Annotated in this window: 472 protein-coding genes, 1 tRNA gene, 4 pseudogenes, 10 riboswitches and 3 other annotated features (2 of these 490 running past the window's edge); of the genes and pseudogenes, 394 read left to right on the top strand and 83 right to left on the bottom strand. The window is 39.9% G+C overall.

The window, feature by feature from the left end:
- The 10 genes from ACIQCE_RS03835 to ACIQCE_RS03790 all read left to right on the top strand — a co-directional run.
- A protein-coding gene (locus tag ACIQCE_RS03835) for an alpha/beta fold hydrolase (RefSeq protein WP_400493660.1) crosses the window boundary here: on the top strand, positions 1-23 show its final stretch. The gene continues 763 nt to the left of window position 1, outside the view; 23 of the gene's 786 nt are visible here — the last part of the coding sequence; its start codon lies beyond the left edge, outside the window; it ends in the stop codon at positions 21-23.
- Between the two features lie 45 nt (positions 24-68).
- The gene (locus ACIQCE_RS03830; RefSeq protein WP_353856149.1) at positions 69-377 is read left to right on the top strand and encodes a metal-sulfur cluster assembly factor; all 309 of its coding nucleotides are present in this window, start codon (positions 69-71) and stop codon (positions 375-377) included.
- 272 nt (positions 378-649) lie between these two features.
- Positions 650-1687: an N-acetyl-gamma-glutamyl-phosphate reductase gene (gene argC / locus ACIQCE_RS03825; protein WP_400493659.1), complete on the top strand. Its 1038-nt coding sequence runs from the start codon at positions 650-652 to the stop codon at positions 1685-1687.
- Between the two features lie 20 nt (positions 1688-1707).
- Complete coding sequence (argJ, locus tag ACIQCE_RS03820; protein WP_400493658.1) at positions 1708-2928, top strand: bifunctional ornithine acetyltransferase/N-acetylglutamate synthase; 1221 nt, start codon at positions 1708-1710, stop codon at positions 2926-2928.
- Positions 2929-2942: 14 nt separating this feature from the next.
- A complete protein-coding gene (gene argB / locus ACIQCE_RS03815; RefSeq protein ID WP_400493657.1) occupies positions 2943-3719 on the top strand; it encodes an acetylglutamate kinase in 777 nt (258 codons plus the stop codon).
- Positions 3716-4867 carry an acetylornithine transaminase gene (locus tag ACIQCE_RS03810; protein WP_400493656.1) on the top strand — a complete coding sequence of 384 codons (1152 nt, stop codon included), beginning with the start codon at positions 3716-3718 and terminating at the stop codon, positions 4865-4867. The genes argB and ACIQCE_RS03810 overlap by 4 nt, the downstream gene beginning before the upstream one ends.
- A gap of 69 nt (positions 4868-4936) precedes the next feature.
- Positions 4937-5998 (top strand): carbamoyl phosphate synthase small subunit, encoded by a 1062-nt coding sequence (locus tag ACIQCE_RS03805; RefSeq protein ID WP_400493655.1) that lies wholly within the window; start codon positions 4937-4939, stop codon positions 5996-5998.
- On the top strand, positions 5991-9071 hold the full coding sequence (locus ACIQCE_RS03800; protein ID WP_400493654.1) for a carbamoyl-phosphate synthase (glutamine-hydrolyzing) large subunit: 3081 nt from the start codon (positions 5991-5993) through the stop codon (positions 9069-9071). The genes ACIQCE_RS03805 and ACIQCE_RS03800 overlap by 8 nt, the downstream gene beginning before the upstream one ends.
- Complete coding sequence (gene argF, locus ACIQCE_RS03795) at positions 9068-10018, top strand: ornithine carbamoyltransferase (protein ID WP_400493653.1); 951 nt, start codon at positions 9068-9070, stop codon at positions 10016-10018. Before ACIQCE_RS03800 ends, argF begins: the two co-directional genes overlap by 4 nt.
- A 285-nt stretch (positions 10019-10303) precedes the next feature.
- Positions 10304-10513 (top strand): hypothetical protein, encoded by a 210-nt coding sequence (locus ACIQCE_RS03790; RefSeq protein WP_400493652.1) that lies wholly within the window; start codon positions 10304-10306, stop codon positions 10511-10513.
- A gap of 409 nt (positions 10514-10922) precedes the next feature.
- Here ACIQCE_RS03790 and xynC read toward each other — a convergent pair whose 3' ends face one another.
- Positions 10923-12194: a glucuronoarabinoxylan endo-1,4-beta-xylanase XynC gene (xynC, locus tag ACIQCE_RS03785; RefSeq protein ID WP_400493651.1), complete on the bottom strand. Its 1272-nt coding sequence runs from the start codon at positions 12192-12194 to the stop codon at positions 10923-10925.
- A gap of 137 nt (positions 12195-12331) precedes the next feature.
- The gene (locus ACIQCE_RS03780; RefSeq protein WP_400493650.1) at positions 12332-13870 is read right to left on the bottom strand and encodes a glycoside hydrolase family 43 protein; all 1539 of its coding nucleotides are present in this window, start codon (positions 13868-13870) and stop codon (positions 12332-12334) included.
- A gap of 591 nt (positions 13871-14461) precedes the next feature.
- On the opposite strand from ACIQCE_RS03780, the gene ACIQCE_RS03775 reads away from it, so the two are divergent.
- Complete coding sequence (locus ACIQCE_RS03775; protein ID WP_353856139.1) at positions 14462-14641, top strand: YjzC family protein; 180 nt, start codon at positions 14462-14464, stop codon at positions 14639-14641.
- A gap of 174 nt (positions 14642-14815) precedes the next feature.
- Entirely contained in the window at positions 14816-16081 is a 1266-nt protein-coding gene (locus ACIQCE_RS03770; RefSeq protein WP_400493649.1) for an MFS transporter, read from the top strand.
- 42 nt (positions 16082-16123) lie between these two features.
- Here the strand turns inward: ACIQCE_RS03770 and ACIQCE_RS03765 are convergent, their stop codons facing one another.
- A complete protein-coding gene (locus ACIQCE_RS03765; RefSeq protein WP_353856137.1) occupies positions 16124-16318 on the bottom strand; it encodes a YjzD family protein in 195 nt (64 codons plus the stop codon).
- A 187-nt stretch (positions 16319-16505) separates the two neighbouring features.
- Between ACIQCE_RS03765 and ACIQCE_RS03760 the strand changes: the two genes are divergently transcribed.
- The 4 genes from ACIQCE_RS03760 to ACIQCE_RS03745 all read left to right on the top strand — a co-directional run bounded on the left by ACIQCE_RS03760 (position 16506) and on the right by ACIQCE_RS03745 (position 19155).
- The gene (locus tag ACIQCE_RS03760) at positions 16506-17246 is read left to right on the top strand and encodes a hypothetical protein (protein ID WP_400493648.1); all 741 of its coding nucleotides are present in this window, start codon (positions 16506-16508) and stop codon (positions 17244-17246) included.
- 75 nt (positions 17247-17321) lie between these two features.
- On the top strand, positions 17322-17894 hold the full coding sequence (locus ACIQCE_RS03755; RefSeq protein ID WP_400493647.1) for a nad binding enzyme: 573 nt from the start codon (positions 17322-17324) through the stop codon (positions 17892-17894).
- An 89-nt stretch (positions 17895-17983) separates the two neighbouring features.
- Positions 17984-18946 (top strand): BMP family ABC transporter substrate-binding protein, encoded by a 963-nt coding sequence (locus tag ACIQCE_RS03750; protein WP_400493646.1) that lies wholly within the window; start codon positions 17984-17986, stop codon positions 18944-18946.
- 11 nt (positions 18947-18957) lie between these two features.
- Positions 18958-19155: a ComZ family protein gene (locus tag ACIQCE_RS03745; protein WP_400493645.1), complete on the top strand. Its 198-nt coding sequence runs from the start codon at positions 18958-18960 to the stop codon at positions 19153-19155.
- 9 nt (positions 19156-19164) lie between these two features.
- Here the strand turns inward: ACIQCE_RS03745 and ACIQCE_RS03740 are convergent, their stop codons facing one another.
- A complete protein-coding gene (locus ACIQCE_RS03740; RefSeq protein ID WP_400493644.1) occupies positions 19165-19398 on the bottom strand; it encodes a hypothetical protein in 234 nt (77 codons plus the stop codon).
- A gap of 172 nt (positions 19399-19570) precedes the next feature.
- Here ACIQCE_RS03740 and ACIQCE_RS03735 point away from each other — a divergent pair, with 172 nt between their 5' ends.
- The 12 genes from ACIQCE_RS03735 to ACIQCE_RS03680 all read left to right on the top strand — a co-directional run bounded on the left by ACIQCE_RS03735 (position 19571) and on the right by ACIQCE_RS03680 (position 31605).
- Complete coding sequence (locus ACIQCE_RS03735) at positions 19571-20509, top strand: beta-ketoacyl-ACP synthase III (RefSeq protein ID WP_400493643.1); 939 nt, start codon at positions 19571-19573, stop codon at positions 20507-20509.
- A 21-nt stretch (positions 20510-20530) separates the two neighbouring features.
- Positions 20531-21772 (top strand): beta-ketoacyl-ACP synthase II, encoded by a 1242-nt coding sequence (gene fabF, locus ACIQCE_RS03730; RefSeq protein ID WP_400493642.1) that lies wholly within the window; start codon positions 20531-20533, stop codon positions 21770-21772.
- Positions 21738-22652 carry a DUF2268 domain-containing putative Zn-dependent protease gene (locus ACIQCE_RS03725; RefSeq protein WP_400493641.1) on the top strand — a complete coding sequence of 305 codons (915 nt, stop codon included), beginning with the start codon at positions 21738-21740 and terminating at the stop codon, positions 22650-22652. Before fabF ends, ACIQCE_RS03725 begins: the two co-directional genes overlap by 35 nt.
- A 157-nt stretch (positions 22653-22809) precedes the next feature.
- Complete coding sequence (locus ACIQCE_RS03720; RefSeq protein ID WP_400493640.1) at positions 22810-23802, top strand: ABC transporter ATP-binding protein; 993 nt, start codon at positions 22810-22812, stop codon at positions 23800-23802.
- Positions 23789-24811 carry an ABC transporter ATP-binding protein gene (locus tag ACIQCE_RS03715; protein ID WP_400493639.1) on the top strand — a complete coding sequence of 341 codons (1023 nt, stop codon included), beginning with the start codon at positions 23789-23791 and terminating at the stop codon, positions 24809-24811. The genes ACIQCE_RS03720 and ACIQCE_RS03715 overlap by 14 nt, the downstream gene beginning before the upstream one ends.
- A 72-nt stretch (positions 24812-24883) precedes the next feature.
- A complete protein-coding gene (locus tag ACIQCE_RS03710) occupies positions 24884-26518 on the top strand; it encodes a peptide-binding protein (protein WP_400493638.1) in 1635 nt (544 codons plus the stop codon).
- A 78-nt stretch (positions 26519-26596) separates the two neighbouring features.
- Positions 26597-27547 (top strand): ABC transporter permease, encoded by a 951-nt coding sequence (locus ACIQCE_RS03705; protein ID WP_400493637.1) that lies wholly within the window; start codon positions 26597-26599, stop codon positions 27545-27547.
- 92 nt (positions 27548-27639) lie between these two features.
- Positions 27640-28479 (top strand): oligopeptide ABC transporter permease, encoded by an 840-nt coding sequence (opp4C, locus tag ACIQCE_RS03700; protein ID WP_400493837.1) that lies wholly within the window; start codon positions 27640-27642, stop codon positions 28477-28479.
- A 116-nt stretch (positions 28480-28595) separates the two neighbouring features.
- Positions 28596-28985, top strand: a complete 390-nt coding sequence (locus ACIQCE_RS03695) for a methyltransferase domain-containing protein (protein ID WP_400493636.1) — start codon at positions 28596-28598, stop codon at positions 28983-28985.
- Positions 28982-29356 carry a hypothetical protein gene (locus ACIQCE_RS03690; RefSeq protein WP_400493635.1) on the top strand — a complete coding sequence of 125 codons (375 nt, stop codon included), beginning with the start codon at positions 28982-28984 and terminating at the stop codon, positions 29354-29356. The genes ACIQCE_RS03695 and ACIQCE_RS03690 overlap by 4 nt, the downstream gene beginning before the upstream one ends.
- Positions 29357-29502: 146 nt before the next feature.
- On the top strand, positions 29503-30780 hold the full coding sequence (locus tag ACIQCE_RS03685) for an MFS transporter (protein WP_400493634.1): 1278 nt from the start codon (positions 29503-29505) through the stop codon (positions 30778-30780).
- Positions 30781-30852: 72 nt separating this feature from the next.
- Positions 30853-31605, top strand: coding sequence for a YjbA family protein (locus tag ACIQCE_RS03680; RefSeq protein WP_400493633.1), 753 nt, complete (start codon positions 30853-30855; stop codon positions 31603-31605).
- A gap of 38 nt (positions 31606-31643) precedes the next feature.
- On the opposite strand, the gene trpS is transcribed toward ACIQCE_RS03680, so the two are convergent.
- Complete coding sequence (gene trpS / locus ACIQCE_RS03675; RefSeq protein WP_400493632.1) at positions 31644-32639, bottom strand: tryptophan--tRNA ligase; 996 nt, start codon at positions 32637-32639, stop codon at positions 31644-31646.
- Positions 32640-32692: 53 nt separating this feature from the next.
- Positions 32693-32915, bottom strand: a binding site (T-box leader).
- 477 nt (positions 32916-33392) lie between these two features.
- Here trpS and ACIQCE_RS03670 point away from each other — a divergent pair.
- From ACIQCE_RS03670 to spxA, 7 genes are all read left to right on the top strand, one after another.
- Positions 33393-35030: a peptide ABC transporter substrate-binding protein gene (locus ACIQCE_RS03670; protein WP_400493631.1), complete on the top strand. Its 1638-nt coding sequence runs from the start codon at positions 33393-33395 to the stop codon at positions 35028-35030.
- A gap of 115 nt (positions 35031-35145) precedes the next feature.
- Positions 35146-36090 (top strand): ABC transporter permease, encoded by a 945-nt coding sequence (locus tag ACIQCE_RS03665; protein WP_353856120.1) that lies wholly within the window; start codon positions 35146-35148, stop codon positions 36088-36090.
- A gap of 3 nt (positions 36091-36093) precedes the next feature.
- A complete protein-coding gene (locus tag ACIQCE_RS03660; protein WP_400493630.1) occupies positions 36094-37011 on the top strand; it encodes an ABC transporter permease in 918 nt (305 codons plus the stop codon).
- A 13-nt stretch (positions 37012-37024) separates the two neighbouring features.
- Positions 37025-38104: an ABC transporter ATP-binding protein gene (locus ACIQCE_RS03655; protein WP_400493629.1), complete on the top strand. Its 1080-nt coding sequence runs from the start codon at positions 37025-37027 to the stop codon at positions 38102-38104.
- Position 38105: 1 nt separating this feature from the next.
- A complete protein-coding gene (locus ACIQCE_RS03650) occupies positions 38106-39023 on the top strand; it encodes an ABC transporter ATP-binding protein (RefSeq protein ID WP_353856117.1) in 918 nt (305 codons plus the stop codon).
- Positions 39024-39293: 270 nt separating this feature from the next.
- Positions 39294-39872 carry a GNAT family N-acetyltransferase gene (locus ACIQCE_RS03645; protein WP_400493628.1) on the top strand — a complete coding sequence of 193 codons (579 nt, stop codon included), beginning with the start codon at positions 39294-39296 and terminating at the stop codon, positions 39870-39872.
- Between the two features lie 192 nt (positions 39873-40064).
- On the top strand, positions 40065-40460 hold the full coding sequence (gene spxA, locus ACIQCE_RS03640; RefSeq protein WP_003211421.1) for a transcriptional regulator SpxA: 396 nt from the start codon (positions 40065-40067) through the stop codon (positions 40458-40460).
- 36 nt (positions 40461-40496) lie between these two features.
- Here the strand turns inward: spxA and ACIQCE_RS03635 are convergent, their stop codons facing one another.
- The gene (locus tag ACIQCE_RS03635) at positions 40497-41159 is read right to left on the bottom strand and encodes a TerC family protein (protein ID WP_400493627.1); all 663 of its coding nucleotides are present in this window, start codon (positions 41157-41159) and stop codon (positions 40497-40499) included.
- Positions 41160-41336: 177 nt separating this feature from the next.
- On the opposite strand from ACIQCE_RS03635, the pseudogene ACIQCE_RS03630 reads away from it, so the two are divergent.
- The 5 genes and pseudogenes from ACIQCE_RS03630 to pepF form a co-directional block, all read left to right on the top strand.
- A pseudogene (locus tag ACIQCE_RS03630) lies at positions 41337-41442 on the top strand (adaptor protein MecA); the annotation flags it as partial.
- Positions 41424-42089 carry an adaptor protein MecA gene (mecA, locus tag ACIQCE_RS03625; RefSeq protein ID WP_400493626.1) on the top strand — a complete coding sequence of 222 codons (666 nt, stop codon included), beginning with the start codon at positions 41424-41426 and terminating at the stop codon, positions 42087-42089. The pseudogene ACIQCE_RS03630 and the gene mecA, both read left to right, overlap by 19 nt.
- An 83-nt stretch (positions 42090-42172) precedes the next feature.
- A complete protein-coding gene (gene cls, locus ACIQCE_RS03620) occupies positions 42173-43693 on the top strand; it encodes a cardiolipin synthase (RefSeq protein WP_400493625.1) in 1521 nt (506 codons plus the stop codon).
- Between the two features lie 66 nt (positions 43694-43759).
- Entirely contained in the window at positions 43760-45019 is a 1260-nt protein-coding gene (locus ACIQCE_RS03615; protein WP_400493624.1) for a competence protein CoiA, read from the top strand.
- Between the two features lie 214 nt (positions 45020-45233).
- Positions 45234-47060 (top strand): oligoendopeptidase F, encoded by a 1827-nt coding sequence (pepF, locus tag ACIQCE_RS03610; RefSeq protein WP_400493623.1) that lies wholly within the window; start codon positions 45234-45236, stop codon positions 47058-47060.
- A 110-nt stretch (positions 47061-47170) separates the two neighbouring features.
- On the opposite strand, the gene ACIQCE_RS03605 is transcribed toward pepF, so the two are convergent.
- From ACIQCE_RS03605 to ACIQCE_RS03585, 5 genes are all read right to left on the bottom strand, one after another.
- Positions 47171-47344, bottom strand: coding sequence for a hypothetical protein (locus tag ACIQCE_RS03605; protein ID WP_353856111.1), 174 nt, complete (start codon positions 47342-47344; stop codon positions 47171-47173).
- 296 nt (positions 47345-47640) lie between these two features.
- Positions 47641-48552 carry a ClpXP adapter SpxH family protein gene (locus tag ACIQCE_RS03600; RefSeq protein WP_400493622.1) on the bottom strand — a complete coding sequence of 304 codons (912 nt, stop codon included), beginning with the start codon at positions 48550-48552 and terminating at the stop codon, positions 47641-47643.
- Positions 48549-48947 carry a globin domain-containing protein gene (locus ACIQCE_RS03595; RefSeq protein ID WP_353856109.1) on the bottom strand — a complete coding sequence of 133 codons (399 nt, stop codon included), beginning with the start codon at positions 48945-48947 and terminating at the stop codon, positions 48549-48551. Before ACIQCE_RS03595 ends, ACIQCE_RS03600 begins: the two co-directional genes overlap by 4 nt.
- 278 nt (positions 48948-49225) lie before the next feature.
- A complete protein-coding gene (locus ACIQCE_RS03590; RefSeq protein ID WP_400493621.1) occupies positions 49226-49990 on the bottom strand; it encodes a lytic transglycosylase domain-containing protein in 765 nt (254 codons plus the stop codon).
- A 25-nt stretch (positions 49991-50015) separates the two neighbouring features.
- Complete coding sequence (locus ACIQCE_RS03585) at positions 50016-50591, bottom strand: CYTH domain-containing protein (protein ID WP_400493620.1); 576 nt, start codon at positions 50589-50591, stop codon at positions 50016-50018.
- 237 nt (positions 50592-50828) lie between these two features.
- Between ACIQCE_RS03585 and ACIQCE_RS03580 the strand changes: the two genes are divergently transcribed.
- The 13 genes from ACIQCE_RS03580 (at position 50829) to ACIQCE_RS03520 (ending at position 61081) form a co-directional block, all read left to right on the top strand.
- Positions 50829-51194, top strand: a complete 366-nt coding sequence (locus ACIQCE_RS03580; protein WP_353856584.1) for a UPF0738 family protein — start codon at positions 50829-50831, stop codon at positions 51192-51194.
- 33 nt (positions 51195-51227) lie between these two features.
- Entirely contained in the window at positions 51228-51857 is a 630-nt protein-coding gene (gene yjbM, locus ACIQCE_RS03575; RefSeq protein WP_400493619.1) for a GTP diphosphokinase, read from the top strand.
- A 64-nt stretch (positions 51858-51921) separates the two neighbouring features.
- The gene (locus ACIQCE_RS03570; RefSeq protein ID WP_400493618.1) at positions 51922-52722 is read left to right on the top strand and encodes an NAD kinase; all 801 of its coding nucleotides are present in this window, start codon (positions 51922-51924) and stop codon (positions 52720-52722) included.
- A gap of 44 nt (positions 52723-52766) precedes the next feature.
- Complete coding sequence (locus ACIQCE_RS03565) at positions 52767-53633, top strand: RluA family pseudouridine synthase (protein ID WP_400493836.1); 867 nt, start codon at positions 52767-52769, stop codon at positions 53631-53633.
- Positions 53634-54102: 469 nt separating this feature from the next.
- Positions 54103-54212, top strand: a riboswitch (TPP riboswitch).
- Positions 54213-54292: 80 nt separating this feature from the next.
- Positions 54293-55003 (top strand): thiaminase II, encoded by a 711-nt coding sequence (tenA, locus tag ACIQCE_RS03560; protein ID WP_400493617.1) that lies wholly within the window; start codon positions 54293-54295, stop codon positions 55001-55003.
- Positions 54978-55595, top strand: coding sequence for a thiazole tautomerase TenI (gene tenI, locus ACIQCE_RS03555; protein ID WP_400493616.1), 618 nt, complete (start codon positions 54978-54980; stop codon positions 55593-55595). Before tenA ends, tenI begins: the two co-directional genes overlap by 26 nt.
- The gene (gene thiO, locus ACIQCE_RS03550; protein ID WP_400493615.1) at positions 55579-56691 is read left to right on the top strand and encodes a glycine oxidase ThiO; all 1113 of its coding nucleotides are present in this window, start codon (positions 55579-55581) and stop codon (positions 56689-56691) included. Before tenI ends, thiO begins: the two co-directional genes overlap by 17 nt.
- Positions 56688-56891: a sulfur carrier protein ThiS gene (gene thiS / locus ACIQCE_RS03545; protein WP_353856102.1), complete on the top strand. Its 204-nt coding sequence runs from the start codon at positions 56688-56690 to the stop codon at positions 56889-56891. Before thiO ends, thiS begins: the two co-directional genes overlap by 4 nt.
- A gap of 4 nt (positions 56892-56895) precedes the next feature.
- Positions 56896-57663, top strand: coding sequence for a thiazole synthase (locus ACIQCE_RS03540; RefSeq protein ID WP_400493614.1), 768 nt, complete (start codon positions 56896-56898; stop codon positions 57661-57663).
- Positions 57660-58673: a thiazole biosynthesis adenylyltransferase ThiF gene (locus tag ACIQCE_RS03535; protein WP_400493613.1), complete on the top strand. Its 1014-nt coding sequence runs from the start codon at positions 57660-57662 to the stop codon at positions 58671-58673. The genes ACIQCE_RS03540 and ACIQCE_RS03535 overlap by 4 nt, the downstream gene beginning before the upstream one ends.
- A gap of 20 nt (positions 58674-58693) precedes the next feature.
- Complete coding sequence (gene thiD / locus ACIQCE_RS03530; protein WP_400493612.1) at positions 58694-59500, top strand: bifunctional hydroxymethylpyrimidine kinase/phosphomethylpyrimidine kinase; 807 nt, start codon at positions 58694-58696, stop codon at positions 59498-59500.
- Positions 59501-59649: 149 nt separating this feature from the next.
- A complete protein-coding gene (fabI, locus tag ACIQCE_RS03525; RefSeq protein ID WP_353856098.1) occupies positions 59650-60426 on the top strand; it encodes an enoyl-ACP reductase FabI in 777 nt (258 codons plus the stop codon).
- Positions 60427-60541: 115 nt separating this feature from the next.
- Entirely contained in the window at positions 60542-61081 is a 540-nt protein-coding gene (locus ACIQCE_RS03520) for a CotO family spore coat protein (protein WP_400493611.1), read from the top strand.
- A 40-nt stretch (positions 61082-61121) separates the two neighbouring features.
- Here the strand turns inward: ACIQCE_RS03520 and ACIQCE_RS03515 are convergent, their stop codons facing one another.
- The 5 genes from ACIQCE_RS03515 to ACIQCE_RS03495 form a co-directional block, all read right to left on the bottom strand.
- On the bottom strand, positions 61122-61565 hold the full coding sequence (locus ACIQCE_RS03515) for a CotY/CotZ family spore coat protein (protein ID WP_400493610.1): 444 nt from the start codon (positions 61563-61565) through the stop codon (positions 61122-61124).
- Positions 61566-61777: 212 nt separating this feature from the next.
- Positions 61778-62269 (bottom strand): CotY/CotZ family spore coat protein, encoded by a 492-nt coding sequence (locus ACIQCE_RS03510; protein WP_353856095.1) that lies wholly within the window; start codon positions 62267-62269, stop codon positions 61778-61780.
- A 136-nt stretch (positions 62270-62405) separates the two neighbouring features.
- On the bottom strand, positions 62406-62888 hold the full coding sequence (locus ACIQCE_RS03505) for a spore coat protein (RefSeq protein WP_353856094.1): 483 nt from the start codon (positions 62886-62888) through the stop codon (positions 62406-62408).
- 100 nt (positions 62889-62988) lie between these two features.
- Positions 62989-63318 carry a spore coat protein gene (locus tag ACIQCE_RS03500; RefSeq protein WP_400493609.1) on the bottom strand — a complete coding sequence of 110 codons (330 nt, stop codon included), beginning with the start codon at positions 63316-63318 and terminating at the stop codon, positions 62989-62991.
- 42 nt (positions 63319-63360) lie between these two features.
- The gene (locus ACIQCE_RS03495) at positions 63361-63756 is read right to left on the bottom strand and encodes a spore coat protein (protein WP_353856092.1); all 396 of its coding nucleotides are present in this window, start codon (positions 63754-63756) and stop codon (positions 63361-63363) included.
- 161 nt (positions 63757-63917) lie between these two features.
- Here ACIQCE_RS03495 and ACIQCE_RS03490 point away from each other — a divergent pair, with 161 nt between their 5' ends.
- The 5 genes from ACIQCE_RS03490 (at position 63918) to spoVIF (ending at position 65387) form a co-directional block, all read left to right on the top strand.
- Complete coding sequence (locus ACIQCE_RS03490) at positions 63918-64268, top strand: DUF1360 domain-containing protein (protein WP_400493608.1); 351 nt, start codon at positions 63918-63920, stop codon at positions 64266-64268.
- Between the two features lie 72 nt (positions 64269-64340).
- Complete coding sequence (locus ACIQCE_RS03485; protein ID WP_400493607.1) at positions 64341-64469, top strand: hypothetical protein; 129 nt, start codon at positions 64341-64343, stop codon at positions 64467-64469.
- An 87-nt stretch (positions 64470-64556) separates the two neighbouring features.
- Positions 64557-64778 carry a hypothetical protein gene (locus ACIQCE_RS03480; RefSeq protein ID WP_353856089.1) on the top strand — a complete coding sequence of 74 codons (222 nt, stop codon included), beginning with the start codon at positions 64557-64559 and terminating at the stop codon, positions 64776-64778.
- A gap of 84 nt (positions 64779-64862) precedes the next feature.
- Positions 64863-64988, top strand: coding sequence for a YjcZ family sporulation protein (locus tag ACIQCE_RS03475; RefSeq protein WP_099727562.1), 126 nt, complete (start codon positions 64863-64865; stop codon positions 64986-64988).
- Between the two features lie 141 nt (positions 64989-65129).
- On the top strand, positions 65130-65387 hold the full coding sequence (gene spoVIF / locus ACIQCE_RS03470) for a sporulation-specific transcription regulator SpoVIF (protein WP_353856088.1): 258 nt from the start codon (positions 65130-65132) through the stop codon (positions 65385-65387).
- A 16-nt stretch (positions 65388-65403) separates the two neighbouring features.
- On the opposite strand, the gene ACIQCE_RS03465 is transcribed toward spoVIF, so the two are convergent.
- Complete coding sequence (locus tag ACIQCE_RS03465) at positions 65404-67707, bottom strand: ATP-dependent helicase (RefSeq protein WP_400493606.1); 2304 nt, start codon at positions 67705-67707, stop codon at positions 65404-65406.
- A gap of 128 nt (positions 67708-67835) precedes the next feature.
- Here ACIQCE_RS03465 and ACIQCE_RS03460 point away from each other — a divergent pair, with 128 nt between their 5' ends.
- Positions 67836-68093 (top strand): hypothetical protein, encoded by a 258-nt coding sequence (locus ACIQCE_RS03460; RefSeq protein ID WP_400493605.1) that lies wholly within the window; start codon positions 67836-67838, stop codon positions 68091-68093.
- A gap of 85 nt (positions 68094-68178) precedes the next feature.
- On the opposite strand, the gene ACIQCE_RS03455 is transcribed toward ACIQCE_RS03460, so the two are convergent.
- Genes ACIQCE_RS03455 through ACIQCE_RS03445 form a run of 3 tightly spaced genes read right to left on the bottom strand, consistent with a single transcriptional unit; the run spans position 68179 to position 69931 of the window.
- The gene (locus ACIQCE_RS03455) at positions 68179-68616 is read right to left on the bottom strand and encodes a GNAT family N-acetyltransferase (RefSeq protein WP_400493604.1); all 438 of its coding nucleotides are present in this window, start codon (positions 68614-68616) and stop codon (positions 68179-68181) included.
- A 6-nt stretch (positions 68617-68622) separates the two neighbouring features.
- Positions 68623-69138 carry a YjcG family protein gene (locus tag ACIQCE_RS03450; RefSeq protein WP_400493603.1) on the bottom strand — a complete coding sequence of 172 codons (516 nt, stop codon included), beginning with the start codon at positions 69136-69138 and terminating at the stop codon, positions 68623-68625.
- 52 nt (positions 69139-69190) lie between these two features.
- Complete coding sequence (locus tag ACIQCE_RS03445; RefSeq protein ID WP_400493602.1) at positions 69191-69931, bottom strand: esterase family protein; 741 nt, start codon at positions 69929-69931, stop codon at positions 69191-69193.
- 218 nt (positions 69932-70149) lie between these two features.
- Positions 70150-70271, top strand: a riboswitch (SAM riboswitch).
- Positions 70272-70350: 79 nt separating this feature from the next.
- On the opposite strand from ACIQCE_RS03445, the gene ACIQCE_RS03440 reads away from it, so the two are divergent.
- From ACIQCE_RS03440 to ACIQCE_RS03410, 7 genes are all read left to right on the top strand, one after another.
- Complete coding sequence (locus tag ACIQCE_RS03440) at positions 70351-71469, top strand: methionine biosynthesis PLP-dependent protein (protein WP_400493601.1); 1119 nt, start codon at positions 70351-70353, stop codon at positions 71467-71469.
- Positions 71466-72641, top strand: a complete 1176-nt coding sequence (gene metC / locus ACIQCE_RS03435; RefSeq protein WP_400493600.1) for a cystathionine beta-lyase — start codon at positions 71466-71468, stop codon at positions 72639-72641. The genes ACIQCE_RS03440 and metC overlap by 4 nt, the downstream gene beginning before the upstream one ends.
- Positions 72642-72775: 134 nt before the next feature.
- Positions 72776-72848, top strand: a tRNA-Val gene (locus ACIQCE_RS03430).
- Positions 72849-73361: 513 nt separating this feature from the next.
- Positions 73362-74975, top strand: a complete 1614-nt coding sequence (locus ACIQCE_RS03425) for a T7SS effector LXG polymorphic toxin (RefSeq protein ID WP_483861783.1) — start codon at positions 73362-73364, stop codon at positions 74973-74975.
- A 20-nt stretch (positions 74976-74995) separates the two neighbouring features.
- The gene (locus ACIQCE_RS03420; RefSeq protein WP_003211795.1) at positions 74996-75331 is read left to right on the top strand and encodes a hypothetical protein; all 336 of its coding nucleotides are present in this window, start codon (positions 74996-74998) and stop codon (positions 75329-75331) included.
- Between the two features lie 58 nt (positions 75332-75389).
- On the top strand, positions 75390-75953 hold the full coding sequence (locus ACIQCE_RS03415) for a hypothetical protein (RefSeq protein ID WP_400493598.1): 564 nt from the start codon (positions 75390-75392) through the stop codon (positions 75951-75953).
- Between the two features lie 5 nt (positions 75954-75958).
- Positions 75959-76240, top strand: a complete 282-nt coding sequence (locus ACIQCE_RS03410; RefSeq protein ID WP_400493597.1) for a hypothetical protein — start codon at positions 75959-75961, stop codon at positions 76238-76240.
- A 190-nt stretch (positions 76241-76430) separates the two neighbouring features.
- On the opposite strand, the gene ACIQCE_RS03405 is transcribed toward ACIQCE_RS03410, so the two are convergent.
- Entirely contained in the window at positions 76431-76616 is a 186-nt protein-coding gene (locus ACIQCE_RS03405) for a hypothetical protein (RefSeq protein WP_400493596.1), read from the bottom strand.
- 256 nt (positions 76617-76872) lie between these two features.
- Between ACIQCE_RS03405 and alr the strand changes: the two genes are divergently transcribed.
- The 4 genes from alr (at position 76873) to hag (ACIQCE_RS03385) (ending at position 81806) form a co-directional block, all read left to right on the top strand.
- A complete protein-coding gene (alr, locus tag ACIQCE_RS03400; RefSeq protein WP_400493595.1) occupies positions 76873-78054 on the top strand; it encodes an alanine racemase in 1182 nt (393 codons plus the stop codon).
- A 158-nt stretch (positions 78055-78212) separates the two neighbouring features.
- Entirely contained in the window at positions 78213-79646 is a 1434-nt protein-coding gene (locus tag ACIQCE_RS03395) for a Kelch repeat-containing protein (protein WP_400493594.1), read from the top strand.
- A 227-nt stretch (positions 79647-79873) separates the two neighbouring features.
- Positions 79874-80695 carry a flagellin Hag gene (hag, locus tag ACIQCE_RS03390; RefSeq protein WP_400493593.1) on the top strand — a complete coding sequence of 274 codons (822 nt, stop codon included), beginning with the start codon at positions 79874-79876 and terminating at the stop codon, positions 80693-80695.
- Between the two features lie 289 nt (positions 80696-80984).
- The gene (gene hag / locus ACIQCE_RS03385; RefSeq protein WP_353856073.1) at positions 80985-81806 is read left to right on the top strand and encodes a flagellin Hag; all 822 of its coding nucleotides are present in this window, start codon (positions 80985-80987) and stop codon (positions 81804-81806) included.
- A gap of 185 nt (positions 81807-81991) precedes the next feature.
- Here the strand turns inward: hag (ACIQCE_RS03385) and ACIQCE_RS03380 are convergent, their stop codons facing one another.
- The gene (locus ACIQCE_RS03380) at positions 81992-82363 is read right to left on the bottom strand and encodes a DUF5412 domain-containing protein (protein ID WP_400493592.1); all 372 of its coding nucleotides are present in this window, start codon (positions 82361-82363) and stop codon (positions 81992-81994) included.
- 252 nt (positions 82364-82615) lie between these two features.
- On the opposite strand from ACIQCE_RS03380, the gene ACIQCE_RS03375 reads away from it, so the two are divergent.
- Entirely contained in the window at positions 82616-83239 is a 624-nt protein-coding gene (locus ACIQCE_RS03375; protein WP_400493591.1) for a poly-gamma-glutamate hydrolase family protein, read from the top strand.
- Positions 83240-83260: 21 nt separating this feature from the next.
- Here ACIQCE_RS03375 and ACIQCE_RS03370 read toward each other — a convergent pair whose 3' ends face one another.
- The gene (locus tag ACIQCE_RS03370) at positions 83261-83812 is read right to left on the bottom strand and encodes an ImmA/IrrE family metallo-endopeptidase (RefSeq protein WP_400493590.1); all 552 of its coding nucleotides are present in this window, start codon (positions 83810-83812) and stop codon (positions 83261-83263) included.
- A 355-nt stretch (positions 83813-84167) separates the two neighbouring features.
- Here ACIQCE_RS03370 and ACIQCE_RS03365 point away from each other — a divergent pair.
- Positions 84168-84977 (top strand): annotated as a pseudogene (locus tag ACIQCE_RS03365) (N-acetylmuramoyl-L-alanine amidase).
- Here the strand turns inward: ACIQCE_RS03365 and ACIQCE_RS03360 are convergent.
- The 6 genes from ACIQCE_RS03360 to ACIQCE_RS03335 form a co-directional block, all read right to left on the bottom strand.
- Complete coding sequence (locus ACIQCE_RS03360) at positions 84966-85097, bottom strand: hypothetical protein (protein ID WP_353856068.1); 132 nt, start codon at positions 85095-85097, stop codon at positions 84966-84968. The pseudogene ACIQCE_RS03365 and the gene ACIQCE_RS03360 overlap by 12 nt on opposite strands.
- A gap of 97 nt (positions 85098-85194) precedes the next feature.
- The gene (locus ACIQCE_RS03355) at positions 85195-85365 is read right to left on the bottom strand and encodes a type II toxin-antitoxin system SpoIISB family antitoxin (RefSeq protein ID WP_400493835.1); all 171 of its coding nucleotides are present in this window, start codon (positions 85363-85365) and stop codon (positions 85195-85197) included.
- Positions 85340-86110 carry a type II toxin-antitoxin system SpoIISA family toxin gene (locus tag ACIQCE_RS03350; protein ID WP_353856066.1) on the bottom strand — a complete coding sequence of 257 codons (771 nt, stop codon included), beginning with the start codon at positions 86108-86110 and terminating at the stop codon, positions 85340-85342. The genes ACIQCE_RS03355 and ACIQCE_RS03350 overlap by 26 nt, the downstream gene beginning before the upstream one ends.
- 103 nt (positions 86111-86213) lie before the next feature.
- A complete protein-coding gene (locus ACIQCE_RS03345; RefSeq protein ID WP_400493589.1) occupies positions 86214-87212 on the bottom strand; it encodes an inorganic phosphate transporter in 999 nt (332 codons plus the stop codon).
- 15 nt (positions 87213-87227) lie between these two features.
- Entirely contained in the window at positions 87228-87845 is a 618-nt protein-coding gene (locus tag ACIQCE_RS03340; RefSeq protein WP_353856064.1) for a DUF47 domain-containing protein, read from the bottom strand.
- 206 nt (positions 87846-88051) lie between these two features.
- Complete coding sequence (locus ACIQCE_RS03335; protein WP_400493588.1) at positions 88052-88510, bottom strand: ASCH domain-containing protein; 459 nt, start codon at positions 88508-88510, stop codon at positions 88052-88054.
- Positions 88511-88741: 231 nt separating this feature from the next.
- Between ACIQCE_RS03335 and ggt the strand changes: the two genes are divergently transcribed.
- From ggt to ACIQCE_RS03275, 12 genes are all read left to right on the top strand, one after another.
- Positions 88742-90496, top strand: coding sequence for a gamma-glutamyltransferase (gene ggt, locus ACIQCE_RS03330; RefSeq protein WP_400493587.1), 1755 nt, complete (start codon positions 88742-88744; stop codon positions 90494-90496).
- Positions 90497-90762: 266 nt separating this feature from the next.
- On the top strand, positions 90763-91800 hold the full coding sequence (locus ACIQCE_RS03325; protein ID WP_400493586.1) for a sulfate ABC transporter substrate-binding protein: 1038 nt from the start codon (positions 90763-90765) through the stop codon (positions 91798-91800).
- A gap of 11 nt (positions 91801-91811) precedes the next feature.
- Positions 91812-92657: a sulfate ABC transporter permease subunit CysT gene (gene cysT, locus ACIQCE_RS03320; RefSeq protein ID WP_400493585.1), complete on the top strand. Its 846-nt coding sequence runs from the start codon at positions 91812-91814 to the stop codon at positions 92655-92657.
- A 5-nt stretch (positions 92658-92662) separates the two neighbouring features.
- Positions 92663-93529: a sulfate ABC transporter permease subunit CysW gene (gene cysW / locus ACIQCE_RS03315; RefSeq protein WP_400493584.1), complete on the top strand. Its 867-nt coding sequence runs from the start codon at positions 92663-92665 to the stop codon at positions 93527-93529.
- A 21-nt stretch (positions 93530-93550) separates the two neighbouring features.
- Positions 93551-94282 (top strand): sulfate/molybdate ABC transporter ATP-binding protein, encoded by a 732-nt coding sequence (locus ACIQCE_RS03310; protein ID WP_400493583.1) that lies wholly within the window; start codon positions 93551-93553, stop codon positions 94280-94282.
- 591 nt (positions 94283-94873) lie between these two features.
- Positions 94874-95857 (top strand): pyruvate dehydrogenase (acetyl-transferring) E1 component subunit alpha, encoded by a 984-nt coding sequence (gene pdhA, locus ACIQCE_RS03305; protein ID WP_400493582.1) that lies wholly within the window; start codon positions 94874-94876, stop codon positions 95855-95857.
- Between the two features lie 32 nt (positions 95858-95889).
- Positions 95890-96870, top strand: coding sequence for an alpha-ketoacid dehydrogenase subunit beta (locus ACIQCE_RS03300; RefSeq protein WP_353856580.1), 981 nt, complete (start codon positions 95890-95892; stop codon positions 96868-96870).
- A 17-nt stretch (positions 96871-96887) separates the two neighbouring features.
- Positions 96888-98198, top strand: a complete 1311-nt coding sequence (locus tag ACIQCE_RS03295) for a dihydrolipoamide acetyltransferase family protein (protein WP_400493581.1) — start codon at positions 96888-96890, stop codon at positions 98196-98198.
- A 12-nt stretch (positions 98199-98210) separates the two neighbouring features.
- A complete protein-coding gene (gene lpdA / locus ACIQCE_RS03290; RefSeq protein ID WP_400493580.1) occupies positions 98211-99593 on the top strand; it encodes a dihydrolipoyl dehydrogenase in 1383 nt (460 codons plus the stop codon).
- Between the two features lie 29 nt (positions 99594-99622).
- Positions 99623-99760 (top strand): hypothetical protein, encoded by a 138-nt coding sequence (locus ACIQCE_RS03285; RefSeq protein ID WP_400493579.1) that lies wholly within the window; start codon positions 99623-99625, stop codon positions 99758-99760.
- 227 nt (positions 99761-99987) lie between these two features.
- Entirely contained in the window at positions 99988-100944 is a 957-nt protein-coding gene (locus ACIQCE_RS03280) for a sugar-binding transcriptional regulator (protein WP_400493578.1), read from the top strand.
- 63 nt (positions 100945-101007) lie between these two features.
- A complete protein-coding gene (locus tag ACIQCE_RS03275; RefSeq protein WP_353856051.1) occupies positions 101008-101337 on the top strand; it encodes a bh protein in 330 nt (109 codons plus the stop codon).
- 12 nt (positions 101338-101349) lie between these two features.
- Here the strand turns inward: ACIQCE_RS03275 and ACIQCE_RS03270 are convergent, their stop codons facing one another.
- Positions 101350-102675 (bottom strand): APC family permease, encoded by a 1326-nt coding sequence (locus ACIQCE_RS03270; RefSeq protein WP_400493577.1) that lies wholly within the window; start codon positions 102673-102675, stop codon positions 101350-101352.
- Positions 102676-103000: 325 nt separating this feature from the next.
- Between ACIQCE_RS03270 and ACIQCE_RS03265 the strand changes: the two genes are divergently transcribed.
- Entirely contained in the window at positions 103001-103951 is a 951-nt protein-coding gene (locus ACIQCE_RS03265) for a ring-cleaving dioxygenase (RefSeq protein WP_400493576.1), read from the top strand.
- Positions 103952-104136: 185 nt separating this feature from the next.
- Here the strand turns inward: ACIQCE_RS03265 and ACIQCE_RS03260 are convergent, their stop codons facing one another.
- Positions 104137-105456 carry a S1C family serine protease gene (locus ACIQCE_RS03260; RefSeq protein ID WP_400493834.1) on the bottom strand — a complete coding sequence of 440 codons (1320 nt, stop codon included), beginning with the start codon at positions 105454-105456 and terminating at the stop codon, positions 104137-104139.
- Positions 105457-105620: 164 nt separating this feature from the next.
- Between ACIQCE_RS03260 and proG the strand changes: the two genes are divergently transcribed.
- The 19 genes from proG to ACIQCE_RS03165 all read left to right on the top strand — a co-directional run bounded on the left by proG (position 105621) and on the right by ACIQCE_RS03165 (position 125038).
- Positions 105621-106445, top strand: a complete 825-nt coding sequence (proG, locus tag ACIQCE_RS03255) for a pyrroline-5-carboxylate reductase ProG (RefSeq protein ID WP_400493575.1) — start codon at positions 105621-105623, stop codon at positions 106443-106445.
- 189 nt (positions 106446-106634) lie between these two features.
- The gene (locus tag ACIQCE_RS03250) at positions 106635-107459 is read left to right on the top strand and encodes a M55 family metallopeptidase (RefSeq protein WP_353856046.1); all 825 of its coding nucleotides are present in this window, start codon (positions 106635-106637) and stop codon (positions 107457-107459) included.
- Positions 107460-107476: 17 nt separating this feature from the next.
- Positions 107477-108412: an ABC transporter permease gene (locus tag ACIQCE_RS03245; RefSeq protein WP_400493574.1), complete on the top strand. Its 936-nt coding sequence runs from the start codon at positions 107477-107479 to the stop codon at positions 108410-108412.
- Complete coding sequence (locus ACIQCE_RS03240; protein WP_400493573.1) at positions 108409-109371, top strand: ABC transporter permease; 963 nt, start codon at positions 108409-108411, stop codon at positions 109369-109371. Before ACIQCE_RS03245 ends, ACIQCE_RS03240 begins: the two co-directional genes overlap by 4 nt.
- Before the next feature lie 7 nt (positions 109372-109378).
- Positions 109379-110392, top strand: coding sequence for an ABC transporter ATP-binding protein (locus ACIQCE_RS03235; RefSeq protein ID WP_400493572.1), 1014 nt, complete (start codon positions 109379-109381; stop codon positions 110390-110392).
- Positions 110389-112005, top strand: coding sequence for a peptide ABC transporter substrate-binding protein (locus tag ACIQCE_RS03230; protein WP_400493571.1), 1617 nt, complete (start codon positions 110389-110391; stop codon positions 112003-112005). The genes ACIQCE_RS03235 and ACIQCE_RS03230 overlap by 4 nt, the downstream gene beginning before the upstream one ends.
- Positions 112006-112122: 117 nt before the next feature.
- Entirely contained in the window at positions 112123-113064 is a 942-nt protein-coding gene (locus tag ACIQCE_RS03225) for a S66 peptidase family protein (protein WP_400493570.1), read from the top strand.
- On the top strand, positions 113061-114140 hold the full coding sequence (locus ACIQCE_RS03220) for a mandelate racemase/muconate lactonizing enzyme family protein (RefSeq protein ID WP_400493569.1): 1080 nt from the start codon (positions 113061-113063) through the stop codon (positions 114138-114140). Before ACIQCE_RS03225 ends, ACIQCE_RS03220 begins: the two co-directional genes overlap by 4 nt.
- Positions 114140-115036: a C40 family peptidase gene (locus tag ACIQCE_RS03215; RefSeq protein WP_400493833.1), complete on the top strand. Its 897-nt coding sequence runs from the start codon at positions 114140-114142 to the stop codon at positions 115034-115036. The genes ACIQCE_RS03220 and ACIQCE_RS03215 overlap by 1 nt, the downstream gene beginning before the upstream one ends.
- A 14-nt stretch (positions 115037-115050) precedes the next feature.
- The gene (locus ACIQCE_RS03210) at positions 115051-116019 is read left to right on the top strand and encodes an ABC transporter ATP-binding protein (protein WP_400493568.1); all 969 of its coding nucleotides are present in this window, start codon (positions 115051-115053) and stop codon (positions 116017-116019) included.
- Between the two features lie 275 nt (positions 116020-116294).
- A complete protein-coding gene (locus ACIQCE_RS03205) occupies positions 116295-116816 on the top strand; it encodes an acyl-CoA thioesterase (protein WP_353856038.1) in 522 nt (173 codons plus the stop codon).
- 201 nt (positions 116817-117017) lie between these two features.
- On the top strand, positions 117018-117518 hold the full coding sequence (locus ACIQCE_RS03200) for a small multi-drug export protein (RefSeq protein ID WP_400493567.1): 501 nt from the start codon (positions 117018-117020) through the stop codon (positions 117516-117518).
- A 142-nt stretch (positions 117519-117660) separates the two neighbouring features.
- Positions 117661-117767: riboswitch (guanidine-I (ykkC/yxkD leader) on the top strand.
- A gap of 66 nt (positions 117768-117833) precedes the next feature.
- Positions 117834-118163 (top strand): DMT family transporter, encoded by a 330-nt coding sequence (locus tag ACIQCE_RS03195; RefSeq protein WP_400493566.1) that lies wholly within the window; start codon positions 117834-117836, stop codon positions 118161-118163.
- Entirely contained in the window at positions 118160-118474 is a 315-nt protein-coding gene (locus ACIQCE_RS03190; RefSeq protein WP_400493565.1) for a DMT family transporter, read from the top strand. The genes ACIQCE_RS03195 and ACIQCE_RS03190 overlap by 4 nt, the downstream gene beginning before the upstream one ends.
- A 376-nt stretch (positions 118475-118850) precedes the next feature.
- The gene (gene purU, locus ACIQCE_RS03185; RefSeq protein WP_400493564.1) at positions 118851-119753 is read left to right on the top strand and encodes a formyltetrahydrofolate deformylase; all 903 of its coding nucleotides are present in this window, start codon (positions 118851-118853) and stop codon (positions 119751-119753) included.
- Between the two features lie 43 nt (positions 119754-119796).
- Positions 119797-120013, top strand: a binding site (T-box leader).
- 54 nt (positions 120014-120067) lie between these two features.
- Positions 120068-121165: a glutamate 5-kinase gene (proB, locus tag ACIQCE_RS03180; RefSeq protein WP_400493563.1), complete on the top strand. Its 1098-nt coding sequence runs from the start codon at positions 120068-120070 to the stop codon at positions 121163-121165.
- A 12-nt stretch (positions 121166-121177) separates the two neighbouring features.
- Entirely contained in the window at positions 121178-122425 is a 1248-nt protein-coding gene (locus ACIQCE_RS03175) for a glutamate-5-semialdehyde dehydrogenase (RefSeq protein WP_400493562.1), read from the top strand.
- A 619-nt stretch (positions 122426-123044) separates the two neighbouring features.
- Positions 123045-124181, top strand: a complete 1137-nt coding sequence (locus ACIQCE_RS03170) for a response regulator aspartate phosphatase (protein ID WP_400493561.1) — start codon at positions 123045-123047, stop codon at positions 124179-124181.
- Positions 124182-124609: 428 nt separating this feature from the next.
- The gene (locus ACIQCE_RS03165; protein WP_353856030.1) at positions 124610-125038 is read left to right on the top strand and encodes an organic hydroperoxide resistance protein; all 429 of its coding nucleotides are present in this window, start codon (positions 124610-124612) and stop codon (positions 125036-125038) included.
- A gap of 21 nt (positions 125039-125059) precedes the next feature.
- On the opposite strand, the gene ACIQCE_RS03160 is transcribed toward ACIQCE_RS03165, so the two are convergent.
- From ACIQCE_RS03160 to ACIQCE_RS03150, 3 genes are all read right to left on the bottom strand, one after another.
- Complete coding sequence (locus ACIQCE_RS03160) at positions 125060-125506, bottom strand: MarR family winged helix-turn-helix transcriptional regulator (RefSeq protein WP_400493560.1); 447 nt, start codon at positions 125504-125506, stop codon at positions 125060-125062.
- A 366-nt stretch (positions 125507-125872) separates the two neighbouring features.
- Positions 125873-128161, bottom strand: a complete 2289-nt coding sequence (gene metE, locus ACIQCE_RS03155; RefSeq protein WP_400493559.1) for a 5-methyltetrahydropteroyltriglutamate--homocysteine S-methyltransferase — start codon at positions 128159-128161, stop codon at positions 125873-125875.
- Between the two features lie 151 nt (positions 128162-128312).
- Positions 128313-128502: riboswitch (cobalamin riboswitch) on the bottom strand.
- A gap of 111 nt (positions 128503-128613) precedes the next feature.
- On the bottom strand, positions 128614-129573 hold the full coding sequence (locus ACIQCE_RS03150; RefSeq protein ID WP_400493558.1) for a S8 family peptidase: 960 nt from the start codon (positions 129571-129573) through the stop codon (positions 128614-128616).
- 458 nt (positions 129574-130031) lie between these two features.
- On the opposite strand from ACIQCE_RS03150, the gene ACIQCE_RS03145 reads away from it, so the two are divergent.
- From ACIQCE_RS03145 to ACIQCE_RS03115, 7 genes are all read left to right on the top strand, one after another.
- Positions 130032-130718, top strand: a complete 687-nt coding sequence (locus tag ACIQCE_RS03145; RefSeq protein WP_353856026.1) for a response regulator transcription factor — start codon at positions 130032-130034, stop codon at positions 130716-130718.
- A 3-nt stretch (positions 130719-130721) separates the two neighbouring features.
- Positions 130722-132071, top strand: coding sequence for a sensor histidine kinase (locus ACIQCE_RS03140; RefSeq protein WP_400493557.1), 1350 nt, complete (start codon positions 130722-130724; stop codon positions 132069-132071).
- 67 nt (positions 132072-132138) lie between these two features.
- The gene (locus ACIQCE_RS03135; protein WP_400493556.1) at positions 132139-132828 is read left to right on the top strand and encodes a PepSY domain-containing protein; all 690 of its coding nucleotides are present in this window, start codon (positions 132139-132141) and stop codon (positions 132826-132828) included.
- Positions 132829-132921: 93 nt separating this feature from the next.
- Positions 132922-133443 (top strand): PepSY domain-containing protein, encoded by a 522-nt coding sequence (locus ACIQCE_RS03130; protein ID WP_400493555.1) that lies wholly within the window; start codon positions 132922-132924, stop codon positions 133441-133443.
- A 73-nt stretch (positions 133444-133516) separates the two neighbouring features.
- On the top strand, positions 133517-133657 hold the full coding sequence (locus ACIQCE_RS03125) for a hypothetical protein (RefSeq protein ID WP_400493554.1): 141 nt from the start codon (positions 133517-133519) through the stop codon (positions 133655-133657).
- 130 nt (positions 133658-133787) lie between these two features.
- Positions 133788-133950, top strand: a riboswitch (M-box (ykoK) riboswitch).
- Positions 133951-134160: 210 nt separating this feature from the next.
- The gene (gene mgtE / locus ACIQCE_RS03120; RefSeq protein ID WP_353856021.1) at positions 134161-135519 is read left to right on the top strand and encodes a magnesium transporter; all 1359 of its coding nucleotides are present in this window, start codon (positions 134161-134163) and stop codon (positions 135517-135519) included.
- A 109-nt stretch (positions 135520-135628) separates the two neighbouring features.
- Complete coding sequence (locus ACIQCE_RS03115) at positions 135629-136024, top strand: hypothetical protein (protein ID WP_400493553.1); 396 nt, start codon at positions 135629-135631, stop codon at positions 136022-136024.
- A gap of 34 nt (positions 136025-136058) precedes the next feature.
- Here the strand turns inward: ACIQCE_RS03115 and ACIQCE_RS03110 are convergent, their stop codons facing one another.
- Complete coding sequence (locus tag ACIQCE_RS03110; RefSeq protein WP_400493552.1) at positions 136059-136388, bottom strand: MerR family transcriptional regulator; 330 nt, start codon at positions 136386-136388, stop codon at positions 136059-136061.
- Between the two features lie 187 nt (positions 136389-136575).
- On the opposite strand from ACIQCE_RS03110, the gene ACIQCE_RS03105 reads away from it, so the two are divergent.
- Positions 136576-136734: a hypothetical protein gene (locus tag ACIQCE_RS03105; RefSeq protein ID WP_400493551.1), complete on the top strand. Its 159-nt coding sequence runs from the start codon at positions 136576-136578 to the stop codon at positions 136732-136734.
- A 573-nt stretch (positions 136735-137307) separates the two neighbouring features.
- Positions 137308-137772 (top strand): MarR family winged helix-turn-helix transcriptional regulator, encoded by a 465-nt coding sequence (locus ACIQCE_RS03100; protein ID WP_353856017.1) that lies wholly within the window; start codon positions 137308-137310, stop codon positions 137770-137772.
- 278 nt (positions 137773-138050) lie between these two features.
- Here ACIQCE_RS03100 and ACIQCE_RS03095 read toward each other — a convergent pair whose 3' ends face one another.
- The gene (locus ACIQCE_RS03095; protein ID WP_400493550.1) at positions 138051-140474 is read right to left on the bottom strand and encodes a bifunctional diguanylate cyclase/phosphodiesterase; all 2424 of its coding nucleotides are present in this window, start codon (positions 140472-140474) and stop codon (positions 138051-138053) included.
- 268 nt (positions 140475-140742) lie between these two features.
- Here ACIQCE_RS03095 and ACIQCE_RS03090 point away from each other — a divergent pair, with 268 nt between their 5' ends.
- The 4 genes from ACIQCE_RS03090 to ACIQCE_RS03075 all read left to right on the top strand — a co-directional run bounded on the left by ACIQCE_RS03090 (position 140743) and on the right by ACIQCE_RS03075 (position 144560).
- A complete protein-coding gene (locus tag ACIQCE_RS03090) occupies positions 140743-141333 on the top strand; it encodes a DedA family protein (RefSeq protein WP_400493832.1) in 591 nt (196 codons plus the stop codon).
- Positions 141334-141415: 82 nt separating this feature from the next.
- Positions 141416-141582, top strand: a riboswitch (yybP-ykoY riboswitch).
- Positions 141583-141616: 34 nt separating this feature from the next.
- Positions 141617-142408, top strand: a complete 792-nt coding sequence (locus ACIQCE_RS03085) for a TerC family protein (protein ID WP_400493549.1) — start codon at positions 141617-141619, stop codon at positions 142406-142408.
- A gap of 215 nt (positions 142409-142623) precedes the next feature.
- Complete coding sequence (gene sigI, locus ACIQCE_RS03080; RefSeq protein ID WP_400493548.1) at positions 142624-143376, top strand: RNA polymerase sigma factor SigI; 753 nt, start codon at positions 142624-142626, stop codon at positions 143374-143376.
- Positions 143373-144560 (top strand): anti-sigma factor domain-containing protein, encoded by a 1188-nt coding sequence (locus tag ACIQCE_RS03075; RefSeq protein WP_400493546.1) that lies wholly within the window; start codon positions 143373-143375, stop codon positions 144558-144560. The genes sigI and ACIQCE_RS03075 overlap by 4 nt, the downstream gene beginning before the upstream one ends.
- 39 nt (positions 144561-144599) lie before the next feature.
- On the opposite strand, the gene ACIQCE_RS03070 is transcribed toward ACIQCE_RS03075, so the two are convergent.
- Both ACIQCE_RS03070 and ACIQCE_RS03065 read right to left on the bottom strand, forming a co-directional pair.
- Complete coding sequence (locus ACIQCE_RS03070; protein WP_353856013.1) at positions 144600-144794, bottom strand: alpha/beta-type small acid-soluble spore protein; 195 nt, start codon at positions 144792-144794, stop codon at positions 144600-144602.
- A 122-nt stretch (positions 144795-144916) separates the two neighbouring features.
- Positions 144917-145633 (bottom strand): DUF1836 domain-containing protein, encoded by a 717-nt coding sequence (locus tag ACIQCE_RS03065; protein WP_400493544.1) that lies wholly within the window; start codon positions 145631-145633, stop codon positions 144917-144919.
- A 279-nt stretch (positions 145634-145912) separates the two neighbouring features.
- On the opposite strand from ACIQCE_RS03065, the gene htpX reads away from it, so the two are divergent.
- From htpX to ACIQCE_RS03040, 5 genes are all read left to right on the top strand, one after another.
- Positions 145913-146812: a protease HtpX gene (gene htpX / locus ACIQCE_RS03060; RefSeq protein WP_353856011.1), complete on the top strand. Its 900-nt coding sequence runs from the start codon at positions 145913-145915 to the stop codon at positions 146810-146812.
- A 144-nt stretch (positions 146813-146956) separates the two neighbouring features.
- Positions 146957-148303 (top strand): TrkH family potassium uptake protein, encoded by a 1347-nt coding sequence (locus ACIQCE_RS03055; RefSeq protein WP_400493542.1) that lies wholly within the window; start codon positions 146957-146959, stop codon positions 148301-148303.
- A 275-nt stretch (positions 148304-148578) separates the two neighbouring features.
- Positions 148579-149097, top strand: a complete 519-nt coding sequence (locus ACIQCE_RS03050) for a DUF421 domain-containing protein (RefSeq protein ID WP_400493540.1) — start codon at positions 148579-148581, stop codon at positions 149095-149097.
- 5 nt (positions 149098-149102) lie between these two features.
- The gene (locus tag ACIQCE_RS03045; protein ID WP_400493538.1) at positions 149103-149264 is read left to right on the top strand and encodes a hypothetical protein; all 162 of its coding nucleotides are present in this window, start codon (positions 149103-149105) and stop codon (positions 149262-149264) included.
- Complete coding sequence (locus tag ACIQCE_RS03040) at positions 149261-149440, top strand: hypothetical protein (RefSeq protein WP_400493536.1); 180 nt, start codon at positions 149261-149263, stop codon at positions 149438-149440. Before ACIQCE_RS03045 ends, ACIQCE_RS03040 begins: the two co-directional genes overlap by 4 nt.
- Positions 149441-149613: 173 nt before the next feature.
- Here ACIQCE_RS03040 and ACIQCE_RS03035 read toward each other — a convergent pair whose 3' ends face one another.
- The gene (locus ACIQCE_RS03035; RefSeq protein WP_400493534.1) at positions 149614-150633 is read right to left on the bottom strand and encodes an acyltransferase family protein; all 1020 of its coding nucleotides are present in this window, start codon (positions 150631-150633) and stop codon (positions 149614-149616) included.
- A gap of 280 nt (positions 150634-150913) precedes the next feature.
- On the opposite strand from ACIQCE_RS03035, the gene ACIQCE_RS03030 reads away from it, so the two are divergent.
- The 3 genes from ACIQCE_RS03030 (at position 150914) to ACIQCE_RS03020 (ending at position 153842) form a co-directional block, all read left to right on the top strand.
- Positions 150914-153124 (top strand): PAS domain S-box protein, encoded by a 2211-nt coding sequence (locus ACIQCE_RS03030; RefSeq protein ID WP_400493533.1) that lies wholly within the window; start codon positions 150914-150916, stop codon positions 153122-153124.
- A gap of 1 nt (position 153125) precedes the next feature.
- Positions 153126-153617 (top strand): methylated-DNA--[protein]-cysteine S-methyltransferase, encoded by a 492-nt coding sequence (locus ACIQCE_RS03025; protein ID WP_400493531.1) that lies wholly within the window; start codon positions 153126-153128, stop codon positions 153615-153617.
- A gap of 84 nt (positions 153618-153701) precedes the next feature.
- A complete protein-coding gene (locus ACIQCE_RS03020) occupies positions 153702-153842 on the top strand; it encodes a hypothetical protein (protein WP_400493529.1) in 141 nt (46 codons plus the stop codon).
- Between the two features lie 23 nt (positions 153843-153865).
- Here the strand turns inward: ACIQCE_RS03020 and mtnA are convergent, their stop codons facing one another.
- Both mtnA and mtnK read right to left on the bottom strand, forming a co-directional pair.
- The gene (gene mtnA / locus ACIQCE_RS03015; protein ID WP_400493527.1) at positions 153866-154927 is read right to left on the bottom strand and encodes an S-methyl-5-thioribose-1-phosphate isomerase; all 1062 of its coding nucleotides are present in this window, start codon (positions 154925-154927) and stop codon (positions 153866-153868) included.
- Positions 154928-154933: 6 nt separating this feature from the next.
- On the bottom strand, positions 154934-156127 hold the full coding sequence (mtnK, locus tag ACIQCE_RS03010; RefSeq protein WP_400493525.1) for an S-methyl-5-thioribose kinase: 1194 nt from the start codon (positions 156125-156127) through the stop codon (positions 154934-154936).
- An 81-nt stretch (positions 156128-156208) separates the two neighbouring features.
- Positions 156209-156368: riboswitch (SAM riboswitch) on the bottom strand.
- Between the two features lie 163 nt (positions 156369-156531).
- Here mtnK and ACIQCE_RS03005 point away from each other — a divergent pair.
- From ACIQCE_RS03005 to ACIQCE_RS02980, 6 genes are all read left to right on the top strand, one after another.
- Complete coding sequence (locus ACIQCE_RS03005) at positions 156532-157722, top strand: pyridoxal phosphate-dependent aminotransferase (RefSeq protein ID WP_400493524.1); 1191 nt, start codon at positions 156532-156534, stop codon at positions 157720-157722.
- A 44-nt stretch (positions 157723-157766) separates the two neighbouring features.
- A riboswitch (SAM riboswitch) is annotated at positions 157767-157868 on the top strand.
- A gap of 99 nt (positions 157869-157967) precedes the next feature.
- Positions 157968-159185 (top strand): 2,3-diketo-5-methylthiopentyl-1-phosphate enolase, encoded by a 1218-nt coding sequence (gene mtnW, locus ACIQCE_RS03000; protein WP_400493522.1) that lies wholly within the window; start codon positions 157968-157970, stop codon positions 159183-159185.
- Positions 159186-159881 carry a 2-hydroxy-3-keto-5-methylthiopentenyl-1-phosphate phosphatase gene (locus tag ACIQCE_RS02995; protein WP_400493520.1) on the top strand — a complete coding sequence of 232 codons (696 nt, stop codon included), beginning with the start codon at positions 159186-159188 and terminating at the stop codon, positions 159879-159881.
- Entirely contained in the window at positions 159845-160483 is a 639-nt protein-coding gene (locus ACIQCE_RS02990; protein ID WP_400493518.1) for a methylthioribulose 1-phosphate dehydratase, read from the top strand. The genes ACIQCE_RS02995 and ACIQCE_RS02990 overlap by 37 nt, the downstream gene beginning before the upstream one ends.
- 16 nt (positions 160484-160499) lie before the next feature.
- The gene (locus ACIQCE_RS02985) at positions 160500-161030 is read left to right on the top strand and encodes a 1,2-dihydroxy-3-keto-5-methylthiopentene dioxygenase (protein WP_400493517.1); all 531 of its coding nucleotides are present in this window, start codon (positions 160500-160502) and stop codon (positions 161028-161030) included.
- A 296-nt stretch (positions 161031-161326) separates the two neighbouring features.
- Positions 161327-161569 carry a Spo0E family sporulation regulatory protein-aspartic acid phosphatase gene (locus ACIQCE_RS02980; protein WP_353855996.1) on the top strand — a complete coding sequence of 81 codons (243 nt, stop codon included), beginning with the start codon at positions 161327-161329 and terminating at the stop codon, positions 161567-161569.
- A gap of 49 nt (positions 161570-161618) precedes the next feature.
- Here ACIQCE_RS02980 and gerPC read toward each other — a convergent pair whose 3' ends face one another.
- A complete protein-coding gene (gerPC, locus tag ACIQCE_RS02975) occupies positions 161619-163124 on the bottom strand; it encodes a sporulation kinase KinD (RefSeq protein ID WP_353856573.1) in 1506 nt (501 codons plus the stop codon).
- Positions 163125-163326: 202 nt separating this feature from the next.
- Here gerPC and mhqR point away from each other — a divergent pair, with 202 nt between their 5' ends.
- Positions 163327-163782 (top strand): MarR family transcriptional regulator MhqR, encoded by a 456-nt coding sequence (gene mhqR / locus ACIQCE_RS02970; protein WP_353855995.1) that lies wholly within the window; start codon positions 163327-163329, stop codon positions 163780-163782.
- 238 nt (positions 163783-164020) lie between these two features.
- Here mhqR and motB read toward each other — a convergent pair whose 3' ends face one another.
- From motB to ACIQCE_RS02955, 3 genes are all read right to left on the bottom strand, one after another.
- Positions 164021-164785, bottom strand: a complete 765-nt coding sequence (gene motB, locus ACIQCE_RS02965) for a flagellar motor protein MotB (RefSeq protein ID WP_400493515.1) — start codon at positions 164783-164785, stop codon at positions 164021-164023.
- Entirely contained in the window at positions 164778-165572 is a 795-nt protein-coding gene (motA, locus tag ACIQCE_RS02960) for a flagellar motor stator protein MotA (protein ID WP_353855993.1), read from the bottom strand. Before motA ends, motB begins: the two co-directional genes overlap by 8 nt.
- 373 nt (positions 165573-165945) lie before the next feature.
- Entirely contained in the window at positions 165946-168048 is a 2103-nt protein-coding gene (locus tag ACIQCE_RS02955) for an ATP-dependent Clp protease ATP-binding subunit (RefSeq protein ID WP_400493514.1), read from the bottom strand.
- A 245-nt stretch (positions 168049-168293) separates the two neighbouring features.
- On the opposite strand from ACIQCE_RS02955, the gene ACIQCE_RS02950 reads away from it, so the two are divergent.
- From ACIQCE_RS02950 to queF, 5 genes are all read left to right on the top strand, one after another.
- Complete coding sequence (locus tag ACIQCE_RS02950) at positions 168294-169325, top strand: YkvI family membrane protein (protein ID WP_400493512.1); 1032 nt, start codon at positions 168294-168296, stop codon at positions 169323-169325.
- 81 nt (positions 169326-169406) lie between these two features.
- A riboswitch (PreQ1 riboswitch) is annotated at positions 169407-169451 on the top strand.
- Positions 169452-169592: 141 nt separating this feature from the next.
- Positions 169593-170249: a 7-cyano-7-deazaguanine synthase QueC gene (queC, locus tag ACIQCE_RS02945; RefSeq protein ID WP_400493510.1), complete on the top strand. Its 657-nt coding sequence runs from the start codon at positions 169593-169595 to the stop codon at positions 170247-170249.
- 1 nt (position 170250) lies between these two features.
- Positions 170251-170691, top strand: a complete 441-nt coding sequence (gene queD, locus ACIQCE_RS02940) for a 6-carboxytetrahydropterin synthase QueD (protein WP_400493509.1) — start codon at positions 170251-170253, stop codon at positions 170689-170691.
- On the top strand, positions 170684-171415 hold the full coding sequence (queE, locus tag ACIQCE_RS02935; protein ID WP_400493507.1) for a 7-carboxy-7-deazaguanine synthase QueE: 732 nt from the start codon (positions 170684-170686) through the stop codon (positions 171413-171415). The genes queD and queE overlap by 8 nt, the downstream gene beginning before the upstream one ends.
- Positions 171416-171430: 15 nt before the next feature.
- Complete coding sequence (gene queF, locus ACIQCE_RS02930; RefSeq protein ID WP_400493506.1) at positions 171431-171928, top strand: preQ(1) synthase; 498 nt, start codon at positions 171431-171433, stop codon at positions 171926-171928.
- A gap of 343 nt (positions 171929-172271) precedes the next feature.
- Here the strand turns inward: queF and ACIQCE_RS02925 are convergent.
- From ACIQCE_RS02925 to ACIQCE_RS02915, 3 genes and pseudogenes are all read right to left on the bottom strand, one after another.
- Positions 172272-172546, bottom strand: a pseudogene (locus ACIQCE_RS02925) (DNA/RNA non-specific endonuclease); the annotation flags it as partial.
- Between the two features lie 51 nt (positions 172547-172597).
- Entirely contained in the window at positions 172598-173077 is a 480-nt protein-coding gene (locus ACIQCE_RS02920) for a TIGR01741 family protein (RefSeq protein WP_400493505.1), read from the bottom strand.
- Between the two features lie 5 nt (positions 173078-173082).
- Entirely contained in the window at positions 173083-175011 is a 1929-nt protein-coding gene (locus ACIQCE_RS02915; RefSeq protein ID WP_400493831.1) for a T7SS effector LXG polymorphic toxin, read from the bottom strand.
- 750 nt (positions 175012-175761) lie between these two features.
- Here ACIQCE_RS02915 and ACIQCE_RS02910 point away from each other — a divergent pair.
- A complete protein-coding gene (locus tag ACIQCE_RS02910) occupies positions 175762-175980 on the top strand; it encodes a hypothetical protein (protein WP_400493504.1) in 219 nt (72 codons plus the stop codon).
- A 101-nt stretch (positions 175981-176081) separates the two neighbouring features.
- Here the strand turns inward: ACIQCE_RS02910 and ACIQCE_RS02905 are convergent, their stop codons facing one another.
- Positions 176082-176270: a YkvS family protein gene (locus ACIQCE_RS02905; RefSeq protein WP_353855981.1), complete on the bottom strand. Its 189-nt coding sequence runs from the start codon at positions 176268-176270 to the stop codon at positions 176082-176084.
- 168 nt (positions 176271-176438) lie between these two features.
- Here ACIQCE_RS02905 and ACIQCE_RS02900 point away from each other — a divergent pair, with 168 nt between their 5' ends.
- The 6 genes from ACIQCE_RS02900 to ACIQCE_RS02875 all read left to right on the top strand — a co-directional run bounded on the left by ACIQCE_RS02900 (position 176439) and on the right by ACIQCE_RS02875 (position 182996).
- Positions 176439-176633, top strand: a complete 195-nt coding sequence (locus tag ACIQCE_RS02900; protein WP_353855980.1) for a hypothetical protein — start codon at positions 176439-176441, stop codon at positions 176631-176633.
- 307 nt (positions 176634-176940) lie between these two features.
- On the top strand, positions 176941-177594 hold the full coding sequence (locus ACIQCE_RS02895; RefSeq protein WP_400493502.1) for a cell wall hydrolase: 654 nt from the start codon (positions 176941-176943) through the stop codon (positions 177592-177594).
- 117 nt (positions 177595-177711) lie between these two features.
- On the top strand, positions 177712-179028 hold the full coding sequence (locus tag ACIQCE_RS02890) for a polysaccharide biosynthesis protein (RefSeq protein WP_400493501.1): 1317 nt from the start codon (positions 177712-177714) through the stop codon (positions 179026-179028).
- Between the two features lie 54 nt (positions 179029-179082).
- Positions 179083-179571, top strand: a complete 489-nt coding sequence (gene stoA / locus ACIQCE_RS02885; protein ID WP_400493500.1) for an endospore biogenesis thiol-disulfide oxidoreductase StoA — start codon at positions 179083-179085, stop codon at positions 179569-179571.
- Positions 179572-179870: 299 nt separating this feature from the next.
- On the top strand, positions 179871-181796 hold the full coding sequence (locus ACIQCE_RS02880) for a heavy metal translocating P-type ATPase (RefSeq protein WP_400493499.1): 1926 nt from the start codon (positions 179871-179873) through the stop codon (positions 181794-181796).
- 105 nt (positions 181797-181901) lie between these two features.
- Positions 181902-182996, top strand: coding sequence for a M24 family metallopeptidase (locus tag ACIQCE_RS02875; RefSeq protein WP_400493498.1), 1095 nt, complete (start codon positions 181902-181904; stop codon positions 182994-182996).
- A gap of 56 nt (positions 182997-183052) precedes the next feature.
- Here the strand turns inward: ACIQCE_RS02875 and ACIQCE_RS02870 are convergent, their stop codons facing one another.
- The gene (locus ACIQCE_RS02870) at positions 183053-183202 is read right to left on the bottom strand and encodes a hypothetical protein (RefSeq protein ID WP_353855975.1); all 150 of its coding nucleotides are present in this window, start codon (positions 183200-183202) and stop codon (positions 183053-183055) included.
- Positions 183203-183294: 92 nt separating this feature from the next.
- Here ACIQCE_RS02870 and ACIQCE_RS02865 point away from each other — a divergent pair, with 92 nt between their 5' ends.
- The 10 genes from ACIQCE_RS02865 (at position 183295) to ACIQCE_RS02815 (ending at position 194855) form a co-directional block, all read left to right on the top strand.
- The gene (locus ACIQCE_RS02865) at positions 183295-184284 is read left to right on the top strand and encodes a LacI family DNA-binding transcriptional regulator (RefSeq protein WP_353856569.1); all 990 of its coding nucleotides are present in this window, start codon (positions 183295-183297) and stop codon (positions 184282-184284) included.
- Between the two features lie 55 nt (positions 184285-184339).
- Positions 184340-185194, top strand: coding sequence for a glucose PTS transporter transcription antiterminator GlcT (glcT, locus tag ACIQCE_RS02860; protein ID WP_400493497.1), 855 nt, complete (start codon positions 184340-184342; stop codon positions 185192-185194).
- Between the two features lie 208 nt (positions 185195-185402).
- Positions 185403-187502, top strand: a complete 2100-nt coding sequence (gene ptsG / locus ACIQCE_RS02855) for a glucose-specific PTS transporter subunit IIBC (protein WP_400493496.1) — start codon at positions 185403-185405, stop codon at positions 187500-187502.
- Positions 187503-187595: 93 nt separating this feature from the next.
- Entirely contained in the window at positions 187596-187862 is a 267-nt protein-coding gene (locus ACIQCE_RS02850) for a phosphocarrier protein HPr (RefSeq protein ID WP_003211078.1), read from the top strand.
- Positions 187862-189577 carry a phosphoenolpyruvate--protein phosphotransferase gene (ptsP, locus tag ACIQCE_RS02845; RefSeq protein ID WP_400493495.1) on the top strand — a complete coding sequence of 572 codons (1716 nt, stop codon included), beginning with the start codon at positions 187862-187864 and terminating at the stop codon, positions 189575-189577. Before ACIQCE_RS02850 ends, ptsP begins: the two co-directional genes overlap by 1 nt.
- Positions 189578-189691: 114 nt before the next feature.
- Positions 189692-189931, top strand: coding sequence for a transcriptional regulator SplA domain-containing protein (locus ACIQCE_RS02840; RefSeq protein WP_353855971.1), 240 nt, complete (start codon positions 189692-189694; stop codon positions 189929-189931).
- A 71-nt stretch (positions 189932-190002) separates the two neighbouring features.
- Positions 190003-191031 carry a spore photoproduct lyase gene (splB, locus tag ACIQCE_RS02835; RefSeq protein ID WP_400493494.1) on the top strand — a complete coding sequence of 343 codons (1029 nt, stop codon included), beginning with the start codon at positions 190003-190005 and terminating at the stop codon, positions 191029-191031.
- A 118-nt stretch (positions 191032-191149) separates the two neighbouring features.
- Positions 191150-193111, top strand: coding sequence for a methyl-accepting chemotaxis protein (locus tag ACIQCE_RS16365; protein WP_483861781.1), 1962 nt, complete (start codon positions 191150-191152; stop codon positions 193109-193111).
- A 73-nt stretch (positions 193112-193184) separates the two neighbouring features.
- Entirely contained in the window at positions 193185-193970 is a 786-nt protein-coding gene (locus tag ACIQCE_RS02820; RefSeq protein ID WP_400493493.1) for an SDR family oxidoreductase, read from the top strand.
- A 12-nt stretch (positions 193971-193982) separates the two neighbouring features.
- Positions 193983-194855 (top strand): NAD(P)-dependent oxidoreductase, encoded by an 873-nt coding sequence (locus ACIQCE_RS02815; RefSeq protein WP_400493492.1) that lies wholly within the window; start codon positions 193983-193985, stop codon positions 194853-194855.
- Positions 194856-194890: 35 nt separating this feature from the next.
- Here ACIQCE_RS02815 and ACIQCE_RS02810 read toward each other — a convergent pair whose 3' ends face one another.
- A complete protein-coding gene (locus ACIQCE_RS02810) occupies positions 194891-195673 on the bottom strand; it encodes a CAP domain-containing protein (RefSeq protein WP_400493491.1) in 783 nt (260 codons plus the stop codon).
- A 337-nt stretch (positions 195674-196010) separates the two neighbouring features.
- On the opposite strand from ACIQCE_RS02810, the gene ACIQCE_RS02805 reads away from it, so the two are divergent.
- Positions 196011-198134 (top strand): peptidoglycan D,D-transpeptidase FtsI family protein, encoded by a 2124-nt coding sequence (locus tag ACIQCE_RS02805; RefSeq protein ID WP_400493489.1) that lies wholly within the window; start codon positions 196011-196013, stop codon positions 198132-198134.
- Between the two features lie 154 nt (positions 198135-198288).
- Positions 198289-200118 (top strand): PAS domain-containing protein, encoded by a 1830-nt coding sequence (locus ACIQCE_RS02800; protein WP_353855964.1) that lies wholly within the window; start codon positions 198289-198291, stop codon positions 200116-200118.
- Positions 200119-200151: 33 nt separating this feature from the next.
- Here the strand turns inward: ACIQCE_RS02800 and ACIQCE_RS02795 are convergent, their stop codons facing one another.
- The gene (locus ACIQCE_RS02795; protein ID WP_400493488.1) at positions 200152-201315 is read right to left on the bottom strand and encodes an aminotransferase A; all 1164 of its coding nucleotides are present in this window, start codon (positions 201313-201315) and stop codon (positions 200152-200154) included.
- 288 nt (positions 201316-201603) lie between these two features.
- Between ACIQCE_RS02795 and ACIQCE_RS02790 the strand changes: the two genes are divergently transcribed.
- Positions 201604-202488, top strand: a complete 885-nt coding sequence (locus tag ACIQCE_RS02790) for a cation diffusion facilitator family transporter (protein WP_400493487.1) — start codon at positions 201604-201606, stop codon at positions 202486-202488.
- Between the two features lie 62 nt (positions 202489-202550).
- On the opposite strand, the gene ACIQCE_RS02785 is transcribed toward ACIQCE_RS02790, so the two are convergent.
- Positions 202551-202703, bottom strand: a complete 153-nt coding sequence (locus ACIQCE_RS02785) for a hypothetical protein (RefSeq protein WP_400493486.1) — start codon at positions 202701-202703, stop codon at positions 202551-202553.
- Between the two features lie 411 nt (positions 202704-203114).
- Here ACIQCE_RS02785 and ACIQCE_RS02780 point away from each other — a divergent pair, with 411 nt between their 5' ends.
- Together ACIQCE_RS02780 and ACIQCE_RS02775 are read left to right on the top strand one after the other, a co-directional pair.
- Positions 203115-204428, top strand: a complete 1314-nt coding sequence (locus tag ACIQCE_RS02780) for an MFS transporter (protein WP_400493485.1) — start codon at positions 203115-203117, stop codon at positions 204426-204428.
- 73 nt (positions 204429-204501) lie between these two features.
- Positions 204502-205413, top strand: a complete 912-nt coding sequence (locus ACIQCE_RS02775; RefSeq protein WP_353855959.1) for a chemotaxis protein — start codon at positions 204502-204504, stop codon at positions 205411-205413.
- Positions 205414-205446: 33 nt separating this feature from the next.
- Here the strand turns inward: ACIQCE_RS02775 and ACIQCE_RS02770 are convergent, their stop codons facing one another.
- The 4 genes from ACIQCE_RS02770 to ACIQCE_RS02755 form a co-directional block, all read right to left on the bottom strand.
- Positions 205447-205908, bottom strand: coding sequence for a YkyB family protein (locus ACIQCE_RS02770; RefSeq protein ID WP_400493484.1), 462 nt, complete (start codon positions 205906-205908; stop codon positions 205447-205449).
- Between the two features lie 1511 nt (positions 205909-207419).
- A complete protein-coding gene (locus tag ACIQCE_RS02765; RefSeq protein WP_400493483.1) occupies positions 207420-208697 on the bottom strand; it encodes an MFS transporter in 1278 nt (425 codons plus the stop codon).
- A 74-nt stretch (positions 208698-208771) separates the two neighbouring features.
- Positions 208772-209269, bottom strand: coding sequence for a L,D-transpeptidase family protein (locus ACIQCE_RS02760; protein ID WP_400493482.1), 498 nt, complete (start codon positions 209267-209269; stop codon positions 208772-208774).
- A gap of 201 nt (positions 209270-209470) precedes the next feature.
- Entirely contained in the window at positions 209471-209704 is a 234-nt protein-coding gene (locus ACIQCE_RS02755; RefSeq protein ID WP_400493481.1) for a metallophosphoesterase, read from the bottom strand.
- 232 nt (positions 209705-209936) lie between these two features.
- On the opposite strand from ACIQCE_RS02755, the gene fadH reads away from it, so the two are divergent.
- From fadH to ACIQCE_RS02685, 14 genes are all read left to right on the top strand, one after another.
- On the top strand, positions 209937-210701 hold the full coding sequence (gene fadH, locus ACIQCE_RS02750) for a 2,4-dienoyl-CoA reductase (RefSeq protein ID WP_400493480.1): 765 nt from the start codon (positions 209937-209939) through the stop codon (positions 210699-210701).
- A 64-nt stretch (positions 210702-210765) separates the two neighbouring features.
- On the top strand, positions 210766-211986 hold the full coding sequence (locus ACIQCE_RS02745) for an EAL domain-containing protein (protein ID WP_400493829.1): 1221 nt from the start codon (positions 210766-210768) through the stop codon (positions 211984-211986).
- Positions 211987-212243: 257 nt separating this feature from the next.
- Positions 212244-213140, top strand: a complete 897-nt coding sequence (locus ACIQCE_RS02740) for a manganese catalase family protein (protein ID WP_400493479.1) — start codon at positions 212244-212246, stop codon at positions 213138-213140.
- A 185-nt stretch (positions 213141-213325) separates the two neighbouring features.
- Positions 213326-213568 carry a YkuJ family protein gene (locus ACIQCE_RS02735; RefSeq protein ID WP_003212254.1) on the top strand — a complete coding sequence of 81 codons (243 nt, stop codon included), beginning with the start codon at positions 213326-213328 and terminating at the stop codon, positions 213566-213568.
- Between the two features lie 144 nt (positions 213569-213712).
- Positions 213713-214228, top strand: a complete 516-nt coding sequence (locus tag ACIQCE_RS02730; protein ID WP_400493478.1) for a ribonuclease H-like YkuK family protein — start codon at positions 213713-213715, stop codon at positions 214226-214228.
- Between the two features lie 149 nt (positions 214229-214377).
- The gene (abbA, locus tag ACIQCE_RS02725; protein WP_353855951.1) at positions 214378-214569 is read left to right on the top strand and encodes an antirepressor AbbA; all 192 of its coding nucleotides are present in this window, start codon (positions 214378-214380) and stop codon (positions 214567-214569) included.
- A gap of 145 nt (positions 214570-214714) precedes the next feature.
- Complete coding sequence (gene cbpB / locus ACIQCE_RS02720; RefSeq protein WP_353855950.1) at positions 214715-215158, top strand: cyclic-di-AMP-binding protein CbpB; 444 nt, start codon at positions 214715-214717, stop codon at positions 215156-215158.
- 97 nt (positions 215159-215255) lie between these two features.
- On the top strand, positions 215256-216137 hold the full coding sequence (locus ACIQCE_RS02715; protein ID WP_400493477.1) for a transcriptional regulator CcpC: 882 nt from the start codon (positions 215256-215258) through the stop codon (positions 216135-216137).
- A 121-nt stretch (positions 216138-216258) separates the two neighbouring features.
- Complete coding sequence (locus ACIQCE_RS02710; protein WP_400493476.1) at positions 216259-216735, top strand: flavodoxin; 477 nt, start codon at positions 216259-216261, stop codon at positions 216733-216735.
- Positions 216725-217618, top strand: a complete 894-nt coding sequence (locus ACIQCE_RS02705) for a WD40/YVTN/BNR-like repeat-containing protein (RefSeq protein ID WP_400493475.1) — start codon at positions 216725-216727, stop codon at positions 217616-217618. Before ACIQCE_RS02710 ends, ACIQCE_RS02705 begins: the two co-directional genes overlap by 11 nt.
- Before the next feature lie 19 nt (positions 217619-217637).
- Positions 217638-218093, top strand: a complete 456-nt coding sequence (locus ACIQCE_RS02700) for a flavodoxin (protein WP_400493474.1) — start codon at positions 217638-217640, stop codon at positions 218091-218093.
- Between the two features lie 109 nt (positions 218094-218202).
- Positions 218203-218913 (top strand): 2,3,4,5-tetrahydropyridine-2,6-dicarboxylate N-acetyltransferase, encoded by a 711-nt coding sequence (gene dapD / locus ACIQCE_RS02695; RefSeq protein ID WP_353855945.1) that lies wholly within the window; start codon positions 218203-218205, stop codon positions 218911-218913.
- An 81-nt stretch (positions 218914-218994) separates the two neighbouring features.
- Positions 218995-220125, top strand: coding sequence for an N-acetyldiaminopimelate deacetylase (locus tag ACIQCE_RS02690; protein ID WP_400493473.1), 1131 nt, complete (start codon positions 218995-218997; stop codon positions 220123-220125).
- Between the two features lie 50 nt (positions 220126-220175).
- Positions 220176-220418: a YkuS family protein gene (locus ACIQCE_RS02685; protein ID WP_353856567.1), complete on the top strand. Its 243-nt coding sequence runs from the start codon at positions 220176-220178 to the stop codon at positions 220416-220418.
- Positions 220419-220448: 30 nt separating this feature from the next.
- Here the strand turns inward: ACIQCE_RS02685 and ACIQCE_RS02680 are convergent, their stop codons facing one another.
- Positions 220449-221246 carry a mechanosensitive ion channel family protein gene (locus ACIQCE_RS02680; RefSeq protein ID WP_400493472.1) on the bottom strand — a complete coding sequence of 266 codons (798 nt, stop codon included), beginning with the start codon at positions 221244-221246 and terminating at the stop codon, positions 220449-220451.
- Positions 221247-221517: 271 nt separating this feature from the next.
- Between ACIQCE_RS02680 and ahpA the strand changes: the two genes are divergently transcribed.
- The 3 genes from ahpA to ACIQCE_RS02665 all read left to right on the top strand — a co-directional run bounded on the left by ahpA (position 221518) and on the right by ACIQCE_RS02665 (position 223665).
- The gene (gene ahpA / locus ACIQCE_RS02675) at positions 221518-222060 is read left to right on the top strand and encodes a biofilm-specific peroxidase AhpA (RefSeq protein ID WP_353855942.1); all 543 of its coding nucleotides are present in this window, start codon (positions 221518-221520) and stop codon (positions 222058-222060) included.
- A gap of 82 nt (positions 222061-222142) precedes the next feature.
- Positions 222143-222601 carry a TlpA family protein disulfide reductase gene (locus ACIQCE_RS02670; RefSeq protein WP_400493471.1) on the top strand — a complete coding sequence of 153 codons (459 nt, stop codon included), beginning with the start codon at positions 222143-222145 and terminating at the stop codon, positions 222599-222601.
- A gap of 488 nt (positions 222602-223089) precedes the next feature.
- The gene (locus tag ACIQCE_RS02665) at positions 223090-223665 is read left to right on the top strand and encodes a Rok-like winged helix domain-containing protein (RefSeq protein WP_353855940.1); all 576 of its coding nucleotides are present in this window, start codon (positions 223090-223092) and stop codon (positions 223663-223665) included.
- A 37-nt stretch (positions 223666-223702) separates the two neighbouring features.
- Here the strand turns inward: ACIQCE_RS02665 and ACIQCE_RS02660 are convergent, their stop codons facing one another.
- Positions 223703-224641: a sigmaE regulated sporulation protein gene (locus ACIQCE_RS02660; RefSeq protein ID WP_400493470.1), complete on the bottom strand. Its 939-nt coding sequence runs from the start codon at positions 224639-224641 to the stop codon at positions 223703-223705.
- A gap of 64 nt (positions 224642-224705) precedes the next feature.
- On the opposite strand from ACIQCE_RS02660, the pseudogene ACIQCE_RS02655 reads away from it, so the two are divergent.
- From ACIQCE_RS02655 to moaD, 6 genes and pseudogenes are all read left to right on the top strand, one after another.
- A pseudogene (locus ACIQCE_RS02655) lies at positions 224706-225194 on the top strand (molybdenum cofactor guanylyltransferase); the annotation flags it as partial.
- A gap of 141 nt (positions 225195-225335) precedes the next feature.
- Positions 225336-226352, top strand: a complete 1017-nt coding sequence (locus ACIQCE_RS02650) for a MoeB/ThiF family adenylyltransferase (protein ID WP_400493828.1) — start codon at positions 225336-225338, stop codon at positions 226350-226352.
- A 9-nt stretch (positions 226353-226361) separates the two neighbouring features.
- On the top strand, positions 226362-227639 hold the full coding sequence (locus tag ACIQCE_RS02645; protein WP_400493469.1) for a molybdopterin molybdotransferase MoeA: 1278 nt from the start codon (positions 226362-226364) through the stop codon (positions 227637-227639).
- Positions 227621-228139, top strand: coding sequence for a molybdopterin-guanine dinucleotide biosynthesis protein B (mobB, locus tag ACIQCE_RS02640; protein ID WP_400493468.1), 519 nt, complete (start codon positions 227621-227623; stop codon positions 228137-228139). Before ACIQCE_RS02645 ends, mobB begins: the two co-directional genes overlap by 19 nt.
- Positions 228139-228630 carry a molybdenum cofactor biosynthesis protein MoaE gene (locus ACIQCE_RS02635; protein ID WP_400493467.1) on the top strand — a complete coding sequence of 164 codons (492 nt, stop codon included), beginning with the start codon at positions 228139-228141 and terminating at the stop codon, positions 228628-228630. Before mobB ends, ACIQCE_RS02635 begins: the two co-directional genes overlap by 1 nt.
- Positions 228623-228856 (top strand): molybdopterin converting factor subunit 1, encoded by a 234-nt coding sequence (gene moaD / locus ACIQCE_RS02630; RefSeq protein WP_400493466.1) that lies wholly within the window; start codon positions 228623-228625, stop codon positions 228854-228856. Before ACIQCE_RS02635 ends, moaD begins: the two co-directional genes overlap by 8 nt.
- Positions 228857-228903: 47 nt before the next feature.
- On the opposite strand, the gene ACIQCE_RS02625 is transcribed toward moaD, so the two are convergent.
- Complete coding sequence (locus ACIQCE_RS02625) at positions 228904-229281, bottom strand: Rok-like winged helix domain-containing protein (protein WP_400493465.1); 378 nt, start codon at positions 229279-229281, stop codon at positions 228904-228906.
- A gap of 500 nt (positions 229282-229781) precedes the next feature.
- Between ACIQCE_RS02625 and yknW the strand changes: the two genes are divergently transcribed.
- The 8 genes from yknW (at position 229782) to lepB (ending at position 238055) form a co-directional block, all read left to right on the top strand.
- Entirely contained in the window at positions 229782-230438 is a 657-nt protein-coding gene (yknW, locus tag ACIQCE_RS02620) for a YknW family membrane protein (RefSeq protein ID WP_400493464.1), read from the top strand.
- Between the two features lie 9 nt (positions 230439-230447).
- The gene (locus ACIQCE_RS02615; RefSeq protein WP_400493463.1) at positions 230448-231560 is read left to right on the top strand and encodes an efflux RND transporter periplasmic adaptor subunit; all 1113 of its coding nucleotides are present in this window, start codon (positions 230448-230450) and stop codon (positions 231558-231560) included.
- Entirely contained in the window at positions 231557-232258 is a 702-nt protein-coding gene (locus ACIQCE_RS02610) for an ABC transporter ATP-binding protein (RefSeq protein WP_400493462.1), read from the top strand. Before ACIQCE_RS02615 ends, ACIQCE_RS02610 begins: the two co-directional genes overlap by 4 nt.
- A complete protein-coding gene (locus tag ACIQCE_RS02605; protein ID WP_400493461.1) occupies positions 232245-233438 on the top strand; it encodes an ABC transporter permease in 1194 nt (397 codons plus the stop codon). Before ACIQCE_RS02610 ends, ACIQCE_RS02605 begins: the two co-directional genes overlap by 14 nt.
- A 271-nt stretch (positions 233439-233709) precedes the next feature.
- Entirely contained in the window at positions 233710-234465 is a 756-nt protein-coding gene (locus ACIQCE_RS02600; protein ID WP_353855929.1) for a DeoR/GlpR family DNA-binding transcription regulator, read from the top strand.
- Entirely contained in the window at positions 234462-235373 is a 912-nt protein-coding gene (gene pfkB / locus ACIQCE_RS02595; protein WP_400493460.1) for a 1-phosphofructokinase, read from the top strand. Before ACIQCE_RS02600 ends, pfkB begins: the two co-directional genes overlap by 4 nt.
- Before the next feature lie 13 nt (positions 235374-235386).
- Positions 235387-237276, top strand: a complete 1890-nt coding sequence (locus ACIQCE_RS02590) for a PTS fructose transporter subunit IIABC (protein WP_400493459.1) — start codon at positions 235387-235389, stop codon at positions 237274-237276.
- Positions 237277-237482: 206 nt separating this feature from the next.
- Positions 237483-238055 (top strand): signal peptidase I, encoded by a 573-nt coding sequence (gene lepB, locus ACIQCE_RS02585; protein ID WP_400493827.1) that lies wholly within the window; start codon positions 237483-237485, stop codon positions 238053-238055.
- Between the two features lie 78 nt (positions 238056-238133).
- Here the strand turns inward: lepB and ACIQCE_RS02580 are convergent, their stop codons facing one another.
- A complete protein-coding gene (locus ACIQCE_RS02580; RefSeq protein WP_400493458.1) occupies positions 238134-238400 on the bottom strand; it encodes a hypothetical protein in 267 nt (88 codons plus the stop codon).
- 143 nt (positions 238401-238543) lie between these two features.
- Between ACIQCE_RS02580 and ACIQCE_RS02575 the strand changes: the two genes are divergently transcribed.
- Complete coding sequence (locus ACIQCE_RS02575; protein ID WP_400493457.1) at positions 238544-240163, top strand: ABC-F family ATP-binding cassette domain-containing protein; 1620 nt, start codon at positions 238544-238546, stop codon at positions 240161-240163.
- A 45-nt stretch (positions 240164-240208) separates the two neighbouring features.
- On the opposite strand, the gene ACIQCE_RS02570 is transcribed toward ACIQCE_RS02575, so the two are convergent.
- The 3 genes from ACIQCE_RS02570 to mreBH all read right to left on the bottom strand — a co-directional run bounded on the left by ACIQCE_RS02570 (position 240209) and on the right by mreBH (position 242758).
- Positions 240209-241441 (bottom strand): aminopeptidase, encoded by a 1233-nt coding sequence (locus ACIQCE_RS02570; protein ID WP_400493456.1) that lies wholly within the window; start codon positions 241439-241441, stop codon positions 240209-240211.
- Positions 241442-241546: 105 nt separating this feature from the next.
- The gene (locus ACIQCE_RS02565; protein WP_003210922.1) at positions 241547-241678 is read right to left on the bottom strand and encodes a protein YkpC; all 132 of its coding nucleotides are present in this window, start codon (positions 241676-241678) and stop codon (positions 241547-241549) included.
- A 72-nt stretch (positions 241679-241750) separates the two neighbouring features.
- On the bottom strand, positions 241751-242758 hold the full coding sequence (gene mreBH, locus ACIQCE_RS02560; RefSeq protein WP_353855922.1) for a rod-share determining protein MreBH: 1008 nt from the start codon (positions 242756-242758) through the stop codon (positions 241751-241753).
- Between the two features lie 276 nt (positions 242759-243034).
- Here mreBH and ACIQCE_RS02555 point away from each other — a divergent pair, with 276 nt between their 5' ends.
- From ACIQCE_RS02555 to ade, 5 genes are all read left to right on the top strand, one after another.
- Positions 243035-243313 carry a transcriptional regulator AbhA gene (locus tag ACIQCE_RS02555; RefSeq protein WP_353855921.1) on the top strand — a complete coding sequence of 93 codons (279 nt, stop codon included), beginning with the start codon at positions 243035-243037 and terminating at the stop codon, positions 243311-243313.
- Between the two features lie 185 nt (positions 243314-243498).
- Positions 243499-244788 carry an ATP-binding protein gene (locus ACIQCE_RS02550; RefSeq protein WP_400493455.1) on the top strand — a complete coding sequence of 430 codons (1290 nt, stop codon included), beginning with the start codon at positions 243499-243501 and terminating at the stop codon, positions 244786-244788.
- Between the two features lie 33 nt (positions 244789-244821).
- Positions 244822-245649, top strand: coding sequence for a gamma-glutamylcyclotransferase family protein (locus tag ACIQCE_RS02545; RefSeq protein WP_400493826.1), 828 nt, complete (start codon positions 244822-244824; stop codon positions 245647-245649).
- A gap of 37 nt (positions 245650-245686) precedes the next feature.
- The gene (locus ACIQCE_RS02540) at positions 245687-246355 is read left to right on the top strand and encodes a potassium channel family protein (protein WP_353855918.1); all 669 of its coding nucleotides are present in this window, start codon (positions 245687-245689) and stop codon (positions 246353-246355) included.
- A 242-nt stretch (positions 246356-246597) separates the two neighbouring features.
- Positions 246598-248328, top strand: coding sequence for an adenine deaminase (ade, locus tag ACIQCE_RS02535; protein ID WP_400493454.1), 1731 nt, complete (start codon positions 246598-246600; stop codon positions 248326-248328).
- Between the two features lie 252 nt (positions 248329-248580).
- On the opposite strand, the gene rnjA is transcribed toward ade, so the two are convergent.
- The gene (gene rnjA, locus ACIQCE_RS02530; RefSeq protein ID WP_353855916.1) at positions 248581-250248 is read right to left on the bottom strand and encodes a ribonuclease J1; all 1668 of its coding nucleotides are present in this window, start codon (positions 250246-250248) and stop codon (positions 248581-248583) included.
- A gap of 5 nt (positions 250249-250253) precedes the next feature.
- Complete coding sequence (locus tag ACIQCE_RS02525; RefSeq protein WP_353855915.1) at positions 250254-250463, bottom strand: DNA-dependent RNA polymerase subunit epsilon; 210 nt, start codon at positions 250461-250463, stop codon at positions 250254-250256.
- Positions 250464-250861: 398 nt separating this feature from the next.
- Here ACIQCE_RS02525 and ACIQCE_RS02520 point away from each other — a divergent pair, with 398 nt between their 5' ends.
- Positions 250862-251641 carry a Cof-type HAD-IIB family hydrolase gene (locus ACIQCE_RS02520; RefSeq protein WP_400493453.1) on the top strand — a complete coding sequence of 260 codons (780 nt, stop codon included), beginning with the start codon at positions 250862-250864 and terminating at the stop codon, positions 251639-251641.
- A gap of 34 nt (positions 251642-251675) precedes the next feature.
- Here ACIQCE_RS02520 and def (ACIQCE_RS02515) read toward each other — a convergent pair whose 3' ends face one another.
- Together def (ACIQCE_RS02515) and ACIQCE_RS02510 are read right to left on the bottom strand one after the other, a co-directional pair.
- Positions 251676-252236: a peptide deformylase gene (gene def / locus ACIQCE_RS02515; RefSeq protein WP_400493452.1), complete on the bottom strand. Its 561-nt coding sequence runs from the start codon at positions 252234-252236 to the stop codon at positions 251676-251678.
- Positions 252237-252347: 111 nt separating this feature from the next.
- A complete protein-coding gene (locus ACIQCE_RS02510) occupies positions 252348-252518 on the bottom strand; it encodes a YjcZ family sporulation protein (protein ID WP_353856565.1) in 171 nt (56 codons plus the stop codon).
- Between the two features lie 234 nt (positions 252519-252752).
- Between ACIQCE_RS02510 and ACIQCE_RS02505 the strand changes: the two genes are divergently transcribed.
- The 5 genes from ACIQCE_RS02505 to lpdA (ACIQCE_RS02485) all read left to right on the top strand — a co-directional run bounded on the left by ACIQCE_RS02505 (position 252753) and on the right by lpdA (ACIQCE_RS02485) (position 258786).
- Positions 252753-253421 (top strand): YkyA family protein, encoded by a 669-nt coding sequence (locus tag ACIQCE_RS02505; protein ID WP_400493451.1) that lies wholly within the window; start codon positions 252753-252755, stop codon positions 253419-253421.
- Positions 253422-253829: 408 nt separating this feature from the next.
- Complete coding sequence (gene pdhA / locus ACIQCE_RS02500) at positions 253830-254945, top strand: pyruvate dehydrogenase (acetyl-transferring) E1 component subunit alpha (protein ID WP_400493450.1); 1116 nt, start codon at positions 253830-253832, stop codon at positions 254943-254945.
- A gap of 3 nt (positions 254946-254948) precedes the next feature.
- The gene (gene pdhB / locus ACIQCE_RS02495) at positions 254949-255926 is read left to right on the top strand and encodes a pyruvate dehydrogenase complex E1 component subunit beta (protein WP_400493449.1); all 978 of its coding nucleotides are present in this window, start codon (positions 254949-254951) and stop codon (positions 255924-255926) included.
- A gap of 111 nt (positions 255927-256037) precedes the next feature.
- Positions 256038-257369, top strand: a complete 1332-nt coding sequence (locus ACIQCE_RS02490; RefSeq protein ID WP_353855909.1) for a dihydrolipoamide acetyltransferase family protein — start codon at positions 256038-256040, stop codon at positions 257367-257369.
- Positions 257370-257373: 4 nt separating this feature from the next.
- Entirely contained in the window at positions 257374-258786 is a 1413-nt protein-coding gene (gene lpdA, locus ACIQCE_RS02485) for a dihydrolipoyl dehydrogenase (RefSeq protein WP_400493448.1), read from the top strand.
- A 70-nt stretch (positions 258787-258856) separates the two neighbouring features.
- Here lpdA (ACIQCE_RS02485) and ACIQCE_RS02480 read toward each other — a convergent pair whose 3' ends face one another.
- Positions 258857-259255, bottom strand: coding sequence for a hypothetical protein (locus tag ACIQCE_RS02480; protein ID WP_400493447.1), 399 nt, complete (start codon positions 259253-259255; stop codon positions 258857-258859).
- A 298-nt stretch (positions 259256-259553) separates the two neighbouring features.
- On the opposite strand from ACIQCE_RS02480, the gene ACIQCE_RS02475 reads away from it, so the two are divergent.
- Complete coding sequence (locus tag ACIQCE_RS02475) at positions 259554-259673, top strand: GapA-binding peptide SR1P (RefSeq protein ID WP_400493446.1); 120 nt, start codon at positions 259554-259556, stop codon at positions 259671-259673.
- Between the two features lie 44 nt (positions 259674-259717).
- Here ACIQCE_RS02475 and ACIQCE_RS02470 read toward each other — a convergent pair whose 3' ends face one another.
- On the bottom strand, positions 259718-261190 hold the full coding sequence (locus ACIQCE_RS02470) for an aminotransferase class I/II-fold pyridoxal phosphate-dependent enzyme (protein WP_400493445.1): 1473 nt from the start codon (positions 261188-261190) through the stop codon (positions 259718-259720).
- Between the two features lie 193 nt (positions 261191-261383).
- Between ACIQCE_RS02470 and ACIQCE_RS02465 the strand changes: the two genes are divergently transcribed.
- Positions 261384-261653: a UPF0223 family protein gene (locus ACIQCE_RS02465; protein ID WP_353855904.1), complete on the top strand. Its 270-nt coding sequence runs from the start codon at positions 261384-261386 to the stop codon at positions 261651-261653.
- 26 nt (positions 261654-261679) lie between these two features.
- Here ACIQCE_RS02465 and ACIQCE_RS02460 read toward each other — a convergent pair whose 3' ends face one another.
- Positions 261680-262315: a YktB family protein gene (locus ACIQCE_RS02460; RefSeq protein ID WP_400493444.1), complete on the bottom strand. Its 636-nt coding sequence runs from the start codon at positions 262313-262315 to the stop codon at positions 261680-261682.
- A gap of 289 nt (positions 262316-262604) precedes the next feature.
- Between ACIQCE_RS02460 and ACIQCE_RS02455 the strand changes: the two genes are divergently transcribed.
- The 6 genes from ACIQCE_RS02455 (at position 262605) to ACIQCE_RS02430 (ending at position 266830) form a co-directional block, all read left to right on the top strand.
- Positions 262605-262793 carry a hypothetical protein gene (locus tag ACIQCE_RS02455; protein ID WP_400493442.1) on the top strand — a complete coding sequence of 63 codons (189 nt, stop codon included), beginning with the start codon at positions 262605-262607 and terminating at the stop codon, positions 262791-262793.
- A gap of 132 nt (positions 262794-262925) precedes the next feature.
- Entirely contained in the window at positions 262926-263732 is an 807-nt protein-coding gene (locus tag ACIQCE_RS02450) for an inositol monophosphatase family protein (protein ID WP_400493441.1), read from the top strand.
- A gap of 111 nt (positions 263733-263843) precedes the next feature.
- Entirely contained in the window at positions 263844-265769 is a 1926-nt protein-coding gene (locus tag ACIQCE_RS02445) for a hypothetical protein (protein WP_400493439.1), read from the top strand.
- A complete protein-coding gene (locus tag ACIQCE_RS02440) occupies positions 265759-266016 on the top strand; it encodes a hypothetical protein (protein WP_400493438.1) in 258 nt (85 codons plus the stop codon). Before ACIQCE_RS02445 ends, ACIQCE_RS02440 begins: the two co-directional genes overlap by 11 nt.
- Positions 266016-266534, top strand: a complete 519-nt coding sequence (locus tag ACIQCE_RS02435) for an RNA polymerase sigma factor (RefSeq protein ID WP_400493437.1) — start codon at positions 266016-266018, stop codon at positions 266532-266534. Before ACIQCE_RS02440 ends, ACIQCE_RS02435 begins: the two co-directional genes overlap by 1 nt.
- Complete coding sequence (locus ACIQCE_RS02430) at positions 266531-266830, top strand: anti-sigma factor family protein (RefSeq protein ID WP_400493436.1); 300 nt, start codon at positions 266531-266533, stop codon at positions 266828-266830. Before ACIQCE_RS02435 ends, ACIQCE_RS02430 begins: the two co-directional genes overlap by 4 nt.
- Positions 266831-266869: 39 nt before the next feature.
- Here ACIQCE_RS02430 and ACIQCE_RS02425 read toward each other — a convergent pair whose 3' ends face one another.
- Both ACIQCE_RS02425 and ACIQCE_RS02420 read right to left on the bottom strand, forming a co-directional pair.
- Entirely contained in the window at positions 266870-267505 is a 636-nt protein-coding gene (locus ACIQCE_RS02425) for a hypothetical protein (RefSeq protein ID WP_353855896.1), read from the bottom strand.
- A 278-nt stretch (positions 267506-267783) separates the two neighbouring features.
- Positions 267784-267960 (bottom strand): DUF5325 family protein, encoded by a 177-nt coding sequence (locus tag ACIQCE_RS02420; RefSeq protein WP_400493435.1) that lies wholly within the window; start codon positions 267958-267960, stop codon positions 267784-267786.
- 112 nt (positions 267961-268072) lie between these two features.
- Here ACIQCE_RS02420 and typA point away from each other — a divergent pair, with 112 nt between their 5' ends.
- Entirely contained in the window at positions 268073-269911 is a 1839-nt protein-coding gene (gene typA, locus ACIQCE_RS02415; RefSeq protein ID WP_400493434.1) for a translational GTPase TypA, read from the top strand.
- 96 nt (positions 269912-270007) lie between these two features.
- Positions 270008-270289, top strand: coding sequence for a YlaH-like family protein (locus tag ACIQCE_RS02410; RefSeq protein WP_400493825.1), 282 nt, complete (start codon positions 270008-270010; stop codon positions 270287-270289).
- A gap of 29 nt (positions 270290-270318) precedes the next feature.
- Here ACIQCE_RS02410 and ACIQCE_RS02405 read toward each other — a convergent pair whose 3' ends face one another.
- A complete protein-coding gene (locus tag ACIQCE_RS02405; RefSeq protein WP_400493433.1) occupies positions 270319-270543 on the bottom strand; it encodes a YlaI family protein in 225 nt (74 codons plus the stop codon).
- A 99-nt stretch (positions 270544-270642) separates the two neighbouring features.
- Positions 270643-271260, bottom strand: a complete 618-nt coding sequence (locus ACIQCE_RS02400; protein ID WP_353855892.1) for a YhcN/YlaJ family sporulation lipoprotein — start codon at positions 271258-271260, stop codon at positions 270643-270645.
- Positions 271261-271400: 140 nt separating this feature from the next.
- Between ACIQCE_RS02400 and ACIQCE_RS02395 the strand changes: the two genes are divergently transcribed.
- Positions 271401-272723, top strand: a complete 1323-nt coding sequence (locus ACIQCE_RS02395; RefSeq protein WP_400493824.1) for a PhoH family protein — start codon at positions 271401-271403, stop codon at positions 272721-272723.
- Between the two features lie 15 nt (positions 272724-272738).
- Here the strand turns inward: ACIQCE_RS02395 and ACIQCE_RS02390 are convergent, their stop codons facing one another.
- Positions 272739-273221, bottom strand: coding sequence for a peptidyl-prolyl cis-trans isomerase (locus tag ACIQCE_RS02390; RefSeq protein ID WP_353855891.1), 483 nt, complete (start codon positions 273219-273221; stop codon positions 272739-272741).
- Between the two features lie 120 nt (positions 273222-273341).
- Here ACIQCE_RS02390 and glsA point away from each other — a divergent pair, with 120 nt between their 5' ends.
- The 5 genes from glsA (at position 273342) to ACIQCE_RS02365 (ending at position 281157) form a co-directional block, all read left to right on the top strand.
- Positions 273342-274271 carry a glutaminase A gene (glsA, locus tag ACIQCE_RS02385; protein WP_400493432.1) on the top strand — a complete coding sequence of 310 codons (930 nt, stop codon included), beginning with the start codon at positions 273342-273344 and terminating at the stop codon, positions 274269-274271.
- A gap of 122 nt (positions 274272-274393) precedes the next feature.
- Positions 274394-274675: an Fpa/YlaN family protein gene (locus tag ACIQCE_RS02380; protein WP_353855889.1), complete on the top strand. Its 282-nt coding sequence runs from the start codon at positions 274394-274396 to the stop codon at positions 274673-274675.
- Between the two features lie 209 nt (positions 274676-274884).
- Positions 274885-276096 (top strand): putative lipid II flippase FtsW, encoded by a 1212-nt coding sequence (gene ftsW / locus ACIQCE_RS02375; protein ID WP_400493431.1) that lies wholly within the window; start codon positions 274885-274887, stop codon positions 276094-276096.
- A 79-nt stretch (positions 276097-276175) separates the two neighbouring features.
- Entirely contained in the window at positions 276176-279622 is a 3447-nt protein-coding gene (gene pyc / locus ACIQCE_RS02370) for a pyruvate carboxylase (RefSeq protein WP_400493430.1), read from the top strand.
- A 101-nt stretch (positions 279623-279723) separates the two neighbouring features.
- Positions 279724-281157, top strand: a complete 1434-nt coding sequence (locus ACIQCE_RS02365; RefSeq protein ID WP_400493429.1) for a cryptochrome/photolyase family protein — start codon at positions 279724-279726, stop codon at positions 281155-281157.
- Between the two features lie 55 nt (positions 281158-281212).
- Here ACIQCE_RS02365 and ACIQCE_RS02360 read toward each other — a convergent pair whose 3' ends face one another.
- Positions 281213-282124 carry a COX15/CtaA family protein gene (locus tag ACIQCE_RS02360; RefSeq protein WP_400493428.1) on the bottom strand — a complete coding sequence of 304 codons (912 nt, stop codon included), beginning with the start codon at positions 282122-282124 and terminating at the stop codon, positions 281213-281215.
- 398 nt (positions 282125-282522) lie between these two features.
- Between ACIQCE_RS02360 and cyoE the strand changes: the two genes are divergently transcribed.
- From cyoE to ctaG, 6 genes are all read left to right on the top strand, one after another.
- Positions 282523-283440 (top strand): heme o synthase, encoded by a 918-nt coding sequence (gene cyoE / locus ACIQCE_RS02355; RefSeq protein WP_400493427.1) that lies wholly within the window; start codon positions 282523-282525, stop codon positions 283438-283440.
- 274 nt (positions 283441-283714) lie between these two features.
- The gene (gene coxB / locus ACIQCE_RS02350; RefSeq protein WP_400493426.1) at positions 283715-284782 is read left to right on the top strand and encodes a cytochrome c oxidase subunit II; all 1068 of its coding nucleotides are present in this window, start codon (positions 283715-283717) and stop codon (positions 284780-284782) included.
- Positions 284783-284968: 186 nt separating this feature from the next.
- Positions 284969-286840, top strand: a complete 1872-nt coding sequence (gene ctaD, locus ACIQCE_RS02345; protein ID WP_353855882.1) for a cytochrome c oxidase subunit I — start codon at positions 284969-284971, stop codon at positions 286838-286840.
- Entirely contained in the window at positions 286840-287460 is a 621-nt protein-coding gene (gene ctaE / locus ACIQCE_RS02340) for a cytochrome c oxidase subunit III (protein WP_400493425.1), read from the top strand. The genes ctaD and ctaE overlap by 1 nt, the downstream gene beginning before the upstream one ends.
- A 2-nt stretch (positions 287461-287462) precedes the next feature.
- Positions 287463-287792, top strand: coding sequence for a cytochrome c oxidase subunit IVB (ctaF, locus tag ACIQCE_RS02335; protein WP_400493424.1), 330 nt, complete (start codon positions 287463-287465; stop codon positions 287790-287792).
- Between the two features lie 29 nt (positions 287793-287821).
- Complete coding sequence (gene ctaG / locus ACIQCE_RS02330; RefSeq protein ID WP_400493423.1) at positions 287822-288700, top strand: cytochrome c oxidase assembly factor CtaG; 879 nt, start codon at positions 287822-287824, stop codon at positions 288698-288700.
- 32 nt (positions 288701-288732) lie between these two features.
- Here the strand turns inward: ctaG and ACIQCE_RS02325 are convergent, their stop codons facing one another.
- Positions 288733-289098 carry a YugN family protein gene (locus tag ACIQCE_RS02325; protein ID WP_353855879.1) on the bottom strand — a complete coding sequence of 122 codons (366 nt, stop codon included), beginning with the start codon at positions 289096-289098 and terminating at the stop codon, positions 288733-288735.
- A gap of 133 nt (positions 289099-289231) precedes the next feature.
- Between ACIQCE_RS02325 and ACIQCE_RS02320 the strand changes: the two genes are divergently transcribed.
- From ACIQCE_RS02320 to coaD, 9 genes are all read left to right on the top strand, one after another.
- On the top strand, positions 289232-289675 hold the full coding sequence (locus ACIQCE_RS02320) for a CBS domain-containing protein (protein ID WP_400493422.1): 444 nt from the start codon (positions 289232-289234) through the stop codon (positions 289673-289675).
- A 119-nt stretch (positions 289676-289794) separates the two neighbouring features.
- On the top strand, positions 289795-290838 hold the full coding sequence (locus tag ACIQCE_RS02315; protein WP_400493421.1) for a CAP domain-containing protein: 1044 nt from the start codon (positions 289795-289797) through the stop codon (positions 290836-290838).
- Positions 290839-290956: 118 nt separating this feature from the next.
- A complete protein-coding gene (locus tag ACIQCE_RS02310; protein ID WP_353855876.1) occupies positions 290957-291370 on the top strand; it encodes a YlbD family protein in 414 nt (137 codons plus the stop codon).
- A gap of 19 nt (positions 291371-291389) precedes the next feature.
- Positions 291390-291629: a YlbE-like family protein gene (locus tag ACIQCE_RS02305; RefSeq protein WP_400493420.1), complete on the top strand. Its 240-nt coding sequence runs from the start codon at positions 291390-291392 to the stop codon at positions 291627-291629.
- A gap of 81 nt (positions 291630-291710) precedes the next feature.
- Complete coding sequence (locus ACIQCE_RS02300) at positions 291711-292115, top strand: hypothetical protein (RefSeq protein WP_400493419.1); 405 nt, start codon at positions 291711-291713, stop codon at positions 292113-292115.
- Positions 292116-292172: 57 nt separating this feature from the next.
- The gene (gene ricF / locus ACIQCE_RS02295; protein WP_400493418.1) at positions 292173-292622 is read left to right on the top strand and encodes a regulatory iron-sulfur-containing complex subunit RicF; all 450 of its coding nucleotides are present in this window, start codon (positions 292173-292175) and stop codon (positions 292620-292622) included.
- Between the two features lie 65 nt (positions 292623-292687).
- On the top strand, positions 292688-292960 hold the full coding sequence (locus ACIQCE_RS02290; protein ID WP_353855872.1) for a YlbG family protein: 273 nt from the start codon (positions 292688-292690) through the stop codon (positions 292958-292960).
- A gap of 280 nt (positions 292961-293240) precedes the next feature.
- Entirely contained in the window at positions 293241-293828 is a 588-nt protein-coding gene (rsmD, locus tag ACIQCE_RS02285) for a 16S rRNA (guanine(966)-N(2))-methyltransferase RsmD (RefSeq protein ID WP_400493823.1), read from the top strand.
- Positions 293829-293831: 3 nt separating this feature from the next.
- Positions 293832-294314 carry a pantetheine-phosphate adenylyltransferase gene (coaD, locus tag ACIQCE_RS02280; protein ID WP_400493417.1) on the top strand — a complete coding sequence of 161 codons (483 nt, stop codon included), beginning with the start codon at positions 293832-293834 and terminating at the stop codon, positions 294312-294314.
- Positions 294315-294327: 13 nt separating this feature from the next.
- Here coaD and ylbJ read toward each other — a convergent pair whose 3' ends face one another.
- The gene (ylbJ, locus tag ACIQCE_RS02275; protein WP_400493416.1) at positions 294328-295536 is read right to left on the bottom strand and encodes a sporulation integral membrane protein YlbJ; all 1209 of its coding nucleotides are present in this window, start codon (positions 295534-295536) and stop codon (positions 294328-294330) included.
- A gap of 146 nt (positions 295537-295682) precedes the next feature.
- On the opposite strand from ylbJ, the gene ACIQCE_RS02270 reads away from it, so the two are divergent.
- Positions 295683-296462, top strand: a complete 780-nt coding sequence (locus tag ACIQCE_RS02270; protein WP_400493415.1) for a patatin-like phospholipase family protein — start codon at positions 295683-295685, stop codon at positions 296460-296462.
- Positions 296463-296466: 4 nt separating this feature from the next.
- A complete protein-coding gene (locus ACIQCE_RS02265; protein WP_353855867.1) occupies positions 296467-297492 on the top strand; it encodes a SepM family pheromone-processing serine protease in 1026 nt (341 codons plus the stop codon).
- Between the two features lie 213 nt (positions 297493-297705).
- Here ACIQCE_RS02265 and ACIQCE_RS02260 read toward each other — a convergent pair whose 3' ends face one another.
- Positions 297706-298944 carry a nucleotidyltransferase gene (locus ACIQCE_RS02260; protein WP_400493414.1) on the bottom strand — a complete coding sequence of 413 codons (1239 nt, stop codon included), beginning with the start codon at positions 298942-298944 and terminating at the stop codon, positions 297706-297708.
- A gap of 205 nt (positions 298945-299149) precedes the next feature.
- Here ACIQCE_RS02260 and ACIQCE_RS02255 point away from each other — a divergent pair, with 205 nt between their 5' ends.
- The 3 genes from ACIQCE_RS02255 to gerR all read left to right on the top strand — a co-directional run bounded on the left by ACIQCE_RS02255 (position 299150) and on the right by gerR (position 300537).
- Positions 299150-299668: a YceD family protein gene (locus tag ACIQCE_RS02255; protein WP_400493413.1), complete on the top strand. Its 519-nt coding sequence runs from the start codon at positions 299150-299152 to the stop codon at positions 299666-299668.
- Between the two features lie 21 nt (positions 299669-299689).
- Positions 299690-299863 (top strand): 50S ribosomal protein L32, encoded by a 174-nt coding sequence (gene rpmF / locus ACIQCE_RS02250; RefSeq protein WP_353855865.1) that lies wholly within the window; start codon positions 299690-299692, stop codon positions 299861-299863.
- 134 nt (positions 299864-299997) lie between these two features.
- Positions 299998-300537 carry a sporulation-specific transcriptional regulator GerR gene (gerR, locus tag ACIQCE_RS02245; protein WP_400493411.1) on the top strand — a complete coding sequence of 180 codons (540 nt, stop codon included), beginning with the start codon at positions 299998-300000 and terminating at the stop codon, positions 300535-300537.
- A gap of 47 nt (positions 300538-300584) precedes the next feature.
- Here the strand turns inward: gerR and ACIQCE_RS02240 are convergent, their stop codons facing one another.
- Entirely contained in the window at positions 300585-301064 is a 480-nt protein-coding gene (locus ACIQCE_RS02240) for an N-acetyltransferase (RefSeq protein WP_353856560.1), read from the bottom strand.
- A 211-nt stretch (positions 301065-301275) separates the two neighbouring features.
- Between ACIQCE_RS02240 and ACIQCE_RS02235 the strand changes: the two genes are divergently transcribed.
- The 58 genes from ACIQCE_RS02235 to ACIQCE_RS01950 all read left to right on the top strand — a co-directional run bounded on the left by ACIQCE_RS02235 (position 301276) and on the right by ACIQCE_RS01950 (position 359186).
- Complete coding sequence (locus ACIQCE_RS02235) at positions 301276-302175, top strand: 2-dehydropantoate 2-reductase (RefSeq protein WP_400493410.1); 900 nt, start codon at positions 301276-301278, stop codon at positions 302173-302175.
- Positions 302176-302240: 65 nt separating this feature from the next.
- On the top strand, positions 302241-303860 hold the full coding sequence (gene bshC, locus ACIQCE_RS02230) for a bacillithiol biosynthesis cysteine-adding enzyme BshC (protein WP_400493409.1): 1620 nt from the start codon (positions 302241-302243) through the stop codon (positions 303858-303860).
- A gap of 129 nt (positions 303861-303989) precedes the next feature.
- The gene (gene mraZ / locus ACIQCE_RS02225) at positions 303990-304421 is read left to right on the top strand and encodes a division/cell wall cluster transcriptional repressor MraZ (RefSeq protein ID WP_099680458.1); all 432 of its coding nucleotides are present in this window, start codon (positions 303990-303992) and stop codon (positions 304419-304421) included.
- Between the two features lie 66 nt (positions 304422-304487).
- A complete protein-coding gene (gene rsmH / locus ACIQCE_RS02220) occupies positions 304488-305420 on the top strand; it encodes a 16S rRNA (cytosine(1402)-N(4))-methyltransferase RsmH (protein WP_400493408.1) in 933 nt (310 codons plus the stop codon).
- Between the two features lie 36 nt (positions 305421-305456).
- Positions 305457-305804 (top strand): cell division protein FtsL, encoded by a 348-nt coding sequence (gene ftsL / locus ACIQCE_RS02215; protein ID WP_353855859.1) that lies wholly within the window; start codon positions 305457-305459, stop codon positions 305802-305804.
- A gap of 7 nt (positions 305805-305811) precedes the next feature.
- A complete protein-coding gene (locus tag ACIQCE_RS02210) occupies positions 305812-307965 on the top strand; it encodes a penicillin-binding protein (protein ID WP_400493822.1) in 2154 nt (717 codons plus the stop codon).
- A 127-nt stretch (positions 307966-308092) separates the two neighbouring features.
- Positions 308093-310012: a stage V sporulation protein D gene (locus tag ACIQCE_RS02205; protein WP_400493407.1), complete on the top strand. Its 1920-nt coding sequence runs from the start codon at positions 308093-308095 to the stop codon at positions 310010-310012.
- A 210-nt stretch (positions 310013-310222) separates the two neighbouring features.
- Entirely contained in the window at positions 310223-311698 is a 1476-nt protein-coding gene (locus tag ACIQCE_RS02200) for a UDP-N-acetylmuramoyl-L-alanyl-D-glutamate--2,6-diaminopimelate ligase (protein ID WP_400493406.1), read from the top strand.
- 135 nt (positions 311699-311833) lie between these two features.
- Positions 311834-312808 carry a phospho-N-acetylmuramoyl-pentapeptide-transferase gene (gene mraY / locus ACIQCE_RS02195; RefSeq protein WP_400493405.1) on the top strand — a complete coding sequence of 325 codons (975 nt, stop codon included), beginning with the start codon at positions 311834-311836 and terminating at the stop codon, positions 312806-312808.
- 9 nt (positions 312809-312817) lie between these two features.
- Positions 312818-314164 carry a UDP-N-acetylmuramoyl-L-alanine--D-glutamate ligase gene (gene murD, locus ACIQCE_RS02190; protein ID WP_400493821.1) on the top strand — a complete coding sequence of 449 codons (1347 nt, stop codon included), beginning with the start codon at positions 312818-312820 and terminating at the stop codon, positions 314162-314164.
- A 60-nt stretch (positions 314165-314224) separates the two neighbouring features.
- The gene (gene spoVE, locus ACIQCE_RS02185; protein ID WP_400493404.1) at positions 314225-315325 is read left to right on the top strand and encodes a stage V sporulation protein E; all 1101 of its coding nucleotides are present in this window, start codon (positions 314225-314227) and stop codon (positions 315323-315325) included.
- Positions 315326-315524: 199 nt separating this feature from the next.
- Positions 315525-316619, top strand: a complete 1095-nt coding sequence (murG, locus tag ACIQCE_RS02180) for an undecaprenyldiphospho-muramoylpentapeptide beta-N-acetylglucosaminyltransferase (RefSeq protein ID WP_400493403.1) — start codon at positions 315525-315527, stop codon at positions 316617-316619.
- Positions 316620-316650: 31 nt separating this feature from the next.
- Complete coding sequence (gene murB, locus ACIQCE_RS02175) at positions 316651-317583, top strand: UDP-N-acetylmuramate dehydrogenase (protein WP_400493402.1); 933 nt, start codon at positions 316651-316653, stop codon at positions 317581-317583.
- Positions 317584-317700: 117 nt separating this feature from the next.
- Positions 317701-318480 carry a cell division protein FtsQ/DivIB gene (locus tag ACIQCE_RS02170; RefSeq protein ID WP_400493401.1) on the top strand — a complete coding sequence of 260 codons (780 nt, stop codon included), beginning with the start codon at positions 317701-317703 and terminating at the stop codon, positions 318478-318480.
- Positions 318477-319166: a DUF881 domain-containing protein gene (locus ACIQCE_RS02165; protein WP_353855850.1), complete on the top strand. Its 690-nt coding sequence runs from the start codon at positions 318477-318479 to the stop codon at positions 319164-319166. Before ACIQCE_RS02170 ends, ACIQCE_RS02165 begins: the two co-directional genes overlap by 4 nt.
- Positions 319167-319186: 20 nt before the next feature.
- Positions 319187-319912 (top strand): DUF881 domain-containing protein, encoded by a 726-nt coding sequence (locus tag ACIQCE_RS02160; RefSeq protein ID WP_400493400.1) that lies wholly within the window; start codon positions 319187-319189, stop codon positions 319910-319912.
- Positions 319912-320271, top strand: a complete 360-nt coding sequence (locus tag ACIQCE_RS02155) for a small basic family protein (protein ID WP_400493399.1) — start codon at positions 319912-319914, stop codon at positions 320269-320271. Before ACIQCE_RS02160 ends, ACIQCE_RS02155 begins: the two co-directional genes overlap by 1 nt.
- A gap of 167 nt (positions 320272-320438) precedes the next feature.
- Positions 320439-321761: a cell division protein FtsA gene (ftsA, locus tag ACIQCE_RS02150; RefSeq protein ID WP_400493398.1), complete on the top strand. Its 1323-nt coding sequence runs from the start codon at positions 320439-320441 to the stop codon at positions 321759-321761.
- A gap of 33 nt (positions 321762-321794) precedes the next feature.
- Entirely contained in the window at positions 321795-322940 is a 1146-nt protein-coding gene (gene ftsZ / locus ACIQCE_RS02145) for a cell division protein FtsZ (RefSeq protein WP_353855846.1), read from the top strand.
- 371 nt (positions 322941-323311) lie between these two features.
- Entirely contained in the window at positions 323312-324241 is a 930-nt protein-coding gene (spoIIGA, locus tag ACIQCE_RS02140; RefSeq protein WP_400493397.1) for a sigma-E processing peptidase SpoIIGA, read from the top strand.
- A 59-nt stretch (positions 324242-324300) separates the two neighbouring features.
- The gene (sigE, locus tag ACIQCE_RS02135; protein WP_353855844.1) at positions 324301-325020 is read left to right on the top strand and encodes an RNA polymerase sporulation sigma factor SigE; all 720 of its coding nucleotides are present in this window, start codon (positions 324301-324303) and stop codon (positions 325018-325020) included.
- Positions 325021-325159: 139 nt separating this feature from the next.
- Entirely contained in the window at positions 325160-325939 is a 780-nt protein-coding gene (sigG, locus tag ACIQCE_RS02130) for an RNA polymerase sporulation sigma factor SigG (protein ID WP_400493396.1), read from the top strand.
- Positions 325940-326091: 152 nt separating this feature from the next.
- Entirely contained in the window at positions 326092-327030 is a 939-nt protein-coding gene (locus ACIQCE_RS02125) for a sugar-binding transcriptional regulator (RefSeq protein WP_400493395.1), read from the top strand.
- A gap of 234 nt (positions 327031-327264) precedes the next feature.
- Positions 327265-328509, top strand: a complete 1245-nt coding sequence (locus ACIQCE_RS02120; protein WP_400493394.1) for an NAD(P)H-dependent oxidoreductase — start codon at positions 327265-327267, stop codon at positions 328507-328509.
- Between the two features lie 12 nt (positions 328510-328521).
- Positions 328522-328953, top strand: a complete 432-nt coding sequence (locus tag ACIQCE_RS02115; RefSeq protein ID WP_400493393.1) for a transcriptional regulator GutM — start codon at positions 328522-328524, stop codon at positions 328951-328953.
- A gap of 18 nt (positions 328954-328971) precedes the next feature.
- Positions 328972-329502, top strand: a complete 531-nt coding sequence (gene srlA / locus ACIQCE_RS02110; RefSeq protein WP_400493392.1) for a PTS glucitol/sorbitol transporter subunit IIC — start codon at positions 328972-328974, stop codon at positions 329500-329502.
- A gap of 13 nt (positions 329503-329515) precedes the next feature.
- A complete protein-coding gene (gene srlE / locus ACIQCE_RS02105; protein WP_400493391.1) occupies positions 329516-330526 on the top strand; it encodes a PTS glucitol/sorbitol transporter subunit IIB in 1011 nt (336 codons plus the stop codon).
- A gap of 26 nt (positions 330527-330552) precedes the next feature.
- Positions 330553-330909: a PTS glucitol/sorbitol transporter subunit IIA gene (locus ACIQCE_RS02100; RefSeq protein WP_400493390.1), complete on the top strand. Its 357-nt coding sequence runs from the start codon at positions 330553-330555 to the stop codon at positions 330907-330909.
- Between the two features lie 133 nt (positions 330910-331042).
- Complete coding sequence (locus ACIQCE_RS02095) at positions 331043-331825, top strand: ABC transporter ATP-binding protein (RefSeq protein ID WP_400493389.1); 783 nt, start codon at positions 331043-331045, stop codon at positions 331823-331825.
- A gap of 73 nt (positions 331826-331898) precedes the next feature.
- Entirely contained in the window at positions 331899-332135 is a 237-nt protein-coding gene (locus tag ACIQCE_RS02090) for a YlmC/YmxH family sporulation protein (protein WP_400493388.1), read from the top strand.
- Between the two features lie 274 nt (positions 332136-332409).
- On the top strand, positions 332410-333204 hold the full coding sequence (gene pgeF, locus ACIQCE_RS02085; protein ID WP_400493820.1) for a peptidoglycan editing factor PgeF: 795 nt from the start codon (positions 332410-332412) through the stop codon (positions 333202-333204).
- Positions 333205-333900 carry a YggS family pyridoxal phosphate-dependent enzyme gene (locus ACIQCE_RS02080; RefSeq protein WP_400493387.1) on the top strand — a complete coding sequence of 232 codons (696 nt, stop codon included), beginning with the start codon at positions 333205-333207 and terminating at the stop codon, positions 333898-333900.
- A gap of 1 nt (position 333901) precedes the next feature.
- Complete coding sequence (locus ACIQCE_RS02075) at positions 333902-334360, top strand: cell division protein SepF (RefSeq protein WP_353855834.1); 459 nt, start codon at positions 333902-333904, stop codon at positions 334358-334360.
- A gap of 6 nt (positions 334361-334366) precedes the next feature.
- Complete coding sequence (locus ACIQCE_RS02070) at positions 334367-334648, top strand: YggT family protein (protein ID WP_400493386.1); 282 nt, start codon at positions 334367-334369, stop codon at positions 334646-334648.
- Between the two features lie 54 nt (positions 334649-334702).
- A complete protein-coding gene (locus ACIQCE_RS02065) occupies positions 334703-335479 on the top strand; it encodes a YlmH family RNA-binding protein (RefSeq protein WP_400493385.1) in 777 nt (258 codons plus the stop codon).
- A gap of 26 nt (positions 335480-335505) precedes the next feature.
- A complete protein-coding gene (locus tag ACIQCE_RS02060; RefSeq protein WP_353855831.1) occupies positions 335506-336000 on the top strand; it encodes a DivIVA domain-containing protein in 495 nt (164 codons plus the stop codon).
- A 58-nt stretch (positions 336001-336058) separates the two neighbouring features.
- Positions 336059-336293, top strand: a binding site (T-box leader).
- 62 nt (positions 336294-336355) lie between these two features.
- Positions 336356-339121 carry an isoleucine--tRNA ligase gene (gene ileS, locus ACIQCE_RS02055; protein WP_400493384.1) on the top strand — a complete coding sequence of 922 codons (2766 nt, stop codon included), beginning with the start codon at positions 336356-336358 and terminating at the stop codon, positions 339119-339121.
- Positions 339122-339281: 160 nt separating this feature from the next.
- Positions 339282-339656 carry a TraR/DksA family transcriptional regulator gene (locus ACIQCE_RS02050; protein WP_353855829.1) on the top strand — a complete coding sequence of 125 codons (375 nt, stop codon included), beginning with the start codon at positions 339282-339284 and terminating at the stop codon, positions 339654-339656.
- Positions 339657-339750: 94 nt separating this feature from the next.
- On the top strand, positions 339751-340218 hold the full coding sequence (gene lspA / locus ACIQCE_RS02045) for a signal peptidase II (protein WP_400493383.1): 468 nt from the start codon (positions 339751-339753) through the stop codon (positions 340216-340218).
- Positions 340215-341129, top strand: a complete 915-nt coding sequence (locus tag ACIQCE_RS02040) for an RluA family pseudouridine synthase (protein WP_400493382.1) — start codon at positions 340215-340217, stop codon at positions 341127-341129. Before lspA ends, ACIQCE_RS02040 begins: the two co-directional genes overlap by 4 nt.
- Positions 341130-341297: 168 nt before the next feature.
- Positions 341298-341849, top strand: a complete 552-nt coding sequence (gene pyrR, locus ACIQCE_RS02035; protein ID WP_400493381.1) for a bifunctional pyr operon transcriptional regulator/uracil phosphoribosyltransferase PyrR — start codon at positions 341298-341300, stop codon at positions 341847-341849.
- Between the two features lie 142 nt (positions 341850-341991).
- On the top strand, positions 341992-343320 hold the full coding sequence (locus ACIQCE_RS02030; RefSeq protein WP_400493380.1) for a solute carrier family 23 protein: 1329 nt from the start codon (positions 341992-341994) through the stop codon (positions 343318-343320).
- Positions 343321-343450: 130 nt separating this feature from the next.
- Positions 343451-344374: an aspartate carbamoyltransferase catalytic subunit gene (locus ACIQCE_RS02025; RefSeq protein WP_400493379.1), complete on the top strand. Its 924-nt coding sequence runs from the start codon at positions 343451-343453 to the stop codon at positions 344372-344374.
- On the top strand, positions 344358-345644 hold the full coding sequence (locus ACIQCE_RS02020; RefSeq protein ID WP_400493378.1) for a dihydroorotase: 1287 nt from the start codon (positions 344358-344360) through the stop codon (positions 345642-345644). Before ACIQCE_RS02025 ends, ACIQCE_RS02020 begins: the two co-directional genes overlap by 17 nt.
- The gene (locus ACIQCE_RS02015) at positions 345641-346735 is read left to right on the top strand and encodes a carbamoyl phosphate synthase small subunit (protein WP_400493377.1); all 1095 of its coding nucleotides are present in this window, start codon (positions 345641-345643) and stop codon (positions 346733-346735) included. The genes ACIQCE_RS02020 and ACIQCE_RS02015 overlap by 4 nt, the downstream gene beginning before the upstream one ends.
- The gene (gene carB / locus ACIQCE_RS02010; RefSeq protein WP_400493376.1) at positions 346720-349935 is read left to right on the top strand and encodes a carbamoyl-phosphate synthase large subunit; all 3216 of its coding nucleotides are present in this window, start codon (positions 346720-346722) and stop codon (positions 349933-349935) included. The genes ACIQCE_RS02015 and carB overlap by 16 nt, the downstream gene beginning before the upstream one ends.
- Positions 349932-350708 (top strand): dihydroorotate dehydrogenase electron transfer subunit, encoded by a 777-nt coding sequence (locus tag ACIQCE_RS02005; protein WP_400493375.1) that lies wholly within the window; start codon positions 349932-349934, stop codon positions 350706-350708. Before carB ends, ACIQCE_RS02005 begins: the two co-directional genes overlap by 4 nt.
- Positions 350702-351634, top strand: coding sequence for a dihydroorotate dehydrogenase (locus tag ACIQCE_RS02000; protein WP_400493374.1), 933 nt, complete (start codon positions 350702-350704; stop codon positions 351632-351634). Before ACIQCE_RS02005 ends, ACIQCE_RS02000 begins: the two co-directional genes overlap by 7 nt.
- A complete protein-coding gene (gene pyrF / locus ACIQCE_RS01995) occupies positions 351606-352337 on the top strand; it encodes an orotidine-5'-phosphate decarboxylase (protein ID WP_400493373.1) in 732 nt (243 codons plus the stop codon). Before ACIQCE_RS02000 ends, pyrF begins: the two co-directional genes overlap by 29 nt.
- Entirely contained in the window at positions 352318-352956 is a 639-nt protein-coding gene (gene pyrE, locus ACIQCE_RS01990) for an orotate phosphoribosyltransferase (protein WP_353855817.1), read from the top strand. The genes pyrF and pyrE overlap by 20 nt, the downstream gene beginning before the upstream one ends.
- A gap of 142 nt (positions 352957-353098) precedes the next feature.
- Positions 353099-353204: riboswitch (SAM riboswitch) on the top strand.
- Between the two features lie 117 nt (positions 353205-353321).
- The gene (locus tag ACIQCE_RS01985; RefSeq protein WP_400493819.1) at positions 353322-353426 is read left to right on the top strand and encodes a DUF2292 domain-containing protein; all 105 of its coding nucleotides are present in this window, start codon (positions 353322-353324) and stop codon (positions 353424-353426) included.
- Between the two features lie 43 nt (positions 353427-353469).
- Entirely contained in the window at positions 353470-354171 is a 702-nt protein-coding gene (locus ACIQCE_RS01980; protein ID WP_400493372.1) for a phosphoadenylyl-sulfate reductase, read from the top strand.
- 13 nt (positions 354172-354184) lie between these two features.
- Complete coding sequence (locus ACIQCE_RS01975; protein WP_400493371.1) at positions 354185-355249, top strand: sulfate permease; 1065 nt, start codon at positions 354185-354187, stop codon at positions 355247-355249.
- Positions 355250-355305: 56 nt separating this feature from the next.
- Complete coding sequence (sat, locus tag ACIQCE_RS01970) at positions 355306-356442, top strand: sulfate adenylyltransferase (RefSeq protein WP_400493370.1); 1137 nt, start codon at positions 355306-355308, stop codon at positions 356440-356442.
- A gap of 13 nt (positions 356443-356455) precedes the next feature.
- Positions 356456-357049 (top strand): adenylyl-sulfate kinase, encoded by a 594-nt coding sequence (cysC, locus tag ACIQCE_RS01965; RefSeq protein WP_353855812.1) that lies wholly within the window; start codon positions 356456-356458, stop codon positions 357047-357049.
- 28 nt (positions 357050-357077) lie between these two features.
- Positions 357078-357833, top strand: a complete 756-nt coding sequence (gene cobA / locus ACIQCE_RS01960; RefSeq protein ID WP_400493369.1) for a uroporphyrinogen-III C-methyltransferase — start codon at positions 357078-357080, stop codon at positions 357831-357833.
- A gap of 74 nt (positions 357834-357907) precedes the next feature.
- Positions 357908-358693: a sirohydrochlorin chelatase gene (locus ACIQCE_RS01955; RefSeq protein ID WP_400493368.1), complete on the top strand. Its 786-nt coding sequence runs from the start codon at positions 357908-357910 to the stop codon at positions 358691-358693.
- Entirely contained in the window at positions 358674-359186 is a 513-nt protein-coding gene (locus ACIQCE_RS01950) for a precorrin-2 dehydrogenase/sirohydrochlorin ferrochelatase family protein (RefSeq protein WP_400493367.1), read from the top strand. Before ACIQCE_RS01955 ends, ACIQCE_RS01950 begins: the two co-directional genes overlap by 20 nt.
- A gap of 28 nt (positions 359187-359214) precedes the next feature.
- On the opposite strand, the gene ACIQCE_RS01945 is transcribed toward ACIQCE_RS01950, so the two are convergent.
- Entirely contained in the window at positions 359215-360924 is a 1710-nt protein-coding gene (locus ACIQCE_RS01945) for an Rqc2 family fibronectin-binding protein (protein WP_400493366.1), read from the bottom strand.
- A 165-nt stretch (positions 360925-361089) separates the two neighbouring features.
- Here ACIQCE_RS01945 and ACIQCE_RS01940 point away from each other — a divergent pair, with 165 nt between their 5' ends.
- The 17 genes from ACIQCE_RS01940 (at position 361090) to spoVM (ending at position 378667) form a co-directional block, all read left to right on the top strand.
- A complete protein-coding gene (locus ACIQCE_RS01940; RefSeq protein WP_400493365.1) occupies positions 361090-363765 on the top strand; it encodes a calcium-translocating P-type ATPase, SERCA-type in 2676 nt (891 codons plus the stop codon).
- A gap of 82 nt (positions 363766-363847) precedes the next feature.
- Positions 363848-364723 carry a YicC/YloC family endoribonuclease gene (locus ACIQCE_RS01935; RefSeq protein ID WP_400493363.1) on the top strand — a complete coding sequence of 292 codons (876 nt, stop codon included), beginning with the start codon at positions 363848-363850 and terminating at the stop codon, positions 364721-364723.
- 76 nt (positions 364724-364799) lie between these two features.
- The gene (gene remA, locus ACIQCE_RS01930; protein ID WP_008344898.1) at positions 364800-365069 is read left to right on the top strand and encodes an extracellular matrix/biofilm regulator RemA; all 270 of its coding nucleotides are present in this window, start codon (positions 364800-364802) and stop codon (positions 365067-365069) included.
- 9 nt (positions 365070-365078) lie between these two features.
- A complete protein-coding gene (gmk, locus tag ACIQCE_RS01925; RefSeq protein ID WP_400493362.1) occupies positions 365079-365693 on the top strand; it encodes a guanylate kinase in 615 nt (204 codons plus the stop codon).
- 3 nt (positions 365694-365696) lie between these two features.
- A complete protein-coding gene (rpoZ, locus tag ACIQCE_RS01920; protein WP_353855804.1) occupies positions 365697-365900 on the top strand; it encodes a DNA-directed RNA polymerase subunit omega in 204 nt (67 codons plus the stop codon).
- A 120-nt stretch (positions 365901-366020) separates the two neighbouring features.
- Positions 366021-367238: a bifunctional phosphopantothenoylcysteine decarboxylase/phosphopantothenate--cysteine ligase CoaBC gene (gene coaBC / locus ACIQCE_RS01915; protein WP_400493361.1), complete on the top strand. Its 1218-nt coding sequence runs from the start codon at positions 366021-366023 to the stop codon at positions 367236-367238.
- Positions 367235-369646: a primosomal protein N' gene (gene priA, locus ACIQCE_RS01910; protein WP_400493359.1), complete on the top strand. Its 2412-nt coding sequence runs from the start codon at positions 367235-367237 to the stop codon at positions 369644-369646. The genes coaBC and priA overlap by 4 nt, the downstream gene beginning before the upstream one ends.
- A 15-nt stretch (positions 369647-369661) precedes the next feature.
- Positions 369662-370144: a peptide deformylase gene (gene def, locus ACIQCE_RS01905; protein ID WP_400493358.1), complete on the top strand. Its 483-nt coding sequence runs from the start codon at positions 369662-369664 to the stop codon at positions 370142-370144.
- A 5-nt stretch (positions 370145-370149) separates the two neighbouring features.
- Positions 370150-371103, top strand: a complete 954-nt coding sequence (gene fmt / locus ACIQCE_RS01900; protein WP_400493357.1) for a methionyl-tRNA formyltransferase — start codon at positions 370150-370152, stop codon at positions 371101-371103.
- Entirely contained in the window at positions 371090-372433 is a 1344-nt protein-coding gene (gene rsmB / locus ACIQCE_RS01895) for a 16S rRNA (cytosine(967)-C(5))-methyltransferase RsmB (protein ID WP_400493356.1), read from the top strand. The genes fmt and rsmB overlap by 14 nt, the downstream gene beginning before the upstream one ends.
- Before the next feature lie 3 nt (positions 372434-372436).
- Positions 372437-373525, top strand: coding sequence for a dual-specificity RNA methyltransferase RlmN (gene rlmN / locus ACIQCE_RS01890; RefSeq protein WP_353855798.1), 1089 nt, complete (start codon positions 372437-372439; stop codon positions 373523-373525).
- 3 nt (positions 373526-373528) lie between these two features.
- Positions 373529-374299, top strand: a complete 771-nt coding sequence (locus ACIQCE_RS01885; RefSeq protein ID WP_400493355.1) for a Stp1/IreP family PP2C-type Ser/Thr phosphatase — start codon at positions 373529-373531, stop codon at positions 374297-374299.
- On the top strand, positions 374293-376248 hold the full coding sequence (pknB, locus tag ACIQCE_RS01880; RefSeq protein WP_400493354.1) for a Stk1 family PASTA domain-containing Ser/Thr kinase: 1956 nt from the start codon (positions 374293-374295) through the stop codon (positions 376246-376248). The genes ACIQCE_RS01885 and pknB overlap by 7 nt, the downstream gene beginning before the upstream one ends.
- 12 nt (positions 376249-376260) lie before the next feature.
- Entirely contained in the window at positions 376261-377157 is an 897-nt protein-coding gene (gene rsgA, locus ACIQCE_RS01875) for a ribosome small subunit-dependent GTPase A (RefSeq protein ID WP_400493353.1), read from the top strand.
- A 3-nt stretch (positions 377158-377160) separates the two neighbouring features.
- Positions 377161-377811 (top strand): ribulose-phosphate 3-epimerase, encoded by a 651-nt coding sequence (gene rpe / locus ACIQCE_RS01870; RefSeq protein ID WP_400493352.1) that lies wholly within the window; start codon positions 377161-377163, stop codon positions 377809-377811.
- A 59-nt stretch (positions 377812-377870) separates the two neighbouring features.
- A complete protein-coding gene (locus ACIQCE_RS01865; protein WP_400493351.1) occupies positions 377871-378515 on the top strand; it encodes a thiamine diphosphokinase in 645 nt (214 codons plus the stop codon).
- A gap of 71 nt (positions 378516-378586) precedes the next feature.
- The gene (gene spoVM, locus ACIQCE_RS01860) at positions 378587-378667 is read left to right on the top strand and encodes a stage V sporulation protein SpoVM (RefSeq protein WP_008354550.1); all 81 of its coding nucleotides are present in this window, start codon (positions 378587-378589) and stop codon (positions 378665-378667) included.
- Positions 378668-378737: 70 nt separating this feature from the next.
- Here the strand turns inward: spoVM and rpmB are convergent, their stop codons facing one another.
- On the bottom strand, positions 378738-378926 hold the full coding sequence (rpmB, locus tag ACIQCE_RS01855; RefSeq protein ID WP_003212514.1) for a 50S ribosomal protein L28: 189 nt from the start codon (positions 378924-378926) through the stop codon (positions 378738-378740).
- 271 nt (positions 378927-379197) lie between these two features.
- On the opposite strand from rpmB, the gene ACIQCE_RS01850 reads away from it, so the two are divergent.
- The 81 genes from ACIQCE_RS01850 to rimP all read left to right on the top strand — a co-directional run.
- Positions 379198-379560 carry an Asp23/Gls24 family envelope stress response protein gene (locus ACIQCE_RS01850; protein ID WP_400493350.1) on the top strand — a complete coding sequence of 121 codons (363 nt, stop codon included), beginning with the start codon at positions 379198-379200 and terminating at the stop codon, positions 379558-379560.
- A gap of 15 nt (positions 379561-379575) precedes the next feature.
- Complete coding sequence (locus tag ACIQCE_RS01845; RefSeq protein ID WP_400493349.1) at positions 379576-381246, top strand: DAK2 domain-containing protein; 1671 nt, start codon at positions 379576-379578, stop codon at positions 381244-381246.
- Between the two features lie 148 nt (positions 381247-381394).
- Positions 381395-382057: an L-serine ammonia-lyase, iron-sulfur-dependent subunit beta gene (gene sdaAB, locus ACIQCE_RS01840; protein WP_400493348.1), complete on the top strand. Its 663-nt coding sequence runs from the start codon at positions 381395-381397 to the stop codon at positions 382055-382057.
- A gap of 20 nt (positions 382058-382077) precedes the next feature.
- Entirely contained in the window at positions 382078-382980 is a 903-nt protein-coding gene (gene sdaAA, locus ACIQCE_RS01835; RefSeq protein WP_353855789.1) for an L-serine ammonia-lyase, iron-sulfur-dependent, subunit alpha, read from the top strand.
- The gene (gene recG / locus ACIQCE_RS01830; RefSeq protein ID WP_400493347.1) at positions 382958-385006 is read left to right on the top strand and encodes an ATP-dependent DNA helicase RecG; all 2049 of its coding nucleotides are present in this window, start codon (positions 382958-382960) and stop codon (positions 385004-385006) included. The genes sdaAA and recG overlap by 23 nt, the downstream gene beginning before the upstream one ends.
- A gap of 112 nt (positions 385007-385118) precedes the next feature.
- Positions 385119-385685 carry a transcription factor FapR gene (gene fapR, locus ACIQCE_RS01825; protein ID WP_400493346.1) on the top strand — a complete coding sequence of 189 codons (567 nt, stop codon included), beginning with the start codon at positions 385119-385121 and terminating at the stop codon, positions 385683-385685.
- Positions 385686-385701: 16 nt separating this feature from the next.
- Positions 385702-386700, top strand: coding sequence for a phosphate acyltransferase PlsX (gene plsX / locus ACIQCE_RS01820; protein WP_353855786.1), 999 nt, complete (start codon positions 385702-385704; stop codon positions 386698-386700).
- Positions 386701-386715: 15 nt separating this feature from the next.
- Positions 386716-387660, top strand: a complete 945-nt coding sequence (fabD, locus tag ACIQCE_RS01815) for an ACP S-malonyltransferase (RefSeq protein WP_400493345.1) — start codon at positions 386716-386718, stop codon at positions 387658-387660.
- The gene (fabG, locus tag ACIQCE_RS01810) at positions 387660-388403 is read left to right on the top strand and encodes a 3-oxoacyl-[acyl-carrier-protein] reductase (RefSeq protein WP_400493344.1); all 744 of its coding nucleotides are present in this window, start codon (positions 387660-387662) and stop codon (positions 388401-388403) included. The genes fabD and fabG overlap by 1 nt, the downstream gene beginning before the upstream one ends.
- Positions 388404-388484: 81 nt before the next feature.
- Positions 388485-388718 carry an acyl carrier protein gene (gene acpP, locus ACIQCE_RS01805; protein ID WP_400493343.1) on the top strand — a complete coding sequence of 78 codons (234 nt, stop codon included), beginning with the start codon at positions 388485-388487 and terminating at the stop codon, positions 388716-388718.
- 183 nt (positions 388719-388901) lie between these two features.
- Positions 388902-389657, top strand: a complete 756-nt coding sequence (gene rnc, locus ACIQCE_RS01800) for a ribonuclease III (RefSeq protein WP_400493342.1) — start codon at positions 388902-388904, stop codon at positions 389655-389657.
- Between the two features lie 93 nt (positions 389658-389750).
- Positions 389751-393311, top strand: coding sequence for a chromosome segregation protein SMC (smc, locus tag ACIQCE_RS01795; protein WP_400493341.1), 3561 nt, complete (start codon positions 389751-389753; stop codon positions 393309-393311).
- 21 nt (positions 393312-393332) lie between these two features.
- Entirely contained in the window at positions 393333-394319 is a 987-nt protein-coding gene (gene ftsY, locus ACIQCE_RS01790; protein ID WP_353855780.1) for a signal recognition particle-docking protein FtsY, read from the top strand.
- A gap of 141 nt (positions 394320-394460) precedes the next feature.
- Positions 394461-394793, top strand: a complete 333-nt coding sequence (locus ACIQCE_RS01785; protein ID WP_353855779.1) for a putative DNA-binding protein — start codon at positions 394461-394463, stop codon at positions 394791-394793.
- A gap of 13 nt (positions 394794-394806) precedes the next feature.
- Positions 394807-396147 (top strand): signal recognition particle protein, encoded by a 1341-nt coding sequence (gene ffh / locus ACIQCE_RS01780; protein WP_353855778.1) that lies wholly within the window; start codon positions 394807-394809, stop codon positions 396145-396147.
- A 104-nt stretch (positions 396148-396251) separates the two neighbouring features.
- Positions 396252-396524 carry a 30S ribosomal protein S16 gene (gene rpsP / locus ACIQCE_RS01775; protein ID WP_008354520.1) on the top strand — a complete coding sequence of 91 codons (273 nt, stop codon included), beginning with the start codon at positions 396252-396254 and terminating at the stop codon, positions 396522-396524.
- Entirely contained in the window at positions 396524-396769 is a 246-nt protein-coding gene (locus tag ACIQCE_RS01770) for a KH domain-containing protein (RefSeq protein ID WP_353855777.1), read from the top strand. The genes rpsP and ACIQCE_RS01770 overlap by 1 nt, the downstream gene beginning before the upstream one ends.
- 104 nt (positions 396770-396873) lie before the next feature.
- Positions 396874-397260, top strand: a complete 387-nt coding sequence (locus tag ACIQCE_RS01765) for a YlqD family protein (RefSeq protein ID WP_400493340.1) — start codon at positions 396874-396876, stop codon at positions 397258-397260.
- An 8-nt stretch (positions 397261-397268) separates the two neighbouring features.
- A complete protein-coding gene (rimM, locus tag ACIQCE_RS01760; RefSeq protein WP_400493339.1) occupies positions 397269-397793 on the top strand; it encodes a ribosome maturation factor RimM in 525 nt (174 codons plus the stop codon).
- A complete protein-coding gene (gene trmD / locus ACIQCE_RS01755; protein ID WP_353855774.1) occupies positions 397790-398524 on the top strand; it encodes a tRNA (guanosine(37)-N1)-methyltransferase TrmD in 735 nt (244 codons plus the stop codon). Before rimM ends, trmD begins: the two co-directional genes overlap by 4 nt.
- Positions 398525-398661: 137 nt before the next feature.
- Positions 398662-399009, top strand: coding sequence for a 50S ribosomal protein L19 (gene rplS, locus ACIQCE_RS01750; RefSeq protein WP_008344834.1), 348 nt, complete (start codon positions 398662-398664; stop codon positions 399007-399009).
- A gap of 90 nt (positions 399010-399099) precedes the next feature.
- Positions 399100-399948: a ribosome biogenesis GTPase YlqF gene (gene ylqF, locus ACIQCE_RS01745; protein ID WP_353856556.1), complete on the top strand. Its 849-nt coding sequence runs from the start codon at positions 399100-399102 to the stop codon at positions 399946-399948.
- Between the two features lie 75 nt (positions 399949-400023).
- A complete protein-coding gene (locus ACIQCE_RS01740; protein ID WP_400493338.1) occupies positions 400024-400788 on the top strand; it encodes a ribonuclease HII in 765 nt (254 codons plus the stop codon).
- Between the two features lie 26 nt (positions 400789-400814).
- On the top strand, positions 400815-402539 hold the full coding sequence (locus ACIQCE_RS01735) for a glycosyltransferase (protein ID WP_400493337.1): 1725 nt from the start codon (positions 400815-400817) through the stop codon (positions 402537-402539).
- Positions 402536-402811 carry a FlhB-like flagellar biosynthesis protein gene (locus ACIQCE_RS01730; protein ID WP_353855771.1) on the top strand — a complete coding sequence of 92 codons (276 nt, stop codon included), beginning with the start codon at positions 402536-402538 and terminating at the stop codon, positions 402809-402811. The genes ACIQCE_RS01735 and ACIQCE_RS01730 overlap by 4 nt, the downstream gene beginning before the upstream one ends.
- Before the next feature lie 176 nt (positions 402812-402987).
- Positions 402988-404148 carry an ADP-forming succinate--CoA ligase subunit beta gene (gene sucC, locus ACIQCE_RS01725; RefSeq protein WP_400493336.1) on the top strand — a complete coding sequence of 387 codons (1161 nt, stop codon included), beginning with the start codon at positions 402988-402990 and terminating at the stop codon, positions 404146-404148.
- Between the two features lie 22 nt (positions 404149-404170).
- Positions 404171-405073 carry a succinate--CoA ligase subunit alpha gene (gene sucD / locus ACIQCE_RS01720; protein ID WP_353855769.1) on the top strand — a complete coding sequence of 301 codons (903 nt, stop codon included), beginning with the start codon at positions 404171-404173 and terminating at the stop codon, positions 405071-405073.
- 67 nt (positions 405074-405140) lie between these two features.
- Positions 405141-406043, top strand: coding sequence for a DNA-processing protein DprA (dprA, locus tag ACIQCE_RS01715; RefSeq protein ID WP_400493335.1), 903 nt, complete (start codon positions 405141-405143; stop codon positions 406041-406043).
- A 192-nt stretch (positions 406044-406235) separates the two neighbouring features.
- A complete protein-coding gene (gene topA / locus ACIQCE_RS01710) occupies positions 406236-408311 on the top strand; it encodes a type I DNA topoisomerase (RefSeq protein WP_400493334.1) in 2076 nt (691 codons plus the stop codon).
- A 70-nt stretch (positions 408312-408381) separates the two neighbouring features.
- Positions 408382-409686: an FADH(2)-oxidizing methylenetetrahydrofolate--tRNA-(uracil(54)-C(5))-methyltransferase TrmFO gene (gene trmFO / locus ACIQCE_RS01705; RefSeq protein ID WP_400493333.1), complete on the top strand. Its 1305-nt coding sequence runs from the start codon at positions 408382-408384 to the stop codon at positions 409684-409686.
- Positions 409687-409748: 62 nt separating this feature from the next.
- Positions 409749-410666 (top strand): tyrosine recombinase XerC, encoded by a 918-nt coding sequence (xerC, locus tag ACIQCE_RS01700; protein ID WP_400493332.1) that lies wholly within the window; start codon positions 409749-409751, stop codon positions 410664-410666.
- Positions 410667-410680: 14 nt separating this feature from the next.
- Positions 410681-411226, top strand: coding sequence for an ATP-dependent protease subunit HslV (hslV, locus tag ACIQCE_RS01695; RefSeq protein ID WP_400493331.1), 546 nt, complete (start codon positions 410681-410683; stop codon positions 411224-411226).
- Between the two features lie 16 nt (positions 411227-411242).
- Complete coding sequence (hslU, locus tag ACIQCE_RS01690; RefSeq protein ID WP_400493330.1) at positions 411243-412643, top strand: ATP-dependent protease ATPase subunit HslU; 1401 nt, start codon at positions 411243-411245, stop codon at positions 412641-412643.
- A gap of 35 nt (positions 412644-412678) precedes the next feature.
- Positions 412679-413458: a GTP-sensing pleiotropic transcriptional regulator CodY gene (codY, locus tag ACIQCE_RS01685; RefSeq protein ID WP_353856555.1), complete on the top strand. Its 780-nt coding sequence runs from the start codon at positions 412679-412681 to the stop codon at positions 413456-413458.
- 289 nt (positions 413459-413747) lie between these two features.
- The gene (flgB, locus tag ACIQCE_RS01680; protein WP_400493329.1) at positions 413748-414137 is read left to right on the top strand and encodes a flagellar basal body rod protein FlgB; all 390 of its coding nucleotides are present in this window, start codon (positions 413748-413750) and stop codon (positions 414135-414137) included.
- On the top strand, positions 414137-414589 hold the full coding sequence (flgC, locus tag ACIQCE_RS01675) for a flagellar basal body rod protein FlgC (RefSeq protein ID WP_400493328.1): 453 nt from the start codon (positions 414137-414139) through the stop codon (positions 414587-414589). Before flgB ends, flgC begins: the two co-directional genes overlap by 1 nt.
- An 11-nt stretch (positions 414590-414600) precedes the next feature.
- A complete protein-coding gene (fliE, locus tag ACIQCE_RS01670) occupies positions 414601-414918 on the top strand; it encodes a flagellar hook-basal body complex protein FliE (protein ID WP_353855760.1) in 318 nt (105 codons plus the stop codon).
- A gap of 49 nt (positions 414919-414967) precedes the next feature.
- A complete protein-coding gene (fliF, locus tag ACIQCE_RS01665; protein ID WP_400493327.1) occupies positions 414968-416557 on the top strand; it encodes a flagellar basal-body MS-ring/collar protein FliF in 1590 nt (529 codons plus the stop codon).
- 11 nt (positions 416558-416568) lie between these two features.
- A complete protein-coding gene (gene fliG, locus ACIQCE_RS01660; RefSeq protein WP_353855758.1) occupies positions 416569-417585 on the top strand; it encodes a flagellar motor switch protein FliG in 1017 nt (338 codons plus the stop codon).
- On the top strand, positions 417578-418333 hold the full coding sequence (gene fliH / locus ACIQCE_RS01655) for a flagellar assembly protein FliH (RefSeq protein ID WP_400493326.1): 756 nt from the start codon (positions 417578-417580) through the stop codon (positions 418331-418333). The genes fliG and fliH overlap by 8 nt, the downstream gene beginning before the upstream one ends.
- Positions 418330-419646: a flagellar protein export ATPase FliI gene (gene fliI, locus ACIQCE_RS01650; RefSeq protein ID WP_400493325.1), complete on the top strand. Its 1317-nt coding sequence runs from the start codon at positions 418330-418332 to the stop codon at positions 419644-419646. Before fliH ends, fliI begins: the two co-directional genes overlap by 4 nt.
- 8 nt (positions 419647-419654) lie before the next feature.
- Positions 419655-420098, top strand: a complete 444-nt coding sequence (gene fliJ, locus ACIQCE_RS01645; protein WP_353856554.1) for a flagellar export protein FliJ — start codon at positions 419655-419657, stop codon at positions 420096-420098.
- Between the two features lie 12 nt (positions 420099-420110).
- Positions 420111-420779, top strand: coding sequence for a MotE family protein (locus ACIQCE_RS01640; RefSeq protein ID WP_400493324.1), 669 nt, complete (start codon positions 420111-420113; stop codon positions 420777-420779).
- Complete coding sequence (locus ACIQCE_RS01635) at positions 420780-422105, top strand: flagellar hook-length control protein FliK (RefSeq protein WP_400493323.1); 1326 nt, start codon at positions 420780-420782, stop codon at positions 422103-422105.
- The gene (flgD, locus tag ACIQCE_RS01630; protein WP_400493322.1) at positions 422105-422548 is read left to right on the top strand and encodes a flagellar hook assembly protein FlgD; all 444 of its coding nucleotides are present in this window, start codon (positions 422105-422107) and stop codon (positions 422546-422548) included. Before ACIQCE_RS01635 ends, flgD begins: the two co-directional genes overlap by 1 nt.
- Positions 422549-422571: 23 nt before the next feature.
- A complete protein-coding gene (gene flgG, locus ACIQCE_RS01625; protein WP_400493321.1) occupies positions 422572-423363 on the top strand; it encodes a flagellar basal body rod protein FlgG in 792 nt (263 codons plus the stop codon).
- 37 nt (positions 423364-423400) lie between these two features.
- Positions 423401-423616 carry a swarming motility protein SwrD gene (gene swrD / locus ACIQCE_RS01620; protein WP_353855751.1) on the top strand — a complete coding sequence of 72 codons (216 nt, stop codon included), beginning with the start codon at positions 423401-423403 and terminating at the stop codon, positions 423614-423616.
- A complete protein-coding gene (gene fliL, locus ACIQCE_RS01615) occupies positions 423613-424041 on the top strand; it encodes a flagellar basal body-associated protein FliL (RefSeq protein WP_353855750.1) in 429 nt (142 codons plus the stop codon). The genes swrD and fliL overlap by 4 nt, the downstream gene beginning before the upstream one ends.
- A gap of 32 nt (positions 424042-424073) precedes the next feature.
- The gene (gene fliM, locus ACIQCE_RS01610; protein WP_400493320.1) at positions 424074-425072 is read left to right on the top strand and encodes a flagellar motor switch protein FliM; all 999 of its coding nucleotides are present in this window, start codon (positions 424074-424076) and stop codon (positions 425070-425072) included.
- Complete coding sequence (fliY, locus tag ACIQCE_RS01605) at positions 425062-426183, top strand: flagellar motor switch phosphatase FliY (RefSeq protein ID WP_400493319.1); 1122 nt, start codon at positions 425062-425064, stop codon at positions 426181-426183. Before fliM ends, fliY begins: the two co-directional genes overlap by 11 nt.
- Before the next feature lie 27 nt (positions 426184-426210).
- The gene (gene cheY / locus ACIQCE_RS01600; RefSeq protein ID WP_353855747.1) at positions 426211-426573 is read left to right on the top strand and encodes a chemotaxis protein CheY; all 363 of its coding nucleotides are present in this window, start codon (positions 426211-426213) and stop codon (positions 426571-426573) included.
- Between the two features lie 16 nt (positions 426574-426589).
- Entirely contained in the window at positions 426590-427249 is a 660-nt protein-coding gene (fliZ, locus tag ACIQCE_RS01595) for a flagella biosynthesis regulatory protein FliZ (protein WP_400493318.1), read from the top strand.
- Complete coding sequence (gene fliP, locus ACIQCE_RS01590) at positions 427246-427911, top strand: flagellar type III secretion system pore protein FliP (RefSeq protein WP_400493317.1); 666 nt, start codon at positions 427246-427248, stop codon at positions 427909-427911. The genes fliZ and fliP overlap by 4 nt, the downstream gene beginning before the upstream one ends.
- 16 nt (positions 427912-427927) lie before the next feature.
- Complete coding sequence (gene fliQ / locus ACIQCE_RS01585) at positions 427928-428197, top strand: flagellar biosynthesis protein FliQ (protein WP_003211206.1); 270 nt, start codon at positions 427928-427930, stop codon at positions 428195-428197.
- A 3-nt stretch (positions 428198-428200) separates the two neighbouring features.
- Positions 428201-428983: a flagellar biosynthetic protein FliR gene (fliR, locus tag ACIQCE_RS01580; RefSeq protein WP_353855745.1), complete on the top strand. Its 783-nt coding sequence runs from the start codon at positions 428201-428203 to the stop codon at positions 428981-428983.
- Positions 428980-430068 carry a flagellar biosynthesis protein FlhB gene (gene flhB / locus ACIQCE_RS01575; protein ID WP_353855744.1) on the top strand — a complete coding sequence of 363 codons (1089 nt, stop codon included), beginning with the start codon at positions 428980-428982 and terminating at the stop codon, positions 430066-430068. Before fliR ends, flhB begins: the two co-directional genes overlap by 4 nt.
- Before the next feature lie 28 nt (positions 430069-430096).
- Positions 430097-432133 carry a flagellar biosynthesis protein FlhA gene (flhA, locus tag ACIQCE_RS01570; protein WP_400493316.1) on the top strand — a complete coding sequence of 679 codons (2037 nt, stop codon included), beginning with the start codon at positions 430097-430099 and terminating at the stop codon, positions 432131-432133.
- Positions 432130-433245: a flagellar biosynthesis GTPase FlhF gene (flhF, locus tag ACIQCE_RS01565; RefSeq protein ID WP_400493315.1), complete on the top strand. Its 1116-nt coding sequence runs from the start codon at positions 432130-432132 to the stop codon at positions 433243-433245. The genes flhA and flhF overlap by 4 nt, the downstream gene beginning before the upstream one ends.
- A complete protein-coding gene (locus ACIQCE_RS01560) occupies positions 433242-434147 on the top strand; it encodes a MinD/ParA family protein (protein ID WP_400493314.1) in 906 nt (301 codons plus the stop codon). Before flhF ends, ACIQCE_RS01560 begins: the two co-directional genes overlap by 4 nt.
- Positions 434144-435217: a protein-glutamate methylesterase/protein-glutamine glutaminase gene (locus tag ACIQCE_RS01555; RefSeq protein ID WP_400493313.1), complete on the top strand. Its 1074-nt coding sequence runs from the start codon at positions 434144-434146 to the stop codon at positions 435215-435217. Before ACIQCE_RS01560 ends, ACIQCE_RS01555 begins: the two co-directional genes overlap by 4 nt.
- 5 nt (positions 435218-435222) lie before the next feature.
- Positions 435223-437253, top strand: coding sequence for a chemotaxis protein CheW (locus ACIQCE_RS01550; protein ID WP_400493312.1), 2031 nt, complete (start codon positions 435223-435225; stop codon positions 437251-437253).
- A 24-nt stretch (positions 437254-437277) separates the two neighbouring features.
- Complete coding sequence (locus tag ACIQCE_RS01545) at positions 437278-437736, top strand: chemotaxis protein CheW (RefSeq protein WP_400493311.1); 459 nt, start codon at positions 437278-437280, stop codon at positions 437734-437736.
- Positions 437737-437748: 12 nt separating this feature from the next.
- Positions 437749-438375 (top strand): chemotaxis protein CheC, encoded by a 627-nt coding sequence (locus tag ACIQCE_RS01540; RefSeq protein ID WP_353855737.1) that lies wholly within the window; start codon positions 437749-437751, stop codon positions 438373-438375.
- Positions 438375-438875: a chemotaxis protein CheD gene (locus ACIQCE_RS01535; RefSeq protein ID WP_400493310.1), complete on the top strand. Its 501-nt coding sequence runs from the start codon at positions 438375-438377 to the stop codon at positions 438873-438875. Before ACIQCE_RS01540 ends, ACIQCE_RS01535 begins: the two co-directional genes overlap by 1 nt.
- Before the next feature lie 24 nt (positions 438876-438899).
- Positions 438900-439667 carry a FliA/WhiG family RNA polymerase sigma factor gene (locus ACIQCE_RS01530; RefSeq protein WP_400493309.1) on the top strand — a complete coding sequence of 256 codons (768 nt, stop codon included), beginning with the start codon at positions 438900-438902 and terminating at the stop codon, positions 439665-439667.
- A 22-nt stretch (positions 439668-439689) separates the two neighbouring features.
- Positions 439690-440229 carry a Swarming motility protein SwrB gene (locus ACIQCE_RS01525; RefSeq protein ID WP_353855735.1) on the top strand — a complete coding sequence of 180 codons (540 nt, stop codon included), beginning with the start codon at positions 439690-439692 and terminating at the stop codon, positions 440227-440229.
- Positions 440230-440383: 154 nt separating this feature from the next.
- Positions 440384-441115: a 30S ribosomal protein S2 gene (gene rpsB / locus ACIQCE_RS01520; RefSeq protein ID WP_400493308.1), complete on the top strand. Its 732-nt coding sequence runs from the start codon at positions 440384-440386 to the stop codon at positions 441113-441115.
- 91 nt (positions 441116-441206) lie between these two features.
- Positions 441207-442088: a translation elongation factor Ts gene (gene tsf, locus ACIQCE_RS01515; protein ID WP_400493307.1), complete on the top strand. Its 882-nt coding sequence runs from the start codon at positions 441207-441209 to the stop codon at positions 442086-442088.
- Between the two features lie 134 nt (positions 442089-442222).
- Positions 442223-442945, top strand: coding sequence for a UMP kinase (gene pyrH, locus ACIQCE_RS01510; protein WP_353855732.1), 723 nt, complete (start codon positions 442223-442225; stop codon positions 442943-442945).
- A gap of 1 nt (position 442946) precedes the next feature.
- A complete protein-coding gene (gene frr / locus ACIQCE_RS01505; RefSeq protein WP_400493306.1) occupies positions 442947-443504 on the top strand; it encodes a ribosome recycling factor in 558 nt (185 codons plus the stop codon).
- Between the two features lie 129 nt (positions 443505-443633).
- Positions 443634-444416, top strand: coding sequence for an undecaprenyl pyrophosphate synthase (locus ACIQCE_RS01500; RefSeq protein ID WP_400493305.1), 783 nt, complete (start codon positions 443634-443636; stop codon positions 444414-444416).
- Positions 444417-444428: 12 nt separating this feature from the next.
- Positions 444429-445223, top strand: a complete 795-nt coding sequence (locus tag ACIQCE_RS01495; protein ID WP_400493304.1) for a phosphatidate cytidylyltransferase — start codon at positions 444429-444431, stop codon at positions 445221-445223.
- Positions 445224-445262: 39 nt separating this feature from the next.
- The gene (gene dxr, locus ACIQCE_RS01490) at positions 445263-446414 is read left to right on the top strand and encodes a 1-deoxy-D-xylulose-5-phosphate reductoisomerase (RefSeq protein ID WP_400493303.1); all 1152 of its coding nucleotides are present in this window, start codon (positions 445263-445265) and stop codon (positions 446412-446414) included.
- A gap of 6 nt (positions 446415-446420) precedes the next feature.
- A complete protein-coding gene (gene rseP / locus ACIQCE_RS01485; RefSeq protein ID WP_400493302.1) occupies positions 446421-447686 on the top strand; it encodes an RIP metalloprotease RseP in 1266 nt (421 codons plus the stop codon).
- An 81-nt stretch (positions 447687-447767) separates the two neighbouring features.
- Positions 447768-449465 (top strand): proline--tRNA ligase, encoded by a 1698-nt coding sequence (locus ACIQCE_RS01480; protein WP_400493301.1) that lies wholly within the window; start codon positions 447768-447770, stop codon positions 449463-449465.
- Between the two features lie 138 nt (positions 449466-449603).
- The gene (locus ACIQCE_RS01475; RefSeq protein ID WP_400493818.1) at positions 449604-453857 is read left to right on the top strand and encodes a PolC-type DNA polymerase III; all 4254 of its coding nucleotides are present in this window, start codon (positions 449604-449606) and stop codon (positions 453855-453857) included.
- Positions 453858-454281: 424 nt separating this feature from the next.
- Entirely contained in the window at positions 454282-456129 is a 1848-nt protein-coding gene (locus tag ACIQCE_RS01470) for a glycoside hydrolase family 9 protein (RefSeq protein WP_400493300.1), read from the top strand.
- A gap of 36 nt (positions 456130-456165) precedes the next feature.
- On the top strand, positions 456166-458271 hold the full coding sequence (locus ACIQCE_RS01465) for a glycoside hydrolase family 48 protein (RefSeq protein WP_400493299.1): 2106 nt from the start codon (positions 456166-456168) through the stop codon (positions 458269-458271).
- Between the two features lie 127 nt (positions 458272-458398).
- Complete coding sequence (locus ACIQCE_RS01460; RefSeq protein WP_400493298.1) at positions 458399-459634, top strand: endo-1,4-beta-xylanase; 1236 nt, start codon at positions 458399-458401, stop codon at positions 459632-459634.
- Positions 459635-459655: 21 nt separating this feature from the next.
- Entirely contained in the window at positions 459656-460789 is a 1134-nt protein-coding gene (locus tag ACIQCE_RS01455) for a glycoside hydrolase 5 family protein (RefSeq protein ID WP_400493297.1), read from the top strand.
- Positions 460790-461029: 240 nt separating this feature from the next.
- On the top strand, positions 461030-461373 hold the 5' portion of the coding sequence (gene rimP, locus ACIQCE_RS01450; RefSeq protein WP_353855721.1) for a ribosome maturation factor RimP. Its footprint extends 130 nt past the window's final position; the window shows 344 of its 474 coding nt (coding positions 1-344); its start codon is at positions 461030-461032; its stop codon lies off the right edge, out of view.

Raw genomic sequence — 461373 nt, 5'->3', positions numbered from 1 at the left:
ACCTGAAAAGCACAAACGTTTAGCCAAAAGAGAAAGTACGTTATACTAGTGGAAAAGGAGTGGATATCATGGATGAAGCATTGAAAGAAAACATTTTAGGCGCCTTGGAACAGGTGATTGACCCTGAGTTGAATGTAGATATCGTCAATCTTGGGCTTGTCTATGATGTCAATCTTGATGAGAATGGAAAAGCGGATATCACCATGACATTGACATCAATGGGTTGCCCTCTTGCACCAATTATCGTTGATGAGGTAAAAAAAGCATTAAGTGACTTACCTGACGTGAAAGAAACAGAGGTTCACATCGTTTGGAACCCGCCTTGGACACGAGACAAAATGTCAAGATATGCGAAAATCGCTCTTGGTATTCAATAAGATCATATGTTAAACGCCTGATACGAGATAAACTCGTATCAGGTTTTCTTTACCGTTCATTTCATTTTTATGCAAGCTCCTGATCATATTTATGCAGTGCGCTCATGGTATGAAACAATACAGAAACAAAGATAAATCCGTATGTCTCGGGAGAGATATGCGGATTTTTTCATGAAAAAAATGAAAACAAATATTAAATATACAATTGAATTAATTTTTATACATGATATAATGTTAACTAATTTCACAAAGATCAAGAGGGTGTATTGACGTTGAAAATAGGTATTATAGGTGCTACGGGGTACGGTGGTGTGGAATTAGTTCGTATCTTAAAGCAGCATCCGCATGTGGAGGAATGTATATTGTATTCATCAAGTGATGATGGGCAATCATACAGCAATTCTTATCCTCATCTAACAAACATTGCAGATCAAACATTAAAGGCAATAGAGCCGGAGACTATTGTTAAAGAAACGGATGCTGTATTTTTAGCGACACCAGCAGGCGTATCAAGTAAATTGACACCACAGCTCATGAACCAAGGAGTGCCAATTATTGATTTGTCGGGTGATTTGCGAATTCAAGATGGAGCAACATACGAAGCTTGGTATAAACGACGGGCAGCGGATGAAGCATCCGTCCAACAAGCTGTGTACGGTTTATCTGAATTGAATCGAGAAAAAATTGAGCAGGCTGAAGTGATTGCAAACCCAGGCTGTTTTCCAACCGCAGTCCTTCTTGGCTTAGCACCCCTGATGAAACAGAACTTGATGGATGAATCAATGATTATCGTTGATGCCAAAACAGGGGTTTCTGGTGCGGGAAGAACTGCTTCACTTGGAACGCATTTTTCAGAGTTGAACGACAACTTTAAAATTTATAAGGTGAATGAGCATCAACATACACCAGAAATAGAACAAGTATTAAGAGAATGGAATCCGCAAACGACAAACATCACATTTTCAACGCATCTTGTCCCAATGACAAGAGGGATTATGGCGACGATGTATACACAATTAAAGTCAGATCTAGCGCAAGAAGATTTAATGCAACATATGAAAGGATTTTATGAAGATTCCTATTTTGTCAGAGTTAGAGATCATGGAATTTATCCTCAGACAAAAGAAGTATACGGCAGTAACTTCTGTGACATCAGCTTTCATTTAGATGAACGAACAGGCAGACTGACGATCGTATCGGTGATAGATAATTTAATGAAAGGCGCAGCCGGTCAAGCGGTTCAAAACTTCAATATCATCAAAGGCTTAAATGAAGAGGCGGGTCTCACAATGACACCTCTTTATCCATAAGAACAGGGGAGATCGCAAACATGATTGAATTGAATGAAAAAAGCATTGTCAAAATAGAAGGTGACGTATCATCACCTAAGGGCTTTGAAGCGAAGGGGATTCATATTGGATTGCGCTATTCAAAAAAAGACCTTGGGCTGATTATCAGTGAAGTACCAGCAACAAGCGCTGCTGTATACACACAAAGTCACTTTCAAGCAGCACCGCTACAAGTCACGCAAAAAAGCCTAAAAAAGACTGGGCGATTAAAAGGAGTCATTGTCAACAGTGCCATTGCCAATGCATGTACGGGAGAGCAGGGTTTGAAGGATGCATATGAAATGCAGGCAGCCTGTGCAGACATGTTAGGAATAGAGTCCGATTATATTGCAGTTTGTTCTACTGGTGTCATTGGAGAATGCCTTGATATGGCTAAAATCAAAAAAGGCATCATGCAGCTAAAAGAAGCAAAAGCAGAGCAAGGTCATTTTGAAGAAGCCATTTTAACAACAGATACGGTCATTAAAAATACAACTTACACCCTTACGATAGACGGTAAAGAAATTATCATTTCAGGTGCAGCAAAGGGTTCAGGTATGATTCATCCGAATATGGCGACAATGCTTGGCTTTGTCACAACAGATGCGAATGTAGAGCAGGAAGCTCTGCAACATGCGCTTCGCGACATTACGGATGTGACTTTTAATCAGATTACGGTCGATGGAGAGACATCAACAAACGATATGGTACTCGTGATGGCAAATGGAATGGCTGAAAATAATGTGCTAAATGAAGAGCATCCAGAATGGCCATTGTTTAAAGAAGGCTTAAAGCTAGCTTGTGAGGATTTAGCGAAAGAGATTGCAAGAGATGGAGAAGGTGCGACCAAATTAATTGAAGCGAAAGTCGTCGGCGCTAAAAATAATCTGGAAGCAGGCATCATTGCCAAAAAAATCGTTGGTTCAAGTCTCGTCAAAACAGCCGTATATGGAACAGACGCAAACTGGGGACGAATTGTTGGAGCGATTGGTCATAGCGCAGCGTCCGTTACACCAGAAGAGGTAGAAGTCTATTTAGGCGGCCAGTGCCTATTCAAGCATAATGAACCGCAGCCTTTCTCAGAAGAGGAAGCAAAAGCGTATCTAGAACAAGATGAGATCACGATTTTGATTCAAATGAGTGAAGGAGAAGGTGAAGCGGCGGCATGGGGCTGTGACCTTACCTATGATTACGTGAAAATTAACGCGAGTTATCGCACATAATGAAGGGGTTTGACATGAATAAAACGATTGTATTCAAGTGTGGAGGAAGTGTCATTCGAGAACTTTCAGATACATTTTTTGAAAATGTTCGCTCGCTTCAAGAGGCTGGCTTTAAATTAGCGATCGTCCATGGCGGAGGTCCAGAGATCACCGATATGCTACAAAAATTAGAAGTGAAAACTGAATTTGTTGACGGACAGCGTAAAACAACGAAGCCTGTGTTAGAGGTAGCGGAGATGGTTCTTTCTGGTACTGTTAATAAATACTTTGTTTCAGAATTGGCAAAACACGATATTTCATCTGTCGGTGTGTCTGGAAAAGACGGACAGATGCTTGTGGCAGATTTTCTTGATCAAGACCTTTACGGTTATGTTGGCGAAATTAAAGAAGTTAATCCTGCAATGGTAGAAGCGTTGATGGAAAAACAATTCATTCCAGTCATTGCACCGCTATCGATGACAGAAGAGTGTCAAACATTAAATGTCAATGCAGATTTAGCTGCATCAGCCGTTGCTGGAGCAATGAAGGCTGATAAATTAATGTTCGTAACAGATGTTGAAGGCATCTTGAAAAATGGCCATTTATTAGATGTTGTGACTGAACAAGAAGCACTTTCGCTCATCAATGAAGGAATTATTTCCGGGGGAATGATCCCGAAGGTGCAATCAGCATTAACGGCTTTATCTGGAGATGTCAACGAGGTCATGATCGTGAATGGGAAAAGTAGTTTTTTTACTGGGGAATTATTTAAAGGAACACGAATTGTGAAACAAAAGGAGGCGGTCCTGTGAGTCATCTCTTTCAAACATATAGCCGGTGGAATATTGAAATTAAAGAGGCAGCAGGTTCTTGGGCGATTGATACAAGCGGGAAAAAGTATTTAGACTTTATTCAGGGGATTGCGGTAACGAATTTAGGTCACAATCATCCAAATGTCAATCAAGCAATAAAGAAACAACTTGATCAAGTATGGCATGTGTCCAACTTATTTGAAAATGGACTGCAAGAAAAAGCGGCAGAAAAGCTGGTAGCAAACAGTTCAGGAGACCTTGTGTTTTTCTGCAATAGTGGTGCTGAGGCGAATGAAGGTGCCATTAAATTAGCCCGTAAAGCAACAGGAAAGACGAATATTGTGACATTTTTACACTCTTTCCACGGTCGCACATATGCTGGTATGGCTGCTACAGGTCAAGATAAAATCAAAACCGGTTTTGGTCCAATGCTAGAAGGGTTTCATTACTTGCCTTATAACGACCTTGAAGCAATCTCCACATGTAAAGTCGATGATATCGCAGCGGTCATGCTAGAAGTCGTGCAAGGTGAGGGCGGAGTGAATCCCGCTAAAGCAGAATTTCTTCAGGCTGTTCAAGCGTTCTGTCAAAAACATCAGGCACTGCTCATTATTGATGAAATACAAACGGGCATTGGACGCACAGGTGAAGCATTCGCTTACGAACATGCGAATCTTGACCCTGATATTATTTCAGTTGCGAAAGGGTTGGGTAACGGTTTCCCAGTCGGTGCGATTATAGGAAAAAAAGCATTAGGAGAAGCCTTCTCACCAGGTTCACATGGAACGACTTTTGGTGGAAACATGCTCGCAATGGCGGCAGTAAACGCTACACTCGATCTCGTATTTAATGATAAGTTTCTTTCTGAAGTAAAGGAAAAAGGCGCTTATTTATTATCAAAACTGCAAGCCGTCAAACAACTGAACATCGTAAAGGAAGTGCGCGGCAAAGGACTGATGGTTGGCATCGAATGTTATCAGCCAGTAGGAGAATACATTACAGCCCTAAGAGAGCAAGGACTATTAGTTCTTCCGGCTGGACCGAATGTCATCCGTCTATTACCTCCGCTTAATGTGGAGAAAATTGAGATCGATCAAGCAATAGAAGCCATTATCCATGTTTTATCAAATGAAACTGTGCCGGTGTAAATTTTTTTGCACCATTACGCATAAAAATACATTTATATTATTAATTATTCAATCTGGGGTGACACAATCATGAAAGGTTATTTAAATTTAGAAGATGGTGCCTCTTTTGAAGGAGATCTGACAGGAGACGCTGGCATAACGGGTGAAGTGGTATTTTTTACAGGCATGACAGGTTATCAAGAGGTGCTTACAGATCCTTCATATAGGGGCCAGATCATTGTTTTCACATATCCGCTGATCGGAAATTATGGAATTAACCATGAGGACTTTGAGAGCAAGAAACCGCAAGTAAAAGCAGTTGTCGTATATGAAGCAGCAGAGCATTTTTCGCATCATCTTGCAGCGGTGAGCCTGAAAGATTATTTACAAAAGTGGAACATCCCGCTTCTTACTCATACAGACACTCGGGCAGTTGTTCAAAACATACGAGCAAATGGCACAATGAACGCTATTATAAGCTTAGACGCAAACGAAGCTCCGCCTGCAATGAAAGAAATCAATGTTGTCGAACAGGTAACAGAGAGTGAGATTCACACACAAGGTAGTGGGAAAGAGCATGTGGCGCTAATTGACTTTGGCTTTAAGAAGTCAATTGCAGACTCTCTTGAGGCACGCGGCTGCAAAGTAACGGTGATTCCATATAAGCAAATGGAAAAAGTGTTTGACATCAAACCAGATGCGATTTTGCTGTCAAACGGCCCTGGAAATCCGAAAACAATGAAGCCATATTTGAACACCATTCATCAAATGATGATGACTTTCCCGACGCTCGGCATCTGCTTAGGCCATCAATTAATTGCTCTTGCACTAGGAGGGGATACGTATAAGCTTCCCTTTGGACATCGCGGTGCGAACCATCCTGTTCAAGATACAGAATCAAAACGAGTCTTTATGACAAGTCAAAACCACAGTTATGTTGTAAATGAAAAAAGCATGAATCACAAAGAAGTGGATGTGAAATTTTTACACGTGAATGATGGATCTGTAGAAGGATTGATTCATAAAGAAAAGCTGATTATGTCGGTTCAATTTCACCCGGAAGCACACCCAGGGCCTACTGAAAGTGAATGGGTATTCGACGATTTTATTGAGAAAGTGAAACAAGCAAGGAGAGAAGTTGCACATGCCTAAAGATCAAAGCATACACACCATTCTAGTCATCGGGTCTGGTCCAATCATTATTGGTCAGGCAGCAGAATTTGATTATTCTGGAACGCAAGGATGTATGGCCTTAAAGGAAGAGGGGTACAAAGTCATCCTAGTAAATAACAACCCAGCAACGATTATGACAGACGAGTCATTTGCTGATGAAATTTATTTTGAACCGCTTTCAATTGATTCAGTGACACGTATCATTGAAAAGGAAAAGCCAGATGGTCTTTTAGCCAACCTTGGCGGACAGACGGCACTAAATCTTGCTGTTGAGTTAGAAAAAAACGGTGTGCTGAAAAAGCATGGTGTCAAGCTACTCGGAACGTCTGTTGAAACAATTGAAAACGGTGAAGATCGTGAGAAATTCCGAGCCCTCATGAAGCACTTAAACGAACCGGTCCCAGATAGTGAGATTGTTGATAATGCTAAAGATGCCCTTCAATTTGCAAAAGAAGTTGGCTTCCCAGTGATTATTCGACCAGCTTATACTCTTGGCGGTAAAGGAGGAGGGATCGCTTTAACTGAAGAAGAATTTATGCCGCTCATTGAAGGAGCCCTTCTAGCGAGTCCGATTCACCAGTGTTTAGTTGAAAAAAGCATTGCAGGATTTAAAGAAATTGAATATGAGGTCATGAGAGATCGTCAAAATACATGTATCACTGTTTGTAATATGGAAAACATCGATCCTGTTGGTGTGCATACAGGAGACTCGATTGTCGTAGCGCCGTCTCAAACATTAACGGATCAGGACTATCAGATGCTTCGATCAGCTAGTCTGAAAATCATTTCAGCGTTAGATGTAGTCGGCGGGTGCAACATTCAATTTGCTCTCGATCCACTCAGTAAAGAATACTTTGTGATTGAAGTGAATCCTCGGGTCAGCCGTTCTTCTGCTCTTGCGTCAAAAGCAACAGGTTACCCAATTGCGAAAATGGCTGCAAAGCTAGCAGTGGGTTACACATTAGATGAATTGAAAAATCCGCTGACAGGAACAACATATGCAAGCTTTGAGCCTGCACTCGATTATGTCGTGGTCAAATTCCCGCGCTGGCCATTTGATAAATTTAAACATGCGGATCGTAAATTAGGAACAAAAATGAAAGCCACTGGTGAAGTTATGGCCATTGACCGAAATTTAGAGTCTGCTATTCAAAAAGCGGTCGCATCACTTGAGATAAAAACAAATGGGTTCCACTTACCTGAACTGAAAGAACTAACGACTGAGGTGTTACTTGATTTGATCAAGACGCCAGATGATCGTCGTTTTTTTGCAGTCATGGAACTTCTCTCTAGAGAAGAAACGGTTGCAACCATCCATCATGTGACAAAAATTGATCCATTTTTCTTGCATGTGTTTCAGCATATGATCTCACTTGAACAAGAACTAAAAGACAATAAAGGAACACTCTCACGATCACTTTTGCAAAAAGTGAAAGAAAAAGGTTTTCTCGATCAAACAATCGCTTCTCTCACTGGAAGAAGTCAAGATGACATCAGGCAGCTTCGTAAAGAGTACGGGATTTCCGCAGCATTTAAAATTGTGGATACATGTGCTGCAGAATTTGATGCGAAAACGAATTACTTTTATTCAACGTACTTTGGAAAAAGTGATGGAGAGCATCACCTCAAAACAAAGCAACGTGCGCTGATTATCGGATCTGGTCCAATACGGATCGGGCAGGGAGTCGAGTTTGATTATAGTGCAGTGCATGGCGTTCTTACTTTGCAAAAGCTTGGATTTGAGACAATCATGATGAACAACAATCCGGAAACGGTGAGCACGGATTATGAGATTGCAGATCGTTTATATTTTGAACCAATCACACTTGAACATATTTTAAACGTAGTAGAAGCGGAACAAATTGACTTTGTCATTGTCCAATTTGGTGGTCAAACAGCTATCAACGTAGCTGAAGGGTTAGAAAAAGCCGGCGTGACACTATTAGGTACGTCCTTTGACACATTAGATGCTCTAGAAGATCGTGATTTATTTTACCAGCTTCTTGATGAGCTTGAACTCCCTCATGCAAAAGGGGACACCGCTCAATCAAAAGAAGAAGCACTCTCACATGCAGAAAGCATCGGTTATCCTGTGTTAATTCGTCCATCCTATGTCATTGGCGGAATGGGCATGATCATTGTTCAAAATGAAGATGATTTGATGTCACTTCTTGATCAGCCAGATCATTTGCCTTATCCAATCTTGATAGACGAATATGTCACGGGGAAAGAACTAGAAGTTGATCTCATTTCCGACGGAGAGAATACATTTATCCCAACCATTATCGAGCATATTGAAAAAGCTGGAGTACATTCAGGTGACAGCTTTGCCATTTTGCCAAGTGTCTCCATCAGTGAGGAAATAAAACAGCAGGTGTATACTGCATCTGAACAAATAGCAAAAAAATTACAATTCAAAGGCATTATGAATATTCAATACGTCATAAAAGATGGGAAAGCGCTTGTTTTAGAGGTCAATCCTCGTGCAAGCCGAACTGTACCAGTAGTCAGCAAGGTGATGGGCATTGAGATGATCCCTATGGCAACAAGACTACTAGCTGGTGCGACGCTGCAAGAACTGAACCTTTCAATGAAGAACAAGGGCGGCACGGCAGTTAAATTTCCAGTGTTCTCATCACATGCCATTCAAGATATTGATTTAAAATTGACACCTGAAATGAAAGCTACTGGAGAAGGCATGTGTGTAGGTAAGAACGTTGAGAGCGCCTTGAAAAAAGTGTTTGCTTCAATCTGGAGTCAGAAAGGGAGCGTCTATATTCAAGGTAGTGAGCTGTTAATAGATGAAGTGAAGCAAGCAGGTTTTGACGTCTGGACAGGTAACTTTGAAAGTTGGCTGCAAACTGATCATAAATTACTTCACATTCATTTAGGTGAAGGAAAACAGGCGAAAGAACAACGCGTCAAAGCACTGACCCATGGTGTGCAGGTGCTGACTGAATATGAAACAGCCAATGCATTCCTCAAAGGGAAAAATGGAGATGTGTCACCTGTATCTCTCCATGAATTATATAAAAAGGAAGTGATGGCATGAGCCAAGTGGACGTACAACCGGTATTATACGGAAAAGACTTTTTATCTTTAAAAGATTTTTCAATTAAGGACATTGCTTACTTGATTGAAAAAGCGGAAGAAATGAAACAACAACCATATCAGGATTTATTCAAAGGGAAAACACTTGCGATGATATTTGAAAAATCCTCTACAAGAACCCGTGTATCGTTTGAAGCAGGAATGACGCAGCTAGGGGGGCATGCCCTATTTCTGAGCTCAAATGACTTGCAAATTGGCAGAGGAGAATCCATTAGAGATACTGCTCAGGTGTTATCTGGCTACGTAGATGGAATCATGATCCGAACCTTTGCTCATGAAAAGGTTGAGGAACTTGCAAAATACGCATCCATTCCAGTCATTAATGGGCTGACCGACTTCTCACATCCTTGTCAGGCACTTGCTGATTTACTAACCATTAAAGAAACAAAAGGTAAACTAAAAGGAGTCAAAGTCGCTTATATTGGCGATGGAAATAACGTGGCGCATTCCTTAATGGTCGGCTGTGCGCAGCTTGGCTGTGACATTTCTGTCGCATCACCCAAAGGATATGAACCACTTCAGGAGGTGACAGACATAGCGATTGAGTTTGCTAAACAATCTGGTGCAAAAGTGTTTGTGACAACAAATCCTGTCGTTGCTGTTCAAGATGCTGATGTCATCTATTCAGATGTTTTTACAAGCATGGGGCAGGAGACAGAAACAGAAAAACGTCTTGCTGAATTTAAAGAATATCAAGTAAATGATGAACTCATACGTCATGCAGCAACAGATTACACGTTCCTCCATTGTCTGCCTGCACACCGCGGAGAAGAAGTGACGGCTGACATTATTGATGGACCGCACTCTAAAGTATTTCAGCAGGCAGAAAATCGTTTGCATGTGCAAAAAGCATTAATTAAAGAGCTCATGTATAACCAAACAACATAATGGATAGCAGTCCCTGACTCTTTTGAGCAGGGACTTGGGTTGTTGAAAAGGAAAACATAAAACGACTGGTCACATATGAGACCATCTATAATTAGAACGTAAGATTTAGATCAATTCTTGAAAATGAACTGGAGAGTGATATAGCTTTTACCCTTTATAGTATCACTTTGACATCTTTTTACCATGAATTGAAAACCTTTGAAGTCTAGAAAGACCCAAGTAACTTGTAAGGAGCGAATCTGAAATTTGTGAGCACCAACGCAAAAAGAAGAGCTGCAGGGGTTAATGAATTTTGGAAGCAAGAAAAGAATTTTAGATGGAGAACCTACAACAAGGGATTGGACTAATGAACAGATACAAGAGATTTTAAAAGGAAATAAGCCTCAATATAATGGGCACTCAATAATTGGACATCTTACTTACATTGCTATGAATTATCCACATATATGTAATAAGGGAGAATTAATTTATCCTGTAACTGGCATGGACATTTAAAGGCATGGTGGAAGTTATAGTAAAAATGTACTTGGTAGACCTGTTAATCCTTTTAAAAGCCGAAGCATGCGGCTTCAAACCGATGAACGACACGAAAAAAAGCGATTTTTCAATCGGAAAATCGCTCAATTTCATATTGAAAATGGAGTATGGAAGAGCAGCGTTGACGATCTTTAGGATCGTCGTCAGAGATCGTTAGAACAACTTGATTGGTCGCACCCTGCAATTCGATTTCTTCCATTCCTCTAAATCCTCTACAAGTGTCAACGTGCCGAAGACTCCGAAAATTACTGCCATAATAGAAACAGACAGGGGCAAAATCGCCCCCTTCATCCTCGTACTCATATAGCATTGTATATCGCATTTAAATCCATACCGCTCCGACGGGGTATCGCTTACCTTGATGCTCTTAACGATCTGCGACAAATGTTGTTACGCTTTGAGCTGGAAGATGGGCCCAAAAATGATTGTCCGTTACATTGAGATCCGTCCCAGGTTGAAGATTGCCGCTACTGCTCGTTATCCATCTAGATACTTGAGAAGCTGATCCATTCTGCAAAACAAAGTTTTGGTTGACCCCTGTGTCGCTTTTATTAATGGCCACAATAACGATCTTGTCTTCACTTTTATAGACTGACACGTAAACGTTCTCATTAGGATTTTTCGTTGCATCAACCCTTACATAGCCAGGGCGCACAAACTTCGAGAAATGAGCCATATTGTAACCGCGTTTGCTGATTGTACCGTCTTCTTTCATAGGACCATATGATCTACGGATGTACCACCAAACATAAGCTTGAAAATCTCCTTCTACCATTGAATTGTGAATATGATGTGAAACATCCAATGCCTCGGGCCATCGATCTGCTGAGTTGCTATCACTATTCGGATAGTATACTTCTGTCATCCAAAGCTCTTTTCCTCCTCCGTTTTGTTTGAAAAGAGGGTAAGGGAATTGACTGGTTTGAGTACCGTACAGGTGAGCTCCAAGAATATCCATATTTTCAAGAGCCTGCGGATCGTTCAAAATCGGATCTGACATATTTTTCAGGTACTGAAATGATTCCGGTGCAATGACACGCGCATTAATTGAGCCGGCATTTTCTCTCATAAAACGAAGCATTTCTTGCGGAGTCCACCACGTCCAGTCGTGTGCATAATCAGGCTCGTTTTGAACGGAAATCGCATAAAGATCCACACCATTACTTTTCATGTAGGCAACAAAATCGTTAAGATGCTGGGCATACGCATCGTACTTATCGTATTTGAGCCGTTTTGCAGATGTATCACCATCACGATTGAAGGTCTCAACCATGTCACTTGGAGGATTCCATGGTGAAGCAATGACTAATGCTCCTTGCTCTATCGCTTTTTTTGCAGTTGCTACTTCTCTATACCAATTATTACTGTTATCGTCTACATAAATTCTAAGAATAGAAAAACCTAACTGATTCTGTCCATTTCCAAAAGCGGTTTCTCTTTGAGGTGCTGTCAAATCTCCAATCCAAGCCGGATGGTTCATTCCTCCAAAACCGCGAATCACTTGTTTTTCTGCAGATAAATTAATGGTTACGTCACTTGCTGCCAAAACGTCAGTAGCTCCTGGTCCGATTAGCATTACTGCCAGCATAGTGAAAAATACCATTAACACACAAATTGACTTTTTTACGTATGACATCATTGTTCCACTCCTTCATATGTCTTTTACGTGATTGGAAACATCTGTTCAGTCTCCTTTGCATACAAAACGCTTTTCCTCTTTTGAAACATGCGATATATCATTTGTTAAATCCTTTATAATGAGCGGTCCCGTCGGTGCTATCTTTGCGTAAACTGCCAGTAATCAAAATCAAACAAATGTCCTTCATCTGTTCCAGTAAATACAAAGAATACTTTGTGCACACCAGTTGCGCCACTTACTGCAGTTTCTATTTCTCTCCAGTTTTGCGCTCCACCTGTAGAAGGTACATTCAGGGTTCCAACAAGCTTACCGTCTGCACTGTCGAGGCGCACTTCTATTTTTCCACCTATAGTAGATGCTACATTTGCTTTAAACGTGCTAGCACCACCGGTTCCGAAGTCTACATTTCCTACAGCAATCCAGTCACCGTTATGAATGTTTGTTACATTTTGATTATTTACCGGTCCGCCGGGTGCTGAGGATTTCTTTGTCAAAATGCGTCCATTCCAGGCAAACGTTTCAGCTTCTACCCGGTTATACGGATTCAAATTGGAAAGCTGTGTTACGCCTTCATAATTTGCCGCTACCTCTTGAATGGATCCATCTGCATTGTGCACCAGCTTATTAATATGGGGAGAACGGTAACCTTTGCCGGCTCCAAATAAAGCGGAACTGACAGTTTGAGCATGGTACACCACATACCACTCATTTTTAAAATGGAAAACAGCATGATGATTGTTTCCGCCACCTCCGAAAAATGCGCCCGGATTTTTCAGGAAGTGCCCTTTATACGTAAAGGGACCCATGGGACTTGAGCTGGTCATGTAGCCGATCTCACCTGGGGGTATATCGGCTGGGTGCGTGCCCCCGAAATTAATGCAATAGGAATAGTAATATTTCCCGTTATTCTTGTGCATTGCTGAATCTTCAAACATGAAAGGCGCATCAATTGTAGATGCACTTCCACTAACACTGGTCATATCTGGCCCCAATTTTATGACTCTTGCTGTTTGAGGATTGGCCCATTGCTCTTGCGTTGGATTTGAACCGCCAGGGATGCCCCCGCCAGCATACAAGTAACCGGTGCCATCGTCATCTACAAATACTGCCGGATCAAAAAGCCACACTACACCGGACATTCCTGGTGTACTTGTTGTAACTAGCGCTTTTCCGATCGGATCTGTCCAAGGACCGGTTGGGCTGTCTGCGGTGAGAACTCCGATACCTCCGCCACTGTTTGCGAAATAAAGGAAGAATTTATCCTTACCATTGATCTTTTTAACTGCGGCTGACGGTGCCCAAGACGCACCTGCCCATTTTGCAATCCCTTCACCGTCATTAGCCCCATTGGCACCTGCTACCGGAATGGCTCCGTGGTCTGTCCAGTTCACCATATCCGCTGAAGATATGACGAATACTTTATTCAAATTGGCAAATGAATTATCCTTAATCGTTCCGTCGCTATTATATTCATAGTCATCACTTGACATATAGATATAGACTCTTCCGTTATAGGTCAGCACAAACGGATCTGCTCCCAAATGATGGTCTATAAGCGGATTTGAATTCCCTACATGTTTTGCAATTGGGGTACTTACAGCAAATGTAGATTCCCCAAACAAGCAACTCAAAAATAGAGCAAGAACCAATAAACATACGCTACACTTTTTACTCATAGCTAAACATCCTCCTTCTCCATTGAAATGGCAAATTCCTCAAATAAGCAAAAAAGTAAAAACTAATCAACAAACGTTGCATTTTGTTTTTATCACTTAACATCCTCCATTTTCTTTAAAATGGAGGAGGCTTTTTTAAAATATGATGACAACTGATCTTGAAGAACGCATCGAATGGATTATTTCTAGAGAAAAGCGTTGTCTCGTAATGGATTCAGGTTTAGCTTCTGCAAAATGAGGCGAAAGGGGATTGGTTTTGATAGTGCCATTCAATACCGTTTAATTCACATATTCATGGATTTATGTTTATGTCCTTGTACATACAGAAGTTCAACTTGATTCATGTTCGCTTTTTTTATAGGGAGAAGCGCCTGTCCTATATCAACAGAGAATCTGGATACGAAACAAAGGTGATGACGAATGTGGCCAAACGAGCGGAGAGTTTTAAGTCTGGATAGAAGCATTTAGAATCATTCATTACTCACTAAGCACAAAAACTATACCTTCCTATTAAGCAGAGACTTTTTACATCAGGGATAGGAGAGGTAAAGCACGGGGCATAATAACATCAATCGAGAAAGGAGGGTGTAAATGGGTCAGCAGCACCAGTTTAAACCAGGACATAAAGCACCGAATAATGGCGTTTATATTGAAATTGGCGAAACCGGAAGTATGGTGAAAGATCCTTTAAAAATTAAGCTCAAAGCAGGCGATGTCTTTCCGGATAACTCGAATCATCATCGCGTCTGGACATATCAAAGAAAGCCGTAAGCAATTGACTAAGAGTTCATATAATAAGTCTTTAGAGGCATGTGTCGTGCCTCTTTTTTCTTTACAATAAAAACAATTAAGTGTTCAAATTTTCAAATAAATAGTATGAAAAAAAGCGAACTTAAGGTAAAATATGTAATAAGGAATAGAATGATTGTGGAAAGGATTTGTGTGATGGAAAAGATGAATCTCAGTGAAAGTGTTTGGAATAAACACTTTACCTCATTATTCATATCAAGGCTTATTAAAAATACAGGGGAAAGCTTTGCATTTACATCAGTCCTTTGGCTATTGATTTTAAGAGGAGACGGAGCACTTGGTACAGGACTTCTTCTTGCGGTGACAGTTCTTCCTTCATCATTGTTAGCCCCGATCCTTGGACCTCTTATGAAAAACCACCATTTGTCCAAATGGATGTTTGCTTCAGATGTCGTTCGAGCAACAATTGTACTTATTATCCCGCTCCTGCACTTTTCACAATTATTGCCCTTATGGTTATTGATCTCACTAATGGTGATTCAATCAGCAACAGGTGCAGCTTATAATCCAGCCTCTGTGGCCATCTTACCGCAGATTGTACCGACACATCTCATTCAAAAAGCAAATGCTATCTTACAATCATCATTCGAAATTGTGGCGCTTGCAGCAGTCATGATAGCAGGGCTGCTTGTGAAATTAATCGGACCCGCAGATACACTGCTAATTACGACTGCATTATTTATCATTTCTGGCCTTTTTATTATCGGAGTCAAGCTGAAGAGAACAGAAGAAGAAAGAGCAGCAGGCATTAAACAGGCAAAGAATACATATCTTTATAACTTAAAAAAAGGCTTTCTTGTTGTCAAAAATCATCATATTTTATTTGCTTTGACGCTTTATTGTATTTTGATGAATGTAGCGGCAGCACCTTGGCAAGCACTGTCTGCCGTTTATGTAGCAGAAGCGCTACAAAGTGATTCAATGGTTTATTCTATTTTAAGAGGCGTTGCAGCTGTAGGCGCATTTATGATGGGTTTTGCTCTTGCAAAGGTGAAAATTAAAAGGTTCGGTTTGTTCTTTATTGTAGCTGGCATCATTGAAGGTGTTGCGTTCTTTATCACAGGGATGAGTACATGGCTACCGGTTGTTCTGTTTGCTTCCTTTATTTTTGGAGCGGCAGTGAGTGCCATTAATGTACCAGAAATGGTTATCATCCAAACATCTGTTGATCAAGAGGATCAGCCGCAAGTGTATGCGGTGATCACTGCTTCATCAAACGTATTTCTCCCGCTTGCAGCAGTTGTATCAGGTGTTCTGGCTGAGAGATTTGGAGCAGGACCTGTCATTGCTGGGGGAGGGTTGCTTGAAATTCTATCGGGTATTGCCATCTTCCTATTTACAGGGCTTGCTAAAAGCCATTTCACAACAGATAAACAGAAGTCCGAAGCGGTTGAGGTCTAAATAAGAACCCCCCTGTCTAGCATACAGGGGGGTTCTTGTGTATTAAGAGTGTTTCGTTGAACTTTCAGTTTCTTTCATTGGACTTACTTTAGCAAAAATGAATAAGATAACCGTAAACACAACTGCAAGAATGGAAGTCAAAGTAAAATCATAAGTTGCTCCATTCATAGACGCAACGATGTAACCAGCCATATGTGTTAGCAGAAAAGTCCAAATGAGGGTGATAATATAGCGCATAATCCCACCGTCCTTTATGTAACAATCTATTGATTATCATACCATATATGCAAGTGGGGGAAAACTGTTTTCCGCCTTCTGCTATAAAAATAAAAAGATTTCTTCTGTCTTTAGGGGATTTCCTTATTCCTATAAGAGTAGTTGTTCATATGATAGAAAGCAGAATCACTGAAAGGAGGCTAGCCATATGGGTGTAAGTGAACGTTTTCTAAAGCTTGGTTCCCAGTGGAACGTCATTCATCTTCCTCAAAAACCAAATGGCTTTGGCATTCTTATCCTCGGTGACCGAAATCACTTTGTGCAGGAAAATACATCATTCTGGCTTCAGCATTATGGGAGAAACCAGCTTTTAACTGCTTTAAAGGATGAAGGGTATACATTGTTTAATAGTCATCTTCATGGGAATCACTGGGGATGCGAAGACGCTGTTTTTGATGCAAAACAGCTAATTCATTACACATTAAAACAAGAAATATTAAACCGAGAGATTCATGTGCTTGCAGAGGGGATGGGTGCACTTGTTGCCATGAGCCTTGCCGACGAGATGCCAGAAGTATTAAGGTCCATTGCGATGCTGAATCCATGCTTACATCTTCATGCACAAAGAGAGATTGAAAGAGAACACAAATTCTTTTACAAACAGATGATCAAGGAGTTAGCACAGAGCTATGGATGTACTGAACAGGAAGCAGAAACGTATCCACTTCCTTCTTGCCCGGTTCATTCCGCCGATGTACCGATTCATATATGGCAAAGGCTAAATGGTGCTCCATACGCGTATGAACTCCATGCAAAGCCTTTTATTGATCAGCATATGATGGATCAAGCTCACTTTCCAATCGACCTAACCTTGCATATGTTCGATCATCCAAGAAGAATTTTTCAGTCCATTCACAAATTTTATAAATCGCATGAAAGAGATTTGTAATGAATAGGATCATAATAGCCCTTCATAGAAAGGGCTCTTCTTTTTATTCGACATACGCAAAAAGGGGACATGAAGATGGAAACAGGACTCATCATAGGTGCAGATGAATTTTTTGGACTGACACTTTGTGAATATATGATGAAAGAGGGCTTACAAGTTGACATTACACTTCCAGAAATTCATACAGAGCAAAGAAAGAAGCTATTAGAGGAGCGGATGATGTGGCTTGGTCGAAATGATCTCATTCGTGTCATTGACGTTCAGGATAGCCAAGAGACATATGACGTCATCTTTATTCAATCAGAAGATCCAGATCAAAGAGAACATATCAAAGCGCAGCAAGGAATGTACCGGTTACTCTTCAAGTCCGAAGGCGATGCGTTAAAACAGCATGAACCTACTATTTTCCTTCCTGACATGTTCGGACCGTGGACACTAGATCAAGAAAAAAGAACGTGCAAGGACCATTCTTATTTCGTAGAAGATGTCGCAAAGGCTCTTGTGAATTGGGCCTTAAACACCAATCAAAGACAGGAAATGATTCATCATTTGAAGGTGGAAAGTCAAACGGATGTCAAACAAGCAGAAAAAATCATCATAGACTGGGAAAGACAAAACTCAACATTTTTCGACAAAAAGCAAGAATGATCTTCCATCTTATCTTTTTTCAGTATAAAATAAGCCTATATTTAACATACAGTATAGAACCTGTATGTTCAAAGGGAGTTGAACATGGCATGAAGTACCAACGGCTTGTCATGATCTTTTCGTTCCTTCTACTATTATCTGCCTGCTCGCAGGCCCCTTTAAAAGGACATATTGAGAAGGTGGGTTTACTCGTCCCCGATACAATTAATGATCAAGTTTGGGGAACGAAAGGTTATAAAGGCTTATTAAGTATCCAATCAACATTTGATGTAGATGTTTATTATAAGGAAGGTATGGTTGACAAGGAGAAAATTGTTGATGCCATTGAGGAATTCCATAAAAAAGGAGTCAATTTAATTATTGGTCATGGCAATGAGTACAGCGACATTTTTAACTTGATCAGTGAAGATTATCCGAAAATACAATTCATTACGGTCAATGGAGGCAAGCCTCGAGCTAACAATGTCACGAATGTTACCTTTAAAGGAGAGGCAATGGGCTTTTTCGGAGGAATGACAGCAGCACATATGTCAAAAACAAAGAAGATTGGTATTCTTGCTACATATGATTGGCAAAGCGAAGTAGACGGATTTATCAAAGGTGCTAAATATCAAGACTCACATGTGCAAGTGCTGGCGGAATTTGTCGAAAACTGGGATGATGCTGCCAAAGCTGTTAAGCTGTATGAAAAGCTGAAAAAACAAGGCGCAGATGTTGTTTATCCAGCAGGTGATGGTTATAATATCCCTGTCATTGAACAAATCAAAGCTGATAACTTATCAGCGATTGGGTATGTCACCGATCAATCGAACCTTGGTAGCCATACAGTCTTAACAAGTACAGTACAGCATGTAGATAAAGCATACAGTATCATTGCAAAGAAATTTAATGAAGGCACACTAAATGAAAAAAGCGAGTATTCCTTTGATTTTAAAGAAGGAGTGATCGAAATGGGGAAATTTAGTACAACCATTGATCGTTCATTTGTGAAAGACATTAAAAATGAGATTACTTATTACAAGAAAACGGGCAAGCTCCCAAATGAAAAGTGAGGTAATTGAATATGCAGCACGAGAAATCAATGGAGTTTTTGCAAATTGCGATGAAGTATTTTCCGCAAGCAAAAGAAGAATTAGATAAAGCAGGTATTCAGCTTGAGCAGGAAGCACTTCAGCCGCTTCTGACATTGTTTACATCTGTCATGCAAGAGGCGTATGAGCTTGGAAAGGTGGATGCAAAAGCAGAAAAAGCCACAAAATAGTGGCTTTTTTTATGATAACTTTTTCTTAAAGGCACTGATCATTGGTCCGACATCTTTAAACACAGGCTTCAGCTCATCAATCGAGTTCATAATGTTCCCAATCTGATTCATGACGTGCATATAGTCAATTGAGTCATCATTTGAGGTTGTATCAGTACGTTCATCTTTCAGTTCTGACTTGTTTTTCTCTTTCTCCGCTGGCTGTCCAAACATCATCGCCGTGAAAATATCTTTTTCTGCCATGTCGCATGCTCCTTTCTACTATTATTGTATATCATTAATCTATGAAAAAAGTGAGAGAGAAGGTTAGACGTTTGTATTGCCAAGGAGAAAAAAATAAGGTAAAATTAGTACCAGATACTAATATAAGATCACAATATTACATGCTCTTATGAGTTAAAAGGAGTCTTATTCAATGAATGCTGGAATTATTGGCCTTGGCCGCTATATACCTGAAAAAGTCATAACAAATCATGATTTAGAAAAAATGGTTGACACTTCTGATGAGTGGATTCGTACTAGAACAGGTATAGAAGAAAGAAGAATTGCATCTGATGATGTCAATACATCTCATATGGCGCTTGCTGCTGCAAAAAAAGCACTTGCGGATGCAGATGTGGCTGCAGAAGATATTGATATGATTCTTGTGGCAACAGTAACGCCAGATCAAGCATTTCCGACAGTCGCTTGTATGATACAAGAACAGCTCGGTGCACATAAAGCATGTGCAATGGATATTAGTGCTGCTTGTGCTGGCTTTATGTATGGGCTTGTTACTGGAAAACAATTTATCGAATCAGGAACATATCAACATGTGTTAGTCGTTGGCGTAGAAAAGCTTTCTCGTATTACAGATTGGGATGACCGTAATACAGCTGTTTTGTTTGGAGATGGAGCAGGCGCTGCTGTTTTAGGAACTGTCAGTGAAGGGAAAGGAATACTAGCATTTGAGCTCGGAGCTGATGGAAGAGGCGGGAAGCACTTGTACTTAGATGAAAAAGATCATACAATCATGAATGGACGAGAAGTATTTAAATTTGCTGTGAGACAAATGGGCGAATCGAGTGTTAACGTCATCAAAAAAGCAGGACTATCTAAAGAAGACGTTGATTTCTTAATCCCGCATCAAGCCAATATTCGTATTATGGAAGCAGCTCGCGAACGCTTAGAGCTACCAGTCGAAAAAATGTCAAAGACCGTCCATAAATATGGAAACACATCAGCAGCGTCCATTCCAATTTCACTATGTGAAGAAATCGAAGCCGGTAAAATTCATGACGGCGATGTGATTGTAATGGTTGGTTTTGGTGGCGGATTAACGTGGGGCGCAATTGCTATGCGATGGGGCCGATAAAAGAGTGAGGTGCACAAATTAATGGATAAAAAACGAGTAGTTGTTACAGGATTAGGTGCTTTGACACCGCTTGGCAACGATGTAGAGACAACATGGAAGAATGCTATAGCAGGTGTATCAGGTGTTGGACCAATCACACGTGTTGATTCAAGTGAATATACCGCAAAAGTAGCTGCAGAACTAAAAGATTTTAACATCGAAGATTATATGGAGAAAAAAGAAGCGAGAAAGATGGCACGCTTCACCCAATACGCAGTGGTAGCTGCTCAACAGGCTTTAGAAGACTCACGCCTTGAAATCACAGATGAAAACGCACCGCGTGTTGGTGTATGGGTTGGTTCTGGTATCGGCGGACTTGAAACGTTTGAAGAGCAATTTGAGATCTATTCAAATAAAGGCGCAAGACGCGTAAGCCCATTCTTTGTGCCAATGATGATTCCGGATATGGCCACTGGCCAAATTTCAATTGCTCTTGGTGCAAAAGGGGTTAACTCTTGTACAGTGACAGCATGTGCAACTGGTACAAATTCAATTGGTGATGCATTTAAAGTCATTCAGCGTGGAGATGCAGATGCCATGATCACTGGCGGGACAGAAGCACCATTAACAAAGATGTCATTTGCAGGTTTTTGTGCGAATAAAGCACTTTCGACAAATCCTGATCCAGCCACAGCAAGTCGCCCATTTGATAAAAATCGTGATGGGTTTGTCATGGGTGAGGGTGCAGGTATTATTGTCCTAGAAGAACTGGAACATGCCTTAAAGCGCGGTGCGAAAATTTATGCAGAAATCGTTGGCTACGGTTCAACAGGAGATGCATACCATATTACAGCTCCAGCTCCAAACGGAGAAGGCGGCGTCCGTGCCATGAAAGAAGCCATTCGAGATGCTGGTGTGAATGTGGATGAAATTGATTATATCAATGCCCACGGAACGAGCACACCTTACAATGACAAATTTGAAACAATAGCGATTAAAGAGGTGTTTGGCGAGCATGCCAATCAGCTTGCGATCAGCTCTACGAAATCAATGACTGGTCACTTGCTTGGTGCAGCTGGCGGGGTAGAAGCGATTTTCTCTATTCTTGCGATGAAAGAAAGTGTCATTCCACCAACAATCAACCTTAAAACACCTGATGAAGAATGTGATCTAGATTATGTAGCAAATGAAGCACGTTCAAAAGAAGTAAAGGCTGCCTTGAGCAACTCACTTGGATTTGGCGGGCACAATGCGACAATTATCTTCAAAAAATACGAAGCATAAAACAACCAAGAAGGCGACGATCTATAAACGGATCGCCGCCTTTTTGCATATGCTGAAAATGGAGGTGTCAAACTGTATGGGGCTGATCAATACACAATATCTCATTCAACAATCATCATCATTTCAAAAACTTGCAGCACGTTTTGTGCCTTATTTTAAAGGGGCATTAGAAAAAGAATGGTCCTCTATCCTATCACATCTTCAGTATCATGGCATGACGAAATGTTGGAACACTTGTCAGCAAATGATCGACCAGCTCAAAGAAAAAGGCTACTTTCATCTTGTCATGAAAGAATACAAACTGTTGCAAAAACAATGGGGAGGTCCAGATGTTCCTATTTTTATTTTGCCTGTCAATGAGAGCAGTAAAGAAATCAGAGAGCAGTTCTATTATCAATCAGGCATTGCTTTTGACGACAAAATCTTTCTCTTTCTATCCACGAATACACCGAAAGAACGAATTGGTACTTTGATGACACATGAATATCACCATGTGTGCAGGTTGCATTTTCTCACAAAAGAAGAAAAAGACTTTACATTCCTTGATACTATCATGATGGAAGGGCTGGCTGAATATGCTGTATACCATAGATATGGAGAAAACTATACAGCAAAATGGACAACACTATATAATGAAAGTCAGCTTGAACGCATGTACAAAAAATGGGTTTCTAATCATCTTCAAACGAAAGTTCAGAATGACGAAAGGCTAATACAGAATCTTCTTTATGGGAAAGGGAACTACCCCAAAATGCTTGGTTACGCAGTTGGCTTTCATATGGTGAAAAAGTATTTCAATCAGCATCGAGTCAGTGAGGATTCAGTGATTAAAGAGCCGGCAGAATCATTTTTAAAAGTGATGGAACAAATAAGTGAATAATTAACATAAAAAGTGCAATATTACAATTTTACTAAATTATTCTTGATTTTGTCATGATGATGTAATAACATACAAATATAAAATTTTGATTATTCTTTTTATTCTAAGTGGAATAAATATTCCGTTTCTTTTTATCTATGGGGAAAGGAGTGAATCAATGAGCACGCTACTTGAAGTGCAAAACTTAAAAACATACTTCTTCAGAAAAAAAGAACCTATACCCGCTGTTGATGGTGTAGATTTTACGATAAAAAAAGGAGAAACAGTAGCACTTGTCGGTGAGTCTGGATCGGGAAAAAGTATTACGTCCTTATCAATCATGGGATTGATCAAAGGCTCAGGAGGAAAAATTATGGATGGGTCCATCAAACTTGAGGGCAGAGATCTTGTTACATATGCTGAAAAAGAATTATGCAAAATTCGCGGGAATGAAGTATCTATGATATTTCAGGAACCAATGACCTCACTAAATCCCGTCTTAACCATTGGGGAACAGATAAGTGAAATCCTCATCTATCACAAAAAAATGTCAAAAAAAGAAGCGAAGCGAAAAGCAATTGAATTGTTAAAGCTAGTTGGTTTTTCACGAGCAGAACAAGTGATGAAGGATTATCCACACCGCTTATCTGGCGGGATGCGTCAACGGGTGATGATTGCAATTGCTCTTAGCTGTGATCCGAAACTTCTCATTGCGGATGAACCTACGACCGCACTTGATGTGACCATTCAGGCTCAAGTGCTTACTCTCATGAAAGATTTATGCAGCAAACTGGGAACGTCCATTTTATTAATTACACACGATTTAGGTGTCGTTTCTGAGGTTGCCGATCGCGTCATTGTTATGTACTCTGGGCAGATCGTTGAAAATGGCACAGTGGAAGAGCTATTTGACCATCCTCTTCACCCTTATACAGAGGGGCTCCTCAATTCAATTCCTGTCATAGATGGTGAAATTCATCAATTAATACCGATAGAAGGAAATGTACCTGCTCCCGATCAGCTTCCACCAGGATGCCGCTTTGCTCCAAGATGTCCAAGGGCTATGGGAAAATGCATGAGCAATTTGCCCAAGCTGAAAACATTAGAAAATGGAAGATCGGTCAGATGTTTTTTATATGAGGAGGATGTAAGCGAAGATGACGCTAGCTGAGAATCAATCCAATCTCATTGAACCAATTCCAAGGGAAACCATTCTAGAACTCAAACATGTGAAAAAGCACTTTCCAATCAAAGCAGGTATTCTCCAGCGTACAGTAGGTGCTGTCAAAGCAGTTGATGGAATTGACCTCAAAATTTATAAAGGCGAGACACTCGGAATTGTGGGCGAATCAGGCTGCGGAAAATCTACTTTAGGTCGCACGATGATCCGCTTATACAAACCAACAGATGGACAAATTTTATTTAAAGGGCAGGATATTTCCGGTATACCTGAATCAAAATTAAGACAATCCACAAGAAAACACATTCAAATGGTCTTTCAAGATCCTTTTGCTTCACTCAACCCTAGAAAAACACTTCGCAGTATCATCAAAGAACCCTACAAAACTCACAACATGTACACCTTCAAAGAACGAAATGAAAAAGTCGAACTTCTGCTCGCAAAAGTTGGTCTTCATCCAAGCTTTGCAAACCGCTATCCACATGAATTTTCTGGAGGGCAGAGGCAACGAATCGGCATTGCCCGAGCACTTGCGATGAACCCAGAGATGATCATTGCAGATGAACCCGTATCTGCACTGGATGTGTCGATTCAAGCTCAAGTGATCAATCTCATGCAAGAGCTTCAGAATGAATTTCAGCTCACATATTTGTTTATTTCTCATGACTTAAGTGTTGTTCGTCATATTAGTGACCGAGTAGGTGTCATGTATTTAGGCAAGATGATGGAGTTAGCAGATAAACATAGTCTTTATGATGACCCTCTCCATCCATATACAAAAGCGCTTCTTTCTTCAGTACCAGTCACAAGGAAAAAAGGCCAAATCAAAAGAGAACGCATGATCTTGCAAGGGGATTTACCGAATCCGGCAAGTCCGCCGAAAGGCTGTGTGTTTCATACAAGATGCCCACAGGCGAAGAGTATATGTAAAGAAAGAATACCAATGTTTCAAGAATTGAAAACAAATCACTTTGTTGCCTGCCACCTTTACGACACATAAAAAAATGAGGGGGAATCCCGACGACTAGTAAAACAGATTTTATTAAAAAATGAAGGATGAGGGGAAATTTAAATGAAAGTTTCGAATAAGCGCGCATTTTTTGTCAGTCTATTGCTGATCTTTACATTGATACTAACGGCTTGCTCAGGGGGAAATAAAACATCAGGAGACAATGCCAAAGAATCGACTGGAAAGCCAGTCCAAGGCGGTGATCTTGTCATTGGATCAATCGGTGAACCCACTTTATTTAACTCTTTATACTCTACTGATGTGGCAAGTTCAGATATAGAAAACAGAATTTACAGCTTTTTGCTTGAAACGGATGGGAAATTAAACCCGCAGCTTTCTTTAGCAGAGGATATTAAGGAATCTGATGACGGCAAGCAATTTGATGTCACCATTCGCAAAGGTGTCAAATTCCATGACGGAAAAGAATTGACCGCAGATGATGTTGTGTTTACATACAGCATTCCGATTGATAAGGATTACAATGGTGAACGTGGTTCAGGCTTTGAAGTATTAGAATCTGTGAAAAAAACTGGCGATTATTCAGTGCAATTTAAATTAAATCAAAAAGATCCATATTTTTATAATGTAACCCTAGGAAGCTACGGCATTTTACCTAAGCATATTTTAGGTGATGTGCCTATAAAGGATCTCGGTGAAAACGAATTTAATCGAAAAAAACCAATCGGTTCTGGTCCATTTAAATTTGCAGAGTGGAAAGAAGGAGACTACGTCAAACTAGAAGCCTTTGACGATTATTGGGATGGACGTCCATACCTAGATACTGTCACGATTAAAACAATCCCTGATCAAAATGCTGCACTTGCACAGCTCTCAGCAGGTGATATTGATTTCTTTGTCGTCCCAGGAGCCGATCTAGCAACTGCTGAAAAAATTAGCCATGTGAAAATCGAATCTGATCTCGGCTTGAACTATTCTTTTATCGGTTGGAATCAGAAAAATGAACTGTTCAAAAGCAAAAAGGTTCGCCAAGCCCTTACGCATGCCATTGATCGCCAAACCATTGTTGACCAAGTATTAGATGGAGACGGGCAAGTAGCGAACATTCCTGAAAGCCCACTCTCATGGAACTATCCGAAAAATGGAAATGTCCCTGTATTTGAATATAATCAGGAAAAAGCAAAGAAGCTTTTAAAAGAAGAGGGCTGGGAGGATACGGATGGAGATGGCTACCTTGATAAGGACGGGAAAAAATTCTCCTTTGTCATTAAAACGAATCAAGGAAACAAAGTGCGTGAGGACATTGCGGTAGTTGTTCAGCAGCAGCTAAAAGAAATTGGGATAGAAGCAAAGCCACAAATTGTTGAATTCAGTGCGTTAATCGAACAGACATCTCCACCAAAATGGGACTATGACGCTTTACTTTTAGGGTGGAGTCTAGCTACTTTCCCTGATCAATATACGATCTTTCACTCAAGTCAGTCTGAAAAAGGTTTGAACAATGTTTGGTATAAAAACGAAGAGGTTGATAAATTGCTAGTTGAAGCAAAATCAAGCAGTGATCGTAAGGAGTATTCAAAGATCTATGAAAAAATCTATGAGCTGATTGCTGAAGATCAGCCATACACGTTCCTTTACTATGCGAACTCCCATCGTGCGATGCCTTCTAATCTCCAAGGTTACTCTTATCACCCAAAAGATGAGTATTACAAAATTGAAAAATGGTGGTTTGAAAAGTAGGAATTCAGTGAAGAAGGGGAGTTCTCTCCCCTTCTTTAACAAGAGATTGGCCATACGTTGAAAAAAGGAGTCGTGCATATGTTTACATATATCATCAGAAGGATATTGCTCTCAATACCGATTCTTTTTGGTATTACCATTTTGTCCTTTGCGATTATGAAGGCAGCTCCAGGTGATCCGATGTCACTCATGATGGATCCAACCATTAGTGCGGCAGATCGAGAGGCATTTATTGAAAAGTACGGTTTGAATGATTCTGAATATGTGCAATACATGAAATGGCTGGGCAATATGCTACAAGGTGATTTTGGTACTTCCATCGTCAAAAAGGGAACCCCAGTAGCTGATTTAATTTTTGCAAGACTACCGAATACCCTTATCCTCATGATTTTTTCTACAATTGTGGCGCTCATCATTGCCATTCCATTTGGTGTTCTTTCAGCAAAGCGTCCATATACGAAGCTTGACTATGGCATCACCTTTACATCCTTTCTTGGACTGGCTATTCCGAATTTCTGGTTCGGTCTTATTCTTATTATGGTTCTTTCCGTTAATTTGGGCTGGTTTCCAACTGGCGGGGTTGCGACAATCAACACAGACTTCAATCTGTTTGATCGAATTCATCATTTGATTTTGCCAGCCTTTGTTCTTGCCACAGCAGATATGGCAGGGCTCACACGATATACGAGATCAAGCATGCTAGATGTAATGCGGCAGGACTATATCCGTACAGCAAGAGCAAAGGGATTTAGAGAAAATAGGGTAATCTATAAGCATGGATTAAGAAATGGACTCATGCCGGTCATTACAATCTTTGGTCTGATGATTCCATCTTTTATTGGTGGAGCGGTTGTCGTTGAGCAAATTTTTTCATGGCCTGGTCTTGGAAAATTGTTTATTGATTCAGCTTTTTCGAGAGACTATCCTGTCATCATGGCCATGACCGTCATCTCTGCGGTGCTCGTTGTAGTGGGAAATCTCATAGCGGATGTTTTGTATGCAATGGTTGATCCGCGAATTGAGTATTAGAAAGGAGCTGAACGAAATTGGCACAACCAAATATCGGACCACCTCCTGTTGATATCAAACTAAAGCAAAGCCTACCTAGCAAACCGGAAACGATGTTGCGTCTTTTTTGGGAGAAGTTTTTTAGAAATAAGCTTGCGGTGATAGGGACATGTATCCTGCTTGTGATTATTTTTGTTGCCATCTTCGCACCGGTTATCGCTCCATATACGCCAGAAGAGCAGGATTTGCTTAAAAAATTGATGCCTCCAAACTCAAAACATTTAATGGGAACAGATAAATTTGGTAGGGATATTTACTCAAGAGTGTTATATGGAGCAAGGGTGTCTCTATTAGTCGGTTTTGTATCTGTCCTTGGTGCGATTACCATTGGCACATTGGTCGGGGCAATCGCTGGGTACTTTAAAGGGTGGGTTGATTCTATACTCATGCGATTAGTCGATGTCGTGTTATCAATTCCAGATATTTTTCTATTAATTACACTTGTCACCATTTTTAAGCCAGGGGTCGATAAGCTCATTTTGATCTTTGCTCTGACAGGCTGGACAACAACAGCACGCCTCATTCGAAGTGAATTTTTATCACTTAGAACAAGAGAATTTGTATTAGCAGCACGAACGATAGGTACAAAAAACCATGTCATTATCTTTTCACATATCTTACCTAATTGTATTGGAGCGATTATTGTATCGGCGACGCTTAAAATTGGTACAGTCATTCTTGCTGAGTCTACGTTAAGCTATTTAGGGTTTGGCATTCAGCCGCCTACACCAAGCTGGGGCAATATGCTACAAGATGCGCAAAATTTCTCCATCATGGTGCAAGCGTGGTGGTATCCATTATTCCCTGGTCTATTCATTCTGCTAACCGTGCTATGTTTCAATTTCCTAGGAGATGGTTTAAGGGATGCTCTTGACCCTAAAAAATTAAAGTAACCAGCAATACTTAAGTGATATAAATGTATTTTTAATACAAAAAAAGGTTTAAAAAGGTATTTTTGTATAGTACTATAGATTTATAATAAAAAAGAGATTGAGAGGAGAGCCCCTTATTGTCTGCTAAAGTGGAAACACCAATTTCAGATGAAGGCACAAACTTTTTTGGTTCTCGGTATAAAGAGATTTACTCACGTCTTTTATCTCGCAATGTCGATGTAGAGATTGACTTTATTCAAAAAAAAATCCTTCAAACTTACGATCACCCGCACATTTTAGATTTTTGCTGCGGGCATGGGAGACATCTGCTCAAACTTTGGCAAGAGGGATTTCAGGTAGATGGGCTGGATATCAATCAGGAGTTTTTGGCACATATTGAAGGTGAATCGAATCACCAAGTGACAACATTTTTAGCAGACGGACGAGACTTTCAGCCCCTAGAATGTATGATGTTGTGCTCAATATGGAAACATCCATTGTTTATATGTCAGATGAGGAAAACATGAAAATGCTCAGAACCATGTATGCATGTTTAAATGAAGGCGGGACATTACTTCTTCACCTTGCAAATCGAGAATTTCTAATCAAGTATTTCCATCCGCTTATCTGGTTTGGAGATGAAAAAACAGGCTATGCCTTAGAAAAGAGACAGTTAGATGTAGTCAACGGCACCATTAAAATTGAACAAACAAGAATTGTGAAATACGAAACAACAAAACATGTTATCACGATGAGGTTATATAGTGTATCTGAAATCGCAAATATGCTGAAAGATGTTGGTTTTATTATCAAGCATATTTATGGAGATTTTGAAGGGAATTCTTATAACGTAGAAGCTCACAACACGATACTTTTATGCACTAAAATGAAGCATTAAAGGGGTGAGTCTTATGAAAACAAACGTTGTCATCATCATCGCAGAATAATTGACTTTTATATTCATTTTGAAAAAGTGCGTGTTTTTCACACGCACTTTCTTACGTAAATAGTTCAATAAAAGAGAAAATAGAGAGGTTGATGTTATTGCTTGCTATCCTAAGACAGCCGCAATTTCTAACGTTTTGTATGGCACAATTGATTTCACGTTTTGGAGATGGACTTACGACGATTGTCATCCTTTATGTGGTTGGGACCACATCTAATGACCCGTTATTAATTGGATTTGTCTTATTTTGTCAATATTCACCTATGTTTTTCTTTGGGTTAATTGGTGGTGTCACAGCAGATCGTTTTAAAAAACATCATATCATGATGGCTGCAGATTTATTTCGAGCGGTTATATTGATCGGGATGATTTTCAGTTTGAACCACCCAGTTGTTGTTATTATGCTTGTTTTTTTATCAGGGATCGGCAGTGCATTTTTTTATCCAGCACGCTCCTCTTATATTCCTGCTGTAGTGGGGGAAAAGAACATTTCAGAAGCCATTGGCTTCTCTCAGAGCATTTACTCCGTTATGCAAATTGCCGGCCCGGGGATTGCAGGCTTACTGCTTCTTTTTTTCTCGCCATCTTTTCTGCTCATCATAGATATCTTCAGCTATAGTCTTTCTGCATGTTTCATCTTGATGACGGCTATACTTTTGAAAAAGAATAACAAAGAAAAAGAAGAAATACCGCCACTTTCTAAAGAAAAACAATGGACGGCAATTAAACAAGGCTTAAAGGTCGTATTTCGATCAGCTCCGCTCGCTTTTTTAATCCTATTGTTAACACAAGTCATGTTGATCGCTGGTATTTTTAACACCACGTCCAATTCGATTTTGCTGCACGAGTTTCAAGTGTCAGGTTTTCATTTTGGAATGATTGAAGCGATTTCGGGTATTGGTGCCGTCATTGGTTCGGTTTTAGGACCGTATTTGCTAAGAAAGTTAAAACCGGGCTATATTTTAATGACGATAACGATTCTTATGGGGCTTTGGATGATGGCTGTCATACCAATCGAATCTCTAGAAATTCTTTTTGGGTTACCACCAGTTTATCTATGGGTATTTGGTATTGGGATGATGAATGCTTTATTAAACGTCCCAATTAGTAGCTTATTTCTGGGGCTTACTCCAAATGCTTATAGGGGACGTGCGATGTCCATCTTACAAATGTTCTCAAATTTCGGTATGATTCTAGGTTTAATCATCGCAGGTGTTTTTTCTAAATATGTTGGTGTGATCTGGATCACTTTCATTTCAGGTGGGGTGTTGCTAGTGATAAGTTTATTGTCATTGCGAATGAAGGGTTTTTCCGCACTATTAACTGTGACAAAAAATAATAAAAACAAACTTTCTGCCTCTCAGCTTGAAGTTTAATAAAGTTGGAATAATTTCTCTATCACTTGCCCATACTGTGGACAACAGTTTTTAAAAAGTGAGGGATTGGTTATGTTATTTCTTCATGATGTATGGGTGAATTGGTTTGAAGGGGAAGAGAATGGCTACAATGTGTGCCATTTTCATGAGTGGCGCAAGGAGGACAGCGTAGAATTGTTAGATCAAGTGCCTTTACTCAAGGTGCAGAGTTCTTTGTTTGATTACATAGAAAATGATCTGTCAGAGCTACCGAAAATGCTTTTAGAAGCTGTTTTTGAGAAATCATATGTTCGTAAAAATCATGAACGGCGAAAATTAGAATATTGCTTTGTTGTGACAGATGGCATTCGTATCATTGCTGTGGATACAATAGGCTATTCTATACCAGTTAGAAAGAGTCGTCTCATTCCGAGACAGGAGCAATTGGTGTATGAAATGGTGAAGGATGTGAAGGCAGAGGAGTTCGATTTCTCAACAGACACGCTTGAGTCTTCCAAGAAATATCATATTTTGTCTTTACCGCCGCAGCATATCAGTGGATTAACAAGAAAAGAAAGACAGCTAAAGCAGCTCCTGTTTATGGCACTGGATCAATTAAAGGGTCTGCAAAATCGGGCAGAAATTATTTATTGGTATACGGAATGGAATCCGCGGATGTACAACCAAATCAAACGAATGTCATTCGAGGAAATTTGGGATATGCTTTACAATGAAACAATTGATGGGTGGTCTGACAACCACTTAGCATTCTGTGAAAAAATGATGAAAGGTCAGCCGTTTTTTGAAAAGCTTTGGGAAATGGAAAACGAATCAAAAGTAAATTAATGAAAACAAGCTTGCAGCGCACGAGCTGCAAGCTTGTTTTATTTGCGTTTTCTGCCAAGACCCATAGCGTTCTCCATTTTTTTGAGCATTTTGTTTGCTGCGCGGTTTGCTTTTTCAGCTCCTTCGTCCAAGATGCGGTCAAGTTCTTCTGATTCAATAAGCTCATAATAACGATCTTGAATAGGTTTTAAAGCATCAATGACAATTTGCGCAAGATCACCTTTAAATTCTCCGTAGCCTTTGCCTTCGTATTTTTGTTCAAGTTCAGCAATGGAGATGTTCCCTAACACAGAATAGATGGTTAACAAGTTGGAAATGCCAGGTTTGTTTTCTTTGTCATATTTCACAATACCTTCTGAATCGGTCACAGCACTTTTAATTTTCTTCTCAAGTTGTTTTGGTTCATCTAATAGTGTAATAAATGATTTTTGATTTGGATCAGATTTACTCATCTTTTTCGTTGGATCTGTTAAAGACATAATTCGAGCGCCTTCTTTAGGAATTTTCACTTCTGGTACGGTAAAGATATCGTTGTACTTTCGATTGAAGCGTTCAGCAAGCGTTCTTGTCAATTCAAGGTGCTGCTTTTGATCCTCACCGACAGGGACCAAATCAGTGCCGTAAAGGAGGATATCTCCAGCCATTAAAGGAGGATATGTCAATAGGCCTGACACTACCGCCTCTTTTCCAGCAGACTTATCTTTAAATTGTGTCATTCTCTCAAGCTCACCAATATAAGCTACACATTGCAGCATCCATCCTGCTTGGGCATGGGCCGGAACTTCTGATTGAATAAACAAAGTGGCTTTCTCTGGATCAAGACCAACTGCCAGATAAAGAGCGGCTAGACTCCGAATATTTTTACGAAGCGTTAATCGATCTTGATTAACAGTGAGTGCATGCTGATCAACGACACAAAAGTATCCATTATAATCATGTTGTAAGTCGACAAATTGCTTCATGGCACCAATATAATTTCCTAATGTCACGGAGCCACTAGGCTGAATACCTGAAAAAATTGTTTTCTTCGTCATGTTAAAACCTCTTTTCTTCAATATAAAAAGGCCCACTCGTCTCTTTTCATCAGAAAAGGGACGAATGAACCGCGGTACCACCCTTGTTATTTCATTAAGAAATCACTCAAGACGTTGATATCGGAGTCTGCTCCGTCTAAGCCTACTAACTCTACCAAGTAAGTGTTCGGTTAGCTGCTCCAAAGCCCATTCCATATATGCCACTATCTACTCGCACCGACCGCAGACTCTCTGAAAATGGTGAATATATGTACTCTTCTTCTTCATCGCAACATCATTTCTCTCTATTATAAATGATGGCAATGAAAAAGTCACGGGGCTCTATATGGCATTTTCGTTATGCCGCTAGACACTAAAAATTTTATATAAAATAGCAATTATCTGTCAGAATTTCTAAAAAAGTGATTAATTATATGTATAAAACATTATTCTCAATGATTTTGTTTGATTAGTTTAATCAATTTATGCTTTAATTTGTTGAAGTAATAGAGACTTTAGTTTATAAAAATCCCCCTTTATCCCCATTTGCGTTTTTTGAAAATATGTGAAATTAATATTGCAATAAATTATTCTATTCATTATAATGAATTTGTTCACACGTTTGTGCTAGGTTCTTTACATAGTGAAAATTCAGAAAAAACAAAAGAAATAGAAAGTAAGCAAATTAAGGACTTTTTTACGCTATTTCTTTAATCTGAATCTCATCTTCTATCGAGACCTTTGAACTAAAACATATGATAAGGGGGAATACAGTTGAAAAAGCGTTGGTCTGTTGTGAGTTTAATGCTTATTTTCACACTTGTATTAAGCGCTTGTGGTTTCAGCGGAAACAAATCAGGCGACAGCACGAGCAGTTCTGGAGAGGCCAAAACAACATTAAATGTGAATATCTCTACTGAGCCTTTTTCACTACATCCAGGATTGGCAAATGATTCAACATCAGGAGGCGTTGTCCGTCAAATATTTGAAGGATTAACAAGAATTAATGCTGAAGGTAAGCCAGAAAATGCGATGGCTTCTGATATCAAAACAAGTGCGGATGGTAAAACATACACATTCAAACTTCGTGATGCAAAATGGTCTAATGGTGACCCAGTTACAGCGAAAGATTTCGAATATGCTTGGAAATGGGTGTTAGATCCTAAAAATGAATCTCAATATGCTTATCAGCTTTACTATATTAAAGGTGCTGAAGCAGCAAACAAAGGAAAAGGTAAGATTGATGATGTAGGCGTAAAAGCAAAAGACGACAAAACCCTTGTTGTTGAATTAGAAAATCCTACTCCTTTCTTTACTGAACTTACTGCATTCTATACTTATATGCCAATAAATGAAAAAATCGCTAAAAAGAACAAAAATTGGTACACAAATGCTGGTAAAAACTATGTTTCAAACGGACCGTTTGTATTGTCTCAGTGGAAGCACGGTGGTTCAATTACACTTGAAAAGAACAACGAATACTGGGATAAAGACACTGTTAAGTTGAAGAAAATTAACATGTCAATGATAAAGGATACAAACACAGAGCTAAGCATGTTCCAAAAAGGTGAGCTTGATTGGGCTGGTTCTCCAACAGGAAATCTGCCAACAGAATCTCTTCAAAAATTGAAAAAAGATGGCAATTTAAACATTCAAACAATTGCTGGTGTTTACAACTATAAGTTTAACACGGAAGTAAAACCTTTAAACAATGTAAACATCCGTAAGGCACTTGCATACTCAATCAATCGTCAAGCGATTGTTGACAAAATCACGCAAGGTGAACAAGTTCCAGCAATGGCAATCGTTCCTCCAACAATGGAAGGCTTCAAAGATAACAAAACGGGTTACTTCAAAGATCATGATGTAACGACAGCTAAAGAGCTACTTGAAAAAGGAATAAAAGAATTAGGTTATAAATCAGTTTCTGATCTTCCAACATTGAAATTGTCTTACAACACAGATGAAGCCCATCAGAAGATTGCTCAAGCCATCCAAGAAATGTGGAAAAAAGACCTTGGTGTAAAAGTTGAGCTCGATAATTCTGAGTGGAATGTTTACATTGATAAACTTCACAGTGGAGATTATCAAATTGGACGTATGGGCTGGTTAGGTGATTTCAATGACCCAGTTAACTTCCTTGAGCTTTACAAAGATAAAGACGGCGGGAACAATGACACTGGTTGGGAAAACAAAGAGTATCAAAAATTATTAAATGATTCTTCTAAAGAAACAGATGCAACAAAACGTCTGGAAATGCTGAAAAAGGCTGAAAAAATTCTTATCGATGATATGCCAATAGCACCAATTTACTTCTACACACAACTTTGGGTTAAAGATCCAAAACTAAAAGGTGTTGTTGTATCTGGTCTTGGTGATGCTCAATACAAATGGGCTTATTTCGAAAAGTAAGATCATAGTTTAAGAGATCTATGGCAAGGATCTTAAGGTATATGGAGGATGTCTCTCCATATACCTTTCTTGCTGAAAAGAGAAATACTTGTAAAATCATGGAGGTGCAATTTCGTTGCTTAAATATATCGGTAAGCGATTAATATATATTTTAATCACACTGTTTGTTATTGTAACTGCAACTTTCTTTCTCATGCAGGCAGCACCTGGTGGTCCATTCTCTGGAGAGAAGAAACTTCCTGCTGAAATTGAAGCAAACTTAAATGAGCACTATGGATTGGACAAGCCTTTATTCGTTCAATACTTAAGTTACTTAGGGTCGGTTGCAAAATTAGATTTCGGTCCCTCATTTAAATATAAAGGACAAACTGTTAATGACTTAATCAGTTCTGGATTCCCCGTGTCCTTTACCCTCGGAATTGAGGCAATTCTCCTCGCATTAGCATTTGGTGTATTGTTTGGGGTCCTTGCAGCTCTCTTTCATAATAAGTGGCAAGACTATACGATTGCTATTTTAACAATATTTGGAATATCTGTTCCAAGTTTCATTTTAGCAGCGCTTCTACAATATTTATTTGCATCAGAAGCAAGCTTTTTAGCAATTTTCCCAGTTGCAGGATGGGAGTCTTGGGCAAGCACCGTGCTACCTTCTATCGCACTTTCCTTCATGCCAATGGCGTTTATTGCCAGACTTGCACGGTCAAGTATGCTTGAAGTACTAAACAGTGACTATATTAGAACGGCTAGAGCCAAAGGATTAACTAAAACAGCTGTTACGATGAAACATGCAATTCGAAACGCATTATTGCCTGTAGTCACCTATATGGGGCCGATGGCAGCTTCGGTATTAACCGGTAGCTTCGTTGTAGAAAAGATTTTCGGTATTCCTGGGCTCGGCTCTCACTTTGTCACAAGTATTACAAACCGTGACTACACCGTTATCATGGGTGTGACAGTCTTTTATAGTATTATTCTATTACTTAGCATTCTCATTGTAGATATTTTATACGGTATGATTGATCCTAGAATCAAATTGACTAAGGCAAAGAAAGGAGTCTAACACATGGAAGAGTTGAAAAAAGACTTATTTGTGCCGGCAACGGCTGATGCAGCAGAATCTGAAAAAATATCTAAACCTAGTCTTTCTTTATGGAAGGATGCTATGCTTCGTTTTCGTGCAAATAAACTTGCGATGGTTGGACTTGCGATTATTCTCATCATTGTCGTGTTGGCCATGATAGTACCGTGGTTATCTAAATATGGTTACTCAACAACAGATCTTCTAAACGCTGATCAACCGCCGTCTAAAGAGCACTGGTTTGGGACGGATGATTTAGGAAGAGACATGTTTGTTCGTACATGGGTAGGCGCAAGAATCTCGATTTTTATCGGTCTGGCTGCAGCTGTTCTTGACGTGATCATCGGGATTATTTGGGGGAGTATTGCTGCGTTCAAAGGCGGCCGTACAGATGAAGTGATGATGCGTATTGCAGACGTACTATGGGCAATTCCAACGCTTTTAATGGTAATTTTATTGATGGTCGTTCTGCCAAAAGGACTTTTAACCATCATCCTAGCCATGACAGTTGTAGGTTGGATCAACATGGCACGTATTGTTCGGGGACAAGTTTTGCAATTGAAAAGCCAAGAGTACGTTCTTGCAGCACAAACACTAGGTGCGAAAACATCTAGACTTTTATTTAAACACTTAATTCCAAACTCAATGGGACCAATTCTTGTCACCATGACATTAACCATTCCTACTGCGATTTTTACAGAGGCATTTCTAAGCTATCTAGGGCTAGGTGTACCTGCTCCGTTAGCGAGCTGGGGAACAATGGCGTCAGACGGGATCCCAGCCATGACGTACTATCCGTGGAGATTATGGTTCCCAGCCGCATTTATCTGTATAACAATGTTTGGTTTTAACGTGGTTGGCGACGGACTAAGAGACGCTTTAGATCCGAAGTTGCGTAAATAAGGGAGTGATTAGGATGGAACGTGAACGTATTCTAGAGGTGAAAGACCTTGCAATCTCATTTAAAACATATGGTGGAGAGGTTCAAGCCATTCGAGGTGTGAACTTCCACTTAAATAAAGGAGAGACGCTTGCCATTGTAGGTGAGTCTGGCTCAGGTAAAAGTGTCACATCACAAGCCATCATGAGATTAATCCCGATGCCACCGGGTTATTTCAAACGTGGAGAAATCTTATTTGATGGTCAAGATATTGTGAAAAAATCCGAGAAGCAGATGCAATCAATTCGTGGAAAAGAAATTTCAATGATTTTCCAAGATCCGATGACTTCACTTAACCCAACGATGAAGATCGGTAAACAAATTACAGAGGTTCTATTCAAGCACGAACAAATTTCAAAAGAAGCCGCTGAAAAAAGAGCCATTGAATTATTAGAACTTGTTGGTATTTCAATGCCTGAAAAAAGAATTAAACAATATCCTCACGAATTTAGTGGCGGAATGAGACAAAGGGTTGTAATTGCAATGGCACTTGCGGCAAATCCAAAGCTATTAATTGCCGATGAGCCAACGACAGCACTTGATGTAACGATCCAAGCACAAATTTTAGAGTTAATGAAAGAAATACAGCAAAAGATCGAAACATCTATTATCTTTATTACCCATGATCTAGGTGTTGTAGCCAATGTCGCTGATCGAGTAGCCGTCATGTATGCAGGTCAAATCGTTGAAATGGGGACAGTGGATGAAATTTTTTACAATCCAAAGCATCCATATACTTGGGGACTATTAGCTTCTATGCCAAGCCTAGATGCAGATGGTGGAGAAGAAGGAAAGCTAACAGCTATTCCAGGAACACCGCCTGACTTGACAAACCCGCCAAAAGGGGATGCATTTGCGCCTCGCAGTGATTATGCAATGAAAATTGACTTTGAACAAGAGCCGCCTATGTTCAAAGTATCAGATACCCATTATGTGAAATCATGGCTACTTCATCCAAATGCACCTAAAGTTGAACCGCCAGCTTCAGTTAAGGCGAGAATGCGCGAAATAGAAGGTAGCTACGAAAAACCTGTATTAGTAAAAGAGGGTGAATAGCATGGCAGAAAAACTTTTAGAAATCAAAAATTTAAAACAGCATTTCCATACACCTAGAGGAACTGTGAAAGCAGTAGACGGTGTATCATTTGATATTTATAAAGGGGAAACAGTTGGACTAGTGGGTGAATCTGGTTGTGGTAAATCCACGACCGGACGCTCTATTATCAGACTTTATGAAGCAACAGACGGCGAAGTTCTCTACAAAGGAGAAAATGTACACGGTAAGAAATCAAGACAAAAATTGCTTGCTTTCAACCGCCAAATGCAGATGATCTTCCAAGATCCATACGCCTCTCTTAATCCTAGAATGACAGTGCTTGATATCATTGCAGAAGGTATTGACATTCACGGCCTTGCAAAAACAAAGCAAGCGCGTAAAGAGCGTGTATATGAATTGCTTGAGACAGTTGGTTTAAACAAAGAGCATGCGAATAGATATCCACACGAATTTTCTGGTGGACAAAGACAGCGTATTGGAATTGCTCGTGCATTAGCGGTTGAACCGGATTTCATCATTGCCGACGAACCGATCTCTGCACTAGATGTGTCAATCCAAGCACAGGTTGTCAACTTGATGAAAGAATTGCAAAAAGAAAAAGGATTGACATACTTATTCATTGCGCATGATCTTTCCATGGTTAAATACATCAGCGACCGCATCGGTGTGATGTATTTTGGAAAATTGGTTGAATTGGCACCAGCGAATGAGTTGTATGAAAACCCGCTTCATCCGTATACAAAATCTCTATTATCAGCGATTCCGCTTCCAGATCCTGATTATGAGCGTAATCGTAAACGAATTAAGTATGACCCATCTGTCCATAAAGGGGCAAACACCGAGTTCCGTGAAGTGAAGCCAGGCCACTTTGTGAGTTGTACAGATGAGGAATTCAAACAGCTAAAAGCTAATCTATAAGAACATGTAGAAGAAGTACTGAATGATCAGTGCTTCTTTTTATTTGAAAGAAGTCAATATGGGTCTATTTTGCTTTGCGTTGACGCTTGTCATTTCTGTCTGTTTTCAACTGCTGATGAATTGCTCGAGATAAAACTTTTTTCGCTTAGTTTGAAAACAGGTGAAACCACCTATGACATTATTGCGTCTTACTAGTACAGGCGTTTAATTAGCAGGAAGTCGGGAATATATAAGAAAGTGGTTCTTGATGATAACATAAGGAGCGTATCTATGAATTGGTATGAAAAGCTCAGTGAATATTTCCCGATAGAAGAAATGAAATCAAAAAAGCATATGGAAGCTTTGTTAAAGGAAAGAAGTGATATTTATCATAAGGAGGAAGGACCTCATCATGTGATGATGTATGCTGAATTTGATTCTTTCATCTTTATAGATTATTTATTCGTTTCCAAGGATGCAAGAGGTGAAGGCCTCGGGTCAAAGCTGATTCATCAGCTAAAGGAAAAAAAGAAACCGATCTTGCTTGAGGTCGAGCCTGTAGATGAAGATGATGCAGATACTGCAAAGCGCCTAAAATTTTATCAAAGAGAACATTTCAAACATGCCGAATCAATCGGTTATAAACGAAGGTCACTGTCAACCAATGAAGTGAACCGGATGGAAATCCTTTATTGGTCACCTCTTACAGATAACGAGGAAGAGGTGCTAGAGGCTATGAGGAAAACATACGAAAAAATCCATACGTATAAAGATGAAGAGTGGTATGGACAATCGTACGAAGATGTTGACGATGTTTTAAAGGTAATTGAAAATAAAAAGCAAAAAAATATTTTCGATCATCTTGACTAAATGAGAATGTTCAGACATCAATTATCATTAACTGAATGAAATTGTCTAGTTTTTGTCACAAAAATTGCAAGAAAATCTGTTCACACTTACTTTTTTATAGTATAATCACTATAAAGATTACTTATTTAGAACAATTTTAATTTAAGAATACAGATCAATATTCATTCTACTACAATTGAGGAGTGAAGATTTATGGTAACATTATACACATCACCAAGCTGTACATCATGCAGAAAAGCAAGAGCGTGGTTAGAAGAGCACAATATCCCATATCAAGAGAGAAACATTTTTTCTGAGCCTCTTTCAATCGATGAAATCAAAGAAATTCTTCGAATGACTGAAGATGGAACAGACGAAATCATCTCAACACGTTCTAAAGTATTCCAAAAGCTGAATGTGAATGTTGAGACAATGCCGCTTCAACAATTGTATAAACTCATTAATGAGCACCCTGGTCTTTTAAGACGCCCAATTATTTTGGACGAAAAACGTCTTCAAGTCGGTTACAATGAAGATGAAATCAGACGTTTCCTTCCAAGAACGGTTCGTACATTCCAGCTTAGAGAAGCACAGCGACTTGCTAACTAATACGAAAGCTGCCGATGATTCGGCAGCTTTTTTTATTCACTTTTCTGCTGTTTGTTCATAAAATAGGCTGGCTAAAATGACAGTCACGACTGTTAAGAATGGAAGCAAAAACTCAAGGGTTGTATGCCGCATCATAAACTCATTCAATTGAACGTCGCGGACAATCATCTCTCCCCCAGTAAAAGCTAAAAGTGCACTTCCTCCATATAAAAGAAACGGAAATTTTGTTAATGCTGCATGAATGAGTTTACTCCCCCCAATAATAATAGGGACCGAAATCATTAATCCGATCATTGTCAGCACCATATTTCCTTTTGCAGCACCTGCAATAGCAATGACATTATCAAGTGACATAAGGAGGTCGGCGACTACAATCGTTTGGACAGCACGCCAAAGGGAGCCGCTACTTTTAATAAGAAGCGTTTTTTTCTTTTGTTCAATTAACAGATTGTAACCTATATAAAGGAGAAAGAGCCCTCCGATAAATTGTAAATAAGGGATGGTCAATAAATATACCGCAGCACCTGTCATAGTCATCCGCATCAACACCGCCAAAAGAGTGCCGATCCATATGGCTTTATTACGTTTATCATCTGATAAGCTTCGACTGGCCATGGCAATGATGAAGGCATTATCTCCGCCTAGTATCAGATCTATGCCAATAATCATGAAAAAGGAGACGATCCACTCTGCTTCCATTTCATTCACCTCGTTTCACTATTAGAGCTCGTACAAACAATATATGAGAACAATTCAAATATATGTTTCTGCAAGTTTTCTCTGCAAAAAATGCGTTTTTATTTCTTTTATTCATGTTTTATCATAAAATAGACAGTACAAAGCATTACCTCAAGTCTTTCAAAGGTTAACATGTAGACGGAACGGGTAAAGTGTAGTAAAGTACTATTAATTGGGAGCTTGTATGTCCCTTCAACATCTTATATAGAAGGGAAGGTTGGCAAAATGGAAATTGAAAGAATAAATGAACATACAGTGAAATTTTATATTTCCTACGGTGATATTGAAGATCGCGGCTTTGACCGTGAAGAGATTTGGTATAATCGTGAGCGCAGTGAAGAGCTGTTCTGGGAAGTAATGGACGAAGTGCACGAAGAAGAAGAGTTTGCAGTCGAGGGACCGCTTTGGATTCAAGTACAGGCACTTGATAAAGGTCTTGAAATTGTCGTGACAAAAGCCCAACTTTCTAAAGATGGACAAAAGCTCGAATTGCCGATTCCAGAGGATAAAAAAGACCAAACAGACGAAGACAGTCTAGATGCACTGCTCAATGATTTTTATAAAGAGGAGCAGGATCAAGAAGAACATAATGAGAAGGACAAAAAACTTCAACTTCAATTCGTATTGAAATTGGATGACTTTGAAGATTTAATTGCACTTTCTCAATTAAATATGCAGGACTTTACCACAAGTTTATATTCGTTTGAAAATCGTTATTATCTATATGTTGACTTCCACGAGGATTTGTCAGATGAGCAAGTTGAGAATAAGCTTAGCATACTACTTGAATACGCTCATGAATCAGTGGTCAGCATTTACAGACTGCAAGAATACGGTCAGCTGATTGTCAAAGGAAATGCCCTTGAAACGATTCAACAGCACTTCTCGTAAACGACAAAAAGTCGATTTCTATAGAGGAATCGACTTTTTTATCTGAATCAATTAGACAAAGAGATCGGCAAGGAGAAAATCAAATGAGAAATATAGTCAAGGTTCTTTTCTTTCTTATCATTACGATAGGTGCTTATTTTATTGTTCGTATTTTTGCCGGTGATTTAGCGGTAAGTGTGCTTAGTTCAATCAGTGTCCTTTTCACCTTATCGATTATATTCATCGGATTTGTCATATTCTTAGAGAACAGAAATCCCTCCCAAACCATTACATGGCTGGTGCTTCTGGGGAGTTTTCCGTTATTTGGGTTTTTGTTCTACATCTTCTTTGGACGCAATATCAAGAAGCGCCGGTTGTTCGAAAAGAAGGCGGCACTAGATGAACAATTAATTCAGGAAGATGAACGAATTCACAGAGAAGCAATCGAAAAGATGACACATATGGGTGATCATCAGCAGCGCTTATTTAAACTAGCACACAGACTTGGACATACCCCCATCACATATCGCACGTCCTCTAAAGTCCTAACAAATGGAAAGGAAACGTTCTCTCATATCTTTGAAGAGATTAAAAAAGCAAAACATCACATTCACTTAGAATATTATATTCTTCGGCATGATCATCTTGGCAATGAATTAAAAGACATTTTGATTGAGAAAGCAAAAAGTGGGGTGATTGTTCGATTTCTGTATGACGATGTAGGTAGCTTACAGCTCTCTCGTCAATATATAGCCGACCTAGAAAAGGCCGGTGTACAGATCGTACCATTCCTACCTGTCAGACTGCCATTATTAAATAATAAAATTAATTTCCGAAATCACCGGAAAATTGTCGTCATTGATGGAGAAGTTGGATTTGTAGGAGGTCTGAACATTGGGGACGAATACATGGGCAGAAGCAGACAATACGGATTTTGGCGTGATACACATCTCATGATTAAAGGAGAGGCTGTTCGCGATTTACAGCAGATTTTTATGCAGGATTGGTATTATATGACCAATGAAACCTGTTCAGGTGAGGAATATTTTAAGGATTTCAGTCATTTTGAGAGTACAACAGAAGGAGTGCAAATGATTGCAGGTGGTCCAGATAAACAGTGGGAGGTTATTAAAAATCTCTTTTTTTCAATGATAATTTCTGCAAAAAAGTCTATTTGGATTGCTTCTCCTTATTTTATTCCCGATGTTGATATTTTGTCAGCACTGAAAATTGCCTCTTTGAGCGGGGTGGATGTACGGATTATAGCCCCAAAAAATCCTGACAAACGCATTGTGTTCCATGCGTCTCGCTCATACTTTCCTGAGCTTCTTGAAGCAGGGGTGAAGGTCTATGAATATGACCAAGGTTTTATGCATAGTAAGTTTATCATTGTGGACAGTGAACTTGCTTCGATTGGGACTGCAAACATGGATATGAGAAGCTTCCACTTAAATTTTGAAGTAAATGCGTTTCTTTATAAAACAAAAAGTACGGAGAAACTGGTCAATGACTTCTTAGGTGATCTAGAGCAGTCAAACGAAATTGTGCCAGATGAATTTGCAAAAAGACCTTTGAGGGTGAGGCTGTTTGAATCAACAGCACGATTATTATCACCACTTCTTTAAATATTGTGTTTCCCCCTTTTTTTAATAGGGGGATTTTTTATTTTCATAGGGAAATGGTCGTTAAACATGTGTTTTGAATGGGCAAAATACATTTTTCCACATTCGCTCAACCCTAAAAGAACAAGCTATAATATGGTCATCAAAGAGCAAGGGGTGAGATATATGAACGCAGCTATCATGGATAATGGGAGACTCATCCGTATTACGCATCATCTAACGAAGAGCCGGCTAGAGCATGTGAGGAACACTTGCAAATTTTATTGTCCTGAATGTAGACAGGAGGTTCGATTGAAGTTAGGTGAGCATCGTATGTATCATTTTGCACACATTCAGTTCACAGCATGTCCTTTCGCCATTCAAGGTGAAACCGCCTATCATCAGGCCGGCAAAACAACCATCATCGATTGGTTGAAGCGACTTGGACATCAGCCAAACCTTGAGAAGTATATTCCATCCATTCAGCAGCGGCCTGATGTCACAGTCGTTGATGGTGACGTAAGCTATGCGATCGAATTTCAATGTGCGAACATTTCAGAGCGGGAGCTGATGAAGAGAACTTCAGGTCTGCGCGCAGCAGGCATGGTTCCAGTTTGGATATTAGGTGCAAATCGTTTAAATCGAAAATCTGCTCAGCTTTTTTCATTCTCCGCCATTCATTGGGAAATGTTGCGGGTTTCACAAAGAAAGCGTCTGATCTATTATTGTCCGACCCAGCAAACACTCATTTATCTTGACGATATATTTGCCTTTCAGCCTTCGAAAACATGTGCCGTAATGACCGTTCAGCCGCTTTCAGCCTGTCATCATATCTCAGAGATGCTCCATAAGCAGCCTAAAAAGCAGCCGTTGAATAAGCAATGGCTGAAATGTGTTCAGCAATTTAGACAGCGGCCTCCCCGTATTTTATCAGGTGAAAGCAAGCGGCTGCAGCAACTGTTCTATCAACATCATCAAACGGCGTTCCCATTTATGCCAGTTGAAATGTTTATTCCGCTTACAGAAGCGTATATTTTTACTAGTCCCGTTTATGTATGGCAGGGCTATCTTTATGATTGGATGATCAGGAGAAAAGTGAATGAATCCTTGACCATTCAGATGCTTATAAAAGAAATCTACCGGTGTGTGCAGGCGAAAGAAGTGAAGTTTAGATATGCCAATGTGACAATAGAAGATGTGAAAGCGGCCATCACCGCATATGTAAAGGCTTTGTTATCCTGCGGGTTTTTACAAGTAATCAAAGAGGGTCATTATAGAGTAACTTCGAATCAAAAGCCTATACGCACACTAGAAGAAGCATTGAAACGAGATGCTTTCTTATTTCATTAGCATGTTTCTAGCCCACTTTGATCATCATAAGAAAAAGGTGGTGTTGCTAGTGAATAGAAAGAAACGTTTTTTTCTCATTTTTTTAGTCTGTTCAGTATTTATTTCTGCATATGATTTGACAAATATAGTTCAAAACAAAGAAGATAAATACAACGCCAATTTCTTTCACTTACCGAAAGATTGGTTCAATATATCTCAAGCAAGGGGGATTCATATGACTTCACAAAGTAAAAGCAACCATTTACCAGACAGAAGCGAAGTACAAGAAGAAAACAAATGGCGTCTTGAAGATATTTTTGAAAGCGTCGATACATGGAACAAGGAATACGAAAATGTAAAAAAAGACATCCCTAAGCTTGCACAATTTAAAGGCAAGCTGGCACACTCTGCTGATGTTTTGTATGAAGCCCTAACATTTCAGGATCAACTTTCTGAAAAGCTTGGCAAGCTTTATACATATGCGCACATGAAATACGATGAAGACACCACAAATTCATCATTCCAGGCATTAAATGATAAAGCGTCCAATCTATTTACACAGTTGTCTAGTGCATCTGCTTATATTGTTCCAGAGATTTTATCGATACAAGAAGATAAACTTCAGCAATTTATTATGGAGAAAGAAGAATTAAAACTTTATTCTCACGCTCTCGAAGAAATTAACAAAGAGCGCCCGCATATTTTAAGTGAGGAGCAGGAAGCTTTATTAGCTGAAGCCTCTGAACCACTCTCATCTTCATCCACTACATTTAGTATGTTTAATAATGCTGATATATCTTTCCCTACTGTAAAGGATGAAAAAGGGGAAGAAAAGCAGATTACACATGGTAACTTTATCACATTTTTAAATAGTGATGACCGTGAAGTGAGAAAGAATGCCTTCAAGGCCGTTTACAAAACGTATGATCAATATAAGAATACACTGGCCTCCACACTTAGCGGTTCTATTAAAAAGGATAATTTTTATGCGAAAGTACGTAATTATCAATCGGCAAGGGAAGCTGCTTTATCTCGCAATAGCATTCCAGAAGAAGTGTATGACAATCTGATTGATACGATTCATCAATATTTACCGTTATTACACCGCTATATAGAATTGCGTAAAAAGGTATTAAAGCTTGATGAAGTGCACAATTATGATTTGTATACACCGCTTGTGAAAGATGCGGGCATGAAGTTAACTTACGATGAAGCTAAGGAGTACATGCTTAAAGGTCTCGCGCCATTAGGGGAAGAGTATGTGTCCATTGTAAAAGAAGGACTCGATAACCGCTGGGTTGACGTTTATGAAAATAAAGGAAAACGAAGCGGGGCCTATTCATCTGGAAGTTATGGAACAAACCCTTATATTTTAATGAACTGGCAAAATAATATTGATAATTTATTTACCTTGGTGCATGAATTTGGTCACTCAGTCCACAGCTATTATACAAGAAAGCACCAGCCATATCCGTATGGAAACTATAGTATCTTTGTTGCCGAAGTTGCTTCCACAACAAATGAGGCGTTATTAGGAGAATATTTGCTAAACAACTTACAGGATAAAAAGCAGCGTTTGTATGTTCTGAATCATCTATTAGAAGGATTTAGAGGGACTGTATTTAGACAAACCATGTTTGCTGAATTTGAACATCTTATTCACGTGAAAGCACAAGAAGGGGAGGCATTAACTCCAGAGTTTATGACGGATCTTTATTACGATCTGAATAAGAAGTATTTTGGTGACGGCATGGTTGTTGATAAGGAAATCGGATTAGAGTGGTCTAGAATTCCGCATTTCTATTACAACTATTATGTGTATCAATATGCAACAGGTTATAGTGCAGCTCAAGCGTTAAGTAAGCAAATATTGGAGGAAGGAAAACCTGCGGTGGACCGTTATACAGACTTCCTAAAAGCAGGAAGCTCCGACTACCCTATCAATGTGCTGAAAAAAGCAGGCGTCGATATGGCATCCAAAAAGCCGATTGAAGCTGCTTGTCAATTGTTTGAGGAAAAACTAAATGAAATGGAAGAGCTCATTTCAAAAACAAGTGAGTAATCATGGCTTCTGTCAAAAGTGTGTGTTAACGCATCTTTTGGCAGGAGTATTTCTTTTTTTAAGCCAGCAAAAAGCTTCTCCAGTTTAAGTTGAGAAGCTCATTCCATTTATCACCCTTTAAATCCTTTAAATGTCTTCCGGTGATTCATTCGATAAAGTGTAAAGAGAATCGAACCAAATAAGAGTGGAGAGGTGAGATAAAGAGGTAGCATTTTCATTAGACCTAATATATTGATAAAGAAACATAAGCCGATGGCAACAAGTCCAATGTATGTGCTGCGCATGCAGATCCCCCCATTTTTTGTTACTTTCACTATATGAAAGTGGCAGTCCTCTTATGTTTTGTGACAAAAATATGAACATATAGTATATCGGTTGTCATAAGTCGACAAAATTTGATATACTACAGATGTGAAATTAATCACATACAAACATTACCCCTTTGTTTGACCGTGAAAAATTTCTCCCATCCCCTTTGTTGTCGTTAAGACATAGTGAAACCGCGCTTATCCCGGCGCGGTTTCTTCGTATCTGAAAATAGAACAAGAGTTCTTTTTTATCTGCAAAGAAAAAACATGGGTCAGCACCCATGTTCATTCTCACAGCGATAGACATCAACATCTGTATGGTTTTCATCTTCTTTATAGCGCCAAAACATTTCTTGTTGTACTTGTACACGTTCCACTTTTTTAGCGAATGCGAGCTTTTTCATTTCTCGTTCGACCTGTTCGAGGGTCAGATCATATACAACGGCTATCTCTTTCGCTGATGCAAATTGAAAATAAGCGATAAACCATTCAATTGGAGGCCTTTCTGAAGGTGTTGGCTTTTCACCTATCATTTCAAAGAGAATTTCTTCGTACACATCATAAGAGTGTGCACCTGAGATCTTTAGTCCTTCGTCTCCGTTCATCGTATTAAAAAAGGCGAAGGTAGGGAGCTCAGATACGTCCATTTCAGCTGCAATTTTCATATCACATTTCAGTGCTTTGACAGCACTTTGAGAATGGATGTCTCGCTGGAATTCGTCTATATCCAGCCCCGCATTTTTTGCATTTTCTAAAAGCACATGCTCACTTGTCACATCTTGCTGATGGCAAAAAAGTGACTCTTGAATAAGACGTAAAAATTTCATTCCGCACTTTCTACCTTGGAGTTCAGCCGCTTTCAAGGCGAGCGATGCCAGATAAGGTGATGTCACAATTTGTTCAGACAGCATTTGTTCTTTTTTGGTCTGAGTTTTTGTTGCGAATTTTCCCCATGCTTCAGTCAGCAGATGTTTCTTTCTTTTCCTGTTCAATGCATTGATGCTAGAGCTTGTGACCGTTCGTAAAGTGAAAAAACGGCCGTATTTCATTTTCAATTTTTTAATTGATGGCTCTAATAACCAACAGTCTGGGCTGAGAGGATCAATGAATACATAGATTTCGATCGGCTTTTGAGGATGTCCGTGACAGTGTGAGAAATATTGATCGTGCTGATTGCAGCTCAAGATCGTCCGTCCTTTTCAGGTGTTTGATTAACCATATGATGAGCTGTCAGTGAGAGTCGCTCAAATAAAAAGTCACGAATATCGCCGGTTAATCCTACTTTATTCATTGCATCCTCCATGCATTCAAGCCATGCGTCAGCCCGCTCTTCAGTGATTGGGAAAGGAAGATGTCTAGCCCTTAGCATTGGGTGTCCATGCTCCTCAGTATAAAGTGCGGGTCCGCCTAAATATTGAGTTAAAAACTGTTTTTGTTTTCTTGCTGTTTCTTTTAAGTCATCCGGGAAAATAGGATGAAGCAAAGGATGACACTTTACATTTTCATAAAAAGTATCAACAAGTTGCGATAGAAGTTCTTCTCCAACCGCTTCGTAAGGTGCGTTAAACGATTGTACCATGTTGACTACTCCTTTTACTCATAGCTAATAGGATGATAATCCTATTGCGAAGTTCATTTATTTAAAAAGTGATATTCAGTTTGTTCTTTTTTGCTGTTTCTATTCTTGTATACTTATTTTAACAACCCCAAATCAATTCCACAAACAAACCGCTTTTCGTCCTTTGTCAAAGAGCGAGGGGGCTGGGTTCTATGATCAATTGACCATATCATAACACATTCAGTCAAAAAAGGGTGAAAAGCGACATACAAAAAACCGAAGGGGTTATTCTCTTCGGTTTAAGCAAAATATTGCGCTGTGATTTTCTTTACATAATTTTGTGTTTCTTTAAATGGAGGAATGCCTCCGTATTTATCCACATTTCCAGAGCCTGCGTTATAGGCCGCAAGTGCAAGTGAGATATTTCCATTGTATTTATTAAGCATTTGCTTCAAATACTTCGTTCCGCCTTCAATATTTTCTGCTGCATTAAAGGCGTTACTTACGCCAAGAGATTTAGCAGTAGATGGCATGAGCTGCATGAGTCCAAGTGCGCCTGCGTGGCTGACAGCATTTGTACGGTAGCCGGATTCTTGCTGGATGACTGCATGGATGAGCTTTTCAGGAACACCGTGTTTTTGAGCCATTTGTGATACGATCTGATTAATCTCTTTTGATGAAGCACTTGAGACAGCTTTTTGAAGTGGCGGTGTATAGTCGGTGTTCGTCACGTTACCAATCCCATTGGCTGTATTCAATTGAGAGTCATTTGAATACAAGGCTTGAGAAGGTAATTGTTCATTGCTTGCAATTGCTGATAGATAAGGGTTGGTTCTTGCATATTGAGTGCTCGGTACCGTTGATGTATCCTGACCCATTAATGCCGAGATTGATAGCGGAAGACGTGATAAATCCGTTCCGCCTAAAAAATCTTGGAGCAGCGTCTGAAACGAAGCTTGTGCGTTTGATTCTTGATCAGTAGCCGCTGTCGTTTGTCCATTATCCGTTTGTAATGTTTTAAGCGCTTGAAGTTGCATAAAGGATTGAAGTTGATTGACGTTCATCATGTTCCTCCCTCAAAGAATTTATCTATTTCTGTGTTTTTATTTTTTCTTCATAAAAACGGATCACTTTGTTTTTGGTGTTGCGTGTTGGAATATGAAATTGACTAAGCAATTGTGTAAATGCGGCTTGTCCGATGTCTATATCGTTCACCTCAAACTCTAATTCATAGTCCTCTACTGTTAAATATCGGCTGTGATCCAAAACAATTAAGCCTTCTTTGATCATTTTTTCTGCTCTTGATGTTTCAAGAGAACCGAAATATACAATCTGATCTTTTGGAATGTTAAGACCCTTCAAACGTTTAGCGACTTCACCTTCTGGTATATTAAAGTTTTCAAGTTGAGGAGGGGGATCTATCTCTTGATGAGTTTCCAGTAACCCGACCTCGTGCGGTTCCTTTAAAGTCAAGACCCAATGACCATTTTTTTCTCTGATTCTCAGTGCAGCAAAATGAGATTTTATATCAAATTGGGGTGTATCAAAGTAATAGTTGGTTTGGGTGCGAAAATCTGCATCTTTCAATTGGAAGTATTGTTTTAGTTGTTCAAATTCTTCTTTCGTTAATAATTGCTTTAGTTCTATTTCAATTTCCTGTGACATTTTGACATCAACCTTTCATTTAGAGGAAATATAGTTATTGTACACGAAGTGTGATAGCAAGTGACATTTCATTTTTAACAATGTTTTTGTATCGTTTGAAATGTGCTGATGTTCATGATGGATGAAGTAAAATAATGAATTCAAAAGAAAATCAATGTTTTCTCAAAAAGTTCGGTTTATCAATATTGAACTTGATATGATAAAATAAAGGTGTACTTTGTTGTAAAGGAGATTATGATGCAAAACAGAATTGAAATCATAGAAGCAACTTTAAAAGAAGACGGACTGTTTTTGGCGATCCAGTCGGATGAGCATATTCAAAAAGCAAAGGCATCGGGACAAATGCTTGTTGATTCTGATCACTTTGCGTTCGTTTACATACTTGAAAATGAGGAGTCTTTTACGTATCTTATTTTAGGAGAGAACATATGGGCTCCATTAAAAGAAGCAATGAATCGTGACATGCCTGTCTATTTGACAGCAGAACAAAAAACACTAGAACTTATTCAACTTCATCAGGAATTAAACTATTTAATTGACAATATTAAAGACAATGCCAATTACGGAGATATGGAAGAGAAAGTGAAAAACACATTCCTCTGAAATAATTAGGTATTTGGAATTGGGGGAAATTTCATGGACAAAAAACAATGGGATCAATTCCTCGCACCATATAAACAAGCAGTCGAAGAATTAAAAGTGAAACTAAAAGGCATTCGAAAGCTGTATGAATTCGAGGATGACCATTCACCAGTAGAATTTGTGACAGGCCGAGTGAAGCCCGTTGCTAGCATATTGGAAAAGGCAAAGCGCAAAAACATTCCGATGCATGAAATCGAAACGATGCAGGATATTGCAGGGCTTCGCATTATGTGCCAGTTTGTAGAAGATATACAAGTCGTGAAAAAAATGCTTCAGTCACGAAAAGATTTTGTTGTTGTTGATAAACGCGACTATATTGCAGAACATAAAGAAAGCGGATACCGATCATATCATCTCGTTGTTTTATACCCGCTGCAAACGGTTAATGGGGAGAAGCAGCTACTGGTCGAAATCCAAATACGAACACTTGCCATGAACTTTTGGGCGACTATTGAGCATTCTCTTAATTATAAATATAGCGGGAATATACCGGAGAAGGTCAAGCTTCGGTTGCAAAGGGCCTCTGAAGCAGCATCTCTTCTTGATGATGAGATGTCTGAAATCAGAGGGGAGATTCAGGAAGCACAGGTGGCATTCTCGCGCAAAAAGAAAACAGATCACTGAGTCGTGCTTGATCAAATATGCTGCTGCCCTCTTATCGCAGCGAGGTGAAAAAGGAGAAGAATTCATGAAATTTGCAGTTTCTTCAAAAGGGAATTCTGTATCTGATGCACTCAAAAATAAAATTCAGACTTACTTACTGGATTTTGGAATGGAACTAAATGAAGAAGAACCGGATCTTGTCATTACTGTTGGGGGAGACGGCACCCTTTTATATGCTTTTCACCGCTACAGCAACCGCCTAAATGAAACAGCTTTTGTCGGTGTGCATACGGGGCATCTTGGTTTTTATGCAGACTGGGTCCCAAGTGAAATTGAAAAGCTTGTACTGGCTATTGCGAAAACGCCTTATCATATTGTTGAATATCCCATCCTTGAAGTCATTGTCAGGTACAACGATGGCGGACAAGAAGAGAAATATTTAGCAATGAATGAGTGTACCATTAAAAGCATGGAAGGAACACTTGTGGCGGATGTTGAGATTAGAGGACAGCTCTTTGAAACATTTAGAGGAGATGGTCTTTGCTTGTCCACGCCGTCTGGAAGTACTGCTTATAATAAAGCGCTCGGTGGAGCCATTATTCATCCATCCATTAGAGCCATTCAGCTTGCAGAAATGGCATCCATCAATAACAGAGTCTTCCGGACAGTGGGTTCACCGCTTATTTTGCCAGACCACCACACGTGTGTCATTAAGCCAATTAATGATGTGGATTTTCAGGTAACGATTGATCATTTGACATTGCTACATAAAGACGTCAAATCCATTCAATGCCGCGTGGCTAATGAGAATGTCCGTTTTGCCCGTTTTAGACCGTTTCCTTTTTGGAAAAGAGTGCAAGATTCCTTTATTGGAAAAGGAGAATAAGAAAGAGGTCGTTCTCGCTGGAATACTTTAAGCTAACCAAAACAATTTCACTGAAAGAAAAGGGGCTGCTTTTAAAAGACTATTTAATTGATCTCGGTATATCGAAAAGAATGCTGACAGATATTAAGTTTGATGGCGGCGATTTGCTCATTAATGGAGAACATGTCACCGTCAGGTACGAACTAAATGAGGGAGACACGCTCACGATTATATTTCCTGAAGAAAAGGTGAGTGAAGGGTTAAAGCCTGTTGACATTCCGCTTAATATTTTATTTGAAGATGAGCATGTGCTCGTGCTAAATAAAAAGCCGTCTATTCCATCTATTCCTTCTAGAGAGCATCCTGAAAACAGTATTGCAAATGGACTGCTACATCATTATGCACAGCAGTCTATTCATCTGACCGTTCATTTGGTGAACCGCCTTGATCGTGATACGTCTGGTGTCATGCTTGTAGCCAAACATCGCTTTGCACATAGTCTTTTATCAAAAGCGCAAAAAAAAGGGGAAGTGAAGCGTACGTATCGGGCATTTACACATGGCATCATTTCAAAGAAGCAAGGAACGATCAGGGCGCGGATTGCAAGAAAAGGAGACAGTATCATTGAACGAATGGTGGATGAGAATGGTCAGGACGCAGTCACACATTATACAGTAAAAGCGTTACATACTGGTCTGGACATGTCTGATGTGTCTCTTGTACTCGAAACAGGAAGAACGCATCAAATTCGTGTGCATATGCAATATATTGGTCATCCCCTTATTGGTGATACACTTTATGGCGGTACTAAAGAGCGAATGGACCGGCAGGCATTGCACAGTGAAACCCTTGTCTTTCCTCATCCGATGACAGGTGAGCAAATGACGTTTTCGGCTCCTTTGCCTTGGGACATGCAGTCATTGCTCCTATAAAAAATAAACCTGGTAGCCTGCTATGATATGCTCTCCTAAAGGGAGACAGATGAACTGAAAAAATCTGTTTGCCTTAGGGGAGTTTTTTCATGACTGGAATCTTTCGAACGCCAGATTTCTAAGGGCAGATCATTGATTTTTCAAAGATAGTTGCCTGTTCTATCCACGGTTTTTCAGTTCGTATCCAAGTTTGTCTATGAGAGTGATCAGCTCTTGGTAGTAGCCAATGATCTGACTATAATGTGGCTGAGGGATTTTCTTTTTATCGGAGATTTCGTATTTATGCGTTTTTGCAGAGAAGTATCCAGTTTAATGCCGCATGGTGACGCGACGCTGAGAAGCGGTGATCGAGTGCTTGTGTCTGGTTGCAAGGTGTATGTGGCAGAACTTTAACGTACAGTTAGAGTTGCAATGAACGCTTGACCAATGAACAAATCATGATTAAGATAGAAGTAACAAAACCATATAAATGATCCACTAGGGGAGTCCTTCAAAAGGGCTGAGATAAAAGTGTAGACTTTTAGACCCTCATTACCTGAACAGGTTCATACCTGCGTAGGGAAGTGGTGCGGTATTTGACTATGCTTTTTACAAATTCCAAGCCACTTTCCATGCGGAAAGTGGCTTTTTTATATGATAAAAAACAGGAGGAGAGGAACATGACATTTTCAGAGGAGTGTAAAGAGGCAGCAGCAAAATGGTGGAATGGAAGTTTTACGCACCCGTTTGTCAAAGGAATTGGGGATGGGACGCTTTCACTTGATCGTTTCACCTATTACGTCATGCAGGATTCGTATTACTTAACCCATTTTGCAAAAGTGCAATCATATGGAGCTGCTATGAGTGAGGACTTACATACCACTGGCAGAATGGCGTATCATGCACAGGGCACTTATGAAGCAGAACTATCGCTGCATAGAAAGTTTACAGAGCTCCTTCATATTTCTGAAGAAGCACTAGCTAATTTTAAGCCTTCTCCAACTGCTTATGCATATACCTCACATATGTACCGATCTGTTAAAAGTGGACGATTTGAAGAAGTTCTAGCAGCGCTATTGCCGTGCTACTGGTTATATTACGAGGTTGGTGAAAAATTGAAACAAACCACACCACAACATCCAATTTATCAAGAATGGATTTTAACATATGGAGGAGATTGGTTTAAAGAGCTCGTCTTTGAACAGGTTAACCGTTTCGATGAACTTGCAGAACAAGCAACAGAACATGTGCGATCCAATATGAAAGAAAATTTTGTGATCTCTAGCTATTATGAATACCAGTTCTGGGAGATGGCGTATGAAAAGGAAAAATGGGATACAGCATGCTTAGATGGGGTTGGTACAAGTGGAACTCCACGCAGTGACAAATGATACGCTTTCCACCGAAGAGCTAGTGAAGCAAATAAAAGCAATCGAACCAGAAGTTGATTTTATTCATATACGAGAACGATCTAAAACAGCCAGAGAGCTTGTTCATCTCGTGAAGCGGCTCCTTGCTGTAGGGGTATCCAAAGAGAAAATGGTGATCAATGACCGAGTAGACGTCGCACTTCTAACGAATATTCACCGTGTACATCTCCCAGGACACAGTTTTTCACCAAAGGAGCTGAGACAAAAATTTCCTCATCTTCATTCAGGCGTGTCTGTTCATTCGTTAGAAGAAGCGAAACTAGCAGAGAAGGAAGGGGCAGAGTATGTGATGTTTGGGCATGTATATGACACAGCGTGTAAACCGGGACTACAAGCAAGAGGCGTGAAGCTTGCGGAAGAACTGGCTTCAGCACTGACCATTCCTGTGGTGGTCATTGGCGGCATCACGCCAAAGCGAATCCCTGAATTGATGCGTATAAGATTGAAAGGAATTGCTGTCATGTCTGGTATTTTCACGCAGGCAGAACCCAAAATGATGGCGCAAATCTTTTCTGAAAAGCTAAAGGAGAATCCTTATGAAAAAGCATTATGACGTAGCAATTATTGGGGGTGGAATCATAGGGATGTCAGCAGCGTATCACCTTGCAAAAGCAGGCAAACAGGTTGTTGTATTCGAGGAGTATGAGGTAGGGAAGAAAACAACGAGCGCAGCAGCTGGTATGCTTGGTGCACATGCTGAAGGAGAAGGTTATGAGGATATATTCTTTGAGGTTGGTCGAGCAAGCCAAGCGCTATACGAAAAATTAAAAATTGATTTAAAACATGAATCGGGCATTGACATTCGGAAATCAAGCGACGGCATGATGAAACTTGCATTTACTGAGGAAGAAAAACGTGCTCTTTGCCGAATGCAGCATTTATCTACGTTTCAATGGCTTGAAGCCAGCAGTGTGAAAAAACGGATGCCTCAAGTTTCAGATAAAATCATTGGGGCAGGTCTGATTGAGGATGATGTACATGTTGAACCTTATTCAGTATGTCGTGCATTTTTTCAAGCGGCCGTTCGAAATGGGGCGGAAGTCAAAGAGTATACAGCAGTAGTTGAAGTGAATCGTCATCAAGATGCATTGATTGTCAGAACGACGCAAGGCACATGGACATGTGATCACCTCACTGTGGCTAGTGGCGTATGGTCTGGACGTTTTTTTGAAGAGCTAGGATTATCTCATTCTCTTTATCCAGTGAAAGGAGAATGTGTGTCTGTATGGAATAACGGTCCAGCACTTGAACACACCATTTATCATGACCATTGTTATGTAGTTCAGAGAGACAGCGGGAAACTGGTCATTGGCGCGACGATGGAGCCACATGACTGGCATGCAGTTCCAACACTTGGAGGTATTGAAGCAGTCATTCAAAAAGCAGCTGATCTCATGCCGTCAGTTAAGCAGATGCCAATTGATCAGTTTTGGGCGGGGCTTCGTCCTGCTACAAGCGACCAACATCCCTATATTGGAAGGCACCCAGAAGACGATCGAATCCTATTTGCTACAGGGCATTACCGAAATGGTATTCTGCTTGCGCCGATTACTGGGGAGATTATTCGAAATCTCATACTAGGTCAACAGGTCAAAGAGGATTGGCTTCATGCATTTCGCATTGGCCGAAAGGAGGCATCGCTCGTATGAAAATTCAATTGAATGGGAGAATTGTTGATTTCGATAAAGAGAACGGCACGATTTTTGATCTCTTATCAGCCTATCAACTTGAAAACCGAGTTGTGATTGTGGAGAAAAACCAAGAAATTATTGATAAAGAAGCTTTTCAAAAAGAAGAAATCAAGCCAAATGACACGATTGAAATTGTTCACTTTGTAGGAGGAGGATGAAATCATGCTACACATTGGCGGAAAAACATTCACATCAAGACTATTACTTGGTACAGGGAAATATCCATCATTTGAGGTTCAAAAGGAAGCTGTTGATGTGTCAGGAGCAGAAATTTTGACCTTTGCTGTGCGAAGAATGAATATTTTTGAAGCATCACAGCCTAATTTTTTAGAGCAACTCGATCTTTCAAGATTTACGCTTCTTCCGAATACAGCTGGCGCAAGTACTGCTGAAGAAGCGGTGCGAATTGCTCGTCTAGCGAAAGCATCAGGGCTTTGTGACATGATCAAGGTGGAAGTGATTGGCTGTTCAAGATCTCTTCTTCCAGACCCTGTGGAGACGTTAAGAGCATCTGAAATGTTACTGGAAGAAGGCTTTATTGTTTTGCCGTATACATCGGATGATGTGGTACTTGCAAGAAAATTAGAAGAACTGGGTGTACATGCGATTATGCCAGGTGCTTCTCCAATCGGGTCAGGTCAAGGCTTACTAAACCCTCTGAACCTCTCATTTATTATCGAGCAAGCGAAGGTTCCAGTCATTATTGATGCTGGTGTTGGTTCTCCGAAGGATGCTGCCTATGCCATGGAATTAGGAGCTGACGGTGTTTTACTCAATACAGCTGTCTCGGGAGCAAGGGATCCAGTAAAAATGGCAAAAGCCATGAAGCTGGCGATTGAATCAGGGAGACTAGGCTACGAGGCAGGACGTATCCCATTGAAAAACTATGGTACGGCAAGCAGTCCGCAGGAAGGAATGCCAGCGTTTTGAGCACTCGTTATTCACGCCAAGAGCTCTTTCAACCCATTGGCAAAGAAGGTCAAAAGCGGCTTCTTGCTTCCAAAGTAGTTATTATTGGAGCGGGAGCACTTGGGACAGCAAGTGCTGAAATGCTTGTACGTGCTGGAGTGGGCTCTGTGATCATTGCGGACAGAGATTATATAGAATGGAGCAACCTTCAGCGCCAGCAGCTATATACAGAACAGGATGTACAAGATCGGCTGCCAAAGGCAGTGGCTGCTGAATCGAGATTAAAGCTTGTCAACAGTGAGGTCAAGGTGAAAGGGCTCGTCATGGATGTGACAGCTCAAAACATTGATGAACTCATCTATGATGCTTCCATTGTCATCGATGCAGCGGATAATTTTGAGGTGCGGATGATTGTGAATGATGCTGCTGTCAAACATGAAATTCCTTTTCTTTACGGGGCATGTGTGGCGAGTTATGGGGTTAGTTTTACCGTTATACCTGGTGAGACGCCGTGTTTACACTGCTTGCTTGAGCATTTACCTGCACAAGGTATGACGTGTGATACAGCAGGTATTATTGGTCCTGCTGTGCAACAAGTGGCATCATATCAGGTAGCTGATGCGCTAAAGTATTTAACTGGACATCAAGTTACACCGATATTACGATCTTTTGACTTATGGACAAATGAACGTGCTGATATTCGTTCCGTTTTGTCATTAAAGAAAGAACAATGCCCAAGCTGTGGACTTCACACATATCCATTTCTTTCATATGATCGCCAAGCGAAGGCAGATGTGCTTTGCGGCCGCAATACAGTGCAAATCCGCAACGCCGCACAAACACCGCCGCCTTTAAACGAAGTGGCTCTTCGGTTAAAGGCAGCAGGGATGGATGTGCTTGAAAATCCGTATCTTCTTTCATGTCAAAAGGATGAATTCAAGCTCGTGCTGTTCAAGGATGGTAGAGCGCTTATACACGGAACAAGTGATATTGCCAAAGCAAGAACGATTTATCATCAATGGATTGGTTAGGAATAAAAGGATGTGATGATATGACAATCAAAAAAGCGTTAACGATCGCAGGTTCAGATTCAGGCGGCGGGGCAGGGATTCAAGCAGATTTAAAAACCTTTCAGGAGCTCGGTGTGTACGGAATGTCTGCCATCACAGCCGTTACAGCGCAAAATACACTAGGCGTTCACGGAATATTTCCACTTTCGGTAGCGGCATTACAAAGTCAAATAGATGCGGTAGCAGCAGATTTAATGCCAGATGCTGTCAAAACAGGGATGCTGTGGAGTGCAGACATGATTCAAGCCGTTGCTGAAAAAACTGTTCAATATCAGTTAAAACTGATTGTAGATCCAGTGATGATTGCAAAAGGCGGAGCGTCTTTATTGAATGAGGATGCTGTCTCTGCACTGAAACAGTACTTACTGCCTGTCAGCTATGCGGTTACGCCTAATCTCCCTGAGGCGGAGGTATTAACGGGGATCCGTATTCAGACAAAGGAGGATCGGTATCTGGTAGCAGAACGTCTTCATCAGCTAGGAACCGAATATATCGTGATAAAAGGCGGTCACGACCCTAGAGATGGTCTAATTACAGACTTACTTTATGATGGAAAAGGGTTTATGGAAGTGACGAATGAGCATATTGATACATCACATACACATGGAACCGGCTGTACGTTTGCTGCAGCATTAACAGCGGAAGTAGCGAAAGGGTTTTCGATGAGGGAAGCGTTTGAAACAGCGGAAACCTTTGTACATGAGGCAATCAAATTTCCTTTAAATATTGGCGCTGGGCATGGTCCAACCAATCATTTCGCTTATAAACAAAATCGAATCAAGGGATAAATATTTCTGACCGTCTTCACTTCCGAGGACGGTTTTTTGATAAATATGAAACTTTCTTTCAACGGAAATTGTCAATAGCGCGTGATCTGTGATAATATTATGATCAGGTACTAATACTATGTCTTGAAAAATAGGAGGCTTTAATACATATGAACTTTTCTTTAGAAGGCCGCAATATTGTTGTCATGGGTGTTGCTAATAAACGCAGTATCGCATGGGGAATTGCTCGTTCTCTTCACAAAGCAGGTGCTCGTTTAATTTTTACTTATGTGGGAGATCGTCTTGCTGAATCTGTCAAAGAACTTGCGAGCACACTTGAGCGTGATGATTCAATCATTCTTCCTTGTGACGTCACAAGTGATGAAGAAATTGAAACATGTTTTGCAACAATTAAAGAAAAAGTACAAGTGATTCACGGCGTTGCCCATGCAATTGCATTTGCAAATAAAGAAGAGCTTGTGGGTGAATATCTAAACACGAACCGTGAAGGGTTCCTTTTAGCGCACAACATTAGTGCATATTCATTAACAGCAGTTGCAAAAGCTGCACGTCCATTGATGACAGAAGGTGGAAGTATTGTGACACTTACTTACCTAGGCGGAGAGCGTGTGGTGTCTAACTACAACGTGATGGGTGTAGCGAAAGCAGCACTTGAAGCAAGTGTGAAATATTTAGCGGCTGATTTAGGGGCAGAAGGCATACGTGTGAACAGTATCTCTGCTGGTCCAATTCGTACACTGTCTGCAAAAGGTATCAGCGGCTTTAATACCATCTTAAAGGATATTGAGGAGCGTGCACCGCTTCGCCGCACAACCACTCCAGAAGAAGTTGGCGATACGGCTTTATTTTTGTTTAGTGATCTTTCAAGAGGCATGACAGGCGAAAATCTTCATGTCGATTCAGGCTTTCATATTATTGCCCGATAACTGAATGAATTGACTTGCAGCATACTAATCATAGGTATGCTGTTTTTTTATTTGTCTTCTGATTTCAAACTATGGTTCATATATATAAGGAATGAATCATTCGGGAGGGATGCGCATGTCAAATAAAGGTGATGAGAATCAAAAGCCGCTCATGTATATTGTTCAGCCGAGCTATGATGAATCAAAGCCGGTCATGCAGGATATTGTCAGAAAACGAAAGAAGTCAGAAAAACCGCCAACCAACAAAAAAAGCAGTGAAGAGCCGATTGAAGAAATTTTGCAGGAACCTGTCACCCAGGAGATAGAGAAGAAAAAGGAAGACGAATCAAAAGCGCTTCATCAAGAAGCGGACATTATACAAGAAACAGAAAAACAGCCAGCAGCCGTTTTTCATGAAACAAAAGAAGAGCCGAGAAGAAAAAGAGTAAAAAAACCACTAAGTCAAATGACCATTGACGAGAAAGTGGATTTTCTCACCAGTCTGCCTCATAATATGCCAAGAGCTCTTTGCCTGATTGAGGCGGAGGGGAAAACTTACAGAGGTATTGTGATGGAAAGGAACGATGATACAGTGATCATTCGAACAGCGGGTGGAGGAAATCCGGTTGAATTAACGATTGATCAAATTTCTTCCATTCATCCGCTTGGATTTTAAAGAAGGAACACAAAAAAGTCCCATAAGGGGACTTTTTTTGTTAATGACTACGGTTGATGAGTCTTGGATTTAAGCACTCAATTGCGCAGAAGCAGTCAAGATCTACTTCGATGCAGTAATTTGATTTTTCTAATCGGAACACATCACATACGGAATCTTGATCTGTAAAATCTAAAATATGACGGTCTTTGTCAAATGCAATAAGCAAGCTGAGTGTTGCGCAGTGATCAGAGATGTGTTCGACTCTGAAAAATGCAGTGCTGAAGCAAGGTCCTGCATCTACCTCTCCGACGTTTCCAAATGCGACGAACGGTTTTGATTTTGAGGTAAATAGGACAAATGGGACAGTGTCACCTAATGAATGTGAAGGGGAAAGGAGATTGCTATAACAGCTACTTGGGCATTTTTCTTCGACAGCATTTTGTAAGTCGTTTATATTTTCAACAGCCTCTGCTACACAGTTCCATGATTGATTGCGGCTCATATTCTACCCTCCTATACAAGGAATTTTGTTTGAGTATTTCCGAGCACTGTCATCATCATTACCGATGATTCTTATGTCGTATCGGTTGATGCCTTTTGTTTCAATCAATGCGGAGCGGCCGCTTACTTGCTGACTGCTCTGCATGATTGATTGCCATTCGTTAGGAAGGGGATGCTTTTACTCATGACAAGTTAGGTCAACGGACGATCAATTTAACCGTGGTGATGATGCTTTTTATCTTTAGTTGGCAGTACTCTGTCTACAAGTTCTGGATTTAAACATTGAATAGCGCAGAAGCAGTTTAAATCAACTTCGATACAAAATTCCGTTTTTTCTAAACCGAAGAAGTCTTGGTCACAAGGGTGACACACGCTCAGCGTATGTCCGTGCACATCGACAGGTCTTAAAACAGATAATGTGGCACAGCAGTCATTTAATTTTTCAACCCGGAAGAAGATGGATTCAAAGCATTGGCAATCATCTACAAATCCTCCAATGTTTCCGAAAGTAGAAAACAATCCGCCCTTTTTATCAAAAAGTAAAAACGGAATCGTATCTTTCCCAGAAACTGTTGGGCTTAATAAATTACTGTAGCAGCTCGTAGGACATTTATCTTCTACAGCTTCCTGCTCTGCTAAAATCTTATCAACCGCATCGCATACACAGTTTTCATCATGTCGGCCATGGTGTTTTCCGCAGCTCATGGATTTCAGCTCCTTTAACAAGGTATTTGACTTTAGTCCTTAACAACATATGTATGCGCCCTCTAGTTGGTGTGGGTAAATGACTATAATTTTCTATAAAAAAGAAAAGCAGAGCTTTTCGCTCTGCTTTTTTAGATTAGAGGATACCGATTGCAATAATTAAAGCTGCTAGTATTTGTACCAATGTTTGAACAGCAACGGTTACATCTGCATCAATTGTTGAAACTCTTACATCTCTAGAGTTTTCAATAACTAGTTTCTGACGATTTGCTTGTTTAGTTTCAGTTAATTGAACTAGATCTTGTGCAATTTGATCTGCCAGGTCACCATCAGCGATTGAGATGTTGACAATTGCTACTAAAGCAAGCTGAATGGCTGTTTGTATAGATACGGCAACTTGAGCATCAATAGAAGATATATCAATATCACAAGAATCTCTTACAATAATGACTTCTTCAGATACCTGATTTGTCAATGAGATTTGGTCGCCTTCTTGGAGAATGTTTTCATGATCATCGCAGAAGTCATTACAAACAGATTTTCTTTCGTAATGGTCATAATCGTCGTGATGTGAACAGTTGCGATCAAGGGCAACCCAAGAATAAGGTTTGGATTCCATATCTTTTCCTCCTTTCGTTTACTCTATATAATGCTCGTGTTTCTTGTTTGGTTTGAGGCATATATCCTGATGAAAAATCCTATTTTTTCTTATTCGTGATTTATTGCCCTTCTTTTCGCTGTTGAATACGGCTTCTTAAAGATTTTCTCCGTCTTGTACTTCTAGGACTTGGTTTTTCTTCAATTGCTTCAGCTTGTTTTGCAGCTTCTGCTAAACGTTTTTTCTCCTGCTGTTGTTCTACGAAATCATTTGCCTTTTTTTGTAAATCCTGCACTAATTTCAAAATCATCTTTCTTTGATCTTCTGTAATATTTGCCTTCTGATCATCTGTGACATTGTTTTTCTTTAAAATATCACTGACAAGCAGGCTTGTTAATGGATCAACATCAGTGTTGATGTTAAACTCCTTTTTTTCGTTCTCTTCAGTCACGATCATTTCACCTCTTTCATGTGATGTTAGAAAAAGAAAGGGTCAAAGAATGCCGGCTTCAACCAAAAGCACATTCAGTGTTTGAGTGAGAATTTGTACGGAGTTTAGAATGGATGCGTCAGATACTGTAATCGTGACGTTATGACAATTGATGATTTGAATTACAGTCTTCTTTTTTACTGTTACTTGTTGTGTGGATAAAAGTTGATCTGTGATTTCTTCAGCCAATTCATCATCTGCTACAAGGATTTGAATTAAAAGAGCAATGATTGTCGTAACGGTTGCTTGAAGGGAGAGTGCAGCTATTACATCTGTTTTATGAATCGTGACATTTTCAGAATTTTTGATTTCAATGAAATCATCATAATTGCTGATTAATTCGTTTAACAGTTGTGTGTATAATAATTCAGCACTTTCTTCAATAGACAATACTTTCACTCCTTTCTTAATCTATACATTATTTAATGCGTTAGGAACTCGAGGCGGAATCATAAAACGTAAAAAAGTACAACCCAATTTTATTTCCTATCTATTCATCATGGTGGTCTTTCACCATGCATATATAAGTAAAGGACGGAATAAGAGGGAGGTGGAGAATCATGAGCGGTGCTTTGTCATTTGTTATTTTTGCACTTGCATCATTTAGGCTGACGAGATTGATCGTGTTTGATACGATTACTGCCCCGTTTCGCCGTCTATTTCATGAAGAAAAAGAAGAGGTAAACGATAAAGGTGAAACCGAAACATATATTATCATTAAAGGAAAAGGACTTCGCTCATGGGTAGGAGAGTTATTGAGCTGTTATTGGTGTACTGGCATCTGGTGTACTGCTCTTTTACTTGCCATTTACATACTTTTCCCTGTGTTTAGCATGTGGCTGAATTTACTATTAGCGATTGCTGCAGCAGCAGGCATAATCGAAGTGATCGTGTCGAGGCTTGTGGAATAAACAGGCATTCTGATCAAACACGCATAAAAAAAGGTGCATATACTAACATGGAATAGGAAAGGAAGGGTTGCGATGAAACCAACTGAAAACCCGTCTCATCTGCTACAAGGTTATCCAGCGCAGTCAAATCAACAATCTGTTTATACGAAGAAAATCAAAAAGTCCGGCTGTGGCTGTGGAAAGAAAAAGAAACCTCAATAGGAGAAAAACAAAAGAAACCGGATTTATCCGGTTTTTTGTTGCCCTTTTTCCTGTTATTGCATATGAAAGAGAGAAGGGGTGACCAGAATGGACGCATTTGAACAATTACTTGGCTCTTTGTTCAGCAGACCTTATGACGGGAAAGAACAAGAGCACGAAAAAGTAGTAATGGATTTAGCAGATAAGGCGAATGATCTTGAGCAACACTTAAAGGAGTTTGGCGTGAAAATGGATGCTTTTGCAAAAGAAACAGAAGCATACATGACAAGTCACGGAGAAGATTCTTACTTGTTTAAAAAGCAGAAATAAAATTTCCGCACTTTTTGATGTGATCGTCCAAACCATTTCTTGTTTTTCTCATATGTTGTAATGGAGTAGAGGAGGTGCTTAAATATGAGTTGTTACGGTTACGGTGGCGGCTATGGCGGCGGTTACGGCGGTGGCTATGGGTCAACGTTTGTCCTTGTCGTCGTGTTGTTCATTCTTTTAATCATTGTTGGTGCTTCTTTCTTTAACTAAACAGAAGTCAGAAGGTGAGGGAAGCAATGGGTTAGCCTCTTGCTTTCCTTTCTCTTTGGTCAATCGTGACAGGAGGATAGGCACATATCTCGCCTATTATCATATAGTAAGGTGATTACTCCACAAAGAGGAGGCAAATGAATGGATAATAAATTTTTTAAAAGTGTAGAAAATAAAACGGGTGTGAATATGAATGATGTCTTTAAGCTTGCTGGTTCATTGCAAAATGCCAACTTTAAAGATGAGGCGACCGTTCGAGGAGTCATTAAAAAAGTAGCGCAGCTTGCGAATAAGCGTGTACCTCAAGAACTTGAAGACAAAATTGTTCAATCAATTACAAGCGGGAAAGAAAAGCTAGATTTCAATACGATCTCTAAAATGATGAACAACAAAAAATAAACAACAGGCTCTCCAATCAAAGGGGGGCCTGTTGTTTTTGAATGAACATTTCACTGTTTTTTTTAAGAAGAGGATATAAAAAGCGAGAACGATGGGCTGTTTTTCCTCTTCTAAATGAAGGAACGGACAGATAAAGGGATTGCTGTGCTCTTGTCATAGCGACGTATAATAAACGGCGCTCTTCTTCAATGGCTTCTTCATGACCATTTCTCAGTTCATCTAGTGCAAAATCGTGAGGCAGCGCTCCGTCGACGGTACAAGTGATGTACACTGTTTGGAATTCAAGTCCTTTTGCACGGTGTATCGTCATGAGCTGAACACCTGATTCGTCTGTTTTTTCCTTTTCTTTTGACTTCATATGTTCGGCATGTGATAGAAAGGCTTCAATCGTTTCAAAACGTTTCGCTGCTGTTTTTACATCGCGCACATCATCTGCTCCTTTTTCAAGAACACTTGTATCGTTCGCTCGCTTTTTTAAATAATCACCAAGCCCCATTTTTTGCTCGATCAAGGTCACAGCATCGGACGGCTTTAATGTCCGTAAGGTTTGGAAAAGAAGAACGATGGATTGCAACTTTTTACGCTGGAAAGGCTGGATGTCAGTTAGTTTTCCAAGTGCTTCTACCATTGAACAGTCTTCTGTGATGGTCAGCGCCTTGAGTGTGTTAAGCGTCTGTTGCTTTAAAAAGAAGATAGGAAGCAGCAGTTTTATCGCAGCGATATCATCTGCATCTTGACTTAAAGAAAGAAAAGCGAGCAGCATCCGAACAATTCGCCTACTGTAAAAGGCTTTGACGCCATTATCGGTCTGATACGGAATGGCTGATTGATGGAGCCGTTCATAAATGGCTCGTCCTCCCGTATTGGTTCGAAATAATACACAGAAGTCATTCGGTCTTGCACCGTTTGTGATTTTTTCCTGAATATCTGAAACTATCATGGTGGCCTCCTCTTCCTCGTCATATGGATAAAAGAGGATGGGAGGTGTTTTTTCAGAACGAACTGCTTTTAAGGTCTTGGCATAGCGATGCTGGTTTTTCTTAATAATGGCATCTGCACTTGCGACAATGGTATGATGAGAGCGATAATTCGCATGTAAATGAACGATATTGGCTGAAGGATAATCTTTCTTAAAATGAAGAATAAAAGCAGGATTGCTTCCCCTAAAGGCATAAATCGCTTGATCATCATCTCCTACACAATAAAGTTGTTCTGAATCTCCAGCTAAAAGCTGTATTAACTTGTATTGGACAGGATTAATATCCTGAAATTCATCCACTAAAATATACTTGAATCTTTCCTGATAGCGTTTTAAAAGATCTGGTTTTTCGGAAAGCATCTGTAAGCACGCAATGGCCATGTCGTCGAAATCAAATTGCTGATTGTCTCGTTTCTGTTTTTCATAAGATTGATAGATGGACCATATTTGTTTTTCTTTTTCGTCCTTAAGGTCAGGAAGTTCATCGGGTAAATAGGCATTTTTCCAAAAGCCGATAGATTGCAGAATATGATCTGTGGGATAGTCCTTCTCATCAAGTCCTTCCTTCATTATTGCTTTCCGAATGTACGGTTCCTTTTGCCAGTCAAACTTGATCAAGTGCTGGCCGTTCCATTTGCTAGGATTATCATGCAGCAGCATTTTATAAAAGAGACTATGAAAAGTGCCAGTGACGACTTGATTTGCTTGTGATGGATGAAGATGATATTGTGTACGCAGTCTTTCTTTCATCTCATTACTTGCTTTTGTTGTGAACGTCACCAGTAAAATATGGTGTGCAGGTATTTCTTGTTGTGAAATCAGGTATGCTGCTCTTGCAGTCAGAACCCTTGTTTTGCCACTGCCGGCACCAGCGAGCACGAGCATCGGACCGTCTGTATGGGTGACAGCTTGGAGTTGCGGCGCGCTAAAGGTGATATGAGGAAAGAGGTCAATGGTATGTGTTTTTTCATTTTCTTTTTGAAAGGCTTCACCAAGTTCAATGGTTCTTGGCTTCTGCCATTTTACAGACTCCTTTTGCTGTGAGGTGATTTGCTTGCCAGTTGGAAAACGGAAACCGCCAAGTTCCTTATAAGAAGAAGTGTCTTTTGATGTTGCTTCGGTCTCTTCTTGTTCAGCCGCTTTTTCACACACCTCTTGCTGAGAGATTTGTTTATGAATAAACGCAGGCTCTTCGTGTATATTTAATCTGAAAATGACGGGATTTCCGCAATATATACAAAATAAGTGCCCTTTTTTTCCCTCGTCATGGAGGAATTGATAATGTTCTCTCGAATATGTATGTAATGAGATTGTTTGATCATGTCGTCTTGCGCATTTCAAAAGCTAGTCCTCCAATATGTATGAAAATCTTAAAAAGAAACAAATCTAATCATAACAAATGAATCGTGTTTCAAACAGTCATAATGAGGGAATAAAAAAATAGAAGAGAAGCAAAGGAGGCGTTCTTGATGGGATATATAGCACCGATTCAGCCGGATCTGTATGTTCAATATATCAATCGTCCTGCTCCTCAGGATAAAGAAGATTATGCGAAAGTGACAAAGGTTGCGCGTACCTTTCATGACAAGATTTACAGAGATTTAGAGAGAAAAGAGGACTTAGTCACAGAAGCAGAAACAAAAGTACAGCAAAAAAAGCGGGAACGCTTTGTAAAAGATATGTTTATGGAAGAAGGAAAGGGCATTCATATCAATGTTTATATATAAATGATTGCGCTTTCTTTCAGGGCTTATGAACGATTTTACCCGACGGAAAAGCCAAGGCATCTTGATTGCCTTGGCTTTTTGTTTTTTATGAGGTAGATAATGTTTTTGTCATCTTGACATGTATGATACCCGCTTCTTCAAACGGTTCAGAAACAGCTTGATAGCCCTTTTTTTCATAGAATGGCTGGGCTTGGACTTGTGCATGCATGACAGCTTCCTGAGCACCTCGGGCAGTAGCTTCTTCCTCTAATGCCTCTAACAGCTTGCGGCCAAGTCCAAGAGAGCGAGCTTCTTTTAACACACAAATCCGTTCAAGTTTTGCCTTTGATCCTTCAATGATGCGTAGTCTAGCAGCAGCTTGCGGTTTATTGTCATCATGATAAATGACAAAGTGTATGGCTTCTTCTTCTAGTTCATCGATTTCAATATCTAATGGAACTCCTTGTTCTTTGACAAACACTTCTTTTCTTACGAAATAGGCATCTTCTCGTTGTGTTTGTGTTTGGACGACAACAGTTTTCAAAAGTCTTTAACCCTCTTCTCCTAAAATAAATGTTTCATAGACGGTCCAAGACCCGTTTTCTAATTGATATAGTAGATGGAAGCGATCCACCGTTTCTTCATGATCAATACGGCTTAGCTTTAATGTGCCAAGTACATCTGAATGCTCGTCATCTGATAATTTTTGAGCAACTGTTATATGCGGCACAAAAGCATATTCAGGCGTTCCGCTAATTGGGTCTTTATAGAGCTTCTCATTCAAAGCCGTTAATTCTTCGTTCGGTTCTACTTTCATATAAATGACGTTGTTGACAGGAGCGAATGAACTAAATTTTTTAATACGCAAGGTGATTGGAGAAGCATGCTTTGCATACTCACGTAGCGTCGATACCACTTCATCCGCTTCTAAATCTGTTAATTCAAACGGTGTTCTCAGTGTCAAATGAGGCGGTATGAGTGCATAATTCGGGTCATAACGTTTCCGGTATGAGTTCGCTATATCTTGCAATTTTTTTGATGGAAATAAAACAACTCCGTATTTCATCGTTTTCCCTCCTGATTAAGAAAGTATTTGCTATTGTTTATTATAACAAAATTCAGTTGATTAACGAATATGGCAGCATTCTTTTTAATGAAGGAGCAATGAGCGGCTGCCAAAACGTCCATTTATGATCGCCTTCAAATGTTTCAAATAAGTAATCTGCACCAGATTGTTCTAGCAGGGCCTTTAAGTCTTGGTTAGGTTTGATAAAGTCAAGCACTTGACCGTCGGTTGTTTTAACAGCTTTCTCTTCTAAACCAATTTGATGGATAATGGCGTAATGAGAAAGTGATGTTGAGCCTTTGACTGCTTTTAAGACCGAATCATCCACGTAAGGAGACTGCAAGATTAAACCTCCGAATAAAGAAGGATAGTCAATAGCAGTCATTAGTGAAATAGTGGCGCCTAGTGAATCACCAATCAACGTTCGCCCTGACCCAATTTGATAGGTTGGGTAACGGTCATCAATGTAAGGAACAAGCTCATTTGCTAAAAAGCGTTTGTAAGCGTCAAACTTTGTGCCGTCTGGATGATACATATTTCGTCTTTCAGTGACATTTCGATAAGGGATGCCAATGATAATGGAACGTTCCATTTCCTTGTTTTGCATCAATTCTTCCGATTGTCTGCCTATTTTACCTAAGCGGAAATAATCATGACCATCCTGTGCAATGATGACATGATATGTATAAAGGGGTGAGTAATTGACTGGTAAATAGATCAAAACAGTCATTTCCTCACCAAGTTCTGTTGACTGTAAGGTTTCCTCTTGAATCATTCCTATTTTCTTCACCATAATCTATTCCTCCAGCTAACCAAATTCATCACATGTGAAACGTTTCCATTCATTGTAACACGAAAAACAGCATTGTTCCTATATCCAAACATGCAATCAAATCAGTTGAAAATCCTCCTGTTATAAAATACAGAAAATTTAATTAATCGTTAGATGGCACTTGAAAAATGACATTTAATGCGTTACAGTATTAAGAATTAGAACAGACAAACAACACATTCTTATCGTGAGAGGTGGAGGGACTGGCCCTTTGAAACCTCAGCAACCGGTATGCATCACATGAAAGTGATTACCAAGGTGCTAAATCCAGCAAGCAGTTTTTTTGCTTGGAAGATAAGAGGAAGCGATTAAACCCCTTCTTCTTATGAAGAAGGGGTTTTCTGTTTTGAAATCAGATTTTTTACTTAGGATGGTGTCAAATGACAGAACATGTGGAAACGAAATTAGCGCAAATTGGAAACCGTAGTGAAGAAACAACTGGAACTGTGAGCCCTCCCATTTATCTTTCAACGGCATACAGACATAGAGGCATTGGTGAATCAACAGGTTTTGACTATATTCGAACAAAAAACCCAACAAGGCAGCTAGTAGAAGATGCGATTGCTTCACTCGAAGAGGGTACGGCCGGTTTTGCCTTCAGCTCGGGAATGGCTGCCATTCAAACGATTATGGCTCTATTTGAAAGCGGAGATGAATTAATCGTCTCCTCGGACTTATATGGCGGTACATACCGTTTGTTTGAAAATGAATGGAAAAAGTACGGTTTAAATTTTCTTTACGATGATTTTTCAGATGAAGACTGTTTACGCTCCAAATTCACGACAAAAACAAAAGCGGTCTTTATTGAAACGCCGACAAATCCACTCATGCAGGAAGCTGATATTCAAAAGGTAGCCAATATTGCAAAAGAAAATGGCGCTTTGGTCATTGTCGATAATACATTTTATACGCCAGTCTTACAAAAGCCGATTACGCTCGGAGCAGATATTGTCATCCATAGCGCAACCAAATATTTAGGCGGACACAATGATGTCCTCGCAGGTCTTGTTGTGACAAAAGGAGAGCAGTTATCTGAAGACATGTTCCAGCATCAAAATGCCATCGGAGCGGTTTTATCCCCGTTTGACTCGTGGCTTTTAATGAGAGGCATGAAAACGTTGGCCCTCAGAATACGCCAGCACGAGGCAAATGCAAAGGAGTTAGCAGACTTTTTAAAGAAGCAGCCTGAAATTCAAGATGTTCTTTATCCAGGAAAAGGTGGAATGCTTTCATTCCGTATAGCAAAAGAAGAGTGGGTCAATCCATTTTTAAAGCAGCTACAAACGATCTGTTTTGCTGAAAGTCTTGGCGGTATCGAAAGCTTTATTACGTATCCTGCCACGCAAACCCACATGGACATTCCAGAAGAGATTCGCATTGCAAACGGTGTATGTAACAAGTTGCTCCGATTCTCTGTTGGCATTGAACATGTTGATGACTTAAAAGCAGATCTCAAGCAGGCGCTATCTAAAGTAAAAGAGGAGGTACACGTCAAATGACCAACCATGATTGGACGCTAGAAACAAGACTTGTTCACAATGCTTTTAAAACAGACGGTTCAACAGGTGCAGTCAGTGTACCGATTCAGCATGCTTCAACTTTTCATCAAAGTACCTTTGATGAGTTTGGTCAATATGACTATTCCAGATCAGGTACACCAACACGCCAAGCGCTAGAGGATACAATTGCTCAATTAGAAGGGGGAGCAAAAGGTTTGGCTTTTTCCTCAGGAATGGCCGCGATTTCAACAGCCTTTCTCCTTCTGTCAAAAGGTGATCATGTGTTGGTCACAAAAGATGTGTATGGCGGAACATTCCGCATGATTACGCAAGTCCTTTCACGTTTTGGCATTGAACATACCTTTGTGGATATGACGGATTTGAATGAAGTCAAACAAGGCATTCAATCCAATACAAAGGTCATTTATATAGAAACACCTTCAAATCCAACCCTTGGCATTACGGATATCAAAGGTGTCGTTCAGCTTGCGAAGGAACATGACTGTTTGACATTTTTAGATAATACCTTCTTAACTCCGGCTCTTCAGCGTCCCTTGGACCTTGGCGTGGATGTGGTACTCCATAGTGCAACGAAATTTTTAAGCGGACATAGCGATGTGCTATCCGGACTTGCCGTTGTCAAAGACGAGAAACTAGGAGAGGAGCTATATCAGCTCCAAAATTCTTTCGGTGCAGTCCTTGGTGTTCAGGATTGCTGGCTTGTTCTAAGAGGATTAAAAACACTTCAAGTCAGATTAGAAAAAGCAAGCCAAACAGCTTTAGAACTTGCCACATTTCTAAAAGGTCATCCTGCTGTGAAAAAAGTATACTATCCAGGATTAGATGACCACCCAGGTGCACATATTCAGCGTAAGCAAGCAAGCGGAGCTGGAGCCGTTCTCTCATTTGAACTAGAAAACCAAGCAGCAGTAAAAGAACTGGTCGACAATGTCTCATTACCTGTTTTCGCTGTCAGCCTAGGCGCTGTCGAATCAATTCTCTCTTATCCAGCAAAAATGTCGCACGCGGCAATGCCAAAAGAAGAAAGAGAAAAGAGAGGGATTACCGATGGCTTACTTCGCCTAAGTGTCGGTGTCGAAAACAGTGAGGATTTAAAACGCGACTTTAAACAGGCGCTCGATCAACTAAATTCAGCCCTTGTGAATCAATAATTTGTAAAGAAACAAAGTAGCCGGCCCAAAGCCGGCTTATTAGGCTGATTTGAATAAAACCATTGACGCTCATTCGATTTAATTATATAATAGAGACTGTCAGTAACAGAAACCCCAGAACAGATTCATAACCTGATTCCGTAGCTCAGCTGGGAGAGCGCTACCTTGACAGGGTAGAGGTCGCTGGTTCGAGCCCAGTCGGAATCATCCATGGCGGTTAGAGGCGTTATATCAACGTTTCTAGCCGTTTTTTATTGCGTTGACTTAGGTGTATTAAGGCGCAGGGTAGCGGTCATACCATCGGCAAGGTAGAGCGGTATTCACCTCGATGACTTAATCGATGTGGAGGCGGTATTATGTCGGCAAATAGGACAGGCAAGCGTGTTAAAAAAGAGCGGACTTTACGGAAAACGACGAGTAATCTCGATGTTCTTTTCGTTCAGGTTAGAGGTCGCTGGTTCGAGTCCAGTCGGAATCATCTGTGAAACCCTTGCGTAGCAAAGGTTTTTTGTTTTTAATTCAGTTTAAACCTATATTGTAGGTGTTGGGCTATTTTGGGGAATATTTTTTAAAAATTAGTCGGTACAAATGAAAAAAGCAAGCGGTGTCAACAGCACTCGGAATATATGATTACTGTTTTTGTATCTTTCTCCCTATTTAATGACAAGTTTTGTGTTGGTAAAATTGTCCTTATCAATGAATAGGAGGGTGTGACTTCTTCTGGGGAAAATACTTGATGCCAAAGCACTAACAAGCGCTATGGAAGAAAGAGCGAAGCACTATCAGGAACTCCGCGAACAAATGATAGATTTGAAGCACGCATTACAAGGTGTGGCGAATCTCGGTGATGATTTCACGGGAAAAGGTGCCGACAATATTAAAAGTTTTTATCAAGAGCTTGCTGAAAATGTAGACATGCTTACTAGCTTTATAGATAAACAAAAAGCCTTTCACGAAGGTGTTGCGGGTACACTTGAAGATGCCAATCTTGGCGGTGATACTTTTATTGATGAACACTTTCTAGAAAATCAGGTAGAGATGGGGTTAAAAAACGCCAATAGTATTGTATCTGATCAAAAGAAGGCACTGGAAACCATTTTTCAGGATATAGATGATCTCATCTCTCTTGATGTGTTTGATGATCAAATCTTTGATGAAAAGATAACGGATGCCGAAGACAAACGGAAAAAGACCGTAAAAGATTTAAACGAATTAGACCAACATCTAAAAGATGAATATGCTTTGTCAGAGACTGAAGAGCAGGCTACAATGGCATTGTACGCCGAAATGATGAATGCGACAAATGACGGAAAAACCATTTCACCGATGAATTTTGATAAGAAAGCGTATCAAAATAGCGAAATCTACAAGGCAAAAAGCGATATTGAAAAGCAAACTGATGAATATTTGAAAATCAAAAAAGAACAAGAAGAAGCCCGCAAGATTGCGAAAGAACAAGAAGCACTGGCGAACCGTCCTTGGTATGAAAAAGCCCTCGATTATGGGGGAAATATCGTCAATGAACTAACAGGTGTGAATGATGCAAAACGTGCCACAACAGGTTTTGATCCCATCACAGGCAAGCATCTCACCGCAGGACAGCGAGTCGCCGCAGGCGGCATGGCAGCGGCAGGCTACATCCCAATCGTCGGCTGGGCAGGGCGCATTTTCAAAGGCGGGAAAGCGATCTACAAAACGACCCAAGCCACATCAGCCGCAGTACGAGCAGTCGACATTTACAAGACATCGCAAAAATCCTTTGACGCCTTAAAAACATCTCAAAAAGGCTTATATGGTCTCACCGCCGCCAACGGCTTCAGCGAAGCCATTACGGGTAGAGACATGTTTGGGAATAAGATTTCCAAAGAACAGCAGGAAGCGAGTATGAATGCGGCGCTGGGAATGCTTTTGCCGTTTGGGGCGAAAGGGTTTCATGGGAAGATGGGGATTAAGGATGCTGAAAAATATAATATCCATACAATGAAACACATTTATCATGGCGAAATTAACAAAAGAGGAAAAGCAGTTGGTTATCACCATGAAAGTATGCAGGGTGGAAAGGTTATTCCAGGAAGTGAAAGTCTACCTGATAAACACGGTATTTATAGAGCTAAAGTTGAAATTGATGGAGTTGAAAAAGTAGCTAAATCAAGTTTCTTTCCTAAGGAATGGAACCGCGTCGATGTGTTAAAAGCTATCGATGAAGCTTACCAAAATAAACAACAGATAGGTCCTAATAAATTTAAAGGTGTAACATCATCAGGAATTAAAATAGAGATGTATCTGAAAAAAGATGGATCAATAGCTACAGCGTATCCATTATATAAAAAATAATATGAAGGTGATTAGCTTATATGAGATATTCATATGAATTTAAGGAAGACAAATTTGGTGATTTAGCAATTATACTACCAGAAGAAATAAGTATTTTCTCAGATTTTATACAAGATATTTCAACAGAAGAAGAAGTGGATGAGTATATAGGATATATTCAAAATGTGATAGATGGAGTATACGAAAACTTTGAAATTACATTGAATGCTACCAGTGTAAATATCAAAAAAGATGAGACAGTAGTTGAACATCATTATAGGATTGAAGAACCCTTTGAAAATAAAATTGAAACGAAGGAGTTCATAGAACTGTTGTTAATTTGGAGAGAGAAAATACCAGAAATATTCAAAGATTAGACATTATTGCCGAGACATGTTTGGGAATAAAATCTCGAAAGAACAGCAGGAAGCGAGTATGAACGCAGCGCTGGGGATGCTTTTGCCGTTTGGGGCGAAAGGATTTCATGGGAAGATGGGGATTAAGGGTATAGATGATGCTTCTTTAACCAACAAAAGTAATTTATATAGAGGGGATAGTTTACTACACTCTCCAACTAGACCAAATGGAATTGGTAAACCTCATATATCAAGTTCAGGTAATTTAGTACCAGCTAGTAAAGAAGGTTTATATAAAGGACGAGAAGTGACGGTTACAGAGCATATACTTGGAGGTTATAGAAAAGGAGCTAAATCTAATAGCCCTTATACTAGTTTTACAAATAACAAAAATGTTATTGGAAATTATGGAGAAAATGCAATTGAACTAAATATATCAGCTTTAAGGAAAGATATACAGTCTGGAAAGCTAAAAGATGTTGTTATACTTTCTCCAAAACAAATTCAAAAGTTGATTGAAAGAGATGCTATTTCTTCTGATTTTTGGAAGAAAAGAGCGATTAATTGGACTAAAAGGGATAATGAGTATTTGATTAAAGGGGAAGTTCCAAGCCAATATATTAAGGTTTCACCTAAGGAGTGAGAATTGTGAAATTATACTTTCTAAACGAGTTTTTAGGAGATATATGCGATATTAATGTTGATGGTATGTGGGTTAATGGTAAGATTACCCCTTCAAATAATATAGACAAATTTAATGATTTTTTCGCAGCACTTGTTGATGAGGAAAATGATTTTGTAGAAACGAATTATAACGAAGAATGGTTAGATGATAACAATTGGTACATTATTGATGATGAAAATAAAAGAAGGGGGATATATATACCTGCAGTTTATCTTGATAGGGAAATTAGCTGGCGGTGGAGATGATTTACAGAATTTATAGATTATAAAAAAACTTGATGGGCTAATGCCTTTCAAGGTTTTTTGTGTTTATAGGTCTCCTATCCGAGAAAAAACCGAAAAAAAGAATCATTTCCCTCAAATTTAAGCAATTCACTATCATTTATACATATATTCCTCCAATCTATATAAAGAAAAAGAACCGCAGAGGGTCCTATTAATTTTTGAATCTGTTTAAAAGCATATCGTGTTTTCCAACTTGCTTGGAAAGGTAATCAATGTCTTTTGTAATATCACTTGTTTGTTGATCAATTTTCTTAAGGAGAACGATTACTTCCTCGTTAGTTTTGCTTTCTTTCTCTGTCAGCATTTCTAAACGCCACCGAATCAAACCTCTTATCAAGTTGTTTAACCCCTTTGTCGAATTTCTCAGATAGAGATTACATTCATCAGTCATGTAGATCACTCTTATACTCATGATACATTAACATGTGAGGTAACTCATCAGATAATTTATTAGCAATATTTATTGAATATTCAGAAAAATATTGTCTCTCCACATGAACCTTGAATGTTTCCGATCAACATGGAATAAACATGAATGAGCATCCAATCACTGGGTAGAATGGATCTATTAGAGAGTATGGGAGGTCATGCGAGTGCAAAAGATTTGCAGGGAAGTATGGATTGAAGTGAATCTTGATGCGATTAAGAGAAATATTCAAGCCATTCAAGCACATATTCCAAAGAAAAGTAAGATCATGGCTGTGGTAAAAGCGAATGCTTATGGTCACGGTTCCGTTGAAGTGGCCCGTCAGGCACTGGAAAGTGGTGCAACTGAGCTGGCTGTTGCCAGTTTGGAAGAAGGTGTTGTGTTACGCAGGGCTAAAATTGAAGCACCGATTCTTGTGCTTGGCTTTACCCCGCTCCATTGTGTGAAAAAAGCTGCCGCTTGGAGAATTGATCTATCCGGTCTTTGCGCAGACTGGATAAAAAAAGCGAATGCTATTCTAGCAGAAGAAGAAAGTCAACAAAAGCTTGGCATTCATGTCAATGTGGACACAGGGATGGGGCGATTAGGTGTCCGGACGAAGGAAGAGCTTTTGGCAGTCGTTCAAGCACTAGAAGAAAGTGAATATATCAGATGGGATGGGATTTTTACGCATTTTTCAACAGCGGATGAGCCTAATTCTGATTTCACATTGCTCCAGCATAAGCTTTTCATTGAGTTTCTTCGTTTTCTCAAAAAACAAGAAATTACGCTACCAACGGTACATATGAACAATACAGCGGCTTCGATTGCTTTCCCTGAATTTAGTGCAGATATGATTCGGCTGGGCATCGGACTTTACGGATTATATCCCTCTCAATATATTGAAAGTTTACACGCTGTCCAACTAGAGCCCGCACTTAGTTTAAAAGCGAGGATTGCATTTGTGAAGGAAATGGTGACAGAACCTCGTACAGTGAGTTACGGTGCAACCTATGTTGCAAAACCTGATGAAATCATTGCGACAATTCCTATTGGTTATGCGGATGGGTACTCTCGTGCTTTATCCAATCGAGGGTTTATGCTTTTCCGTGGAAAAAGAGTTCCTATTGCTGGTCGAGTGACAATGGATATGACCATGGTCAGTTTAGGAGAAATGAAGGCGAGGCAGGGCGAGGAAGTCGTCATTTACGGTCGTCAAAAAGGGGGAGAGATCTCTGTGAATGAAATTGCCGACATGCTAGATACGATTAATTATGAAGTTATCGCCACTTTAAGCCGCCGCATTCCTCGATTTTATCGAAGAGGTGGGAAGATTATTAAATTATCGACGCCGGTGATGTATGTGTGAGGCTGATAGAATTTTTTCTAGAACACATTCGAAATGATACGAAGGGTCTTTACTAGGAGAAAAATGTAGTTGAAAAACAAAAATAACCAATAAATGTAAACTTTGTAAAATATAGAACGATATAAGAAAGGAGTATAAATGTCATGGAGGGATGAGCAATGAAAAAAGGATTTTTATTATTCGTCACGGTACTTCTTTTGTTTAGTACAATCAGTCCATTAAAAGCACTTGCAACCAATTCATCTGGATGGACCAAACGAGCAGATTTACCTGAAGAGCGCATTAATGCAGGTATAGGTGTTGTTGATGGAAAGATTTATGTGTTTGGTGGGGCGAGTGAAAAAAAGAAATTAAATAATCAAACGTTTATGTACGATCCTAAGGAAGATATTTGGGTAGAAAAGTCCACTATGCCAAGAAATAGAACAGGAGGTACTTATGCAACAGTAGGCAAAAAAATCTATGCCATCGGGGGAATAAATGATGAGACGCAGACAGTTTATAACACAATAGATGTATATGATGCAGAACGTGATCAGTGGGCAGAAAAGCCAATTCAAATACCAAGAAATCCTGTATTTTCAATTTATAATAAGGGTACTTTAAATGCAATTGCTATAAAAGATCATATTTATATTGTGTCTGCATTGGACTCTAAAAATAACTTTTATCGATATGATACAGTAACTGGTGCATGGGATAGTTTAAATTCATCGGAATTGCCTTCTCGAAATGGGAGAGCCATATCTGCAATTGATGGAAAAATATATGTTGCAGGTGGAGAGAACTCGATTGGTCATAGTAGTGAAAAGTATTTGTTCCAGTATGATATTGAAACAAATACGTGGAAGAGATTAATTGACGTTAAGTTAACATCGTATACATATGAACCGTCTTATGTAACGCATAATGGAAACTTTATTATTATTGGTGGTCAAAGAATTGGTTATAGTTCAAGTGAATTGCTAAAACAAGTTCAGATATTCAATCCGAAAGAAGGTCAATTTCAAAATTCCAAACATGACTTACCTGAAGGTAGAGTAGCATCTGTTGCGGCAATTGTTGATGATCAATTATATGTCATTGGTGGACGTAACTATTCATATAGTATGGCTCATCTTTCCGTAAAAAGTGATTTCAAATCGGTTGTTTCTATTCCATTGAAAGACTTGCATATAACTGAAGTTGGAACAAAACCAGATGATGATACAACCGAAAAGCCAAAGGACGAGGACGGAACAAAACCAGATGATGACACAACTGAAAAGCCAAAGGACAAGGACGGAACAAAACCAGATGATGACACAACTGAAAAGCCAAAGGACAAGGACGGAACAAAACCAGATGATAATCAACATTCAGAAACTGAGAAAGGTATTCTTTCGATCACCATGATTAACGGTTTACAAAAGGATTATCTACTTTCAATGAAAGAAATCAATGATTTTCTAAATTGGTATAAAGAACGAAGCTTTGGAATTGGAATGAATTTTTTTGAAATAAAAGATGAACACAATAAGGGACCTTTCACAAGTAAGAAGGATTACGTCGTCTACCAAAATATTTTAATGTTTGATGTGAAACAGTATTAATAGAAAGCTGCTGAAGTCAATTCAGCAGCTTTTAAGCTTTTATATGGATAGATTTGATGAATTTAGGTTTAATATCATAAAAAAATAAGATATTTTTTTAAAAATCTGCTAAACATCCTATATTCATATCCGATAATAGAATTGTCAGGGTTGATAAGCCCTAGAATAAAGGACTTTTTTCAGACAAGGATGTCTGTCAGGTCCCAAACACATGGAGGTAATAGGAAATGAGAATTAACCACAATATTGCAGCACTTAACACACTGAACCGTTTGTCTGCAAACAACAATGCTAGCCAAAAGAACATGGAGAAACTTTCTTCTGGTTCTCAAATCAACCGTGCAGGAGATGGTGCAGCAGGTCTTGCTATCTCTGAAAAAATGCGTGGACAAATCCGCGGTTTAGAAATGGCATCTAAGAACTCTCAAGATGGTATTTCTCTTATTCAAACAGCCGAAGGTGCATTAACTGAAACACATGCGATCCTTCAACGTATGCGTGAATTAACTGTTCAAGCAGGTAACACAGGAACTCAGCAATCAGAAGATTTAACAGCGATTCAAGAAGAAATGAGTGCTCTTGTCGAAGAAATTGATGGCATTTCAAACCGTACAGAATTTAACGGTAAAAAACTTTTAGATGGCTCTGTGACTGGTGGATTCACTTTCCAAATTGGTGCAAACGCGACTCAAAATATCAATGTTAAAATTGGTAACATGAACGCTGCTACATTAGGAGTAGATAGTATTGATGTTTCAGACGCTGCATTCAGTTTTGACACTGAAATTACAAAAATTGATTCAGCTATCGGCTCTGTTTCATCTCAACGTGCTAAGCTTGGAGCGGTACAAAACCGTCTAGAGCACACAATCAACAACTTGAGCGCTTCTTCAGAAAACTTAACAGCTGCTGAGTCTCGTATTCGTGACGTTGACATGGCGAAAGAAATGAGTGAGTTCACAAAGAACAACATTCTTTCTCAAGCTTCTCAAGCGATGCTTGCTCAAGCAAACCAACAGCCACAAAACGTACTTCAATTACTACGTTAATGAAAGGCCCCTTTTATGGGGCTTTTTTTTATGCCTTTTACCGCATATATATCCCTGTTTAAAATAATTCTAAAAGACTTCTGACAAATGATGAAAAATGACCTTTCATTTTGGCATACTCTAGCAAAACGATCATAATGAGTAGGACTATTACCTTATTTATTCCTTTTTTGTTAAACATATTCCATTTGAGTTCGATAATAGGATTGTAAGGCTTACAAAGAAATTCTAATTCAGAACTTTTGGACATGGAAGTCTAATTGTTTCAAACACATGGAGGTAATAGGAAATGAGAATTAACCACAATATTGCAGCACTTAACACACTGAACCGTTTGTCTGCAAACAACAATGCTAGCCAAAAGAATATGGAGAAACTTTCTTCTGGTTCTCAAATCAACCGTGCAGGAGATGGTGCAGCAGGTCTTGCTATCTCTGAAAAAATGCGTGGACAAATCCGCGGTTTAGAAATGGCATCTAAGAACTCTCAAGATGGTATTTCTCTTATTCAAACAGCCGAAGGTGCATTAACTGAAACACATGCGATCCTTCAACGTATGCGTGAATTAACTGTTCAAGCAGGTAACACAGGAACTCAGCAATCGGAAGATTTAACAGCGATTCAAGAAGAAATGAGTGCTCTTGTCGAAGAAATTGATGGTATTTCAAACCGTACAGAATTTAATGGTAAAAAACTTTTAGATGGTAGTGTTGAAAACGGGTTCCAGTTCCAAATTGGTGCAAATGTTAAACAAAATATTATTGTACAGATTGGTAAAATGGATGCAGAAACGTTAACTGTGAAAGATATTAAAGTGAATGAAGAAGGTTTTGAATTTGATACAGAAGTGGCCAAAATTGATGCAGCGATCGGTGCAGTGTCTAAACAACGTTCAGCACTTGGAGCGGTACAAAACCGCCTAGAGCACACAATCAACAACTTGAGCGCTTCTGGAGAAAACTTAACAGCAGCCGAGTCTCGTATTCGTGATGTTGACATGGCGAAAGAAATGAGTGAGTTCACAAAGAACAACATTCTTTCTCAAGCTTCTCAAGCGATGCTTGCTCAAGCAAACCAGCAGCCACAAAACGTACTTCAATTATTACGCTAATGAAATGCTCCATTAAGGGGCTTTCAAACCATAGACAAACCCCCACTCTTACTTCGAGTAAAAGCGGGGGTTTCACTTGTTTTTATCAATTATATAATTTGTCTTCAGCTTGGGTATGCAAAAAATCATGTCAAAGTAACAAAAAAACGAATCCAAAGAGGGTTCGTTTTTTTGTTACTTAAATCTTATTTTCTAGGTGCTATATCATAGCGATAATCATACGTTTCCCCTTTTACAACATTTAAAAGCTCATTTCCAATTTGAACAAGTTGTGTATTTTTCCATTTGATTAGAGGATCTTTATCAGGATATTTCCAGTAAATGGTCTTTTTTTGGTGGGTGATTTTGTTTTCAATTTCTGCTCTGACTGCGCTCTCCTTTAATTTTCCTCCACTATGTCTATAGGTATTGATCATATATGTGCCGTCTGGTGATGGCATGGAGCGGATGAATGTTCCGTGAGAAACGCCTTGAAGAGCAAAACATTTCCAGTAAATAATCCCAGCGAAGCTAAGGAACAAAACGATAAGTATGACGGGGGTTTTCTTTTTAAACATGGATTCCTCCAGATGTAGATTGCAATACTTCTAATATATGAGAAAAGAATACAAAAGATTCATCAAGTCCAATCATTCTATACAATTCAATTATCGGTTATTTTTTCTCAAAATACAACAGATAGCGTCATTATAAGGAAAATATAAGGATTGTAAAAAATGCGATTTGGTGGATGTGTCTAAAATGATCTTTACAAAAGATTTTGTGATCAAGTAGACTTATTTTCATATAGAGGAATTGGAGCAAATTGAATGATGAAAATAAAAGATACGTATCAAAACTATGAAGAGCTCTCCGCTCATGAAAGAAAAGGCATTGATTATCAAATTCTTCACAAGCGGAAAGGTGATCAGCTACTTGTATTGTCACCACATGCCGGAGGAATTGAATCAGGCGTGAGTGAGCTTGTCCAAGAATTAGCAAGCGAACATTCTATGTATTTATTCGAGGGTCTTAAAGTGAAAGGTAATCAAGTGCTTCATATTACTAGCACACGCTTTGACGAGCCGATCTGTCTTTCTCAGGTACATACACATCATTATACATTTGCACTTCACGGCTACGGAGAAACAGAAGTGTGTCAAAACTTAGTTGGAGGAACAGATCGTGTAAAAGCGGCCGAAGCAGCGAGACTTTTAACGATGAATGGATTTCAAGCGTTGCTGCTATCTGAGTCTGATCAGTTTTCAGGAACACATCCTCAGAATATTAATAATCAATGCCTCACAGGTCAAAGTGTGCAGATTGAAGTTAGCCGGGCACAAAGAATGGCATTCTTTGATGACTTTAGACGGCGAAATAGGCGTGACACACAAAATGAATTGTTTTATAAATACACAAGTGTTCTTAAACAAGTATTGAGACTTTATGAATAAATCTCTGCCTTGTGGGAAGCTTTAATCTGTTTGATAGACGGCTTTTTTTTCGGCTACCTTCTCCGCTTTAATGAAGTAAGAAGTAAATTCCTTTTGAAATCGGATCCCTAATCTTCGCTGCTCGAATAATGCTATTCGTTTTTCAGCAAATGCCCATGTCACATGAAATGTTTGAGCGATATGCTGAATGGCCTGCTGCCGAAGATTTGGCAGCTTCATTTGCAGCAGCATAAATGTAGGGACACAAAAGTGATACATAAATTGTTTTGCTTGAAATTCTTGCAGCTCACGAAAAAGCTTGTGCATCTTGAAGTGGTTGCCTGTATGCTTTAAGACATGACAAAGCTCATGGGCAAAATCCTGCCATTGTTCTTCTGATGATAGGGATCTGTTTAAAATAATACTGTATAGACCCTGATGTTTGATCATCATACTGCCGGTTTCTTCATAGTGAACCCAGATGTTAAATTCAGATGCGATCCTCTGTATATCCATGTATGCAGGACCGTATAATTGAAGCTGAGTGTATAATCGCTGAATATCTTCTTCTAAATGGGTTAAAAAACCAGTCATTGAAAAACCTCCAAGCAAACGTATGTTCTATTTTTGGTGTAAAAGAAAAGTCCGTATAGGACTAAACAGCTAATGAAGCAATCGTTTTATTTTTTATATCGGCTTGTTTTGAACAATTTTAACATAAAAGTAAAGAGAAATGGAATTATTTCCTGCTTTTTTGTTTATTTTTTCATTCTCATATAGAAAAACTTGAGGATTGATTCAAATTTTACCATATTTCTGTCACTTAAACAAACAAAATTTGTCTTATGATTTCCACCAATTGATGAGAAATGCGGATAGAACGTTTCACGAAAAGGAGTGATAAATTTATCAAGATTTTATTCCAATTGGAAATGGATCGGGTTATGCAATGACGACTGTGCACAACACAGATAAATACATCAAAGGGGGCTGACGCGAAAAGTCATGCAGCTTATGTCAAACGTGCAACGACAGGGGTGAGCCAGCACTTTACAGTAGATGATCATGAAATTTTTCAACATTTGCCCTTAAATAAAAGCGGTTGCATGCAGTGGATGGTTATGGAAACGGCAATCGGTAATCTATCGGAATTGCAATTTGTGAAAACTGATGATAGGGATTTTCAGCAAGCCGTGAGACATGCCCAATGGCTGATTCAAAATTATTACGAGAATATGATATACCACTTTCAAATGTGGTTACACATCAGCATTGGTCTGGAAAAGCATGTCCTTGCCTGCTTTTATCATCATGGGATGAATTCAATAGAGGGATTGAACCAGCAAGTGATCCGGAGATGGTCAAAACGTATGTGATCAAAAAAGGAGATACATTCACCAGTGTTTCAAAAAGCACACAGTGTTTCGGTCAGTGATTGGCAATGGAATCAGATCAGCAATCGAACATGATTTAAATTGGACAAGTTCTCAAAATATATCGAAATAAAAAGTACTTCCGGACGGGAGTTTCAAAGCTACTTCACTATCTACGAAAGGGAAGCGTGTACGTCTTGTACAAAAAGCACTTGTCGCTGTTTATTTTTATCCTGATCAAAAAGCTGTAGATAAAGGGGAGGGGCAGATGGTATTAATGGAGAAAAAACAGCTAATGCGGTGGCTCGTTTTCAACGAATCTCCAAAGTGACGGGATATTCGGCCAAGAGACGAAGCGAAAACTACTTGAATTGTTAAACAAGTGAGTTTTTCTGTTTATACGTTTGGATAGCGAATTTACTTTTTTTATTTAATTGACGAAAATAGGGGGATAACTGAAATTCAGCAAACTCGACATATCTCAATTGTTTGATTTTCTTTTTCATTTAGACACCTCAATTGTTATAGCGTGTGATTTATTGTATGCGTGCATATGTAAAAATGGAATAAGGACGCGGAGTAGTTCCGCGCCCTTTAGTGTGGTCAAACTTTTTTATTTTTATACTCGTCTAGGAGCTGTTCATTTTTTTTGAAAATCCGCTCTGTATGAGGACTTACTTTGTAATCAGCCATACTGATGTGCCGTTTCCTTTTTAAAATTTTAAAAGGGTTTTTCTTACGATTGTTGTTATCCCCTTGAAGTGCATGTTCCATCTTCATCACCTTCCTCTTCGTCAGGCAAGATCAAGTCATAAATCGTTGTAAGTGAGGTCATTAATAAATAATCAAACTCAGTGACAATATCGTCAGAGGTCAGTTTAATTACAAAGTGTGCATCTGCCACTGAAAATGGGATGAGGACCAATTTGCCGTAATCATCGTAATAGACTTCCTGCCTGTCAAGCTTCGCCTGAATCGAAAATCGCTGATCGAATGTCCGAAGCAGATCATCTTTTTGTTCTTGCGCATCATATGGACAAAGGACCGCTTGTATATTCATTTTTTCTGCAAATGAATCAATCAGCCGCTCGATTCCCTCTATATATGCTTCTGTACTTCCATAATATACATGAATCGGCTCGTTTTTCAATAGGTATTGGTACGTTTTTAATTTATTGAGGTAAGAATGGAGAAGATCGTTATTTTCTTCGAGGAGCTGATGTGTGTCGGTTTCTATCTCATGATTTCCAAGTTTTTTAATATAGGAGCTGAGAAAAATAAAAGCATCTGTTAGAGCAAAAAAGACGGCGATAATCAGATAATGCATCCAATCTGTAAAGATCGATGAGGGATCATTTGTCCAGTAAACAACAGCACCTGCTACATAGATCAAATACCACGTTTTACGAATCGCAAACATTTTCTCTTTGACTTTCTGTTCATATCGCCACACAGCAAAAACATAAACAGCAAGGGCCCCTAATAAAAACCATACAGCAAACTGAAAAAATAACAGCATGTACATTCTCTCCCATAAACAAGTGAATATCTTTTACTTCTATGGGTATGTTTAGAAAACCTGCCACATGAAAAAAACTGCCTGTAAGACTAGGCAGTTTGAGTTAAATAATAGCGTTTAATATAAAGTATATAAGGGCCCCTAATGTTCCTGAAATCGGCAATGTGATGACCCAAGTGACGAGCATGCGTTTTGCTGTACCCCAGTTTACCCCCTTTACTCTGTGAGCAGAACCTACGCCCAAAATAGATGAGGAGATAACATGTGTTGTACTAACAGGTAAGTGGATGAAAGTCGCACCAAAAATAATGGCTGCCCCAGTTAAATCAGCAGAAACACCGTTTACTGGACGTATTTTCATAATTTTACCACCGACTGTTTTAATAATCTTCCAGCCGCCAACAGAAGTACCAAGTCCCATTGCTAGCGCACAAGAGAATTGAACCCAAAATGGAATATCATCTGTTGTATGCAAGTTACCTGCAATTAAGGCCATGGTGATAATCCCCATCGCTTTTTGCGCATCGTTTGTTCCATGAGTATAGGATTGAAGTGCCGCTGTTAAAATTTGAACACGTCTGAACTGTTTATTTGTTTTTGCGAGATTGTTATTTCTGAAAATCAATTTAATAATGGTATAAACAATGTATCCCACGACAAAAGCAAGGACAGGTGAGATTAAAAGTGCTTGAATGATTTTAATGAACCCCGAATAATTTAAAGCGCCAAAACCGGCAGAGGCAACAACAGCCCCAGCAATCGATCCGATTAGTGCATGTGAAGAGCTACTCGGAATTCCGTAATACCAAGTAAGCAAGTTCCAAGTAATGGCTGCAATCAATGCAGCCAAAATGACGACAGAACCATTTTGAAGTGTAAATGGATCTGCGATGTCTTTTGTAATGGATTTTGCCACACCAGTAAATGTCATTGCTCCTAAGAAGTTCATAAGCGCTGCCATGATAATCGCATGTCTTGGTTTTAAAGCTTTCGTTGAAACAGAAGTTGCAATGGCATTTGCTGTATCGTGAAATCCATTAATGAAATCAAAAGCAAGTGCAAAAATGACGATAAGTACGGTAAGGATAATTAATATGTCCATGTTAAACTAACCCCGTTACGCATTCTTCATAATAATAGTTTCTAGGTTGTTGGCAACACTTTGACAGGAATCAGCGATTTCTTCAAGTGTTTCGTAAATTTCTTTGTATTGAATGACCTTAATCGGATCTGTCTCTTTACCAAACAAGTTCTTCAGTGATTTACGATAAAGATTGTCACAATTATGCTCAATCTCTTTGATTTTGATTGCGTGCGGTTGAATATCATTTAAGCGATTTTCAGCCAGTAATTCAATTGTGATTAAAATTTCTTTTGCGCATTCTCTAATGTAATGACTGAATTTGTCGATATGTTCGTCTGAGCTGGTCAGCGAATAAATCTCCATGGTTGCTGAAAAATGCTCAATACCATCTAAAACATCATCGAGACTATTTGTTAATTGAAGAATATCTTCACGCTCAATCGGTGTAATAAAGGCTTTGTTCAGCTCTTTAATCATGGTATGAACATGATTATCACCTTTTGTTTCATATTCCTTCAATGTGTCAGAAAATTCTTTCAGAGTGGTTTGATTTGTCACTTTATAGCTAACAAAATATTCAGCAGTTTCATCTAAATTTTTAGCAATTTCCGTTAACAAGAGTGAAAACTTGTCTTTTTTTCTTTTGAACATGTAAAAACCCTCCATTGTATAAATGAGACAATGCACACATCAAATAATTATATATTCTTTTGTCGAAAAAAAACAGGTGTAGTCGAAAATTTTCTCACTTTTTCTATTTGATCTTATTCTGACCTAAAGATGAAAACTCAACACACCTTTTTCAGAAAGGAAAAAAGAAACGGAAAAAGCGACCCGTTTTTGGCGCCGCTTAAAGGTTAAGAAGCTGAATGAATCAGTTTAAAACGTTCACAAACAAGAAGCATGTCTTCTTTAAAGTCTAATCCGAACGGCTTGAGTGCTTCTGTGAAGAATTCTTTATGGACTCTATACCAATAGTCATATGATAGGTCGCCTTCACCTTCTGCTTGTGCAAATGATTCAGGGACTTCATTCATTGGCATCACATCTACATGCGTAATCTCGATGATGGCTTTAGGTTCTTCCTTGCTGTCCAAAATGATCGCATATTGCCCAGCCTTCGGAAGTGGCTCCTGTTCCTTTTCATAAAAAATATATCCAGAACAAGTGTCTGTTTTTTTTCCTTGCTGTACAAGGTCAAGTAAGTGATCTGGATCTGCACCAAATGCCCAAGCCGAAACAAATGTGTTAGCTGGTGCTTTTTCTGATTTCTCTTCCCAATACGTTTCCCAAAAAATTTTGCTTTTGTGGTTCACCGTTTTTTCCCCCTTTGTCATGTGTTTATTATACCGTTAAGGCAAATACTTGAAAACATTATGTCTTTATACCTTCTTTTTGTGCATGTCATATGTTTTGAAAAAGCGTGTTTTATTTGAATTATGTAGGATGTTAGAATGAAAAAATTTGAAATTTTTGAATAATCTATTGTATTCTGGTCAAGAAGTAGGTAAGGTCAAAGTAAGAATATGGAAGGGGTGTTGTGGCTCATGAAACGCATTTCTCTAACTGTTTTGTCCATATGTCTGATTGCTTTCTCGTTTTTCCTGCCTGTCAGCCAAGTCACTGCAAAAGAAAGTCATGGGAATAAAGTAGCTGTCGGAAAAGATGGCATGGTGGCTACTGCTCATCCGCTTGCATCAGAAATTGGTGCTGACGTATTGAAAAAGGGTGGGAACGCAATTGATGCTGCTGTTGCGATACAGTATGCTCTGAATGTGACAGAGCCAATGATGTCCGGAATTGGCGGCGGAGGATTTATGATGGTGTATGATGGTGTTACGAATGAGACATCCATTATTGATAGTAGAGAACGAGCACCACAGGGCGCAACACCTGATATGTTTTTGACAGATGAGGGAAAAGTCATCCCGTTTGCTGAACGATCCACACATGGGAATGCAGTGGGTGTTCCAGGTACAGTGAAAGGTCTTGAAGCAGCATTAGATAGGTGGGGAACTCGGTCGATGAAGGAATTAATTGAGCCCTCTATTCATCTAGCAGAGGATGGATTTAAAATCGACTCTGTTCTTGCGAAAGCCATTGATGATCATCAAAAAAAATTGAGAAAAACTGCCGCTGCGCCGATATTCCTTCCAGATGATCGACCGTTAAAAGAGGGTGAACTTCTTGTCCAACCAGGTCTTGCAAAAACGTTTAAGCTCATTGCGAAAAAAGGAAGTAAAGCTTTTTATAAAGGAAAAGTAGCGAAAGCGCTTGCAAATACTGTTCAAGACTTCGGTGGTACGATGACAACTGATGACATTGGCCATTATGAAGTGAAGACTGACAAGCCAATCTGGGGTGACTATAAAGGCTATCAACTTGCAAGTATGCCTCCTCCAAGCTCAGGCGGTGTATTTATGCTACAAATACTCAAAATACTTGACCACTTTGACCTATCCCAATATGATGCCAAATCATTTGAAAAGTATCAGTTGCTTGCTGAAGCGATGCATCTCTCCTATGCAGACCGTGCTGCATTTGCCGGTGACCCCGAATTCGTAGATGTTCCACTAAAAGGACTATTAGATGATGACTACATTTCTGAAAGAGCCTCACTGATTAAATTAGATCAAGTCAATCGGAATCCAAAGGCAGGTAATCCTTGGGCGTATGAGGATGAAAAGAATCCATTGCCAATTGTCTCACAGCCAGAAGATAAAACGATTGGGGAGACAACACACTTTACTGTTGCGGATCAATGGGGAAATGTTGTCTCTTTTACGACAACCATTGAACAGTTATTTGGCACTGGAATTCTTGTACCAAAGTATGGTTTCTTTTTAAACAATGAATTAACAGATTTTGATGCAGTGCCTGGCGGAGCCAACGAAGTTCAGCCAAATAAACGACCTTTATCAAGTATGACACCGACTATTATATTTGAAGATGGGAAACCTGTGATGACAGTTGGATCTCCTGGTGGAACTACCATCATCGCTTCTGTTTCGCAGACGATCCTGAATTTGCTTGAATATGAAATGGGGCTTCAGGATGCTGTGGAAGAACCAAGAATTTATACAGATAGCTTAACTTCTTATCGTTATGAAGTGGGTGTCCCTCTTGATGTAAGGACAAAATTAAATGATCTTGGGCATCGCTTTGGAAGTTCGCCTATTGATATAGGGAATGTTCAAGCATTGTTAATTGACCGAAAAGCAGGGACATTTACTGGTGTAGCTGATTCAACAAGGAATGGAACTGCTATCGGTGTTAACTTGAAGCTATCTACAGATGAATAACATTTCCCGGGAAAAGATGCGCCTCTTTAAGATGGCGTTTCTTTTTTTCCATCAACGTAAGAAAAAGTTAAAACACAGTTGACACCTGTGAATAGTTTGAATAATATATAGACTAACATCAATCATACATAGCTGATCGGACAACCGAAGGCTCTTGGCATTGAAGTACAAGGAAGTGTTGTACTTCAATTGCTAAGAGTCTTTTTTGCGTAATGAAAAGGCAGGTTGATGTCACTAATACTTCGTAAATAGGGGTGCTGGATAACATGAAGAAGTGGAAATGGTTCTCGGTAGTTGCCATCATATTGACAATAACTGTCACTAGTGTGGCATGCTCAAATGCAAACGAAGCCTCGAAACAAAAAGGGAAGATTGAACTTTTAAACGTTTCATATGACCCAACACGTGAATTGTATCAGGAGTACAATCAAGCATTTCAAACATATTGGAAAGACAAGACCGGGGAAGAGGTGACGATTCAGCAGTCTCATGGGGGTTCTGGGAAGCAGGGAAGATCTATTATTGATGGACTGGAAGCCGATGTGGCAACACTGGCCCTTGGTTATGACATTGATGCCATTGCGGATCGTGGTCTTCTTTCAAAGGATTGGCAAAAGAAATTTCCAAACAAGTCTACACCATATACGTCAACAATAGTTTTTCTTGTGAAGAAAGGCAATCCAAAGAAGATAAAAGACTGGGATGATTTGATTCAACCAGGTGTGTCAATCATTACACCAAACCCTAAAACATCCGGAGGAGCAAGATGGAATTATTTAGCCGCATGGGCATATGCCGATAAGACATTTCACGGTGATGAAGAGAAAACGAAAGATTTTGTGAAAAAACTATATGAACATGTTGAAGTTCTTGATTCAGGGGCCCGTGGTGCTACAACCACCTTTGTCGAACGTGGACTTGGTGATGTGTTAATTGCATGGGAAAATGAGGCGTATTTGACATTGCATGAATTAGGTAAAGACAAATTTGAAATTGTTACGCCATCAATCAGTATTTTAGCAGAACCACCAGTGGCAGTCGTAGATCAAAATGTCAAACGGAAGGGAACAGAAAAAGTGGCGAAGGCGTATTTGGAATATTTGTATTCTAAAAAAGGGCAAGAAATTGCAGCAAAGAACTATTATCGACCAAGGAATCAGGAGGTTTTAAACAAGTATAAAAATCAGTTTAAAGAGATTGACATGGTGACAATTGATCAGGCGTTTGGCGGCTGGCGCAAAGCACAAAAAAGATTTTTTGATGATGGCGGTCTATTTGATCAAATTTACAGCGGACAAAAATAGGGGGAGAAGTGATGAAAAAAGCACAAGCTGCCGCCAATAAGAGTAGAAGGGTGTTACCTGGGTTCGGGCTGAGTCTAGGGATTACACTTGTATACGTGAGTGCTATTGTTGTCATCCCTTTATCAATGGTTTTCATCTGGACGGCTTCTTTAGGAGTAGAAGGGATTTGGAAGGTCATAAGTGATACGAGGGTACTCAAGTCATTACAGTTGACTGTGACCACATCCTTTGTAGCGGCGATGATCAATGCAGGGTTCGGTGTGCTGATTGCCTGGGTTTTAGTTCGTTATTCATTTCCCGGGAAGAAAGTCATTGATGCATTAATAGACTTGCCATTTGCTCTTCCAACGGCTGTTGCAGGTATTGCCCTTACGACTCTTTATTCTTCAAATGGATGGATCGGTCAATTTTTGTACTTTAAGGTAGCGTATACACCGTTAGGCATTATTCTCGCACTTATTTTTATTGGCATTCCTTTTGTCATCAGAACTGTGCAGCCAGTGATTGAAGGAATGCAGCAGGAGGTAGAAGAAGCTGCAGCGATACTTGGTGCAACAAGAAGAGTGACTTTTTTTCATGTGTTGTTGCCTACTTTATTTCCAGCCATCTTGACAGGATTCTCACTTGCCTTTGCTAGGGCATTAGGTGAGTATGGCTCCGTTGTGTTTATTGCTGGAAACATCCCATTTAAAACGGAAATTACGCCGCTCATGATCATGTCAAAACTTGAACAATATGATTATCATGGGGCAGCCACAATTGCTTGTTTCATGCTGCTCCTTTCATTTTTTATCCTCTTATTGATTCATGGATTGCAGTGGTATATAGAGCGGAAAAAACAAGTGAAAGTGAGGTGAGGCAATTGGACAGTAAGCTTAGCAAACAGCAAAACCGCATCGCATACGAGAGTCCTGTGACGGAATCGAAAGTGGTGAAGGTCCTCTTTGTGATCATCGTATATGGATTTTTGCTCTTATTCTTACTCATGCCTCTCGTTGCCGTATTGATGAAGGCGTTTGAGAAAGGGTGGGATTCTTATCTTCTCGCTATTTCTCATCCAGACACTTTATCAGCGATCAAGCTGACATTGTTCATTGTGGTGATCACATTGCCGCTGCAAACGATCTTTGGAATCAGTGCTGCTTGGCTCATCACAAAATTTGATTTTCGTGGGAAAAGTTTGTTAACGACCGTTATCGATCTTCCATTTGCAGTATCTCCTGTTATTGCGGGGCTTGTGTTTGTCCTTTTATTTGGTTCAAACGGTCTTTTAGGACAGTGGCTTTTAGAACATGGTCTTAAAGTCGTTTACTCTGTACCAGGAATGGTCCTTGCTACAATTTTTGTTACATTTCCTTTCATTGCGAGAGAGCTTATTCCGTTTATGCAAAATGAAGGAATACATGAGGAGGAGGCGTCTCTTACACTCGGTGCTAATGGATGGAAGACGTTTTTTCTCGTCACATTGCCAAATATCAAGTGGGCTCTTTTTTACGGTGCTATTTTAGCGGGGGCGAGGGCAATCGGTGAGTTTGGTGCGGTCTCAGTCGTTTCGGGTCATATTCGCGGTATGACAAATACAATGCCGCTTCATATTGAAATCTTATACAATGAGTATCAATTTCAGGCTGCTTTTGCAGTTGCATCATTGATGGCTTTTGTTGCGGTGATCACATTAATTTTGAAGCATACGGTTCAGCATTTTGATCATCGGCTCGGCAAGCGCTAAAGATGAATGGAGGGACTAACTTTGGGGATTACGGTGAAACAAATATCAAAACATTTCGGGCAAACGAGTGTTTTACAACATGTTGATTTGTCTATTAAAAATGGAGAATTGATTTCTTTACTAGGCCCGTCTGGATCAGGTAAGACGACCCTTTTGCGAATCATCGCAGGTCTTGAATGTGCAAGTGAGGGACAAATTCTATTTGGAGATCAAGATTATACGAACATTCCTGTTCGAAAACGGCAGATCGGTTTTGTGTTTCAGCAATACGCCCTTTTTCAAAATATGACGGTATTTGATAACATTGCATTTGGTCTTAGGATAAAACCAAGAGGAGAACGGCTATCAAAGAAGGAAATCAAGCAGCGGGTACATGACCTTTTAGAGATCGTCCAGTTAAAGCAATATGAGCACCGTTATCCAGAGCAGTTGTCAGGAGGTCAAAAACAGCGAGTTGCTTTAGCGCGTGCTCTTGCTGTCAAACCGAAGGCGCTCCTCCTTGATGAACCATTTGGCGCATTAGATGCGAAGGTGAGGAAAGAATTAAGACATTGGTTGAAAAAAGTCCATCAAGAATTTCAAATGACGACCATTTTTGTAACACATGATCAAGAAGAAGCCTTCGATATTTCTGATCGTGTTGTGGTCATGAATGAAGGGAAAATTGAAAAAATCGGAACTAGGCAAGAAATGGTTGAGCAAACGGACAATTCATTTGTATCTGAATTTTTAGATATAGGAAGTCATATTTAACAAGTTGAATAGATGATTCAAACTGTAGGATGCGGCTTAGGCTGCATCTTTTTTTTATCATTTTTTCCTAGGAACTTGGGGCTTTTGGCAGGTGGCACACTTATTATGATGTTTCTGATATAAAAGGAAAACGGTTTTTAAAGCCGTATTCGCCTATTGGAAAAGTATCAAGGGGCGGAACGATTTTGGTGTTTGCTCATTTTCCAAAAGGATTTCGGCTAAGCGGTTTTTTCCTGATGAAGTAAAGGCATCCTTATCACTATGGTCAAGCGATTGATCTTCTAAAGCGCAAGGTGGTTCAGACAGAAAAGTTGGTGTCGCATCGTTATCCATTCAGTCAGCTACTTCAAGCGATTGAATGTGCAAAGCACCCAGAAGGGGAAAGCGTCAAGATGATGATGTATCTAGATGAATGAACATGTGAGTCTGTAAGAGAAAGAGAAGTTCTTTAGAAAAGGGCTTTGCCTTTCTCTTTTTTATATGAAAATTGAAATGCTTAAAAAAGACGGAAATGCTTGACTTCAATTTAAGATAAACGTATGATTATTACAAATGTAACATATAAGAACAAATGTAAAGGGGAGAGAATGAATGCAAAAACAAATCACTTTGCCTGAACAAATTAGTCATGAGAAGTTAACAGATCTATATAAACAAATGTGGTTAGTTAGATATTTTGATGAAAAAGTAGATCAATTCTTTGCAAAGGGACTCATCCATGGAACAACTCATCTATGTGTTGGTCAGGAAGCGACGGCTGTTGGCTCTATCGCTGTATTAAAGGATGAAGATAAGATTGTCAGCACACATAGGGGGCATGGTCACTGTATTGCAAAAGGAGCAGAGGTCAATAAAATGATGGCTGAGCTGTTTGGTCGCGAAACAGGCTATTGTAAAGGAAAAGGCGGGTCAATGCATATTGCAGATTTAGAAAAAGGAAACCTTGGTGCAAATGGAATTGTTGGCGGCGGTATCCCGCTTGCGACTGGTGCAGCACTCACTTCTAAAATGAAGAAGGAAGGCTTTGTCGTTCTTTGTTTCTTCGGAGACGGTGCAACAAACGAAGGAAGCTTCCATGAAGCATTAAACCTTGCGTCCATTTGGGATTTACCAGTTGTGTTTATTTGTGAAAACAACCAATACGGTATGTCAGGGCCTGTGAAAGAAATGATCAAAATTGAAAACATTTCAACAAGAGCGAAAAGCTACGGCATACCAGGGAAAACAGTTGATGGAAATGACATGATCGACATCATGAACACGGTAGATGAAGCTGTCACACGTGCAAGAAGTGGAGATGGTCCGTCATTAATTGAAATGAAAACATACCGCTGGAAAGGTCACTCAAAGAGTGATGCGAAAAAATACCGTACACGGGAAGAAGAGACGGAATGGAGACAGAAAGATTGTATCAAACGCTTTAAGTCACTATTGATTGATTTGAATATACTCACAGAGGAAAAGGCAGCGAGCTTACAAGAAGAAGCGAAACAAGAGATCGAAGAATCCGTTGAATTCGCAAAGAATAGTAAAGAACCGTCAATTGACACATTATTAGAGGATGTATACGCCTAATTGAGGAGGGAATTCAGGTGACAAAAACAACAGTGAGAGAGATGTCATATTTAGAAGCCGTCAGAGAAGCCATGAGTCAGGAAATGCGACAAAATCAAGATGTCTTTATTTTAGGTGAGGATATTGGTGTATATGGAGGCGCTTTTGGTGTCACGCGCGGAATGATTGAAGAATTTGGTCCAGAGCGCGTCCGCAATACACCAATTTCAGAGGCTGCCATCGCTGGGGGTGCGGTTGGTGCTGCTCTGACAGGGATGCGGCCGATTTTAGAACTTCAATTCTCCGACTTTATTACAATTGCAATGGATCAACTTGTCAACCAAGCAGCAAAAACGCGGTACATGTTTGGTGGAAAAGGAAAGGTCCCATTGGTTGTAAGAACACCAGCCGGTTCTGGAACTGGGGCAGCAGCACAGCACTCTCAAAGTTTAGAAGCGTGGATGGCTCATATTCCGGGATTAAAGGTCGTACAGCCTTCGACAGCTTATGATGCGAAAGGACTATTGAAAGCGGCCATTGACGATGACAACCCAGTCATTTTCTATGAACACAAGCTGTTATATAAAACGGTAGGTGAAGTGCCAGAGGAGCCATATTCAATCCCATTAGGAAAAGCTGATGTGAAAAGAAGCGGAAAGGACGTCACCATTGTGGCAACAGCGATTATGGTGCACAAGGCATTAGAAGCGGCGAAGGCATTAGAAGCAGAGGGCATTGATGTCGAAATCATTGATCCGAGAACATTGGTTCCATTAGATGAAGAAACTATTGTCGAATCTGTCAAGAAAACAGGCAAATGTATCGTTGTACATGAGGCAGTCAAACGAGGCGGGTATGGCGGAGAGATTGCTAGTATGATTGCTGAAAGTGAAGCCTTCGACTACTTAGATGCACCTATCAAACGACTTGGCGGTCTTGCTGTACCGATTCCTTACAATCCAACATTAGAAAAAGCCGTCATTCCGCAAGTACCAGATATTATCGAAGCAGCAAAAGAGCTCGTGCGCTCTTAAATAAAGGGGAGAAGATCATGCCAAAAGAGATATTTATGCCGAAGCTAAGCAGTACGATGGAAGTCGGCACCTTACTTCAATGGTTTAAAGAAGAGGGGGATTCGGTTGAAATCGGCGAGCCTCTTTTTGAAATAATGACAGATAAGATCAATATCGAGGTTGAAGCCTATGACGATGGCGTATTGCTGAAGAAATATTATGAAGCAGATGATCAAATTCCAGTAAACGCTGTCATTGGATATATTGGGACGGCTTCTGAACAAGTACCAGAAACGCCGCCTGCACAGTCTGATGAGGAGTCATCAGAAGGCATCGCAACACCACAAGAACCTGATCCATCTACAGATATTGAGACAACTTCTGGTGTAAACGTGCGTGCTACGCCGGCAGCAAGAAAGTTAGCAAAAGATCATCATGTTGCGATTCATGAGGTATCTGGCACTGGACCAAAAGGCAGAGTTCAAAAGCGAGATGTCGAGGGCTTAGTGAGCAAAGGGGAGAAAGACCAGCGAGTCTCTCCACTTGCCAAAAAAATGGCTGTCGATGAAGGAATTGATTTAGCGAATGTCTCAGGCACTGGCGCTTATGGAAAAATTACGAAAGACGATGTGAAAGCAGTAACGGCTCATACAGAATCTGCAGTAAAAACGCAAAAGCTTGCTGGTATGAGAAAAGTCATAGCAGATCGTATGTCACAAAGTGCTTTTACAGCGCCTCATGTCACATTAACGAGCGAAATCGATATGACCAATGCGAAGGAAATTCGCAAGCAGCTATTGCCGGCTATTGAAAAAGAGACAGGGTACAGATTATCGTTTACAGAAATCATCATTCACGCTGTCAGCAAAGTATTAACGCGTCACCCTCAAATCAATATGACGTTTGAACAAAATGAGCTTCATTTCCATGAAAATGTACACATTGGTCTTGCTGTCGCAGTGAAAGACGGTCTTATGGTTCCAGTCATTTCACATGCTGATCAAAAAGGGTTAAAACAACTGACAAAAGAAGCAAAAGAAATTGGCAAAAGCGCGCGTGATCAAAAGCTTTTACCAGATCAGCTAAAAGGTTCAACTTTTACAATTAGTAATCTAGGCATGTATGCAATCGATACCTTTACACCCATTATTCATCAGCCAGAAGTCGCTATCTTAGGTGTTGGACGTATTCAAGAAAAGCCTGTTGTGGTAGATGGCGAAATTCATGTAAGACCAATGATGGGCGTGAGCTTATCGTTTGACCACCGTGTTGTTGACGGTGCACCAGCGGCGGCCTTTTTAACAGATGTAAAGCAAGTGCTTGAACAACCATTTGAATTGCTAATGTAGGAGATGAATCGGATGATGAAAACTTATGATTTAACTGTCATTGGCGGAGGACCAGGTGGATATACGGCTGCCCTTCAAGCAGCTGAACGCGGACGAAAGGTCGCCTTGATTGAAGAGAGCTTTTTAGGCGGCACTTGTCTAAATCGAGGCTGTATCCCTTCCAAGACATTGCTAAAACATGCAGAAGTAATTGAATCGATTGAAAAGGCGAAAAGCTGGGGGATCGAAACAGGAGAAATGGTTCTTTCCTTCGATAAAATGAGAAAGCGTAAAGATGATGTCATTGAAAAGCTAAGAGGCGGCATTGCTTTTTTACTAAAACAAGGAAAAATTGATGTATATGAAGGAAGAGGAACAGCAGTTACGAAACATCGCATTGACATTGAAAAACAAGATGGAACAGATTCGATTGAAACAAAGCAGTTAATCATTGCAACGGGTTCATCACCTGCGATTCCTCCCATTTTAGGATTACATGAGGTTCAATTCGATACAAGTGATACGATCTTTGACATTCCAGATATCCCTGCATCTGTTGTTATTATTGGCGGAGGCGTGATTGGTCTTGAATTAGCATGTATTTTCCATAGTTTGCAATCTAAAGTCACCATTATTGAGGCTGCTCCTTCGATTATTCCGCAAGAAGATGAAGAAGCATCAAAGCTATTAGAGAGAGAATTGAAGAAAAAAGGGATTCATATCGCTAAAAAAACGACCGTTACAGAAGTCACAGAAAGCGAAGGGGTTAAAACGGTACATGCAAAAGATGACAAAGGTGAAACGCATATCTTTACGGCTGAAAGATTGCTCGTTTGTGTAGGAAGAAAGCCTAATTTATCAGCAACGATCAAGCTAGATCTTGAGCTAGAAGGACCCTTTATCAAAGTAAATGAGCGGATGGAAACAAGTGCTGAAGGTGTATATGCAGTCGGAGATGTTGCAGGCGGTTATCAGCTAGCCCATGCAGCGATGGCAGAGGCAGCCGTTGCAGTCAGCAATATATGCGGCGACCATGAAAAAATGAATGCGCATATCGTTCCACGCTGTATTTATACATTACCAGAGGTGGCGAGTATAGGGCTTACTGAAATAGAGGCGAAAGCAAAAGGTCTTTCTTTCCAAACAGAGCGCTTCGATTTAACAGCAAGCGGAAAAGCATTGGCAGCAGGTGAAGCAACCGGCTTTATTAAATTAGTATGCGACACGAAATACGGAGAAGTGATTGGAGCCACAATGGTTGGTCCGCACGTGACGGAAATGATTTCTGAAGCTTCCTCATTTATGTATTTAGAAGGAACAGCAGAAGAAATGGCCAAAATGATCCATCCGCATCCAACAATCTCAGAAGGGTTTTATGAAGCAGCACTTCATATCGTCAGTAAACTAAGAAAATAATGTTAACAAGTGAAGGGGAGAAAATCCATGTGCACGTCCAGCTTCATCAGATTGCGGCACTTGTTACAGGTAGCACTGATGGATTTGGTGAAGCCATCTGCTTGGCATTAGACCGGGCAGATGCACACGTTGTTATACACACATTTCATGATGAGACAAGTAATTGATATTTTGGTGAATCAAGCAGATTAACCGCTGTACACATCTGCAAGGAAGCTATTTGCCCAGACAGGTTTTTGCTGTTAGATGGCGGGAGAACCTATCAGCTGAAATATATCGAATAAAAAGAGCGGAGAGATCAACGCTCTTTTTGTCATTTTCATAGCAATTGTTCCAATTAGAAACGAATGTTTGGTATACTGATAATCATAGTATATTAAAAGGATGATGTCACATGCTGAATTGGGAAGAAAGACGACAGCTCGTCAAGGTTGCTCATCTTTATTATACGGACGGATGGACGCAGCAGGAAATTGCGAAAAAGCTGAATGTTTCAAGACCGGTTATTTCAAAGCTTCTTCAAAAAGCGAAGGATGTTGGAATCGTTGAAGTGTATATTAAGGACGAAAGTATTCATACGGTTGAGCTTGAAAAACAACTCGAAACGACCTTTCAGCTCACAGACGCTGTCGTTGTTCCAAGTGTCGGAACAATGTCTGAAATGGTGAAACGGGCAGTAGGTCAGGCGGGGGCATATTACCTGTCCAAAAATATGAAAGGAGCTGAGAAAATTGGCATCTCCTGGGGAACAACGCTTGCAGAGCTTGTGAGAGAATATCCATTCGAGCGAAGAAACAATGTCAAAGTGATTCCTTTAGAAGGTGGAATGGGCAGGCAGGCAGTGGACATTCATGCCAATCAGCTTGCATATGAACTAGCAAAGAAAATGAATGGTACGTGCTCCTATTTATATGCGCCTGCAATTTTAGAAACAGAAGAATTAAAGGAACGCCTCATGGCGATGCAGGACATTGAAGCTGTGCTAGAAGAAGGAAGAAATGTTGATATTGCACTAATCGGCATTGGAAACCCGCATAAAGGCTCTACATTAAAAACAGTCGGATATTTAAAGGAAGAGGACTTATCAGGTTTGCGACAATCGGGTGCTGTTGGTGATATTGGCTTTCGTTTTTTTGATGGAAAAGGTCGTCCTGTCCATGATGAACTGAATCAAAAGGTCATCGGACTTTCCTTAGAACAATTAAAGAGCGTCAAAAAAGTCATCGCCGTTGTGGAAGGAACCCATAAAGCAGAAAGTATATTAGGTGCATTAAATGGGGGCTTCATCCAAGTGCTAGTGACAGATGAACTCACTGCAGCAGCCATTTTAAAGGAAGCATCTGTCCAATAAACTGCTGACGACCACCGTATTGTATGAAAAGAGCAACATCAAACGAGAAAGGAGCTGTGTATCTTGAAGAAGACCGAAATGGAAGCAAACCTACACTGTACTCGGTGCCAAGAAGAGACCCTCCACAGCATCGTTTATGTGAATGATCAAATGAAAAGCGTAGAGTGTACAGAGTGCCATCAAAAAATCAGCGTTCAAGTGGACATCATGCAGGAATTTTATAAAGAAGTATATGAAAAAATTGCCACAAAGCCAAAACGAATGACACAAGAATATAAAGCAAACCTCAATGGTTTTCTATCCAGACTGCCAATTCGGGTGCTAAGTAAGCCGTACCGGCTCATGCGATATTTAAATGAATCGTATAAAGTCATTAAACAATATAAAAAATAAGCAGAGCCGTATTTAGCGCTCTGCTTTATTTTGTGTTTTTTTCATACCATAATAAATTGGCAGTCCAGCTAGTCCGATAAGCATCGAGAAAAGACAGCTCTTCCAATCGGTGATCATCGTACTAATTAATACAAATAATGAACCATTAATCGCGACAATTGGTGTTAATGGATAAAGGGGTACACTATAAGCACGTTTGATCCCGATGTGTTGCTTTCTTAATTTAAATACCGCAAAAAATGCCATCACATAAAAAATATAAATCATGAAAATTGAAATCTCTGATAGCTTTTCCGGATTGCTGACGATCATAAATATAATGGCAATCAAAATTTGAATAAAAACAGCAACCCAAGGTGTTTGAAAAGTAGGGTGAATACGTGAGATAGCTTGTGCAAACGGAATTTGTTTTCGTTCTGCCATTGCAAAAATGACACGTGGAAATGAGAGAACTTTTCCATTCAGGCAGCCAAAAATACTAATGATGATGCCGATACTAATAATTTTCCCACCAATTGGACCAAATAGCATAGTAGCAGCATGACTTGTTGCATTTTCGCCAAGCTGGACTATTTGATCGGCTGGTAAAATGTGCAGGAGTGCCACGTTAATAAATAGATAGCATGCAGTGACAATTAAAATACCTCCTGCCATTGCGCGAGGCAGCAATTTTTCCGGATTTTTCATCTCACCTCCGAGTGCTGCAAGCAAAATCCAGCCATCATACGCAAACAAAGTAGCAAGAATCGCTGCGCCGAAGTTCATTTGAGCAATGCTCTCATTGACAGCCGTAAAGATGTGTTCATTCCCTTTCCATAAACCAAACACAATCATTGCTACGATCGGAACAAGCTTTCCAATAGTGGTTAACCCTTGTACGAATCCGCCGTATTTTGTTCCCACAATGTTAATGATACATAAAAAAAGAACAGCTATGATGCCAATTGTGGTGGACCATAAAGAAGAAAGAGAAAATAAATTAGCAAGTAAAGAACCAAAATAAAGACCGAGAGCACCAATAATGGCAGGACCGTAAATAATAATTTGGACCCAGCCGCATAAATAACCCCAAAATTCGCCGTACACTTCTTCAAGATAGGCATACAGTCCGCCAGTTCGCGGGATTTGTGTGCCGATTTCAGCGACTGTCAGCCCGCCCGCAAGTGTTAAAATGCCACCTAGCAGCCAAGCGAATAATGCGATCTCGGAGCTTACTGAATAAGAAAGGACATTTCCTGGTTTCATGAAAACACCTGAGCCAATGATCGTCCCAATAACAAGAGAAAGGGCAAAAAATAAGCCGATGTCTTGTTTTAATACTGGTTGTTCTTTGTTCATTACACACGACCTCCTGCATCACTTTCATACATTACAGTGAAATGTATTTTCATCATTGTAATATGATTTTGTGAAAACAAGAATTAAAAAAATTTTCTGATTTCCGTATTTAACATGGTAAATGTTCAATTATTGGAGATATAAGGGTGAATATTATGTTAAACACGAACGATGATCGTTTATTTTGATAAAATATTAATGATATGGATGAGAGCCGAACATCAGGCGTGTGTGTGATCAAATGATTGACTTTTTTAAAAAAATAGCCTATTTTATTCATAAGGATATTATCTTGATTTCGAGATAATAAAGTGGGAGTGAGAAAATGAAAATAAATGGTATTCACCATGTATCTGCACTAACGGCAAATGCTCAGAAAAATGTTAATTACTATCGTCAAATACTTGGTTTAAAACTTGTGAAAAAAACAGTCAATCAGGACGATCCTTCTATGTATCATCTGTTTTATGGAGATGAAGTGGCTTCCCCAGGAACGGAGCTGACATTCTTTGAAATTCCAATGCTGGCTCGTCGTTTGGAAGGGACCAATGCCATTACACGCACAGGGCTTCTCGTCTCATCTGAGGAGGCACTAGCATTTTGGGAAAAGCGTCTTGAAGAAAAGGGTGTCAAAAAGGAAAAAACATCTATAAGAGGTGGTAGACCAGCCTTGTTATTTACAGATCCAGAAGGGCAACAGATGTTTTTAACAGTGGAGCCGAATGGACATGAAGCTGGAGAACCACCAGTACATGCTGATATTAGAGCAGAGTTTGCCATAAGAGGTTTAGGTCCTGTAGAACTGACAGTTGCAAGAGCAGAGGAAACGACCCGAGTGTTAACAGAGATTCTTGGTTTTAAGTATAAGGCGAGCGAACAAACAAGTCATGGAATGATGACCATTTATGAATCAGGAGAAGGCGGGGCTGGAACTGAGATACACGTCATTGAAAAAGCGGACGGCCCGTCAGAGCGTTCTGGCAGAGGAAGTGTTCATCACGTCGCATTTCGTGTAAAGAATGCGGATGAGCTTGAAAAATGGCATGACAAAATATCAAAAGCAGGTTTTGCAAATTCTGGTGTCGTTGAACGTTTTTATTTCAAAGCGCTCTACTTTAGAGAGCCGAACGGTATTCTTTTTGAAATTTCAACAGATGGGCCTGGTTTTACAGTAGATGAAGGCGTTGAAGAGCTTGGTAATCGTTTAGCGCTTCCGCCATTTCTGGAGCATCGACGATCAGAAATTGAACACCGATTAACTCCTATTCAGTCATAAAAAAAGCAGCTCATGTCTATGAACTGCTCAGCGTGTGGACAAACCCTCGCATTCGTTGTCAGATCGCAAGCGCTCGTGCTCACAAATGTTTCATTCGCATATATTGCTCGGGTCTTCCTAGACTTCAAGGGTTTTCAATAGATAACAAAGGGCTAAAATAGTTTTTATTTTAGCCCTTTGTCTATTTAGGAGGTCACTTGCTTTGATTCAACTTCAGTTAATTTCACCTGTTTCGTTTCTTTTTTTCCGTTTCGAACGAGTGTAATTTGAACAGTGTCTCCCACTTTAGCGTTCGTATAGAGTGCGTGTCTCAATTCACTGCCGGTTTTTACTTTTTCGCCATTAATGGCAATGATGACATCCTCTGCTTTTAAGCCCGCTTTAGCGGCTGGTGAACCGGAGGCTACTTCCTTTACGTATACGCCTTTATCCACCTGACTGCTAGTGAGTCCAAGTGTTTCTTTCTGATAAACATCTGGAACCTGCTCAAGATCCAGCATGCTAATGCCGAGATATGGTCGTTCGATTTTTCCTTTCGATAGAAGCTGTTCTGCAATCGGTTTGACATCATTAATCGGAAGGGCAAAACCAATTCCTTCAACACCTGTTTCAGATATTTTCATACTTGTGATCCCCACAACCTTTCCGTCTGTTGTCAGAAGCGGACCACCGCTGTTGCCGGGGTTAATGGCAGCGTCTGTCTGAATGACATTGATGCTACTCTCTCCAGCGGATGTGTTCATGGAGACAGTTCGATCGACACCGCTGACAATACCTTGGGTGACCGTTCTTGATAAATCTTCACCAAGCGGGTTGCCAATGGCAATGACTGTTTCTCCAACTCGTAGAGAAGAGGAGTTCCCTAAAGTAGCAACCTTCGTTACTTTGTCACTGCTAATTTCCACAACCGCTAAGTCAGTCAGTGGGTCCGCACCAACAAGTTTACCTTCCACCGTTGTACCATCATGTAAGGAGACAGTTAGTTTATTTGCGCCTTCAATGACATGATTGTTTGTTAAAACATATGCCTTACTGCCAGACTTCTTAAAAATGACCCCAGAACCTGTACCAGTTTCTTCCTCTTGGTTGCTATTATTTTGATTTTGTTCAGATTCATCAAAAGGTGTATTGATATCTCCAAAGCTCGAGTCAGTTTCGCTTTGTTTTTGATAGTTTGTAATCCCAACAATAGCAGGTGACACATTTTCCACCATATTCGAAATGTTAGTGGAATTCGATGTTTGGACGGCTGTTGTTTTGGATGTATTGGAACTAGAATGGTTTGTTGAAACAGTTTCTGTTTTCGTTGATGATTCATTTGCTGTGCTGTCTTCTGTGTGATGTGCATAGGGCGTGAGAACATAGACACCTACCGCTAACGTTCCGCCGACAATGCCGCTTGCGAAAGGCTTAAGCCATCCAGCACGTTTTCTTTTCTTCTTTTGCGGCTGTTCGACTGTTTGTAATTCGTAGGTAGGACGCTTTTCATCTTTGTGATTTGTCATCATTATCACTCGCTTTCATGAGTTTTTACATGTATGTTGTATGGTTTTACCGTGTGGTGGCTACTGACTTTATCGTAAGAAAAAAATGTGGGATAAAAATGAAAACATTGTGGGAAATTGTTAAAATAAATAGTGAATCAATGAAGATAGAGGAGATACAGAACATGAGTATAATAGGAATCGTAGGATATGGAAATATGGCCGATATGATGGTGCAAAAATGGCTTGAAGCAGGTGTGCTAAGTGCTCGCCAACTAATGATCCATACAAGACGTGAAACAGAGAGATTAAAACAGCTAACGCAACATCATCAAGATATCAAGAGATGTTCAATAGATCAACTTGCGGCTTCATGTGATTTAATTTTCATTTGTGTTCCTCCACTTGCTGTACTTGACGTGCTTGATCAACTGAATCAGACAAAGGCAACTACACATATTGTGTCAGTGGCAGCGGCGGTGACGTTAGACAAATTGGAAAAACATACCGATCAACCAGTATCTCGGTATATCCCAACATTGACTTCAGCCGTTGGGACGGGTGTGTCACTTGTCGCCCATAGTGAGAAAGTGGGTAAAAAGGAGCAAGAGCACTTACATCGCCTCCTTTCTGCTTTTAGTATTGTGAGGGAGATTGGGGAGGATCGGATTGATGCGGCGAGTAATTTGACAAGCTCATCTCCTGGCTTTATTGCCGCTATATTTGAAGAAATGGCAAAAGCGGCAGAGAGAAACAGCCGTTTATCACTGGACGAAGCGTATGAATTCTTAACATATGCTCTTTTAGGGACAGGACAAGTGCTTGTTGAAAGAGGGCTTACATTCGCTGAAACAGTGGATAGAGTTGCAACAAAAGGTGGGATTACCGGAGAAGGCGCTGCTGTCATTAAGCAGCAGGCACCTGCCATGTTCGATGACTTATTTACACAAACGTTGAACAAATATGAACACCTAAAGGCGCAAGTTGATGAAACGGATAAACACCACTAAAGACATAGTCAGTGGTGTTTTATTTGTTAAAAACATCCTTTTTCCGTTCTGCTTTTGTCCTGTATTAAATGAGTCTAATTTCCTTATTTTCTGAATTTGTATTGAAAAATCAATCAAGTTCTCATATAATTTTTTAGAAAATTTAGAAAAATATACACAAATTTTTTATTTAATTTAAGGGGGATGGGGATGAAGCTTTATGTATCTGTCGATATGGAGGGAATTACTGGTCTAGCTGATCATACATTTGTTGATAGCCGTCAGCACAATTATGAGCGAGGCAGAAAGATGATGACTGCTGAAGTGAATGCATGTGTGGATGCTCTTTTTCAAAACGGTGCAACCGATATTTTGGTCAATGACAGTCATTCCAAAATGAATAACCTTTTAATTGAAGAGCTTCATGATGAAGCGTTACTTATCTCAGGCGATGTGAAGCCTTATTCAATGGTTCAAGGACTAGATGAAACCTATGATGCGGCTGTTTTTTTAGGCTATCATGCAAGAGCATCTGTGAAAGGTGTCATGTCACACAGTATGATTTTTGGTGTCAGACATTTTTACATAAATGATCATCCTATTGGTGAGATGGGCTTTAATGCGTATGTGGCTGGATACTATGGTGTCCCAGTGATTCTTGTATGCGGAGACGACCAAGCAGCTCTTGAAGCGGAAAAGCTGATGCCTGGCGTAAAAACAGTCGCAGTCAAAGAAACCATCTCAAGATCAGCAGTGAAATGCTTTACACCAGCGAAAGTGCACAAACACATTGCGCAACAAGTGGAAGCCGCCATGAAACATATTCATCTTATGAAGCCGCTGACGCCTCCTGATCATCCACTGCTCAAGATCGAGTTTGCCAATTATGGACAAGCTGAATGGGCCAGTTTAATGCCTGGTACTGTCATCGAAGAAGGAACAACCACGGTAACGTATCAAGCGAATAATATACTAGAAGCCTATCAAGCGATGCTTGTCATGACGGAGCTTGCCGCACGTACAACATTTTGTTAAGCGAGGGGGAGACGTAGATGACCAGTTTTTTGCTCAGGCGCTTTATCGCAATGATTGCCACGATTTTAACCATTACGACTTTAACGTTTATTTTAATGAAGGTCATCCCAGGATCGCCCTTCAATGAAGAACGAAATACAAACGAAATCGTCCAACAAAACCTCGAAAACTACTATCACTTAGACGAACCACTTTACATTCAATATGTCATCTATTTAAAATCGATCGTTACCTTTGATTTTGGTCCTTCCATTAAAAAACCTTCTGAAAGCGTCAATGATCTATTGGCGAGAGGTTTCCCAGTATCATTAGAACTTGGCCTTATTTCAATTTTGATTGCCGTCATCTCCGGTATCCTGTTAGGGGTTATTGCTGCCCTTCGGCATAATGGAATGATAGATTATATTGCCATGACCTTCGCTGTTTTTGGTATATCTATTCCAAACTTTATTTTTGCTACCTTATTGATTCAGCAACTAGCTGTAAATATACACATTTTCCCAGCCGCAATGTGGACAAGCCCGATGCATATGGTGCTCCCAACGACAGCTCTTGCTGTCGGTCCTATGGCGATCATTGCTCGATTAACAAGATCGAGCATGATAGAGGTGCTGACGCAGGACTATATTCGCACTGCAAAAGCAAAAGGATTATCACCATTTAAAATTGTGTTCAAACATGCCTTACGTAACGCGCTCTTACCCGTTATTACCATTCTTGGAACACTTGTAGCAAGTATTTTAACGGGGAGTTTTGTCATTGAAAAAATATTTGCCATTCCTGGGATGGGAAAATACTTTGTCGAAAGTATTAACAACCGTGATTATCCTGTGATCATGGGCACCACCGTTTTCTACAGTCTGATCTTAATTATACTGCTCTTTATTGTAGATGTGGCCTATAGTCTGCTTGATCCAAGAATTCAACTGCATCAGAAAGGAGGAAAGGCATGAGCATAAACCTTCAGCAGGATCAGACCAATCGAGCACATGAAGTGCCTGACGAATGGTTTTCTCCTAGAGTCAAAAAGAAAGGCGGGGCCCATGTCATCAAAAGGCCTTCTCTTTCTTATTGGGCAGACACTTGGAGAAGGCTCAAGCAAAATAAACTTGCCATGTTTAGTCTATCGGTGCTGATCTTTCTTTTTATCATGGCGATAGCAGGTCCCTTAATTGCGCCAGATGGTGTAACGGAGCAACGTCTTTCAATGCAAAACTTACCACCGTCATCTACTCACTGGTTTGGAACAGATGAACTGGGACGAGATGTATTCACACGCACGTGGTATGGGGCGCGAATTTCTTTGTTTGTTGGAGTGATGGCCGCGCTCATTGATTTTGCCATTGGGGTCATTTATGGCGGAATCGCTGGCTATAAAGGAGGTCAATACGATCATGTCATGATGCGTATCGTCGAGGTGCTCTACGGTTTACCTTATTTATTAGTCGTCATTTTATTGATGGTGCTCATGGGACCGGGGCTTCTCACCATTATCGTTGCGCTGACGGTGACAGGATGGATTGGAATGGCGAGGATTGTTAGAGGTCAGGTTCTCCAGTTGAAGAACCAAGAATACGTACATGCATCTAAAACCTTTGGCGCAAAAAGCCTTAGAATTATCCGCCGGAACTTACTGCCAAATACGATGGGGCCCATTATTGTTCAAATGACGCTGACTGTACCAACGGCAATATTCGCCGAAGCTTTCTTAAGCTTTCTTGGGTTAGGTATTCAAGCACCGTTTGCAAGCTGGGGGGTTATGGCAAATGATGCACTTCCAACTATCATATCGGAAAACAATTACTGGTGGCGTTTGTTTTTCCCCGCATTTTTTATTTCGTTGACCATGTTTTGTTTCAATAGTTTGGGTGATGGCTTGCAAGATGCACTTGATCCAAAGATGAAGAGGTGAACACGCTTTGAAAAAAATCCTTCAAATCATAGATCTACATGTCAGCTTTCAGACATATGGAGGTTCTGTACAAGCGGTACGCGGGGTGAATATTGATGTGTATGAAAAAGAGACACTGGCCATCGTTGGGGAATCGGGGTGCGGAAAAAGTGTAACATCACAAAGTATCATGCAGCTTTTGCCGAAGTACAGTGCCAGTGTAGATCAGGGAGAAATTTGGTTTCAAAATCAAAATTTGCTTTCCTTATCTGAAAAAGAGATGAGGGCGATACGGGGGGTAGATATCTCTATGATCTTCCAAGACCCTATGACGGCACTCAATCCGACACTGACCATTGGTGATCAGCTTATGGAGGCGGCAAAAGAACATCAGAAGCTGACGAAAAAAGAAGTCAAACAGGCAGCCATTCGGATGCTAGAATTAGTTGGAATTCCGCAGCCGGTTGAGCGATTGAAGCAATATCCGCATCAGTTCAGCGGCGGGATGAGACAAAGATTAATGATTGCGATGGCGCTCATTTGTAAGCCGCAGGTGCTCATTGCAGATGAACCAACAACAGCACTAGATGTCACCATTCAAGCGCAAATTTTAGAACTATTTAAAGACATTCAAAAAAAAACAGGTGTCACCATCATATTAATCACACATGACTTAGGTGTGGTTGCTCAAGTGGCAGATCGAGTGGCTGTGATGTACGGCGGGAAAATAGTAGAAATAGGAACGAGGCGGGATATTTTTTACAGCCCTCAACATCCTTATACAAAAGGGTTGCTGCAATCTGTTCCTAGGCTTGATATGAAAGATGAATTGATTCCCATCGAAGGAAGCCCGCCAGACTTATTCGCTCCACCGAAGGGCTGTCCATATACAGAACGTTGCCTTTATGCCATGGAAGTTTGTGATCATATCATGCCGCATGAAACAGAACGTTCACATACACATACGGTTCATTGCTGGCTGCAGGATGAACGAGCGAAACATGTTGTTTTTTCTTCAACACAAAGGGGGAGTTTCAAATGATAAAAAGAGGATGGATTGTCAGTGTATTTTTACTGTCTATGATGCTGCTCGTCGGATGTACAGCCAATGAGCAGGCTGGCAAAGGGTCGGCTAGCAATACGAGTGGTGAAAAGGTCTTAACATTAAATAATGAAGATGAACCTACTTCGTTTGATCCGCCAATCGGCTTTAATAATGTATCTTGGCAAGGGCTAAATAACTTAATGGAAGGTTTAACGAGATTAGATGAAAAGCATGAGCCATCTCCAGCGATGGCTGAAAAATGGGAGATCTCAGATGATGGGAAAACTTACACATTTCATTTAAGAGATGGTATTAAGTGGTCTAATGGTGACCCCGTACTAGCAAGCGACTTTGAATATGCTTGGAAACGTCTGTTAGATCCTAAAACAGGTTCTTCCGCAGCGTTTTTAGCTTATATGATTGATGGAGGCGAAGCATTTAACAGTGGAAAAGGGAAGAAAGAAGACGTGAAAGTCAGCGCTGTCAATGACAAAACGCTGAAAGTAACACTTGCGTTCCCGCAGAAATCTTTCTTGAACATTGTTGCGAACCCTGCCTTTTTCCCTGTCAATCAGAAGGTGGTTGAAAAGGACCCGAACTGGGCAAAGAACGCCAAAACATTTGTTGGTAATGGACCGTTTAAGCTGACGGAATGGAAGCATGATGAGAGCTTCACCATGAAGAAAAGTGAGACGTATTGGGATCAACAAGAAGTCAAACTGGATCAAGTGAAATGGCTGATGATCAGTGACCGAAATACTGATTATCAAATGTTTCAATCAGGGGATTTAGATACTGCTTTTGTACCAGCAGAGCGAAGTGAAGACCTTCTGAAAAGTAAAGATGTACAGATCGAGGATCAGGCAGGATTGTTCTTTTACCGTTTGAATGTTAATATGGAGCCCTTTCAAAACAAAAACATTCGCAAAGCCTTTCAAATGGCGATCAACCCGCAAGATATTGTTGATTATGTGACAAAAAATGATGAGAAACCGGCACGTGCCTTCGTGTCACCAAGCATTCCAGACACAGATGGAGAAGATTTTAGAGAAGCTGGCGGAGACCTTGTGACATATGATCCTGATGAAGCGGCTAAGCTGTTGGAAAAAGGGCTAAAGGAAGAAAACTATTCAAAGCTTCCGCCCGTCACATTAACATACAGCACGAAGCCTGAGAATAAGAAAAAAGCAGAAGCCATTCAGCAACAATTAAAAGAGACTCTAGGTGTAGACATCAAACTTGCTAATATGGAAGCGAATGTGTTCGCAGAAGATCAAAAGGCTCTCAAATTCCAATTCTCGCAAAGTTCATTTTTAGCAGACTATGCCGACCCGATCAATTTCCTAGAGAGCTTCCAAACAGGTAATGCCATGAACCGGACAGGATGGACGAACGAAAAGTATGACCAAATGATTAAAAAGGCGAGACGAGAAGCTGATGAGCAAAAAAGAAGTGGCATCTTGCATGACGCAGAGAAATTGCTAATGGAGGAAGCGCCGATCATTCCAATTCATTTTTATAATCAAGTATATCTTCAAAAAGAAGGGGTGAAGGGAATCGTTCGTCATCCAGTGGGGTATATCGAATTAAAATGGGCACAGGTAGATTAAAAGTAAATTGAGATGAACGGACGCTTTCTGAAAAAAGCGTCTGTTCATTTATTCGTTCATGTTATGGAGAAAATGACCATAGATTGAAAGAAACAAAGCAGAAGGAAGGGATAAGGCATGAACCAGCATCCAGCGGCACTTCAAAGAGGGGATACGGTGGGCATTATTGCACCAGCAAGCCCGCCTGATGAAATGAAATTAGCAAAAGGCATAGCCTTTCTAGAAAGGCTTGGACTGAAGGTCAAGCAAGGAAAGCATATTCATCGTCGTTATGGTTATTTAGCAGGTCATGATTATGAACGAGTGGAAGATCTGCATGACATGTTTCAAGACCCAAAAGTGAAAGCCATTCTTTGTGCTTGCGGGGGGTATGGAACTGGGAGAATTGCGGAAGCCATCAATTATGACTTGATTCGTAAGAACCCGAAAATTTTCTGGGGCTATAGTGATATTACTTTTTTACATATTGCGATACATCAACAGACAGGTCTGATTACCTTTCATGGCCCGATGCTCTCATCTGATGTGGGAGATGAGCAGGTACATCCGTATACGAAGGATACCTTTTTACAGCTTTTCACGCCGAAGCCCTTTACGTATGCCGATCATCTATCTCCTCTTAAAACCATCTATCAAGGAACCGCCTCAGGGGAGATCATGGGAGGAAATCTTGCGCTCATAGTGACAACACTTGGCACACCGTTTGAAATAGATATAAAAGGAAAACTTCTGTTAATTGAAGATATTGATGAGGAGCCGTATAAAATTGATCGAATGATGCAGCATCTAAAGTCCGCTGGCAAACTGGATGATGCGGCTGGATTCATTGTTGGGGATTTTCATCAATGTGAACCGCAAAAGAAAGAACAGTCATTGACATTAGAACATTTATGGGAAACCTATCTCCTTCCGCAAAAGAAACCCGCCCTCGGCGGCTTTCAGATCGGTCATTCATCTCCAAACTTCGCCATTCCAATTGGCACGCAGGCTGTACTAGATGCAACAGGAAAAGAGTTGCGCATTTCTCCAGGGGTCGTAGCGAAAGAGGCGATCAAATGAAAATCGTTGATGTTCGTACATTTAGAACGACTGTACCGCTTAAAAAACCTTTCAAAACCGCTTTGAGAACGGTTTATGATGCAACATCTATTATTGTGAGCATCACATATGATCAAGGCGAAAGAAGCTATGGAGAGGCAGTGCCAACAACGGTTATTACAGGCGAAACGCTAGGGAGTATTGAATATGCCATCTGTGAGGTGATCAAACCAATTTTAATTGGCGAATCCCTGATGCATTATGAACAGATTTATTCAAAAATAGAACGCTTGCTCGTTGGAAACACGAGTGCAAAGGCTGCCATTGATATGGCCATTTATGATGGCTTATCAAAGCAGGCAGGGCTCCCGCTTTATCAATACCTTGGTGGATATCGCAGTCAGCTTGAAACGGATTTCACCGTCAGTGTGAATCGTCCGTTAGAAATGGCGGAAGATGCAAAGCAATATGTGTCTGAAGGCTTTCGTACCTTAAAGGTAAAAGTAGGAAAAGATGATATAGACACCGATATTCAGCGCATCAAACGAATTCGGGAAAAAGTCGGACCAGACATTGATATTAGGCTTGACGCAAACCAAGGCTGGACGTGGAAAGAAGCAATTGTTGCCATACGGAAAATGGAGGAGCTGAATATTGAATTAGTAGAGCAGCCTGTGCATAAAGAAGACATCGAAGGCTTGCGCCGGGTAACTGAAGCAACAGAGACATTGATCATGGCGGATGAAAGCATTTTTCGATTTAATGACGCAATCAAGGTACTTGAAGCAAGAAGCTGTGATGTCATCAACTTAAAACTGATGAAATCAGGGGGGATAAAAGAAGCACTTAAAATCAATAGTTTAGCAGAAGCATACGGAGTAAAGTGCATGGTTGGCAGTATGATAGAGACAAAACTTGGCATAACAGCTGCCGCTCATTTTGCCGCCAGCCAGCCGAATATCACCCGTTATGACTTTGATGCCCCTCTTATGCTGACGGAGGATTTGATAGACGGAGGCATCGTGTATCAAGGAAAAAATATTTCCTTCCCGCCACATCATGGGTTAGGCATTAAAGGAGTGAAAGGAATCCAATGATGATCTATGAGTCAATCGTTCCAGTCGCCAATATATGGACAACGCCGCAAGCGCCAAGACAATCGGACAGGTTAATTCTTCAAGAGCGTATTAAGATGAAAGAGTGGATTGACCAGCAAACCTATGAAGAAAAGTTGGCATTATGTAAAGAGAACCTAGTCCAAACGCAAGTGCTATTAGGAGAACGTGTGATTGGATTAGAGGAGATAGACGGATGGATGAAAGTAGTGATTCCTGGGCAGCCGAGCCGAAAACATGAGCAAGGCTATCCTGGTTATATTCCTGTTCAACAATTGAAACTAGTAACAGAAGAAAAAGAACCACCTCAAACGTTGATCGTCTGTGAGAAAATAGCCGTTTTATATGAAAAAGGAAGAGCTGATATGGACATTAGTTTTTTAACAGAACTAACGCCTATCGAAGAAACAAAAGATCACTATCATGTTCTCACTCCAGTTGGAATAAGAGAAATCGCAAAAGCGGATGTACGTCCAGTTTCAACAAACCTTCACTCTGTCAGCGGAGAGGATGTCGTAAAAACTGGTAGACAATTTATCGGACTTCCATACTTATGGGGAGGGATGAGCGGATTTGGCTATGATTGTTCCGGCTTTGCCTACAGCATGTACAAAGCGTATGGATATTTATTACCGAGAGACGCAAGCGATCAAGTGAACAAAGGAAAGTCTGTGTCATCAAACCAATTAGAGCCAGGTGATTTAATGTTTTTTGCAAATGAGAATGGAAAGGGAACCGTTCGCCATGTGGGGATTTATGCTGGGAATGGTCTGATGCTTCACTCGCCAAAAACCGGCAAGCAAATTGAGCTTCTCTCTCTGTTTGGCACCTCGTATGAAAAAGAGTGGGCGGGCGCACGCCGATATTTGTCAAGTTAAAGGAGGAGATGTCCATGACACACGAACCGCTTTTACACGTCAAAAACGTAAAAAAACATTTTCACCTATCAAAAGGAAATACTTTAAAAGCACTGGATGGCGTCTCTTTTCAGTTAAAACAAGGAGAAACCTTTGGACTAGTTGGAGAGTCTGGTTGCGGCAAATCCACACTTGGGAAAGTGCTCATGAGGCTTTATGACCCGACAGAGGGTGAGGTGATCTATGAAGGGAAAAGCCTTCATCACTTGTCTAAGGGAGAGGAATTTGATTTTAATAGACGAATTCAAATGGTGTTTCAAGATCCCTATTCTTCGTTAAATCCTAGATTGTCTGTGAAAGATATCATTTTGGAACCGATGGAAATTCATGATCTGTATGGCAGTCAAAAGAAAAGGATAGAACGTGTAAAAGATCTGCTTGAATCGGTGGGTCTAAGCTATGATTTTGCTAGTCGTTATCCCCATGAATTTAGCGGTGGGCAAAGGCAGAGAATTGGCATTGCACGAGCGCTCGCCTTAGCGCCGAAATGTATTGTGGCAGATGAGCCGATCTCAGCACTTGATGTATCTGTTCAAGCACAAGTCGTCAACTTATTAAAACAATTACAAAAAGAAGAAGGGCTGACGTATTTATTTATTGCTCATGATTTGTCTATGGTCAAGTATATTAGCGATAGAATTGGCGTGATGTATTTAGGGCATCTTATGGAAATGACAAGCAGTGATGCTTTATATGAGACGCCACTGCATCCATATACGCAAGCACTCCTATCTGCCATCCCGATTCCTGATCCAGATATTGAAGATCGGCGGAAGAGGTTCATCTTAAAAGGAGAAATCCCTAGTCCATTGAACCCGCCAAGCGGCTGCGTTTTCCGGACAAGATGTCCAGCCGCTATGGACGTATGTGCGGAAAGAAAACCAACACTGCAAGAAGTGGAAGAAGGACATGAAGTGGCTTGCCACCTGTATGCTGGGAAATGATTAGCCGAAAAAACGACTATGAGTCCTTTAGGACGAGCTGACATTTGTCTTAACATAAGCCAGCCTGTTGAATATCTTTTCTGCTGGCTGGCTTTTATTTTACGCTAATGAACGCCGAATAGGCAGGGTGCAACATCCTAGTAAAAGTTGAAACATTCCTGAAAGAAAATCTCTCATATGAGACGAAAGCAAAAAGTTTAGACAAACCTAAAAGAATAGTGTTTAATATAAAAGACGTTCCGTATCATAGAAATCAGCTAGAAGGAGCTATCACGATGAGCGAAGAAAAATTCAAGTATTGTAAAGAGTCAAAAGTAGTCAAAACAAGCAGAGTATTCCCTCTCGATACAAATAACCATGAAACATTATTTGGCGGTAAATTAATGAGTTATATAGATGATATTGCATCCATCTCTGCTGCAAGACACAGCAGAAGTGAAACGGTCACGGCATCAATGGATTCAGTTGATTTTTTAGAGCCGATTGGTCAAAAGGAGTCCGTGTGCTTAGAGTCTTATGTGACTTGGGTAGGCACGTCTTCCATGGAAGTATTCGTCAAGGTCATTAAAGAAAACCTGATGTCTGGAGAGCGAAGACTGGCAGCGACGTCATTTCTTACATTTGTCTCATTAGATGACAATGGTAAGCCGAAAAGAGTCCCGAAGGTCATACCAGAAACAGAGGAAGAAATCATGTTGCATCAAACGGCGAAGCAGCGTGCAGAAGAAAGAAAAAAACGCCGAGAACACAGTAAAGCGTTGGCTGACGCACTTGGTACGGATAAACCATGGGCGTAACAAATCACCCAGCAAGGGGGGGTTTCTATTACACTATCTTGCATTACAAGCTAGTAAGTACAACAAGTCTGCTTAAAGTAATGTAGAAATGGAGAAAGCACATCCTAAAAAATGTGCTTTCTTTTTTTGAAAAATTGTAGAAATGTATTCATGATTTTCTTTACAATAGTAAGAGGTCAAAATTGAAAAGGGGTTCTTTGTTTGGATATATTATGGGGGTATGTACTCGTTTTTGTATTGGCTGCCTTGCCTTTCTTTGAAGTAGTTGGTGTGGTTCCGCTTGCGATCCTTAGTGGACTGCATCCAGTTACAACGGCGATCATTGGTTTTATCGGTAACTTTCTCACAGTCTTGCTTCTGATTATTTTCGTTGACCGGTTTAAAAATTGGCGATTAAAGAGAAAAGGGGAAATGAGCGAGGGCAAAGAGAAGAAAAAGCAGCTTAAAGCCAAAAGAATTTGGGAACGATATGGTCTTCCTGGTTTAGCGCTCGTCGGTCCTTTCATCATTGGCAGCCATTTATCGGCATTCATGTGTATGGGTTTCGGTACGAAAAGAAAACAAGTGGCCATGTGGATGATGGTCAGTTTAATAATGTGGACGGCACTAGCTGCTGGATTAACCGGAGCCAGTTTTCACTACTTTGCACCAGATTCAAATGGATTGTTTGGCGATCTCTTTAAATTCTCTCCTCGCAGTTGATGCAATGAAGCGATCAGCAGTGGAAAATGAATAAGTATTTTTTAGAGCGGAAAGCACTTGGAAAAAGAAAAACTGTAGACCGGTCTGCTCCGGTGTGTGACAGTTTCCATACAGAACCTGCTTTTAGCGGGGCTTTCATAATGAACATGTTTTCTAGGGTTCCGTGCGGGAACGTAGTCTGGACCGAGAGAAAACGCATACGGTCTTTAATAGATCGTATGGACACGGAGGGATAAAAGCCCGGGAGATTTGATCAAGTGATCAACTTCTGGGCTTTTTTTATTGTTTGGAATCGACAGGAAAGGAAGAGGAAGAATGAAATGGGGAAATGTATTCATTGCAGCCGTTTTTGAAGTCGGCTGGGTGATGGGTCTGAAATATGCCCACTCATTGATGGAATGGAGTGCCACCATCATTTGTATTGTCGTGAGCTTTTATTTACTGATAAAAGCAACAAGTCAATTGCCGGTTGGCTCGCTTTATGCCGTTTTTACCGGACTTGGAACAGCAGGTACAGTCATTGCAGGAATGATACTTGGAGAGCCGGTTCATAAAGGTAAATTACTGCTAATGGTGATGTTGCTGTGCGGTGTAATAGGGCTTAAACTGACAACAGTTGAAAAGAAAGGGGAGTCTGAATCGTGAATTGGTTGTTCCTCATTGGTGCAGGAATTTTAGAGATGTTATGTGTGACCATGATGAATCAATTTCAAAAGGATCATCATCTTAAATGGATTCTCTTGATTGCAGCCGGATTTTCACTTTCCTTTTTCATGCTGTCTCTTGCGATGAATACCATTCCGATGGGAACAGCATATGCCATTTGGACCGGGATTGGAGCCGCTGGAGGGACCATTGTCGGCATGCTGTTTTACGGAGAATCAAAAGAGGCGAAACGTATTTTTTTCATCGCACTCATTCTGTCCGCAGTAGTAGGATTGAAAATCATCGAATAATCAAAGGCTGGCAATCGTACGCCAGCCTTTTGTTACATGATATGATGATTGGAATCGCTTTCATTTTTGCGGTAGAGCAAGCTCATAAGGAGGAAACATACGCCAAACGTGAGCAAAGGAATAAGTCTTTCCCCGCTTATAAAGAGATAAATGCCGGCGATAAGAAATAAGACGCCGAGACAAAAGCTAATCTTACCAAACGAAGTCATGCTTTTCATATGAATCACCCCTTTTAATAAAGGTTTCACTTCATTGTATCATGTCATATGGAATATTGAATGAATATTCAATAAAAAAGAGACTCCCAATTGCTTTTTTTCTTTCCAGTCCAGTATAATATTTCATTAGAATGAATACGTAAAAGAGGTCATTGTAAATGAGAACATTGATTACAGAGAAACTCGAACTACACAGACAAAAGCACCAGCAAAAAGTAAGATTACTTGTCAGTTGTCCGGATCAGCCTGGGATCGTATCCGCTATTTCTTCATTTCTTTTTGAGCATGGAGCAAATATTATTGAATCGAGTCAATACACGACAGATCATGAAAGTGGTCGTTTCTTTTTAAGAATTGAATTTGATTTGAAGGAGATTTCCGCCAATATTGAACAGCTTAAAATCGGTTTTGAGCCAATTGCTGAAACATTCCAGATGTCGTGGAGTATGACGCGAGCGAGCGAACTAAAAAAGCTGGCGATTTTTGTTTCAAAAGAACTTCACTGTTTACATGAGCTTTTATGGGAATGGCAAAGCGGGAATCTAATGGCTGAAATTGCAGTTGTCATCAGCAATCATGAAACGGCAAAGGACACTGTCAAATCTCTCGGGATTCCTTTCCATTACGTGAAGGCAAGTAAAGACATCCGACAAGAAGCGGAAGAACAACAACTCGCTCTATTAGAAGAATATGATATTGATGTCGTTGTACTTGCTAGGTACATGCAAATTTTAACGCCTGCTTTTATTGAAAAACATCCGAACAAAATTATTAATATCCATCATTCCTTCCTGCCAGCCTTTATTGGTGCTAACCCATACAAACGTGCGTATGAACGAGGTGTGAAATTAATTGGCGCAACCTCTCACTATGTCACGAACGATCTAGACGAAGGACCAATCATTGAACAAGATATTGAGCGTGTTGACCACCGGGACGATGCAGAGGCATTAAAGAATATTGGTCGTACCATCGAGCGTAGTGTACTTGCGCGCGCAGTGAAATGGCATTTGGAAGATCGAATTATTGTTCATGAGAATAAAACCATCGTGTTTAATTGATCGCTTGACATTTCTAAAGCAATTGGTCATAATATAAAAAAATTAACGAGCGTTGAAAAGGAATAGTAAGCAGGGACTGCTGTGTAAAGAGAGCAAATGATGCGCTGAAACATTTGCCACAGACAGCTGCTGAACCTACCTTTGAGCCTTAGAAGGAAAATCTAAGCGCATGCCTGGCGTTACAGGAGTTGAGCGGAATAAGTGATGACATGCTTATTCAATGAAGGTGGTACCACGGAAAATCCCTTTTCGTCCTTTACATAAGGAGGAAAAGGGTTTTTTTGTGGTCAAAGGTATAGCGGAGGGAATCAATGATGAAAAAGCAAAGGATCGTCATAAAAATTGGCAGCAGTTCATTGACTGAACAAAAGGGAGCAATTGATGAACAGAAAATGTGGGATCATGTCAAAGCCATTGCAAAGCTTAGAGAGGCGGGTCATGACATCATTTTAATTTCATCAGGAGCGGTTGCTGCGGGATTTGGCAGTCTAGGATATCCATCAAGACCTGTTACATTAAAAGGGAAACAGGCGGCTGCCGCAGTTGGACAAAGCTTATTAATGCAAAAATATACAGAGTTATTTTCACAGTTTGACATGACGCCTGCACAAATGCTTTTAACACGTAATGACTTTTCAGACCGTACAAGATATCGAAATGCATATGCAACGATGATGGAATTGTTAGAAAGGAAAATTTTACCTATTATTAACGAAAATGATTCTGTCTCGATTGAGGAACTCACCTTTGGCGATAATGACATGCTTTCAGCTCTTGTCAGTGGTTTAATTCATGCTGATCAATTGATCATCTTAACGGACATTAATGGGATCTATGATGCGAACCCGAATGATCATCCTGAAGCAAAGCGGTTTGACGTGCTTCCGCACATTACAGATGAACTGTTTTCATATGCGAAAAGTACCGGCTCGAAGGTTGGCACAGGTGGGATGAAGTCGAAGCTCTCCGCAGCACAAACCGCACTTTCGCTTGGAGTAAAAGTGTTCATTGGAACCGGTACAGGTGAAGACAAACTACTTCACATACTGGCTGGTCATGGAGACGGAACGTACATTGGTGAAAAAGATCTATCAGCGGTAAACAATCGTCGTCAATGGATTCAGTTTCATTCACCTGTCTCTGGGAAAATCATGATTGATGCTGGAGCAGAAGCGGCGATTTTGCATAATGGAAGCAGCCTTCTTCCCGCTGGTGTTATTGATGTAGCTGGTGATTTTTCCAAAGGAGAGGTTGTAGAAGTCGTCGGACCGAACGGATTAGTCGGTAAAGGACAAACATTGTACGCAGCCGAGGAGCTTCTTGAAGTGAAGGGAATGCGGAGTGATGAGTTTGAAATCGAGAAACAAGAGGTTATTCACCGAGATCACTGGGTACAGCATGTGCAGAAATGAGGAGGGAAAACAATGAATGAAGTTCTTGAAAAAGCGAAAAAAGCAAGCATAGCCAAGGATCAGCTGTTATTAAAAACAACCGATCAAAAGAATAAAGCGCTGCAAGCGATTGCGACAGCATTAAAAACGTCTTCTGCTTTTTTGATCGAGGAGAATCGTAAGGATGTTCTTGCAGCAGAGGACAAGAAGTTCACACCATCTGTCATTGATCGGATTACATTGACGAAAGAGCGCATTGAGGCAATTGCAGATGCCACACTTGAACTTGTTCAATTAAAGGATCCAATTGGTGAAACGTTAGAAACCATTCAAAAAGAAAATGGCCTTTTGATTGAAAAGGTTCGTGTGCCTCTCGGAACGGTTGGAATGATTTATGAAGCAAGACCAAACGTTACAGTTGATGCCGCTACACTTTGTTTGAAAACTGGGAATGCAGTCATTTTACGAGGAAGCTCATCAGCTATCCATAGCAATAAAGCGATTGTGAAAGTCATACATGAAGCGCTTCACGCAACAGATATCCCAGTAGACAGTGTGCAATTGATTGAGGATACAGGGAGAGAAACAGCAAAAACGCTTTTTACTTTAAATGAATACCTAGATGTACTCATTCCGCGCGGAGGAAAAAATTTAATCGATTTAGTTGTCAGAGAGTCAACCGTACCAGTACTTGAAACAGGCGCAGGGAATTGCCATATCTATATTGATGAAACAGCGAAAAAAGACATGGCTGTGCAAATTGTATTAAATGCCAAAACCCAAAGGCCATCGGTTTGTAATGCCATTGAGAGCATTGTCATTCATGAGAAGTGGGCAAAGGAGCATGGAACTTCTTTATTTCAAGCACTTCATCAAAGCGGTGTCGAAATACGAGGAGATCAAGCCGTATGTCAACTTGACCCAAGCGCTACCTTGGCAACGACAGCCGACTTTGAAACTGAATTTCTTGCACCCATTGTCAGTATTAAAATGGTGCAGAACATTGAAGAGGCGATTGATCATATTCAAACATTTGGATCAAAGCATTCTGAAGCGATTATTACTGAAGACGATCAGCATGCCGCATATTTCTTAACAGCTGTGGACGCTGCGGCTGTGTATCACAATGCCTCAACACGATTTACAGATGGCTTTGAATTTGGCTATGGTGCAGAAATTGGGATTAGTACACAAAAGCTTCACGCAAGAGGACCAATGGGATTACCTGCCTTAACGTCTGAAAAATATGTGATTCGTGGTCAGGGACAAATAAGAGTATAATAGATAAAAAAGAAAGCCTTGAGGTTGAAGTGCACCTCCAAATTCTAGAAAATTTTAAAAATGGAGGTGCTTTTCTTTTGGCTAAGTTTACAAATCGGGAACAAAATCAAAGCGGTGACACTTTGCTTAAGTGGCAACTACCTGATAAGGATCAATGGAAGAGTTGAAAAATGAGTATGAAAAAGGGATGCCTTAGTCACAATCACCAAACAAGACAAAACGCAAGTAATCTAAGATTTAAGGCATAAGTATCCGGTGAAAGCACTACTTGAGCTCGCAAGTATTTCGGCGCAGTACTATAACTTGGCGAAGCACTTTAATCGCCCTGATCAGATGCCAAATTGAAAAAGGTTTTCAAACCAAGTCTAAATTTCTTTACCTGAACATCTAATACTTCTGGAAAGAACTTGAACAATATATTAACGACTACAATCAAAAACGAAAAGGCATAGTCCGATTCACTGCCGGTTTCATGGCTCAAAAGAAAACCAACCCGTGTCTAACTGAGGGGTCACATCATCTAAGGCTTTCTTTTCACTTTGATTTTTTGTATTTGTTAGATCAAGTATGATAAAATATGGCAATGGTTCATATTTTGAGAAGATTGGAGAAAGCACGTATGGCGAAAATCATTCCCTCTTCGGATATTGGAGTGAAAATCAACAAGTGGTATGAATTAATCCGCAGATTTGATTCAGAACAAGCAGAACAGTTAAAACAGGAAATTCGCACTTCTCTTGATTCAATGGAAGAAGATCAGAACTTGCTTCTCTATTTTTCTTTAATGGAATTCAGGCATGAGGTGATGCTCGATTATTTAAAGCCATTAAAGGAAGGAAAGCTTCGTGCCAACTTTTCTGAGCTTTCGAAAGAAATAGATGAGCATCAAGTGCATGTAACGGGCATGCTTGAATATTACTACCATTTCTTCAGAGGCATGTATGAATTCGGCAGGAGGCAATACATTGCAGCCATATCTTCTTATCAAAAAGCAGAGCACAAGCTCTCTTTTGTATCTGATGATATCGAACGAGCGGAATTTCATTTTAAAATGTCAGAAATATATTATCACATGAAACAAACACATATCTCGATGCACCATGCCAAACTAGCGCTCGACGTATATGTTCAGCATGAGCTGTATGCTCTTCGAACCATTCAGTGTGAATTTATTGTGGCTGGTAATTATGATGATATGCGGAGGCATGAAAAGGCATTACCGCATCTTGAGAGAGCACTTGCTAGATCAAGAGACTTTCAGAATGTGCGTTTTATTGCCTCATCTTTATTTAATATGGGGAACAGTTATTATAGGATGGGGGATTTAAATCGCGCACTTGAATTAATGAAAGAATCCATACGATTGTTTGACCAAAATCAATCCGATCATCTTCGCCGATCTATAGACCCTCTTTATACAGCCGCACAGATTTTATACAAACAAGGTCAACATGAAGAAGCTTTACATTACCAGCAAGAATGTATGAAACGAGCAGAAGCCTTACAGGATGAAATTAATATGCAAAAGACAGAATTTCTAGAAGCACTGTACATGAGACAAGATGCCGAGCATATTAAACGAATTTTCCATTTTTTAGAGTCAGTATATGCATATCCTGATATAGAGGAGCTAGCATTGGACACCGCAAAGTATTATAATGAAATTGAAGATTATGAAAAATCTTCCATGTTCTATGGGGAAGCGGAACATGCTCGAATCTATATTCAGAGAGGGGATTGTTTATATGAATTTTAAAAAATGGGCAATTGTCTGTACAAGCATCTCGATCATGGCATTATGGCTCTCAGCAGCTAATGCCGACCCTGATAACCGAAACCACACGTTAGAACAACCGAATCCGCAACACCTCTACATCTAAACCCTTTTGTCTTCTTTTAAAGCGTGTCGAAACCCCTTGAATTCTAGAAAGACCCGAGCTACTTATGCGGATAAAGTTGAACATTCATAAGCACTATCGCTTGAGATCTGATAACGAATGCAAGGATTTGTCTACACGCTAAAAGCCCTTTTTACTTGAAGGGCTTTTTTTATTTAAATCACGTTTATAAAGCATAACAAAAAGGTAAACATGAAGAAGAGATTCTTTTTCATTGACGCCGGAAATTATATTGTGTACAATTTAATTGTAGAAAATATTTTTAAAAAGAAAGAGGGTTCTAGATATGTCAGACGTTTTATTTACTGCAACGGTATCAGCTATAGGGGGAAGAGAAGGCAAGGTTGTTTCAACAGATGGGGTGCTTGAGCATGATGTCGCAATGCCTGGGACACCAAGAGCAAAGAAACTTGAAAAAGCAACGAATCCAGAGCAATTATTTGCAGCAGGCTACTCAGCATGTTTTGATTCAGCACTTCAAATGGTGGCTAGACAAGAGCGCGTTCGTTTTGAAAGTGAAGTGACTGCACATGTGAGTCTAATCAAAGATAGTGCAGATGACGGTTTTAAATTAGGTGTCAAATTAGAAGTAAAAGGAACTGGAATCGAACAATCAGTATTAGATGAACTCGTTCATAAAGCTCACGGTGTATGCCCATATTCAAAAGCGACTCAAGGGAACATTGAAGTAGAACTAGTGGCTGTAGCTCAATAAAAAAGGCTGAGGGAATATTCCTCAGCCTTTTGATTGTGTCAATTTTTGCAAAAGCTCATGCAAAGAGGCACGTAATGTTTTGAGCTCTTCGTCAGATCTGCCTGTTCCAGACAACATACGAAATGGGATAGTTGCCGCCTTCTCTTTTAGACCTTCACCATATTCAGTTACATGTATTTGTACAGATCGCTCATCCTCTTTCGAACGCTCTCGAATGATTAATCCATTCTGCTCCATGCGTTTAAGCATGGGTGTGAGTGTACCGGAGTCCAAATAAAGCAGCTCACCCATTGTCTTCACATTTAACGTACCATGTTCCCATAGCAAAAGTAATGCTAAATACTGCGGATAAGTGATGTTTAACTCATCTAATAACGGCTTATACTGCTTTGTCATCTCTCTTGAACTTGCGTATAACAAGAAGCAAAGCTGATTTTCTAGTTTCATATGTTCGAATTCATTTGTCATCTCTGTCACCAACTATTTTTTGTCATACTTATCATTGTATAAGATTTTCTCTTTTTTTAAAATAAATACATCGTGAAAACGAGAAATTCTTCAATGTGCAATTAATGTTTGATGATTTGATAGAACGGAAAGGTATTTCAAAGGTTTACAGGTCACTATGAAAAGAAAAGACAAAGGGCGAAAATAAACGGCAATTTAGCCCTTTGTCAACAATCTGACACACCTACTTGCTCCCTTTGTTCGACTGATTTCTCTAGTATACTAAATCATGTTAGAAAAGGAATTAGTCTGGTACACTGTCTAACAGAAGAATAGACTGATAAAAAAACCCCTCTGCATAAAATAGCAGAGGGGGGAATGATTCTTTTATGCATGCTGCGCTAGCTTTTTACGAGCTATTTCAGCAGCAGTCACCATGTTTTTCAAGGCGGCTATGGTTTCAGTCTCTTGTCGTGTTTTCAGACCACAGTCAGGATTTACCCAAAACCGATCAGCCGGACAAACGTTTAACGCATCATCAATGATCTCACTCATTTCCTCAACAGATGGTACGCGAGGGCTGTGAATGTCATACACCCCAAGTCCAAGTCCTTTCAGGTACGGATGCTTCTCTAAATATTCAAGGAATTCGCCATGACTTCGTGAATGCTCAATCGTGATGACGTCTGCATCAAGGTCTTCAATTGTATCTACGATATCTTCGAAGTTACTGTAGCACATATGTGTATGAATTTGTGTTTCATTTTGAACAGATGAAGTTGATAAACGGAATGATTCTGCTGCCCAGTTTAAATAATCAGCCCAATCACTCTCTTTTAAAGGGAGACCTTCTCTTAAAGCAGGTTCATCTACTTGAATCACTTGAATACCAGCTTTTTCTAACGCTTCTACTTCTTTACGCAAAGCGAAAGCGATTTGGAAGGCGATTTCTTTTCGAGAAATATCTGTTCTTGGGAAAGACCAGTTTAAGATCGTAACAGGTCCTGTCAACATTCCTTTGACCTTTTTATCTGTTAAGCTTTGAGCGTACACTGTCTCTTTTACAGTCATTGGCTCTGTGAATTCTACATCTCCGTAAATGATTGGCGGCTTCACGCAGCGTGAGCCATAAGATTGTACCCAGGCGAATTTCGTAAAGGCAAAGCCGGCCAGTTTTTCGCCAAAGTATTCGACCATGTCTGTACGCTCAAATTCTCCATGTACCAACACATCTAGACCTATCTCTTCTTGGATATCAATCCATCTTTTTGTTTCTTTCTTAATGAATTCATCATACTCTGCATCTGTCCACTCATGTTTACGCCATTTTTGACGTGCACTTCGTACTTCAGCAGATTGTGGAAAGCTTCCGATTGTCGTTGTTGGAAGAAGCGGAAGTTTAAGTGATTCGTTCTGAATACGAAGACGCTCTTCAAAGGCAACTGGACGTTTAAAATCTTTAGACGAAAGATTGTTGCGTTCTGCTGTGAGATCAGCATTTCTGCCTTTCGCAAATTCTTTCAATGTGAGAAGGGCCTCTGTTGCTTGATTGATCTCTGCATGAATGGCAGATGCTCCATTTGTTAACCCTTTTTTTAGTAGGGTTAATTCCGCAAGCTTTTCAGTTGCATAAGATAATCCATGTAACAGCTTCTTTTCAAGCTGTTCATTTGGATGTTTTGCAACTGGAACATGGAGCAGACTGCTTGATGGCTGTAACCATACTTCCTTCGCCCCAATTTCACCAATTAATTCAGTAACAAAAGATAATCGCTCGCCAAGATCTGCTCTCCAAATGTTGCGTCCATCAATGATGCCAGCTGCTAAAATTTTGTCTTTCGGGAAGCCATGCTTTTTCACTTGTTCAAGATTACGTCCTTGATCATGAACAAAATCAAGACCGATCGCTTCGACAGGATAAGTCACAAGTTCTTCATACGCATCAACCGAGTCAAAATATGTTTGCAGAAGGATGTTTAAGGTTGGTACAGCTTGCTTAATCGTTTGATAAATCTTTTTCACTGCTTTGACTTCTTCACTTGATGCTGTCACAAGTGAAGGCTCATCAATTTGAACCCATTTGACGCCGGCTTCGTCAAGTTCTTTTAAAACCTTAATATATAGTGGAATTAAACGCTGCTGAATGTCTTGTACTTCACTTGATTCATAGCCTTTAGAAAGTGAGACAAACGTATAAAGACCAAGAACAACTGGTTTTGTTTCAATACCAAACGCCTTTTTCACCTTTTCATAAGCTTCAAGTGGTTTGTTGTGTGTCAGTTTGAATTCGGTGCTTTTTTCGTATTCCGGTACAATGTAGTGATAGTTCGTATTAAACCATTTTGTCATTTCACTAGACACAGCATCTTTTGTTCCTCTAGCCATCGCAAAATATGTATCTAGCGGGTCTTTCAGACTGCGGAAGCGTTCTGGAATCCAATTGAACATGACAGCAGTATCTAGCACGTGATCATAGAAGGTGAAGTCTCCGGAAGGAACCACATCAATTTGTTGATCAATCTGCGTTTTAATGGCTGTTAAAAATTGATCATCAAGTGTGTTTAACAGGGTTTCTCGGTCAGTTTGACCTTTCCAATAGGACTCTAGTGCTTTTTTCCATTCTCTGTTTAAGCCAATTCTCGGAAAACCTAGATTACTTGTTTTAACAATTGTCAATTCCAATTCCCCCTCTAAAATATAAAAAGACACTTACACTCATGATCAAGATTGATGAGGGCAAATGTCTAGTTTAAAAGACAAAATGTGTGTACGAAATTAAGCGTGAGCGTAGCTGACGCTTTTTCGACATCTCCTATCAACCGTAGGTGTTTGATGTGATAGAGCGGCTGGTATCATGGCTAGTGATTCTGCAAGCTTTTCGCCGTTCCTATCATTTGACAGTGAACCGAAAAGAAAAGCTCTCCTCACTTACAGTGGCGGAACCGCGCCGGATTTTCACCGGTCTTCCCAATGATCATTCGAGTTCAATCGAATTACCGACTCTCAAACTATGAATTATTGTGTTCGATTATATAACGTTCACTTCATTTCGTCAAAATAATTTTTGAATAATTTTAATTAAAAAAATCCTGAGAAAATTCGATCTTTTCTCAGGATCTATATTTCATCTAGATGGATAAAAGATCTGCTTCGACTGTTTTTTCTAAAAGCACATCTTGTGCTGTTAAATATAAAAATCCATTCCCTACAAGTGTTTTTGCCTGTTTGAGTGGAAGGGTTCTTCTTACGAGCTGAGCATATACTTCTGGTTCTGTCAGCTTGCGCTGGAAGGCTTCTTCTTCGGCATTTTTAATAATGGCTAGTGCACCGCTAACATGTGGGGCAGCCATAGAAGTGCCGGTTAATCTACCGTATTTATGATTAGGGAGAGTGGATAAAATGTCTTCTCCTGGAGCGACGAGGTCGATTTCTTTATTGGCATTGGAAAACTCGGAGGATTCTCTTGCAAGAGAGACAGAGCCGACAGCAATCACTTCATTGTAAGCAGCTGGATAGGAGAACTCTTCAGTACGTTCATCGCCATCACCTTCGTTTCCTGCCGCACAAACAACAAGTACACCACTTTTCACAGCTTCTTGAATCGCTTTCTGTAATTCTGGCTCATTGCTTGGACCACCAAGAGACATGGAGATAATATCAACCTTTTGCTCTACCGCATAGTTGATGCCGTTAATAATCCATTCATATTTGCCGCTACCGTTTTCACCGCCAAGAACTTTCACAATGAGCAGTTTTGCTTCGGGGGCTACGCCTAGAATTCCGCCATTTCGATCTGTTGCCGCAATCGTTCCCGCTACATGGGTACCATGTCCATTGTAGTCTTTTACATTCTCAGCGTCTCCGTTATCATCATCGGTAAAGTTCTTCACGCCGACAATCTGATCTTTTAAATCGGGGTGCTCTGTGTCGCAACCTGTATCAAGGACAGCAATGGTTATGCCTTTTCCTTTGAAGCCACTTGACCAAAGTTCGGGTGCTTTAATCTCCTGAATACTTTCCGGCGTCTCTTTCGCTTCCATCACATTGGCTTTTACTTCATACGGAATTAAGCGAATTTCACCTTTCATAAGAAAGCCCTCCTTATTTTGTTTTCAAAGTAGATTCAGGTTGCGTAATATTATTGTATAAAATAAACTTTTGATCAGAAAGGGTCAATTGTAATAATTTTTCAAATAATCAATCTTTTATCAAATTTGCAGTTCTCCTCGCTTATTGCCGAAAGGCGTCGTCTTATGAGGAAAACTCTTCATATCATATGAGAAAGAAGGAAATGTTGCATAGTGAGCTTGCACATATTGAAGTAAAATGGGCGGAAAGAACTAAGAAAGGATATCTTATATAACAAAAGAAATTGTTCAATAAGTGAGAAGTAAGCTTGTGTAGAAGAAGAGAAATGTTTTTGTTAGAAAATAAAATCCTCCTTTAATGAAAAGGATAAGTTATGAAGATTGTGACTGTTCCAAAACAGAAAGGCAACATATAATATTGGAAAGACAAGCCTGCCTTTTAGATAGGAGAGATAGAGATGAACAAAGGGAAGATACTCGTGATCGAAGATGAAAAGAAAATTGCAAGAGTGATATCACTTGAACTTGAGTATGAAGGATACGAAGTCACAATGAAAGATACAGGCATGAAAGGACTCCAGGCTCTTGAAGAAGATAGCTTCGATTTAGTGTTGCTTGACGTCATGCTTCCGGAATTGAGCGGGCTTGAAGTGCTCAGAAGGGTTCGGAAAACGAATACGGCAACACCCATTATTTTAATTACTGCAAGAGGTAGTGTTCCTGATAAAGTGAGCGGCCTTGATCTTGGGGCAAACGATTATATAACGAAGCCATTTGAAATTGAAGAATTATTGGCACGAATTAGAGCGCAGCTAAGATTCCATACAAGTGTCCAAGAAGAAAATGAAGCTGAACTGAGACTGGCGGATTTGACTGTCAATGAGAAAACAAGAGAAATAATAAGAGATGGTCAAATGCTGGAGCTTACACCAAGAGAATATGATCTGCTTGTTTATTTGCTGAAACATCAGCAGCAAGTGCTCACAAGAGATCAGCTTTTAACAGCCGTATGGGGCTTTGATTATTTCGGTGACACAAATGTGGTGGATGTTTATATCCGTTATTTACGTAAAAAAGTCGATTACCCATTCGAAAAACAGTTGATCCACACAGTGAGAGGTGTGGGTTATGTGATGAAGGGGTAAAGAATGAGATTAAAAAATAAAATCCAACTTTATACCTCGTTGTCTTTGTTTTTAATGGTGCTCTTATTTCATACAGCTATATACTTTATTTTTTCGTTTACGCTTACGCAAAAAGATATGTCACGATTGTCTGAGGTGGCTGAAAATATTGCGATTGCTTTAAAAAAATCGGAAGAAGAGGGACTCCCATCCTCTGAGCTGCTTAGGGCGTACCTTCCTCAAAATGGGATGATTCGTGTTGTTACAGAGAAAGGTCAATCTAAGCTGACCATAACAAAGGAATCGACATTTAGCTCGCTGCCTTTTACATATGAATCTGGTCAGACAGCCGAAATAAAAGAATACCGCAAGCATATGATTGCCTTTGCTTGCATTCCAGTTATTTGGACAAATGGAGAAATTGTGTCTCTTCAAGTATATGAAAAGATCGAAAATACGGAAGAAAACTTAGCATTATTAAAAATGATTTTAATCGCTGCTGGGATTCTTTTCATTGTTCTTTCCTATTTCGCAGGTCATATATTAACAAAACAAATCGTTCGTCCAATTAGCAAAATGATCAATACAATGAAGGCAAGTATGAGAGAGAAGGCTTTTAAACGGATTGAATTAACAGGGGATTCTAAGGATGAACTGTATCAAATGGGACAAACCTTTAATGAAATGTCAGAAATACTTGAAAAGCATTATGAGAAAGAACAGCAATTTTTACATGACGCCTCACATGAATTAAAGACACCGATTACCGTTATAATGAGCTATAGCAATTTACTGAAACGTTGGGGGCAAACAAGACCCGAGGTTATCGAAGAATCCTCCCAAGCGATTCATGATGAAGCGAAAAAAATGAAGAGACTGACAGATCAACTATTAACGCTTGCAAAGAATGACCAGCCGCTTTATTTAGAAATGAAGCAAGTCGATATTGCTGACATTTGCAAGCAGGTGAGTCATACACTTGAAGTCGCAACAAATCGGACAATTCGCCTTCATGTACAAACAAAGCAGCCGATTTTCGCAGAGGGGGATAAGGAGAAAATCAAACAGCTTTTGACCATTTTGATTGATAATGCGGTCAAATATAGTGCAGAGCCAGTCGATGTGACCTGCGGGTTAGCAGGAGACCAGCCGTTTATTTCTGTTCGTGATAAAGGAATTGGCATGAGAGAAGAGGACCTGCCGAAAATCTTTGACCGCTTTTTCCGCGTGGATGAAGCGAGAAACAGGGAGACAGGCGGAACCGGTCTTGGTCTATCGATAGCGAAACAAATTGCTGAAGAGCATGGAGCAGAGCTTAAGGTAGACAGCCGTATTGGCGAAGGAACAAATGTGACAATTCTTTTTCGGAAATGAAATAGGTCTTTTCTCATCAATTTCTCATTTCCTCCTTATAAAATAGGAAATAGGAAGGAGGTTCTGCATGTCTAAAAAAATGAAAATGGGGTTTGCCCTCGCAGGATTTTTCGCCGTTCTTGCGGCTTTTGTGATGCTCATGATTCAAACCATTGATCAAAACATATTAAGTGAATCAGAGATCAAACAAATCATTGCAAAAGACTACAATGGAAACATTACAAATGTAGCTTTAATCAATCATAAACAGGATTATACGTTGATACTTGAAAATTCAAATGGAATTTATCAAATGATTGTATCTTCCGCAAGCGGTCAAATGAAAGAGATCAAACAATTAAAAAGCTATCAAACGCCAAATGAAAAAAATGTAGCTCTTCAAGCAGAAGAAGCAGCCGTCAAAAAAGTAAACGGGACAGTCATACAAAAGAAAGAAAAGTCAGATCGTTTTATTTTTACGATCCAATCAAAAAAAGAGTTATATCAAGTGGATGTGAATAAACTTACCTTGAAAGTGATTGAAGTTGAAAAGAAAAAACCAACCTCTAAAGAAAAAAAGCTGACCAAAATCACTGTAGAGGAAGCCATTCAAATTGCTGTAAAAGAAGTCGGGGGAACAGTTGACGATGCAGACCTTGAAACGTATAGCGACATGCTTGTGTTTGAAGTTGAGCTAAACTTAATAAATGGACGTGAGGCAGAGGTGCTTGTCAATGCATATACAGGAGATATTGAGGGGATTACGTACGAAAATTAATCCTTTTCTCATGATTTTCTCATGTTTCTTTCCTTCCTTTTTCATCTTGTTTTTTTAAAATAAAGGTGAGATCAAAAAGAGGAGGAAATGAAAATGATGAAAAAAGTACTAGTAGCTACCGCATTAACAGGAGCACTTGTCGCAGGTGGTTTCACACTTCAAACGCAAAATACAAATCAAACGGCAAATGCAGAACAAGTGGTTCAAAAGAAATCATCGTTTGTGTCGAAAAAACAAGCTGAAAAAGCAGCATTAAAAGTAGTGAAGGGCTATGTAGACGATGTGGACCTTGAGCGTAAAAAAGGAAAATGGGTGTATGAGGTCGAGATTAAAAAAGGCGGCTTTGAATATAAAGTATACGTAGATGCGAAGACTGGAAAGGCACTAAATGATCCAGTGAAAGAAAAGAAACAAAATGTGAAAATCACAAAAAAACAAGCTGAACAGATTGCATTAGCGAAAGCAAAAGGTACGGTCACGGATTCAGACCTAGATAAAGAGAATGGTGCGTACATTTATGAAATCGAAATCACCACTCCAAACGGCAATGAAGTCGATTTTGAGATATCCGCAAAAACAGGAAAAATTTTAAAGCAAGAATGGGGTGATGAATGAATATGAGAACCTTACACGTTTATGTGTAAGGTTCTTTCGTTAGGACAAACTACTCTAAAGGAGGCGAGAGAATATGAAGAAAAAAGAAGAAGAGCAAACAATGGACCATGCGGAATATGTTCCGCATCCTGATGGAGAAGGATATGCTTTGTTTTTGCATGATTCTTTTCATCTCCTCTCTCAAGAGGATTTGGACCAGCCAAAAGAGGAGTAGAAAACGCAAAAGAGCGATTACGGGATGTGTATCGCTCTTTTTTTGAAAAGTAAGCGAATACATTCACTGATTTGGCATCTTACTTATTGACATCATTCCGCTTTTTCTGTAATCTCATTGTGTTAACAATATGAGACTTCGTTAGGTGAGGCTCCTGTATGGAGATACGCTGCTGCCCAAAAATGTCCAAAGACGCCAATGGGTCAACAGAAATCATCGACATAAGGTGATTTTTAATGCAGCTGGTTTATCCTATGCCATACAGTGCTAAAGCTCAACGATTGGAGGAGTAAGTGGTTTATTTTGTCATGCTTACAAAGCACCTTCATTCGTTTGAGGGTGCTTTTTTATGAGAAAAGGAGGTGTGGGGATGGATCATCCCGATTCGAGACACATAAAGAGTATGTCAAAAGATCAAATTGAGACATCAGAAAGAGGAGATCCTGACCCGCGCACATTCTGAGGGATTCGGGTATCTCCTGACTTTGGGGAGGTAGCAGTGAATGATACAAAATATTACGTATGATGAACTCATTTTAAGAATCATTATTTTATTAAGAGACGGTAAACACAAAGAATTTAAGAACATTATGGAAGAGCTTCAGCCGTATGATATGGCCTATTTGTTTAAAGAGCTCCCGGAAAAACATCGCAGTCGCTTCCTGACATTTTTAACAGTAGAAGACATTACTGAAATGATGGGAGAGCTTGAGCGGGAATATCAAGAAATTGTCCTTGAAAAAGTAGGAAAAGACAAAGCCACCTTCGTGACAAACAAAATGGATAACGATGATTTGGCCAACTTATTTGATGAAATGGATGATGATCTAAAAGATCAGTTGTTATCAAACATGGAAGCAGAAGAATCAAAAGCAGTCCAGCTTCTCATGAATTACCCTGCTGAAACAGCGGGACGTATTATGACCGACCGTTATGTGTGGATTCCTCAGCACTATACCGTTCAGGATGCGGTTGTGAAGCTGAAAAGCTTTGCTGAAATTGCAGAATCGATCAACTACTTATATGTGATCAATGATCAAAAACAGCTTGTTGGTGTTCTCTCATATCGTGATCTGATTTTAGGTGAACCTGATGAAAAGGTGCAGGATCTCATGTTTACAAGGGTGATTGCAGTTGGGGCGTTTCAAGATCAGGAGGAAATTGCAAAACTGATTGAACGTTATGACTTCCTCGCAATTCCTGTTGTTGAAGAAAACAATGTACTTGTCGGGATTGTTACAGTAGATGATATCATTGATGTTGTCATTCAAGAGGCGGGAGAAGACTATGAAAAATTTGCTGCTTCTGGTAAAGATATTACGTTTGACACACCAGCTTTTGTTGCGGCGTATCGCCGTCTTCCTTGGCTGATCCTGCTTTTATTCATTGGATTGATTTCAGGCAGTATCTTGAATTATTTTGAGGATACCCTTCAACAAGTGGTCGCACTTGCCTTCTTTATGCCAATGATCGCAGGCATGACTGGGAATACAGGAACACAATCTCTTGCGGTCGTCATTAGAGGACTATCAAAAGAAGAATTAACGAAAAAAACAATCATGCGACTCATTTTCAGAGAGCTCAAAACAAGTATTTATATCGGTATTGTCTGTTCCATTATCATTACGGTGGTTGCAATGGTATGGCAGGGAAACATGATATTAGGTTTTGTTGTTGGTTCCTCGCTCCTTGCCACACTGATCATTGGAACAATGGCAGGAACCATTGTTCCAATTATTTTACACAAATTGAATGTGGATCCGGCGATTGCATCTGGACCGCTGATCACCACATTAAATGATATTTTATCACTGCTCATTTATTTTGGAATTGCGACAGCTTTCCTCCATACACTGATGTAAGAAGATAAAAGACTGTAAACTACACATGCTTGGTTTACAGTCTTTTTTGAATAAGGATTGCATATAGCGCTTCCATCCTTTACATTTTAAGGAGAAGGTGGGAGAGAAAATGAAGAAGTTTTTATTCATCTTGGTATGTATCTTTTTGCTCGGTGCATGTCAAAGGGAAGATGAAGGAAAAGACAGAAGGCTTGTTGCCGCAGAGCACATGCTCGAAGCAATAGCTGAGGGGAATAAAAGAAAGATGGAAGAAGTCTATGTCGAAGGGGCTGTTCCGCATCCAAACGATATAATAAAATTGAAAAAAGAGTGGGGCATAGAGAATCTGTCCTATCAAGATTTTCATATAGAAGAGGTCAGTATTCATGTGTTTCATGCGATTTATGAGGATGCTCAAACCGGAGAGGAAAAAGCACTTGCGCTTCGGATAAAGGAAGACCCTGAAAGAGGAGCGCTCATTGACTTTGTAGGGGTAGTGGAAGGGTCTAATGCATCATCTAAATAAAAAGAATCGTTCAAATGAGCGATTCTTTTTTCGTTTATCGGTTTTTGTATCGAAAGTGTGCATTGATCTGCCCCTCGAGCATTTTTTTCTTGAATTGTCCGCTTTTTAAGGCTTGTTCCTTTTTCTTCATGTCTTTTAAAATTTCTGCTGTCTGCACACCATCTTCCCGTTTATTGGCAATATGCATTAACCGTTCCACATCAGAAAAAGAATATTTCCTCGTGCCTCTCGTCGATCGCTGGGGGTAGATGAGCTTTCGTTCCTCATAATATCGGATTTGCCTGACAGATAGTCCGGTTAATTCACTGACAATCCCGATAGAAATGACTTTTTTATCTTTATAAGATACATCTTCCTGCGTCATATACTCACCCCTGCAAGTCTTTTCTTCATATTATATAGAATAAAAAATGAAAAAACCTAATGTTTGTTAGAAAATATAACATATTAATAAAAAAACAGAAAAACTATGGAAGGAAACTTGACAGCGTGCGTGCAAATCACGGCTGCAATGCATATGCTGTTATTACATCAAACATGAGGAGGAGCGCATGGTGGATCAAAAACAGATCATCCGTATGGCAAAAGAAATCATTGCATTAGATGTGAGGAGGGACGAATTGATGGAGCAGTTCATGCAGACTGTGGGTCAGAATGCACATGCTCTTTTGAGAGCTGTACAAAATGATTGGTATAGGAAGTCCTCATAAGCTTCAAGTCCTCATCTATCAGATTAATTTATAGGAGGGAGCATTCGTTGCGGCAAATATTAAAAGAAGCATTAGAAAAAGAAAGACAATATTATACACAAAGACTTTGCTCGTTAGGTGTTTATAGCCATGACATGACCAAAAATATGACAATAAGTGACTTAAAAAAAGAGTATCACTTTTTTTTCAACAAAAAACACCGCCATCTGTGAAAATCCCTTGATCAATGTAGTGAAAATCATAAGGGGTTTCTTTTTTTGTGTGTTTAATATTATAGCGATATTGGATTTTGTAGAATTTTGGCGAAATATTTGTAAGAAAACATAGAGTCTTTACAGATAATGTTAAAATATGTCGTATCATGATGGTTTGCTAAAAAAGCTTTTTTTCAAGATATTTATGAAAAATAAGAAGGATTTTAAAAGTTTATATCGAAATCTTATACATAACACGAATGGAGTCGCTATGTAGTTGAAAGGGTTTTCAAAAACGTACTTCTATATTCTTACGAAAGGCTCCAACTTCACCGCAAGACAGCCTTGAAGTTAAAAAAATATTATAAGAGGTAGATATGTGATGAGACTATCGTTTAATGAAGAAGAAGTAGAACGGTCAATGACGCTTTACAAGGTTTTTGCAAGAGCATTTAAAAGCGTTTCAGAACACAGTATTAGAGACAGTAAGGAGCACGGGTTTAATCCAACTGAATTTGCAGTTCTTGAATTGCTTTACACGCGAGGCGCTCAAAAACTTCAGCAAATCGGCTCACGACTCCTGCTTGTAAGCGGAAATGTCACGTATGTGATTGACAAGCTAGAACGAAATGGTTTCATTGAAAGGGAGCAAGACCCGAAGGATAAACGATCAGTTTATGCTCATTTAACAGATAAAGGTCGTAGCTATCTTGATAAGATTTATCCGATCCATTCCCTTCGTATTGCAAGAGCTTTTTCTGGTCTGACGCGTGATGAACAGGAGCAATTGATTCGTTTGCTCAAAAAAGCAGGTATTCACAGTCAACATTTATTATTTAGATAAAACATCAATTGATAAGGCGTGTCTATTTGGCTCCTTCAATGTGTAGACAAACCCTCGCATTCGTTGTTAAATCTTGAGCGTTGGTGCTTATTCTCTCCGCACAAATAGCTCGCCCTTCCAAGAAACTTCAAGAGTTTTCAATTCACGCTGAAAAGAAGACAAAGAGCCCTCTTAGCCCTTTGTCAACGATCTGAGCTTGTCAACAAAGTTGACAAGCTTTTTTCTTTCTGCTTGGGCAATTGATTGATTATCCTCTCCGGAAGAATTCCGGCACCCCTTTATGTTTCAAGTTGCCAAGCAGGATATGCAATAAATTTCTCGATTTCGCTTGCTGGAAGCGGCTTTGCATAATAAAAGCCTTGCAAGTCGTCACAGCCCTGTGCGGATAGAAGTTGCGCCTGTGCGAAGCTTTCAACGCCTTCTGCAATCACTTCGAGAGATAATTGATGCCCCATGGCAATGATGGCACCTGTGATCTGCTCAGACTTTGAATCACTAAGAATGTCCTCAATAAAGGACTTGTCTATTTTAAGTCTGTGGATCGGTAAATCCTTTAAATAGCTTAGTGAACTATGTCCTGTACCAAAATCATCAATACTAATACGAACGCCAAGGTGTTTGAGTGATGACAGAATTTGTTTTGATTGTTTAATGTTGTCCATTGTCATACTTTCAGTTACTTCAAGCTCCAGTAAGCACGGTTTTACATCGTATTTCTTTAGCGTCAGCTTGATCAAATCAATTAAGTCTTCAGAGTTGAACTGCTTGGCAGATAAATTAACAGCCACCGGAATACTTAAGCCTTTGTCATGCCATATTTTCGCCTGATGACACGCTGTATCAATGACCCATCGACCGATATCAATGATTAGACCTGATTCCTCAGCTAATTCAATGAATGCATCAGGCAATTTCAATGATCCATCTGGTGCTTTCATTCTCACAAGAGCTTCTACTCCTGTCACATTTCTTGTTTTGGCACTGATCTGCGGCTGATAGTGAAGAACGAATTGTTCTCTTTGAATTGCATCTCTTAATTCTAGCTCTCGACTTAATCTGTTTTCACTCGATCTTTCCATTGATTCTGTGAAAAATTCAAAGCGGCTTTGCTTATGCTTTTTCGATAAATACATCGCCATATCTGCTTTTCTCATCAGTTCCATTCCATCAATGCCGTTTTGCGGAGAGACGGCAATCCCGATACTAATTGACGTAATGAGCTGGTGATTCTGGATAAAGAAAGGGCGCTCAAATTGTCGAATAATATTTTTAGAAAGACGTTTGATTTTTTGTATATCAGCATCCATATGAGAAAAAATCATTAAAAATTCGTCTCCGCCTAATCTGGCAATAAATCCATTCGGAGGTAAACACTGTGTCAGCCTGTTTGCGGCAGCTTTGAGCAGCAAATCACCTATGTTATGCCCAAGTGCATCATTGATGATTTTGAAGCGGTTCAGATCAAGGAAAAGAACGGCTGTTGATGTCCCTGTCTCCTCTTGGGAGGAAAGGACATCATTTAAATGGTTGATGCCATGCCGTCTATTTGGCAGCTCGGTGAGTGCATCATAATGGGCCATCACATGTATTTCCTTTTCTGCAATCCGCTGTTTCGTTAAATCTTTACAGATGACATAGATGCTATCGAGCTTTTTGTTGACATGTACGGGTATGTATGTCATATGATAATAATAAAATCGATCCGCCGCTTTGATTTCCGCATCACGTGTGACGGCTTTTTTTGATTGATTGACAAAGTCCTCCCACACCTTACTAGGCATAATGTGTTCACTGATAACGTCACCAATTGAGGCTTGGCAGATTTTTAAAATTTGTTTGCCTGTATCATTAGCAGAAAGTATCTTTCGATCGATAGATAACACAATGATGCCATCGATATTATGTTTTATGAGCGATTGGAAGCGCTGCTCATTTTCTTTTAACTTTTCTGATTGTGTCATGATTCGATGGTCAATAAATGCACCAAAGATCATAATCGTTTGTACAATTAAAGTAACCAATCCAATGAAAATGGACAGGTTGAATGGACTCGTGACAAAAGAACCGCCTGCAGCTTCTTGTCCATTAGAATGATAAAAAATTGTTGAAGCAGCCATTCCTATATAATGCATTCCAGCAATGGCCCCGCCCATTACAAGTGCACCCGCAATCTTGAAAAAATGATCATGCTGTTTTTTTACAGATTGATGGAGTCGAAAAAAAAGCTTCATTGAAAAGAAAGAAGCAATCACAGCAATGAAAAACGAAAGGAAAAATAAAATTGGATGATAATGAATCGTCACATTGGCCATTGATTCCATTCCAAGATAGTGCATACTGCAAATAGCAGACCCCATTGTGATGGAACTAATAAGCAATCGTCTCAATGATAATTGCTGCTTGATGCATATAGAAAAGGCAATCAAAGAACCGATAAAAGATGCCAAAATAGATAAGATCAATAATGGAGTTTCATATGTGATGCCTGAACGTAAGTGTAAGGCCATCATGCCGATGAAATGCATTGACCAAATACCTACTCCCATCACAAGTGCACCAATCACAAGCCATCCGTTTTTTTTTGCACCGCTTGACTGAATCACTCTGCTCGCTAAATGAAGAGCTGAGTAGGAGGCGACAGCGGCGACTGTGACTGACAGAAAGACAAGCCATCCGTTGTAGCTTCCTGTTAAATGTGTCATGTTAAAAAACCTCCTGTATCCTAAAAACATACATATATTTTATATATCGGCTCAAATGGGTTTGTGTTCACCTTTCCTTCACTTAAAAAGAACCACCCACATTTTTTTCATCCGCTGTTTATAGTAAAATCAAATTTAATGTAAAAAACCGATGAAAAGTGAATCATTTTTCGGTTTAGATTCGTTTAATATGTGGCTTGGTTCTATCAACTATATGACTTGTCAGACTGATTATGTGTGAAAGGGATTGATAAACATCGAAGATTTTATGATTTCTTTGGCAGATGCTTTTAAGAATTTGTCTTATTTCGGCATCTTTCTAGCATTATGCATTGAATTTGTTCCTGCTGAAGTGGTTTTGCCTCTAGCAGGATACTGGGTGTCAGAAGGGGATATGGCTTTAATCGGTGTTGTAGCTGCCGGTTCATTAGGCGGTGTCGTTGGTCCTTTGACCTTGTATTGGTTAGGGCGTTATGGAGGTAGACCATTTTTAAATAAATATGGGAAATATTTTTTTGTGAAACCTGAGTCGCTCGATAAATCTGATGCTTTTTTTGAAAAGCATGGCGGTTTCGTCGCATTTAGCGGTCGATTTATTCCGGGAGTGAGAACCCTTATTTCCATCCCGTGCGGTATTGCGAAGATGAATGTGTGGGTATTTTGCTTGTATACATTTTTGGCCATTACGCCAATTACTTTCGTGTATGTGTATCTAGGTGTGATGCTTGGTGAGAATTGGAAAGAGGTGGGTGCGGTCTTAGATCAATACCTGTTGCCTATTGGGTTAGGTGTGATTCTACTCTTCGCTCTCTATATATGGCTGAAACGAAGAAAAAAAGAAGAAAAACCAACCGTCTGATTTGTAAGTCATTCATAGACAAAGATATGTGTTGACAATCCCATGCCTATTGATTATGATAAAAGTAATCTAAATATTCTTAAATCCCACCAAAGGGGAGTAGCGTCCGGTTTTTTACCGGAAACAAAGTCGTCATTACATGGACTTACGTTCCATCGGCTTTGTTGGCATGATTTACATATCACATGTCTAGCAAGACCTTTGCCATTACAGGCAAAGGTCTTTTTGCATTCATAAGCCTTTGTCTTTTGTGGGACAATAGATAAAACAAGGAGGAATGATGATGGATGCTGCAATTATTTTAGAATACGGGTGGGTTCTTCTCGTATTGATTGGATTAGAAGGGATACTAGCAGCTGATAATGCGCTAGTGATGGCCGTCATGGTCAAACACCTTCCTGAAAAACAAAGGAAAAAGGCATTATTTTACGGACTTGCAGGCGCATTCGTCATGCGATTTGGTTCTCTGTTTCTCATTTCGTTTTTAGTAGATGTTTGGCAAGTTCAAGCCATTGGTGCCATTTATCTTCTTTATATTTCAATTCACCATATTTTGAAGTCTCATGTGTTTAAGAAAAATGAAACGGAAACAAACATCAAGCAAAGTGGGTTTTGGGCAACAGTGGTCAAAGTGGAACTCGCTGATATTGCATTTGCAGTAGACTCAATTTTAGCGGCTGTCGCCTTAGCAGTGACACTTCCTAACACCAGTCTTCCACAAATTGGAGGTCTTGACGGTGGTCAATTTATCGTGATTCTTTTAGGGGGGGTCATTGGTCTTGTCATCATGCGTTTTGCAGCGACTGTATTTGTGAAACTACTGCAAACAAGACCAAGCCTAGAAACAGCTGCATTCGTAATTGTCGGCTGGGTTGGAGTAAAGCTGATGCTTTATACACTCTCTCATCCTGCCATAGGGGTGATCTCTTCACATTTTATTCATTCAACGTTATGGAAAGCAATCTTTTGGACAGTCCTTATCGCAATTGCAGCATTTGGCTGGTTTTTATCGAATCCATCAAGAAAAGGTGGGCAAAAGAACGAGGAGAAACAGGAGGTACGCTTGGAAGAGTAGGGTTTTTGAAAGAAATATCATTTCATTTTCATAACACACATATTACAAATAAGGGGGGGATACCCCCTTATTTCTTTGCTTATAGACGAAACGTTGTAAAGTAGATAAAGAAATAGTTGTCATATTTGAGAAACAGGAAATGAATTCCTCATTTCTTCCTTTGCGCTTCCCTCATAAATTAGCTATCATAAATGAGTAATATAGGGAGAACTGAGGTGAAACCATTGCTTAGCCTTTTGTTTAAAGGTAAGAAAAAGCAAACATTAGAGCAGTCTGCTATTAGTATCCAACAAGGTGATAGTGAGCTGCAAAATGCATTGATAGAGCAATACAAACCATTTGTCGCTAAGACGGTTTCATCCGTTTGCAAACGATATATAGATGAAAAAGATGACGAATTCAGCATAGGCTTAATCGCCTTTAATGAAGCAATAGAAAAATATTCATCCGAAAAAGGAAACTCACTCTTAGCTTTTGCGGAGTTAATTATTAAAAGAAAAGTCATAGACTATATTCGGAAAGAAGCAAGAAATGCGCCTACCATTCAAATGGACTTGCAAGAAAGTGAGAATGGCGAATACTCTCAAAGCATGATTGAAGCAGAGCTTTCTGCAGATGAATACAGACGTTTAGTTGAACAAGAACACAGAAGAGAAGAAATTGAACATTTTAAAGAACGATTAAAGGTATACGGTCTTACGTTTCAAGAATTGCTTGAGCATTCACCAAAACATGCAGATGCTAGGCAAAATGCAATTAAAGTAGCCTATACACTTGTCAAACACGATGAACTAAAAATAATTTTATTTCAGAAAAAACAATTACCAGTCAAACAGCTAGAAAAGTTAGTTGAAGTCAGCCGCAAAACGATTGAAAGAAATAGAAAATATATTATTGCTATGGCGATCATTATGACTGGTGATTATGTGTATTTGAAAGATTACCTTAAAGGGGTGCTTAATTCATGAGAAGAGGCATTATAGTAGAGAAAAACAAAAAATATGTCACACTGCTGACCCCTGATGGACAATTTCTACGGACAAAGTATGAACAGCAAGATTATGAAATTGGTCAAGAAGTGACGTTTCCTAATGAATCACGTCTCGAAAGGAAAAGAGCCGGTTTTTTTGATCTGCTCCGTTTACGTCCGCTGAATGCAGGAATTTTATCCATAGCAGCCATTATTGTCGTGATTTTTGCTATGATGCCATCCTTCTCAAGTCAAAAAGCATATGCTTATATGACCATTGATATTAACCCTAGCTTTGAGCTGAAGCTCGATCACTATTATCAGGTGATTGGAGTCACACCGCTGAATCAAGAGGCTAAAAATGTGCTTGCTAGTATGAAGGATTGGGAAAAAACGGACATGACGAAGGTCGTGCAAGAAATCATAGACGATTGTGATAAAAAAGGATACATCAATCAATCAAGAAACATTTATATTTCAACGGTTTATGAAAACATGCAAGATCATACATATAAAACTAACATCAAAAACAAAATAGATACCATTTCGGATGAATATCAAAAACGCAATTACAAACTTGAGGCGGTAGAAGGTGACCTTGAAACAAGAGAAAAAGCGCAAAAAGCAGGCATCTCAACAGGAACATATATTAGAAATAAAGAACTGCAAGACCAAGAACAAGAAGACATGAAACAGGATGAAGATGCTGTAAATGATGAAGCTGTCAAAGAAGAAGAGCCTGAGCAAGATCAGAAACATCAAGATCAAGAGGACAAAGGTGAGCAAGAAGACATAACGACAGGCGAAAACAATGACAACAATCATGATAAAGAGGTTCCTACAGAAGAGAAAGAGCAGAAGGAATTAGAGAGGGAAGAGCAAGGGTCTGTTCAGAAACCTCAGCCAAAAAAGCCTGACGATGAAAGCATTGAAAAGACTGATAAGGATGAAAAAGATACCTCTATAGACAAAGATCAAAAAAAAAATCATTCCTCTTACCTTGATGAAAAAAGACATCAAGCCGACAAATCACGTGATGAAGCAAAGAACCGAGCAAAAAAAAACGATATCGGTCAGAAGCATCCGTACGTTGAACGAAAAAGAGATGAGCTGAAGCGAAAAGAAAAAGACTCGCCATCATCCTATCGCAAAGATTCGTCTCAGCACACATATGAACAGTAAAAAAACGCCAGAATAGATCCGGCGTATTTCACCATGTCTTTATTTAGATTGATTTCCCATTTGTGCTTGAGCCTGCTGTACGAGTCTTTTTGTGATTTCACCACCAACAGAACCGTTTGCACGTGCGACTGTATCTGAACCAAGAGTTACGCCAAATTCTTGAGCGATCTCGTATTTAAATTGATCCAATGCTTGTTCTACTCCAGGAACAAGAAGTTGATTTCGATTTGCCATTGTGATATTCCTCCTTTCACCTTATGTTAATGACGCCTTCTTATTTTGAAAATATCTGGCTTTTATTATGCTGGCAATTGCTGTACAAAAAACCGAGGTAATCAAATCACCTCGGCTCTTATTCATGTTTTTTTATGTTGTAGCGCATTGAACATCATTTCTTGTGCTGTACTTTGAAGATGAGAAGTGAAAACAGAGAAGACTGTAGAGCTGATGATGCCTTTGATCAAGTTCCATTGATTCTTTGTCAATTCGCTAAATTGTTCATGGAGCTTGTCTGTTTGTTCTTCTGTTATCGCCCGTAAATTGGTTTCCTTTATTGGAAAATTTGTATGGTGATAAATAAAATCAAGGACGTGCGCATATGCTTCATAAAAACGCATTGGACTAATAATATCATCAGATCGATCTGTAATCGTGTTAAATAAGGCAGATAAGATCATGCGAATGGTATCAAAGTCAAAAACAGATTTTAAATCTCTGACAATTAATAATAGAACAACCTGATCAATAGAGTATTTCTTGCCAAGCTCTGGATGACCAATCATATCTTTAATATCACGTTTGATCCAGTTTTGAATAGCAGTTGATTTAAGAGAAGTCAGCTCGCAAAGGTTACCTAATTCAACGATTTCATTCGTTGAGAGCCCATGTTCTGATTTTTGTTTCCGCCGTTCGAGCTTCTGAAAAAACGAAGGGACCTTTAACTCGTCATATTCATGCTGCTGATCGTTTTTTACAGTTGAATTCAAAAGCTGAAGCGGAGTCAGATCTCCCTCTCCTTTTAGAGAATAAAGAAGTCTCGTCATGTCAATTCTTGTTAATTTAAAAGCAACCATGTTCCACCTCATTTGTACGTCAAAAAACGTGATTATTGATCTAATTCAACATCATAATCTCTTTTTGTTGAAAATGCAAAATAAACGAAAGAGCATTGACAGGTGTCACCATTTGTTCACTTTTTATGTGAAGATATGGTGTAAACATTTGAAGAAACGGGGCTCAAACTGTTACGATCAACATAGCAAACGATTCCTTTTCCTTGCAATTTGAGCCGATTATTTTTATAATTTTATTAATAAGTTCATTTGAACTTAATTTGACAGCGGAGGTTATGTATGGGTAAAAGGATATTTCTGTTTATATTAACGAACATTCTTGTTATCACTACGATTGGTATTGTTCTTTCGGTTATTAGTGCAGCAACTGGTGTTGGTTCGTATATAGGAGCAGACGGTAGAATTAATATAGTAGTGCTTCTTGTGTTCAGTGCGGTTGTCGGTTTTGTTGGGTCCTTTATGTCATTAGCAATGTCTCGTTGGATGGCGAAAATGATGATGGGCGTACGTGTGTTAAATCCTGAAAAGGATACGTTAACATATGATGAGCAGCAGCTTGTAGATCGTGTACACAGATTATCTAGAGCAGCAGGCCTTTCTAAAATGCCTGAGGTTGGTATTTATCAATCATCTGAAGTAAATGCTTTTGCGACAGGTCCATCTAAGAGAAGATCACTTGTTGCTGTATCCACTGGATTGCTTCATGAAATGGATGATGCAGCAGTTGAAGGTGTTATTGCGCACGAAGTGGCCCACATTGCGAACGGTGACATGGTGACGATGACGTTACTGCAAGGAATTGTGAACACGTTTGTTGTCTTCCTTTCAAGAATTGCGGCATGGATCGCAAGTCGTTTCGTCTCTCGTGAAGAGCTTGTGCCAATTGTCCACTTTATCGCTGTGATCGTTTTTCAGATCATCTTCTCAATTCTAGGAAGCCTTGTCGTGTTTGCTTATTCTAGACATCGTGAATTCCACGCAGACCGCGGCGGTGCTGACCTTGCTGGAAAAGACAAAATGATTCATGCGCTTCGCTCACTTAAAGCATATACGTCAAGAATTAAAGATGATGATCAAACAGCAGTAGCTACACTGAAAATCAGCGGAAAAAGAAAAGCATCTCTTTTCTCAACACACCCTGATTTAAACGAAAGAATTAGAAGACTTGAAGCAAAATAATGTAGAACAAAAGACATTCTGTCAAAGGGATGTCTTTTTTCTTTTTGATGAAAATGAAAATAAAGCATAAAATATCTTTAAAATCACTATTCTTTTCATTAAAATGATAAAGTATTGAAAAAGAAAGATAAAGAAGGAATTACAATGAATCCAATAAAAAAACTAATTGATCGGCTATCAGCATTCCAACTGATTGCTCTTTATTATTTTCTCGCTGTCACAGTCTCACTCATTCTTCTGAGTCTACCAGTCGCTCACAAAGAAGGAGTGAAATGGACATTTATAGATGCGCTATTTACGGCAGTCAGTGCTGTGAGTGTCACAGGTCTTACCGTTGTGGATACCTCACAGACATTTAGTGTAACAGGAATGTGGATTCTTGCTTTTGTTTTGCAAATTGGCGGAATCGGAATTATGACACTCGGAACTTTTGTTTGGCTTGTGAGGCGAAAGCGGATAGGAATAAAAGAAAGAAAGCTGATTATGGCAGACCAAAACCAAAGCAACTTATCAGGAATCGTTAAACTGATGAAGCAGGTCTTATATTTGATTTTACTCATTGAGTTTTTAGGCGGTCTGATTTTAAGTATGTATTTTCTTAAATATTACGACATGCAAGAGGCCTTTTTACATGGCTTCTTCTCAAGTATTAGTGCAACGACCAATGGCGGCTTTGATATTACAGGGAATTCATTAATTCCATACAAAGATGATTATTTCGTTCAATTTATTACAATGCTACTGATCATCTTCGGTGCTATCGGGTTTCCAGTGCTCGTTGAAGTGAAGGATTTTTTATTTAATCAAGATCGAAAGCATGCATCATTTTCGTTATTTACAAAAATCACGACCATTACGTTTGGCGGACTTGTTGTTGTTGGAGCATTAGGGATATATGCACTTGAAGCCCGTTTTACCTTCCTTGGAAAGAGCTGGCATGAAATTTTGTTTTATTCCTTATTTCAATCAACAGCAACAAGAAGCGGCGGTCTTTCGACACTAGACATTACACAACTGACAGAGCCGACGCTTTTATTTTTATGTATGCTGATGTTTATCGGGGCATCTCCAAGCTCGGTTGGGGGCGGAATTCGGACAACGACATTTGCGCTTAACATACTCGCTCTTTTTCACTTTGCCCGAGGAAATAAATCGATTAAAATTTTCAAAAGGGAACTGCATCATGCGGATATTTACAAATCGCTCATGGTGACCATGATGGCCTTTATTTTAGTTTTTGGGGCAACGTTTCTTTTGACATTGTCAGAGCACAACTCGCTTCTTGAAAATTTATTTGAAGTTTGTTCTGCATTTGGAACAACGGGATTATCACTTGGTATTACGTCTCATCTCACTGTATTTGGAAAGTGCATCATCATGATGGTGATGTTTATCGGTAGAATTGGGATTCCGAGCTTTTTATACTTAATTGGGCGGAGAGAAAGCGAAGCAAATTATCATTATCCGAAAGAGCGTGTGATCATCGGATAAACAGCATTCTCATGGATAGCTTCAGATGTGTTCAAAGGGCTAAAATGATGTTTAATTTAGCCCTTTGTTTTTTTAGTTGAAATTTAGGAAAACACGATCTAGTTGTCCGAAGTGAATTCTAATTTGTGAACACACCAGCGCGCACGGTCCTGACAAAGAATATGTGGGTTTGTCCTACACATGTAGCATTCTAGAAATGCTTTTTTATTTTCCATTATATAACTGTCTAAATTGAAGTTGATGTTCACATCCTATAATTAAGAGGTGAATGAGACGTGCTGGAAGTGTTATGGAAAGCAATCGTCATGCTGTTAGTTGGAACCATGCTACTGAGAATAGCAGGACCTAAATCCATTAGCCAATTAACTGTACAACAAACCGTGATTATGATTTCGATTGGGTCGATAATCATTCAACCTTTTATTGAGCATAATTTACTTGAAACGATTTATGCAGCGACCATCTTTATTGTTGCACTCATTATTATGGAAAAGCTGTCGATTCAATTTGATTTTTTTGAAAAACTTGTTTCAGGAAAATCTGTGGTGATTTTACAAGATGGAGAAATGCTGGATCAAAAACTGAAAAAAACGCGGCTTACAAGGGACCAATTCAAAATGCGTCTAAAACAGCAAGGAATTTCCGATATCAGCAGTCTCAAAAAAGCGACGCTAGAAGCGAATGGTCAAATCGGCTATGAGCTGAAACCAGAAGAAAAACCCATCACAGTGAAGCAAATGAAAGAACTATTTGAACAATTAAAAGAAGACCTAAACACGTCAAAAAAGGACTGATTGTAGTGAAAAGAAAAGCAGCGAAAAATGAAGCGTTGACAAACAATATGACGCCAACAGAAAGCGTGGCAACTGACAATAGACAAACTCAATTTGATGAACAATCAATTGACAGGCAAGCAAACCGAAACTCTCATCAAGGAAAACAAGGGGGGAGCATCTCATGACGAAAAAGCATGTAAAAAGTAAGGATTTGCAAGAACATAAAAAACCGATGAATCCAGACGTCTTAGAAGAGGAATTTGGCAGTGAGCTTGGAGATGTGAACAGCAGCAAGTGGTTTGAAACTTTCATGAAGCCAAAGAAGGATTCTTCGTGTAATCACGAAAAAAGTGAACAGTAAACAACCCTCTTTCCTTGAGAAAAAGGGTTTGTTTTCTTTTCAGCATGAATTGAAAACCCTTGAGTCTAGGAAGACCCGAGCTACTTGTGCGGAGGAGTGAGCACAAGCCGCAGATCTGAATACGAATGTAAGGGTTTGTCTACACGCTGAAACGATCCTTAGCGGATCGTTTTTTATTTGATATAGCTGCTTTGCCTTCCTGTAATAGTTCTTATGATATTTGTCATTTTGAGTTCGATTATTGGTTGAGAGACGGTTTTGACAAAAGTACTAGAAAGGGTGACGGTCAATAATATGGTTAGCAGTAATAGAATGAGTACACTTGCCGCATTAAATGCCCAATCATCAAACCATGTCGTTCTTAAAAGCTTAATGACAAATCCATGCAATAAATACACATATAAGGTTCTCGTACCCCATTTTGTAAAGAAGAAATGGCGAGTCGGGACTAAAGCAAAAAAGCTAAATGTGGCTGCAAATGCAAGCATGTACCATGCCATTCGTTTGATTGCGGCAATCACACCTTCATCCCCGAGTGAAGAATACGACTGTGACCCAAATAAGAAAGAATAATCGAATTCGTAAAAGAAACAAAACAGAAAGACACCAAGTAGCACAAGAAGTGCCGTTATTTTACCAGTACTCGTCCGGATGAATTCAAAGTGTTGCTTCTTTAAATAAAAACCAGCTAAAAACATCGGTAGAAAAACAAACGTACGTGATAAGCTGAGCGTGTTACTAATGCTGTCAACGTACCCGACAAGTAATGCAGTCAATAAACTGACGATCATCGCCCAGTAGAATTGCAACTTGGAAAAAGGAATGAGTAGTAAATTCCAAAAGAATAAACTAATTAAAAACCATAAAGACCAGTGCGGCTCCATCGGGTTTAAGCTCGACATGCTTTGATCCTGGAGTAAATAATTGCACACAGAATAAATCACCTGGAAAATGAAATATGGGATGATCAGCTTAAGTGCGACCTTTTTTATAAAACCAGGTTTTCTAAATCCTTTCGCAAAGTAACCAGATATCAAAATAAATGCAGGCATATGAAATGTATAGATAAACTTGTATAAATAGAGCATCCAATCATGATCATGGATGAATGACCGTAACAAATGACCAAAAACGACTAAAAAAATGAGAAGAAATTTTGCATTATCAAAATAACGATCTCGAGAAGCTACCATAACATCACCTTTCCCACTTTATTTTTCTATGAGCACTGTTCCCTCATTCGCCCCATTCTAAAAGACAGTTTTGCTCATTTCACCATTTGATTTGAAATTGTAGAATGGTTGTAAAAGAAGAGTAAGAATAGAGAACCATTCTATAATCGTGTTATTCAAATGAAATAAATTGAGGCTCTTCGTTCAAAAAGTTTTCTTTTTTATGAGTCGAATGAAGGAACAATGAAAAGATTGTAGAAATACTCGTAGAGGAATCAGGCTGGAAAAGGAGTGTAAGAGAATGACTGAAACGCTCGATGACAATCAATTAATGACTGCAGGAGATATCAGAAAATTACAAAAAGAAAATGAGTATTTGCGAAATGAACTGACGCAGCAGGAAATGCTGTTAAATAAGGCGTTAGATGCCATCTTTATATTCGATCAGCAGCTCAACATCATCCAAGCCAATGAAGCAACGTGCAGGCTTGTACAGACACCGAAAGAAGACCTCATCAATAAATCCGTTCTTGATTTCCTATATGGCATCCCTGAAAATAGAATTGAATGTTCTTTAGAGACTTTTTTTCGAAAAGGCACATTAAAAAAAGAAATCTCAATCCAGCTAGAAAATGGAGAGACGAAATACATTGAATTTTTTGCAGAACATGATGAATTGAATCACCAATATATCGTTGTCATGCGAGATGTTTCTTCAAAGAAAATCTTAGAGCGCGAACGCTCCATGAATGAGCAACTGTTTAAGGATTTGTTTGATCGAGCAATTGATGGTATGGTCATATTTGATCAGGATGGTTGCATGATTGATGCAAACCACTCTTTTTGTCAGAGCTTTGAACTCAAAAAGACAGATTTAACAGACCGTTATTTACATGATTTTGTAGAAGAACAAAATCAACCGGCTTTACAGCACTTATTTATGTCATTGAAGGAAACGGGCAAAGCAAAAGGAGAGCTCCCTGTTACACTTCAATCCGGTAAGCAAAAAATATTTGAACTGACCATTACTTCAAATGTTATGAGCGGTTTTTATATGTCCATCATGCGTGATATTACAGAAAAAAGATTAATGGAAGAAAAGCTATTAAAAAGCGAAGAACGTTTTAGAGAGATTTTCGAAAATGCGATGGATGCCATTATCATATGGGCAGACGATGGCGAGATTGTGAGAGCCAATGAATCAGCCTGTCGTATTTTTGAATTACCTATGCATATGCTGATTGGTCAGAAACTAACCGATTTCCTAGTGAAATCTGATAAGAGGTACAGGCCTACAAGAAGACGATATATGAGAAATCATGAAATACGGGAAGAACTTCTATTTAGAATGGCGAATGGTCAATTTAAGGAGCTTGAATTTACATCGAAGCATGCGGTATTAGAAGGACAGCATTTAACAATTTTACGTAATGTTAGTGATAGAAAGCGAATGGAGCAAGAATTGCGAGAAAGCGAGCTTAAATTCCGTAAAGTGTTTAATGGTTCAATGGATGGAATTGTTCTTTTTGACAATCAATATCGCATTATTGATGTCAATCCCTCTGCTAGTGAGTTACTCGGACTGATGGATGGCCATTTAACTGAAACGAATCTTCTCCATATTCTTGCACCTTACCATATTGAAAATTTGGCACAGCCAGCACAGGCTATATCATTAGATGAAATAGATAATGAAGTTCCATTTGTGCTGAACCACCATGATCAGCGCATACTAGAGTTTTCATTTAAACGCAACATTATTCATAATATGAATCTTGCCATTTTTAGAGATGTGACGGAACGAAAGGAATTAGAAGAACGAGTCAGAAAATCGGATACACTTCATGTAGTCGGAGAGCTTGCAGCCGGAATTGCACATGAAATTAGAAACCCAATGACAGCATTAAAAGGGTTCATTCAGCTATTAAAAGGAAACATAGAAGGGGAATATTCACTCTACTTTAATGTCATTACCTCAGAGCTAAAAAGAATTGAATCGATTATTACTGAATTCTTAATTTTGGCGAAGCCGCAGGCAATTGTTTATGAAGAAAAAAATGTGGTGCAAATTATGAAAGACACGATGGATCTGCTTCACGCACAAGCCAATCTCGGCAATGTCCAAATGCACTTGAACGTCTTGGGTGAAATCCCGCTTATCTACTGTGAACAAAATCAATTAAAGCAAGTTTTCATTAATATTTTAAAAAATGCGATTGAAGTGATGCCGCAGAAAGGGAATGTGTACGTCAGCATCAAACGAAAAGGTGAGGATCATATTGTCATTTCATTAAGAGATGAGGGATGCGGAATGGCAGAGGATAAGCTGAAGCGGCTTGGAGAACCATTTTATACAACGAAAGAGAGAGGGACTGGGCTAGGTTTGATGGTTAGCTACAAAATCATTGAAGAACATCAAGGAACCATTGAGGTGGAGAGCGAGGAAGGAGTGGGGACTGTGTTCCATCTCACTTTACCGCTTAGACAAAAGCGACAAGAAGGAGCGCATTAATGTGAATTATACAGTCTTCAACGCACCGATTGGTGAATTATACATACTAGAGAAAGATCGTGTCATCATAGAAGTATTGTTTGATGACGAGCCGTTTTTAGCAAAACAACGAACATCAGAAATAAACAAAGAAGAGACACCCGTATTAATAGAAGCGAAAAGACAGCTTGCTGAGTATTTTAACAGAGAGCGAAAAATCTTTACTCTTCCGCTCAAACAAGAAGGGTCACCATTTCAAAAGCAAGTATGGGAAGCACTCTCGACGATTCCGTACGGTGAATCAAAGAGCTATGCTGATATTGCGGAAGCAATCGGGAATCCAAAGGCAGTAAGAGCGATTGGACAAGCCAATCGGCGAAATGCACTGCCAATTTTCATCCCGTGTCATCGGGTCATTGGGAAAGACCGATCACTGACTGGCTATGCAGGAAGTAAAACGGATATGAAAGCCGTCCTGCTTGAATTAGAAGGAATCCCATTTATAAAAAAATAAATCAATTGACCTGTTCCAAATGTTCGCATGCGACATATCCTTTCATTAAGCTAAAAATGTTGGCTTTGGGAAAAGGAGGTCGTCATGATGTTATGGGGAAAGAAAGGTAAAATGTATGCAGTGACGTCACTATGTGTCAAATTGAATGTCTTAACAGAGGAACAAAAGAAAGAAATATTAGCTAAAACGCTACAAACAAAAAAGCACGGTGCTCTTAAACGGTAAGAACACGGTGCTTTTTATTTATTTTAGTTAGATATATTTTCAGTGAAAAGAGCATCAATTTCCTCTGTATAATTGGATGTGATGATTCCTTTCTCTGTAATGATACCTGAAATGAGTTGATGCGGTGTGACATCAAAGGCAGGATTAAATACCTGTACATCTTCTGGTGCAATTTGCACACCATTTAATTCCTTCACTTCCAGCGGATCACGTTCCTCAATGGGGATATCTGACCCATGATCGATTGACATATCAAAGGTCGAGAGAGGTGCCGCCACAAAAAATGGAATTTGAAAATGTTTGGCAAGTATGGCTAGACCTAAAGTGCCGATTTTATTAGCCGTATCGCCATTTCGGGCGATTCGATCAGCCCCAACAATGAGAGCAGAAATTTGTTTTTCTTTCATCGTATGAGCTGCCATGTTATCTGTAATGAGTGTCACGTCGAGACCGCCCTGCATCAATTCCCATGTCGTCAGTCGAGCTCCTTGCAAGACAGGACGAGTCTCACAAGCATAAATATGAAGATCAAGATTTTTCTTTTTGGCTAAATAAAAAGGAGCAAGCGCTGTTCCGTAGCGGCTAGTAGCGATGGAGCCTGCATTACAAATGGTCATGATTCGGTCACCAGACGTAAAGAGCTGGAGTGCATTTTGACCGATTTGGCGACATATTTCTTCATCTTCAATTTGAATTTGAATGGCTTCATGGACAAGATCTGTTTTGGCTGCATTGACCGAAGCGGCACGCTCAATTCGCTGAAAAAGTCTGTCTAAAGCCCATGCAAGATTAACGGCTGTTGGACGAGACCGATTGAAATATTCCTTCAAGCCGATCACTTCTTCTTTGAAGACATCAATATCTTCTGTGTCGATATCTTGAGCACTTAGCGCCAGCCCAAAAGCAGCTGTAATCCCAATAGCAGGTGCTCCGCGCACTTTTAATGTCACAATCGCATCGTAGACATCTTCCTTCGTATATAAATGCTCAAATACAGTTTCAGCCGGTAATTTTTGTTGGTTTAAAATTTTAATGTTGTTTCCTTCCCATTCGACTGAACGGGGGACTTCAAAATCTTTTCTCAATACCCGTCACTCCTTTACAGATTGTTGGAATAGTGCGACGAGGTCGGACGCTGTTTCGACTGCACAAGATTGTTTGATGAATGTTTTTCCTAGTGTAAGTGCTGCTTTTTTCTGAGTGAGACGTTTGGCTGGTGATGAAATCGCATCAAGATCGGCAGCATGTGCGAGTCCAATCGTTCGACGAACGAGTTCACAGCCGGCAAATCCGGTCGCTTCTTTTAAGATACGATCAAATGTTTTTTCTAAAAAGCTGTCTGACACGCTAAATGCTTCAATGCTGTCTTCTTTCCATGCTTTAGTGAAAACCTCTTTGAACGTAGCCCAAACATTTTCAACATGGTCAAAAAGTGGCTGTTGATCTTTTTCGTTTTCACGAGATAAAGCATTTAAGAGCAAGTTCGCTATAAATTGTCCAATATCGAATCCAAATGGACCGTAAAAAGCGAACTCTGGATCAATCACCTTTGTTTCATGATCGCTCGCAAATATACTGCCTGTATGAAGATCTCCATGGACAAGTGTTTCAGCCGAGGTCAAAAAGATTCGCTTCAGCTCTGCTGCTTTGGCCTGCAATTCTAAATCTGCCCATAGTTTTTCAACTTCTTCTCTTAACTCCTCTTCAAAGTCATTTGTTTCACTATTGAAGAAAGGGTCCGTAAAGACAAGCTTTTCTGTTATGTCACAAAGATCTGGGTTTGTGAATTGCTTAACATACTGTTTTTTGATTTTAGGATTTGTTGCAAAGTCAGATGTATAAAAAAGCGTTTTACCTAAAAATTCTCCAACATGATCTGATAAGTGCGGATAGTTTTTTCCGGCAATTAGCCCTTTTCTGACGATTTCTAGGTGTGAAAGGTCTTCCATTGCAGTGACAGCAAGAGTTGTATCAGAATAATAGACTTCTGGTACAAGATGTGGTACGTATTCAGATTGTTTAATGAGCGCGGCACTTTCAATTCTTGCGCGATCTAATGTAAGTGGCCAGCTTTCCCCAACGACCTTTGCGTAAGGTAAGGCCTGCTTGAGAATGAGTCCTTTTTGATGTTTGTGATCAAAGATATGAAAGACATAATTTAAATTTCCGTCGCCAATTTCAGTACATGTCAAATGGCTGCTTTCCTGTATTAAACCTAGTCTAATGGCAAGTGCAATAGCCGAGCTCTCTGTTAATTCTTCGTATGATGCCGTAAGTGTTACCAATTGCTTCCCCTCCAAATCATATAAAAAACCTCTTTCTCCCGAGAGAAAGAGGCTTGATAGTGATCTATGTGTTCAAAGCCCCTCTTATCTCTCAGCACATACGTCTGATGGAATTAGCACCGTGCCCTACAAGACAATTGTCTTGGCGCTTATATTGCTACGCCCCACTTCACAATGGTATTAACGGTCGGTTGCTGTTGGGGTCAAAAGGCCAATTCCCTCGCCCAACTCTCGATAAGAGAAATCAATATGTAATTGTTCAATTCATGTACGCATTTCTTAATTCAAGATATTATCAGAGCGACTCTTCGCATGTCAATCTTTTTTCAAAATTGCTTTACAATTCATAAAACAATCCATTACAGTGAGTGTATTGTCATGTAACTTGAATAGAAGGTGAAAATATGGAATTCCAACAATCAGATGTTTTGAAAAAATTGCCTGAACAGTTTTTTGCTTCGCTCGTTCAAAAAGTCCAAAAGAAACTTCAGGCTGGGGCAGATGTGATTAATTTAGGACAGGGAAATCCTGATCAGCCGACACCGCCGCATATTGTCAAAGCAATGCAAGCAGCGGTAGAGAAGCCAGAGAATCACCAATACTCCTCATTTCGTGGAACAGCGAAGCTAAAGAAGGCGGCCGCTGCATTTTATCTAAGAGAATATGGCGTCACGCTAGATCCTGAGACTGAGATTGCAATTTTATTTGGCGGTAAGGCGGGACTTGTTGAGTTGCCACAATGTTTACTGAATCCTGGAGATACTGTGCTAGTCCCAGACCCAGGCTACCCTGATTATTGGTCAGGCGTAGTGCTCGCTGGAGCTGAAATGGTCACAATGCCACTTCTTGAAGAAAATGATTTTTTGCCTAATTATGATCTATTGTCAAAAGATCATAAGGAAAAAGCAAAATTGATGTACTTAAATTATCCAAACAATCCGACTGGCGCTATTGCAAGTCGTGCGTTCTTTGAAAAAACCATTCATCTAGCGAAAGATCACAATATTTGTGTTGTCCATGATTTTGCTTATGGCGCCATCGGATTTGATGGAGAAAAGCCAATCAGCTTTTTACAAACGGACGGAGCAAAAGAGACGGGGATTGAAATCTATACATTTTCAAAAACTTATAATATGGCAGGCTGGCGAGTTGGTTTTGCAGCAGGAAATCCATCTGTAATAGAAGCCATTGAGCTTTTTCAGGACCATATGTTTGTTTCACTTTTTAAGGCGACTCAAGATGCAGCGGCAGAGGCTCTATTAAGTGATCAAACCTGTGTGCAAGTGCAAAATGATCGATACGAGAAAAGACGAAATACATGGATTAATGCAATCAGAGAGATCGGCTGGGAGGTACGTGCACCAAGGGGCTCTTTTTTTGCATGGTTAAAGGTGCCTGAAGGTTATACATCTGAATCCTTTTCTGACTTGTTATTAGAGAAAGTGCATGTTGCAGTTGCGCCGGGAAATGGCTTTGGTCTTCATGGTGAAGGCTATGTCAGAGTCGGGCTTTTGACAAGTGAGGAGCGGTTAAAGGAAGCAGCTAAACGGATTGCTTCATTGCGTCTATTTGAAAAAAAGTCATTGACAACATAAAAAAACGATGCGATAATTCAGGCAATATGTAAGAAAATTGAATATTCTTATCAAGAGTAGGCAGAGGGACTAGCCCAATGAAGCCCGGCAACCGACTTCCAAGAAGCACGGTGCTAATTCTTGCAGCAGGCGCTGAGAGATAAGATTCAGATGAATGAAACGAAACCTCTTTATGGCGCTACCCTAGCACTTGAAGAGGTTTTTTTATTGAACATATAGAGGACGCGATAGAAAGGGGATTCCTAGTGAGTGAATTACTAGCAACATATGTATTAACACACCAAGAGGATGAACAAATTGACCAGAAAGCAGAGCAAATCGCACTTGGATTAACGGTCGGATCATGGACGGATTTGCCGCAATTAAAGAAGGATCAACTAAAAAAACATAAAGGCCGCGTGATCGAAGTAAAGGAAAAATCTGTGCGAGAAAATGGTCTTGTTCAATCAGAAGTGACAATTGGTTATCCTGAAGCCAATTTTTCGACTGATTTACCAGCCGTTTTGACGACTATTTTTGGGAAGCTTTCACTTGATGGGAAAGTGAAGCTTGCCGACATAGAATTTTCGACAGCGTTTAAGCGAAGCCTACCTGGACCGGTGTTTGGAATTGAGGGCATACGAAGCAAACTGAATGCTTTTGAACGACCGCTTTTAATGAGTATTTTTAAAGGTGTGATCGGTCGTGATATGCAGGATTTAAAAGAACAGCTTCGTTTGCAGGCTTTAGGCGGTGTTGACTTAATCAAAGATGACGAAATTTTATTTGAAAACCCATTGACGCCATTTGAAGAACGTATCAAAGAAGGAAAAAAGATCCTAAATGAAACGTATGAAGAGACAGGACGCCGCACGCTTTATGCAGTCAATTTAACTGGCAGAACCTTTGACTTGAGAGATCGAGCTCGAAAAGCAGTTGAACTTGGAGCAGATGCGCTATTATTCAATGTATTTGCTTACGGACTTGATGTGATGCAGAGCTTAGCGGAAGACCAAGAGATTCATGTCCCCATCATGGCGCATCCAGCGGTGAGCGGTGCATTTACATCATCTCCTGAATATGGATTCTCGCATTCTCTTCTTTTAGGTAAATTAAATCGATATGCTGGTGCCGATTTTAGTCTTTTTCCATCTCCTTATGGGTCAGTCGCACTTCCGAAAGAAGATGCACGAGGCATCTATGAAGCTTGCGTGAAAGAGGACACTGTTCAAAAAACATTCCCTGTTCCATCAGCGGGTATTCATCCAGGAATGGTGCCGCTATTAATCAGAGATTTTGGGTTAGATCATGTGATCAATGCAGGCGGAGGTATCCATGGACATCCGCGCGGAGCCATCGGTGGAGGAAAAGCATTTAGATCAATGATCGCCGCTGTTTTAAGTGGTGAGCCAATAGAAGAGAAGGCGTCATCTTGTCAAGATTTAAAAGCAGCACTTGATCTTTGGGGAAGGGTAGCAGATTAAATGAAAAAGCCAATTGTATGTTGTGATTTTGACGGTACGATTACAACAAATGATAATATTATTCGCATTATGAAGCAGTTTGCTCCAAGTGAATGGGCGCAGCTGAAAGATGGCGTCCTGTCAAAGGAGATCACGATCAAAGAAGGCGTCGGACGCATGTTTCGTTTATTGAATAGTGAGCAGAAGGAAGCCATTCAGTCGTTTATTCTACATGATACAAACATTCGAGAAGGCTTCGAACAATTTGTCGCTTATTTAAAAAAAGCAGAGATACCCTTTTATGTCTTAAGCGGCGGTATGGACTTTTTTGTGTATCCTGTACTCGAAGGCATTGTGGAAAAAGAACACATTTATTGTAATCACGCGTCGTTTAAGGAAAAGAACATTCAAATTGAATGGCCTCATGCCTGTGATTCACAATGTCAAAATGGTTGTGGCTGCTGTAAGCCATCGATTATTCGAAAGCTCGCACATGAGAATGATTTCATTGTCGTGATTGGAGATTCAGTGACAGATATTGAGGCAGCAAAATGTGCTGATCTGACGTTTGCTCGTGATTATTTGCTGAATGAATGTAGAAATCTAGGCCTCATACATAAAGAATATGAAACATTTGTTGATGTAAAAGCGCAATTTGTTCAAATAAAGGAAGTGAAAAAATGGCAGATGCAAAGAGCAAACGGTGGCAAGAGCTAGCTGATGTCAAACGTGAACTGGCAGCAAGAGACTGGTTTTACGGAACAAGCGGCAATTTATCTATTAAGGTGTCGGATGAGCCAATGACTTTTTTGGTGACGGCAAGCGGAAAAGATAAACGAAAAGAAACAGACGAAGATTTTGTGCTTGTTGATGAAACGGGTCAGCCGTATGAGCCAAATCAAAAGCTTAAACCTTCTGCCGAAACGTTGCTTCATACTTATTTATATCGGCGGACAAAAGCAGGTTGCTGTCTCCATGTCCACACAATTGATAATAATGTCATTTCTGAGCTGTACGGAGACGAAGGAGAAATTCGTTTTAAGGGAAACGAAATCATCAAAGCGCTCGGTTATTGGGAAGAGGATGCAGAAGTCGCTATTCCTATTATTGAAAACCCGGCTCATATTCCGCAGCTTGCTGAACGATTTGCAGAGCACCTCACAGAGGGCATGGAGTCAGGTGCTGTACTCATTCGGAATCATGGAATTACGGTTTGGGGAAAGACAGCATTTGAAACAAAGCGGATGTTAGAGGCATACGAATTTTTATTTAGCTATCATTTAAAATTAAAGCTTTATAAGACGCAGTTTGTGAAATAAAAAGGAGGAGAGACATATGGCTACCATTTATATTCATAACGAAGAGAAAACACTACTTGAGAACGAGCAAGAGGTTGCTACTTATTTAGAAAAACAAGGTGTCATTTATGAACATTGGAATATTGATAAGTTACCAAGCCATTTATCAGAAAAGTATGATTTAACGGATGAGGAAAAAGCCGAAATTTTGTCCGTTTTTAAAGACGAAATTCAAAGCATTTCAGAGCGAAGAGGGTACAAAGCACAAGATGTCATTTCATTATCTGATGCGACACCTAATCTAGATGAGCTGCTTCAAAACTTTAAGCGTGAGCATCATCATACAGATGACGAAGTACGATTTATTGTGAGCGGCCATGGTATTTTTGCAATTCAAGGAAAAGATGGTGTATTTTTTGAGGTGAGATTAAATCCAGGAGATTTAATTTCTGTTCCTCCTAATACCCGTCACTACTTTACACTACAAGAGGACCGCAAAGTGGTCGCAGTTCGCATATTTGTCACAACTGAAGGATGGGTCCCGATTTACAAAGAAGAAACGGTCTAATTCAAGAGCTGATCATTCCGCTAGGACGGAAGGTCAGCTTTTTTTATGAAAATAGACATAAAATGAGAAGATGATAGTTGATTTTGAACTTCTGCATAGGATAAAATTCTGTTTAATCAATGTGTCAGTCCTGTCCAAATTTGAAGTTTACCCCCAAAACTGATTGGGTAAAAGGTCTTTAGACTGTAAAAAATTAAATCAAATCAGCTTATTTAATTTAATTTACAAATAAAGTATAATTTTGGTGTTAGCGATTTAAAGAGTAAACAGACGAATTCACTGCGGGAGCTGAGATCATGAATATCTATGTAAGGAAAGAAAAGCTATTGATGTCAATCGATGAAAAGAGAAAACAAATGGTAGAAGTTGCTCAAGTAGAAGGATATACAGGCGAAACGACGATTAAATATAGTCAAGAGCTGGACAACCTGATGAATGAGTATCAGCACCTTCTTTTTCATGAGAAGCAATCTGTTGCATCCTTTCATGATATTGTGTGCCAAATGAGCCTCCTATCTGTGAATCGTCCCTCTTATTGACATAAAAAAACCGGTCTTGCATCAGGCAAAACCGGCTGAAAACCTTAAGCTATGCTGAGTGAGCGGAAGGGAGCATAATCATGACCGTCGTTCCTTTGTTCACTTCACTATGTATATCGATTGTCCCGCCATACATGGAAATGATTCGTTTACAAACGACAAGCCCCAGACCTGTCCCTTTTTCCTTCGAAGTAATAAATGGGAGGAATATATGCTTGAGCATCTCTTCTGGAATTCCTTCACCCGTATCTTTCACTTTAATGATGACATGTTCTTTTTCAGCCTCGATTATAATCTTCAAATGACCGCCATTTGGCATCGCTTCTAAAGAGTTTTTTGCTACATTCAATACGACTTGTTTAATATGATCCTTAGTACAAAAAACACCAACATCTTGTATTGTATTGATCTGCAAATCGACCTCAACATTATAAAGATTGGCCTCTGAAAAAACAATCGGCATAATCTCACTCACAATTTCTTTCACGGAGTTCATCTGCCATTTTTCTGCAGTTGGTTTTCCTAATACGAGAAATTCACTCACGATCTGATTGATGCGTTTAATTTCTTCCTCTATCACAGAAAAATAAAGCTGATCTTCCTCTGAATGGTACTTCTTTTGGAGTAGCTGTATAAAACCGCTAATGCCTGTTAATGGATTACGAATCTCGTGAGCCGTACTTGCCGCAAGTGTTCCAATCAATTCAAGCTTTTGTGCTTCATTTTGATGACGTTCCTGCTGGGTTTGCCGCCTTAAAATGAAATATTGGACAAGTGTGAATAAAATATTTAATAAAATAAATACACTGGATAAGGGGAACAGCATAACAGACAAAACTTCACCTGTTGTAGCACGTTGCGGAAAAACCTCAAGCTTCCAACTATTTTCGTCTAAATAAGTAGACACTGTACTGCCGTTTCCTGATGCTGGCGGTGGACCGCTTGTAAACACAACATGTCCATTTTGATTGAGCATCTTAAAATGAAGCTCTGGGTTTAATACATTCATGATATTTCTTAAATAATCAATTTGAATCGCTGCTACAAGAACATTGGTGACATTCTCGTTTTCATCCAATACAGGTACACAAATGGAGAGAATAGGTTGCTTTGTAATTCTACTCACATAGTTATCTGTAATCACTGTCTGTTTTGTTACTAGAATTTGCTTAAAGTAATCTCTAAATGATAAATTGATTTTTTCTTTTAATGGAGTTGTACTAGCTGTTACATCTCCTTTTTTGTTTAAGAGATACAAACCTGAAAAGCGTGGTTCTTGTTTATAAATTTTCTCTAAGATGTGCTGTACTTTCTTAGGATCCAGCGGCTGATCAAATCCCATCGCAAGTGATGTCAATCTCGCTTCTGTCTCACTAATTAAATAATTCATTTGATTCTTGTGAATATTTAACATAAGTGTAGCGGTTTGTTTGTTTTTTAAATCAATTTTTTCAGTTTCTTTTTCGTAGATAAAATAACTAATGATTAGGGTTGGAATCATCACCAAAAGAAGGTACAGTCTGATTTTCTTCCAAAACCCTTTCAGTATACTCATCATTCATCGCTCCAACGTATTACCTAATAGACTTATTATAGCATTGAACCTATCTTTATTACGAAAACTTGTGTAAATTAAAAAAATTAGGTGATTCGTTATGGTCTGATTTTCATGCATTTATTGATCAAGATGTTGACATTTTACTTATTGTTTATTAAGGTCACATTAGTGGGTTGCATTTTATAAAGGATGATAAAAAATGACGAATAATCATGTTGAGAAATCTTTGAAATTATTTATTGTATTATCACGTGCCTATCGCTCAATTAATCACCATATGAATAAACATATTGTGAAGCACGGTCTAAATCAGACTGAGTTTGCCGTTCTGGAATTACTTTATCATAAAGGCGATCAGCCGCTTCAGCAAATCGGTGATAAGATACTGCTCGCAAGCGGAAGTATTACGTATGTGGTAGACAAATTGGAGAAAAAAGAACTCCTTAGTCGTAAGGCTTGTGCTGAAGACCGCAGGGTGACATTTGCGCATATTACTGAAAAGGGACGAGCTTTACTTGACGACATTTTCCCAGATCATGCGAAAGAAATACATGAAATGATCAGTGTATTAAGTGAAGAAGAGAAGGATGCCTGTATCAATATGTTGAAAAATGTAGGACTGCATGCGAAACATTTATATGACCATAAAGAATAACACAAAATAAAAAGGAAGCCTGATGCAGCTTCCTTTCAGCGTGTAGACAAACCCTCGCATTTCGTTGTCGGATTCTCGAGCGCTGGTGCTCACGAATTTCATATTCGCTCCGCACAAGTAACTCGGGTTCTTCCTAGACTTCAAGGGTTTTCAATTCACGATGAAAAAGACAAAGGGCTAAAATAAAAACCATTTTAGCCCTTTGCCAACAATCTGAGGAAGCCGGTGGCTTCTTTTTTTATTTAGCTTTTTTCTCGATCGGTAAAATGAGTACTTCTACACGTCTATTTTTACTTCTGCCTTCTGCTGTGTCATTTGAAGCAATTGGCTTAAATTCGCCATAGCCTTTTGTACTGAAATTCTCTTGGTCTAGATGACTGTTCTCAAGTAGAATATTTAAAAAGTTAACAGCACGAATGGCACTCAAATACCAGTTGGATTTAAACTCTGAATTTCTAATGGGTACATTGTCTGTATGTCCGCTAATGACAATATCACGTGCTGGATTAATGACGAGTAGTTTTGAAATTTCTCTTGCAAGTGGAACATCTTGTGACCGAATGTCAGCTCGACCTGAATCGAAGAAAATACTGTCTTCAATGGTAATCAACAGACCTTCATCAGTTAGCTTTGTCTCGAGCTTAGAGCCAAGCTTTTTTTTAGCAATAAATGTATCCACTTGCTTTTTGACCTTTGTTAAGACTGCCTGATCTCGTGCTTTTGCTCTGGCTTCTTCGTCATCTTCTGCAAACTTTTTGGTTTCGTTGCTGTTTTGGATTTCCTCTGTGTTTTGCATACTTGATTGATCCATTACACCAGTACCACCAGTAAATACAACATTGAAAGATTTGGCCATCTGTTCATATTTTGCAACATCAATTGAACTTGAAGCGAACAAAACAATAAAGAGGGCAAGAAGAAGCGTCAGAAGATCAGCGTAAGGGATTAGCCAAGACTCATCTACATGTTCATCATGATCATGTTTTTTACGTTTCCTAGCCATTCTGTTTTTCTCCTTCTTCAATGACGATATTTGCGCGTTCTTTTGCCGGTAAGTACATCAGTAGCTTTTGTTCAATAACTTTAGGAGATTGACCTTCAAGGACAGAAAGAATGCCTTCGACCATGATGAGGCGAAGCTTGACTTCTTCCTTCGATTTTCGCTTTAATTTGTTTGCAAACGGGTGCCATAAAACATAACCTGTAAAAATCCCAAGCAAAGTTGCGACGAAGGCAGCACTAATTGCATGTCCAAGCTTTTCAATATCACCCATGTTTGCAAGTGCGGCAATCAAACCAACGACAGCGCCAAGTACCCCAAGAGTAGGGGCATATGTACCTGCTTGTGTGAAGATTAGTGCACCTGACTGATGTCTTTCTGCCATCGCATCCACTTCTTCTGTTAAAACGTCTCGAATAAATTCAGCGCTTTGACCATCAACCGCCATGCTTAATCCGTTCTTTAAAAACTCATCATCGACTTCTTCAAGATTTGCTTCTAACGCTAAAAGACCTTCACGACGAGCCACTTGAGCCCAGTTTGAAAAAAGAGGGATCATCTCTTGAATGGTTGGAAGATTATGATCTTTGAAAAGCTTACCAAATAATTTAGGTGTTTTTTTAATTTCACCTGATGGGAAGGCGATCACAACAGCTGCAATCGTCCCAACAATAATGATTAATATAGCCGCTGGGTTGATAAGAGCGGTTAGACTGACACCTTTCAAAACCATACCGAAGCCAAGTGCAATAAATGCTAAAATAATACCAATTAACGATGTTTTGTCCATTATCTCACCAAATCCTTTAACTATCTTTTTCTATAGTTAATATCGGTGTGTTCCAGAAGGGTTTTAGTCAGAATATAAAATTCAGACAGTTTCTGTGAAGAAATTTTGAAGGAAGCGCTTTCTATCAATCGCAAAAAAGAACCCCCTCTTAAATAGAAGGGGGTTACATTTGACTCTTTTCAATTTCGTCATCAATCAGCAGATCTTTTAATTTTTCTTCATATATGAGTTTGATGAGATCATAACTCCAGTTCAGCATGTGATTCACCTCTTTTTCTTTTATCGTACAGGAAAAGAGATGAGGAAGCGTCAGTGTGTAGATGGAAATTGACGCCCCAACATGATGGATCAATTCATCAACCTTTGGATGTATTTATCCTTTTTTCACAACGATCTCATCATTTTCTACATCAACTGTAAATCCAGAAAGAGGTTCTTCATCAAGCAAGATCTCGGTCATTTGATCTTCGACATGCTCTTGAATGGTTCTTCTTAATGGTCGAGCACCAAAAGCAGGGTGGTAACCAAGCTCTGCAATCTTCTCTTTCGCTTCATCCGTTACTTGTACAGTTAAATTCTGCTCTTTTAATTGGTCTTTTAGCTCTGCGAATAGAAGGTCAACAATCTTCACTAAATCTTCTTTGTCTAATGACTTAAATTGAATGATACTGTCAAAACGGTTCAAGAATTCTGGCTTGAAATAAGCGCTGAGAGAATCAATGAGTGATTGTTCTTCAATCGCTTCTTCCTGCTCAGACTGGAAGCCGACTTTGGCTGTGTCATCATTGATTCCCGCATTACTTGTCATAATGATGACAGTGTCTTTAAAGCTGACGGTTCTCCCTTGGCTGTCTGTTAAGCGGCCATCCTCCATCACTTGCAAAAACATATGTTGAACATCTGGGTGCGCTTTTTCAATTTCGTCCAATAAAATAATGCTATATGGTTTTCTTCGAACTTTCTCAGTGAGCTGACCAGCCTCATCATGTCCAACATAACCAGGAGGTGAACCAATAATTTTTGACACAGAATGTTTTTCCATGTACTCACTCATATCTAAACGAATGATGGCATCTTTTGAGCCAAATAACTCTTCAGCTAATGTTTTTGACAATTCGGTTTTACCTACCCCGGTTGGTCCAACAAAAAGGAAAGAGCCAATCGGTCTATGCTTAGATTTTAAGCCAGCTCGGCTTCTTTTAACGGCTTTCGCCACTTTTTGTACGGCATGTTCTTGACCAATCACTCGTGCTTTTAAGCGGGCTTCAATTTCTTTCATTTTTGTTTGTTCGTCAGCTTGCAGTTTGCCAACTGGAATACCTGTTTTTTGTTCTACAATGGTTTGAATGTCTTCCGCTGTGACGATATATTCTTTGTTATTTGCTTTGCTTTGAAGTCTTGCTTCAATGGCTTCTTCTTCGTCTCGAAGTTTAGCTGCTTTTTCATATTGTTCTTCTTGCAGTGCGGCTTGTTTTTCAGCGGCAATCTGAGCCAGTCTGTTCGTGAGTTCATCTTCACTTGCTACATCGAGGGTAAGGTTGGCTTTTGAGCCTGCTTCATCCATTAAATCGATGGCTTTATCCGGCAGATGACGGTCTTGAATATAGCGAGCAGATAAGTGAACGCAAGCTTTAATGGCTTCATCAGAATAAGTGACACCATGATATGTTTCATATTTATCTTGAATGCCTTTTAAAATCTCAATCGCTTCATCCGGTGTTGGCTCGTCAACGATGACAGGCTGAAAACGTCTTTCAAGAGCAGCGTCTTTTTCAATTTGACGATACTCTTTTAACGTGGTCGCACCTACTAGTTGAAGTTCGCCTCGTGCAAGGGCAGGTTTTAAAATGTTACCAGCATCCATTGAGCCTTCTGCAGATCCTGCTCCGACAAGAAGGTGGATTTCGTCTACAAATAAAATGATATTTTTTCGACTTTGCAATTCTTTTATCAACTGCTTCATCCGTTCCTCAAATTGACCACGCACCCCTGTGTTTGCAACGAGTGAAGAGACATCTAATAAATAAATTTGTTTGTTTTTTAATTTATTTGGTACATCACCGTTTGCAATTTTCAGCGCAAGCCCTTCTGCAATCGCTGTTTTACCGACTCCTGGTTCGCCAATGAGAACCGGATTGTTCTTATTTCTTCTATTTAAAATCTCAATGACTCTTTCGATTTCTTCATCACGACCAATGACTGGATCAATGAGACCAGCATTTGCACCATCGGTTAAGTTGCGTCCGAGCTCATCGAGTAAGCCCTTTTGTTTTGGCTGCTTCTGAGCAGGAGCATGTTCGGTTGGTTGAGAGAAGAATGAACTTCCTCCGAACAGGTTAGGTCCCATTTTCATTTTTGATTGCTCCATGAAAGAGGCGTAGCAGTCTTCACATAAAACCATTTGGCTACGGGACGAATTGACTTGCATATTCAGGCGAATAGTTGCTTCATTCACTTGACAATGTTGACAACGCATTTGCCATTACCTCCTTTAAATAAAGTTTGACTTTATTTGACCAATTGAATTTAAATAAAATGGTCTGTTGTTTGACCATCTTTGACTATAGTATACTCTGACCATCTTTGACTTTCAACTGTTTTGCTCAGAAAAGTGTGAAATCATTCTTTTTTGCCTTTAATCATGGTTTGTCCTTCTTTTCAAGGAACATGTCTCATAGGATAAAAAAAGATAATCGAAAGTGATGGGTGCGGAGGGGTCACATGAAACGTTCAAATGAATCCGCTTTTCAGCTTGCCTTTGTATACGTAGGAACAGTGGTTGGGGCTGGGTTTGCGACTGGAAAAGAAATCGTAGAGTTTTTTGTGCGTTTTGGCTGGATTGGACTAGTAGGCATTATGATTAGCGGAGCCATTTTTACTGGTCTTGGCGCGAAAATGATGCTGATCTCTAAACGAATTGAAGCAGAATCGTACCAAGACTTGAATCGTTTTTTATTTGGAACAGTAGCTAGTAAATATATTAATATCGTGATGTTTTTTATTTTGCTTGGTGTCACCTCTGTTATGCTTTCTGGAGCGGGGGCTATTTTTGAGGAGCAGCTTGGGATCTCTAAGGAATATGGTATTTTTTTAACGATCATTCTTAGTTTAGTTGTGCTTTATAAGGGGTCGAAAGGTTTATTTGGCGTTAACGTCCTCGTTGTTCCTATGCTCGTATCCTTTTCATTGATTGTGTTTCTTGATTCATTTGTATTTAGCAGCAGTGAAAGCCATGTACTTGCGATGCAATTGGGAAAGGCAGAATGGATGTTGTCTGCTGTGTCATACGGTGCTTTTAACTTAGCATTATCTCAAGCAGTTCTAGTGCCAGTCGCGAATGAAATGACATCTGAAGCTGTCATTAAAAGGGGAGCGGTGCTTGGAGGTGTGATGCTTACACTCATTTTGCTTGCTTGTTTTTTATCCCTTTCTTCATTAGAAATGTTAGAGACATTTGATATTCCGATGGCTCAGGTTGTTTATCAAGTGGCTAACTCCATTCATCTCATCTATTTATTGGTTATCTTCGGTGAAGTCTTTACGTCAGTCATTGGAAATTTATATGGACTGGAGAGACAGGTGAGAGCCTATATTCAGATGAAAAGCATCAATACGATTTCCCTCATTTTGATTTGCTGTTATATTATTAGTAAAATTGGATATGGCACACTCATTTCAACGGTTTACCCAATTTTCGGTTATGTCAGCATCTTTTTTATCTTCTTTCTTTGCCTAAGGAAGGTGCCCGAATAACCGCTTTATGAAGAAAGGATGGCTTGTATTGAGAAAATGTGATACACTAGCCTCTGTGAAAATTGAACAAAATCCGTGATGACGGGAGAGGTTCTAGCAAAACCCTCTATAAAAAACTAAGGACTTGCCGTATCCTTGGATGTGGCATTTTTTATTTTTTATGGTTAGGGCACCTCATATCAATGTGAAGGTGTCTTTTCTTTTGATAAAGATAGGGGTTTTCAAGGAGCCTTTCAGAGCAGCGCTGCAAAAGGAGGAAAAATGGACATGAAAAATGAAAAAGCAGTCGTTGTCTTTAGCGGGGGACAGGATAGTACGACATGTTTATTATGGGCACTTCAAAATTTTCAAGAGGTAGAAACTGTTACCTTCCATTATAATCAGCGCCATCAAGAAGAAATTGAAGTAGCAAAGCGCATTTCTAATAAACTGGGTGTGAAGAATCATCTATTAGATATGTCTCTTTTGAATCAACTGGCTCCAAATGCTTTGACAAGAGATGACATTGAAATAGAAGAAAAAGAAGGCGAACTTCCTTCCACTTTTGTCCCTGGAAGAAACTTAGTATTCTTATCCTTCGCATCCATTCTTGCGTATCAAATTGGGGCAAGACACGTTATTACAGGTGTTTGTGAGACAGACTTTAGCGGCTATCCTGATTGTCGTGATGAGTTTGTGAAGTCTTGTAATGTGACAGTCAATTTGGCGATGGAGAAATCATTTGTGATTCATACGCCGCTCATGTGGCTGAACAAAGCAGAAACATGGAAGCTTGCTGATGAGCTAGGTGCACTAGACTTTGTGAAAAATGAAACGTTAACATGCTACAACGGCATCATTTCTGATGGCTGCGGGGAATGTCCTGCTTGTAAGCTGCGGAAAAAAGGATATGACACTTACATGGAAATGAAGGAGGCGAAGTAAGGTGCTTTCTCAAATTTATCCACAGACGGACCATCCGTATGCATTTGAATTAAATAAAGATATGCAGATATCGGCGGCTCACTTTATACCGAGAGAGGATGCTGGTGCATGTAGTAGAGTGCATGGTCATACGTACACCATCAATATCACTATTGCAGGAGACCATTTAGATGAATCGGGGTTTCTCGTGAACTTTAGCTCACTGAAAAAGCTCATTCATGGGCAGTATGATCATACGTTGCTAAATGATCATGAGGAATTTTCCTCAAACGATTCATATGCCATGCCAACAACAGAGGTTGTCGCAAAAACAGTGCATGACAAGGTCGCAGCATATTTATCGACATTAAATAATCGTCCTATTTGTGTACAAGTATTTGTAAGAGAGACGCCAACGAGCTATTGTATTTATCGCCCGAAACGAGTTGAATCGAATGACTAAAGCAATCCCGGTATTAGAAATCTTTGGTCCAACCATTCAAGGCGAGGGAATGGTTATTGGACAAAAAACAATGTTTGTCAGAACAGCCGGCTGTGATTACTCGTGTAGCTGGTGTGACTCATCGTTTACATGGGATGGGTCGGCAAAACATGAGATTAAGTGGCTTCAGGCTGAAGAAATTGTGAAAGAGCTGAAAAAAATAGGCGGAAATGCTTTTTCTCATGTTACCATTTCAGGAGGGAATCCAGCTCTTTTAAAGCAAATCGAATCACTTATTGACTTGTTACATGAAGAAGGAATAGACACAGCCCTTGAAACACAAGGAACAATGTATCAAGACTGGTTCTTAAAGATTGATGATTTAACGATCTCTCCTAAGCCGCCGAGTTCAAACATGAAAACGGATTTTACGAAACTTACACGAATCATTGATGAATTGAAAAATGGGGACCGCCTGCAACATGCAAGCTTGAAAGTTGTCATCTTTAATGATCTTGACCTAGCATATGCAAAAGATGTTCATGCAAAATACCCAGAGCTTCCTTTTTATTTACAGGTAGGAAATGATGACACGGTCACATCTGATGATGCGTATTTGCTGACACACTTATTGGAAAAATATGAAGCACTTGTTGATCAAGTGGCAAAGGATCCAGACCTGAATCGTGTGAGAGTGTTACCACAGTTGCACACATTATTATGGGGAAATAAACGAGGCGTATAGAAAGGAAGAAATGATATGACGACAAGAAAACCAGAAGAATTAGAAGGTGTCACTTTATTAGGAAACCAAGGAACAAATTACTTATTTGAATATACACCACAAGTACTAGAGACGTTTCCAAATAAACATACAAACAGAGATTATTTCGTAAAGTTTAATTGCCCGGAGTTTACATCTCTTTGTCCGCAAACAGGACAGCCTGACTTCGCGACCATTTATATTAGCTATATTCCAAACGAAGTTATGGTAGAGAGTAAATCTTTAAAATTATATTTGTTCAGTTTCCGTAACCACGGTGATTTTCATGAGGATTGTATGAATATTATCATGAATGATCTAATTGAGTTGATGGACCCAAAGTATATTGAGGTTTGGGGGAAATTCACACCAAGAGGCGGTATTTCCATTGATCCGTATACAAACTACGGCAAGCCTGGTACGAAATATGAAGACATGGCAGAGTACCGCATGATGAATCATGATATGTACCCTGAAACGATTGATAATCGATAAGAGAAAGAAGTCATAACAAAAAGATGTGGTAAAATATCACTTCTAAAAGCGCCCAATAAATCTACAAAAATCATCCCTCACAACAGAGTGAAGGGATGATTTAATTCTTGCAGGGTTTATCTTCGCATTCGAGTTGTCGAGTATCGTTTACTTTGAATATTCCTCTTCATCATTTATTTTATCATCAATTCCTTAATCAACTGAAATGTTATTATGGATAAGCGCACCTATTTTTGATAAATGGGATATATTGTTGAATTTCTCACCTTATTCAACACTATTTTTTATCTTCTGCTATAAAACACAGTAAGTTTAGAGGGGCTGATTAATCGTTTAATTATTTTGATTCAATCCTAACCTTTATACACTTTGGAGGTTCTGATGACAGTGCTTTTTTCACTCCTGCTCCATCTCATATCATTTCCCGCCACTTCTATTAATCTGTGAATTCATCGGCACAAGATTATCAATATCCCCCGACCCTTTGAAAATAGAGGCAATTAAATGACCTCCGTCATCTTTTGATAGTCGATCTGGTTTACCAGCATTTGATTGGGCGTATTGGTTTCTTTTGATCTCTCCGTATTGTAAATCACTTGCTTCGACTTTGACAATTTTTCATTAAATCATGACAAACAAAAACCCTCCATTAATTTGGAGGGCAATGCGTTAGTTGTTTCCTTCTTTATTTTTAATATAATTCAACACAGCTTCTTTATCTTTCTCGTCTTCTGGTAAAAACCCGAACGTTTTATACTCCCATACGGCTCTTCTCTGGATACCATAAAGCCCTATAGATAAAATATCTTCATAGCCATAATCAATTGAGAATTTTCCAGACCTCTCTAACTCAAGAGTAGCTGTTGTCCAAGCACCTAAATCATTTTGTATATATGCTTTTTTTAATTCTTCAAAAGTTTTACTGAGTTCGTATAATAAATGAATGTATGTTGATTTACTTACATTATATTTAAGTGGAATTTCATGTCCATAAACATACTCTTCACTATTAGTCTCGTTGAAACAAAATGTAATTCCAGCCGAATCATCTAGTATTTCTGCATACATCCAAACTTTATCCCAATCACACGGTATTAATTCATTAATTGATTCTGCTATTTTTTTATAATAGCGTTCTATTGATTCCATTATCTTTAACCTCCGGGTTGATTCTTGATAAATTCTTGAACACAACTTTTTCCGATTTTATATTCCACAAAAAAACTATCAGGTCTTAACAAATCACCCTGATAAATAGGCTCAATACTTACCTCTACATGTTTAGGTGGAACCTCTTTCAGTGCAGACAACCACTCCTGCTCCATGTTGTACCATTTCCCACCGCTTCTGTTAATCTGTGAATTCATCGGAAGTAGGTTATCAATATCACCTGAACCTTTAAAAATTGACGCAATTAAATGTCCTCCATCATCATCTGGTAATCGGTCTGGTTTCCCAGCATTTGATTGGGCGTATTGGTTTCTTTTGATCTCTCCGTATTGTAAATCACTTGCTTCTACTTTGACAATGCGGCCATAGTGATCTGTTGTGTAGGTGTAGCCTTGTTTTGTTGTATAAATGATATTTGGTTTTAACACTTTCTTTCGTTTCCACCTGACAAAATGTTCTCCATATGTAACGACTGTCGGCGGTGTTTTTGGTGCTGGTAATCGTCTGCCTGTTTTGGAGATTCCATAGCTTGGATTGTTGTCTAAACGCTTTGCCATGGAGAGAAGCTTATTTTTAATATTTTCGCCATCAAACACGTTATATGGCAGTTTTCCGCTACCTGCTATTTGAAACTTTGGTGAGTACGGCAATAAATTCGGAATGGAGACATTATCGATTGATTTTGCCCCTTGTTCAAGTCCTTTTTTAATCGTTGTTTTAGCTACAGATGTTCCTGTTTTCGTGATGGCTCCTACACCTTTTGAGCCAAATACGATTTCTGCTAAAGAGCCAGTGGCATAGGCAAACCAGTGTGCTCTTGAATAGGCATCACCTTCAATAACCTCTTTTTGAAATGAATCAGAAATGGCTTTTCTAATGACTTTTGATGTTTCAATCGGTTGAGAAACAGCGGTGACAACAGATTCTACAGCTCCACCAGGGTCAGTGACAAGATCGTACATACCGATCACTGTATCTTTTGCCACATCATAAATACCAACTGCTGCCCCTTTGATGCCATCAATCAATACATTTGACGCTTCTTCTTGTGCTTTCATTTGAAGAAGCTGACTGTAGTACATTTTTTGATCGTAAGAGAGATGTTCATATCCAATCTCATCTACTATCTCAAAATATTGATCTACTGATATGCATGATGGATCATCAAGTTTTGCCATGAACTCTTTGATTCTTCGTTTCTCTGCTTCTTCTTTTTTCACCTTTAAATACGCTTTCACCTGTGCCTCTATTTTATCATGATTTTTGTACACTTCTGTCTCATGAAACGCTTTTGCATCATAATACATGGGCTGTGCGTGTTTCCCTTTACCGGTGGCTGCCATCATTTTGGTATAAAATGATGTAAGATGTTGCTCGATCTCTTCTGATTTTGCATATTCCGTTTTGAGTTCATTATCTATTTTATGTAAGGCATCAATTGTTTCTTGTCGTTTTATATTCGCATCATCTAAGTGTTCGTTTACTTCTTTGCTAGAAAATACATCTAACTCAATCAGATCACGAATGTCATCAAAAACATTTGCAAGAGCTTCCTTTTGTTCTTCCACCATATCCTGATTGTTTTGAATGCCTTGTTTCACTTGAGATTCGAGAAAGTGCTCGTCAATAAACGTATGGCCTCCTAAAGACGCATCATCAAGCTTTCCTTTCACTCCATCTAAAAAAGCCTTTTGCATGTCAATAAAATCAAGATAGGTATCGGCATAAAGTGCAAGATCAGCATAAAAGGCTTTGATGTTATCTGCCCCTTTACCTGTGAACTCATCACCTAAATTAGCCACACCTTGTAATGCTTGTTTCAAATCTATCATTTCTTCGCGAAGCTCCTGATAGTGCTTCGCTCTTTCTTCCATAGCGTCTGTTAGTGCTGTTGCATCAAGTATTTTTCCCAGAAGAAGTCACTCCCTCCTATTCTGAACAAGGTCAATTTTACCAATACAAAGATTGGCATTAAATAGGAAAAAAGATACAAAAAACACAATAAAAGCGGATGTGAATCAAGATACACCTTATTGTATTGAATGATTAGCACGTGAGTTTTTTCTGGGCAAAATATTTCGTTCGTGTTCTTTGTCTCTATCATACGGTGTTTCTCAGAAAATAAGGCGTCCTTTCCATGCATATTTGACCTATAAAAAAAGTGTCCATAAAAATGGACACTCCTCAATCTAAACTTTTAAAAAACACACCTTCATAATTAACACCGGAATCAATTAATGCTACTTTAACACCTTTTCCAGTTAATTTTTTTTGGTTATGCAGTTTATTAATTTTTAAATATTCATACGCCCAATTTTCATTCTTAAATTTCTCATTTTTGTTTTTATTTATTATTAATGTTATAGAATAAACGTTATATTATAAAAATTCGATATGAAATCAATCATCCAAATGTACATTGAATCATATGCATGACAATCAGTCAAAAGAGGTTCTTTTGAAGACAAAAAAAGAGAAGAGTCATGTCACTCTCCTCATACAAATAGGAATAGAACTTGCTAGGACGGCTGGGGGCTACCAGCTCGTAATTTCATTATATAACACAGAACGTATGTTTGTAAATACGAATTGTGCTTTTTTTGTTTATCAGGTATGCTTTGAGATAAAATAGGGGCAATCAGTGGAAAACGGAGGCGTATGTGTTGGAGAACAGAGAAGAGAAAAGAGAGAAGCTGCTGATGGAGCTGAGGGAAGAGCTTCATATGCTTGAGCATCAAAATAAAGAACGCTATAAATGGAGTGCCTCCACATTGCTTGGGTTAATCGCACTGCTGATCGATAAAGGCATCATTACACCTGAAGAAGTAGAGATGTATAAAACAAAAGCAGAAATGCAAACCTTTCATACGCAAAAAGACTGACTTTCCTCACTTGGTGTCAGTCTTTTTATATGTCATTGTCTGTCTAAACGGCTTTGCTTCGTATATAGTATGTAACGATTGTTAGAATTGAGGATTGCAAATTAATGTAAGGAGTCTTTGATGATTTTATAATTTTTATGATTAACTACTGTCAGTGAGTCCAGTTCTAAATCTCTATAATTGTCCATGATGGTAACATCGACAATGACCGAGTTTTCATTAACTTTTTCAACCACACCCGTTAAACCATTTCTAAATTCAACCACATTTCCAATTTTTGCAATCTTCAACCGATTCCTCTCCTTTAAAAGCAGATTTCATTCCCTATTAGAAAGTATTTTGCAATATTTTCATACCAATGTAAAGTATAAAGATATTTTTGCTTCGTTTTCCGTTGTACGCTTTTAAAACGAATGGTATATTTAATAATTGATCATGGCAGAAAGGGAGAGGTTTTTTTGACAGAAGAACAAATCCTCGCAATACTTGAAGCATTACGTAATGGTTCGGAAAAGCAAGTGACCATTCGAAAAGATGATTTTTTATTTTTCCGTTCAGTTTTAGTCAAGCAAGATGATTTTAAACATTTTCGAGGTATTGCAAAACATGGCGGAGATGTTATTTTTGAATATCTTAAAGAAGCCAGAAGCTAAAGCTTTTTCTCACATAGGAGAGAAAGCTTTTTTATTTTAGTTCTTTTGTCACAGTTTAAACCATGTTGATACATATGAAAAGAAAATGTAATAACCCATCATCAGGTGCATAAGGATGATTATAGGAGAAAAATAGAGAGTTTTAAGCGTTAACATTTCCATTTGTTACGTATCCCATCTAGGACATACCATTTAATGACTGAATTTGGACAAGCATGCAAATCTTTGTGCGTGAAAATGTAAATGGCTCTTGTTAGAGTAGACAAGTATCTTACGGCCTACTTTTATTCAAGGAGGAACTAGATGAATGATAAAAATTCATACAGCTCTTTTTGTTATCCTTATGCTGATCTCAGCGGTGAAGATGGACAATATACAGCAAAACCAAGGCATGTTAAGTCAGGAATTGGCACAAGCACCTGTAAAGCATCCGCTTTCATATATAGATAAAAAAGATAGTCAAATGGTTATTCCAGCATTTTCAGAGGGAAGGCATCAGCCAAAGGTAAAAATGCTTAGTACGTCAACAGAAAAAAAGCCGTCAGAATTTAAGCAAAAGAAAAAAGTGAAGTCTGAAACGACAAGCTCAAATGACAAAGTGCGTTATTCTAATGAAGAAATAGACTTGCTTTCTAGATTGGTACATGCTGAAGCAAAGGGAGAATCGTTTGCGGGTAAAAAAGCGGTGGCGAGTGTGGTATTAAACCGAGTAGAACATGGCTCTTTTCCTGATAGTATCAGAGGGGTTATTTATCAACGAAATGCCTTCCAACCTGTCACTGACGGAAGCATTCATGATAAGGCAGATCAAGAATCCATTAAGGCTGTGAAACAGGTAGCGAAAGAACATGACAGAACAACGAAAGCCATTTATTTTTATAATCCAAAAACAGCAACTGATGACTGGATTCGTTCTCGTAAAATTGTAGAGCGCATTGGCCGTCACGTCTTTGCTGTTTAAAGAAAAAGCAAGCAACGATAAAAAGTCGTTGCTTTTTTGTCTTTATTTATAAAAATATTTTCAGAACTTGTCTCATAGAATGTGAAAAGAATTCGCTTTTAGACAAGGGGAGACTACATGAATCGATTTGTGAAAGGGGTCATTCTGCTATCTGTCGCAGCTTTTTTTGCGGAGTGTATAGAGTTTTTAGTCAATATGATTTTAGCAAGAGAGCTTGGAGAACATGGAATGGGTCTTTATATGAGTATTCTTCCAATCATCATGCTTGTACTTGTCATCGCCAGTTTAGAATTGCCAGTCTCCATTTCTAAATTCATCGCTGAGTCGCATGAGCGTCTCCACAAAAGTATGCTGCGGCACGCATTTATCATGACGCTTGTCGTGACAAGTACCACAACAGCGATAGCAGCTTTGGTGTTACCGTTTATTCCGGTGTTTCAATCGTATCATCCACTGATGAAATTTCTAGTGCTTTCTCTTATCCCCATTATTGCGTTCACCTCTATTGCGCGCGGCTATTTTATGGGAAAGCAACAAATGGGCAGAATTGCCCTCGCTAATATGCTAAAAAAAATGATCCAGCTCATTTGCTTGTTTTTGTTTTTTCATTGGTATTCTTTTGATATTGAAACAGCGGTATTAATTGCAATTGGAGTTATTGTTGCAAGTGATCTTGTGGTATTTATCTATTTGTATTCCCAATATGTCATGGCAAAAAATGCAGTGAAGGTCAGGTCTGTTGAATTGAGAGGAATTGACGTGAGAAAGCGTCTGTTGGCGGTATCTATTCCGACAACTGGTATGCGCATTTTTCACGCCATCGCAAATGCCATTGAGCCCTTTTTAATCAAAGGGGCCCTCATTGCGGCCGGCATTTCAGGTACATTAGCCGTTGATCACTACGGAATGCTTGCTGGTGTGGCAATGTCGATCGGTTTTTTCCCCGCATTTATTGCACATTCGATTATGATTGTCATGATACCAAACGTGTCTGAAGCCTATGCTTTAGGGCAGTATGATATTGTGAAAAAACGTGTAAGACAGGCTATTCTCATTACGTTTGGCTATGGGGTGCCAGCAGTGATGGTAATGTATTATTTCGCTTACCCACTTACACAACTCTTTTTTGACTCACCACAAGCTGCTATCTACTTACAGCTTCTCTGGCCGTATTTTTTATGTCACCTATTTGTCATGCCATTTCAAGCTTGTTTAATTGGTATGGGGCTCATTAAAGATGTGTTTCTTCATAATATATGGGTACATGTCGTCTCATTTTCCATGGTGTATTTTCTCGGTTCTAATGAAAGTCTGAATATGATGGGCGTGATATTAGGAATGAACACGGGCATGCTACTGCTTACAGCCCTTCATTATGCCACCATTTGTAAGGAACTCGGCGTTTCAATGTTTCTTCAAATGAAAAAGGCTTGAATGTCATCACAAACTGAGGGGCAAGCTAAAAGAAAACTGGGAAGGAAGATCCTTATGAACCGTCAACATCTATCCACCTTTCTTCTAATGATGACAATACTTTCAGTCTTTTTGAGTGCAGAATTGAACGCAAAAGAGCCTGTGATGGCGCCGAAGATAGAGGCTCCTACATTAACTGGAGATACACAAATCGTTCCATCACCTGGGAAGCGAACCATCCTCCATTTTTGGACAACATGGTGCCCGTCATGCAAAGTGGAACTGCCAGCCTTCGAGCAGATCACTAAAGAAAACCAAAGTGATGTCGAGATTTTGTCAGTAAATTTACTAAGTGCCGAACAAGGAAAAACAGCTGTTGCCCAATTTGTGAAAGACAGAAAGTTTACTTTTCCTGTCGTCCTTGATCAGCATGGAGAATTGATGAAAAAATATCAAATCATCACAATCCCAACCACTTTTTTCATTAATGAAAAAGGTGAAGTTGAGAAAAATCATGTTGGACCTCTTACAAAAAAACAAATAAAAGAGTGGACGAATTCGTAATAAATGCATACGGTGCATCTTTGGCGAAGAACCAAAAGGAAATCACTTTTGGTTCCTTTTTGTGTTCAATTGCTTTTCATTTGAATAAACTGTGCTCAAGAGAGAGTGGAGTGTACTAATAATGATAATTATTATCAAAAACAAATTATAATAATTATTAATTGAAAATTGATCAGGACCTGTTATAATGAGTAACAGACGTATAAAAAGCTTGGAATAGCAGTGAAAACAGCTGAAAAATTGAACGGTCAACGATTGATGATATGAAAATCATTATCAATTAGAGAGGAGAAAATATCATGAATGAGAATACAGCATTCTATCAAATGACAAAAAAGGACGCAACAAAACAGTTCTTTCATAAATGGGCACAGCATGGGGAACTGATTGCAGCAGGCATCTCTGGGATTCTCATTTTGATTGGATGGTTTTTAAAAGATGAGAGTATGTTAAGCATTCCTTTGTTTATCTTTGCTTTTATCATTGGTGGTTTTACAAAAGCGAAAGAAGGAATAAAAGAAACCATTTCTTCCAAGACACTTAATGTTGAACTACTCATGATCTTTGCAGCAATAGGCTCTGCCATCATCGGTTACTGGGCTGAGGGAGCCATTTTAATCTTTATCTTTTCATTAAGCGGTGCACTTGAAACATATACTTTAAATAAAAGCAAGAAAGATTTAACTGCATTGATGAGTATAGCGCCAGATGAAGCCACCTTAATAGAAGAGGATGGCACTACAATTCAAATCGCCGCTTCAACATTAACACCAGGCGATCGCATGATGATCAAAGCTGGGGAACGTATTGCGGCAGATGGTGTCATATTGAGCGGCAAAACTAGCGTTGACGAATCTGCACTGACTGGTGAATCTGTTCCTCAGGAGAAAGGACAGGGAGAAGAAGTATTTGCAGGCACTGTGAATTTAAATGGTTCATTAACTGTGGAAGTAACGAAACATAATGAAGAAACTCTTTTCCATAAAGTGATTAAGCTCGTAGAATCTGCTCAAGAGAGTGTCTCACCAAGCCAAGCATTTATTGAAAAATTTGAAGGTGTGTATGTCAAAGGTGTCTTTATAACAGTCATTATTTTAATGTTTCTCCCGCACTTTGTTCTCGGATGGAGCATGAGCGAAACCTTTTATCGGGCGATGGTCTTTATGGTAGTGGCTTCACCTTGTGCGTTAGTGGCATCGATTATGCCAGCAGCTCTTTCACTTATTTCTAATGGAGCTAAAAACGGGATGCTTGTGAAAGGCAGTGTGTTTTTAGAAAAGTTAGGCACAAGCACAATGATTGCATTTGATAAAACAGGTACGATTACAAGCGGTAAACCAGCGGTAGAAAAGGTAGCAATTGCGAAAGGTCAAGATGAAAACACGTTTTATCACGCACTCTATCAATTAGAAAGTCAATCAAACCATCCATTAGCCAAAGCAATTTGTGAGGTTGCAAAAGAGCATAAGGCGGAGGCGGAGCGATCAACTCGTGTGATGATAGAAGAAACCTCTGGTTTTGGAGTAAAAGCACAGTTGAATGGAGAAACATGGCGTATTGGAAAAAAAGATTTTGCAGGGAATGCTTCGATTGAACAAGATTTAGAAAAGACTGGTGAAGTGCTTTCATCACAAGGATATACAGTTGTGTACGTTCAAAAAAATCAACAAGTCGTCGGCTGTCTTGGACTGAAGGACCAAATCAGACCTGAAGCAAAGAAAATGATTCAAGAACTGAATGATTTAGGCATTCAAACCGTCATGCTCACAGGAGATCAGCAAAAAACAGCCGAAGTGATCGCGAAAGAAGCAGGTATCCAAAAGGTTGTTGCGGAATGTCTTCCAGATGAAAAAGTGAACGAAGTCAATCGACTCAAAAAACAAGGATGCCCCATCATTATGGTAGGAGATGGGATCAATGATGCACCTGCACTCGCCACAGCAGACGTAGGCGTTGCCATGGGTGAGGGGACTGATGTCGCTTTAGAAACAGCGGATTTGATTTTAATGAAGAACAATTTAAATAACCTGACAAAGATGATTCGCCTTTCAAGAAAAATGAACAGAATCATCAAACAAAACATCATTTTTTCCTTCACCGTTATTTGCCTATTAATTTGTGCTAATTTCTTACAAGTGCTCGATTTACCCTTTGGTGTCATTGGGCATGAAGGTAGCACGATTTTGGTTATTTTAAATGGACTTCGTCTACTTCGTGCATCCTAATGAGAGTTCTTAAAGCGCACTGACTTTATGTCGGTGCGCTTTTGTGCTAAAGTCAGAAAGAACTGATACAATGTAGCAGTAGAAAATAATGTGAGGAGGATAACGATGAACCGAATGGAGAACTTGTCTTCTTGGCTAAAGAAAAAGGACATTCAAGGTGCGTTTATACATACAAAGGAAAATGTGTTTTATTTATCTGGATATTTCACAGAGCCGCATGAAAGAGTAATGGGGCTGTTTGTTTTTCAAGAGGCTGATCCATTTTTGATTTTGCCAAAAATGGAAGTGGAGCAGGCGAAGAATGCTGGTTGGTCAGGTGAAATCATCGGATATGAAGACCATGAAAATCCATTTGATTTTATCAAAGTAGCGATTGAAGAACGTGAAGTATCAACCACTCGCCTTGCGATTGAAAAAGAAACCATCCCGCTTGAAAGAGCAGAGCAGTTGAAAGCTGTAACAGGAGCGGAAACATTTGTCAGAGCAGAAGAGGAATTAAATCAGCTACGCTTAATTAAAGATGAAAGCGAAATTGCTGCGCTGCAAAAAGCCGCTAAACTGGCAGATGAAGGTGTCGAAATTGGTGTCAATGCTTTAAGAGAAGGTGTCACAGAAACTGAAGTGCTGGCAGTGATTGAATATGAACTAAAGAAAAAAGGAATTCAAGGAATGTCCTTTTCAACAATGGTTCTCTTTGGAAAAAAATCCGGTGAACCTCATGGGAATCCAGGACAGGCAACCTTAAAAAAGGGCGATTTTGTCTTATTTGACCTTGGCGTCATGGTAGATGGATATTGTTCAGATATAACAAGAACATTTATCTTCCAAGAAGCTACAGAGAAACAAAAGGACATTTACAATACAGTCTTAAGAGCAGAAACAGCGGCACTTGAAATGAGTCAGCCCGGTGTGAGAATCGGTGATTTAGACTTAAAAGCAAGAGGGTTGATTACAGAAGCAGGATATGGAGAATTTTTTCCTCATCGCCTTGGGCATGGGCTAGGTGTATCTGTTCATGAATTTCCTTCAATGAGTCAAGCAAATGACGACCTGTTAAAAGAAGGCATGGTTTATACGATTGAGCCAGGTATTTATGTGCCAGGAGTTGGCGGAGTTAGAATAGAAGATGATGTACTCATTACAGCAGATGGTCCAGTGACCTTAACCAATTATCCGAAGGAGCTGACAATTATTCCGTAACGAAAAGAAGATCACGATGGATATCCAATTATGGGAATATCCATCGTGATCTTTTATCACCTATGTTGAGACGTATCCTTATCAATAAAAAAATCATCAATTGATTGAAACGGTGTGACTTTATGTTCTTTTCCTAGAGGATGTAGTGCGAAGCGAGCAGAAAACAAAACAGCCATACATAACACGATTAATACGATGATACCCATCTTGAATTCCCCTTTCATCCAGTCATTTGATCAGCTCACACCCATCTTAAAGTATGAAACGCTTACCATATCAAGAGAAAGTAGGAGAAAAAATGCCAAACATAAGGGAAATTGCGAAAAAAGCGGGTGTATCAGTGACAACAGTATCGCGTGTGATGAATCATCATCCTTATGTGAAAGAAGAAAAACGTAAACGAGTGCTCGATGCCATGAAGGAGCTTGAATATACAAGGAATATCCATGCCGTTCATTTAGCGAAGGGCTATTCCAATATGCTTGGAGTCGTCCTTCCGACGATCAATCACTCCTATTTCAGTGCAATTGTTACGGGCATTGCCGAGAAAGCACAAGCGTGCGGGATGCATTTTGCCTTGTTTCAAACAGGCTACGATCAAGCAAAGGAAAAAGAAGCCTTGATGAGTTTAAAAGAGCAGCGTGTAGATGGGTTAATTTTTTGTTCCAAAGCGTTAAGCGATCGAGAAATCCTAAAGTGGAAAGAAGCTGGACCCATCATTTTTTGTCATCCTACATCACATGATGAATTTTCAACTGTGTCGATTTCACATGAGCAAGCATTTAAGCGAGGACTTGAGCATTTAGCGGCGTGTGGTCATGAAAAACTTGCAATCGTTCTTGCAAGAACAACTGGTGCAAACAGCCGATCACGGATCCATGCTTATCAAGAAATGATGCAAACACTTAGGCAGGACATCTCGGAGGAATGGGTGATTGGCGGGAAACTGACACTTTTCGATGGACAGCAATTATTTTCAGAATGGCAGGCGATGAAAAAGCGGCCCACAGCATTACTGATCACTAATGATGAAGTATCAGCGGGCTTTTTATTAGAAGCACAGCGCCGCCAATTCAAAGCGGAAGAGCTTCCAGCGATTCTCAGCTTTCATAACGAAAAAATGAGCGAAATTTTAGAGATTTCAACAATTGAGGTTCCACTCAAACGAATGGGACACGAGGCATTCGACTTGTTCGACCGCGCCATAAAAGGAGAACCACCAGAAAAAAGGATGCTGCCATTTCGGCTCATCCAACGATCGACGACCGATTTAAAAAACAAACGTTGACGCCAGTTTCATCTGTTTTGTACGATAAGAGAGATTGAACAAGAAGGAGGTGGGGATGTTCATGGAATCCTTCACCGTTGATAAAGCGTTAAATAACAATGTCATCATCGCAAGACATCCATCATATGACGAAGTTGTTCTCATTGGAAAAGGCATCGGATTCGGAAAAAAAGCGGGTGATGTTCTCGATCAAGCTGCATTTGAAAAAATGTTTGTTTTAAAAAATACAAAGGAACAAACAGAATATAAGCAATTGCTTCATCACATTGATGAGAAAATCATCGAGATCGCAAATGACGTCATTTATCACATACGGGAAAAAATGGGGCATCGGCTAAATGAACATATTCATATTGCGCTGACAGATCACATTGCTTTTAGTTTTAAGCGAGTGAAGCAAGGCTATGATATCACAAATCCATTTATGCTTGAGACGAAGTCTTTATATCCGAAAGAATACGAGGTCGCAAAGGAAGTTGTTGAGCTCATCAACAAACGACCTGATGTCGAAACGAAGTTGCCAGATGGAGAGATTGGTTTTATTGCCCTTCATATCCATTCGGCTCTAACGAATCGCCCTTTATCTGAGGTCAACCGTCATTCACAGCTCATCACCCAAATGGTACAAGTAATAGAAGATGCATTTCATATGAAGGTAGATAGAGAAAGTGTTCATTATTTACGCTTACTGCGCCATATTACATTTTCCATTGAGCGCATTAAACGGGAAGAATCATTAGAGGAGCCAAAAAAATTGCTTCATCTATTGAAAAATGAATATCCTTTATGCTACAATACTGCTTGGAAAATGATCAAAATTTTGCAACATGCATTGAAAAAACCTGTACATGAAGCAGAAGCTGTCTATCTGACACTTCACCTGTACAGATTGACTAATAAAATTTCATAGTTTACTTGAAACGTGTAACTGATTCGATCAGGCATGAGTGAGTTAAGGTAAATACAGGATAAAATCCTGTTATTTGAGCAACCTTATATCATCATGCCTTTTTTGTGTCTTTAAAAGTGAAATGTAAACGGTTAATTATGAAATAGAGGTGTCTATAGGTCAAGAATGAAATGCATGTTGTAAGCGAAAACAAAAGGAGGTTCAACCAGTGTTTAAATCACTTTTTGGTGTGTTGCAAAAAATTGGACGAGCACTTATGCTTCCAGTTGCAATTCTGCCTGCTGCTGGTATTTTACTAGCACTTGGGAATGCGATGCAAAATCCGCAACTGATCGATGTGGCTCAATTTTTAAGCAATGATACAATTCAGCTTGTTGCAAGCGTCATGGAAAATGCGGGGAACATTGTCTTCTCGAATCTTCCGCTCTTATTTGCTGTAGGGGTTGCCATCGGTCTTGCTAATGGAGACGGTGTGGCAGGGATTGCCGCAATTATCGGTTATCTTGTCATGAACGTAACGATGAGTGCCGTATTAATGGCCAACGGATCCATTCCATCTGATTCAATCAAATTGGCTAAGTTCTTTAAGGAAAGCCATCCAGCATATGTTAATATGCTCGGCATACCGACCTTGTCTACCGGAGTTTTTGGCGGGATTATTATCGGGGTATTAGCAGCTTATATGTTTAATAAATTTTACAAAATTGAGCTCCCTCAATATCTCGGTTTCTTTGCAGGTAAACGTTTTGTTCCGATTGTTACGTCCGTTTCAGCACTTATTTTAGGACTTTTGATGCTGATCATTTGGCCGCCAATCCAAGGTGCACTGAACTCATTTTCAACAGGACTGCTCGCAGCGAATGAGCCGCTTGCTGCCTTTGTATTCGGTGTCATTGAACGCTCATTAATTCCGTTTGGTCTGCACCACATATTCTATGCGCCATTCTGGTATGAGTTCTTTAGCTATAAGAGCTTATCAGGAGATATTATCCGTGGTGACCAGCGTATTTTCATGGCACAAATTAAAGATGGTGTTAAGCTCACAGCAGGAACATTCATGACAGGAAAATATCCATTTATGATGTTCGGTCTTCCAGCGGCAGCACTTGCGATTTACCATGAATCAAAACCAAAGAATAAAAAATTAGTGGCAGGAATTATGGGATCAGCGGCTCTTACATCATTCTTAACAGGGATTACAGAACCACTTGAATTCTCATTCTTATTTGTTGCACCATTATTGTTTGCGATTCACTGCATATTTGCTGGATTATCCTTTATGATAATGGATATTCTAAACGTGAAAATCGGTATGACCTTCTCAGGAGGGTTAATCGACTTCTTCTTATTTGGTATCTTGCCAAACAGAACTGCTTGGTGGCTTGTTATACCAGTCGGTCTTGTTCTTGCCGTGATTTATTACTTCGGATTTAGATTTGCCATCCGTAAATTTAATCTGAAAACACCAGGCCGTGAGGATGAAGCGGCAGATGATGCAGACATGACCAAGTCTGAAAAAGGAGATGACCTGCCATATAAAATTCTTGAAGCAATGGGTGACCAAGAAAATATTAAACACCTTGATGCATGTATCACGCGTTTGCGTGTGACAGTAAATGATCAGAAAAAAGTGGACAAAGACCGCTTGAAAAAACTTGGCGCATCAGGTGTCCTTGAGGTAGGTAACAATATTCAGGCAATCTTTGGTCCTCGTTCTGACAATTTGAAAACGCAAATGCAAGATATTATTGCAGGTCGCACACCGCGTCCAGCTAAAGCCCCTTCTGCAAAAGAAGAAGTCAATCAGCAGGTCGAAGAGGTCATAGCGAAGCCGCTTCAAAATGAACAAGGGGAAGAAGTATTTACCGCACCAATTACAGGGGAGTTACATCCAATTACAGATGTGCCAGATCAAGTATTCTCAGGAAAAATGATGGGTGACGGATTTGCCATCTTGCCAAAAGATGGTACAGTGTTATCGCCAGTGAAAGGGAGAATCTTAAATGTTTTCCCAACAAAGCATGCGATTGGCCTTCAATCGGATGGTGGATTAGAAATTTTAATTCACTTTGGCATTGATACGGTCAGTCTTAAAGGAGAAGGCTTTGAAGCATTTGTACAAGAGGGAGATCAAGTAGAAATCGGTCAAAAACTCTTAGAGGTTGATATTGATCAAATTAAGTCTAAAGTACCATCCTTGATGACACCAATTGTCTTTACAAACTTAAGTGAAGGACAATTTATTGACCTTCAGGAAACTGGTGAAATCAAAGCAGGTCAAGAAAATATTATAAAAATTTCAAAATAATTTTTATAACTGCCGTTCTTGTTAGATGACAAGCTCGGCAGTATGATATAATATTGTGGATGTATTAATTGTATAAAAAGGAGATTGATAAAAATGGCTCAACAAACATTCAAAGTAACTGCAGATTCTGGAATTCATGCGCGTCCTGCAACAGTTCTTGTTCAAACTGCTAGTAAATATGATGCTGATATCAACTTAGAATATAATGGTAAAACAGTGAACCTTAAATCTATTATGGGTGTAATGTCTCTAGGAATTGCGAAAGGTGCTACAATCACGATCTCTGCTTCTGGTTCTGATGAAAACGACGCACTTGCTGCGCTAAAAGACACAATGAAAAGTGAAGGCCTAGGCGAGTAATGCAACAACTGAAAGGAATTGGTGCTTCATCAGGCGTTGCGATTGCAAAAGCATATCGTCTGGAAGAACCAGATTTAACAGTTCACCAAAAAGACATCAATGATCCAGAGACAGAAGTGAAACGCTTTGAAGAAGCAATTCAACTTTCAAAACAAGAACTTGAAGCGATTAAAGAGCATGCGCTAAAAGAGCTTGGACAAGATAAAGCAGATATTTTCTCTGCACACCTTCTTGTGTTAAGTGATCCTGAGTTGCTAAATCCAGTAAAGGATAAAATCAAATCTGATAAAGTAAATGCTGAATTTGCTTTAAAAGAGACAGCGGCAACGTTTGTCACAATGTTTGAAGCAATGGACAATGAATACATGAAGGAACGTGCTGCGGATATTCGCGATGTGACAAAACGTGTAACTGGACATTTGCTAGGCGTTGACATTCCGAACCCAAGTATGATTTCTGAAGAGGTTATCATTATTGCTGAAGATTTGACACCATCTGATACAGCTCAGTTAAACCGTCAATTTGTAAAAGGTTTTGCGACAGATATTGGCGGTCGTACATCTCACTCAGCAATCATGGCAAGATCAATGGAAATCCCAGCAGTTGTTGGAACAAAAGAAGCAACAAAAACGGTGAAAAACGATGATTTAGTGATTGTTGACGGTATTAGCGGAGATGTCATCATTCACCCTTCTGAAGATGAAGTGAAAGCGTATCAAAAAAAGCATGAGGACTTCTTAATTCAAAAAGCTGAATGGGCAAAGCTTGTAGACCAGCCAACGGTCACAAAAGACGGTGTTCATGTAGAGCTAGCTGCAAACATCGGTACGCCTGAAGATGTAAAAGGTGTACTTGAAAATGGTGGTGAAGCAGTCGGGCTATACCGAACTGAGTTCTTATATATGGGCAGAGAACAACTTCCAACAGAAGAAGAACAGTTTGATGCTTATAAAACCGTATTAGAAAAAATGGGAGGCAAACCGGTTGTAGTCCGCACACTTGATATTGGTGGCGATAAGGAACTGCCTTACTTGCAGCTTCCAAAAGAAATGAATCCGTTTCTTGGTTACAGAGCGATTCGCCTTTGCCTAGAAGAGCAGGAGATTTTCAGAACACAACTACGCGCCTTACTTCGTGCAAGTACATATGGAAACTTGAAAATCATGTTCCCTATGATTGCGACGTTATCAGAGTTTAGAGAAGCAAAAGCTATTTTACTTGAAGAAAAAGATTCATTGGTGGCAAAAGGTATAGCCGTATCAGATTCAATCGAAATCGGTATGATGGTAGAGATACCGTCAACAGCTATCATTGCCGACCGATTTGCAAAAGAAGTGGATTTCTTCAGTATTGGAACAAATGATTTGATTCAATACACTATGGCTGCTGACCGAATGAACGAGCGAGTGTCTTATCTATATCAGCCATACAATCCGGCTATTCTTCGCCTCATTACTCTTGTGATTGAAGCAGCGCACAAAGAAGGGAAATGGGTTGGTATGTGTGGTGAGATGGCAGGAGATGAAATCGCAATCCCGATTTTACTTGGATTAGGATTAGACGAATTTTCTATGAGTGCAACATCGATCCTTCCAGCAAGAACGCAACTTAGCAAGCTTTCTAAGAAAGAAGCTGAATCATTTAAAGAGCGTATTCTATCATTTAGCACAACAGAGGAAGTCGTAGACTTCGTCAAGAAAACTTTTCAAAACTAGATGAATTTAACCAGACAGGTGTAGCTGTCTGGTTTTTTTGTCGAATTTTATCATATTAAGTCATATCGTGAGAAGAATAGGGCATCCTAAAATAAAAAACTGGAGGTGACCCGATTGCCTTTCTCAGAATACAAGCCAGGTGATCAAGTGTATGTCATTTATCGAAATCCCCATGCAGCAAATGTTGCACAAATTAAAGAAGCGGAAATTGTTTCACATCCATACAATGAACAAGAGCTTGCTCTATTTTTACTTGAAACGTACCATACATTAGCACCAGATGATGCCGTATTTTCAACATATGAAGAAGCAGAAGCCCTTTATCAAGAACTATTTGAATCAGGGAGATATTAGAAAGGATAAAAGTCGTTTTTATCGGCTAAAGTAACCGTATGTAAACCTTAAAGGTAAGGATGTGCTTTATCATGATCAAGCCTTTCGTCCCCCAGCTTGTCTACATTGAACCTAGGGCACTAGAGTACCCGTTAGGACAAGAGCTGAAAGAAAAATTCGAAGGTATGGGGATTGAAATTAGAGAAACAACTTCACACAACCAAGTAAGAAATATACCTGGGAAAAATGATTTACAAAAGTATCGTAATGCGAAATCTACTTTAGTCATTGGTGTTAGAAAAACATTAAAGTTTGATTCATCTAAACCGTCTGCTGAGTATGCGATACCATTTGCTACAGGATGTATGGGGCATTGCCATTATTGCTACCTGCAAACAACAATGGGAAGCAAGCCCTACATTCGAACGTATGTCAATGTGGAAGAAATATTGGGTCAGGCAGAGCAGTACATGAACGAACGTGCACCAGATATTACACGCTTTGAAGCTTCTTGTACATCTGACATAGTAGGGATTGACCATTTGACGCATACACTCAAAAGAGCGATTGAATACTTTGGACAGACCGATCTTGGCAAGCTGCGTTTCGTCACAAAGTTTCATCATGTGGATCACTTGTTAGATGCAAAACATAACGGGCGTACACGGTTTCGCTTTAGCATTAATGCCGATTATGTCATTAAATATTTCGAACCAGGAACATCACCGCTCGATCAGCGGATTGAAGCTGCGGTGAAGGTAGCAAAAGCAGGTTATCCTCTTGGCTTTATCATTGCCCCAATTTATATTCATGATGGTTGGCAAGAAGGGTATAAAGTTCTTTTTGAAAAGCTGGATGCAGCTCTCCCCGAAGATGTGAGACATGATATTACCTTTGAAATGATTCAGCACCGGTTCACGAAACCAGCGAAGCGTGTCATTCAGAAAAACTATCCGAAATCGAAGTTAGAGTTAGATGAGGATAAAAGAAGATACAAATGGGGCAGGTATGGAATTGGTAAATATATCTATCAAAAAGATGAGGAACAAGAATTAAGACAGACGTTAGAATCATATATAGAACAGTACTTTCCGTCTGCAAAAATTGAATATTTTACTTAAAACAAGCCTTTTTGGCTTGTTTTTTCTGTTTAAATTTTCTTGAAACTATTGAATACCATATTATTTTTGCCGATATACAAGATAGGATGTCAAAGTAGGATAATGTAGGGGTGATGAGATGTTTAAGAAACTTCAAATGAAGATAGCTGTATTTACCTCAGTTATTTTAATTTTAACCGTCGTGGCAGTTCAAGTTGGTTCAAACATAGTTCTAAAGCCACTCATTGAACGCAATGCAAAAACAACAACAACAGCAATTGCAGAAAGCATGAGAGACATGATTGCACTAAAGCTTGAAGGATACGGCGAAACAATTAACAAACTGGCAACAAGTACACTCACAGAGAATTTTGCGCAAAAACAAACAAAACAAATAACGACGTTTGAAACCGATCAACTGAAAGGACTGAAGGAGCAGGACGAGCTTATTTCTCTAGCCTATATTGGGACGAGTGATGGCAAAATGTTTGCATTTCCAGAGTCTGATTTTGGCAAGGGATATGACCCAACAAAACGCGATTGGTATATTCAAGCGGCTAAAAAGCCTGATAAGGTATTATGGACAGATCCATATATTGATAAAGCAACAAATAAGATGGTCGTATCAGCAGCAAAGGCCATTGTTCGAAATGGGAAGGTAGTAGGAGTGGCTGGGCTTGATTTAAAGCTGACCTCCATTCAAACATTTATTAATGAAAAGAAAATTCCTTATATGGGAACCGCTTTTTTAGTTGACGGTACCGGTACACTGCTAGCACATCCAACAGAGCAGGGGAAAAATATATCAAAAGTAGCGTCTGTAAAGAAAGCTATCGACAATTCTGGAATTGATAATGATGAACAGCTAACAGTCATTTCTAAAATCAAAGAAGCTAATTGGACGATAGGGGTCAGCTTCCAAAAAGAGAAGCTACTTTGGATCACAAAACAGATGAATCAGACAAGTATCATCATTTCTGTCATTGCCGTTGTACTTGCAATGCTCTTCAGCTATTTATTAGCAAGAAGCATTACAACGCCAATCAAGCGGTTAATAGAGCATGTTCGTAAAGTGTCTGAAGGAGATTTAAGCAGTTCACTGGAAACGAATTCTCAAGATGAAATAGGCTTTTTAACAAAAAGCTTTAACCAAATGACAGAAGGGATTCGAGAATTAATTGAAAAAGTAAAAGGCGCATCAGAGCAGGTTGTGAAATCAACAGATGAAGTCACACAAATTTCAAATGAAACGCTGTTGTCTAGTGAGCAAATTGCGACCGCCATTCAAGAAGTCGCAACAGGGGCATCTAAGCAAGCATCAGAAGTTGAAACAATTAATGAAAAATCAGAACAATTGTATGAAAAAGTTCGTCATATGGGTGAGCTTGCCTCTCAGATGCAAACCAACTCAAAATCATCTGAGGATGCGAGCTACAGAGGTCTGGATGCTCTTGGCCTATTAGTCCAAAAATCAACACAAGCAAATGAAGAATCTAAAAAGGTAGAACAAATGCTGCTGGACCTTGAGCATAAGACAAAAAATATTGAAAATGTCGTCACAGCAATCTCTGAAATCTCTGATCAGACGAACTTACTTGCTCTTAACGCAAGCATTGAAGCAGCAAGAGCAGGAGAAAGCGGACGAGGCTTCGCTGTTGTCGCTGAAGAAGTGAGAAAACTTGCTGAACAATCAGCTCAATCAACAAAACATATTAGTGAAACCGTGAAACTCATTCAAGATGAATCCAAGAAGGCAGCTGAAGCCATGACAGCAGCAAGTAAAATGAATGAGGAACAAGGAGAAGCCATTAATGCAACAGGTGAAGCACTCAGCAGTATTACAATGGAAATGCAGGCACTTGTCGGCTCCATTGACAGCATTCATGCACAGATCAATCAAATGACAGAAGAACAGCAGAAAATGAATGATGCCATTCAAAATATTGCAGCTATTTCAGAAGAATCGGCTGCCTCAGCTGAGGAAGTGCATGCTTCAACAGATGAACAAGTTCAAACATTAGAAAGAACAAAAGTATCAACAGAAATGCTGAATGAATCCAGTCAGGCACTACGTCAGGCTGTTGACCGCTTTAAGCTGTAATAGAGTGAAAAGAACCTTGCAAATGAGCAAGGTTCTTTCTATATGATAAAATAAGAGCCATGGAGGTGCTTACATGGATGTAAATCTATCTGGAAAAAAAGCAGTAGTTGCTGCGAGCAGTCAAGGGATTGGAAAAGCGATTGCCTTTGCCCTAGCAAAAGAAGGAGCTGATGTTACGTTATCAGGAAGGCATGAACATACTTTGAAAGAAACGGTAAAAGAACTTAAGCCGCACGTAACAGGTAAGTTGAATTATCAAGTATGTGATGTAGCTGATGCGAAACAGATCAAACAACTCATTCAAACCGCTGCCGGTGATGAGAAGCGACTCGACATTCTTGTGAATAATACGGGCGGTCCTAAGACAGGAACGCTGGACACCTTAACCGACGAAGATTGGATAGAATCCTTTCAACTTCATTTACTCAGCTATATACGGCTATTAAAAGAAGCCCTGCCTTATTTAAAAAAACGCGGCGCAAGAGTGTTAAACATTGCTTCCATTTCGGTCAAAGAACCGATACCAGGCTTAATGCTGTCTAATACATTTAGACCCGCCATTGTTGGCTGGACAAAAGCAGCCGCCGAAGAGCTTGCAAAAGATGGCATACTGATCAATACATTAGCTCCTGGAAAAATTGAAACAGATCGCATCAAACATTTGGACAAGCAGCGAGCTCAAGCGGAAAATCAAACGATTGAAGACATCCAAGCACAAGCAAAGCGTGATATTCCACTTGGACGATACGGTCAGCCAGATGAGTTTGCGACATATGCGGCTTTTCTTTTATCTGAAGCCAATACATATATGACAGGTCAAACATTAGTCATTGATGGTGGATTGACAAAGTCTCTTTAAGGAGGAAAAGACATGGCACAAATCAAGACAGTTGGTTTTATTGGAATTGGTGTAATGGGAAGTAGTATGGCAGGGCATTTAATGGACGCAGGATACGACGTTTTGATTTATACAAGAACGAAAGAAAAGGCAGATGCATTGATGCGAAAAGGTGCGAAGTGGAAAAGCACAGTCAAAGAAATAGCTGAGGCAGCGGATGCTGTCATCACAATGGTCGGTTATCCATCAGATGTGGAAGAAGTATATTTAGGTGAAGATGGGCTTATTGCCCACGCTGCGCCTGGTACATTTTTAATTGATATGACAACTTCAAAGCCACAGCTCGCAAAAGAAATCGATATAAAAGCGAAAGAAAAAGGGCTCTTGGCATTAGATGCCCCGGTGTCAGGTGGAGATGTAGGAGCGAGACATGGCACCCTCGCTATTATGATTGGTGGAGAAAAGACTGCCTATGAAGCTTGCCTTCCGCTTTTTGAACAAATGGGCGAAAATATTCAATATCAAGGTCCAGCAGGGAGCGGTCAGCATACAAAAATGTGTAACCAAATTGCGATCGCAGCAGGCATGATAGGTGTTGCAGAGGCGATGGTATACGCAAAAAAATCAGGACTTGATCCTGAGCGGGTTCTTAAAAGCATCACAACAGGGGCTGCAGGAAGCTGGTCCCTATCAAACCTTGCACCAAGAATGCTAAAAGGCGACTTTGCACCGGGATTTTATGTGAAACATTTTATCAAAGATATGGGCATTGCGCTTGAAGAGGCAGAGCTGATGGGGGAAGAAATGCCAGGCTTGTCACTTGCAAAGTCATTATATGAAAAGCTGTGTGAAGAAGGAGAAGAAAACAGCGGAACACAAAGCATTTATAAATTATGGGTAAAATAAACATCCTGTCCTACCTAGGGACAGGATGTTTTGTATTATTTTCCGATAAATTGTTGCGTCCAGTAGTTGCCATCTTTTACATAACCAACACCGATATGTGTATAGTTTTTGTTTAAAATGTTCGCTCTATGACCTTCACTATTCATCCATGCTGTTACAACTTCTTGAGGTGATCTTTGACCTTGGGCAATGTTTTCACCTGCTGTTTTGTAAGTGATACCGAATGTCTTCATTTGATCAAAAGGAGATCCGTAAGTTGGGCTTGTATGAGAGAAATAGTTTTTATCTTTCATATCTTGAGATTTTGCGCGCGCAGATTTGCTTAATTTTGAATCAACAGTAAGTGCCTTTAATCCTTGTTTTGCACGCTCTTTGTTTGTTAGATCAACCACTTCTTTTTCAAAAGCGTTTAAGCTGCTGTCTGTTTTTGTTGCAGCTGTCGCTTTTTGGTCAGCTTTTGTGTTTTGGTTCGTTGATGTACTTGGTTTGGAAGAAGCTGGTTTTTTCACTGATTCTTGTTTTTGTTCATTTTTTGCTTTGTTTACTTCTTTGATGACTTTTGTAGCAGTCACTGGTTGACCGCTTTTAATCAGCTTGTTCAACATGGCTTCGATCTCTTTTTGATTTGATGCGCTTAACTTGTTCACATCTGATGAGATATGTAATTTTGCAGCAAGTGTATGAAGATCAATGGCTTGATGCTTGACTTGTATGACTTGTTTTAGGTTAAGCTCTTGCGCGTCTGCTGAGTGCCCTCCAGTGAACGTGATCAATGTAGCAGCTGTTAGCGCAGAAAAAAAGAATGATTTCTTCTTCATAATGTAATTCCTCCTAAAATCGTTGTTTTGTTTTCTCACAAAAAATCATAACATGGACTTTTTGTTAAAAACGTACCAGCATCCTCCATTGACAAAGAGTATTTGTCATTTTTGTTAAAGTCATAGAAAGCGTCTTTTCATATCAAAGGATAGAAGATGATGCCATTTAAAGAAAACGACATAAACATTCCAATAGTTTGAAGTGTTAGTATATTTTTTTACGAAATAAGGATTGACAGCTTTTTTTCCCCTTGTTTCGCTGTAACAACTATTACAAAAGTGTTACAATAATGAGTGATCATTGTAAAAGATTGAAAGGATGAGAGGAGCTACATAAGTGGTAGAGAAACACAATCAAGGTGCTTCCGAGGAGAAAAGAATAAAACGCCGGAATGCCTGGAGAATCAATCTCTTTTTCTTCGCTGTGTTTAGTTTATTTGCTGGACTTGTGATTAAGCTCGGCGTGCTGCAAATCGTCAATGGAGAAGATTATAAAAAGCAAGCAAACCGAACAGAGGTCAAAACAGCTTCATACCCGTCACCAAGAGGAAAAATGTATGACGCAAGAGGAAGAGTCGTTGTTGATAACGAGAGTGTACCTGCAATCGTTTATACTTCAGAAAGTGGTGTGAAGGCGAAAGATAAGATCAAGGTGGCAAGAAAACTTGCGACTTATATAAAAATGGATACAGATTTCTTGAGAGAGCGAGACATTCGAGACTTCTGGCTTGCAGACAATCCAAAAAAAGCAGATAAGCTGCTATCAAAAGCGGAAAAAAAGAAGATCGACGCGAAAAAAGTGTATCCGCTTCAAGTTGAGCGAGTACCAAAGGAAGAAGTCCAAGCCATTGAAAACGATCCTGCCGAAAAAGCCGTTGCAGCCATTTATCGACGGTTTACAGGGGGCTATGCTTTTGAGCCTCAAATTGTGAAAGCGATGGACCCAAATGAAGAGAAAAAAGGGGACGAAAAGGTCGCTTTGCTTGATGAAACGAAGGAATCAAAGCAACCATCATCAGTAAGTCTGACGTATGATGAGATTTCACTAGTGTCAGAGCATCTTGATGAATTGCCTGGTGTGAACGTCATCAATGACTGGACAAGAAAATATCCATATGAAAAAACACTATATAATGTACTCGGCGGTGTCACCACCCCAGAACAAGGAATCATTAAAGAGCGTGAAGATTACTATATGGTAAGAGGCTACTCGCGTAATGACCGGGTAGGAAAAAGTTATTTAGAATATCAGTACGAGGATTTCTTGAATCCGGAGAAAGCGACCGTACAATATACTCAAGTCGGCGGGAAGCTGTTAGATGAGATCAAACGGACAGAAGGCCGAAGAGGATTTGATCTTGCGCTGACATTTGATATGGAGCTTCAAAAAGAAGTAGATCAAATTGTCGAATCAGAGCTTAGATCTGCCAGTGCAAGAAACTATATGATGGACCGGGCATTTGTTGTGATGATGAATCCTAACACGGGTGACATTCTGGCCATGTCAGGAAAGAAAATGGACGGCAGAGATGTCACAGATTTTGCCATTGGCACATTTACTACGCAATACGAGATGGGATCTGTAGTCAAAGGAGCAACTGTACTAGCTGGTTATCAGGACGGCATGTCTCACAATCAGTCATATATGGATACACCCCTTTACTTTGCGGGTAATGGAAAACCGAAAAAATCTTATCATAACCTTGGTTGGGTCAACGACCTTCGAGCCCTCCAAAAAAGTTCAAACGTTTATATGTTTCATGTGGCCATGAGAATGGCAGGCATCACCTATCAAAAAAATGGTCCTTTACCGGCTGACTCTGCTGATTTACAAAAAATGAGAAATTATTATGCGCAATTTGGTCTTGGTGTGAAAACGGGGATAGACCTTCCGCAAGAATCAAGCGGGATGCAAACGCATCCTAAAACGGTCGGAGGATTGTTGCTTGATGAAGCGATCGGTCAGTATGACACGTATACTCCGCTTCAAGTAGCTCAATACATGTCTACAATTGCCAATGGGGGCAAACGTGTTCAGCCAAGAGTGGTGAAAAGCATTCATCTTCCAACAAATAAGGATGAAGTCGGACCGGTTGTTAAAAAGTATGAACCAAAGGTGCTCAACACGATTAACAATACAAAGGCAGATATTGATCGAGTGAAAATGGGGCTAAAAATGGTCACTTCATCTGGTGGGACTGCTGATGGACGCTTTGGTCAACATGATGTGGCAGGTAAAACTGGTACGGCTCAAACGTTTTACTATGGTGCTAACCGAAGCTGGTGGGGAAATGCAACATACAACTTAACCTTTGGAGGGTATTATCCTTCATCAAATCCAGAAGTGGCTTTTAGTGTCGTGACACCGTATGTGACCGATAAAGATCAAGTCATTAAAACCATTCCAAGTAAAATTGTTGATAAGTATGTTGAATTACAAAAAAAATATGAAAAAAAATAATGAGCAAGGAGCACAGCAAAAGAAAGTGCTCCTTTTTGCTGAAAATATGGACGTTTCACACGAGTTTTGAAGGAAAATACGGTTTTTCTAGCGAATCTTTTTTATACATCATTCTAAGGACAACCCTAAAAAATAAAAGGAGGGTCGGACGACGATGGAACAAAAAATGAAAGATTCGACTCAATTGTGCTCGAATATTGATTTACATGCAGTTCTTTCTTCTAATGGCCGTTTTCTCTACATTTCTTCCAATTGTAAGCAGCTTTTGCTCTATGAACAAAAGGATTTACTAGGGTGTTATTTAAAGGACTTTGTTCATACAGAAGATCAATTTCTCGTCGAAAGTTATTTCTATAATCAGCACATGTTAGAGATTTGTACCTTTAGACTGCTTAGAAGTGATCTTACAGCTGTTTGGGTAGAAGCAAGCATTGATTTTGTTGCTTGTGATTTATCAGATAACGAATTAGGTAGAGAAATGATCCTAAAAATGAGGGTGCTAGATTCTCAGCCTAAAACAACAGCATTAGAGACAAAATCGGCAGCGTCGGAACAGCCATTAGGCAGTCTGCCGGCTTTCCAAAATGTCACTGAAGCTGAAAAACTGATTGCGATGCTGCCAAATCCGCTATGCATTACGATGTTAGGGAAAATTGTTTATGCGAATGATGCGATGCTAAACTTAATGGGTGTATGTACAAGAGATGAAATGATCGGCAAATCTGCCTTTGATTTTATTGTAGAAGATTACCATGACATTGTCAGAAGCCGAATAACTAGGCTACAGCAAGGTCTTCCAGTCGGTATGATTGAGCAAATATGGAAGCGGAAAGACGGAAGTACCGTTCACATTGAGGTAAAGTCATCTCCTACTATCTATCAAAATCAGCGGGCAGAGCTTTTGTTACTTGTCGATATCTCATCTCGGAAAAAATTCCAAACCGTGCTTCAAAAAAGCAGAGAACGGTACCAATTGCTTATTCAAAATTCAATTGATACCATTGCGGTGATTCATGATCATAAATGGGTATTTATGAATGAATCAGGTATCAAGTTATTCGAAGCCGAACATTACGATAAATTAATAGGGAAGGATATTTTCCATCAAATTCATTCTTGCGATCAGCAAAAAGTGAAAGAGAGTCTATCTCGTATTATTGAAAGAAAATCGGAGTCAGAGATTGTCACAATGAGCTGTCATACATTCAAACATCGACTCATTTATACAGAGATGGTTTGTATTCCAACCACATTCTTTGGAGAAACCGCCGTTCAAATTATTTTGCGAGATATATCCGAACGGAAGCAGACAGAAGAACTGATGCTACGTTCTGAAAAGTTATCCATTGCAGGACAACTGGCTGCAGGTATTGCCCATGAAATACGCAATCCATTAACAGCGATCAAGGGCTTTCTTCAACTCATTAAACCGAAAACAAAAGATCGCGATCAATATTTTGAGATTGTTTTCTCTGAGCTGAGCCGAATTGAGATTATTTTGAGTGAATTGTTAATGCTAGCAAAACCGCAACAAACAGCTTCAATGCAGACACTTAATTTGAAAAAACTCATTAGCGAAGTCACGGCTTTGTTAGAAACGCAGGCAAATCTGAATGGGATATTAATGAACACAAGTGACATTGAGGAGGATCTCCTGATGAATGGAGATCAAAATCAGCTCAAACAAGTGTTTATCAATTTAATCAAAAATGCCGTTGAATCTATGCCAAATGGAGGAAAGGTTGACATTACGGCGAAAGCGCAGAGAGAAGGGATTCTAGTGACCATTAGAGATGAAGGTGTCGGCATTCCTGAATCTGTCATGAAAAGAATAGGAGAGCCTTTTTTAACAACAAAAGAAAAGGGCACAGGACTTGGACTTATGGTCACATTTAATATTTTAGAAAATCACAATGGAACGATTAGTGTAGATAGTCAGCCTGAGAAAGGCACAGTGTTTCACATCATGTTTCCTGCAAAATAAAACAACGGCAAGAGAACCGTTGTTTTATCCGTCTTATGATAGAGTTGAACGTTTTTCCAGAACAAATTGTTCTAGGCGATCAAGTCCTTCTTTCAGCGTATCAAGTGAATATGCATAGGAAAGCCGAACATATCCTTCGCCTAATCGAGAGAAAGCAGAGCCAGGCACGACAGCTAATCTTGTGCTTTCTAATAGCTCCATGCAAAAATCAAATGAACTCATGCCAAACGAATCAATCGAAGGAAAAATATAAAAAGCTCCAGAAGGCTTAATGACAGGCAACCCCATAGAAATGAGACGATCATATACATAATCGAGCCTTTTCTTATATTGCTCTCTCATGATAAGTGCATCATCCACACCATTTGTCACAGCTTCTAGTGCCGCCTTTTGTGAGATAGATGAGGCACAAGAGACGTTATATTGATGTACTTTTAATACATGTTTAGCAATTGGAGCTGAAGCGAACAAAAAGCCAATTCTCCAGCCAGTCATGCTATGAGATTTTGAAAGCCCATTGATCACAATGGTTTGTTCCTTTAAAAAGGAAGCAATTGAATGATGTGGTCGATCAAATGTCAGCTCGCTATAGATCTCGTCAGATAGAATAAAAATGTCCTTGCCTTCAAGGAGCTGTGCAATTTCTTTCAATTCCTCTTCTAATAGGGTTACACCTGTTGGATTTGAAGGATAAGGAAGGACAACACACTTTGTTTTCTCCGTTAACGCATCCTCAATGAGCTTGGCATTTAATTTAAACCCGGCATTCGTTGTGTCAATGTGAACAGGCGTCCCGCCGCACATTCGAATAATTGGTTCATAGCCTGGATAGACAGGGCCTGGTAAAATGACCTCATCGCCGTCTGTTAAAATAGTGCGAAACGCGGCATCAATGGCTTGACTGGCCCCTGTCGTGACAATGATTTCTGACTCTGCTTCATAATCAAGTTTCACCTTCTTCTTCATGTATTGCTGGATTGCTTGCCTCAGCTCTAGAAAACCTGCATTATGAGTATAAGAGGTGAAATTCTCGTCGATGGCTGTTTTGGCAACTGTTTTGACATGATGCGGCGTATAAAAATCGGGTTGACCAATGGTCAAAGAAACAACATCCTCATATGACGATACGAGATTTGAAAATGTTCGAATGCCTGAAATTTCAATATCCTTTACTCTTGGATTCAGCAAATGCTCCATTTCTCATCACCTTAAAAATTAATGATTTTATCCTATTTTACCATTGACTGCATAAATGTCACTTGTGAAAGGATTATATGTAGTCTATTCTCCTATACATCACAACATGAGTGCTTTCCATGAGTGATTGAAGAAAAAGCAACATTTATTATAGCGTAACATTCACAGAAAATACAGGCTCACATGATGATTAGAAAATGACCAAACTGCACACACTGAAAGAATGGAAAAATCAGGTCATGGGAATTGAATATGCAGATATGCGATCTCCTGAAGGAGGGACGATACATGGGGAATTCAGCGAAGACATCTAAAATAGCCTTTTTATCCGTGATGAGTAACTCATTTGTTGTCATACTTAAAATCATTGTGGGGTTGTTAACCGGATCTGTTGCGGTATTATCAGAAGCCATCCACTCCTTTTTAGATTTAATGGCATCTTTTATTGCATTTATCTCTGTTCGTATTTCTAGAAAGCCAGCAGACTCTAAGCATCCTTATGGGCACGGCAAGGTCGAAAATATTTCTGGAACCATTGAGACTTTGCTGATATTTGTCGCTGGTATTTGGATTATATACGAATGTGTTCACAAATTAATGCATCCGGAGCCTGTGAAGCTTCCTGTACTTGGGATTGTGGTGATGCTGATTGGTGCCTTGATTAATTTGATTGTTTCCAAAATCGTGAACAAAGAGGCAGAAAGAGTACATTCAGTTGCCATGAAATCAAATGCTTTGCATCTATTAACAGATGTATATACGTCTTTAGGGGTTGGGTTTAGTTTATTACTTGTTGCATTAACAGACTGGTACTTCCTAGATCCAATCATTGGAATGATACTTGCCCTCTTTATTATGCGTGAAGCATTTAAGCTGATAAAGGAAGCTTTTCCACCACTTGTTGACGCACGATTAACGCCGGAAGAAGAACAGTCCATTGAAACCATTATCCAAGGTTTCAGCCAAGAATTTATTGAATATCATGACTTTCGGACGAGACGATCTGGCGCTGAAGAATATATTGATTTTCATTTAATCGTTAATGGGAAAACAACCATTGAAGATGTACATCAATTATGTGACAGAATAGAAGAAACAATTCAAAAAGAATTTCCACATGCACAAATTTTTATTCATGTTGAACCAGAAAGCGAAAGAAGTTCACAGACGTAAAAAGGCGATCAACCTATTCAAAGTTGCATCGCCTTTTTTCACGGTACATCTATTGTATGAAATTAATATCCATAAGCCGTATCATAATCTTCATACCATGAGATATGGGCTGCTTCTTCTGTTGACATGCCATTTTTCATGTCTAAAAAATCAGCTTCGCAAATATCTTCAATCACAGTCATTTCATTGTCCTTTAATAGTATGACAGTCCCCATCATGAACACCTTTCTTTAAAAAATCCTTGACTATTGTACCATGTGAAAAACGAATGTCAACAGATGAATAGAAATAAGACAAAAATATCACAAAATGTTTAAAAATAAGATGAAAAAAGAACTAGAAGTGGCATGTTTTTTACAAATTTTCTATTGATTCACGCAAATCACTCATGAAATGTAAAAATGTTCAGCTCCATTGATCTTGCTAAATTGATGGGATATCGTAACGAAAGATGATAAAAATTTAGAAAATATACAGAATAAAAGGGCATATCAGAACCAAACATCCTGAACTAGCAGGGATTTGTAAAAAACGGAGCACCTCTGTTGGAGAGCTTGTGTATGGAAAAGGGAAACACTTCATAAAATAGAATGATAGTCAAGAATAGGATAGGGAAGGGAGACAATATGTTGAAATCAGGAATAAAGACCTTCAAGGAAAAAGAAGCAGGTTTTGGGTTGTTTTTGACAGCACCTGTGCTGGCGTGGGCACTGTATGATTTTGCAAATACGATTTTTTCATCGAATATGATCACCATTTTCTTCCCGTTTTACTTGCAGGAGACTATAGGAGACAGTGCGAGAATGGATCAGATCGCAAGCACATTTATTTCTTATGCGAACGCTATTGCTAGCTTTTTCCTTGTCATTTTTACGCCATTATACGGAGTCCTGATCGATCGAACAGGAAAAAAGAAAAAATATATCACGATGTTTACTCTCATCTGTATTGCTTGTACGTTCTTGATGGGAGTTTTTGCTAAGATTGATTTCTCAAGTGAATGGTTTGGTTTGCCTGTCTCGTTATTAATAGTTGTGACATTGTTTGTTTTGGCGAAATTTTTCTATCACTCTAGTCTTGTTTTTTATGACACAATTCTGCCCGATCTAGGAACAAAAGATGAGATACCACTTATTTCTGGATTTGGCATTGCCGTTGGATATTTAGGAACAATTGTTGGCCTCTCTGTTTATTTATTTGTAGGAAACGGCCAATTCCATGAGGCCTTTATTCCGACAGCTCTTTTATTTTTCCTCTTTTTTCTTCCTTTTTTATTTTTTGTGAAAGATCCTCACCCATTACGTCAGCAGGTAAAAAAGCCTTCTTTTTTTAGCGGATATCGAGTCATTTTTCAAACAGTTAAAGACATGAAGCGCTACAAGCCTGCTTTTATCTTTATGATTGCTTTCTTTTTTATGAACGATGCTTTGCAAACAGCTATTGCGATGATGGCTGTTTATGCCAAAATCATCATTGGGTTTACCGCAGGGCAATTTATTTTACTTTACCTTGTGTCCACCGTTTCAAGTATTATAGGGTCTTTTATATTTGGTTATATCACAAAAGCAATTGGTGCAAAGCGCTCGATTACAGTCGTTTATCTCATTTTAATCTTTGCACTTATTTTGGCTGTGACAGCATCAACCGAATGGGTCTTTTGGATAGCGGGCAGTTTGTTTGGTATATCACTTGGTGCTAGCTGGGGGGCGTCAAGAATATTCATCATTGAATTAACACCGAGGGAAAAACGCGGACAATTCTTCGGTCTATTTGCTTTCTCTGGGAAGGTTTCGTCCATTGTGGGACCTATCATTTACGGGTCTGTCACACTCCTTTTTGCAGAGTATGGGAATCTCGCTAGCCGTCTTGCACTCGGGTCTTTACTCATCCTAGCCGCCATAGGTCTTGTCATTCATCAATTCGTACGAGATAAAACGTAAAGAACCGTCAACATTTCAACCGCGCTGCCGATATAAAAAGTACAATCTTATATTGAAGAATAGAGGGATTTCCGTGGCTTTAAACAAACAAGAAATTTTACTTGACTCTGGTACAAATGAATTGGAAATTGTAAAGTTTGAAATTGGTTCAAATCAATTCGGCATTAACGTCATGAAAGTAAGAGAGATCATTCAGCCTGTTGAGGTGACTGTTGTACCACATTCTCATCAAGATGTAGAAGGTATGATTAGTTTACGAGGCGAGATTTTACCAGTCATCAATCTATTTTCCTTTTTTAATGTCGAGTCAGATCAGTCAGAACAAGAAAAGTATATTGTGACTGAATTCAACCAACGGAAATTTGTGTTCCATACAGGAACTGTATCACAAATTCACCGCGTTAGCTGGGAAGAAATTGAAAAGCCAACTGCACTCAACCAAGGGATGGATCGCCATTTAACAGGCATCATCAAGCTTGATGAAAAAATGATTTTTCTTCCAGACTATGAAAAAATCATTTATGATATAGAATCTGCTTCAGGTGTAGATACCTATCAATTGTTTGACGGTGAGAAAGACGACAGACGAACAGGGAAGAAGCTGTATGTCGTAGAAGACTCTCCGCTTCTTATGCGTTTATTGACAAATGAATTAACTGAAGCAGGTTATAAAAACATTGTCACCTTTGAAGACGGCAAACAGGCATACGATCACATCATGAACCTCGTCAGCAAAGGAATAAGTGTCACAGAAGAAATTGATATGATCATTACAGATATAGAGATGCCAAAAATGGATGGTCATCGCTTAACGAAATTACTCAAAGACAATCCATTGACACAGTCCATTCCGATTCTGATCTTCTCTTCGTTAATCACAGAAGATTTGCGTCACAAAGGTGAAACGATTGGTGCGGATGATCAAATTAGTAAACCAGAGATTCATCAGCTAATCGAAAAGGTAGATCACTTTATCATCCAATGAAAAAACCACTCGGCATGAGTGGTTTTTTAGTGTTTAAAAATAACTTTCTCCAAGTCTTTTAAAGACAGGCTTTGTATAATGTGATTTTTGTTTTGTAAAAATAGGTTTTTCTTTTAAACCGACATACGTTTGAAGAATTTGTTTCGCTCGGTTTAATGACATATTCGCTTTCGGATTGCGATATGATTGATTTAAATCTCCTAAGTGTGGCAAAAATTCGAAGTCTTCTTTCGTTGGAGGCAGGTGAAAATAATAATCTCCAATTTCAATTAACACGTCCGACTGTTGTTGACTATATTTGGGATTGTTAGAGAAATGTAGGCCCACTTTCCTTCCTTTACCTTCTTGCAATAGTTTTTGCAGCGCACGTTTTTTCAAAAGATAAAGAAACTTGGGATTTGGTGCGGTTTTAGCATGGCGGTTAACAGTATAAATGGCTTTTGCGATATTTTCTGCTGTAGGTTCTATGTCTTTAGTATGAGCATAATCGTCCATTTTTTCTCTCCTTTGTCTTTCGTCTTCCTATGCTTAGTATAAATTATACGTTTTTATTAGTAAATTGCAAATAGAGTTATTGTAAAAAGAAAACCTTTGGTATAAAAGGATAGGGGAGTTGAAGACCTTACAGATGTAGCAAAAAAGCATAGGTACTTGCGGATGCATTTGACAGTGAAGTGAACGAATAAGTGAGAGGAAACAACCTATTGGTGTATCTGTTAGTGATGCGTTTGATCTGATGACTTAAAAAAGGTGTGCAAGCGACCATCAAGCATTTAAAAAGTTTACAAAGAGGGAAGCAAGTAAAGCCGAACAACAAGCCCTACTGACTGTTTACTATCACCCTGTTATGGGAGCCGAAAACAGCGGACTTATGAAAAGCGAAATTTGAAGCCTTATTTGTTAGGAATTACTTTAATAGTTTTCGACAGCCAATAAAGGAGAAAGTTAGCTAGAACATAACTTAAAAAGGTGAAAAATAAGTTCCAATAATTATCATAGTTGATGCGATTAAGCATGTATAAAACTGTTTCCGCTAGAGTTGCCACAAGTGAACCTATACCAATGAATATATAAGGTCTACGAAAAATGATGATCGTTTGAATTAAATAAATGCCCAATACTGTAAAAAAACCGAAATTGTAGGGAATCATAGGGAGAATTGCATATTTTACTGGATTTACATACCACAGTTTCAGGCTGTATCCAATATCATTAAATAAAAAGGCAATCAAAGCAGATAGCAAAACAACTGTTGGTGAAGTAATGAAACATTTGTTTTTTCTTATATGGAAAAGGAAAATCATCCAAGGTATAAAAAAACCAAATAAAATGTTAAAAATCATAAGGTTCTCCAATTTTTCTAATATTGTTTGGAGAACTTCGATATTTTATTCAAGATATAAACATTTTTTAAGAAGAGCATTGAAACGAGTAACCCCTGTTCTTTATTGAGGAGAAAGTTGGTTATACGTATAGGAAAATCGTGATATGATTGTAAAAAGGAGGTCGTATGATGACATTTAAAAAAGCTTTCAACATAGGTTATTTTGTTTTGCTTTTATCTTTTATTGTCATATACTTTTTGCTTCCAGCCCGACAAATATTTACCGCAATTATGGTGTTGTCCTTACTATTTGGTTGTTATCAATTTGTGATATTCCAGAAACTAAAAGAGTAAAAAAGCAGTAGTGAGCTTAATCATGATGTCAATTTTTCTATGGGATACGCCACTACCTTTTATCATGATAATAGAAAATCTAGTTTGAATGAAAAAACCCTTTTTCTTCGATATGTTTCTTTAGAAAAAGGGTTTGTCTACGGTCTCAAGCACTTTCTTCATCAAGTCAGTATCAGCGTGAAACAAATCCTTGCATTCGTTGTCAGACCTGCGCGCTGGTGCTCACAAATCTACATTTCGCTCCTTATCTGACGCTGAAAAGAAGACAAAGGGCTCGAATAAAAACCATTTTAGCCCTTTGTCAACAATCTAGTATGTTTTGTATTGATTATCGAATACCTTGTCCTTTTAATTCACGTTGTACATCTAGCTCTGCTGCTTCTCTGCTGAATTTTGGCAGCGTAATGAAGTAAAAGAGGAACACGAGTAAAATAATGATGCCCATACCGTAATAAATATAAGAGATATTTGTCACGAGCTTTGGAAATAGTATTGCAATCAGACCTAATGTCAGTGATTGGGCGAACATGGTCAAAGGATCAACCCAGCCTGAAACACGTCCCATGAGACGAGGATGGACAATTCTTGGCATCCAGCCGCCAATGACGATATTAATAGGTCCGATGCACGTTCCGATCACAAATGATGTGACATAAAACAACCATAAGGTGTGTGTTGTTCCAAGCACAAAAATAAGGATTCCTGCTATTAGAATAGGGATCGACATAAGATAGTGCATGTTCACTTTTTTAGCGAGAATCGTGCCAATTCCGCTTCCCACAAGGAGGCCCACACCGATGGCAATCGTGAAAAAGGATGTATGCAATTCAAAGTGATCCGGTGAAAGACCATATTTCATTGTAAACATTGGAAGAACAGCAAAAGCGCCATTTACAAGACCAAAAACGAAAAATCCAAAAATTAAGGAAGCCAGTAATTTATTTTTGATAATATATAAAATGCCTTCTTTAAAATCTTTAAGAGATGTTTTAATGGTCAAATTCCTCCAGCCTGCTTGTCCATTTGGCTGACGTGCTTCAATTGGAATGTTACATGAACGAATAAGAATCCCAGAAATAATAAAACTGAGCAAATCAATCGTAATGGCGCCATGAAGCCCCATTGTCTTATATACAAGAGCACCAATTCCAACGCCAAATACCATAAACAGACTAAAGAGCATCTGATTTAAGCCAGCGGCTTTTGCGTATTGATCTTTATTTAAAATCGCCTGTACAAGAGATGCTTCGGCTGGATAGAAGAACTTCGTAATGGCACTTCTGATAAACAAGATCAAGAAGATAAGCGGAAGTGAATTCAAATAAATCACGATAAATAAGACAATCGTCAGCCCAGCTCTAATCCAATCACAATTTTCTGCGACTTTTTTACGATCAAAACGGTCTGCGACCACACCGACCATAAAAAAGACACAAATGGTTGGCAGTGAGTACATTAATTCTGCCAATGTAGCGTAGGCGGGCTGATGACTAAAATGGTCGAGCAAATAAAAGGCAAATGCCATATTGCCTACTGTTGTCCCCATTTGCGAAGCGAGTGCTGCAAAAAAGAGACGAACAAAGTTTCGATTTTTAAAAATATCCATAAATACGCTCCTTAACCTGAAGATCCCACTTTATATCATATAAAATTTTAACCATTCATACAATTTATTTCTTCCTACTGGCTAATGGTCACAGGTGTCCCGTTTGGAACGAGTGAGGCAAGTTCAATGACATCTTGATTGTACATTCGAATACACCCTCTAGAGACAGCTTTACCAATTGAAGAAGGGTTATTCGTACCGTGGATGCCGTAATGAATTTTCGACAGGCTTAGCCAATAGGCGCCAAAAGGACCTCCAGGGTTTGGCTGTCTGTTGACAATATAATAAGAGCCTGTAGGTGTCATGTTTAAAATTCTACCTGTGGCAATTGGATACGAGCGAATGAGCTGTGCTCCAGAAAAGAGAACGAGTCGTTTCTTTGAAACGGAAACGGATATGCGGTAAGGGATCGTATGAGGATCAGGTAATCCAGGAATGATGATGATTTCACTTGGCTGAGGCTCTCGATGTTCAAGTGACGGATTGGCTGAAATTAAAGCGTCCGTCGTTGTTCTAAAGTCAACCGCTATTGAAGAAAGTGTTTCTCCACTTTTTACTGTGTATTGCAGCACCAAAAGACACTCCTTTTGTTCGAATAAAAGAAGCCATGATACCGTCACCTATCTATACAATTTGGACGGAATCAGACCCAGTAAGGTTTCTCCTAACATTTGTCACGAGGGAAATTCTTTGTTTATACATATGCAAATGAAGTCGGTTTGGTCTCTTTTATTCAGATGACTTTAAGGTGAAAAAAATGATTTCATGTTTGGCTAAAAACCTAAGCGGTAGTCTTGTTCTTCAATGGATGCTTGAAAATCAACGAGGTCACCTGTGAACACAATGAAATCAGGATTTTCAGCATTGATTTGCTGCACAACTGCTTCTAGGTCTTTAGCGGAAAATGAATCACTTAAATGAACATCACTCAATGGTGCAATTTTAAAATTGTCAAAGGAAGCTGGGAGCTGACGGTCTTTAATTGTAATGGACACAACATCAATCATACGAGGCTCGATATATCGGGCATAGCCATATCGAAAGGTTGTTGCGAGAAACCAAGTATACTTGCTCCATCAGCTCCTTTTATCAATTGGCATAGAAGACTCTTTTAAAAATAAAATTAAGTATAGCATGATATTTGTAAAATCTCTCATATGGTGCACGGAGGGGGAATCATGATATGATAGATAAATAATGAATGAATAGTCATTCAAAATACACAAAGGGGGAAAAAATATGGCGAAGCAAACAGTCATCGTAACAGGGGGATCTAATGGGATGGGGAAGGCAATGGCTTCCCATTTGGCTTTGAACGGTTGGAATGTCGTCATTACAGGAAGAACAGAAGAAACTTTGGAGCAGACCGCAAGTGAGATCAAACAAAAAGATGGCTCGATTGCCTATTTTCAGATGGATGTTCGTAACCCAGAGGATGCAGATCACATGGTGAAGTTTACTGTGGATACATTTGGTGAAATTGATGCACTCATCAACAATGCTGCCGGGAATTTTTTGGTTCCAGCAGAGAAGTTGTCTCCTAACGGCTGGAAAGCAGTTATCGACATTGTGTTAAATGGGACGTTTTTTTGCAGTCATGCAGTCGGGAATTACTGGATTCGTCAAAAGAAAAAAGGCAGTATGATCAACATGGTGGCAACTTATGCATGGGGGGCTGGTGTAGGCGTTGCTCATTCAGCAGCAGCTAAAGCAGGCGTTCTTTCCCTTACTCGAACACTTGCGGTGGAATGGGGTAAACAATACCGGATTCGGGTAAATGCGATTGCACCAGGACCAATTGAACGAACAGGCGGGGCTGAGAAACTATGGGAATCTGAGGAGGCAGCGCAAAGAACGTTAAACAGTGTGCCTCTCGGCAGACTGGGCACTCCAGAGGAAATTGCAGAGCTTGCGAGCTTTTTATTGTCCGATCAAGCGTCTTATATAAACGGGGATTGTATTACTATGGATGGGGGTCAATGGCTCAACCAATCACCATTTTGAATGACCGTGTAAGACCTGCTTTTGATGTGGTATAATCACACAAAGAGAGAAGCGGGTGATGAAAATGGTCGATCCACTGGATATTTTAACGAATATTGAAGATGTTTTCCCGTACTATCAAGCGATCTTTAGTGCGGAAGAGCAGAAAGTGATAGGCTATGAGATCTTAGGAAGAATGAAGCTTGAGTCTGAAACTTTTAGTCTAGGCTCCTTCTTTACAGATTCATCAATTCCTGATGAGTATAAATGGGAAGTAGATCGAAAAGTACTCAGTAAAGCATTAGATCTCTTGACGACTGCTGATGAGGATTTGCTCATTTTTATTAATCATGATGCCAATGTATTGATGTTTGATCATGGCGAGAGTTTTTTGGAATTCTTAAAAGAATATGAAGCAAGAGGCATTCAGCTCAGCCGATTTGTCATTGAATTTACGGAACATACGTTTAGCGGCGATATTGAACAGCTATCCCATACGTTAACGTATTATCGTACATATGGAATCAAAATCGCCGTATCTAATATAGGAAAAGAAAGCAGTAATTTAGACCGAATTGCACTCCTTTCACCAGATTTATTAAAAATTGATCTACAGGCACTAAGAGCTTCATCTCCTTCACCTTCCTATGAATATGTCCTTTATAGCATTTCATTGCTTGCGAGAAAAATAGGGGCTGCTTTGATTTATGAGGATATTGAAGCGAATTTTCAGTTGCAATACGCATGGAGAAACGGTGGAAGATATTTTCAAGGATATTATCTTCATGAGCCTACGGCGGAGTTAATTGACCGTAACAAACGCAAAAATCAGCTTAGAGAAGAATTCCAGCAATTTATTGCCCATGAGAAAAAGAAGCTCCAAGCCGTTTATGAGCATTCTGAAACATTTTATAAACGAATTCATCAAGCTGTTACGTCATTAAAAAAATCATGCAGTACAAATGATGAACTCATCCAAAAACTGGCACTTGAATTGACTGATTGTAGTTTTCGAATTTATATGTGCAATGAGGAAGGGTTTCAAATTACAGGTAACGTATTTAAAAAAGAGAAAGAATGGCTGTTTCAGCCTGAGTATATGGAGAAGAATTGGAGCTGGCGACCTTATTTCCTAGCGAATATTCTCCAAATGAGAATTAGTGGTAAAGGATTTTTCAGCGATATATACAGTGATTTAGAAACTGGGGAGCGGATCCGGACTTTTTCCTATCCGTTAGAAGGGGACATGTATTTATTTGTTGATCTTCCGTATGCCTACTTATATGAACAAGATGGTTTAATCTAAAAGGCGGCCAATGAGGCTGCTTTTTTAATACGAAAAAATAAAAAATAGTTGACAATGAAACTGATAATCATTATCATTTGGTTATAGAGAGAAGCTACTCTCTGTTCCCCAACCCCTCTATCAGATCAAGATCCAAAAAACTTGGCGCTACCCCCGCCAAGTTTTTTTGTGCTTCAATCTTTTCCTTTATGCATAGGACATCCCAAATCCTCCATACATCTTAAGTGATGATAGTTAGACGGTAGGAGGGAAAAGTCATGATCAAACGTGACAAGCGGCTGCTGATTGATTTGCCAAGACCAGATCACCCAGATGCAAATGGAGCAGCTGCTGTGCAAGAATTACTCGGCGGGAAATTTGGTGAAATGTCTACATTAAATAATTATATGTTTCAATCTTTTAACTTTAGAGGGAAACGAAAACTTAAACCGTTTTATGACCTCGTTTCAAGCATTACAGCTGAAGAGTTCGGTCATGTAGAGCTTGTGACCACAGCTATCAATCTCATGATTACGGGGACCACTCATGGCGGAGATCCAGATACGACACCAATGAAAGCAGCTGTTGATAAACGAAATACGCAGCATTTTATTCAAACGGCACAAACAGGCTACCCGTTTGATTCCATGGCAAAGCCTTGGGTAGGAGAGAATGTGTTCTCGAGTGGGAACCTGATTCTTGACCTCCTTCATAATTTTTTCCTTGAATGCGGGGCCCGTACGCATAAGATGCGCGTGTATGAAATGACGGATCACCCTACGGCAAGAGAGATGATCGGTTATTTACTTGTAAGGGGCGGTGTGCATGTCGTGGCATATGCAAAAGCGCTTGAGGTTGCCACAGGAGTAGATGTAGGGAAGATGCTCCCGATTCCAAACCTCGATAATAAACATTTCGACGCAGCGAGAAAATTTGAGGATCAAAACATTCATACGAAGCTGTATACATTTAGTGACACGGATTACAAGGATATTGATAAAATTTGGAAGGGTAGACATCCGATAGACGGTAAGCCGCTTTCGGTCATTGAGGGCACCCCGAAAGGAGCACCTGTACCAGATTTCAGAGAGCTGCCTGAAGAGTTTGCACCAGGCATATCAAAAGAAGATTTTGACGAAATTGCCAAACGACTCATGAGATCTGCAGGTCTTTAAAAAACAAGGTGAATGTAATCAGAAAAAAGACTCAAAATAAAAAAACAGATTCTTTTTCTTTTTTTTGAATTCAAGAGGAAAAATATCATCTGACAACACTTTATGGTATGATGCTTTGTAGGACTTGTGTATAATCAATACGGGTTCATCTTGAGTTGTTTTTTTGAAAGGAGTCTTTTTTTAGAATGTCACAATTAATGGGTATTATTACAAGGCTGCAAAGTCTTCAAGAGACAGCGGAGGCCGCAAACGAACCGGCACAGCGTTATTTCGAAGTGAACGGTGAGAAAATCTGTAGTGTTAAGTATTTCGAAAAGAATCAAACGTTTGAATTAACTGTTTTTCAACAAGGGGATAAGCCAAATACTTTCCCATTTGACAACATTGATATGATTTCGATTGAGATTTTTGAGCTTCTGCAATCCTAAGCTGAATCGTATGAAATGTTTTTTCTGAGAATTCCTTCGTTTAATGCGGCAAATAGAATCGTCATAACAGGCGATGCACAAACTGTAGATGATCAATCAGCGCATTTTTTCGGATAAGAGATCATTAAAAAGGAGTTCCTCTCTGTGAATCATTCTTTTTTCTACAATCTTACTGAAGATCATTTAGCGTTTTCTGATGTCATCATAAGAATGAAAGATTTTATTTTAAAAGACCCAAGGTCAGTCTATGTGTTATCTATTGGTACAGACTCACAGGTCAATCAGAAGGTCACAAAGTTTATGACAGCCGTTCATCTTCACCGAATTGGTAAAGGGGCTTGGGGCTGTTTAACACAAGAGGTGGTAAGCAGACCAGTGCAAAGTCTTAGAGAAAAAATTTCATTAGAAACAGCGTTTAGCCAAAAGGTATGTGCAGACATCCTTGACGGACCTTTAACAGAACTGACGGATTTGCTTCTTCCGTTTGCTGAGGAAGGGGCAGACCTCCGTTTTGAAGTTCATCTAGATATTGGCAAAAAAGGAAGCACTAAAGAGCTGATTCAGGAGATGACTGGTATGATCACAGCATTGGGAATTGAAGCAAAAATAAAACCAGACTCGTATGCAGCATTTTGCTATGCCAATCGATACACAAAATAAATTCCGTCATGTTTCTCCAATTGTTGTCGAAACATGCGGTTGACGATTCTATTCTAGTTCCTTATTCTAGCTGTATAGAGAGGAAGCAGACATTCAAAAGCCTGCTAATCAATATAAAAGCATATATGAAACAGGGGGCCTGATGTTGAATGAGCGTCATCGAAAATCGTTTTAATGAAGAAGAGAAAAAGCTATTATTAAACGTATTACTGAATCAGGATTATGCTGTCGAGTTACTAAGCAGTGAGATCAATGATATAGAATGTGGAACAAAAAAAGTTGACGACAATACGTATAAACAATTGATTACACTGTATGACAGAGTAAGGTTTGAGAATTAATAACGATTTAACATTCTATTAGATACTCGGGGCTGAGTATCTTTTTTATGCAGAAAAAATCTTTCGACAAATTTCGTTTTCGTTTATGCTTATGATTAAAGGGAAATGGTTGATTGATGATCGAGAGAAAAGGGGTCGAAGAAACATGATAGATATAGAACCGAATCAGTTGCTTGAGTCAACAGTAGCTGAGCATATGATTGATGCAGATAAAGTCGCACATGTTCAAATTGGAAATAATCTCGAGCATGCTCTTTTAGTCCTGACGAAAACAGGATATACAGCAATACCTGTGTTAGACCCTTCTTATCGCCTTCATGGTTTAATTGGAACCAATATGATTATGAATAAAATCTTTGGATTGGAACGAATTGAATTTGAGAAACTTGATCAATTGAAGGTAGAAGAGGCCATGTTAACAGAGATTCCAAGACTTAAAACAACCGATCCTGTTCTAAAAGGTGTTCACGCTGTAACGAATAATGGATTTGTGTGTGTAGAAAATGAGGATCAAGTATTTGAAGGGATTTTTACGCGTCGTGTTGTATTAAAACGATTAAATGAGGTCATTCATTCCACGAAAAAATAAGCTGCATGCCAGCTTATTTTTTTGCCTTCATAAGTTAATATTTATATAATATCCATATGGAATAAGGAAAACTTATAGAGGGAAAGGGGACGCCCCATTGCAGCTTCAAGAGTTACATATGCTCGTTGTACTAAGTGAAGAGTTGAATATGAGAAAGGCATCTGAACGATTATTTGTATCTCAGCCTGCATTATCTCAGAGATTGCAAACCATTGAAAAGGAATGGGGGACGAAGATCTTTTTCCGTTCACAAAAAGGGCTGACAGTGACCTCGGCAGGAGAGCAGATTATTCAGTTTGCTAAAGAGGTGACAACTGAGCAGGATCGAGTAAGAGAGAGAATCGATGCACTTGAAGGTGATATTCATGGCACGCTCAAGCTTGCTGTTGCTTCAATTATTGGCCAGCACTGGCTTCCAAAAGTGCTAAAGCGTTATGTCGAAAAATATCCAAATGCCAAAGTATCACTTGTCACCGGTTGGAGCAGCGAAATGCTCAAAAGTCTGTATGAAGACCATGTCCACATTGGGATTATTCGTGGAAACCCTGATTGGAAGGGAACAAAGGAATATCTGATGACAGATCATTTATATTTGGTAGACGCCGTCATTAAGGACGTGGATGAGTTAATCGAAACAGAGCGCCCATTTATTCAATTTAAAAGTGACAGTACGTATTACCAAGAAATCCAGCACTGGTGGCATCAAAAGTTTAAAGTGTCTCCAAAACAAACGATTCTTGTCGACCAAATTGAGACATGTAAACAAATGGCTTATCACGGAATAGGTTACGCAATTTTACCTTCTGTCACCTTATATGATCATGAGAAAAGTGTTTATAAAACCCCGCTTTTTGACACAAATGGGGAACAAATAGGACGTGATACATGGCTGTTAGGATATGAAGCGTCTTTTCAATTAAAACAAGTTCAGGCATTTGTTGGTGTGGTCAAAGACATGCTCCAGAATGACGCCGTTTAAGTACCTTCTTTGAAAAGAAGGTGCTTTTTTTATAAAATTATTTGACAATGAAAATCATTATCATTTAAAGTGTACATATAATAATTGAAAATGATTATCATTTAGATGAGGTGACCAATAGATGAAAGCACTAATTGCATATGCAAGTATGTCCGGCAATACGGAAGATATGGCAACGATCTTAAAGCAAACTCTTGAGGAAAAAGGGATCGATACCGTTATGTTGGAATTAGATGAGACGAGTGTAGAATCGCTCTCTTTATACGATTACATATTGATCGGCTCATATACCTGGGGAGACGGAGATTTACCTTATGAAGCGGAAGATTTTTATGATCAAGTCTCTTCTCTTGAATTAAATCATGCCAAAGCTGCTGTATTTGGCTCGGGTGACTACAGCTATCCAAAGTTCTGCGAGGCAGTACACATATTCCATGACATGCTAAAAACAACTGGTGCATCTGTATTTCCTGAAACATTGAAAATGGAGCTTGCACCAGATACAGATGAAGATGTAGAGTGCTGTAAGGAATTCGCTACAAGCTTTTTAACTTGGGCATCTTTGTCTGAGAAAAGAGTTGAAAATCATGTTTCATAAAGGGGCGACTGCAGTTACGGCATCCAAAACGAGAGGGTACTTTGTAGCCGTGAAACGAGAGGGTATTTTTCATTATAGTGTTGAGAATGGATGGCAGAAGCTGTTCAAGCTCAAGCATAAAATCCACGCCATGAGTTATATTGGTCCGTATTTATTTGGTGTTGGTGAGAATGGAACTTTGATTCGATCTACTGATGATGGCAATACGTGGGCATTATCATCCTTTCCTACAAATGCAGTCGTTTGGTCCATCACAGGACGTGAAGATGGTTTTGTTTGTGCACACGGAAAGCACTGTATTTATATGTCAAATGATTTCGGGATTTCCTGGGAAATTATGAAGCCGTTTGCTCATGTAAATCATCCGCCTGTGATTCGTTCCTTGTGTGTTGCAGGTGATTTTCTTTACATTGGAACACAAATCCATGAGGTGCATGGAGGAATATGGATTTACGACTTGCAAAGTGGACAGATTTATCTGCTAAAGAGAGAGAAGCATCGGATGACAGCTTCTATGCTAGTCTGTCATGAACACTTGCTCGTCTGTGCACTAGGCTCTAAAAAAGGAAAAAAGGGATCAGTTCAAATTTTAGATTTAAATACAAATATGATTCATGATATTCAATCACAGGTGTGTGCAAGGGAACAATCCTTTTTGGATGTGTCGGAGGACAATGGCATTATCTATGTAACTACTTCACAGGATGAGCATGGGTTTTCTAAAGTATATCAGCTCGATGTTGGGCAAAAAGAGCTCAAGTGGTTTGATACGATCAAAGGGCACGGGTTTCGCGTGGCAAATCAAAAAGAGAATTTTTTCTGTGCGGGTTTATATGAAAGTAAGTTTGTCAGACCTTATGAGGAGCCTTTACTGATTCATTAACAAGGAGGAAACAAGAGATATGGTAAAGGTTTTACTTGTTTATGCCACAATGTCTGGTAATACAGAGGCAATGGCGGATTTAATTGAAAAAGGATTAAAAGAAGCCGGAGCTAGCGTGGACCGGCATGAAGCGATGGATATTGATGCTGATTTGCTCAATGATTACTCACACATCATGTTAGGTGCGTATACATGGGGAGATGGTGATCTTCCAGATGATTTTATTGATTTATATGAAGAGATGGAAGCACTTGACCTATCGGGGAAATCCTTTGCTGTATTTGGCTCTGGAGATACATCGTATGAACATTTCTGTGGAGCCGTTGATTTAATTGAAGAAAAGGTAAAGGAGCTTGGCGGGCAAATTGTTCTCCCGTCAGTAAAGATTGAATTAAATCCAGAAGGAGACGAAGAAGAGGAATTGATCTCTTTTGGAAAACAATTTGTTCATATTCATCAGCAAGAAGCCGGATAACGACACCGGCTTGTTTTATTTTCCAATGTGGAGACAATTCTTTCACTTGTCATTAAAACTCTCCTTTGATACAGTAATGAAGTATAAATTAAGAGGAGGACATACATACATGAAACAAATGGACGCAAATGAAATTATTTCATTTATTCAAAATAGTACAAAATCAACACCCGTAAAAGTCTACATCAAAGGTGACTTAGAAGATATTGCATTTGGTGAAAACGCAAAAACATTCATTACTGGAAACACAGGTGTCGTTTTCGGTGAATGGAGTGAAATCCAAGAAGTTTTAGCATCAAACAAAGAAAAAATCGAAGATGTCGTAGTGGAAAATGACCGCCGTAACTCTGCGATCCCTTTGCTAGATTTAAAAAACATTAAAGCACGTATTGAGCCAGGCGCAATCATTCGTGATCAAGTAGAGATCGGTGATAATGCAGTGATCATGATGGGGGCTTCTATTAATATAGGTTCAGTTATTGGTGAAGGTACCATGATTGACATGAACGTTGTTCTTGGTGGACGTGCGACAGTAGGTAAGAACTGTCATATCGGAGCTGGATCTGTCCTTGCTGGTGTTATTGAGCCGCCATCTGCTAAACCGGTAGTGGTGGAAGATGATGTTGTAATCGGTGCTAACGCTGTTGTTTTAGAAGGCGTGACAATTGGTAAAGGTGCGGTTGTAGCAGCTGGTGCTATCGTCGTAAACGACGTCGAGCCTTACACAGTTGTAGCAGGAACACCTGCAAAGAAAATTAAAGACATTGATGAAAAAACAAAAGGTAAGACGGAAATTAAACAAGAACTGCGTCAACTTTAATTCATACAATTCGTAGCTGAAGAAATAGACGTGGATGACAAATCCACGTCTATTCGTATAGAGGAAAGGAAGCGAGTTCTCTTGCTAAATCGTGAGCAATTAATATCCATTCGAAGAGATTTGCATCAAATTCCCGAGCTTGGTTTCCAAGAATTTAAAACACAAGCCTATCTTCTCAAGCACCTTCAAACATACCAACATGATCGAATTGAAATCGAGACATGGCGGACAGGGCTCTTTGTTAAAGTGAAGGGAACGAGTCCATCACGCATATTTGCTTATCGTGCAGATATGGATGGTTTATCAATACATGAGGAAACTGGCTATTCATTTGCTTCTGTGCATGAAGGCAACATGCATGCATGCGGACACGATCTTCATATGACCATTGCCCTTGGCATCATTGATTATTTCGTTCATCAGCCAATTAAAGAGGATCTGCTGTTTATCTTTCAGCCGGCAGAAGAAGGACCAGGCGGGGCTGAACCAATGCTTAGAAGTGATGTCCTGAAAAAGTGGACGCCAGAGTTTATCACAGCATTACACATAGCACCTGAATACCCAGTCGGTACGATTGCGACAAAGCCAGGACTCCTATTTGCCAATACGAGCGAACTAGTGATAGACCTGGAAGGAAAAGGTGGGCATGCAGCCTACCCGCATTTAGCGAATGATATGGTTGTGGCTGCAAGTGCCCTCGTAGGTCAGCTACAATCTGTCATTTCACGTAATGTCGATCCTCTTGATAGTGCTGTGATCACAGTCGGAACGATTACAGGAGGAACTGCGCAAAATATCATTGCTCAGCATGCGACGCTTGACGGGACTATTCGTACGCTGTCACCTGAGTCAATGGAAAACGTCAGAAGACGAATTGAATCACTTGCAAAAGGAATAGAGGTTGGCTATGAATGCAAAGCGACAGTTCGTTATCCTTCATCATATTATGAAGTCGTAAATTCAAAAGACCTCACAGAAGCATTTATGTCATATGTAGCAGAAGAAGGGTTAGCGAATGTCATTGAATGCAGAGAAGCAATGACAGGTGAAGATTTTGGCTATATGCTGAAGGAGTATCCAGGGTTTATGTTTTGGCTAGGTGTAGATTCAGAATATGGACTTCATCATGCAAAACTCACACCTGATGAACAAGCTATTGAAACGGCTGTGAAGATCATGACGGCCTATTTTAAAAAGCAAGCAGGAGAATGAATAATCGAGCACCGACCAGTACACCTTATGAACAGGAGGTGTTCTTGATTATGACAAGAATTGGTGTAGAACCATCATTATCTGATGTAGAAGAATTATTGAAGCAAAAAGGATATGACGTCGTGCGTATTCAAAATGAACAGCAAATGAAGCAGTGTGACTGCTATGTAGTGACAGGTCTAGATTCGAATGTTCTTGGCATTTCAAATACAGAGACAAAGGCATCAGTCATTAAAGCATCAGGCATGACCGCTGATGAAATTTGTCAAGAAGTAGAACAGCGCGTACAGTAAGAATAACAAAAAGAACCGGAAGAGAATTTATCATCCCGGTTCTTTTTGCGTATCGAGAATTTCTTTCACTTTTTTACGAAGGATACGTTCGACCCGCCACTGCTCCATTGTTTCAGTTTTGGCAATAATACGAAGAACGAGGGAGGATGAACCAAATGCTTCAATTCCTAAAACTTGAGGTCCTTCAATAATCTGAGGTGTTTCTTCTCGAACTTCATCACAAGCTAATTGTAATGCTGTGATCATCTGATCTACATTTTCATCGGGAGATAATTCAATATCAACGAGGGCCTGCATCGTACCTCTTGAATGGTTGCTCACATTTAGTATACTTCGATTTGGGATGAAGTGAAGTGTTCCATCAAAGCTTCGAAGTTGTGTTGTTCTTAGCCCGATTTGTTCGACGATTCCGTCAGAGCCTCCAACCGTAATATACTCGCCCACATCAAATTGTTTCTCTAGTAAAATAAAGAACCCTGTCACAATATCACTAACGAATCCTTGGGCGCCAAAGCCGATTGCAAGCCCGACTACACCTGCCCCAGCGAGCAGAGCAGTAGGATTATAATGAAATAAATCGAGAATCATGACAACTAGCATAAAAAATAATAAGTAGGCGAAGATATTTAACGTTAGACTTTGAAGGGTTTGCGCCCTTGACAAAGAGATTTCATGTTTTTTGGAAAAATTTTCATAAGCACGCTTAATCATCTTGTTTCCAATCGCCCTGATGATAAAATAAATCACAAAAATACCAATTAATTTTAGCAAAATGAAACTGATGTTGATGAGGATGGAAAACCAATCAATTTGTTCAAAACCTTTCATTTGTTCAAAACCTTTCTATGTATTCTCTAAGAGAAGCTTATCATTTGTTCCCTTATACAAGTCATGTTAAACTTTTTGTTAGATAAAGCGTGGGGTTCGATTCACATTGTTAATTAAATTTATTATTAATTAATATTGACTAAAAATTGCTTAAGTATTATAATTATATATGTGAAGTTATTAACTAAATGAGAATTTCATCTTTTAATTCTCATTTTCTATACAGCATAGAAGTCTGTATAAAGATATTATTTAATGGAGGGATTTACATATGGCAGAGCGTTTTGTAGGAAAACAAGCACCACGTTTTGAAATGGAAGCAGTACTTGCAAACAAGGAATTTGGTAAAGTAAGTTTAGAGGAAAACATGAAGAAGGACAAATGGACAGTTCTTTTCTTCTATCCAATGGATTTCACATTTGTTTGCCCAACTGAAATTACTGCAATGAGTGACCGTTACGATGAGTTCGAAGATTTAGATGCAGAAATTATTGGGGTTTCTACCGATACAATTCATACGCATCTTGCTTGGATTAACACGGATCGTAAGGACAATGGTTTAGGCGAATTAAAATACCCGCTAGCTGCTGACACGAACCACAAAGTATCTAGAGACTATGGTGTTTTAATTGAAGAAGAAGGAATTGCACTTCGTGGGTTATTTATCATTAACCCAGAGGGCGAAATTCAATATCAAACAGTATTCCACAACAATATTGGTCGTGATGTAGATGAGACATTACGTGTTCTTCAAGCATTACAAACTGGTGGACTTTGCCCAGCGAACTGGAAACCAGGTCAAAAAACACTTTAATTGATAGCTGAAGAAACAGGAGGGTCTAACTGATGTTAGACCTTTTTGTTTCGACACATACAATGAATGGAGGAGGTTCAAAATGAAATTACGTCAACCGATGCCAGAACTGACTGGTGCGAAAGAATGGTTAAATGGAGAAGTTTCAAAAGAAGAACTTATTGGCGATAAACCAACATTGATTCACTTCTGGTCAATTAGCTGTCATCTTTGTAAAGAGGCAATGCCACAGGTCAATCAATTCCGTGATAAATACAAAGATCAATTAAACGTTGTGGCGGTGCATATGCCACGTTCAGAAGACGATTTGGATATAGAGAAAATCAAAGAGGTTGCCAAAGAGCATGAAATTACTCAGCCAATTTTTGTGGACAGTGATCATCAATTAACAGAAGCCTTTGAAAATGAATACGTACCTGCGTATTATGTATTTGATCAAACAGGTGTTTTACGTCATTTCCAAGCTGGTGGAAGCGGTATGAAAATGCTTGAAAAACGTGTCAATCGCGTTCTTTCTGAGTCTGAAAAGGCAGCAGAATAGGATTCTCCCCCATCAATGGGGGTTTTTTCATGGGTAAAAACAGGAAAAATGTTGCATTATGTTGCATTAGATGGGAATTTATTGTATGTGTTCTTTTTAAGAAAAGAAAAAATAATGGATTTCATAAAAAAATTTCGAACAAAAAAGGTATTATGACCTATTTACATTCTCTTTTGAAATGGAAATGTAAAGATATTAACTTTTTATTATTCAGAACGTTTTTGCACAAAAGAAATTTCAGTTTGGTAAATAACTATATAAATCAAGTGTTGTAACCGTTTATTCAAATTTTTTACAATATTTTAAGGTCTGTCAAAACCCTATAGTGTCAATGAAATGGATGCCCATTTTTCCTGCTGGACAAAATTTTAGTTGAAAATACCTATCTGCTAGAAAACTGTAAAATGATAAAAAAATAGTTGATAAAATTAGTTTTCTAATCTAATATTTACTATAGAATATTTTTTATATGATGAGGGGGAAATCCATTGTTTAATGAGAGGGAAGCGTTACGTTTACGATTGGAACAATTAAATGAAGCAGAAGTGAAGGTCATTCGTGAATATCAAATTGAACGTGATACCATTTATGCGAAGTTAAGAGAATTAGACCGTCAAGGAACAGGTCTTGTAACAGATACGAAAAAAGAGATGCGTTCTGATAAAAAAACGGATTCACTGCCTGTATTAGCAGAGTTGGCTGCACAAGAAGTGAGAAGCTTTCAACAACAACAGACACAGTCAAACGCTACATCACCTTTAGGAACAGGTCAGCTTAATGGTGCACCTGTAGGTATTCCTGAAGGATCAAGACGCAGAAGAGGAACGGCTCGTCCAGGCTCAAAGGCAGCTAAACTTCGTGAAGCAGCGATCAAAACATTAAAGCGTCATAATGCGGCCATTAAAAGCTCTGAGCTTCAAAAAGAAATTGAAAAAGAGAGCGGACTTGAAATTCCGAATATGACAACGTTTATGCAAAGTTTAATTAAAATGTACCCAGAAGTGAAAAAGCCTTATCGCGGACAGTATATTTTAGAAGGCGACATTCAAACAGAAGAGGAATAAAAAAAGAAACTGCTTGGCGTGAAAGCCAGCAGTTTCTTTATTTCTTGATTGATGGAAGATCCTTTTTTTGATCGACGGTATATACAATACGGCGCTCCTGATGCATGTCATCACGCTGTTTTTTAAATCCGTCGATTTTCACCGTCATGATCTCTCCGTTACGCAAAACAGCATCTACCTGTGATTGGAGTATTTGTACTTGCTCATTTAACGTTTTCAGAATAGGCTCAATTTGTTCAGTCGTTTGCAGGATAGGGTCTTGTGAAAAAGGCTGGACTTTTGTTTGTTCTGATCGGTCAATATCAGCAAAATGTGATGCGATCCATTCTTCGCTTTCTGCTAATTGCTTTTGATAGCTCGTGAGGGTTTCATAAAAAATCGCTTCTTTTGCTTTCTCGATTTGCAGTAATTTTTCTTGCGTTTCATAGAAACGTTGCTGAAGGTGTTGAACGCCTTCTTGCAAGATATGGAGCTCTGTCTTTTTTTCAGACAATGTTTGTTGAAGCTTTTCAACAACCGAAGCTAATGTATGTCCTTTTTTCTCCTCTTTTGCAAGCCGTACATCTTGATCAAGTAATTGTTCTTTTAATTGTTTGGAGAGCTCTTTGTATTTCACAACCTTCAGATGCAATCGGTGTTTTTCCTCTGTTTCTCTTCCTCTTTGATAGGTTTCCTTTTGAAGCATCTCATGGAGAAGGACGATTTTATGTAACAGTTCTGCTTTGCTATAGGAGAGATCCTGTATTTTAGATGTGGCATCGTCTTGGAGAATGGTCATTTCATCCAATTGGTGTTTTAATTTAGTGAAATTCTTTTTCATCTCATGATATTCTTGTGATAACTTCTTATTTTTCTGATACGTATACGTTGACTGTAAATCAGAAATTATTTTTTGATACTTGGCAGATTCGGCTTTTAAGTATAAATTCTCTTGGGATATATCATGGAATAGGGGAGATGCATGTCGCCGGCTCATAGATGACCCTCCTTATTCATGTTACCAATAAAGTATGCAAAATCAAGGTGATTAGAACAACCATGTGAAGGAGGACGCAATTGTGGAAATAGTGAATGTCATTTTGGCAGGCGGGATGTCTAGACGTTTTGGAGAGCCGAAAGCAAGCTACTTCTACAAGGGGAAACCGCTTTATGAGCATGTCAAAAAGCAGCTTTTAGACGGGCGTGTGACCATTATTAGTCACCCTGAACTTCTCCCTTTTTTTCAAGGGAGAAGTGAACAGAATGTCTGGTTAGATGATGAACATGTACGTGGACTTGGACCGCTTGCTGGCATATATACCGCAATGCAAAAGCAAGAAGCCGACTGGTATATGGTGACTGCGTGTGATATGCTGTTTATTCGAAAAGAGACAGCGGAGAAATTATCCTCTTATTGTGTTGAGCATGTAGATGCCGTTGTCCCGCAAATACACGGGAGATTACAGCCCCTTTTTGCATTGTATCATCGCCGTACTTTTCCGCTCATTCACCAATGTTTGAAAGAGAAGCAATTAGCGATCAAAGACCTGCTTCAAAAGCTTAAGGTACATGTTGTATCAGAAGAGGAACTAAAAGTGACATCTATTGAATTTCAAAATATTAATAAAAGAAGCGACTTACCTGATGAGCGGTATGATATGATACATAAAAAAGATTGGGAGAGAACAACATTGCAAGAGCGATATTCAAGACAAATCTTGTTCCCTCCAATTGGAGAACGAGGCCAGTACGCTTTACGTGATAGCCATGTGCTGATTGTTGGAGCAGGCGCACTGGGAACCGCTTCTGCTGAAGGGCTTGTTCGATCTGGGATCGGCACTTTGACCATTGTGGATCGTGATTATGTGGAATATTCAAATTTACAGCGGCAGCAGCTTTATACGGAAAGTGATGCAAAAGAACATGTGCCAAAAGCGATTGCGTCAAAAAAACGTCTTCAAGAGATCAATCGTGAAGTGAATATTCATGCCTTGATTGAAGATGCGGGAGCAGAACGGTTAAGACCGCTATTTCAACAAGCAGACATTGTCATTGATGCAACAGATAATTTCGAGACAAGAATGGTGATAAATGATTTGTCACTTGAAACGAATACACCGTGGATTTATGGAGCCTGTGTGAGCAGTCAAGGAATGTATATGGTTATTTTACCGAATGAAACGCCGTGTTTATCATGTGTATTCAAAGCCATGCCTGCCGGAGGCGTGACCTGTGATACGGCAGGCATTATTGCCCCTGCAGTTCAAATGGTTTCTGCCTATCAGCAAACAGAAGCACTCAAATACTTGACAGGGCATCAAGAACAAATAGAGCGGAAATTTGTCACCTTTGATGTATGGCAGTCTACATGTTTTAAAATGGATCTTTCACATATCCGGCAGGAGGACTGTCTCTCTTGCGGTAGTAATAGAACCTATCCTTATTTAGATGATCAGCGTAAAAAGACGACGGTCCTTTGCGGAAGAGACACGGTTCAAATCATTTCAAAGGATTTAGCTAGTCTTTCATTTCAGCACATGAAAGAGCGCCTGTCACCAATTTGTGAGGTGGAAGTCAACGACTTTTTAATGCATATTCGCTTTGAAGAATATCGAATCGTGATTTTCCAAAGAGGGCGTGTATTAATCCATGGCACGAATGAGGAAAAAGCAGCAAATTCATTACTAGCAAAATTGCTAAGCATATAGGAGTGAGATGTGATGGAAAGACGACAGCCAATTCCGGTAGAAGAGGCGGTGAAAAGAGTCATTCAATATAAGAAGCAGGGAAAAGTGGAATGGGTTCCTCTAAAGGATAGCCTTGATCGATTTATTGCTAAAGATATTTTGGCTGACCACGATGTCCCTGCTTTTGATCGATCTCCGTATGATGGCTTTGCACTTCGAGCAGAAGATACAAAAGAAGCTTCAAGTGACCATCCAATTGAATTTGAGGTGATTGATCATATAGGTGCAGGGATTGTTTCAAGTAAAACAATCGGTCCTTTCCAAGCTATTAGAATTATGACAGGTGCCAAGATTCCAGCTGGAGCGAATGTCGTGATCATGATCGAATTAACGAAGACGTTTGAAAAAGACGGGAAATCTTTTATGTCTTTAAAAAGACCTCTTCAAGAAGGGGACAATATTTCTCGACAAGGAGAAGAAACAGTCAAAGGACGAGTCATGGTGAAAAAAGGGACGAAAGTGACCCCAGGTGTAATCGCAATATTGGCGACTTTCGGATATGCGGTCGTTCCCGTTGTCAAAAAGCCGGTCGTTGGTGTTATGTCTACAGGCACAGAGCTTCTCCAAGTGAGTGATACAATGGTGGACGGCAAAATCAGAAACAGTAATCTAAGTATGGTATACGCACAAGTCCTTCAAGCAGGAGGAGAACCGCTTGATTTAGGTGGTGTATCCGACGATTTCGATCAGAGCTTTAAGGCAGTGAAAGCAGCTGTGAGCAAGGTGGATGTGCTCATCACAACCGGGGGGGTATCGGTTGGTGATTTTGACTTTCTGCCTGCGATTTATCAAAAGCTTGGTGCCGAGGTACTATTTAATAAAGTCGCCATGAGACCTGGGAGTGTGACGACCGTTGCTGTGCTTCCAAATGGTCAATTGTTGTTTGGACTGTCAGGGAATCCAGCCGCCTGTTTTGTCGGCTTTGAGTTATTTGTCAAACCCATCATTTTATCGTGGTGCTTAAAAGACAGCCCATTTCCTTCATTCGCTGAAGCGACGTTGACACATGATTTTCCAAAGGCAAATCCTTTTACCCGATTTGTAAGAGCGAAACTTCAGTTCGAAGGTAGCCATCTGAGAGCAACTCCAACAGGTCTTGATAAATCTAGTGCGGTGACATCCATTGCTGATGCCAATTGCTTTATTGTTCTGCCTAGGGGAACAAGGGGCTTTCAAGCAGGAGATCAGGTAAATGTTTTACTGTTTCAGGATGAAGGTGGTGGTTCTAAATGTTGGATGACAAATTAAGTATATTACAAGTGGTTGGTTACCAAAATAGCGGGAAAACCACATTGATCGAAAAATTGTGCCAACTAGCTGGTCATGAAAAGCTCAAACTGGGCTGTTTTAAACATCATGGACATGGCGGGAAACCTGATCGTCTCATAAAAGGGAAAGATACGGATCGTTACGTTCAAGCAGGCGCATTTGCTGCTGGTGTTGAGGGAGAAGGCGACCTTCATTTTACAATTCAGCAGATAACCTTAGATCAATTGCTCGCAATATGTGAACATCTCCCATTAGATGCTGTCGTTATAGAGGGCTATAAACAGGCATCTTATCGTAAAATCATTTGTGCTAAAAATGAGCAGGAGCTTAAGGATCTTTCAAAGCTATCTCATGTACGAGCAGCAATCTATTTTTCAAAAGAGAATCAACTGAAAGAGGACTATTCGTTTCCAGTATTCTCAGCGTTCGAAGACCATGGAACTGAATTTGTTTTTAACTTATTGAAGGAGACAGGCTGATGAACGGACTGTTTAAAATAACAAAAAAGTCAATTGATGTGAATGAATTGATTCAACATGTAATAAGCCGAAAAGCAGGGGCCATTACGACTTTTATCGGGACTGTACGAGAGTGGACAAATGGCAAGAAAACATTGCGTTTAACTTATGAAGCATACGTACCGATGGCCGAAAAAATGTTAAGTCAAATCGGGCAAGAAATAAAGGATAAATGGCCTGATACTGAAACGGCTATTGTGCATCGCATTGGGACACTTGAAATATCCGACATTGCTGTAGCCATTGCTGTTTCCTCTCCTCACCGGAAGGCAGCCTATGAAGCCAATGAGTATGCAATTGAACGTATAAAGGAAATGGTTCCAATTTGGAAAAAGGAATATTGGGAGGATGGAGAGGCTTGGATTGGTGATCAGCTCGAAACCGTCTCTTATCCTGAAGGGAAACCAAGTGCTCTGCAACTAAATCAGAAAGAAGGTGATCAGCATGATTAACGTGTTATTGTTCGCCGGCCTTGCTGAGAAGGCCGGTAAACAACAAGTCATTATTCATAAAGAAAAAACAACGGTTGATGAGATTAAAATAGAATTACAGGAGGTATATGGTGTTGATTCTGCGCAAAACGTAATGGTTGCAATCAACGAAAAATATACGAGGGGTAATGCTGAAGTGCGTAGAGGGGACACTGTTGCACTCATTCCTCCTGTAAGTGGTGGATAATAGATATTAGAGGATTTGGTTATAGCCGCTGGCTGTAACCAACTTTTTTATGTGTGAAAAGCTTGTACAGGTACTTGGGTGTGATCTTCGTAAATAAAACATCCCCTTCGTGCTTTTGAAATGTGTGGGTCGAGTTGTTGAATGAGGTCATATAATTCACTAATTCGCCTTACATTAAAATCTGTTCTAGCTTGAAGCTGTTCCTTTAATTCTTTTGTGCTCACAATGCTGCCCTTTTTTTCTTTAATGATATCTACACATCTTGCTGCATAGTATATTTTGTCATTAGAGGGTTTGCTTTCTTTCATATCAAGCAATTTCAGCTCGTGATAAATCATTTCTCGTTCCTTGCGAAAGTATTTCCATGCTTCTTGTTCCTTTTCATAAAGTAAAATCAATTGCATTTTCAATTGTTCTCTTAACATTCACTTGACTCCATTTCTACTATCATTTAATCTACCTCTATTTTACATTATATGAAAAAATAACTTTTGATCAAGCGAAATCCCTTTGTTTTTATTCTTTTAATATGAAAGTATTGATTCTAAAGACTTATTCGTTCTGTAAAAGAAACAAATGATAGTCCCGTCAAGTTGAGACTTGTCGACATTAATAGGATTATTTTAACAAAAAAATGTTGTATCTAACTGTGACCAACTGTGAAAGAAAAGGATATTTATTCCGAAAAGCATAATGTTTATTTTATCAATTTTTTTATAAGTAAAATGCATGTTTAGGTGATGAATCGTTATTTTCCGATATGAATATGGCATTATCATGAGGTCATTTGGAGGATTTAAATGATGAAAAAAGAAAAATAGATACATCAATTTCTCAATGAAAATAAGAAAATCAAATGTTTTATCACGTAACTGGCAATCTTTTGATAAAATAGAAGGAACAAGAGGGAAAATGGGTTGTTTAGATGATCGTGAGACAGAAAGGAATGACATTCATGAGAGAAAAAGATCAAAAGCCTACGATATTAGGGGTTAGCACAAGGCCAGTTGAACATCTGAAGAGAGTGTGGGAGTACCCGATAATTTGGTGGCCCTTATTTTGTATATTCTTATTATCAGTGGTTTCCACTTATTTATCAGAGATGGTAAATGAAAGAATGTGGGCAGATTTAGGTGTTTTTACTCCATTTGTATATGTGATTGTATTGATGGGACTTTTATTTGGGATCGTGATCAATGCTGGGATATATAAATTGATTGTATGGTTAGCAAAGGGAGACGCAACGTTTAAACAGTTGTTTTCAGCTACATTGTTTATCACACCTATTACCATTATAGGCGTTATCATCCAAAATATGGCGGTGGTATTTTTTCATGTTCCAAAGGATGTCACTGTGACTTCATTAAATGCACTCATCCGACTTCCTGATCAATGGCACGCAGTTTTAGGTAATATTGATATTTTTGTCATTTGGAACCTTATCTTAACAGGTCTTTTATTTACACAAGTCGGCCGTATGTCGAAAAGAACATCTTGGCTCATTGTAGGAGTCTTTTATTTACTTTCTTTGATCTTTCAGTATGTAGGATCGACAATCAACATTTCAGTAAGCTGGGGGTAGTATGTATTCATGAAAAAGAACATCATCATAGGATCAGTCTTTATTATTGTCATTGGTCTATTTATTGGATTTAACATTGCAAAAAATCAATCAACACCTGCTTCTACAGCAGAATTTAAAACAGTCAAACTTATGCCAAAAGAAATAAGGTCTAAGGTGATGACACCTGGAACACTTTCTTTTTCCGAGGAACAATTCATCTATGCTGAAGAGGAGAAAGGTGAACTGAAAAGAATTGCGGTAAAAGAAGGTGAAAAGGTAAAACCTGGAACACCACTTCTTATATATGAAAATAAAGAACTTGACATTGAACAAAAGCAGCAAGCATTGGCTGCTGAATCAAGTGCGTTAAAAATAGAACAATTACGCAATAGACTCAATAAATTAAAACAAACAAAAGTAAATGAGACGAGCTCTTCTCTTAAGAATGAGCGAGATCAGCTTGAATTAGAGTTGAAAGCAGCGGAGTTAGAGCAAAAACAAGCAGAACTCAATCAAGAAAAAGTAAAAGGGAAAATGGACGACTTAACAATACATAGCAAGATAGAGGGAACAGTGATTTCTATCGAGCAAGAGGCAGTCGCAGAGAAATTAGAAGAGAGACAGCCAATTATACATATTGGCAATGAGAAAAAAATGATGGTGCGAGGTCTTATTTCTGAGTATGATGCCATTAAAGTCAAAAAGAAACAAAAAGTAAAAGTGACATCCGATGTGATTCGCGGTAAGAGCTGGCAGGGAGTCGTAAAGAAAGTGGGGTTTGTTCCTGCCCATGCAGCAGCCGGCACTGAGACAAATGCGACCGATCAAACGGTTCAGTACCCAGTTGAAATTGAAATTAAGGGTAAAAAACCTGATGCAAAGCTAGGCTTTAAAATGATCATGGAAATCGAAACGGATCATCGTCAAGCGCAAACCATTCCAGATACAGCAGTGAAAAAAGAAGACGGTGAACAATACGTATATATTGTTCAAAAAAATCAATTGAAAAAAGTAAAGGTAGAGCTTGGAGAAACATCGGGTCATGATGTTGAGGTGACAAAAGGATTAACAAAAGAGGATCAAATCATCGCTAATCCGGTAGCCGATATGTATGACGGAATGGAAGTGAATGCTGAATGATTCAGCTTTCAAACGTTACAAAGAGCTACCAAGTTGCACAAGAGACATTTGATGTATTAAGTGAAATTAATCTTGTCATTGCAAAAGGTGAATATGTCTCGATCATGGGACCATCTGGCTCTGGAAAGTCTACTTTAATAAATATCATCGGCTGTCTAGATCGCCCAACATCAGGACAGTACCGCTTTCAAGGAAGAGAGCTATCAATTGCAAAAGATCAAGAACTTGCGGTCATTCGAAATCAATCGATCGGTTTTGTTTTTCAACAATTTCATTTATTGCCGAGATTAAATGCAAGACGTAATGTTGAACTTCCGATGATTTACTCTGGAATCAGTCAAAGAGAAAGGAAAGAACGTGCAGAAAGCGCATTTGAAAAAGTAGGCTTGACTGATCGAATGAACCATATGCCGAATGAGCTGTCAGGAGGTCAAAAGCAGAGGGTGGCCATTGCGCGGGCGATTGTCAATGAGCCTCAGCTCATCTTAGCAGATGAACCGACAGGCGCTCTTGACTCAAAAACAAGTTTCTCTATCATGGAACAGTTTACACAGCTGAATATGGAAGTAACAACGGTTGTTCTTGTCACTCATGAAGAAGAAATAGCTGCATTTACGCATCGAACGATTATCGTTAAAGATGGACGGCTCGTTGAAGAAAGATTGAAACAAGGGGAAGCGATGAATGAAACTCTTTGAAAATATTAAAATAGCGCTGAATTCTGTTTTAGCTCATAAATTACGTTCTATTTTAACGATGTTAGGAATTATTATCGGTGTTGGCTCAGTCATTGCAGTCGTCGCCATTGGCCAGGGTGGTGAGCAAATGCTAAAAGAATCAATTTCCGGACCAAACAATACAATCGATATGACATATACACCTTCTGATGAAGAATTGAATGCGAATCCAAATGCATTATTAGAAGCTACATTTACTGAAGAAGACATACTGAAAGTCAAAACAATTAGTGGCGTCAAGCAGGTGGCTTCCTCGAATGCACAAGGAATGAAATTGAGATTTCGAGATTCAACAATAGATGCTACTGTAAATGGAATTAATAAAGGGTACACAAATGTACATTCATTGCAAATAGCAGAAGGACAAAATTTAAGGGATATTGACTTTAGGAGCGGGAGAAGAGCGGCTATTATTTCAGAGGGGGTTGAAAAAGAGCTGTTTAACGGACAAAAAGCAGTAGGCGAAATGATCTGGATGAATGGTCAGCCAGTTGAAGTCATCGGTGTGTTAGCTAAACAGAAAGGTCTCTTTTCATTTGACATGAATGAAATATATGTACCATTTGCCATGCTGACCTCCACTTTCGGTTTAAACGAATACGATAAAATGTCGATTCAAGTAGCACATGCAGACCAAATGAAGGAAGTAGGAAATACTGCAGCCGCGCTTTTAAATGAAAATCATCATACCGAAGATGCCTATGAAATGATGAATATGGAAGAAATAGCTGCAGGCATCGGTCAAATTACGTCGGTGATGACAACAATCATCGGATCCATTGCTGGCATTTCATTACTTGTCGGTGGAATCGGTGTGATGAATATCATGCTCGTTTCTGTTACTGAACGAACAAGGGAAATTGGGATTAGAAAGGCTCTTGGTGCGACCAGATCACAAATACTGGTTCAATTTTTAATTGAGTCTGTTGTATTGACACTCATAGGCGGGTTTATTGGGATTGCACTTGGCTTTGGTACTGCATCGCTTGTATCACTCATTGCAGGCTGGCCATCCCTCGTGTCGTGGCAAGTTGTTTGTGGCGGCGTTCTGTTTAGTATGCTGATTGGCATCATTTTTGGGTTAATTCCTGCGAATAAAGCGGCAAGACTTGATCCTATCGAGGCTCTAAGATATGAATAATGTTGAAAAGCTTTTATGCGAGTGGCATAAAAGCTTTTTTAGGTCGTTTGAATGAAATAAAAAATGAAAGAAATGCTAATATCATGATATTCATCTTAATGTCACATATTTTTCAGTTTACAAATGGTACATATAAAGGTAAGATGACCATTGTGAAAGATTTTGATAGTTATTGAATGTATTTGATTGTTTTGTATTGATAATGTCGAAAAAAGCGATTACAATAAAGGTGCGCGCAAAATGAATACGTTTTCAAAAGGGGGTGTTTTCAATGTTAACTCCAGAAAGACATCAACTCATTATCGATTACCTAGAAGAAAATGATGTGATCAAAATACAGGACTTAACAAGTATGACTGATGCCTCAGAGTCCACAATCAGAAGAGACTTATCAGCCCTTGAAGAGAAAGGCTTTCTTAAAAGAGTACATGGAGGAGCTGCCAAAATTTCGAACATTCGACTTGAACCTGACGTTTTTGAGAAATCAGCCAAAAACCTTCATGAAAAGTCAATCATTGCTCAAGAAGCCGCAACTCTTTTAAAACAGGGCGATTGTATTTATTTAGATGCTGGTACGACTACACAGCAAATGATTGAGTATATAGATCAGGATCAAGATATTGTCGTAGTGACAAATGGTGTGATGCACATTGAAGCACTCATGAGAAAAGGGATTTCTTTTTACCTGATAGGCGGATTAGTGAAACATCGAACAGGTGCCATGGTGGGAGCCGCAGCTCTGACGGCTATGGAAAATTACCGTTTTGACAAAAGTTTTGTTGGGACGAACGGCATTCATCCCGAGGCAGGTTTTACAACACCTGATCCAGAGGAAGCGCTCATCAAAAAAAGAGCCATGAAGCAGGCGAAAAAAACCTATATCTTATCAGATGCCTCAAAGTTTGGCGAAATATCGTTTTCAGCCTTTGCTAATTTACAGGAAGCAACCATTATCACAAACGACACTAAAGAGGATTCATTCGATAATTACCACGAAAAAACGGTCATAAAGGTAGTGAAAACATGATTTATACAGTAACCCTAAACCCTTCTGTTGATTACATCGTACACGTTGAGGATTTTGCTGTCGGCGGTTTAAATCGTTCAACCTATGACAAAAAATACCCAGGCGGTAAAGGTATCAATGTATCAAGGCTTTTAAAACGTCACGGTGTTGAATCAAAAGTACTTGGATTCATTGGCGGATTTACAGGCAAATATATTCAAGACTTTTTACAAAACGAACAATTACAAACAGCCTTCCACGAGGTGTCAGAAGATACACGGATTAATGTGAAATTAAAAACAGGTGAAGAAACAGAAATTAACGGTATGGGTCCAAGTATTACAGAAGCGCAATTCGAGTCGTTTCTAGCCCAATTTACCTCCTTGACTGCAGGAGATATCGTTGTTTTAGCAGGTAGTATCCCTTCGTCATTACCGCAAAACACGTATGAGCGTATTGCGGAGGTTTGCGAGCATAATGGAGGACGTGTTGTGTTTGATATATCAGGTGAAGCCTTAAAAAAGGCGGCGAATTTGAAGCCGTTTTTGATGAAGCCGAACCATCACGAATTAGGTGAAATGTTTCAGACTAGCATTTCATCAGTTGAAGAAGCCATTCCTTATGGCCAAAAGCTGTTAGAGCAAGGTGCAGAGCATGTCATTGTATCCATGGCGGGAGACGGAGCCCTTTTATTTAGTAAAGAAGGGGTTTATCAGTCAAATGTTCCAAAGGGAAAACTCATCAATTCAGTTGGTGCAGGTGATTCAGTTGTTGCAGGTTTTTTAGCAGGCGTTTCAAAAGGTCTTTCTATCGAGGATTCATTTAAGCTTGGTGTGACATCAGGAAGCGCTACAGCATTCTCAGAAGAACTTGGTACAAAAGAGCTTGTCGACAAACTATTACCTGAAGTAAAAGTCACACGTATTTAAAGGAGGAGTCAGCATGAAAATCACAGAACTACTGACGAAGCACACGATAAAGCTTGATTTAAATAGTCAGCAAAAAGAAGACGTTATTGATGAGCTGGTTACTGTATTAGATACAGCCGGCAAATTAAATGATAAAAAAGGTTACAAAGAAGCCGTGATCAATCGAGAAAAACAGAGCTCTACTGGTATTGGCGAAGGAATTGCGATTCCTCATGCAAAAACAGCAAGTGTCAAAGAGCCTGCCATTGCATTTGGTCGATCTATTGTTGGTGTAGACTATGAATCATTAGATGGACAACCAAGTCATCTCGTCTTTATGATCGCAGCGACTGAAGGCGCAAACAATACGCATTTAGAAGCCCTTTCTCGTTTATCTACGCTGCTTATGCGCGAAGAAATTAGAAAACAGCTTCTTGAAGCGAAATCGGAAGATGAAATCATTGAAATCATCAATACGCATGATAAGGATGATGAAAAAGAGGAAGTAAAAGAAGAATCAACGACAGAAGGAAAGTCTGGCAAAATTTTAGCTGTTACAGCTTGTCCAACAGGAATTGCTCATACATTTATGGCAGCAGATGCGCTAAAAGAAAAAGCCAAAGAAATGGGCGTAGACATTAAAGTTGAGACAAACGGTTCTAGTGGTGTTAAACACGCTCTCACAGCAAAAGAAATTGAAGAAGCACCAGCGATCATTGTCGCAGCTGACAAGCAGGTCGAGATGGAACGATTTAAAGGCAAACATGTCATTGAAGTACCTGTTACAGCGGGAATTCGTCGTCCGCAAGAATTGATTGAAAAAGCGATCAATCAAGATGCGCCGATTTATCAAGGATCTGGCGGCAGTTCTGCAAAAGATCAAAATGAATCTTCAGGCAGTGGAAGAAGTGGATTTTATAAACATTTAATGAGCGGTGTCAGCAACATGCTTCCGTTTGTTGTTGGTGGCGGGATTTTAGTTGCGATTTCATTTTTCTGGGGGATTAATTCTGCAAATCCACATGACCCTTCATACAATTCATTTGCCGCTGTATTAAAAGGAATTGGCGGAGATAATGCGCTTGCCTTAATCGTTGCTGTTTTAGCTGGATTTATTGCGATGAGTATTGCAGATCGACCAGGTTTTGCACCAGGTATGGTCGGCGGATTTATGGCCTCTACTGCAGGTGCAGGATTCTTAGGTGGTTTGATTGCTGGTTTCCTTGCAGGATACATTGTAGTGCTACTGAAAAAAGTATTTACGTTTGTTCCGCAATCACTAGATGGTATTAAACCGGTTCTATTGTATCCGTTATTCGGTATTTTCTTTACAGGCATTATCATGCATTACGTCGTAAATACACCTGTCAAAATGGTGATGGACGGATTAACGCACTGGCTTGAATCACTTGGAACTGGAAACCTTGTATTAATGGGCATGATCTTAGCTGGTATGATGGCAATCGATATGGGTGGTCCGATTAACAAAGCAGCTTACACATTTGGTCTTGCTATGATTGCTGCTGGCAACTATGCACCGCACGCTGCCATCATGGCAGGGGGAATGGTTCCGCCGCTAGGGATTGCACTTGCTACAACAATTTTCAAAAACAAGTTTTCAAAACGTGATCGTGAAGCAGGGATTACATGTTACTTCATGGGAGCAGCTTTCATCACTGAAGGAGCTATCCCATTTGCAGCAGCGGACCCTCTGCGCGTTATTCCTTCGGCGGTCATCGGAGCAGCGGTAGCAGGTGGATTAACGGAATTCTTTAGAATAACACTTCCTGCACCACATGGAGGATTATTCGTTATCTGGGTGACAAACCATCCAATTCTTTATATCATCAGCATCTTAATTGGTGCCATTGTGACAGCACTATTACTCGGTATGTTGAAAAAACGAGTCAAACAAGAAGCATAATTTAAAAAGAAGCATCGCAAAGAGCGGTGCTTCTTTTAGTTTAACAACCCGCAAATTAGGAAATAATATTTAATTAAATGGTTGTCTTGTGAATTTTTAAATGACATGTGATAAAGTAAAGTTATTGAAACCACGGTTTTCAAGTCTTTTAGCAGAAAGTCTTAGGAGGAAGCAGTACTTTGAACGAAGAAAACAAACAAAACGAAATTCAATCTGATGCTAAGCAAACCAAAACAGAGAAGAAAAGTTCACTATTTGAATGGATTAAAGCCATTTTAATTGCTCTTGCTCTTGTTTTGCTCATCCGTACGTTTATTTTTGAGCCGTACGTGGTGGAAGGTGAATCAATGGAACCAACTCTTCATGATGGTGAAAAGCTGTTTGTGAACAAAACCATTAATTATCTCGGTGGTCTCAAAAGAGGGGATATCGTTATTATTAATGGAAAAGATGGTCAAAAAATTCATTATGTCAAACGATTGATTGGTCTTCCGGGAGACACGATTGAAATGAAGGATGACACCCTTTACATTAATGGAAAAAAAGTAGATGAGCCTTATTTAAAAGAAAACAAGGCACATGCGAAAGAGTATGAGGTACATTTGACAGGCGATTTTGGTCCAGTTAAAGTACCGAAAAACGATTACTTTGTGATGGGTGACAACAGACTCAATTCCATGGATAGTCGAAATGGATTAGGTCTTATTGAAAAGGATCGGATTGTCGGTACATCAGAATTTGTTTTCTTCCCATTTGGCGACATTCGACAAACAAAATAAATGCACCCCTCTTGCTAGTAAATGCGAGAAAGGTGCTTGAACGTACGACCCTTTTTTGAAGGGTCGTTTTTCATTTGTTCAGAGCATAGTTGCAATGATCACAATGGCCAAAACAGAAGCAAACACGGACCCGGTAATGGTCAAGACCGATTGGAATAAACCGATTTTTTGGCTTTCTTTTCCACGCTTTTGTAAAAAGCGTTTAGAAAAGAGGTGCACTAGTGTATAGATGAGCACAAGTCCAATATATAGACCAAAGTCCTTTGCAGTAAAGCCTGTCGCAGATAAATAAATGCCCATAAAGAAAATCAATAAACAGTATTCCATCAGTGTAAGTAATCTCAAATCGTACGAACCCCTTCAATAAGTCATTCCATTTGATTATACCATAATTGACAAAAACCCTTTGTTCTGAGAGAGAGGCGTTTCTATCAATCGTTATTCATGTTATACTTCATAATGATGAATGAGTGATGGAGGATTAATAAATGATTGCAGTGAATAATGTTAGTTTACGGTTTGCTGATCGTAAACTATTTGAAGACGTAAATATTAAGTTCACTCCTGGCAACTGTTACGGACTAATTGGAGCCAATGGAGCTGGTAAATCAACGTTCCTAAAGATTCTATCCGGAGAAATTGAACCTCAAACTGGTGATGTTCATATGAACCCAGGAGAACGTTTAGCGATTTTAAAACAGAACCACTTTGAATATGAAGAGTTTGAAGTGTTAAAGGTCGTCATTATGGGTCATAAACGTTTATATGATGTCATGCAAGAAAAAGATGCGATCTATATGAAGCCTGACTTCTCAGATGAAGATGGTATCCGCGCAGCGGAACTTGAAGGTGAATTTGCCGAATTGAACGGCTGGGAAGCAGAAAGTGAAGCTGCTATTTTACTGAAAGGTCTTGGTATTCCAGAGAGTCTTCAATCAAAGAAAATGTCTGAGCTTGGCGGGTCTGAAAAGGTAAAAGTACTTTTAGCCCAAGCTTTATTTGGTAAGCCAGATGTTCTTCTTCTAGATGAGCCGACGAACCACTTGGACCTGCAAGCAATTCAGTGGCTTGAGGAATTCTTAATTAACTTTGAAAATACAGTCATCGTTGTTTCGCATGATCGTCACTTCTTAAACAAAGTGTGTACTCATATTGCAGATCTTGATTTTGGGAAAATTCAAGTTTACGTTGGAAACTATGATTTTTGGTATGAGTCTAGCCAGCTAGCACTGAAACTTAGCCAAGAGGCGAATAAGAAAAAAGAAGAACAAATTAAGCAACTGCAAGAATTCGTTGCACGATTCAGTGCAAATGCATCCAAGTCGAAGCAAGCGACTTCAAGAAAGAAATTGCTTGATAAAATTTCTTTAGATGACATTAAGCCATCTTCACGTAAATACCCGTATATTCATTTTGCACCTGATCGTGAAATTGGAAATGATGTATTAAAGGTGGAAGGTCTATCGAAAACGATTGACGGGGTTAAGGTATTTGATCATGTCAGCTTTATTATGAATCGAGAAGACAAAATTGCTTTCTTAAGCCGTAATGAGCTTGCTGTTTCCACTTTGTTTAAAATCCTTGCTGGTGAAATGGAACCGGACAGCGGGACATTTAAATGGGGTGTGACGACTTCTCAAGCCTTTTTCCCAAAAGATAATAGTGAATACTTTGAGGGAAGCGATCTGAATCTTGTAGATTGGCTTCGTCAATATTCTCCAAACGATCAAAGTGAAAGCTTTTTACGTGGCTTCTTAGGACGTATGCTCTTCTCTGGGGAAGAAGTAAAGAAAAAGGCAAGCGTCCTTTCAGGAGGAGAAAAGGTTCGTTGTATGTTATCGAAAATGATGCTTTCTGGGGCGAATATTTTGCTGCTAGATGAGCCGACGAATCACTTAGATCTTGAATCGATTACAGCGCTGAATAACGGCTTAATGAATTTTAAAGGTGCTATGCTCTTCTCAAGTCATGACCACCAGTTTGTTGAGACTATAGCTAACCGTATTATCGAAGTAACACCAAAAGGCATTGTCGATAAACAAACATCATATGATGAGTTTTTAGCAAATCAAGATATTCAAAAAAGACTAAATGAACTGTATGCTTAATGAACAAAAGACATCCACATGATAGGTGTGGATGTCTTTTTTATTTTAAAATGCCCAGTTTCCTTGGCGGAAGATTGGTTCACGCTTGCCGTCCTTTGTGATTCCATCAATATTCATTTCTTTTGAACCGATCATGAAATCAACGTGAGTGATGCTGTTGTTCACACCAGCTTCTTCTAATTCATCTCTTTGCATCTCTTTTCCACCTTCGATATTAAATGCATAACCATTGCCGATTGCAAGGTGGTTCGATGCATTTTCATCGTAGAGTGTATTGTAATACAGAATGTTTGAGTTTGAGATCGGTGAATCATCTGGTACGAGTGCAACCTCGCCTAAATAGTGTGAGCCTTCATCTGTTTCAACAAGTGATCTTAAAATGTCTTCGCCTTCTTTTGCTTTTATGTCGATAATACGGCCATTTTCAAAGGTTAATGTAAATTCATCAATGATGTTCCCAGCATAACTTAGCGGTTTTGTACTAGATACAGTTCCATTCACACCATCTTTTTTAGGTACAGTAAAGACTTCTTCAGTCGGCATATTTGCTATGAAGGAAACGCCTTGTTCGCTCACACTGCCAGCTCCTACCCAAATATGTTGATCAGGAAGCTCGATTGTTAAATCTGTCCCTGGTGCTTCATAGTGAAGCTTGTGGTAATGTCTTTCGTTTAAGATTTTTACCTTTTCGTTTAGTGCTTTTTCATGTTTTTTCCATGCATCAACAGGGTTTTCTTGATCAGCACGTGTGACTTTAAAAATTTGATCCCATAGTAAGGCAACAGCTTTTTCATTAGAATGTTCAGGGAAGATTTTTTTTGCCCAATCTTTCGATGCTGCGCCTACGACAGTCCAAGCGACTTTGTCAGATTGAACGTACTGACGATATGTATGAAGCGCCGCCCCAGCTGCTTTTTGCTGTGAGGCGATTTTTTTCGAATCGATGCCTCGAAGAAGATCAGGGCTTTCGGACAAGATGGTGATAAAAGCTCCACCGCGCTTAGCGATGGTTTCCATAGATTGTGCTTCCCATTCCGGGAAATTTTCGAAGACTTCGTCTGGTGCATGTTCATATTTTAAGCGAGTGAGGACACTGTCACTCCAGCGAATATGTACGTTTTTCGCACCTCGTTCATAGGCATGCTTTGCGACAAGCCGAACGAGGTCAACAGACTCAGTAAAAGCGGACACCATCACTTCTTGTCCTTTTTGAACGTTCACACCTACTTCAACAATGAGCTTAGCATATTGATCTAGTTGTTTCTCGAATGAACTCATAAAAAACCCTCCTTTGGTCATGTTTATCATATCAGATTTGTGAAAGAAAAGGAAAATGGGGTGCCGCTACTTGCAAAATAAAAAAGCCGCTTTTGTGCGGCCTTTTTAGCGGTTCAGTTGTTTTACAGGCTGTGCGTTGGAGGGCGGCATATGTGAAAAAGACAGACTCATTCCCCCTAATATAATACCAGTTAAAATTACTGTGACAACGACCCGTTTACCTAAATCAAGTAACATGTTCTTCCTCCTTCAAGTTTATCCATTCCTCACGATATGATCGAAACGATAAAAAAAGAAGTAGAACAAGGATTATTTTAACGTTTTTTGCAATTTGTCGATAACTTCTAAAGAACGACCTGTTCCAATGGCTACGCATTCAAGCGGATTTGCCGCAATATGAACAGGGACAACAATTTCTTGAGAGAGCCATTCTTGAATACCATTTAAGAGAGCGCCACCCCCTGTTAAAATCACGCCGCGGTCTACAATATCACCACTAAGCTCTGGCGGACTGTCTTCTAAAGTGGCACGAATGGCTTCCAAAATATGAAGAAGAGATTCCCGCATAGCGCCTTGAATTTCATGAGATTCAAGCATAATGGTTTTTGGGAGCCCTGTAACGAGATCGCGTCCACGCACCTCCAAAGATTCAGGCTCGTGATCAATCAGTGCATAACCAATCTCCATTTTCACCTGCTCAGCTGTACGCTCTCCAATAAGCAGATTGTATTTCTTTCTCACAAACGTAATAATGTCATCATCTAGCTGATCTCCGCCAATTCGAATAGAGTGACAAGAAACAACACCGCCAAATGATATAATCGCCACCTCTGTTGTCCCTCCGCCGATGTCGACAACCACATTGGCTACTGGCTCGTCTACCGGTAAATCTGCTCCAATTGCAGCTGCGACAGGTTCTTCAATTAAATGCACATGTTTTGCACCGCAATTTTTCACAGCATCGCTAATAGCGCGGCGCTCGACAGCCGTTGAACCAGAAGGTGTACATACAACGACAGTCGGCTTTCTAAAGGTAAATCCGATATTTTTTCCTGCTTTTTTCATGATCTGTTTGAGTAAATCTGTTGTCATATCATAATCGGCGATGACACCATCTTTCATGGGACGTATCGCCACAATTTTCCCAGGAGTTTTACCAATCATCTCTTTTGCTTCTGATCCTACTGCAAGAACAGTCTTTGTTTCTGTATCTACTGCCACAACGGACGGTTCATTTAGTATAATTCCCTTATTTTTACTATAAACCAATATGTTAGCTGTTCCTAAATCAATTCCAATTTCGGCATTTTGAAACATGTTTTCACCCAATCTCTATTTTTGCTGTTTTAAACAATTTTACATTTAAAAGTTCAAATGGTTGCTGTGATTTGTGGGGGTTTGTGATGACCTTGAAATGAATCTGTAAAATTCAAGTCTCATTTTGACAATCACAATAAATTTTCCCTTTGTTTTTTCTATTATGAAAAAATTTTTTTAACCTGAGAAACCTTTCTAGATTCTCTTACGTCTACGATATATCAATTGGTAAATAACAGATTGATTTTGAGCTAATGAAAGAAAGAGGGAACGAAATTGAAATCTATCGGAGTCGTAAGAAAAGTAGATGAACTAGGACGTATTGTGATGCCAATCGAGTTGAGAAGAGCACTAGATATTGCGATTAAAGACAGTATGGAATTTTTTATAGATGAAGATAAAATCGTCTTGAAAAAATATCAGCCACAAGGCGTTTGTCTTATGACTGGTGAGATTACTTCTGAGAATCATGAGTATGGAAATGGTCAAATTACATTGAGCACTGAAGGCGCAAAATTACTGCTGAAAGAGCTACAGGAAGCACTTAAACAATAAAAGAAAAATAGCCTTGTCTCTTCCTTTGTGATGAAGACAGGCTATTTTTTGTGTCATAGCGTCACATATAAGCATTCATGTTAAATTGAATGAAAAAAGTTCCTTAAAAATGTTGCATCTCCCTCAAAAAATAATGTGAAAATGGTACAATTGACAAAGAATCTCAGGGCGGAAGGTGGAATCATTTGAACAAAACATATCAAGTGCGGATTGCGTTATCTGTTCTTGCATTCATAATCATTTTGAGCTGGGATTTCTTTTATTATCTAGGCGGCTATAAAATTAACTGGCCGCTCGATCTAGCGTTTACTGTCGTAGTGTTAGTTGGAATATGGGGTGTATCAGGCTATATTGATCGGTTAAATTTACTCGTGTCAGATTTGAATCAAAGAGAAAAAGAAGCACATGAACTAATGGAGCGGCTAAATCGAATTACAGATAACTTGCAAGAAATCGTCTTTGAAACAAATGAAAAGGGTCAAATTATTTTCTTAAACCAAGCATGGAAACAAATGACTGGTTATGAAATAGATGAATGTCTTGGAACTATGTACAATCAGTACTTTGACCAAGAAGAGCGTGTCGTTCAACATTTGTTATCTGTTTTAAAGGAGCATAAAGACGAGGGGCGTGTAGAGTTGCAGCTTCTTCATAAAGATGGGAAGAAGGTATGGGGAGATGTTCATTATAAGCTCTATTTTAATAAGCATCATCAGTTTACTGGGGGAATTGGGACAATCGCTGACATTACAAAACAAAAACAAGCAAAGCTTGAGCTTGAGAAATCCAATCAGCAATTACAAATGCAGGCTCAAAAGCTGGCAGTTGCAGGACAAATTGCAGCTGGAATCGCTCATGAAGTCAGAAATCCACTGACATCTGTAAATGGGTTCTTACAGCTCATGAAAACTCAATATCCAGAACGAACTGATTATTTTGACATCATTTTCTCGGAAATTAAACGGATTGATTTTGTCTTAAGTGAGTTGCTTATGTTAGCAAAGCCTCAGTCTGTCAACTTTCAAGAAGTTCAGCTTCATCAACTATTAGAACAGGTCATCACTTTATTAAATACAAATGCAGTGCTATCTAATATCGATATTAAGCAGCCATTTAAAAAGCAGGATGCTGGGTTGATTTTAGCTGATGCCAATCAAATGAAGCAGCTCTTTATTAATTTAATAAAAAATGCCATTGAAGCAATGCCTGAAGGCGGAAGCATATACATATCGACAGAGAAAGTAATGAATGAATGGAAGATCACTATTCAAGATGAAGGAAAAGGGATGTCTGAAAAAGATATTCAAAAGATATATGACCCATTCTTCTCTACTAAAAAAGAAGGTACAGGGCTAGGTCTTACCATATGTGCTACAATTTTAAAAGATCACCATGGAAGAATGGACGTATCCAGTGAGCCAGGAAAAGGAACAGCCTTCCATATTTATTTGCCTGTCTGCCAAAAGAGCACGTAGCAGGATGAGAGGATGGTATATGTGATGACGAACATGACATTATTTGTATATGGGGCGCTTTTAAAACACGAAGTACACCATGATGAATGTATAGGAGATGCCAAACAAATAGCCAAAGCAGCCTGGATAAAGGGAAAGTTATACGATACAGATGCTGGATACCCTGCATGTGTGCTAATGGAAAATGGAACAGTGTATGGGGAATTGTATGAGGTATCCTCTGAGACTTTGAATAAGATAGACGAGCTAGAGGAAGGGTATGAAAAGCAGGAAATGGCTGTCATGACTGATCAAGGGAAAACCAAAGCACTGGTTTATACAGTGCATAAACAGAAAGCAGAAGGCTTGACATGGATTGAAAGCGGCAACTGGAAGGAATACATGCTGTGGCAGCGTAAGCCTGAATTCTTCTATTACTTTGCTTACGGTTCATGCATGGATGATGCAAGATTTAAATTAGCAAAGGTTGATCATTACTTCCAGCAGATTATCGGCGGCGGAACACTTGATCAATTTACGACAAGATTTACATTGACTCGCCCCGATGGATCTAGAGCGGATTTGGTAGAGGATGGCGGGGCAACAGAAGGAGTCTTATATGAGGTGCCTTTTGATGCCATCCGTTATTTGTATAAAAGAGAGGGCGTATTTGAAGGCACATACCGTCCGTCTTTTGTCGATGTGAAAATAGGAAATGAAGTATATCAGGATTGTGTAACCTTCCTCGTTTTGCAAAAGCGTGAAGAAGTGGCCCCGCCTCCTCATTATCGCAGTGAAATAGAAAAAGGAGCAGATCTTTATTTAAGTGAATCGTTCCGTAAAAAAATACGTTCTCATATGGATTCATTAATCAAACCGTAGTAAAATGCATGGTAAGTGATATAAAAGGGGTCTTAACATGAAAAAGGAATATGCAGTCATTGGTCTTGGTCGCTTTGGTGGGAGTATTTGCAAGGCGTTAAGTGAGGAAGGTCTTGAAGTAATGGCCATGGACATGAATGAGGATCGTGTAAATGAATATGCGAAAATTGCTTCTCATGCTGTGATCGGTGATTCGACAGATGAATCTGTTTTAAAAAATCTAGGCATTCGCAATTTTGATCATGTCATCGTTGCCATTGGTGAGAACATTCAGGCGAGCATCTTAACAACGATAATGCTAAAAGAGCTTGGCGTGAAAATGGTCACAGTGAAAGCCCAAAACGATTACCATGAAAAGGTACTGACCAAAATAGGGGCAGATCGCATTGTGCATCCTGAACGAGATATGGGAAGACGGATTGCACACAAAATCATTTCCAACAACGTGTTAGATTATCTAGAGCTATCAGATGAGTATAGTCTCATTGAAATTGTCGCCAATAGTCGCCTAGCTGGACACTCCTTGTTAGATCTAGATATTAGAGCGCGATACGGCATAAACATTGTGGCGATTAAACGCGGAAAAGAAGTCATCGTCTCGCCACTAGCTGACGAAATGATTCAAAAAGAAGATATCCTTATCGTCATTGGTGCTGTTGCAGATATCGGACGTTTTGAAAAACGAGAAATGCAGAACGAATATTAAACACTCCGACGTGGAGTGTTTTTTACATGGATGTGTGCATAACAAGTGGACAATGAAGTAATCAAGAGAAAAAAGAGTGAAACAGCAAAAATCATGATGTTAATTTTTCATTCAATTATCATGATTCAGAAATAAAATCAGCCATTTTATATGATGTGTTTTCTCTAAATATCATTGACTGGATACACAGATTCGTTTAGGATAAGAAACATTATATGTTGACTTGGAGGAGGCAGTTGTCGTTGGATAAGGAGCTTTTCAGACATCAAATTGAGGTGGCTGCAAAGAGAAAAAAGGCAGCCCTAGTGATTAAACATGCAAAAGTGATGGATGTGTTTAACCAAGAGTGGATAGACGCTGATGTCGCTGTTGAAAATGGAAAAATCGTAGGTATTGGAAAGTACGAGGGGATCCAGGAGATTGATGCAACTGGTCAAATGCTTGTACCTGGTTTTATTGATGGTCATGTGCATATTGAATCCTCAATGGTCACCCCTGCTGAATTCTCCAAGGCTGTGGTTCCTCACGGTGTAACAAGCGTTGTGACAGACCCACATGAAATTGCCAATGTATCAGGTATTACAGGTATTCGTTTTATGCTGGAAGAAGCGAGAAAAGCTGTCTTAAATATATATTTCATGCTGCCATCCTGTGTGCCGGCAGTCGGTTTTGAACAATCTGGTGCTACACTTAAAGCGAAGGATTTAAAACCTCTTTATCAAGAAGATGAAATTCTTGGTCTTGCTGAGGTGATGGACTATGTGGCTGTAGAACAGGCCGAAGAAGATATGCTTCAAAAACTGTTGGATGCGCAAAGTCATCACAAAATCATTGATGGACATCTAGCAGGCTTAACAGACCGATTGATTAACGTTTATCGGGCGGCAAATGTCCAAACAGATCATGAGGTAACAACGGTTCAAGAGGCCCTTGAGCGAGTAAAGAGGGGCATGTACGTCATGCTGAGAGAAGGGTCCGTTGCCAAAAACGTCAAACGAGTCTTACCAGCCGTGAATGAGAAGAATGCGAGACGTTTCTTCTTTTGTACAGACGATAAACATTTAGATGATTTAATTGACCAAGGAAGTATTGATGAACAGGTACGTATGTCAATACAAGAGGGATTAGATCCATTCTTAGCTTATCAAATGGGTAGTTTAAATGCAGCTGAGTGCTTTGGTCTCAATTCAAAAGGAGCGATTGCACCAGGCTATGATGCCGATTTTATACTTATCTCTGACCTTCATCAAGTGCAGATCACGAACGTGTTTATTGCGGGGCAATTGGTCTCTCAGGATGGAAATTACTTGCCAAGTGTGGAGAAGATTACACCAAACCCTGCGCTACTAAAATCTGTTCATGTGGTGAAAGTAAACGAGCAAGATATCGCACTACCTATCACTGCAAATAAAGAGATGAATGTCATTCGCATCATACCTAATCAGCTTGAAACGAAATTAGAACAGCTCCTTCCTTTAGGGATGGAGGGGCAATTCACAAGTGATATAGAAAGAGATTTATTGAAAATTGTTCTTGTAGAACGTCATCAAGGTCTACCTGAAATTGGAGTAGGGATTGTCAGTGGTTTTGGCTTAGAAAAGGGTGCCATTGCAACAACTGTTGCGCATGACTCACATCATTTAATTGCAGTTGGCACAAATGACGATGATATCATTAAAGCAATTGAGACATTAAAAGAAGCAGGCGGCGGCTTAACCGTTGTAAAGGATGGACAGTCTCTTCATACACTTCCTTTGCCGATCTCTGGATTATTATCAGATCAATCGGCTCAATCTGTGAAGAAAAGCCTTCATGCACTTCATGAAGCATTAAAAGAGACAGGCTTTGCCTTAGATTTTAACCCATTTCTGACGTTATCCTTTTTGGCTCTTCCAGTGATTCCTGATGTGAAAATGACAACAAAAGGACTATTTGATGTTAGAAGCTTTCAGCATTTACCCATTCAATCGTAATAAAGTAGCCGCATGTATGTCAGGTAAACATGCGGCTTTTTGTGAGATATAAAAAAAGAGACACAGCCTGTTGGGCGTGTCTCTTTCAGCGTATAGACAAACCCTCGCATTCGTTTGTCAGATCTGCGTGCTGGTGCTCATGAATGTTTCATTCGCTCCAGTACTCGTGTCTTCCTAGACTTCAAGGGTTTTCCATTCACGCTGAGAAGATGACAAAGGGCTTAGTTTGTTTTTATCTTTAGCCCTTTGTCATTAAACTTCCATAATAATCGGCAAGATCATTGGGCGTCGTCTTGTTTTTTCGTAAAGGAATGGTGCAAGCGTGTCAGTAATTTCGTTCTTAATTTCTGACCATTGCGTCGTCTTGCGTTCCATCACTTTTTCAAGATGCTTTGAAATCAAATCCTGTGCATCATTAATTAAATCACCAGATTCTCTCATGTATACAAAGCCTCTTGAAATTAGATCAGGTCCAGCAGAGATTTTGAATTCTTTCATGTCCATGCTGACAACAACAATGACAAGGCCTTCTTCTGAAAGAATGCGGCGGTCTCTTAATACGATGTTTCCGATATCACCAATGCCGCTTCCGTCGATATACACGTTGCCTGATGGGATTTTGCCAGCGATACTGGCTTCGTCACCTTTTAGCGCAAGGACTTCACCATTATCCATGATAAAGCAGTTTTCTTCTGGAATTCCGCAATCATTCGCAAGTTTAATATGCGTTTTTTGCATCCGATATTCACCGTGAATCGGCATGAAGAATTTTGGTTTAATTAAACGGAGCATCAGTTTTTGTTCTTCTTGTCCGCCATGACCAGATGTATGAATATTATTCAGTGAGCCATGAATAACCTCAGCTCCAGCTCGATAAAGCTGGTTAATTATACGGCTTACGCTAATATTGTTACCTGGAATTGGTGAAGACGAGAAAACAACTGTGTCTCCAGGATTAATGGAAATCTGGCGGTGCGTACCGTTTGCAATTCTAGAAAGAGCTGCCATCGGTTCACCTTGGCTTCCGGTACAAAGAATGGTTACTTTGTTTGCTGGAAGTCGGTTGATTTCATTATGTTCAATGAACGTATTTTTTGGACATTTGATATAGCCAAGGTCTTGTCCAATATCAATTGCAGACTCCATGCTACGACCAAACACAGCTACTTTTCGACCATTTGCGACAGCAGATTCAATCATCTGCTGCAGTCTGTGAATGTTTGAGGCAAATGTAGCAAATATGATACGCCCATCTACTTTTCTGAAGATATCATCAATACTTTCACCTACGCGTCTTTCAGACATCGTAAATTCTGGGATTTCACTGTTTGTACTGTCAGATAGAAGACAAAGTACGCCTTCTTTCCCGATTTCAGCCATTTTTGTCAAATTAGCAGGTTCACCGACAGGGGTAAAGTCAAACTTGAAATCACCTGTATGTACGATGTTTCCAGGAGGTGTCTTGACTACAATTCCATAGGAATCTGGAATACTGTGAGTCGTTCTAAAGAAAGAAACAGATGTTTTTCTGAATTTAATGATATCCTCTTCTTCAAAAATGTGAAGTTTTGTTTGTCTTAATAGACCATGTTCTTCCAATTTGTTACGAAGAAGGCCGATTGCGAGTTTGCCTCCGTAAACTGGAATATTCACTTGTTTGAGAAGGTAAGGAATACCACCAATGTGGTCTTCATGGCCATGTGTAATGAAAAGACCTTTGATCTTATCTTCGTTTTTAACTAAATACGTATAGTCAGGGATGACGTAATCAATTCCAAGCAGTTCATCTTCAGGGAATTTAATACCTGCATCAATTAAAATGATTTCATCTTGAAATTGAACGCCATACGTGTTTTTACCGATCTCGCCTAAACCGCCGAGCGCAAAAACTGCCGCCTGATCGTTTTTTACAAATTTCATTCCTCTCATAGCTCCAATACTTTAAAATTTTCACTTTCTCGTTCATAGTCTAAAAAAGCACCCTCTACAGGCTGAATGAATTCAATATTGTAGTTATGTTTTTTTAACTTATTGCGTACGTCTCTTTCAGAAACCGCTTCAACGTATAGTGAATCTGTGTGCTCTCTTACAGGTACCTCAGTCGTACTTGCCTGAAAAAATACCTTATATATCATCCAAATCTCTCCTTAAATACCGTATGTTACACTCGCTTATTCTATTATATTAAAAAAATGCGCATAAAGAAAGTATCTGAGAAAAAAGGACCTTCAGCAAATGAGCGGAAGATCCCTTTTAAGCAATTGATTTTTTACGAAGCATGTCCTTCCATTGTCTTCGTATTTTCTTGCGCAGACGACGAAGCATCGCAGATCGCCTCCTTTCGATTTATCATCATGGCAGACAAACTTTTCCGATCTCTCTTTATACTTGTATTATATGATGTTTCCATTGAATGTTACATGGTTATATGTGGGAAATAGGCGATTGAAGAGGAAGTGGTTTGCTCAGCGGATATCTTTCTGTATGATGAAGAGGAGAGAATATATCACAAACAAGGGACAGGAGACGAGATATGAATAAAAAAGTGATCTTCTTTGATATTGATGGTACGTTGTACGATCATGATAAACAAATACCTGAATCAACGAAGCACGCCGTTGGTTTATTAAAAGAAAAAGGACACCATTTATTCATTGCATCCGGCCGTTCGCCTTTTCTTATAAAACCGATTTTAGAAGAATTAGCGCTCGACTCATTTGTTGCTTATAACGGTCAATATGTCATGTTTGAAGGGAAAGTGATTTACCGCAATCCGCTCAAACAGGACCTGATGGAGCAAATTTACGAAACGGCCGATCAGCATGGCCACCCACTTGTTTTTATGGGGGAGGAAACGATGAAGGCTTCTGTGCCGAACCATCCGTTTATCCACGAAGGCATTGGAACACTGAAAACAGAGCATCCAGAGCATGATTTGTCTTTCTTTAAAGAAAATGAAATTTACCAAATGCTTCTTTTCTGTAAAGCTGAAGAAGAGAGGGAGTATGAGAAATTCCGCGAAGAAATTGATCTTGTGAGATGGCATGAGCTATCAACAGATGTTTTGCCAAAAGGCGGCTCAAAAGCAGAAGGAATAAAAAGAGTGATTGAAAGGCTTCCTTATGATATAAAAGATACGGTTGCATTTGGAGATGGGTTAAACGACAGAGAAATGATTGAGTTTGTTGGAACAGGAGTCGCAATGGGTAATGCGGTCAGCGAACTGAAAACACTTGCTGATTTTATCACAAAGCCAGTTGACGAGGACGGCATTTTGCATGCACTGACCCATTTAGGGCTCATTGATTCATAAAAAAGAAGACCCATACATAGCGGGGTCTTCTTTTTTATGATGACCTGCCGATGGCAACAGCATTTTCTGGCTCGGCAAATGGATGATCCTTTTGAATATGATCGTAAAACATGATGCCATTTAAGTGGTCAATTTCATGCTGAAAGACGATGGCAGGAAACCCTTTTAAACGGATAACAATGTCTTCACCTTCAAGAGTTGTTGCCTTGACCCTAATTTTTTCATAGCGTGGGACAAATCCAGGTATTGCTTCGTCAACAGACAAGCAGCCTTCCCCAGCTACTAAATATGCTCTTTTCACTGAATGACTTACGATACGCGGATTGAATAAGGCATAGCTGTATACATTTCCGTTTTCATCTTCACAGTGAACGGCAATCATTCGTTTGCTAATGTTGATTTGGGGAGCTGCTAGACCAACGCCAGGTCTTAGTCCATATTTTTCTGCAATTGCTTCATTCTGACTGTTTTTGACGAACTCAATCATGTCAGCTAATTGCTGTTTTTCTTCCTCTGTCGGTGGAAGTTCAACCGATTCAGCTTTTTTTCTTAAGACGGGATGCCCGTCTCGTACGATATCATCCATGGTAATCACAAAACTTCACTCCTATTTCTTTTGTATGTAAAGTATATAAAATGATGCACAACATATGCAATGAAATAAAGAAGACCGGTCATATGAGACCGGTCAGAGGCTTTGCAGCCATTAGCATCCGCCGCCTAGGAATGCTGCACCTACGATGATCAATAGGATGAAGAGGACAACGATTAAGGCGAATGTACGTCCACCACCGTATCCATAACCGCCGTATCCACCACCATAACTTGGATAACAACAGCCACCGCCGTATCCATAACCGCCGTATCCACCATACATACTTCCATGACTATAATTAGACATACTTTTGACCTCCTTTGAAAATACACTCGGCCTCTCAGAAGTGAAGGCGAAGCGTGTAATATACACTATGTATGAATGCACTATTTGTATAGTCATGAGCCTATCGCTTGAAAAAAATCTTCTTCAACATAAAAAAGGAACCTTCTCTCCTTGTCACAAACGTCTATTAAAATTATAGTGGTATTTGGAGACTTAAAGGGGGACCTTGTGATGAGACATATGATAAGAAGCATGAAAGCAAGTGCTACTTTAGCGGGGATATGCACCCTTTTACTTGCTGGATGCGGAGGTCAAAGTCCGCTACATGACATGCAAGAGGCCATGACGAAAATGAGTGAGAAAGAAAAAGCCTTCCAAACAGCGCAAGGCAATCTGCAAAGCTATGAAAAAAAAGAGCAGCAGCTATACACCAAAATGATTCAAACAAAGAAAGATCAACCTAAAACTGTTTCCAGCCTATCTGATCAGGCGTTAGCTTCTGCGAATAAGCGAGCAGAACAATTAAAAACGGAAAAAGACAGCATGGATCAATCGAAACAAGAATTTCAATCCGTAAAGGAATCCGCCGTACGGATAAAAGATGCGGCGGTAAGAGAAAAAGCAAACAAAACAGTGTCATCTATGGAAAAGCGATATGCATCTTATGAACAGCTATACCGTGAATATCAAAAGGCTTTAAAACAAGATCAAAATTTGTATCGCACATTAAAAAGGAAAGACTTAGGTTATCAGGAGCTGAAATCAAAGCTTAAGACAGTGAATCGAACGTACAGCAAAGTCAGAAAAGAAAGTAAGAAGTTCAATCAATATACAGATCAATTGAATGAACATAAACAAGCTTTATACAAAGCAGTAGATCAAAAGTCTAAAAAGAGTTGAACAACAGCTCTTTTTTATTTTTCGACAAAAACAATCATTTGCTATTGTAGTACAGTAGTATATTCTATACTAGTACAGTTTATGTTACTTGTGAAACAGATGGATACAGGTCTCATGAAAAAGTAAAGCGAATACATTTATTTAAATAAAGCCGTTAAATCAATTGACGGACTATTTTTCTTGTTGTAAACTAAACCTTGTTAACAGAAGTTGTATTAGTTTTTTGTGAACTATCGTTAATACAGTTAGAAGGACTCAAATATATTCCAACAACCTATGTTTCGACAAGAATGTTAGTGACTATGATATACAGGAGTTATATGAGTATTTTGGGTTATCCTATATCTGTATGTATAAATGGATTCACGACAAATTGACTGTTAAAAGAAAGGAAGAGGTGACTTTAGAATGGCTGCAAAAACAAAAAAAGCAATTGTTGATCCAAAAAAGCAATTTGATGCCATCAAAAAGCAGTTTGAAACGTTTCAAATTTTAAACGAAAAAGGCGAAATCGTAAACGAAGCGGCAATGCCGAATCTTTCAGATGACCAATTAAAAGAATTAATGCGCCGTATGGTGTTTACACGAGTATTAGATCAACGTTCAATTTCATTGAACCGTCAAGGACGTCTTGGCTTCTATGCGCCAACAGCCGGACAAGAAGCTTCTCAGCTTGCAACTCACTTTGCACTTGAAAAAGAAGATTTCATTCTTCCAGGATATCGTGATGTACCACAATTAATTTGGCACGGTCTTCCGCTGACGAAAGCATTCTTGTTCTCTCGCGGACACTTTGTTGGGAACCAAATGCCTGAAGATGTGAATGCACTTTCTCCACAAATCATTATCGGTGCACAAATCATCCAAGCTGCTGGTGTAGCACTTGGTTTGAAAAAGCGCGGTAAAAAAGCTGTTGCAATCACTTACACTGGTGATGGCGGAGCTTCACAAGGCGATTTCTACGAAGGTATCAACTTTGCAGGGGCTTATAAAGCGCCAGCGATTTTTGTTGTCCAAAACAATAGATATGCGATTTCAACTCCTGTTGAAAAACAATCTGCAGCTCAAACGATTGCACAAAAAGCAGTTGCAGCTGGTATCGTTGGAGTACAAGTTGACGGTATGGATCCATTAGCTGTATATGCAGCGACTGCTGAAGCTCGTGAACGTGCTGTAAACGGTGAAGGTCCAACATTAATTGAAACTCTTACATTCCGTTACGGCCCGCATACAATGGCTGGTGACGATCCAACAAGATATCGTACAAAAGAAGATGAAAACGAGTGGGAGCAAAAAGATCCATTGGTACGCTTCCGCAAATTCTTGGAAAACAAGGGCTTATGGTCTGAGGAAGAAGAGAATAAAGTCATCGAAGATGCGAAAGAACAAATCAAACAAGCAATCAAAGAAGCTGACGAACAGCCTAAGCAAAAAGTAACTGACTTGATTGCAAACATGTACGAAGTTCAACCATATAACCTAGTTGAACAGCTTGAAATTTACAAACAGAAGGAGTCGAAGTAAGCCATGGTGCAAATGACAATGATTCAAGCGATCACTGATGCGTTACGCACAGAACTGAAAAATGACGAAAACGTTCTCGTTTTCGGAGAAGACGTTGGTGTAAACGGCGGCGTATTCCGTGCGACTGAAGGATTGCAAAAAGAGTTTGGTGAGGATCGTGTTTTCGATACTCCACTTGCTGAATCTGGTATTGGCGGTCTTGCAATTGGCCTTGGACTACAAGAATTCCGCCCAGTAATGGAAATTCAATTCTTCGGATTCGTTTACGAAGTTTTAGATTCTATTTCTGGACAAATGGCTCGTATGCGTTACCGTTCTGGTGGACGCTGGCATTCTCCAGTGACAATTCGTTCTCCATTCGGCGGAGGGGTCCATACGCCTGAGCTTCACGCTGATAGTTTAGAAGGTCTTGTAGCACAGCAGCCTGGACTCAAGGTTGTAATTCCTTCAACACCTTACGATGCAAAAGGACTGCTTATCTCTGCAATTCGCGACAACGATCCAGTTGTCTTCCTTGAGCATATGAAACTTTATCGCTCTTTCCGTCAGGAAGTTCCTGAAGAAGAGTACACAATTGAAATCGGTAAAGCGGACGTGAAACGTGAAGGTACTGACCTTTCAATCATTACTTATGGTGCAATGGTTCACGAATCACTTAAAGCTGCTGAAGAACTTGAAAAAGAAGGCGTTTCTGCTGAAGTGATCGACCTTCGTACAGTAAGCCCGCTTGATATTGAAACAATTATCGCATCTGTAGAAAAAACAGGCCGCGCAATCGTTGTTCAAGAAGCTCAAAAGCAAGCCGGTATTGCTGCAAACGTAGTAGCTGAAATCAATGATAGAGCAATTCTTAGTCTAGAAGCACCAGTACTTCGTGTAGCTGCACCTGATACAGTCTTTGCTTTCTCTCAAGCTGAGAGCGTATGGCTACCAAACCATAAAGACGTGCTTGAAACAGCTAAGAAAGTTCTTGAATTTTAATTAAATGACAGAGGGGGAAAAGAATTTATTTCTCTTCCCCTTTATCAATTGCATGATAATCGTGTAATCAATACACAACAAGGGTTCAACAAAATCTAGGAGGCGAAAATAGTGGCATTTGAATTTAAACTTCCGGACATCGGAGAAGGTATCCACGAAGGTGAGATCGTTAAGTGGTTTGTAAAACCAAATGATGAAGTAAATGAAGATGATGTTTTAGCAGAGGTACAAAACGATAAAGCAGTTGTAGAAATTCCTTCACCTGTAAAAGGAAAAGTATTAGAATTAAAAGTTGAAGAGGGAACAGTTGCAACTGTAGGACAAACAATTATTACGTTTGATGCACCTGGTTATGAAAATCTTCAATTTAAAGGCAGCGAAGAAGGCGAAGCAAAAACTGAAGCTCAAGTACAAGGTACTGCTGAATCTGGTCATGAACCAGAGAAAAAAGAAGTTGCACAAGCTGATGCTGCAGCAACTGGCGCAGGCGTCCAAGAGCAAGTGGATGCTGATCCAAACAAGCGTGTCATCGCTATGCCATCTGTACGTAAATATGCACGTGAAAAAGGCGTTGAAATTTACAAAGTTGCAGGTACTGGTAAAAATGGCCGCGTGCTAAAAGAAGATATCGACAACTTCTTAAATGGTGGTTCTGTAAGCCAAGATGCAGCGCCTCAAGTAGCTGAAAGCACGAAAGAAGAAGCTCCAAAAGCGGCAGCAGCTCCAGTTCTTGAAGGAGAATTCCCAGAAACTCGTGAAAAAATGAGCGGAATCCGCAAAGCAATCGCCAAAGCAATGGTGAACTCTAAGCATACAGCTCCACACGTTACATTAATGGATGAAGTTGACGTAACAAACCTTGTTGCACACCGTAAACAATTCAAACAAGTTGCAGCTGATCAAGGAATCAAGTTAACTTACTTGCCTTACGTTGTAAAAGCTCTTACTTCTGCACTGAAGAAATACCCAGTATTGAATACTTCTATTGATGATAAAACGGATGAAGTTGTTCAAAAGCATTACTACAACATCGGAATTGCAGCAGATACTGAAAAAGGCTTGCTTGTTCCAGTTGTGAAAAATACTGATCGCAAAGCGATTTTTGAAGTATCTAATGAAATTAATGAGCTTGCAACAAAAGCACGTGAAGGTAAATTGGCTCCTGCTGAAATGAAAGGTGCATCTTGCACCATCACAAACATCGGTTCTGCTGGTGGACAATGGTTTACGCCAGTAATTAATCACCCAGAAGTAGCAATCCTTGGAATTGGCCGTATCGCTGAAAAAGCGATTGTACGTGATGGCGAAATCGTTGCAGCTCCAGTCTTAGCTCTTTCCCTAAGCTTTGACCATCGTATGATTGATGGAGCTACTGCGCAAAATGCCCTTAACCACATCAAGCGTTTATTGAATGATCCACAATTAATTTTAATGGAGGCGTAATATCATGGTAGTAGGAGATTTCCCAATCGAAACAGATACTCTTGTCATCGGTGCAGGTCCTGGTGGATATGTAGCTGCTATTCGTGCTGCACAACTTGGGCAAAAAGTAACAATTGTTGAAAAAGGAACGCTTGGCGGTGTATGTCTAAACGTCGGTTGTATTCCTTCAAAAGCATTAATTAATGCTGGTCATCGTTTTGAAAATGCAAAGCATTCTGAAGACATGGGTATTAAAGCCGAAAACGTAACAGTTGACTTCACAAAAGTTCAAGAGTGGAAAGCTTCTGTTGTGGGCAAATTAACAGGTGGAGTTCAAGGTCTTCTTAAAGGAAATAAAGTGGACATCGTCAAAGGTGAAGCTTATTTCGTAGACAGCAACTCTGTACGTGTGATGGATGAAAACTCAGCACAGACTTACACTTTCAAAAATGCAATCATTGCAACTGGATCTCGTCCAATTGAATTGCCTGCATTTAAATACACTGAGCGCGTGATTAACTCAACTGGTGCTCTTGCGCTTAAAGAAATACCTAAAAAGTTAGTTGTCATCGGTGGCGGTTACATCGGGACTGAGCTTGGAACAGCTTATGCAAACTTTGGAACAGAAGTTGTGATCCTTGAAGGTGGAGACGAAATCCTTCCAGGTTTTGAAAAGCAAATGAGTTCTTTAGTAAAACGTAACCTTAAGAAAAAAGGAAACGTTGAAATTCATACAAACGCTCTTGCAAAAGGCGTTGAAGAAAAATCTGATGGCGTAACTGTTACATTCGAAGTAAAAGGCGAAGAAAAAACAGTTGACGCTGACTACGTTCTTGTAACGGTAGGTCGTCGTCCAAATACAGATGAGCTTGGTCTAGAGCAAGCAGGTGTTGAATTGACAGACCGCGGACTTGTCAAAACGGACAAACAATGCCGCACAAACGTACCAAATATTTACGCAATTGGTGACATCGTTGAAGGTCCACCACTTGCACACAAAGCTTCTTATGAAGGTAAAATTGCAGCAGAAGCAATCGCTGGAGAGCCAGCTGAAATTGATTACCTTGGTATTCCTGCTGTTGTATTCTCTGAGCCAGAGCTTGCAACTGTTGGTTACACTGAAGCAAAAGCAAAAGAAGAAGGCATTGAGATCGTTGCAGCAAAATTCCCATTTGCAGCAAACGGACGTGCACTTTCTCTTGATGCAACTGATGGCTTCATGAAAATGATCACTCGTAAAGAAGACGGTCTAGTCATCGGTGCACAAATCGCTGGTGTCGGTGCTTCTGATATGATTTCAGAGCTTAGCCTTGCAATCGAAGCTGGTGTGACTGCTGAAGATATCGCAATGACGATTCATGCTCACCCAACCCTTGGTGAAATCACAATGGAAACGGCTGAAGTAGCAATTGGAAGCCCAATCCATATTGTAAAATAAAGAACACAAAAACCCCTCATATCGTGAGGGGTTTTTTCATATGAATATATAAGGAGCAAGATCAGCCAATTTAATTGGTGTTCACGCTGTCTAATGCATGACATAAGGGTGACAAGATATCCTCTTTACTTCGGACATCTCCTTCGATCTTCACGATCACTTTTTCATTGTTCACAAGCAAAATAGCTGGTAGTTCGTCTACTTCATTTTTCCAGCCTTTTCGATCTTCTTTCACAATCATCTTCGACATTTCCTTTGGGTATTCATTCTTTAAATCGAGTACCGCATCATAATAAGGACTCTCTTTATCAAGATTTTCTGCATCGGTAAAAAATAGAACTCTCGGCTTTTGAATATGACTGACTTGCTCTGTCTTATTCGGTATGATATACGCAAAAGAGCATGAGCTAAGTACAAAGAGCATGGGAAATATCATGAGAATGGTCCGCAAATCATTCAATCTATTCACCTCAAAATCCTTTGGGGTTGTACCAACATATTTAGGAGTGATTCCCTGTTAGTCACTTTAGTTTATCATGTCCTTTTTGACAATTTTCGATTGTTATCCAATTGTTACAGAATTGATATGAAGCAAAATACAATTGAAACGTTCACTCAATTTGACAAGGAAAAAACATGTTTTAATAAAAATAGATTAAATGTGCTATACAATTAACCGTTGACAACTTAAATGTGACACCATATTATAGAGATATGAAATAGATTAAACGCTTTCAAACTATGATTGAAGAAAAGGGGAATGTACGGTGGGTACAATTGTTTGTCAGGATTGCAATGAAACCATTGATCAGTTTGAGAATGAAAAAGTGACGACACTTTACGGAACTTGTGGTCACTGTCATTGCTGTGATGAAGCCTCTGAATAAATAAAAAAGCATGCAGCTCCGTTCTGGGGCAGCATGCTTTCTTTTTATAAAATTGGTTTTTGTTCTTTAATGACTCGAATCATTTCTAACGTAGAATCTTCAGGTCCTTGAACAGGTAGACCAATTTCAATATTTTTAAAGATATACGAAATATTTTCTTCTGTAATGATCTCGCCTGGGATAAAAATCGGAATACCAGGCGGGTACACCATGACAAACTCTGCAATAATACGACCAGCAGCTTGTTTGAATGGAATCACTTCAGTTGTGGCGTAAAAAGCATCGCGCGGGGTCATAGCAAGTGATGGGATTTCAGGTAATAGCACTTCCGTAACGGCGTGTTTCCCGTCATCACGTGCAGATGTAGCTGCAATCTCTTCCATAGCAGACACAAGGGTATCAATGGTTTCTTCAGAATCACCAGGTGTCACGATACATAAAATGTTGTAAAGGTCAGAGAGCTCCACTTCAATACGATAGCTTTCTCTCAACCATTTTTCAACATCATGACCATTCAGCCCAAGGTCTTTAATGGAGATAATTAATTTGGTTGGGTCATAATCGTAAGTCGAAGCCGAATCTAATATCTCTTGACCGATACAGGTAATTCCATCAATTTGATTCAAACGATTTCTGGCAGTTTCAGCTAAACGAATCGCTTTATCCGCAAGTGCTTTTCCTTCGGTGGCTAATCGTTTTCTGGCGACATCCAGTGATGCTAAAAGCAAATAAGAAGTGGACGTTGTTGTAAGCATGCTCAAAATAGATTGGACACGGTCTTTTGAAACAAGTCCTTCCTTCATATTTAAAATAGAGCTTTGTGTGAGAGAACCTCCTAGTTTATGAACACTTGTTGCTGCCATATCGGCTCCTGCTTGCATCGCAGAGAGTGGCAGCTCATCGTGAAAATGAATGTGTACGCCGTGCGCTTCATCAACAAGGACCGGCACACCAAATGAATGGGCAATCTCAACAATTGTTTTTAAGTCAGCTGAGATGCCAAAGTACGTCGGGTTAATTACAAGCAGTCCTTTTGCATCTGGATGTTCAGTGAGTGCTTTTTGTGCTGAAGCTGGCGTAATGCCGTGTGAAATGCCAAGCTCTTTGTCGATTTCTGGATGAATAAAAATGGGAATTGCACCAGAGAATACAATCGCTGACATAATTGATTTATGGACGTTACGCGGAACAATGATTTTATCACCAGGTCCGCAGACGGTCATTACCATTGTCATAATGGCGCCGCTTGTTCCTTGAATGGAGAAAAAAGTATGGTCTGCACCGAATGCTTCGGCTGCTAATTCCTGTGCTTCTTTTATTATCCCTCGAGGAGAATGCAAATCATCGAGAGGCTCTATATTAATGAGGTCAATACTTAGCGCATTGTCTCCAATAAATGCTCGAAATTCAGGGTCCATTCCGGCTCCTTTTTTATGGCCTGGAATGTGAAATTGTACTGGATTTGTTGAAGCATGTTTTTTGAGGCCAGTGTATAAGGGTGTATCATGTTGTGACAATTGCTTTCCCACCTTCATCGAAATACCTGCTGTTATTATGCCGTTAAGTAGCAGATTTCATTGCATAAAACAAAAGAATTATATTATGAACTGTTCGGAATGTAAAGTATAAAAATCAAGCAGTATCTTGTAGATGTGATGCTATAATAGAAGTTCAAATGAAAAGAGTCATGTTAAAGTGAGGGAAGAGTAAATGGAATATCAATATCCAATGGATATCGAATGGACAACAGAGGAAAAAATTGCTGTCATTTCGTTTTTCCAAGCGATTGAAAAAGCATATGAAAAAGGGGTAGCGAAACAGGAGCTGTTAAATGCTTATAAGCGGTTTAAAGAGGTTGTGCCATCAAAATCAGAGGAAAAGACGTATTGTGCAGCTTTTGAAAAGGGAAGTGGTTATTCCTCTTACCGCACAGTAAAAAAGGCGAAGGAAGCAGAAGAAACAGCCATCATACGTATGTAAAAAACGAGCCAATTCTGGCTCGTTTTTTATACAGATTCTTTATGGGTGAAGCGATAAAGAAATGCTAAAGTATGGAAGGCTTCTTCAATTTTTGATAAAAATGCTTCATTATTCATTTGAACGACTTCCTCTCTAGGTAGCTGGATACCGCAAAGGAGTTCGGCTCTTTTTACTGTTTGCACACGTTGAAATAATGTTTTCAGCCCTTCAGCATCAAGCTCGCTGTGGCGCAGTACGTCTGGTTTCATATGATCTTTAGACCAAACAAAATCTTGCGGAATTTTCTTTTGAATGGTATCTAGCTCTTTTTCAAATAACTGACCATACTCACCTTTGACAGGAGATTCGTATATAAGCGCAAACCAAACAAATACATGGGTTTTCCAAAGTCCAATTTGAAAATGAGGGAGTTTTTTATAGCCACGTTTGCTGTTTGCGAAGGCTACCCACGTATCATTTGGCGGGTTCACCGATCTTCTTGCATGTTTTGCTACATGGACAAACATCTCATCACCTGTAACAGAAGAAAGGAGCGGTGCGAAGTGTTCGCCAAGTGCCTCAAGCTTTGGACGGACTCTTTCCTTTAATACGGTCATTCGTTCATCTAAACCGTCAACTGTGAATGTTTCAAAATCTTCATCTTTAAAACGCATCTCACTCATGTTAAGCCTCCTGTTTATTTTCGCTGATCATATTTTATCATAGCTTAGGTCAAGCTCAAAAAAAAGATGCACCATGAAGAGAAAGAGTTACTGCTGAAGCGATTTAGCGTTTGAAACCATCAATTTAGTGGTACATAAGAAATAGGTAAAGACACAATTTTTAGAATGTCGTTACAGTTATGCGATCTCTTCATACGATATAAGCAAGAACCGTTTCTCTTATCAATTGAATCTTTCATAAATGAAAACTGGCAAGGAATGAATCATTCTCTGGAAGGGGCGTTGACCAATGAAGCAAATCGTGAAGCATGGGTATAGACAGGAGAAGAAGAATCGCATTGTTGTGTGGAGATTAGAGGTTGATTATGAGCTTTCTACGCTTCATGAAGCCATCGAGCAAAAAGATGACATCCAAATTGAACGAAGCAAACGAAAGCTTGAGCGCCTAAGAAAAGAATGGGAACAGCTTCAAGGGTAGAACAAGTGAGGTAAAAACGAACCAATTCAGCGGTTCGTTTTTGTATGAAGCTGCATTTTTCTTGCTTTTACGTACATAAAATCAGTATGCTAATATAAACAGGTTATACATAGAAAAGAGGTTTTCAGGCTGATGACAAACTGGGTGGAAATTGACCGTCTTGCAAAGCTCTGGGTAAAAGAAGCGGGAAATCGCATGAAAGTATCCATGCAGGAAGGTTTATCTATTGAAACAAAATCAAATCCAAATGATCTTGTCACAAATATTGATAAAGAAACAGAACGTTTTTTCATTGAAAAAATTCAGTCGACATTTACAGACCATCACATCTTAGGGGAAGAGGGCCAAGGGGAACAGGTAACTTCCCTTGATGGGATTGTCTGGATCATTGATCCGATTGATGGAACGATGAACTTTGTCCATCAAAAACGGAATTTCGCCATTTCAATTGGGATATTTGAAAATGGAATCGGAAAAATCGGTCTTATTTATGATGTCATTCATGACGAGCTATACCATGCAGTCAAAGGAAAAGGGGCGTATATGAATGATATAGCGCTACCGCGACTAAAGGAAGTAGCCATAGAAAAAGCGATTGTTGGCATTAATCCAACATGGGTCATTGAAAGTCCGTATTTCGATGCAAAACCGTTTGCTCGACTCGTGCGTGATGTCAGAGGAACAAGGACCATTGGATCAGCTGCCCTTGAACTCGCTTATATTGCAAGTGGCAGAAGTGACGCTTACGTGACCATGAGGCTTTCGCCATGGGATTATGCAGCCGGCTGCGTATTGCTTGATGAGGTAGGAGCTGTTTACTCAAACATTCACGGAGAACCGCTCACCTTCCTAGACAAAAACAGTATCGTTGCAGGGAACAAATCCATCTGTGAAAAAATCTTGCAAGACTACATAAAAGGAAGCAAACATAAAAAGTAACGACAATCACTTCATGAGGATGAAGTGATTTCTTGTTTTTGATGAAACTTTTTGGTAAGACAAATGTCTATACGAACGAGGCCTTAATTTCATGCAAAGGATTGTGTATAGATGTTTGATTTGTTTAGCGATTTATCTCTCCATTTTGAAAGATACTTTATTTTAAATGAGTACAGTATGAAGATCATCCAGTGGTGTGTTCTTGGACTTTTTGTCCTGTATGTAACGATTCCCTTGTGTAAAGGCAATAAAAACAGTTATCTGTTTTATGCGGGAATCGCATTGAGAGTTGTTCTATTAAGCGGAATGACACTCGAAATGATTCACCAAGTCAATGCTAGGGATTATACCGTTGAAACATTTGAAGTGTTAACAAGTTTTATGCAATTTTTGATTTATGGTTATGTTCTGCTTGCATCACTTTATTATGTGATTTCGCTTTCTTTTCTAAAAAATAAAGGCTTGTTTTTCACCTTTGATTTATCTGTTTTACTGTTGCCCTTATTTCAAACGGTGTTTATCGTCTTAGCTGAGATCAAACGTTTTTATGATAGTGGTGATGTCGGACTGGTGGGGAGAGACCTTATTGGAATCGCTCTCATGTGTGGTTTTACGATATCGCTCCTGTTTCTTTTCTTCCGTTTGTTTTGGCATCAGAAAAGGAAGGATATGCTCCTGTTCTATGGTCTTATCTTAGCTGCATTGCTGTATATTTTTTACCCTTCGATCTCGAAGTATCAACTTCAATCCTCGCTGAAATCGATCGTCATTATTGTGGCAGCAGCAGGAAGTTTTATGACCATTTATTTATTAGATGTTTTATTAAAAAACAAGGTGAGATGGAGACAGTTGATGATAGGAAGCATTGCAGTTTTTTTTATGCTATTACTCAATCCAATCATGAACGTGCCCCATGCATTGTTTCAAATTACCAAAACGGAAATCACCGATACTTTCTCGGATGATGATCACCCTCTATCTGCAAAAAGTGCGAAAGAACTCGCAATGAAATTTGTGCCTGCTAATCATCAATTACACGTAAAGGCTAGTGATCAGCCGATTGAATATCATTACTTGTTTGTTGATGATGAATATGAAGTCAATATTTCCGCTTTTACAGGCGAATTAAAAAGCTATTCTTATCAAGGACATGCAAAGGGAAAGGTTTTAACCGATAAAGAATATAAGAAAAGAACGATCGAATTCTTTGAAAGAAGTGGACGAACCATTGATTTGGATCGTATTCATGTCGAAATTGAAAAAGGCGAAAGAGAGACGACCATTTCGCTTCAGTCGAAAATGCCTGATGATGAGCATGAGAGTTTAGCGGATGCGACATGGGAAGGAGAGACACTTCTACAAGCACAATACACTAACTCAATCTTCCGTTTAAAAGATTTAGACCGTATTAAGATAACAGAGAAAGATATTGCAAAAAAAATAAACAACATCTATGATCAGCTCAAACTTCATCCACCTGCATATCAAATCACGAGTATTGATGATTTTTACTTTGATTGGAACCATCTGGTGAAAGTGAAAGCAGCAGACCAATCTGTTTTTCAATTTAATGGTTCAACAAAAGAACTGGTTGAAATACAACTGTCTAAAGCGACCCTCAATCAGAGAAAAGAAAAAATCAGTGATGATGATTTGATAACTCTTATGGGGAGACAACCGTCAGAGGTTGTCAAAAAATCAGGTTCAGAAAATCATACGAAGTATTTCTTTGATCATTCATCTTCCGCTTTAAATATGACAAAAGAAGCTAGCGAAATTAGGTTAAGTTGGCAATCAGAATCATCCCTTCCACATATGATTTCAAATCACGAACGTGATTTGATCTATCAACAGGTGTTAAAAAGATATAACCCTTATATGATCTATAAAAAACAAATAAAACCTGTGAGAATGATCAATAAAGAAGGGGAAATGAGAATTTCGTGGTTTGTCATTATACAAACATTCGGAGCAAATGAGCATGAAATATATGAAGTAAATGGACGAACAAAAGAGGTGCACCGTTTTGACAGATAAAGAGAAACAAGCAATCTTTCAAGACTTATATGAGTTGTATCAGGAAGGGGAATTAGAAGAAGAGGCTGCGAATTGGATGAAAATTCATGAGGAACAGTATCAGCATTCTTTGGCGGAAAATGAGCAGTCTAAAGAACTGATTGAGAATGATTATAACCAGTTGAGACATATGAAAGTTTTCATGTATATGCTATACACCTGTTTTATTTTATTATCCATTTGGATGACTGTGTGGTTTTATTTTTAATGGCCAAATCAACTCATCAGATTGAAAAAATATATGAAGAACATTATCAGGAAATTACTAAATACTTATATCGCCGTACAGGAAATATTGAAACGGCAAAGGACTTGTCACAGGACGTATTTATTAAGGCACTGCATGGGTTATCTTCATTTAAAGGACATTCTAGTGTAAAAACGTGGCTTTATACCATTGCATATCACACATTTGTAAATGACTATCGACGAAAAGTGAAGCGCTCTTTTACAGATGTAGAAGATTTTGATCAGATAGAGCAACAGTCTTTCACCACACCAGAAGATCACATAGAAAAACAAGCTGACATTCAAAGGCTGTGGACCAATATCAATCAGTTGAAGGATACTTACAGGGATGTGCTCATTTTAAGAGAAATACAGGAATTATCTTATGAAGAAGTGGCTGAAATTCTGAATTGGAAGTTATCTAAAGTAAAAACAACCCTTCATCGAGCAAGATTAGAACTGAAACGAATGTTACATTGTGAGGAGTTCAATAAATGAGCTGTTATCTTATCAAAGAACTGCTGCCACTTTATATAGAAGGGGATTGTAGTGCAGAGACAAAAAAAATAGTCGAGGAGCACTTACGTTCGTGTGAAATATGCAGTCATCTTTATCGAGAAATGATAGAGCCTATACCACTTATAAAGATGTCAGGAGATCCAATACCATATATGGATGAAAATGAAGAAAAAAGAAAATTTAAAGAACGTTATTTCGGAAAACTTTTACTCAGAGCATGCATAGCGTTTGGTATAGTATACGTTGTCATGGTCATCCTCTATTGGTTCAAATAAAACAACCCCATCTGGTTCGTCCAGATGGGGTTTTAGAGCTTAGCTTAATTTTTCTTTAGCAATTTGAATTGCATCATAGAAAGTTTTAAGTTGCTCTTGAGGGATTTTCTTTAGCAATTGGTTGATCACAAGTAATTCAGTAGAGCTGAACCCAAGACCTTTTGCAATTTTAGAATCAATCACGACATTCCCTTTTTTGTCTAGAACAAGTGCATCTCCTGCAAGATCAACAATTCTGATTACTGATTTGAAAAGTTTTTCAAATTTTTCAGCTTCTTCTTTAGTAAGACCAAGCTCAACAGCTTTCTTTGCGTCAAATGCTAACTTTCCTTTATCGTTTTTAGTGATGCTTTCACTGAAAACGATTGTTAGAACAGCTGCACGATCTAAGAATTTTTCAGCAGTTGCAGCTTCTTCCTCTGTAAGACCAAGCTCAACAGCTTTCTTCACATCAAATGTGTAGCTGTTATCTTCCACAACAAATGAATTGATGAGGATGTTGATGACACGCCCGTTTTTCTCCAATAAATTCTTAATGATTTCTTGCTGCTCAAAAGGAATCCCTTTGAAGGTTGCAGCTTTGGCTTGCCCAGGAGCTACTGTTGTGAAAGTAAGAATGATGGCTAAAGCGAAAAATACAACAGAGCTGAGCGATTTGCTCAATAACTTCTTCATGCTTCTTTTCTCTCCCTTTTCTGTTAAATTTTTGTTGCAAGAACAGCATACCATGAGAAACTTCATGGAAGAATAGGGTAAATGTAACATTGTGTTTGATTTTGGAGAACTATAAACGTTCTTGTCGAATCGCAAAGAGGGGCATATTGCTTATGTTGGCCTAACCCATTGCTTAAGTTCAAACTAGAAACTGGGCAATTCATAGGTTGATGGTCTTGGAATTGTTCAAAATAAAAAGCCTTCTACTGTGTAAAATGCAGAAGGCTTGCAAAAATTTTTTATGATACGTTTAATTTTCTTTTTAATGTAAATCCTGTACCCATGAAAATCATGACGAAAACAATACTGATAATTGTTCCGAGTATGCTTTTTTCAGCTACAGATACTCCAATAAACGCCATACTGACCACTGCAAGAAATGCACATAATAATAGAAGCCATTTGATTCGTTTCATTTGTCTCCATCCTTTTTATAGAGTTAATATCAGTTTACAGAAAAACAATCGGCTTTTAAAGGGGATTGTGATATAATATGAAAGTTATCTATTTATTTTAGGAGATGAAAATGTGAAACTTCGAAAAGACCTTCGCAACATCGCAATTATTGCCCACGTTGACCATGGTAAAACGACGCTTGTTGACCAATTGCTCCATCAAGCCGGTACTTTCCGAGCGAATGAAAATATCGCTGAAAGAGCCATGGACTCAAATGATTTAGAGCGAGAGCGCGGTATTACAATTTTAGCTAAAAATACTGCGATCCATTATAAAGATACACGCATTAATATTTTAGATACACCTGGACACGCCGATTTCGGTGGTGAAGTTGAGCGTATCATGAAAATGGTAGATGGTGTACTTCTAGTTGTGGATGCTTATGAAGGCTGTATGCCTCAAACACGATTTGTGCTAAAAAAAGCACTTGAGCAAAACTTAACACCAATTGTTGTCGTCAATAAAATTGACCGTGACTTTGCTCGTCCTAATGAAGTTGTGGATGAAGTCATTGACCTGTTTATTGAATTGGATGCGACTGAAGAACAGCTTGAATTCCCAGTTGTGTATGCATCAGCAATCAATGGTACAGCAAGTCATGATGCGAGCAAGCAAGATGAAAACATGGAAGCTTTATTTGAAGCGATTGTTAACCATATTCCAAGTCCAATTGACAACCATGAAGAACCGCTTCAATTCCAAGTCGCACTACTTGATTACAATGATTATGTTGGAAGAATTGGGATCGGTCGTGTATTTAGAGGAACGATGCAGGTAGGTCAGCAAGTGGCACTGATGAAAGTTGATGGCAGTGTCAAACAATTCCGTGTAACCAAGATTTTTGGTTTCCAAGGTCTAAAACGAGTTGAAATCAACGAAGCGAAAGCTGGAGATCTTGTTGCCGTATCTGGTATGGAAGACATTAACGTTGGTGAAACAGTTTGTCCAGTAGAACACCAAGAGGCACTTCCAATCCTTCGTATTGATGAGCCAACACTTCAAATGACGTTTGTCGTGAATAACAGTCCGTTTGCAGGGCGTGAAGGGAAATATGTGACATCACGTAAAATTGAAGAGCGTCTAAAGCAGCAACTTCAAACAGATGTGAGTCTTCGTGTTGATCCTACTGATTCACCTGATGCATGGATTGTTTCTGGACGTGGAGAGCTTCACTTATCTATTCTGATTGAGAATATGAGACGTGAAGGTTTCGAATTACAAGTATCGAAACCAGAAGTTATTGTAAAAGAAATTGATGGTGTTCGATGTGAGCCTGTTGAGCGTGTTCAAATTGATGTTCCAGAAGAGCATACTGGTTCTGTTATGGAATCAATGGGCGCAAGAAAAGGTGAAATGATTGACATGATTAATAATGGTAACGGTCAAGTTCGCCTGATCTTTCATGTTCCATCACGTGGTTTAATCGGATATTCAACTGAATTTCTCTCATTAACGCGTGGTTTTGGTATTCTTAACCATACTTTTGATAGCTACCAGCCAATGCAGTCTGGTCAAGTTGGTGGACGCCGTCAAGGTGTACTTGTTTCTATGGAAACAGGTAAAGCGACAGCTTATGGAATCCAAGGGGTAGAAGAACGTGGTGTGATCTTTGTTGAACCGGGTACGGAAGTATATCAAGGAATGATTGTCGGTGAGCATAACCGTGAGAATGACCTTGTTGTAAACATTAGCCGTATGAAACAACAAACAAACATCCGCTCAGCAACAAAAGATCAAACTGTGAGTATGAAAAAACCACGTATTATGTCACTTGAGGAATCTCTTGAGTATTTAAATGATGACGAATATTGTGAAGTCACACCTAAATCTATTCGTCTAAGAAAGAAAATTTTAGATAAAAACGAACGTGAGAAAGCAGCGAAGAAGAAAAAGCTAGCAGGATTATCTTAATTCCATGAAGAAATAAAAAGATAGAACCCTGAAATATAAGGGGAGGGAATCTTTTTGAATGAACAGGAAGTAAGTGAGCATTTATCTTTTTTCGCCATGTTGTATCGTGTCGATGAAAATCCACAAACAGGGATGTGGCTCCTTTATGGCACTGTCCTTGTTTTAGCGATTATTGTTTTTAAGCTCGGCTTTGCAAGACGTTTACCGATATTAAAAGCAATCATTATTTATCTGTTTTTAATTTTTGGATGTACGTTTCTTACATTTCTAGGGATCTTTTTGCCAGTGGCGGAAGGTCTTGTTGTGGCAGCTACCATTTTGATTATTTATAAAATACGGCTGCATCGTGCGAGAAAAGAGGGAACGATGAATACGTAAAAAGACCTGATGATATGTCAGGTCTTTTTTTATGTTTTTCGTTCTTTTTTCTTCTTTTTCTCTTTTGTCGCAGGATCTTGATAAAGAGAGAATCTGCCAGTTTTAATGCGATCTTCAGTCTTTATTTTAATTCTTTCATGGCAATCATCGCACATATATGTATGAATCGGTCGATTTCTTAACCGTTTAGCAACCAATGTATCGTCATCAATTGTTTCAAGCGTTTCACATAACGAGCATTTCACTCTCACCATTTTCACCTCACTCCATTGTCCTTATTATAGCACGTTTTATCACTGACTTGAATTAACATCGAAAACGGCTTATATCACAGGAGGTATAAGCCGTTTTCATTATTTCTTATGATTCATATGATGGTTTGATTGATCGTTTTGGTTTTTTTCTAATTGCTTTTGATCGTTTTGCTTGAGCTGATGATTAGCATCGTTTGTTGGGTCTGTTTCGCTACGATCGATTTCATTATGAGGCATCTCTGGCATAACGCGTCCGACAATAGCAGCAAGCTCATCCATAATACCGCTTACAGGACGTCCTTTTTGTATTTCTTTGCCCATTTGTTTTAATCTGCTGACTGTATCAGGGTCAGCGACAACGACAGCATTGGCACCTTCAGGATCATTTTTCAGCGCTTTAGCTACCGAATATTTAATGGTTTCTACCTTACTTCGATCTAAATCATCTTTTACATCAATTCCAACGACAGCATAGCGGCCTATGACAACGGCAGTTGCATCTTTTACATCTGCTACATGCTCTGTCACGTTCACGAGATGTTGTGCTACATCTGTCGATGAGCGGGCGTGATCGGTTGTTTTCTTTGATGAATCTGATACCCGAACCAAGCGCTCGCGTCCTTCTTGCCCAGCGCCAGTCTCGTGCTTTTCCTGCTGCTGACAAGCGCCTAATAAAAAGATGGTCTGAATCATCAAGAGTTTAAAAAACAGACGCATTTGTATTTCCTCCTTCACAAACTGCATGATTTATTTTATTGTTGAATTAACCTTCTAACTTTATTCATGAAAACATATATTTTAACAATCGTTTTGGGAAAGACAAGGATGAAAGAAACCCCGATCAGGAGGCGAAGGACCTGAGTAAAATTTATGTATTAGACACAAATGTGTTATTACAGGATCCGAATTCAATCTTTTCATTTGAGGACAATGAGGTCGTGATTCCGGCCGTTGTGTTAGAAGAAGTAGATTCGAAAAAAAGATATATGGACGAGGTAGGGCAAAATGCTCGGCGTGTCTCACGCCTGATTGACGGCTTGCGATCAAAAGGGAAACTTCATGAGAAAATTACACTAGAGTCAAAAGGAACGCTGCGAATTGAATTGAATCATCGCTCTTTCCATGAACTGCAGGAAATTTTTATCGAAAAAACAAATGATAATCGGATTTTGGCTGTAGCGAAAAATTTAAGTTTAGAAGAAGCGACAAAGCCTCATGGCAGGCCGGTCATTTTGGTGAGTAAGGATGTCCTTGTGCGTGTGAAAGCTGATGCCATTGGACTACAAGCAGAGGATTTCTTAAGTGATCGAGTGCTTCAAGATGAAGACATTGATAATGGCTATAACGAGTTATATATTCCCACTGAGCTATTAAATACATTTTATCAACAGAATCAATTACAAGTGAAAGAGGTAACAAATGATCCATTAAATCCTCATCAATTTGTCATTATGAAGGGGAATGAAGGCGGATCTGCTTTAGGAATGCTTGATCAAAAAGCAGGTCACATCAAGCGGCTCATTTATGATCAAGAGTATGTTTGGGGAATCCGCCCGAAAAACGTACAGCAGACGATGGCGCTAGAATTACTCTTGCGTCGTGATATTCCGCTTGTGACGCTTATTGGAAAGGCAGGTACGGGCAAAACATTGCTTGCACTTGCTGCCGGGCTCATGCAAACAGAGGATCTGGGTTTGTATAAAAAATTAATAGTGGCACGCTCGATCGTTCCAGTTGGTAAGGATTTAGGGTATTTACCAGGAGAAAAGGAAGAGAAGCTCAGACCATGGATGCAGCCGATTTATGATAACCTTGAATTTTTATTTAATACAAATAAAACAGGTGAACTGGATGCCATATTAGCTGGGATTGGCTCTATTCAAGTGGAAGCTTTGACATACATTCGAGGAAGAAGTATCCCTGATCAATTTATTATCATTGATGAGGCGCAAAATCTAACAAAACATGAGGTGAAAACGTTGTTAACACGAGTAGGAGAGGGAAGTAAAATTGTGCTGATGGGAGATCCTGAGCAGATTGATCACCCTTATTTAGACAGCTTCAATAATGGTCTCACCTATGTGATTGAGCGTTTTAAAGAGCAGCAAATATCGGGACATGTCAAGCTTGTCAAAGGAGAAAGGTCTGGACTTGCACAGCTTGCTGCTGATTTATTATAGTCCAGACCCCTTATCTTATGTAATAATTAATTCTTTTACACCTTTAATAGGCTGAGGCAATGTGGGCTGATCCGCGAAATAGACGTGGATTGGTCCTTCTTCTGTAATAGGCTTACCATGCTGGCTAAAGTGGGCAATGCTGTCCATGGCCGAAGAGAGTGGAACAACAACCGTCTCAGTTTCTGTGACAAATTCACACGTTTCTGCCTGTTCAAGCGGTTCTGCATTTTTCAGCATTTCGCCAAGTTTCATCCCAAAGCTGCCTGTTATCAGCCTTTCTTTTTCAAACTTTTTCTCTGTTTTTAAAGTGGGTGGAAGTGTTTGTCCTTCTCTTATGACCCGCTCTTGGTCAAGTTCACTTTCTACCTGATCCGTTTCAATCGCTGCCTTTTTCTCAAAAAATGAATCCATTAAAAACTTGCGGTCATCAAAAATCCATACACTTGGATCAATGGTGATATTGTAGCGTACGTTCCCCTTAATTTGTATAATGCTCATGTCAAAGACAACCCCTTTCCACCATAAATTATAGAAGTTTTCACGCACTTTGTCACTTTCATAAACATGCTTCTTCTTGTGCACACTATCCTTACATGAAAAATAGGGAGGATATTGGACATGGCATGTCGAGACAATGAAGAGCTTCAGCAATTCGTACAAGAGGCAAAGAAAGTGGCCAAAGATGGCGAAGTGGCATCTTACATTCCTGCTCTTGGTAAAGCAGATCCAACCGATTTATCTGTTGCTGTTTATCATGTGAGCAATATTTGTCATTCCGCTGGGAATGTTGATAAACATTTTACACTGCAAAGTATTTCTAAAGTATTGGCTCTTGCGCTCGTCTTAACTGAGGAAGGACCGAAAAAAGTATTCCAATATGTTGGACAAGAACCGACAGGAGACCCGTTTAATTCTATGGTTAAACTTGAAACCGCAAGCCCGAATAAACCTCTTAATCCAATGATTAATGCAGGAGCGCTGGCGGTAACGAGTTTAATAAGAGGAGCTACTCCTCAATATCAGTTGCATCGCCTGTTGTCTTTCATTAGAGAGCTAGCGAATGATGCATCCATTACATATTGCAAAGAGACTGCTGCATCAGAATTTGAAACGTCCATGATTAACCGAGCTATGTGCTATTATATGAAACAATATCATATCATTGAAGGAAATGTTGAAGAGGTGATGGATTTATATACGAAGCAATGTGCTGTGATGATGAACAGTCTTGACCTGGCGAAAATTGCCTGTGTTTTTTCATTAGATGGTCGGCACCCTGAAACTGGAAAACAAATTCTTTCAAAAGATGTTGCCAGAATTTGTAAAACATTTATGGTAACATGCGGAATGTATAATGCGAGCGGGGAATTTGCAATCAAGATAGGAATTCCGGCCAAAAGTGGAGTGTCAGGCGGAATCATGGGAGCTGCACCATATGATTTTGGCATTGGAATCTTCGGACCTGCCTTGGATGAAAAAGGGAATAGTATAGCCGGTATTAGACTGCTTGAACTTATGAGTGAAAAATATGAGATGAGTATCTTTTAACCAATGATTGTTTCTTTTTATTTTTACAGAGGGAACTGTACAAATCTGCTTGCAATTTTGGGCGTTTCGCTTTATGATAAATAGAAGAATTAGGTACTCGCCTGGGGAACGGAGGGATACTTTTGGCGTCAGAAATTTTAGTCGATCATCGGCAAAAAGCATTGTCTTTATTAAAACTGGATGCAGATAAAATTTTAAAATTGATCCAAGTGCAAATGGACAACTTAACGATGCCGCAATGTCCTCTTTATGAAGAGGTTTTAGATACTCAAATGTTCGGATTATCAAGAGAAATTGACTTTGCTGTCCGTCTTGGATTAGTTGATCACCATGAAGGCAAGAAACTACTCGATAAACTCGAGAGAGAGCTTTCCGCACTACATGATGCGTTCACAAAAAAATAATGGTTGAAAACTCAAACTTCCGCAAAAAGTTTGGGTTTTTTTGTCATCGTTTTTTTCTTCATCAATTGATAACAAACGGACTTGATCATTCCATCACAGACGAACAATATAAAAGAGGTAAAACGAGATCGAACGGAGAAAATGTAGTAGAATAAAAACAGCTAAGAGGAATACACAACAGTAGAAACAGACGTTAGGAAGAGGATTATATGTTAAAGAGAATGCTAAGATCGTATGACTACTCATTATTGTTCGCCATTATATTAATTAGTGCGTTCGGTTTGGTGATGGTATATAGCTCAAGTATGATTACCGCTGTCATCAGATATGATGCTGCACCAGACGCTTTTTTTAAGAAACAGCTTTTATTTATGATCGTCGGGGCAGCCATATTGGTTTTGACAGCCCTCGTTCCGTATCATTTATTTTCTAATAAAAAATTCCAAATTGTGATGCTGATCGGTTCTATTTTATCGCTCATTTATGTTTATTTTGGCGGGCACATTGCAGGGAATGCAAAAAGCTGGATTAAAATAGGCCCCTTTAGTCTACAGCCTGCAGAATTTGTAAAAATCGTCGTTATCATCTATCTTGCTGCTGTCTATGCAAAAAAGCAGCATTACATTGACCATATTCTTAGAGGGGTAACTCCTCCGATTGTCATTGTATCCATTTTATGTGGATTTATCATTCTCCAGCCAGACTATGGAACAGCTTTTATTATTGGAATGATTGCTTTTGTGATGATTTTATGTTCAGGTTTTAGCGGTAAAACACTTGCAAAGCTATTGGCACTATTTAGTGCGGTCATGGTCATCGTGACACCATTTATTTTTCTTTTTTGGGATAAGATTTTCACCAAAAATCGACTTGGACGTTTTGAGAGTTTCCAAAATCCATTTAGAGATGCTGGTGATACAGGACATCAATTGATTAATTCATATTATGCCATCGGATCAGGTGGGTTTTTTGGTCTCGGTCTTGGGGAGAGCGTACAAAAGTATGGCTACCTTCCAGAGCCGCATACAGATTTTATTATGGCGATTATATCAGAAGAGCTAGGCTTTTTCGGTGTGTTTTTTGTTCTTGCCATACTCGGCTTTATCGTTGTAAAAGGCTTTTATATTGCAAGAAAATGTGAAGACCCTTTTGGAAGTTTGCTTGCAATAGGAATTTCTTCAATGATTGCGATTCAAACATGTATCAATTTAGGAGGTGTTTGTGGTCTCATCCCAATCACAGGGGTCACACTTCCTTTTATCAGCTATGGAGGATCATCAATCATTTTGCTTAGTGGATGTATGGGGATATTGCTGAATATCAGCATGTTTACTGAATATAAAGAGCGCTATAAAAAGAAAAAATCAATCAGCAAAAAAACAATTCAAAAAAATGGGTTGCAGAAAACTTTGAATCTTTAGAAAACAAAAGTGTACAGTTTTCCATTCTTCCTTTATTATAGAGTACATATAAAATTTTAAGGGATATGGAGGAGTGAGAATGTCACATAGAACAATTCAAAAGGTTCTAGTTGCAAACAGAGGGGAAATAGCTATCAGAGTCTTCAGAGCTTGTACAGAGTTAAATTTACGTACAGTTGCTATCTATTCCAAAGAAGACTCAGGCTCTTATCATCGCTATAAAGCGGATGAAGCATATCTAGTTGGAGAGGGAAAAAAACCGATAGATGCCTACCTCGATATCGAGGGGATCATCGAGATTGCAAAACGAAATGATGTGGATGCCATTCATCCAGGATATGGATTCTTATCTGAAAACATTCATTTTGCAAGACGGTGCGAAGAGGAAGGGATTCATTTTATCGGTCCAACTTCTCACCACTTAGACATGTTTGGAGATAAAGTAAAGGCGAGAGAAGAGGCGAAGAAAGCTGGTATTCCAGTCATTCCTGGTAGTGATGGACCAGTTGATTCAGTCAAAGAAGTCGAAAAATTTGGTGAAGAATACGGTTACCCATTTATTATCAAAGCTTCACTTGGCGGCGGCGGACGAGGTATGCGTATTGTCAGAACGAAAGAGGAGCTAAATGAAGCGTATGACCGTGCAAAATCAGAGGCGAAAGCTGCTTTTGGAAATGACGAAGTATACGTCGAAAAGCTGATTGAGAAGCCGAAGCATATTGAAGTGCAGGTGATTGGCGATAATTATGGGAACATCATTCATTTATATGAACGTGACTGTTCTGTACAAAGACGTCACCAAAAGGTGATCGAAGTAGCACCAAGTGTATCTCTGCCTGATCAATTACGTGAGGCAATTTGTGAAGCAGCTGTTCAGCTTGCTCAAAATGTGTCTTATATCAATGCTGGGACTGTGGAGTTCTTAGTCGCAAATGGTGAGTTTTATTTTATCGAAGTAAATCCAAGGATTCAGGTTGAACATACGATCACAGAAATGATTACGGGTGTAGATATCGTACAGACGCAAATTCTTGTCGCAAAAGGGCACGAACTTCACAGCAAGGAAGTCGGTATACCGAAGCAAGAGGATATCTTTACACATGGTTATGCGATTCAATCAAGGGTGACAACAGAAGATCCATTAAACGACTTTATGCCGGACACAGGAAAAATTATGGCGTATCGCTCAGGCGGAGGATTTGGTGTTCGTCTTGATGCAGGGAATAGTTTCCAAGGAGCCGTCATTACACCGTACTACGATTCTTTATTGGTCAAGCTGTCAACGTGGGCACTTACATTTAATCAAGCAGCAGCTAAAATGGTTCGTAATTTACGGGAATTTAGGATTCGTGGCATTAAAACGAATATCCCATTCCTTGAGAACGTAGCGAGGCATGAGAAATTTCTCAAAGGTGAATATGACACCTCATTTATTGATTCAACACCAGAACTATTTCATTTCCCTAAGCAAAAAGATCGCGGAACGAAAATGTTGACTTATATTGGTAACGTTACCATTAATGGGTTCCCTGGTATAGCAGGCAAAGAGAAGCCTCATTTTGATAAACCAATTGTGCCAAAGCTTCCCGTTCATCAGCGTATTCCGTCTGGTACAAAACAAATATTGGACACGCATGGACCCGAGGGGCTGGCAAATTGGGTGAAAGAACAAAACAATGTTCTTTTGACAGATACAACGTTTAGAGATGCGCATCAGTCTCTTCTTGCCACTCGTTTTAGAACACATGACTTAAAGAAAATTGCGCAACCAACTGCTGGATTATGGCCAGAGCTATTCAGTCTTGAAATGTGGGGCGGTGCTACATTTGATGTTGCTTATCGTTTCTTAAAAGAAGACCCTTGGGAAAGACTGAAAGAGCTTCGCAAAGAAGTGCCAAACACACTGTTCCAAATGCTACTTAGATCATCAAATGCCGTAGGGTATACAAACTATGCAGATAATGTGATCAAAGCGTTTGTGAAGGAATCGGCAGATGCGGGCATTGATGTGTTCCGTATTTTTGATAGCTTGAACTGGGTGAAAGGGATGACACTTGCCATTGATTCAGTCCGTGAATCAGGGAAAGTCGCTGAAGCGGCGATCTGTTATACAGGAGATATTCTTGATCCATCTCGCCGGAAATATAGTCTCGATTACTATGTTTCTCTTGCGAAGGAGCTTGAAGGAGCAGGAGCACATATTTTAGGAATTAAGGATATGGCGGGACTATTAAAGCCGCAAGCAGCTTACGTGCTTATCTCTGCTTTAAAAGATCAAATCAACATCCCAATCCATCTTCATACACATGACACAAGTGGAAATGGAATTTTCACATATGCAAGAGCGGTCGATGCGGGCGTTGATATTGTTGATGTAGCTGTTAGCTCAATGGCAGGGATGACGTCTCAACCGAGTGCAAGCTCATTATATTACGCATTAGATGGTCATGAAAGAAAGCCAGAAATGAACGTGAAACAGGTGGAAAGCCTGTCTCAATACTGGGATTCAGTCAGAAAATATTATCATGAATTTGAAAGCGGTATGATCTCACCGCATACAGAAATTTATGAGCATGAAATGCCTGGTGGTCAGTATAGTAACTTGCAGCAGCAGGCGAAAGGTGTAGGTCTTGGAGAACGTTGGAACGAAGTGAAAGAAATGTACAGACGTGTGAATGACATGTTTGGAGACATTGTAAAAGTTACACCATCCTCTAAAGTGGTTGGAGATATGGCGCTTTATATGGTGCAGAATGATCTGACAGAAGAGGATGTTTATGAAAAAGGTGCAACCCTTGACTTCCCTGATTCTGTTGTGGAACTGTTTAAAGGCTATTTAGGACAGCCGCATGGCGGATTCCCAGAAAAGCTGCAAAAGCTCATTTTAAAAGGAGAAGAGCCAATTACTGTGAGACCAGGTGAAAAGCTTGAGCCTGTGAACTTTGAAGAAATTAAGCAGCAATTCAAAGAATCACATGACCTGACATTGACAGAAAAAGATGCCATTGCGTATGCACTATATCCGAAAGTCTTTACTGAATTTGTGCAAACGGCGGAAAGTTATGGTGACATCTCCGTTCTCGACACACCCACATTCTTCTATGGAATGAGACTTGGTGAAGAAATTGAGGTGGAGATTGAGAAAGGAAAAACACTCATTGTTAAACTTGTGTCAATTGGGGAACCAAATCCAGATGCGACAAGAGTCATTTACTTTGAGTTAAATGGACAGCCGCGTGAAGTGGTCATTAAGGATGAAAGCATCAAATCTTCCGTACAAGAAAAAATGAAAGCAGATCGCTCTAATCCAAACCATATTGCGGCTTCGATGCCAGGAACCGTCATCAAATTACTTGTAGAAAAAGGTCAGAAAATCTCACAAGGTGAGCATCTGATGATCAATGAGGCCATGAAAATGGAAACAACGGTTCAGGCGCCATTCTCTGCTGTTGTAGATGAAATTCATGTGAAAAATGGAGAGCCGATTCAAACTGGTGATTTGCTTATCGTTTTAAAGCCTGAATAATTAGTTAGACACATCCTTTGAGATGTGTCTTTTTTGATGAGCGCATTAAAATGTGCAGCAATCAGCGAGAGTGATTACACTATAAAATGAGGTGAAGAAAGTTGGAAATTGTCGTGATTTGGTTTCGCCGAGATATGCGCATGGATGATCATATCGCACTCTCAAAAGCAATCGCATATGCAAAAAAACATCATTATCAGTTATTTGCTTTTTATCATGTAGATCCTTTTTTTACAAAAATGGCGCTTGATTTAAACCATGAACATTTCTTTCAAAACTTGGCTCATTTCGTGAAGGAAGCAAGGGAGGCACACTTATATGTCCACCTTTTTCATGATGATATCATATCTGCCTTTCAGCAAGTGCTGGACGTCTACGACATCAAAGCTGTGTTTTTTAATGAAGACCAAGTAGGTATCGGTAAAAAACGTGATGATCAAGTGACCAATTATTTAGAGGAAAAGGGCATCCATGTTTCTAAATGGCAAGATACGCACTTGCATGGGGCAAACGATATTTTGAAAGCGGATGGCTCGCATTATCAAGTATTTACTCCATATTATCAATCATGGCAGAAACATGAGAAGCATCCTGTCATGAAAGTTGACAAATCATTTTTTGCAGATGAACACATCGTTCGTCATGAAACCCTTTCGCAAAAAGGAGATGATCAACTAAGAAACATCATCAAGAGGTGCTCTAGAAAATTCGATCAAATCGGTTCAGAAAAGGCAAAGAAGACACTTCAATCTTTTATACAAAAAAGGCTAACCCGTTATCATGAGAACAGAGATATTCCGTCTGTTTTTGGAACAAGTAGACTGTCACGTTTCCTAAAAACAGGGACAATCTCTGTAAGGACAGTATATCATGCTGTGCATCAGGAAGAGCTTTTTGAAGATGAAGGACGGGAAACATTTATAAAAGAACTGGCGTGGCGTGATTTTTACCATATGATGTATGCACATTACCCAGACATGAAAGAAAAGGAAGTCAATTCTACATTTCAAGGGATGAAATGGAGTGAAAATGAGGCTCTATTTGAAGCGTGGTGTAAAGGTGAGACAGGCTTCCCGCTCGTTGATGCTGGGATGAGACAATTAAATGAAGAAGGATGGATGCATAATCGCTTACGAATGGTAACGGCTTCATTTTTAACAAAGGATTATTTGATTGATTGGAGAAAGGGAGAAGCTTATTTTGCAAAAAAACTTGTGGATTATGATGAGGCTTCGAATATTGGAGGTTTTCAGTGGGCAGCTTCTGTCGGAACAGATGCCGTTCCTTACTTTCGCATTTTTAATCCAATAACCCAATCGAAACGGTTTGACCCTAGTGGTGAATTTATTCGGAGGTACGTGCCTGAGCTGAAACGTGTAGATGATCAGTGTATTCATGAACCGAGTAAAATGTCGATCGATGAACAAAAGAAGTCAGGCTGTATAATAGGAGACACTTACCCGCATCCAACAGTAGATCATCAAGTGAGGCGCAAGGAAGCCATTTTGTTGTTTGAAAAAGCAAAACAACAATAAAAAATCCCCCTTTCATAAGAAAAGGGGGGATGCAGTATGTTGATCTCAATGGTACTCATCTTTCATATTTATACCGTGCAATAAGTAAACAAAAGTAGCACAGTACACCAAATAAACAAGAGATAAAGAATGAATGAGCAAGCGCATAACCAAGTGCTAAGTGAGAATAAACAGACATCACACCCGAGATGGCTTGAAGCGTAATAAGAATGGCTGAAATCATCCATCCATAATACAGTTGTTTCTGTTCTTTGTAATGTTTAATGGCATGGAACATTGCGATGAATATCCATACGAATAAAAGGAGGGCTGCCGCTCTATGGGACATTTGAGCCCATTGATTAAAATAAGTAGGAAGTCCGTTGCCATCATTTGAACAAAGCGGGAATACAGAACAAGCGAGACTTGATTTTGTATGTCTAACATACGCACCCGTATACACCACGATATACGTATACGTAATCAATCCAAAAATATGAAACTGCATCGTTTTGCCGATATGAAGTGGCTTCACCAGTTTTGTTTCAGATCTGGTTGCCTCAAAAACAAGGAGAGCAAGCAATAAGACTGAAGCAAAAGAAATAAGTGAAATGCCAAAATGCAGTGCCATCACAAGTGCGTTAGAGCCGAACACAACGGCTAATGCACCTAATAACGCCTGAAGCAGTAAGAAAATAATCGACAAGATGACCAAACATTTTGTTTCCCGGAAAACAGGACTGATTTTCTTCCAGCATAAGATGGCAAGTGCCAGTACAAGAATCGTCGATACCCCTGTTGACATGCGGTGACTCCATTCGATGATGGAAGCAGGGTTCATTTCAGGAAAGAAGCGACCGTGGCAAAGGGGCCATTGTCTACCACAGCCAAGTCCCGAACCAGTTTTCGTAACAAGCGCACCGCCAATCAGAACGATCAGCATCACAAACGTGGTGACAACGCTCAATAGTCTTAAACCAAATTTCATCAAATTATTTCACCTTCTCTAAAAAACTTCTGACACAATAAATAAAAAACCTCACATGCTCTCAAGTTTAAGCCAAATGCGTGTTCTGTTGCAATTCCTAATGATCAAAGTTCACAAAAAAATGACATGTTCGTTCACAGATTTTACAGATTTAGAGTGCTTGATCTTTCTTTGGCAGTCTGATAGAAATAGAGGAGGGAATATTTCATTTTGCACCGCCTTCTGAAACATATATATAACCTAATTAATTCACGAAAAGTTCACAAATACATTCAAGTTTGTCGTTTATTATTTAATAGGATGTTTTTTTACAGCTTGTTATCTTGTATGATAGAGTTGTAACGATTTTACGGTTTCATATGTAAGTTTGAAGGTTTGGGCAAGGGAGGTTATACACTATGGCAAATTCCAAAACAGCTGCGGAAGTAGCGATTCATGGACAAATAGAAGAAACAACAACATTGAAAGATTTTCTTGCTCTTATTAAAATAGGCATAGTCAATTCCAACTTCATTACAACGTTTACAGGAATGTGGCTAGCTTTCTATTTTTCAGATATGAGTTTCCTTGGGAATCTTGATATTGTACTATTAACAATGATTGGATCTTCTCTTATTATTGCCGGTTCTTGCGCAATTAATAATGCGTTTGACCGTAATATTGATATGCTAATGGAAAGAACAAAGACAAGACCGACTGTCACTGGTAAAATTCAGCCGGGGCAAGCGTATGCATTTGGTATTCTGCTCGTTGTACTTGGACTCATTATGCTTCTTATGACAACTGTTACAGCAGCAGTCATTGGTTTTATTGGTGTATTCACTTATGCCGTTCTCTATACCATGTGGTCTAAACGCCGTTACACAATTAATACGGTGATTGGCAGTGTATCTGGTGCAGTTCCACCGCTGATTGGCTGGACTGCTGTTCAAGGCACAATGGATACAACGGCTTGGGTTTTGTTTATGATTATGTTCATTTGGCAAATCCCGCATTTCTTGTCACTTGCGATTAAGAAAACAGAAGATTACCGAAAAGCAGGCATTCCAATGCTTCCTGTTGTCTATGGCTTTGAAGTCACAAAGCGCCAAATTATCATTTGGACTGCATGTCTCCTTCCACTTCCATTTTTCTTAGGTGGATTAGGGTGGCCGATTGTTGCTCTTGGCACATTATTAAACATTGGATGGCTTGTCATTGGTCTTATGGGTTTCAAAATGAAAGACATCATGAAGTGGTCGACACTTATGTTCGTTTATTCATTGAACTACTTAACCATCTTTTTCGTTGCGATGATTATTATGACATTATTTTAGAGTGAGATACACTTTTTTCACATCAAAACAAAGGCTATAACTATAACACAACATGTCTAACAACTATGAAAGCTGCCTGATATTGAGTTCTATTTAGGCGGCTTTCTGTTTATACATAGATGGTATTTTGAGTAAAAACATCATTTTTTTACGAAAAGAGGAAATGTAAGTGCTTTTATATGGGCGGGGGTTATTGATGGGAAAAGTGATTTTATAAATATGAGTTAAAAAGCGAAAGGCAAAGGAGATCAAGCAAAAGGGGTTGGGACAAATTATGATAAGAAAATGGCGTGTTTACTCATTGTTTCTCTTACTGACACTTGCTTTGGCAGGCTGTGGTGAACCATACTTATCAACACTCAAGCCAGTTGGGGAAGTAGCAGATAAACAATATTTCCTTACTGTACTGAGTACACTTATTATGGTTTTTGTGGTCGTTGTTGTATCAATCATTTTCTTTTACGTCATTATTAAATTTAAACGTTCTAAAGTGGGAGAAGATACGATTCCAAAACAAGTGGAAGGAAGCCGTAATCTAGAAATGACATGGACGGCCATTCCAATTCTTCTACTCATCATTCTTGTTGTACCTGTAGTAGCCTATACGCTTGAACTTGGGGATTCAAGTGCTATGGACAAGAAAAAACGAGACCCTGAAAAGACACTTGTCGTAAATGTAAGAGCGAACTTGTATTGGTGGGAATTTGAATACCCTGATTATGGGATTGTCACAAGTCAGGAATTGATTGTGCCGACAGATCAAAAGGTGTACTTTAAGCTGAAAGCATCAGATGTCAAACACTCTTTTTGGATTCCATCTGCTGGCGGGAAAATGGATACAAATACAGAAAATGAAAATAGGTTCTATCTGCAATTTGACTCTAAACGAACAAAAGATGCAGGAGAATACTTTTATGGAAAATGTGCGGAGCTTTGTGGTCCATCACATGCTTTAATGGACTTTAAAGTTAAAACGCTTTCTCAAGATGAATTTTTAGGCTGGACAAAAAAAATGACAGACTATCAAAAGCCTAAATCAACATCAGACTTAGCCCTAGAGGGTGAAAAGCTGTTTAAAGAGAAAAACTGTTTAAGCTGTCATGCTGTAGAGCCTGGGGATGAAAGACCAGAAGCGGCAAGGACTGCTCCAAACCTTGCGACCTTCGGTGAGCGAACAAAAGTAGCTGGAATCAAAGACATGAATAAGGAAAATGTGAAAGCATGGATAAAAAATCCAGAAAGTTTTAAACCAGGCAATAAGATGACAGGGACGTACCCTAAATTAAATGATTCAGAAGCAGATGCACTCTACGAGTATTTAAAGAATCTTAAGATAGAGTAATCAATGAGCATAGAGAGCAGCTCAATCAATATCCAAATGATGATGAGATATGTGAAGTTTTGGTTAAGAGCTCCCGAAAAAGTCTCGAGGCCTAGAAGCGATCATCAGTCTGCTTCAAAGGTCGTGCATTGTTGGATGAAGGGCACAAAATCAAAAGGGGCAAATGGGAGATAAGAGGGGGATTTCATGGTGAGTACAATAGCTAAAAAGCGGGGATTTGGCGCTGTCTTATGGGATTACTTGACAACGGTTGACCACAAAAAAATTGCCATTTTATATTTAGTGGCAGGGGGATTTTTCTTTTTGGTTGGCGGCCTGGAAGCGATGTTTATCCGTATTCAGCTAGCCATCCCTGAAAATGATTTTGTCAGTGCAGGAGTTTACAATGAAATCATGACGATGCATGGAACGACAATGATTTTCCTTGCAGCAATGCCGCTTTTGTTTGCATTAATGAATGCGGTTGTACCAATTCAAATTGGTGCGCGTGACGTAGCGTTTCCGTTTATTAATTCACTTGGTTTCTGGTTGTTCTTTTTCGGTGGAATATTTTTAAACCTTGGCTGGTTTTTAGGCGGGTCACCTGATGCAGGCTGGACAGCATATGCATCGCTGACGCTTAACTCTGAAGGACATGGCATGGATTTCTATATTTTAGGTTTACAGATAGCTGGTATTGGTACTTTGATTGCCGGAATCAACTTTCTTGTAACGATCATCAATATGAGAGCGCCTGGTATGACTTATATGAGAATGCCGCTGTTTACTTGGACGACATTCGTCGCATCTGCGCTCATCTTATTTGCTTTTCCTCCATTGACAGCAGGGCTTGCAATGTTAATGTTTGATAGGATGTTTAATACGAGCTTTTTCAATCCGGAGCTTGGAGGGAATACGATCATCTGGGAGCATTTGTTCTGGATTTTCGGACACCCTGAAGTGTATATTTTGATTCTTCCGGCATTCGGCATTTTCTCAGAGATCATTCCAGTGTTTGCAAGAAAAAGACTGTTTGGTTATTCGTCCATGGTTTTCGCCACTGTATTGATTGGTTTCCTTGGCTTCATGGTATGGGCACATCATATGTTTACCACTGGACTTGGACCAATTGCGAATGCGATCTTTGCTGTAGCAACAATGGCCATTGCGGTTCCAACAGGGATCAAAGTATTCAACTGGCTGCTTACCATATGGGGCGGTAATGTTAAATTTGCAACGCCAATGCTTTATTCCGTTGCTTTTATTCCGTCATTTTTACTAGGCGGGGTAACAGGAGTGATGCTCGCAGCCGCCGCAGCCGATTATCAGTTCCATGATACGTACTTTGTTGTGGCGCATTTCCACTATGTCATTATCGGTGGAGTTGTATTCGGGATTTTAGCAGGTGTACATTACTGGTGGCCAAAAATGTTTGGGAAAATACTCAATGAGAAGCTCGGGAAAATTGGCTTTGTGCTTTTTTTCATCGGTTTCCACTTAACTTTCTTTATCCAGCATTTCTTAGGTCTTTGGGGAATGCCTCGCCGCGTATTTACCTTTCTGCCTGGCCAAGGGCTGGAACTTGGGAACCTAGTAAGTACGATTGGTGCACTGTTTATGTTTGTAGCGGTTGTCATTATGCTCATTAACATCATTTGGACAACAGCGAAAGGAGAGCGTGTGACGAGTGATCCTTGGAAAGACGGAAGAACGCTTGAATGGGCTGTGTCTTCACCTCCGCCAGAATATAACTTTAAACAGCTCCCACTTGTAAGAGGACTAGACCCGTTATGGATTGAGAAAATGGATGGTAAAAAAGGCATGACAGCCTCTGAACCTCTTGATGATATTCACATGCCGAACAATTCCATTTTGCCTGTCATTATCTCATTCGGTCTATTTGTGTCAGCATTTGGCTTCATGTATCGTCAAGAACATAGCTGGGGTCTTCCAGTTATATTGATTGGACTTGGCATTACGTTTGCGACCATGCTGGTTCGATCTCTTGTAGATGATCATGGATACCATATACACAAAGAAGACTTGATTGATGACGATGATAAAGGGGTGAAAGCATAATGGAACCACAAAAAATGACAGCGGAAACCTTTCCAGCTTCACCAGAGAAAGCGACATTAGAAGGAAAGAATAAGTTCATCGGGTTTTGGCTGTTTCTTGGGGGAGAAACCGTTCTATTTGCATCTTTGTTTGCCACTTATTTGGCTCTGAAAAACTCAAATGCAGGTGGAGCAAAAACAACAGATATGTTTGACCTCACGCTTGTCTTTATTGCCACAATGCTCCTTTTAACGAGCAGTTTAACGAGTGTTTATGCGATGTATCATATGAAAAACTTTTCCTTTAAAAAAATGCAGCTTTGGCTCGTCATTACGGTTCTGTTAGGTGCCGGATTTTTAGGACTTGAAATGTATGAGTTTTATCACTATGTGCATGAGTATAAATTTACGATTACCAGCTCTGCTCTTGGTTCTGCATTCTATACACTAGTAGGAACGCACGGTGCTCACGTTGCTTTTGGGCTTTGCTGGATTACCGCTCTTATCATTCGAAATATGAGGCGCGGACTGGATTTATACAATGCACCTAAATATTATGTTGCGAGTCTTTACTGGCACTTCATTGATGTTGTGTGGGTCTTCATCTTTACCGTTGTATATTTAATGGGAATGGTGGGATAAGAATGGGAAATAAAAACACAAATCAGTCCAAAGTAGACCTTGATTACCGTAAAAAGAAAAATGCCGAAGAAATGAAGTATCAGCTCATTTCTTTCGGCTTGATGATTGGTTTAACATTTGTTGCATTTTTAACGATTGCATCTGAAGATATCGGAAATTGGTTTGCGGTTCCGTTTATTTTACTGCTTGCAGTAATCCAAGTGGCCTTTCAGCTTTACTATTTTATGCACATGAACCAAAAAGGGCATGAAACCCCCGCATTGTTTCTTTACTCAGGTGTGTTTGTTGCGTTTATTACCGTTTTAGCCTTTTTGACGATTATTTGGTGGTAAGCTCGCTTTGCCCTTGAAGGAGGCTCAGAATGGAGAACTTAGAAATATTTGGATTTCGGGCGTTGTGGAGTCCCTATTATTTGACATGTGTTGTGTTAGCAGCTACTTTTTATCTACTTCTCGTCACAAAGGGGAAGCACCGTGCTACGGTGAAAGAGAAAACCCTATTTCTCACTGGACTTGTTCTTTTATATGCTGTGAAAGGAAGTCCAATTGATTTAATGGGGCATATTATGTTCAGTGCGCATATGGCACAAATGGCGGTATTGTACTTAGTCATTCCTCCTTTACTGATCACGGGTTTACCTGCTGGACTGTGGGAGCGGATCATTCAAACACCTGGTATTCAAGCGGTATTCCGTTTGTTTTCCAAGCCTTTAATTGCCCTGCTTGGATTTAACGGATTATTTTCGCTTTACCATATACCACTTGTGTTTGACTTTGTGAAAACCGATCCGTTTTATCATGCATTGATGACTGTAGTTATTTTCATCTCTGCCTTTTTCATGTGGTGGCCGCTTGTTCATAAAGTACAAAGTCAGCCGCAGATCACAGGTATTTTAAAGCTTGGCTATATTATGGCAGATGGCATATTAATGACACCTGCCTGTGCACTGATCATGTTTAGTGATACACCTATCTATGCAACCTATTCAGATGCAGGGGCATGGATTCAAGCGTTGCATCTATGCGTACCTAGTGATATGCTCTCTGGCCTTGCGCTGACTGGACCTGACATGTTCCACACACTGCCTTTATTAGAAGATCAGCAGCTCGGTGCCATTTTAATGAAAATTATTCAAGAGATCGTCTATGGCTCTATCCTTGCTGTTGTCTTTTTTGATTGGGCCAGAAAAGAAAGAGCGAAAGATGCCGTACCAGATGCGCTTATCCCGAAATATGAATAAAGAAAGCACAGCCATACTCGGTTGTGCTTTCTTTATGCTTCAGCAGTCATTGATTCTAGTTTTTCTTTGAGTCGAGCAAGCGTTCTTTTGCTCGATTGGATTAGAGATGTAGGAAAATCTTCACCCTCGCCGTATTCAACACCATGCGGATAATAGTGTTTTCCAAGTAAAGGTGTTAGCAGCTGAATATGAGCTTTTTTGGAACCGACATCTCCTTCAGTGGCATAGCCAGATATCCTTAAATAGAATGTGCCTTCCACCATGCTAAATTTGCGGTCATATGTCACTCGCTCATAATCCCATTGATCGGCTCTCACAAATCCTTCACTTTCCATGATGAAATCTAATTTATTTAAGTCAACTGATACTTTTTCAATCCCCGTACCTTCAAATTTCATCAAAACCCCTCCTTATAAAAATTCCCTTTACTGACAATCATAGTATGAAAGCGTTAAACTTTCAACAGTGAAAGGTATGTTCTTTTAGAAGCTGGTTACAGTAATAAAGAAAATAAAGGTTGGAGGAATAAACATGAAAACAAAAAAAATCAAAGATATCATGACGAAAAAAGTGATTACTTGCCAAAAGGATGACAATCTCTATGAAGCTGCTGTTAAAATGAAAGACGCTGACATAGGTGCTATTCCGATTGTTGAGGGAGATCAGCTTGTTGGTATTGTGACAGATCGGGACCTAGTGATTAGAGGCATTGCTGAAAAAAAACCGAATTCACAGGAGATTAGCGCGATCATGACGAAGGATGTATTGACAGCTGAAGAAGATGCAACTCTTGAAGAGATTGCCCGCTTAATGTCAGAGCATCAGCTCCGCCGTATTCCAGTAGTGAAAAGCGGGAAGTTAACTGGTATCGTAGCCCTTGGTGATTTATCGGTCGAAGATTTATCAAATGATCGAGCAGGTGATGCACTTACGGAAATCTCTCAACAAGATCATGGACAAGGATTTCTTCATTAAGACGGGCATATTTTAAATTCGTGTTAAATAGGCTGTATTGTCGTTGATAAATAAAGCAAGTTTTGTTTAAATGACAGTAGAAGGCTTTTATGCCTTGCCAATTTAACGGAGGTGTTTACTTGAAAACTGTGCTCAAAACACTCTTCATCCTCCTGATTATATCCGGAACGTATGTTCTGTTTATTCAATATGGATCTTCACCAGAAAAAGATAGCAGCAATGAACCGAAGGTATCTAATGAAGAAACTTCTAGCGATAAGCCCATTCACATTCCGAAAAAAGGGCTCATGTCCTTTATGGGGAAATCGTCAAATGAAGTGCTCAAACAGATGGGAGAACCAGATCGCATTGATCCTTCCGCATATGATTATGACTGGTGGATATACAATCAATCGAAAAAACACTACATTCAAATAGGAGTAAAAGATAGTAAAGTTGTGACCTTGTTTGCAACAGGAGATGGATTGAATGTTGAACCATTTAAAATCGGTCAGGCCACAAGTGAGGTATTTAAGAAAACCCAAATCGCACCTTACATTCATGTAGATGATGAACAGAATTCATATCGCTTTGAATTCTCAGAAGATGATATGAACACAAGACCAACGGTTAAAGTGGGAGACGACGTCTATGTCCAGCTATACATGGATAAGTTTGAAAGCACGCTTTCGAGTATCAGGGCCTTTAATGCAGATACATTTGTCAAACAAAAGCCGTATGAGGTTGTCTATCGAGGTCAACTGATAGAACCAGAAACGATATCAGGTGAAAAATGGAAAGATATTGAGTCTTCTAGTCAAAAACAAATTTTCGATATAACGAATATTATCCGCCATAAATACAACTTGCCGCCCCTCCAGTGGGACGATGAGACCTCTGAAGTGGCATTGATGCACAGTGAAGATATGAAAGAGAACCATTATTTTTCTCACGAGTCTAAAAAGTATGGCACGCTGAAAGATCGATTAGAAAGAGGAGAGGTCACATTCCAACTGGCAGGTGAAAACATCGCTTATAATTACGTAGATGGACCAGCAGCTGTCGAAGGCTGGCTCAATAGCGAAGGTCACCGAAAGGCACTGCTGAATAAAGATTACACGCACATTGGTGTCGGTGTGAAAGAAAAATATTATACGCAAAATTTCATTAAAAAAACCTCTTAGTTTAAAGCAGCCGCGAGTGAGCGGCTGTTTTTTTGCGGTAAAATCATTTAAAAAAGAGGCTCACCAAAATGTATGCAGGTGTATATAGTATAGTAGGCATTTGTATGGGGGTGAGGATATGACAAAAAAGCAAAAGCAAACATCCATTGATGAATTTAAACAATTCGTCAGACGCCATCCGAAGTTAATACGAGAAGTTCAAGCACAAGAAAAAAGTTGGCAAAGTCTATATGAGAATTGGGTCATCTTTGGTGAGGAAGATGAGATGTGGTCACCTTACCGAAATGAACAATCTGAAGAAACAAAAGAAGAGAAAACATCTAAACAAAGCGCGCAAGGGAAAACAGATTTTATGTCTAAAATGGTCTCTGCCGTAAAAAAAATGGATGCTGATCAAATGAATGAACAGATTAACAAAATGAGCCAGTCTATTTCCTCTTTACAAAGCTTACTTAGTCAATTTTCATCAAATAGCTCAAAGAAAGGTACATCTGGAGGCAGTCAGCACCCATTCTCCTTCAGGAAAGATTAATTGAAAGGGGATGCTTTTGGTGCGGAGAGAAGTACAAGAATTTGTCATGGCGGAAGAAGATCGAATCAAATTCATTAGACAACGTCCTCTCTGGTATAGACAACTGACTCGACATCCTGACAATCTATCTTCCTTTGAGTTAGATAAAATGAATTTTTACGAAAAAACAATTCCTCATCGTGTGAGTCAGTTAAGCAATAGTGTACAAATGGCTGAAATGATGATTCAAATGTTTCAAGCAATGCGCAATCAAAATTAAGCCGGGTTAGGCTTTTTTGAGTTGATTAAGATGTCTATTTCATGAGCATCCTATGGATGTAGACGAAAGGAGAATCAGAAGATGAAACAGATGCTGTCAATGTGCGCATTGCTTTTTCTTGTGACCGGATGTCAAAGACATCATGAGCAAGAGCAAGTAAAGCAAGAGCCGGATGTACCAGTCATACAGCAAGCCCCCAGTGATATGAAGCAGCAAGGCTTTTTAAAATACAAAGTGCAGGGGTCTGCTGTGTATATAGAGAGCACGCTTCAGGATTTCCACCTTGATACATCTCCTGGAAAAAACGGTGAGAAGAAGGGTTATTTTACAGTGTATGTAGATGGTAAACGTGCGGGGAATGAATATACTGCTGCGTTTGTGGTCAAGCATCTATCGAAAGGAAAACATCAAATGACTGTTGAGCTGAATTCGCGCCATCCTGAATATCACCAGAAAAGAGAAACATGGGATGTATTTGTCACTTAAAAGCATTTTCTGATTCATAGGTTTCGTGGTAAACTATGAATTGGAGGTGCAACATTTATGTATGCGACAAATGAATCTGTGGAGCTCCAAGAAGAAGCAGATCAATTGGCTGCCATGATTCTTCAGTCTGAGGAGGCTGAACATTACCGCAACTGCTTTAAGCGTCTCCAGCAAGACGAAGAAGCTCAACAAATTATTGCGGATTTTACAAAGATAAAAGAGCAATATGAGGATGTGCAGCGGTTCGGCAAGTATCATCCGGAGTATAGAACGATCTCAAAGCAGATGCGTGAGATCAAAAGAAAGCTAGATCTTCACGATACGGTGGTTGATTTTAAAAAAGCAGAAACAGCGATTCAATCCATCTTAGATGAGATTAGTATTGAAATTGGTCAAGCTGTATCAGCATATATTAAAGTTCCAACAGGGAACCCATATTTTGAAGGTTTATCATCATGCGGCGGTGGCTGTGGATCAAAAGGTAGCTGTGGCTGTAAAGTATCTTGACGAGACTTGCACGTCTCGTCTTTTACATACTGGATGGAAAGAATTGAAAAGCGGCAGGTGAAAAGATGGATACCAAGCGTCAAGGGATGGTTGTTTGGCTGCATTCATTAAAGCAGTCAAAAGCGCTAAGAAAGTTTGGAAATGTTCACTATATTTCAAGGAAAATGAAATATGCAGTGATCTATTGTGATATGAATGATATCGAGCGTCATATGGCAAAGCTCAGTTCATTGCCGTTTGTGAAACGTGTCGAACCTTCTTATAAGCCATTTATTAAATTAGAGTATGAATCTAAATTGGACAAAGCAAAAGAGTATGATTATAAGGTGGGCTTTTAGAATTAAAAAAACCCCCGCGGCATCACCCGCGGGGTCCTTCTATTCTTAATGATTCATTAAGGAGAAGGCAAAGGGAGAGGAGAAACCGGAGGAAGAACTTATGGGGAAACGTAAGTCTTCTCCGCGGTTGGCAACAGCACCACATCAGATGCTGTTAGATGTAGTATGACCCTTCGTCCTTAAATGTATACATAGAAAATGAACGAAAACCACGCATTTTACCATATGGAGCGGATGTGGTAAGATAATGTTGATTTTTTGTCGAATGACATCCATGTAAATAGAAGCAAACAGAAAAAGTGGTGGGAAAATGAGAGTGATCTCTGGAACAAGAAAAGGCCGCACGCTTAAAGCGGTTCCAGGTCAATCAACAAGACCGACAACTGATAAAGTCAAAGAATCTATATTTAATATGATTGGTCCATATTTTGATGGCGGATGGGTCCTTGATTTATTTGCAGGAAGCGGCGGGTTAGGAATTGAAGCGCTTTCTAGAGGGTTTGATCATTGTATTTTCGTTGATCGAGACATCAAGGCGATTCAGACGATTAAAGCAAATCTTGCTCAATTGATGCTGACCGATCAAAGTGAAGTATTTCGAAATGATGCCCAGCGTGCACTTTCAGCAGTTGCGAAACGAGAGGAATCCTTTCAAGCGATCTTTCTTGATCCGCCTTATAAGGATCAAAAGCTGAAAGCACTGCTAGAATGGATTGATCAGCACTCCTTATTAACAGATGATGGTGTGATAGTGTGTGAGCATGATAAAGAAGTCACGTTGCCAGAGGAAACAGGACGACTGGAAATATCAAGACAGGAACTGTACGGATTGACTCGTATTACGATTTATAGAAAGCGGGGAAATTAAAGCATGGGGAACATAGCCGTTTGTCCGGGTAGCTTCGATCCAGTCACATTTGGCCATTTGGATATTATCAAAAGAGGGGCAAAAATTTTTGATGAGGTGTATGTGTGTGTATTAAATAACTCCTCAAAAAACCCGTTATTTACAGTAGAAGAGCGGTGTGAACTCATTCGACAAGTCACAGAGAATATACCGAATATTAAAGTAGAATCCTTTCATGGTCTTCTTGTAGATTATGCAAAAACGAAAAATGCCAATGTGATTTTACGAGGACTAAGAGCCGTTACTGACTTTGAATATGAGATGCAAGGAACATCTATGAACAAAGTGTTAAATGACAACATTGAAACGTTCTTTATGATGACCAACAACCAATACTCCTTCTTAAGCTCAAGTATTGTCAAAGAAGTAGCAAAGTATCATGGATCTGTCAAAGAGCTTGTACCAAAAGAGGTAGAAGCTGCGCTGAAAGAGAAATTTAATGGATAAGTGCATGTGGCACTCATCCATTTTTTTGTTTCTGATAGTATAGGGCAATATACACGATCAAGCTGCATAAGGTGATCAGGGGACCAGCGGCAACAAGCTGGTTCCAAAGAACGCTACTGAACATCAAGAGATGATTGCTGGTTTCAAAGGTGCCTGCTGGGAGGGCAATGTCTGATCGTGATACATAAAGAGGCTTAAATAAAACGAAGGCAAAGAGTGCTGCATATATCCCGTGTAAAACACGGGCGAAAAAAAACGGTTTAAAGCGAATATCTGTTGCTGCAAGAATGCCCGCTACCTGTGCTTGAACTGAGAGTCCGCTGAATCCCAAAATAAAGCTGACGACGATTGTTTTTGCAAGAAGTGTGACATCTTGTGAACCAGTTAGTTGGCTCCCTAAAGTGATTTCAAATAAACCGGCAATCATCGCTAAATCTAATTCTGGTGGAAGATGCAGCGTTTGTAGCAAATACCCGACACCTATTGAGAGAAGATCTGTCACATGAACGACTGAAAGCATTCGGCTAAACACAGAAAATAATATAATAAAGCCGCCAATCATAAAGAGTGTTTGAACAGATGACATCACAGCATCACTTAATATTTGCCCAAGCGGTCTTTTTTCTGCCAGCCTAGCCGCATGAAGGGCGCTGAATGCTTCATTAAACGGTGGAATTGAAAATCCTTTCCGGCTTCTCAAATGCGCATCATGTCGTGCTTTGTATCCGCGCATGGTCACGCCGACAGCTAAATTACCTAAATAATGCGCACAGGCTAAGACAATACCTAAAGTTGCAGAATGAAAAAAACCAACAGCAACCGCTCCGAAAATAAACAAAGGATTAGAAGAATTTGTAAAAGAAACGAGACGTTCTGCTTCGATTCTTGTCAGTTGCCCTTCTTGTCTAAGCCTTGTCGTCAATTTAGCACCAGATGGGAATCCGGAGGCCATTCCCATTGCTAATACAAAACCGCCAACACCAGGCACTCTAAAGATTGGACGCATAAACGGCTCTAATAAAACCCCGACAAATCTGACAATCCCGAAACTAATTAATAGCTCGGACAAAATAAAAAAAGGAAGTAATGATGGAAAAACAACTTCCCACCACATTGCAAGTCCATTTTTAGACGCTTGCAAAGAGGCTTGTGGATGTGTAATCACAGTGGCTGTTAAAAAGATAAAAAAAGCAGCGATGAACAGAGTGTTCCATTTTTTCATGAAGGTTTCGCCCCTTGCCGTTATGATTCGTATTGGCGAGCTCGTGAAGAAACTGGCCGAGCCTGTCTTCTATTACTATACGAGCATGAGGGGCATGTTTAGACCTATAGATTCGTATATATGCATAGAAAGAGGAGGATGGGTTTATGAAGCGACCAATGATCGGACTTGCGCTAGGTTCTGGCGGGGCAAGAGGAATAGCGCATATCGGTGTTTTATCTAGTCTTGAGAAACAAGGGATTCCAATTGATATGATCGCTGGAAGCAGTATTGGTGCACTTGTCGGTAGCTTTTATGCAGCAGGACAAGACATAGAAAAAATGAAAAAACTTGCACTTGTCTTCAGAAGAAAGTATTATGCTGACTATACACTGCCAAAAATCGGTCTTTTAAAAGGAAATCGAATTTTGCAGATGATCCACACGTTTACATATGGGAAAAAAATCGAGGAGCTAAAAATACCTCTTGCGATTGTTGCTTGTGACTTACAGACGGGAGAGAAGGTTGTGTTCAAAAAAGGCTCTGTCTCACAAGCAGTCAGAGCGAGCATTAGCATTCCTGGTGTGTTTGTTCCGCACGAAATCGGCGACAGACAATTGGTAGATGGAGCAGTTGTCGACCGAATCCCTGTCTCTGTTTTAAAAGAAATGGGGGCAGACCTCATTATCGCTTCTGATGTATCAAGGGTGAAAAAAACAGAAAAGGCGACGAGATTATCGGATGTGATTATGCAAAGTTTGGACATACTTCAAAATGAATTAGTTCGTCATCAAACCATTGATGTAGATCTCATGATTCGGCCGAAGCTTGAAACATTTAGTTCTAGTGCGTTTACGCAGATTCAGGAGATCATTGAAGCAGGCGAACAGGCTGCAGATCAACTCAAGAACCAACTCAAAGATGTAATAGATAAATGGGAGTGTTAATCGAATGAAAAAAATGAATATCCGCTGGCTTAGCTTTTTTGTGGTCATACTTCTGTTATTTGGCTTAACCTTTGTCAAACTTCCTTATTACGTGACAAAGCCAGGTGATGCAACCGAGATTGCTCCACATATCCAAGTGGATGGAGGATATAGTGAGAAGGGTAGCTTCTCTCTGATGACCATCAAAGTGGGTCCAGCTAATCCGTATACGTATCTGCTAGCAAAAATGAATAAGTATGATGAAATCGTACCGGAAGAAAATATTAAAGCAGACGGAGAATCGGATGAAGATTATATGAAAAGACAACTCCAGCTCATGAAAAGCTCTCAAGAAAATGCCATGATTGCTGCCTATCATAAAGCAGGGAAAAAAGTGGACTATACCTTTAATGGGGTATATGCAAGCTACGTGATGAAAGGCATGCCCGCTTACGGCAAAATAGAAGTCGGCGATCGAATTAAAAGTGTAGATGGCAAGACATATGACTCTGCTGATAAAATGGTTTCTTATATTAGCAGCCAAAAAGCAGGGAAATCCGTTCGATTTGTGCTTGAACGTAATGGAAAAGAGATCACAGAACAAATCACATTAAAACCGTTTAAAGAAGAGCCAAAGCGAGTGGGGATTGGTGTGTCATTGTTTACGGACCGCAATGTGAAAGTGTCACCTGCTATTAAAGTTGATATTGAAAATATCGGCGGTCCGTCAGCAGGACTCATGATGTCACTTGAAATTTATAATCAGTTGACAAAAGAAGATGAAACACACGGCTATGCGATTGCAGGTACAGGAACAATTGACGCTGATGGAACTGTTGGGCCAATTGGTGGAATTGATCAAAAGGTTGTTGCAGCAGATAAAGCAGGTAAAGACATTTTCTTTGCACCCAATGACAAAGGTAATCCTCACTCAGACTATCAGAATGCGCTCAAGACAGCCAAAGACATTAACAGCGATATGAAGATTGTTCCAGTTGATACGATGCAAGACGCTTTGAATTATTTAAACAAATTAAAAGATAAAAAATAACCAAAAGAGCGACCTGTCTGTGAAGAACACCCCAAATGAATAGAGAATTGTCCAAAGTTTGGAGGTGCTTTTCTTTTCAAAAACGAATAAAGGCAAAACGAAAAGGCACAAGTCCAGTTCAATACTGGTCTTGTGCCTTAAAAATTGTCTAATAACAACCTGTGTCTATATTTAGGGGATTACTTTATCTGGAGCAGTGCTTTTTTATTGAGATCAAAATAGCCCGCTATCTTCATCATATCGAATCGGTGAAGTTTTAAATTCCGCTTCTGTCAAGCTTGTTTGCATTGGTTCGCAAATGGGGAGACTAAAGACTCGAAAAGCGCGAATATCGAGATCGAGGGCTGGATGTGAAAAGGAAGAAAGTTTACTAACGAGCGGGACGTCCAGCTCTTTTTTGACAAGAGACAGATACTGCTGACCTTTCCTCGACATACCGAGTAAACGGATGTAGGGTGCTTCCTTTTCTTCAAGCAGCTCATGCATTGCCTTTTTTTTCACCCTCATCAAAATGTGTGTATTCATTCGCTGTAACCTTGTCCATGTATATCGTTTCGTTTTCAGCAGTGATAGGTATTGCTCGTAGGATGATGCGTGTTTAATAGCCTTTTGCATGCGGTATTCAATGCCTTCTTCGATTTCATATATTTCTTGTAATTCAGCCGTATCCATCGTATGAAAGGCGTGTTTCAAAAAACTGAAATACGCCTCTTGTTCATGTAGAAGACCGTAAGATGATTGATAGGATTGTAATTGCTTTAGCGTAGTACTTGGGAGGTATGGTGTGACCGCTTCAAATGAGCCGTGCTCTTTTAAGGCTTTTCGAATACTTGTTGCGCTAGCTATCTTCTGATTTTCAGGAAGTTGTTCATCATGATACTCAGAAGCCACTCTTTTAGAAGTAAAGGGCTGAATACTTGATAATCTCTCCATGATGGCCTTTACATAATGGAAACCTAAGATGTTATTTGGTTTTGACAAATCAAGTAGCTTCTCGGAGGAAACGGCTTCTTGAAACGCAGAGGCTGCTGCTGCCGGATAACTAAGCCCTTGTTTTACTTTCTCTTTTGTCAAAAAATCAATCTCTGTTTTTTTCTGATGCCAAGCATACGCTGTGCGATGAAATACCGTAATGTCTCCATCTTCACTTCCGAAAAAAAGGGAATCGCATTTTAAAGCATCTAAAATGGACACAGCACCATTTGCGAAGGTTTCTGCTTTTTGCACAGCGTATATGTATGGAAGCTCACAAACAATGTCTACACCGTTTTGTAGAGCCATCTTTGTACGTGCCCATTTCGAGATAATCGCAGGCTCCCCGCGCTGGAGAAAAGAGCCGCTCATGACGGCAATTGCAACATCTGAGGCGGTTTGCTTTTTCGCCTGGCGCACATGATAGGCATGTCCATTATGAAAAGGGTTGTACTCTACAACTACTCCCACTGCATTCAATAGAAGTTCCGCCTTTCTTGCTATGGTTAAATGGTCTATGCTAAAGTAGCATAAGAGAAAAATGAAGCCATTTTTTTCAGTGTAGTGATTAGAAGAACTGATGTCAAACGCCCTTGATTGATCACAGAGGACTGTAAAGAAAAAATATTGACAAATAGGATGATGAAAGCTATAATCATGTTTGTTGCTCTTAGAGGTGATCCAATTGAAATGGACAGTTTATCAGTTACATCAAAAAGCTCAAAACAGCTTCGATTTTCATGAGACGGTTGATTTAAATGAACTGACTAGCCTCCATTCAGATATACGTCGCATTTCACCAGTACAGGTGAAAGGGACAGGTGTTATCGAATCAAAGCAAGTCGCATTTGACTTAACCATCACAGGTGAAATGACATTGCCTTGTTCACGAACGCTCGTTGATGTCAATTATCCATTTGCGATTTCAACAAAAGAACTGTTTGTACTTCATAAGACAGACGATATAGAAGATGAAGACGTCCAGATTGTAAAAGACGATATCATTGACTTAACGCCTATTGTCAAAGAAGAAATTCTTCTTGAAGTGCCGATGCAAATCTTTTGCGACAGAGCTGACGTAAAAGGTGCTGCACCACAAGAAGGTAGTGACTGGGCGGTCATTTCGGAGGATGCACACCAAAACCGAATTGATCCGCGTCTAGAAGGTTTGAAGAAGCTCTTAGAAGAAAAGAATGAATCTTAACTCTTTAAGGAGGTGGGAATAATGGCTGTACCTTTTAGAAGAACTTCTAAAATGAAAAAAAGATTGCGTCGTACGCACTTTAAACTACAAGTACCTGGTATGGTAGCTTGCCCAGAATGCGGTGAAATGAAAATTTCTCATCGTGTCTGCAAATCTTGCGGAACATACAAAGGCAAAGACGTAAAAAGCAAGTAATCAATAAAAAACGTGAGGGAATCATTCCTTGCGTTTTTTTATTTGTCTATTTTTTAGGTTTCTCTCCTGCAAATAGTCTATCTACTCTAGTAAGCGCATATGATGTGGTATTCAGATTCAGGGGGGATGATCAATTGACGATTACAAGGCAGGATGCTTGGACACAAGATGAAGATTTGCTTTTAGCAGAGGTCGTCTTAAGACATATTCGAGAAGGAGGCACCCAGCTTTCCGCATTTGAGGAGGTTGGTAAGGCGCTGTCAAGAACTGCTGCAGCATGTGGGTTCAGGTGGAATTCTTATGTGAGAAAACAGTATCAAGCAGGAATCGAGCTGGCGAAAAAACAGCGGAAAGAACTACGTAAAAAAATCGGCATCCATTCATCAGGTATGCCGCAACAAGCCCTGACAAAAGTGGAGGAGAAATCTTCAACTGGCAATCAACTGACACTTCGGGAAGTCATTCAATTTTTAGAACAGCTTGAGAAAGATCCATCTGGTCCGAATCATTTGCGTGAAGAGTTAAAAGATGCGCATCATCAGTTAAAGACGCTCACAGAAGAAAATGAACACTTGAAGCGTCAATTAAAAATGACAGAAGAAGATTATAGAGCTTTGATTGGTATTGTAGAAAGAGTCAAGCAGAATATTAACTTAAAAGATTACGCAAAATGACAAAACGCCCCTCGCCAAACAAAGGAGGGGCGTTTTTTGATCAACCGTTAAGCTGATTCGCCTGTATTCTCTTTCATATGTGCTGGTTCCCAAATAAGTGGATTTTCACCTTTATCGCGTTCCATATCATATTTAACTGCTTTGAAGCCCATTTTTTCCCAAAAGCCAGCGGATTTGACACGAGGATTTGTACGGATCGGTAGTCCGAAAGATTTTGCAAATTCAACGAGTGCTTCACCATATCCTTTTCGCTGATATCCTGGAAGGACTTCTAGCTTCCAAAGCTCTAAATAATCTTGGTTGTGATCAAAATAAGTAGTCGTTGAACCATCAACTTGATATAAGCTCATACGTGCGACAAGCTTATCTCCAAAATAAATCCCATAAAATGGAGAGTTGCTGTCATTTTCAATCATATTACTTTCAAGGTCTTCAAGCATTGAAAGCTCTTGAATGCCATATTCTTTAAATTGTTTAAATTCCTCTAATGTTTTGTAGTTAATCAGAAGACGTTTTACCTGTGTCATCATATCATCCCCCTTACACACATAATGTCGACAGTTTTGTCAATGAAGACGTTTTCATCCCATCCACCTAAAAAATTATTACACTTATTATTATAGTTTTTTAATTTAAAAAATTCAAATCATTGCATTTTATCTGCTTTTTGCATCATGACATGAAACTGGTAAAATATTTGATATGATGCAGTAAATATATAAAAGGGAAGTGCGGCATTTGAAAATCGGAATCATTGGCGGTGGTGCTATTGGTATGCTGTGTGCAAGCTATTTGTCAAAGCATCATGAAATCACCATATTTACAAGAAGGAAGGAACAGGCAGAAGAAATGAGAGCCTCGGGAATTGAATTGACAGTAAGAGGACAGACTTTTCGCGCAGTTGTCGATGCTCAAACAGGGCTGAAAGGAACGTATGATTTGCTGATTGTTACGGTGAAATATCATCAGCTCCAAGATGTGCTCGATGAACTGTCTACTTTACCTCGTCAGCGGATTTTGTTTTTACAAAATGGGATGGCCCATCTACTGGATTTATCGAAATGGAAAACAGCTCATCAGTTATATGTAGGTGTTGTTGAGCACGGTGCAATGAAGATGACAGACCATGAAGTTATACATACAGGAATTGGGTTGATAAAGTGGGGGGCATTCCATCATGAGGCGTCAGCAGAATTCAGCCATGAGCTTGATGGGGCATCCGATGATTTTAAGATGGTATTCACAACTGAATGGAAAAAGGTGCTTGAGGAAAAGTTGCTTGTCAATGTCTGTATTAATCCGCTGACGGCTTTATTACATGTGAAAAATGGCGAGCTTATTTCAAACCCATCATATGAACACATGATGAAATGCGCATTTGATGAGTCGGTATCCATCTTGCAAATGTCCGAAAAGGAACGGCTTTGGGCGCACGTCGTCTCCATTTGCCATAAAACGGCTGACAACCAATCTTCAATGCTTCAAGATATCGTCAAAGGCCGTCAAACGGAAAGAAAAGCCATTGTCGGCTATCTTTTAACAAAAGCTCAAACCCAAGCGATTCATGCACCGTATCTTACTTTTTTCAATAGAAGCTTGGAAGTATTGGAAAAAAAGCAAACAAAATCTTTTGAGTGAGCTCATTTACGTGCTATACTTTTTCGGGAAACTAACTACTTATTGAAGAAAGGAAGTTCTAAAACATGCAATTGACTGAACTTTCCATCCGAAGTCAGAATTTATTCATACGTGATTATATAGAAGAAAAAAAAGAGATGACTGCTTTTTTTGATTATGATATCCATTCTGAGCACACATGGAAAAAAAGATACGACGATCTCATCCAAAGAAGTTTTCCTCGTGAAGCTTTAGCGGATTATATGAGCGCATATCACGCAAAGTTTGAATCTGTAGCAATGCAGCGGAATATTGAAAAAATTCGTGACGAACGGAGTGTCATGGTTGTTGGAGGGCAGCAAGCAGGTCTTTTAACAGGACCACTTTATACCATACATAAAATCATATCAATTATCCAATTTGCGAAAGAAAAAGAGTCAGAGCTTGGTGTTCCTGTGATTCCAGTATTTTGGGTAGCAGGGGAAGATCATGATATAGATGAGATTCATTTTGTGTACACGTCTGGTGAAGAAGGTCCGGTCAAACAAAAGCTACCTTTACATAGTATAAAAAAAGCTGCAGCGAAAAGAACACCTTTACATCAAGAGAAGACCGAGAAGTGGTTGCGAGGTGTTTTTTCAACCTATGAAGAATCAGCCTATACAAATGAATTACTTGATCAGCTTCTTCGATGTTTACGCAAATCACAAACAATTACTGATTTCTTTGAATGGATTGTCTGCGATCTTTTTGAAGAAGATGGATTGCTGCTTTTTAATTCAGGAGACTTAGGCGTAAAACAACTTGAGCGCACGTTATTCAAACAAATAGTCGAATCAAATGAAATGATCACAAGGCGTTTGAATGAAACGCAGGGTGCCATGAAGAGAGCAGGGTATCAGCCTATTATCGAAGCCGGTGCACATCAGGCGAATTTGTTTTATGAATATGACGAGGAGCGTTTCCTCATTGAAAAAGATCAAGACCAATTTTCTATATCAGAAGTTGGGCTTACTTGGACAAAAGAAGAGCTTCTTAAAGAAGTAGAAGAGCACCCAGAGCGTTTTAGCAACAATGTAGTGACTCGCCCTGTAATGCAGGAAACACTTCTTCCAACGCTAGCTTTCATGGCAGGACACGGTGAAATCAATTATTGGGCTGAGTTGAAAGGGATTTTTGAGTACTTTCAATTAAAGATGGCACCAGTCGTTCCAAGATTACATGTGACCATTCTTGAAAGACATATTGACAAGAGGCTTCCTTTGAGAGGAATGTCGGTAGAAGAAGTTTTAACAAAAGGGGTAAAAGAAAAGAAGGAAGCCCACTTCAAGCAAAGCCTTCCAGATAGCTTCGTTCAAGCCATTCAAACAGCCAAACGTGAATTAGAGAACGTTCATCAGACGGTTAGACGAGAAGCGTTGCAAATTGAACCGAGCTTTGAACAGCTTCTTGATAAAAATGCCAAATTTATTGAAGATCAAATCCAATTTGTCTATCAAAAGGTTGCTCAGCGTGTTAAAGAAAAGGAAGGGTATATTCTTCGTGACTATGAACGAATTGAAAATAGTTTAAAACCTCTTGAAGCACCACAAGAAAGAATTTGGAATATCATGTACTTTTTGAACAAATATGGTCCAGAATTCTTCAAAACATTTAAAAATCTGCCATTTTCATTCCAAAACAAGCAACAAATTGTCAAACTTTGAAATAAAGTTTTCATGAACCCTGACTAGTTCAGGGTTTTTTTTTATGTAGAAACAGTGTAAAATAAGTTTTGTGGAGAGAAGTGGTGGATAGTGGTGAGTAAGGGAGAGAAAGTGGGGCTCTGATATATCATGTTCATGGGTGAATACCAACATACGATTGATACAAAAGGGCGCATGATCATCCCTGCAAAATTTAGAGACGGTCTCGGAGAACAGTTTGTGCTGACGAGAGGGCTTGATCAATGTTTATTTGGCTACCCTATGAGTGAGTGGAAACTAATCGAAGAGAAACTAAAAGCACTTCCGCTAACGAAAAAAGATGCCCGTGCGTTTACCCGATTTTTCTTTTCTGGCGCAGTCGAATGCGAGCTGGACAAGCAGGGGCGCATTAACATCGCATCAAACCTACTCCAATATGCAAAACTCGAAAAAGAATGTGTGGTCATCGGCGTTTCAAATCGAATTGAGTTGTGGAGTAAGTCAATCTGGGAACAATATACAGAAGAGCAAGAAGATTCATTTGCTGAAATTGCTGAAAACATGATTGGATTTGATATATAATAATCCCTTGTGCAGCAAGCTTTCTACACATTCATTTCTATTTGAAAAAGGTGGGACCATGACATCATGTTTCAACATGAGACAGTATTATTAAAAGAAACAGTTGACGGTTTAAACGTCAAAGAAGACGGTACATATGTGGACTGCACGCTAGGCGGCGCAGGTCATAGCGCATATTTACTATCTCATTTATCAGAAGAAGGTACATTAATTGGATTTGATCAAGACGATGCTGCACTGGATCATGCACGAAAGAAGCTCGCAGATACTAAAGCGAGAATTCTTTTTATAAAAAGCAACTTCCGATATTTAAAAGAACGTCTGAATGAACTAGGCATTACAAGTGTAGATGGTGTAATTTTTGATCTTGGGGTTTCATCCCCTCAGCTTGATACACCAGAAAGAGGCTTTAGTTATCATCATGATGCACCTCTTGATATGCGAATGGATCAATCAGCCACATTGTCAGCGAAACAAGTGGTGAATGAATGGTCATTTGAAGATCTGGTTCGGATTTTCTACAAATATGGGGAAGAAAAATTCAGCAAGCAAATCGCTCGTAAGATTGAAGAAGCTAGGAATAAAGCGCCAATTGAAACAACGGGTCAACTCGTAGACATTATCAAAGAAGGAATTCCGGCACCTGCAAGACGAACTGGCGGACATCCAGCCAAAAGAGTGTTTCAAGCGATCCGAATTGCTGTAAATGATGAACTTAAAGCATTTGAAGAAGCATTAGAACAAGCAATAGAGTTACTCAATCCAAAGGGAAGAATCTCTGTCATTACATTCCATTCACTAGAAGATCGGATTTGTAAAAGTACATTTAAAGAGATGTCATCTCTTCCAGAACTTCCACACGGACTGCCAGTGATTCCAGAAGGGCTTGAACCGAAACTGAAGCTGATTACAAGAAAACCGATCGTCGCATCAGAGCAAGAGTTGGAACATAACAACCGTGCACGTTCAGCGAAGCTCCGAATTGCAGAAAAAAAGTAATTAGCATCATAGATGATGATAAAAAGGAGGTTTCTTATGAGTAATTTGGCTTATCAAAGAGAAGTAAAGCAATATCAAACAGAGCAGCAAGGCCAATCTGTCGTCATTAGAAGAAGAGGTTCGATTACACTTGGTGAAAAGATCTTACTTGTCATGTTTGTCATGGGTCTTATGTGTAGCTCCATTCTCATCATTTCTAAAGCTTTCGCCGTATATCAAGCAAACATTGAAGTGCAGAAACTACAACAGCAAGTGTCTTTAGAGTCAAAAAAGATCACAGAGCTTCAAAAAGAAAAAGATGTGCTTAGTGAACCAGAAAGAATTATTAGTGCCGCAAAAAAAGCAGGCTTAAACATATCGAATGATGTGAAGAAGGTCGATTAAAATGGCGATGCCCAAAAAGAATAAAATGATGAACAGAGGCGCGGCAATTGCGAGTATTTGCTTCGCCCTGTTTTTCTTTATCATCCTTATGCGTTTTATTTATATTCAGATTACGGGAACGGTTGATGGACAAGTTTTAGCTGCAAAAGCAAATGAACAATATCAATCAAAGAAAACGCTCGAAGCCAAAAGAGGCTCGATTCTAGATCGGAATGGGAATGTGATTGCAGAAGATACATCTGTTTATAAGCTGATCGCAATTATGAGCAAGAAAATGACTGTCGATCCTAAGCACCCGATGCATGTAGTCGATAAAGAGAAAACGGCAAAAGAGCTGTCAAAATATATTGATATGAGTGAAAGTGATATTTTAAAGCGTCTGAATGCAAAAGATGTATTCCAAGTTGAGTTTGGCAAAGCCGGAAAGGATATTAGCTTTTCAACAAAGGAAAAAATAGAAAAGCTGAAGCTTCCAGGCATCGCCTTTGAGAAAGACACGAAGCGTTATTATCCAAACGGCATGTTTGCATCTAACTTAATCGGTTATGCAAGATTAGATGAAGCAACAAAGGACATGTCAGGTGCGATGGGACTAGAAAAGGCGCTGAATAAATACTTAAAAGAAAAAGACGGCTATGTCACCTACAATAGTGATAGAAGTGGATGGGCACTTCCGAATAGTAAAGAAGACATAGTGGCCCCGAAAAATGGAAAAAACGTCACGCTGACCATCGATCAAAAAATTCAGGCTTTTCTTGAAGAAAGTATGACACAGGTCGCCAAAAAGTATAAACCGAAGAAAATTATTGCAACAGTAGTTGATCCAAAAACAGGAAAAGTTTTAGCTATGGGACAAAGACCAAGCTTTAATTTAAATGAACTAGACATTACGAATTATAATAATGATGTCATTTCATATGCGTTTGAACCAGGTTCAACCATGAAAATCTTCACATTGGCCGCAGCTATTCAAGAAGGTGTATATCAGGGTAGTGATAAGTATCAATCAGGCACTTATAAAGTAGGCGGTGGCCTTGTGAGAGACCATAATGGTGGTAACGGCTGGGGGAAAATTGATTTTCATGAAGGAGTTCTCCGCTCTTCAAACGTGGCTTTTGCAAAACTAGCAAAGGAAAAGCTTGGATTCACAAGATACCAACAATACCTGCAAAAATTTCATTTTTATGATAAGACAGGGATTGATTTACCAAACGAGGCATCAAGTAAAATCAACTACAGATACGAGTATGACAAAGCATCGACCGCCTATGGTCAAGCTTCAGCAATTACACCAATTCAGCAAATCGAAGCTGCAACAGCGATCGCAAACGACGGAACTATGATGAAGCCATATGTGATTGATCACATTACAGATCCGAACACGAACAAAACGATTTTACAGCATGAACCGACAGTAGCTGGAAAGCCTATCTCATCTGATACGGCCAAGAAAGTACGCGACATTTTAGGTGAAGTCGTGTCCTCGAAAATCGGTACAGGACAGCCATATCAAATCAAAGGCTTTGATGTCGCTGGAAAAACAGGTACAGGACAAATTGGTGGGGCAGGCGGTTATCTTCAAGGAAGAAACGACTACGTCTTCTCGTTTATGGGAATGGCCCCAAAAGATGATCCGAAACTGCTTGTTTATGTTGCGGTGCAGCAGCCACAGTTATCTGAAACAGAAACGGGATCTGCCCCAGTTTCACAAATTTTTAATCCTGTGATGAAAAACAGTCTGCTTTATTTAAATATTGCCCCAACGAAAACAGACGATAAGAAATCAGACGAACAAAAGGTGAAACAAGAAACAATGCCTTCATTCCTGGATTTAGAAGTGAAACAGGCAGAAACAGAAGCGAAAAACAAACATTTAACGCCTGTTGTCATTGGCGACGGCTTATCCATTAAACGTCAGTTTCCGAATGCAGGATCTGAATACTCTGAAAGTCAGAAAGTCTTTTTGAAAACAGCTGGAAAAACCATTAAAATGCCTGATATGACAGGCTGGTCCAGAAGAGAAGTGCTGCAATATGCATCCATCTCAGGTGTGCATATTGAAACAAATGGACAGGGGTATGCTGTAAAGCAAAGTGTAAAAAGTGGAACAGAGATTTCTGATGATCATGTCATCACTGTGACATTTAAAAGTCCAAGTTAAATTTTAAAGCCTAGCAAACAATTTGCTAGGTTTTTTGTATTTTTGCATAGTGGAAGCTTCAACCGTTCTACACAAGGGATGGAATGCATATGATGAGAACAAGCCATATGTAAGGAGTGAACGGGGCGTGCGAGTGTCAAGTGTAACAGTGAGAAAACGATTGCTTTTTGTGTTGCTATTTGGGGTGATCATTTTTTTCATCATAGATATTAGATTAGGATATGTGCAGTTTATCATGGGCGAAAAGTTGACAAGTTTAGCAAAAGATTCGTGGAGTCGAAACCTCCCTTTTGAACCTGAACGAGGAGATATTTTAGACCGGAATGGAGTGGAGCTGGCGACAAACAAAAGTGCTCCATCTATTTTGGTTGTGCCAAGACAAATTAAAAATCCAGCTGAAACAAGCAAAAAACTGGCAGCTGTGCTGAATATGTCTGAGGAAAAAGCGTACAAGCATATCACAAAGAAAACATCAATTGAGCGCATTTCTCCAGAGGGTAGAAAAATATCTCATGAAAAAGCCAAAGAAGTCAGAGAGCTAGATTTAGATGGTGTATATGTGGCAGAGGACAGTATCAGACACTATCCGTTTGGAAGTTATCTCTCGCATGTATTAGGCTTTGCTGGAATTGACAATCAAGGTTTACTTGGGCTAGAAGCCTACTATGATGATGACCTAAAAGGAGAAAAAGGGTCTGTGAAATTCTATTCTGATGCAAAGGGGCAAAAAATGCCGGATGAAGCAGATGATTATACACCGCCTAAAGATGGACTCGATATGAAAATAACGGTTGATTCGAAAGTACAGACCATCATTGAACGAGAACTAGACAATGCTCAGGCAAAATATAATCCAGATGGAATGATTGCCATTGCGTTGAATCCAAAAAATGGTGAAGTGTTAGGGATGTCGAGCAGACCTGATTTTAATCCAGCAGACTATCAATCAGTCGATCCCAAAGTGTTTAACCGAAATTTACCGGTCTGGAGCACATATGAGCCAGGATCTACGTTTAAAATCATTACACTAGCAGCGGCATTAGAAGAAAATAAAGTGAATTTAAAGCGGGACCACTTCTTTGATAGTGGATCTGTGACAGTCGATGGAGCAAGGCTTAGATGCTGGAAAAAAGGAGGACATGGATCACAGTCGTTTTTAGAAGTCGTTCAAAACTCCTGTAACCCCGGTTTTGTAGAGTTAGGTGATCGACTTGGAAAAGATAAATTATTTTCTTATATTAAAAATTTCGGATTTGGTCAGAAAACAGGGATTGATCTTCAAGGAGAAGGACGAGGCATCCTCTTCCCGCTTGATCGTGTAGGCCCTGTTGAGCAGGCGACGACGGCCTTTGGTCAAGGTGTATCAGTTACGCCGATTCAACAAGTGGCCGCAGTGGCAGCAGCGGTCAATGGCGGAACGCTCTACACGCCTTATATTGCAAAGGAATGGATTGACCCCATCACAAAAGAGGTGGTCAAAAAGCAATCACCAATTGCAAAGAAAAAAGTGATTTCAACTGAGACGTCCAAAGAAATAAGATATGCACTTGAAAGTGTGGTCGCTCAAGGAACAGGACGAAATGCATTTGTTGAAGGATACCGAGTAGGCGGGAAAACAGGGACAGCGCAAAAGGTAAAGGACGGAAAGTACATGGAAAATAACCACATTGTGTCATTTATCGGTTTTGCGCCTGCTGATGACCCAAGCATCGTTGTTTATGTTGCAGTGGATAACCCAAAAGGTACGATTCAATTCGGTGGAACAGTTGCAGCACCAATTGTCGGTCACATTATGAGAGACAGCCTGCCTGAGATTGGTGTGAAAAAAAGAAAAGGACAAATTGAAAAGAAGTACCAATGGCTGGACACAAAAACCATTGAGGTACCGAATCTTGTAGGGGGATCTGTTTCTGATCTTGAGTCACTCTTGATTAACCTAAAGATTGATGCCTCAGGTAAAGGCAGTAAAGTCGTAAAACAATCGCCTGCTGCCGGAACAAAAGTAAAAGAAGGGTCCACGATCAGACTATACTTAAATGATGAATAATCAAGAATGAACAGAGGGTAGCGCATCCATTTGGCTACCTCTTTTTATTGAAAGAGAAGGTCAGTTTAAGAAAAAGAGCATAAATTGTGTTTTTTCCAAGAGAAACTTAAGGAATACGCTGGATGTATCCTTTTTTTTACGATAAAATATAGACTGTGTGTTTTTTTCACAAGACATGTACTTGAACGAATTTGAGAGGTTTGATATGAAATGAAACTACAAGAACTCCTTACATACTTTAAAAGTGAAAACAACGAATTGATAAACGAAAATCCTGATATCACTTCTATTGAAATGGATTCAAGAGAGGTGAAAAAAGGGAGTCTTTTTGTCTGTATAAAAGGGTATACAGTAGACGGACATGATTATGCTGAAAAAGCTGTGAAAAGTGGTGCTGCAGCCATTGTGGCAGAACATCACCTTGACATAACGAATGTACCAGTGATAATTGTAAAACACTCTCAAAGAGCACTTGCAAGAATTGCTGATGCGTTTTATGGTCAACCGACTCATAAACTCAATCTAATAGGCATTACTGGGACAAATGGAAAAACCTCGACAACACACATGGTAGAACAAATCATGAGAAAAGCCAAAAAGAAAACAGGCTTGATTGGTACCATGTATATGAAAATTATGGATGAAAAATTCGAAGTTAAAAATACAACGCCAGAGAGCGTCATACTTCAGAAAACCTTTAAACGAATGCTTGATCAAGATGTCGATACCGCCATTATGGAAGTCTCATCACATGCATTACATCTTGGTCGGGTTCATGGGTGTGATTATGATATTGCGGTTTTTACAAACCTGACGCAAGATCACCTCGACTACCACAACACAATGGAAGAATATAAACATGCAAAAAGTTTGCTTTTCTCCCAGCTCGGAAATACTTTTCAACACGAGAAGCCGAAGCATGCCATTTTAAATGCAGATGACGAAGCGTCTAGTTATTTTGAAAAAGTCACTGCTGCTGAAATTATGACGTATGGCCTAGAACAAGAAGCAGACGTGATGGCAAAAAATATTCAAATCAGACCTAAGGGAACACAGTTTGACTTGATTACACCGATTGGGACAAAAAATGTTACGGTTGCCCTAATTGGGAAGTTCAATGTGTATAACATTTTGGCAGCTGTATCAGTTGGTGTCGTATCCGGTTTGTCGTTTGATACGATCGTCAGTGCAATTGAAGAACTCCAAGGAGTAAAAGGAAGATTTGAACTTGTGAACTGTGATCAAGAGTTCCCAGTGATCATTGATTATGCGCATACTCCTGATAGTTTGGAAAATGTGCTAACAACATGTAGAGAGTTAACAGAAGGTAAAATTTTCTGTGTAGTAGGATGCGGTGGTGACCGTGATAAAACAAAGCGTCCACAAATGGCCAAAATCGCTGTGGAATATGCAGATGAACCCGTATTTACGTCAGACAATCCAAGAAGTGAAGATCCGGCTTCTATTATAAGAGATATGGAAAATGGTGTGCCAGATGCATATTATCATAGTTTTGTGAATCGTAAACAAGCGATCTTCTTTGCAATTGCCAATGCGAAAAAAGGCGATACAGTGTTAATTGCAGGAAAAGGTCACGAGACGTACCAAATCATTGGAGATCAAGTATTCGACTTTGATGATGCAAAGGTTGCGGCGGACGCTATTTTAGATCTAAACAAATCTTAAAACGATGAAAAGAGTGTAATGAAATGAAGCATTTTGAGCAAAAACAACATATGAAAGAGACGAATGAATATCATAATAATGAATGCTATTTTCTAATGGGAAACGGCTTTGGAAATTCGGAAGGAGTAAAGAACGATGCTTGAACAGGTAATATTGTTTACAATCATAATGGGATTTTTAATCAGTGTTCTTTTATCCCCGATTTTTATTCCGTTTTTAAGAAGGCTGAAATTTGGTCAAAGCATTAGAGAAGAAGGTCCGCAGTCTCACCAAAAGAAATCAGGCACCCCGACAATGGGTGGCATTATGATTATCTTTTCTATTACGATTACAACGATTGTGATGATCAACAAATTTTCTAAAATTAGTCCGGAAATGTTTTTACTTTTATTCGTCACACTGGGCTACGGTTTATTAGGATTTTTAGATGATTATATTAAAGTAGCAATGAAACGAAATCTTGGATTAACTTCAAAACAAAAATTGATTGGTCAAATTGTCATTGCTGTGATTTTTTATGCAGTGTTCCATTATTATCAGTTTGCAACGACCATTCGCATTCCTGGAACGGATATAAGCTTTGATTTAGGCTGGGCTTACTTTATCCTTGTCATCTTCATGCTTGTTGGCGGCTCTAATGCTGTTAACTTAACAGATGGACTTGATGGTCTTTTATCAGGAACAGCAGCCATTGCATTTGGCGCATTTGCAATACTTGCTTGGAATCAATCTCAATATGATGTTGCGATATTTTCTGTAGCAGTAGCTGGTGCTGTCCTTGGTTTCCTTGTATTTAATGCACATCCTGCAAAAGTATTTATGGGGGATACAGGGTCGCTTGCTTTAGGCGGAGCCATTGTGACAATTGCTATTTTAACGAAGCTTGAAATTTTACTAGTGATTATCGGCGGAGTGTTTGTTGTTGAAACATTATCTGTTATTCTTCAAGTGATCTCCTTCAAAACAACTGGTAAAAGAATATTTAAGATGAGCCCGCTTCACCACCACTATGAGTTAGTTGGCTGGTCTGAGTGGAGAGTGGTTGTCACCTTCTGGACAGCAGGTTTATTACTTGCTGTTTTAGGAATTTACATCGAGGTGTGGTTATAATTGAATAAGATGCATATTTTAAAAAACGAACATGTACTAGTACTAGGGCTTGCAAAAAGCGGATATGCGGCAGCCTCAATCCTTCACGAACATGGAGTAAGCGTAACGGTAAATGATCAAAAACCATTTGAAGAAAATGAACCTGCTAAGCTACTCTCAGAAAAGGGGGTTGATGTCATTTGTGGATGTCATCCCCTTCGTATATTCGACGATAAACAAATTACGATTCTGATTAAAAATCCTGGAATTCGGTATGAGAATGTCATGGTCCAAGAAGCCTTGCGTCGTCAAATTCCAGTCTGGACGGAAATAGAATTAGCCTATCATTTGACGTCATCTCCTTTCATTGGAATAACCGGATCAAATGGAAAAACCACTACCACCACACTGATCTACGAAATGCTTAAAAAAGACAGTCAAAAAACTTTGGTGGCAGGAAATATTGGAATGGTTGCTAGTGAAGTAGCTGCCAATGCAACTGGCGATGAATGGATTGTGACAGAGCTCTCTTCCTTTCAATTAATGGGAACAGTTCAATTCAGACCAAAAATCAGTTTAATTCTGAATATTTTTGACGCCCATTTAGACTATCACCACACACGCGAAGAATATGAAAAAGCGAAACAGAAAGTGTACGCTCATCAACATGAAGATGACATAGCTGTTATTAACCTAGATGATCCATCTGTCGTGAAACTATCAGAAGGTACAAAGGCAAAAAAAGTGTATTTCTCAGTAAAAGATCCAGTAGAGCATGGTGCGTTTATAAAAAATGGCGCTATCTACTACAAGAATGAACATGTTATTGATCTGAAGGAGGTTGTACTTCCTGGTGAGCATAATTTGGAAAATATTCTGGCAGCCATTTGTGTTGTGAAAAATGCTGGCTGTTCAAACGAAGCGATTGCCCGCGTCTTAACAACTTTTGGCGGTGTTAAGCATCGTTTGCAATTTGTAGATGAAATCCAAAATAGAAAATTTTATAACGATAGTAAAGCGACAAATATACTTGCTACAAGTAAAGCATTGTCTGCATTCGATCAGCCGATCATTTTACTGGCGGGCGGATTAGATCGAGGAAACGAATTTGATGAACTAAAACCATTTATGAAAAATGTGAAAGGAATTATTACATTCGGGCAGACTGCGCCTAAGTTTGTCAAACTAGGTGAAGAGCTGGGAATACATCACGTGAAACATGTCGATAATGTTGAACAAGCAGTACCTGCGGCGTTTAACATATCTGAAGAAGAAGATGTGATTTTATTGTCTCCGGCTTGTGCAAGCTGGGATCAACATAAAACATTTGAAGAACGTGGAGACATGTTTGTAAACGCCGTGCATATGCTTAAATAAGGGCTCGTCTCTCAAATTGACTGACAGCCCAAATGAAATTATGCTTGGGGTGTCGGTCTCTTGACGAATAAAAAAACTTCTCCGGATTTTTTGCTCGTTGTCATTACGTTACTTTTATTGACGATTGGTTTAATTATGGTGTACAGCGCAAGTGCTGTGTGGGCATCATATAAATTTGATGATTCATTTTATTTTGCTAAAAGACAGCTTTTGTTTGCCGGAATCGGAGTTATTGCGATGTTTTTCATCATGCGAGTGGATTATTGGACATGGCGGACTTGGTCAAAGATATTGATCGTTATGTGTTTTCTTCTCTTATTGCTTGTACTCATTCCTGGTATCGGGATGGAAAGGAATGGATCAAGAAGCTGGATAGGTGTCGGTGCGTTTAGTATTCAGCCCTCTGAATTTATGAAGCTTGCGATGATTGCGTTTCTTGCGAAATTCTTATCTGAAAAACAAAAAAATATCACCTCTTTCCGTAAAGGTTTTGCGCCAGCTTTAGGTATTGTGTTTGCAGCATTTGCGATCATTATGCTACAGCCTGATTTAGGGACTGGGACAGTCATGGTTGGAACCTGTATTATTATGATTTTTGTTTCAGGTGCGAGAATTGCTCACTTTATATTTCTCGGTCTTTTAGGACTTGGCGGATTTGCTGCTCTTGTTTTATCAGCGCCGTATCGAATAAAACGAATCACTTCTTATTTGAATCCTTGGGAAGACCCACTAGGCAGCGGGTTTCAAATTATTCAATCTCTGTATGCTGTTGGTCCAGGCGGCTTGTTTGGAATGGGTCTTGGTCAAAGCAGACAAAAATTCTTCTATTTACCTGAGCCGCAAACTGACTTTATCTTTGCTATATTGTCGGAAGAGCTCGGCTTTATAGGCGGATCACTCATTCTTTTGCTCTTCAGCGTTTTGCTTTGGAGAGGAATTCGAATTGCACTTGGTGCACCAGACTTATATGGAAGTTTCTTAGCAGTTGGCATTATTTCTATGGTTGCAATTCAAGTGATGATTAATATCGCCGTCGTCACCGGACTCATCCCTGTGACAGGCATCACGCTACCATTTCTAAGTTACGGTGGTTCATCACTTACATTAATGCTGATGGCAATTGGTGTACTCCTGAATGTGAGCCGGTACTCCAGATATTAATTGGCTGCTTCTTAATGAAACCATGCTGACTGTCATTTTGCAAAAGTACAAAAAAATGATTTGAAGAGTGAAAATCACTATTTCTAATTCGAAATACTTTATTTTGACTCTTCATTACAGGTTTTAATGGAGCCCTGTTGTTTAAAACAGGGTTTATACTTTGTTTAAAGCAGAAAAAATATTGAGGGGAAATGGTATAATGCGTATAGTAATCAGTGGAGGCGGAACAGGTGGACACATTTATCCAGCCCTAGCATTTATTAAAGAAGTGAAAAGACTCCATTCTGATGTGGAATTTTTATATATTGGTACTGAAAATGGACTTGAAAAAAAAATTGTAGAAAGAGAAAATATTTCTTTCAAGTCTATAGAGATCACCGGTTTTAAAAGAAAGCTTGCCTTTGATAATATAAAAACGATCTTGAGATTCTTTAAAGGTGTACAAAAAAGTAAATCTTACTTAAAAGATTTCAAGCCCGATGCTGTGATTGGAACAGGTGGATATGTTTGTGGTCCTGTGGTCTATGCGGCTTCTAAAATGAAAATCCCTACAATTATCCATGAACAAAATAGTTTGCCTGGTATCACGAACAAGTTTTTGGCGAGATACGTCAATAAAGTAGCAATTTGCTTTGAAGAAGCAAAGGCGCATTTTCCTGCTGAAAAGGTTATTTTTACAGGAAACCCAAGGGCCTCTGAAGTCGTCTCTATTAAAGAGGGGAAATCTCTAAAAGAATTCGGGCTAGATGAAAAGAAAAAAACGATTCTTATTTTTGGGGGCAGTAGAGGTGCAGCCCCAATAAATAAAGCAGTCATTGAGATGCAAAATGCATTAAAAACAAAGAACTATCAGGTCTTATATATTACAGGTGAGGTTCATTATGAAAAAGTGATGAACGAATTAAATGAAAAAGGTGCAGCACCTAATATGATAACAAAACCTTTCTTGCATCAAATGCCAGAGTATCTCAAAACAATTGATGTAATTGTCGCAAGAGCTGGAGCGACAACGATTGCTGAAGTAACAGCACTTGGGATACCAACGATTTTTATTCCAAGTCCTTATGTGACGGCAAATCACCAAGAAATGAATGCTAGATCTCTTGAAAAACATCATGCTGCTATTGTTTTAAGAGAATCTGAACTTTCTGGAGATCGTTTACTAAATGCGATTGATGAAATTGCCGGTGACGATGAGAAATTAGAGCAGATGAGTCGTTTAACGAAAGAACTTGGTGTACCAGATGCGGCCACTCGCTTATATAATGTATTAAAAGAGATTACAACTAAATGATTGAATGATATTAGGTAAGGCGGAGGGTAAAATGGAGAACTTGAAGAATGAATTGTTAGATGCGCAAGTTGGTAAAGTACTCGAAAACGAACCACTTGCAAATCATACTACGATGAAAATCGGCGGACCAGCAGATTTATTGATCATCCCAAAAGATATCGATGCGGTAAAAAATATAATGGATATTGTAAAAAAGCACCGTGTGAATTGGACAGTCATTGGGAGAGGGTCTAATTTACTTGTGCTCGACAAAGGGATTCGAGGCGTTGTTTTGAAGTTAGGTGCCGGACTTGATCATTTAGACGTAAATGAAGAAGAAATTAGAGTTGGCGGCGGATATTCTGTTGTACGGTTAGCAACGTCTCTTAGTAAGCAAGGTCTTTCAGGGCTGGAATTTGCAGCCGGTATTCCAGGGTCTATCGGTGGTGCCGTTTATATGAATGCAGGGGCACACGGATCAGATATTAGCCAAATTCTTGTGAAAGCGAGAGTTTTATTTGGAGATGGAAGCATCGAGTGGTTAACAAAAGAGCAAATGAAATTTAGCTACCGCACATCTGTACTTCAAAAAGAACGACCGGGCATTGTACTTGAAGCTGTGTTTCAGCTAAAGCAGGATGATCGCGAGAAAATCACAAAAAAAATGCAGCAAAATAAAGACTATCGCAAAGAAACACAACCTTATAACCGACCATGTGCCGGCAGTATTTTTCGTAATCCGTTACCTGAATATGCAGGACAGCTCGTAGAAAAGGCGAATTTAAAAGGATATCAGATTGGCGGAGCAAGAATTTCTGATATGCATGGGAATTTTATTGTTAACACTGGTGGAGCAACTGCCCAAGATGTGATTAACTTAATTCAGTTCATTCAAAAGAAGATTAAAGAAGACTACAATGTAGATATGCATACAGAGGTAGAGATTATCGGTGAAGCAAACGAAAACACCAGCTTTTATGAATGATGATACCGCGGGGAAAACAAACGGCATCTTTACATGCCGTTTGTTTTCTAATCAAAATTTGATAAGTAATGACCCAAAGGTGTGGACAAGCAGCTTTGAATGAGGTGAAGAGGATATATGCGGCCTGATCATGAAAATGAAAAGATCGTCAATATAGAAGAGCGAATTCCTAAAATTAAAGAACAAAGAAAACAGAAAGCCAATCGGAGACTGATCTCTTTTATTCTGCTGTTTTTCATTATGATTTTAATTATTATTTATTTACAAACACCCATCAGTAAAATTTCTTCTTTAACCATCACAGGTAACGAGCATGAGTCAACAAAACAGCTTGTTAAGCTCTCACAAATTAAAGAAGGCGAAACAGAGTTTTGGAACCTCAACAAAGATTTAACAGCAGACCATATTAAACAAAACAAACTAATTAAAGATGTCACCATTAAAAAACATTTCCCAAATAAGGTAAGTATTGCAGTAAAAGAATATGCAAATATTGCGTATCTTCAAAAAGGAAATCTATACTATGAACTTCTTGAAAATGGAACAGTCTTACCAGATGAGGTAACGCCAAGTGATGCAGGCCCCATTTTTGTTGATTGGGACAACAAAGAGAAACTAAAACAGACAGTAAAATCTCTTAATCAACTGCCAGCTTCTATTCAGGAACTCATTTCTGAAGTATATTATGTACCGACAAGTTCAAATCAGTGGCTCGTTAAATTTTATATGAATGACGGTTATACAGTCATTGCATCGATTAAAACATTTGCAGAGAAAATGAAAACATATCCATCAATTGTTAAAGAACTTTCTCGTTCTGATAAAGGCATTATTCATATGGAAGTAGCCACGTATTTTGAAGCTTTCAAATCTAAGAAAAAGGAAGATGAACGTTGAGAGGCAAAACTGTCATTTTCTCTATTGTGATGCTTGTTCTTGGGTTTCTGATTTCTTTTTCGTATCAATATACAAAGCAACATCAAGCGGATGTCAATCGAACAGAACAATGGAAGAAAGAATATTCATTAAAAAGTCAGCTGGCAAAGCAAGAAAAAGCAAATCAGAAGCTCGAAAAAGAACTGTACAGCCTCCAATCAAAAGTCCAAGCGACAGAATCGAATTTAAAGAATAAAAAAGAGAAGTATTTCAATGTTTTGGAAGATGTTGAGAAATACCGAATGTTTACAGGTGAAATTGGTGTGAAAGGAAAAGGCGTAAAAGTATCCCTTGAAGATGCGTCTTATATCCCAAGTGGACAAAATGTCAATAATTACATTGTTCATGAGAGTCACATTTTTAATGTTATAAACGAATTATTTATATCAGGTGCATCTGCTGTTGCCGTTAATGGACAAAGAATCACTCACCAATCTTACATACATTGTAACGGACCAGTCGTCATAGTTGACGGAGTCCAGCATCCGGCGCCATTTGTCATTTCGGCTATCGGGGATCCCACTGTATTAATACCTGCCTTAAATATTGCAGGTGGGGCGGTTGATCAGCTGACAAGTGATCACATTTCAGTGACCATTGAAAAAAAGGATATTCATATGAAGCCTCTTTTAAGAAGCAAAGATTAAAAGTGAAAAGGTGAGTGGTGTTGAGAAAAAAGAAGCCTTTACTGAGTTTGACAGTCTTAATGTTGATATTTGGCGTGATGGTCTCAATCCAATTTAACTCATTACAAAAACCTAAAATTCGTGACACGCGAGATGTTTGGGAATTAAGAGAGGATTTATCTGCGTCTAAAAGTAAAGAATTGGAATTACTAAAAGAAATCGACAAATATGATGAGATGCTGAAAAAGTATAGAAATCAAGAAGATCAATCAAAAGAAGCTCAATTGAAGCAGACATTAAAGGATTTGAAAGAAAAGGCCGGTTTTACAGAGGTGACAGGAGAAGGCATTGAACTTGAAATCACGCAACTGTTTTCCAAGGATCTTACAGGAGAAGAAGTGAAAAATATCCCGCCCGACCTTTTAAAAAAATTAATGAACGAAGCCAATATGTATGGAGCAAAGTATATTTCCATCAATGACCACCGAGTAATTAACACAAGTGTTATTAGAGATATTAATGGTTCGACCAAAATGGATGGCTACAGCTTAGATGGTGACATAGTCAATATTAAAATGATTAGTCAACAGGCTGATAAGCTGTATAGCAGATTAAATGTATCAGATATTGGTGATTTGTTCGCTCAGGAAAATTTCAGCTTGAGTATCAGCCATCCGAAGAAAAAAATCCACTTAAAAGCAAACGATGGTGCAATTCAATTAAACGAGTTAAAGCCTCTTGATGATGTAAAGGAGGGAAAATCTTAATGTGGCTTCCTGTACTTGGCTTAATCATAGGAGTTGCCATCGGTTTCTTAACAAATTTTACGATACCGAGTGAGTATTCTAACTATCTTTCCCTCGCTGTACTTGCTGCGCTTGATACATTGATTGGTGGAATCCGGGCACATCTGCAAGGGGCATACGATGAACTTGTGTTTGTATCAGGCTTCTTCTTTAATATTATACTCGCAATAAGTTTAGCTTTTCTGGGCGTCCATCTTGGTGTAGACTTGTATTTAGTCGGAATGTTTGCGTTCGGCGTAAGATTGTTTCAAAATATAGCAGTAATTCGAAGAATTCTACTAACAAAATGGACAATTTCTAGAGAAAAAGAAAAAAAGTGAGTCATAAAAAAGGATATACATATGATGTAACGAATATTTTCAGTAATCCTAATAAAAAATGTTGATTTTTTTACGCTTTGTTACACACTTGTAAAAACACATTCATTGTATTGTTGTTCAGCAAATAATAGAATAGAAAGTATTGATATGTGAGGAGGTGCCATAGAATGAACAACAATGAAATTTACGTCAGCCTTGACATCGGTACATCCAATATAAAAGTCATCGTCGGAGAAATGGCGGATGATTCGCTTAACATTATAGGTGTTGGAAATGTCCCTTCAGAAGGGTTAAAAAAAGGATCGATTGTTGATATAGATGAGACAGTTCATTCTATTAGACAAGCATTTGAACAGGCTGAGAGAATGGTAGGTTTTCCTTTACAAAAGGCAATTGTCGGAATTAACGGAAACCACATTCATATTCAGAATACGAGCGGCGTTGTCGCAGTATCTAGTGAAAACAAAGAAATACATGTTGAGGATGTGAGACGTGTCTTAGATGCTGCACAAGTAGTATCTATTCCTCAAGAACATCTCGTTGTAGACGTGATTCCAAGACAATTTATCGTCGACGGAAGAGATGAAATTACAGACCCGAAAAAAATGCTCGGTGTTCGGCTTGAGGTGGATGGATCGTTAATTACAGGCTCTAAAACGATTCTACATAACTGGCTCCGCTGTGTAGAGCGAGCTGGAATCGAAATTATGGATATTTGCTTACAGCCACTCGCATCGGGGTCAGCAGCGTTATCAAAAGATGAAAAAAATCTAGGAGTGGCTCTTGTCGATATTGGCGGAGGATCTACAACCATATCCGTATTTAAAAACGGGCATCTCTATTCTACTCACACTATCCCTTTGGGCGGAGAGAACATTACAAAGGATTTGTCTATAGGACTTAGAACTTCCACAGAAGAAGCTGAACGGATTAAAAAAGAATTTGGACATGCGTTCTATGATGAAGCATCGCCTGAGGAAACATTTGAAGTTTCCGTCATCGGGACAGATCAAAAACAGACGTATACACAACTTGAAGCGGCAAATATTATCGAGGCGCGCTTGGAAGAAATCCTGTTGTTTGTTGCAGAGGAGTTAAGAAATATGGGGGTTCATGATCTGCCTGGCGGATTTGTTCTAACAGGTGGACAGGCAGCCATTCCAGGTATCCTTTCTCTTGCACAAACAGTCTTGCAAAATAATGTAAGGATTGCAAGTCCTAATTATATCGGGGTAAGAGAGCCTCAATATATGACAGGGGTGGGTCTTATCCATTTTGCTTACCGCAATGCAAAGATTCAGGGCAGGCAGGTTGGTTTCCAAATGCCGGATGAGGCGTTTCATGAAGTTGGTGCGTCCATGGAGCCGGTTTCTTCTGCAGCACAAGTGAAAGAAGTGCAGCCAAGACCGAAAGTGAAACAAAAAGCACAACAAGAGACAAATAAAAAACAGGGCAGAATGAAAAAACTATTTAATATGTTCTGGGAATAGAATTAGATTTTCGACGGATTAGGAGGATTCAGCATGTTGGAGTTTGAAACAAATATAGACGGCCTAGCATCAATTAAAGTAATCGGAGTAGGTGGAGGCGGAAATAACGCTGTCAACCGAATGATTGAAAATGACGTGCAGGGTGTCGATTTTATTGCAGTGAATACAGATGCTCAGGCGTTAAACCTTTCAAAAGCAGAAACAAAAATGCAAATTGGCGCTAAGCTGACAAGAGGGCTTGGAGCAGGAGCAAATCCAGAGGTCGGTAAAAAGGCTGCTGAAGAAAGCAAGGAACAAATTGAAGAAGTATTAAAAGGTGCGGACATGGTCTTTGTTACTGCTGGAATGGGTGGAGGGACTGGAACCGGTGCTGCACCTGTTATTGCAAAGATCGCAAAAGACTCTGGCGCATTGACAGTTGGTGTTGTGACACGCCCTTTTACTTTTGAAGGAAGAAAACGTCAGCTTCAAGCAGTTGAAGGGATTGCTTCTATGAAAGAAGCGGTGGATACATTAATTGTGATTCCAAACGACCGCTTGCTTGAAATTGTTGATAAAAATACGCCAATGCTTGAAGCGTTCCGTGCTGCGGATAATGTCTTAAGACAAGGTGTACAAGGAATTTCAGATTTAATTGCAACACCAGGTTTGATTAACCTTGACTTTGCTGACGTGAAAACAATCATGTCAAATAAAGGCTCAGCTCTTATGGGAATTGGTGTTGCAACAGGTGAAAACCGTGCTGCTGAAGCTGCGAAAAAGGCTATTTCTTCACCACTTCTTGAAACGGCTATTGATGGGGCACAAGGTGTGATCATGAATATTACTGGTGGTACAAACCTTAGTCTTTATGAAGTGCAAGAAGCGGCAGATATTGTTGCTTCTGCATCTGATGAAGATGTGAATATGATTTTCGGGTCTGTCATTAATGATAATTTGAAAGATGAAATTGTTGTCACTGTGATCGCAACTGGATTTATTGAGCAAGAGCAAGAAGTGACAAAACCGCAAAGAAATCCATTAGGACAAGGATTAAAGCAAAATCAATCCATCCCACAAAAGCGAGAAGTGAAGCGAGAAGATCATCAGCAAACTTCATCTCAGCCAAGACACAATACACAATCACACGATGATACACTGGACATCCCTACGTTCTTACGAAATCGTAACAAACGTTAATCAATTATGTAAGATCCCCTTCCAAATGGAAGGGGATCATTTTTTTGTCCGAAAGAAAAGAAGACTGCTCCACATCTAATAGAAAAGCCGTGGCAGTACAAGAAACGTGAAATCTATCATAATGTATTTTAAGTTTATTCGGGTTAAGTCATAAGAATCATTTGACTGTAAAAAATAAAACAACTTGTCCTAGAAATGGCCATAAGTTCACCTAACTCTCTTTCCTCGACAAAAACAATAACAATCCAGCAAAAGTTCTCTATCATCCCCAACAAGAATTGACAGACTTCCTTCTGATGACTGTTTTATACTAGTACAAACAAGTGCAAGTACTGCTTTTGATTCTTTGTTTTAGATGAAAGGAGCAAAAAGTGGTCATTTATTTAGATGTGATCTGGTTGTTAAACTTTTGTTTTGATCTATTGCTTCTCTTACTGACTGCATTTATTCTCAAACGCCAAGTGAAAAAAAGGCGATATATGTTAGGTGCTCTTATTGGGTCGAGCATTGTCCTTTTGCTCTTTACACCATTTGCAATGTTTGTATCACACCCTTTAGGTAAACTGCTATTTTCTGTCTTGATCGTGATTGCAACATTTGGTTTTGGGCGTTTTCGTTCCTTTTTTCAAAATCTGTTTGCTTTTTATTTTGTTACATTTTTGATGGGAGGAGGTATGATTGGGGTTCATTCGTTTTTGCAAACAAATACAGTCATTCAAGATGGATTGCTTATTTCACAAAACAATGGGTTTGGTGATCCCATTAGCTGGCTTTTTGTCTTAACTGGATTTCCAGCTATTTGGTTGTTTTCAAAGAAAAGGTTAGGCGAGATTGGCGCGAAAAAAAGACAGTTTGATGAACAAGTGCTTGTTGAATTACACATCAATGGAGAGACCATTCGGTTAAATGGACTCGTTGATTCAGGGAATCAGCTGTATGATCCGATGACGAAAACACCTGTCATGATCGTCCAGCTAGAGAAGCTGACGTCCGTTTGCGGAGAATCATTTCTAGAATTGATGAAACGGTGTCATCCTGTCGAGGTGATGCAGCAGATTGATGAAAGTTTTCCTCTTCTTGATCGTTTAAGACTGGTTCCTTATCGTGCTGTCGGTCATGATCATGGCTTTCTAATGTGCCTGAAGCCAGATGAGGTGTTGGTTTATACGAAAACACATATGATACAGCCATCAAAATGCTTTGTGGGCATGAGTATAAGCGGCTTATCAGCAGATCATGAATTTCAATCGATTGTCCATCCAGACATGTTAGACGGAAAAATCATACAAAGTGTGTCGTAGTTTTTGGGTGATGTCTTTTATCTTACAAGGTCAACTTGATATTTAGAAGGGAGAAGAAGATGAAAAAATTAAAATTTAAACTCACTTACTACTGGTATAAACTCCTCATGAAGCTAGGTCTAAAGAGTGATGAAATTTATTATATTGGAGGAAGTGAGGCTCTCCCACCTCCGTTATCAAAGGATGAAGAACAGGAGCTGCTTATTAAATTACCGAAGGGTGATCAAACTGCAAGGGCGATTCTCATCGAAAGAAACTTACGTTTAGTGGTCTACATTGCTAGAAAATTTGAAAACACTGGCATTAATATTGAGGATTTAATTAGTATAGGAACGATTGGCCTTATCAAGGCTGTAAATACATTTAATCCAGAAAAAAAGATTAAGCTTGCTACATATGCCTCAAGGTGTATTGAAAATGAGATTTTGATGTATTTACGTCGAAATAATAAAACCCGATCAGAAGTATCCTTTGATGAGCCACTGAACATTGATTGGGACGGTAATGAACTATTACTATCAGATGTGCTTGGGACAGACAATGATATTATCACCCGAGATATTGAAGCAAATGTCGATAAAAAATTGCTGAAAAAAGCACTTGAGCAATTAAATGACCGCGAGAAACAGATTATGGAGCTAAGGTTTGGTTTAGTCGGCGGTGAAGAAAAAACCCAAAAAGATGTGGCTGATATGCTGGGCATCTCACAGTCCTATATTTCGAGGCTTGAAAAGAGAATTATTAAACGATTACAAAAAGAATTTAACAAAATGGTGTAAATTTTTTTGTAAGCCTCCTCCTTACGCTGCCAAGGGGATGAACATATTTTTACATTTTTCTCTTCATAGCTCGTGCATATTTTTCCATCCCAAGGAGATACTTAATTTTGTACAACAGCTCCTGTAGGGAGGGAAAATAGTGTCCAGAAATAAAGTAGAAATCTGCGGAGTCGACACCTCAAAACTGCCTGTTCTGAAAAACGATGAGATGAGAAAATTGTTCAAACAGCTACAGGAAGAGGGGGACGATACAGCAAGAGAAAAGCTAGTCAATGGCAATTTGCGATTGGTTTTAAGTGTGATTCAGCGTTTTAACAACAGAGGCGAGTATGTTGATGATCTCTTCCAAGTGGGTTGTATTGGATTAATGAAATCAATTGATAATTTTGATTTAAGCCACAATGTTAGATTTTCAACTTATGCGGTCCCTATGATCATAGGAGAAATCCGTAGATACTTGCGTGACAACAACCCCATTCGAGTGTCTCGTTCACTGAGAGATATTGCCTACAAGGCGCTCCAAGTGCGTGAGAGACTGATTAGTGAGACAAGCAAGGAGCCAACGGCAGAAGACATTGCCAAAGTGCTGGAAGTGCCTCACGAGGAAGTTGTCTTCGCCCTAGATGCAATTCAGGATCCTGTTTCTTTGTTTGAACCGATTTATAACGACGGAGGAGATCCGATTTATGTCATGGATCAAATTAGTGATGATCGAAACAAAGATACTCAATGGGTCGAAGAGCTTGCCTTAAAAGAGGGGATGCGCAGGTTGAATGATAGAGAAAAAATGATTCTCCGCAAACGTTTTTTCCAAGGGAAAACGCAAATGGAAGTAGCAGAAGAAATCGGAATTTCCCAAGCACAAGTATCAAGGCTTGAAAAAGCAGCCATCAAACAAATGAATAAAAACATTTTTTAAAAAGCCGCTGGTTATGTAGCGGCTTTTTTCATTCTTCATGAGAACATGCTTGTAGTATTGACTCTGTTATTTTTTTCATTTAATCTATTTTTAACAAATGTTATTTGACATATCATTTGTTAGGGAACACTTAAGCGGAAAGAAGGGTTATTATGACATTCCATGATGAAAGAAGGCTGCTCATTAAGGTTGCGCATATGTATTATGAAGAAGGCGCTACCCAATCTAAAATTGCAGAAGCGGTAGGGGTTAGTCGCTCGCTCATATCAAAATATTTGGCAAAAGCACGTGAAGCAGGAATCGTGGAAATCATTATTCATGATGAATTTAATCAACAATATGGTTCGTTAGAAAGAAAGATAGAGAGGAAATATGGATTGCGAGAAGTCGTATGTGTTGAATCCCTTAGTCAAGAAACAACGAAAAGTCGAATCGGTGCGGCAGCTGCAGCCTTTTTATTAAAAGTCATGAAAGATGGGCAAGTGATCGGCTTTTCATCAGGGACAACTTTGCATGAAATGGCAAAATCGCTTACGTCGGTGCAGCACTTTCCATCCGTAACATTTGTTCCACTTGTCGGAGGAGTCGGAAATGAAGATGTTGATATCCATGCCAATTATATTATTGCCAGATGTACAGAAGCACTCAAGTCGAAATGTGAATTTTTACACGTCCCTGTCATGCTTGATACGAAAGAAGCGAAGGATGTTCTCATTAGACAGCCGTCTATCAAAAAAATCATTGAACTAGGAGAAAAATCAAATATCGCCGTTGTAGGGATCGGCGGAGTTCCGCAGCATTCTACGATGGTGAAATCTTATATGACAAAAGGTGAGGAGGACATACTCCAAGCAAAGGATGTGGCGGGAGACATTTGCTATAATTTTATCAATAAAAAAGGAGAAGTATATCCTCATCCATGGAACGACCGCGTCATGGGAATAAGCCCGCAAAAACTGAAAGAAATCCCGCTTGTCATTGGTGTAGCTGGCGGAGAAGAAAAAATTGAAGCCATACGAGCGGTATTAAAGGGCGAATTAATTCATGTATTAATTACAGATGAACGAACTGGAGATGCCTTATTAAAGTAACTACCTAATTGTTTAGGTAGTTTTTTTTGAGTCTTTAGACTCAAAAAGATTGAAAATTTTATTGATTTTAGCTTGACACAAAGTTGACACATCATATAAACTGAATCCATAACAAATGATAAAAATGATAACAAATGTTACTGAAATTAGATTTTTGTTAATTTTTATAACATTTGTTAAAATTTTTAGATTATTTCTCTAGCAATCTATGTGAAGCATGAAAGGATGATTTTTATGTCAATTTATCAACAGTTGTTAGCACGAGAACGTAGCGGAGATCCGATCAAAGTGGGGATTATTGGTGCAGGACAAATGGGTTTTGGACTGATCTCACAAATTTCTCATATTCCTGGCATGATTGTAGCGGGTGTTTGTGATATTCACCTTGATGCAGCAGAGAAAGCAGCGAATTTTTACAAACAACATGCGAAACCACATCAAATGGTCATCACAAATGATTACAGAGAGGTCATTCAATCAGATTTCGTAGAAGTCATTGTGGATGCAACTGGTGTTCCAGAAGTTGGCGCAAACATTTCTTTGGAAGCGCTTAATTCAAAAAAACATCTCGTTCTTTTAAATGTTGAAGTCGACATTACAATCGGTTTAGTGATGCATAAGTTATTCACAAATGCAGGACTTGTTTACTCTGGGTCAGCTGGAGATGAACCAGCAGCTACTTTAGAATTATATGAATTTGCAAAAACAATGGGACTTGAGGTGCTAGTTGCTGGGAAAGGTAAGAATAATCCATTTTTCCCAGAAGCAAATCCAGATACATGTAAAGCAGAAGCAGATAGTAAAAATATGAGTGCACACATGCTCGCTGCTTTTCAGGATGGAACAAAAACAATGGCAGAAATGAACCTATTAAGTAATGCGACAGGGCTTTTGCCTGATAAAGTGGGCATGCACGGAGTCGAAGCGAATTTAGAGAATGTAGCAGATAAATTGAACCAAAAACAACAAGGCGGTGTGCTGGATCACTTTGGTGTCGTTGAATATGTAAAGGGTCTTGCACCAGGTGTATTTGTTATCGTCAAAAGTGAGCTTGAGCCAGTGGATGAAGAGCTTCGTTACTTAAAAGTTGGGAAAGGTCCTCATTACACGCTTTATCGACCTTTCCACTTAGCGAGTCTTGAAACGCCGGTGACAATTGCAAAAGCGGTCTTACAACACGATTCATCGATTCACCCAATTGGTGTACCAGTCTCAGAAACTGTTGCTGTTGCGAAAAGAGATATTAAAGCAGGAGAAACACTTGACGGAATTGGCGGATACTCAGTCAGAGGTGTACTTGAAACGCATCAAGATATGAAAACGAACGGTCACATTCCAATTGGTTTAATCAGCGGTAAAGTGGTTGCGAAAAAAGATATCAAGTTAGGACAATTCCTATCTCATGATGATGTGGAGCTAGATTCAAACACAACAGTCTGGAAGTTGCGTTCATTACAAGATCATCTATTTCAATCATAAGGACGTGATGCTATGGAAAAGTTAGCCATTGTACTTTGCATCATCCTCATTGTGCAATATGGTTTATCTTTTGTTCAAATCAAGTACTACCGAAAAAGCATGGATACACTCATTGATGATTATAAAGGGAAACAAGGCTATCATTTATTTTCAGGAATGGAGAGGCGCAAATTTGGTCCTGGGGCCATTGCATTCATCATTGTCGATGAATCATATATCATTCAAAAATGTCATGTGCTTGGCGGGATATCAATCTTATCGAAATGTAAGGAAGTTCCTTCATATGAAGGCAAGCATGTAGGTGCTGTGCTAGACGAGCACCATATGATGAAGCAAACATTGAAAAAACGCAAAAAAGGATCTGCAGTGCTGCAAGCGATCTCAATGGCAGCCGAGCAGGCACTTGTATCCATCTCGAAAAAAAATATAACAAATGTGAACTAAAGAAAGGGGAGATGAAACATGGAATGGATTCAATGGTTTGGGGAGCATTTTATCGGAATGTTTGAAGCCGGCGGAAAGCAATTCATGAGTCTTATGACAGGTATCGTTCCAACGCTTGTTGTCTTACTTACTTTTACCTATGCAGTCATGAAGTTTATTGGAGAAGAGCGAGTCAATAGAGCCATCCAGTTTGCAGCAAAATACACGATTTTACGCTATACATTAATGCCGATTCTATCCGTTCTTATTTTGACAAATCCAATGGCTTATACGTTTGGTCGCTTCTTGCCTGAAAAACAAAAACCAGCATTCTATGATTCGGCTGTTTCATTTGTTCATCCCGTTACATCACTGTTCCCGTATGCCAACGCAGGAGAACTGTTTGTCTATTTAGGAATTGCGAACGGAATTAAAGAGGCAGGATACTCGATGTCAGAGCTTGCTGTTCGTTACTTTTTAGTCGGGATTGTTGTCATTTTACTACGTGGAATCATTACTGAATGGATTACAAAATATTTAGCAGGAAAAATGAAAGCGAATTCACAATAGGGGAGGGTTAGACATGACAAACCACAAAGTATTTGTTTCAAAAGGTGCTGGCGGATGGGGAAAAGGGTTAGAGATTGAACCAACTGGTAAAAGAAGAAAGGTCGTTTCGATTACAGGGGGCGGTATTCACCCCGTTGCACGCAAAATTGCTGAAATGACAGGTACAGAAGCATATGATGGCTTTAAAAACTCAATTCCTGAAGATGAAATGATGTGCGTTGTCATTGACTGCGGAGGAACGGCACGAATTGGGCTTTACCCAATGAAGCGTATCCCGACTGTAGATGTGTTAGCATCCTCTCCTTCTGGACCACTTGCAAAACACATTACAGATGATATCTTCGTATCAGGAGTAACTGAAAAAGATATATCCTATGCTGAAGCATCTGATGGTGAGATGAAGACAGAAAGTCAAGAGACTGGCGAGACGATTGACAAGGAGAATATGAAAGAAACATATTCAAAGTTAAAACAGGAAAATATCGAACGTCAGGAAAAAGGAAATCTCCTGATGAGATTCTCAAGAGGGATCGGGAAAGTTACCGGAACGTTTTATCAGGCGGGTCGTGATTCTGTTGATATGCTTTTGAAAAATATTATTCCATTTATGGCATTTGTCAGTATGTTAATTGGAATTATTAATTATACAAAAATTGGTGATCTCATCGCCCATTTCTTATCACCTTTGGCAGGATCTTTATGGGGGCTCTTACTGCTCGTTGTTATCTGTACATTGCCATTTTTATCACCTGTCTTAGGACCTGGAGCCGTTATTGCACAAGTCATTGGTGTTCTTATCGGAAGTCAAATTGCACTTGGCAACATTCCGCCACAATTTGCGCTTCCTGCACTATTTGCCATTAATGGTCAAGTAGGATGTGACTTCATTCCTGTTGGTCTATCACTTGGTGAAGCAAAGCCGGAAACGGTACAATATGGCGTACCAGCTGTTTTATATAGTCGCCTCATTACAGGGGTCCTATCAGTTGTAATCGCATACGTTGCCAGCTTCGGTATGTATTAAACGCATTAAAGGAGGAATCGAGATATATGGTGACACAATCTGTTGTAAAAGAAATTGGGATCTTAGTCCCGCAGTTTAAAGAAGATAAGCTGATTGTTTTATTTGGACCAGCAGCGCCGCAAGAACTAAAGGATATGTCTGTCATTCATGAATTCGAGCACTTAGAAGAAGAGCCGCTGAAACTAGGCGGAACCATTCAAGTGGGCGAACAAACGTACACAATCACTGCATTAGGTAATCAAGCAAATGAAAACTTTAAAGAACTTGGCCATATTTCGATCTACTTCCAAGAGCCGTTTGATGATGTATTACCTGGAGCTGTTTTTGCATCCCCGCATACGTTTCCTGACATAAAAGAAGGCGTACGCATTGAAATTTCTTAATAAAGAAAAGAAGCTGTTCCTTCAATTAGGAGCAGCTTTTTTATGATAGGTTTACTGAAATGATCATTTAAGATATGCTGTAGACAGTAATTATTCGTATATTCTGACTATTTTGACGCAGGAGGAAAATATGGTGTCACTTGAATTAAAGGATGTTTCTTTAAAACGAAATGGGAAATGGATATTGCACCATGTAGACTGGCAAGTAAAGGAGAAGGAAAACTGGGTGCTTTATGGGTTAAATGGTGCTGGGAAAACCGCTCTTTTGAATATGTTGTGTTCGTATTACTTTCCGACATCAGGTGAGATGACAGTTTTAGGACATGTATTTGGAAAGGAGGCACTCGGTGAGAAGCTGAGGAGGAAGATAGGTCTCATCTCCGCAGGTCTTGAAAAGAAACTACATGCAGAAGATCATGCTTTTGAGATTGTATTAAGCGGAGCATTTGCTTCTATTGGGCTTTATGAATCACCAACCGATTGTATGAGAGAGAAAGCGATTGATCTTTTAAAAGCCTTTGGATCATTCAAGTATGCCAATCGCACGTATGAAACCCTCTCGCAAGGTGAAAAACAAAAGGTATTGATTGCGAGAGCTTTAATGAATAATCCCGAGCTGCTAATATTAGATGAACCAGTAGCAGGTCTTGATTTTTTAGCAAGAGAACAAGTGTTAGAAACGATCTCATCTATTGCATCAAAGCCTGATGCCCCAACTTTACTATATACGACCCATCATGCTGAAGAGATTTTACCGATTTTTCAGCACACTTTATTATTACAAGAAGGAACTGTCTTTGCTAAAGGAGATACTAAACAAATATTGACAAGCGAAATGCTTTCATCCTTTTTTAATTGTCAAGTTGAGGTGATGTGGAGAAATGGCCGGCCTCACTTAAGTAAATTGCAGCCTTGAGAAACAATTGGTATGCGTTCAAGCTTTTCCATCATACATATTATAGTAGAAAACGAAAGGCGGGGAAGGAAAGATGATGAGTATCTCTGAATTTCAAATCAAGGATGTCGTCGATGTGTCCAGTGGGAAAAAGCTTGGTACAATTGGCGATATTGATATCAATGTCACAAGCGGAAAAATACAAGCCATTATTATTGGCGGCACAGGTAAAATGATGGGATTTTTCGGAAAAGAAGAGGAAATGATCGTCCCATGGCGAAATATAGTAAAAATTGGCGAAGATGTGATTCTTATCCGATTGTCTTCTTAAAATGATATAAAACCTCTATGAATCGTTTCATTCTCTTTATCATTTCTTCACCCAGCAAGCAATGCCTTTTTTGGTTAAAAAGATTACTTTTTCATATCAATTTGTAAAAAAACATGAAGAAAGGGCACATTTGAGTGTATTATTTAATGAATCCCACTAACTGTATGTGCATTTCTTGTGGTAAAATAGGAGCGATATTAAGAGAGAGGATGAAAGGTGGGAGGTAGCTTTGAAACACATACATGACCCCTTTCGGCTGAAAACGCCTTATGCAATGACAATTCATGATTGGACGAACATAAGGTGTTCTGGTAGAGAGGTTATAGCCGGATTTACGACCAAAAATGGTGGCTTTAGCCTTTCCCCATATCAATCATTGAACACTGGACTCCATGTAGGAGATGATGCTGCCAGTGTACAAATGAATCGTCAAGTCATAGCAGAGGAAACCGCTATGCCGCTCTCTAATTGGGTATTTGCCGACCAAACCCATGAGGATCACATCATGAAAGTCACCAAAGAGCAAAAGGGAAAAGGAAGCCTTCATTATCATGAGGCCCTGCCTGGAACAGATGGTCTATATACCTCTGAAAAAAACATGATGCTCGCTCTTTGTTTTGCTGACTGTGTTCCGCTTTATTTTCTAGCGCCCCATGAAGGACTTATTGGAACGGCTCATGCCGGCTGGAAAGGAACTGTCAAGCAAATTGGCGCAAAAATGGTGGATGTATGGAGCAGTCAGGAAGATGTGCTAGTCGATCATATACAGGTTGTGATTGGTCCAGCGATTGGCATTTGCTGCTACATAGTAGATGATGTCGTTATAGATCAAGTAAAAGAGCTTCCATTTCCAGCAGAGGATGTGTATTCCGAGATTTCAGTGGGACAATACAAAATTGATTTGAAAACATTAAACAAAAACGTATTGCTTCATGCGGGAATAAAAGAAGAAAACATATATGTCAGTTCGATGTGCACAAGCTGTAGCGATCAGCTTTTCTTCTCACACCGGCGTGATCAAGGGAGAACTGGACGTATGATGTCTTTTGTCGGGTTTAAGGAGGCATAAGTGCAATTGAAAGTACGAGAGAAATTCAGACAAATAAATGAACAAATAAACGAAGCATGTAAAAGAGCAGGGAGAAATCCAGAGAATGTATCTGTAGTTGCTGTAACGAAATATGTCTCGATCGAACGTGCCATTGAAGCCAAAGAAGCAGGAATTGTACATTTTGGTGAAAATCGTGACAGAGGGCTGCTTGAAAAACAAGCTGCCATAACCGATGAAAGCATTAACTGGCACTTCATCGGCAGTTTACAGACAAGAAAAGTGAAATCTGTCATTCATACGATTGACTATTTACATTCGCTTGACAGAATTTCCCTTGCGAATGAAATTGAAAAAAGAGCAGATCACACTGTTCGCTGTTTTGTTCAAGTGAACACATCTCTTGAGGAGTCGAAGCACGGCTTGAAAAGTGAAGAAGTGATACCGTTTGTCAGGCAGCTAGCTGATTTTAAACATATTGAAATCGTTGGATTGATGACGATGGCTCCATTTACAGATGATCATGCTGTGATCCGAAACTGCTTTAAAACACTAAGAAGCCTTCAAGAAGAGGTAAAACATCTAAACCAAGAAAATGCACCTTGTCAGCATTTATCTATGGGGATGTCAAACGATTTTGAAATCGCAATTGAAGAAGGTGCGACATTTGTTCGGATTGGCTCTTCACTTGTCGGAAATGAAACAGGAGGTGCGTGACATGAGCATAAAAAATAAGTTTAAAAGCTTTTTCACACTTGATGATGAAGAGTATGAATACGAATATATTGATGAAGACAGAGAACCAGTTCAAGAAGAAAAAGGAACAAGAGATAAAGCAGCATTTCAAGAGCGTCCGCAAACTGGAAAACAAAATGTTGTCAGCTTGCAAAGCGTGCAAAAATCCTCTAAAGTGGTGTTAAGTGAGCCGCGTGTTTATGCAGAGGCGCAAGAGATTGCAGACCATATTAAAAACAGACGTGCAGTCGTCGTTAATTTGCAGCGTATTCAGCACGATCAAGCAAAGCGAATTATCGACTTTTTAAGCGGCACTGTTTATGCAATCGGTGGAGACATTCAACGTATTGGCTCGAATATATTCCTCTGCACACCTGATAATGTGGATGTATCTGGCACAATATCAGAACTATTGACAGAGGAAGAACCTCAGAGGTGGTAAATCAAAGTGATTCTAGATTACATTTTTAACATTTTACAGACTGTGTTTACGATTTACTCATATGCGATTATTATTTACATCTTTATGTCATGGGTACCTTCTGCCAGAGAAACAGCGATTGGCCACTTTTTGACATCCATTTGTGAACCGTATTTAGAACCATTTCGTAAAATTATTCCGCCAATTGGCATGATTGACATCTCGCCAATTGTGGCATTGTTTGTGCTTCACTTTGCATCATATTATGGATTAAGCGGTCTTTATCAAATGCTTGCTCGTATCATTTAATACGGCTGCCAGGCTTGGCAGAGGCCAAGCCCTTTTACATAAAAGGGGAACAAAATGAGCGATATATATCAACATTTTAGAAAAGACGAACAGCCATTTGTCGATCAAGTGTTAGGTTGGAAAAAAATTGCACTCGATCAATATCGATTAAAACTGACAGACTTTCTTGATCCGCGTGAGCAGTTTATTACTCAATCAGTGATCCAGCATTCAGACGAACTCGGTCTTATGTTTTTTGGTGGGTACGATGAAGCGGAACGAAAAAGAGCCGTCATTTATCCTGAATATTTAAAGCCGTCTCTTGAGGATTTTGAGCTATCTTATTTTCAGGTGAACTATGCGAAAAAGTTTATATCCATTGAACACCCGAAACTCCTCGGATCACTCATGGGAATCGGCTTGAAACGTCAAAAGTTCGGGGATTTGCTATTTTCTGAGGAATCTGTACAGTTTATTTGTACAAGCGATGTAGCTGATTTTGTTCGAACTCAGCTAACGCATGTTGGAAGAGCTGCAGTTTCATTAGAAGAAATTGATCAGACGCACATAAAGCCTGCAATCAGCAGGACAGACATCAAAGAAGATACGATTTCTTCCTTGCGGCTGGACGCTGTCTGTGCTGCTGTCAGCAGACAATCTCGTCAAAAAGCACAACTTTTGGTCAAAAATGGTCTGGTCAAAGTGAACTGGAAAGTCACAGAAGATCCTTCTTTCACAATCGGCGAAGGAGATCAGCTCTCTGTCCGAGGATTTGGCCGGTTTAGTTTGAAGACAATTGAGGGTAAGACGAAAAAAGATAAATTTAAAGTAACATTTGAGCTTCTGACATAACGAACTTGAAACTGGAGGTGGCCAGGTTGCCATTAACACCTAATGATATTCATAATAAAACGTTTACAAAGAGTTTTCGTGGTTATGACGAAGATGAGGTGAACGAGTTTTTAAGCCAAGTACGTAAAGATTACGAAATCGTATTACGTAAAAAGAACGAGCTTGAAGATAAAGTAAATGAGCTTGATGAAAGATTAGGTCATTTTGCAACAATTGAAGAGACCTTGAACAAATCCATTCTTGTGGCGCAAGAAGCGGCTGAAGATGTAAAGCGTCATTCTGATAAAGAAGCGAAACTAATTATTCGTGAAGCAGAGAAAAATGCAGACCGTATCATCAACGAAGCGCTCTCTAAATCAAGAAAGATTGCAATGGAGATTGAGGAGCTGAAGAAGCAGTCGAAGGTCTTTAGAACTCGTTTCCAAATGCTCATTGAAGCACAGCTCGATCTTTTGAAAAATGATGATTGGGATCATTTGCTGGAATATGAAGTCGACGCTGTCCTTGACGAAAAAGAATAATCCGTTATCTTGACATGATGTGCACACGTTGCATATAATACCATCATAAATGCACAAGAGATAAACGTTTGAAAGGGACACTCGCAGCTGTTTTATGCGTAATAAAGCGAATCAGGGATGGTGGAAGCCTGACATTACGAAGCGTTGCAATGAGATCACCCCTTTAGTTCCTTTTCTGAAATGAACCAGTAAGAAAAGGCGTCTAATCACGTTACGATTTTTGAGTGGATGAACGATCATTTATCGTTGATCTAAAAGGGTGGTACCGCGAGACAAGTCTTCTCGTCCCTTATGGGATGAGAAGGCTTTTTTTATTGTTTTTCTTTAATCTGAATTTGCATTTGGAGGAATAGATATGAACTACAAAGATACCTTATTAATGCCGAAAACAGAATTCCCGATGAGAGGGAACTTACCAAACAAAGAGCCTGAAATTCAAAAGGAATGGGCAGAAAAAAATATTTATCAAATGGTATTGGAGCGAACAAAAGGGCGCCCGACATTTATTTTGCATGACGGACCTCCATATGCGAATGGTGATATTCATATGGGACATGCGCTAAATAAAATTCTAAAAGATTTTATAGTTCGTTTTAAGTCCATGAATGGCTTCCATGCACCTTACGTACCGGGCTGGGATACACATGGCTTGCCGATTGAAACAGCGCTTACCAAAAATAAAAAAATTAAAAGAAAAGAAATGTCAACAGCAGAATTCCGCAAACTTTGCGAAGAATACGCTTGGAAGCAAATTGAAGGGCAGCGCAATCAGTTTAAACGACTAGGTGTAAGAGCAGATTGGGACAATCCATATGTGACATTAAAGCCTGAATACGAAGCTCAGCAAATTCTTGTATTTGGTGAAATGGCAAAAAGAGGATACATTTACAAAGGATTGAAGCCAGTCAACTGGTCTCCTTCAAGTGAATCAGCACTAGCTGAAGCGGAAATTGAATATAAAGACAAACGATCACCATCTATTTTCGTTGCATTTAAAGTGAAAGATGGAAAAGGCGTACTTGAAAATGGGGAACAATTCATCATTTGGACGACAACCCCTTGGACGATTCCTGCAAACCTTGGCATTTGTGTCCATCCTAATCTTGAGTATAGTGTGCTGCAAGTAGGAGATGAACGATACGTTGTTGCATCTGAGCTTGCTGAACAAGTGGCAACAACGATCGGTTTTGATGAATACGAAGTCGTTCAAACAGTAAAAGGAAGAGAACTTGACAGAGTCGTTGCAGAGCATCCGATTTACGGAAGAGATTCTCTCGTTATGCTTGGTGATCACGTGACAACTGATGCGGGAACAGGCTGTGTACACACTGCACCAGGTCACGGGGAAGATGACTTCATTGTGAGTATGAAATATGGTCTTGAGGTGTTATGTCCAGTAGATGAAAAAGGTGTCATGACAGAAGAGGCGCCTGGTTTTGAAGGACTATTCTACGAAGATGCCAATAAAGCCATTACAGAACAACTTGAAGCAAAAGGTGCACTAAAAAAACTCGACTTTATTACGCACTCTTATCCGCATGACTGGAGAACGAAAAAGCCAACCATTTATCGTGCGACAGCGCAGTGGTTTGCATCAATTAAAGACTTTAGAGAAGCTTTACTAGATAATATTAAAGAAACGAAATGGGTGCCATCATGGGGCGAAACGCGCCTGTTCAATATGGTGCGTGACAGAGGCGACTGGTGTATTTCAAGACAGCGTGTATGGGGCGTTCCAATTCCGGTCTTTTATGCCGAAAATGGTGAGCCAATCATCACAGATGAAACAATTCAGCACGTCTCTCAATTATTTAGAGAACATGGCTCGAATATTTGGTTTGAAAAAGAAGCGAAAGAGCTCTTGCCAGAAGGCTTTACACATCCAGGCAGCCCGAACGGAGAATTCACAAAAGAGCAGGACATCATGGATGTATGGTTTGATTCTGGTTCTTCTCACCAAGCTGTTTTAGAAGAAAGAGATGACCTTGTTCGTCCGGCAGACCTTTACCTTGAAGGCTCTGACCAGTATCGTGGATGGTTCAACTCATCTTTATCTACTTCTGTAGCTATCACAGGAAAAGCACCTTATAAAAGTGTGCTAAGTCATGGTTTTACACTTGATAAAGAAGGACGTAAGATGAGTAAATCATTAGGAAATACAATTGATCCGACGAAGGTTGCAAAACAACTTGGTGCTGAAATCCTTAGACTTTGGGTGTCTTCTGTGAACTATCAAGCCGATCACCCAGTGTCTGATGAAATTCTAAAGCAAGTGGCAGAAGTTTACCGAAAAATTCGGAACACGCTCCGCTTCCTGCATGGAAACTTGTTTGACTTTGAGCCGGCAGTGAATGCAGTGCCAGTGGTAAAGCTTCGTGAAGTGGATCAATATATCTTGATCAAATTAAACAAACTAGTTGATAAAGTGAAAAAAGCTTATGACGATTATGATTTTGCTATCGTATATCATGCAATTCATAATTTCTGTACGATTGAGCTAAGCTCATTCTATCTGGATTTTGCAAAAGATGTCGTATACATTGAGCATGCAGATCATCCAGATCGCCGCAGCATGCAAACAGTCTTCTATGAAACATTAATGGCCCTAGTGAAACTGATAGCACCAATTCTTCCGCATACAGCAGATGAATTATGGAGCCATCTAACCTTTGTTGAAGAGCCAAGCGTTCAGTTAACAGATATGCCAGAAGGAATAGCGGTTCCTCAAGCTGAAGCAACAGAAACGAAGTTTGATCGCTTTATGGAAGTACGTGATGATGTCCTAAAAGCGCTTGAGATTGCGCGTAATGAGAAAGTAATTGGACGTTCACTTGAAGCGAGTGTCACAATTTATGCGACAGATGAAGTCAAATCTCTTCTAGCGTCCATAAAAGAAGATGTCAAACAGCTCTTTATCATCTCAGAATTGAATGTGGAAGATGAGAAGGATGCAGAGACATCTGCACCCGAATACACATCAGGACGTATCGTTGTTAAAAAAGCCGAAGGAGAACTGTGCGAACGTTCTCGCATTATTTCAAAAGATGTTGGCGCAAATCCGAAATACCCAACATTGTCACTGAAAAACGCAGAAATCGTGGAGAAATATTACCAAAATTAACAGCACCAATTGATGAACTAGCGCCCCGTATAATGCGGGGTGCTTTCTTATTTTAGAAAATGACAGCGTTTAGAACGAAAGGAAAAATCTTATGGCTTTAAAGTAAACAGGTGGGGCAACAATATGATTATCACGACAGAGCAGGAGTTGAGTTAGCGACATGAATGGCGATCTACACATGATTTACATGGAACTCCTTCAAATGAAAGATGAATTACAATCGAAACTGTTTGAATATGCATCATTTCGTTCACCTGCTGAACATGTAACAATGAATCATGACAAAACAACAACCCTCCTCTACCATATAAAAGAAGAGCTACAAGATGTTTCGCTTGCTTTAGCAAAAATAGAACAAGGAACATATGGCATATGTGAGAATACAGGTCACACGATTCCACTTGAACAAATGAGTATTTTACCTACAGCACGCACGATTGACGATTTTTTATATCATAAGCAATATGAGAAAAAAGCATTCACCCCATATCCTAATGATTCAAATGATTCGCATTTTGAAGCCTTCCACATGTAGGGAGGTTTTTGTCTGTCAACTAAAGTTTCTTTACTCATTCCTGTTTTCTTGATAAAATGCTTAAAGATCAAAGTATGAAGATGGAGGAACGTGTGTGTTCTATTACATAATCGCATTCGTTATAATTTGTTTAGATCAATTAACAAAATGGCTCATTGTCAAACATATGATGATCGGCGATTCCATTCCAATCATTGATGGATTCTTTTATATCACCTCTCACCGGAATTCAGGAGCCGCATGGGGAATTCTTCAAGGACAAATGTGGTTTTTCTATGTGATCACACTCGTTGTTATTGCTGGGATTATCTATTATCTAGAGCGGGATGGACAAAAGGACAAGCTGCTTGGAGTCGCACTAGCCTTAATGCTTGGCGGAGCGATAGGTAACTTCATTGACCGAATTTTCCGTCAGGAAGTGGTTGATTTTGCCCATTTTGTGCTTGGGGATTATCATTATCCAATCTTTAATATTGCAGATTCTTCTCTATGTGTAGGGGTTATTCTGCTCTTTATTCAAATGCTGTTAGATGGAAAGAAAAATAAGGAGTCAACTACATGAATCAAATAAACATTGCCGTTTCAGAAGAACAAACGAGTGAACGGCTTGATAAATTTTTAAGCACGACTGAACCAGAGTGGTCAAGAACCCAAATCCAACAGTGGGTAAAGGATGGGCTGATTGAAGTAAACGGGAAACAAGTGAAAGCGAATTACAAAGTTCAAACTGGCGATCAAATCAAAGTGAATATTCCAGAGCCAGAAGCATTAGATATTGAGGCAGAATCAATGGATCTTGATATTTATTATGAGGATAAAGACGTACTTGTGGTGAATAAACCACGAGGAATGGTCGTTCATCCAGCACCAGGCCATGTGTCAGGAACGCTCGTCAATGGTCTTATGGCGCATTGTCATGATCTATCAGGCATTAATGGGGTCATGAGACCTGGGATTGTCCACCGAATTGATAAAGATACGTCTGGGCTGCTAATGGTTGCTAAAAATGATATGGCGCACGAATCATTAGTCAATCAATTGGTTGCCAAGACAGTCACGAGAAAATACACAGCCGTTGTTCATGGCATCATCCAACATGATACAGGGACGATTGATGCACCTATTGGCAGAGACAAAAAAGATCGCCAAAGCATGACTGTCACAAAAGAAAACGCAAAGCAGGCTGTCACTCATTTTGACGTCATCGAACGTTTCAAAGATTTCACGCTTGTAGAATGCCGTCTTGAAACAGGAAGAACTCACCAAATTCGTGTTCATATGAAATATATTGGTTATCCGCTTGCGGGAGATCCCAAATATGGTCCTAGAAAAACGATTGATTTCAATGGACAATTGCTACATGCTGGTGTATTAGGATTTAATCATCCGAGAACAGGAAAATACATCGAGTTTACCGCACCAATTCCAGATGATATGCAGAATTTTATCGATTCATTAAGAAATAACAATTGACAGGCTGTTTTTTTTCTGAAATAATGAACAAAGACATTGAGATTCTTTAACACAGTCCAGAGAGGCTGAGAAGGATAACGGATCAATTGTGCACGTGTATGCACAAATGAACGCCCCTCTCTGCCCTTTGCAGAAGGGGCTTTTTATTTGCAAAAAGAGGTGTAAAAGATGGAACAAAAAGCAATCATTCTGGATGAACAAGCGATAAGACGAGCGCTTACGCGAATTGCCCACGAAATGATCGAGCGCAACAAAGGGATGAAGGATGTCATTCTTGCTGGGATCAAGACAAGAGGGATTCATCTTGCAAAGCGCCTGGCAGAACGCATTGAGCAAATTGAGGGAAATCCAGTCATTGTGGGTGAACTCGATATTACGCTTTACCGCGACGACCTGACAAAAAAGACAGACAACCAAGATCCGCTTGTGAAGGGAGCAGACATTCCAGCTGATATCAATGACAAAACACTGATTGTTGTAGATGATGTCCTATTTACAGGCAGAACGGTTAGAGCAGCAATGGATGCGCTTGTTGATGTGGGGAGACCGTCTTCTATACAGCTTGCAGTTCTTGTGGATCGAGGGCACCGTGAGCTGCCAATTCGAGCAGATTATATTGGAAAAAACATTCCAACGTCTAAAGCAGAAACCGTCATGGTCCAACTCAACGAAGTCGATCAAAAAGATCTTGTCGCCATATACGAAAAAGAACCTTTTTAAATGCATTCCAGAGAGTTTGCAAAGAGGGCAATAACAGAAACGTCATGCACACAACACTCGAAGTGTGCGGCTTTTCTAGGCCTCTTTGCTCATATGCAAAGAGGCTTTTTTATTAGAAAAGAACACAACTAGGAGGAAAAACATGAGTCAGCCAAAAGCCAATTTAGGCATTCGAGATATACCAAAACCTTTCACATGGCTATCACTGAGCTTGCAGCATTTGTTTGCCATGTTTGGAGCCACAATTTTAGTGCCGAAAATAATTGACATGAGTCCAGCCGTTGCTCTCATCTCAAGCGGTGTCGGAACAATTGTTTACTTAATGATCACTAGAGGGCAAATTCCGGCTTATCTTGGATCGTCCTTTGCCTTTATTTCCCCTATACTGAATGTCAAAGCATCAGGTGGTCCAGGAGCCGCAATGGTCGGTGCTTTGATGGCAGGTGTCGCTTACGCATTCATTGCTTTATTCATTAAATGGTTAGGTACAGGCTGGCTTATGAACCTGTTGCCGCCAGTAGTAGTTGGACCGGTGATTATGGTGATCGGGCTTGGTTTAGCTGGAACGGCAGTCAATATGGCCATGTATGTTGATCCGAATGCGCCCGAGCTTGTGTACAGCTTGAAGCACTTAACAGTAGCTGGCTTTACTCTGGCGGTAACAATCATCAGTATGATTTTCCTTAGAGGGTTTCTTAGTCTCATCCCAGTTTTAATCGGAATAATTAGCGGTTATCTGTTTGCTTTAACACAAGGCATTGTGAACTTTCAGCCGGTCATTGACGCAAAATGGTTTGCCGTACCAAACTTTGTCATACCATTTGTCAATTACACACCTGCTGTGACACTTAGCATTATCTCGGTGATGGTGCCAGTTGCCTTTGTGACAATGTCTGAACACATTGGTCACCAAGTAGTGTTAAGTAAGGTGGTAGGTCAAGACTTTATCAAAAAGCCTGGACTTCACCGCTCGATTTTAGGAGACAGTGCAGCCACAATCTTTGCCTCACTCATTGGCGGACCACCTACCACTACATATGGTGAGAACATTGGCGTACTTGCCATCACGAGAGTGTTTAGTATCTTCGTCATCGGCGGAGCAGCAGTATTCGCCATCTGTTTCGGCTTTGTCGGGAAAATTTCAGCATTAATTAGCACAGTTCCTTCAGCAGTGATGGGGGGCGTCTCATTCCTACTTTTTGGGATTATTGCGTCGAGCGGTCTGAGAATTCTGATTGATCATAAAGTCAATTTTGAAGAAAAACGGAACCTCATTATCGCATCTGTCATCTTAGTCATTGGAATCGGTGGAGCTTTTATTGAGGTGAAGCAAATCAATCTTACTTTATCTGGAATGGCGCTCGCTGCCATTACTGGGGTTTTGTTAAACTTGATTCTGCCAAATGAGCAAGCAGATAAAAAACCATCAAATGAATCGAATACAGAAAACCTTTTAAAAGAAGTCCAGTGAGGCTGACAAGGGTTCTAACATGAGCAGAATGTGCGTAATTGCCGCTGCTCCTTTTGGAGAACCCTAAGCTGCCAAGGCTTAGGGTTTTTTTGAACCTGAAAATGATTGAAAACGATAGGGGGAAGAAAACATGAATCATCTATCGACTATGAGCAGCTTGTCTAAGGAAGAGATTCTGAATCTGATTGAGGAAGCAACCGCTTTGAAGAATGGTCAACAAGAACACAGCTTAACGGGAGAATTTGTTGCGAATCTCTTCTTTGAGCCAAGTACAAGAACACGCTTTAGTTTCGAAGTAGCCGAAAAAAGGCTTGGAATGAATGTGCTCAGCTTAGACGCTACAAGTACCTCTATTCAAAAGGGAGAGACCCTTTACGATACCGTCAAAACGCTAGAATCCATCGGGGTCAAAGCGTGTGTCATTCGGGACAGCACTGATGAATACTATGAGGAGCTTGTCGGTAAGGTAGGGATTCCAATCATTAATGCAGGAGATGGCTGCGGACAGCATCCCACACAATCACTGCTTGATTTAATGACCATATTTGAAGAATTCGGCGGTTTTGACGGCTTAACGGTTTCAATTCATGGAGATATCAAACATAGCAGGGTCGCACGATCTAATGCCGAGGTACTCTCAAGGCTAGGTGCTAATGTCCTCTTTTCTGGACCGGTTTCCTTCCAAGATGAACAGAATCCTCACGGAACTTATGCCGAAGTAGACGAGGCAATTGAGCGATCTGATGTTGTAATGCTTTTGCGTATCCAGCACGAAAGACATGCGAAAAAGGTAGGCAGCGAGGATTACTTATCCACATACGGATTAACAGTAGAGCGAGCCAAAAAAATGAAAGAACGAGCAATCATTATGCATCCAGCACCAGTTAACCGAGGTGTTGAAATAGATGATTCTTTAGTGGAATCAAAGAAGTCAAGGATTTTTAAGCAAATGGAAAATGGTGTGTTTATCCGAATGGCTGTCTTAAAAAGAGCTTTTCAAAATAGCAGACAACATCAAAAAGGGAGAGATTCTGTCTATGTCATATCTCATTAAAAACGGCTTTATCTTAACAAGCACAGGTGAAAGAGTTCAGCAAGATATCAGAATAAAGGGAGAAGTGATACAAGCGATTGGTCATTTGGAGAGAGAAGACAAAGAAGCAGTAATTGATGCAGCAGGGCTATTCGTATCACCAGGTTTGATTGATCTACATGTGCACTTAAGAGAACCGGGTGGTGAAAAAAAAGAGACCATTGAAACAGGTACTAAGGCAGCAGCAAGAGGCGGATATACGACGATTGCAGCCATGCCAAATACAAGACCAGTTCCAGATACAAAGGAACAAATGGAATGGCTCATGAAGCGAATGAAAGAGACTTCATCAATTCGAGTTTTACCATATGCGTCCATTACAATAAGACAAAATGGAGAAAAGATGACGGACTTTGCGGCGTTAAAAGAAGCTGGTGCATTTGCCTTTACTGATGACGGGGTTGGCATCCAAACAGCCGGGATGATGTATGAGGCGATGAAAAAAGCTGCAAGCCTAGATCAAGCGATTGTGGCTCACTGTGAAGATAATTCCCTGATTTATGGAGGAAGCGTCCATGAAGGTGAATTCTCTAAAGCAAATGGTTTAAATGGAATTCCGTCAATTTGTGAATCGGTGCATATTGCAAGAGATGTCCTCTTAGCAGAAGCGGCGAACTGTCATTACCATGTCTGTCATATCAGCACTAAAGAATCCGTCAGAGTCGTACGAGATGCAAAAAAAGCAGGCATTCGCGTGACAGCTGAAGTCACGCCACATCATTTGCTTTTATGTGATACGGACATACCGGGCCTTGATACAAACTATAAAATGAACCCGCCACTTAGAGGAGCGGAAGATCGTGAGGCACTTATCGAAGGTCTGCTAGACGGCACCATTGATTTTATTGCAACAGACCATGCCCCGCATACAGAAGAAGAAAAAAATGAAAGGATGCAGCTTGCACCTTTTGGGATTGTTGGACTTGAAACAGCGTTCCCGCTTCTATATACCCGTTTTGTAAAAACGGGCGAATGGACATTAAAAGAGCTTGTTGATTATATGACAATCAAACCAGCAGAAGCCTTTTCCCTTCCGTACGGTAAGTTAGAAAAGGGCCAAGTGGCTGATGTTACACTTATTGATTTAAATAAGGAAATGGCAATAGACAAAAATAACTTCTTATCAAAAGGGAAAAATACACCTTTTGACAAATTGATTGTATCAGGATGGCCGGTGATGACGTTTGCATCTGGAAAGGTCGTTTATGAAGAGGGGAGACTAGTAAAATGAAGAGACGCTTAGTACTAGAAAACGGAACAGTATTTGAAGGAATAGGCTTTGGCAGTTTAGAACCGTCAGTCGGAGAAGTGGTCTTTAACACAGGGGTGACTGGCTATCAGGAAATTTTGTCTGACCCATCATACTGCGGACAATTGGTCACACTGACATATCCACTCATTGGCAACTATGGCATAAACCGTGATGATTTTGAATCGATTACACCGTTTATCAAAGGACTAATTGTCAAAGAGCTTTGTGAAAAGCCCTCAAACTGGCGCTCTTCCTACTCGCTCGATGAATATTTAAAAATGAAAAACATTCCAGGACTTAGCGGAATTGATACACGAAAACTGACAAGAATCATCAGAAGTGCTGGGACATTAAGAGGGACTTTTGCAGGACCGGATGAACAAGTAGATGAAGTCGTTCGTCGCCTTCAAACCTTTCAGCTTCCAACGGACCAAGTGAGACAAGTATCGGCAAAAAATGCGTATCCAAGTCCAGGAAGAGGAAAGAGAATTGTTCTTGTGGATTTTGGGATGAAGCACGGTATACTGCGCGAGCTCAATAAGCGTGATTGTGATGTGGTTGTTGTCCCATACAATATTACAGCAAATGAAGTCTTGCAGCTAAAGCCTGATGGGATCATGCTCTCAAACGGACCTGGAGATCCAGTCGATGTGCCTGAAGCAGTCGAAATGATTCAGCAATTGATTGGAAAGGTACCACTCTTTGGAATTTGCCTAGGGCACCAGCTATTTGCTCTTGCGTGCGGTGCAAGTACAGAAAAAATGACATTTGGTCATAGAGGATCAAACCACCCAGTCAAAGAATTAGCTACTGGAAAGGTCACACTGACTTCTCAAAACCATGGGTATACAGTAAGCGCAATTAATGAAGAACTGCTTGAAGTGACCCATATCGCATTAAATGACAATACGATTGAAGGATTAAAACATAAAGAAGCACCAGCTTTCACTGTGCAGTATCATCCAGAAGCATCACCGGGTCCAGAAGATGCGAACTACTTATTTGACGAGTTCATGGAAATGATTCATACGACTGAGAAAGTAGGGGAAGAAGTATGCCAAAACGTGTAGACATCAAGAAGATATTAGTAATCGGATCAGGTCCTATCATCATCGGTCAGGCAGCGGAGTTTGACTATGCAGGGACACAAGCTTGCTTAGCGCTAAAAGAAGAGGGTTATGAAGTCGTTCTTGTGAACTCAAATCCAGCGACGATCATGACAGATACAGAAATGGCTGACAAGGTATATATCGAACCGCTTACACCGGAATTTTTAACACGAATCATTCGGAAGGAGCGCCCTGATGCGATCTTGCCGACACTTGGTGGACAAACAGGTCTAAACCTTGCCGTTGAATTATCAGATCTTGGGGTTTTAGCTGAATGCGGTGTTGAAGTGCTTGGTACAAAGCTGTCAGCGATTCAAAAAGCAGAAGACAGAGATTTATTCCGTAATTTGATGAGAGAGTTGAATGAACCTGTTCCAGAAAGTGAAATCATCCATAATCTTGATGAGGCAATGGCCTTCGTGAACAAAATTGGCTTCCCAGTCATTGTTCGACCAGCTTATACTTTAGGCGGAACTGGCGGCGGAATCTGTACAAACGAACAAGAACTGAAAGAAATCGTTGAAAATGGTCTCAAGCTGAGCCCTGTGACACAATGCTTACTCGAAAAAAGTATCGCAGGTTTTAAAGAAATTGAATATGAAGTGATGCGTGACAGTAGTGACCATGCGATCGTTGTATGTAACATGGAGAACTTTGATCCAGTCGGCATTCATACGGGTGACAGTATTGTTGTCGCACCAAGCCAAACCTTAAGTGACCGTGAATACCAGCTACTGAGAAATGTGTCACTCAAGCTTATTCGTGCACTAGGCATTGAAGGCGGCTGTAATGTACAGCTTGCTTTAGATCCAAACAGCTTTCAATACTACATCATTGAAGTGAACCCGCGCGTGAGCCGTTCTTCTGCGCTTGCTTCTAAAGCGACAGGTTATCCAATTGCAAAGCTTGCAGCCAAAATCGCTGTCGGCTTAACACTAGATGAAATGATGAACCCAGTGACAGGCAAAACATATGCCGCCTTTGAACCAGCACTTGACTATATCGTTTCGAAAATTCCGCGCTGGCCGTTTGATAAATTTGAATCTGCGAACAGACGACTTGGTACACAAATGAAAGCAACAGGAGAAGTCATGGCGATTGGGCGTACATTAGAGGAGTCACTTTTAAAGGCTGTACGTTCACTTGAAGCGGACGTGCATCACATCGAACTAAAAGATGAAGCGGAAATCACAAATGAAGTGCTAGAGAAGAGAATTAAAAAAGCAGGCGATGAACGACTATTTTATATCGCTGAGGCGCTTAGAAGAGGCTATACGGTCGACCAAATTCATGAATTTTCTCAAATCGATTATTTCTTCCTTCATAAACTGGAAGGCATTATCGCACTTGAACAGACGTTAAAAGAAAACAAAGGCAATACAGACGTATTAAGAGAAGCAAAAGAGAAGGGCTTCTCAGACATCTATATTAGACGAAAATGGGGCATGAATGAAGCAGATCTCTATCAGCTAAGAAAAGAAACAGGAATTGTACCTGTCTATAAAATGGTCGATACATGTGCGGCAGAATTTGAATCAGAAACGCCTTATTTCTACAGCACCTATGAAGACGAAAACGAATCAGAACGAACAGATAAGAAGAGTGTCATCGTGTTAGGCTCAGGCCCAATCCGAATTGGACAAGGGGTTGAATTTGATTATGCGACTGTCCATTCTGTATGGGCGATTAAACAAGCAGGGTATGAAGCCATTATTATTAACAACAATCCAGAGACCGTGTCAACAGACTTCAGTATTTCAGATAAGCTTTACTTTGAACCACTGACAGTGGAAGATGTCATGCATATCATTGATCTTGAAAAACCAGAAGGTGTTGTCGTTCAGTTCGGCGGACAAACAGCCATTAACTTAGCGGATGAACTATCCAATAGAGGCGTAAAGATTCTAGGGACTTCACTTGAAGACCTTGATCGCGCTGAAAACCGTGACAAGTTTGAACAAACACTAGAAACACTTGGCGTTCCACAGCCAAAAGGAAAAACAGCGACCTCTATTCCGGAGGCAGTCGACATTGCCAATCATATCGGATATCCAGTGCTTGTCCGCCCTTCCTATGTATTAGGCGGACGTGCGATGGAAATCGTTTATCAAGAAAACGAGCTCCTTCATTATATGAAGAATGCGGTCAAAGTAAATCCACAGCATCCTGTCTTGATTGACAAGTATTTGACAGGTAAGGAAATTGAAGTAGATGCCGTGTCTGATGGAGAAACTGTTGTCATCCCAGGCATTATGGAGCATATTGAACGGGCTGGTGTTCACTCTGGCGATTCCATTGCGGTCTACCCTCCGCAAACCTTGTCAGAGGAGATGAAAGCAAAGATTGCTGAGTATACCATTAAACTAGCAAAAGGGCTTAACATCATCGGGCTGCTTAACATTCAGTTTGTTTTATCAAAAGGTGAAGTGTACGTTCTAGAAGTGAATCCGCGCTCAAGCCGGACTGTTCCATTCATAAGTAAGATTACTGGCATCCCAATGGCAAACCTAGCGACAAAAGTCATTTTAGGTGACAAGCTCAAAAACTATGGCTACCAAGAAGGACTACACGAGGAGCAAGCGGGTGTGTACGTCAAAGTACCGGTCTTCTCCTTTGCAAAACTAAGAAGAGTCGATATTACACTTGGACCTGAAATGAAATCGACAGGTGAAGTCATGGGGAAAGATGTCACAATCGAAAAAGCCCTGTACAAAGGATTAATCGCATCAGGTATTCAAATTCCTAATAACGGAACTGTGATCTTGACAGTGGCTGATAAGGATAAAGAAGAAGGACTTGAGATTGCGAGAAGATTCCATGCGATTGGATATCATATTTTGGCAACAGAAGGAACGGCGAATTACTTAAAACAAGCATCCATTCCATCAAGTGTTGTAGGCAAAATAGGAGAAGAAGGCAAAAATCTTCTAGATGTAATCCGAAACGGTGAAGCTCAATTTGTCATCAATACACTGACAAAAGGAAAACAGCCAGCTAGAGATGGCTTTAGAATCAGACGTGAATCTGTTGAAAATGGCGTGGCTTGCTTAACGTCACTAGATACGGCAGAGGCCATTTTAAGAGTGCTAGAGAGCATGACATTTAGAACAGACGAAATGCCAGAAGTGAAAACGAATGCTGAGGTGACAGTAACAATATGAAAAAAGCATACTTGACGGTCGTCTCTAACCGAGAGATCGCTGATCATATTTACGAAATGACATTAAAAGGGGACCTTGTTGAATCATTTCAAACCGCTGGACAATTTCTTCATATAAAGGTCAGTGAATCGATGACGCCATTACTGAGAAGACCGATCAGTATTGCCAATATTCATGCCGAGCAAAAAGAAGCGACGATCATTTTCAGGGCAGAGGGAGAGGGGACAAAGCTCCTATCCCAAAAGCAAGCAGGTGAGCTAGTCGACGTATTAGGGCCGCTAGGTAACGGATATAATCCTTCTGTAGTCCACCCAAGACAGACCGCATTACTTGTAGGTGGGGGAATTGGTGTGCCACCGCTTTACGAGCTGTCAAAGCGTTTAACGAAAAAAGGCGTTATCGTCAAGCATGTTCTTGGCTTTCAATCAAAAAAAGACGTATTTTACGAGGAGAAATTCCAAGCGCTCGGAGATACTTTTATCGCCACTGTTGATGGAACCCATGGAGCAAAAGGCTTTGTCACACATGTGATAGAAGAGAACGAAATGAGCTTTGATGTGCTGCTTTCATGCGGACCGACACCAATGTTAAAAGCGCTAAAAGATGCTTATCCACATAAACCTGTCTATATTTCAATGGAGGAACGGATGGGTTGCGGTATTGGTGCATGCTTTGCATGTGTATGTCATACCGATCAGCACGAAAAGCCGTACGTTAAAGTATGTCTTGATGGACCAGTCTTTAAAGCAGAGGAGGTGGCATTATCATGTTAAACGTTGAGTTACCCGGCTTATCCTTAAAGAACCCGATTATTCCGGCATCAGGGTGCTTCGGATTCGGAAAGGAATTTGCTTCCTTATATGATTTATCTATGCTGGGGGGAATCATGATCAAAGCCACTACCCTTGAAATGAGATTGGGCAATCCAACGCCAAGAGTGGCCGAGACTGGTGCAGGTATGTTAAATGCGATTGGACTTCAAAATCCAGGTCTAAAAGGAGTGCTTGATCATGAATTGCCTTGGCTTGAACAGTTTGGTACACCAATCATTGCGAACGTCGCCGGCGCGCAAATTGATGATTATGTCGAAGTAGCCGAACAAATCAGTCAAGCAAAGAATGTACATGCACTTGAACTGAATATATCTTGTCCCAATGTGAAGACAGGCGGGATCGCTTTCGGTACTGATGCGAAGATGGCTGAGACATTAACAAAAGCAGTGAAGGAAGTCTCGGCTGTTCCTGTTTACGTGAAACTGTCACCAAATGTGGCCAATATTGTTGAAATTGCAAAAGCAATTGAATCGGCTGGTGCGGATGGACTCACCATGATTAACACTTTAATTGGCATGCGGCTTGATTTAAAAACAGGGAAGCCCATTCTTGCAAATAAAACAGGCGGATTATCAGGTCCAGCAGTAAAACCTGTCGCCATTCGAATGGTATATGAAGTCAGTCAGGCTGTTCGTATCCCGATTATTGGGATGGGCGGGGTTCAACATGCAGAAGATGTGCTTGAATTCCTACTGGCAGGCGCAAGTGCTGTAGCTGTTGGAACAGCCAATTTCGTGAATCCATTCGTTTGTCCAGAAATCATTGAAGATCTGCCTAAAGTTCTGGCGGCTCATGGTTATTCATCAGTAGAGGAATGTATCGGAAGGAGCTGGAAGCATGAAGCATTTGCCAATCATCGCACTTGATTTTCCATCAGGGAGCGAGGCGCTTGCCTTTTTAGATCTATTTGAAGGGAAGCCATTATTTGTGAAGGTTGGCATGGAGCTTTTTTACCAAGAAGGTCCTGCCATAATTGAAACACTGAAACAAAAAAATTGCCGTATTTTCCTTGACTTGAAATTACATGACATTCCAACAACGGTTCAAAAAGCCATGAACCGGCTTGCAGCACTTGGGGTGGATTTGGTTAATGTCCATGCTGCAGGCGGAAAAAGAATGATGCAAGCAGCGGTAGAGGGTCTTGAAAGCGGAACATCAGCTGGACAAAGTAGACCGAACATTATTGCAGTGACTCAGCTCACAAGTACGTCAGAAGACATCATGAAAAAAGAAATACTCATTGATCGTCCACTTGAGGAGACCGTGCTTCATTACGGACAAATGGCATACGAGAGCGGACTAGACGGTGTTGTGTGCTCTGTACATGAATCAAAGGCCATTCATGAGCATATCTCACCATCCTTTCTCACCGTCACACCAGGTATTCGTTTGCCAAATGATCAAACCGATGACCAAAAGCGTGTAGCCACACCTGCTTTTGCAAAAGAACAAGGTGTTTCACAAATTGTTGTGGGGAGATCGATCACCAAAGCAGCAAATCCAATTGCAGCCTATCATCAAATGATCAAAGAGTGGGAGAGACAGCCGTATGAAAACGAAAATTGCTAAACATTTATTACAAATCAAAGCCGTCTCCTTAAAACCAGATGCACCATTCACGTGGGCAAGCGGTATTAAATCACCGATTTACTGCGATAATCGCCTGACATTATCGTACCCTAACGTCAGAAATGACATCGCTGAAGGACTTAAAGATCTCATTCAAACTTATTTTGAGGGAGCAGAAGTGATAGCCGGTACTGCAACGGCCGGAATCCCGCATGCGGCATTGGTGGCAGATCGTCTAAATTTGCCTATGTGTTATGTGAGAAATAAGCCAAAAGCACATGGAAAAGGAAATCAGATCGAAGGAGCGGTAACGACTGGTCAAAAGGTTGTTGTCGTAGAAGATCTCATTTCAACTGGAGGGAGCGTCCTTGAAGTTGTCGCCGCCCTTCAAGATGAGGGCTGTGAAGTGCTTGGAGTTGCGGCCATTTTCACATATGGATTGCCAAAAGCAGTTGCTGCTTTTGCGGAAAAAGACATTCCATATGTCACACTGACAGACTATGATGCGTTGACAGATGCGGCGCTTGAGCTAAGAGCCATCGAGCCATCTGCTATGAATAAACTTAAACGCTGGAGACAAGACCCTTCCTCTGAATCTTGGATGGAAGAGACGCTCTAACAATGCTGTGCCCAGATGCACGGCTTTTTTCATGTGGGTTTAAAATAGTAAAATAGACCCAAATGTGAATAAAAACTAATCCTATCAATAAAGTCGGGTTGACTTTTGTTTGAATTGTGTTAATATTTAATACAAATTAAAACTCTTATCCAGAGAGGTGGAGGGACTGGCCCGATGAAACCCAGCAACCTGCTATCCTGAGCAAGGTGCTACTTCCTGCAAAATGATTCTATTTTGAAAGATAAGGAAATCGTGAGCTTCCTCGTCTTTCTTTCGGATTGAAAGAAAGTTTTTTTATTTTTAATGGTGAGGAGGAAGAGGAGATGGAAGTGAAACAAAACCAGGATGAAGACTTAGTGAAAAACATGCAAGAATTGATTGGAGATATGAAATTCGGTTCAATCACATTGATTGTTCAAGACGGTCAAATAATTCAAGTAGAGAAAAATGAAAAAATCAGATTGAAGTAGTGCGCTATAGCAATATGAGCAATACTCCGGAAGGGGAGAAACAATGTTAACTTATGAAAATTGGCAAGAGCCGTCCATTACATTTCAAGAGGACGATATGTATAAAGGAGCCCTATCTGTGCTGAAATGGGCGTACGGTCATTATGGTGATCAGCTCGTTTATGCATGTAGCTTCGGTATAGAAGGCATTGTCTTGATTGATTTAATCGCTAAAGTCAAAAAAGATGCGAGAATTGTCTTTTTAGATACAGGACTACATTTCAAAGAGACTTACGAGACAATTGATGCGGTGAAGGAAAGATACCCTGGATTAGATATTGTGATGAAAACACCTGATCTGACAGTTGAACAGCAGAATGAACAGCATGGTGACAAACTGTGGGAAACAAATCCTCAAAGCTGTTGCCATATGCGGAAGGTCATTCCCTTGCAAGAAGCATTATCAGGCTATCCGGCTTGGCTTTCTGGCTTAAGAAGAGAGCAGTCACCAAAAAGAGCAGGTACAAACTTTTTAAATAAGGATGATAAATTCCAATCAGTAAAAGTGTGTCCGCTCATCCACTGGACTTGGAAAGATATATGGAGATATGCATCAAAGCAGGAACTTGCTTATAATCCGCTACATGATCGAGGATACCCAAGTATTGGCTGTGCACCATGTACACAACCAGCCTTCACTGCAGATGATCTGCGTTCTGGAAGATGGGCTGGAACAGCAAAGACGGAGTGCGGATTACATGAATAAGGGAGCATAATTAATGGAAATCGCTGCAATTTTATTTAGTTTATTCTTTGCTTTAAATATTGGCGCAAGCGGAGCAGCAGCTTCTATGGGAATTGCGTATGGATCAGGAGCGATTCAAAAACCGCTTTATGCACTCATCGTTTGTGCTGGAGGTATTTTAGCAGGTTCAGTGATTGGCGGCGGTGAAGTTGTCAAAACCATCAGTTCTGGTATTATGCCAGAATCTGTGATTACACTTGAAATTGTTTGCATTATCATTGGTTCCGCTGCATTATCATTATTTATTGCGAATCTGATGGCCATCCCGCTATCCACAAGTGAAGTAACGGTTGGAGCTGTTGTTGGTGTTGCCGTGGCATACAAAGTATTGTTTGTAAAATCCATTTTAGTGATCGTCGCATTTTGGATCATTATTCCACTCATTGCTTTTGCTTTCACGTTTACTGTGATCAAAATCATCAGACTGTTCCCAAAACACACATTATCTAAAAAAGGTGTCGGCATTCTTTCTATCGCTTTAATCATCAGTGGCTTTCTAGAGGCTTTTTCAGCTGGTATGAACAATGTTGCCAATGCTGTAGGTCCGCTAGTGGCATCAGGGGTCCTGTCAGTAGGGCAAGGTACACTTTACGGGGGGATATTTGTCGCGCTTGGTGCACTTTTACTCGGTAGGAGAGTACTTGAAACAAATGGTAAGAAAATCACACGATATCAAACAGGTGAAGGCATCTTACTCTCTAGTACCGGTGCTGGACTTGTCATTGTGAGCTCTATTTTCGGCTTGCCTGTACCACTTACCCAAATCACCTCTTCATCAATTATTGGTCTTGGGATGGCAAAGGGTGGACCGAACATTTTTCATAAACATGTCGTGAAAAAGATGCTGAAAGTCTGGGTTGTTTCTCCATTCTTATCACTCAGCTTGTCTTATTTGCTGGTAAGCTTTTTCTTAAAAGGAGACTATTATTCTATCTTTATCATGATGAGTGTGTTATTTGCTTCACTCGGCGCATTAAGTCTGATGAAGGCAGTCAAAAATGAAAGCAACTCCATCCATGAACAAGGCGGCGGCATTTAACGATAAATCTGACTATTAACATCTAATAACTTGAACATTGAGAGGAAGATGAACAAATGAGTTTAACACCACATGGTGGCGTATTAATTAATCGAGTAAATGAAGAATATGATTTAAGCACAGCAGAGAAGGAAATCGAACTGGATACGATCTCTTTTGCAGACCTTGAACTGATTGCAATCGGCGGGTATAGTCCAATTGAAGGCTTTTTAACAAAAGCCGATTATGAAGCCGTTGTGAGCGACATGAGACTAGCAAGTGGTGTTGTTTGGTCTCTTCCTATTACTCTTCCAGTCACAAAGGAAAAGGCAGCGGAAATTCGTAAGGGAGATATCGTCCGTTTATCTTACAATGGAACAGTTTACGGGATACTTGAGGTGGAAGATCAATACACGCCAGATAAGGAAAAAGAAGCTGTGAATGTGTATAAAACAAATGATCGGAATCATCCAGGGGTGAAAAAATTATTTGAGCGCGGTGACACATATATTGGTGGTAAAATTACACTGACCAAGCGTAGCGAAAAGCCATTCCCTCAATTCACCTATGAACCAGAAGAGACAAGAAGACATTTTAAAGAAAATGGTTGGAAAACGATTGTCGGTTTCCAAACGAGAAATCCAGTACATCGTGCCCATGAATATATTCAAAAAACAGCACTTGAGACAGTAGATGGTTTATTTTTAAATCCGCTGGTTGGTGAAACAAAAGCCGATGATATCCCAGCAGATGTGAGAATGAAAAGCTATCAAGTATTATTGAACGGTTATTATCCAAAAGATCGCGTCTTTTTAGGTGTATTTCCAGCTGCAATGCGTTATGCTGGACCAAAGGAAGCGATATTTCATGCACTTGTTCGAAAAAATTATGGCTGCACACACTTTATTGTTGGAAGAGATCATGCGGGTGTTGGTGATTATTATGGCACATACGAAGCGCAGGAATTATTTGATCAATTTACGAGTGAAGAGATTGGCATCACGCCTTTAAAATTTGAACATAGTTTCTACTGCAATACATGTGAAGCCATGGCAACACCAAAAACGTGTCCTCATGATAAAAGTGAGCATGTCATTCTTTCAGGTACAAAGGTAAGAACAATGCTAAGAAACGGTGAATTACCGCCGAGCACGTTCAGCCGAAAAGAAGTCATTGAAACATTAATTGACGGATTAAAAACAACTGTATCCTAAAGGAGGTAGAGACATGAGTAACGAGCATATCGTGTGGCACGATGCGTCTATTACAAAAGAAGAATATCAACAGAAAAACAATCATAAAAGCGTGATTGTCTGGCTTACTGGTCTAAGTGGTTCTGGGAAATCGACGATTGCAAACCTAGCGGCAAGAGAGCTGTTTGAACAGGGGTATCAAGTCACTGTTCTTGATGGTGATAATGTACGCCACGGACTTAATAAAGACTTAGGGTTTTCAGATGATGACCGGAAAGAGAACATTCGCCGCATCGGGGAAGTGGCGAAACTTTTTGTCGAGCAAGGTACGATTGTCATCACTGCCTTTATTTCACCTTTTCAAGAAGATCGCCAAATTGTAAGGCAGCTTGTCGAAGAAGGTGAATTTCATGAAGTGTATGTGAAATGTGATCTCAATGTTTGTGAAGAGCGTGACCCGAAGGGATTATATCAAAAAGCACGAAGAGGAGAAATTCCATTTTTCACAGGAATTGATTCTCCATACGAAGAACCGGCTGCACCTGAGCTAGTTTTGAATACAGACGAATTCACACGTGAAGAATCAAAACAGTTGCTTGTTGACTATGTAAAGGGAAAAACGAAATAATCGTTTGATGGCAGGGAGAGAACATGCGATGGGGAAAGTATACATTGTTGGTGCCGGACCGGGTGACCCAGAGTTAATTACATTGAAGGCCCATAAGGCGATACAAGAGGCAGATGTCATTTTATATGATCGTCTTGTCAATGAAGACATTCTCGCCCATGCCAAACATGACGCAGAATTGATCTATTGCGGAAAGCTCCCAAATCATCATACGATGAGACAGGAAGCCATTAATGATGCGCTTGTTGCCCATGCAAAGGAGGGAAAAGTTGTCGTTCGTCTAAAAGGCGGCGACCCCTTTGTATTTGGACGGGGTGGTGAAGAAATAGAGTGCTTAGCTGAACACCGTATACCATATGAGGTAGTGCCTGGCATTACATCAGGTATTGCAGCGGCTGCTTATGCGGGTATACCTGTCACGCACCGTGAGTATAGTTCGAATGTCGCCTTTGTCACGGGACATTATCAGAAGGATGAGCATTTTGAAGAGAAATGGGAGGCGCTAGCCACTGGCATTGATACCCTTGTCATTTACATGGGGGTCAAAAATGTCGACAAAGTGCAGCGGCTTCTTTTGAAAAATGGGCGAGACCCCGAAACACCGGCTGCTTTTATTCACTGGGGAACAACGACTCGTCAGGAGACCACTTGCTGTACAGTAGCGTCTCTATCTGAAACAGTTGAAAAAGAAGGGATCGAGCACCCTAGTTTGATTGTTGTAGGAGATGTGGTTCATTTTCATCAAAAGCTAAACTGGTTTGAGCCGAAACTCATTGAGAAATGATATCTAATGGGAAAGACACGTACATCTATCGTGTCTTTTCGTCTGATCACAACGCGGTGGCAAGGAGGAGTCAAATGAAACAAGCTGTACTATATGTTGGGCATGGAAGCAGGGTAAAAGAAGCACAGGATAAAGCCATTTCCTTTATGAGAAGCTGTATGCCTCTTGTTGAAGCAGATATACAAGAAATTTGTTTTTTGGAGCTGACGAAGCCTTCCATTGAAGAAGGGTTTGAAGCTTGTGTGAAAAAAGGAGCAACACACATTGCAATTGTCCCGCTCCTCCTGTTAACCGCCATGCATGCCAAATCAGATATACCGATCGAAATTGAAAAGGGAAAGCAGCGATTTCCGCATGTGCAAATAACATATGGAAAACCGATCGGTGTGAACCAAGAGGTCACAAAAGCAGTTGTGGCGAGAATAGAGGAAGCGGGTTACCGAGGTGAGAGGGCGCAAATCCTCCTAATTGGTCGCGGGAGCTCTGATCCTGATGTGAAGCGGGATGTATGCGGGATTGCAGACGACGTTCGAAACATGCTTCCACATGCGGAAGTTTTCCCATGTTTCATTACGGCATGTGAGCCAAATTATCGAGATGTGTTGGCGCAGTTAACCGCTGATCATGATACGCCTGTGTATATCGTTCCTTATCTTCTGTTTACGGGGATTTTAATGAAAGAGATTGAAAGAGAGGCGAGCAAGGTCAGAAAACGCCTGCAAAATATCCATGTGTGTAGATATATTGGATTCCACCCGCATGTCAAGGCTGCATATATTGAGCGCATCAAAGAAACGATATTAAACAAAGAAGATGCTTTTCGTTTTCGAGGAGATAGACATGCTTCCAATCCATCTTGATTTATCGAACAAAAAAGTGCTGATTATCGGGGGCGGAACGATTGCGGCAAGGAGAGTAAATGCCATATGCGCTGAGCCTTGCGATATCACCGTGATCAGTCCTGAAATTTGTGCTGAAATGGCGCGTTTAATTGATACGTATAAGCTTCATTGGAAAAAAAAGAAGGTTGACGTTGAAGACTTGAAAGAGGCTTTTTTCATTGTAGCCGCAACAAACGATCATGCTGTCAACGAATGGATTGCGAAAACATCGCTTCCTCATCAACTTGTCAATTGCGTGAGCCAGTCAGAGCTAGGGTCTGTGATCATGCCAAAGGTAATCAAAGCAGGGAAAGTGACGATTTCAGTATCTACGAGCGGTGCAAGTCCAGCCCGGACAAAACAGCTAGCTACAACGATTGAAGCCATGCTTGAAAACGAAGATATAGAAGCGCTTGACGTACTTTATATGGAGAGAAAAGAACGAATAACAAAACAAAGAAAAAACCGATAAAATCTAATCCGGATTTTATCGGTTTATTTTATTTTCGCAGCTTTAACACGACATCTTCATCCGGCGTGACAAACAGTGTTTGTTGGTGGTCATATGTGACAAACCCTGGTTTTGCTCCGTTTGGCTTTTTGACATGCCGAATTTTCGTATAATCGACGGGAACCGAGCTTGACTCTTTTGCCTTTGAAAAATAGGCTGCGATTTGTGCAGCTTCTAGCAAAGTTTGTTCATCAGGTGCTTGATGACGTATGACGACATGCGATCCTGGGATATCTTTTGTGTGTAGCCAAATGTCATCACGGGCAGCGACCTTTGTGGTTAAATACTCATTTTGTTTGTTGTTTTTTCCGACCAAAATGAGAATGCCCTGAGAAGATTCATATGTTTCAAGCTGAATGGACGTCTGCTTTTTCTTTTTTGTGTGACGCTTTTGCTTTGCGCGTAAATATCTCCCTTCAATAAGCTCTTCTCTTATTTCCTCTAAATCTTTTGGAGAGGCAGAGGATAGCTGCTGAATGAGTTGTTCAAAATAAACAATTTCTTGCTTTGTTCGTTCAATTTGTTCTTGTACAGCCTCAACGGCGTTTTTGGCCTTTTGATATTTTGTAAAATACGCCTGAGCATTTTCAGAAGGGGTCTTGCTTGTTTTCAGCGGAATGGTCATCTCTTTACTTTCTTCATCATAATAATTGATCACGGTCGCTTCTTTATCGCCTTTTTGTATGGCATATAAATTGGCAGTTAACAATTCACCATAGAGCTGGTACTTGTGCGCATTTTGAGATTCTTCAAGGGTTTTTATCAGTTTTTTCAGTTTGTTTTCATTCTTTTTCTTTTCATTTACTACAAACCGTTCAAGGTCAGCTGCTTGTTGTTTCACCCTGTCTCTTTCAGCTTTTCCAAAATAAAAGCGGTCCAGCAGTTGACTTAGAGTGTCAAATGTCTTGATTTCGCCGTTTACATGCTGGAGTTCCAATAAGTAAAAATACTCCTTGCCATCTTTCCTCGTGAGCTGTGGTGTAAAGGAAAGCGTCCGAATGAGTTGAAACATCTCAAGCAGTGTGGTTGGAATCGTTTCTTGGTTTGCAAGACCGGCTCTATGGACGACTTCTTTTGCAAAGAGCGGGGAAACACCAGAGAAGGTATCTACAATTTGAGTGGTGATTTTCCCTTCTTGAAAGCGTAAATGTTTTAAGATATCTTCCTTCGTCACATCAAAAGGGTTTAATTTTTGCTGTGCAGGTGGCAGTAGGTATTCGTGACCTGGAAGCACGGTTCGATAGCTGTTAACAGAAGGAGACAGATGTTTGAGTCCGTCAATGATTTGCTTTGTCTCATCATCGACAAGAATGAGGTTGCTGTGTCGCCCCATGATTTCAATATAGAGTTTCCGCATCTGTTCATCACCGATTTCATTCCGGCTTCTCACATGCAAAACAATGATTCGATCTAACCCAATCTGCTCAAAACGTTCAATGAATCCACCTTCAAGATGCTTTCGTAAAAGCATACAAAACATCGGGGGCTCACTTGGATTTTCGTAATGGTGCTCGGTCAGTTGCACTCGTGCATAGCTTGGGTGAGCAGATAAGAGCAGCTTGTGATTCCGTCCGTTTGCTCGGATATGGAAGATCAGCTCATGTTTATATGGCTGATGTATCTTTGAAATTCTTCCACCTGTTAACGCCTTTTGTAATTCATTTGTCATACCGTATGTAAAAATGCCGTCAAATGACATGTTTGATACACCCTCTTTTTTCACACAAATCTACTGAAAGAACCTTACGTTTTCTCGTTCTTTAGGCAGTCTTATTATTATAGCATGATTTGGGACGAGTCTGAATAAACTGGCTTATAGAACACTGCATATGAGAGAGAACAAAAGAGGAGTGGACGAGGTCAAATGAATTGGCATGAACTGAACCAAACCGATTTATTAAAAACAATGAATACATCGATAGGTGACGGACTGTCAGAAGAAGATGTACAAAAGCGGCTTGAAAAGCATGGGCTGAATGAATTGCAGGAAGGGAAAAAGGCATCTGCTTTTGTTCTCTTTTTAGCGCAATTTAAAGACTTTATGGTATTGATCTTGCTAGCGGCAACGGTCATTTCTGCTTTTTTAGGTGAATATATTGATGCTGTGGCCATTGTAGCCATTGTCCTTATTAACGGTGTACTAGGTTTCTATCAAGAACGACGGGCAGAAAAATCCCTTCAAGCGTTAAAGGAGCTATCAACCCCACATGTGTATGCAAGAAGAAACAAAGAGTGGGTAAAAATTCCATCTAAACAACTAGTGCCAGGAGATATTGTCAAGTTTAGTAGCGGAGACCGGATTGGGGCGGATTTGAGGTTACTAGAAACAAAGAGTCTTGAAATTGAAGAGTCGGCACTTACGGGTGAATCCATTCCTGCGGTCAAACATGCAAGTCCACTTTCACGAGATCATGTCTCGCTTGGAGATTTGACCAACATGGCTTTTATGGGGACGCTTGTCACAAGAGGTAGCGGTGTCGGGGTTGTTATCGGTACAGGGATGAATACGGCCATGGGACAAATTGCCGGCATGCTAGATGCCGCTGGCAATATGGAAACCCCTTTACAAAGACGCCTCGAACAGCTTGGGAAAATCCTTATTGTCGCTGCCTTATGTTTAACCATCCTCGTTGTTGTTCTTGGTGTGGTTCAAGGACATGACCTATATCACATGTTCTTAGCAGGTGTTTCTCTCGCTGTTGCTGCGATACCAGAAGGACTGCCAGCCATTGTGACAGTTGCACTCTCCTTAGGTGTCCAGCGGATGATTAAACAAAAATCAATTGTGAGAAAGCTGCCGGCAGTGGAAACACTAGGCTGTGCATCGATCATTTGCTCAGATAAAACTGGAACAATGACGCAAAATAAAATGACTGTGACACATATTTGGGCTGAGGGGAAAACTTGGCATATTTCGGGCACAGGCTATGAACAAGCGGGTGATTTCACATTAAACGGTGAGCTTGTTCATGTTGACAAACACCCAAGCCTGCAAAAGGTATTATTATACGGGGCGCTTTGTAATACATCAACTATCATTGAAAAGGATGGAGAGTTGAAGCTCGATGGAGATCCAACAGAAGCGGCGCTTTTAACAGCGGCCCGTAAAGCAGGCTTCACAGAGCAATTCATTGAAGCGGGATTTCGCATAGTAGAAGAGTTTCCCTTTGACTCCGAGAGAAAAATGATGTCGGTCGTCGTTGAAACCAATCAGAAGGAGCGGTACGTCATAGCTAAAGGGGCGCCAGATGTCTTGATGAATCGCTCCAGTCATATCATACACGGCGGCCGAACGGTTTCTTTTTCTAAAACACATAGACAAGAAACGGAAGCCGCAATTCAAGGATTAGCAAAGCAAGCACTCAGAACAATTGCCATTGCATATAAGCAGGTTGGTCTCACAGAAAAAATATCATCTCTTCAACAGGCAGAAAGCAATTTAACGTTTATTGGTCTAGAAGGCATGATCGATCCTCCTCGTCCTGAAGTGAGGAGAGCGATCAAAGAGTGCCGGGATGCAGGCATTAAAACGGTCATGATTACTGGAGATCACATTGAAACAGCGAAAGCCATTGCGAAGGATTTAAGACTTTTGCCGAAACAAGGAAAGGTACTAGACGGGAAAGCATTAGATCAGTTAAGTGACAAAGAGCTTGAGCAGATGGCAGATGATGTGTATGTCTTTGCAAGGGTATCTCCTGAGCATAAGCTAAGAATTGTCAAAGCCTATCAGAAAAATGGCCATATCGTGGCAATGACAGGAGATGGTGTCAATGATGCGCCTGCTATTAAACAAGCAGATATCGGAATATCAATGGGCATGACCGGAACAGATGTTGCCAAAGAAGCCTCCTCCCTCATTTTACTTGATGACAACTTTGCCACGATTAAATCAGCTATAAAAGAGGGGCGGAACATTTATGAAAACATTCGTAAATTTGTCCGCTACTTACTTGCCTCAAATGTTGGAGAAATTTTGGTCATGCTGTTTGCGATGCTTCTTGCATTGCCGCTTCCGCTTGTGCCGATTCAAATATTATGGGTAAACCTTGTCACAGATGGTCTGCCGGCTATGGCTCTTGGGATGGATCAGCCGGAAGGTGACGTGATGAAGAGAAAACCTCGCAATATGAAGGAGGGGATCTTTGCTAGAGGACTTGGCTGGAAGGTGGTATCAAGGGGATTTTTGATCGGTCTTGCAACGCTCTTAGCGTTTATGTTTGTTTATCACCGTGACCCTAATGAACTGCAATATGCACAGACAGTGGCATTTAGTACGCTTGTTCTAGCGCAGCTCATTCATGTGTTTGACTGCCGCAGTGAGCGGTCTATCTTTGAACGGAATCCATTTGGAAATATGTATTTAATTGGAGCTGTGTTGTCATCCCTACTTCTAATGTTTGTTGTAATTTATTATCCGCCGCTTCAGCCAATTTTCAAAACAGTTGCGATTGTACCCATTGATTGGCTGCTCATCGTCGGAATGTCCGCACTGCCAACTTTTTTACTGGCAGGATCACTTTTGACAAGAAAAAAATAATTCGTTATGGTATAATTTTGAGGTAATAGTGTCTGCTATTACCTTTTTCATTTATTAATATGAAAGAATTGGGTGTTTTGACATGATACGCAGTATGACGGGATTCGGTCAAGCGAGTAGAACGGATGGAGATATGACAGTGTCAGTCGAGTTAAAATCGGTCAATCACCGTTTTAAAGAGGTTCATGCCCGTTTGCCGAGGCCGCTTCTCTATTTCGAAGATACGTTAAAGAAAATCATTCTTCGTCACGTGCAGCGTGGTAGAATTGAGCTGTTTGTGACGATTGAAGGCGGTAAACTAGCAAGCCGGTCTCTCCAAATTGACTGGTCGCTGCTTGATGAATACATGAAAGCCGCAAAAGACCTCGAGAATCGCTATCACATTTCAGGCATCCAGCATGCAAATGACCTGCTTCAACTCGAACAAGCCGTTCAGGTAGAAGAATCAGCCAGCCGCAATAAGCAACTTGAAGACTTATTAAAAGAGGTTTGTGAGGAAGCTGTTTTAGAGCTATGTCTAATGAGAGATAAAGAGGGAAAAACGTTACAAAAAGACTGTGAACTCAGGCTGTCTGAGCTCGAAGCCTTTACCGAGGAAATTGAAGTTTTTGCACCTGATGTCGTGAATCAGTATAAAGAGCGGCTTAGCCAAAGAATAAAAGAATGGACACAAGACGCAATTGATGAGAGTCGCCTTGTAACAGAGGTTGCCATTTTTGCGGACAGATGTGACATCACAGAAGAGATCACAAGATTAAGAAGTCATTTTCAGCAATTTCAGCAAATCCTCACGCAAGGAGGCGCTGCTGGGCGAAAACTGGACTTTCTTGTGCAGGAGCTGAATCGAGAAGTCAACACGATAGGTTCAAAAGCAAACCATCATCATCTGACAAAGCTGGTGGTCGAAATGAAAAGCGCTATTGAAAAAATAAAAGAACAAGTGCAAAATATAGAATAGTCATTGTGTATGCTGTTTACAGTGCGTCTCTTTCGGCGAGACTAGAGACGTTTATATTACAGGGGGACGAAAGAAGATGACCATAAAATTGATCAATATCGGATTTGGAAACATCATTTCAGCGAATCGGATGATTTCGATCGTCAGTCCGGAATCAGCACCGATTAAACGAATGATACAAGACGCAAGAGATCGAGGCATGCTCATAGATGCTACTTACGGAAGAAGAACCCGTGCTGTTGTCATTATGGACAGTGACCATGTCATCTTATCTGCCGTTCAGCCTGAGACTGTCGCGCAAAGACTTTCTGTAAAAGAAGAAATCATAGATGAAGGGCAGGGGTAATACGCCATTATGAAAGAAAGAGGACTTTTAATCGTTCTCTCTGGACCTTCGGGAGTTGGAAAAGGAACGGTCAGACAAGCTATTTTCTCCCAGGAAGATACGAAATTTGCATATTCTATTTCTGTAACCACTCGTAAGCCGAGGGAAGGTGAAAGAAATGGTGTTGATTATTTCTTTAAAACCAGGGAAGAATTTGAAGATATGATTCAAAACAAAAAGCTTTTAGAATGGGCGGAATATGTCGGAAATTATTACGGCACTCCGATTGACTATGTTGAACAGACACTTCGTGAGGGAAAAGATGTTTTCCTAGAAATCGAAGTGCAAGGTGCGCTTCAAGTAAGAGAAGCATTCCCAGAAGGTCTTTTTATCTTCCTTGCGCCGCCTAGTCTTTCAGAACTTCAAAACCGTATTATCACGCGCGGAACAGAATCTGAAGAACTTATTCAAAATCGTATGGCTGCCGCCAAAGAAGAGATTGAAATGATGGATGCTTACGATTATGTCGTGGAAAATGATGATGTCGAGCTTGCTTGTGAAAGAATTAAAGCGATTGTACTTGCGGAGCATTTGCGTAAAGATAGAGTCGCACCGAGATATAAAAAAATGCTGGGGGTAGAATAAACCATGTTAGATCCTTCAATTGACTCATTAATGAACAAAATCGATTCAAAATATACGCTTGTGACGGTGTCTGCACGCCGTGCACGGGAAATGCAAATCCATCAAGATCAGCAGATTGAAAACACAAAGTCTTACAAATATGTAGGAAAAGCACTTGAAGAAATCGACGCTGGTCTTTTGACATTTGAAAAAGAAGATGAAGAATAGTCTCATCGATTCTGCATGGCAGAGATTGATACGTTCAAAAAGTCAAAACTATGATTGGTTTTGACTTTTTTGAATTGTAGACGAATTTGTCAAAAAGGCCTGTTTAAGGGGGACAAACAAATGTTACAGTCAAAAAATATTTTGCTCGGCGTCAGCGGAGGAATCGCCGTATATAAAGCAGCAGCACTCACTAGTAAACTCGTGCAGGCAGGTGCTAATGTAAAAGTGATCATGACGGAATCTGCCTGCGAGTTTGTTTCTCCGCTCACCTTTCAAGCCCTTTCTCGCCATGAGGTATATGTGGATACTTTTAAAGAAAATAATCCAAAAGTCATTGCACATATTGATGTAGCCGATTGGGCTGACCTAATTCTCGTTGCGCCTGCGACAGCACATACGATTGGTAAAATGGCCGCAGGGCTGGCAGATGATATGCTGACAACGACATTGCTTGCTTCAACAGCACCTGTTTGGATAGCACCTGCAATGAATGTTCACATGTACGATCATCCAGCCGTAAAGCGTAACATTGCTACATTATATGAAGATGGATATCGGTTTATTGAGCCAAGTGAAGGTTATTTAGCCTGTGGTTACATTGGAAAAGGAAGATTAGAGGAGCCTGAAAAAATTGTTGAACATGTGCGTGCGTTTTTTGAAGAGCCGAAAGATTTGCCGCTTTCAGGTAGAAAGGTTGTTGTGACAGCAGGACCGACAAGAGAAGTGATTGATCCTGTACGTTTCTTTACAAATCGCTCTTCTGGGAAAATGGGCTATGCGATTGCAGAAGCTGCCCAGCAAATGGGGGCAGATGTGACGCTCATTTCAGGACCTGTCTCATTGACTGCTCCTGATCATGTGAAAGTCGTGCAAGTTGAATCTGCAGAGGAGATGTATCAGGCTGTTTTAAATGTCTATGGACAAGCCGACCTTGTGATTAAATCAGCGGCGGTTGCAGATTACACCCCTGTGAAAACATATCCTCACAAAATGAAAAAGCAAGATGGAACATTGGACATTGAATTTACTCGGACAAAGGATATTTTAAAAGAGCTAGGCAAAAGAAAAGAACATCAGGTGCTTGTCGGTTTTGCAGCTGAAACGCAGGATGTGGAGTATTACGCCAAAAAGAAAATTGAATCCAAGCATTTAGATATGATTGTGGCCAACAATGTCACAGCAGAAGGTGCAGGCTTTGGCACCGACACAAATGTGGTAGCAATGATTAAAGCAGATGGCACAAAAACAGAGCTACCGAAGATGAGCAAAAAAGACCTCGCTTTTGAAATTTTAAAGGAGGCAAAAGAATTATTGCCTCAAGAGAGTGAGCGAACATGATTTTTGCCGAAGTCATTGTGGATGTCACAACCAAAGCGATTGATCGTCCATTTGATTATCGCGTGCCAGATCGTTTTAAAGGGATGATTAAAGCGGGCATGAGAGTGGTTGTTCCCTTTGGTCCTAGGAAGATTCAGGGGTTTGTGACAAGAGTAAAGGATGTATCAGATGTAAAGACAGGAAACATCAAGGACATTGTGGATTTATTTGATTTATCCCCTGTTTTGACAGATGAGCTATTGGAGCTTTCCCACTGGCTGACGGAAAAAACATTGTCTTATCATATCACAGCCCTCCAATCGATGTTACCCGCAGCAATGAAGGCGAAATATGAAAAAGAAATTCAGGTGCTATCGGATGAAGAACTTCCGCAGTCATTGAAAGAGCTTTTCGGTCAGCAGCAAAGTATCCCTTATTCTGACATACCACCTGAAGAATTAAAGCTAATTCAAAAACATGTTCAAAAAGGCCATCTAGAAGTGAGATACCATGTGTCTCAAAAAACCGGTAAGAAAAAGGTTCGAACACTGCAGATCGCAGTACCTAGGAAAAGACTCGAAGAAAAGCAGCAAGAACTAAAGAAAAATGCTGTGAAGAAAAAAGCGCTGCTTTCCTTTTTAATTCGAGCCAGTGAGACAACTTTTTTGGCAAAAGACTTAAAAGAGCAGACTGGTGCAAGCTCCCAAATGCTTAGAACTTTCGTTCAAGAAGGCTTGTTAATAGAAAGCTATGAAGAATTCTATCGAGACCCTTATGCACATGATGAGTTTAAACAGTCTGTCCCACTCGATCTCACCACTGAACAAGCAGAAGCTGCTAAACACATTCATCAAGCAGTCAATGACCATCAGTATGAAACCTTTCTGCTGCATGGGGTGACAGGGAGCGGTAAAACGGAAATTTATTTGCAGACAATTGATCATGTGCTAAAAAAGGGAAAAGAAGCCATCGTGTTAGTTCCCGAAATTTCTTTAACCCCTCAAATGGTGAAACGTTTTAAAGAGCGATTCGGTTCACATGTTGCGGTTCTCCACAGCGGTCTTTCCACAGGAGAGAAATATGATGAATGGCGTAAAATTCATCGCAAGGAAGTCAAGCTTGTTGTTGGTGCAAGGTCTGCTGTGTTTGCCCCTTTTGACAATCTAGGAATGATTATTATTGATGAGGAGCATGAATCATCCTATAAACAAGAAGAAATGCCTCGATATCATGCTAGGGATGTTGCGATAGAACGAGCAAGACGGCACCAATGTCCAGTTGTATTAGGAAGTGCTACACCTTCACTGGAGTCATATGCTCGTGCGAAAAAAGGTGTGTACACATTGCTGACGCTAAAGCAACGCGTGAACCAGCAGCAACTGCCGCACGTTTCCTTAATTGATATGAGAGAAGAACTAAGAAACGGAAACCGATCAATGTTCTCGGAAAAACTGATGAAACGATTAAAAGAAGTTCTTGAAAAGAAAGAGCAAGCGGTACTGTTTCTCAATAAAAGGGGGTATTCTTCTTTTGTTATGTGCCGAGATTGCGGATATGTCGAGCAATGTCCTCATTGTGAGATATCTTTGACCTATCATCGCTACCAAAAACGACTGAAATGTCATTATTGTGGTCATGAAGCCCCAGTACCTGCTAAATGTCCAGAATGTCAAAGTGAACATATTCGCTACTTTGGCACAGGAACGCAGCGAGTAGAAGAAGAGCTAACGAAGGTATTGCCCGAGGCAAGGATCATCCGTATGGATGTGGATACGACCTCTCGAAAAGGTGCGCATGAAAAGTTTCTGACGGCATTCGGAAACAAAGAAGCCGACATCTTGCTCGGGACGCAAATGATCGCAAAAGGTCTGGATTTCCCAGATGTCACCCTCGTCGGTGTACTAAGTGCTGATACATCCCTTCATATCCCAGATTTTCGTTCAAGTGAAAAAACATTTCAGCTCTTAACACAAGTCAGCGGAAGGGCCGGGCGTCATGAAAAAACAGGTTCAGTCATTATTCAATCTTACACTCCATCACACTATAGCATTGAATTAACAAAGCAGCATGACTATGAAGCCTTTTACGAGCAGGAGATGATGCATCGGCGTCTTCAGTCCTATCCGCCATTTTATTTCTTGGCGATGGTGACAGTTTCTCATGAAGAAGTGACGAAGGCAGCACATGTAACAGATAAAATTGTACAATTTCTTAAAAAGAACTGTGCGCCGAATACAAGAATACTTGGTCCAGTTGCATCCCCTATTGCTAAGATCAAAGATAGATATCGATATCAATGCGTGATAAAATACAAAAGGGAAAATGAACTGGCAAGCTTACTAAGGAAAATACAAGATCATTATCAAAAAGAAATGGAACAAAAACAACTGATCATTTCAATTGATATGAATCCATATATGATGATGTAAAACGGAGGGCTTTAAGTGGCAGTAAAACCAATAGTCATACATCCGGCAGAGGTGCTTGAAACAAAGACAAAGGCAGTAGATTGTTTCGATAAAAAGCTAACAAAACTGCTTGATGATATGTATGATACAATGCTTGAGCTTGATGGAGTCGGACTAGCTGCTCCGCAAATTGGTATTTCAAAAAGAGTCGCAGTTGTAGATACAGGAGAAGAATCTGGCAGAATCAATTTAGTGAATCCCGAGATTCTTGAAGTGAAAGGAAGCCAAACAGATATTGAAGGCTGCCTAAGCTTTCCAGCTTTATACGGGACTGTTGAAAGGCCAAATTATGTCAAGGTGAAAGCCTTTGATAAGAAAGGCAAACCATTTACAATAGAAGCAGAGGGCTTTTTAGCAAGAGCTTTATTGCACGAGATAGATCACTTAGATGGCGTATTGTTCATATCAAAAATCATTCAATATTATACAGAAAAAGAACTTGCGGAAATGGAAGGGTGATAAAAATGGCACGTATTGTATTTATGGGAACCCCTGATTTCTCAGTACCAATACTCCAAACACTAATCTCAGAAGAGTATGAAGTCGTAGGGGTCGTCACACAACCTGACCGTCCAAAAGGCAGAAAAAGAGTGCTGACGCCGCCTCCTGTGAAAGTTGAGGCGCTGAAACATGGCATTCCTGTTTTGCAGCCTGAAAAGGTCCGTCTTGATGAAGAAATGGATAAAGTGCTCGCTTTAAAGCCAGATTTAATTGTAACAGCCGCATTTGGACAAATATTGCCAAAGAGATTGCTGGATGAACCTGAATTTGGTTGTATCAATGTGCATGCTTCACTGCTCCCAGAGTTAAGAGGCGGTGCACCGATCCACTATGCGATCCTGCAAGGCAAAAAGAAAACAGGCGTAACGATTATGTATATGGTAGAAAAGCTGGATGCAGGTGACATGATTAGTAAAGTAGAAGTAGAAATTGATGAATTAGACAACGTTGGCTCATTGCACGATAAATTAAGTGTTGCAGGAGCGAAATTATTAAAGGATACAATTCCGAATGTTCTACGCCGATCCATCTCTCCAATTCCGCAAAACGAAGAAGCCGCAACATATGCTCCAAACATTAAAAGGGAGCAAGAAAAATTAGACTGGATGAAAACTGGAGAAGAACTATACAACCAAGTTCGCGGCTTAAATCCATGGCCAGTTGCCTATACTGAATGGAATGGAGTCATTTTAAAAGTATGGGAAGCAAAAAAAGTACCCCTTAAAGCGCAAGAAGAACCTGGGAAAGTGATTGAGCTTAAGCAAGAAGGGCCAGTCATTGGCACAGGGAATAAACAAGGCCTTTTATTAACAAGTGTTCAGCCAGCTGGAAAGAAACGAATGAGTGGTGAAGACTTTTTAAGAGGGGCGAATATCGAAATTGGACAGAAATTAGGGCGAATGAATGAAGAAAAGTAATGTGAGAGAAGTAGCGCTTGACGCTTTAATCAAACTCGAACAACATCAGGCATATAGTCATTTACTTCTGCAGTCAGTGTTGAAAGATAAAGAACTGGCCGATCAGGACAAACCGCTGTTAACTGAACTCGTGTACGGCACACTGCAAAATAAGCTGGCACTTGATTATATGCTAGCGCCATTTGTGAAAAAACCACAAAAGGTTGCCCCATGGGTCATGCAGTTATTACGTATGTCTCTATATCAAATGGTATACCTTGAAAAAATTCCAGATCGTGCTGCCATTCATGAAGCAGTCGAACTGACAAAAAAACGCGGACATACAGGCATTTCTTCTCTTGTAAATGGTGTTCTTCGTTCTGTGCAACGAGAGGGAGTTCCAACCTTTGATGCAATCAAAGACCCAGTTGAACGTCTTTCTATTGAGACAAGCCACCCATTATGGCTAGTAAAGCAGTGGGTTCACACTTATGGATTTGAAACGGCAGAAAGCATGTGCCGCATTCATTTAGTGCCGCCAAAACAAACATTGCGTGTCAACCGAATGAAATCTGATCGAGTCACTTTACAAAATGAACTGATGTCATCCGGCATTGAAACAGAACTTGGAGACCTATCTGAGGATGCTTTAAAGCTCATGAAAGGTTCAATTGTATCGACTTCTTATTTTCAAGAAGGGTATGTGACCATTCAAGATGAAAGCTCGATGCTTGTAGCAAGAGCTCTGGACCCTAAGCCTGGTGAAATGGTACTGGATGCCTGTGCTGCCCCTGGCGGTAAATCAACGCATATTGCAGAGCGAATGAACGATAAGGGGAAAATCATTTCACTTGATTTACATGAGCACAAAGTGAAACTGATCAAACAAGCAGCTAAGCGGTTGAATCTGACTCATATTGAAGCAAAGGCACTTGATGCAAGAAAAGCGAAAGAACATTATAGAGAAGCCTCATTTGATCGTATTCTCATTGATGCACCGTGTTCAGGATTTGGTGTCATTAGAAGAAAACCAGATATGAAATATACAAAGTCTCCCGAGGACTCAGCTCGGCTCGCTCATATTCAGCAAGCGATTTTAAATGAAGCAGCCCCGCTTTTGAAACCAGGCGGTACCCTTGTATATAGTACATGTACAATGGAGCCAACAGAAAATCAACAAGTGATTCATGCTTTTTTACAAGAACATCAAGACTTCCAGTCCGATCTATCTCTTAATGAACGGCTGCCTGAGCAGGTTGCTCCGTTTGTTCAAAATGGAAGTGTTCAAATCCTTCCTCACTATTTCGGAACAGATGGTTTCTTTATTTGCAGCATGAAAAAGAAGGGATAAAAAATGACAGAACAAAAACAAAAGGTAAGAAAAGAACTCAAAACGGAAATGCCGTCGATTTACTCATTTGAGCTTGACGAAATGAAAGCATGGTTAAAAGATCAAGGCGAAAAACCTTTCCGCGCAGCGCAAATTTTCGAATGGCTTTATGAAAAACGTGTCACATCCTTTGACCAAATGTCTAACCTATCAAAAGATTTACGGAAAAAGTTAAAGGAACAGTTTGCGATCACAACTCTTAAAACAGTGATCAAACAAACATCTCAAGATGGAACGATTAAGTTTTTATTTGAATTACACGATGGTTATACGATTGAAACAGTGCTCATGCGTCATGATTATGGCAACTCTGTTTGTGTCACGACACAAGTTGGATGCAGAATTGGCTGTACATTTTGTGCATCTACACTTGGCGGCTTGAAACGAAACCTTGAAGCAGGCGAAATTGTAGCGCAAGTATTAAAAGTGCAGCAGGCTCTTGATGAAACAGACGAAAGAGTCAGTTCGGTTGTCATCATGGGAATTGGTGAGCCATTTGATAACTTTGACGAAATGCTTGCTTTCCTTAAGATTATTAACCATGACAACGGTTTAAATATCGGTGCACGTCATATTACCGTGTCAACAAGCGGCATCATACCGAAAATCTATCAATTCGCTGATGAGCAAATGCAAATCAACTTTGCGGTTTCGTTGCATGCACCAAATACTGAAATCAGAAGCCGTCTAATGCCAATCAACAAAGCGTATCAACTGCCAAAGCTAATGGAAGCCATTAAATATTACATTCAAAAAACAGGCAGACGCGTCAGCTTTGAATACGGACTATTTGGCGGAGTAAATGACCAAGTACACCACGCTGAGGAGCTGGCTGAATTATTAAAAGGAATCAAATGCCACGTGAACCTGATTCCGGTGAACTATGTCCCTGAAAGGGATTATGTCAGAACACCAAGAGAACAAATCTTCCTATTTGAAAAAAAGTTGAAAGAACGAGGCATTAACGTAACGATTAGACGAGAGCAAGGCCATGACATTGATGCTGCTTGCGGTCAGCTAAGAGCGAAGGAGCGTCAGGAAGAGACGAGGTGACGAATGTTGATTAGGGCAGCTTTTCAAACCGATACAGGAAAAGTCCGTCAGCATAATGAAGATGATGCAGGTATTTTTGAAGCAAAAGAAGACACCGTTCTAGCTGTTGTTGCAGATGGAATGGGAGGTCATCTTGCTGGTGATGTAGCCAGCAAGATGGCAGTTTCTTCTTTAAAGGAATACTGGGAAGAAACGTCTTCAATTCCAAGTAAACCAGCCGATCAAGAAAGCTGGTTAATCTCTAAAATTAGTGAAATCAATGATCAAGTATATGAACATGCGAGAGCCAATGACGGGTGCCAAGGAATGGGGACGACCATTGTCTGTGCGCTCGTTCATTTGCAAACGGTCACAATTGCTCATATTGGTGACAGCCGCTGTTATTTACTAAGAAAGGGCACGCTTACCCAATTAACAGACGATCATTCACTCGTCAACGAGCTTGTGAAAACTGGTGAGATCTCGAAAGCAGATGCTGAATATCATCCAAGAAAAAATGTACTGACAAAAGCATTAGGTACAGATAAGTACGTTCAAATTGATGCGCGTACTTTTGAAGTCGATCCTGGAGATCAAATTTTACTTTGCTCTGATGGGTTGTCTAATAAAGTAGAAGAACAGAATATCATTCATATTTTAACGCAAACGATCGCACCTGATGAAAAAGTAACGGAGTTAATTCAAACAGCGAATGATAACGGCGGTGAAGATAACATTACAGCAGTACTGTTAGAAATCTCCCCCCAAACAGAAGAGGGTGACAGCAAGTGTTGATCGGAAAAAGGATCAGCGGCCGTTATCAGATTCTTCGCGTCATAGGCGGAGGCGGTATGGCAAACGTTTATTTGGCGGAGGATATGATCTTAGATCGTGAAGTAGCAATTAAAATTTTGCGGTTTGACTTTGCAAGTGATGACGATTTTATTAGGCGATTTAGGCGTGAAGCACAATCAGCGGCAAGCTTAGATCATCCGAATATTGTCAGTATCTATGATGTAGGAGAAGAAGATGATATTTATTATATTGTTATGGAATATGTCGAGGGGATGACGCTGAAGGAATACATACACGCCAATGGTCCGCTTCATCCAAAAGAAGCCGTTCGCATCATGGAACAAGTGGTGGCGGCCATGGAAGAAGCCCACGCAAAACAGCTCGTCCATCGAGACATAAAGCCTCACAATATATTAATAGACAATATGGGGAACATCAAAGTCACTGATTTTGGGATTGCCATAGCACTAAGCTCAGCCACCATCACTCATACAAACTCTGTACTAGGTTCTGTGCATTATTTATCTCCAGAACAAGCGCGCGGAGGTCTTGCAACGAAAAAATCGGATATCTATTCACTTGGCATTGTACTATATGAGCTCATCTCAGGACGCATGCCATTTGAAGGTGAATCAGCCGTCAGTGTAGCACTAAAGCATTTGCAGTCAGAACCGCCATCTGTGAGAAGGTGGAATCCATCCGTTCCGCAAAGCGTGGAGAACATCATCTTAAAGGCAATGGCCAAAAATCCATTTTATCGATACGAAGATGCATCTGAAATGCAAAAAGATTTAAAAACGGCCTTTGATCCTGCAAGACTCAAAGAAAAGCGATTTACTATTGAAGAAGATCATGAAGCGACGAAAGCCATCCCAATTATGAAAGATCATCCAGTAAGCCCAGACAATGAAAGAACGGCTGTACATCCAGCTCAAAAGCCAAAGGAAAAGAACGAGCAAAAACCGAAAAAGAAACGAAAAAAATGGCCTTGGGTTATAGCTTCTATTTTATTTATCCTGACTGCCGCGACTGTATTAGCCATTACAGTGTTTCCGGGTTTACTTTTTCCAAAAGATGTCGAAGTCGTTGATGTGTCTGGAATGACAGTAGAAAAAGCAGAAGACACCTTGAAAAATGCAGGGTTTACTGTCGCTTCTGATCCAATTGATATTGCGGATAATAAAATTGAAAAAGGGCTTGTCGTCAAAACTGATCCAAAAATCGGCACGAAAGTAAAAGAGGGAACAGAAATTCAACTATACCAAAGTTCAGGCAAAGAAAAGACCGAATTACCTGATGTGACAGGAGAAAAGGTCGATAAAGCAAAAGAATTATTAGAGAAAAAAGGGTTTAAACAAGTCGTGGTGGAGGAAGTGAATGATAATGACACTGAATCAGGGGTAGTCATGGATCAAAAACCTTCAGCAAGTACAGAGCTTGTCGCCGCAGATGAACAAGTGACTTTGACAGTTAGCATAGGTCCAGCCGATATTACTTTACGGGATTTAACGACGTACAGTAAACAGGCAGCTTCTAATTATTTAGAGGATAACGGACTAAAGCTAGACGAAAAAGAAGCGTATTCTAACGATGTTCCAAAAGGAGAGGTCATGAAGCAGGAACCAGAGGCTGGAACCGCTGTGAAACCTGGTGATACGGTGAAGATAACATTCTCCCTTGGACCAAAAGAAAAACCAGTCAAAACGGTTACCGAAAAAATCTCAATTCCATATGAACCAGAAACGAAAGGTCAAGAGATGAATGTCCAAATCTCGATTGACGATGCAGAACATAGCATTTCTGATGTATATGAGACTTTTAAAATCACTGCACCAACTGAAAGAACCATTAAGTTTAAGATTGAGCCAGGTCAAAAAGGATACTATCAGGTGACGGTTGATGATAAAGTCGTGAGCTCCAAAACGATTAAATACCCTGATGATGAATAAAGGAGGGACTTTATGCCTGAGGGCAAAATTATTAAAGCGTTAAGCGGGTTTTATTATGTGCTAGATGAATCTGAGAAAAGTGGTAAAGTGATTCAGTGCAGAGCAAGAGGCATATTTCGAAAAAATAAAGTGACACCTCTTGTCGGAGACTATGTGGTCTATCAAGCAGATAATGATAAAGAAGGCTACTTATTAGAGGTGAAAGAGCGTACAAACGAACTTGTTCGTCCTCCGATCAGTAATGTCGATCAAGCGGTGCTTGTCTTCTCAGCGACAGAACCAGCCTTTAGCCCATCACTTTTAGACAGATTTCTTGTACTCGTAGAAGCAAATGATATTAAACCCATCATTTGTATAACGAAAATCGATTTATTAAAAACAGATAAAGAGCGCGAAACGATTCAAGCATTTGCTGAAGACTATCGCCAAATTGGTTATGATGTTCACTTAACATCTACAATTGAACGTGACGGACTTGATCAACTAAAACCACATTTTCACCAAAAAATTACTGTGTTTGCAGGTCAATCAGGAGTAGGAAAGTCCTCGCTTTTAAATGCAATTAGTCCTGATTTGGCACTGAAGACAAATAATATTTCATCCCACCTTGGCAGGGGGAAACATACGACAAGACATGTTGAACTCATTCATACAGCCGAAGGACTCATTGCAGATACCCCTGGCTTTAGCTCACTAGAATTCACCGGCATTGAAGCTGAAGACTTAGGGCTGTATTTCTTAGAAATAAGAGAGCGGAGTGCAGATTGTAAGTTTAGAGGTTGTTTGCATGTGAAAGAGCCTGCCTGTGCGGTAAAAGATGCGGTGGAGAAAAAGCAAATCAGAGAGTATCGTTATCAGCATTATTTAGAGTTTTTAACCGAAATCAAAGAAAGAAAGCCGAGGTACTAAATCATGGTTTATATTGCCCCTTCCATTTTATCAGCGGATTTCGCATGCTTGGAGAAAGACATTCGTGATGTGGATCAAGGCGGAGCCGACTATATCCATATTGATGTCATGGACGGCCAGTTTGTTCCGAATATCACGTTTGGACCTAATGTAGTGGAGGCGATTAGACCTCATACAACTCTTCCGCTTGATGTTCATTTAATGATTGAGCAGCCAGACCGTTACATCCCTGCATTTGCAAAAGCAGGAGCTGACATTATTTCTGTACATGTTGAAGCGTGTCCGCATTTGCACCGCACCATTCAGCATATAAAAGAACAAGGAGCGAAAGCGGGCGTTGTATTGAATCCGCACACACCTGTTTCTCAAATTGAGCATGTGCTGGAGGATATAGACCTTGTATTATTCATGACGGTGAATCCTGGCTTTGGTGGACAGGCGTTTATTCCATCTGTGTTAACGAAAGTAAAAGAAGTAAAGACGCTTAGCGAACAAAAGGGATTGACTGATTTATTCATTGAAGTAGACGGCGGTGTCAATGTAGAAACAGCAAAGAGCTGTAAAGAAGCAGGCGCCAATTTACTTGTGGCCGGCTCGGCTGTATACGGAAAAGACAATCGCGCAGAAGCCATTCAGGCGATTCGAGAAGCGTAAAGACAGAAGAACCAAAGCACTCATCTTTGGTTCTTTTTAGATGGAAAGGAGCGTAAATCATGCACATACATATCGTAGCTGGCGGTCCTTTTGAATACATTCCGCCCCTTGAAAATAAAGCGTCAAATAATGACATATGCTGGGTCGGCGTTGATCGCGGGACAATCTTCTTACTGGAGCATGGCATTGTTCCTGACAGGGCTTTCGGTGATTTTGATAGTGTGACAGAGAAGGAGTTGCGTGAACTGAAAGAACAACTGCCTGCCCTCAATTTATTTCAGGCGGAAAAAGATGAAACTGACCTAGAACTTGCGCTTAAATGGGCCTTTCGCCAGCGCCCTGCACATATTCAAATATATGGAATTACAGGCGGAAGGGCTGATCATTTTCTAGGAAATATCCATCTCCTTTATCAAGGCATTCAGCAAAAGCAGAAAATCACACTCGTAGACAAACAAAATATCATTCAAATGTACGGACCGGGTACATATGAAGTAAGGCAGGACCCAGACAAACAGTATGTGTCATTTCTTCCATTTGGTACACATGTCGAAAAGCTTACATTAAAAGGTTTTAAATATCCTCTTAAAAATTGTCATATTGAGCCTGGTTCCACACTATGTATTAGTAACGAACTCATCCACTCAAATGGTACTTTTTCTTTTGATGAAGGCATATTAATAATGATAAGAAGCAAAGATTGACCAACCTATCAATGTGGGTGGCTGATTAAGCTCAATTGTGCTGCAAGCGGTACTTTTAGGAGGGGGACAAAATGAAATTTTATACAATCAAACTGCCTAGATTTCTTGGCGGCATTGTCCGTGCGATGCTTGGTTCATTTAAGAAAGATTAATGAGTAATCTCCTTTATTTCCACATAAAAACGCCTGCTACACTTTTATTGTAGCAGGCGTTTACTCTTGCTTATACACGCTCAACTTTACCAGATTTCAAAGCTCGAGCTGATACATATACTCTTTTAGGCTTTCCGTCCACTAGAATACGAACTTTTTGAAGGTTCGCGCCCCATGTACGTTTTGTTGAATTCATTGCATGAGAACGGTTGTTCCCAGCTTTTGTTTTTCTGCCTGTAATTACGCATTTACGTGCCATTTGTTTCCCTCCTAACTGCGAAAACATCATCATATTATTCATATACGTACTTAGAGATGCCTCAAGATACTTTAATAATTTACCACAGGTTCAAAGGGTTTGCAAGAATTGTTTCAACCTCTTTCAAGAAAATTACCTTGACAACTTGATAAAAAATCAAGGCTATAGTATAAGTAGGATTGGGTCGGATTGAATGACTTCTTTTAAAAAGAAGGGTCTTATAGTAAAATAGTGATAACTCAGGGCAATTTCTCAAAAAGGGGGAACCGATGTGTCCATTGAACTTAGAACGAAATACGGACAAATTGATATATCAAATGAAGTTATTGCAATGGTGGCAGGAGGCGCTGCAATTGATTGCTATGGTATTGTCGGCATGGCGTCCAAAAATCAAATCAAGGACGGCTTGACGGATATTCTCCGCAAAGAGAACTTCAGCCGGGGTGTTGTTGTGCGTCAAAAAGAAGACCGCATTCATATTGATATGTACACCATTGTTAGCTACGGTACAAAAATATCAGAAGTCGCACATAACGTTCAAACGAAAGTCAAATATACGATTCATCATACGATTGGACTTTCTGTTGACTCAGTCAACATATATGTACAAGGAGTAAAAGTGACGAATCCGTAGTAAGGAGGAAATATTTTGTCTATTAGAAATCTTGATGGTCGCGCATTTGCAAAGATGATCCTTGCAGGTGCATACCATCTTTCTCAAAACGCACAAATTGTAGATGCGTTAAATGTTTTTCCAGTGCCAGATGGAGACACGGGGACAAATATGAATTTGTCAATGACTTCAGGGGCAAAAGCAGTTGAAGAAACAAATACCGATCATATCGGTAAAGTAGGGATAGCGCTTTCAAGAGGGCTGCTAATGGGTGCAAGAGGGAACTCAGGCGTTATCTTGTCACAGCTCTTCAGAGGTTTCAGTAAAAATATAGAACAAAAAGAGACGATTGATGCGAAAGAATTTGCCCTTGCCTTGCAGGCGGGTGTTGATACAGCATATAAAGCTGTCATGAAACCAATCGAAGGAACTATTCTAACAGTTGCAAAGGATGCAGCAAAGAAAGCGGTTGCTGTTTCAGCGACAGAAGATCAAATTGACCGTGTTCTTGAATTAACCATTGACGAGGCAAGAGCTTCACTTGAGCGTACACCAGATTTACTTCCTATATTAAAAGAAGTCGGAGTTGTCGATAGTGGCGGTAAAGGACTTCTTTACGTATATGAAGGTTTCCTTGCTTCATTAAAAGGAGAGAAATTGCCTAAAACGGCTTCCTTGCCAACGTTAAAAGAACTTGTGAATGCAGAGCATCATAAAAGCGCACAAAGCCATATGAATACAGAGGATATTGAATTTGGTTATTGTACAGAATTTATGGTGAAGTTTGAAGAAGACAAACAGTCCTTTGAAGAGAATGCATTCAGAGAAGAGCTGAGCCAATTCGGAGATTCACTCCTTGTGGTGGCTGACGATACGTTAGCGAAGGTTCATATTCATGCAGAGCAGCCTGGTGAAGTATTATCATATGCACAGCGCTACGGCAGCTTAATCAATATAAAAATAGAGAACATGAGAGAGCAGCATAGCTCAATCATAAATGAAGAAAGAAATCATGCGCCTGCTACGCCAGCAACAGCTACTCGTGAAAAACAACGTTATGGTGTCGTCTGTGTCGCAATGGGAGAAGGAATTGCTGACTTGTTTAAAAGTATCGGGGCTTCAGTCGTGATTGAAGGTGGGCAAACGATGAATCCGAGCACAGAAGACATTGTCAAAGCAATTGATAGCATACATGCCGAAACCGTCTTTATTTTACCTAATAATTCTAATATTGTCTTGGCAGCTAATCAGGCGGCAAGTGTCTCAAAGCGTGAGGTTGTTGTTATCCCGACGAAGACCGTCCCTCAAGGGATGTCGGCACTACTTTCCCTGAATGAAACGGCTTCAAATGAAGATAATGAAGCAGCGATGTTAGAAGCGATCAAGCATGTAAAAAGTGGCCAGATTACCTTTGCTGTAAGAGATACTCAAATTGATGGGATCGATATTGCCAAAGGAGATTATATGGGACTTTTAAATGGAAAAATTATCTTAACTGCTAAAAATCAACTGGATGCAGCGAAAGAACTTCTTGCTCAAATGGTGACAGAAGAAGATGAGATTGTCACCATAATTAAAGGAGAAGACGCAATATCTGATGAAGTTGACGTGTTAGCAGCATATATTGAGGAATCTTTTGAAGATGTAGAAGTTGAAGTCCACGACGGGAAACAGCCGCTCTATTCATATATTTTGGCTGTCGAATAATGAAAGAAGGGCAGACTCAGCCCTTCTTCTTCTTTTGCATTTTTTTACAAGTCGTCCAATGTGAAATGAGTTGCGGGAAACGGATGAATCCATTAGTCTAAAGGAAGAAACAAACCATTACGTCAGTGTTTATGAGAGGGGGAGACCTATGAAATATAGAAGTGTGTTTGATATTATTGGACCCGTCATGATTGGTCCATCAAGTTCGCACACAGCGGGTGCGGCTCGTATAGGAAGAGTGGCTCGCAGCTTATTTGGAAGAGAACCGAAACACATTGTCGTTTCGTTTTATGGTTCTTTTAAAGATACGTATAAAGGACACGGTACGGATGTAGCGATAATAGGCGGAATTCTTGACTTTGATACGTTTGATGAACGCATTAAAACAGCAATTGATATTGCGAAAAGCAAAAATATCGAGATCGAATTTAAAGAAGAAAATGCAGTACCTAAGCATCCCAATACAGCAAAAGTCAAAATTTCTGATGCAAATGGAACGCTTGAATTAACTGGAATTTCCATCGGCGGTGGCAAAATAGAAATCACTGAATTAAATGGCTTTGAACTCAGGCTCTCAGGAAATCACCCTGCCATTCTTGTTGTTCACAACGATCGATACGGCACGATTGCTGCAGTTGCCAACGTCTTAGCGAAGTTTGCCATCAACATTGGTCATATGGAAGTGGCCCGTAAAGATGTGGGACAAGAGGCGCTTATGACAATTGAAGTGGATCAAAATATTGACTCTGCAGTCCTATCGGAACTTGAAACGTTGCCTAACATTATTCAAGTCACGCAAATTGCAGAGTAACAAAAAGGAGGTCTTGTATAGTGTTTAAAAACGTAAAGGAACTCGTGCAGCTAACAGAAGAACGGAATACCTCCATTTCAGAAATTATGATTACTCAAGAGATGGAAGTGACAGGGAAATCCCGCGAAGATATTTTTGCGCAAATGATACGCAACTTAGAAGTGATGGAGCAGGCTGTTGAGAACGGACTTAAAGGTGTGCAGTCACTATCTGGTCTAACTGGCGGAGATGCGGTGAAACTTCAGGCATATATGGCATCAGGTAAGACACTGTCAGGACATACAATATTAGATGCTGTCAGTAAAGCCGTTGCAACAAATGAAGTAAATGCAGCAATGGGTACGATTTGTGCAACACCTACTGCAGGATCAGCAGGTGTTGTTCCTGGTACTTTATTTGCAGTAAAAGAAATATTACATCCAACAAAAGAACAGATGGTTAGATTCCTATTTACTTCAGGTGCATTCGGTTTTGTTGTGGCCAATAATGCGAGTATCTCCGGTGCAGCGGGCGGCTGTCAGGCAGAGGTAGGCTCTGCATCTGGTATGGCAGCCGCCGCCATCGTTGAAATGGCAGGCGGAACGCCGCAGCAGTCTGCTGAAGCGATGGCGATTACACTGAAAAACATGCTGGGACTTGTTTGTGATCCGGTGGCAGGGCTTGTTGAAGTTCCGTGTGTGAAGCGAAATGCAATGGGTGCATCGAATGCAATGATTGCAGCCGATATGGCACTTGCCGGCATTACAAGCCGTATTCCGTGTGATGAAGTCATTGATGCCATGTATAAAATTGGTCAAACCATGCCAACTGCACTTCGTGAGACAGCGCAAGGCGGACTTGCGGCAACACCGACAGCTAGAGAGCTTGAAAAGAAGATTTTCGGAGGTGTGACCACATCTCGTGATACAGAACCTGCAAGATAATGTCTCTGTCCTAAAGGGGATTGGAGCAGAAACCGAAAAAGCACTGAATGAACTTGGAATCAAAACAGTAGCCGATTTACTCGGCTACTTCCCTTATCGTTATGATGATTATGAACATCGCAACTTAGAAGAAGTGAAACATGACGAACGTGTGACAGTTGAAGGAAAAGTACACAGTGAGCCCGTTCTCACCTATTATGGAAAGAAACGAAGCAGGCTGACATTCAGGCTGCTTGTCGGGCGTTTTCTCATTACAGCCATTTGTTTCAATCGCCCGTACTTAAAACGAAGCTTGATAGTAGGCGACACCGTATCAGTCACAGGGAAATGGGATAAAAATCGCCAATCGATGATGGTGCAGGAATTTAAAAAAGGAACGCACGAACAAGATGGTAGCATTGAGCCTGTATATTCTGTAAAAGAAAACGTAACCGTTAAAATGATGAGGCGATTTGTGAAACAAGCCCTCACACTTTATGCAGACAAGGCGGAAGATCCACTCCCAAAACAGCTCATTTCTGCCTATAAGCTTATGCCTTATCAAGAGGCTTTAAAAGCCATTCACCTTCCTGAAACAAGAGACTCACTCAAACAAGCAAGACGCCGTTTTGTGTATGAAGAGTTTTTAATATTTCAATTGAAAATGCAAGCGATCAGGAAGAAGGAACGAGAAAAAACATCTGGAATTAAGCATTCTTTCTCAAAAGAGGCCGTTTTTGAATTTGTCCATCATCTGCCCTTCCAGCTGACAAAAGCGCAGTCAAGAGTACTTGATGAGATTATGTCAGATATGGCATCTCCTTCTCGTATGAACCGTCTCCTTCAAGGAGACGTTGGTTCGGGTAAAACAGCCGTTGCAGCCATTGCCCTTTATGCCGCGCATTTGTCCGGGTTTCAAGGTGCACTGATGGTGCCGACCGAAATTTTGGCAGAGCAGCATGCTGATTCACTTGACCAACTGTTTGAAAAATGGAATGTGAACATTGCACTATTGACTAGTTCTGTGAAAGGAAAGCGCCGACGAGAATTACTTGAGCGTCTCAAACAAGGAGAGATTGATATTTTAGTCGGAACACATGCACTCATCCAAGATGAAGTGGAATTTCAGCAACTCAGTCTAGTGATCACTGATGAACAGCACCGTTTTGGCGTTGAACAGCGGAAAAAGCTGAGGAGTAAAGGGCAGGATCCAGACGTATTGTTTATGACAGCAACACCAATCCCAAGAACACTGGCCATTACTGTATTTGGAGAAATGGACGTATCTGTTATTGACGAATTACCTGCTGGCCGAAAGCAAATTGAAACCTATTGGGTCAAGCACGATATGCTTGAGAGGATACTTGCCTTTGTGGATAAAGAATTGAAAAAGGGACGGCAGGCTTATATTATTTGTCCGCTCATAGAGGAGTCAGACAAGCTTGATGTTCAAAATGCGATCGATGTTCACAGTATGCTGACCGAGGCGTATCGAGGCAAATGGTCTATCGGCTTAATGCACGGCAAACTTGCTAGTGATGAAAAAGACCAAGTGATGCGAGCCTTTACCGCAAATGAAGTGCAAATACTCGTGTCGACCACTGTGGTTGAAGTAGGGGTGAATGTGCCGAATGCGACCATCATGGTCATTTACGATGCTGACCGCTTTGGACTCTCTCAACTTCACCAGCTCAGAGGCCGAGTAGGTCGTGGTGAGCATCAGTCATTTTGTATATTAATGGCAGATCCTAAATCAGAGATGGGCAAAGAACGGATGAGAATTATGTCTGAAACAACAGATGGCTTTGAGCTGTCTGAAAAAGACTTAGAGCTGAGAGGGCCTGGGGACTTCTTTGGCAAAAAACAAAGCGGGATGCCTGAATTTAAAGTAGCGGATATGGTACATGATTACAGAGCGCTTGAAACAGCGAGAAAAGATGCGGCAGAACTTGTACAATCTGATGCCTTTTGGACAGAACCTGAATACAAGGAACTCAGGCGAACACTAGTAGACAGCGGCGTTCTTGGCGGAGAGAAATTGAGCTGATCGGAAGCTGGAGGAATTTTCTTGTCTTTTTGAAACAAGGATTGATTTATCGCCTATGAGATTATATACTACTATTAGTACCTAGTCATAAATGTACGGATGGTGTCTGCATATGAAATTAAATAAAAAAGAACGTCAAAGGCTTCTCCAGCAAACGATCAGCTCGACCCCGTTCATTACTGATGAAGAATTGGCATGTAAATTCGGTGTGAGCATTCAAACGGTTCGTCTTGACCGTTTGGAGCTGTCAATCCCAGAATTGCGCGAAAGAATTAAGCACGTTGCCGAAAAGACATTAGAGGATGAAGTGAAGTCACTTCCGCTCGATGAGGTGATTGGAGAAATGATTGATGTAGAGCTTGATGATCAAGCCATCTCCATTTTCGAAGTGAGAAAAGAACATGTATTTAGCCGTAACCAAATCGCACGAGGACATCATCTCTTTGCCCAAGCGAATTCCCTAGCAGTTGCTGTAATTGATGATGAACTCGCTCTGACAGAAAAAGCAAATATTAGGTTTACAAGGCAGGTCAAACAAGGCGAAAGAGTCGTCTCAAAAGCCAAAGTGACCTCACATGATAAAGAAAAAGGTAGAACAGTAGTTGAAGTAAAAAGCTATGTGGGTGAGGAAGTTGTCTTCTCAGGCGACTTTGTCATGTACCGTTCAAAACAAAAGTAAAAGGTGGACACATAACATGAGAATTGCAGTCGATGCAATGGGGGGAGATCACGCCCCTAAAGCAATCATTGACGGTGTGCAAAAAAGCTTAGCGGCATTTTCAGATATTGAAATAACACTTGTCGGTGATGAAAACCAAATCAAACCATACATAACCAATCATGAGCGTATCACCATTTTAGATGCAAAAGAAGTCATTGAACCTACAGATGAACCAGTACGTGCAGTCAGACGAAAAAAAGATTCCTCTATGGTGAAAATGGCACAAGAAGTGTCCGAAGGAAGAGCTGCTGCATGTATTTCGGCTGGAAATACAGGGGCGCTCATGACAGCAGGACTGTTTATCGTAGGAAGAATCGCTGGAATTGACAGACCTGCACTTGCACCAACTTTGCCAACACTTGATGGCAGCGGATTTCTTTTACTTGATGTCGGCGCCAACGTTGATGCAAAACCAGAACATCTCGTCCAATATGCGATGATGGGTTCCATTTATGCAGAGCGTGTCTTCCCGAAAAGTAATCCGCGCATTGGACTATTAAATGTGGGAACAGAAGACAAAAAAGGCAATGATTTAACGAAAAAAACTTTTGACTTATTAAAAGCATCAGACCTTCATTTTGTAGGGAATGTGGAATCACGTGACTTATTAGAAGGTGTAGCTGATGTGGTCGTCACAGATGGTTTTACAGGGAATATTGCACTCAAAACATTAGAAGGCACAGCACTTTCTGTGTTTAAAATGCTAAAAGAAACCTTAACTTCTAGCTTTCTAGCGAAAATTGCAGCAGCTATGATGAAGCCAAAACTAATGCAAATGAAAGCAAAAATGGATTACTCAGAATATGGCGGTGCTGCTTTATTTGGTTTAAAAGCACCTGTCATTAAAGCGCACGGTTCCTCTGATGAAAATGCTATTTTCCATGCAATTCGTCAAGCGCGTGATATCGTTATGAAAGACGTTTCAGCTATCATTCAGCAAGAGATCCAAAAAGAAAACACGAACAAGTCTTAATGGAGGTAGAGCAGCATGAGTAAAATCGCATTTTTATTCCCTGGTCAGGGCTCTCAGAAGATTGGCATGGGAAAGGATTTATTTGACCAAGAAGCGGCATCTAAAGCCGTATTTGAAGAAGCAGACAAGACACTTGGTTTTGACTTATCTTCTATGATCTTTGAAGGTGATGCTGCAGAACTTACGGTTACATATAACGCGCAGCCAGCGCTTTTAACAACAAGCATCGCCATCTTAAAGAAATTTGAAGAGAGCGGAATCAAAGCAGATTATGCGGCTGGACACAGTCTTGGTGAATACACAGCACTCGTTGCAGCAGGCGCTCTTTCATTTAAAGATGCAGTATATTTAGTGAGAAAGCGCGGCGAATTCATGAATGAAGCAGTTCCGGCAGGAGAAGGTGCAATGGCGGCCATTCTCGGACTTGATCAAAAAACGCTTTTAGAGGTGACAAAAGACGTAACAGCCAGCGGTCACCTTGTAGAAATTGCTAACTTAAACTGTCCGGGGCAAATTGTAATATCTGGTACAGCAAAAGGTGTAGAACTTGCTTCTGAAAAAGCCAAAGAAAAAGGGGCTAAACGTGCAATTCCCCTTGAAGTGAGTGGACCGTTTCATTCCGCTTTAATGAAACCGGCTGCTGAAAAATTCGCAGACGTATTGTCAAAAATAGATATTACAGATGCCAAAACACCGATCATTTCAAATGTAACGGCAGATGTTATCACATCTCGTGAAGAAATTGAGACAAAACTGATTGAACAGTTATACTCACCTGTTCGTTTTGAAGAAAGCATAGAACGCCTTATTGATTTAGGTGTGACAACGTTTGTTGAAATTGGTCCCGGCAAAGTGCTTTCAGGTCTTGTGAAAAAGGTCAATCGCCGCTTGACGACGATTTCCGTTTCAGATCAAGAAACAATTGAAGTAGCTATCCAAACGATGAAGGGGGAATCTTGATGCTCACGAATAAAACAGCCGTTGTAACAGGATCATCACGAGGAATTGGACGTTCAATCGCTATTGACTTAGCGAAGAACGGTGCAAATGTTGTGGTGAACTATTCAGGAAACGAAGCGAAAGCGAACGAAGTAGTTGATGAAATTAAAGCGCTAGGTCAGAAGGCCTTTGCCGTAAAGGCGGATGTCTCAAATGTTGATGAAGTACAGGCATTAATGAAAACAGCCGTTGAAACGTTTGGTTCAATAGACATTTTAGTGAATAATGCAGGCATCACAAAAGACAACCTGCTCATGAGAATGAAAGAAAATGAATGGGATGATGTCATTAACATAAACTTAAAGGGTGTCTTTAACTGTACAAAAGCAGTGACACGTCAAATGATGAAGCAGCGCAGCGGAAGAATTATCAATTTGGCATCAGTTGTTGGCGTGTGTGGGAATCCTGGACAAGCCAACTATGTGGCAGCGAAAGCCGGCGTCATTGGGCTGACAAAAACAACGGCAAAAGAACTAGCGAGCCGTCATATTACAGTCAATGCGGTAGCACCAGGCTTTATTTCTACAGATATGACAGACAAGCTTGATGACAATGTACAAACAGAAATGCTCAAACAAATCCCGCTCGCACGCTTTGGGGCACCTGAAGATATTAGCAACGTTGTTGTCTTTTTAGCTTCTGAAGGAGCAGGTTATATTACAGGTCAAACCATCCAAGTCGATGGTGGAATGGTGATGTCCTAAGAAATATCAAATTTTCGTGATGTTTACTCTAGTTTTTTAAAAACGAATCAACTATAATACTTTGAGGGGAGGTGAAAGGCAATGGCAGACGTATTAGAGCGTGTAACAAAAATTATTGTAGACCGCCTTGGCGTTGATGAGGCTGACGTGAAAATGGAAGCTTCATTTAAAGAAGATTTAGGCGCTGATTCCCTTGATGTAGTTGAGCTAGTTATGGAACTTGAAGATGAGTTCGATATGGAAATTTCTGACGAAGATGCTGAAAAAATTGCAACAGTCGGTGACGCTGTGAACTACATAAAAAGCCAGCAATAAGTGTAACAAAGTCCTGTCTACTTTCATGGCGGGACTTTGAAAATTTATGTCAGTTTCAACACATTCAGCTGATCAATTGTCAGCCTTTTTCAGATGCTAGGAGCAATGTTTCCTTGCATGTAGAAAGAGAGACTCCATATAATCAGTATCCTTAAAGGCGATTAAGCCTACCTGGAGGTTGCTATGCCAAAACAATTTAAAGATAAACAAAAACAGAGCAAAAAACTAGAACAATTTCGAGAATTCCAGCAGCGCATTTCAGTCCACTTTAAAAATGAAAAGCTTCTGTATCAAGCCTTTACACATTCTTCTTATGTCAATGAGCATCGGAAAAAGCCTTATGAAGACAATGAAAGACTAGAGTTTTTAGGAGATGCGGTTTTGGAATTGACCATTTCCCAATTTTTATTTGCCAAATACCCAGCCATGAGCGAAGGAGATTTGACAAAACTAAGAGCGGCGATCGTATGTGAACCATCACTCGTGTCACTTGCTCACGAGTTATCCTTTGGGGATCTTGTTCTTTTAGGTAAAGGTGAAGAAATGACAGGCGGCAGAAAGCGTCCAGCTCTATTAGCAGACGTATTCGAGGCGTTTATTGGCGCTCTTTATTTAGACCAAGGGTTAGAGCCAGTCGAAAAATTTCTAGAAGCATATGTGTATCCAAAAATTAATGATGGGGCGTTCTCACATGTCATGGACTTTAAAAGCCAGCTTCAAGAATTTGTTCAGCGTGATGGGAAGGGTGTACTAGAATATCGCATCCTGCATGAAAAAGGACCAGCACATAACCGCGAATTTGAAGCAAATGTATCACTGCGGGGAGAAGTACTCGGGATTGGCAATGGTCGGTCAAAAAAAGAAGCAGAACAGCACGCTGCACAGGAAGCGCTTGCTAAACTGCAGAAACATCATATGAACCAAATAAAATCCCCCTGAATTCCTAGGGGGATTTCACTCTGTTTTCATCATCTTTTTTCATTTCATATGGTAAGATGATAGTACTTTAAATACATAAGGAGGATCACTCTCATGTTCCTCAAACGCTTAGACGTGATAGGATTCAAATCATTTGCACAACGGGTGACAGTGGACTTTGTCAAAGGTGTCACAGCTGTTGTTGGACCAAACGGAAGTGGCAAAAGTAATATTACCGATGCCATCCGCTGGGTACTTGGAGAACAATCAGCGAAAAGCCTCCGCGGAGGAAAAATGGAAGACATCATTTTTGCAGGAAGTGACTCAAGGAAGAGAGTCAACCTAGCAGAAGTGACATTAACGTTAGATAACGAAGATCACTTTTTGCCGATTGATTTTCACGAAGTTAGTGTGACAAGAAGGGTGTATCGTTCAGGAGAAAGTGAATTTCTCATTAACAATCAACCTGTTCGATTAAAGGATATTATTGACCTTTTCATGGACTCAGGCCTTGGCAAAGAAGCTTTTTCAATCATCAGCCAAGGGAAGGTAGAAGAGATTCTATCGAGTAAGGCGGAAGAGAGAAGAAGTATCTTTGAAGAAGCTGCCGGTGTCTTGAAATACAAAACAAGAAAGAAAAAAGCTGAGAATAAACTATTTGAAACGCAGGACAATTTAAATAGAGTAGAAGATATCCTGCATGAACTAGAAGATCAAGTAGAACCTCTTAAAATACAGGCATCAATAGCGAGGGATTATCTACAAAAGAAAGAAGAGCTTGAAAATGTAGAAGTCGCCTTAACAGTCCATGATATAGAAGAGCTTCATCAAAAGTGGACAACACTTGGCAAAACAGTCGAGAGCCTCAAGCAGGATGAAATGAAGCAATCAACTGATATTCAAACGAAAGAAGCGAAGATTGAAGAGGCAAGGGACCGCATCCAAGCGCTTGACGAATCGATTAATGATTTGCAAGAAATCTTGCTTTTCACAAGTGAGGAATTAGAGAAGCTTGAAGGTAGAAAAGAAGTTCTAAAAGAACGTAAAAAAAATGCGGCCGCAAACCAAGGACAACTGGAAGAGACACTTGTTCGTTTAACGGAAAAGCAAGCCTCATTGAATGAAAGAATGGCTCATCAGCAAATAACGCGTGACAACCTGCAAGCAGAAGTGCAGCAATTAAAAGGTGAGGTCAAAACAAAACAGGATCAACTCTCCCTCCATAGTGAGGATGTTGAAGGCCAAATTGAACATCTGAAAAGCGATTATTTTGATCTATTAAATGAACAGGCTTCTATCCGCAATGAACGTAAATTACTAGAAGAGCAGCAGCGCCAGGCTACCGTGCAATTAGAACGTCTGACGCAAAATAACCAGAAGCATATTGAAGAACGCATTTCGCTAAAAGACAAGAAAACAGATGCTGAGCAGCGGCTTTCAGACATAGAAGAAGACATTTTTGTCCAAGTAAAACGCTTTAGAGAGGCGGAGCAGAAACTTGAGCAAATGAAGCGTCAATATGAGAAAAAAGAAACAGCGCTCTACCAAGCATATCAGTACGTGCAGCAGGCAAAATCAAAAAAAGAGATGCTTGAATCCATGCAGGAAGACTTCGCAGGCTTTTTCCAAGGAGTGAAAGAGGTCTTAAAAGCAAAGGATAGACTTAATGGTATTCATGGTGCGATTGCAGAGCTGATTCAAACAGATCAGCAGTATGAGACGGCGATCGAAATCGCCCTAGGTGCAGCGACACAGCACGTCGTCACCGAAGATGAATCAGCAGCACGCAAGGCCATTGCATACTTAAAACAGCACGCCTTTGGACGTGCCACCTTCCTGCCAATGAACGTCATCAAAGAAAGAACCATTCCGTTCCGAGATGTTCAAATAGCTGAGCAGCATGGTTCATTTATTGGCGTAGCGAGTCATCTTGTTTCCTTCGATGGAAAGTATCAAAAGGTCATTCAAAATTTGCTTGGAACAGTGCTAATTGTCAGAGATTTGAAAGGGGCCAATGAGCTGGCGAAAATGCTTGGTCATCGTTATCGCATCGTGACCCTTGACGGGGATGTCGTCAATCCAGGTGGTTCTATGACTGGGGGCGGCGTTAAGAAAAAGAATAACTCCCTCCTGTCAAGGAATCGTGAGGTCGAAACACTGACAAAGCAGCTCGTTGAAATGGAAGAAAAAACGACCATTCTCGAAAAAGAAACAAAAGAAACAAAACAGTCGATTGCAGAAGCCGAATCTCAATTAAGTGAGCTACGTAAGCGTGGTGAAACACTGAGAGAAAAGCAGCAAGAGATGAAAGGGAAACTATACGAACTGCAAGTAGCGGAAAAAAATATGAATTCACATCTAGAGCTATATGACCAAGAGAAAGAAGAAATACAACACCGTATAACAGAACTTGCACAAAAAGACAAAGAGCAGTTGACGCTTGAAGCATCAATTGCTGAGAAACTGACATCTCTTGATCAAGAAATCGAAACGCTGACAAAACGTAAACAGACGCAAAGCTCGACGAAAGAAGCCATTTCGGCTGAACTGACAGAGCTAAAAATCTTACTTGCGAAAAAAGAGCAGTCTTTAGCGAATGAACAAGAGAAGCTCTCTAGCTTAACGACAGAATTAGAAGAGGTTGAAAAGACCCTATTTGAAACAAAAGAAGATCTGTCTCTTTTAACGAATGAAATGACATCTAGTTCAAGCGGGGCAGAACAACTTGAAGAAGCTGCGAAAGAGAAACTGCAAGATAAAAATAAAACAACGGCACTTATTTCAGAACGGCGTAAACAGCGCTTAGCACTTTCTGAGTCATTAGCATTTACTGAACGAGAACTAAAAGAGCAAAAGCGTTTGTATAAACAGTTGACAACAAGTTTAAAAGACGAAGAAATTAAGCTTGGCCGAATGGAAGTCGAACTCGATAACCTCATCGCATATCTAAATGAAGAATATGCGCTTTCATTTGAGGGAGCAAAAGAAATGTATGAGCTGACTTTAGCACCTGATGAAGCAAGAAAACGAGTAAAGCTCATCAAACTTGCGATTGAAGAGCTGGGAACAGTGAATTTAGGCAGTATTGATGAATATGAAAGAGTGAACGAACGTTATCTCTTCCTAACAGAGCAGCGAAATGATCTGACAGAAGCGAAAAATACATTGTTCCAAGTCATTGAAGAAATGGATCAAGAGATGACCAAACGCTTCTCTGATACATTCACTCAAATCCGCACACACTTTGAATCTGTCTTCCAAGCATTGTTCGGGGGAGGACGAGCAGACCTCCGGCTGACAGATCCAAACGATTTGCTCAACTCTGGAGTAGATATTGTAGCGCAGCCGCCAGGTAAAAAATTGCAAAACCTCAGCCTCTTGTCAGGCGGAGAAAGGGCATTAACTGCAATCGCCTTACTGTTTTCTATTTTAAAAGTTAGACCTGTTCCATTCTGTGTGTTAGACGAGGTAGAAGCAGCGCTTGATGAAGCCAACGTCTTCCGTTTTGCTCAATATTTAAAGAAATATAGCAAGGAAACGCAATTTATTGTGATTACTCATCGAAAAGGAACAATGGAAGAAGCAGATGTCCTTTATGGTGTCACAATGCAGGAATCAGGCGTATCCAAACTCGTATCCGTCAAATTAGAAGATACAAAAGAGCTTGTCCAGTAACTAAAGGAGGTTTTAAAACCAGTGAGCTTTTTTAAGAAATTAAAAGAAAAATTGACGTTGCAAACAGATTCAGTATCAGAAAAGTTTAAAGATGGTCTTGAAAAGACGAGAACCTCATTTCAAGGGAAAGTAAACGAACTGATTTCTCGCTATCGTAAGGTTGATGAAGACTTCTTTGAAGAACTAGAAGAAGTCTTAATCAGCGCCGATGTTGGTTTTACAACGGTCATGGAGCTGATTGATGAGCTGAAAAAAGAAGTCAAATTAAGAAATATTCAAGATCCAAATGAAGTACAAGCTGTCATTTCAGAAAAGCTTGTCGAGATTTATCATAGCGGTGAGGAACAAATTTCTGAACTGAATATCCAAGACGGTCGCTTAAACGTCATTTTGTTTGTTGGGGTAAATGGTGTTGGGAAAACAACGACGATTGGTAAACTTGCAAATAAGCTGAAAAACGAAGGGAAGTCCGTCATTTTGGCAGCAGGTGATACGTTCCGTGCCGGTGCAATCGAACAGCTTGAAGTATGGGGAGAGCGCTCTGGTGTACCTGTCGTCAAACAGACGGCGGGTTCTGACCCAGCGGCTGTCATCTATGATGCGGTCCAATCAGCCAAAGCAAAAAATGCAGATGTGCTGATTTGTGATACAGCAGGAAGACTACAAAACAAAGTCAACCTCATGAAAGAATTAGAAAAGGTCAAAAAAGTCATTGAGCGGGAAATCCCAGATGCTCCGCACGAAGTCCTGCTTGCTCTTGATGCGACAACAGGTCAAAACGCCATGGCACAGGCGAAGGAATTTTCTAAAGCAACAAATGTTACTGGTATCGCTTTAACAAAGCTTGACGGCACAGCAAAAGGCGGAATTGTTTTAGCGATTCGAAATGAGCTGAACATTCCTGTCAAACTTGTCGGTTTAGGAGAAAAAGTCGACGATCTCCAGCAATTTGATGCCGAATCGTATGTGTACGGTTTATTTTCAGATGTCATTGATAAAGAAGACTAACAAAAATGCCGGCCCAGTTGCTGGCATTTTTGTTTACAAATCACATCATGAACTGACAAGATAAAAACTTGACACACAGATGAGAACCGTGTAAACTTAGTTGATGTAAAGGGAATGAACTTAACAAAGGGGAGAGAGCCCATGACGCTTGAAAAAACAACGAGAATGAACTACTTGTTTGACTTCTATCAATCGTTGTTGACTGCAAAACAAAAGAGCTACATGTCGCTTTACTACCTAGATGATTTTTCCCTCGGTGAAATTGCGGATGAATATGAAGTATCGAGACAGGCTGTTTATGATAATATTAAACGGACTGAAGCGATGCTTGAACAATATGAAGAAAAGCTGCTCTTGTTTAAGAAATTTAAAGAGCGTAAAGACATTCTCAAAAAAATGAGAGAGCTTTTAGCAGATTCCCCGCAAAAGGGTGAAGCTGAAGCATTAATTGAATCGCTTGAGAAATTAGATTAGGAGGCGGCACAGTATGGCATTTGAAGGATTAGCCGACCGACTGCAGCAGACAATTTCAAAAATCCGCGGCAAAGGAAAAGTGTCAGAACAAGATGTAAAAGAAATGATGCGCGAGGTACGCCTTGCACTTCTTGAAGCTGACGTCAATTTTAAAGTGGTTAAAGACTTTGTGAAAAAGGTAAGCGAACGGGCAGTTGGACAAGAAGTCATGAAAAGCCTTACCCCTGGACAACAAGTCATTAAAGTTGTCAAAGAAGAACTCACTGAATTAATGGGCGGAGAAGAAAGTAAAATCGCAGTTGCGAAAAAATCTCCAACAGTCATTATGATGGTTGGTCTTCAAGGGGCAGGTAAAACAACAACAACTGGTAAGCTTGCCAATTTACTTCGCAAAAAACATAATCGCCAGCCGATGATGGTTGCTGCGGATATTTACAGACCAGCTGCCATTCAGCAGCTTCAAACTCTTGGGAAACAGCTTGATATGCCAGTGTTTTCACTTGGTGATCAAGTAAGCCCAGTTGAAATTGCCAAACAGGCCATTGAAAAAGCCAAAGAAGAACATTACGATTATGTCATTTTAGACACAGCGGGACGTCTTCATATTGATCATGAATTGATGGATGAGCTTCAGAAAGTAAAAGAAGTGGCGAATCCAGAAGAAATCTTCCTTGTTGTCGACTCAATGACAGGTCAAGATGCTGTCAATGTAGCGAAAAGCTTTAACGAACAGCTTGGTTTGACAGGTGTCATTCTGACGAAACTAGACGGCGATACACGAGGTGGGGCGGCACTTTCTATTCGAGCTGTCACAAATACACCGATTAAATTTGCTGGACTAGGGGAAAAACTTGATGCCCTTGAGCCATTCCATCCTGAGCGTATGGCGTCAAGAATTCTTGGTATGGGAGATGTGCTGACACTTATTGAGAAAGCACAGGCGAACGTTGACCAAAATAAGGCAAAAGAACTTGAACAAAAAATGCGAACAATGAGCTTCACGCTTGATGATTTCCTCGAGCAGCTTGGTCAAGTTCGCAATATGGGTCCACTTGATGAATTGATTCAAATGATGCCGGGAGCCGGTAAAATGAAAGGGCTCAAAAACGTCCAAGTGGACGAAAAACAGCTCAATCACATCGAAGCGATCATTCAATCAATGACGACCGAGGAAAAAGAGCAGCCAGAGGTCATTAATGCAAGCCGAAGAAAAAGGATTGCCAAAGGAAGCGGAACATCTGTACAGGAAGTCAATCGCCTTTTAAAGCAATTTGATGAAATGAAAAAGATGATGAAGCAAATGACCAATATGAGCAAAGGGAAGAAAAAGGGCTTTAAATTACCATTTATGTAATTGGTTATACATGATAAAACCTTGTTAAGAAAAAACACTTTACAAACACTTTTATCATTGTTAATATACTATCTTGTTGAAATATTTTCGGAGGTGCTAGTAAAATGGCAGTAAAAATTCGTTTAAAACGTATGGGAGCAAAAAAATCTCCTTTCTATCGTATTGTTGTAGCAGATTCTCGTTCACCACGTGACGGTCGTTTCATCGAAACAGTTGGAACTTACAACCCAGTGGTATCACCAGCTGAGGTGAAAATCAACGAAGAATTAGCACTGAAATGGCTTCAAAATGGTGCGAAACCGTCTGATACAGTTCGTAACCTTTTCTCAAGCCAAGGAATTCTTGAAAAATTCCATCATGCGAAAAACAGCAAATAATGAAAGAGCTGTCCTTGGAAGAATTGATTGTGTCCATCGTCGAGCCACTTGTTGATTACCCTGAAGATATTCACGTATCTTCCTTAAAAAAAGATGAGCAGGTGATTTACACATTGTCTGTCAATGCTAAAGATACCGGAAAAGTGATCGGAAAGCAGGGACGTACAGCAAAAGCGATACGAACAGTCATTTTTGCAGCAGGTGCAGAATCTTCTAAGAAAGTTCAACTTGAGATTGCTGACTAAAAAGGGAGAGGGCATAGCACCTCCCCCTTTTTTTACACGTTTAAATCTATTTTTCGTTATACTGTAGAGGACAAATGCCTTCGGATAGGGGGACAAAAAGGAAGATGCAGATCATTCAACATGTCACCGTCATGCAAGTATTAACTGAAAGCACCAAGGACAAACTGTTAACGACTTTTTTGGAAAAAAAAGAAAGACTAGAACGTGAATGCAATCAACTATATTTTCAACTAAAGAAGCATGAAAAAGAACCGCATCAACAAGAGGCGATTCCTCAATTTCAAAAAGCCATTGATAAACGACAAGAGAAGATCAGGCAAATCGACTTTCAAATGGAGCAACTTCATATCTTGCCGCTTGGAAGTGAAATGAAAGAAACAGAAGTAGATGCACTGGTTGAAGTGAAAATAGGTGATAGATGGGATGACAAAATGCAAGATAATGTCATCGTCGTCAAAGACGGCATCATTGTTGAAATACGTCAGGGGTGATAGGTAACATGGAGCTTAATTGGTTGAATGTTGGAAAGATCGTCAACACACACGGAGTGCGTGGTGAAGTGCGCGTCGTGTCAAAGACAGATTTTCCAGAAGAACGCTACAAAACAGGAAGCGTCTTATATATTTTTAAACAGGGGCAAGATGAGCCTTTAAAAGTCACTGTAGCATCACATAGACAGCATAAGCAGTTTGATTTGCTCACGTTTGAAGAAGTTGGTTCATTAAATGAAGCAGAGCAATTGAAAGAAGCCATCATAAAAGTAGATAAAGATCATCTTAGCCCATTAGATGAAGGGGAATTTTATTTTCACGAAATCATTGGATGTGATGTATACGATGAACATAAGGAACTCATCGGACGAATTAAAGAAATTTTAACACCGGGCGCAAATGATGTTTGGGTTGTAGAAAGAAAGGGCAAAAAAGATGCTCTCATTCCTTATATTCCATCTGTTGTCAAAACAATTGATATTCCATCCAAAACCATACACATTGAAATGATGGAAGGACTCATTGACGAATGAAAATCGACTTTTTAACCCTTTTTCCTGAAATGTTTGAAGGCGTCCTTCACTCATCCATATTAAAAAAAGCACAGGAGAAAGAAGCTGTTGTATTTAATGTAGTCAATTTTAGGGACTATTCAGACCATAAGCATAAAACGGTGGATGACTATCCTTATGGTGGCGGTGCGGGGATGGTACTGAAAGCACAGCCCGTATTTGATGCGGTAGAAGATTTAACGAAGAAAGCAAGCAAGAAGCCCCGAATCATTCTTGTATGTCCTCAAGGTGAAAGGTACACACAAAAGAAGGCTGAAGAGCTTGCAAAAGAAGAGCATCTTATGTTGATTTGCGGTCACTATGAAGGCTACGATGAGCGCATTAGGGAGCATCTTGTCACAGATGAAATCTCGATTGGGGATTTTGTCCTCACAGGCGGAGAGCTGCCGGCGATGATGATTGCAGACAGTGTGGTCAGGCTTTTGCCTCATGTGCTTGGAAAAGAAGCGTCTCATATCGAAGATTCATTTAGTACAGGTCTCCTTGAACACCCTCACTATACAAGACCGGCTGACTATAAAGGACTGAAAGTACCAGATGTGCTTCTCTCTGGAAATCATGCCAAAATAGAAGAGTGGCGTCGTAAAGAATCTTTGAAGCGAACGTATACAAGAAGGCCGGATTTGATAGAATCATGCAAAACATTAACGGATGAAGAAAAAAGATGGCTTTGGCAGCTTCATAATGACTAGATTGTATTGCACACTACATAGAGGTGTGGTATGATACTACTTGTGACTTGGACGGCTTGCCGTTTTAAGTTTGAAAACGATGTTCCGCTGCAATGAAGAAAAAGGACATGAGCATCTGTTGGAAGGAGTTGAAAACGATGCAACAATTGATTGAAGAAATCACAAAAGAACAATTACGCACTGATCTTCCTGCGTTCCGTCCTGGTGACACTTTACGTGTACACGTTAAAGTTGTTGAGGGTACTCGTGAGCGTATCCAGATCTTTGAAGGTGTTGTAATTAAGCGTCGTGGTGGTGGAATCAGCGAAACTTTCACAGTTCGTAAGATTTCTTACGGTGTAGGCGTTGAGCGTACATTCCCTGTACACACACCAAAAATCGCTAAGATCGAAGTTGTACGTCACGGTAAGGTACGTCGTGCGAAACTTTACTACCTACGTGAACTTCGCGGTAAAGCGGCTCGTATCAAAGAAATCAGACGATAATGATATCAAAGGAAAGAGCTTGTTACCTGTAACAGGCTCTTTTTTTGTACAATGGATATAGACAACGGAAAGATGAAAGAAGGTGCACATATGACGATTCAATGGTTTCCCGGCCATATGGCAAAAGCAAGACGTGAAGTCACAGAAAAATTAAAGCTCATCGATATCGTATTTGAATTAACGGATGCAAGAATCCCAATGTCCTCAAGAAACCCAATGATCGAAGAAATCCTGCAAAACAAACCTAAAATTGTGCTTTTAAATAAAGCAGATAAAGCAGATCCTCGTATGACAAAGCAGTGGCAGGCACATTTTGAGCGTCAGGGCGTACGTGCACTTGCAATTAACTCTGTTGATGGACAAGGCTTAAACCAGATTATAACGACCTCGAAAGACATTTTAAAAGAAAAATTCGACCGTATGAAAGCAAAAGGTGTCAAACCACGTGCTATCCGAGCTCTTATTATTGGGATCCCTAATGTTGGGAAGTCGACATTGATTAATCGTTTAGCAAAGAAAAACATTGCCAAAACAGGAGATCGACCTGGTATTACCACATCACAGCAGTGGGTGAAAGTGGGAAAAGAACTTGAACTGCTCGATACACCTGGCATATTATGGCCGAAATTTGAAGATGACCAAGTAGGGCTCAGACTTGCTGTTACTGGTGCAATAAAAGATTCGATTATTAATTTGCAGGATGTCGCTGTGTATGCACTGCGTTTTTTAGAAGAACATTATCCAGAGCGGTTAAAGAAACGTTATGAGCTCACAGACATACCTGAGGATATCGTTGAGCTGTTTGATGCAATCGGAAGAAAGCGCGGCTGTCTGATGAGTGGAGGGCTTATTAATTACGATAAAACCACCGAAATCATCATTCGTGATATTCGAACTGAAAAATTTGGTCCCCTCACCTTTGAGAAGCCTGAAAGCTAAAAGACACGCAGCTTATGCGGGTCTTTATTTTTTATGAAAAACTGCCGATATAAAGAAGGAGGACGGATAAAGCTCATGTATACTGTAAAGCAAATAAAAGCACTCATAGAAGAGCACACGCAAGATGAGGCGTACATCCGTGAACTTGTCAAAGATGATACAAGAAAAAGTGTCCAGCAGCTCATGGCAAAATGGCACAAAGAGAAAATAAAGAAACAAGAACTACAAGCAGCATGGAATAACATGCTAAAATACGAAAACCAAGCAAAAGCACAAGGGTTTACATGTATCGCTGGCATAGATGAAGCAGGAAGAGGGCCTCTGGCCGGACCAGTTGTGGCAGCTGCCGTGATATTAAAAGAAGATGCTGTTCTTCTTGGTTTAAACGATTCAAAGCAATTATCTGAGAAAAAAAGATTGACCTATTACGACATGATTCAAGATGAAGCGCTTGATATTGGAATCGGCATTGTTGATGCGAATACTATAGATAAAATAAATATTTACGAGGCATCAAGACTAGCAATGGTGAGAGCCGTGCAACAGTTAACACATACACCTGACTATCTTCTCATTGATGCGATGACGCTGCCACTAAATATTAGGCAAGAAAATATGATAAAAGGGGATGCAAAAAGTGCATCCATTGCTGCTGGTGCATGTATTGCAAAGGTCACTAGGGATCAGATGATGGAAGAATACGGACGTAGGTACCCTGAGTATCAATTTGAGAAACATAAAGGGTACGGGACAAAAGAGCACATGGCTGCCATTCAAAAATATGGCGCTACACCCATTCATAGAGTATCATTTGCACCAGTTCGAGCTGTTATTTCATAAATTTTGACACAAGGAGGCTGCCTGCATTGACAAGACTCGAAGACATACATACAGCACTAAATAGCCGGTTAAATACGGCAGAAACTGTTCCTTTCATCACAGAAGGAAAGGAAAATGTTCACCGGCTGATCCTCGGAAAAGTATTGAAAATGCTTGGAGATGATACAGCACTTGTTCAAATAGGCTCTACTAAAATAAAAGCACAGCTTGCAGCACAGCTAAAGGCAGATGCGTTCTATTGGTTCCAATTTGAACAAGTGAGCGAAGGTCTCAACAAGCTAAGACCAGTTCAACAGTTTGATCAAGACCCTAAGACGCTAAAAGATGCAGCCACAAAACTATTAGAAGGATTATCGCTTAAAAATGGGCTTGAAAGCATGTTAACAGCTACAGCCTTTTTAAAAGAGAAATCAGTCATAAACGAAACAGAATTAAAGACTGCAGTGAAATGGATAGAACAGTTTCAAGGAGCTGATGTCAAAAAAGGGTTACAGGCACTCCTCTTCGCTTTAAAAAAAGATTTACCGATACAGCAAGGTGTGCTTCAGTCTATATTAGCGGTGAAATCATCTACTACCCTTCATCAAGATATGACTGCGCTGCTTGATCGACTATTGCAGCTACCAAAGCACTCAGGCGCAACACAAGCCCTTATACAAGCCGTTCGTTCAGTCATAGATGCAGAGACCACCGTCCATGCCGAAAAGCTCTTATCAGTGCTTCTAGCCGTTAAAGACGGTGCAATGAAGCAGGAGCCAGCTCGTCTCAATCTTTCTCAGCAAGAAGAAAATAGCCCAGCATCATTCGCTCAACAAGGGCGACAGACAGAACACCTCAATCAGTCAAGCACACAGCAGCAACCATTAGGACAAAGACAGCTTCCGATCCCTGTGCATAAAATAGAGCAAATACTCACAAGCATCATGCAACAAACCACTGAAGGAAATCAAGGATCAGAAATGAAACCATTAATAACATTACTTCAAGGACTAAAGCAGACAGCAAATCAGGCTGAATCTAAAGCATCATTAATTCAAGAAGAATTCCCGTTTCTGACAAAAACAGAGGCAAAGGCATTGGCTAAAATCATTCAACAGGCTGAACCGGCATTAAGTAATAAAGCGGATGTGCTCGATTTACTCATGACAATGAAAAAAGCCATGGGTGTGCGAGATGAAATAGGGATGCTAAAACGACTTGAAAAAGGAAGCCAAGATATTAAAAGTCAGGAGCTTCAACAATTAAAGCTAGTCTTGAATGAGGTCAGACAGGCGGATCTACCGGAACCAGTAAAAAGAGAAGTGGATCAATTGTTTCATAGATTAAATGGGCAGTTGTTTGTACAACAGGAGAGCCAGACGATCAGTCAAATGATTGTCTCCTATCCTCTTTTCTCAAAGCATAGTGTCCAAGATTTGACCTTTATTCTAAAAGGTCATAAGAAAAAAGACGGTTCAATTGATATGTCTCAGTGTCGCTTAATGTTTTACTTACATATGGAGAATCTTGAAGAAACGTTAATAGACTGTACAATTCAGCAAAAGGTGATGGCCATTACAGTAGAGACCAACCATGAACTTCAAGGTACAATTAATCCAATGATTCCAACTGTTCGAGAGAATTTAAATGCCCTAGGCTTCAGTTTAACTGGTATTACAGCGAAAAAGAGACAAGAGCAAGTAGATCCGTCTCACTTTCTAGATGAACACTTTCATAAAATCAGCGAGAAAGGGCTGGACTTACGAGTATGAAGGACTCCAAACCGCTTAGAAGAGCGGTCGCTTTACATTACGATGAGGAAAAACAAAAGGCGCCAAAAGTCATCGCAACAGGAAGCGGCTATGTGGCAGAGCATATTATTGAAGAAGCTAAAAAGTCAGGGGTTCCCATCCAAGAAGACCCTAATTTAGTTGAACTCATGCGCCATTTAACGCTTGATGAGGAAATACCAGAAGCATTATACGATACTGTAGCAGAAATTTTTTCGTTTATCTATCGATTGGATCAAAAAATGAAAAAATAAGGTAAAAAAAGTGATTTGGTTGAAAAATTTATATTTTTAATAAAATAAAAGTTTGAATGTTTAGAAGGATTTTACGATTTTACATAGAACCCTAGACATTCTCTTTTTTATTCTTTAAAATGAAAGCGCAGTCTATTTTATAATTCTTGTTTCTACATATGTTGGGAGGATGGGAAATGAATATCCATGAGTACCAAGGAAAAGAAATCCTAAGAAAATATGGGGTTTCAGTTCCAAATGGTAAAGTAGCATTTACACCTGATGAAGCCGTGAAAGCATCAGAAGAGCTAGGGAGCTCTGTATATGTTGTAAAAGCACAGATTCATGCAGGCGGCCGTGGTAAAGCAGGTGGGGTAAAAATTGCAAAAACAAAAGATGAAGTGAAAGGGTTTGCAGAGGAATTGCTCGGTAAGACACTTGTCACTCATCAAACTGGACCAGAAGGACGGGAAATAAAACGCTTACTTATTGAAGAGGGCTGCGATATTCAAAAAGAGTACTATGTTGGACTCGTTTTGGACAGAGCGACATCAAGAATCGTATTGATGGCTTCAGAAGAAGGCGGTACTGAAATTGAAGAAGTAGCAGAACAAACACCCGAAAAAATCGTAAAAGTGGTCATTGATCCAGCGATTGGTCTTCAAGCTTATCAAGCGAGAGAAGTTGCATTTAAAATTAATATTCCAACAAAACTTGTTGGCCAAGCTGTTAAGTTTATGACAAGCCTTTACAAAGCTTTTGTCGAAAAAGATTGCTCCATTGCCGAAATTAATCCACTTGTTGTAACAGGTGATGGAAAAGTCATGGCGCTTGACGCAAAATTAAACTTTGATAGCAACGCCCTATATAGACAAAAAGATATATTAGAATACCGTGACCTTGATGAAGAGGATCCAAAAGAGATTGAAGCATCTAAATATGATCTAAGCTACATTTCACTAGACGGCAATATTGGCTGTATGGTCAATGGAGCAGGTCTTGCGATGTCTACGATGGATATCATCAAGCATTATGGCGGTGACCCTGCAAACTTCCTAGACGTTGGCGGCGGTGCAACAGCTGAAAAAGTAACAGAAGCATTTAAAATCATCTTATCTGATCAAAATGTCAAAGGGATTTTCGTTAACATTTTTGGTGGTATCATGAAATGTGATGTCATTGCAGAAGGTGTAGTTGAAGCGACCAAGCAAGTCGGTTTAACTTTACCACTCGTTGTACGTCTTGAAGGAACAAACGTTGAATTAGGGAAAAAAATCCTTCGTGATTCAGGCTTAAATATCACTTCTGCTGAGTCTATGGCTGACGGGGCAGAAAAGATTGTATCTTTAGTGAAGTAGAGCAGAAAGGCAGGAAACCTAAATGAGTGTATTTATTAATAAAAATACGAGAGTAATTGTTCAGGGGATTACCGGTTCAACCGCATTGTTCCATACAAAACAAATGATTGATTACGGAACTAATATTGTTGGTGGTGTAACGCCTGGAAAAGGTGGAACTGAAGTAGAAGGAGTTCCTGTATTTAATACTGTATCTGAGGCCGTACAGACAACTGGAGCAAACGCTTCTGTGATCTATGTACCTGCACCATTTGCAGCAGATGCCATTTTAGAAGCAGTCGATGCTGAAATTGAGCTTGTTATTTGTATTACTGAGCATATTCCGGTTCTTGATATGGTCAAAGTGAAACGGTATATGGAAGGGAAGAAAACAAGGCTTGTTGGACCGAACTGTCCTGGTGTGATTACACCTGAAGAATGTAAAATTGGGATTATGCCTGGCTACATTCATAAAAAAGGTCATGTTGGTGTTGTTTCTCGTTCTGGAACGCTTACATATGAAGCGGTTCATCAGCTTTCAGAGGCTGGTGTTGGACAATCTACAGCTGTAGGTATCGGTGGTGACCCAGTAAACGGGACAAACTTTATTGATGTATTAAAAGCATTCAATGAAGACCCTGAAACGCATGCTGTCATTATGATCGGTGAGATCGGCGGTACAGCTGAAGAAGAAGCAGCGGAATGGGTAAAAGCAAATATGACAAAACCAGTTGTCGGCTTTATTGGTGGGAAAACCGCTCCTCCAGGAAAACGTATGGGCCATGCTGGTGCGATTATTTCTGGCGGTAAAGGAACAGCTGAAGAAAAAATAAAAACAATGCGTGCATGTGGAATTGAAGTGGCAGAGACACCATCTGTCATGGGAGAAACACTAATTAAAGTGTTAAAAGAGAAGAATCTCTTCGAAGCTTGTAAAACGCATTAATAACACAAGAAGACTTGTTCTTTGACAAGTCTTCTTCTTTCTATCTATCTTATATTGGAGGAATGGTATGTACAATGTGTCCGAAAGAATGATTTTTCACCGCTTAAAAGGCCTCATCTCACCCTCTTTGTTAACAAAATGGTGGAAAGTCGATCCTGAGTTATATATAAATGAAGAAAAGCATCATTTCATGCAGGATCGATCATTACAAACAATCGATTTCACTCGCTTAAAACAAGCCGAAGAAAACGAATTCCCCATTTTTCAACGCATCGTTCAAGCCTATTTAAAGCAAAACATTCACATGATTCCCATCACATCATCATTATATCCTGACACTTTAAAAAACATTTATGATCCTCCCCCTGTGTTATTCCTAAAAGGAAACGTATCTTATTTAAATGAAGAAAAAAGTTTAGGTGTAGTGGGCACACGTTTGCCATCATCTTATGGAAAAGAATGTGTGAAGAAATTTGTTGGTGAACTCGTCAAGGAAGATTGGATGATTGTCAGTGGTTTAGCAAAAGGAATTGATGGACTCGCCCACAAGGAGTGCATTGGGCAACAAGGGAAAACTATTGGTGTAGTGGCTGGCGGTTTTCAGCATTTGTATCCAAAGGAACATGTGAAAATGGCTCACTACATGGGAGAACATCATTTGCTTTTGTCAGAGCATCCGCCATATATTAAACCAGAGAAGTGGCACTTTCCGATGAGAAACCGTTTGATTAGTGCACTGACGAAAGGGACGATTGTCATCCAATGTAAAGAAAAGAGCGGTTCTTTGATTACAGCTTATCAAGCACTAGAGCAAGGAAAAGAAGTATTTGCTGTTGCCGGTTCTATCTTTGACCCTAACTCCTCTGGTCCTGCAAGACTCATTCAACAAGGGGCAAAGCTCGTTCATTCGACAAAGGATATTTTAGAGGAATTCTCCTTTAACGGCGTTCAATATACTGAACCCTTATAAAAATATCGTTTGACAAAAGACATAGGAATATTTAATAATAGTGAGGATTTAAGTTTACACTTTGTTTTTCGTGTTTATAATAATGTTCATCATAAAGAATTTTTACGATTGCCTGTTTGATTGGTGCAATTAACATAAATATGAAATGTGTAATGTATAAAGAGAGAACACCTCTTAAGGGGGATTTTGAGTATGGCTGATTATTTAGTCATCGTTGAGTCGCCAGCAAAGGCGAAAACGATTGAACGTTATTTAGGAAAAAAATATAAAGTAAAGGCTTCAATGGGGCATGTAAGGGATTTACCTAAGAGTCAGCTTGGTGTAGACACTGAGCACAACTTTGAACCGAGATATATTACGATTCGCGGAAAAGGTCCAGTTTTAAAGGAATTGAAAACAGCAGCGAAAAAGGCGAAAAAAGTCTATCTCGCAGCTGACCCCGATAGAGAGGGGGAAGCAATTGCATGGCATTTAGCACACAGCCTTGACCTTGACCTCTCTTCAGATTGTCGCGTTGTCTTTAACGAGATTACAAAAGATGCGATTAAAGACTCTTTTAAGCATCCGCGTATGATCAATATGGACTTAGTTGATGCACAGCAAGCAAGACGAATTTTAGATCGTCTCGTTGGCTATAAAATCAGTCCGATTTTGTGGAAAAAAGTAAAAAAAGGTTTAAGTGCTGGACGTGTTCAATCTGTTGCACTCCGTCTCATCATTGATCGCGAAAATGAAATTAATGAATTCAAACCAGAGGAATACTGGACCATTGATGGTACGTTCCTAAAAGGGAAAGAAACCTTCGAAGCAAGTTTCTTTGGGATAAATGGCAAAAAACACCCACTGAAAACAAAAGAAGATGTAAAAGAAATCCTTTCAAAATTAAAAGGAAAACAATTTTCTGTAGAAAAAGTGACGAAAAAAGAACGAAAACGCAATCCAGCTTTGCCATTCACTACGTCAACACTACAGCAAGAGGCAGCAAGAAAATTAAACTTCCGTGCGAAAAAAACCATGATGATTGCTCAGCAATTATATGAAGGAATTGATCTTGGCAAAGAAGGTACAGTAGGGCTCATTACATATATGAGAACAGACTCAACGCGTATTTCAAATACTGCAATGGAAGAAGTATCAGCGTTCATTGATCAAACTTACGGAAAGAATTTCTTAAATACAGCAAAGCGTTCCGTAAAAAAGAACGAAAATGCACAAGATGCACATGAAGCAATACGCCCGACCTCTACATTAAGAAAGCCAGCAGATTTAAAACATGTGCTGAGTAGAGATCAGCTTCGTCTTTACAAACTAATTTGGGAACGATTTGTAGCAAGTCAAATGGCGCCAGCTGTTCTTGATACAATGAGTGTTGATCTTGAAAATAATGGTCTTATTTTCCGTGCAAATGGCAGTAAGGTGAAGTTTCCTGGGTTCATGAAGGTATATGTTGAAAGCAAGGACGATCAGCTTGAAGAAAAGGACAAAATGCTTCCTGATCTCAAAGAGGGTGATACGGTTCTTTCAAAAGATATCGAACCAGAACAACACTTCACACAGCCGCCTCCGCGCTACACTGAGGCAAGACTTGTTAAAACGCTTGAAGAGCTTGGCATTGGTCGACCGTCTACTTACGCACCAACTTTAGATACAATTCAAAAACGTGGCTATGTGGCACTTGATAACAAACGATTTATTCCAACAGAGCTTGGAGAAATTGTGCTCAGCTTAATCATGGAATTCTTCCCAGAAATTATTAATGTCGAATTTACTGCTAAAATGGAAAAAGAACTCGATAGCGTTGAAGAAGGAACGATTGAATGGGTTCGTATTATCGACAGCTTCTATCAGGACTTTGCAAAACGGGTAGAAAAAGCAGAAGCAGAAATGCAAGAGGTTGAAATAGAACCTGAATACGCAGGGGTTAATTGTGAAGAGTGCGGACATCCGATGGTGTACAAAATGGGCAGATACGGTAAGTTTATGGCATGCTCTAATTTCCCTGACTGCCGAAACACAAAACCAATTGTAAAAGATATCGGCGTCAAATGCCCAACATGCCACGAAGGAAACATTGTTGAAAGAAAATCAAAGAAACGACGTATTTTCTTTGGCTGTGATCGTTTCCCAGAGTGTGAATTCGTCTCTTGGGACAAACCAATTGAAAGAAAGTGTCCAAAATGCGAAAATATGCTTGTAGAGAAAAAACTGAAAAAAGGCGTTCAAGTTCAATGTGTCAATTGTGACTATAAAGAGGAACAACAAAAATAGCGGTGAGCAGCCTTGTTCACCTGCTTTTTTATGTCATCAAATAGAACTGACGAAATAGGAGAGTTGTACAATGAGTCAATTTGTAAATGTGATCGGAGCAGGTTTAGCAGGAAGTGAAGCAGCATGGCAAATGGCCAAACGTGGCATCAAAGTCCATCTTTATGAAATGAGACCTGTGAAACAAACTCCTGCTCACCACACGGATAAATTTGCTGAGCTTGTATGCAGTAATTCACTTCGCGCCAACGCTTTAACAAATGCAGTTGGTGTTTTAAAGGAAGAAATGCGTTATCTAGATTCTGCCATCATTGCAGCAGCGGATGAAAGTTCTGTACCTGCTGGTGGTGCACTTGCAGTAGATCGTCATGAATTCGCAGCAAACGTCACAGATCGTGTCAAGAATCACCCAAATGTCACTGTTTTTCAAGAAGAAGTGCAGAGCATTCCAGAAGGTCCAACGATTATCGCAACAGGACCACTTACATCTGAAGCACTCTCAAAAGAATTAAAATTGCTAACAGGTGAAGAGTATCTATATTTCTACGATGCAGCGGCGCCAATCTTGGAGAAAGATAGCATTGACATGGACAAAGTGTATTTAAAGTCACGCTATGACAAAGGAGAAGCAGCTTATTTAAACTGTCCAATGACCGAAGAGGAATTCAATCGTTTCTATGAAGCGTTAATTTCTGCAGAAACGGTGCCTTTAAAAGAGTTTGAAAAGGAAATCTTCTTTGAAGGCTGCATGCCAATTGAAGTTATGGCGAAAAGAGGAAAGAAAACGATGCTGTTTGGCCCGATGAAGCCAGTAGGACTTGAAGATCCTAAAACAGGAAAAAGACCTTACGCTGTTGTTCAATTAAGGCAGGATGATGCAGCAGGTACTTTATATAACATCGTCGGCTTTCAAACACATCTCAAGTGGGGCGATCAAAAAGAAGTGTTCCGTTTGATTCCTGGTCTTGAACAAGCAGAAATCGTTCGTTATGGTGTGATGCACCGTAATACATTTATTAACTCGCCAAGCCTTTTAAAACCAACTTATCAGTTCAGAAACAGAGATGACCTATTTTTCGCAGGACAAATGACAGGCGTTGAAGGGTATGTAGAGTCTGCTGCATCAGGATTAGTTGCTGGTATTAATGCAGCTCGTTTAATCAAAGGAGAAGAACTTATCACACTTCCTGAGGAAACAGTCATTGGCAGCATGGCGCATTACATCACATCAACAAACAAGAAAAGCTTCCAGCCGATGAATGCAAACTTTGGCTTGCTAAAAGATCTTGGCGTGAGAATCAAAAACAAACAAGAGCGGTATGCAGAGTACGCTAAGCGCGCAATCGAAACTATTCAAACTATTTCGAAATCTCTGTAGTAAAACATTGCACGAAAAGCAGGTTATGTGATACCATTTAAAAGCCTTAAAGAGGTGTAAAAATGACGAATAAACAGCGTCTTGTCCACTTATTCATTGAATATTTGCAAATTGAAAAAAACTATTCAGCTTTGACGATCTCAGGATATACAGAAGCCATTGAAGAGTTTGTCAGATTTATGAACATTCAAGGAATAAACGCTTTTGAAGAGGTATCCTATCAAGATACGAGAATTTATTTAACAGAAGCTTATGAAAAAGGCCTTACAAGAAGAACGATTAGTAAGAAAGTCTCTGCACTTCGCAGCTTTTATAAATTTTTAGTAAGAGAACAGCTTGTGAAAGAAAATCCTTTTTTACTCGTTAGCTTACCAAAACAGGATAAGCGAATTCCTTCATTTTTGTATGAAGAGGAACTAAAAGAACTTTTTGCGATTTCTGATCTAAGTACACCACTTGGGCAAAGAAATCAGGCCATTTTAGAACTTCTTTATGCAACTGGTATGAGGGTCAGTGAGTTATGTTCATTAAAAGAATCTGATCTTGATTTAACGATGGATACAGTGCTTGTTCATGGGAAAGGCAGCAAGCAGCGATATGTTCCTTTCGGGTCATATGCACATGAAGCGCTCATTACTTATTTAGAGGATGGACGGAAGAAACTTTTAGCTAAGCGGAAAGACCGTGCTGAGGCACAAGTGTTTTTGAATCAGCGCGGAGCACCTCTCACAGATAGAGGTGTTCGATACATCCTGACTGAATTAATGAAGAAGGCGTCAAGCACATTACATATCCATCCGCACATGTTAAGGCACACCTTTGCCACACACCTGTTGAACGAAGGGGCGGACTTGAGAAGTGTGCAAGAACTTCTCGGTCATTCAAATTTATCATCAACACAGGTGTACACGCATGTATCAAAGGATTCTTTAAGAAAGACGTACATGTCTCATCACCCTAGGGCCTTTAAACGATCATAAAAGGAGGTTTTTTGATGTCATCATTTCATGCAACAACCATCTTTGCCGTTCAGCATAAAGGGAAAAGTGCAATGGCTGGCGACGGTCAAGTCACGTTCGGTCAGGCTGTCGTAATGAAACATACAGCAAAAAAAGTACGTCGTCTTTTCGGAGGTAAGGTGCTGGCAGGGTTTGCAGGATCAGTGGCAGATGCTTTTACACTCTTTGAAAAGTTTGAAACGAAGCTTGAAGAATATGGTGGTAATTTAAAACGAGCGGCTGTCGAACTGGCAAAAGAATGGAGAAGCGACAAGATGCTTAGACAGCTTGAAGCCATGCTGATTGTGATGAACAAAGAAAGTATCCTACTCGTATCAGGTACTGGAGAAGTCATTGAGCCAGATGATGGCATTTTAGCGATCGGTTCAGGCGGCAATTATGCACTTAGCGCTGGGAGAGCACTTAAAAAACATGCAGGTGATCACCTCTCAGCCCGTGATATTGCGAAAGCTGCTCTTGAAACGGCAGGAGAAATCTGTGTCTACACGAACGATCAAATCACTTTAGAAGAGCTTGAATAGAAAGGACATGAGACGTATGGAGAAAAAGCCGTTCACCCCAAGAGAGATAGTTGAAAAGCTTGATCAATACATCATTGGTCAGCTTGATGCGAAAAAAGCAGTGGCGGTGGCTTTAAGAAACCGTTACAGAAGAAGTCTTTTACATGATGAGCTAAAGGATGAAGTTGTTCCGAAAAACATCTTAATGATTGGACCAACAGGTGTAGGGAAAACCGAGATCGCTCGGAGAATTGCACGTCTTTCTGGTGCTCCTTTCATTAAAGTGGAAGCGACGAAGTTTACTGAAGTTGGCTATGTCGGCCGTGACGTAGAATCAATGGTGAGAGATTTAGTTGAGACAGCAATTAGACTCGTCAAAGAAGAGAAGATGAGCGATGTACAAGAAGAAGCAGAGAAACAAGCAAACAAGCGGATTGTTCATTTATTAGTGCCTAGTAAGAAAAAAAGCCAATCTGTGAAAAGTCCTCTTGAAATGCTGTTTGGCAGCTCTAATACGGATGACCGTGAGCGAGAGGACTCAAATGAAGAAGTAGAACTTGAAACCTCAAGGAAACGTATTGCCCATCAGCTAGCAATGGGCGAGCTTGAAGATCACTATGTCACAATCGAAGTTGAAGAGCAGCAGCCTTCCATGTTTGATATGCTACAAGGCTCGGGTATGGAGCAAATGGGCATGAATATGCAAGATGCTCTCAGCAACCTTATGCCTAAAAAGAAAAAACGCAGAAAGCTGACAGTGAGAGAAGCAAGAAAAGCTTTAACTGCTGAGGAAGCTTCAAAGCTGATTGATATGGATGAAGTCAGTCAGGAAGCTGTCCAAAAGGCAGAACAGCAAGGCATTATCTTTATTGATGAAATCGATAAAATTGCCAAAAGCGGCGGTGCATCATCCGCAGATGTTTCTCGTGAAGGGGTTCAACGTGATATTTTACCGATTGTTGAAGGCTCGACAGTGATGACGAAATATGGAGCTGTGAAAACGGACCATGTTTTGTTTGTAGCTGCAGGTGCGTTTCATATGGCGAAGCCGTCAGATTTAATTCCAGAACTGCAAGGACGCTTTCCAATTCGTGTAGAATTAGATAAATTAAGTATAGAAGATTTTGTGAAAATCTTAACGGAACCAGATAACGCGTTATTAAAGCAATATAAAGCTTTACTTGAAACAGAAGGTATATCTCTTGAATTTTCTGACGATGCTATTCATAAGATTGCCGAAGTGGCCTATCACGTCAATCAGGAGACGGATAACATTGGTGCAAGAAGGCTTCATACAATACTTGAAAAGCTGCTTGAAGAGCTGTCATTTGAGGCACCTGATATTACAATGGAAACAGTCACCATTACCCCTCAGTATGTAGAAGAGAAGCTAGGAAAGATTGCAAATAACAAAGACTTAAGTCAATTTATACTTTAACAAATGAATAAAAGTAATCTAGGAGGATCAGTATGATGGCGTTATTACAAAAAACAAGGATTATTAACTCAATGCTGCAAGCTGCAGCGGGGAAACCAGTTAATTTCAAAGAGATGGCGGAAACACTTAGAGATGTTATTGATTCAAACATATTTGTGTTAAGCAGAAGAGGGAAACTTCTCGGTTATTCAATCAATCAACAGATTGAAAATGCCCGTATGAAAAAAATGCTTGAAGACCGTCAATTCCCAGAAGAATACACAAAAAGCCTATTTAATATTCCTGAAACGTCTTCTAATTTGGATATCAACAGTGAATATACGGCTTTCCCAATTGAGAACCGTGACTTATTCCAATCAGGTTTGACAACCATAGTGCCAATTATCGGGGGCGGAGATCGCTTAGGAACTTTAATTCTCTCTCGCCTACAAGATCGGTTTACAGATGATGATTTAATTCTTGCTGAATACGGAGCAACGGTCGTTGGGATGGAAATTCTCCGTGAAAAAGCAGAAGAAATTGAAGAAGAAGCAAGAAGTAAAGCTGTAGTACAAATGGCGATTAGTTCTCTTTCATATAGTGAGCTTGAAGCGATCGAGCATATCTTTGAAGAACTTGATGGAAATGAAGGTCTGCTCGTTGCAAGTAAAATCGCTGACCGTGTTGGCATTACTCGTTCAGTGATCGTAAACGCTTTGCGTAAACTTGAAAGTGCGGGTGTTATCGAATCTCGTTCTCTCGGTATGAAAGGAACATACATTAAAGTGTTAAACAACAAATTTTTAATTGAACTTGAAAATTTAAAATCCCATTAATAAAAAACCCTTTTCAAGCGGAAATAGACGCTGAAAAGGGTTTTTTGTATGAAAAATGAGGATTTGACCAAAAAAAATAACACGTTTTTTTCCAAGAAACCCTTTACAATTATTAGTGCTTTGAATCTAGGTCTTTATTACCATTCATAAAATAGATATATATTACGAGTTTTTTTTACAGATACATCATAGACTTTAATCCTATTATTTCTTACAATGAAGTTAGGGTTTTTACAAATCTCGACATGAATAATTGGAATGAAATACATATGATTGGAGGTATATGGTTTTGGATATATTTTCTGGAACGATAAGCAACCTTGAGAGTGCCTTAGGTAGAGCAAATATTAAGCAAAAAGTCATAAGTAACAATATCGCGAATATAGACACACCGAACTATAAGTCAAAAAATCTCGTGTTTCATGATATGCTAAATGATGCATCAATTAAATTAAATGCCAATAAAACATACCAAGGGCACATTGATTTTTCTGAAACAGGGTCTAATTATTCAGTCGTCTCAAGTAATCGTACTTCTTATCAAGAAAACGGAAATAATGTCGATATTGATCAAGAGATGAGTGAACTCGCTAAAAACCAAATTCAGTATAATGCTTTGGTTGAAAGAATGAGCGGGAAGTTCAATTCTCTCAAAACAGTTTTGACAGGAGGTAAGTGATGTCGATTTTTTCAGGCGTTAACGCTTCGGCCTCAGCATTAACAGCACAGAGACTCAGAATGGATGTTGTGTCTTCCAACCTTGCAAACATGGATACAACAAGAGCTAAACAGATTGATGGCAAGTGGGAGCCTTATAGACGCAAACTTGTCACATTACAGCCGTCAGGTGAATCATTTTCATCTATTTTGAACTCAAGTATGAATTCAAGCGGCAGATTAGGAAATGGCGTCAAAGTATCAAAAATTACAGAAGACGAAACTCCATTCAACCTTCAATATGATCCTACAAATCCCGACGCCAATGAAAATGGATATGTTCAAACACCAAATGTTGATCCATTAAAGGAAATGGTTGACCTCATCAGCAGTTCAAGATCATACGAAGCGAACGTGACTGCACTAAATGCGAATAAAAGCATGCTGATGAAAGCTTTAGAAATAGGAAAGTAAGGTGAAAAGAATTGGTGAATGCAATATCTCCTTTCCAGCTTCAAACCACTCAGCAAGCAAGTGAATTGACAAATGCATCGCCCCTGCAGGCGACCGCACCTAAAAGTCAAACAAACTTCTCTGATGTGCTGAAGAATTCCATTGAGGCATTAAATCAATCACAGTTGAAATCAGATCAGTATACAAATGCACTTGCACAAGGGAAAGACGTTAATCTCGATGAAGTCATGATTGCTGCACAAAAAGCGAGTGTGACACTCACAGCTGCGACGGAGTTTCGGAATAAAGCAGTCGAAGCGTACCAAGAGATTATGAGAATGCAGATGTAGGAGGTGCTGGCGGACAAAATAAGACTGAATGGAATGACCGGGGGTTAAGATGAATCGTACTTTAAAGCAATTAAGAACAAAAATAGTTGAGTTTTGGCGAAATCGATCAAAATTACAAAAAATACTCATGATTGGCGGCGTTGCTGCCCTAGCAATCATTATTACGGTTGTTAGCATCTTTGCTTCTTCTGAAAAAATGGTTCCATTGTTTAGAGATTTGTCTGCTGAAGAAGCAGGGCAAATTAAACAGGAGCTTGATGGCAAAAACGTGAAATCGGAACTTGCAAACAATGGAACAACAATTCTAGTTCCAGAGAAGCAAGCAGACTCTTTAAAAGTGACACTTGCAGCAGAAGGGCTTCCTAAGACAGGAAGTATCGATTATTCCTTCTTTGCAAACAATTCGGGCTTCGGTTTAACAGATAATGAATTTGATGTTCTGAAAGTAGACGCGACTCAAACAGAACTAACCAATCTGATCAACACGATTGATGGGATTAAAGATTCAAAGGTGATGATTAACCTGCCAAAAGATTCCGTTTTTGTTGGAGAAGAGCAAAGTAATGCATCAGCATCAATTGTGTTGCAAGTTCAGCCTGGCTACACGCTTACTCAGCAACAAGTAAAAGGCCTTTATCATCTTATTTCAAAAAGTGTGCCAAATTTAAAAACAGAAAACATTGTCATTATGGACCAAGATTCAAACTACTACGACTTAAACAGCAGTTCCGATTCCTATGCAAGTGGAATGGATGCACAGCAGCAGAAAAAAGAAGAGATTGAAAAAAATCTTCAAAGGAAAATTCAACAACTACTAGGAACAATGATGGGTCAAGATAAAGTAGCCGTATCGGTCACAACGGACATTGACTTTACTGAAGAAAAAAGAAAAGAAGACCTTGTAGAACCAGTTGATAAAGAAAACATGCAAGGTATCGCTGTCAGTGCTGAAAAGATTGCTGAAACATATTCAGGCAATGGGGCAGCAGCTGGAGGGACAGCTGGAACAGGCGATGATGATGTCACAAATTATCAAGGTGCTGATGGAGCAAATGGAAGCGGAGATTACGAAAAGAGCGAAAATCGTATCAATTATGAAGTAAATCGCATTCATAAAGATATTAAAGAAAGTCCTTATAAAATAAGAGATATTGGCATTCAAGCATTGGTTGAACCGCCAACAGCAAATGATGCCAACTCTTTAACATCTGAAAGACAAGATGATATTAAAAAAATCCTTTCAACGATCATTAGTACATCAATTGACAAAGAATACACAAATGGTCAAGCGCTCACTCAAGATGATTTAGATAACAAAATCGTTTTATCCGTATCAAAATTAGATGGTAAACAGCAAACAGAAGGCGATAACCCATCAAACAATATTCCGATCTGGATTTATATTGTAGGCGGTGTGCTACTACTTGCAATCATCGCTCTCATTATTCTTCTTGTGCGTAAACGCAGAAAAGAAGACGACGAATTTGATCTTGATGAACGTACACCCATTCATGTTCCTGATATCGATACTGAACCAGAAACAGAAGAAATGGTGAGAAAACATCAGCTTGAAAAAATGGCAAAAGAAAAACCAGAAGACTTTGCTAAATTGCTACGCAGCTGGCTGTCCGAGGATTAGGAGGAATACACATGTCGAGAAAAGATACAAATCGACTAACAGGCAGACAAAAAGCAGCAATCCTAATGATTTCCTTAGGGCTAGACGTGTCAGCATCTGTATACAAACATCTGTCTGAAGACGAAATAGAAAAGTTAACATTAGAAATTTCCAATATACGAAGTGTAGATACTGGTAAAAAAGATGAGGTCATCGAAGAATTTCACAATATTGCCATCGCACAGGACTATATATCTCAAGGCGGTCTTATGTATGCAAGACAAGTACTTGAAAAAGCGCTTGGTGAGGACAAAGCGGATAGTATCTTAAACCGATTGACATCCTCTCTTCAAGTAAAGCCATTTGATTTTGCACGAAAGGCTGACCCAGAGCAAATCTTAAACTTTATACAGCAGGAGCATCCACAAACCATTGCGCTCATTCTTTCTTACTTAGATCCAGTTCAGGCTGGGCAAATCCTTTCTGAATTAGATGAGGAAGTACAAACAGAGGTTGCGAGAAGAATTGCCTTAATGGATCGAACGTCTCCAGAGATCATCAATGAAGTAGAACGTATCCTTGAACAAAAACTTTCTTCAACTTTTACGCAAGACTACACGCAAACAGGTGGAGTCGAAGCCGTTGTTGAGGTGTTAAATGGTGTAGATCGTGCAACAGAGAAAACCATTTTAGATACACTTGAAATTCAAGATCCTGAACTTGCTGATGAAATCAAGAAACGTATGTTTGTCTTTGAAGACATTGTCACCCTTGATAGCAGAGCGATTCAGCGCGTGATCAGAGATGTTGAAAATGATGACTTGTTACTTGCTCTCAAAGTGGCAAGTGAAGAAGTCAAAGAAATTGTCTTCAGCAATATGTCTCAACGAATGGTCGAAACGTTCAAAGAAGAAATGGAGTTTATGGGACCTGTTCGGCTTAGAGATGTGGAGGAAGCACAAACACGTATTGTCAGCATTGTAAGAAGACTTGAAGAAGCTGGAGAAATCGTCATAGCTCGAGGTGGAGGAGACGATATCATTGTCTAGGATTATCAAATATGAAACATCTGTTATTCCTGAGCAAGGCCGGCAAACAATTCCTTTGCAGCAAGTGGAGTTTAAACGAGGACATCACGGAAAAGATCCGGTCAACGAAACGCAACCGACTCTAAATGATGCTGAAGATCAAGCGAGCCGTATTTTAGAAGAAGCAAACAGAAAATTAGAACAGACAATGGTCGAAATCAAACAGCGTCGAGCCGACTTTGAAGCTGAAAGATTACAGTTAGTTGAAGAAGCAAAACAAGCAGGTTATCAAGAAGGCTTTCAAAAGGGAGAAGCAGATGCCAAAGTGCAGTATCAATCTATTCTTGATCAAGGAAATAACATTGTCAGACTTGCTAAACAAGATTACGAAGCAAAAATTGAAAGCTCTGCTGAAAAAATTATTGAACTCGCCTTCCAACTCGCCAAACGAGTCTGGTATGCAACTGAGGACAGTAAAGATCAATTTTTTGCCCTCGTGAAGCAGGTAATGTCAGAAGTGAAAGAATATGACGACATTTCCATCTATGTAGACCCTGATAATTATGAACATGTTATGAATCATAAAGATGAATTGATCAGAATTCTTCAAAAGGATACACACCTCGCCATTTACACGGATGAAAAAGCGCCAAAGGGAACTTGTTATGTAGAAACAAGCTTTGGAAAAGTTGAAGCGAGTGTCGATACACAAATGAATCAGTTGAAAGAAAAATTATTAGAAGTCATTGATTCAGGTGACCACAAATGAACATGGATGTATTAAAAGAAGCGATTGAAACAGCCGATCCCTACAAGCGGTTTGGTAAAGTCAATCGAGTTGTTGGGCTAATGATCGAATCAAAGGGACCAGAAAGTTCGATTGGAGATGTTTGTCTCATCCATAAAAAAGGGAGTCAACATCATCCTATTAAAGCAGAAGTCGTCGGTTTTAGGGATGAGAACATTTTGCTCATGCCTTATGTTGAAGCATCTAATATCTCACCAGGAAGTTTAGTCGAAGCGACAGGTGAGTCATTAAAGGTAAAAGTGGGCACTGGGTTAATTGGTGAAGTGATTGATGCATTCGGACATCCGCTAGATGGCAGTATGCTTCCAAAAGGGCTTGCACCTGTTTCAACAGATCAATCTCCTCCGAATCCAATGGACCGACCGCCTATTAGAGAAAAAATGGGCGTTGGTGTGAGAGTGATCGACAGCCTTTTAACTGTTGGCACTGGACAGAGAATTGGGATCTTTGCAGGAAGCGGTGTTGGGAAAAGTACATTAATGGGTATGATTGCAAAGCAGACAGAAGCTGACTTAAATGTCATCGCACTTGTAGGAGAGCGTGGACGTGAGGTTCGTGAGTTTATCGAAAAGGATTTGGGTTCTGAAGGTCTAAAGCGATCTATTGTTGTTGTAGCAACCTCTGATCAGCCCGCACTGACGAGAATGAAGGCCGCTTTTACAGCGACTGCAATTGCAGAGTATTTCAGAGATAAAGGCAAAAATGTCATGTTTATGATGGACTCTGTCACGAGGGTAGCAATGGCACAAAGGGAAATAGGACTTGCAACTGGTGAGCCGCCTACAACAAAAGGTTATACACCTTCAGTGTTCGCTATACTGCCAAAATTGCTTGAAAGAACTGGGACGAATCAGCTTGGTTCCATTACAGCCTTTTACACGGTACTAGTTGATGGCGACGATATGAATGAACCGATTGCAGATACAGTCAGGGGCATTCTAGATGGTCATATTGTGCTTGATCGGGCTTTAGCTAACAAAGGCCAATTCCCTGCTGTGAATATTCTGAAAAGCATCAGCCGTGTCATGAGTAATATTGCAAGTCATGATCACAAGGAAGCAGCTAATCGGTTCCGCCAGCTTTTATCCACTTATCAAAACGCTGAGGACCTCATTAACATTGGAGCATACAAAAAAGGCTCCTCTAAGGATATTGATGAGGCCATGCAGGCTTATCCCCATCTGATTTCTTTTTTGAAGCAAGATGTAGAAGAGGCCGTATCTCTTGAAGACAGTGTGAATTTGTTGCTCAGTTTGATGAATAGAGAGGGTTGACAAAAACAGTGAAATATCAATTTAAATTTCAAAAACTCTTAGAACTGAAAGAAAGTGAAAAAGACAAGTCACTCGCAGCGTATCAACAATCCGTTTCGGCATTTGAACAAGTCGCTGAAAAACTCTATGAAAATATGAGTAAAAAGGAGCTTATGGAAAAAAGCAAAGAAGAAAAGCTGAGAAGCGGAATGAGTGTTCAAGAAATGCGTCACTATCAGCAATTTGTGACCAATTTAGATAACACGATTCATCATTATCAGCAACTAGTGATCATGAAACGTCATCAAATGAATGAAAAACAATCAGATTTAACGGAAAAAAACATTGAGTTTAAAAAGTTTGAAATAATGAAAGAAAAGCAATTCGAAAAGTTTTCCCTTGAACATAAGGCAAAAGAAATGAAAGAAATGGATGATATCTCTATTAGCCAATTCATGTTTCAAGGACACTAGGAGTCGAGATGAATGCCTAAGAAGGAAAAAGTGAAGGAATCAGGCAGCGGTAAATTTCAATGGATCTTGTTTATTGTCATCATCCCACTGATCGTGCTCGTTATTGTGACTGGCACTATCCTTTATATTGCTGGTTTTGATCTAAAGAAACCGCTCCAAAACATTCCAGTCATTAACAGCTTGGTTGATTCAGATGACAGCTCAAAATCGTCATCTTCAAATAATGATCAGAGTGAAGCAGAGTTGAAAGCATTGAAGAAGACCATTCAAGAGCAAAAGAATGAACTCGAAATTGCACAAAAAGACTTAAAAACAAGTGATGAAGAGATTAAAAGACTTAATCAGAAAATCAAATCACTTGAAAAAACATCTGAAAACTCAACAGACGAAACGTCAAACAACAGTTCATCAGATAATAACTCAACAAGCACGACCTCTGATACGGCATCATCTAATCAAAAGCCAAAAGGGAAGATTGCCAGCATTTATGAAAGCATGGATGCAGGGAAATCTGCAAAGATTCTATCAGAACTAAGTGATAAAGAGGCTTTGAAGATTCTTGAAGAGTTAAGTAAAAATAAGCTGACAGAAATTTTAGCGAAATTGACACCTCAGAAGGCAGCGACGTTTACAAAGGAGCTAGCCAAAAAGGAAGAAAGTGAAAATGGGGGTGGACAATAAGTGAAACTACTGGATATAGGGGCATTACAGCAACCTTCTCAGAGCCTTTCCGGACTTAAAGGAGGCGATGTGAAATCAGTAAGCGGGTTGTTTAAGCAGTTGCTTGGGGGCGCAAGTGCTCCAAGCAGCCAAGTCGATTCACAGCCAGCGGGAACCCTTCTTTCAATTGATGATGCGATGCAAATCATTGAAAAATGGATGCAATCACCTGAAGATGGCATTGATGGCGATCTACTCCAAGCACTACAAGCTTTGCAAGGTCAAAAGCTTGGTCAATCTGATCTTCAGTCATTAGACGCTTTATTTCAAAAAATGGAATCATCCATATATGGTGATCAAGATAACAAACCAGTAGCTGCACACGGAGAACAGCTCATACAAGTCCACTTTTTCTTATATCAATTGATCAACCAGCAGCCGCTCAAGTTTGATGCAAAGCTTGTGCAGGATATTCAAGATAAAGGTCAGGATTTCATCCATTTTCTTTCAAAAAACGGTGCAGATGAGAAGATCATTCAGCAGGTAAAAGAGCAGTTTTTCTCGCAAGGCTCAGCCTCAAAGCTAAGCGAAATGTCGCAAAGTGAGCTGAAACAGTTCAACCAATTAATTGACCATATGATGGCAAGTGCAAAAGGATCTGACAAAGAGTGGAAAATTTCTCTAGGGGAGTTAAAAGAAATGCTCTCTCCACGAAATGAAGTTCCCCTCACGTCTCCATCAAAAAGTGCTGCATCACTCGAATGGTTCATCAAAAAAGAAGGGGTAAAAGGACAAAATGCCGCTTCACCTGCTTCTTCTGAAAAGATACCTATCCAAACGCTTTTATCAGGACATAAGCAGTTTTTCCAATTGCAATCTGCTTCTCCGGTTCAGCAGACGCAACTAACTGATGAAAAACCTAGTACGGTTGATCAGCAAATTTTAAACACATGGAAACAAATGAAGTTTACTCCATTCGGAAACTCAAGTGGACGCTTTACAGTTCGATTAAACCCAGAAAATCTTGGGTTTATCACCATTCAACTAACGAAACAAAATGGTGTATATGCGAGTAAAATCACAGCCTCAACACAAGCAGCGAAAGAGCTGTTAGAACATCATCTGCCGCAACTAAAGCAGGCACTTCCGAATATGTCGGTTCAAGTTGACCGATTTCATGTACCGCTGCAATCAAATGAACAGCCGTTATTCGGACAGTTTAGTGAAGAAAACAAGCACCAGCAGCCAAAAGAACAAGATCCGAAGAAGTCTGATGAACAGGATGCAGAATTCCAAGACGTTTTAGATGCGCTTGTTCTATCAGACAAAGAAGGGGAGGAGATATAATGGCAACTGTTGATTCTACACTTAGAACAGCCGCAACAACGGACACTTCTTCAAGTGCAGCGAAGAAAACAGACACGCTTGGCCGAGACCAGTTTTTAAAAATATTGCTTACGCAGCTTCAAAACCAAGATCCAACCAATCCGATAGATGACCGTGAGTTTGTCACTCAGCTCGCTACATTTTCTTCGTTAGAACAGCAAATGAATATGAACGAATCAATTGGTCAGCTCAATAAAGTCATGTCCACATTTGTTGCACATCAAGATCCATTTACAACGTATGTAGGCTGGATTGGAAAAGAAGTAATCGGCAAAAAAGATGACAAAGAAATTTCAGGCACTGTGAAATCTGTTAAAAACATAAACAACGAGTACTTCCTAGTTCTTGATGATGGAACAAAAGTCAGTCCTTGGGATGTTACAACTGTTGGAGAAAAATCGTAAGGTTAAATCGAGGAGGAAAACAAATGTTACGCTCACTTTACTCAGGAATTAGTGGAATGAAAAACTTCCAAACAAAATTAGATATCGTGTCCAATAACGTGGCCAACGTCAATACTCACGGATATAAAAAAAGCCGTATTACATTTAAAGATATGGTGAGTCAAACTGTTGCTAGCTCTGGTGGAGCTACAAATAACTCAGGGTCTATTAACTCAAAGCAGATCGGTCTTGGATCATCTCTTTCATCCATTGATAAGATCATGAAACCAGGTTCCGCACAAAACACAGATGATCCATATGACTTCTATATCAACGGAGATGGATTTTTCCGTATTGAAAAACAAGGAGAAGTTCTTTACACAAGAACGGGAAACTTCAAGCCTGATTCAGAAGGTAATTTAGTTACACCTGATGGAAACTATCTACTTGGCATGAATGGACAAAAAATTACCATTCCTAGCGGTGCTTCAAGTGTCAGTGTTGGTCCAGATGGAACGATTTCGGTTGTGCAAAACAATGTTTCACAAAAAGTTGGCCAAGTGTCACTTGTATCGTTCAGTAATGCAGCAGGATTAGACAAAGTCGGTGACAACCTATACCGCCAAACGTTAAGTTCAGGTGCACCAAGTAATGCGATTGTGCCGGGTGAACAAGGGACAGGTGAACTTCAAACAGGAAGACTTGAAATGTCAAATGTTGACTTAACAGACGAATTTACAGAAATGATTATCGCCCAGCGTGGATTCCAATCAAATGCAAAGACGATTACGACATCTGATGAAATTCTGCAGGAGCTTGTGAATCTGAAACGATAGGAGGTAGGGGGAGCGTTTTATCGCTTCTCTGCTTAACATGATAGAAGTGACAAGATTAAATGGCAAAGGATTTATGATCAACGCTCTCCATATTGAGCAAATCGAAAGCTTCCCAGATACGACAATTACATTATCCAATGGAAAGAAATTTGTCGTGAAAGAAGACGAGACAGAGCTCAAAGAGAAAATCATCTCTTTCTACAGAAAAATCCAAGTCATTTCATTGAATCAAGGAATAGAGGAGTTTGAATGAAGAAGAAATTAGTCGTAGTAATGCTCATCATGATTATTGCCATTGTCGGAATTGGAGCAGGTATCTTTTTCTTGCTTAACGGGTCAGGCGAAGCCAAAGCAAAAAAAGAGCCTACAGCAGATGAAGTCGTAAAAGCTTCTGTTGAAATTCCTGAAATCATTACAAACTTAAAGTCTGAAGGAAATGCTGTCAAAATTGTATTAAATATTGAAACAGACTCCGAAAAAGCAAAAGAAGAGCTTGAAAAACGAAACTTTCAAGTAAAAGATGCAGTTATCGACATTTTATCAGACACGAGTGCTGATGAAATTGATGGCAAAAAAGGAAGAGAACATTTTAAAACACAAGTCAAAAATAGAGTGAACAACTATTTGCAAGATGGCAAGGTGAAAGAAGTTTATATAACCTCCTTTAATCTGCAATAGAGGCGATTAATTGACACAATGGAGGTGAAGAAATGTCAGGAGAAGTGCTTTCCCAGAATGAGATCGATGCATTATTGTCCGCCATATCTACAGGGGAAATGGATGCAGAAGAGCTGAAAAAAGAAGAAACAATGAAAAAAGTGAAGGTGTATGACTTTAAACGTGCACTGCGTTTTTCAAAAGATCAAATTCGTAGTTTAACGAGGATTCACGATAACTTCGCTAGGCTGCTCACCACTCACTTTTCAGCACAGCTAAGATCATATATTCAAATTTCTGTGAGTTCTGTTGACCAAGTACCTTACGAAGAATTTATTCGTTCAATTCCTAATATGACCTTATTAAACTTATTTTACGTAAGCCCGCTTGAAGGAAAAATCATGCTTGAAGTGAACCCAACAATTGGCTATGCCATGATGGACAGGCTAATGGGCGGGATTGGCATTAGTCATAATAAAACAGATTCACTTACAGAAATCGAAACAAAGATTATCTCAAACATGTTTGAGGGGGCTTTGGATAATTACAGAGAAGCGTGGCAGTCCATAACCGACATCGAGCCAGAAATGGCTGATTTCGAGGTGAATCCCCAGTTTGTTCAAATGGTTTCTCCGAATGAAACAGTTGTCGTCATTTCCCTGAATACGCAAATTGGTGAGGTAAGTGGGGTTATCAACTTATGTATTCCTCACGTCGTATTAGAGCCTATCATTCCGAAGCTGTCGTTTCATTACTGGATGCAGTCTGATCGAAATGAACCGAAACAAGAAGAAACAAAGGCCATTGAACAACGGATTATGACGGCAAAAATTCCAGTAGTCGCTGAACTTGGGCGATCGGAAATGACGGTGGAAGAGTTTTTGAATTTGGAAATTGGTGATTGTATTACCTTGGACAAACCAGTTAATGCGCCTCTTACTGTTATGGTCGGAAATAAACCGAAATTCTTGGGACAGGCCGGCCGCGTGAATCGGAAACAGGCGATTCAAATTCTAGATCACGACATAAGAGGTGAAGAAGATGGAGAATAACGGAAGTAAATTAACTCAAGATGAAATCGATGCGCTCCTAAAGGGAGGCAACAACGAAGAAATAGAGCCTGAAACAGTCCTTTCTGCAATGGAACAAGATGCCATTGGAGAAATCGGAAATATCTCTTTTGGTAGCTCTGCAACAGCACTTTCAACACTACTAAGTCAAAAAGTGGAGATTACAACTCCAACGGTCACAGTGATTCAGAAAAGCAAGTTGAACGAGGAGTTTCCTCATCCATATGTAGCAATTGAAGTGAACTATACAGAAGGTTTTAGTGCTAGTAACCTGCTTGTCATTAAACAAACAGATGCTGCAGTCATTGCCGACTTAATGATGGGCGGAGATGGAACGAACGCTGATCCTTCTTTGAGTGAAATTCACTTAAGTGCGGTACAAGAAGCAATGAACCAAATGATGGGTTCTGCTGCGACATCCATGTCTACTGTCTTTAATAAGAAAATTGATATTTCGCCGCCGCGAGTTGAATTACTGGATGTGAAAGAAGGAGAAGGCACAGACCGGATTCCTGCTGAAGAATTGCTTGTCAAAGTGTCCTTCAGATTAACGATAGGTGAACTCATAGATTCTAATATTATGCAACTGTACCCTATTACGTTTGCAAAGGATTTAATTGCAGAATTAACAGGTCCGGCGCAAGAAGAAGTGATGCAAGCGGCACCGCAAAGCGCACCTAAACCGGAGCAGGTAGCGCCGCAAACTCAGTCTGCTCCAGTGCAACAAGCAGCACCGCCAAAAAGACAGGCGAAACCAAAGCCGGCCGAACCAGTAAATGTCGCCCCAGTAGAATTTGAAGAGTTCAGTGAGCCTCAGCACACAACGAACCAGCTAGGAAATCTCGATATGCTGATGGATATTCCACTTTCAATCACTGTCGAGCTTGGAAGAACGCAGCGCAGTGTGAAAGAAGTGTTGGAGCTTTCCGCTGGAAGTATCATTGAGCTAGACAAACTTGCGGGTGAGCCAGTAGACATTTTGATTAATAAACGAATTGTGGCCAAAGGTGAAGTTGTTGTCATTGATGAGAACTTCGGTGTTCGTGTAACAGATATTTTAAGTCAGTCAGAAAGAATTTCTAATTTAAAATAAACAAACATATAGGGAGAGAATTTGTAAATGGCTATTAAGGTATTAATCGTAGATGATGCAGCTTTCATGAGAATGATGATTAAGGATATTCTTGTGAAAAACGGATTTGATGTAGTAGGAGAAGCAGAAAACGGAGCGCAAGCTGTTGAAAAATATAAAGAAATGTCCCCAGATCTTGTGACAATGGATATCACAATGCCTGAAATGGATGGTATTACAGCATTGAAAGAAATCAAACAAATCGATCCTTCTGCAAAGATCATCATGTGCTCTGCTATGGGGCAGCAGTCCATGGTTATTGATGCCATTCAAGCAGGTGCAAAAGACTTTATCGTGAAGCCGTTCCAAGCAGACCGTGTACTTGAAGCAATTAATAAAACGTTAGGCTAAAAAGGGGTAAGACTTGTTGAAAAAACGTTTGATATGTATAGCAATGATCAGTTTTATGCTTTTCTTCTTGACAGTGAAACCTGCTTTCCTTTTCGCTGAAACGAAAGATCCTGAAAATGGCACAGTGAATGAATGGATCAAAGAAGAGAAAGAGAGCAAAAAGGATACAGAAAAGAAAACCACTGACAATCAAACGAATCCGGCAGAAGAAGTTCCCTCTTCTTCTGTCTCCATTATGGATGTTGTCAAAATGATTGGTGCCTTACTTTTTGTCATCCTGCTTATTTATGGACTGGTGAGATTTGTTGGTAAGCAAAACCGCTTACTCAAACCATTTCGTTATGTTGAAAATATTGGCGGAACCACGGTTGGTCAAAATCGTTCAGTTCAGCTCATTAAAGTAGGCAAAAGAGTATTAGTTGTCGGCGTAGCAGACTCAATTCAGTTGCTAAAAGAAATTGATGATGAACAAGAATGTGAAGCGATTGTGAAACAATACGAAAAAGCAATGGAAAGCAAGACCGATTTGCCCAAAATCGTTTCAAAATTCACTTCACAGGTGAAGGGAAATGAAAAGCCAATCACTTCTTCTTTTTCAGCCAATTTAAAGGCGCAGCTAGCCGAATTGAAAAAGACCCAATCAGAAGTCAGAAAGAAAGGCCCGAAACAAAAATGAATGAGTTTATCGATTTATTTAATTCCAGCGGTGCAGGGAATATTAGCACTTCTGTTCGTCTTCTTTTACTTTTGACCGTATTTTCAGTTGCACCAGGCATTCTCATTTTAATGACATGCTTTACCCGGATCGTGATTGTTCTTTCGTTCGTCAGAACATCGCTTGCGACCAACTCAATGCCGCCGAACCAAGTACTCGTCGGACTTGCTTTGTTTCTTACATTTTTTATTATGGCTCCAACGTTCTCGCAGATTAATAAGGAAGCTTTAACACCGCTTTTAAATGATGATATTACCTTAAATCAGGCGTATGAAAAAGCTGAAGTACCCATAAAAGAGTTCATGAGTAAACATACGAGACAGAAAGATTTGGCTTTATTTCTTCATTACGCAAAAATGGATACACCTAAATCCATTAAAGAGATTCCTTTAACGGCGATGGTCCCAGCTTTTGCTATTTCAGAATTGAAGACGGCCTTTCAAATTGGTTTTATGATCTTTATTCCATTTTTAATTATTGACATGGTGGTCGCAAGTGTCCTGATGTCAATGGGAATGATGATGCTTCCGCCGGTTATGATATCGCTCCCTTTCAAAATATTGTTATTTGTTTTAGTAGATGGATGGTATTTAATTGTTAAATCTTTGTTACAAAGTTTTTAGAGTAGGTGCTTAAAACATGAGTTCAGAATTTGTCATTACAATGGCTGAAAGATCAGTGTATGTTGTATTGCTTGTCAGTGGGCCGCTTCTTGCGCTCGCATTAATTGTGGGACTGATTGTCAGTGTGTTTCAGGCAACAACCCAAATTCAAGAACAGACGCTTGCGTTCATTCCTAAGATTGTTGCAGTTCTCATTGGACTTGTTGTGTTTGGTCCTTGGATGCTTTCAACAATTGTTTCTTTTACGACAGAGCTGTTCTCGAATTTAGATCGATTTGCAGGTTAATAGATGATGTCAATCATAGAATTATTCCCTGCTTTTCTCCTTGTTTTTATTCGGATTACCGCTTTTTTTGTGACAGTACCGCTTTTAGCGCATAGAACGATACCAGTGGTTCACCGGGTCGGGTTCTCGATCTTTTTGGCAGTCATTAGTTTTAGCACGATCAAAGAACCGCCTGCACTCGATATAGATGGCTTATATATGATGCTAGCTGTAAAAGAAGCAATGGTGGGACTTCTACTTGGACTGATTGCGTATCTCATGGTTTCGGCAGTTCAAATTGCAGGTTCATTCATTGATTTTCAGATGGGCTTTGCGATTGCAAATATTATTGATCCGCAAACGGGTGCGCAAACACCGCTTATGGGACAGTTTTTTTATACGGTGACCCTTTTACTCATGCTAGCGACAAATGCACATCATCTGTTACTTGATGGCATTTATTACAGTTTTCAATATATTGCGCTTGATCAGTACGCACTGAATTTCGGGAGTGAATCCTTTGCTTATTTTATCGCAAAGAGCTTTAATCAAATGTTTATCATTGCCTTTCAAATTTCAGCACCTGTTGTGGCAAGTTTATTTTTAGTCGATCTTGCTTTAGGGATTGTGGCTCGTACAGTTCCGCAAATGAATGTATTTGTTGTCGGGCTTCCTATTAAGATGGGCGTGAGTTTTATGATGATCATCATCTGTATGGGCGTTATATTCGGTGTTGTGCAAAATACATTTGACACCATTGTGCTCACTATGAGGAATTTCTTAGCATTGGTCGGTGGTTCGTCATGATGACAAGGCTCAGACTGGATTTGCAATTTTTCGCAGGTGAGAAAACGGAAAAAGCAACGCCTAAAAAAAGACGAGATTCACGAAAAAAAGGGCAAGTTGCCAAAAGTGCCGATGTCAACACAGCCATTTCACTTCTATTCACCTTTTTATCATTCTTTTTTATTGGGCCTTTTATGAAAGAGCGTATCATTGCGCTCATTGAACGTTTTTATTCAACAACGATGCTAATGAAGGTTAGCATAACTAATATTCAACAATTATTCATAGAATTGCTTCAAGAAACAGGCCTCCTTCTCATGCCGATTCTTGGTGTTGGTTTGCTGGCAGGTGTAATCAGTAACTATTTGCAAGTGGGGTTTCTCTTTTCGACAGAAGTCATTCAACCGAAATTAGAAAAGCTTGATCCCATTAAAGGATTTAAACGAATATATAGTATTCGAGCACTCGTAGAGCTATTAAAATCCATTTTAAAAATTGGCTTTGTTGGCTTTGTGACATTTTTAGCGCTTTGGATGCACTTTGACGAAATAATGCGGCTACCTCTATTAACTGCTGAGGAAACTCTTCATTTTGTCGCCAATATGACCTTAACGATGGGCTTATATGCAGCGGGTGCACTTCTCATCCTAGCAGGGCTTGATTACATGTATCAGAAATTTGATTACGAAAAAAACTTACGGATGTCAAAACAAGACATCAAAGATGAATATAAAAAATCAGAGGGTGACCCGCTCATTAAATCAAAAATGAAACAGCGCCAACGGGAAATGGCCATGAGGCGGATGATGCAGGAAGTCCCAAAAGCGGACGTCATCATTACAAACCCGACCCACTATGCAATTGCCCTTAAATATGACGAAGAAAAAATGGATGCGCCTTTTGTTGTGGCAAAAGGAACAGATATTTTGGCTTTAAAAATTAGAACCATTGCAAAAGAGCACAATGTCATGACCATAGAGAATCGGCCGCTTGCCCGTGCGCTATACGATCAAGTCGATATCGACCAAGCGGTGCCGGAAGAATACTTTAAGGCGATCGCAGAAATTTTAGCTTACGTATATAAAACGAAACAAAAGATTTTATGAATTTTTGGTTTTAAAGGAGAGAACAGGCATGGCAGCAAGAGATTTATCTGTTTTATTCAGTGTTATTTTAATCGTGGCGATGCTAGTCATACCGTTTCCGCCCATTCTATTAAGTATTTTAATCATTATTAATATTTCTCTTGCGCTTATCGTGCTTCTCACCACAATGAACATGCAAGAACCGCTGCAATTTTCGATTTTTCCATCATTGCTTTTACTCTTAACACTATTTCGCTTAGGGCTTAACATCTCAACAACACGTTCTATCTTGTCAACAGGAGATGCTGGAAAGGTTGTAGAAACGTTTGGTTCATTTGTTGTTGGAGGAAATATACTCGTTGGTCTCGTCGTGTTCTTTATACTGATCATCATTCAGTTTATTGTCATTACAAAAGGAGCCGAGCGTGTATCAGAAGTTGCTGCAAGGTTTACGCTTGATGCGATGCCAGGTAAACAAATGAGTATTGATGCAGATTTAAATGCAGGGATGCTGACAGAAAGCGAAGCAAGAACTCGTCGTGAAAAAGTAGCGAGAGAGGCAGATTTTTATGGCGCAATGGACGGTGCAAGTAAGTTCGTCAAAGGGGATGCCATCGCTGGTATTATCATCGTCATTATCAATATTATTTTTGGAATCATTATTGGCATGCTTCAGCAAGGAATGTCGATTCAAGAATCCGCTTCCCACTTCACGCTTTTAACGGTAGGGGATGGAATCGTTTCTCAAATTCCTGCACTCCTCATTTCAACTGCGACAGGGATTGTCGTCACAAGAGCTGCCTCTAACGGAAACCTTGGTTCAGATATCACTAAACAGCTCTTTGCTTTCCCGGCAATGCTTTACGTCACAGCAGGCACGATCTTCCTTCTTGGTTTGTTTACTCCTATTGGCATACTTTTGACAGGACCGATTGCAGGTTTACTCGCACTCGGGGCATACATGATGTCGAAAAACAAACAAGATCAAGAAGAGATCGAAGAAGTGCTTGAGGAACAAGCAGAGGTAGAAGAGATGAAAAGTCCAGAGAGTGTCATTCATCTCCTACAAATGGATGCTATTGAATTTGAATTTGGTTACGGACTGATCCCGCTTGCTGATGCGAATCAGGGCGGCGATCTTTTAGATCGAATTGTGATGATCCGAAGGCAGCTTGCTCTCGAATTAGGTCTTGTCATTCCGGTTGTGCGAATTAGAGACAACATTGCTCTTAACCCAAATGAATACCGGTTAAAAATTAAAGGAAATGAAGTGGCAAAGGGTGAGTTGTTGCTCGATCATTATTTAGCGATGTCACCAACTCCTGATGATGACCCAATTGAAGGAATCGAAACAATCGAACCATCATTTGGTTTACCGGCAAAATGGATATCAGAATCAGAAAAAGATCAAGCCGAAATGCTTGGCTATACAGTGGTTGATCCTGCATCTGTTGTGTCTACTCACATCACAGAGAAGATCAGGCAGAATACACACGAACTGTTAGGTCGCCAAGAAACAAAGCAATTAATTGATCATTTAAAAGAAAGTTATCCTGTGCTGGTAGATGAGGTGACACCAAACCCGCTTGCAGTCGGCGACATCCAAAAAGTGCTTGCGAAGCTGCTTAAAGAGAAGGTATCTATTCGAAACCTTGTCACCATTTTTGAGACTCTCGCAGACTATGGAAAATTAACTACTGACACAGATTTATTAACAGAGTATGTCAGACAGGCACTGGCAAGGCAGATTACTGCACAATACGCGAAGGAGAATGAGTCATTGAAAGTCGTTACTTGCTCAGGACGAGTGGAAAAGGTCATTGCAGACAGCGTTCAGCAAACAGAGCATGGAAACTACTTATCATTAGACCCTGAATCCTCTGAAAGTGTGATTCAATCGGTGGCTAGAGAAATTGAACAGTTTTCGCTTCGCCAAGAAACGCCAGTTCTCTTATGCTCACCTCCTATTAGAATGTACGTCAAGCAATTGTTAGAAAGATATTTCCCTGATTTACCGGTACTATCATATAACGAACTAGAAGCAAATGTGGAAGTACAGAGCATCGGAGTGGTGGATATCACATGAAAATGAAAAAAATTACAGCGAATTCTATGCAAGAGGCAACCAACCTAATTCGGCAACAGCTAGGAAAAGATGCCGTCATTTTAAACTCGAAAACAGTTGTCAAACGCAAGCTATTTGGATTAAAAAAACAGCAAATGGTAGAAGTGATTGCGGTGCTTGATCAAGATTTTGAAGAAAGAGCAAACCAAGGGTCGAAGCAAATGCCTATAGCTCCGGCTTTGCCGAAGAAAGAACAGATCACAGAACAAGCGAAGCAAAAGACTCACATAGCTAATGAAATCAAGACTGCTTTCCCAGCTACTCAGCCAATTGACTATACGCGAAATGAACGACATGTTGGTCTCCTGCCTGATTCTTTCATAGCAATTGATCAAAAGCTAAAAGATCAAGGTCTTGACGATGGGATTCGGGATCAATGTCTGAAAGGACTTTTAACAAGAGGTGCTGTCAAGGAAGACGAAATTGAAAAAGAACTTGAAATGCTGTTAACTGATATGCTGCCAGCTAACACCTCTAATGAACCGACAATTCGCTTGAAATACATTGTTTTGTTCGGTTCAACTGGAGCAGGCAAAACAACAACGATTGCTAAGCTTGCAGCTAAAACAGCGATCCAGCAACAAAAGAAAATAGCCTTTATGACAACAGATACGTACCGAATCGCGGCGATCGAACAACTCAAAACATATGCAGAGCTACTGCAGGCACCGCTTGAGGTTTGCTATTCAAGAGAGGATTTTGTGAAAGCGCAGCAGACCCTTAAGGAATATGATCATATTTTCGTCGATACAGCCGGTCGTAATTTTAAAGAAGAAGCGTATATCAAAGAGCTGATCGACATTATTCCATTTGACGAAAGCATTCAAAGTTTTCTAGTAATGAGTGCGACATCGAAGTATCAGGACATGAAAGCAATGGTGAAACGATTTGAACGTGTTCCAATTGATCAATTCATTTTTACGAAAGTGGATGAAACTGACGCGATGGGGACGATCTTTCAAATCATGGCAGATACACAAATTGGTCTTGGCTTTTTAACAAATGGTCAAAATGTGCCTGAAGATATTCTAGAAAGCTCTCCCCTTGATTTAACAAGGATGGTATTAAAATGATGACCCCAGACCAAGCGGAAGGTTTAAGAAGACTCGTTCAGCAAAGTCAAAAGATGGCACCAGCACCCTTGTCTTCAAGCGGACAGGCGAAAACCATTGCCATCATGAGTGGAAAAGGCGGCGTTGGTAAATCGAATTTGACGCTTAATATGGCATTGGCTATCGCCAAAGCAGGCAAACGGGTCTTGGTTATTGATCTTGATATTGGGATGGGCAATATTGATATTTTACTAGGCAAAACGACGACAAACTCTATACTAGATGTTCTGTTAAGAAAGAGACCCTTTAAAACAGCCATCACAAAAGGAACCGAAAATTTTTATTACATTTCTGGTGGAAGCGGACTTGAACAGTTGTTTTCGTTAGATACAGATCAGTGGTCATTCTTTCTTAAGGAGATGGAACAGATGGTGCGAGACTTCGATTGTATATTCTTTGATATGGGTGCAGGATTATCAAAAGACCAACTGCCTTTTGTATTATCTGCAGGCGAAGTGGTGGTCGTCACTACTCCTGAACCGACGTCCATTATGGATGCATACAGTGCGATTAAACATCTAGCCATCAACCAATTTGAACAGTCTGTTCAAATCATTGTCAACCGGTGCAAAACGTCATCAGAAGGGTCTGAAACATACCGGAAACTAGCTGGAGTGGTATCGGCATATCTTCACAGAAAGCTCGTGTTTGCAGGGGCTGTCCCAGATGATCCAGCTGTATCAAATGCAGTAGCTGAACAGATCCCTTTTTATATCAAGCAGCCGCATTCAAGACTAAGTAAAACCATTAAATTGCTGGCAGATACACTTTATCATCAGCAGGTGAGAGAGGCACGGAGAGAGCAGCATACATTTATAGATAAGTTGTCCTCTTTTTTTAAAAGGAGGAAGATGGACTCATGATTAGAGTGCTTGTAGTAGATGATTCGGCCTTTATGCGAAAGCTTATTAGTGATTTCCTAAATGCCGAGCAAGAAATAGAAGTCGTTGGAACGGCGCGCAATGGGGAAGACGCCTTAAAACGGATCAAGGAACTAAATCCAGATGTGGTCACATTAGATGTTGAAATGCCTGTTTTAAACGGCACAGAAGCATTAAAACAAATTCTGGCTGAACACGACCTTGCCGTCATTATGGTGTCAAGCCAGACAAAACAAGGGAAAGATTTAACCATCCAATGCTTAGAAATCGGTGCGTTTGACTTTGTCACAAAGCCTTCAGGCAGTATTTCTCTTGATTTACACAAGGTACGAGGACAAATTGTAGAGCGGGTACTTGCGGCAGGGCTGTTAAGAAAGCGCAGTGAAGTCAAAGTCTCACCTAAGCCAGTCATCAAACTGCCAAGTCCAATAACTGCCCCTCGCGTGCAAGAGATAGGAAGCGGGTCACTCCGAAAGATTATCTCAATCGGAACTTCTACTGGGGGACCAAGGGCCCTTCAAAGAGTAGTGACAAAGCTCCCGAAGGACATTGAGGCACCCATTTTGATTGTGCAACATATGCCGGCAGGATTTACAGCATCACTTGCTACGAGGTTAGACCATTTATCACAAATTACAATTAAAGAAGCTGAAGATGGAGATATCGCTAAAAATGGGGTGGCCTACATAGCTCCTGGTGGAATGAATATGTCACTTCATGAACAGGGGACATCTTTAGTCATTAAACTGTCTCCAGAAGACACTAACAGCCGGCACAAACCTTCTGTTAACTATTTATTTGAATCCATCAGCAACATAAAAGGTTACGAGAAAATTGCTGTCATTATGACAGGCATGGGGAGTGACGGTACGGAAGGTGTTAAGAAAATGGTCGCAAGCGGTCATACAAAAGTCATTGCAGAAAAAGAAGAATCATGTGTTGTTTTTGGAATGCCTAAATCAGTCATTAAAGCAGGGCTTGCACATGAAACAAGGCATGTAGATGATATCGCACATGCCATTATAAGCTCCATGAAAAAAGAGAGGGCGTGAACACGTTGGATGTAAACCAATACTTAGACATCTTTTTAGATGAAAGCAGAGAGCACTTACAAACTTGTAATGAAAAACTTCTTGAATTAGAAAAAAATCCTACTGACTTGCAGCTAGTGAATGATATATTCAGAGCGGCTCATACATTGAAAGGCATGAGCGCAACAATGGGCTTTGATGATATGGCCCAATTAACGCATCACTTAGAAAACATGTTTGATGCCATTCGTAACGAACAAATGGTTGTCACTCCTGAATCAATGGACACCATGTTTGAGGCGCTTGATCACCTTGACGCAATGGTCCAATCCATTGCAGAAGGTGGAGACGGAAAACGTGATGTTACAGAGATTAGTAAAAAGCTAGATGTGACAGGAAGTCATGCAGAGGTAGCACCTACTGTTGAGGCAGCTCATGTATCAAGTAAAGCTCCAAGCGACTTACATTACAACGAGTTTGAACGAACGGTACTTGATGAAGCAAGAGAACAAGGTTTCAAATGCTATGAACTGATGGTTACATTAAGCGACGCATGCTTACTAAAAGCAGTTCGTGTATATATGATTTTTGAAAGACTGAATGAAGCAGGCGAGGTTGTCAAATCTGTCCCGAATGCAGAACTTTTAGAATCAGAAGATTTCGAATCTGAATTCAGCATTTCTTATTTATCAAAGCAGCCAATCGAAGAAGTAAGAAAAATTGTGACTTCGATCTCCGAGGTTGAACACGTTGAGATCTCTGAAGTCCCTACTTTTAAAGAAACTGCACCGGCTGAGAAGCAAAAAGAAAAGCCTGAACAGAAAAAAGAAAAAAATTCTGTACCAGCTTCAAAACTGCCAGCAAACGAAGCATCAAAGTCCAATGGCAGTCATGGTGCATCAGCTGGCGGTACGAAAACAATTCGTGTAAACATTGATCGACTCGATTCTTTAATGAACCTATTTGAAGAACTAGTCATTGATCGAGGGCGCTTAGAACAGATTGCAAAAGAGCTTGAAAACAATGAACTCACAGATACAGTGGAAAGAATGACGCGTATTTCCGGCGATCTACAGTCTATTATTTTAAACATGAGAATGGTGCCTGTAGAAACAGTGTTTAACCGATTCCCGCGCATGATCCGTCAATTGACAAAAGAGCTGAATAAGAAAATTGAGCTCATCATTGAAGGAGCTGAGACGGAGCTTGATCGAACAGTGATCGACGAGATTGGCGATCCGCTCTTACATTTACTCAGAAACAGTCTAGATCATGGGATTGAATCACCAGAAGAACGTGTGAAAAAAGGCAAGCCTGAAAAAGGAACTGTCTTATTAAAGGCTTATCATAGTGGTAACCACGTCTTTATTGAAGTAGAAGATGATGGTGGTGGGATTAACCGTAAAAAGGTTCTTGAAAAGGCACTAGAGCGTGGTGTGATTACAGAAAGAGAAGCCGAATCTCTTGAAGATCATCAAATCGATTCTCTTATCTTTGCACCAGGATTCTCTACAGCCGATACGATTTCTGACATTTCAGGACGTGGTGTAGGGCTTGATGTAGTAAAGAACAAACTAGAATCATTAGGCGGTTCTGTGAGCATCAATTCAACAGAAGGACAAGGCTCTTTATTTTCTATCCAGTTACCATTGACTCTGTCAATTATTTCGGTCCTCCTTGTGAAACTTGAAGAAGAAACATTTGCGATTCCGATTTCTTCTATTATCGAAACGGCTGTGATTAAGAAAAGCGATATCCTTCAAACGCATGATCGGGAAGTCATTGATTTCCGCGGATTTATCGTACCAGTCGTGTATTTAAAGAAACAGTTCCACGTACCAAATGCGAAAGAATTAGAGGACGAACTGCACATCATCGTTGTCCGTAAAGGTGATAAACTAACAGCATTCGTTGTCGATTCATTTATCGGACAGCAAGAGGTTGTATTGAAATCATTAGGAGACTACCTGCCAAACGTATTTGCGATATCAGGCGCAACAATCTTAGGTGACGGTCAAGTTGCACTCATCGTTGACTGTAATGCACTAATTAAGTAAAAAACAATAGAGGAGCGGTCTGAAATGAGTACAGATATCAAAACTGGCGAAAAGATGATTGTGTTTGTCGTAAACAAAAAAGAATACGCCATTCCAGTATCAGAAGTAAAGTCCATTGAAAAGTGGCAACAGCCGACAAGAATTCCCGGTGTTGCTCCATATATTTGCGGTGTCATTAATCTACGCGGTGTTGTCACCCCAGTCATTGATTTAAGAGTAAGACTTGGCGCAACTGATCATGAGATCACTGACGAAACAAGAATGATCATTGTATCTGTTGGTGAAATTGAAGTCGGTTGGATTGTTGATGAGGCAAATGATGTCATTACTGTTTATCAGGAAGAGGTAGAATCCTCTCCAGATTCTGAAAAAGATGGACAATCGTGGGTGACAGGGATTATTAAGCATGATCAGCGTCTATTTAATATCATTCATGCTGGTGCTGTTCTCGACAATAGTATCCAAGGTGCACCTGTTCATTAAGGGGGATGTGACATGAACATTTTCAGTGAAATGAGAGATGAGCAGCTAGATGTTTTAAGAGAAGTTGGGAATATAGGGGCAGGCCATGCAGCGTCTGCTCTTGCAAACCTATTAAATCGCAAAATAGATATGGCTGTTCCTTTTGTTAAAGTTCTCTCGTTTGAAGAATTAATGGATTTCTTTGGCGGGGCAGATCTTCCAGTTGCAAGCATCTTTCTTCGAATGGAAGGAGATTTATCCGGCTCGATCTATTTCATTATGCCTTTTGAGCAGGCTGAGCAATTTGTCAGAGAGCTTGTGCAAGAGCCAGCATTTGATATTGATACCATCCATGAACATGTGCTAGGAACATCAGCGCTGCACGAGTTAGGAAATATTTTAGCAGGCTCATATTTATCAGCCCTTGCCGATTTAACCAAGCTACAGCTTTATCCGAGTGTGCCTGATGTCACACTTGATATGTTTGGTGCTGTCATAAGTGAAGGCTTAATGCAGCTAAGTCCTCTCGGAGATCAGGCGATTGTCATTGATACATCTATATACGATGATCAAAATAAGCAAGAGCTGAAAGGAAATATGTTTTTATTACCAGACTTTGAATCGTTTGACAAGCTGTTCAAAGCATTAGGTAACCTATGATGAACGTGCAAACTCCGACAGTTGTAAAGGTTGGTATTGCGGATGTTCAACTTGTGAAAACACCAGATCGAATTCGTACATCTGGTCTTGGATCTTGCGTGGGACTTGTGCTGTTTGATCAAGAGAAAAAACTAGCTGGTCTTGTTCACATCATGCTTCCAGATTCATCGCTTGCAAAAGGAAAGGTCGATAATCTGGCCAAGTATGCTGATACAGGTGTTAAGCATACAGTGGACTTGCTCTTAAAAGAAGGAGCACGCAAACATGCGCTAAAGGCGAAATTGGCAGGAGGCGCTGAGATGTTTAAATTTAAATCTACCAATGATCTGATGAGAATTGGACCTAGAAACGTATCAGCCGTTAAAAAACATCTGTCTCTTTATCATATCCCGATCATCAGTGAGGACACGGGCGGGAACAGCGGTCGTACGATTGAATTCGATCCGCTGACAACTGAATTAGAAATCCGCACTGTAAAGCAAGGCATTCAGAAGATATAACTAAGGAAGTATAGGGGGAGAAAGATGCAATCCTTAAATTACGAAGATCAGGCGCTATGGGCTAGGTGGAAAGAGTGGAAGGACCCGGCTGCTGGAGATGATCTTATGCGCCGCTATATGCCGCTTGTCACATATCATGTTGGAAGAATTTCCATTGGTCTCCCAAAGTCAGTGCATAAAGAAGACTTGATGAGTCTAGGGATGCTCGGTTTATATGATGCTCTTGAAAAATTTGACCCTGGTAGAGATCTGAAGTTTGATACATATGCATCCTTCAGAATCCGCGGGGCGATCATCGACGGTCTTCGTAAAGAGGACTGGCTACCTCGTACATCAAGAGAAAAAACCAAAAAAATAGAAGCGGCTATCGAAAAGCTTGAACAGCGTTACTTGCGTAATGTGACGCCAACTGAGGTTGCTGAGGAACTGGGCATAAGTGAGCAGGATGTTTTCACAACGATGAATGAGGGCTTCTTTGCAAATTTACTCTCTATTGATGAAAAATTGCACGATCAAGAAGACGGGGAAAACATCCAAGTCATGATCCGTGACGAGAAGTCTGTGACACCTGAAGAGAAAATGCTGAAAGATGAGTTAATTGAACAGCTTTCGGAAAAAATAACAGAGCTTTCGGAAAAAGAAAAGCTTGTGATTAGTCTTTTCTATAAAGAGGAATTGACATTAACAGAAATTGGTCAAGTGCTCAACTTATCAACCTCCCGCATTTCACAAATTCATTCAAAGGCATTGTTCAAGCTTAAACATTTGCTTGATAAAGCCATTCAATCCTAAAAGAGTTAGTGAGTGAAAAAATATGTTATGGCTGATTAGCTTTATGCTCCATGCTGCACTTATTTATTTTGTCATCATTTTATATACGAGAATGAATTCGCTTAAGGCGACTGAACAAAAGCAACGAGAGATTTTAGAAGAAACGGAAAACACCCTGGCTGCTTTCTTGATGGAAGTCAAAGAAGAAAACGACAAACTATCAAAAGTTGCGGCCTCTTCCCCTGATTCTTTTGCTGAAGAGCTGAAAACGGATCTTCAGACACCAAAGCAACCACAACCACAAACTGAATCCCAGCAATTGAAAGAAAGTGAAGATCCAGTTCCAGAGCACCTATCGGCTCTCTTAGACGTAGTAGAGGTGCAGGAAGAGAAGGTAAATGAACCCGTTCTAGGTAAAGAAGCAGCAAGCACTACATCTTCTGTTGATGAAAAAGAAGAAGCATTTCAAGATCAAGTGAAAGCACTATATGATCGCGGGATAACAATAGAAGAAATAGCAAAACAATTGAAGACTGGTAAGACAGAAATCGAGCTTTTATTAAAATTTAGCGGAAAGCTGTAAAGGATTGTTGATTGTCAGTTCATCATGTGGTATATTATTTCTTGGTGTTAAATACACACGCTTAATGATTCATATGAAGGTGCTGCCGTGTCGCAGTTTTATGTGGACATGACTTAAGCGGAGGAAAAAAACCATTATATTAGGAGGAAATAAAATGTCAGTTATTTCTATGAAACAATTGTTAGAAGCTGGTGTTCACTTCGGTCACCAAACACGCCGTTGGAACCCAAAAATGAAGCGTTACATCTTTACAGAGCGTAACGGTATCTACATCATCGATCTTCAAAAAACGGTGAAAAAAGTAGAAGAAGCTTACAACTTCACAAAAAACCTTGCTGCTGACGGAGGAAAAATCCTTTTCGTTGGAACAAAAAAACAAGCACAAGATTCAGTGAAAGAAGAAGCAATCCGTTCTGGAATGTTCTATGTAAACCAACGCTGGCTTGGTGGAACATTAACAAACTTTGAAACAATCCAAAAACGTATCAAGCGTTTGAAAGATATTGAAAAAATGCAAGAAAACGGCACATTCGAAGTTCTTCCAAAGAAAGAAGTCGTTCAATTGAAGAAAGAATTAGAGCGTCTTGAAAAATTCTTAGGTGGAATTAAAGACATGAAGAGTCTTCCAGATGCACTTTTCATTATCGACCCTCGTAAAGAGCGCATTGCGGTTGCAGAAGCTCGTAAGCTAAACATCCCAATCATCGGTATCGTTGACACGAACTGTGATCCTGACGAAATTGATGTTGTCATCCCTGCAAACGACGATGCAATTCGTGCTGTAAAATTGCTAACTGCAAAAATGGCAGATGCGATTCTTGAGTCTAAACAAGGCGAAGAAGCTGTTGTAGAAGAAACGACAGAATCTGAAACAACAACTGCGTAACCTATTCAAAAGGTGATAAGAGGGAAATGCCTTTTATCACCTTTTTTTCACCTAGTAATCCGTGTTATGACATAGAAGGAGGAAATGTAAAATGGCAATTACTGCTCAATTAGTAAAAGAATTGCGCCAAAAAACTGGTGCAGGTATGATGGACTGCAAAAAAGCGTTAACAGAAACTGATGGTGACATCGAAAAAGCAATCGACCTTCTAAGAGAAAAAGGTATCGCAAAAGCTGCGAAAAAAGCAGACCGTATTGCTGCAGAAGGATTAACTTTAATCAAAACAGATGGCAACACAGGAGTGATCCTAGAAGTCAACTCTGAAACTGACTTTGTTGCGAAAAACGAAGGGTTCCAAACACTTCTTCATGAACTTGCTGATCATTTACTAGTTGCAAAACCTGCTACAATTGAAGAAGCTCATGCTTCTAAAATGGAGAACGGTTCAACAGTTGAAGAGCATATCACATCTGCAATTGCGAAGATCGGAGAGAAAATTACACTACGTCGTTTCTCGGTTGTCACAAAAGAAGATAACGCTGTATTCGGTTCTTACCTACACATGGGCGGTCGTATCGGTGTATTAGCAGTCCTTAACGGAACAACTGATGAAGAGCTTGCAAAAGACGTAGCAATGCACGTTGCTGCTATCAATCCAAAATATATTTCTCGTGACCAAGTGTCTGAAGAAGAAGCAAACCGTGAGCGTGAATTATTAACACAACAAGCGCTTCAAGAAGGAAAGCCTGAGAATATCGTTGCTAAAATGGTAGAAGGTCGTCTAAACAAATTCTTCGAAGAAATTTGCTTACTTGACCAACCTTTCGTTAAAAATCCAGATGAAAAAGTGAAACAAGTGGTAGGTGCGAAAAACGCAACTGTTCAAACTTATGTTCGCTATGAAGTGGGCGAAGGGATTGAGAAGCGTCAAGACAACTTTGCTGAAGAAGTGATGAGCCAAGTGAAAAAATAATGTTTGAAAAGCTCTCTGGGGCTTTTTGAGGGAGCACAAATACTGTGTTCCCTATTTTTTAGAGGATATTGATTTACAAAAGACCATTTCTTACGCATAATAAGAGACGGCATAGTTTACACTTGGAGGTTATCATGAGCAAACCGAAATATAAACGTATTGTACTGAAGCTAAGTGGCGAAGCACTAGCAGGTGAAGCTGGAAATGGAATTAACCCGACTGTCATTCAATCAATTGCAAAGCAAGTGAAAGAAATTGCAGAACTTGATGTTGAAGTTGCAGTAGTCGTAGGTGGAGGGAATCTTTGGCGCGGAAAGACAGGCAGTGACCTAGGAATGGACCGAGCAACTGCAGACTATATGGGGATGCTTGCAACAGTAATGAATTCACTAGCATTACAGGATAGCTTAGAGACACTTGGTATTCAGTCTAGAGTACAAACCTCTATCGAAATGAGACAGGTTGCAGAACCGTACATAAGAAGAAAAGCGATCCGTCACCTCGAGAAGAAACGTGTCGTCATTTTTGCTGCCGGTACTGGGAACCCATATTTCTCTACAGATACAACAGCAGCTCTACGTGCAGCAGAAATTGAAGCAGATGTCATTTTAATGGCGAAGAATAATGTAGACGGTGTTTACAGTGCTGATCCTCGTACAGATGCGGATGCAGTAAAATATGATAAGCTATCGTATCTTGATGTGTTAAAAGAAGGGCTTGCTGTAATGGATTCTACTGCGTCCTCATTATGTATGGATAATGACATTCCATTAATCGTGTTCTCAATTATGGAAGAAGGAAATATTAAACGTGCCGTAAATGGTGAATCAATCGGAACGATCGTGAGGGGGAAATAACGTGTCAAAAGAAGTGTTAAGCCAAGCGAAAGAGAAAATGGAAAAAGCAGTTGCAGCATACGGGCGTGAACTAGCAACAGTTCGAGCTGGGAGAGCAAATGCTTCATTATTAGATAAAGTCACAGTTGAATATTACGGTGCACAAACACCGCTTAATCAAATCGCATCTATTACAGTGCCAGAAGCACGTATGCTGATTGTCACACCTTACGATAAAACAGCGATCGGTGATATTGAAAAAGCGATCCAAAAGTCTGATCTTGGGATTACGCCAACAAGTGATGGGAATGTGATCCGTATTGCCATTCCTGCGTTAACTGAAGAAAGACGTAAAGAGCTTGTGAAAGTTGTGAAAAAATACTCAGAAGAAGCAAAAGTAGCTGTTCGTAATATTCGTCGTGATGCAAACGATGACTTGAAAAAGCTTGAGAAAAACGGTGAGATCACTGAAGATGAATTAAGGTCATCTACAGAGGATGTACAAAAATTGACAGATGAATATGTGGCTAAAATTGACGACGTGACGAAAGACAAAGAAAAAGAAATCATGGAAGTTTAAGAAAAAACTATGTACAATAGATAATAGTGAAAAGACCCTCTTCATGTTTACAGGGGGTTTTTTTGTTAATACTGTTGATGACTATATTATTAGCGGGAACGCAACCTTTTTGGGTGATGGAGGAATCTCATGCTCAATATACTCAAAAATTGGAAGAATCAGCAAACAGCAGCTTCCAACTTAGAAAGCTTGACAAAAGAAGATATATTAAATGGAGAAATTCCTGAACATATCGCTATTATCATGGATGGGAATGGAAGATGGGCTAAAAAACGTGCACTTCCTCGGGTAGCAGGACATCATGAAGGGATGAAAGTCGTCAAGCGCATGACAAAGCTTGCAAATGAGCTGAATGTCAAAGTGTTGACTTTGTATGCTTTCTCTACAGAAAATTGGAAACGACCAAAACTAGAAGTAGACTTTTTAATGAAGCTACCTGAAGAATTTTTGAACATCTACCTGCCTGAACTCATTGAGGAAAATGTCCGTGTGCGTTTAACAGGTGATCCAGACGGTCTCCCGCCGCATACAAAAAAAGCGGTAGAGAACGCAGTAAAAAGTACGGCAAATAATAAAGGGCTCGTACTGAACTTTGCGCTCAATTACGGAGGACGTACAGAAATCGTCACAGCATGCAGACAAATTTCTGAAAAAGTCAAAGAAGGTAAGCTTAGAGCAGAGGACATCACAGAAGAAATGTTTTCAGCTTATTTAATGACAGAATCTCTTCAAGATCCGGATTTGCTTATTCGCACAAGTGGAGAAATTAGATTAAGCAACTTTATGCTTTGGCAAATTGCGTACAGCGAGTTTGTCTTTACGGATGTGCTTTGGCCTGACTTTTCTGATGAGCATCTCATAGGCGCTATCGGAGAATATCAGCGCCGCGGCCGGAGGTTCGGTGGAATTTAGAGGATGGTGCAGATGAAACAAAGAATTTTGACGGGTGTTTTGGCAGCGGCGCTATTTTTATTAGCTGTGATTTATGGACAGATGCCATTTACCCTACTGATTTATTTAATGGGAAGTGTCGCTCTCTTTGAGCTTTTGAGAATGAAAAAGATTTCTATTTTCAGCTTTCCTGGTGTCGTCAGCTTAGTATTGCTTTGGCTTTTAATGGGTGGAGAGAATAGCTTTTTTACAAACGTAGACGCATCGAAAATGCAGATTGCTTTATTTGCAATCTTAATTCTTTTAACGTATACAGTACTGAGCAAGAACTCTTTCACATTCGATGAGGTTGCTTTTGTTGTATTAGCCACACTATATATTGGCGTCAGCTTTTATTATTTTATTCAAATCAGAGGTTTATATGGCATGAGTGCGATTTTCTTCGCAGCGGTGATTATTTGGTCCACCGACTCAGGAGCCTATTTCATTGGGAAGTCACTTGGGAAACGAAAACTTTGGCCGGAGATTAGCCCTAACAAAACAGTAGAAGGATTTATTGGCGGAATCGTCACAGCGGTCGTGTTATCATTTGTGTTTCAGGCGATTACAGGGTTTTTGCCATCATATGTGCTAGTTATGTTTATTACCCTTTTGCTTAGCATTTTTGGACAGCTTGGCGACCTTGTGGAATCTGCTTTAAAGCGTCATTATGATGTAAAGGATTCAGGGCACATACTCCCAGGACATGGCGGGATTTTGGACAGGTTTGACAGCTTTTTATTCGTTCTGCCGTTTTTATATTTATTGCTGGTCACCTTTGCCGGCTAACCTAATAGAAACAAACTGAACGAGAAAAGGAGTGACAATTTGAAATATATTTCGCTATTAGGCGCAACAGGATCAATTGGAGAACAAACATTAGATGTGATCAAGCAGCATCCGAACGAATTTCGTCTGAAAGCGATGACGTTTGGCAGAAATGTAGACAAGGCCATTCCAATCATTGAACACTTTCAGCCTGAATTCGTCGGATGTATAGACGAGGATACATATCACACGCTAAAAGAGCATTCATTTTCATATAAGGTCAAGATGGCCATAGGTGATGAAGCCAACACGTTGGCGGCAACCTATGATTCAGTCGACGTCGTTGTCAATGCACTTGTGGGTAGTGTCGGGCTTGTCCCAACGTTGAAGGCAATGGAACAAAAAAAGACGATTGCACTCGCAAATAAGGAAACTCTTGTAACAGCTGGTCATATAGTGAAAGAGTACGCAAACAAATATGATGTGCCTTTACTTCCTGTCGATAGTGAACACTCCGCTATTTTTCAATGCCTTCAAGGTGAACAAGCCAAAAACATAGAGCGTCTAATCGTGACGGCATCAGGTGGTAGCTTCCGAGATAAAAAACGAACGGAACTTGAAGGCGTTACTGTTGAAGAGGCACTGAATCACCCGAACTGGTCAATGGGAGCAAAAATTACAATTGATTCAGCTACAATGATGAATAAGGGGCTTGAAGTCATAGAGGCACATTGGTTGTTTGATATACCGTATGATCGAATAGATGTGCTGTTACATAAAGAGAGCATTATTCATTCCATGGTTGAATTTCATGATAAAAGCGTGATGGCTCAGTTAGGCACACCTGATATGAGAGTGCCCATTCAATATGCGCTCACATACCCTGACAGAGCGCCATTAAAGGAAGCCAAATCATTGAACCTTTGGGAGATTGGACAATTAAATTTCCAAAAAGCGGATTTTGACAGGTATCGCTGCTTACATTTTGCTTATGAATCAGGTAAAATAGGGGGGACAATGCCTGCCGTGCTGAATGCGGCAAATGAAGTCGCGGTTGATGCGTTTTTAAAAGGCAATGTCACGTTCTTGCAAATAGAAGAACTGATTGAAAAGGCACTGATCAGACACCATGTGATTTCAAAGCCTAGTTTGCAAGATATCCATGAAGTGGACAAAGATACACGAGACTTTGTTCAATCAATCCTCACATAAGGTGGTATGTTCGTGAATACAGTGATTGCGTTTATTATTATTTTTGGAACGCTCGTTTTTTTCCACGAGCTTGGCCATTTAATTATGGCGCAGCGCGCAGGCATTTTGTGCCGCGAGTTCGCAATTGGTTTTGGACCGAAGATTTTTTCCTTTAAACGAAAAGAAACCGTTTATACCATTAGGCTTCTCCCAATCGGTGGATTTGTCAAAATGGCTGGAGAGGACCCTGAAGTTATTGAAATTAAACCAGGTCAAAGAGTGGGGCTCTTATTTAATAAGCAAAATGAAGTAGAAAAAATCATTTTAAATAATAAAGAGAAATACCCTGATGCTCTAGTCATTGAAGTTGAGCAAATTGATTTAGATCATGCCATGAGAATCTCAGGGTATGAAGCTGGAAAAGAAGACATATTAACAGGCTACAACGTGAGTCAAACAAGCTTCTATATTGCAGATGGTGAAGAAATTCAAATTGCCCCATATAATCGTCAATTCGGTTCAAAAACAGTATGGCAGCGTATTAAAGCCATCGCTGCTGGGCCGATCATGAACTTTATCTTGGCGTATGTGATTTTAGTTGCTCTTGGATTTATACAAGGTGTGACGGTGGATGAACCTGTACTCGGAAAACTGACGCAAGATGGTCGTGCGGCAAAGGCCGGGCTCATGCAGGGCGATCATATTGTTTCGATTAACGGGGATAAAATGAATTCTTGGACAGAGATCGTTCAAACCGTTCAAAAGAACCCTGAGAAAAAAATAAATGTCGTCATTGACCGAAATGGCAAAGAAAGTACTGTACAAGTTGTACCAGAAGCAGTGAAGACAGAAGGAAAGACTATTGGTCGTTTTGGATCGTATCCGCCAACGGAAAATGGATTCTTGAAAGTCATCTCATCTTCAGGAATGACTGTTGTATCCACGGCTGGTCTTATTTTAACGAACTTGCAAAAAATTGTCACAGGACAATTTTCACTTGATATGCTATCGGGTCCTGTCGGTATATATGACATGACAGGCGAAGTTGCCAAACAAGGAGTATTAACATTAATGCAGTTTGCTGCTTTCCTTAGTATCAACTTAGGGATTGTGAACTTATTACCAATCCCGGCATTAGATGGAGGACGGTTATTGTTCCTATTCGTCGAAGCTATTCGCGGCAAACCAATGAATCGTGAGAAAGAGGCACTTGTTGTATTTATTGGTGTAGCTTTCCTCATGCTGTTAATGCTTGTCGTCACGTGGAATGACATCCAGCGATTATTTTTATAAAACCAACGTCTCTTGTTTCTCTTAATGGGAAACAAGCGTTTTTATGAGAAGTCCTATATAATAAATTGAGGTGTAATGAACATGAGACAATCCCTGACTTTAATTCCAACTCTTCGAGAGGTGCCAGCAGATGCAGAGGCAAAAAGTCATCAGCTCTTATTAAGAGCTGGATTCATCAGGCAAAATACAAGCGGAATCTATCATTATTTGCCACTCGCTCATAAAGTGATTCAGCATATTCAAGCCATCGTTCGCAAAGAAATGGAAAAGATAGGCGCAGCAGAACTGTTAATGCCAGTTCTGCAACAGGCTGAAATGTGGCAAGAGTCAGGAAGATGGTATACATACGGTCCAGAACTCATGCGCATGAAAGATCGTCATGGTCGTGAATTTGCACTCGGTCCGACACACGAAGAAGTAATCACATCACTTGTACGTAGTGAAGTGAAATCGTATAAGAAGCTACCTTTGACACTTTACCAAATTCAATCAAAATTCCGCGATGAACAAAGACCACGCTTTGGCTTATTACGTGGACGTGAATTCATTATGAAGGATGCTTACTCATTTCATGCAACATCAGAAAGTCTTGATAAAACATACGATAAAATGTTTACAGCTTACACCAATATTTTCTCAAAAGTTGGTCTTAATTTTAGACCGGTTATTGCAGATTCTGGTGCAATGGGAGGAAAAGACACACATGAATTTATGGCGCTGTCAGAAGTAGGAGAAGATACAATCGCTTATTCCGACACTTCTTCATATGCAGCCAATATAGAAATGGCAGAAGCTGTATTTAAAGGAGAAGAAGCAAATCCTGCGGACTTCAAAGAGCTTGAGAAAGTACACACGCCAAACGTGAAGACGATTCCAGAAGTATCTGCTTTCCTAGAAGTAGAACCTTCCTCATGTATCAAATCTGTATTATTTAAAGCAGACGAAGCGTATGTTCTTGTACTGACAAGAGGCGATCATGAAGTCAATGATGTGAAATTGAAGAATGTAGTTGGTGCACAGCTTGTAGAGCTTGCTTCACGTGAAGAAGTGCTTAAAGTTATTGGAACAGAACCTGGTTTTGTTGGACCTATTCAGCTAGATGCGAAGGTTGATATTTATGCTGATTTAGCTGTAAAAGGCATAACAAATGCAGTAGCAGGTGCAAACGAAGCAGATTATCATTATGTAAATGTAAATCCTGCTCGTGATGTGGCAATAAAAGAATATGCAGATCTTCGCTTTATTCAAGAAGGAGATGTATCTCCAGATGGTGAAGGCATCATTCAATTTGCAAAAGGAATTGAGGTAGGACAAGTCTTTAAACTAGGAACACGCTATTCTGAGTCAATGGATGCGACCTATCTTGATGAGAATGGCAGAACGCAGCCAATGCTGATGGGCTGCTATGGTATTGGTATTTCCAGAACGCTTTCTGCCATCGTCGAACAGCATCATGATGATAAAGGGATTATTTGGCCAAAAGCAGTTGCTCCTTATGACCTTCATCTGCTGGCGTTAAATATGAAAAATGATGCACAAAAAGAACTTGCTGAAACATTATACGAGCGCTTAGAAGAGGAAGGCTTTGATGTGCTATTCGATGATCGCACGGAGCGCGCAGGCGTTAAATTTGCAGACAGTGATTTAATTGGATTACCAATTCGCATTAGCTGCGGAAAACGTTCAGAAGAAGGCATTGTGGAAGTGAAATTTAGAAAATCAGGTGAAACACATGAAGTATCAGTTGATGAGCTGATTTCATTTATTCGTCACGCATAGAGGTTTGAACAAAAAAATGAAGGTACCTCCTTTTAGAAAAGAGGTACCTTTCTGATTTACAAAAGGAGGGGCCCTGTCTTGGATGAACAATTACCGATCACCCGGCGACAATTTCATATACTACTCAATCAGATTCAAATGACAGATGATGACCTCAGTCGTTACTTTGAAGAAGGAGAAATCGTCAAATTGACGGTGCATAAGGCAACGAAAACGTGGCATTTTCTTTTTAAATTTAAGGCGCTCCTGCCTTATAAGGTATATGCTATGTTTCTGAGCAGACTCACCAATGCATTTTCTCATATTGCACAAGTCACTTGTACGATTGAAGTCAATGATCCGCACATATCTGAAGAGCTTGTGCAATCGTATTGGTCACATTGTGTGGAAGAGCTTCAAGGCATTTCTCCCCCAATTATTCGTTTGCTCCAGCAGCAAAAGCCGACTTTATCAGGGCATAAATTAATCATTAAGACAAAAAGTGAAACAGAAGCTTTGGCCATTAAAAAGAAGTACAGCCCAATGCTCCAGTCTGCGTTTAAACAAGTTGGCTTTCCAGAGCTGCAATTTGATATAGAAACATTCGTATCAGATCAAGAGATTCAGATATTCAGAGAACAGAAGCTTGCTGAAGACAACGAAAGAGCCATGCAAGCACTTACTGAAATGGAGAAGAAAGAAAATGAAGATCAGGAGGAAGCCCCATCCGGTCCTCTGATGATTGGTTATCCAATCAAAGAGAGCGAAGAAATTCGTACAATTGACAGTATTATGGACGAGGAAAGAAGAATTACAGTCCAAGGCTATGTATTTGATGCCGAAACAAGAGAGCTTAAAAGCGGCAGAACCCTTTGTATCTTTAAGATTACTGATTACACAAACAGTATTTTAATTAAAATGTTTGCTAGAGAAAAAGAAGATGCCCAGCACATGAAATCCTTGAAAAAAGGAATGTGGGTAAAAGCAAGAGGAAGCATTCAAAACGATACATTTGTCAGAGATCTTGTCATGATTGCAAATGATGTGAATGAAATAAAACCTCAGCTAAAAGAAGACACCGCACCAGAGGGTGAAAAGCGCGTTGAGCTTCATTTACATTCACCGATGAGTCAGATGGATGCTGTCACAGGAATTGGGAAACTTGTGGAACAGGCGAAAAAATGGGGGCATGAAGCGATTGCGCTCACTGATCATGCCGTTGTTCAATCCTTTCCAGATGCGTATGCAGCAAGTAAAAAATATGGCATCAAAATGATATACGGAGTGGAAATCAATTTAGTCAATGATGGCGTACCGATTGCTTATAATCCTGAGCATCGTCTGTTAGAGGATTCGACTTTTGTTGTATTTGATGTAGAGACAACTGGGCTTTCGGCTGTATATGATACGATCATTGAACTTGCAGCAGTGAAGATAAAAGGCGGGGAAATTATTGATCGCTTTGAGGCATTTGCCAATCCCCATCATCCATTATCTGCAACGACCATTGAATTAACTGGTATTACTGATGATATGGTAAGAGATGCACCAGATGTTGAGGAAGTTGTTCGAAATTTCAAAGAGTGGGTCGGTCAAGATATCCTTGTCGCTCACAATGCAAGCTTTGATATGGGCTTTTTAAATGCAGCGTATAAACGACTTTTAAAAACAGATAAAGCTTCGAATCCTGTCATCGATACACTTGAGCTTGGTCGATTCCTTTATCCAGAGTTTAAAAATCACCGCCTGAATACATTGTGTAAAAAGTTTGATATTGAACTGACGCAGCACCATCGCGCGATTTATGATGCAGAAGCGACAGGCTATCTTTTACTGCGGATGCTAAAAGATGCAGGTGAAAAAGAGATTGTCTATCATGATCAATTAAATGAAAACATGGGACAGTCTAATGCTTATCAGCGCTCACGTCCTTATCATGCGACACTTCTTGCGCAAAACGAGATAGGACTGAAGAATTTATTCAAACTTGTTTCACTCTCTCATATTGACTATTTTTATCGTGTGCCTCGTATACCGCGTTCACAGCTTGAGAAATATCGAGAAGGTCTGATTGTTGGATCAGCTTGCGATAAGGGTGAGGTTTTTGAAGGAATGATGCAAAAGTCGCCTGACGAGGTTGAAGACATTGCAGCATTTTATGACTATTTAGAAGTTCACCCGCCAGAAGTGTATCAGCATTTGCTGCAGCTAGAGCTCGTTCGAGACGAACGTGCATTAAAAGAAATAATCTCAAATATCGTCAAGCTTGGTGAGAAGCTAAATAAACCAGTGGTGGCGACAGGGAATGTGCACTACTTGCATCCAGAAGACAAAATTTATCGTAAAATCTTGATTTCATCACAAGGTGGGGCAAACCCGCTTAACCGTCACGAGCTGCCAAAGGTTCATTTTAGAACAACGGATGAAATGCTTGAAGCTTTCTCATTCTTAGGAGACGAGAAGGCAAAAGAGATCGTGGTCACAAATACGAAAAAAATATCTGATATGACCGAAAATATTAAGCCGATTAAAGACGATCTTTATACTCCAAAAATTGAAGGTGCAGATGAAGAAATACGGGCAATGAGCTATCAAAAGGCACGAAGTATTTACGGTGATGAACTTCCGAAAATTGTAGAAGACCGGATTGAGAAAGAATTAAAAAGTATTATCGGCCATGGCTTTGCCGTTATTTATTTAATTTCTCATAAGCTCGTAAAGAAATCACTGGATGATGGTTATCTCGTTGGATCAAGGGGATCTGTTGGTTCATCACTCGTTGCAACTTTAACTGAGATCACAGAAGTTAACCCACTTGCGCCACATTATGTATGTCCAAGTTGTAAGCATTCTGAATTCTTTAATGACGGTTCTGTTGGTTCAGGTTTTGACCTTCCTGACAAAAACTGTCCACAATGCGGCACGCTTTATCAAAAAGATGGACATGATATTCCATTTGAAACCTTCTTAGGTTTTAAAGGAGATAAAGTACCTGATATTGATTTGAACTTCTCAGGAGAATATCAGCCGCACGCTCATAACTATACAAAAGAACTATTTGGTGAAGATTATGTATACCGTGCGGGCACAATCGGTACCGTAGCAGAGAAGACAGCATATGGTTACGTAAAAGGCTATGCCGGTGATCATAACCTCCATATGAGGGGGGCGGAAATAGACCGGCTCGTTCAAGGCTGTACAGGAGTGAAACGGACAACCGGTCAGCATCCGGGCGGTATTATCGTTGTGCCAGATTATATGGACATTTATGATTTCTCACCAATTCAATATCCAGCGGATGCAACAGGGGCGGATTGGAAAACGACGCATTTTGATTTCCATTCCATCCATGATAATCTGCTAAAGCTAGATATACTCGGGCACGATGATCCGACTGTTATCCGGATGCTCCAAGACTTAAGTGGGATTGATCCAAAGACCATTCCAACAGACGATCCAGAGGTTATGAAAATTTTCCAAGGAACAGAACCACTTGGTGTAACAGAAGAGCAGATTGGTTGTAAAACAGGTACACTCGGTATTCCTGAGTTTGGTACAAGGTTTGTTCGGCAAATGCTTGAGGATACGAAACCAACAACCTTTTCAGAGCTCGTTCAGATTTCTGGACTATCCCACGGGACAGACGTATGGCTTGGAAACGCACAAGAACTCATCCACAATAAGACGTGTGAACTGAGTGAGGTCATTGGATGTCGTGACGATATCATGGTATATCTGATCTATCAAGGTTTAGAGCCGTCATTAGCATTTAAAATCATGGAATCTGTTCGTAAAGGGAAGGGACTACCTCCTGAATGGGAAGAGGAAATGAAAAATCATAACGTCCCGAACTGGTATATTGATTCTTGTAAAAAAATCAAATACATGTTCCCTAAAGCTCACGCTGCTGCTTACGTACTCATGGCAGTCAGGATTGCTTATTTTAAGGTGCATCATGCTCTTCTTTACTACGCTGCATATTTTACCGTACGTGCTGATGACTTTGATATTGAAACAATGACAAAGGGATCGAATGCAATTCGAGCCGTGATGGAAGATATCAACGCTAAAGGTCTTGATGCATCACCGAAAGAGAAGAACCTGTTAACTGTATTAGAGCTCGCACTTGAAATGTGTGAGAGAGGCTATCATTTCAAGAAAGTCGATTTATATCGATCAAGTGCAACAGAGTTTATCATTGATGGAGATGGATTGATTCCACCATTCAACTCAATTCCAGGACTTGGAACGAACGTCGCCTTAAATATTGTACGTGCGCGACAAGATGGTGAATTCCTCTCCAAAGAAGATTTACAAAAACGTGGAAAAGTCTCTAAGACCATCCTTGAGTATTTGGATCGTCAAGGATGCCTAGAAGCACTTCCAGATCAAAACCAACTTTCTTTATTTTAATGTCGTTGATGAAGAACGCTCAAAAAAGAGCGTTCTTTTTTTGAATATAAACAATAATTTTATTATGTCAACTAAATATCATTTTTACATCATTTGGAATAATTTTGTTTTGCTTTCATATATCTTGATTTATCGTGATGTTTTAAGAGTGGAGATTGTATGTCATTCTTTCTACCCAAAAAGAGGAAAAAAGAGAATTTGATCGTCTGAAAGGTTCTGTTGCGACATATGCTCTTTCTGGATACAGTACATGTAGATTCATGAGAAGACCTGACGATGAGCGCAAAGCTGATTGCTGTTTACTATGCCTATTTTTGGTTTTCTTTGAAAACCATTACAAGCAGGCCATTAATGTTAGATAAAAGGGGGTGATGCTTATTTTGATCAGCGTTTAACTAAAAATGAGAGGTGAGGATAAAGACAAATGTCGTCTTACAACTATGTAGAAGTTCTGCAAAAATCAATTTTGTTTTATGAAGCACAGCGATCTGGGAAACTTCCAGAAAGCAATCGTCTCAATTGGCGAGGAGATTCTGGATTAGATGATGGAAAGGATGTCGGTCATGATTTAACAGGAGGCTGGTATGATGCCGGTGATCATGTGAAGTTTGGGCTTCCGATGGCATACTCTGCAACAGTGCTGGCATGGACAGTGTATGAGTATCGAGAAGCCTATGAACAGGCAGAGCTGCTTGATGACATCTTAGACCAAATCAAATGGGCAACTGATTATTTTCTAAAAGCACATACAGCTCCGAACGAATTCTGGGCGCAAGTAGGTGATGGGCACGTCGATCATAGCTGGTGGGGACCGGCTGAAGTAATGCCAATGAGTCGACCAGCTTTTAAAATTGACGAGAATTGTCCGGGAACAGAAGTAGCAGCACAAACCGCCGCAGCATTAGCGGCAGGTTCTATCATTTTTAAACAGACTGATTCGTCATACGCAGCAGAGCTTCTTAAACATGCCAAACAGCTTTATGCATTTGCTGATCAGTATCGCGGCAAGTATACAGATTGTGTGACAAATGCACAATCTTTTTACAACTCTTGGAGCGGCTACATTGATGAACTCATTTGGGGCGGTATATGGCTGTATTTGGCGACAAATGATCAGTCATATTTAGATCAAGCACTAAAGGCAGTAGACGAATGGCCAAAGGATTGGGATTATACGTTTACCATGTCATGGGATAACACCTTTTTTGCTTCACAAATCTTACTCGCAAGAATTACGAAAGAGCAAAGATTTATTGAATCGACTGAGCGTAATCTAGATTACTGGTCAACGGGTCTTGTGCGAAACGGAACAACAGAAAGAATTACGTATACTCCTGGCGGGCTTGCATGGCTTGAACAATGGGGATCGCTTCGCTATGCTGCAAATGCCGCATTTCTTGCCTTTGTGTATGCTGATTGGATAACTGATCAAGAAAAAAAAGATCAATATCGGTCGTTTGCCATCAGGCAAACTCATTACATGCTAGGAGACAATCCACAAAAAAGGAGCTATGTTGTTGGTTTTGGGCAAAATCCACCTGTTCATCCCCATCACCGAACTGCACATGGCTCGTGGTCCAATCAGCTGACAAATCCTTCAAAACACAGACACACGTTGTACGGAGCACTTGTTGGAGGCCCAGATGTGCAAGATCAATATGTGGATGACATCTCTGACTATGTGTCAAACGAGGTGGCGACTGACTATAATGCCGCCTTTACTGGAAATATAGCGAAAATGGTGCAGTTATTTGGGAAGGGGCAATCAAAGTTACCAAACTTCCCACCCCAAGAGCCGGCAGAGGATGAGTTTTATGTAGAGGCAGCGGTGGTGAGGAATGATACAACTGCGACCGAGATCAAAGCCATTCTATACAATCGCTCGGGCTGGCCGGCAAGAAGTAGTAAGGCACTCTCTTTTAGATATTACGTCAATCTTAGCGAGGTTTTTGCTAAAGGGTACACCGAGAAACATATTCAGATCACAGCATCCTACAATGAAGGCGCTTCCTTATCTCCGTTAACGGTGTATGACGCATCATCTCATATTTATTTTACAGAAATCGATTTCACAGGCGTCGTCCTTTTTCCTGGAGGCGAGTCTGAGCATAAAAAGGAAGTACAATTTCGATTATCGGTTCCAAATGATGCAAATGTATGGGATGCCTCAAATGATTATTCCTTTCAAGGATTAACATCCAACATACAAAAAACAACGAAAATTCCTGTCTTTGACCGTGGTGTGATAGTGTTTGGCTCGCTTCCGAGCTGAGAAAAAATTCTAAATAAGTGTTGGAGGATAAGATAAATGACAAACAAAGAACGATTTTTAACGCTTTATCAGCAATTGAAAAATGAGGCAAATGGGTATTTTTCACCAGAGGGGATTCCATATCACTCAATTGAAACGTTAATGTGTGAGGCACCTGATTACGGGCATATGACCACCTCTGAAGCATATAGTTATTGGCTATGGCTTGAAGCTTTATATGGACATTACACAGGGGATTGGAGCAAATTAGAAGATGCGTGGGATAATATGGAGAAATTTATCATTCCAGTGAATGAAGATGGAAATGACGAACAGCCTCATATCAGCTCTTACAATCCTTCTAGTCCTGCAACATATGCTTCAGAGTATCCTTATCCGGATCAATACCCTAGTCAACTGAGCGGTGCTCGTTCCGCTGGTCAAGATCCGTTGGATGCTGAGCTTAAACAAACGTACGGTAAGAATGAAACGTATTTAATGCATTGGCTCCTTGATGTAGACAATTGGTATGAGTATGGAAATTTACTCAATCCATCCCACACTGCCACATATGTAAACACGTTTCAGCGTGGTCCGCAGGAATCTGTATGGGAGGCAATCCCTCATCCATCGCAAGATGATCAATCGTTTGGCAAACCAAATGAAGGTTTTATGAGTTTGTTTACAAAAGAAAATCAAGCACCAGCTCCTCAGTGGCGCTATACAAATGCAACAGACGCTGATGCACGCGCTGTTCAAGTGATGTATTGGGCGAAGGAGCTAGGTTACAATCGTTCAGCTTATCTCAATAAAGCGAAAAAAATGGGTGATTTTCTCCGTTATGGCATGTACGATAAATACTTTCAAGCAATCGGAAGTGCAAAGCAGGGGAATCCATCGCCTGGAAATGGAAAGAGTGCCTGTCACTACTTAATGGCATGGTATACCGCATGGGGCGGAGGACTTGGAGAGTATGCGAATTGGGCATGGCGCATCGGTGCAAGTCATTGCCACCAAGGTTATCAAAACCCAGTCGCAGCTTATGCTTTATCAACAGATCAAGGAGGCTTAAAACCAGCATCTGCTACTGGCGCAAGCGATTGGGAAAAATCATTAAAGAGACAGCTTGAATTTTATGTATGGCTTCAATCAAGGGAAGGAGCCATTGCAGGAGGCGCGACCAATAGCTGGAATGGAGACTATAGTGCTTATCCTGCAGGAAGAAGCACATTTTACGACATGGCCTATGAAGAGGCACCTGTTTATCTAGATCCCCCATCTAATAATTGGTTTGGGATGCAAGTGTGGCCGATGGAGCGCGTAGCAGAATTGTATTACATTTTAGCAAAAGATGGAGACAAAACGTCTGAAAATTTCCAAATGGCCAAATCTTCAATTTCTAAATGGATCAATTATTCATTAGATTACATTTTTATCAATAAACGCCCTAATACAGATCAAGAGGGTTATTTTTTGGATGCTGAGGGGCAAAGAATTTTAGGGGGAACGAATGTTGCAGTTGCTACAACGAGTGCGCCAGGGGAATTTTGGGTTCCTGGAAATATAGAATGGAGCGGGCAGCCTGACACTTGGAATGGTTTCCAGTCTGCAACAGGCAATCCAAATCTAACGGCTGTAACAAAAGATCCTAGTCAAGATACAGGAGTGCTTGGGAGTTTGATTAAAGCTCTCACATTCTTTGCTGCTGGTACAAAGGAAGAGACAGGAAGCTATACAACCCTTGGCACTAAAGCAAAAGATGTAGCCGCACAACTCCTTGAGGTTGCGTGGAATTACAACGATGGTATTGGCATTGTCACACCAGAAGAAAGAGAAGATTATCATCGTTTCTTTAAGAAAGAAGTGTATTTTCCAAATGGATGGAGCGGAACATTTGGTCAAGGGAATCAAATCCCAGGAACAAACACCCGTCCGTCTGATCCGCAGCGTGGAGGCAATGGAGTCTATGCGAGTTTTGCAGATATTCGTCCAAAAATTAAGCAAGATCCAGCTTGGTCTGCACTCCAGAGCAAGTATCAATCATCATTCAATGAATCAACGGAAAAATGGGAAAATGGAACCCCTGTTTTCACCTACCATCGCTTCTGGTCGCAGGTCGATATGGCAACAGCCTATGCAGAGTATCACCGGTTGATCAGCTAGTAGATGAAGAATTAAGCTGCCGGCTTTTCTTGCCGGCAGTCTTAAAATAATGTTAAAGAACGTTGCCGCTTTTACTTTGAATGTTTCCTAAAACTAAAATCGAAATGAAAGTGACGGTGATTTCATCATGGTAAAAGAGAGAAGTTTTATTCACCATCAATTGAATTTTGAAAAGGTAAGCTCACTCAATCAAGGGAATCAAAGCTGGAGAAGCGAGGCGGATGATCGGATCTTACGACATAGACAAAGAGAGCTTGTTGTAAACGTAACAAATGGTGAAAAAAAGCCATTAGCAGGCGTAGAGGTTGAAATAAAACAAATTCGACATGAGTTTGCTTTTGGATCAGCGATGAATGATCAAGTGTTATTTAATCAAACCTATGCGGATTTTTTTGTCCAGCATTTTAATTGGGCTGTCTTTGAAAATGAGGCGAAATGGTATGCAAATGAGCCAGAAAGAGGAAAAATCACTTACGAAAAGGCAGATGCAATGCTTAGCTTTGCTGAAAGGCACAACCTGCCTGTTAGAGGGCATGCTCTGTTTTGGGAAGTAGAAGATGCTAATCCTAGCTGGCTTAGATCATTGCCGAATAACGAAGTGTATGAAGCAACAAAGAGGCGGCTTGAGCATGCGGCCAATCATTTTAAAGGAAAGTTTCGTCACTGGGATGTGAACAACGAAATGATGCATGGTTCGTTTTTTAAAGACCGCTTTGGGAAAAATATTTGGAAGTGGATGTTTGAAGAAACGAAAAAAATTGACCCTCAAGCGCTGCTGTTTGTGAATGATTATAATGTGATCTCATATGGCGAGCATCATGCTTATAAAGCGCATATCAATGAACTTCGTCAGTTAGGAGCACCAGTTGAGGCAATTGGTGTGCAAGGTCATTTTGGTGAGATGGTGGATCCGGTTGTTGTAAAAGAGAGACTAGATGTGCTTGCTGAGCTCGGTCTCCCCATTTGGGTCACAGAATATGATTCTGTTCACCCAGACGCCAATAGAAGAGCGGATAACTTAGAAGCTCTATATCGCGTCGCATTTAGCCATCCGGCAGTAAAAGGTGTGTTAATGTGGGGCTTTTGGGCAGGTGCTCACTGGCGAGGGGAAAACGCTGCAATCGTTAATTATGATTGGACTCTGAATGAGGCAGGAATGCGTTATGAAAGACTTCTGAATGAGTGGACGACACAAAGAGTTGAAAAAACAGATGGTACTGGTAAAGTCATATGTCCAGCATTTCACGGGACATATGAGATTCGAATTCTCCAAGAAAGTCAGCTATTAAAGCACAAGACGATTGAACTTGACTCAAGTGAAAAAACACCGCTTCAATTAGATTTGATCGTACCTACAGAATGATAGATTGTGAGGAGAGTTTGAATGAAAAGATGGTTTAAAATGGTGCAGTGTTTCTTACTGGTACTTGCAGTGTGGACTGTTTGTCTTCCTGTCACCGTAAAGGCGGCTTCTTCGTTTGTCCAAACTTCCGGTACACAATTCGTTTTGAACAATCAACCATTTTACTTTGCCGGCACAAACAACTATTATTTCCATTACAAATCAAAAAAGATGGTAGATGCTGTTTTTGATGATATGAAAGCAATGAATCTAAAAGTCATTCGTATTTGGGGTTTTCATGACGGTACACCTCAGGAGAATTCAGTCTTGCAATCTAGTCCAGGGGTTTATGAAGAATCTGGCTTTCGCAAACTGGATTATGCGATTCATAAAGCAGGACAGGAAGGAATAAAGCTTGTCATTCCGCTTGTCAACAACTGGGATGATTTTGGCGGAATGAATCAATATGTCAAGTGGTTTCAGGCAGGCACACATGATAACTTTTATACAGATGATCAAATCAAGCAAGCCTATAAAAATTATGTCCGCTATGTATTAGAGAGAACCAATACGTATACAGGTGTTCAATATAAAAATGATCCTGCCATTATGACATGGGAGCTTGCCAATGAGCCCCGAGTGCAGTCTGATCCTACAGGCGATATATTAGTAAACTGGGCAAATGAAATGAGCTCATTTATCAATTCAATTGATCGACATCATCTCGTGGCAGTAGGAGATGAAGGTTTCTTTCACATTGAAGGACATGAAGATTGGTTTTATCGGGGAGGAGAAGGCGTTGACTGGGATCGTCTGACCGCCCTTCCGAATATTGATTATGGAACCTATCACTTGTACCCGGATCATTGGAACAAATCAGCCGCTTGGGGAGTGAAATGGATTGAAGAGCATATCACTCGGGGGAAGGCGATAGGAAAACCTGTGGTGTTAGAAGAGTTTGGCTATCAAAATCAGTCAGATCGTGATGAGGTATACCGAAGCTGGCTAGCGACCGTTGACCGACTCGGAGGTGCAGGCAGTCAATTCTGGCTTTTAACAAGCATTCAAGATGATGACACGCTCTATCCGGATTATGACGGATTCCGAATCATAAAGCAGAGTTCAACGGCGTCACTTATCAGTGAACATGCAAAAAGAATGAACGAAAAGAACTGATGACGAATGCTCGTTTATAAGGAACTTCATTTGCATAAAAAAAATGGATATGGTATAGTTTTTATGGAAATGCTAACGATTACCGAGACAAGAGTGGGGAAACCCGCTCTTTTGTATTGATCAGGCAATTTTTGTCTCGACATTATTCATCCGTTTTCTGCTCCCCCTGCTCACATAAAGCAGGGTTTTTATGCAGAATGATTGATAAGAGCGTTTATCGAAAGCACAAGGAGGAAGAGAATGAGCAAAAAAGTAGTGGAGATCGTAAGCGAAATGGTGCAGCCAATTTTAGATGGCTTACAGCTTGAACTCGTTGATACTGAATTTGTCAAAGAGGGTCAAAACTGGTTCCTTCGCGTATTTATTGACTCTGACAAAGGCGTCGATATCGAAGAGTGTGCCAAAGTGAGCGAAGCCTTGAGCGAAAAGCTTGATGAGGCAGATCCGATTAGCCAAAACTACTTTCTTGAAGTGTCCTCTCCTGGAGCGGAGCGCCCATTAAAGAAAAAAGCTGATTTTGAAAAAGCACTTAGAAAAAATGTTTTCATTAAAACATACGAACCAATTGATGGTGAAAAAGCATT

The organism is Bacillus sp. NPDC093026, from assembly GCF_044754665.1.
In the GTDB taxonomy this organism is placed as follows: domain Bacteria; phylum Bacillota; class Bacilli; order Bacillales; family Bacillaceae; genus Bacillus; species Bacillus maqinnsis.
The sequence above is the reverse complement of the archived record's forward strand: the minus strand, read 5'-3'. Positions and strand labels throughout refer to the sequence as shown.

Bases quoted from the DNA above. Each gene is read 5' to 3' on its own strand.
- ACIQCE_RS03830 (WP_353856149.1), top strand. From the start codon at position 69: ATGGATGAAGCATTGAAAGAAAACATTTTAGGCGCCTTGGAACAGGTG.
- argJ (WP_400493658.1), top strand. From the start codon at position 1,708: ATGATTGAATTGAATGAAAAAAGCATTGTCAAAATAGAAGGTGACGTA.
- argB (WP_400493657.1), top strand. From the start codon at position 2,943: ATGAATAAAACGATTGTATTCAAGTGTGGAGGAAGTGTCATTCGAGAA.
- ACIQCE_RS03805 (WP_400493655.1), top strand. From the start codon at position 4,937: ATGAAAGGTTATTTAAATTTAGAAGATGGTGCCTCTTTTGAAGGAGAT.
- ACIQCE_RS03800 (WP_400493654.1), top strand. From the start codon at position 5,991: ATGCCTAAAGATCAAAGCATACACACCATTCTAGTCATCGGGTCTGGT.
- argF (WP_400493653.1), top strand. From the start codon at position 9,068: ATGAGCCAAGTGGACGTACAACCGGTATTATACGGAAAAGACTTTTTA.
- ACIQCE_RS03790 (WP_400493652.1), top strand. From the start codon at position 10,304: ATGAATTTTGGAAGCAAGAAAAGAATTTTAGATGGAGAACCTACAACA.
- xynC (WP_400493651.1), bottom strand. From the start codon at position 12,194: ATGATGTCATACGTAAAAAAGTCAATTTGTGTGTTAATGGTATTTTTC.
- ACIQCE_RS03780 (WP_400493650.1), bottom strand. From the start codon at position 13,870: ATGAGTAAAAAGTGTAGCGTATGTTTATTGGTTCTTGCTCTATTTTTG.
- ACIQCE_RS03775 (WP_353856139.1), top strand. From the start codon at position 14,462: ATGGGTCAGCAGCACCAGTTTAAACCAGGACATAAAGCACCGAATAAT.
- ACIQCE_RS03770 (WP_400493649.1), top strand. From the start codon at position 14,816: ATGGAAAAGATGAATCTCAGTGAAAGTGTTTGGAATAAACACTTTACC.
- ACIQCE_RS03765 (WP_353856137.1), bottom strand. From the start codon at position 16,318: ATGCGCTATATTATCACCCTCATTTGGACTTTTCTGCTAACACATATG.
- ACIQCE_RS03760 (WP_400493648.1), top strand. From the start codon at position 16,506: ATGGGTGTAAGTGAACGTTTTCTAAAGCTTGGTTCCCAGTGGAACGTC.
- ACIQCE_RS03755 (WP_400493647.1), top strand. From the start codon at position 17,322: ATGGAAACAGGACTCATCATAGGTGCAGATGAATTTTTTGGACTGACA.
- ACIQCE_RS03750 (WP_400493646.1), top strand. From the start codon at position 17,984: ATGAAGTACCAACGGCTTGTCATGATCTTTTCGTTCCTTCTACTATTA.
- ACIQCE_RS03745 (WP_400493645.1), top strand. From the start codon at position 18,958: ATGCAGCACGAGAAATCAATGGAGTTTTTGCAAATTGCGATGAAGTAT.
- ACIQCE_RS03740 (WP_400493644.1), bottom strand. From the start codon at position 19,398: ATGGCAGAAAAAGATATTTTCACGGCGATGATGTTTGGACAGCCAGCG.
- ACIQCE_RS03735 (WP_400493643.1), top strand. From the start codon at position 19,571: ATGAATGCTGGAATTATTGGCCTTGGCCGCTATATACCTGAAAAAGTC.
- fabF (WP_400493642.1), top strand. From the start codon at position 20,531: ATGGATAAAAAACGAGTAGTTGTTACAGGATTAGGTGCTTTGACACCG.
- ACIQCE_RS03725 (WP_400493641.1), top strand. From the start codon at position 21,738: ATGCGACAATTATCTTCAAAAAATACGAAGCATAAAACAACCAAGAAG.
- ACIQCE_RS03720 (WP_400493640.1), top strand. From the start codon at position 22,810: ATGAGCACGCTACTTGAAGTGCAAAACTTAAAAACATACTTCTTCAGA.
- ACIQCE_RS03715 (WP_400493639.1), top strand. From the start codon at position 23,789: ATGACGCTAGCTGAGAATCAATCCAATCTCATTGAACCAATTCCAAGG.
- ACIQCE_RS03710 (WP_400493638.1), top strand. From the start codon at position 24,884: ATGAAAGTTTCGAATAAGCGCGCATTTTTTGTCAGTCTATTGCTGATC.
- ACIQCE_RS03705 (WP_400493637.1), top strand. From the start codon at position 26,597: ATGTTTACATATATCATCAGAAGGATATTGCTCTCAATACCGATTCTT.
- opp4C (WP_400493837.1), top strand. From the start codon at position 27,640: ATGTTGCGTCTTTTTTGGGAGAAGTTTTTTAGAAATAAGCTTGCGGTG.
- ACIQCE_RS03690 (WP_400493635.1), top strand. From the start codon at position 28,982: ATGAAAATGCTCAGAACCATGTATGCATGTTTAAATGAAGGCGGGACA.
- ACIQCE_RS03680 (WP_400493633.1), top strand. From the start codon at position 30,853: ATGTTATTTCTTCATGATGTATGGGTGAATTGGTTTGAAGGGGAAGAG.
- trpS (WP_400493632.1), bottom strand. From the start codon at position 32,639: ATGACGAAGAAAACAATTTTTTCAGGTATTCAGCCTAGTGGCTCCGTG.
- ACIQCE_RS03660 (WP_400493630.1), top strand. From the start codon at position 36,094: ATGGAAGAGTTGAAAAAAGACTTATTTGTGCCGGCAACGGCTGATGCA.
- ACIQCE_RS03655 (WP_400493629.1), top strand. From the start codon at position 37,025: ATGGAACGTGAACGTATTCTAGAGGTGAAAGACCTTGCAATCTCATTT.
- ACIQCE_RS03650 (WP_353856117.1), top strand. From the start codon at position 38,106: ATGGCAGAAAAACTTTTAGAAATCAAAAATTTAAAACAGCATTTCCAT.
- ACIQCE_RS03645 (WP_400493628.1), top strand. From the start codon at position 39,294: ATGAATTGGTATGAAAAGCTCAGTGAATATTTCCCGATAGAAGAAATG.
- spxA (WP_003211421.1), top strand. From the start codon at position 40,065: ATGGTAACATTATACACATCACCAAGCTGTACATCATGCAGAAAAGCA.
- ACIQCE_RS03635 (WP_400493627.1), bottom strand. From the start codon at position 41,159: ATGGAAGCAGAGTGGATCGTCTCCTTTTTCATGATTATTGGCATAGAT.
- mecA (WP_400493626.1), top strand. From the start codon at position 41,424: ATGGAAATTGAAAGAATAAATGAACATACAGTGAAATTTTATATTTCC.
- cls (WP_400493625.1), top strand. From the start codon at position 42,173: ATGAGAAATATAGTCAAGGTTCTTTTCTTTCTTATCATTACGATAGGT.
- ACIQCE_RS03615 (WP_400493624.1), top strand. From the start codon at position 43,760: ATGTGTTTTGAATGGGCAAAATACATTTTTCCACATTCGCTCAACCCT.
- pepF (WP_400493623.1), top strand. From the start codon at position 45,234: ATGACTTCACAAAGTAAAAGCAACCATTTACCAGACAGAAGCGAAGTA.
- ACIQCE_RS03605 (WP_353856111.1), bottom strand. From the start codon at position 47,344: ATGCGCAGCACATACATTGGACTTGTTGCCATCGGCTTATGTTTCTTT.
- ACIQCE_RS03595 (WP_353856109.1), bottom strand. From the start codon at position 48,947: ATGGTACAATCGTTTAACGCACCTTACGAAGCGGTTGGAGAAGAACTT.
- ACIQCE_RS03590 (WP_400493621.1), bottom strand. From the start codon at position 49,990: ATGAACGTCAATCAACTTCAATCCTTTATGCAACTTCAAGCGCTTAAA.
- ACIQCE_RS03585 (WP_400493620.1), bottom strand. From the start codon at position 50,591: ATGTCACAGGAAATTGAAATAGAACTAAAGCAATTATTAACGAAAGAA.
- ACIQCE_RS03580 (WP_353856584.1), top strand. From the start codon at position 50,829: ATGCAAAACAGAATTGAAATCATAGAAGCAACTTTAAAAGAAGACGGA.
- yjbM (WP_400493619.1), top strand. From the start codon at position 51,228: ATGGACAAAAAACAATGGGATCAATTCCTCGCACCATATAAACAAGCA.
- ACIQCE_RS03570 (WP_400493618.1), top strand. From the start codon at position 51,922: ATGAAATTTGCAGTTTCTTCAAAAGGGAATTCTGTATCTGATGCACTC.
- tenA (WP_400493617.1), top strand. From the start codon at position 54,293: ATGACATTTTCAGAGGAGTGTAAAGAGGCAGCAGCAAAATGGTGGAAT.
- thiO (WP_400493615.1), top strand. From the start codon at position 55,579: ATGAAAAAGCATTATGACGTAGCAATTATTGGGGGTGGAATCATAGGG.
- thiS (WP_353856102.1), top strand. From the start codon at position 56,688: ATGAAAATTCAATTGAATGGGAGAATTGTTGATTTCGATAAAGAGAAC.
- ACIQCE_RS03540 (WP_400493614.1), top strand. From the start codon at position 56,896: ATGCTACACATTGGCGGAAAAACATTCACATCAAGACTATTACTTGGT.
- thiD (WP_400493612.1), top strand. From the start codon at position 58,694: ATGACAATCAAAAAAGCGTTAACGATCGCAGGTTCAGATTCAGGCGGC.
- fabI (WP_353856098.1), top strand. From the start codon at position 59,650: ATGAACTTTTCTTTAGAAGGCCGCAATATTGTTGTCATGGGTGTTGCT.
- ACIQCE_RS03520 (WP_400493611.1), top strand. From the start codon at position 60,542: ATGTCAAATAAAGGTGATGAGAATCAAAAGCCGCTCATGTATATTGTT.
- ACIQCE_RS03515 (WP_400493610.1), bottom strand. From the start codon at position 61,565: ATGAGCCGCAATCAATCATGGAACTGTGTAGCAGAGGCTGTTGAAAAT.
- ACIQCE_RS03510 (WP_353856095.1), bottom strand. From the start codon at position 62,269: ATGAGCTGCGGAAAACACCATGGCCGACATGATGAAAACTGTGTATGC.
- ACIQCE_RS03505 (WP_353856094.1), bottom strand. From the start codon at position 62,888: ATGGAATCCAAACCTTATTCTTGGGTTGCCCTTGATCGCAACTGTTCA.
- ACIQCE_RS03490 (WP_400493608.1), top strand. From the start codon at position 63,918: ATGAGCGGTGCTTTGTCATTTGTTATTTTTGCACTTGCATCATTTAGG.
- ACIQCE_RS03485 (WP_400493607.1), top strand. From the start codon at position 64,341: ATGAAACCAACTGAAAACCCGTCTCATCTGCTACAAGGTTATCCAGCG.
- ACIQCE_RS03480 (WP_353856089.1), top strand. From the start codon at position 64,557: ATGGACGCATTTGAACAATTACTTGGCTCTTTGTTCAGCAGACCTTAT.
- ACIQCE_RS03475 (WP_099727562.1), top strand. From the start codon at position 64,863: ATGAGTTGTTACGGTTACGGTGGCGGCTATGGCGGCGGTTACGGCGGT.
- spoVIF (WP_353856088.1), top strand. From the start codon at position 65,130: ATGGATAATAAATTTTTTAAAAGTGTAGAAAATAAAACGGGTGTGAAT.
- ACIQCE_RS03460 (WP_400493605.1), top strand. From the start codon at position 67,836: ATGGGATATATAGCACCGATTCAGCCGGATCTGTATGTTCAATATATC.
- ACIQCE_RS03450 (WP_400493603.1), bottom strand. From the start codon at position 69,138: ATGAAATACGGAGTTGTTTTATTTCCATCAAAAAAATTGCAAGATATA.
- ACIQCE_RS03445 (WP_400493602.1), bottom strand. From the start codon at position 69,931: ATGGTGAAGAAAATAGGAATGATTCAAGAGGAAACCTTACAGTCAACA.
- ACIQCE_RS03440 (WP_400493601.1), top strand. From the start codon at position 70,351: ATGACAGAACATGTGGAAACGAAATTAGCGCAAATTGGAAACCGTAGT.
- metC (WP_400493600.1), top strand. From the start codon at position 71,466: ATGACCAACCATGATTGGACGCTAGAAACAAGACTTGTTCACAATGCT.
- ACIQCE_RS03420 (WP_003211795.1), top strand. From the start codon at position 74,996: ATGAGATATTCATATGAATTTAAGGAAGACAAATTTGGTGATTTAGCA.
- ACIQCE_RS03415 (WP_400493598.1), top strand. From the start codon at position 75,390: ATGAACGCAGCGCTGGGGATGCTTTTGCCGTTTGGGGCGAAAGGATTT.
- ACIQCE_RS03395 (WP_400493594.1), top strand. From the start codon at position 78,213: ATGAAAAAAGGATTTTTATTATTCGTCACGGTACTTCTTTTGTTTAGT.
- hag (WP_400493593.1), top strand. From the start codon at position 79,874: ATGAGAATTAACCACAATATTGCAGCACTTAACACACTGAACCGTTTG.
- hag (WP_353856073.1), top strand. From the start codon at position 80,985: ATGAGAATTAACCACAATATTGCAGCACTTAACACACTGAACCGTTTG.
- ACIQCE_RS03380 (WP_400493592.1), bottom strand. From the start codon at position 82,363: ATGTTTAAAAAGAAAACCCCCGTCATACTTATCGTTTTGTTCCTTAGC.
- ACIQCE_RS03375 (WP_400493591.1), top strand. From the start codon at position 82,616: ATGATGAAAATAAAAGATACGTATCAAAACTATGAAGAGCTCTCCGCT.
- ACIQCE_RS03370 (WP_400493590.1), bottom strand. From the start codon at position 83,812: ATGACTGGTTTTTTAACCCATTTAGAAGAAGATATTCAGCGATTATAC.
- ACIQCE_RS03360 (WP_353856068.1), bottom strand. From the start codon at position 85,097: ATGAAAAAGAAAATCAAACAATTGAGATATGTCGAGTTTGCTGAATTT.
- ACIQCE_RS03355 (WP_400493835.1), bottom strand. From the start codon at position 85,365: ATGGAACATGCACTTCAAGGGGATAACAACAATCGTAAGAAAAACCCT.
- ACIQCE_RS03350 (WP_353856066.1), bottom strand. From the start codon at position 86,110: ATGCTGTTATTTTTTCAGTTTGCTGTATGGTTTTTATTAGGGGCCCTT.
- ACIQCE_RS03345 (WP_400493589.1), bottom strand. From the start codon at position 87,212: ATGGACATATTAATTATCCTTACCGTACTTATCGTCATTTTTGCACTT.
- ACIQCE_RS03340 (WP_353856064.1), bottom strand. From the start codon at position 87,845: ATGTTCAAAAGAAAAAAAGACAAGTTTTCACTCTTGTTAACGGAAATT.
- ggt (WP_400493587.1), top strand. From the start codon at position 88,742: ATGAAACGCATTTCTCTAACTGTTTTGTCCATATGTCTGATTGCTTTC.
- ACIQCE_RS03325 (WP_400493586.1), top strand. From the start codon at position 90,763: ATGAAGAAGTGGAAATGGTTCTCGGTAGTTGCCATCATATTGACAATA.
- cysT (WP_400493585.1), top strand. From the start codon at position 91,812: ATGAAAAAAGCACAAGCTGCCGCCAATAAGAGTAGAAGGGTGTTACCT.
- pdhA (WP_400493582.1), top strand. From the start codon at position 94,874: ATGCAAAAACAAATCACTTTGCCTGAACAAATTAGTCATGAGAAGTTA.
- ACIQCE_RS03295 (WP_400493581.1), top strand. From the start codon at position 96,888: ATGCCAAAAGAGATATTTATGCCGAAGCTAAGCAGTACGATGGAAGTC.
- lpdA (WP_400493580.1), top strand. From the start codon at position 98,211: ATGATGAAAACTTATGATTTAACTGTCATTGGCGGAGGACCAGGTGGA.
- ACIQCE_RS03280 (WP_400493578.1), top strand. From the start codon at position 99,988: ATGCTGAATTGGGAAGAAAGACGACAGCTCGTCAAGGTTGCTCATCTT.
- ACIQCE_RS03270 (WP_400493577.1), bottom strand. From the start codon at position 102,675: ATGAACAAAGAACAACCAGTATTAAAACAAGACATCGGCTTATTTTTT.
- ACIQCE_RS03265 (WP_400493576.1), top strand. From the start codon at position 103,001: ATGAAAATAAATGGTATTCACCATGTATCTGCACTAACGGCAAATGCT.
- ACIQCE_RS03260 (WP_400493834.1), bottom strand. From the start codon at position 105,456: ATGACAAATCACAAAGATGAAAAGCGTCCTACCTACGAATTACAAACA.
- proG (WP_400493575.1), top strand. From the start codon at position 105,621: ATGAGTATAATAGGAATCGTAGGATATGGAAATATGGCCGATATGATG.
- ACIQCE_RS03250 (WP_353856046.1), top strand. From the start codon at position 106,635: ATGAAGCTTTATGTATCTGTCGATATGGAGGGAATTACTGGTCTAGCT.
- ACIQCE_RS03245 (WP_400493574.1), top strand. From the start codon at position 107,477: ATGACCAGTTTTTTGCTCAGGCGCTTTATCGCAATGATTGCCACGATT.
- ACIQCE_RS03240 (WP_400493573.1), top strand. From the start codon at position 108,409: ATGAGCATAAACCTTCAGCAGGATCAGACCAATCGAGCACATGAAGTG.
- ACIQCE_RS03230 (WP_400493571.1), top strand. From the start codon at position 110,389: ATGATAAAAAGAGGATGGATTGTCAGTGTATTTTTACTGTCTATGATG.
- ACIQCE_RS03225 (WP_400493570.1), top strand. From the start codon at position 112,123: ATGAACCAGCATCCAGCGGCACTTCAAAGAGGGGATACGGTGGGCATT.
- ACIQCE_RS03220 (WP_400493569.1), top strand. From the start codon at position 113,061: ATGAAAATCGTTGATGTTCGTACATTTAGAACGACTGTACCGCTTAAA.
- ACIQCE_RS03215 (WP_400493833.1), top strand. From the start codon at position 114,140: ATGATCTATGAGTCAATCGTTCCAGTCGCCAATATATGGACAACGCCG.
- ACIQCE_RS03210 (WP_400493568.1), top strand. From the start codon at position 115,051: ATGACACACGAACCGCTTTTACACGTCAAAAACGTAAAAAAACATTTT.
- ACIQCE_RS03205 (WP_353856038.1), top strand. From the start codon at position 116,295: ATGAGCGAAGAAAAATTCAAGTATTGTAAAGAGTCAAAAGTAGTCAAA.
- ACIQCE_RS03195 (WP_400493566.1), top strand. From the start codon at position 117,834: ATGAAATGGGGAAATGTATTCATTGCAGCCGTTTTTGAAGTCGGCTGG.
- purU (WP_400493564.1), top strand. From the start codon at position 118,851: ATGAGAACATTGATTACAGAGAAACTCGAACTACACAGACAAAAGCAC.
- proB (WP_400493563.1), top strand. From the start codon at position 120,068: ATGAAAAAGCAAAGGATCGTCATAAAAATTGGCAGCAGTTCATTGACT.
- ACIQCE_RS03175 (WP_400493562.1), top strand. From the start codon at position 121,178: ATGAATGAAGTTCTTGAAAAAGCGAAAAAAGCAAGCATAGCCAAGGAT.
- ACIQCE_RS03170 (WP_400493561.1), top strand. From the start codon at position 123,045: ATGGCGAAAATCATTCCCTCTTCGGATATTGGAGTGAAAATCAACAAG.
- ACIQCE_RS03165 (WP_353856030.1), top strand. From the start codon at position 124,610: ATGTCAGACGTTTTATTTACTGCAACGGTATCAGCTATAGGGGGAAGA.
- ACIQCE_RS03160 (WP_400493560.1), bottom strand. From the start codon at position 125,506: ATGACAAATGAATTCGAACATATGAAACTAGAAAATCAGCTTTGCTTC.
- ACIQCE_RS03150 (WP_400493558.1), bottom strand. From the start codon at position 129,573: ATGAAAGGTGAAATTCGCTTAATTCCGTATGAAGTAAAAGCCAATGTG.
- ACIQCE_RS03145 (WP_353856026.1), top strand. From the start codon at position 130,032: ATGAACAAAGGGAAGATACTCGTGATCGAAGATGAAAAGAAAATTGCA.
- ACIQCE_RS03140 (WP_400493557.1), top strand. From the start codon at position 130,722: ATGAGATTAAAAAATAAAATCCAACTTTATACCTCGTTGTCTTTGTTT.
- ACIQCE_RS03135 (WP_400493556.1), top strand. From the start codon at position 132,139: ATGTCTAAAAAAATGAAAATGGGGTTTGCCCTCGCAGGATTTTTCGCC.
- ACIQCE_RS03130 (WP_400493555.1), top strand. From the start codon at position 132,922: ATGATGAAAAAAGTACTAGTAGCTACCGCATTAACAGGAGCACTTGTC.
- ACIQCE_RS03125 (WP_400493554.1), top strand. From the start codon at position 133,517: ATGAAGAAAAAAGAAGAAGAGCAAACAATGGACCATGCGGAATATGTT.
- mgtE (WP_353856021.1), top strand. From the start codon at position 134,161: ATGATACAAAATATTACGTATGATGAACTCATTTTAAGAATCATTATT.
- ACIQCE_RS03115 (WP_400493553.1), top strand. From the start codon at position 135,629: ATGAAGAAGTTTTTATTCATCTTGGTATGTATCTTTTTGCTCGGTGCA.
- ACIQCE_RS03110 (WP_400493552.1), bottom strand. From the start codon at position 136,388: ATGACGCAGGAAGATGTATCTTATAAAGATAAAAAAGTCATTTCTATC.
- ACIQCE_RS03105 (WP_400493551.1), top strand. From the start codon at position 136,576: ATGGTGGATCAAAAACAGATCATCCGTATGGCAAAAGAAATCATTGCA.
- ACIQCE_RS03095 (WP_400493550.1), bottom strand. From the start codon at position 140,474: ATGACACATTTAACAGGAAGCTACAACGGATGGCTTGTCTTTCTGTCA.
- ACIQCE_RS03090 (WP_400493832.1), top strand. From the start codon at position 140,743: ATGATTTCTTTGGCAGATGCTTTTAAGAATTTGTCTTATTTCGGCATC.
- ACIQCE_RS03085 (WP_400493549.1), top strand. From the start codon at position 141,617: ATGGATGCTGCAATTATTTTAGAATACGGGTGGGTTCTTCTCGTATTG.
- ACIQCE_RS03075 (WP_400493546.1), top strand. From the start codon at position 143,373: ATGAGAAGAGGCATTATAGTAGAGAAAAACAAAAAATATGTCACACTG.
- ACIQCE_RS03070 (WP_353856013.1), bottom strand. From the start codon at position 144,794: ATGGCAAATCGAAATCAACTTCTTGTTCCTGGAGTAGAACAAGCATTG.
- ACIQCE_RS03065 (WP_400493544.1), bottom strand. From the start codon at position 145,633: ATGGTTGCTTTTAAATTAACAAGAATTGACATGACGAGACTTCTTTAT.
- htpX (WP_353856011.1), top strand. From the start codon at position 145,913: ATGGGTAAAAGGATATTTCTGTTTATATTAACGAACATTCTTGTTATC.
- ACIQCE_RS03055 (WP_400493542.1), top strand. From the start codon at position 146,957: ATGAATCCAATAAAAAAACTAATTGATCGGCTATCAGCATTCCAACTG.
- ACIQCE_RS03040 (WP_400493536.1), top strand. From the start codon at position 149,261: ATGACGAAAAAGCATGTAAAAAGTAAGGATTTGCAAGAACATAAAAAA.
- ACIQCE_RS03035 (WP_400493534.1), bottom strand. From the start codon at position 150,633: ATGGTAGCTTCTCGAGATCGTTATTTTGATAATGCAAAATTTCTTCTC.
- ACIQCE_RS03030 (WP_400493533.1), top strand. From the start codon at position 150,914: ATGACTGAAACGCTCGATGACAATCAATTAATGACTGCAGGAGATATC.
- ACIQCE_RS03020 (WP_400493529.1), top strand. From the start codon at position 153,702: ATGATGTTATGGGGAAAGAAAGGTAAAATGTATGCAGTGACGTCACTA.
- ACIQCE_RS03005 (WP_400493524.1), top strand. From the start codon at position 156,532: ATGGAATTCCAACAATCAGATGTTTTGAAAAAATTGCCTGAACAGTTT.
- ACIQCE_RS02995 (WP_400493520.1), top strand. From the start codon at position 159,186: ATGAAAAAGCCAATTGTATGTTGTGATTTTGACGGTACGATTACAACA.
- ACIQCE_RS02990 (WP_400493518.1), top strand. From the start codon at position 159,845: ATGGCAGATGCAAAGAGCAAACGGTGGCAAGAGCTAGCTGATGTCAAA.
- ACIQCE_RS02985 (WP_400493517.1), top strand. From the start codon at position 160,500: ATGGCTACCATTTATATTCATAACGAAGAGAAAACACTACTTGAGAAC.
- ACIQCE_RS02980 (WP_353855996.1), top strand. From the start codon at position 161,327: ATGAATATCTATGTAAGGAAAGAAAAGCTATTGATGTCAATCGATGAA.
- gerPC (WP_353856573.1), bottom strand. From the start codon at position 163,124: ATGAGTATACTGAAAGGGTTTTGGAAGAAAATCAGACTGTACCTTCTT.
- mhqR (WP_353855995.1), top strand. From the start codon at position 163,327: ATGACGAATAATCATGTTGAGAAATCTTTGAAATTATTTATTGTATTA.
- motB (WP_400493515.1), bottom strand. From the start codon at position 164,785: ATGGCTAGGAAACGTAAAAAACATGATCATGATGAACATGTAGATGAG.
- motA (WP_353855993.1), bottom strand. From the start codon at position 165,572: ATGGACAAAACATCGTTAATTGGTATTATTTTAGCATTTATTGCACTT.
- ACIQCE_RS02955 (WP_400493514.1), bottom strand. From the start codon at position 168,048: ATGCGTTGTCAACATTGTCAAGTGAATGAAGCAACTATTCGCCTGAAT.
- ACIQCE_RS02950 (WP_400493512.1), top strand. From the start codon at position 168,294: ATGAAACGTTCAAATGAATCCGCTTTTCAGCTTGCCTTTGTATACGTA.
- queC (WP_400493510.1), top strand. From the start codon at position 169,593: ATGAAAAATGAAAAAGCAGTCGTTGTCTTTAGCGGGGGACAGGATAGT.
- queE (WP_400493507.1), top strand. From the start codon at position 170,684: ATGACTAAAGCAATCCCGGTATTAGAAATCTTTGGTCCAACCATTCAA.
- queF (WP_400493506.1), top strand. From the start codon at position 171,431: ATGACGACAAGAAAACCAGAAGAATTAGAAGGTGTCACTTTATTAGGA.
- ACIQCE_RS02920 (WP_400493505.1), bottom strand. From the start codon at position 173,077: ATGGAATCAATAGAACGCTATTATAAAAAAATAGCAGAATCAATTAAT.
- ACIQCE_RS02895 (WP_400493502.1), top strand. From the start codon at position 176,941: ATGATAAAAATTCATACAGCTCTTTTTGTTATCCTTATGCTGATCTCA.
- ACIQCE_RS02890 (WP_400493501.1), top strand. From the start codon at position 177,712: ATGAATCGATTTGTGAAAGGGGTCATTCTGCTATCTGTCGCAGCTTTT.
- stoA (WP_400493500.1), top strand. From the start codon at position 179,083: ATGAACCGTCAACATCTATCCACCTTTCTTCTAATGATGACAATACTT.
- ACIQCE_RS02880 (WP_400493499.1), top strand. From the start codon at position 179,871: ATGAATGAGAATACAGCATTCTATCAAATGACAAAAAAGGACGCAACA.
- ACIQCE_RS02875 (WP_400493498.1), top strand. From the start codon at position 181,902: ATGAACCGAATGGAGAACTTGTCTTCTTGGCTAAAGAAAAAGGACATT.
- ACIQCE_RS02870 (WP_353855975.1), bottom strand. From the start codon at position 183,202: ATGGGTATCATCGTATTAATCGTGTTATGTATGGCTGTTTTGTTTTCT.
- ACIQCE_RS02865 (WP_353856569.1), top strand. From the start codon at position 183,295: ATGCCAAACATAAGGGAAATTGCGAAAAAAGCGGGTGTATCAGTGACA.
- glcT (WP_400493497.1), top strand. From the start codon at position 184,340: ATGTTCATGGAATCCTTCACCGTTGATAAAGCGTTAAATAACAATGTC.
- ACIQCE_RS02850 (WP_003211078.1), top strand. From the start codon at position 187,596: ATGGCTCAACAAACATTCAAAGTAACTGCAGATTCTGGAATTCATGCG.
- ptsP (WP_400493495.1), top strand. From the start codon at position 187,862: ATGCAACAACTGAAAGGAATTGGTGCTTCATCAGGCGTTGCGATTGCA.
- splB (WP_400493494.1), top strand. From the start codon at position 190,003: ATGATCAAGCCTTTCGTCCCCCAGCTTGTCTACATTGAACCTAGGGCA.
- ACIQCE_RS16365 (WP_483861781.1), top strand. From the start codon at position 191,150: ATGTTTAAGAAACTTCAAATGAAGATAGCTGTATTTACCTCAGTTATT.
- ACIQCE_RS02820 (WP_400493493.1), top strand. From the start codon at position 193,185: ATGGATGTAAATCTATCTGGAAAAAAAGCAGTAGTTGCTGCGAGCAGT.
- ACIQCE_RS02815 (WP_400493492.1), top strand. From the start codon at position 193,983: ATGGCACAAATCAAGACAGTTGGTTTTATTGGAATTGGTGTAATGGGA.
- ACIQCE_RS02810 (WP_400493491.1), bottom strand. From the start codon at position 195,673: ATGAAGAAGAAATCATTCTTTTTTTCTGCGCTAACAGCTGCTACATTG.
- ACIQCE_RS02800 (WP_353855964.1), top strand. From the start codon at position 198,289: ATGGAACAAAAAATGAAAGATTCGACTCAATTGTGCTCGAATATTGAT.
- ACIQCE_RS02795 (WP_400493488.1), bottom strand. From the start codon at position 201,315: ATGGAGCATTTGCTGAATCCAAGAGTAAAGGATATTGAAATTTCAGGC.
- ACIQCE_RS02790 (WP_400493487.1), top strand. From the start codon at position 201,604: ATGGGGAATTCAGCGAAGACATCTAAAATAGCCTTTTTATCCGTGATG.
- ACIQCE_RS02785 (WP_400493486.1), bottom strand. From the start codon at position 202,703: ATGGGGACTGTCATACTATTAAAGGACAATGAAATGACTGTGATTGAA.
- ACIQCE_RS02780 (WP_400493485.1), top strand. From the start codon at position 203,115: ATGTTGAAATCAGGAATAAAGACCTTCAAGGAAAAAGAAGCAGGTTTT.
- ACIQCE_RS02770 (WP_400493484.1), bottom strand. From the start codon at position 205,908: ATGGACGATTATGCTCATACTAAAGACATAGAACCTACAGCAGAAAAT.
- ACIQCE_RS02765 (WP_400493483.1), bottom strand. From the start codon at position 208,697: ATGGATATTTTTAAAAATCGAAACTTTGTTCGTCTCTTTTTTGCAGCA.
- ACIQCE_RS02755 (WP_400493481.1), bottom strand. From the start codon at position 209,704: ATGATTGATGTTGTGTCCATTACAATTAAAGACCGTCAGCTCCCAGCT.
- fadH (WP_400493480.1), top strand. From the start codon at position 209,937: ATGGCGAAGCAAACAGTCATCGTAACAGGGGGATCTAATGGGATGGGG.
- ACIQCE_RS02745 (WP_400493829.1), top strand. From the start codon at position 210,766: ATGGTCGATCCACTGGATATTTTAACGAATATTGAAGATGTTTTCCCG.
- ACIQCE_RS02740 (WP_400493479.1), top strand. From the start codon at position 212,244: ATGATCAAACGTGACAAGCGGCTGCTGATTGATTTGCCAAGACCAGAT.
- ACIQCE_RS02735 (WP_003212254.1), top strand. From the start codon at position 213,326: ATGTCACAATTAATGGGTATTATTACAAGGCTGCAAAGTCTTCAAGAG.
- abbA (WP_353855951.1), top strand. From the start codon at position 214,378: ATGAGCGTCATCGAAAATCGTTTTAATGAAGAAGAGAAAAAGCTATTA.
- cbpB (WP_353855950.1), top strand. From the start codon at position 214,715: ATGATAGATATAGAACCGAATCAGTTGCTTGAGTCAACAGTAGCTGAG.
- ACIQCE_RS02710 (WP_400493476.1), top strand. From the start codon at position 216,259: ATGAAAGCACTAATTGCATATGCAAGTATGTCCGGCAATACGGAAGAT.
- ACIQCE_RS02705 (WP_400493475.1), top strand. From the start codon at position 216,725: ATGTTTCATAAAGGGGCGACTGCAGTTACGGCATCCAAAACGAGAGGG.
- ACIQCE_RS02700 (WP_400493474.1), top strand. From the start codon at position 217,638: ATGGTAAAGGTTTTACTTGTTTATGCCACAATGTCTGGTAATACAGAG.
- dapD (WP_353855945.1), top strand. From the start codon at position 218,203: ATGAAACAAATGGACGCAAATGAAATTATTTCATTTATTCAAAATAGT.
- ACIQCE_RS02685 (WP_353856567.1), top strand. From the start codon at position 220,176: ATGACAAGAATTGGTGTAGAACCATCATTATCTGATGTAGAAGAATTA.
- ACIQCE_RS02680 (WP_400493472.1), bottom strand. From the start codon at position 221,246: ATGAAAGGTTTTGAACAAATTGATTGGTTTTCCATCCTCATCAACATC.
- ahpA (WP_353855942.1), top strand. From the start codon at position 221,518: ATGGCAGAGCGTTTTGTAGGAAAACAAGCACCACGTTTTGAAATGGAA.
- ACIQCE_RS02670 (WP_400493471.1), top strand. From the start codon at position 222,143: ATGAAATTACGTCAACCGATGCCAGAACTGACTGGTGCGAAAGAATGG.
- ACIQCE_RS02660 (WP_400493470.1), bottom strand. From the start codon at position 224,641: ATGAGCCGGCGACATGCATCTCCCCTATTCCATGATATATCCCAAGAG.
- mobB (WP_400493468.1), top strand. From the start codon at position 227,621: ATGTTGGATGACAAATTAAGTATATTACAAGTGGTTGGTTACCAAAAT.
- ACIQCE_RS02635 (WP_400493467.1), top strand. From the start codon at position 228,139: ATGAACGGACTGTTTAAAATAACAAAAAAGTCAATTGATGTGAATGAA.
- moaD (WP_400493466.1), top strand. From the start codon at position 228,623: ATGATTAACGTGTTATTGTTCGCCGGCCTTGCTGAGAAGGCCGGTAAA.
- ACIQCE_RS02625 (WP_400493465.1), bottom strand. From the start codon at position 229,281: ATGTTAAGAGAACAATTGAAAATGCAATTGATTTTACTTTATGAAAAG.
- yknW (WP_400493464.1), top strand. From the start codon at position 229,782: ATGATCGTGAGACAGAAAGGAATGACATTCATGAGAGAAAAAGATCAA.
- ACIQCE_RS02615 (WP_400493463.1), top strand. From the start codon at position 230,448: ATGAAAAAGAACATCATCATAGGATCAGTCTTTATTATTGTCATTGGT.
- ACIQCE_RS02610 (WP_400493462.1), top strand. From the start codon at position 231,557: ATGATTCAGCTTTCAAACGTTACAAAGAGCTACCAAGTTGCACAAGAG.
- ACIQCE_RS02605 (WP_400493461.1), top strand. From the start codon at position 232,245: ATGAAACTCTTTGAAAATATTAAAATAGCGCTGAATTCTGTTTTAGCT.
- ACIQCE_RS02600 (WP_353855929.1), top strand. From the start codon at position 233,710: ATGTTAACTCCAGAAAGACATCAACTCATTATCGATTACCTAGAAGAA.
- pfkB (WP_400493460.1), top strand. From the start codon at position 234,462: ATGATTTATACAGTAACCCTAAACCCTTCTGTTGATTACATCGTACAC.
- ACIQCE_RS02590 (WP_400493459.1), top strand. From the start codon at position 235,387: ATGAAAATCACAGAACTACTGACGAAGCACACGATAAAGCTTGATTTA.
- ACIQCE_RS02575 (WP_400493457.1), top strand. From the start codon at position 238,544: ATGATTGCAGTGAATAATGTTAGTTTACGGTTTGCTGATCGTAAACTA.
- ACIQCE_RS02570 (WP_400493456.1), bottom strand. From the start codon at position 241,441: ATGAGTTCATTCGAGAAACAACTAGATCAATATGCTAAGCTCATTGTT.
- ACIQCE_RS02565 (WP_003210922.1), bottom strand. From the start codon at position 241,678: ATGTTACTTGATTTAGGTAAACGGGTCGTTGTCACAGTAATTTTAACT.
- mreBH (WP_353855922.1), bottom strand. From the start codon at position 242,758: ATGTTTCAAAATGCCGAAATTGGAATTGATTTAGGAACAGCTAACATA.
- ACIQCE_RS02545 (WP_400493826.1), top strand. From the start codon at position 244,822: ATGACATTATTTGTATATGGGGCGCTTTTAAAACACGAAGTACACCAT.
- ACIQCE_RS02540 (WP_353855918.1), top strand. From the start codon at position 245,687: ATGAAAAAGGAATATGCAGTCATTGGTCTTGGTCGCTTTGGTGGGAGT.
- rnjA (WP_353855916.1), bottom strand. From the start codon at position 250,248: ATGAAATTTGTAAAAAACGATCAGGCGGCAGTTTTTGCGCTCGGCGGT.
- ACIQCE_RS02525 (WP_353855915.1), bottom strand. From the start codon at position 250,463: ATGATATATAAGGTATTTTTTCAGGCAAGTACGACTGAGGTACCTGTA.
- ACIQCE_RS02520 (WP_400493453.1), top strand. From the start codon at position 250,862: ATGAATAAAAAAGTGATCTTCTTTGATATTGATGGTACGTTGTACGAT.
- ACIQCE_RS02510 (WP_353856565.1), bottom strand. From the start codon at position 252,518: ATGTATGGTGGATACGGCGGTTATGGATACGGCGGTGGCTGTTGTTAT.
- ACIQCE_RS02505 (WP_400493451.1), top strand. From the start codon at position 252,753: ATGAGACATATGATAAGAAGCATGAAAGCAAGTGCTACTTTAGCGGGG.
- pdhA (WP_400493450.1), top strand. From the start codon at position 253,830: ATGGCTGCAAAAACAAAAAAAGCAATTGTTGATCCAAAAAAGCAATTT.
- pdhB (WP_400493449.1), top strand. From the start codon at position 254,949: ATGGTGCAAATGACAATGATTCAAGCGATCACTGATGCGTTACGCACA.
- lpdA (WP_400493448.1), top strand. From the start codon at position 257,374: ATGGTAGTAGGAGATTTCCCAATCGAAACAGATACTCTTGTCATCGGT.
- ACIQCE_RS02465 (WP_353855904.1), top strand. From the start codon at position 261,384: ATGGAATATCAATATCCAATGGATATCGAATGGACAACAGAGGAAAAA.
- ACIQCE_RS02460 (WP_400493444.1), bottom strand. From the start codon at position 262,315: ATGAGTGAGATGCGTTTTAAAGATGAAGATTTTGAAACATTCACAGTT.
- ACIQCE_RS02455 (WP_400493442.1), top strand. From the start codon at position 262,605: ATGAAGCAAATCGTGAAGCATGGGTATAGACAGGAGAAGAAGAATCGC.
- ACIQCE_RS02450 (WP_400493441.1), top strand. From the start codon at position 262,926: ATGACAAACTGGGTGGAAATTGACCGTCTTGCAAAGCTCTGGGTAAAA.
- ACIQCE_RS02445 (WP_400493439.1), top strand. From the start codon at position 263,844: ATGTTTGATTTGTTTAGCGATTTATCTCTCCATTTTGAAAGATACTTT.
- ACIQCE_RS02435 (WP_400493437.1), top strand. From the start codon at position 266,016: ATGGCCAAATCAACTCATCAGATTGAAAAAATATATGAAGAACATTAT.
- ACIQCE_RS02430 (WP_400493436.1), top strand. From the start codon at position 266,531: ATGAGCTGTTATCTTATCAAAGAACTGCTGCCACTTTATATAGAAGGG.
- ACIQCE_RS02425 (WP_353855896.1), bottom strand. From the start codon at position 267,505: ATGAAGAAGTTATTGAGCAAATCGCTCAGCTCTGTTGTATTTTTCGCT.
- ACIQCE_RS02420 (WP_400493435.1), bottom strand. From the start codon at position 267,960: ATGAAACGAATCAAATGGCTTCTATTATTATGTGCATTTCTTGCAGTG.
- ACIQCE_RS02410 (WP_400493825.1), top strand. From the start codon at position 270,008: ATGTTGTATCGTGTCGATGAAAATCCACAAACAGGGATGTGGCTCCTT.
- ACIQCE_RS02405 (WP_400493433.1), bottom strand. From the start codon at position 270,543: ATGGTGAGAGTGAAATGCTCGTTATGTGAAACGCTTGAAACAATTGAT.
- ACIQCE_RS02400 (WP_353855892.1), bottom strand. From the start codon at position 271,260: ATGCGTCTGTTTTTTAAACTCTTGATGATTCAGACCATCTTTTTATTA.
- ACIQCE_RS02390 (WP_353855891.1), bottom strand. From the start codon at position 273,221: ATGAGCATTATACAAATTAAGGGGAACGTACGCTACAATATCACCATT.
- glsA (WP_400493432.1), top strand. From the start codon at position 273,342: ATGGCATGTCGAGACAATGAAGAGCTTCAGCAATTCGTACAAGAGGCA.
- ftsW (WP_400493431.1), top strand. From the start codon at position 274,885: ATGTTAAAGAGAATGCTAAGATCGTATGACTACTCATTATTGTTCGCC.
- pyc (WP_400493430.1), top strand. From the start codon at position 276,176: ATGTCACATAGAACAATTCAAAAGGTTCTAGTTGCAAACAGAGGGGAA.
- ACIQCE_RS02360 (WP_400493428.1), bottom strand. From the start codon at position 282,124: ATGAAATTTGGTTTAAGACTATTGAGCGTTGTCACCACGTTTGTGATG.
- cyoE (WP_400493427.1), top strand. From the start codon at position 282,523: ATGGCAAATTCCAAAACAGCTGCGGAAGTAGCGATTCATGGACAAATA.
- coxB (WP_400493426.1), top strand. From the start codon at position 283,715: ATGATAAGAAAATGGCGTGTTTACTCATTGTTTCTCTTACTGACACTT.
- ctaD (WP_353855882.1), top strand. From the start codon at position 284,969: ATGGTGAGTACAATAGCTAAAAAGCGGGGATTTGGCGCTGTCTTATGG.
- ctaE (WP_400493425.1), top strand. From the start codon at position 286,840: ATGGAACCACAAAAAATGACAGCGGAAACCTTTCCAGCTTCACCAGAG.
- ctaF (WP_400493424.1), top strand. From the start codon at position 287,463: ATGGGAAATAAAAACACAAATCAGTCCAAAGTAGACCTTGATTACCGT.
- ctaG (WP_400493423.1), top strand. From the start codon at position 287,822: ATGGAGAACTTAGAAATATTTGGATTTCGGGCGTTGTGGAGTCCCTAT.
- ACIQCE_RS02325 (WP_353855879.1), bottom strand. From the start codon at position 289,098: ATGAAATTTGAAGGTACGGGGATTGAAAAAGTATCAGTTGACTTAAAT.
- ACIQCE_RS02320 (WP_400493422.1), top strand. From the start codon at position 289,232: ATGAAAACAAAAAAAATCAAAGATATCATGACGAAAAAAGTGATTACT.
- ACIQCE_RS02310 (WP_353855876.1), top strand. From the start codon at position 290,957: ATGACAAAAAAGCAAAAGCAAACATCCATTGATGAATTTAAACAATTC.
- ACIQCE_RS02300 (WP_400493419.1), top strand. From the start codon at position 291,711: ATGAAACAGATGCTGTCAATGTGCGCATTGCTTTTTCTTGTGACCGGA.
- ricF (WP_400493418.1), top strand. From the start codon at position 292,173: ATGTATGCGACAAATGAATCTGTGGAGCTCCAAGAAGAAGCAGATCAA.
- ACIQCE_RS02290 (WP_353855872.1), top strand. From the start codon at position 292,688: ATGGATACCAAGCGTCAAGGGATGGTTGTTTGGCTGCATTCATTAAAG.
- coaD (WP_400493417.1), top strand. From the start codon at position 293,832: ATGGGGAACATAGCCGTTTGTCCGGGTAGCTTCGATCCAGTCACATTT.
- ylbJ (WP_400493416.1), bottom strand. From the start codon at position 295,536: ATGAAAAAATGGAACACTCTGTTCATCGCTGCTTTTTTTATCTTTTTA.
- ACIQCE_RS02270 (WP_400493415.1), top strand. From the start codon at position 295,683: ATGAAGCGACCAATGATCGGACTTGCGCTAGGTTCTGGCGGGGCAAGA.
- ACIQCE_RS02265 (WP_353855867.1), top strand. From the start codon at position 296,467: ATGAAAAAAATGAATATCCGCTGGCTTAGCTTTTTTGTGGTCATACTT.
- rpmF (WP_353855865.1), top strand. From the start codon at position 299,690: ATGGCTGTACCTTTTAGAAGAACTTCTAAAATGAAAAAAAGATTGCGT.
- ACIQCE_RS02240 (WP_353856560.1), bottom strand. From the start codon at position 301,064: ATGACACAGGTAAAACGTCTTCTGATTAACTACAAAACATTAGAGGAA.
- bshC (WP_400493409.1), top strand. From the start codon at position 302,241: ATGCAATTGACTGAACTTTCCATCCGAAGTCAGAATTTATTCATACGT.
- mraZ (WP_099680458.1), top strand. From the start codon at position 303,990: ATGTTCATGGGTGAATACCAACATACGATTGATACAAAAGGGCGCATG.
- rsmH (WP_400493408.1), top strand. From the start codon at position 304,488: ATGTTTCAACATGAGACAGTATTATTAAAAGAAACAGTTGACGGTTTA.
- ftsL (WP_353855859.1), top strand. From the start codon at position 305,457: ATGAGTAATTTGGCTTATCAAAGAGAAGTAAAGCAATATCAAACAGAG.
- ACIQCE_RS02210 (WP_400493822.1), top strand. From the start codon at position 305,812: ATGCCCAAAAAGAATAAAATGATGAACAGAGGCGCGGCAATTGCGAGT.
- ACIQCE_RS02200 (WP_400493406.1), top strand. From the start codon at position 310,223: ATGAAACTACAAGAACTCCTTACATACTTTAAAAGTGAAAACAACGAA.
- mraY (WP_400493405.1), top strand. From the start codon at position 311,834: ATGCTTGAACAGGTAATATTGTTTACAATCATAATGGGATTTTTAATC.
- murD (WP_400493821.1), top strand. From the start codon at position 312,818: ATGCATATTTTAAAAAACGAACATGTACTAGTACTAGGGCTTGCAAAA.
- murG (WP_400493403.1), top strand. From the start codon at position 315,525: ATGCGTATAGTAATCAGTGGAGGCGGAACAGGTGGACACATTTATCCA.
- murB (WP_400493402.1), top strand. From the start codon at position 316,651: ATGGAGAACTTGAAGAATGAATTGTTAGATGCGCAAGTTGGTAAAGTA.
- ACIQCE_RS02170 (WP_400493401.1), top strand. From the start codon at position 317,701: ATGCGGCCTGATCATGAAAATGAAAAGATCGTCAATATAGAAGAGCGA.
- ACIQCE_RS02155 (WP_400493399.1), top strand. From the start codon at position 319,912: ATGTGGCTTCCTGTACTTGGCTTAATCATAGGAGTTGCCATCGGTTTC.
- ftsA (WP_400493398.1), top strand. From the start codon at position 320,439: ATGAACAACAATGAAATTTACGTCAGCCTTGACATCGGTACATCCAAT.
- ftsZ (WP_353855846.1), top strand. From the start codon at position 321,795: ATGTTGGAGTTTGAAACAAATATAGACGGCCTAGCATCAATTAAAGTA.
- sigE (WP_353855844.1), top strand. From the start codon at position 324,301: ATGAAAAAATTAAAATTTAAACTCACTTACTACTGGTATAAACTCCTC.
- ACIQCE_RS02125 (WP_400493395.1), top strand. From the start codon at position 326,092: ATGACATTCCATGATGAAAGAAGGCTGCTCATTAAGGTTGCGCATATG.
- ACIQCE_RS02120 (WP_400493394.1), top strand. From the start codon at position 327,265: ATGTCAATTTATCAACAGTTGTTAGCACGAGAACGTAGCGGAGATCCG.
- ACIQCE_RS02115 (WP_400493393.1), top strand. From the start codon at position 328,522: ATGGAAAAGTTAGCCATTGTACTTTGCATCATCCTCATTGTGCAATAT.
- srlA (WP_400493392.1), top strand. From the start codon at position 328,972: ATGGAATGGATTCAATGGTTTGGGGAGCATTTTATCGGAATGTTTGAA.
- srlE (WP_400493391.1), top strand. From the start codon at position 329,516: ATGACAAACCACAAAGTATTTGTTTCAAAAGGTGCTGGCGGATGGGGA.
- ACIQCE_RS02100 (WP_400493390.1), top strand. From the start codon at position 330,553: ATGGTGACACAATCTGTTGTAAAAGAAATTGGGATCTTAGTCCCGCAG.
- ACIQCE_RS02090 (WP_400493388.1), top strand. From the start codon at position 331,899: ATGATGAGTATCTCTGAATTTCAAATCAAGGATGTCGTCGATGTGTCC.
- pgeF (WP_400493820.1), top strand. From the start codon at position 332,410: ATGACAATTCATGATTGGACGAACATAAGGTGTTCTGGTAGAGAGGTT.
- ACIQCE_RS02075 (WP_353855834.1), top strand. From the start codon at position 333,902: ATGAGCATAAAAAATAAGTTTAAAAGCTTTTTCACACTTGATGATGAA.
- ACIQCE_RS02065 (WP_400493385.1), top strand. From the start codon at position 334,703: ATGAGCGATATATATCAACATTTTAGAAAAGACGAACAGCCATTTGTC.
- ileS (WP_400493384.1), top strand. From the start codon at position 336,356: ATGAACTACAAAGATACCTTATTAATGCCGAAAACAGAATTCCCGATG.
- ACIQCE_RS02050 (WP_353855829.1), top strand. From the start codon at position 339,282: ATGAATGGCGATCTACACATGATTTACATGGAACTCCTTCAAATGAAA.
- ACIQCE_RS02040 (WP_400493382.1), top strand. From the start codon at position 340,215: ATGAATCAAATAAACATTGCCGTTTCAGAAGAACAAACGAGTGAACGG.
- pyrR (WP_400493381.1), top strand. From the start codon at position 341,298: ATGGAACAAAAAGCAATCATTCTGGATGAACAAGCGATAAGACGAGCG.
- ACIQCE_RS02030 (WP_400493380.1), top strand. From the start codon at position 341,992: ATGAGTCAGCCAAAAGCCAATTTAGGCATTCGAGATATACCAAAACCT.
- ACIQCE_RS02025 (WP_400493379.1), top strand. From the start codon at position 343,451: ATGAATCATCTATCGACTATGAGCAGCTTGTCTAAGGAAGAGATTCTG.
- ACIQCE_RS02020 (WP_400493378.1), top strand. From the start codon at position 344,358: ATGTCATATCTCATTAAAAACGGCTTTATCTTAACAAGCACAGGTGAA.
- ACIQCE_RS02015 (WP_400493377.1), top strand. From the start codon at position 345,641: ATGAAGAGACGCTTAGTACTAGAAAACGGAACAGTATTTGAAGGAATA.
- carB (WP_400493376.1), top strand. From the start codon at position 346,720: ATGCCAAAACGTGTAGACATCAAGAAGATATTAGTAATCGGATCAGGT.
- ACIQCE_RS02005 (WP_400493375.1), top strand. From the start codon at position 349,932: ATGAAAAAAGCATACTTGACGGTCGTCTCTAACCGAGAGATCGCTGAT.
- ACIQCE_RS02000 (WP_400493374.1), top strand. From the start codon at position 350,702: ATGTTAAACGTTGAGTTACCCGGCTTATCCTTAAAGAACCCGATTATT.
- pyrF (WP_400493373.1), top strand. From the start codon at position 351,606: ATGAAGCATTTGCCAATCATCGCACTTGATTTTCCATCAGGGAGCGAG.
- pyrE (WP_353855817.1), top strand. From the start codon at position 352,318: ATGAAAACGAAAATTGCTAAACATTTATTACAAATCAAAGCCGTCTCC.
- ACIQCE_RS01985 (WP_400493819.1), top strand. From the start codon at position 353,322: ATGCAAGAATTGATTGGAGATATGAAATTCGGTTCAATCACATTGATT.
- ACIQCE_RS01980 (WP_400493372.1), top strand. From the start codon at position 353,470: ATGTTAACTTATGAAAATTGGCAAGAGCCGTCCATTACATTTCAAGAG.
- ACIQCE_RS01975 (WP_400493371.1), top strand. From the start codon at position 354,185: ATGGAAATCGCTGCAATTTTATTTAGTTTATTCTTTGCTTTAAATATT.
- sat (WP_400493370.1), top strand. From the start codon at position 355,306: ATGAGTTTAACACCACATGGTGGCGTATTAATTAATCGAGTAAATGAA.
- cysC (WP_353855812.1), top strand. From the start codon at position 356,456: ATGAGTAACGAGCATATCGTGTGGCACGATGCGTCTATTACAAAAGAA.
- cobA (WP_400493369.1), top strand. From the start codon at position 357,078: ATGGGGAAAGTATACATTGTTGGTGCCGGACCGGGTGACCCAGAGTTA.
- ACIQCE_RS01955 (WP_400493368.1), top strand. From the start codon at position 357,908: ATGAAACAAGCTGTACTATATGTTGGGCATGGAAGCAGGGTAAAAGAA.
- ACIQCE_RS01950 (WP_400493367.1), top strand. From the start codon at position 358,674: ATGCTTCCAATCCATCTTGATTTATCGAACAAAAAAGTGCTGATTATC.
- ACIQCE_RS01945 (WP_400493366.1), bottom strand. From the start codon at position 360,924: ATGTCATTTGACGGCATTTTTACATACGGTATGACAAATGAATTACAA.
- ACIQCE_RS01940 (WP_400493365.1), top strand. From the start codon at position 361,090: ATGAATTGGCATGAACTGAACCAAACCGATTTATTAAAAACAATGAAT.
- ACIQCE_RS01935 (WP_400493363.1), top strand. From the start codon at position 363,848: ATGATACGCAGTATGACGGGATTCGGTCAAGCGAGTAGAACGGATGGA.
- remA (WP_008344898.1), top strand. From the start codon at position 364,800: ATGACCATAAAATTGATCAATATCGGATTTGGAAACATCATTTCAGCG.
- gmk (WP_400493362.1), top strand. From the start codon at position 365,079: ATGAAAGAAAGAGGACTTTTAATCGTTCTCTCTGGACCTTCGGGAGTT.
- rpoZ (WP_353855804.1), top strand. From the start codon at position 365,697: ATGTTAGATCCTTCAATTGACTCATTAATGAACAAAATCGATTCAAAA.
- coaBC (WP_400493361.1), top strand. From the start codon at position 366,021: ATGTTACAGTCAAAAAATATTTTGCTCGGCGTCAGCGGAGGAATCGCC.
- priA (WP_400493359.1), top strand. From the start codon at position 367,235: ATGATTTTTGCCGAAGTCATTGTGGATGTCACAACCAAAGCGATTGAT.
- fmt (WP_400493357.1), top strand. From the start codon at position 370,150: ATGGCACGTATTGTATTTATGGGAACCCCTGATTTCTCAGTACCAATA.
- rsmB (WP_400493356.1), top strand. From the start codon at position 371,090: ATGAAGAAAAGTAATGTGAGAGAAGTAGCGCTTGACGCTTTAATCAAA.
- rlmN (WP_353855798.1), top strand. From the start codon at position 372,437: ATGACAGAACAAAAACAAAAGGTAAGAAAAGAACTCAAAACGGAAATG.
- ACIQCE_RS01885 (WP_400493355.1), top strand. From the start codon at position 373,529: ATGTTGATTAGGGCAGCTTTTCAAACCGATACAGGAAAAGTCCGTCAG.
- rsgA (WP_400493353.1), top strand. From the start codon at position 376,261: ATGCCTGAGGGCAAAATTATTAAAGCGTTAAGCGGGTTTTATTATGTG.
- rpe (WP_400493352.1), top strand. From the start codon at position 377,161: ATGGTTTATATTGCCCCTTCCATTTTATCAGCGGATTTCGCATGCTTG.
- ACIQCE_RS01865 (WP_400493351.1), top strand. From the start codon at position 377,871: ATGCACATACATATCGTAGCTGGCGGTCCTTTTGAATACATTCCGCCC.
- spoVM (WP_008354550.1), top strand. From the start codon at position 378,587: ATGAAATTTTATACAATCAAACTGCCTAGATTTCTTGGCGGCATTGTC.
- rpmB (WP_003212514.1), bottom strand. From the start codon at position 378,926: ATGGCACGTAAATGCGTAATTACAGGCAGAAAAACAAAAGCTGGGAAC.
- sdaAB (WP_400493348.1), top strand. From the start codon at position 381,395: ATGAAATATAGAAGTGTGTTTGATATTATTGGACCCGTCATGATTGGT.
- fapR (WP_400493346.1), top strand. From the start codon at position 385,119: ATGAAATTAAATAAAAAAGAACGTCAAAGGCTTCTCCAGCAAACGATC.
- plsX (WP_353855786.1), top strand. From the start codon at position 385,702: ATGAGAATTGCAGTCGATGCAATGGGGGGAGATCACGCCCCTAAAGCA.
- fabD (WP_400493345.1), top strand. From the start codon at position 386,716: ATGAGTAAAATCGCATTTTTATTCCCTGGTCAGGGCTCTCAGAAGATT.
- fabG (WP_400493344.1), top strand. From the start codon at position 387,660: ATGCTCACGAATAAAACAGCCGTTGTAACAGGATCATCACGAGGAATT.
- acpP (WP_400493343.1), top strand. From the start codon at position 388,485: ATGGCAGACGTATTAGAGCGTGTAACAAAAATTATTGTAGACCGCCTT.
- rnc (WP_400493342.1), top strand. From the start codon at position 388,902: ATGCCAAAACAATTTAAAGATAAACAAAAACAGAGCAAAAAACTAGAA.
- smc (WP_400493341.1), top strand. From the start codon at position 389,751: ATGTTCCTCAAACGCTTAGACGTGATAGGATTCAAATCATTTGCACAA.
- ACIQCE_RS01785 (WP_353855779.1), top strand. From the start codon at position 394,461: ATGACGCTTGAAAAAACAACGAGAATGAACTACTTGTTTGACTTCTAT.
- ffh (WP_353855778.1), top strand. From the start codon at position 394,807: ATGGCATTTGAAGGATTAGCCGACCGACTGCAGCAGACAATTTCAAAA.
- rpsP (WP_008354520.1), top strand. From the start codon at position 396,252: ATGGCAGTAAAAATTCGTTTAAAACGTATGGGAGCAAAAAAATCTCCT.
- ACIQCE_RS01770 (WP_353855777.1), top strand. From the start codon at position 396,524: ATGAAAGAGCTGTCCTTGGAAGAATTGATTGTGTCCATCGTCGAGCCA.
- ACIQCE_RS01765 (WP_400493340.1), top strand. From the start codon at position 396,874: ATGCAGATCATTCAACATGTCACCGTCATGCAAGTATTAACTGAAAGC.
- rimM (WP_400493339.1), top strand. From the start codon at position 397,269: ATGGAGCTTAATTGGTTGAATGTTGGAAAGATCGTCAACACACACGGA.
- trmD (WP_353855774.1), top strand. From the start codon at position 397,790: ATGAAAATCGACTTTTTAACCCTTTTTCCTGAAATGTTTGAAGGCGTC.
- rplS (WP_008344834.1), top strand. From the start codon at position 398,662: ATGCAACAATTGATTGAAGAAATCACAAAAGAACAATTACGCACTGAT.
- ylqF (WP_353856556.1), top strand. From the start codon at position 399,100: ATGACGATTCAATGGTTTCCCGGCCATATGGCAAAAGCAAGACGTGAA.
- ACIQCE_RS01740 (WP_400493338.1), top strand. From the start codon at position 400,024: ATGTATACTGTAAAGCAAATAAAAGCACTCATAGAAGAGCACACGCAA.
- ACIQCE_RS01730 (WP_353855771.1), top strand. From the start codon at position 402,536: ATGAAGGACTCCAAACCGCTTAGAAGAGCGGTCGCTTTACATTACGAT.
- sucC (WP_400493336.1), top strand. From the start codon at position 402,988: ATGAATATCCATGAGTACCAAGGAAAAGAAATCCTAAGAAAATATGGG.
- sucD (WP_353855769.1), top strand. From the start codon at position 404,171: ATGAGTGTATTTATTAATAAAAATACGAGAGTAATTGTTCAGGGGATT.
- dprA (WP_400493335.1), top strand. From the start codon at position 405,141: ATGTACAATGTGTCCGAAAGAATGATTTTTCACCGCTTAAAAGGCCTC.
- topA (WP_400493334.1), top strand. From the start codon at position 406,236: ATGGCTGATTATTTAGTCATCGTTGAGTCGCCAGCAAAGGCGAAAACG.
- trmFO (WP_400493333.1), top strand. From the start codon at position 408,382: ATGAGTCAATTTGTAAATGTGATCGGAGCAGGTTTAGCAGGAAGTGAA.
- xerC (WP_400493332.1), top strand. From the start codon at position 409,749: ATGACGAATAAACAGCGTCTTGTCCACTTATTCATTGAATATTTGCAA.
- hslV (WP_400493331.1), top strand. From the start codon at position 410,681: ATGTCATCATTTCATGCAACAACCATCTTTGCCGTTCAGCATAAAGGG.
- hslU (WP_400493330.1), top strand. From the start codon at position 411,243: ATGGAGAAAAAGCCGTTCACCCCAAGAGAGATAGTTGAAAAGCTTGAT.
- codY (WP_353856555.1), top strand. From the start codon at position 412,679: ATGGCGTTATTACAAAAAACAAGGATTATTAACTCAATGCTGCAAGCT.
- flgC (WP_400493328.1), top strand. From the start codon at position 414,137: ATGTCGATTTTTTCAGGCGTTAACGCTTCGGCCTCAGCATTAACAGCA.
- fliF (WP_400493327.1), top strand. From the start codon at position 414,968: ATGAATCGTACTTTAAAGCAATTAAGAACAAAAATAGTTGAGTTTTGG.
- fliG (WP_353855758.1), top strand. From the start codon at position 416,569: ATGTCGAGAAAAGATACAAATCGACTAACAGGCAGACAAAAAGCAGCA.
- fliI (WP_400493325.1), top strand. From the start codon at position 418,330: ATGAACATGGATGTATTAAAAGAAGCGATTGAAACAGCCGATCCCTAC.
- ACIQCE_RS01640 (WP_400493324.1), top strand. From the start codon at position 420,111: ATGCCTAAGAAGGAAAAAGTGAAGGAATCAGGCAGCGGTAAATTTCAA.
- flgD (WP_400493322.1), top strand. From the start codon at position 422,105: ATGGCAACTGTTGATTCTACACTTAGAACAGCCGCAACAACGGACACT.
- flgG (WP_400493321.1), top strand. From the start codon at position 422,572: ATGTTACGCTCACTTTACTCAGGAATTAGTGGAATGAAAAACTTCCAA.
- swrD (WP_353855751.1), top strand. From the start codon at position 423,401: ATGATAGAAGTGACAAGATTAAATGGCAAAGGATTTATGATCAACGCT.
- fliL (WP_353855750.1), top strand. From the start codon at position 423,613: ATGAAGAAGAAATTAGTCGTAGTAATGCTCATCATGATTATTGCCATT.
- fliM (WP_400493320.1), top strand. From the start codon at position 424,074: ATGTCAGGAGAAGTGCTTTCCCAGAATGAGATCGATGCATTATTGTCC.
- fliY (WP_400493319.1), top strand. From the start codon at position 425,062: ATGGAGAATAACGGAAGTAAATTAACTCAAGATGAAATCGATGCGCTC.
- cheY (WP_353855747.1), top strand. From the start codon at position 426,211: ATGGCTATTAAGGTATTAATCGTAGATGATGCAGCTTTCATGAGAATG.
- fliP (WP_400493317.1), top strand. From the start codon at position 427,246: ATGAATGAGTTTATCGATTTATTTAATTCCAGCGGTGCAGGGAATATT.
- fliQ (WP_003211206.1), top strand. From the start codon at position 427,928: ATGAGTTCAGAATTTGTCATTACAATGGCTGAAAGATCAGTGTATGTT.
- fliR (WP_353855745.1), top strand. From the start codon at position 428,201: ATGATGTCAATCATAGAATTATTCCCTGCTTTTCTCCTTGTTTTTATT.
- flhB (WP_353855744.1), top strand. From the start codon at position 428,980: ATGATGACAAGGCTCAGACTGGATTTGCAATTTTTCGCAGGTGAGAAA.
- flhA (WP_400493316.1), top strand. From the start codon at position 430,097: ATGGCAGCAAGAGATTTATCTGTTTTATTCAGTGTTATTTTAATCGTG.
- flhF (WP_400493315.1), top strand. From the start codon at position 432,130: ATGAAAATGAAAAAAATTACAGCGAATTCTATGCAAGAGGCAACCAAC.
- ACIQCE_RS01560 (WP_400493314.1), top strand. From the start codon at position 433,242: ATGATGACCCCAGACCAAGCGGAAGGTTTAAGAAGACTCGTTCAGCAA.
- ACIQCE_RS01555 (WP_400493313.1), top strand. From the start codon at position 434,144: ATGATTAGAGTGCTTGTAGTAGATGATTCGGCCTTTATGCGAAAGCTT.
- ACIQCE_RS01545 (WP_400493311.1), top strand. From the start codon at position 437,278: ATGAGTACAGATATCAAAACTGGCGAAAAGATGATTGTGTTTGTCGTA.
- ACIQCE_RS01540 (WP_353855737.1), top strand. From the start codon at position 437,749: ATGAACATTTTCAGTGAAATGAGAGATGAGCAGCTAGATGTTTTAAGA.
- ACIQCE_RS01535 (WP_400493310.1), top strand. From the start codon at position 438,375: ATGAACGTGCAAACTCCGACAGTTGTAAAGGTTGGTATTGCGGATGTT.
- ACIQCE_RS01530 (WP_400493309.1), top strand. From the start codon at position 438,900: ATGCAATCCTTAAATTACGAAGATCAGGCGCTATGGGCTAGGTGGAAA.
- ACIQCE_RS01525 (WP_353855735.1), top strand. From the start codon at position 439,690: ATGTTATGGCTGATTAGCTTTATGCTCCATGCTGCACTTATTTATTTT.
- rpsB (WP_400493308.1), top strand. From the start codon at position 440,384: ATGTCAGTTATTTCTATGAAACAATTGTTAGAAGCTGGTGTTCACTTC.
- tsf (WP_400493307.1), top strand. From the start codon at position 441,207: ATGGCAATTACTGCTCAATTAGTAAAAGAATTGCGCCAAAAAACTGGT.
- pyrH (WP_353855732.1), top strand. From the start codon at position 442,223: ATGAGCAAACCGAAATATAAACGTATTGTACTGAAGCTAAGTGGCGAA.
- ACIQCE_RS01500 (WP_400493305.1), top strand. From the start codon at position 443,634: ATGCTCAATATACTCAAAAATTGGAAGAATCAGCAAACAGCAGCTTCC.
- ACIQCE_RS01495 (WP_400493304.1), top strand. From the start codon at position 444,429: ATGAAACAAAGAATTTTGACGGGTGTTTTGGCAGCGGCGCTATTTTTA.
- rseP (WP_400493302.1), top strand. From the start codon at position 446,421: ATGTTCGTGAATACAGTGATTGCGTTTATTATTATTTTTGGAACGCTC.
- ACIQCE_RS01480 (WP_400493301.1), top strand. From the start codon at position 447,768: ATGAGACAATCCCTGACTTTAATTCCAACTCTTCGAGAGGTGCCAGCA.
- ACIQCE_RS01475 (WP_400493818.1), top strand. From the start codon at position 449,604: ATGACAGATGATGACCTCAGTCGTTACTTTGAAGAAGGAGAAATCGTC.
- ACIQCE_RS01470 (WP_400493300.1), top strand. From the start codon at position 454,282: ATGTCGTCTTACAACTATGTAGAAGTTCTGCAAAAATCAATTTTGTTT.
- ACIQCE_RS01465 (WP_400493299.1), top strand. From the start codon at position 456,166: ATGACAAACAAAGAACGATTTTTAACGCTTTATCAGCAATTGAAAAAT.
- ACIQCE_RS01460 (WP_400493298.1), top strand. From the start codon at position 458,399: ATGGTAAAAGAGAGAAGTTTTATTCACCATCAATTGAATTTTGAAAAG.
- ACIQCE_RS01455 (WP_400493297.1), top strand. From the start codon at position 459,656: ATGAAAAGATGGTTTAAAATGGTGCAGTGTTTCTTACTGGTACTTGCA.